494 protein-coding genes, 35 tRNA genes and 2 other RNA genes (1 of these 531 cut by a window edge) are annotated in these 440,218 nt (G+C 55.1%); 324 read left to right on the top strand and 207 right to left on the bottom strand.

Going from position 1 to position 440,218, the window contains the following annotated elements; translation table 11 throughout:
* Both K8Q93_00735 and K8Q93_00740 read right to left on the bottom strand, forming a co-directional pair.
* Positions 1-1,851 (bottom strand): helix-turn-helix domain-containing protein (locus K8Q93_00735; protein ID MCE9643764.1); only part of this gene is annotated, 1,851 nt, incomplete at its 3' end.
* 253 nt (positions 1,852-2,104) lie between these two features.
* The gene (locus K8Q93_00740) at positions 2,105-2,713 is read right to left on the bottom strand and encodes a site-2 protease family protein (protein MCE9643765.1); all 609 of its coding nucleotides are present in this window, start codon (positions 2,711-2,713) and stop codon (positions 2,105-2,107) included.
* A gap of 31 nt (positions 2,714-2,744) precedes the next feature.
* On the opposite strand from K8Q93_00740, the gene rpmB reads away from it, so the two are divergent.
* Complete coding sequence (gene rpmB / locus K8Q93_00745; protein MCE9643766.1) at positions 2,745-2,990, top strand: 50S ribosomal protein L28; 246 nt, start codon at positions 2,745-2,747, stop codon at positions 2,988-2,990.
* Positions 2,991-3,109: 119 nt separating this feature from the next.
* Here the strand turns inward: rpmB and K8Q93_00750 are convergent, their stop codons facing one another.
* Together K8Q93_00750 and K8Q93_00755 are read right to left on the bottom strand one after the other, a co-directional pair.
* A complete protein-coding gene (locus K8Q93_00750) occupies positions 3,110-3,610 on the bottom strand; it encodes a hypothetical protein (protein MCE9643767.1) in 501 nt (166 codons plus the stop codon).
* A gap of 128 nt (positions 3,611-3,738) precedes the next feature.
* Entirely contained in the window at positions 3,739-4,602 is an 864-nt protein-coding gene (locus tag K8Q93_00755) for an MBL fold metallo-hydrolase (GenBank protein ID MCE9643768.1), read from the bottom strand.
* Between the two features lie 46 nt (positions 4,603-4,648).
* On the opposite strand from K8Q93_00755, the gene K8Q93_00760 reads away from it, so the two are divergent.
* The gene (locus K8Q93_00760; protein MCE9643769.1) at positions 4,649-5,233 is read left to right on the top strand and encodes a Fe-Mn family superoxide dismutase; all 585 of its coding nucleotides are present in this window, start codon (positions 4,649-4,651) and stop codon (positions 5,231-5,233) included.
* Here K8Q93_00760 and K8Q93_00765 read toward each other — a convergent pair.
* From K8Q93_00765 to recJ, 3 genes are all read right to left on the bottom strand, one after another.
* Positions 5,187-6,719, bottom strand: coding sequence for a ComEC family competence protein (locus K8Q93_00765; GenBank protein ID MCE9643770.1), 1,533 nt, complete (start codon positions 6,717-6,719; stop codon positions 5,187-5,189). The genes K8Q93_00760 and K8Q93_00765 overlap by 47 nt on opposite strands.
* Positions 6,720-6,737: 18 nt before the next feature.
* Positions 6,738-7,415, bottom strand: a complete 678-nt coding sequence (gene rnhA / locus K8Q93_00770; protein ID MCE9643771.1) for a ribonuclease HI — start codon at positions 7,413-7,415, stop codon at positions 6,738-6,740.
* A gap of 500 nt (positions 7,416-7,915) precedes the next feature.
* Complete coding sequence (gene recJ, locus K8Q93_00775; GenBank protein ID MCE9643772.1) at positions 7,916-9,628, bottom strand: single-stranded-DNA-specific exonuclease RecJ; 1,713 nt, start codon at positions 9,626-9,628, stop codon at positions 7,916-7,918.
* A 96-nt stretch (positions 9,629-9,724) separates the two neighbouring features.
* On the opposite strand from recJ, the gene K8Q93_00780 reads away from it, so the two are divergent.
* A complete protein-coding gene (locus K8Q93_00780; protein ID MCE9643773.1) occupies positions 9,725-10,153 on the top strand; it encodes an HIT family protein in 429 nt (142 codons plus the stop codon).
* Between the two features lie 69 nt (positions 10,154-10,222).
* On the top strand, positions 10,223-10,426 hold the full coding sequence (locus K8Q93_00785; protein MCE9643774.1) for a DUF378 domain-containing protein: 204 nt from the start codon (positions 10,223-10,225) through the stop codon (positions 10,424-10,426).
* A 55-nt stretch (positions 10,427-10,481) separates the two neighbouring features.
* Here K8Q93_00785 and pgk read toward each other — a convergent pair whose 3' ends face one another.
* From pgk to K8Q93_00830, 9 genes are all read right to left on the bottom strand, one after another.
* Positions 10,482-11,585 (bottom strand): phosphoglycerate kinase, encoded by a 1,104-nt coding sequence (pgk, locus tag K8Q93_00790; GenBank protein MCE9643775.1) that lies wholly within the window; start codon positions 11,583-11,585, stop codon positions 10,482-10,484.
* On the bottom strand, positions 11,578-12,327 hold the full coding sequence (gene tpiA, locus K8Q93_00795) for a triose-phosphate isomerase (GenBank protein MCE9643776.1): 750 nt from the start codon (positions 12,325-12,327) through the stop codon (positions 11,578-11,580). The genes pgk and tpiA overlap by 8 nt, the downstream gene beginning before the upstream one ends.
* Positions 12,328-12,355: 28 nt before the next feature.
* Positions 12,356-13,057 (bottom strand): ZIP family metal transporter, encoded by a 702-nt coding sequence (locus K8Q93_00800; GenBank protein MCE9643777.1) that lies wholly within the window; start codon positions 13,055-13,057, stop codon positions 12,356-12,358.
* Positions 13,058-13,105: 48 nt separating this feature from the next.
* The gene (locus K8Q93_00805; GenBank protein ID MCE9643778.1) at positions 13,106-14,521 is read right to left on the bottom strand and encodes a hypothetical protein; all 1,416 of its coding nucleotides are present in this window, start codon (positions 14,519-14,521) and stop codon (positions 13,106-13,108) included.
* Complete coding sequence (locus K8Q93_00810) at positions 14,518-15,120, bottom strand: prepilin-type N-terminal cleavage/methylation domain-containing protein (GenBank protein ID MCE9643779.1); 603 nt, start codon at positions 15,118-15,120, stop codon at positions 14,518-14,520. Before K8Q93_00810 ends, K8Q93_00805 begins: the two co-directional genes overlap by 4 nt.
* 4 nt (positions 15,121-15,124) lie before the next feature.
* Positions 15,125-16,915: a prepilin-type N-terminal cleavage/methylation domain-containing protein gene (locus K8Q93_00815; protein MCE9643780.1), complete on the bottom strand. Its 1,791-nt coding sequence runs from the start codon at positions 16,913-16,915 to the stop codon at positions 15,125-15,127.
* Positions 16,915-18,117 carry a type II secretion system F family protein gene (locus K8Q93_00820; GenBank protein MCE9643781.1) on the bottom strand — a complete coding sequence of 401 codons (1,203 nt, stop codon included), beginning with the start codon at positions 18,115-18,117 and terminating at the stop codon, positions 16,915-16,917. Before K8Q93_00820 ends, K8Q93_00815 begins: the two co-directional genes overlap by 1 nt.
* A gap of 3 nt (positions 18,118-18,120) precedes the next feature.
* On the bottom strand, positions 18,121-19,890 hold the full coding sequence (locus K8Q93_00825; protein ID MCE9643782.1) for a GspE/PulE family protein: 1,770 nt from the start codon (positions 19,888-19,890) through the stop codon (positions 18,121-18,123).
* A gap of 180 nt (positions 19,891-20,070) precedes the next feature.
* The gene (locus K8Q93_00830; protein ID MCE9643783.1) at positions 20,071-21,513 is read right to left on the bottom strand and encodes a hypothetical protein; all 1,443 of its coding nucleotides are present in this window, start codon (positions 21,511-21,513) and stop codon (positions 20,071-20,073) included.
* 181 nt (positions 21,514-21,694) lie between these two features.
* Between K8Q93_00830 and nusA the strand changes: the two genes are divergently transcribed.
* From nusA to K8Q93_00865, 7 genes are all read left to right on the top strand, one after another.
* Positions 21,695-22,897 (top strand): transcription termination factor NusA, encoded by a 1,203-nt coding sequence (nusA, locus tag K8Q93_00835; GenBank protein ID MCE9643784.1) that lies wholly within the window; start codon positions 21,695-21,697, stop codon positions 22,895-22,897.
* 32 nt (positions 22,898-22,929) lie between these two features.
* On the top strand, positions 22,930-23,454 hold the full coding sequence (locus K8Q93_00840; protein ID MCE9643785.1) for an inorganic diphosphatase: 525 nt from the start codon (positions 22,930-22,932) through the stop codon (positions 23,452-23,454).
* Between the two features lie 50 nt (positions 23,455-23,504).
* A complete protein-coding gene (locus K8Q93_00845; protein MCE9643786.1) occupies positions 23,505-23,720 on the top strand; it encodes a hypothetical protein in 216 nt (71 codons plus the stop codon).
* A gap of 41 nt (positions 23,721-23,761) precedes the next feature.
* Positions 23,762-24,811 carry a hypothetical protein gene (locus K8Q93_00850; GenBank protein MCE9643787.1) on the top strand — a complete coding sequence of 350 codons (1,050 nt, stop codon included), beginning with the start codon at positions 23,762-23,764 and terminating at the stop codon, positions 24,809-24,811.
* Positions 24,812-24,864: 53 nt separating this feature from the next.
* Positions 24,865-25,449, top strand: coding sequence for an ATP-dependent Clp endopeptidase proteolytic subunit ClpP (gene clpP, locus K8Q93_00855; GenBank protein ID MCE9643788.1), 585 nt, complete (start codon positions 24,865-24,867; stop codon positions 25,447-25,449).
* Positions 25,450-25,672: 223 nt separating this feature from the next.
* On the top strand, positions 25,673-27,190 hold the full coding sequence (gene rny, locus K8Q93_00860) for a ribonuclease Y (GenBank protein MCE9643789.1): 1,518 nt from the start codon (positions 25,673-25,675) through the stop codon (positions 27,188-27,190).
* A 115-nt stretch (positions 27,191-27,305) separates the two neighbouring features.
* The gene (locus tag K8Q93_00865; GenBank protein MCE9643790.1) at positions 27,306-27,578 is read left to right on the top strand and encodes an HU family DNA-binding protein; all 273 of its coding nucleotides are present in this window, start codon (positions 27,306-27,308) and stop codon (positions 27,576-27,578) included.
* Between the two features lie 435 nt (positions 27,579-28,013).
* Here the strand turns inward: K8Q93_00865 and K8Q93_00870 are convergent.
* Both K8Q93_00870 and K8Q93_00875 read right to left on the bottom strand, forming a co-directional pair.
* Positions 28,014-28,084, bottom strand: a tRNA-Gly gene (locus tag K8Q93_00870).
* A gap of 65 nt (positions 28,085-28,149) precedes the next feature.
* Positions 28,150-28,533: a hypothetical protein gene (locus K8Q93_00875; protein ID MCE9643791.1), complete on the bottom strand. Its 384-nt coding sequence runs from the start codon at positions 28,531-28,533 to the stop codon at positions 28,150-28,152.
* Here K8Q93_00875 and K8Q93_00880 point away from each other — a divergent pair.
* On the top strand, positions 28,526-29,284 hold the full coding sequence (locus K8Q93_00880) for a serine protease (GenBank protein MCE9643792.1): 759 nt from the start codon (positions 28,526-28,528) through the stop codon (positions 29,282-29,284). The two genes, K8Q93_00875 and K8Q93_00880, sit on opposite strands and share 8 nt — an antisense overlap.
* On the opposite strand, the gene K8Q93_00885 is transcribed toward K8Q93_00880, so the two are convergent.
* The 5 genes from K8Q93_00885 to K8Q93_00905 all read right to left on the bottom strand — a co-directional run bounded on the left by K8Q93_00885 (position 29,285) and on the right by K8Q93_00905 (position 32,392).
* The gene (locus K8Q93_00885) at positions 29,285-29,908 is read right to left on the bottom strand and encodes a VTT domain-containing protein (protein ID MCE9643793.1); all 624 of its coding nucleotides are present in this window, start codon (positions 29,906-29,908) and stop codon (positions 29,285-29,287) included.
* Positions 29,892-30,422 (bottom strand): GNAT family N-acetyltransferase, encoded by a 531-nt coding sequence (locus tag K8Q93_00890; GenBank protein MCE9643794.1) that lies wholly within the window; start codon positions 30,420-30,422, stop codon positions 29,892-29,894. The genes K8Q93_00885 and K8Q93_00890 overlap by 17 nt, the downstream gene beginning before the upstream one ends.
* Before the next feature lies 1 nt (position 30,423).
* A tRNA-Pro gene (locus K8Q93_00895) sits at positions 30,424-30,499 on the bottom strand.
* Positions 30,500-31,439: 940 nt separating this feature from the next.
* Positions 31,440-31,694 carry a hypothetical protein gene (locus K8Q93_00900; protein MCE9643795.1) on the bottom strand — a complete coding sequence of 85 codons (255 nt, stop codon included), beginning with the start codon at positions 31,692-31,694 and terminating at the stop codon, positions 31,440-31,442.
* A gap of 625 nt (positions 31,695-32,319) precedes the next feature.
* Positions 32,320-32,392, bottom strand: a tRNA-Arg gene (locus K8Q93_00905).
* 64 nt (positions 32,393-32,456) lie between these two features.
* Here K8Q93_00905 and K8Q93_00910 point away from each other — a divergent pair.
* Together K8Q93_00910 and K8Q93_00915 are read left to right on the top strand one after the other, a co-directional pair.
* Positions 32,457-32,527, top strand: a tRNA-Gly gene (locus K8Q93_00910).
* Between the two features lie 75 nt (positions 32,528-32,602).
* Complete coding sequence (locus tag K8Q93_00915) at positions 32,603-34,087, top strand: HD domain-containing protein (GenBank protein MCE9643796.1); 1,485 nt, start codon at positions 32,603-32,605, stop codon at positions 34,085-34,087.
* A 369-nt stretch (positions 34,088-34,456) separates the two neighbouring features.
* Here the strand turns inward: K8Q93_00915 and xth are convergent, their stop codons facing one another.
* The 3 genes from xth to K8Q93_00930 form a co-directional block, all read right to left on the bottom strand.
* Positions 34,457-35,257, bottom strand: a complete 801-nt coding sequence (gene xth / locus K8Q93_00920; protein ID MCE9643797.1) for an exodeoxyribonuclease III — start codon at positions 35,255-35,257, stop codon at positions 34,457-34,459.
* A 312-nt stretch (positions 35,258-35,569) separates the two neighbouring features.
* Positions 35,570-35,830 carry an usg protein gene (locus K8Q93_00925; GenBank protein ID MCE9643798.1) on the bottom strand — a complete coding sequence of 87 codons (261 nt, stop codon included), beginning with the start codon at positions 35,828-35,830 and terminating at the stop codon, positions 35,570-35,572.
* Between the two features lie 62 nt (positions 35,831-35,892).
* Complete coding sequence (locus K8Q93_00930) at positions 35,893-36,816, bottom strand: tyrosine-type recombinase/integrase (GenBank protein ID MCE9643799.1); 924 nt, start codon at positions 36,814-36,816, stop codon at positions 35,893-35,895.
* 356 nt (positions 36,817-37,172) lie between these two features.
* Between K8Q93_00930 and rpsO the strand changes: the two genes are divergently transcribed.
* From rpsO to K8Q93_00950, 4 genes are all read left to right on the top strand, one after another.
* Positions 37,173-37,436: a 30S ribosomal protein S15 gene (gene rpsO, locus K8Q93_00935; GenBank protein MCE9643800.1), complete on the top strand. Its 264-nt coding sequence runs from the start codon at positions 37,173-37,175 to the stop codon at positions 37,434-37,436.
* Between the two features lie 110 nt (positions 37,437-37,546).
* On the top strand, positions 37,547-38,143 hold the full coding sequence (locus K8Q93_00940; protein ID MCE9643801.1) for an NYN domain-containing protein: 597 nt from the start codon (positions 37,547-37,549) through the stop codon (positions 38,141-38,143).
* 248 nt (positions 38,144-38,391) lie between these two features.
* On the top strand, positions 38,392-39,312 hold the full coding sequence (locus K8Q93_00945; protein ID MCE9643802.1) for a hypothetical protein: 921 nt from the start codon (positions 38,392-38,394) through the stop codon (positions 39,310-39,312).
* Positions 39,313-39,354: 42 nt separating this feature from the next.
* Positions 39,355-39,720, top strand: a complete 366-nt coding sequence (locus K8Q93_00950; protein ID MCE9643803.1) for a TraR/DksA family transcriptional regulator — start codon at positions 39,355-39,357, stop codon at positions 39,718-39,720.
* 131 nt (positions 39,721-39,851) lie between these two features.
* Here K8Q93_00950 and K8Q93_00955 read toward each other — a convergent pair whose 3' ends face one another.
* On the bottom strand, positions 39,852-40,853 hold the full coding sequence (locus K8Q93_00955; GenBank protein ID MCE9643804.1) for a peptidoglycan DD-metalloendopeptidase family protein: 1,002 nt from the start codon (positions 40,851-40,853) through the stop codon (positions 39,852-39,854).
* Positions 40,854-41,123: 270 nt separating this feature from the next.
* Between K8Q93_00955 and K8Q93_00960 the strand changes: the two genes are divergently transcribed.
* The 14 genes from K8Q93_00960 (at position 41,124) to K8Q93_01025 (ending at position 58,327) form a co-directional block, all read left to right on the top strand.
* Entirely contained in the window at positions 41,124-44,279 is a 3,156-nt protein-coding gene (locus K8Q93_00960) for a hypothetical protein (protein ID MCE9643805.1), read from the top strand.
* Positions 44,276-44,590: a hypothetical protein gene (locus K8Q93_00965; protein ID MCE9643806.1), complete on the top strand. Its 315-nt coding sequence runs from the start codon at positions 44,276-44,278 to the stop codon at positions 44,588-44,590. Before K8Q93_00960 ends, K8Q93_00965 begins: the two co-directional genes overlap by 4 nt.
* Before the next feature lie 39 nt (positions 44,591-44,629).
* On the top strand, positions 44,630-46,564 hold the full coding sequence (locus K8Q93_00970) for a UvrD-helicase domain-containing protein (GenBank protein MCE9643807.1): 1,935 nt from the start codon (positions 44,630-44,632) through the stop codon (positions 46,562-46,564).
* 10 nt (positions 46,565-46,574) lie between these two features.
* Positions 46,575-47,369 (top strand): 16S rRNA (adenine(1518)-N(6)/adenine(1519)-N(6))-dimethyltransferase RsmA, encoded by a 795-nt coding sequence (rsmA, locus tag K8Q93_00975; protein ID MCE9643808.1) that lies wholly within the window; start codon positions 46,575-46,577, stop codon positions 47,367-47,369.
* Between the two features lie 75 nt (positions 47,370-47,444).
* The gene (locus K8Q93_00980) at positions 47,445-48,299 is read left to right on the top strand and encodes a hypothetical protein (protein ID MCE9643809.1); all 855 of its coding nucleotides are present in this window, start codon (positions 47,445-47,447) and stop codon (positions 48,297-48,299) included.
* 1 nt (position 48,300) lies between these two features.
* A complete protein-coding gene (locus K8Q93_00985) occupies positions 48,301-49,866 on the top strand; it encodes a hypothetical protein (protein ID MCE9643810.1) in 1,566 nt (521 codons plus the stop codon).
* A gap of 2 nt (positions 49,867-49,868) precedes the next feature.
* Positions 49,869-51,983 carry a hypothetical protein gene (locus tag K8Q93_00990; GenBank protein ID MCE9643811.1) on the top strand — a complete coding sequence of 705 codons (2,115 nt, stop codon included), beginning with the start codon at positions 49,869-49,871 and terminating at the stop codon, positions 51,981-51,983.
* A 3-nt stretch (positions 51,984-51,986) separates the two neighbouring features.
* A complete protein-coding gene (locus tag K8Q93_00995; protein ID MCE9643812.1) occupies positions 51,987-52,712 on the top strand; it encodes a hypothetical protein in 726 nt (241 codons plus the stop codon).
* An 11-nt stretch (positions 52,713-52,723) separates the two neighbouring features.
* On the top strand, positions 52,724-53,149 hold the full coding sequence (locus K8Q93_01000; GenBank protein ID MCE9643813.1) for a PrgI family protein: 426 nt from the start codon (positions 52,724-52,726) through the stop codon (positions 53,147-53,149).
* Positions 53,150-53,206: 57 nt separating this feature from the next.
* A complete protein-coding gene (locus K8Q93_01005) occupies positions 53,207-53,836 on the top strand; it encodes a hypothetical protein (protein MCE9643814.1) in 630 nt (209 codons plus the stop codon).
* Between the two features lies 1 nt (position 53,837).
* On the top strand, positions 53,838-55,652 hold the full coding sequence (locus K8Q93_01010) for a conjugal transfer protein TraC (protein MCE9643815.1): 1,815 nt from the start codon (positions 53,838-53,840) through the stop codon (positions 55,650-55,652).
* Positions 55,649-56,383, top strand: a complete 735-nt coding sequence (locus K8Q93_01015) for a hypothetical protein (protein ID MCE9643816.1) — start codon at positions 55,649-55,651, stop codon at positions 56,381-56,383. Before K8Q93_01010 ends, K8Q93_01015 begins: the two co-directional genes overlap by 4 nt.
* On the top strand, positions 56,367-57,104 hold the full coding sequence (locus K8Q93_01020) for a pilin (GenBank protein ID MCE9643817.1): 738 nt from the start codon (positions 56,367-56,369) through the stop codon (positions 57,102-57,104). The genes K8Q93_01015 and K8Q93_01020 overlap by 17 nt, the downstream gene beginning before the upstream one ends.
* Positions 57,101-58,327: a hypothetical protein gene (locus K8Q93_01025; protein ID MCE9643818.1), complete on the top strand. Its 1,227-nt coding sequence runs from the start codon at positions 57,101-57,103 to the stop codon at positions 58,325-58,327. The genes K8Q93_01020 and K8Q93_01025 overlap by 4 nt, the downstream gene beginning before the upstream one ends.
* A 3-nt stretch (positions 58,328-58,330) precedes the next feature.
* Here the strand turns inward: K8Q93_01025 and K8Q93_01030 are convergent, their stop codons facing one another.
* Genes K8Q93_01030 through rpmH form a run of 3 tightly spaced genes read right to left on the bottom strand, consistent with a single transcriptional unit; the run spans position 58,331 to position 59,541 of the window.
* Positions 58,331-59,065, bottom strand: coding sequence for a YidC/Oxa1 family membrane protein insertase (locus K8Q93_01030; GenBank protein MCE9643819.1), 735 nt, complete (start codon positions 59,063-59,065; stop codon positions 58,331-58,333).
* 12 nt (positions 59,066-59,077) lie between these two features.
* Positions 59,078-59,407, bottom strand: coding sequence for a ribonuclease P protein component (locus tag K8Q93_01035; GenBank protein ID MCE9643820.1), 330 nt, complete (start codon positions 59,405-59,407; stop codon positions 59,078-59,080).
* On the bottom strand, positions 59,407-59,541 hold the full coding sequence (gene rpmH / locus K8Q93_01040; protein MCE9643821.1) for a 50S ribosomal protein L34: 135 nt from the start codon (positions 59,539-59,541) through the stop codon (positions 59,407-59,409). Before rpmH ends, K8Q93_01035 begins: the two co-directional genes overlap by 1 nt.
* 149 nt (positions 59,542-59,690) lie before the next feature.
* Here rpmH and dnaA point away from each other — a divergent pair, with 149 nt between their 5' ends.
* The 3 genes from dnaA (at position 59,691) to K8Q93_01055 (ending at position 62,601) form a co-directional block, all read left to right on the top strand.
* Positions 59,691-61,031: a chromosomal replication initiator protein DnaA gene (gene dnaA, locus K8Q93_01045; protein ID MCE9643822.1), complete on the top strand. Its 1,341-nt coding sequence runs from the start codon at positions 59,691-59,693 to the stop codon at positions 61,029-61,031.
* Between the two features lie 209 nt (positions 61,032-61,240).
* The gene (gene dnaN / locus K8Q93_01050) at positions 61,241-62,341 is read left to right on the top strand and encodes a DNA polymerase III subunit beta (protein ID MCE9643823.1); all 1,101 of its coding nucleotides are present in this window, start codon (positions 61,241-61,243) and stop codon (positions 62,339-62,341) included.
* Between the two features lie 5 nt (positions 62,342-62,346).
* On the top strand, positions 62,347-62,601 hold the full coding sequence (locus tag K8Q93_01055; GenBank protein ID MCE9643824.1) for a hypothetical protein: 255 nt from the start codon (positions 62,347-62,349) through the stop codon (positions 62,599-62,601).
* Here K8Q93_01055 and K8Q93_01060 read toward each other — a convergent pair.
* The 6 genes from K8Q93_01060 to K8Q93_01085 form a co-directional block, all read right to left on the bottom strand.
* Positions 62,598-64,790 (bottom strand): PBP1A family penicillin-binding protein, encoded by a 2,193-nt coding sequence (locus K8Q93_01060; protein ID MCE9643825.1) that lies wholly within the window; start codon positions 64,788-64,790, stop codon positions 62,598-62,600. The genes K8Q93_01055 and K8Q93_01060 overlap by 4 nt on opposite strands.
* A gap of 120 nt (positions 64,791-64,910) precedes the next feature.
* Positions 64,911-65,102, bottom strand: coding sequence for a hypothetical protein (locus K8Q93_01065; protein MCE9643826.1), 192 nt, complete (start codon positions 65,100-65,102; stop codon positions 64,911-64,913).
* A 104-nt stretch (positions 65,103-65,206) separates the two neighbouring features.
* Complete coding sequence (gene ruvC, locus K8Q93_01070; GenBank protein ID MCE9643827.1) at positions 65,207-65,695, bottom strand: crossover junction endodeoxyribonuclease RuvC; 489 nt, start codon at positions 65,693-65,695, stop codon at positions 65,207-65,209.
* Entirely contained in the window at positions 65,685-66,230 is a 546-nt protein-coding gene (locus K8Q93_01075) for a YebC/PmpR family DNA-binding transcriptional regulator (protein ID MCE9643828.1), read from the bottom strand. The genes ruvC and K8Q93_01075 overlap by 11 nt, the downstream gene beginning before the upstream one ends.
* Before the next feature lie 5 nt (positions 66,231-66,235).
* Complete coding sequence (gene ruvB, locus K8Q93_01080; protein ID MCE9643829.1) at positions 66,236-67,267, bottom strand: Holliday junction branch migration DNA helicase RuvB; 1,032 nt, start codon at positions 67,265-67,267, stop codon at positions 66,236-66,238.
* A 351-nt stretch (positions 67,268-67,618) separates the two neighbouring features.
* Complete coding sequence (locus tag K8Q93_01085; protein MCE9643830.1) at positions 67,619-69,283, bottom strand: GspE/PulE family protein; 1,665 nt, start codon at positions 69,281-69,283, stop codon at positions 67,619-67,621.
* 122 nt (positions 69,284-69,405) lie between these two features.
* Between K8Q93_01085 and K8Q93_01090 the strand changes: the two genes are divergently transcribed.
* The 5 genes from K8Q93_01090 (at position 69,406) to K8Q93_01110 (ending at position 73,611) form a co-directional block, all read left to right on the top strand.
* Positions 69,406-69,870, top strand: a complete 465-nt coding sequence (locus K8Q93_01090) for a hypothetical protein (GenBank protein ID MCE9643831.1) — start codon at positions 69,406-69,408, stop codon at positions 69,868-69,870.
* A gap of 87 nt (positions 69,871-69,957) precedes the next feature.
* Positions 69,958-70,416, top strand: coding sequence for a tRNA (adenosine(37)-N6)-threonylcarbamoyltransferase complex ATPase subunit type 1 TsaE (gene tsaE, locus K8Q93_01095; GenBank protein MCE9643832.1), 459 nt, complete (start codon positions 69,958-69,960; stop codon positions 70,414-70,416).
* Positions 70,394-72,793 carry a hypothetical protein gene (locus tag K8Q93_01100; protein ID MCE9643833.1) on the top strand — a complete coding sequence of 800 codons (2,400 nt, stop codon included), beginning with the start codon at positions 70,394-70,396 and terminating at the stop codon, positions 72,791-72,793. The genes tsaE and K8Q93_01100 overlap by 23 nt, the downstream gene beginning before the upstream one ends.
* Before the next feature lies 1 nt (position 72,794).
* The gene (locus tag K8Q93_01105) at positions 72,795-73,487 is read left to right on the top strand and encodes a hypothetical protein (GenBank protein MCE9643834.1); all 693 of its coding nucleotides are present in this window, start codon (positions 72,795-72,797) and stop codon (positions 73,485-73,487) included.
* A gap of 51 nt (positions 73,488-73,538) precedes the next feature.
* A tRNA-Lys gene (locus tag K8Q93_01110) sits at positions 73,539-73,611 on the top strand.
* 4 nt (positions 73,612-73,615) lie between these two features.
* On the opposite strand, the gene K8Q93_01115 is transcribed toward K8Q93_01110, so the two are convergent.
* From K8Q93_01115 to K8Q93_01125, 3 genes are all read right to left on the bottom strand, one after another.
* Positions 73,616-74,179, bottom strand: a complete 564-nt coding sequence (locus K8Q93_01115) for a hypothetical protein (protein ID MCE9643835.1) — start codon at positions 74,177-74,179, stop codon at positions 73,616-73,618.
* The gene (locus tag K8Q93_01120; protein ID MCE9643836.1) at positions 74,180-74,365 is read right to left on the bottom strand and encodes a hypothetical protein; all 186 of its coding nucleotides are present in this window, start codon (positions 74,363-74,365) and stop codon (positions 74,180-74,182) included.
* 93 nt (positions 74,366-74,458) lie between these two features.
* Positions 74,459-74,857, bottom strand: a complete 399-nt coding sequence (locus K8Q93_01125) for a DoxX family membrane protein (GenBank protein ID MCE9643837.1) — start codon at positions 74,855-74,857, stop codon at positions 74,459-74,461.
* A gap of 16 nt (positions 74,858-74,873) precedes the next feature.
* On the opposite strand from K8Q93_01125, the gene K8Q93_01130 reads away from it, so the two are divergent.
* Positions 74,874-75,353, top strand: a complete 480-nt coding sequence (locus K8Q93_01130) for a TrmH family RNA methyltransferase (GenBank protein MCE9643838.1) — start codon at positions 74,874-74,876, stop codon at positions 75,351-75,353.
* Here K8Q93_01130 and K8Q93_01135 read toward each other — a convergent pair.
* From K8Q93_01135 to ruvA, 3 genes are read right to left on the bottom strand one after another with little or no spacing between them, the layout of a single operon-like run.
* On the bottom strand, positions 75,350-76,231 hold the full coding sequence (locus K8Q93_01135; protein MCE9643839.1) for a hypothetical protein: 882 nt from the start codon (positions 76,229-76,231) through the stop codon (positions 75,350-75,352). The two genes, K8Q93_01130 and K8Q93_01135, sit on opposite strands and share 4 nt — an antisense overlap.
* Positions 76,232-76,272: 41 nt before the next feature.
* Positions 76,273-77,556 (bottom strand): UDP-N-acetylmuramyl-tripeptide synthetase, encoded by a 1,284-nt coding sequence (gene murE, locus K8Q93_01140; GenBank protein ID MCE9643840.1) that lies wholly within the window; start codon positions 77,554-77,556, stop codon positions 76,273-76,275.
* A 4-nt stretch (positions 77,557-77,560) separates the two neighbouring features.
* Positions 77,561-78,127 (bottom strand): Holliday junction branch migration protein RuvA, encoded by a 567-nt coding sequence (gene ruvA / locus K8Q93_01145; GenBank protein ID MCE9643841.1) that lies wholly within the window; start codon positions 78,125-78,127, stop codon positions 77,561-77,563.
* A gap of 82 nt (positions 78,128-78,209) precedes the next feature.
* On the opposite strand from ruvA, the gene rpsT reads away from it, so the two are divergent.
* Positions 78,210-78,473 carry a 30S ribosomal protein S20 gene (gene rpsT / locus K8Q93_01150; protein MCE9643842.1) on the top strand — a complete coding sequence of 88 codons (264 nt, stop codon included), beginning with the start codon at positions 78,210-78,212 and terminating at the stop codon, positions 78,471-78,473.
* Positions 78,474-78,628: 155 nt separating this feature from the next.
* Positions 78,629-79,576: a hypothetical protein gene (locus tag K8Q93_01155; protein ID MCE9643843.1), complete on the top strand. Its 948-nt coding sequence runs from the start codon at positions 78,629-78,631 to the stop codon at positions 79,574-79,576.
* Between the two features lie 41 nt (positions 79,577-79,617).
* Here K8Q93_01155 and K8Q93_01160 read toward each other — a convergent pair.
* The 3 genes from K8Q93_01160 to K8Q93_01170 form a co-directional block, all read right to left on the bottom strand.
* Positions 79,618-79,692: transfer RNA gene (locus K8Q93_01160), tRNA-Arg, on the bottom strand.
* Between the two features lie 34 nt (positions 79,693-79,726).
* A tRNA-Arg gene (locus tag K8Q93_01165) sits at positions 79,727-79,798 on the bottom strand.
* 51 nt (positions 79,799-79,849) lie between these two features.
* Positions 79,850-80,311, bottom strand: coding sequence for a hypothetical protein (locus tag K8Q93_01170; protein ID MCE9643844.1), 462 nt, complete (start codon positions 80,309-80,311; stop codon positions 79,850-79,852).
* A 78-nt stretch (positions 80,312-80,389) separates the two neighbouring features.
* On the opposite strand from K8Q93_01170, the gene K8Q93_01175 reads away from it, so the two are divergent.
* The 19 genes from K8Q93_01175 (at position 80,390) to K8Q93_01265 (ending at position 88,916) form a co-directional block, all read left to right on the top strand.
* Complete coding sequence (locus tag K8Q93_01175; protein MCE9643845.1) at positions 80,390-80,668, top strand: DUF5652 family protein; 279 nt, start codon at positions 80,390-80,392, stop codon at positions 80,666-80,668.
* 57 nt (positions 80,669-80,725) lie between these two features.
* Positions 80,726-80,810 (top strand) — tRNA-Ser (locus tag K8Q93_01180).
* Between the two features lie 41 nt (positions 80,811-80,851).
* The gene (locus K8Q93_01185) at positions 80,852-81,418 is read left to right on the top strand and encodes a hypothetical protein (GenBank protein ID MCE9643846.1); all 567 of its coding nucleotides are present in this window, start codon (positions 80,852-80,854) and stop codon (positions 81,416-81,418) included.
* A 4-nt stretch (positions 81,419-81,422) separates the two neighbouring features.
* Positions 81,423-81,809: a RuvX/YqgF family protein gene (locus K8Q93_01190; protein MCE9643847.1), complete on the top strand. Its 387-nt coding sequence runs from the start codon at positions 81,423-81,425 to the stop codon at positions 81,807-81,809.
* Between the two features lie 9 nt (positions 81,810-81,818).
* Positions 81,819-82,187, top strand: coding sequence for a hypothetical protein (locus K8Q93_01195; protein MCE9643848.1), 369 nt, complete (start codon positions 81,819-81,821; stop codon positions 82,185-82,187).
* A gap of 59 nt (positions 82,188-82,246) precedes the next feature.
* The gene (gene pilM / locus K8Q93_01200; GenBank protein MCE9643849.1) at positions 82,247-83,374 is read left to right on the top strand and encodes a pilus assembly protein PilM; all 1,128 of its coding nucleotides are present in this window, start codon (positions 82,247-82,249) and stop codon (positions 83,372-83,374) included.
* Positions 83,367-83,888: a hypothetical protein gene (locus K8Q93_01205; GenBank protein MCE9643850.1), complete on the top strand. Its 522-nt coding sequence runs from the start codon at positions 83,367-83,369 to the stop codon at positions 83,886-83,888. The genes pilM (K8Q93_01200) and K8Q93_01205 overlap by 8 nt, the downstream gene beginning before the upstream one ends.
* A gap of 1 nt (position 83,889) precedes the next feature.
* The gene (locus K8Q93_01210; protein ID MCE9643851.1) at positions 83,890-84,432 is read left to right on the top strand and encodes a hypothetical protein; all 543 of its coding nucleotides are present in this window, start codon (positions 83,890-83,892) and stop codon (positions 84,430-84,432) included.
* A gap of 2 nt (positions 84,433-84,434) precedes the next feature.
* Complete coding sequence (locus tag K8Q93_01215) at positions 84,435-84,686, top strand: hypothetical protein (GenBank protein MCE9643852.1); 252 nt, start codon at positions 84,435-84,437, stop codon at positions 84,684-84,686.
* 72 nt (positions 84,687-84,758) lie between these two features.
* Positions 84,759-84,830: transfer RNA gene (locus K8Q93_01220), tRNA-Arg, on the top strand.
* A 47-nt stretch (positions 84,831-84,877) separates the two neighbouring features.
* Positions 84,878-84,950: transfer RNA gene (locus K8Q93_01225), tRNA-Val, on the top strand.
* A 58-nt stretch (positions 84,951-85,008) separates the two neighbouring features.
* Entirely contained in the window at positions 85,009-85,551 is a 543-nt protein-coding gene (locus K8Q93_01230; protein ID MCE9643853.1) for a hypothetical protein, read from the top strand.
* 72 nt (positions 85,552-85,623) lie between these two features.
* A complete protein-coding gene (gene uppS, locus K8Q93_01235) occupies positions 85,624-86,316 on the top strand; it encodes a di-trans,poly-cis-decaprenylcistransferase (GenBank protein ID MCE9643854.1) in 693 nt (230 codons plus the stop codon).
* Positions 86,285-87,022, top strand: coding sequence for an RNA pseudouridine synthase (locus tag K8Q93_01240; protein ID MCE9643855.1), 738 nt, complete (start codon positions 86,285-86,287; stop codon positions 87,020-87,022). Before uppS ends, K8Q93_01240 begins: the two co-directional genes overlap by 32 nt.
* A gap of 42 nt (positions 87,023-87,064) precedes the next feature.
* Entirely contained in the window at positions 87,065-87,472 is a 408-nt protein-coding gene (gene rplS, locus K8Q93_01245; protein MCE9643856.1) for a 50S ribosomal protein L19, read from the top strand.
* A gap of 71 nt (positions 87,473-87,543) precedes the next feature.
* Positions 87,544-87,628, top strand: a tRNA-Leu gene (locus K8Q93_01250).
* 81 nt (positions 87,629-87,709) lie between these two features.
* Entirely contained in the window at positions 87,710-88,267 is a 558-nt protein-coding gene (locus tag K8Q93_01255) for an AAA family ATPase (GenBank protein MCE9643857.1), read from the top strand.
* Positions 88,268-88,278: 11 nt separating this feature from the next.
* Entirely contained in the window at positions 88,279-88,830 is a 552-nt protein-coding gene (locus K8Q93_01260; GenBank protein ID MCE9643858.1) for a cob(I)yrinic acid a,c-diamide adenosyltransferase, read from the top strand.
* 14 nt (positions 88,831-88,844) lie between these two features.
* Positions 88,845-88,916, top strand: a tRNA-His gene (locus K8Q93_01265).
* 69 nt (positions 88,917-88,985) lie between these two features.
* Here the strand turns inward: K8Q93_01265 and K8Q93_01270 are convergent.
* Positions 88,986-89,936, bottom strand: a complete 951-nt coding sequence (locus tag K8Q93_01270) for a pilin (protein MCE9643859.1) — start codon at positions 89,934-89,936, stop codon at positions 88,986-88,988.
* 140 nt (positions 89,937-90,076) lie between these two features.
* On the opposite strand from K8Q93_01270, the gene K8Q93_01275 reads away from it, so the two are divergent.
* The 8 genes from K8Q93_01275 to K8Q93_01310 all read left to right on the top strand — a co-directional run bounded on the left by K8Q93_01275 (position 90,077) and on the right by K8Q93_01310 (position 97,399).
* Positions 90,077-90,742 (top strand): hypothetical protein, encoded by a 666-nt coding sequence (locus tag K8Q93_01275; GenBank protein MCE9643860.1) that lies wholly within the window; start codon positions 90,077-90,079, stop codon positions 90,740-90,742.
* A gap of 42 nt (positions 90,743-90,784) precedes the next feature.
* Complete coding sequence (locus tag K8Q93_01280; GenBank protein MCE9643861.1) at positions 90,785-91,015, top strand: DUF5654 family protein; 231 nt, start codon at positions 90,785-90,787, stop codon at positions 91,013-91,015.
* 1 nt (position 91,016) lies between these two features.
* Positions 91,017-92,000: a DUF475 domain-containing protein gene (locus K8Q93_01285; GenBank protein ID MCE9643862.1), complete on the top strand. Its 984-nt coding sequence runs from the start codon at positions 91,017-91,019 to the stop codon at positions 91,998-92,000.
* A 55-nt stretch (positions 92,001-92,055) separates the two neighbouring features.
* The gene (locus tag K8Q93_01290) at positions 92,056-92,517 is read left to right on the top strand and encodes a hypothetical protein (protein ID MCE9643863.1); all 462 of its coding nucleotides are present in this window, start codon (positions 92,056-92,058) and stop codon (positions 92,515-92,517) included.
* A gap of 87 nt (positions 92,518-92,604) precedes the next feature.
* Positions 92,605-93,267: a 1-acyl-sn-glycerol-3-phosphate acyltransferase gene (locus tag K8Q93_01295; GenBank protein ID MCE9643864.1), complete on the top strand. Its 663-nt coding sequence runs from the start codon at positions 92,605-92,607 to the stop codon at positions 93,265-93,267.
* Positions 93,268-93,315: 48 nt separating this feature from the next.
* A complete protein-coding gene (gene tyrS / locus K8Q93_01300; protein MCE9643865.1) occupies positions 93,316-94,563 on the top strand; it encodes a tyrosine--tRNA ligase in 1,248 nt (415 codons plus the stop codon).
* A 38-nt stretch (positions 94,564-94,601) separates the two neighbouring features.
* A complete protein-coding gene (locus K8Q93_01305) occupies positions 94,602-95,780 on the top strand; it encodes a hypothetical protein (GenBank protein ID MCE9643866.1) in 1,179 nt (392 codons plus the stop codon).
* Positions 95,777-97,399, top strand: coding sequence for a hypothetical protein (locus K8Q93_01310; GenBank protein ID MCE9643867.1), 1,623 nt, complete (start codon positions 95,777-95,779; stop codon positions 97,397-97,399). The genes K8Q93_01305 and K8Q93_01310 overlap by 4 nt, the downstream gene beginning before the upstream one ends.
* Before the next feature lies 1 nt (position 97,400).
* On the opposite strand, the gene K8Q93_01315 is transcribed toward K8Q93_01310, so the two are convergent.
* Positions 97,401-98,546, bottom strand: a complete 1,146-nt coding sequence (locus tag K8Q93_01315) for an NADP-dependent malic enzyme (protein ID MCE9643868.1) — start codon at positions 98,544-98,546, stop codon at positions 97,401-97,403.
* Positions 98,547-98,614: 68 nt separating this feature from the next.
* On the opposite strand from K8Q93_01315, the gene K8Q93_01320 reads away from it, so the two are divergent.
* From K8Q93_01320 to rplK, 6 genes are all read left to right on the top strand, one after another.
* Positions 98,615-99,952 carry a hypothetical protein gene (locus tag K8Q93_01320; GenBank protein MCE9643869.1) on the top strand — a complete coding sequence of 446 codons (1,338 nt, stop codon included), beginning with the start codon at positions 98,615-98,617 and terminating at the stop codon, positions 99,950-99,952.
* A gap of 63 nt (positions 99,953-100,015) precedes the next feature.
* The gene (locus tag K8Q93_01325; protein MCE9643870.1) at positions 100,016-100,816 is read left to right on the top strand and encodes an SIMPL domain-containing protein; all 801 of its coding nucleotides are present in this window, start codon (positions 100,016-100,018) and stop codon (positions 100,814-100,816) included.
* Positions 100,817-100,926: 110 nt separating this feature from the next.
* On the top strand, positions 100,927-101,160 hold the full coding sequence (locus K8Q93_01330; GenBank protein ID MCE9643871.1) for a hypothetical protein: 234 nt from the start codon (positions 100,927-100,929) through the stop codon (positions 101,158-101,160).
* Positions 101,161-101,266: 106 nt separating this feature from the next.
* On the top strand, positions 101,267-101,449 hold the full coding sequence (gene secE, locus K8Q93_01335; GenBank protein ID MCE9643872.1) for a preprotein translocase subunit SecE: 183 nt from the start codon (positions 101,267-101,269) through the stop codon (positions 101,447-101,449).
* A 1-nt stretch (position 101,450) separates the two neighbouring features.
* Entirely contained in the window at positions 101,451-101,996 is a 546-nt protein-coding gene (nusG, locus tag K8Q93_01340; GenBank protein MCE9643873.1) for a transcription termination/antitermination protein NusG, read from the top strand.
* Between the two features lie 17 nt (positions 101,997-102,013).
* Complete coding sequence (rplK, locus tag K8Q93_01345) at positions 102,014-102,436, top strand: 50S ribosomal protein L11 (protein ID MCE9643874.1); 423 nt, start codon at positions 102,014-102,016, stop codon at positions 102,434-102,436.
* Positions 102,437-102,482: 46 nt separating this feature from the next.
* Here rplK and K8Q93_01350 read toward each other — a convergent pair whose 3' ends face one another.
* A complete protein-coding gene (locus K8Q93_01350) occupies positions 102,483-103,001 on the bottom strand; it encodes a dihydrofolate reductase (protein ID MCE9643875.1) in 519 nt (172 codons plus the stop codon).
* Between the two features lie 50 nt (positions 103,002-103,051).
* On the opposite strand from K8Q93_01350, the gene K8Q93_01355 reads away from it, so the two are divergent.
* Positions 103,052-103,720 carry an adenylyltransferase/cytidyltransferase family protein gene (locus K8Q93_01355; GenBank protein MCE9643876.1) on the top strand — a complete coding sequence of 223 codons (669 nt, stop codon included), beginning with the start codon at positions 103,052-103,054 and terminating at the stop codon, positions 103,718-103,720.
* On the top strand, positions 103,707-104,552 hold the full coding sequence (locus K8Q93_01360; GenBank protein MCE9643877.1) for a deoxycytidylate deaminase: 846 nt from the start codon (positions 103,707-103,709) through the stop codon (positions 104,550-104,552). The genes K8Q93_01355 and K8Q93_01360 overlap by 14 nt, the downstream gene beginning before the upstream one ends.
* A gap of 64 nt (positions 104,553-104,616) precedes the next feature.
* Here K8Q93_01360 and K8Q93_01365 read toward each other — a convergent pair whose 3' ends face one another.
* Positions 104,617-105,081, bottom strand: a complete 465-nt coding sequence (locus K8Q93_01365) for an HIT domain-containing protein (protein MCE9643878.1) — start codon at positions 105,079-105,081, stop codon at positions 104,617-104,619.
* Positions 105,082-105,131: 50 nt separating this feature from the next.
* Positions 105,132-106,019, bottom strand: a complete 888-nt coding sequence (gene thyA / locus K8Q93_01370; GenBank protein MCE9643879.1) for a thymidylate synthase — start codon at positions 106,017-106,019, stop codon at positions 105,132-105,134.
* 180 nt (positions 106,020-106,199) lie between these two features.
* Between thyA and K8Q93_01375 the strand changes: the two genes are divergently transcribed.
* From K8Q93_01375 to rpsR, 13 genes are read left to right on the top strand one after another with little or no spacing between them, the layout of a single operon-like run.
* Complete coding sequence (locus tag K8Q93_01375; protein MCE9643880.1) at positions 106,200-107,471, top strand: serine hydroxymethyltransferase; 1,272 nt, start codon at positions 106,200-106,202, stop codon at positions 107,469-107,471.
* A 20-nt stretch (positions 107,472-107,491) separates the two neighbouring features.
* Positions 107,492-107,920 carry a dUTP diphosphatase gene (gene dut, locus K8Q93_01380; protein ID MCE9643881.1) on the top strand — a complete coding sequence of 143 codons (429 nt, stop codon included), beginning with the start codon at positions 107,492-107,494 and terminating at the stop codon, positions 107,918-107,920.
* A 2-nt stretch (positions 107,921-107,922) separates the two neighbouring features.
* The gene (gene argS, locus K8Q93_01385; GenBank protein MCE9643882.1) at positions 107,923-109,599 is read left to right on the top strand and encodes an arginine--tRNA ligase; all 1,677 of its coding nucleotides are present in this window, start codon (positions 107,923-107,925) and stop codon (positions 109,597-109,599) included.
* Between the two features lie 52 nt (positions 109,600-109,651).
* Positions 109,652-113,119, top strand: a complete 3,468-nt coding sequence (locus tag K8Q93_01390; GenBank protein ID MCE9643883.1) for a class I tRNA ligase family protein — start codon at positions 109,652-109,654, stop codon at positions 113,117-113,119.
* Entirely contained in the window at positions 113,119-113,709 is a 591-nt protein-coding gene (locus K8Q93_01395; protein ID MCE9643884.1) for a recombination protein O N-terminal domain-containing protein, read from the top strand. Before K8Q93_01390 ends, K8Q93_01395 begins: the two co-directional genes overlap by 1 nt.
* 29 nt (positions 113,710-113,738) lie before the next feature.
* Positions 113,739-115,613, top strand: coding sequence for a DUF11 domain-containing protein (locus K8Q93_01400; GenBank protein ID MCE9643885.1), 1,875 nt, complete (start codon positions 113,739-113,741; stop codon positions 115,611-115,613).
* 21 nt (positions 115,614-115,634) lie between these two features.
* The gene (locus K8Q93_01405; GenBank protein ID MCE9643886.1) at positions 115,635-116,942 is read left to right on the top strand and encodes a glycine--tRNA ligase; all 1,308 of its coding nucleotides are present in this window, start codon (positions 115,635-115,637) and stop codon (positions 116,940-116,942) included.
* A 7-nt stretch (positions 116,943-116,949) separates the two neighbouring features.
* Entirely contained in the window at positions 116,950-118,023 is a 1,074-nt protein-coding gene (locus K8Q93_01410; protein ID MCE9643887.1) for an AI-2E family transporter, read from the top strand.
* 10 nt (positions 118,024-118,033) lie between these two features.
* Complete coding sequence (metG, locus tag K8Q93_01415) at positions 118,034-119,479, top strand: methionine--tRNA ligase (protein MCE9643888.1); 1,446 nt, start codon at positions 118,034-118,036, stop codon at positions 119,477-119,479.
* Between the two features lie 2 nt (positions 119,480-119,481).
* On the top strand, positions 119,482-120,273 hold the full coding sequence (locus tag K8Q93_01420) for a TatD family hydrolase (GenBank protein ID MCE9643889.1): 792 nt from the start codon (positions 119,482-119,484) through the stop codon (positions 120,271-120,273).
* A 45-nt stretch (positions 120,274-120,318) separates the two neighbouring features.
* Positions 120,319-120,801, top strand: coding sequence for a 30S ribosomal protein S6 (locus K8Q93_01425; GenBank protein ID MCE9643890.1), 483 nt, complete (start codon positions 120,319-120,321; stop codon positions 120,799-120,801).
* 3 nt (positions 120,802-120,804) lie between these two features.
* Positions 120,805-121,260, top strand: a complete 456-nt coding sequence (locus K8Q93_01430) for a single-stranded DNA-binding protein (protein ID MCE9643891.1) — start codon at positions 120,805-120,807, stop codon at positions 121,258-121,260.
* 3 nt (positions 121,261-121,263) lie between these two features.
* Positions 121,264-121,464 (top strand): 30S ribosomal protein S18, encoded by a 201-nt coding sequence (gene rpsR, locus K8Q93_01435; GenBank protein ID MCE9643892.1) that lies wholly within the window; start codon positions 121,264-121,266, stop codon positions 121,462-121,464.
* 51 nt (positions 121,465-121,515) lie between these two features.
* Here the strand turns inward: rpsR and K8Q93_01440 are convergent, their stop codons facing one another.
* Positions 121,516-122,082 (bottom strand): elongation factor P, encoded by a 567-nt coding sequence (locus K8Q93_01440; protein ID MCE9643893.1) that lies wholly within the window; start codon positions 122,080-122,082, stop codon positions 121,516-121,518.
* 122 nt (positions 122,083-122,204) lie between these two features.
* On the opposite strand from K8Q93_01440, the gene K8Q93_01445 reads away from it, so the two are divergent.
* The 32 genes from K8Q93_01445 (at position 122,205) to K8Q93_01600 (ending at position 146,019) form a co-directional block, all read left to right on the top strand.
* The gene (locus K8Q93_01445) at positions 122,205-123,383 is read left to right on the top strand and encodes a DUF5011 domain-containing protein (protein MCE9643894.1); all 1,179 of its coding nucleotides are present in this window, start codon (positions 122,205-122,207) and stop codon (positions 123,381-123,383) included.
* An 89-nt stretch (positions 123,384-123,472) separates the two neighbouring features.
* Positions 123,473-123,892, top strand: coding sequence for a 30S ribosomal protein S12 (rpsL, locus tag K8Q93_01450; protein ID MCE9643895.1), 420 nt, complete (start codon positions 123,473-123,475; stop codon positions 123,890-123,892).
* 2 nt (positions 123,893-123,894) lie between these two features.
* Complete coding sequence (rpsG, locus tag K8Q93_01455) at positions 123,895-124,365, top strand: 30S ribosomal protein S7 (protein MCE9643896.1); 471 nt, start codon at positions 123,895-123,897, stop codon at positions 124,363-124,365.
* 81 nt (positions 124,366-124,446) lie between these two features.
* The gene (gene fusA, locus K8Q93_01460) at positions 124,447-126,585 is read left to right on the top strand and encodes an elongation factor G (protein ID MCE9643897.1); all 2,139 of its coding nucleotides are present in this window, start codon (positions 124,447-124,449) and stop codon (positions 126,583-126,585) included.
* Between the two features lie 496 nt (positions 126,586-127,081).
* Positions 127,082-128,281, top strand: a complete 1,200-nt coding sequence (gene tuf / locus K8Q93_01465; protein MCE9643898.1) for an elongation factor Tu — start codon at positions 127,082-127,084, stop codon at positions 128,279-128,281.
* Positions 128,282-128,321: 40 nt separating this feature from the next.
* Entirely contained in the window at positions 128,322-128,696 is a 375-nt protein-coding gene (rpsJ, locus tag K8Q93_01470) for a 30S ribosomal protein S10 (protein ID MCE9643899.1), read from the top strand.
* 152 nt (positions 128,697-128,848) lie between these two features.
* Positions 128,849-129,460: a 50S ribosomal protein L3 gene (gene rplC, locus K8Q93_01475; GenBank protein ID MCE9643900.1), complete on the top strand. Its 612-nt coding sequence runs from the start codon at positions 128,849-128,851 to the stop codon at positions 129,458-129,460.
* A gap of 8 nt (positions 129,461-129,468) precedes the next feature.
* Positions 129,469-130,134, top strand: coding sequence for a 50S ribosomal protein L4 (gene rplD / locus K8Q93_01480; protein ID MCE9643901.1), 666 nt, complete (start codon positions 129,469-129,471; stop codon positions 130,132-130,134).
* 5 nt (positions 130,135-130,139) lie between these two features.
* The gene (locus K8Q93_01485) at positions 130,140-130,496 is read left to right on the top strand and encodes a 50S ribosomal protein L23 (GenBank protein ID MCE9643902.1); all 357 of its coding nucleotides are present in this window, start codon (positions 130,140-130,142) and stop codon (positions 130,494-130,496) included.
* 5 nt (positions 130,497-130,501) lie between these two features.
* On the top strand, positions 130,502-131,350 hold the full coding sequence (rplB, locus tag K8Q93_01490; protein ID MCE9643903.1) for a 50S ribosomal protein L2: 849 nt from the start codon (positions 130,502-130,504) through the stop codon (positions 131,348-131,350).
* 94 nt (positions 131,351-131,444) lie between these two features.
* A complete protein-coding gene (rpsS, locus tag K8Q93_01495; GenBank protein MCE9643904.1) occupies positions 131,445-131,795 on the top strand; it encodes a 30S ribosomal protein S19 in 351 nt (116 codons plus the stop codon).
* A gap of 2 nt (positions 131,796-131,797) precedes the next feature.
* Positions 131,798-132,121, top strand: a complete 324-nt coding sequence (gene rplV / locus K8Q93_01500; GenBank protein ID MCE9643905.1) for a 50S ribosomal protein L22 — start codon at positions 131,798-131,800, stop codon at positions 132,119-132,121.
* Positions 132,122-132,128: 7 nt separating this feature from the next.
* Positions 132,129-132,800: a 30S ribosomal protein S3 gene (rpsC, locus tag K8Q93_01505; protein MCE9643906.1), complete on the top strand. Its 672-nt coding sequence runs from the start codon at positions 132,129-132,131 to the stop codon at positions 132,798-132,800.
* A gap of 9 nt (positions 132,801-132,809) precedes the next feature.
* Positions 132,810-133,229: a 50S ribosomal protein L16 gene (gene rplP, locus K8Q93_01510; protein MCE9643907.1), complete on the top strand. Its 420-nt coding sequence runs from the start codon at positions 132,810-132,812 to the stop codon at positions 133,227-133,229.
* A 43-nt stretch (positions 133,230-133,272) separates the two neighbouring features.
* Positions 133,273-133,449 carry a 50S ribosomal protein L29 gene (gene rpmC, locus K8Q93_01515; protein ID MCE9643908.1) on the top strand — a complete coding sequence of 59 codons (177 nt, stop codon included), beginning with the start codon at positions 133,273-133,275 and terminating at the stop codon, positions 133,447-133,449.
* Positions 133,450-133,455: 6 nt separating this feature from the next.
* Complete coding sequence (rpsQ, locus tag K8Q93_01520) at positions 133,456-133,710, top strand: 30S ribosomal protein S17 (protein MCE9643909.1); 255 nt, start codon at positions 133,456-133,458, stop codon at positions 133,708-133,710.
* 5 nt (positions 133,711-133,715) lie between these two features.
* Positions 133,716-134,087 carry a 50S ribosomal protein L14 gene (gene rplN, locus K8Q93_01525; protein MCE9643910.1) on the top strand — a complete coding sequence of 124 codons (372 nt, stop codon included), beginning with the start codon at positions 133,716-133,718 and terminating at the stop codon, positions 134,085-134,087.
* 4 nt (positions 134,088-134,091) lie between these two features.
* A complete protein-coding gene (rplX, locus tag K8Q93_01530; GenBank protein ID MCE9643911.1) occupies positions 134,092-134,400 on the top strand; it encodes a 50S ribosomal protein L24 in 309 nt (102 codons plus the stop codon).
* Positions 134,401-134,406: 6 nt separating this feature from the next.
* Positions 134,407-134,952 (top strand): 50S ribosomal protein L5, encoded by a 546-nt coding sequence (gene rplE / locus K8Q93_01535; GenBank protein MCE9643912.1) that lies wholly within the window; start codon positions 134,407-134,409, stop codon positions 134,950-134,952.
* An 80-nt stretch (positions 134,953-135,032) separates the two neighbouring features.
* A complete protein-coding gene (locus tag K8Q93_01540) occupies positions 135,033-135,218 on the top strand; it encodes a type Z 30S ribosomal protein S14 (protein ID MCE9643913.1) in 186 nt (61 codons plus the stop codon).
* Positions 135,212-135,604, top strand: coding sequence for a 30S ribosomal protein S8 (rpsH, locus tag K8Q93_01545; GenBank protein ID MCE9643914.1), 393 nt, complete (start codon positions 135,212-135,214; stop codon positions 135,602-135,604). The genes K8Q93_01540 and rpsH overlap by 7 nt, the downstream gene beginning before the upstream one ends.
* Positions 135,605-135,614: 10 nt before the next feature.
* Positions 135,615-136,151, top strand: coding sequence for a 50S ribosomal protein L6 (rplF, locus tag K8Q93_01550; protein MCE9643915.1), 537 nt, complete (start codon positions 135,615-135,617; stop codon positions 136,149-136,151).
* 3 nt (positions 136,152-136,154) lie between these two features.
* Positions 136,155-136,517 carry a 50S ribosomal protein L18 gene (rplR, locus tag K8Q93_01555; protein MCE9643916.1) on the top strand — a complete coding sequence of 121 codons (363 nt, stop codon included), beginning with the start codon at positions 136,155-136,157 and terminating at the stop codon, positions 136,515-136,517.
* Positions 136,518-136,600: 83 nt separating this feature from the next.
* Positions 136,601-137,098: a 30S ribosomal protein S5 gene (locus tag K8Q93_01560; GenBank protein MCE9643917.1), complete on the top strand. Its 498-nt coding sequence runs from the start codon at positions 136,601-136,603 to the stop codon at positions 137,096-137,098.
* A 5-nt stretch (positions 137,099-137,103) separates the two neighbouring features.
* On the top strand, positions 137,104-137,544 hold the full coding sequence (locus tag K8Q93_01565) for an uL15 family ribosomal protein (GenBank protein ID MCE9643918.1): 441 nt from the start codon (positions 137,104-137,106) through the stop codon (positions 137,542-137,544).
* 4 nt (positions 137,545-137,548) lie between these two features.
* Positions 137,549-138,820: a preprotein translocase subunit SecY gene (gene secY / locus K8Q93_01570; GenBank protein ID MCE9643919.1), complete on the top strand. Its 1,272-nt coding sequence runs from the start codon at positions 137,549-137,551 to the stop codon at positions 138,818-138,820.
* A 4-nt stretch (positions 138,821-138,824) separates the two neighbouring features.
* Complete coding sequence (locus tag K8Q93_01575; protein MCE9643920.1) at positions 138,825-139,433, top strand: nucleoside monophosphate kinase; 609 nt, start codon at positions 138,825-138,827, stop codon at positions 139,431-139,433.
* The gene (gene map / locus K8Q93_01580) at positions 139,420-140,190 is read left to right on the top strand and encodes a type I methionyl aminopeptidase (GenBank protein ID MCE9643921.1); all 771 of its coding nucleotides are present in this window, start codon (positions 139,420-139,422) and stop codon (positions 140,188-140,190) included. The genes K8Q93_01575 and map overlap by 14 nt, the downstream gene beginning before the upstream one ends.
* 58 nt (positions 140,191-140,248) lie before the next feature.
* Positions 140,249-142,984 carry a type IV secretory system conjugative DNA transfer family protein gene (locus tag K8Q93_01585; GenBank protein MCE9643922.1) on the top strand — a complete coding sequence of 912 codons (2,736 nt, stop codon included), beginning with the start codon at positions 140,249-140,251 and terminating at the stop codon, positions 142,982-142,984.
* A gap of 59 nt (positions 142,985-143,043) precedes the next feature.
* Positions 143,044-143,646, top strand: coding sequence for a nucleoside-diphosphate kinase (locus K8Q93_01590; GenBank protein MCE9643923.1), 603 nt, complete (start codon positions 143,044-143,046; stop codon positions 143,644-143,646).
* Between the two features lie 359 nt (positions 143,647-144,005).
* Positions 144,006-145,364: an MBL fold metallo-hydrolase gene (locus K8Q93_01595; protein ID MCE9643924.1), complete on the top strand. Its 1,359-nt coding sequence runs from the start codon at positions 144,006-144,008 to the stop codon at positions 145,362-145,364.
* 19 nt (positions 145,365-145,383) lie between these two features.
* Complete coding sequence (locus tag K8Q93_01600; protein ID MCE9643925.1) at positions 145,384-146,019, top strand: hypothetical protein; 636 nt, start codon at positions 145,384-145,386, stop codon at positions 146,017-146,019.
* 55 nt (positions 146,020-146,074) lie between these two features.
* Here K8Q93_01600 and rplT read toward each other — a convergent pair whose 3' ends face one another.
* The 8 genes from rplT to smpB all read right to left on the bottom strand — a co-directional run bounded on the left by rplT (position 146,075) and on the right by smpB (position 149,034).
* On the bottom strand, positions 146,075-146,422 hold the full coding sequence (rplT, locus tag K8Q93_01605) for a 50S ribosomal protein L20 (protein MCE9643926.1): 348 nt from the start codon (positions 146,420-146,422) through the stop codon (positions 146,075-146,077).
* A gap of 20 nt (positions 146,423-146,442) precedes the next feature.
* The gene (locus K8Q93_01610; GenBank protein MCE9643927.1) at positions 146,443-146,631 is read right to left on the bottom strand and encodes a 50S ribosomal protein L35; all 189 of its coding nucleotides are present in this window, start codon (positions 146,629-146,631) and stop codon (positions 146,443-146,445) included.
* A gap of 1 nt (position 146,632) precedes the next feature.
* Positions 146,633-147,145, bottom strand: coding sequence for a translation initiation factor IF-3 (gene infC, locus K8Q93_01615; GenBank protein MCE9643928.1), 513 nt, complete (start codon positions 147,143-147,145; stop codon positions 146,633-146,635).
* Between the two features lie 110 nt (positions 147,146-147,255).
* A tRNA-Ala gene (locus K8Q93_01620) sits at positions 147,256-147,326 on the bottom strand.
* A 47-nt stretch (positions 147,327-147,373) separates the two neighbouring features.
* A tRNA-Val gene (locus tag K8Q93_01625) sits at positions 147,374-147,447 on the bottom strand.
* A gap of 99 nt (positions 147,448-147,546) precedes the next feature.
* Positions 147,547-147,954, bottom strand: coding sequence for an adenosylmethionine decarboxylase (gene speD / locus K8Q93_01630; GenBank protein MCE9643929.1), 408 nt, complete (start codon positions 147,952-147,954; stop codon positions 147,547-147,549).
* 141 nt (positions 147,955-148,095) lie between these two features.
* Positions 148,096-148,502: a transfer-messenger RNA gene (gene ssrA / locus K8Q93_01635) on the bottom strand.
* A 13-nt stretch (positions 148,503-148,515) separates the two neighbouring features.
* Positions 148,516-149,034, bottom strand: coding sequence for an SsrA-binding protein SmpB (smpB, locus tag K8Q93_01640; protein ID MCE9643930.1), 519 nt, complete (start codon positions 149,032-149,034; stop codon positions 148,516-148,518).
* Between the two features lie 127 nt (positions 149,035-149,161).
* Here smpB and ftsH point away from each other — a divergent pair, with 127 nt between their 5' ends.
* The gene (ftsH, locus tag K8Q93_01645; GenBank protein ID MCE9643931.1) at positions 149,162-150,991 is read left to right on the top strand and encodes an ATP-dependent zinc metalloprotease FtsH; all 1,830 of its coding nucleotides are present in this window, start codon (positions 149,162-149,164) and stop codon (positions 150,989-150,991) included.
* Between the two features lie 61 nt (positions 150,992-151,052).
* Here ftsH and K8Q93_01650 read toward each other — a convergent pair.
* From K8Q93_01650 to K8Q93_01680, 7 genes are all read right to left on the bottom strand, one after another.
* Positions 151,053-151,126, bottom strand: a tRNA-Ile gene (locus K8Q93_01650).
* Positions 151,127-151,147: 21 nt separating this feature from the next.
* Positions 151,148-153,304 (bottom strand): ATP-dependent DNA helicase RecG, encoded by a 2,157-nt coding sequence (gene recG / locus K8Q93_01655; protein ID MCE9643932.1) that lies wholly within the window; start codon positions 153,302-153,304, stop codon positions 151,148-151,150.
* 29 nt (positions 153,305-153,333) lie between these two features.
* The gene (locus K8Q93_01660) at positions 153,334-153,888 is read right to left on the bottom strand and encodes a hypothetical protein (GenBank protein MCE9643933.1); all 555 of its coding nucleotides are present in this window, start codon (positions 153,886-153,888) and stop codon (positions 153,334-153,336) included.
* Between the two features lie 4 nt (positions 153,889-153,892).
* Positions 153,893-154,243, bottom strand: coding sequence for a hypothetical protein (locus K8Q93_01665; protein MCE9643934.1), 351 nt, complete (start codon positions 154,241-154,243; stop codon positions 153,893-153,895).
* A 29-nt stretch (positions 154,244-154,272) separates the two neighbouring features.
* Positions 154,273-155,016, bottom strand: a complete 744-nt coding sequence (locus tag K8Q93_01670; GenBank protein ID MCE9643935.1) for a hypothetical protein — start codon at positions 155,014-155,016, stop codon at positions 154,273-154,275.
* Positions 155,013-155,567: an RNA polymerase sigma factor gene (locus tag K8Q93_01675; protein MCE9643936.1), complete on the bottom strand. Its 555-nt coding sequence runs from the start codon at positions 155,565-155,567 to the stop codon at positions 155,013-155,015. Before K8Q93_01675 ends, K8Q93_01670 begins: the two co-directional genes overlap by 4 nt.
* 65 nt (positions 155,568-155,632) lie before the next feature.
* Entirely contained in the window at positions 155,633-156,295 is a 663-nt protein-coding gene (locus K8Q93_01680) for a DUF5666 domain-containing protein (protein ID MCE9643937.1), read from the bottom strand.
* Between the two features lie 156 nt (positions 156,296-156,451).
* Between K8Q93_01680 and K8Q93_01685 the strand changes: the two genes are divergently transcribed.
* Both K8Q93_01685 and K8Q93_01690 read left to right on the top strand, forming a co-directional pair.
* Positions 156,452-156,538, top strand: a tRNA-Ser gene (locus K8Q93_01685).
* Between the two features lie 15 nt (positions 156,539-156,553).
* Positions 156,554-157,357 (top strand): bifunctional 5,10-methylenetetrahydrofolate dehydrogenase/5,10-methenyltetrahydrofolate cyclohydrolase, encoded by an 804-nt coding sequence (locus K8Q93_01690; GenBank protein ID MCE9643938.1) that lies wholly within the window; start codon positions 156,554-156,556, stop codon positions 157,355-157,357.
* A 26-nt stretch (positions 157,358-157,383) separates the two neighbouring features.
* On the opposite strand, the gene K8Q93_01695 is transcribed toward K8Q93_01690, so the two are convergent.
* Positions 157,384-158,022: a hypothetical protein gene (locus K8Q93_01695; GenBank protein MCE9643939.1), complete on the bottom strand. Its 639-nt coding sequence runs from the start codon at positions 158,020-158,022 to the stop codon at positions 157,384-157,386.
* A 57-nt stretch (positions 158,023-158,079) separates the two neighbouring features.
* Between K8Q93_01695 and pilM (K8Q93_01700) the strand changes: the two genes are divergently transcribed.
* The 21 genes from pilM (K8Q93_01700) (at position 158,080) to K8Q93_01800 (ending at position 176,416) form a co-directional block, all read left to right on the top strand.
* Entirely contained in the window at positions 158,080-159,207 is a 1,128-nt protein-coding gene (pilM, locus tag K8Q93_01700) for a type IV pilus assembly protein PilM (protein ID MCE9643940.1), read from the top strand.
* 44 nt (positions 159,208-159,251) lie between these two features.
* Entirely contained in the window at positions 159,252-159,896 is a 645-nt protein-coding gene (locus tag K8Q93_01705; protein MCE9643941.1) for a hypothetical protein, read from the top strand.
* Positions 159,893-160,429: a type 4a pilus biogenesis protein PilO gene (gene pilO / locus K8Q93_01710; protein MCE9643942.1), complete on the top strand. Its 537-nt coding sequence runs from the start codon at positions 159,893-159,895 to the stop codon at positions 160,427-160,429. The genes K8Q93_01705 and pilO overlap by 4 nt, the downstream gene beginning before the upstream one ends.
* Position 160,430: 1 nt before the next feature.
* The gene (locus K8Q93_01715) at positions 160,431-160,772 is read left to right on the top strand and encodes a hypothetical protein (GenBank protein ID MCE9643943.1); all 342 of its coding nucleotides are present in this window, start codon (positions 160,431-160,433) and stop codon (positions 160,770-160,772) included.
* Positions 160,773-160,790: 18 nt separating this feature from the next.
* Positions 160,791-162,533 (top strand): Flp pilus assembly complex ATPase component TadA, encoded by a 1,743-nt coding sequence (tadA, locus tag K8Q93_01720; GenBank protein MCE9643944.1) that lies wholly within the window; start codon positions 160,791-160,793, stop codon positions 162,531-162,533.
* Between the two features lie 68 nt (positions 162,534-162,601).
* On the top strand, positions 162,602-162,988 hold the full coding sequence (locus tag K8Q93_01725) for a response regulator (GenBank protein ID MCE9643945.1): 387 nt from the start codon (positions 162,602-162,604) through the stop codon (positions 162,986-162,988).
* Positions 162,985-164,046: a PilT/PilU family type 4a pilus ATPase gene (locus K8Q93_01730; protein ID MCE9643946.1), complete on the top strand. Its 1,062-nt coding sequence runs from the start codon at positions 162,985-162,987 to the stop codon at positions 164,044-164,046. The genes K8Q93_01725 and K8Q93_01730 overlap by 4 nt, the downstream gene beginning before the upstream one ends.
* A 9-nt stretch (positions 164,047-164,055) precedes the next feature.
* A complete protein-coding gene (locus K8Q93_01735) occupies positions 164,056-165,261 on the top strand; it encodes a type II secretion system F family protein (protein ID MCE9643947.1) in 1,206 nt (401 codons plus the stop codon).
* A 78-nt stretch (positions 165,262-165,339) separates the two neighbouring features.
* Entirely contained in the window at positions 165,340-165,759 is a 420-nt protein-coding gene (locus tag K8Q93_01740) for a prepilin-type N-terminal cleavage/methylation domain-containing protein (protein ID MCE9643948.1), read from the top strand.
* Positions 165,760-165,830: 71 nt separating this feature from the next.
* The gene (locus tag K8Q93_01745; protein MCE9643949.1) at positions 165,831-166,652 is read left to right on the top strand and encodes a prepilin peptidase; all 822 of its coding nucleotides are present in this window, start codon (positions 165,831-165,833) and stop codon (positions 166,650-166,652) included.
* A 2-nt stretch (positions 166,653-166,654) separates the two neighbouring features.
* Complete coding sequence (locus tag K8Q93_01750) at positions 166,655-167,323, top strand: prepilin-type N-terminal cleavage/methylation domain-containing protein (GenBank protein ID MCE9643950.1); 669 nt, start codon at positions 166,655-166,657, stop codon at positions 167,321-167,323.
* Positions 167,320-167,928 (top strand): type II secretion system GspH family protein, encoded by a 609-nt coding sequence (locus tag K8Q93_01755; GenBank protein MCE9643951.1) that lies wholly within the window; start codon positions 167,320-167,322, stop codon positions 167,926-167,928. Before K8Q93_01750 ends, K8Q93_01755 begins: the two co-directional genes overlap by 4 nt.
* A 1-nt stretch (position 167,929) precedes the next feature.
* Positions 167,930-168,478 (top strand): type II secretion system GspH family protein, encoded by a 549-nt coding sequence (locus K8Q93_01760; GenBank protein MCE9643952.1) that lies wholly within the window; start codon positions 167,930-167,932, stop codon positions 168,476-168,478.
* 2 nt (positions 168,479-168,480) lie between these two features.
* On the top strand, positions 168,481-168,993 hold the full coding sequence (locus K8Q93_01765) for a hypothetical protein (GenBank protein ID MCE9643953.1): 513 nt from the start codon (positions 168,481-168,483) through the stop codon (positions 168,991-168,993).
* A 57-nt stretch (positions 168,994-169,050) separates the two neighbouring features.
* On the top strand, positions 169,051-171,063 hold the full coding sequence (gene ligA / locus K8Q93_01770; protein MCE9643954.1) for an NAD-dependent DNA ligase LigA: 2,013 nt from the start codon (positions 169,051-169,053) through the stop codon (positions 171,061-171,063).
* Positions 171,064-171,072: 9 nt separating this feature from the next.
* Complete coding sequence (locus tag K8Q93_01775; GenBank protein ID MCE9643955.1) at positions 171,073-171,360, top strand: aspartyl/glutamyl-tRNA amidotransferase subunit C; 288 nt, start codon at positions 171,073-171,075, stop codon at positions 171,358-171,360.
* Between the two features lie 5 nt (positions 171,361-171,365).
* Positions 171,366-172,799, top strand: a complete 1,434-nt coding sequence (gatA, locus tag K8Q93_01780; protein MCE9643956.1) for an Asp-tRNA(Asn)/Glu-tRNA(Gln) amidotransferase subunit GatA — start codon at positions 171,366-171,368, stop codon at positions 172,797-172,799.
* A gap of 5 nt (positions 172,800-172,804) precedes the next feature.
* Positions 172,805-173,437, top strand: coding sequence for a hypothetical protein (locus K8Q93_01785; protein ID MCE9643957.1), 633 nt, complete (start codon positions 172,805-172,807; stop codon positions 173,435-173,437).
* A gap of 461 nt (positions 173,438-173,898) precedes the next feature.
* On the top strand, positions 173,899-174,528 hold the full coding sequence (locus tag K8Q93_01790; protein ID MCE9643958.1) for a hypothetical protein: 630 nt from the start codon (positions 173,899-173,901) through the stop codon (positions 174,526-174,528).
* A 157-nt stretch (positions 174,529-174,685) separates the two neighbouring features.
* On the top strand, positions 174,686-176,284 hold the full coding sequence (locus K8Q93_01795; GenBank protein MCE9643959.1) for an ATP-binding cassette domain-containing protein: 1,599 nt from the start codon (positions 174,686-174,688) through the stop codon (positions 176,282-176,284).
* Between the two features lie 60 nt (positions 176,285-176,344).
* Positions 176,345-176,416 (top strand) — tRNA-Met (locus tag K8Q93_01800).
* Between the two features lie 411 nt (positions 176,417-176,827).
* Here the strand turns inward: K8Q93_01800 and K8Q93_01805 are convergent.
* Entirely contained in the window at positions 176,828-177,526 is a 699-nt protein-coding gene (locus K8Q93_01805; GenBank protein ID MCE9643960.1) for a hypothetical protein, read from the bottom strand.
* 142 nt (positions 177,527-177,668) lie between these two features.
* On the opposite strand from K8Q93_01805, the gene K8Q93_01810 reads away from it, so the two are divergent.
* From K8Q93_01810 to K8Q93_01865, 12 genes are all read left to right on the top strand, one after another.
* Positions 177,669-177,741, top strand: a tRNA-Thr gene (locus K8Q93_01810).
* A gap of 142 nt (positions 177,742-177,883) precedes the next feature.
* Positions 177,884-178,222: a hypothetical protein gene (locus tag K8Q93_01815; GenBank protein ID MCE9643961.1), complete on the top strand. Its 339-nt coding sequence runs from the start codon at positions 177,884-177,886 to the stop codon at positions 178,220-178,222.
* A 177-nt stretch (positions 178,223-178,399) separates the two neighbouring features.
* Positions 178,400-178,612, top strand: coding sequence for a hypothetical protein (locus K8Q93_01820; protein ID MCE9643962.1), 213 nt, complete (start codon positions 178,400-178,402; stop codon positions 178,610-178,612).
* Positions 178,613-178,704: 92 nt separating this feature from the next.
* Positions 178,705-178,780: transfer RNA gene (locus tag K8Q93_01825), tRNA-Thr, on the top strand.
* Positions 178,781-178,814: 34 nt separating this feature from the next.
* Positions 178,815-179,690, top strand: a complete 876-nt coding sequence (locus K8Q93_01830) for a PCRF domain-containing protein (protein MCE9643963.1) — start codon at positions 178,815-178,817, stop codon at positions 179,688-179,690.
* 5 nt (positions 179,691-179,695) lie between these two features.
* Positions 179,696-180,376, top strand: coding sequence for a cell division ATP-binding protein FtsE (ftsE, locus tag K8Q93_01835; protein MCE9643964.1), 681 nt, complete (start codon positions 179,696-179,698; stop codon positions 180,374-180,376).
* Between the two features lie 20 nt (positions 180,377-180,396).
* Positions 180,397-181,323, top strand: coding sequence for an ABC transporter permease (locus K8Q93_01840; GenBank protein MCE9643965.1), 927 nt, complete (start codon positions 180,397-180,399; stop codon positions 181,321-181,323).
* Between the two features lie 6 nt (positions 181,324-181,329).
* Positions 181,330-183,051: a CTP synthase gene (locus tag K8Q93_01845; GenBank protein MCE9643966.1), complete on the top strand. Its 1,722-nt coding sequence runs from the start codon at positions 181,330-181,332 to the stop codon at positions 183,049-183,051.
* 4 nt (positions 183,052-183,055) lie between these two features.
* Positions 183,056-183,129 (top strand) — tRNA-Gln (locus tag K8Q93_01850).
* A gap of 17 nt (positions 183,130-183,146) precedes the next feature.
* Positions 183,147-183,881 (top strand): endonuclease/exonuclease/phosphatase family protein, encoded by a 735-nt coding sequence (locus tag K8Q93_01855; protein ID MCE9643967.1) that lies wholly within the window; start codon positions 183,147-183,149, stop codon positions 183,879-183,881.
* Positions 183,882-183,907: 26 nt separating this feature from the next.
* Positions 183,908-184,513 (top strand): ATP-binding protein, encoded by a 606-nt coding sequence (locus K8Q93_01860; protein MCE9643968.1) that lies wholly within the window; start codon positions 183,908-183,910, stop codon positions 184,511-184,513.
* A gap of 64 nt (positions 184,514-184,577) precedes the next feature.
* Positions 184,578-185,333, top strand: coding sequence for a hypothetical protein (locus K8Q93_01865; protein MCE9643969.1), 756 nt, complete (start codon positions 184,578-184,580; stop codon positions 185,331-185,333).
* Here the strand turns inward: K8Q93_01865 and K8Q93_01870 are convergent.
* Complete coding sequence (locus K8Q93_01870; GenBank protein ID MCE9643970.1) at positions 185,330-185,869, bottom strand: ATP-binding protein; 540 nt, start codon at positions 185,867-185,869, stop codon at positions 185,330-185,332. The genes K8Q93_01865 and K8Q93_01870 overlap by 4 nt on opposite strands.
* 130 nt (positions 185,870-185,999) lie before the next feature.
* Between K8Q93_01870 and K8Q93_01875 the strand changes: the two genes are divergently transcribed.
* The 14 genes from K8Q93_01875 (at position 186,000) to K8Q93_01940 (ending at position 196,879) form a co-directional block, all read left to right on the top strand.
* The gene (locus tag K8Q93_01875) at positions 186,000-186,485 is read left to right on the top strand and encodes a DUF2975 domain-containing protein (GenBank protein ID MCE9643971.1); all 486 of its coding nucleotides are present in this window, start codon (positions 186,000-186,002) and stop codon (positions 186,483-186,485) included.
* Position 186,486: 1 nt separating this feature from the next.
* A complete protein-coding gene (locus K8Q93_01880) occupies positions 186,487-186,690 on the top strand; it encodes a helix-turn-helix transcriptional regulator (GenBank protein MCE9643972.1) in 204 nt (67 codons plus the stop codon).
* Positions 186,691-186,861: 171 nt separating this feature from the next.
* Entirely contained in the window at positions 186,862-187,335 is a 474-nt protein-coding gene (locus tag K8Q93_01885) for a DUF305 domain-containing protein (protein ID MCE9643973.1), read from the top strand.
* Between the two features lie 121 nt (positions 187,336-187,456).
* On the top strand, positions 187,457-189,253 hold the full coding sequence (locus K8Q93_01890; protein MCE9643974.1) for a hypothetical protein: 1,797 nt from the start codon (positions 187,457-187,459) through the stop codon (positions 189,251-189,253).
* A gap of 107 nt (positions 189,254-189,360) precedes the next feature.
* On the top strand, positions 189,361-190,446 hold the full coding sequence (locus K8Q93_01895; protein ID MCE9643975.1) for a hypothetical protein: 1,086 nt from the start codon (positions 189,361-189,363) through the stop codon (positions 190,444-190,446).
* An 86-nt stretch (positions 190,447-190,532) separates the two neighbouring features.
* Complete coding sequence (locus tag K8Q93_01900; GenBank protein MCE9643976.1) at positions 190,533-192,689, top strand: peptidoglycan-binding protein; 2,157 nt, start codon at positions 190,533-190,535, stop codon at positions 192,687-192,689.
* An 80-nt stretch (positions 192,690-192,769) separates the two neighbouring features.
* Positions 192,770-193,165, top strand: a complete 396-nt coding sequence (locus K8Q93_01905) for a hypothetical protein (protein ID MCE9643977.1) — start codon at positions 192,770-192,772, stop codon at positions 193,163-193,165.
* A 39-nt stretch (positions 193,166-193,204) separates the two neighbouring features.
* Positions 193,205-193,948 (top strand): SIMPL domain-containing protein, encoded by a 744-nt coding sequence (locus tag K8Q93_01910; protein ID MCE9643978.1) that lies wholly within the window; start codon positions 193,205-193,207, stop codon positions 193,946-193,948.
* A 5-nt stretch (positions 193,949-193,953) separates the two neighbouring features.
* On the top strand, positions 193,954-194,877 hold the full coding sequence (locus K8Q93_01915; GenBank protein MCE9643979.1) for a CapA family protein: 924 nt from the start codon (positions 193,954-193,956) through the stop codon (positions 194,875-194,877).
* 46 nt (positions 194,878-194,923) lie between these two features.
* Positions 194,924-195,316, top strand: coding sequence for an MliC family protein (locus K8Q93_01920; GenBank protein MCE9643980.1), 393 nt, complete (start codon positions 194,924-194,926; stop codon positions 195,314-195,316).
* A 78-nt stretch (positions 195,317-195,394) separates the two neighbouring features.
* Entirely contained in the window at positions 195,395-195,562 is a 168-nt protein-coding gene (locus tag K8Q93_01925) for a hypothetical protein (GenBank protein ID MCE9643981.1), read from the top strand.
* Positions 195,563-195,579: 17 nt separating this feature from the next.
* A complete protein-coding gene (locus K8Q93_01930) occupies positions 195,580-195,894 on the top strand; it encodes a YbjQ family protein (protein MCE9643982.1) in 315 nt (104 codons plus the stop codon).
* A gap of 220 nt (positions 195,895-196,114) precedes the next feature.
* A complete protein-coding gene (locus K8Q93_01935; GenBank protein MCE9643983.1) occupies positions 196,115-196,420 on the top strand; it encodes a hypothetical protein in 306 nt (101 codons plus the stop codon).
* 27 nt (positions 196,421-196,447) lie between these two features.
* Positions 196,448-196,879 carry a hypothetical protein gene (locus tag K8Q93_01940; protein MCE9643984.1) on the top strand — a complete coding sequence of 144 codons (432 nt, stop codon included), beginning with the start codon at positions 196,448-196,450 and terminating at the stop codon, positions 196,877-196,879.
* Between the two features lie 39 nt (positions 196,880-196,918).
* On the opposite strand, the gene K8Q93_01945 is transcribed toward K8Q93_01940, so the two are convergent.
* Positions 196,919-198,082, bottom strand: coding sequence for a hypothetical protein (locus tag K8Q93_01945; protein MCE9643985.1), 1,164 nt, complete (start codon positions 198,080-198,082; stop codon positions 196,919-196,921).
* Positions 198,083-198,156: 74 nt separating this feature from the next.
* On the opposite strand from K8Q93_01945, the gene K8Q93_01950 reads away from it, so the two are divergent.
* From K8Q93_01950 to K8Q93_01975, 6 genes are all read left to right on the top strand, one after another.
* Positions 198,157-198,633, top strand: coding sequence for a hypothetical protein (locus tag K8Q93_01950; protein MCE9643986.1), 477 nt, complete (start codon positions 198,157-198,159; stop codon positions 198,631-198,633).
* A 56-nt stretch (positions 198,634-198,689) separates the two neighbouring features.
* Positions 198,690-199,064, top strand: coding sequence for a nuclear transport factor 2 family protein (locus tag K8Q93_01955; protein MCE9643987.1), 375 nt, complete (start codon positions 198,690-198,692; stop codon positions 199,062-199,064).
* 3 nt (positions 199,065-199,067) lie between these two features.
* Complete coding sequence (locus K8Q93_01960) at positions 199,068-199,316, top strand: GIY-YIG nuclease family protein (protein ID MCE9643988.1); 249 nt, start codon at positions 199,068-199,070, stop codon at positions 199,314-199,316.
* Between the two features lie 28 nt (positions 199,317-199,344).
* Positions 199,345-200,820, top strand: coding sequence for an ATP-binding cassette domain-containing protein (locus K8Q93_01965; protein MCE9643989.1), 1,476 nt, complete (start codon positions 199,345-199,347; stop codon positions 200,818-200,820).
* A gap of 14 nt (positions 200,821-200,834) precedes the next feature.
* Complete coding sequence (locus tag K8Q93_01970; GenBank protein MCE9643990.1) at positions 200,835-201,371, top strand: M48 family metallopeptidase; 537 nt, start codon at positions 200,835-200,837, stop codon at positions 201,369-201,371.
* A 99-nt stretch (positions 201,372-201,470) separates the two neighbouring features.
* Complete coding sequence (locus K8Q93_01975) at positions 201,471-201,668, top strand: cold shock domain-containing protein (protein ID MCE9643991.1); 198 nt, start codon at positions 201,471-201,473, stop codon at positions 201,666-201,668.
* Positions 201,669-201,863: 195 nt separating this feature from the next.
* Here the strand turns inward: K8Q93_01975 and K8Q93_01980 are convergent, their stop codons facing one another.
* A complete protein-coding gene (locus K8Q93_01980) occupies positions 201,864-202,355 on the bottom strand; it encodes a hypothetical protein (protein ID MCE9643992.1) in 492 nt (163 codons plus the stop codon).
* Positions 202,356-202,490: 135 nt separating this feature from the next.
* Here K8Q93_01980 and K8Q93_01985 point away from each other — a divergent pair, with 135 nt between their 5' ends.
* From K8Q93_01985 to K8Q93_02040, 12 genes are all read left to right on the top strand, one after another.
* Positions 202,491-202,907 carry a DUF1761 domain-containing protein gene (locus K8Q93_01985; GenBank protein MCE9643993.1) on the top strand — a complete coding sequence of 139 codons (417 nt, stop codon included), beginning with the start codon at positions 202,491-202,493 and terminating at the stop codon, positions 202,905-202,907.
* Entirely contained in the window at positions 202,898-203,530 is a 633-nt protein-coding gene (locus K8Q93_01990) for a hypothetical protein (GenBank protein MCE9643994.1), read from the top strand. Before K8Q93_01985 ends, K8Q93_01990 begins: the two co-directional genes overlap by 10 nt.
* A gap of 216 nt (positions 203,531-203,746) precedes the next feature.
* Entirely contained in the window at positions 203,747-204,886 is a 1,140-nt protein-coding gene (locus tag K8Q93_01995) for a polymer-forming cytoskeletal protein (protein ID MCE9643995.1), read from the top strand.
* Positions 204,887-204,899: 13 nt separating this feature from the next.
* Positions 204,900-205,451, top strand: coding sequence for a Gmad2 immunoglobulin-like domain-containing protein (locus K8Q93_02000; protein MCE9643996.1), 552 nt, complete (start codon positions 204,900-204,902; stop codon positions 205,449-205,451).
* A gap of 1 nt (position 205,452) precedes the next feature.
* Complete coding sequence (locus K8Q93_02005; protein ID MCE9643997.1) at positions 205,453-206,148, top strand: pirin family protein; 696 nt, start codon at positions 205,453-205,455, stop codon at positions 206,146-206,148.
* A gap of 17 nt (positions 206,149-206,165) precedes the next feature.
* Positions 206,166-206,561, top strand: coding sequence for a cupin domain-containing protein (locus tag K8Q93_02010; GenBank protein MCE9643998.1), 396 nt, complete (start codon positions 206,166-206,168; stop codon positions 206,559-206,561).
* A gap of 46 nt (positions 206,562-206,607) precedes the next feature.
* The gene (locus K8Q93_02015; protein MCE9643999.1) at positions 206,608-207,774 is read left to right on the top strand and encodes a replication-associated recombination protein A; all 1,167 of its coding nucleotides are present in this window, start codon (positions 206,608-206,610) and stop codon (positions 207,772-207,774) included.
* Between the two features lie 100 nt (positions 207,775-207,874).
* Positions 207,875-209,770 carry an HYR domain-containing protein gene (locus K8Q93_02020; protein MCE9644000.1) on the top strand — a complete coding sequence of 632 codons (1,896 nt, stop codon included), beginning with the start codon at positions 207,875-207,877 and terminating at the stop codon, positions 209,768-209,770.
* Positions 209,771-209,772: 2 nt separating this feature from the next.
* Positions 209,773-211,029, top strand: coding sequence for a cohesin domain-containing protein (locus K8Q93_02025; GenBank protein ID MCE9644001.1), 1,257 nt, complete (start codon positions 209,773-209,775; stop codon positions 211,027-211,029).
* An 11-nt stretch (positions 211,030-211,040) separates the two neighbouring features.
* The gene (locus K8Q93_02030; protein MCE9644002.1) at positions 211,041-211,424 is read left to right on the top strand and encodes a response regulator; all 384 of its coding nucleotides are present in this window, start codon (positions 211,041-211,043) and stop codon (positions 211,422-211,424) included.
* An 83-nt stretch (positions 211,425-211,507) separates the two neighbouring features.
* Complete coding sequence (locus K8Q93_02035) at positions 211,508-213,565, top strand: peptidoglycan-binding protein (protein ID MCE9644003.1); 2,058 nt, start codon at positions 211,508-211,510, stop codon at positions 213,563-213,565.
* A 6-nt stretch (positions 213,566-213,571) separates the two neighbouring features.
* Positions 213,572-214,504, top strand: a complete 933-nt coding sequence (locus K8Q93_02040) for a CAP domain-containing protein (GenBank protein ID MCE9644004.1) — start codon at positions 213,572-213,574, stop codon at positions 214,502-214,504.
* Between the two features lie 44 nt (positions 214,505-214,548).
* On the opposite strand, the gene K8Q93_02045 is transcribed toward K8Q93_02040, so the two are convergent.
* Positions 214,549-214,899, bottom strand: coding sequence for a hypothetical protein (locus K8Q93_02045; protein ID MCE9644005.1), 351 nt, complete (start codon positions 214,897-214,899; stop codon positions 214,549-214,551).
* 68 nt (positions 214,900-214,967) lie between these two features.
* Positions 214,968-215,828 (bottom strand): DUF2090 domain-containing protein, encoded by an 861-nt coding sequence (locus tag K8Q93_02050; protein MCE9644006.1) that lies wholly within the window; start codon positions 215,826-215,828, stop codon positions 214,968-214,970.
* A gap of 87 nt (positions 215,829-215,915) precedes the next feature.
* On the opposite strand from K8Q93_02050, the gene K8Q93_02055 reads away from it, so the two are divergent.
* The 8 genes from K8Q93_02055 to K8Q93_02090 all read left to right on the top strand — a co-directional run bounded on the left by K8Q93_02055 (position 215,916) and on the right by K8Q93_02090 (position 224,451).
* A complete protein-coding gene (locus K8Q93_02055) occupies positions 215,916-216,710 on the top strand; it encodes a methyltransferase domain-containing protein (GenBank protein MCE9644007.1) in 795 nt (264 codons plus the stop codon).
* Positions 216,711-216,753: 43 nt separating this feature from the next.
* Positions 216,754-217,455 carry an HAD-IB family hydrolase gene (locus K8Q93_02060; GenBank protein MCE9644008.1) on the top strand — a complete coding sequence of 234 codons (702 nt, stop codon included), beginning with the start codon at positions 216,754-216,756 and terminating at the stop codon, positions 217,453-217,455.
* A gap of 44 nt (positions 217,456-217,499) precedes the next feature.
* Positions 217,500-217,864, top strand: an RNA gene (rnpB, locus tag K8Q93_02065) — RNase P RNA component class A.
* Positions 217,865-217,972: 108 nt separating this feature from the next.
* The gene (locus K8Q93_02070; GenBank protein MCE9644009.1) at positions 217,973-220,351 is read left to right on the top strand and encodes a tetratricopeptide repeat protein; all 2,379 of its coding nucleotides are present in this window, start codon (positions 217,973-217,975) and stop codon (positions 220,349-220,351) included.
* Positions 220,352-220,357: 6 nt separating this feature from the next.
* Positions 220,358-222,037, top strand: a complete 1,680-nt coding sequence (locus tag K8Q93_02075) for a hypothetical protein (GenBank protein ID MCE9644010.1) — start codon at positions 220,358-220,360, stop codon at positions 222,035-222,037.
* Positions 222,038-222,047: 10 nt separating this feature from the next.
* Positions 222,048-223,841, top strand: a complete 1,794-nt coding sequence (gene lepA / locus K8Q93_02080) for a translation elongation factor 4 (GenBank protein ID MCE9644011.1) — start codon at positions 222,048-222,050, stop codon at positions 223,839-223,841.
* Between the two features lie 145 nt (positions 223,842-223,986).
* Complete coding sequence (locus tag K8Q93_02085) at positions 223,987-224,379, top strand: septum formation initiator family protein (protein MCE9644012.1); 393 nt, start codon at positions 223,987-223,989, stop codon at positions 224,377-224,379.
* 1 nt (position 224,380) lies between these two features.
* A tRNA-Gly gene (locus K8Q93_02090) sits at positions 224,381-224,451 on the top strand.
* Positions 224,452-224,462: 11 nt separating this feature from the next.
* Here K8Q93_02090 and K8Q93_02095 read toward each other — a convergent pair.
* Positions 224,463-225,254: an SDR family oxidoreductase gene (locus tag K8Q93_02095; GenBank protein MCE9644013.1), complete on the bottom strand. Its 792-nt coding sequence runs from the start codon at positions 225,252-225,254 to the stop codon at positions 224,463-224,465.
* Positions 225,255-225,321: 67 nt separating this feature from the next.
* Between K8Q93_02095 and K8Q93_02100 the strand changes: the two genes are divergently transcribed.
* The 6 genes from K8Q93_02100 to K8Q93_02125 all read left to right on the top strand — a co-directional run bounded on the left by K8Q93_02100 (position 225,322) and on the right by K8Q93_02125 (position 227,344).
* The gene (locus tag K8Q93_02100; protein MCE9644014.1) at positions 225,322-225,555 is read left to right on the top strand and encodes an NrdH-redoxin; all 234 of its coding nucleotides are present in this window, start codon (positions 225,322-225,324) and stop codon (positions 225,553-225,555) included.
* 63 nt (positions 225,556-225,618) lie between these two features.
* Positions 225,619-225,693, top strand: a tRNA-Arg gene (locus tag K8Q93_02105).
* Positions 225,694-225,874: 181 nt separating this feature from the next.
* Positions 225,875-226,291 carry a hypothetical protein gene (locus tag K8Q93_02110; protein MCE9644015.1) on the top strand — a complete coding sequence of 139 codons (417 nt, stop codon included), beginning with the start codon at positions 225,875-225,877 and terminating at the stop codon, positions 226,289-226,291.
* Positions 226,292-226,328: 37 nt separating this feature from the next.
* Entirely contained in the window at positions 226,329-226,631 is a 303-nt protein-coding gene (locus K8Q93_02115; GenBank protein ID MCE9644016.1) for a hypothetical protein, read from the top strand.
* A gap of 31 nt (positions 226,632-226,662) precedes the next feature.
* Positions 226,663-226,736, top strand: a tRNA-Phe gene (locus K8Q93_02120).
* Positions 226,737-226,744: 8 nt separating this feature from the next.
* Positions 226,745-227,344 carry an alpha/beta hydrolase gene (locus tag K8Q93_02125; GenBank protein MCE9644017.1) on the top strand — a complete coding sequence of 200 codons (600 nt, stop codon included), beginning with the start codon at positions 226,745-226,747 and terminating at the stop codon, positions 227,342-227,344.
* Between the two features lie 52 nt (positions 227,345-227,396).
* On the opposite strand, the gene K8Q93_02130 is transcribed toward K8Q93_02125, so the two are convergent.
* The 4 genes from K8Q93_02130 to K8Q93_02145 form a co-directional block, all read right to left on the bottom strand.
* The gene (locus K8Q93_02130) at positions 227,397-227,762 is read right to left on the bottom strand and encodes a hypothetical protein (GenBank protein MCE9644018.1); all 366 of its coding nucleotides are present in this window, start codon (positions 227,760-227,762) and stop codon (positions 227,397-227,399) included.
* 101 nt (positions 227,763-227,863) lie between these two features.
* The gene (locus K8Q93_02135) at positions 227,864-228,340 is read right to left on the bottom strand and encodes an Hsp20/alpha crystallin family protein (GenBank protein MCE9644019.1); all 477 of its coding nucleotides are present in this window, start codon (positions 228,338-228,340) and stop codon (positions 227,864-227,866) included.
* Positions 228,341-228,349: 9 nt separating this feature from the next.
* The gene (locus K8Q93_02140; GenBank protein MCE9644020.1) at positions 228,350-229,051 is read right to left on the bottom strand and encodes a PrsW family intramembrane metalloprotease; all 702 of its coding nucleotides are present in this window, start codon (positions 229,049-229,051) and stop codon (positions 228,350-228,352) included.
* Positions 229,039-231,207: a valine--tRNA ligase gene (locus tag K8Q93_02145; protein MCE9644021.1), complete on the bottom strand. Its 2,169-nt coding sequence runs from the start codon at positions 231,205-231,207 to the stop codon at positions 229,039-229,041. Before K8Q93_02145 ends, K8Q93_02140 begins: the two co-directional genes overlap by 13 nt.
* A 252-nt stretch (positions 231,208-231,459) precedes the next feature.
* Here K8Q93_02145 and K8Q93_02150 point away from each other — a divergent pair, with 252 nt between their 5' ends.
* Positions 231,460-231,900 (top strand): hypothetical protein, encoded by a 441-nt coding sequence (locus K8Q93_02150; protein ID MCE9644022.1) that lies wholly within the window; start codon positions 231,460-231,462, stop codon positions 231,898-231,900.
* Positions 231,901-231,992: 92 nt separating this feature from the next.
* On the opposite strand, the gene K8Q93_02155 is transcribed toward K8Q93_02150, so the two are convergent.
* From K8Q93_02155 to K8Q93_02170, 4 genes are all read right to left on the bottom strand, one after another.
* On the bottom strand, positions 231,993-233,186 hold the full coding sequence (locus tag K8Q93_02155; protein ID MCE9644023.1) for a tRNA (adenosine(37)-N6)-threonylcarbamoyltransferase complex transferase subunit TsaD: 1,194 nt from the start codon (positions 233,184-233,186) through the stop codon (positions 231,993-231,995).
* Positions 233,187-233,512: 326 nt separating this feature from the next.
* The gene (locus K8Q93_02160; GenBank protein MCE9644024.1) at positions 233,513-234,064 is read right to left on the bottom strand and encodes a hypothetical protein; all 552 of its coding nucleotides are present in this window, start codon (positions 234,062-234,064) and stop codon (positions 233,513-233,515) included.
* 8 nt (positions 234,065-234,072) lie between these two features.
* Positions 234,073-234,714: a DUF2238 domain-containing protein gene (locus tag K8Q93_02165; protein MCE9644025.1), complete on the bottom strand. Its 642-nt coding sequence runs from the start codon at positions 234,712-234,714 to the stop codon at positions 234,073-234,075.
* Positions 234,715-234,726: 12 nt separating this feature from the next.
* Positions 234,727-234,811 (bottom strand) — tRNA-Ser (locus K8Q93_02170).
* An 88-nt stretch (positions 234,812-234,899) separates the two neighbouring features.
* On the opposite strand from K8Q93_02170, the gene K8Q93_02175 reads away from it, so the two are divergent.
* The 5 genes from K8Q93_02175 (at position 234,900) to K8Q93_02195 (ending at position 237,187) form a co-directional block, all read left to right on the top strand.
* Positions 234,900-234,974, top strand: a tRNA-Glu gene (locus K8Q93_02175).
* A 25-nt stretch (positions 234,975-234,999) separates the two neighbouring features.
* Complete coding sequence (locus K8Q93_02180; GenBank protein MCE9644026.1) at positions 235,000-235,455, top strand: NUDIX domain-containing protein; 456 nt, start codon at positions 235,000-235,002, stop codon at positions 235,453-235,455.
* A gap of 43 nt (positions 235,456-235,498) precedes the next feature.
* Positions 235,499-235,571, top strand: a tRNA-Val gene (locus tag K8Q93_02185).
* Positions 235,572-235,663: 92 nt separating this feature from the next.
* Positions 235,664-236,554: a hypothetical protein gene (locus tag K8Q93_02190; protein ID MCE9644027.1), complete on the top strand. Its 891-nt coding sequence runs from the start codon at positions 235,664-235,666 to the stop codon at positions 236,552-236,554.
* A gap of 18 nt (positions 236,555-236,572) precedes the next feature.
* Positions 236,573-237,187: a DNA-3-methyladenine glycosylase gene (locus tag K8Q93_02195; protein ID MCE9644028.1), complete on the top strand. Its 615-nt coding sequence runs from the start codon at positions 236,573-236,575 to the stop codon at positions 237,185-237,187.
* 3 nt (positions 237,188-237,190) lie between these two features.
* Here the strand turns inward: K8Q93_02195 and K8Q93_02200 are convergent, their stop codons facing one another.
* The 7 genes from K8Q93_02200 to lepB form a co-directional block, all read right to left on the bottom strand.
* On the bottom strand, positions 237,191-238,114 hold the full coding sequence (locus tag K8Q93_02200) for an FAD-dependent oxidoreductase (protein ID MCE9644029.1): 924 nt from the start codon (positions 238,112-238,114) through the stop codon (positions 237,191-237,193).
* Between the two features lie 69 nt (positions 238,115-238,183).
* Positions 238,184-239,359: a cell division protein FtsZ gene (ftsZ, locus tag K8Q93_02205; protein ID MCE9644030.1), complete on the bottom strand. Its 1,176-nt coding sequence runs from the start codon at positions 239,357-239,359 to the stop codon at positions 238,184-238,186.
* Between the two features lie 163 nt (positions 239,360-239,522).
* A complete protein-coding gene (locus K8Q93_02210; GenBank protein ID MCE9644031.1) occupies positions 239,523-240,710 on the bottom strand; it encodes a hypothetical protein in 1,188 nt (395 codons plus the stop codon).
* Positions 240,711-240,746: 36 nt separating this feature from the next.
* A complete protein-coding gene (ybeY, locus tag K8Q93_02215) occupies positions 240,747-241,130 on the bottom strand; it encodes an rRNA maturation RNase YbeY (protein ID MCE9644032.1) in 384 nt (127 codons plus the stop codon).
* Between the two features lie 8 nt (positions 241,131-241,138).
* The gene (locus K8Q93_02220) at positions 241,139-241,387 is read right to left on the bottom strand and encodes a hypothetical protein (protein ID MCE9644033.1); all 249 of its coding nucleotides are present in this window, start codon (positions 241,385-241,387) and stop codon (positions 241,139-241,141) included.
* A 47-nt stretch (positions 241,388-241,434) separates the two neighbouring features.
* Entirely contained in the window at positions 241,435-242,637 is a 1,203-nt protein-coding gene (locus K8Q93_02225) for an ATP phosphoribosyltransferase regulatory subunit (GenBank protein MCE9644034.1), read from the bottom strand.
* A gap of 2 nt (positions 242,638-242,639) precedes the next feature.
* Positions 242,640-243,191, bottom strand: a complete 552-nt coding sequence (gene lepB / locus K8Q93_02230; protein ID MCE9644035.1) for a signal peptidase I — start codon at positions 243,189-243,191, stop codon at positions 242,640-242,642.
* A 79-nt stretch (positions 243,192-243,270) separates the two neighbouring features.
* Here lepB and pth point away from each other — a divergent pair, with 79 nt between their 5' ends.
* Positions 243,271-243,864 carry an aminoacyl-tRNA hydrolase gene (gene pth, locus K8Q93_02235; protein MCE9644036.1) on the top strand — a complete coding sequence of 198 codons (594 nt, stop codon included), beginning with the start codon at positions 243,271-243,273 and terminating at the stop codon, positions 243,862-243,864.
* Positions 243,865-243,916: 52 nt separating this feature from the next.
* On the opposite strand, the gene K8Q93_02240 is transcribed toward pth, so the two are convergent.
* Positions 243,917-245,044, bottom strand: a complete 1,128-nt coding sequence (locus K8Q93_02240; GenBank protein MCE9644037.1) for a S1 RNA-binding domain-containing protein — start codon at positions 245,042-245,044, stop codon at positions 243,917-243,919.
* A gap of 1,354 nt (positions 245,045-246,398) precedes the next feature.
* On the bottom strand, positions 246,399-246,872 hold the full coding sequence (locus K8Q93_02245) for a hypothetical protein (protein MCE9644038.1): 474 nt from the start codon (positions 246,870-246,872) through the stop codon (positions 246,399-246,401).
* A 163-nt stretch (positions 246,873-247,035) separates the two neighbouring features.
* Between K8Q93_02245 and K8Q93_02250 the strand changes: the two genes are divergently transcribed.
* The 9 genes from K8Q93_02250 (at position 247,036) to K8Q93_02290 (ending at position 254,001) form a co-directional block, all read left to right on the top strand.
* Complete coding sequence (locus K8Q93_02250; protein MCE9644039.1) at positions 247,036-247,677, top strand: MBL fold metallo-hydrolase; 642 nt, start codon at positions 247,036-247,038, stop codon at positions 247,675-247,677.
* A gap of 16 nt (positions 247,678-247,693) precedes the next feature.
* Positions 247,694-248,008 carry a hypothetical protein gene (locus tag K8Q93_02255; protein ID MCE9644040.1) on the top strand — a complete coding sequence of 105 codons (315 nt, stop codon included), beginning with the start codon at positions 247,694-247,696 and terminating at the stop codon, positions 248,006-248,008.
* Positions 248,009-248,071: 63 nt separating this feature from the next.
* Complete coding sequence (gene gyrA / locus K8Q93_02260) at positions 248,072-250,531, top strand: DNA gyrase subunit A (protein MCE9644041.1); 2,460 nt, start codon at positions 248,072-248,074, stop codon at positions 250,529-250,531.
* A 54-nt stretch (positions 250,532-250,585) separates the two neighbouring features.
* Complete coding sequence (locus K8Q93_02265) at positions 250,586-251,113, top strand: class I SAM-dependent methyltransferase (GenBank protein MCE9644042.1); 528 nt, start codon at positions 250,586-250,588, stop codon at positions 251,111-251,113.
* Positions 251,110-252,423, top strand: a complete 1,314-nt coding sequence (locus K8Q93_02270) for an extracellular solute-binding protein (GenBank protein ID MCE9644043.1) — start codon at positions 251,110-251,112, stop codon at positions 252,421-252,423. Before K8Q93_02265 ends, K8Q93_02270 begins: the two co-directional genes overlap by 4 nt.
* Positions 252,424-252,455: 32 nt before the next feature.
* Positions 252,456-252,851 (top strand): hypothetical protein, encoded by a 396-nt coding sequence (locus K8Q93_02275; GenBank protein MCE9644044.1) that lies wholly within the window; start codon positions 252,456-252,458, stop codon positions 252,849-252,851.
* Complete coding sequence (locus tag K8Q93_02280) at positions 252,851-253,237, top strand: hypothetical protein (GenBank protein MCE9644045.1); 387 nt, start codon at positions 252,851-252,853, stop codon at positions 253,235-253,237. The genes K8Q93_02275 and K8Q93_02280 overlap by 1 nt, the downstream gene beginning before the upstream one ends.
* An 89-nt stretch (positions 253,238-253,326) precedes the next feature.
* Positions 253,327-253,716 (top strand): hypothetical protein, encoded by a 390-nt coding sequence (locus K8Q93_02285; GenBank protein ID MCE9644046.1) that lies wholly within the window; start codon positions 253,327-253,329, stop codon positions 253,714-253,716.
* An 18-nt stretch (positions 253,717-253,734) separates the two neighbouring features.
* On the top strand, positions 253,735-254,001 hold the full coding sequence (locus K8Q93_02290) for a hypothetical protein (GenBank protein ID MCE9644047.1): 267 nt from the start codon (positions 253,735-253,737) through the stop codon (positions 253,999-254,001).
* Positions 254,002-254,095: 94 nt separating this feature from the next.
* On the opposite strand, the gene K8Q93_02295 is transcribed toward K8Q93_02290, so the two are convergent.
* From K8Q93_02295 to infB, 5 genes are all read right to left on the bottom strand, one after another.
* Positions 254,096-254,168: transfer RNA gene (locus tag K8Q93_02295), tRNA-Lys, on the bottom strand.
* A 55-nt stretch (positions 254,169-254,223) separates the two neighbouring features.
* Positions 254,224-254,306 (bottom strand) — tRNA-Leu (locus K8Q93_02300).
* A gap of 61 nt (positions 254,307-254,367) precedes the next feature.
* Positions 254,368-254,439 (bottom strand) — tRNA-Cys (locus K8Q93_02305).
* A gap of 18 nt (positions 254,440-254,457) precedes the next feature.
* Positions 254,458-254,781: a ribosome-binding factor A gene (locus K8Q93_02310; GenBank protein MCE9644048.1), complete on the bottom strand. Its 324-nt coding sequence runs from the start codon at positions 254,779-254,781 to the stop codon at positions 254,458-254,460.
* Between the two features lies 1 nt (position 254,782).
* Entirely contained in the window at positions 254,783-256,285 is a 1,503-nt protein-coding gene (gene infB, locus K8Q93_02315) for a translation initiation factor IF-2 (GenBank protein ID MCE9644049.1), read from the bottom strand.
* Between the two features lie 101 nt (positions 256,286-256,386).
* Between infB and K8Q93_02320 the strand changes: the two genes are divergently transcribed.
* From K8Q93_02320 to K8Q93_02375, 12 genes are all read left to right on the top strand, one after another.
* The gene (locus K8Q93_02320) at positions 256,387-257,586 is read left to right on the top strand and encodes a cysteine desulfurase (GenBank protein MCE9644050.1); all 1,200 of its coding nucleotides are present in this window, start codon (positions 256,387-256,389) and stop codon (positions 257,584-257,586) included.
* 48 nt (positions 257,587-257,634) lie between these two features.
* Positions 257,635-258,462 (top strand): serine protease, encoded by an 828-nt coding sequence (locus K8Q93_02325; GenBank protein MCE9644051.1) that lies wholly within the window; start codon positions 257,635-257,637, stop codon positions 258,460-258,462.
* Positions 258,463-258,478: 16 nt separating this feature from the next.
* Entirely contained in the window at positions 258,479-259,249 is a 771-nt protein-coding gene (locus K8Q93_02330) for a hypothetical protein (GenBank protein ID MCE9644052.1), read from the top strand.
* A 20-nt stretch (positions 259,250-259,269) separates the two neighbouring features.
* Positions 259,270-260,052, top strand: coding sequence for a glycosyltransferase family 2 protein (locus K8Q93_02335; protein MCE9644053.1), 783 nt, complete (start codon positions 259,270-259,272; stop codon positions 260,050-260,052).
* The gene (locus K8Q93_02340) at positions 260,045-260,593 is read left to right on the top strand and encodes a hypothetical protein (protein ID MCE9644054.1); all 549 of its coding nucleotides are present in this window, start codon (positions 260,045-260,047) and stop codon (positions 260,591-260,593) included. Before K8Q93_02335 ends, K8Q93_02340 begins: the two co-directional genes overlap by 8 nt.
* Positions 260,590-261,972: a tetratricopeptide repeat protein gene (locus tag K8Q93_02345; GenBank protein MCE9644055.1), complete on the top strand. Its 1,383-nt coding sequence runs from the start codon at positions 260,590-260,592 to the stop codon at positions 261,970-261,972. Before K8Q93_02340 ends, K8Q93_02345 begins: the two co-directional genes overlap by 4 nt.
* 16 nt (positions 261,973-261,988) lie before the next feature.
* Complete coding sequence (locus K8Q93_02350; GenBank protein MCE9644056.1) at positions 261,989-264,673, top strand: AAA family ATPase; 2,685 nt, start codon at positions 261,989-261,991, stop codon at positions 264,671-264,673.
* Between the two features lie 53 nt (positions 264,674-264,726).
* Positions 264,727-264,809, top strand: a tRNA-Tyr gene (locus tag K8Q93_02355).
* Positions 264,810-264,864: 55 nt separating this feature from the next.
* Positions 264,865-265,707, top strand: coding sequence for a hypothetical protein (locus tag K8Q93_02360; GenBank protein ID MCE9644057.1), 843 nt, complete (start codon positions 264,865-264,867; stop codon positions 265,705-265,707).
* Between the two features lie 49 nt (positions 265,708-265,756).
* Complete coding sequence (gene rpmG, locus K8Q93_02365; GenBank protein ID MCE9644058.1) at positions 265,757-265,915, top strand: 50S ribosomal protein L33; 159 nt, start codon at positions 265,757-265,759, stop codon at positions 265,913-265,915.
* A gap of 62 nt (positions 265,916-265,977) precedes the next feature.
* Positions 265,978-266,052 (top strand) — tRNA-Trp (locus tag K8Q93_02370).
* Positions 266,052-266,453 carry a DUF2177 family protein gene (locus K8Q93_02375; GenBank protein ID MCE9644059.1) on the top strand — a complete coding sequence of 134 codons (402 nt, stop codon included), beginning with the start codon at positions 266,052-266,054 and terminating at the stop codon, positions 266,451-266,453. Before K8Q93_02370 ends, K8Q93_02375 begins: the two co-directional genes overlap by 1 nt.
* On the opposite strand, the gene miaA is transcribed toward K8Q93_02375, so the two are convergent.
* Positions 266,438-267,343: a tRNA (adenosine(37)-N6)-dimethylallyltransferase MiaA gene (gene miaA, locus K8Q93_02380; protein MCE9644060.1), complete on the bottom strand. Its 906-nt coding sequence runs from the start codon at positions 267,341-267,343 to the stop codon at positions 266,438-266,440. The two genes, K8Q93_02375 and miaA, sit on opposite strands and share 16 nt — an antisense overlap.
* 106 nt (positions 267,344-267,449) lie before the next feature.
* Between miaA and K8Q93_02385 the strand changes: the two genes are divergently transcribed.
* A complete protein-coding gene (locus K8Q93_02385) occupies positions 267,450-268,037 on the top strand; it encodes a redoxin domain-containing protein (GenBank protein ID MCE9644061.1) in 588 nt (195 codons plus the stop codon).
* A 45-nt stretch (positions 268,038-268,082) separates the two neighbouring features.
* Here K8Q93_02385 and K8Q93_02390 read toward each other — a convergent pair.
* Positions 268,083-268,165, bottom strand: a tRNA-Leu gene (locus tag K8Q93_02390).
* 66 nt (positions 268,166-268,231) lie between these two features.
* Between K8Q93_02390 and K8Q93_02395 the strand changes: the two genes are divergently transcribed.
* Entirely contained in the window at positions 268,232-269,230 is a 999-nt protein-coding gene (locus tag K8Q93_02395; GenBank protein ID MCE9644062.1) for a ParB/RepB/Spo0J family partition protein, read from the top strand.
* Between the two features lie 4 nt (positions 269,231-269,234).
* Here the strand turns inward: K8Q93_02395 and K8Q93_02400 are convergent, their stop codons facing one another.
* From K8Q93_02400 to dprA, 3 genes are all read right to left on the bottom strand, one after another.
* Positions 269,235-270,740, bottom strand: coding sequence for a RelA/SpoT family protein (locus K8Q93_02400; protein MCE9644063.1), 1,506 nt, complete (start codon positions 270,738-270,740; stop codon positions 269,235-269,237).
* 394 nt (positions 270,741-271,134) lie between these two features.
* Positions 271,135-273,309, bottom strand: a complete 2,175-nt coding sequence (topA, locus tag K8Q93_02405) for a type I DNA topoisomerase (GenBank protein MCE9644064.1) — start codon at positions 273,307-273,309, stop codon at positions 271,135-271,137.
* Positions 273,310-273,360: 51 nt separating this feature from the next.
* Positions 273,361-274,224: a DNA-processing protein DprA gene (dprA, locus tag K8Q93_02410; GenBank protein ID MCE9644065.1), complete on the bottom strand. Its 864-nt coding sequence runs from the start codon at positions 274,222-274,224 to the stop codon at positions 273,361-273,363.
* 102 nt (positions 274,225-274,326) lie between these two features.
* On the opposite strand from dprA, the gene serS reads away from it, so the two are divergent.
* Together serS and K8Q93_02420 are read left to right on the top strand one after the other, a co-directional pair.
* Positions 274,327-275,586, top strand: coding sequence for a serine--tRNA ligase (gene serS / locus K8Q93_02415; protein ID MCE9644066.1), 1,260 nt, complete (start codon positions 274,327-274,329; stop codon positions 275,584-275,586).
* Positions 275,587-275,590: 4 nt separating this feature from the next.
* Positions 275,591-276,490: a hypothetical protein gene (locus K8Q93_02420; GenBank protein ID MCE9644067.1), complete on the top strand. Its 900-nt coding sequence runs from the start codon at positions 275,591-275,593 to the stop codon at positions 276,488-276,490.
* Between the two features lie 46 nt (positions 276,491-276,536).
* On the opposite strand, the gene K8Q93_02425 is transcribed toward K8Q93_02420, so the two are convergent.
* Entirely contained in the window at positions 276,537-276,782 is a 246-nt protein-coding gene (locus K8Q93_02425) for a hypothetical protein (protein MCE9644068.1), read from the bottom strand.
* A gap of 51 nt (positions 276,783-276,833) precedes the next feature.
* Between K8Q93_02425 and K8Q93_02430 the strand changes: the two genes are divergently transcribed.
* The 8 genes from K8Q93_02430 (at position 276,834) to K8Q93_02465 (ending at position 282,274) form a co-directional block, all read left to right on the top strand.
* Positions 276,834-277,781 carry a tRNA-dihydrouridine synthase gene (locus tag K8Q93_02430; GenBank protein ID MCE9644069.1) on the top strand — a complete coding sequence of 316 codons (948 nt, stop codon included), beginning with the start codon at positions 276,834-276,836 and terminating at the stop codon, positions 277,779-277,781.
* Between the two features lie 58 nt (positions 277,782-277,839).
* Entirely contained in the window at positions 277,840-278,499 is a 660-nt protein-coding gene (locus tag K8Q93_02435) for a hypothetical protein (GenBank protein ID MCE9644070.1), read from the top strand.
* A 63-nt stretch (positions 278,500-278,562) separates the two neighbouring features.
* Entirely contained in the window at positions 278,563-279,606 is a 1,044-nt protein-coding gene (dnaX, locus tag K8Q93_02440) for a DNA polymerase III subunit gamma/tau (GenBank protein ID MCE9644071.1), read from the top strand.
* Between the two features lie 30 nt (positions 279,607-279,636).
* Positions 279,637-279,707: transfer RNA gene (locus K8Q93_02445), tRNA-Gln, on the top strand.
* A 79-nt stretch (positions 279,708-279,786) separates the two neighbouring features.
* On the top strand, positions 279,787-280,281 hold the full coding sequence (locus tag K8Q93_02450; protein ID MCE9644072.1) for a hypothetical protein: 495 nt from the start codon (positions 279,787-279,789) through the stop codon (positions 280,279-280,281).
* Positions 280,282-280,350: 69 nt separating this feature from the next.
* The gene (locus K8Q93_02455) at positions 280,351-281,208 is read left to right on the top strand and encodes a hypothetical protein (GenBank protein MCE9644073.1); all 858 of its coding nucleotides are present in this window, start codon (positions 280,351-280,353) and stop codon (positions 281,206-281,208) included.
* Between the two features lie 81 nt (positions 281,209-281,289).
* On the top strand, positions 281,290-281,757 hold the full coding sequence (locus K8Q93_02460; protein MCE9644074.1) for a tryptophan-rich sensory protein: 468 nt from the start codon (positions 281,290-281,292) through the stop codon (positions 281,755-281,757).
* 46 nt (positions 281,758-281,803) lie between these two features.
* Positions 281,804-282,274, top strand: a complete 471-nt coding sequence (locus K8Q93_02465; GenBank protein ID MCE9644075.1) for a DoxX family protein — start codon at positions 281,804-281,806, stop codon at positions 282,272-282,274.
* A gap of 3 nt (positions 282,275-282,277) precedes the next feature.
* On the opposite strand, the gene K8Q93_02470 is transcribed toward K8Q93_02465, so the two are convergent.
* Positions 282,278-283,807 carry a peptidoglycan-binding protein gene (locus K8Q93_02470; GenBank protein MCE9644076.1) on the bottom strand — a complete coding sequence of 510 codons (1,530 nt, stop codon included), beginning with the start codon at positions 283,805-283,807 and terminating at the stop codon, positions 282,278-282,280.
* Positions 283,808-283,887: 80 nt separating this feature from the next.
* Here K8Q93_02470 and K8Q93_02475 point away from each other — a divergent pair, with 80 nt between their 5' ends.
* Genes K8Q93_02475 through K8Q93_02485 form a run of 3 tightly spaced genes read left to right on the top strand, consistent with a single transcriptional unit; the run spans position 283,888 to position 286,454 of the window.
* Positions 283,888-284,775, top strand: coding sequence for a VOC family protein (locus tag K8Q93_02475; GenBank protein ID MCE9644077.1), 888 nt, complete (start codon positions 283,888-283,890; stop codon positions 284,773-284,775).
* 20 nt (positions 284,776-284,795) lie between these two features.
* Complete coding sequence (locus K8Q93_02480; GenBank protein ID MCE9644078.1) at positions 284,796-285,164, top strand: DUF1428 domain-containing protein; 369 nt, start codon at positions 284,796-284,798, stop codon at positions 285,162-285,164.
* Between the two features lie 33 nt (positions 285,165-285,197).
* Positions 285,198-286,454: an NAD(P)/FAD-dependent oxidoreductase gene (locus tag K8Q93_02485; protein MCE9644079.1), complete on the top strand. Its 1,257-nt coding sequence runs from the start codon at positions 285,198-285,200 to the stop codon at positions 286,452-286,454.
* A 4-nt stretch (positions 286,455-286,458) separates the two neighbouring features.
* Here K8Q93_02485 and K8Q93_02490 read toward each other — a convergent pair whose 3' ends face one another.
* Positions 286,459-286,968, bottom strand: coding sequence for a GNAT family N-acetyltransferase (locus tag K8Q93_02490; GenBank protein MCE9644080.1), 510 nt, complete (start codon positions 286,966-286,968; stop codon positions 286,459-286,461).
* A 4-nt stretch (positions 286,969-286,972) separates the two neighbouring features.
* Entirely contained in the window at positions 286,973-288,100 is a 1,128-nt protein-coding gene (locus tag K8Q93_02495) for a C39 family peptidase (GenBank protein MCE9644081.1), read from the bottom strand.
* A gap of 84 nt (positions 288,101-288,184) precedes the next feature.
* Between K8Q93_02495 and K8Q93_02500 the strand changes: the two genes are divergently transcribed.
* Genes K8Q93_02500 through K8Q93_02520 form a run of 5 tightly spaced genes read left to right on the top strand, consistent with a single transcriptional unit; the run spans position 288,185 to position 291,112 of the window.
* Positions 288,185-288,403 carry a hypothetical protein gene (locus K8Q93_02500; GenBank protein MCE9644082.1) on the top strand — a complete coding sequence of 73 codons (219 nt, stop codon included), beginning with the start codon at positions 288,185-288,187 and terminating at the stop codon, positions 288,401-288,403.
* 15 nt (positions 288,404-288,418) lie between these two features.
* Positions 288,419-288,805, top strand: coding sequence for a metallopeptidase family protein (locus K8Q93_02505; protein MCE9644083.1), 387 nt, complete (start codon positions 288,419-288,421; stop codon positions 288,803-288,805).
* A gap of 23 nt (positions 288,806-288,828) precedes the next feature.
* Positions 288,829-289,920: a DUF2914 domain-containing protein gene (locus K8Q93_02510; protein ID MCE9644084.1), complete on the top strand. Its 1,092-nt coding sequence runs from the start codon at positions 288,829-288,831 to the stop codon at positions 289,918-289,920.
* 2 nt (positions 289,921-289,922) lie between these two features.
* A complete protein-coding gene (locus K8Q93_02515) occupies positions 289,923-290,501 on the top strand; it encodes a DUF2585 domain-containing protein (GenBank protein MCE9644085.1) in 579 nt (192 codons plus the stop codon).
* 26 nt (positions 290,502-290,527) lie between these two features.
* Positions 290,528-291,112: a VTT domain-containing protein gene (locus K8Q93_02520; GenBank protein MCE9644086.1), complete on the top strand. Its 585-nt coding sequence runs from the start codon at positions 290,528-290,530 to the stop codon at positions 291,110-291,112.
* Positions 291,113-291,115: 3 nt separating this feature from the next.
* Here K8Q93_02520 and K8Q93_02525 read toward each other — a convergent pair whose 3' ends face one another.
* Positions 291,116-291,868 carry an rRNA pseudouridine synthase gene (locus K8Q93_02525; GenBank protein ID MCE9644087.1) on the bottom strand — a complete coding sequence of 251 codons (753 nt, stop codon included), beginning with the start codon at positions 291,866-291,868 and terminating at the stop codon, positions 291,116-291,118.
* Between the two features lie 216 nt (positions 291,869-292,084).
* Here K8Q93_02525 and K8Q93_02530 point away from each other — a divergent pair, with 216 nt between their 5' ends.
* Both K8Q93_02530 and K8Q93_02535 read left to right on the top strand, forming a co-directional pair.
* Positions 292,085-293,287 (top strand): DEAD/DEAH box helicase, encoded by a 1,203-nt coding sequence (locus K8Q93_02530; protein MCE9644088.1) that lies wholly within the window; start codon positions 292,085-292,087, stop codon positions 293,285-293,287.
* Positions 293,288-293,311: 24 nt separating this feature from the next.
* The gene (locus tag K8Q93_02535) at positions 293,312-293,491 is read left to right on the top strand and encodes a hypothetical protein (protein MCE9644089.1); all 180 of its coding nucleotides are present in this window, start codon (positions 293,312-293,314) and stop codon (positions 293,489-293,491) included.
* Between the two features lie 61 nt (positions 293,492-293,552).
* On the opposite strand, the gene K8Q93_02540 is transcribed toward K8Q93_02535, so the two are convergent.
* Positions 293,553-294,152 carry a transglycosylase SLT domain-containing protein gene (locus tag K8Q93_02540; GenBank protein MCE9644090.1) on the bottom strand — a complete coding sequence of 200 codons (600 nt, stop codon included), beginning with the start codon at positions 294,150-294,152 and terminating at the stop codon, positions 293,553-293,555.
* A 100-nt stretch (positions 294,153-294,252) separates the two neighbouring features.
* Between K8Q93_02540 and K8Q93_02545 the strand changes: the two genes are divergently transcribed.
* The gene (locus tag K8Q93_02545) at positions 294,253-294,816 is read left to right on the top strand and encodes a hypothetical protein (GenBank protein ID MCE9644091.1); all 564 of its coding nucleotides are present in this window, start codon (positions 294,253-294,255) and stop codon (positions 294,814-294,816) included.
* A gap of 53 nt (positions 294,817-294,869) precedes the next feature.
* Entirely contained in the window at positions 294,870-295,952 is a 1,083-nt protein-coding gene (ddlA, locus tag K8Q93_02550) for a D-alanine--D-alanine ligase (GenBank protein MCE9644092.1), read from the top strand.
* A gap of 73 nt (positions 295,953-296,025) precedes the next feature.
* Here the strand turns inward: ddlA and K8Q93_02555 are convergent, their stop codons facing one another.
* The gene (locus tag K8Q93_02555) at positions 296,026-297,087 is read right to left on the bottom strand and encodes a hypothetical protein (GenBank protein ID MCE9644093.1); all 1,062 of its coding nucleotides are present in this window, start codon (positions 297,085-297,087) and stop codon (positions 296,026-296,028) included.
* Positions 297,088-297,487: 400 nt separating this feature from the next.
* On the opposite strand from K8Q93_02555, the gene K8Q93_02560 reads away from it, so the two are divergent.
* On the top strand, positions 297,488-308,740 hold the full coding sequence (locus K8Q93_02560) for a peptidoglycan-binding protein (protein MCE9644094.1): 11,253 nt from the start codon (positions 297,488-297,490) through the stop codon (positions 308,738-308,740).
* Positions 308,741-308,787: 47 nt separating this feature from the next.
* Here the strand turns inward: K8Q93_02560 and K8Q93_02565 are convergent, their stop codons facing one another.
* Complete coding sequence (locus K8Q93_02565) at positions 308,788-309,474, bottom strand: DsbA family protein (protein MCE9644095.1); 687 nt, start codon at positions 309,472-309,474, stop codon at positions 308,788-308,790.
* A 58-nt stretch (positions 309,475-309,532) separates the two neighbouring features.
* Here K8Q93_02565 and bcp point away from each other — a divergent pair, with 58 nt between their 5' ends.
* Both bcp and uppP read left to right on the top strand, forming a co-directional pair.
* Positions 309,533-310,009 (top strand): thioredoxin-dependent thiol peroxidase, encoded by a 477-nt coding sequence (gene bcp / locus K8Q93_02570; GenBank protein ID MCE9644096.1) that lies wholly within the window; start codon positions 309,533-309,535, stop codon positions 310,007-310,009.
* A 3-nt stretch (positions 310,010-310,012) separates the two neighbouring features.
* The gene (gene uppP / locus K8Q93_02575; GenBank protein MCE9644097.1) at positions 310,013-310,816 is read left to right on the top strand and encodes an undecaprenyl-diphosphatase UppP; all 804 of its coding nucleotides are present in this window, start codon (positions 310,013-310,015) and stop codon (positions 310,814-310,816) included.
* Here uppP and K8Q93_02580 read toward each other — a convergent pair.
* Positions 310,813-311,388 (bottom strand): ribonuclease H-like domain-containing protein, encoded by a 576-nt coding sequence (locus K8Q93_02580; protein ID MCE9644098.1) that lies wholly within the window; start codon positions 311,386-311,388, stop codon positions 310,813-310,815. The two genes, uppP and K8Q93_02580, sit on opposite strands and share 4 nt — an antisense overlap.
* A gap of 48 nt (positions 311,389-311,436) precedes the next feature.
* Positions 311,437-312,735, bottom strand: a complete 1,299-nt coding sequence (gene hisS / locus K8Q93_02585) for a histidine--tRNA ligase (GenBank protein MCE9644099.1) — start codon at positions 312,733-312,735, stop codon at positions 311,437-311,439.
* Between the two features lie 220 nt (positions 312,736-312,955).
* Here hisS and K8Q93_02590 point away from each other — a divergent pair, with 220 nt between their 5' ends.
* On the top strand, positions 312,956-313,285 hold the full coding sequence (locus tag K8Q93_02590; GenBank protein ID MCE9644100.1) for an RNA-binding protein: 330 nt from the start codon (positions 312,956-312,958) through the stop codon (positions 313,283-313,285).
* A 52-nt stretch (positions 313,286-313,337) separates the two neighbouring features.
* Here the strand turns inward: K8Q93_02590 and K8Q93_02595 are convergent, their stop codons facing one another.
* On the bottom strand, positions 313,338-313,685 hold the full coding sequence (locus K8Q93_02595; GenBank protein MCE9644101.1) for a hypothetical protein: 348 nt from the start codon (positions 313,683-313,685) through the stop codon (positions 313,338-313,340).
* A 91-nt stretch (positions 313,686-313,776) separates the two neighbouring features.
* Here K8Q93_02595 and K8Q93_02600 point away from each other — a divergent pair, with 91 nt between their 5' ends.
* Positions 313,777-313,959, top strand: coding sequence for a hypothetical protein (locus K8Q93_02600; protein MCE9644102.1), 183 nt, complete (start codon positions 313,777-313,779; stop codon positions 313,957-313,959).
* 45 nt (positions 313,960-314,004) lie between these two features.
* On the top strand, positions 314,005-314,619 hold the full coding sequence (locus tag K8Q93_02605) for a hypothetical protein (GenBank protein MCE9644103.1): 615 nt from the start codon (positions 314,005-314,007) through the stop codon (positions 314,617-314,619).
* Between the two features lie 33 nt (positions 314,620-314,652).
* On the opposite strand, the gene K8Q93_02610 is transcribed toward K8Q93_02605, so the two are convergent.
* The 3 genes from K8Q93_02610 to K8Q93_02620 form a co-directional block, all read right to left on the bottom strand.
* On the bottom strand, positions 314,653-315,135 hold the full coding sequence (locus tag K8Q93_02610; protein MCE9644104.1) for a hypothetical protein: 483 nt from the start codon (positions 315,133-315,135) through the stop codon (positions 314,653-314,655).
* A 1-nt stretch (position 315,136) separates the two neighbouring features.
* Complete coding sequence (locus K8Q93_02615; protein MCE9644105.1) at positions 315,137-315,643, bottom strand: DUF1360 domain-containing protein; 507 nt, start codon at positions 315,641-315,643, stop codon at positions 315,137-315,139.
* Positions 315,644-315,730: 87 nt separating this feature from the next.
* Entirely contained in the window at positions 315,731-316,252 is a 522-nt protein-coding gene (locus K8Q93_02620; protein ID MCE9644106.1) for a hypothetical protein, read from the bottom strand.
* A gap of 149 nt (positions 316,253-316,401) precedes the next feature.
* On the opposite strand from K8Q93_02620, the gene K8Q93_02625 reads away from it, so the two are divergent.
* The 10 genes from K8Q93_02625 to K8Q93_02670 all read left to right on the top strand — a co-directional run bounded on the left by K8Q93_02625 (position 316,402) and on the right by K8Q93_02670 (position 322,876).
* Entirely contained in the window at positions 316,402-317,163 is a 762-nt protein-coding gene (locus K8Q93_02625; protein ID MCE9644107.1) for a hypothetical protein, read from the top strand.
* Positions 317,160-317,408: a hypothetical protein gene (locus tag K8Q93_02630; GenBank protein ID MCE9644108.1), complete on the top strand. Its 249-nt coding sequence runs from the start codon at positions 317,160-317,162 to the stop codon at positions 317,406-317,408. The genes K8Q93_02625 and K8Q93_02630 overlap by 4 nt, the downstream gene beginning before the upstream one ends.
* A gap of 119 nt (positions 317,409-317,527) precedes the next feature.
* Positions 317,528-318,727, top strand: a complete 1,200-nt coding sequence (locus K8Q93_02635; protein MCE9644109.1) for a hypothetical protein — start codon at positions 317,528-317,530, stop codon at positions 318,725-318,727.
* A 151-nt stretch (positions 318,728-318,878) separates the two neighbouring features.
* Positions 318,879-319,031 carry a DUF5679 domain-containing protein gene (locus K8Q93_02640; GenBank protein ID MCE9644110.1) on the top strand — a complete coding sequence of 51 codons (153 nt, stop codon included), beginning with the start codon at positions 318,879-318,881 and terminating at the stop codon, positions 319,029-319,031.
* A gap of 80 nt (positions 319,032-319,111) precedes the next feature.
* Positions 319,112-320,110, top strand: a complete 999-nt coding sequence (locus K8Q93_02645) for a class A beta-lactamase-related serine hydrolase (GenBank protein ID MCE9644111.1) — start codon at positions 319,112-319,114, stop codon at positions 320,108-320,110.
* A gap of 6 nt (positions 320,111-320,116) precedes the next feature.
* On the top strand, positions 320,117-320,542 hold the full coding sequence (locus K8Q93_02650; GenBank protein ID MCE9644112.1) for an SET domain-containing protein: 426 nt from the start codon (positions 320,117-320,119) through the stop codon (positions 320,540-320,542).
* Between the two features lie 42 nt (positions 320,543-320,584).
* Complete coding sequence (locus K8Q93_02655; protein MCE9644113.1) at positions 320,585-321,007, top strand: SET domain-containing protein; 423 nt, start codon at positions 320,585-320,587, stop codon at positions 321,005-321,007.
* A 72-nt stretch (positions 321,008-321,079) separates the two neighbouring features.
* The gene (locus K8Q93_02660; protein MCE9644114.1) at positions 321,080-321,439 is read left to right on the top strand and encodes a YggT family protein; all 360 of its coding nucleotides are present in this window, start codon (positions 321,080-321,082) and stop codon (positions 321,437-321,439) included.
* 38 nt (positions 321,440-321,477) lie between these two features.
* On the top strand, positions 321,478-322,590 hold the full coding sequence (locus tag K8Q93_02665) for a fibronectin type III domain-containing protein (protein ID MCE9644115.1): 1,113 nt from the start codon (positions 321,478-321,480) through the stop codon (positions 322,588-322,590).
* A gap of 37 nt (positions 322,591-322,627) precedes the next feature.
* Positions 322,628-322,876 carry a GlsB/YeaQ/YmgE family stress response membrane protein gene (locus K8Q93_02670; protein MCE9644116.1) on the top strand — a complete coding sequence of 83 codons (249 nt, stop codon included), beginning with the start codon at positions 322,628-322,630 and terminating at the stop codon, positions 322,874-322,876.
* A gap of 120 nt (positions 322,877-322,996) precedes the next feature.
* Here K8Q93_02670 and K8Q93_02675 read toward each other — a convergent pair whose 3' ends face one another.
* Positions 322,997-323,362, bottom strand: a complete 366-nt coding sequence (locus K8Q93_02675) for a hypothetical protein (protein ID MCE9644117.1) — start codon at positions 323,360-323,362, stop codon at positions 322,997-322,999.
* Here K8Q93_02675 and K8Q93_02680 point away from each other — a divergent pair.
* Complete coding sequence (locus tag K8Q93_02680; protein MCE9644118.1) at positions 323,361-323,570, top strand: hypothetical protein; 210 nt, start codon at positions 323,361-323,363, stop codon at positions 323,568-323,570. The genes K8Q93_02675 and K8Q93_02680 overlap by 2 nt on opposite strands.
* 198 nt (positions 323,571-323,768) lie before the next feature.
* Here K8Q93_02680 and K8Q93_02685 read toward each other — a convergent pair whose 3' ends face one another.
* Positions 323,769-324,158 (bottom strand): DoxX family protein, encoded by a 390-nt coding sequence (locus K8Q93_02685; GenBank protein ID MCE9644119.1) that lies wholly within the window; start codon positions 324,156-324,158, stop codon positions 323,769-323,771.
* Between the two features lie 309 nt (positions 324,159-324,467).
* Between K8Q93_02685 and K8Q93_02690 the strand changes: the two genes are divergently transcribed.
* Complete coding sequence (locus K8Q93_02690) at positions 324,468-325,091, top strand: peptidoglycan-binding protein (protein MCE9644120.1); 624 nt, start codon at positions 324,468-324,470, stop codon at positions 325,089-325,091.
* A 70-nt stretch (positions 325,092-325,161) separates the two neighbouring features.
* On the opposite strand, the gene K8Q93_02695 is transcribed toward K8Q93_02690, so the two are convergent.
* The 3 genes from K8Q93_02695 to K8Q93_02705 form a co-directional block, all read right to left on the bottom strand.
* On the bottom strand, positions 325,162-325,842 hold the full coding sequence (locus tag K8Q93_02695; protein MCE9644121.1) for a C39 family peptidase: 681 nt from the start codon (positions 325,840-325,842) through the stop codon (positions 325,162-325,164).
* Between the two features lie 113 nt (positions 325,843-325,955).
* Positions 325,956-326,801 carry a L,D-transpeptidase family protein gene (locus tag K8Q93_02700; GenBank protein MCE9644122.1) on the bottom strand — a complete coding sequence of 282 codons (846 nt, stop codon included), beginning with the start codon at positions 326,799-326,801 and terminating at the stop codon, positions 325,956-325,958.
* A 139-nt stretch (positions 326,802-326,940) separates the two neighbouring features.
* Complete coding sequence (locus K8Q93_02705) at positions 326,941-327,687, bottom strand: hypothetical protein (protein MCE9644123.1); 747 nt, start codon at positions 327,685-327,687, stop codon at positions 326,941-326,943.
* Between the two features lie 307 nt (positions 327,688-327,994).
* On the opposite strand from K8Q93_02705, the gene K8Q93_02710 reads away from it, so the two are divergent.
* Both K8Q93_02710 and K8Q93_02715 read left to right on the top strand, forming a co-directional pair.
* Positions 327,995-328,228 (top strand): hypothetical protein, encoded by a 234-nt coding sequence (locus tag K8Q93_02710; GenBank protein MCE9644124.1) that lies wholly within the window; start codon positions 327,995-327,997, stop codon positions 328,226-328,228.
* Between the two features lie 60 nt (positions 328,229-328,288).
* Complete coding sequence (locus K8Q93_02715; GenBank protein MCE9644125.1) at positions 328,289-328,762, top strand: pyridoxamine 5'-phosphate oxidase family protein; 474 nt, start codon at positions 328,289-328,291, stop codon at positions 328,760-328,762.
* 12 nt (positions 328,763-328,774) lie between these two features.
* Here the strand turns inward: K8Q93_02715 and K8Q93_02720 are convergent, their stop codons facing one another.
* The 3 genes from K8Q93_02720 to K8Q93_02730 all read right to left on the bottom strand — a co-directional run bounded on the left by K8Q93_02720 (position 328,775) and on the right by K8Q93_02730 (position 330,450).
* Positions 328,775-329,347, bottom strand: a complete 573-nt coding sequence (locus K8Q93_02720) for a hypothetical protein (GenBank protein ID MCE9644126.1) — start codon at positions 329,345-329,347, stop codon at positions 328,775-328,777.
* 95 nt (positions 329,348-329,442) lie between these two features.
* On the bottom strand, positions 329,443-329,805 hold the full coding sequence (locus tag K8Q93_02725; GenBank protein MCE9644127.1) for a DUF305 domain-containing protein: 363 nt from the start codon (positions 329,803-329,805) through the stop codon (positions 329,443-329,445).
* Positions 329,806-330,135: 330 nt separating this feature from the next.
* The gene (locus K8Q93_02730; GenBank protein MCE9644128.1) at positions 330,136-330,450 is read right to left on the bottom strand and encodes an HNH endonuclease; all 315 of its coding nucleotides are present in this window, start codon (positions 330,448-330,450) and stop codon (positions 330,136-330,138) included.
* Positions 330,451-330,637: 187 nt separating this feature from the next.
* Here K8Q93_02730 and K8Q93_02735 point away from each other — a divergent pair, with 187 nt between their 5' ends.
* From K8Q93_02735 to K8Q93_02750, 4 genes are all read left to right on the top strand, one after another.
* A complete protein-coding gene (locus K8Q93_02735; GenBank protein MCE9644129.1) occupies positions 330,638-330,880 on the top strand; it encodes a glutathione S-transferase N-terminal domain-containing protein in 243 nt (80 codons plus the stop codon).
* A gap of 1 nt (position 330,881) precedes the next feature.
* On the top strand, positions 330,882-331,109 hold the full coding sequence (locus K8Q93_02740; protein MCE9644130.1) for a DUF167 domain-containing protein: 228 nt from the start codon (positions 330,882-330,884) through the stop codon (positions 331,107-331,109).
* 20 nt (positions 331,110-331,129) lie between these two features.
* On the top strand, positions 331,130-331,498 hold the full coding sequence (raiA, locus tag K8Q93_02745; GenBank protein MCE9644131.1) for a ribosome-associated translation inhibitor RaiA: 369 nt from the start codon (positions 331,130-331,132) through the stop codon (positions 331,496-331,498).
* A 122-nt stretch (positions 331,499-331,620) separates the two neighbouring features.
* Positions 331,621-332,202 (top strand): peptidylprolyl isomerase, encoded by a 582-nt coding sequence (locus K8Q93_02750; protein ID MCE9644132.1) that lies wholly within the window; start codon positions 331,621-331,623, stop codon positions 332,200-332,202.
* Positions 332,203-332,243: 41 nt separating this feature from the next.
* Here K8Q93_02750 and fmt read toward each other — a convergent pair whose 3' ends face one another.
* The 4 genes from fmt to K8Q93_02770 all read right to left on the bottom strand — a co-directional run bounded on the left by fmt (position 332,244) and on the right by K8Q93_02770 (position 336,693).
* Positions 332,244-333,098 carry a methionyl-tRNA formyltransferase gene (fmt, locus tag K8Q93_02755; protein MCE9644133.1) on the bottom strand — a complete coding sequence of 285 codons (855 nt, stop codon included), beginning with the start codon at positions 333,096-333,098 and terminating at the stop codon, positions 332,244-332,246.
* A complete protein-coding gene (def, locus tag K8Q93_02760) occupies positions 333,085-333,645 on the bottom strand; it encodes a peptide deformylase (GenBank protein MCE9644134.1) in 561 nt (186 codons plus the stop codon). The genes fmt and def overlap by 14 nt, the downstream gene beginning before the upstream one ends.
* 333 nt (positions 333,646-333,978) lie before the next feature.
* Positions 333,979-335,883: a hypothetical protein gene (locus K8Q93_02765; protein MCE9644135.1), complete on the bottom strand. Its 1,905-nt coding sequence runs from the start codon at positions 335,881-335,883 to the stop codon at positions 333,979-333,981.
* A gap of 18 nt (positions 335,884-335,901) precedes the next feature.
* Positions 335,902-336,693, bottom strand: a complete 792-nt coding sequence (locus tag K8Q93_02770) for a hypothetical protein (GenBank protein MCE9644136.1) — start codon at positions 336,691-336,693, stop codon at positions 335,902-335,904.
* A 68-nt stretch (positions 336,694-336,761) separates the two neighbouring features.
* Here K8Q93_02770 and murA point away from each other — a divergent pair, with 68 nt between their 5' ends.
* The 19 genes from murA (at position 336,762) to K8Q93_02865 (ending at position 355,173) form a co-directional block, all read left to right on the top strand.
* Positions 336,762-338,060, top strand: coding sequence for a UDP-N-acetylglucosamine 1-carboxyvinyltransferase (gene murA, locus K8Q93_02775; GenBank protein ID MCE9644137.1), 1,299 nt, complete (start codon positions 336,762-336,764; stop codon positions 338,058-338,060).
* Between the two features lie 2 nt (positions 338,061-338,062).
* Positions 338,063-339,073 (top strand): rod shape-determining protein, encoded by a 1,011-nt coding sequence (locus K8Q93_02780; protein ID MCE9644138.1) that lies wholly within the window; start codon positions 338,063-338,065, stop codon positions 339,071-339,073.
* Positions 339,074-339,081: 8 nt separating this feature from the next.
* A complete protein-coding gene (locus tag K8Q93_02785) occupies positions 339,082-339,756 on the top strand; it encodes a hypothetical protein (GenBank protein MCE9644139.1) in 675 nt (224 codons plus the stop codon).
* Positions 339,757-339,787: 31 nt separating this feature from the next.
* Complete coding sequence (gene frr, locus K8Q93_02790) at positions 339,788-340,339, top strand: ribosome recycling factor (GenBank protein MCE9644140.1); 552 nt, start codon at positions 339,788-339,790, stop codon at positions 340,337-340,339.
* Between the two features lie 9 nt (positions 340,340-340,348).
* A complete protein-coding gene (locus K8Q93_02795; GenBank protein ID MCE9644141.1) occupies positions 340,349-341,464 on the top strand; it encodes a site-2 protease family protein in 1,116 nt (371 codons plus the stop codon).
* 441 nt (positions 341,465-341,905) lie between these two features.
* Positions 341,906-343,153 (top strand): prolyl-tRNA synthetase, encoded by a 1,248-nt coding sequence (locus K8Q93_02800; GenBank protein MCE9644142.1) that lies wholly within the window; start codon positions 341,906-341,908, stop codon positions 343,151-343,153.
* A 1-nt stretch (position 343,154) separates the two neighbouring features.
* The gene (locus K8Q93_02805) at positions 343,155-344,231 is read left to right on the top strand and encodes a rod shape-determining protein (GenBank protein MCE9644143.1); all 1,077 of its coding nucleotides are present in this window, start codon (positions 343,155-343,157) and stop codon (positions 344,229-344,231) included.
* Positions 344,194-344,997: a rod shape-determining protein MreC gene (locus tag K8Q93_02810; GenBank protein MCE9644144.1), complete on the top strand. Its 804-nt coding sequence runs from the start codon at positions 344,194-344,196 to the stop codon at positions 344,995-344,997. Before K8Q93_02805 ends, K8Q93_02810 begins: the two co-directional genes overlap by 38 nt.
* Complete coding sequence (locus K8Q93_02815) at positions 344,994-345,281, top strand: hypothetical protein (GenBank protein MCE9644145.1); 288 nt, start codon at positions 344,994-344,996, stop codon at positions 345,279-345,281. Before K8Q93_02810 ends, K8Q93_02815 begins: the two co-directional genes overlap by 4 nt.
* On the top strand, positions 345,262-346,971 hold the full coding sequence (locus K8Q93_02820) for a hypothetical protein (protein ID MCE9644146.1): 1,710 nt from the start codon (positions 345,262-345,264) through the stop codon (positions 346,969-346,971). The genes K8Q93_02815 and K8Q93_02820 overlap by 20 nt, the downstream gene beginning before the upstream one ends.
* Positions 346,972-347,276: 305 nt before the next feature.
* Positions 347,277-347,747 carry a transcription elongation factor GreA gene (gene greA / locus K8Q93_02825; GenBank protein MCE9644147.1) on the top strand — a complete coding sequence of 157 codons (471 nt, stop codon included), beginning with the start codon at positions 347,277-347,279 and terminating at the stop codon, positions 347,745-347,747.
* A gap of 75 nt (positions 347,748-347,822) precedes the next feature.
* A complete protein-coding gene (lysS, locus tag K8Q93_02830) occupies positions 347,823-349,406 on the top strand; it encodes a lysine--tRNA ligase (GenBank protein MCE9644148.1) in 1,584 nt (527 codons plus the stop codon).
* A 160-nt stretch (positions 349,407-349,566) separates the two neighbouring features.
* A complete protein-coding gene (gene mraZ / locus K8Q93_02835; GenBank protein ID MCE9644149.1) occupies positions 349,567-350,004 on the top strand; it encodes a division/cell wall cluster transcriptional repressor MraZ in 438 nt (145 codons plus the stop codon).
* Between the two features lie 6 nt (positions 350,005-350,010).
* Positions 350,011-350,889, top strand: coding sequence for a 16S rRNA (cytosine(1402)-N(4))-methyltransferase RsmH (gene rsmH / locus K8Q93_02840; protein MCE9644150.1), 879 nt, complete (start codon positions 350,011-350,013; stop codon positions 350,887-350,889).
* A 14-nt stretch (positions 350,890-350,903) separates the two neighbouring features.
* Positions 350,904-351,233: a hypothetical protein gene (locus K8Q93_02845; protein ID MCE9644151.1), complete on the top strand. Its 330-nt coding sequence runs from the start codon at positions 350,904-350,906 to the stop codon at positions 351,231-351,233.
* 69 nt (positions 351,234-351,302) lie between these two features.
* Complete coding sequence (locus tag K8Q93_02850; GenBank protein MCE9644152.1) at positions 351,303-353,015, top strand: penicillin-binding protein 2; 1,713 nt, start codon at positions 351,303-351,305, stop codon at positions 353,013-353,015.
* 7 nt (positions 353,016-353,022) lie between these two features.
* Complete coding sequence (locus K8Q93_02855) at positions 353,023-354,336, top strand: UDP-N-acetylmuramoyl-tripeptide--D-alanyl-D-alanine ligase (protein MCE9644153.1); 1,314 nt, start codon at positions 353,023-353,025, stop codon at positions 354,334-354,336.
* Positions 354,337-354,596: 260 nt separating this feature from the next.
* Complete coding sequence (locus K8Q93_02860; protein MCE9644154.1) at positions 354,597-354,989, top strand: hypothetical protein; 393 nt, start codon at positions 354,597-354,599, stop codon at positions 354,987-354,989.
* Positions 354,990-355,098: 109 nt separating this feature from the next.
* Positions 355,099-355,173, top strand: a tRNA-Glu gene (locus K8Q93_02865).
* 135 nt (positions 355,174-355,308) lie between these two features.
* On the opposite strand, the gene K8Q93_02870 is transcribed toward K8Q93_02865, so the two are convergent.
* Complete coding sequence (locus K8Q93_02870; protein ID MCE9644155.1) at positions 355,309-355,611, bottom strand: hypothetical protein; 303 nt, start codon at positions 355,609-355,611, stop codon at positions 355,309-355,311.
* A 201-nt stretch (positions 355,612-355,812) separates the two neighbouring features.
* Positions 355,813-356,496 (bottom strand): AAA family ATPase, encoded by a 684-nt coding sequence (locus K8Q93_02875; protein MCE9644156.1) that lies wholly within the window; start codon positions 356,494-356,496, stop codon positions 355,813-355,815.
* 82 nt (positions 356,497-356,578) lie between these two features.
* Here K8Q93_02875 and K8Q93_02880 point away from each other — a divergent pair, with 82 nt between their 5' ends.
* Positions 356,579-356,875 (top strand): transcriptional repressor, encoded by a 297-nt coding sequence (locus tag K8Q93_02880; GenBank protein MCE9644157.1) that lies wholly within the window; start codon positions 356,579-356,581, stop codon positions 356,873-356,875.
* Here K8Q93_02880 and K8Q93_02885 read toward each other — a convergent pair.
* Positions 356,872-357,996: a YibE/F family protein gene (locus tag K8Q93_02885; protein MCE9644158.1), complete on the bottom strand. Its 1,125-nt coding sequence runs from the start codon at positions 357,994-357,996 to the stop codon at positions 356,872-356,874. The two genes, K8Q93_02880 and K8Q93_02885, sit on opposite strands and share 4 nt — an antisense overlap.
* A gap of 118 nt (positions 357,997-358,114) precedes the next feature.
* Here K8Q93_02885 and K8Q93_02890 point away from each other — a divergent pair, with 118 nt between their 5' ends.
* From K8Q93_02890 to K8Q93_02910, 5 genes are all read left to right on the top strand, one after another.
* A complete protein-coding gene (locus K8Q93_02890; GenBank protein ID MCE9644159.1) occupies positions 358,115-358,363 on the top strand; it encodes a DUF3761 domain-containing protein in 249 nt (82 codons plus the stop codon).
* A 51-nt stretch (positions 358,364-358,414) separates the two neighbouring features.
* Complete coding sequence (locus K8Q93_02895; GenBank protein MCE9644160.1) at positions 358,415-358,570, top strand: DUF817 family protein; 156 nt, start codon at positions 358,415-358,417, stop codon at positions 358,568-358,570.
* Positions 358,571-358,765: 195 nt separating this feature from the next.
* Positions 358,766-359,050 carry a hypothetical protein gene (locus K8Q93_02900; GenBank protein ID MCE9644161.1) on the top strand — a complete coding sequence of 95 codons (285 nt, stop codon included), beginning with the start codon at positions 358,766-358,768 and terminating at the stop codon, positions 359,048-359,050.
* Complete coding sequence (locus tag K8Q93_02905) at positions 359,050-359,622, top strand: exonuclease domain-containing protein (protein ID MCE9644162.1); 573 nt, start codon at positions 359,050-359,052, stop codon at positions 359,620-359,622. The genes K8Q93_02900 and K8Q93_02905 overlap by 1 nt, the downstream gene beginning before the upstream one ends.
* Positions 359,623-359,700: 78 nt before the next feature.
* On the top strand, positions 359,701-361,530 hold the full coding sequence (locus tag K8Q93_02910) for an ABC transporter ATP-binding protein/permease (GenBank protein MCE9644163.1): 1,830 nt from the start codon (positions 359,701-359,703) through the stop codon (positions 361,528-361,530).
* A 99-nt stretch (positions 361,531-361,629) separates the two neighbouring features.
* Here K8Q93_02910 and K8Q93_02915 read toward each other — a convergent pair whose 3' ends face one another.
* The 3 genes from K8Q93_02915 to K8Q93_02925 all read right to left on the bottom strand — a co-directional run bounded on the left by K8Q93_02915 (position 361,630) and on the right by K8Q93_02925 (position 363,237).
* Positions 361,630-362,112 (bottom strand): hypothetical protein, encoded by a 483-nt coding sequence (locus K8Q93_02915; protein MCE9644164.1) that lies wholly within the window; start codon positions 362,110-362,112, stop codon positions 361,630-361,632.
* 145 nt (positions 362,113-362,257) lie between these two features.
* Positions 362,258-362,725, bottom strand: coding sequence for a hypothetical protein (locus K8Q93_02920; protein ID MCE9644165.1), 468 nt, complete (start codon positions 362,723-362,725; stop codon positions 362,258-362,260).
* Positions 362,726-362,787: 62 nt separating this feature from the next.
* Positions 362,788-363,237, bottom strand: coding sequence for a GatB/YqeY domain-containing protein (locus K8Q93_02925; GenBank protein ID MCE9644166.1), 450 nt, complete (start codon positions 363,235-363,237; stop codon positions 362,788-362,790).
* A 46-nt stretch (positions 363,238-363,283) separates the two neighbouring features.
* On the opposite strand from K8Q93_02925, the gene K8Q93_02930 reads away from it, so the two are divergent.
* The 4 genes from K8Q93_02930 (at position 363,284) to rplU (ending at position 365,396) form a co-directional block, all read left to right on the top strand.
* Complete coding sequence (locus K8Q93_02930) at positions 363,284-363,568, top strand: hypothetical protein (GenBank protein MCE9644167.1); 285 nt, start codon at positions 363,284-363,286, stop codon at positions 363,566-363,568.
* A 63-nt stretch (positions 363,569-363,631) separates the two neighbouring features.
* Positions 363,632-364,714 (top strand): DNA recombination protein RmuC, encoded by a 1,083-nt coding sequence (locus K8Q93_02935; protein MCE9644168.1) that lies wholly within the window; start codon positions 363,632-363,634, stop codon positions 364,712-364,714.
* A gap of 65 nt (positions 364,715-364,779) precedes the next feature.
* Entirely contained in the window at positions 364,780-364,977 is a 198-nt protein-coding gene (locus K8Q93_02940; protein ID MCE9644169.1) for a hypothetical protein, read from the top strand.
* A gap of 98 nt (positions 364,978-365,075) precedes the next feature.
* The gene (rplU, locus tag K8Q93_02945; protein MCE9644170.1) at positions 365,076-365,396 is read left to right on the top strand and encodes a 50S ribosomal protein L21; all 321 of its coding nucleotides are present in this window, start codon (positions 365,076-365,078) and stop codon (positions 365,394-365,396) included.
* A gap of 55 nt (positions 365,397-365,451) precedes the next feature.
* Here rplU and K8Q93_02950 read toward each other — a convergent pair whose 3' ends face one another.
* The 3 genes from K8Q93_02950 to dnaB all read right to left on the bottom strand — a co-directional run bounded on the left by K8Q93_02950 (position 365,452) and on the right by dnaB (position 367,906).
* On the bottom strand, positions 365,452-365,823 hold the full coding sequence (locus K8Q93_02950) for a hypothetical protein (GenBank protein ID MCE9644171.1): 372 nt from the start codon (positions 365,821-365,823) through the stop codon (positions 365,452-365,454).
* A gap of 90 nt (positions 365,824-365,913) precedes the next feature.
* Entirely contained in the window at positions 365,914-366,528 is a 615-nt protein-coding gene (locus K8Q93_02955) for a toprim domain-containing protein (GenBank protein MCE9644172.1), read from the bottom strand.
* 1 nt (position 366,529) lies between these two features.
* A complete protein-coding gene (dnaB, locus tag K8Q93_02960; protein MCE9644173.1) occupies positions 366,530-367,906 on the bottom strand; it encodes a replicative DNA helicase in 1,377 nt (458 codons plus the stop codon).
* Positions 367,907-368,031: 125 nt separating this feature from the next.
* On the opposite strand from dnaB, the gene K8Q93_02965 reads away from it, so the two are divergent.
* Positions 368,032-369,606, top strand: a complete 1,575-nt coding sequence (locus K8Q93_02965) for a glycosyltransferase (protein MCE9644174.1) — start codon at positions 368,032-368,034, stop codon at positions 369,604-369,606.
* A 49-nt stretch (positions 369,607-369,655) separates the two neighbouring features.
* Here K8Q93_02965 and K8Q93_02970 read toward each other — a convergent pair whose 3' ends face one another.
* From K8Q93_02970 to K8Q93_02980, 3 genes are all read right to left on the bottom strand, one after another.
* The gene (locus K8Q93_02970; GenBank protein MCE9644175.1) at positions 369,656-369,973 is read right to left on the bottom strand and encodes a hypothetical protein; all 318 of its coding nucleotides are present in this window, start codon (positions 369,971-369,973) and stop codon (positions 369,656-369,658) included.
* A 106-nt stretch (positions 369,974-370,079) separates the two neighbouring features.
* Positions 370,080-371,459, bottom strand: a complete 1,380-nt coding sequence (cysS, locus tag K8Q93_02975) for a cysteine--tRNA ligase (GenBank protein ID MCE9644176.1) — start codon at positions 371,457-371,459, stop codon at positions 370,080-370,082.
* Positions 371,460-371,464: 5 nt separating this feature from the next.
* Entirely contained in the window at positions 371,465-372,382 is a 918-nt protein-coding gene (locus K8Q93_02980) for a hypothetical protein (protein ID MCE9644177.1), read from the bottom strand.
* A gap of 81 nt (positions 372,383-372,463) precedes the next feature.
* On the opposite strand from K8Q93_02980, the gene K8Q93_02985 reads away from it, so the two are divergent.
* Together K8Q93_02985 and rplI are read left to right on the top strand one after the other, a co-directional pair.
* Positions 372,464-373,672, top strand: a complete 1,209-nt coding sequence (locus K8Q93_02985; protein MCE9644178.1) for a S41 family peptidase — start codon at positions 372,464-372,466, stop codon at positions 373,670-373,672.
* A 35-nt stretch (positions 373,673-373,707) separates the two neighbouring features.
* The gene (gene rplI, locus K8Q93_02990; protein ID MCE9644179.1) at positions 373,708-374,151 is read left to right on the top strand and encodes a 50S ribosomal protein L9; all 444 of its coding nucleotides are present in this window, start codon (positions 373,708-373,710) and stop codon (positions 374,149-374,151) included.
* Positions 374,152-374,523: 372 nt separating this feature from the next.
* Here rplI and K8Q93_02995 read toward each other — a convergent pair whose 3' ends face one another.
* Positions 374,524-375,024, bottom strand: a complete 501-nt coding sequence (locus K8Q93_02995; protein MCE9644180.1) for a hypothetical protein — start codon at positions 375,022-375,024, stop codon at positions 374,524-374,526.
* 86 nt (positions 375,025-375,110) lie between these two features.
* On the bottom strand, positions 375,111-375,383 hold the full coding sequence (gene rpmA, locus K8Q93_03000) for a 50S ribosomal protein L27 (protein ID MCE9644181.1): 273 nt from the start codon (positions 375,381-375,383) through the stop codon (positions 375,111-375,113).
* A 48-nt stretch (positions 375,384-375,431) separates the two neighbouring features.
* Here rpmA and K8Q93_03005 point away from each other — a divergent pair, with 48 nt between their 5' ends.
* The 6 genes from K8Q93_03005 to K8Q93_03030 all read left to right on the top strand — a co-directional run bounded on the left by K8Q93_03005 (position 375,432) and on the right by K8Q93_03030 (position 377,416).
* Complete coding sequence (locus K8Q93_03005; GenBank protein ID MCE9644182.1) at positions 375,432-375,806, top strand: hypothetical protein; 375 nt, start codon at positions 375,432-375,434, stop codon at positions 375,804-375,806.
* Position 375,807: 1 nt separating this feature from the next.
* Complete coding sequence (locus K8Q93_03010) at positions 375,808-376,086, top strand: hypothetical protein (GenBank protein ID MCE9644183.1); 279 nt, start codon at positions 375,808-375,810, stop codon at positions 376,084-376,086.
* Positions 376,083-376,676 carry a 3'-5' exonuclease gene (locus K8Q93_03015; GenBank protein MCE9644184.1) on the top strand — a complete coding sequence of 198 codons (594 nt, stop codon included), beginning with the start codon at positions 376,083-376,085 and terminating at the stop codon, positions 376,674-376,676. The genes K8Q93_03010 and K8Q93_03015 overlap by 4 nt, the downstream gene beginning before the upstream one ends.
* Positions 376,677-376,707: 31 nt before the next feature.
* Complete coding sequence (locus K8Q93_03020) at positions 376,708-376,980, top strand: PspC domain-containing protein (GenBank protein ID MCE9644185.1); 273 nt, start codon at positions 376,708-376,710, stop codon at positions 376,978-376,980.
* A 4-nt stretch (positions 376,981-376,984) separates the two neighbouring features.
* Positions 376,985-377,058, top strand: a tRNA-Pro gene (locus K8Q93_03025).
* 10 nt (positions 377,059-377,068) lie between these two features.
* The gene (locus K8Q93_03030) at positions 377,069-377,416 is read left to right on the top strand and encodes a hypothetical protein (GenBank protein ID MCE9644186.1); all 348 of its coding nucleotides are present in this window, start codon (positions 377,069-377,071) and stop codon (positions 377,414-377,416) included.
* A 63-nt stretch (positions 377,417-377,479) separates the two neighbouring features.
* On the opposite strand, the gene K8Q93_03035 is transcribed toward K8Q93_03030, so the two are convergent.
* Complete coding sequence (locus tag K8Q93_03035; GenBank protein ID MCE9644187.1) at positions 377,480-377,878, bottom strand: hypothetical protein; 399 nt, start codon at positions 377,876-377,878, stop codon at positions 377,480-377,482.
* A gap of 514 nt (positions 377,879-378,392) precedes the next feature.
* The gene (locus K8Q93_03040) at positions 378,393-378,782 is read right to left on the bottom strand and encodes a DoxX family protein (protein ID MCE9644188.1); all 390 of its coding nucleotides are present in this window, start codon (positions 378,780-378,782) and stop codon (positions 378,393-378,395) included.
* Positions 378,783-378,841: 59 nt separating this feature from the next.
* Here K8Q93_03040 and K8Q93_03045 point away from each other — a divergent pair, with 59 nt between their 5' ends.
* Together K8Q93_03045 and K8Q93_03050 are read left to right on the top strand one after the other, a co-directional pair.
* Positions 378,842-379,297 carry an EVE domain-containing protein gene (locus tag K8Q93_03045; protein MCE9644189.1) on the top strand — a complete coding sequence of 152 codons (456 nt, stop codon included), beginning with the start codon at positions 378,842-378,844 and terminating at the stop codon, positions 379,295-379,297.
* A 183-nt stretch (positions 379,298-379,480) separates the two neighbouring features.
* Positions 379,481-379,978, top strand: coding sequence for a hypothetical protein (locus tag K8Q93_03050; protein MCE9644190.1), 498 nt, complete (start codon positions 379,481-379,483; stop codon positions 379,976-379,978).
* A gap of 445 nt (positions 379,979-380,423) precedes the next feature.
* Here the strand turns inward: K8Q93_03050 and K8Q93_03055 are convergent, their stop codons facing one another.
* The 36 genes from K8Q93_03055 to K8Q93_03230 form a co-directional block, all read right to left on the bottom strand.
* Positions 380,424-380,846, bottom strand: a complete 423-nt coding sequence (locus K8Q93_03055; protein MCE9644191.1) for a hypothetical protein — start codon at positions 380,844-380,846, stop codon at positions 380,424-380,426.
* Between the two features lie 145 nt (positions 380,847-380,991).
* Positions 380,992-381,306, bottom strand: a complete 315-nt coding sequence (locus K8Q93_03060) for a hypothetical protein (GenBank protein ID MCE9644192.1) — start codon at positions 381,304-381,306, stop codon at positions 380,992-380,994.
* Between the two features lie 610 nt (positions 381,307-381,916).
* Entirely contained in the window at positions 381,917-382,450 is a 534-nt protein-coding gene (locus tag K8Q93_03065) for a cytidylate kinase family protein (protein MCE9644193.1), read from the bottom strand.
* Positions 382,437-383,051 (bottom strand): HD domain-containing protein, encoded by a 615-nt coding sequence (locus K8Q93_03070; protein ID MCE9644194.1) that lies wholly within the window; start codon positions 383,049-383,051, stop codon positions 382,437-382,439. The genes K8Q93_03065 and K8Q93_03070 overlap by 14 nt, the downstream gene beginning before the upstream one ends.
* A gap of 12 nt (positions 383,052-383,063) precedes the next feature.
* Positions 383,064-384,344, bottom strand: coding sequence for a peptidoglycan DD-metalloendopeptidase family protein (locus tag K8Q93_03075; GenBank protein MCE9644195.1), 1,281 nt, complete (start codon positions 384,342-384,344; stop codon positions 383,064-383,066).
* 19 nt (positions 384,345-384,363) lie between these two features.
* Positions 384,364-385,770, bottom strand: coding sequence for a glutamate--tRNA ligase (gene gltX, locus K8Q93_03080; protein ID MCE9644196.1), 1,407 nt, complete (start codon positions 385,768-385,770; stop codon positions 384,364-384,366).
* A 9-nt stretch (positions 385,771-385,779) separates the two neighbouring features.
* Positions 385,780-386,907 (bottom strand): UDP-N-acetylglucosamine--N-acetylmuramyl-(pentapeptide) pyrophosphoryl-undecaprenol N-acetylglucosamine transferase, encoded by a 1,128-nt coding sequence (locus K8Q93_03085; GenBank protein ID MCE9644197.1) that lies wholly within the window; start codon positions 386,905-386,907, stop codon positions 385,780-385,782.
* Positions 386,904-388,010 (bottom strand): putative lipid II flippase FtsW, encoded by a 1,107-nt coding sequence (locus K8Q93_03090; protein MCE9644198.1) that lies wholly within the window; start codon positions 388,008-388,010, stop codon positions 386,904-386,906. The genes K8Q93_03085 and K8Q93_03090 overlap by 4 nt, the downstream gene beginning before the upstream one ends.
* An 85-nt stretch (positions 388,011-388,095) precedes the next feature.
* Positions 388,096-389,172, bottom strand: a complete 1,077-nt coding sequence (locus tag K8Q93_03095) for a hypothetical protein (protein MCE9644199.1) — start codon at positions 389,170-389,172, stop codon at positions 388,096-388,098.
* 25 nt (positions 389,173-389,197) lie between these two features.
* The gene (locus tag K8Q93_03100) at positions 389,198-390,181 is read right to left on the bottom strand and encodes a hypothetical protein (GenBank protein MCE9644200.1); all 984 of its coding nucleotides are present in this window, start codon (positions 390,179-390,181) and stop codon (positions 389,198-389,200) included.
* Positions 390,165-390,728, bottom strand: a complete 564-nt coding sequence (locus tag K8Q93_03105; protein MCE9644201.1) for an SMC-Scp complex subunit ScpB — start codon at positions 390,726-390,728, stop codon at positions 390,165-390,167. Before K8Q93_03105 ends, K8Q93_03100 begins: the two co-directional genes overlap by 17 nt.
* 2 nt (positions 390,729-390,730) lie before the next feature.
* Complete coding sequence (locus K8Q93_03110) at positions 390,731-391,456, bottom strand: segregation/condensation protein A (GenBank protein ID MCE9644202.1); 726 nt, start codon at positions 391,454-391,456, stop codon at positions 390,731-390,733.
* A gap of 102 nt (positions 391,457-391,558) precedes the next feature.
* Positions 391,559-392,944: an aspartate--tRNA ligase gene (aspS, locus tag K8Q93_03115; protein MCE9644203.1), complete on the bottom strand. Its 1,386-nt coding sequence runs from the start codon at positions 392,942-392,944 to the stop codon at positions 391,559-391,561.
* A gap of 1 nt (position 392,945) precedes the next feature.
* The gene (trpS, locus tag K8Q93_03120; GenBank protein MCE9644204.1) at positions 392,946-393,887 is read right to left on the bottom strand and encodes a tryptophan--tRNA ligase; all 942 of its coding nucleotides are present in this window, start codon (positions 393,885-393,887) and stop codon (positions 392,946-392,948) included.
* Between the two features lie 40 nt (positions 393,888-393,927).
* The gene (locus tag K8Q93_03125) at positions 393,928-394,425 is read right to left on the bottom strand and encodes a hypothetical protein (GenBank protein ID MCE9644205.1); all 498 of its coding nucleotides are present in this window, start codon (positions 394,423-394,425) and stop codon (positions 393,928-393,930) included.
* A 92-nt stretch (positions 394,426-394,517) separates the two neighbouring features.
* A complete protein-coding gene (gene dnaJ, locus K8Q93_03130) occupies positions 394,518-395,594 on the bottom strand; it encodes a molecular chaperone DnaJ (protein MCE9644206.1) in 1,077 nt (358 codons plus the stop codon).
* A gap of 57 nt (positions 395,595-395,651) precedes the next feature.
* Positions 395,652-397,556: a molecular chaperone DnaK gene (dnaK, locus tag K8Q93_03135; protein MCE9644207.1), complete on the bottom strand. Its 1,905-nt coding sequence runs from the start codon at positions 397,554-397,556 to the stop codon at positions 395,652-395,654.
* A 26-nt stretch (positions 397,557-397,582) separates the two neighbouring features.
* Positions 397,583-398,143 (bottom strand): nucleotide exchange factor GrpE, encoded by a 561-nt coding sequence (locus K8Q93_03140; protein MCE9644208.1) that lies wholly within the window; start codon positions 398,141-398,143, stop codon positions 397,583-397,585.
* A 71-nt stretch (positions 398,144-398,214) separates the two neighbouring features.
* Positions 398,215-398,619, bottom strand: a complete 405-nt coding sequence (gene rpsI / locus K8Q93_03145) for a 30S ribosomal protein S9 (GenBank protein ID MCE9644209.1) — start codon at positions 398,617-398,619, stop codon at positions 398,215-398,217.
* A gap of 5 nt (positions 398,620-398,624) precedes the next feature.
* Positions 398,625-398,978, bottom strand: a complete 354-nt coding sequence (locus K8Q93_03150) for an uL13 family ribosomal protein (protein ID MCE9644210.1) — start codon at positions 398,976-398,978, stop codon at positions 398,625-398,627.
* Positions 398,979-398,987: 9 nt separating this feature from the next.
* Complete coding sequence (rplQ, locus tag K8Q93_03155; protein ID MCE9644211.1) at positions 398,988-399,341, bottom strand: 50S ribosomal protein L17; 354 nt, start codon at positions 399,339-399,341, stop codon at positions 398,988-398,990.
* An 18-nt stretch (positions 399,342-399,359) separates the two neighbouring features.
* Positions 399,360-400,322, bottom strand: coding sequence for a DNA-directed RNA polymerase subunit alpha (locus K8Q93_03160; protein ID MCE9644212.1), 963 nt, complete (start codon positions 400,320-400,322; stop codon positions 399,360-399,362).
* A gap of 65 nt (positions 400,323-400,387) precedes the next feature.
* A complete protein-coding gene (rpsD, locus tag K8Q93_03165) occupies positions 400,388-401,002 on the bottom strand; it encodes a 30S ribosomal protein S4 (GenBank protein ID MCE9644213.1) in 615 nt (204 codons plus the stop codon).
* A gap of 9 nt (positions 401,003-401,011) precedes the next feature.
* On the bottom strand, positions 401,012-401,395 hold the full coding sequence (gene rpsK, locus K8Q93_03170) for a 30S ribosomal protein S11 (GenBank protein MCE9644214.1): 384 nt from the start codon (positions 401,393-401,395) through the stop codon (positions 401,012-401,014).
* A 68-nt stretch (positions 401,396-401,463) separates the two neighbouring features.
* Complete coding sequence (gene rpsM / locus K8Q93_03175) at positions 401,464-401,847, bottom strand: 30S ribosomal protein S13 (protein MCE9644215.1); 384 nt, start codon at positions 401,845-401,847, stop codon at positions 401,464-401,466.
* Positions 401,847-401,960, bottom strand: a complete 114-nt coding sequence (gene rpmJ / locus K8Q93_03180; protein ID MCE9644216.1) for a 50S ribosomal protein L36 — start codon at positions 401,958-401,960, stop codon at positions 401,847-401,849. Before rpmJ ends, rpsM begins: the two co-directional genes overlap by 1 nt.
* Before the next feature lie 3 nt (positions 401,961-401,963).
* Positions 401,964-402,176, bottom strand: a complete 213-nt coding sequence (gene infA / locus K8Q93_03185) for a translation initiation factor IF-1 (protein MCE9644217.1) — start codon at positions 402,174-402,176, stop codon at positions 401,964-401,966.
* A gap of 85 nt (positions 402,177-402,261) precedes the next feature.
* Entirely contained in the window at positions 402,262-403,401 is a 1,140-nt protein-coding gene (locus tag K8Q93_03190) for a hypothetical protein (GenBank protein ID MCE9644218.1), read from the bottom strand.
* 285 nt (positions 403,402-403,686) lie between these two features.
* Complete coding sequence (locus K8Q93_03195) at positions 403,687-404,850, bottom strand: hypothetical protein (GenBank protein ID MCE9644219.1); 1,164 nt, start codon at positions 404,848-404,850, stop codon at positions 403,687-403,689.
* Positions 404,851-404,892: 42 nt separating this feature from the next.
* Positions 404,893-405,936 carry an AI-2E family transporter gene (locus K8Q93_03200; protein MCE9644220.1) on the bottom strand — a complete coding sequence of 348 codons (1,044 nt, stop codon included), beginning with the start codon at positions 405,934-405,936 and terminating at the stop codon, positions 404,893-404,895.
* A gap of 75 nt (positions 405,937-406,011) precedes the next feature.
* Positions 406,012-406,152, bottom strand: coding sequence for a hypothetical protein (locus tag K8Q93_03205; GenBank protein ID MCE9644221.1), 141 nt, complete (start codon positions 406,150-406,152; stop codon positions 406,012-406,014).
* A gap of 167 nt (positions 406,153-406,319) precedes the next feature.
* Positions 406,320-407,999 carry an AAA family ATPase gene (locus K8Q93_03210; GenBank protein ID MCE9644222.1) on the bottom strand — a complete coding sequence of 560 codons (1,680 nt, stop codon included), beginning with the start codon at positions 407,997-407,999 and terminating at the stop codon, positions 406,320-406,322.
* A 61-nt stretch (positions 408,000-408,060) separates the two neighbouring features.
* Positions 408,061-408,675, bottom strand: a complete 615-nt coding sequence (locus tag K8Q93_03215) for a hypothetical protein (protein ID MCE9644223.1) — start codon at positions 408,673-408,675, stop codon at positions 408,061-408,063.
* Between the two features lie 17 nt (positions 408,676-408,692).
* Positions 408,693-409,358: a transcriptional repressor LexA gene (gene lexA, locus K8Q93_03220; protein ID MCE9644224.1), complete on the bottom strand. Its 666-nt coding sequence runs from the start codon at positions 409,356-409,358 to the stop codon at positions 408,693-408,695.
* 8 nt (positions 409,359-409,366) lie between these two features.
* On the bottom strand, positions 409,367-409,567 hold the full coding sequence (locus K8Q93_03225) for a hypothetical protein (GenBank protein ID MCE9644225.1): 201 nt from the start codon (positions 409,565-409,567) through the stop codon (positions 409,367-409,369).
* A 31-nt stretch (positions 409,568-409,598) separates the two neighbouring features.
* Entirely contained in the window at positions 409,599-409,742 is a 144-nt protein-coding gene (locus tag K8Q93_03230; protein MCE9644226.1) for a hypothetical protein, read from the bottom strand.
* 112 nt (positions 409,743-409,854) lie between these two features.
* Between K8Q93_03230 and K8Q93_03235 the strand changes: the two genes are divergently transcribed.
* The gene (locus K8Q93_03235) at positions 409,855-410,445 is read left to right on the top strand and encodes an alpha-ketoglutarate-dependent dioxygenase AlkB (GenBank protein ID MCE9644227.1); all 591 of its coding nucleotides are present in this window, start codon (positions 409,855-409,857) and stop codon (positions 410,443-410,445) included.
* Between the two features lie 2 nt (positions 410,446-410,447).
* On the opposite strand, the gene K8Q93_03240 is transcribed toward K8Q93_03235, so the two are convergent.
* The 22 genes from K8Q93_03240 to K8Q93_03345 all read right to left on the bottom strand — a co-directional run bounded on the left by K8Q93_03240 (position 410,448) and on the right by K8Q93_03345 (position 431,185).
* The gene (locus K8Q93_03240; protein MCE9644228.1) at positions 410,448-410,966 is read right to left on the bottom strand and encodes a DUF4145 domain-containing protein; all 519 of its coding nucleotides are present in this window, start codon (positions 410,964-410,966) and stop codon (positions 410,448-410,450) included.
* On the bottom strand, positions 410,963-412,915 hold the full coding sequence (locus K8Q93_03245; GenBank protein ID MCE9644229.1) for an alanine--tRNA ligase: 1,953 nt from the start codon (positions 412,913-412,915) through the stop codon (positions 410,963-410,965). The genes K8Q93_03240 and K8Q93_03245 overlap by 4 nt, the downstream gene beginning before the upstream one ends.
* A gap of 4 nt (positions 412,916-412,919) precedes the next feature.
* Positions 412,920-413,282: a hypothetical protein gene (locus tag K8Q93_03250; protein ID MCE9644230.1), complete on the bottom strand. Its 363-nt coding sequence runs from the start codon at positions 413,280-413,282 to the stop codon at positions 412,920-412,922.
* 78 nt (positions 413,283-413,360) lie between these two features.
* The gene (locus K8Q93_03255) at positions 413,361-413,960 is read right to left on the bottom strand and encodes a prephenate dehydratase (GenBank protein ID MCE9644231.1); all 600 of its coding nucleotides are present in this window, start codon (positions 413,958-413,960) and stop codon (positions 413,361-413,363) included.
* On the bottom strand, positions 413,961-415,745 hold the full coding sequence (locus tag K8Q93_03260; GenBank protein ID MCE9644232.1) for a M3 family oligoendopeptidase: 1,785 nt from the start codon (positions 415,743-415,745) through the stop codon (positions 413,961-413,963).
* Between the two features lie 16 nt (positions 415,746-415,761).
* Entirely contained in the window at positions 415,762-416,184 is a 423-nt protein-coding gene (locus tag K8Q93_03265) for an EamA family transporter (protein MCE9644233.1), read from the bottom strand.
* A 10-nt stretch (positions 416,185-416,194) separates the two neighbouring features.
* Positions 416,195-416,767 (bottom strand): HD domain-containing protein, encoded by a 573-nt coding sequence (locus tag K8Q93_03270; protein ID MCE9644234.1) that lies wholly within the window; start codon positions 416,765-416,767, stop codon positions 416,195-416,197.
* A 2-nt stretch (positions 416,768-416,769) separates the two neighbouring features.
* Positions 416,770-417,372, bottom strand: a complete 603-nt coding sequence (locus tag K8Q93_03275; protein MCE9644235.1) for a uracil-DNA glycosylase — start codon at positions 417,370-417,372, stop codon at positions 416,770-416,772.
* Positions 417,369-417,650, bottom strand: coding sequence for an MGMT family protein (locus K8Q93_03280; protein MCE9644236.1), 282 nt, complete (start codon positions 417,648-417,650; stop codon positions 417,369-417,371). The genes K8Q93_03275 and K8Q93_03280 overlap by 4 nt, the downstream gene beginning before the upstream one ends.
* Position 417,651: 1 nt before the next feature.
* Positions 417,652-418,410: a PD-(D/E)XK nuclease family protein gene (locus K8Q93_03285; GenBank protein MCE9644237.1), complete on the bottom strand. Its 759-nt coding sequence runs from the start codon at positions 418,408-418,410 to the stop codon at positions 417,652-417,654.
* Between the two features lie 194 nt (positions 418,411-418,604).
* Positions 418,605-419,054, bottom strand: coding sequence for an MgtC/SapB family protein (locus tag K8Q93_03290; protein ID MCE9644238.1), 450 nt, complete (start codon positions 419,052-419,054; stop codon positions 418,605-418,607).
* Positions 419,055-419,084: 30 nt separating this feature from the next.
* Entirely contained in the window at positions 419,085-419,924 is an 840-nt protein-coding gene (locus K8Q93_03295; protein MCE9644239.1) for a restriction endonuclease, read from the bottom strand.
* A 2-nt stretch (positions 419,925-419,926) separates the two neighbouring features.
* On the bottom strand, positions 419,927-420,379 hold the full coding sequence (locus tag K8Q93_03300; protein MCE9644240.1) for a hypothetical protein: 453 nt from the start codon (positions 420,377-420,379) through the stop codon (positions 419,927-419,929).
* 32 nt (positions 420,380-420,411) lie between these two features.
* Positions 420,412-421,494: a tRNA 2-thiouridine(34) synthase MnmA gene (gene mnmA / locus K8Q93_03305; GenBank protein MCE9644241.1), complete on the bottom strand. Its 1,083-nt coding sequence runs from the start codon at positions 421,492-421,494 to the stop codon at positions 420,412-420,414.
* Positions 421,495-421,526: 32 nt separating this feature from the next.
* A complete protein-coding gene (mltG, locus tag K8Q93_03310) occupies positions 421,527-422,498 on the bottom strand; it encodes an endolytic transglycosylase MltG (GenBank protein ID MCE9644242.1) in 972 nt (323 codons plus the stop codon).
* Between the two features lie 9 nt (positions 422,499-422,507).
* Complete coding sequence (locus tag K8Q93_03315; protein ID MCE9644243.1) at positions 422,508-423,785, bottom strand: hypothetical protein; 1,278 nt, start codon at positions 423,783-423,785, stop codon at positions 422,508-422,510.
* Positions 423,786-423,879: 94 nt separating this feature from the next.
* A complete protein-coding gene (locus K8Q93_03320; protein MCE9644244.1) occupies positions 423,880-424,911 on the bottom strand; it encodes a hypothetical protein in 1,032 nt (343 codons plus the stop codon).
* A gap of 61 nt (positions 424,912-424,972) precedes the next feature.
* Positions 424,973-427,816 (bottom strand): class I tRNA ligase family protein, encoded by a 2,844-nt coding sequence (locus K8Q93_03325; GenBank protein ID MCE9644245.1) that lies wholly within the window; start codon positions 427,814-427,816, stop codon positions 424,973-424,975.
* 72 nt (positions 427,817-427,888) lie between these two features.
* Entirely contained in the window at positions 427,889-428,812 is a 924-nt protein-coding gene (locus tag K8Q93_03330) for a DUF5671 domain-containing protein (protein ID MCE9644246.1), read from the bottom strand.
* A 65-nt stretch (positions 428,813-428,877) separates the two neighbouring features.
* On the bottom strand, positions 428,878-429,972 hold the full coding sequence (ychF, locus tag K8Q93_03335; GenBank protein MCE9644247.1) for a redox-regulated ATPase YchF: 1,095 nt from the start codon (positions 429,970-429,972) through the stop codon (positions 428,878-428,880).
* Between the two features lie 400 nt (positions 429,973-430,372).
* Positions 430,373-430,954, bottom strand: coding sequence for an NAD(P)H-dependent oxidoreductase (locus tag K8Q93_03340; protein MCE9644248.1), 582 nt, complete (start codon positions 430,952-430,954; stop codon positions 430,373-430,375).
* Positions 430,955-430,960: 6 nt separating this feature from the next.
* A complete protein-coding gene (locus K8Q93_03345; GenBank protein MCE9644249.1) occupies positions 430,961-431,185 on the bottom strand; it encodes a hypothetical protein in 225 nt (74 codons plus the stop codon).
* Positions 431,186-431,288: 103 nt separating this feature from the next.
* On the opposite strand from K8Q93_03345, the gene K8Q93_03350 reads away from it, so the two are divergent.
* Entirely contained in the window at positions 431,289-432,908 is a 1,620-nt protein-coding gene (locus K8Q93_03350) for an efflux RND transporter periplasmic adaptor subunit (GenBank protein ID MCE9644250.1), read from the top strand.
* Positions 432,909-432,911: 3 nt separating this feature from the next.
* Positions 432,912-435,995, top strand: a complete 3,084-nt coding sequence (locus K8Q93_03355; GenBank protein ID MCE9644251.1) for an efflux RND transporter permease subunit — start codon at positions 432,912-432,914, stop codon at positions 435,993-435,995.
* Positions 435,996-436,029: 34 nt separating this feature from the next.
* Here the strand turns inward: K8Q93_03355 and K8Q93_03360 are convergent, their stop codons facing one another.
* The 6 genes from K8Q93_03360 to atpG form a co-directional block, all read right to left on the bottom strand.
* Positions 436,030-437,103: a hypothetical protein gene (locus K8Q93_03360; GenBank protein MCE9644252.1), complete on the bottom strand. Its 1,074-nt coding sequence runs from the start codon at positions 437,101-437,103 to the stop codon at positions 436,030-436,032.
* 75 nt (positions 437,104-437,178) lie between these two features.
* The gene (locus K8Q93_03365) at positions 437,179-437,619 is read right to left on the bottom strand and encodes a hypothetical protein (protein ID MCE9644253.1); all 441 of its coding nucleotides are present in this window, start codon (positions 437,617-437,619) and stop codon (positions 437,179-437,181) included.
* Positions 437,620-437,727: 108 nt separating this feature from the next.
* Complete coding sequence (locus K8Q93_03370; protein ID MCE9644254.1) at positions 437,728-438,213, bottom strand: hypothetical protein; 486 nt, start codon at positions 438,211-438,213, stop codon at positions 437,728-437,730.
* An 88-nt stretch (positions 438,214-438,301) separates the two neighbouring features.
* Positions 438,302-438,544, bottom strand: a complete 243-nt coding sequence (locus tag K8Q93_03375) for a hypothetical protein (protein MCE9644255.1) — start codon at positions 438,542-438,544, stop codon at positions 438,302-438,304.
* A gap of 5 nt (positions 438,545-438,549) precedes the next feature.
* Entirely contained in the window at positions 438,550-439,941 is a 1,392-nt protein-coding gene (gene atpD, locus K8Q93_03380) for a F0F1 ATP synthase subunit beta (protein MCE9644256.1), read from the bottom strand.
* A gap of 10 nt (positions 439,942-439,951) precedes the next feature.
* On the bottom strand, positions 439,952-440,218 hold the end of the coding sequence (gene atpG, locus K8Q93_03385; protein MCE9644257.1) for an ATP synthase F1 subunit gamma. Its footprint extends 657 nt past the window's final position; the window shows 267 of its 924 coding nt (coding positions 658-924); its start codon lies off the right edge, out of view — the gene reads right to left on this strand; it ends in the stop codon at positions 439,952-439,954.

Raw genomic sequence — 440,218 nt, forward strand, 5'->3', positions numbered from 1 at the left:
ATTCTGGAGAGAAGAAGCACCTGCGACACTGAGTGTGCCGGTAGCCGTGATGTCGGATCCGGTGATGCTGCCGTTTGCAAAGATTGCGCCGGCGACGGAGAGCTTGGCGAAGGGAGAGGTGGTGCCGATGCCGACGTTGCCTCCTTCCGTGAGGAAGATAGATGACGTCGCCGTAAGCGTCGTACCCGTACCGTTATAAAACGGAAACTGTCCAGCCGTACCAGAACCCACATCCCCCGATCCTCCTCCACCACCACTTGAACCAACACAGACCCCGTTCACTGCAAAACATCCCGCGGAGATATTGAACCCGTTACTTGCAGTAGTAGTACCAGTACCGAGAGTAAGCGCCGAGATGGAAGCGCTCGAGATATTAGTAGTCCCCGTAAGATTAGCGCCGCTCCAGGTGCCTCCGCTTACGGAAGGAGAAGTGATGACCGTGCCCGAGAGTTGATCGATCCTGGTGGCCTGCCCCATCACATGGAAGACATTCGAGACCTGCGCCGAACTCGCTCCTGAGACGCGACTAATTTCCGCGCGGAGCTCGTTACTCACCTGCTGAAGGCGCAGATCGAGCGCCGCAGAAGAGACGCCGCCAGTGACCACTGTCCCAGGAGTGGTTTGAGTGATGTTCTGAATGACCGGCGTCTCCACACGAACGATACGTTCGATGATGCGCTCGGTGACAGTCTTCCCCGTGCCGGAGGAGGTCGTCGCAGGAACTGGGGGAACGCTAGGGACAGGCGGGGTCACGCTCATGGCACCACCGCCGGAAGCTGATTCCGAACCGTTCGGCGAAGTGCCCAGGGTACTACTCGACGAGCGGTTCAAGGTATCCGTCACCTTGTCGATGACAGCATCGAATCCGTCTTTGACGCCCTCCTTGATGAGGTTAAACGTGTCTTCGTACTGGATGGCGGCAAGCAGGTTCCTCCTCAGCACCTCACGGGTACTGGTGACAGCTGCGGCAGCCGAACGCGAAATTCCTCCGAGAGACTCCCGGGTATCAGCGACGGAAGCAGACATAGCCCCAGAGAGGGTTTCCACCGACTCTCCCAGACGGGAAATAGTCCCTTCAAATCCACCGATGACCCCCTCAGAAACCTTACCCAAAGCCTCTCCCACACTCGTTCCAGCACGCCCCAGGGAGAGAGCGAGATCCCGGGGAAAAGAAGCCAGATCATGAGCCATAGCAACCGCGGAAGCAGAAGTTTCTCCGAGAGAAGCGGAGACAGCAGCCGTTACGCTCTCCGCGCTCGAGGAAATCGCCTCCGAGGCGGATCGCGTTAAAGCAGAGGCGTCCCCAAGGAGGACTGCCGGCCCATCAGCGAGAGTGGCGAGCGCGTCCCCGGTCTTTACAGCGGTCGCCCTGAAAGAGGCAGCGAGCTCGTCGGTCACCGAACGGGTGATTCGCAAGATGGAAGCAAGGGAGAATTCCTCAAGCCCCGCCCGCGCCACCGGCGTCTGCGCAAAGAAGAGAGCGAACACGAGGAGAGAGCCTGCGCTCGCCCGCACTAGGCGGCGAGAGACAAAGAAAGCGCCGATGCGGCTGACCAGAGTGCGAGACACGTCCAGGCTGCTCCAGAAACCAGGGGAAGGCTTCTTGTTCAGCTGCCGGGAGAGGTGGCGGGAGAGTTCGTGCTTACGCTCAACAGTCTTCTCGCGGGCGGTTTCTAGATAAGCAAAAAGGGACTTTTCTTCCACATACCACTGGCGCCCCTTACGGAAACAAGCCACTTTACCCTGACGACAGAGCTCGCCGACGTAATCGGTAGAATAGCCAAAGAGTTCGGCAGAGCGCTTGGAAGAAAGGTACCTTCTTCCGTCAACCATCAAAGAGTCGTCGCTCATAGAGAAGTTCTCCGTATTTTATCCGAGTTATCGGTTCATTGACAGCTTTTTTGGCGAAAAGCTGGGGATAAAGTACGCAAGCGTCCGCTTTTAAAACACACGTAAAATTTTCTACCGAAAACCGCCCTGTCCAAGCTATCGCCTCCCTCGGTGTGGCATCTAAAAAGCTCCCTCGCTTACGTCGGCAGGGAGCGGTACAAGACTAGATAGTAAAAACTACAAACTATGAACTAAACGCTGGGTATTTAAGGAGTTATGCGCCGATGATCAGCCTGGAAAGCGACGTTACCAAGGGAGAAAGGAACGGCCAGAGGAAGAAAACAACAAAAAGAAGGGCAGGGAGTCCCCACGCTTCAAGGGCACGGGTCTTTTCGAGGAGATGAAAAGGCAAAAAAGAGAACAATACCTTTGAACCGTCGAGCGGCGGCAGCGGAATACTGTTGAATATAGCCAAGATGCAGTTAATAAAGACCACCGAGGTGGCAAGGGCAACGGTTGGAGCCGAAAGAGCGTCCCCGAAGAAACGCAGCAGGAGCCCGAAGAACAAAGCCAGGGCCAGATTGGTGAGGATACCCGCAGAAGCTACAAAAGCCTCCCCCGCCCTACTTTTCAGGTTATACGGATTGTACGGTACAGGCTTGGCCCAGCCAAAGATGACTCCGCCAAGGAGAAAGGAGGCTGTCGGCAGAAGGATGGATCCGAAGAGGTCGATATGGACCAAGGGGTTAATAGACAGGCGGCCAGCGAGCCGCGGGGTCGGGTCCCCCAGGGAATCAGCCGCATAACCATGGGCTAATTCATGAGCAATTACCGAAAATATGAGGATGGCGATGGAAAAAGCGAAGAAGAGCGGGTCTTGCATATAGGTGCTTCTATGGTAACATGCGAGCCTAATGGCAAAAATCTGCATCATCACTGGAAAAGGACCTCTCAACGGCGGCGGCTACTCCAACCGCACGCGTGCTACTCAGTTCAACCCTACCGGGAAGCGCATGCGCCAGGTGAACCTCCAGAAGAAGCGCATTTTCATCCCTGAGCTCGACAAGACCATGGTCCTCGTCGTCTCTACCCAGGGTCTCAAGACCATCGCTAAGAAAGGCGCTTACAAGGCCCTCAAGGACGCAGGGGTGATTAAGTAGGAACCGCCAAGAAAAACCCCCGAACCTAAGGTTCGGGGGTTTTTCTTTTGCGGGAAATAGCAATCCCCACCGCGCAGCGCGCGATGGGGATTCACATCCGACCCGTCCGACAACTCGACCTAGTGCTTAATGCCGGTACGGCAATAGGCCCATTCCTTCAAGAAATCGAGAGTTAGGACAAATATTCCCACCAGGACCAGAGCCAGAGGAAAGAGGCTGGTGGAGAAACTTAACTCCACCGCCGCCCAGAAATAATAGAGACTGAGTCCGAGCGCCGCAAAGCACGAGGCTATTTCTCGGAACGGGGCTCCCTCGAGAGCGGCGCGGGCTTTAAACGCCGATAGAAAGCGTAGCCTTGATATGACCCAGGCCAGACAGTAACTCGTTCCCAGGATCAAGCTTACCAAAGCTAGCCACGAGAAGAACACCACCTCGGGCTCACAGGCTCCCGAATGCGGAGCGAGCAGACGACACGACGTCAGGCTATCAATCTGAGCCCTCAGCAAAGGAGCGGACATCAGACCGAAAAGCAACGATAGCAAAGCCAGCGGTAGACGGGCAAGAATGACGGAGAAAACTGACGCCGCAGGCACATCAGCGCTCGGATCAGTGTGATTCATGGCCGTAGGACCTCATTCTGGACGACTCAGAAGTCGTGGTTTCGGAAACAGCTACTTCTGTTCGTCAGACTATTACCCCCACAAAGGAAACGCAACGCCAGCAAGACAGATTGACGTGCATATTCTTGCTATTCGCGCACGAAGGAAAAACCATCAGACAAGAAGACGATCGTCCCCTCTTCATCCGTACGCAGCGTTTCAATGCCAAAAGTCTGTAGCAGAGCCATCACTTCCTGATGCGGATGGCCATACCTATTGTTCTTACCGCTCGAGATGATCGCATACCGAGGAGCGACCGCTGCCAGGAATTCCGCGCTCGTCGAGGTACGCGAGCCGTGGTGCCCTGCTTTCAAGATATCGCTCGGGAGTTCCGCTCCGTCGAGCGAGACGAGGTAACGCTCCGTCTTGATCGGCGCATCCCCCGTAAGCATCACTGAGGTGCTGGCATAGGAGAGACGCGCGACGATAGAAGCATCGTTCGCCTCAAAATCAGAAACATCCCTGTCAGGGAAAAGAATATCCAGCCGTACGCCGTATGCTTCATCAAGCAGGAGCGTCATGCCCCGCCGAGCCAGTGTCACCGGAATACCCTTCTCTTGTATCGCCTTCTTCAGCTCCCTGTAGATGAGCGTATCCGCAGAAACTCCTGGCTCAAGGAACTCTCCGACGTCGTAGGAGCGGACCACATCCAAGAGCCCTCCGATATGATCCTTGTCCGGATGGGTGCCGATGACGATATCGAGAGAGCGATCCCCGAGCGGCATCACCTCCGCCAATTCAGAAAGCACAGCACCTCCCTCTCCCCCATCTATCAAAAGCTGATTCCCATTCGGCGCTTCTATGTAAACGGAGTCTCCCTGGCCTATGTCGAGGAAAGCCACCGTAACAAGCGGGGCTTCGGCAGAAGTGGATACCCCTCGCCAAATGAGAGCATTGGCGGCGATCAGTATCGCGACTATGAAAAAATGTCCGTAACGCCTGATGGAATGCATGAACCCTTTTGTTATACTGACCCCACTTTACCCGTAATCATACGTTATGTACCAAGCCAAAACCTTCAATCTCCCTGCGCTCGATGGCATCTCCCCTAAGCAGATAGAAGTGCACCTCAAGCTCTACGCAGGCTACGTGACCTTCCTCAACAAGCTCGAGGAGACGCTCGCCGAGCTCATGAAAGACTCCGAGAAGAACGCCTACGCTCTCGGCGAAGTACAGCGCCGCCGCGGCTTCGAGTTCGATGGGATGCGCATGCACGAATACTACTTCTCACAGCTCGAGGGAGGAGCTTCCCCTCTAGAGGGCTCGCTCGCGGACGCGCTCGCGGCACAATACGGAAGCCTAGATACCTTCCTCGCTACTTTCAAAGCGACCGCGCTCATGCGCGGCATCGGCTGGAGCATCCTGTATTACGACACTGATGCTTCCCGCTTCCACATCGCTTGGGTATCAGACCATGAGCTAGGCCAGCTCGCAGGGCTCCCCATCCTGCTCGCGCTCGACATGTGGGAGCACGCCTTCATGGTGGACTATGTCCCCGCGGAGAAGAAGAATTACGTGGAAGCCTTCTTCAAGAATCTCAACTGGAACGCAGTGCAAGCTCGCTACGCGTCTCTTCAGGCATAGCCCTTTGGGAGTGCCAGTAGAGAAGCCCTGCAGTGCCGAGTGCATAGACAGCTACAAGAAGAATCGAGGAGAACTCCGGAACAAGGAGATACGATCCGGGCAGCGCCGCGAACAGCATCGCGGCGCTGATTTCGTATTTGAGCACGAGGCCCGCAACAAGAGCGAACGGCAGCGCGAGCGCCGTAGAGAGGAGTGCTATGCCGCCCAAGAGAGCACCGAGAAGCATGGCGATGGGTACGCTCGGAAGCACCAGAAGGTTTGCGGGAAGAGCGACGATGGAGAGAATGCCGGAGTGGTAGAGGATGAGCGGAAGCACGAATATCTGAGCAGAGAGCGTAGAGGTGGCAAGCGCCTTGATGCCGTACGCTTCAGGAAACCGTCGGAGCATTTGTTCGAATATGGGACTCCCGTAGATGAGGCCTGCCGTCGCAAGAAAGGAGAGCTGGAAGGATACGTTGCCGAGAAGAATGCCCGGATCAAGTATGACCATCATCGTACCTGCAAAAAGAAGCGCCCGGCCAGCCGCATAGGTTCGCCCGGTGGCGCGCGCCAAGAGCACCAGGATAGCCATGATGGCTGCGCGCACCGCGGCCGTGCCGCCGCCGACCATAAGCACAAAGAGGATGATTGCTACCGATCCTGCGCCAAGGCGAGCAAGGAGCGGCAAGAAAGAAAGTGCTTTCATGGAAGCATCTGCCACCAGAGTAATGTTGTAACCCGAGAGCACTACGATATGACTGAGGCCAGCGATACGGAAGGAATCCTGCACTTCCTGAGGAAGGGCGCCCTGAGAACCTAGAAGCAATCCCGCAAGGAGCGTAGATTCAGGCTCCGGCAGTACGCGAGCGAGCGCTTCTAGGAACGCATTCTTGATGGCATAGAGCTTCTGCCTCAGAAAGCTTCCCTCTCCTGAGCCGACTACTTCCAGATGCGGACGCTCGACCAGCGCGTAGATACCTCTCGCCGAGAGGTATGCGGGATAATCAAAAGTCCTACCGCTCTCGGTCTCGAAGGTGCGCGGGAGGACGAGCGACCCTTCCACGCGCAGACGATCTCCATAGCGGAGCGAGTAGATGCGCTCCGAAGAGACGAGTACCTTTTCCTCCACGGGATAGGTCACGCCTCCCTGCGAGAGCGAATCAACTTCCAGAGTGATTGCAGTGCTATTGAGGCGCTGCACTGGCTCCTCCAGCATCACGCCTTCGATGCGCACGGAGTGCCCAATCGCATCCATAAGCGCCGCAGACGGAGACTCGCGGGTATCGAGGTAGCGCACGGCGCCGAGCGCAGAAGAGAGGATGAAACAAGCAATCAAGAGATACGTCCGCCAGATCGTTCGATCTTTTACAAACAGCGAGAGAAGGATGAGCGCCGCACCAAGCAGGAAGAGGAAATATATTTCAGAAGAGACGAGGGGCAGGAGTGTGGCAATGACAACACCGGCGAGGAATCCGAGACAGGAGAATGTTAGAGCATTTCCCTGCATAGGAGGAGGTTGATCCTCTTAACGCTTCCACTCTTTGATCACACTTGCTTCGTCCTCCGGAGAATGAGCTTTGCGGAAACGAGCGCCAGGGACACCGCGTACGCGCGCTTCGCATTCAGCCCAGGTGCGATGCTTCTCGATGACTCCTTTCACCATACTAAGGTAGGAATATGCCGGGCCGCTTTTTTTCTTCACCAAAGGCCCCATCGGCTTAGCTAGATCCACGGAGTAGATGGATAGCGGCCCTTGGTAGAGATGTATGGTTTCCTTACCTGCAAAACCACGTGCAATGGCGTCCGCTCGCTCATTACCTTCGACGCCTTGGTGCCCCGGTACATATTTAAAAGTCACTTCACCTTCCTTCAAGAGCGCGGAGAGTGCCTCCCAGAATTCGCGATTCTCCACCGGCTTCTTGGCAGAGGTGATCCAGCCGTTCCGCTCCCATCCCTTGAGCCATTTAGTAGCCCCGTTTATGACATAACTTGAATCCGTGCGTACCTCTACAGGACCTTCTTTAAGAAAGGCATTAAGACCTTCGATGGCCGCGGTGAGCTCCATGCGGTTGTTGGTGGTATGAGGCACTCCCCCGCCAAGTTCGCGCACGGTTCCCCCCGGCAGAAGCGCGACCACTCCCCAGCCGCCCGGCCCAGGATTCCCGAGCGAGCTGCCGTCGGCGTAGAGGATTATCTTTGGCATGGGAAATAGTATAACCGAGAAAAAGAAAAGCAGCCGTCCTTACGGACGGCTGCTCAGCGCTCTCCTACGCGTTGATTCTTACTTCTGCCCTAAGCTCGTCACCATTACCGAGGCGGCAGTACCAGGCTGCTCCTCGAAGAGGGTCATGCTTAGGCGCTGAAGTATCGCGACTCAGCACCAATGCCACCACACCATGAGGGTGATCAGGGATTTCCGCGCAGTAGACACGCGCACGCAAGTTCCTCTCTTTCTCCTTCAGGGTTTTGGGTGGCAAACAAACTTCAAAAGACCTTGCGACTCCGTCTTGGGGACAGCTGAAGCTCACACGGAGCATACAGCCATTCTTTTTCTCGGAGGACTTTCGTCTGGGAGCAAAGACTTTTGAAATTAACTTACCAGCATCTCGAAGAACATTTAGCGTTTTTTCTTCCAAACTTCCTAACATCGGTACCCCCTATTACGCTACCTAGGAGCCAAGATAGTCCTCTCAATAAGATGTGTCAAGCCGCACGCACGTCCACCAGGCGCATGCGCACCCCCTTCTTGCCGAAGCTCTCCGCCTCGAGATGCCCGAGCACGCTCACCTGCCGCTTCAATTCGAAAAGCGGAGAGTTCCAATACGGGTCCTCCCCGGTGAAGAAACGGATCGCGCGGAGCTCCGCGCCGAAGCCATCCGTAAGCGCCAGTTCCAAATGATTCTTCTCCTTGCCGAAACGCTTCACGCCTGAGATCTCCACCCTCTCCAGCATGAAAAGCGGCTTGGGATTTCCGATACCAAAAGGGGCGAGCTTTAATAATTCCCGCCAGAAACCTGGAGTGATCTCTTTAATGGAAATGAGCGCGTCCACCTCAGCCTCTTTGGTGGTCACCTCCTCCTTAACCCCTCCGTAGGCTTCCGAGAGCTTCGCTTCAAGATGATGCACCGCCTCAGGCAAGAGAGAGAAGCCTCCAGAGAGCGCGTGCCCGCCGAACTCCCGGAAGGTGCCGAGAGGCACCGCCTGCATCAGCGAGACGAGATTGACCGTGCCATCCGAACGACAGGAGCCCTTGATCGTCTCGCCTCCTTCCCTGCCCCAGAGAAACACCGGCTTGCGGTACGCTTCCATGAGATTGTTGGCCGCGAGTCCCAAAAGCCCCGGACGCCACTCAGGGTTCCCCATGACGATGACTGGGGACTCCGCACGGAGAGCGAAGGTGCGCTTCATTTCTTTGACCATCGCCCCGACCATTCCCTTACGCGCATCGTTCAGCCGATTCAATTCACGCGCAAGCGTCTCCCCTGCACCCCCTTCGCTTGCGGAGAGCAGGTCGAAGGCGAGCCGGGGATCACCCATACGTGAGGCCGCATTGATGCGCGGTGCGATGGTGAAGCCCACATCGTCCTCGGTGATATCCTGCGGCTTCACCCCTGCGATACGCAGTAGCTTGAGGAGTCCCGGTCGCGGCGTCTTACGCAGCACCCGCAGTCCGTAATGCGCCAAGACCCGGTTCTCTCCGGTGAGCGGCACCATGTCTGCGACCGTAGAGAGCCCTACCAGATCAAGCAGCCACTTCTCCCAACCCTCTGTCAGGCCGAAGTCGCCTTTGGCGATGAGCGCCTGCACCAGCTTCCAGGCGACCGCCGCGCCGCAGAGCATGTCGTAGGGATAGTCGCAGTGCTCCTGCTTGGAATTGAGGATGACATAGGCGGGCGGCAATTCGCCAAAAGAGAGATGGTGATCGGTGATGATCACGTCGAGTCCAAGCTCATTCGCACGCACCACGGGTTCTACATCGGTAATGCCGCAGTCCACGGTGATGAGAAGCTTAGCTCCGCTCTCTGCGAGCTTCTCTACCGCGCCAGAATTCAGCCCATATCCTTCGATGTAACGATGCGGGATGTAGTTCTCGAAGTGCGGGTAGGCGATCTTCTTGAAGAAGTCATGGAGGATTACTCCGCCCGGGATGCCGTCATGGTCATAGTCGCTATACACCACGATCCGCTCTTCATCTTTTATCGCACGCAAGATGCGCTCGACCGCCTTCTCCATGCCGGCGATACGGAGAGGGTCATGCGTATGGAGATCATAGGAAGGAGTGAGAAAGGCTTCCGCTTCCGCGCGGGTCCGCAGGCCGCGGTGATATAGGAGGTTCCGGATCAATTCCGGATACGCAGCGAATTCCGCATGCGCGAGAGGAGGAGCGGGTTCACGCACGCGATAAGCGATTTCCATTCCGAAAATCGTACCACCTGTGCTCCGAGATACTAAGCTCAACCTGTGTCCTGGTATCTCTGGCTCGCGCATATCTCAGAATGTATACTCTTTTACATGGACACTGACTGCATCTTCTGCAAGATACTCACGGGCGACATACCCTCCCTCAAGGTCTACGAGGACGAATCCACCTATGCCTTCCTCGACATCCACCCGGTGAATACGGGACACATACTGGTCATCCCTAAGCGCCACAGCCGCAATATCCTGGATATCTCCGATGAGGATCTCGCCTCCCTCACGGCTACCGCCAAAAAAGCAGCCCAAGCGCTCATCAGCACCGGCGCAGAAGGGGTGAATATCATCACGAACAACGAGAAGCCCGCAGGGCAGGTCGTCTTCCACACACATTGGCACATCGTCCCCCGCTACGAAGGAGACGGCTTCACTCACTGGCGCGGTACTGCCCGAAGCGAGGAAGAGATGGAAGCGAAACGCCAGGAACTCGAGAAAAAGCTTCAGGATATGCACAGGGCCGCCTAGCGGCGAACAAAACGAGGTATACAATGATGCGAGGCATGGTCGAGCCAGGTAACGCTTCTCCTTTTCTCTATGAAAGCAGCACACATGATTGCTCTTCTGCTCCTCGTCGTAGGAGGCCTTAATTGGCTTCTGGTGGCGTTGGCTCCGGAATGGCAGCTCGGGATGTGGATCCCCGCAAGCGTCGCGAACGTGGTCTACATCCTCGTAGGCCTCTCCGCACTCTTCGAGATCTTCACCCACAAAGGCCGCTGTCGCGACTGCGCAGCGATGTAGCCTTAGCGAAAAATCCCCGCCATATGGCGGGGATTTTTCGTTTTGCCTATGTAAATTATTTCTCTAAAAGCGCCTCGATCCCTGGCAGCGTCCCCTCCGCGAGGAAGTGAAGCATGGCGCCGCCGCCGGTGGAAACAAAAGAGATCTTCTCTTTCACCGCGCTCGGCAGAGCCGAGAGCGTATCCCCGCCCCCGAGGATGGTGTGCGCAGAGGAGGAAGCCAATGCTTCTCCGAGACTCAAAGAGCCTTCGATATAGCCCTCTTCGTACAATCCCAGAGGGCCATTCCACAGGATGAGGCGCGCCTCCCGGATCTTCTCTTTGAGTAGAGAGAGCGTCTCCGGCCCCACATCCACGATGCGCTCCTCCTGGCCCACGTCCGCAAGCGTAGCCACCCGCTTCCCCGCTTCACCCCCGGTGACCACCAGATCCTCCGGAAGGAATACGCGAGGATGCTGCACGAGTTCAGCATCCGCAGGCACGTCAGAGAGCACGGAGCGCCCGACGGGGTAACCCTTGGCGGTAAGGAAATCATTGGCGAGCACGCCGCCCACGAAGAGAGTGTCCGCGCTCTTAAGGAATTTCTTGATGAGGGGCTCCTTGGTCTCCACCTTGGCGCCGCCGAGAATGAAAAGGAAGGGATGCTCTGGAGAGAACGCCGCGCTGAGCTCTTTCACTTCCCGGAGGAAGCGTAGCCCGGCAAACCCAGGGATATGCCGCGGCACGCCGACGATGGAAGTATGAGCTCGATGCGAAACAGCGAACGCTTCATTCACATAGTAGTCCGCAAGCGAAGCAAGCTCTCTGGCAAAACCCTCATCATTCGCTTCTTCAAGCGGAGAGAAACGCAGGTTTTCCAAGAGAACCACCGGGACCGAAGGGATGTTCTCCTTGTCCTTCGCAAACACCACCGGAAGGTGCGTATTGAGATATTCCCCAATCGGAGCAAGGCTCCCGCCATCGTCCCGATGACTTGCGAGGATGACGCGAGCGCCGCGGGAAAGCAGGAGCCTGAGTGTAGGAAGCACGGTATCGATACGGAGGGTGTCACGCACACTGCCGCCTACGAGCGGAACATTGAAATCAGTACGGAGGAGCACTCTCTTTCCCTCTAGATCCGCGAGGGTTTCGACCGACGGAAGAGAAAGGAGGTCAGGCATGCGTGAGGATATCAAGAAGCGCGTTGAAGCTCTTCCCTTTCAGGCTCTCGCGTCCGACGAGGAGCCCGTTCACTTCCCCGGTGCCCACGAAAGAGGAGGCATTCTCGGAAGTCACCGAGCCGCCATAGAGCACCGGCACCAGGAGCCCCTTGTCTTTATACATAGAATGGAGGATCTTGCGGAGATACAAAGTGGTCTCCTGGAGATCACGCGGAGTGATGGCGACGGCGGAAGGCGCGCCGATCGCCCAGATCGGCTCATAGGCGATGACGATATTTTTGAGAAGCAGAGGAGTGATCTCCGCAAGCCCCTTCTCGAGCTGTCCCTTGAGGTGATTGAGGTAGAAACCATGTTCGTCGCGCTCGCGCTCCCCTACGCAGAGGATCGCAGTGAGCCCGGCGCGTGCCGCAGCGCCGACTTTCCGCGCGATAACATCATCACCCTCCCCGAGAGCGCGGCGCTCGGCATGACCCACCAGCACATAGGAAGCTCCAGCATCCTTCAGCATGCCTGCGGAAAGCTCTCCAGTATACGGACCCTCCTTCTCAAAAAATACATTCTGCCCGCCGAAAACGATGCGTCCCTTGTGCGCTTTGCGGAGTGGCTGGAGAAAGAGTGCAGGAGGACAGACGGCCACACTCATCCCCCGAGGAAGCTCATACGAGGAGAGAAGGGTCTGTGCTTCCTTAAGGGTCTGAGGGTGGAGCTTCCAATTTGCGACAACCAGTAGGGATTTCTTCATCGAACCATTGTAACAGAGGCTCTCTAGGCTACGGAAGAAGGAGGCTTACCAAGAAAAGCACGAAAGCACCCAAGAGGGTCATAGCCGTCGTCCAGAAGCCCGGATGAGCATGATGACTCTCATGAAGAAGATCCGCGATACCTATATAGAGGAAGAAGCCACAGAAGATTGAGAGTGCCACCCCAAGCACCCTCTCCGGTAGCGACAAGAACGTACCTACAGCAACACCAGCGAGGGGCGCCAAGGAAACAACCAGAAGCCATACACGCGCAGCGGCATCGGAGCCTCCGTGGCGAGACACAATGCCCACGGCATTCACCCCATCGGAGAACTTATGGATGAGCACGGCGAGAGCGACTATCAAGCCCATTAGCGTAGATATCTGGAAACCAAAGCCGATCGCCAGACCATCAAAGAAGCTGTGGAGAGCTATGCTGCCTGCTCCGAGAGAGGCACGATGAGTTTGACGCTCCTCTTCCTCGTGCGAGTGAAAATCGAACATACGGTCGGCGAGGAGGTAGGCGAAGAACCCAAGAGCTATCAGAGATGCCGCCAGATGAAGATCACCAAGGACTTCGAATGACTCAGGGAGTAGATGGAAGAAGCCGAGGCCGATGATTGCCCCAGCGCTGAAACCCACCACCAGATGAAGCCTATCTTTGAAACGAAGCGCGAACTGCCCCCCGAGATAGGTGAAGAGGACGGTCGCGAGAGCGATGATATATACCATATACAGAGAGCCTAGCGGAATATTGAGTAAATGGGAACTGGGTTCCTGCTACTTCACCTCCCTCCAAGAGATGACCGAGTATTGGTCGGAAGAGAGGGGGAAGAAGGGCGGCGGCGCATAGATGAAGCTCGCATCGAAATTGAGCGTACGGGTCTGATACCCGGTAGCGTCCGTATACGCGAAGCCATAGCGGTTGGCGGTCATCATGGAGCCGAACAGCGTTATGGACCCCCGCGCAGAATACGGCGCACAAGAGGAACTGTAATAGTACCGCCCTACCCTGCCGTTCTGCGCGATGAGCGCCGCATCAATCCGCAGATCGGTATCGCTCACCAAGCCCACGTTGATATCCCGCTGCGCGACGAGCGCGAGAGCGCTACTGCCGTCATATGCAGCGTACGTGATATCTTGGTTCACCGTGATAGAGGGGCGGTTCGTCGCGTCGTCCGGAAAACGCCCTGCAGCGATAGTGAGGCGGCCATTCAACACCCCGTCCACCCACACGTTGTCCTCCAAAAACAAGACACCATTCTCAGGGATAGCATAGGAGCCGATGAGCGTTTGCGTATTGATGCTCCACGTCCCCCAGCCCGCTTGCCCAGTAGGAGCAGTGCATCCGGAGGGAGCCGCCGTCAGACCGTTCACTCTATATATATCCATCATGCCGGTAGCCTGGAGCACCACGTGATACCCCAAGCCGCCGGAAGCCGGGAGATAGCGGCCGCCGGATTGTGCTTCCGCTTTCATCACCGCCATGTCAGCAGTGATGCCAGTAAAATCGACGGTCGGTACAGAGACGCTCCTCCCTGCCGCGAATACATCCGGACGGCTAGGAAGAGCCGTCGGAGGAGCGGGATCCGCGAGAGAGAGATACGTCTGCACCGCATGCCTCGTGCCATAAGGTGAGTCCGGGTCCGTATAGGTGGAACGTGCGCTTGAGACGATGTTGTGCGCAAGGCCGTCAAAGCGTATGCCACCGTTCGAATGCACGGCCCCGAAGACTTCCGTGCCTGCACCGAATCGTAAATCCGCATTCCCGATGATGGCGTAGGAGGCGAGCGAGGGAATGGCGAGCACCGCTTCCACAGTGCGCGAGATGTCGGGATATTCGGTAACCGTTCCTGTGGAGCGCACCACCACTAGAGAAGAACCCCCGGAAGGAGCAGTGATGTCGAGAGAGAACTCCCCCACCTCTACTCCGTTCTTGTCCGTATAGGTATGGAGGTAGGGGCCAGATTGCCCGGTGCCATCCTGGAAATCAGAGGGCGCATGCGCAAGGTGCCAGCGATAGTATTCGAGTCCCGCTTCCGCGATATGAAAAGCCTGTTCGCGATAGGTGGATTCGCGAGCGAAGCGCGTGCTCGATACCGCCCAACCTACGAGCGAAGCGATGACCAGTGCAGCCACGCTCGAGAAGACGATCGTCTGCACCAAGATGCTGCCACGAGAGGAGTTCCTGATCATAGATTATCTTTCAAGCTGCGGAGCATCACCTGTGTCGTCACGAAGACGGGCGGCTGGCCGTCGCGTGAGAGCGAAAGCGACATCTTGATGAGGCGCACCGCCTGAGGATCGACCGGGAAAGAGAGCGCCGAGGTGGTACCAGTATACGCGCCGTTGTAGTAAGCAAAGATTGCCGTAGAGGTAGCCGTGATCCCCCGCACCAGAGTGCTAGTAATTGGAGTCCCGGTATACACCGGCGGATTGCCAGAGGGATGGATGACCTCCTTCTCCAGATTAGCTCCGTTTACGTAATAGCGGATCTGCTCGCGTACACCATCACCATCGCTATCCGAGAAGAAAGTGAGATCGCTCGCTCCGAGAGAAGCCAAGGGATACGCACCTGCGGCCGATGGACCCGCAGAGCGGATCTCCCCCACCATGACCCGCAGCACCTTGAGCCCTTCCTGGTTCGCGAAGAGCGAACTACCGATGGTGCGATTATTCTTGAGCGTATCCTGAGCAAAGCCGATGACCGCGATACCGACGAGCGCGGTGATGCCGATGACCACGGTAAGCTCGATGAGCGAGAACCCTCTCCTGTTTTCATAAAAAGATCGCATAGCCTTATGGAGAGAGCGTCACTGTAGAATACTGCGCTCCGCCACTTATGGTGAGCGGGATGTCCACGCTCTGGTAGCCAGCGCGCGTCACCGTGAGAGTGTAGTCCCCCGTAGAGAGACCGTCGAAGAATACCTGCCCCGGAGGAAGACAGGAGGAGGTGAAGGAGAGCGACACGTCCGCCACCGTAGGTGTCGCCGTAGCCACAGCCGTAGAGAGGAACATCTTGTAACGGAGGTAACGCTGCCCGTTATGCACAGAGTTCAGGCTCGCGCCGGAAGACGTGTAATACGTAGCGCTCGTGCCGTCCGGTCCGCGAAACACCCAGGCTCCCCCGTCGTTATTCGTCGCCACCTGAAACCTCACGCTATTAGCTCCTACCACCGGCGACTGCGTCGCAGGATTCCACTGTATCTCCGTGAAATTGCTGGCCGCACCCGTGTCGAACACAGAAGAAGTGAGCTCTCCGCTTGCTTGATAGGTTCCCAACACTTGAGCGAGCGTGACCTGTCCAGCGACGGAAGTATTGATATTGCCATTCGTAGAGGAGAAGCGAGTGCTCGAAAGTCCGCTTGAAGTCGCCTGGCCGCCGCCCTGCACCCAGTCACTCTGGAGCACCGCGCCAAGATCGGTGGTGAGTGTCCGCGTGTAACCGACGCGTGAAAGGGTCACCTCCGCATCCGAAAGCGAGAGGCCTGAAGACTGATCGAGCACCGTCACCAGGAGCTTGTTGGCACTCGAAGGTGCCAACACCAGGCTGAAGTTCTGATTGCCGCCAGGCACGACGGAGAGCGGCAACGGCGGAATAGTGCCCGCGATATCATTGTCCTCATCCGTCTCCGTGAGCGTATAAGTATCCCACTCCAGGAAATCAGTGTACGTACCCGAGCTCCCCGTATTCCTGTTCGCTTGGTACTTCGGCACGTTTGGATTAGTGCCGATGAGCTTGGTCCCCGTGAGTGTGTAAGCGATGTTAGGAACAGGAGCACAGGTATTAGTACGACTCGAGAGCGCCAAGGTCCCGAGCCGATCAATTGAAAAACTCTTGGAGGTGAGGCTGCCGAGTACGATGGTTGCGTTCAGATTAGTCGGGTTCGCAGGACTACCTCCTGGCGCATACGTCTGCTCTTGTGAATAGCCGTTCTTAGAGACGATGATGCGATACTCCGTCGTGCCTGGCGGGAGATCGTATACCGTAAGCTTGCCCTGGTTATTGGTCACGTCGTCGATACTGATCGGCTTGGTGGTGGAAGCATTCAGGATCTGCACACGTGCGCCCGGCACGGCGATGCCACTCGCATTGAACACAGTGACCGTAAGCGCGCCGCCCGCACTCGCACTCTCCAGGTTCTTCGGCGCGACGTAGGTGGAATAGGTCACCGGCGTAGTATTCCGACAGGCTACGCAGGCGATCTCTACCTCCACCTGTTTGTAGTCCGAAGGAGAAGAGTCAGACGGCGTCTCTCCCACCGCTCCATCAAAAGGATTGTCGATGGCACGCACCGTAGTCACCACACTGAAGGTGAAACCATCACGTACGAGAGATTGCGATTGAGTAAGCACGCCTTCCGGTACGCCGCCGATAATTCCCACATCCTCATACGGAAGATTGCGCGCGATCTCAAACTGCTCGGTAGCAAGATCTGCTGCCGCAATGCGATAGCGCGAGAGCGACACCAGAGAAAGAAGGCCGAGGTAGCTCTGATAGAGAGCTGCGACCACCATCATGAAGACCGCCACGCCGACGACGCTTTCTACCAGAGTGAACCCGCGGTTTTTTTTAAAAGAAAAAGGCATCAGACTGCGTTCACCAGAGAGTAGGTAGGCGCGAGCACAGAGAGCGCAAAGAAAGCTACCGCAGCACCCACCAAGAGCATGAGCGCCGGCTCGATGACTACACTCAGATTCTTGGTCTTGTGATCGATATCGTTCTCATAGAACTGCGCCAAGCGAGAAAGAGATTGCGGTAGGCTCCCGGTCTCCTCTCCCACCGAAGCCATCTCGCCCACGAGCGAAGGAAAAAGTTTCGGATAGGTATTCAATACGCCAGAGAGCGCTTCGCCCCTCTCTACTCTCTCGCGGGCGACGGAGAGAGCGTCTTTGTAATACGCATTCCCTACCGTATCCCGCACGATGGTGAGTCCTTGGGAGAGGGAGACTCCTGCCGTGAGAAGCGTTGAAAGCGTACGAGAGACACGAGCCGCGTTAGTCTCTACTACCAACGCACCGACGAGAGGGATGCGAAGCACTACAGCATCCAGGAAACGGGAACCGAACGGAGACCGTGCGAAAAATATGAACCCCGCGGCAAAGGTCACGAGCCCAAGGAGAAGCAGTATCGCATTCTCGGTAAGGAAAGCACTTGCTCCGATGAGGAGCTTGGTGCTCCAAGGTAGTTCGATCTTGAGTTCAGAAAAAGTAGAAGTGAGCGAGGGCACCACGTAGACCAGCATGAGGATACCGACGCCGATCATCACCGAGACGATGATGGCCGGATAGATCATGGCGCCGCGCACCTTGCGCACAAGCTCATGCCCCTTCTCGAGTTCGTCCGCTACCAGAAGGAGCACCTGGGAGAGGTTGCCGCCCTCCTCCCCCGCCCGCACCATGGCGACGGAGGTCGCCGGGAATATCGCGCTCCGAGTGAGCGCCTCCGCAAACGAGCTGCCTTTGCTGATATCCGCTTCCGCCCTCTCCACCGCTCTCCGCAGCGGCACAGTGCGCGCTTCCCGCCCCATCACCGCAAGCGCGCGAGCGAGTGGCAGTCCCGCTTGGAGCATGCCGCCTACGCTACGGAAGAAGAGAATGAGCTCTTCTTCCGAGACCCGATCGAAAAGCCGGCGCGCGAACATCATGCGCGGAGTAACCTCGGAAAGAGAGACCAGTTGCTCCCCTAGTGCGCGCAGGTCCTTGAAGAGCGCTGCTCTGTCGGCAGCCTCCATAGTACGCTCCGTTCTCTTTCCCGAAACGTCCGTAGTGATAACGAGGAAGGTACGCATAGACTACTCAGTGGTTACCGCACGGAGGACCTCTTCGATGGAAGTGACGCCGCGCGCCGCCTTCACTATCCCCTCCTCGAGCATGGTGAGCATGCCAGCAGCCCGTGCTTCTTTCTCGATGATGTCGCCCGAGGCTCCTCCCGCGATTTTCTCACGCAGAGACGGCGTGACTGGAAGCACTTCATGGATGCCGATGCGGCCCTTGTAGCCATCTTCGCACTCGGCGGACATCTTAGGGCGATAGAATGGGATTTTCTCCCAGGTAGCCTCCGGCGGAACAATCTTCTCTTCCTTGAGGTGTGCGAGCACTGCCTTGAGGTCTGCCTTCTCTCCAAGCTCCGCGAGTTCCTCCTTACTCAAGATATGACTCTCCTTATCAGAGCAGAGCGTGCGCACCAGGCGCTGTGCGATGATCACCGAGAGAGTCGAGGAGAGTAGGAAGGGCTCGATCTTGAGATCGACGAGACGAGGAACAGCACCGGAAGCGGAATTGGTGTGCAACGTAGAGAGGACCAAGTGTCCGGTGAGCGCTGCATTCACCGAGAGCGCCGCCGTCTCCTCGTCACGGATCTCTCCTACCATGAGGATGTCCGGGTCTTGACGCACTAGAGAGCGGAGCCCGTTCCCGAAGGTAAGTCCAATATCCGGACGCACCTGCGTCTGGTTGATGCGCGGCATCTGGTATTCGATGGGGTCCTCGATGGTGGAGATGTTCACGTCCGGCGTATTCAGCATGTCGAGGAGCGTATAGAGAGTAGTGGTCTTGCCGCTTCCTGTAGGCCCGGTCGCTAATATCATCCCAGAGGAGAGCTTGAGCGCCTTATGTATCTGCTCAAGCGCACGACCCTCGAAGCCCAGAGCGTCCAGCGTGAAGCCATGATGGCCCTCGCGTAGAAGGCGCATGACAATCTTTTCGCCGAAATATGTGGGAAGAATGGAAACACGCACGGAGACCTTGTCCCCCTCGAGTTCTAGCTTGAAGCGCCCGTCCTGCGGCAGACGCTTCTCATCTATCTTGAGAGAAGCGAGCACCTTAATGCGCGCCGCGATGCTCGCAGCAGCATCGCGCGGGAGCGACATGGCGTCCCGCAGCAGACCGTCGATGCGGTAGCGCACCAGCACCTCCTTCTCCAGAGGCTCTATATGTATATCCGAGGCGCTCTGCACGATGGCATGCTTGAGGAGCGAATCCACGATGCGCACCACGGGCAAGTCTTCCGCAAGCTTCTTTAGGTCACTTGGAATACCTCTACCATCGCTCTCTTCTCCAGTGAAGCCATCCTGATACGTCTTGAGCGCGGCTGCTTCCTTGCCGATGAGGTCGCCGAACTCCGCTTTGAGGCTCTTCTGGTACTGGAGGAGTGCTACCTTGATGGACTCTGCGTCGGTGAGGCGCGGCAGAATCTTTAGATCAAGCTTCTTCTTGAGAAAATCGATCGCAGAGAGATCCTGCACATCGAGCATGGCTACCTCTAACCCCCTCTCGGTACGGCTGTAAGCGGCGATATTGTGGGTGCGAGCGATCGGCTCGGGGATGAGCGCGAGCGTATCCGCAGGAATCTTCGTCCCCTTCAGGTTCACAAAGGGTACGCCTAGGATGTACGCGTTCACCCGACGGAGGTCGTCTTCGGAGATCTTGCCGCTACTGACCAAGATATCGGCGGTCTGCCGACCTTTCTCCTTCCCCTCTTTTTCTGCTGCATCAAACTCCGCACGCGTGACCAGATCAGAGTCGAGCAAGAACTGCCGCAGTTGTGAATCCTCAACGTGCATACGTTGAGGCAATTATATCAAAATATTCCTATCTTTCGCCGTTAGTTATACAGTCTGAGAAGAAGATTCGAGCCGATATCTTGGCCGACTGCTTTGGAATTGAATGTGAGACGATTAGATAGCATTTTTTACATTATATCCCGAGGTCGAGGCGGTTAGAGGAGGGGCAGATGGGCACAATCAAAATTTGAAAGCCCCTGAATGGAAACCTCCACTATTGAGTCCTGACCAAGTGCCGGGTATCTGTGTTGGAGAAGAGCGCTTAATGGTACTACCAAGACCAAGATATCCTGCTATGGTCCTATCGTACCCCCAAGCGAAGAGGGATCCGTCCGGCCTTAGACCAAAATGTGAGTTGTAGCCCGCAGTAACCACGCTCCATAAGTCAGCTCCTACCTGTATAGGGGATGATCGAGAGATGCTATCCCCCGCCCCAATAAACCCCTGGACCGCGCTGGCTCCCCACCCCCAAAGAGTGCCGTCAGGACGGATGGTCATGCTGGTCTGACCAGACTTCGTCACCTCTTTCCATAGCCCAGTACCCACCTGCACCGGAGAAGAGCGGAGCTCAACGTCACTCTTGCCAAGTTGGCCATTCCCATTATCCCCCCAAGACCAGAGCGTGCCGTCCGTGCGGATACCTAGCATGTGGAATCCTCCGCCTGATGGGGCATTGCACATGATTCTTCTCCAGTTACCCACAAGTTGGGTCGGAGACGAGCGCTTTACAACATCGCCAAGTCCAAGCTGGCCATCATATCCTGCTCCCCACACCCACATCGTCCCGTCTGCTTTTTGAGCTACTGCCGCCACATCAAAGGCCTGAATAGACCTCCATGTCCCAGCTATTTGTACAGGTGAAGAGCGATTGATCGTATCGCCAAGCCCAAGTAGGCCGTGGGAGTTAGAGCCCCAAGAAAAGAGCGACCCGTCTGCCTTAAGCCCCAGAACATTAGAGTAGCCGGCCTCGACCATAAGCCAGGTACCAGAGGCTATCTGTATAGGAGAGGAACGACTACCACTTGTAAGCCCAATTCCAAACTGCCCAGAGCTGTCTGCCCCCCACCCCCACAGAGAGCCACCACTCTTTATGGCAAGACTGAAATTGTCTCCGAACGATAGTGATGACCACTGCCCTACGAGCTGCACCGGAGAGGAGCGATTTACTGACGTTCCAAGACCGAGTTGACCTGAGCCATTGTGTCCCCACACAAACAGCTTCTGTCCGCTTTGTTCCACAGGCGTCGGCCCTCCTTTAGAAGCCAACCATGTCGTACCCGCATCTGTAGTGAAGAAAGTAAGAACGTCAGTACCAGAGGAGTTGAGCGTAGGAGCAGTACCATTGGCCCATCGCGTACCGGAAGGCCACGTCTGCGTCTGGGAACCGCCATTGGAGAGAACGAGAGTAAAAGAAGAAGCGCCAGTTGAGGACGGATTCGCCACTGTCCAGACAGTAGCTCCTGTAGTAGTGGCGGTGACTACGTTACCCAGAGAGAGATCCACAGTAGTAGCTCCCGTCACGTTCCCCAAGGCATTCACCGTCTCACTCCACCCGCGCATCTCTGCGTTGGTGAGGTTGGCTGAGCCAAGGTCTAATCTGCTTGCAGAGAGTCTAATGGCCATGTGTAAAAAGAGGGTCCCCAGCTCAAAGAGCGGGCAGACCCATACATTATATAGGAGTCTGACCCCCTAGCCTTCCCCAACCGGCCCAAATATTGACAATTTGGTGAGAATTGCATAATATATATCCACTACCGTCCGATTCCTCGGGCGATTTTTGTTACCAATTTCAGAAAAACCCCATATGTTCGACCTTAAAGTCATCAATTCCGTCCTTACCGAGCTTGAAGAGGAGCGCGGTATTCCTCGCGCCAAGGTAATCGAGGCCATCGAGTCCGCTCTCGCCACCGCCTATAAGAAGGAGTACGGCAAGAAGGGCCAGATCGTACGCGCCGTCTTCGACCTCCAGACCGGCGGCGTCAATTTCAATCAGGTGAAGGTGGTGGTGGACGACACCCGCGTAAAGATGGAGAGCGCCGAGGAGGAAGAGGAGGCTGAGATCATCCCGGGAGCCCCCATCGACGACCGCGTACGCTACAACCCCGAGCACCACATCCTCATCGAAGACGCCAAGCGCATAAAGAAGGATGTGGAGCTTGATGAGGAGATCGTCTTTCCGCTCGAAACCAAGGCTGACTTCGGCCGCATCTCTGCTCAGACTGCCAAACAGGTCATCATCCAGAAGATCCGCGAGGCTGAGAAGGTCTCCGTGGTATCCGAGTACGGCAAGCGCGAAGGCGAGATCGTCACGGGTTCCGTGCAGCGTATGGAGCGCGGCGCCATCTACGTGGATCTCGGCCGCACCCAGGGCATCCTCTCCTATGAGGAGCAGATCCCCGGTGAGCACTACCGCCAAGGCGAGCGCATTCGTGCCTACCTCTACTCCGTAGAAGAGAGCCCGCGCGGCGTCTTCCTCAAGCTCTCCCGCTCGCACCCGCGCTTCCTCGCCAAGCTCTTCGAGCAGGAGGCACCGGAGGTTGCCAATGGCACCGTGGAAGTGAAGGGTATCGCTCGCGAAGCAGGCTCCCGCTCCAAGATCGCAGTGGCTTCTAACAACTCTCACGTGGACCCAGTGGGTTCCCTCGTCGGTCAGCGCGGTGTACGTGTCTCTACCGTCATGAGCGAGCTCGGAGGTGAAAAGATCGACGTGATAGACTGGTCCGAGGATCCGAAGAAATTCATAGAAGAGGCGCTCTCTCCGGCGAAGATCCTCTCCATCGACATCGATGCCGAGAATCACAGCGCCAAAGTGACCGTGACCGAGGACCAGCAGTCGCTCGCCATCGGTAAGGGCGGACAGAATGCCCGCCTCGCTGCCAAGCTCACTGGCTGGCGCATCGATATAGCCTCTGCTCGCCCAGAAGTATCTGCAGCAGAAGCAGTAGCTGAAAAAACAGAGCCTGTAGCAGAAGAAAAAGCTGCGGAATCTACCGAATCTTCCTCTTAATTTAAATTATCAGTTAATCCACTCCTGAAACCATGAATCTCTGGCACGATATCGCCCCAGGTACCAAGGACGAGATGAATGTCATCATCGAAATACCTCGCGGCTCCAAGAACAAGTACGAGATCGACAAGGAGACGGGCATGATTGCACTTGATCGCGTGATGCATACGGCGCAAGACTATCCCGTCGACTACGGTTTCGTCCCCCAGACCCTCTGGGATGACGGCGACGCTCTCGACGTCATGGTACTCACCACCTACCCCCTCCAATCCGGTATCCTGGTGCGCGTCCGCCCAGTAGCAATCATGGGTATGGTCGACGGTGGCGAAGCAGATGACAAAGTCATCGCTGTGCCTGTCGACGATCCACGCTGGAAAGAAGTAGGAGATCTTGCCGATATCAACAAGCACACCCTCAAGGAGATCGAGCACTTCTTCTCTACCTACAAGAAGATACAGAACAAAGTGGTGGAAATAACTGGCTTCAAGGGCAAGCAGGAAGCCGAAGCTGCTTTCATCCGCTCTCAAGAGCTCTACAAAGAGAAGTTCAATAAGTAAGAAGCAGACCGCCGCGCTCCACGCGGCGGTTTTGCTATAATCCCCTCTACATGGATCATCGTCCTGACAAAGACAACAGCGTAGGCCCCCTCGTCGGCATCATCATCATCGTGCTCATCTTAGTACTCGGCGGTCTCTACTTCTGGGGCGAGCGCCTCAACAGGCAGCGCGAAGCGCTCCGCGCCGCCACCCCTGCGACCCGCACGACGAATGCGGCGCTCCTCAAAGCAGACACCTCCGCCTCCACTACCCCAGAGTATCGCTAATCAGGTTGCACCCGCTATAAATAAAGGCTAAACTCTCCCGCATGCCCGCAAAACACTCTCATTCGCACACCGTGCGTTACCAGAACGTCTCCAAGAAGGAACTCCCCGACTCAGAAGTCGAGGTTTCTCTCGAGATCTCCGCTGCCGACCTCGAACCTCTCTATAAAGAGGCGCTCGCAGATGTCTCTCAGCACGCCGAGATCCCTGGCTTCCGCAAAGGACACGTCCCCGAGAAAATGATCCGGGAGCGCTTCGGCGACCTCTATATATTGGAAGAAGCGGTGGAGCACGCCATGGGCCATTTCTATCCCGAGCTCATCGCGGAACTCAAACTCGAGCCCATCAGCGCCCCGAAGGTGACCATCACCAAGCTCGCGCTCGGTAATCCTGCCGCACTCACCCTCACCATCCCTGTGTTCCCGAAATTTGAGCTCCCTGAATACAAAAAGATTGCCAAGGGCATCCCTGCAGAGAAAGCTGACGGAGCAACAGAGAAAGAGATCGCAGAGGTAGTAAAGGAGATCCGCAAGATCCGCGGCGGCAAGGAAGCGGAGAGCCAGGACAACGTGGAACTCCCAGCACTTACCGACGAAGAGGCCTCTACCCTCGGTAATTTCAACACAGTCGTCGAGCTCGAGACGGCTATCAAAGAAAATCTCGGCAAGGAGAAGATCGAGCGCACCAAAGAGAAGCGCCGCCTCAAGCTCATCGAAGAGCTGACCTCTGCTACGGAGATAGCGCTCCCTTCTGTACTCGTAGAGAGCGAGATGGAGCGCATGTTTGCGCGCCTCGAAGGCGACCTCACTCGCATGCGCCTCACTCTCCCCGACTACCTGAAGCATGTAAAAAAGACCGAGGAAGACCTCCGCAAGGAATGGCTCTCGGAAGCCAAGAAGCGTGTGAAGCTCGAACTCATCCTCGGGAAGATTGCCGCAGCTGAGCACCTCGCAGCAGATGTGGAGGCCGTAGAGAAAGAGACCGAGGCCCTGCTCGCCCATCACAAAGATGCGGATAGGGATCGCGCCCGCGCATACGTAGAGAATCTCCTTACGAACGACAAGGTGTTCGAATTCCTCGAGAACGTCGCCTAACGTAGACAAGCAGGGGGTTTTTGCTAGGATGTCCCTACTAACATCCCTTATATATGTACCTAGTCCCTACAGTCTTGGAGAAATCGCAGTTCGGCGAACGCGCGTACGACATCTACTCGCGCCTCCTCAAGGATCGCATCATCTTCCTCGGCGGTCCCATCGATGACGACACTGCCAACCTGGTCATCGCCCAGCTCCTCTTCCTCGAATCCGAGGACGCTAAGAAGGACATCTATATCTACGTGAACTCCCCTGGCGGACAGGTCACTTCCGGCCTCGCCATTCTCGACACCATGAATTACATCAAGCCGGATGTATCTACCGTCTGCGTGGGTATCGCGGCTTCCGCCGCCGCCGTCATCCTCTCCGCTGGTGCCAAAGGCAAGCGCTTTGCTCTCCCCAACTCCGAAGTCATGATCCACCAGCCATGGGGCGGCGTGCAGGGTCAGGCTACTGATATAGAAATCACCGCCAAGCACATCCTCAAGACCCGCGAGAAGCTCAACAAGATCCTCGCCAAGAACACCGGAAAGCCCGTTGCCCAGATCGAGAAGGATGTAGAGCGCGATTACTACATGTCTGCGGATGAAGCCAAGAAATACGGCATCATCGACGAGATACACAAGGTGAGCAACTAAGGAGACTGACGACTTCTTTAAAGAAAAGGGTCACGACAAGCAATGTCGTGACCCTTTTCCGTACTCGACACTCTTTTCTATATGTTGTACAATGAAGTCCTTACTCACTTTAGATTTTTTTCCCTTTTTTCTTAGAAACTAACCGGCAGATATGTCCCATCTCCTCCACAGCACCACCTAGTTTCGAGAAACGAGCGAATTCCCTTCGCATATGGACTTAGAAATAGCATTTGTACTCCTCGCCGTCGCGGGAGTCTTGGGCATAGGCATCGGATACCTCCTGCGCTACCTCATCACCCTCTCAAAGCGCGGCTCGATCGAGCTCGAATTGAAACAGATGATGCTCGAGAGCAAGGAGCAGGCAGAGAAGATCATCTTCGAAGCAAAAGAGCGCGCGCTCCTCACCGAGGACCAGTCGCGCGCGGAGGCCAAAGAAAGAGAGGACAAGCTCCAGAAGACCGAGGAGCGCTTAGTGAAGAAAGAGGAGCTCCTGGACAACCGCCAGCTCGACATCGACAAGGAGGTGGAGCATATCAAGGGCAAGATTGCGGAGATAAAGGAGATCAAAGACCGCGCCGATGCGCTTGAGGCAGGCAAACTCACCGAGCTCTCCAAGATAAGCAACCTCTCCCCTGAAGAGGCCAGAGCGGCGCTCTTCGAGAAACTTGAGAAGGAATACGAGGAGGACCTCCAGGTACGCTCGCAGAAACTCGAGCTCTTTAGCGCTGAAAAGCTCGACCGTAGAGCCAAGGAGATCCTCATCGCCTCCATCCATCGCTTGGGTAATTCCGTAGCGACGGACACCATGGCCACCTCCGTGCCCATCCCCTCGGACGACCTCAAAGGCAAGATCATCGGCAAGGAAGGGCGGAATATAAAAGCGTTTGAGCGCGCTACCGGCGTAGAAGTCCTCATCGACGATACACCGGGGATGATTACCCTCTCCTCCTTTGACCCGGTACGCCGCCAGATCGCGCGAGTCGCGCTCGAAGCCCTGGTCGCCGACGGCCGGATACAACCAGCCAAGATAGAAGAAGTGGTGGAAAAGGCAAAAGCGGACGCCAACCAGACAATAAAGGAGAAGGGTGAGCAGGCTGCGTACGAATGCGGCGTATTCAACCTCGACCCCCGACTCGTCTCCATCCTCGGACGCCTCCACTACCGCACGAGCTATGGCCAGAACGTGCTGCAGCACTCTATAGAGATGGCCCACATCGCGGGCGTGATGGCAGCAGAACTCGGCGCAAATGTCGCCGTCGCCAAAGCCGGTTCCCTCCTCCACGACATCGGTAAGGCCGTGGATCACGAGGTACAGGGCACGCACGTAGAGATCGGCCGCCGCATACTTGAGAAATTCGGCGTATCCAAGGAGATCATCCAAGCCATGCAGGCCCATCACGAGGAGTATCCTTACGAAACAGTGGAATCCATCATCGTACAGGTAGCGGATGCCATCTCCGGCGGTCGTCCCGGCGCTCGCCGCGATTCCGTGGAGAACTACCTCAAGCGCCTAGGCGACCTGGAAAGCATCGCCAACAGCTTCCCTGGGGTGGAGAAGACCTACGCCATCCAGGCGGGACGCGAAGTGCGCGTATTCGTCTACCCAGACCAGGTTTCCGACCTGGAAGCTCGTACTTTGGCCAGAAATATCGCTCTACGCATAGAGAATGAGCTCAAATACCCAGGAGAGATCAAGGTCAACGTAATCCGCGAGGCTCGCAGCATCGAGTTCGCGCGTTAAGGACGCCAGAGACCCTTCCCGGGGCACGGATTTCATGACCAGGGAAGGACTATTGCGTGAAAAATGGCTTAGGATATACTAGTTTTAAAGGTCGAACATAATTCATCTTCTATCTATGAACAAACAATCTATTGTTGAAGCAGTTCACGAGAAGCTCGGCGGCACCAAGGTGCAGGCAGAGATGGCAGTCGATACTATCCTCGATTGTGTCACCAGCACTCTCAAGAAGGGCGACGAAGTTTCGATCGCCGGTCTCGGCATCTTCTCGGTGAAGACTCGCGCAGCGCGCCAGGCTCGTAACCCGCGCACCGGCGAGACGCTTCAGGTGAAAGCTATGCGCGTTCCGAAGTTCCGCCCCGCAAAGGCGCTCAAGGACGCGGTTAAGTAATCTCCTATTTTTCTCCGGAGAACGCAAAAGGCTCGTCACTCGACGAGCCTTTTGCGTTCTCCGCGTTCACTCCTCTCCCCCTTTCCAGAACGACAGGAATTAAGGTTGCCATAATCTATGCATTGCGTTAAACATACTCGAGAGAAAGGAGGGTCTGATGCCCCAAGAGACGACGTTTGGCAAACTGGGCCAGTTGGACGTTTTCGCAGCCCAGTCAGGTACGGTTCTGTATTGCAAAACCTCAGTGAATTCCGCGCACGAGATAGTGAGGATGCCCGGAACGAATGAGCACCACGCTCCTCCCCACACGAAAATTTTGCCTCACGAGGACGCAGTGGTACTGAGGCTCACCCCAGAAGAAGCCCAGGAGCGTCTCGCGCTCCGTGATCCCGAGCCACCCTAACGGCTCGGGATCTTATATTTACACACCCTTAGTGCGGGATAGCGGAATCGAACCGCTGCTAGCAGTTTGGAAAACTGCAGTTCTACCATTAAACTAATCCCGCTTTTGGAACCCCCGCACTATACCAGCGCCTCTCCGCTCTCGCAATTCTCCATGAGTCCGATAATGCTATGATGGCTCTATGACTATCGGTGCGATCTTCTCCTTCCTCGCGAGCCTCATTTTCTCCTTCCTCGGGGGCCTGATCCCCTTCCCTGCAATAGAAAGCGGCACTCGTGCCGTCGCTACTACAAGCTCACAGATAGTAGCCGCTGCCACAAGCACGCCTCCGAAGGTGGCCCCCAATAAATCCCTCCCGGTCGCCGCAGGCACAGGCAAGCCTCTTACCCCCTCTACCCCCGCCCCCTCGACTCCGACCCCTTCGGTACCCGTCGTTGCCAAGATTTCCATAAACGAGCTCCATGCAAAAGCCGCTCCAGCACTAGTGAACATCTTCTGTACCACCAAACGCGACGGATCATTGAAGCCCATCACCGCAAGCGGGATGATCATAAGCCCGAAAGGAGTCATCCTCACTAATGCGCACGCCGCGCAGTATTACCTCCTCAAGGATTATCGGGAACCCGGCTTCATCGATTGCATCGTGCGCACCGGGAGCCCCGCCACAGCCACCTACCGTGCTTCCCTCCTCTACCTCTCCCCTCCCTGGATCTCCGAGAACAAGAGCATGATCACTGCGGAGAAACAGCTCGGCACCGGCGAGAACGACTTCGCCCTCCTCCTCATCACCGATACCACCAATGGCTCCCCGCTTCCCTCTTCCTTCCCCTTTGTACCGCTCGCCTCAGACGACGCAGACATAATGGATCATCCTACGGCCAACTACCTCCTCGCAGGCTACCCTGCAGGCTTCCTCGGCGGCAGCGCCATCGTGAACGATCTCTACCAGATCAGCACTACCGGACAGGTAAAGCAGGTGTACACTTTCCACGACGACACCTCCGACCTTCTCTCCTTCGGAGGTTCTCTCCTCGCCCAGCGTGGCGCCTCGGGAGGCGCGGCTATAAGCGAAATAGGCGGCAAGATAGCGGGTATCATCGTAACCACGAGCGAAGCCAAGGAAACTCAAGATCGCGACCTCCACATCGTCACCGGCAGCCATATCCATCGCAGCTTCCGCGCGAATATGGGCATGACGCTCGGTAATTTCCTCAACGGAGATCTCTCTGCTCAGCTCCGTGACTTCACCTCATACGTAGCTCCTGGTCTCACTGCACAGCTAGTAGAAGTACTGCAGAAATAGTTATTTGCTCTTCCCTAACCTCTTTACGCGTCGATACCCTGTATACAGAGCCCCCGCAGCAAGAACCATCGCTCCTATCTGGAGAGGCAGCGGCGCTTGCGCCGCATAGGCAAAAACAAAAGCAAAAGGAATGACACCGATAAGAGTGGCCAATGCGTAGGTGGTAAATCCGACCGAAGTAAAGAGACCTATCGCGTAACTCAAGATGTCTACGGGCACGGCCATACGCAGAAAAGCAATATTCCAGAAGACATAACGTTCGGGCAAGATTTTTTCATACTCCCCCACCCTTTCCATATTCACAAACCGCGCCGCAAGCGGACGGCCGTAACGTCGTGCAATAAAGAAGGCAATTAGCGAGCCTAGCCACCACGCCAAGATACTGAGGAGCGCCGTCGCAAACGGTCCCCACAATGCTGCGGCTATCGGAATAAGTGGAACTGTGTTTACCGGAGCGATTACGGTCGACAGGGTCCCGGCAGCGACGTACACCGCCATCCCCCATATTCCGAAATCGAGATAGCGCGATATCTCTCCGGAAAATCTCTGCGAGAGAATAGCTCCAACAATGAAGAATACTGCGAGTATGACTATACCGATGATTTCTTTATACTGCGCTCGCATTAGGAGGATACTTTACCCAATCGAGTACAAGTCTCACTCGAGGCTCTCCATCGCCAAAATAATTAGGCATTATTTCTCCCTCCTGTTTAAAACCAAAGGAGGTATAGAGTTTTAGAGAACGTTCGTTGTTCGGGTGAGTAACAAGATCGACCTTTTTTATATTTTTCAACTTTTCAAGAACAAGACCAAGCGCTTCCCTACCTATTCCCTGTCCTTGAAAATCAGGGTGAGTCACCAACCCTGATATATAAGCATGGTCAGTAGTTTTCATTTGAAAGGCCACACTGCCGACGAGCCTTCCTTCTTTATAAACAAGATAAATTTCGTTTTCTGCAATCTCTTTCCGCGCTTCTTCGAGATTCTCTATCCCCGAGTACGTCTTAACCCTCGAGCCCTCGTTGGGTGTCACAGCCTTTTCCAAGGCCATGAAGTCTTCCATATCAGCCTCGGTGGCTCTCCGTAGTAAAAGAGCTGGCTTTCCTTTGCGCTCAGGAGACGACTGAGATTCTTCCATATGGTCGGGGCGCCGGGATTCGAACCCGGAGTCATCTGTACCCAAAACAGACATGTTAGCCGTTACACCACGCCCCGTTAACGAACACAGGCATACTAGCACGTTCTCTTCCCTATTCCCTACCCCGCCCCGAGCTTAAAGGACAGCATTCCCAGTAGGTCGCGCTTTGGCTTTCTTGGAAATCAAGTCAAGATAGGCTCTATCCCTTGCAAGTAGTTGATAAGCTGGTTATAAGCTATAATAACTAAGCGCTTAGATAGAGACTCTTTTTAGTACGAAAACGCAAAGTGCCCCGTCACCCAGCGAAGGTTTAACGGGACACAATGCCAGTTTACTTACTCACTCACTATGGAGGCTCGACCTCCACAATAAGCGTAATCGTTATGATTACAGCCATATTTGGTGTTTTTTTAATACACACAGTTACGACTATCTGTGCCGACGGGTTAGTCCCGCCGTGCTGGTTACAGCAGTGTTCGCCGCCACACAGATTTCAGTAAGTACTGAAGCTATACTGCTCGTCCTTGACGTTTAAAGCAATAGTTAGTGCTGTATATATCATGGGGATAGCTACTTGCAAGGGATAGTCCCTGTCAAGATCCACCGTCACCACATCTACCTGCCCCAATATCCAGCATATTCTCAGAGGCAGAGTCGTAAATAGCCCCAAGTAAGCTTCTTTGTCTTCCGCGAACGCCCATTACCCTCCCCTGTTCCACATGTAACCCTTTCACAGGAAACACTCGCCGAAGCACAGGAAACCATCTTACCCCCGCAAAACACAGGATTCTCCCCTTCTTGGCTACGCCATCTATCAATCCTTACCTCTTAAGGTGGTTCCTGAAGAATGTACCAGGCCCCTCTTCTTTAGGAATTAAGCTTCCGCCCATCTTTTTCTACTTAATTTCCCACGGAATGGGTTGTCCCACCCTCTTAACCTACAGTCATAATTCAGGGACTATCCCCTCATAGGGAGTAAAACCCTCTAAAACCACACCCTGTAACCACTAAAAATGGCTACACAACAGGCCCTTTCGGGCGGTTTTCCTTCAGTACGCGTAATTCTGCCAGAAGGTTATCGGTTACTACGGTCAGAATACGATACAGATTTCCGAGACTTTCAGAATCAGCTACTCTCGCGATGGCTTCTAAAGCGCGGGCTCTCGTTTCAAGAATATAGGGATCTTGAAGCGCAAAAGTCTTCTTACCCTCCGACTCCAGAAACTCCTCTAAAGCGGCTCTAGAACGAATATACTCATCAAAGGGGGTCATAAAATGGCTCTATTACTAGATAAATTGACTGCTACAGGGGTGTTTTAAGGTTCACACAAAGCCTCCTTTCGGAGGCTAGGTATCTTATCTTCTGTTTGATTCTCTCAAGATAAGGAGGATGAGAAGTAGGGTTATATAGTCCACTTTAGGGCTATATGGCAACCCAAAACACAACGACTGGTAGCCCGCCCGCGACAGGAAGACTACCTCTAAAACTGTAACACATATACCCCCTTGCAAGGGATAGTCCCTCATAATTCATATCAGAAGTTACATGTGAAATGGTTTATACCTCGTTTCACGTGAAACTTATTATTCACAAGAACCGGAAGCAGAAAGGACACAATAACCTGGCCTGTAGCCATATTTATCTATAATTTAGGCCAAATTATCAAAGACAAAAGGACAGTCTTATACCCACCATCCACAGGTTTATCCACAGTTTTGAAATTAATCCAAGATTAGAGCCGTATTCTTTAAAAACCGTTTGACAGTCCTTGTGTGTCTTTGGAGTGTAAGATTCGTGAAAGTCGTTCGTCTTAAGGCCATAAACCGCAAAAATCTCCTTAATTTAAGGAGATTTTTGCTTTCTGACCGATAGAAGTAGGGGAAAGGGGATCCTGGGTGCGCCCGGTAGGAATCGAACCCACAACCACCTGGTTCGAAGCCAGGTACTCTATCCATTGAGCTACGGGCGCAGCTACGTAGGTATGATACCGCAGGTTTTGAAAAATAACCCTTACCTGCTAGGATATTCCTCAGGCGGGTATAGTTTAGTGGTATGATGCGTCCTTGCCAAGGACGAGACGCGAGTTCGATTCTCGCTACCCGCACTAAACGAGTTTAGAGAGGGGATAGTACCTCTGTACTACCTAGGAGAGGGCAGGGAAACACGGTAAAATATGCATATGAAAAGTCTCCCCGAGGCGATTGCTTCGATCCCGACAGTCGTTCTCAAAGCGGCTCAAACCCTCAATACCGCAGGTTTTGAGGCATATTTGGTAGGCGGTTGCGTGCGGGATGTTTTACGTGAAACCAAGCCCAAGGACTGGGACCTGACCACCAATGCCACCCCGGAACAGATTCAGGGACTCTTTCCCCATACTTTCTACGAGAACAAGTTCGGCACCGTGGGCGTAGTGAACGACGAGGAGTCTGACGAAACCCTCAAAACCATCGAAATCACTACCTACCGTACGGAATCCGCCTACTCGGACAGCCGCCGCCCAGACGAGGTGACTTTTAGCCAGAATATCGAGGAAGATTTAAAGAGACGCGATTTCACCATAAACGCCATCGCCCTTGATCCGATTAAGGGACATGCGGTAGATCCTCATAAAGGACAAATAGATCTCGTGGCGGGCCTTGTACGCGCTGTGGGAGAGGGTAGTGAGCGCTTCCAGGAAGATGCTTTGCGTATGTTGCGCGCGGTACGCATCGCCACCCAGCTCGGTTTCGTCATCGAAGAGGGGACTCTTCAGGCAATTACTGAGAATAAAGAGCTCCTTGGCAAGATTTCCAAGGAGCGTATCCGAGACGAGTTCGTAAAGATCCTCATGACCGAACATCCAAGAGCAGGCTTCGAACTCTGCCTCAAGAGCGGAATATTGCCCTACGTAGGCCCAGATCTGGAGCGGGGGATAGGGGTGGACCAGAATCAGGCCCATAGCTTCGATGTCTTCCAGCACAATCTGCGCACCCTACAGCACGCCGCAGACAAGAACTGGAGCATGGAGGTGCGCCTAGCTTCGCTCATGCACGACATCTCTAAGCCCGAGACCCGCCGATGGTCAGCTGAGAAGAAAGACTGGACCTTCCATGGACACGAAGTAGTAGGGGCCCGCGTTACCAAGAAATTCCTGGAATTCCTCCATTTCCCCAACAAGACTATAGATAAAGTGACCTCTCTGGTGCGCTGGCATATGTTCTTCTCGGATCCGGAGAAGATCACGCTCTCCGCCATCCGCCGCATCGTACGGAACATTGGAGAAGACAATATATGGGACCTCATGAACCTGCGCGTTTGCGATCGCATTGGCACGGGCAGACCCAAAGAAAACCCTTATAGATTCAGGAAATATAAGTCCATGGTGGAAGAAGTGCTGCGTGACCCCATAAGCGTCGGGATGCTCGCGATAGACGGCAGCGATCTTATGAAAGAACTCGCCATAGCTCCGGGACCACGCATCGGCCACATGCTTCATGCGCTTCTTGAGGAAGTTTTGAACGACCCCGCTCTCAATACCAAGGAGAATCTCTTGGAAACGGCTAAGAATTTGAATAATTTGACGGATGAGGAGCTTAAAAAGAGGGGGGAGAGCGGCAAGGATAAGAAAGAGGAGCTGGAGAGCGAGAATATCGAGGAGATACGTAAGAAATACGGCGTAAGTTAAGCCTAGAATGACAAAAGCCGCCGAGTGAGAGAGAACCGGACGCTTGAAAGAACAAAAGATTCAGCGTGTTGGGTTCCGTCCTACAATGGGCGGCTTGTTTGTGCAGAAGGTTTCTTCGCAGATGGCTTCTGTTGGCGCTTCATTCGAACCACTCTATGTACAAGATTGTAACGTGTGGGGGACGATGATAGGCGCGGCAACAGGGATCCACTAATGATCTCCTGCTAGATGGTGTAGCTTTGGCCAAAGCTACCGATGAGAAAGAACTAATGACGAATCAAATATGGCCTAATGGATATTGTACGCAGACTAAAAGACAAGTAAAGGACAATAGTGTGGATAACTATGAGACAAGAAATATTTCCTTATTTACAAAGACATTTCCAATAGGACAGGGCAGTGGTCGGATCCAAATACGTACGGAAGTGTTTCCGCTTTTTTCACTTTTGAAACTAATTTCTTACTTACGAAAAAATAATCTATGCGCCAACCCACGTTCCGCTCGCGCGCATCTCCCCAGGGGCTCCACCAAGTGTAGTGACCGGGACCTTTAGTGAAAAGACGGAAGGTATCCGCAAAGCCCGCCTTCATCATATTGTCGACACCCTCCCGCTCTTCTAGGGTAAAGCCCTTCTTACCCTCGTTCGCCTTGGCGTTGGTAAGGTCGTCCGGGGTATGGGCTACATTGAGGTCCCCGCAGAAGATAACCGGCTTCTCCTTTTCTAGCCGTTTCATGTAGGACAAGAAGGCTGGGTCCCAGCCCTTATGCCGCAAGGGGATACGAGAGAGGTCATCCTTAGAATTAGGGGTATAGACCGTCACTACATATATAGGACCGAAATCCGCAGCAACAACCCGCCCCTCCTTATTAGGATCCCCGTAGCCATCCGTCGCCAAGCCATATTTCTCACAGAGATCGTCCGGCAGGCCGAAAATGATCTTTTCCGGCTGTATCTTGCTGAAGATGGCCGTGCCGCTATACCCCTTGCGGGCGCTAGAGGAGTTCCAGTATTCCTCATAGTCCGGAAGATCTATCTCCACTTGGTGCTGCTCAGATTTGGTTTCCTGAAGACAGATGATATCCGGCTTATATTTCTCCACGAAGGGGAGGAATAGACCTTTCTTGTGCACCGCCCGTATACCGTTCACGTTCCAGGAGATGAGTTTCATACAGGGATGATATCAAACCTTCGACACAGAGGCTTCTTTGTGGCTATATTCCGCTAGGAGGTGCCTCATGAGCAACCTTAAGATACTCCTGATTGGTGCCTTGGCGGTGCTTTTCTTGAGAACAGCCTTTATTGGGCTGACTTACGGCACTTACCAAGGGCTACTTGAGCTTTTTCCTCTCTGACCACCGGGGCGCTTCACCGATGATTGCGGCCCCTGAACCAATACGCCGCGAGGGCGTATTTTGTTTTTGTACCCAAACATCGAAGGCCCCGACGAAGTCGGGGCCTGGAAAGCGAAGGGGAACAAAAGTCAGTGTAGGCGGAGTTGCGCTGTAAAACGGATCTCCGATAGCGTAACGACGGGAGCACTCACCCTTCTCACTGAGTGGAGCTTGCCGTCGAGATTCTGCTCCCAGTAATCCAGGAACCTCTGGAGAACAGGGAAGCGTGGTGCGATATCGAGGTCCTGCCAGATGTAAGCCTGCAGAATCTTGGGGTGATCGGGCAGACGATAGATGATTTCTGCCGTCGTCAGCCTGTAACCTTGAAGTTGTAAGGCAAGATCAGACAAGAGAGCCTCCCTCTGCGATTCTATTTAAATGATAGCAGGGGAGGGTAACAAAAGGAAAAGCTCTATTTCCTACTATGGAATTTCTTATGAATCTCCTTCAAATGCGAGTCGGTGACGTGAGTATAGATCTGGGTTGTACCGATGTTGGCATGGCCGAGGAGCGCCTGTACAGAACGGAGGTCCGCGCCATTACTAAGTAGATCCGTGGCGAAAGAGTGGCGCATCACGTGGGGAGTGACCTTTTTAGAAATACCTGCCTTGATGGCATAGCGCTTAATCATGCGCTCCACCGAGCGGGGAGTGAGGCGGCGAGCCTCGCTCTTGTTTATCTTGCTGTTGTTCGTAAAGAGCGCTTCATCCACGTCATCAGCGCGCTTCTTGAGATATGCGCGTACGGCATCCTTGGCGGTATCGGAGAGGAAGACCACGCGCACCTTGTCACCCTTACCACGGATAGCCATTTCATCCTTAGAGAGATCGATATCTGCATGAAGGGAACAGAGCTCGGAGACACGGAGACCCGTAGAGAAGAAGAGCTCTAAGATGGCGCGGTCGCGGAGTGCCTTCACGCTGTCGCCCGAAGGCGCCTTCATCAGACGATTCAGCTCTTCTACGGAGATGAGGTCAAGGGAGCGCTCGGGAACCTTGGCGAGCTCGATGCGCTCGGGGGCCAGGGAAGTGACCCCGCGTCGCATCAGATACTTAAGGAAGGAACGGAGGGCGATGAGGTAATAGTTCTGTGTCTTCTTCTTGAGCGTATCGCGAGATGAGCGCCCCGCCTTGGCGTGCGGCTCAGCAGGGAGCCGGTTGAGCCAGAGGCGATACTCGCGAAGAGTCTCATCAGTGATCTTCTTGGGATCATCTATCTTGGCGAAACCAAGGAACCGAGTGAGGTAGCGGTCGTAGTTTTCGACCGTCTTGAGGCTCCGACCCTTCTCTATCTCTATATATTCTAGATATTGGCGCTTTAACTCAGAGAGCTTCATATGTCGCACAATTCTATCATCTATATAGACAAGCAGGTGGGGGATTGTTACGGTTCTAAGAGGTGAGTACGCGGCACCTCATGCCAACCCAAGTGTTGGCCACGCGAGCGCGAGCTTGCAACCCGCTGCGTAAGAAGGAAGGTGACGCTATCCGGATTGACCTTCCCGAAGCGGGGCGGCCGCAACCAGGCCACAGAGCCGTTCCTGCTTGGCACCAAGGGGCCGAGAGTTAGCATCGACGCCCTGCCAGCTGGATTTAGGAAGCTATCCGCCCCGCCCCACCCCCAATCTTCGGAGAAGGGGTGTTTTATATACCGGGATTGCCAAAATAGGCCTTTTCTGCTACTATTCCGTCAATGCTTTCGAAGAAGAAAAAGGCAACTGTCATCGGGGAAAGCCGCATCCACCCTACGGATACGGGCTCTCCTGAGGTCCAGGTCTCCGTGCTCTCGAAGAAAATCGACGAGCTCGCCCTCCATCTCAAGAAGCACCCCAAGGACAAGCACTCCCGCCGCGGGCTCCTCGCCATGGTGGCAGACCGCCGCACCCACATGGGCTACCTCAAGAAGAAGAGCGAGAAGCGCTACAACGCCCTCGCCAAGAAACTCGAGCTCAAGTAAGTCCGTCGACGCGGGAAGTCGTTTCTTTGATACAATACCCGTAACAGGGGAGTTTCCTCCGTTACAGCAGAGAGCATTTAATAATAGTTAGTACAGCAGTAATTCTTTTTATGACCGTCATAAAACACAGCAAGCAGCGCGTCGGTATGTTCATCGACACGCAAAACCTCTATCACAGCGCCAAGAACCTCTATCAGTCCAAAGTTAATTTCGGCCAAGTCGTGAAGGATGCGGTAGGGGATCGCGCCATCATCCGCGTGGTTGCCTACGTCATCACCACAGAATCAGGTGACGAGCGTAGCTTCTTTGAAGCCCTCAGCAAACTCGGCATCGAGACCAAGACTAAGGATCTCCAGATATTCTTCGGCGGCGCCAAGAAAGCCGACTGGGACGTAGGCCTCGCGGTCGACGCCATCCGCCTCGCCTCCAAACTCGACACTGTTATCCTCGCCTCCGGCGACGGAGACTTTGTACCGCTCGTCGAATACCTTCAGCATATGGGCTGCCAGGTAGAAGTCGTTGCCTTCGGAAAATCCACTTCCTCCATGTTGAAGGAAGCCACCGATGACTTCCTCGATCTCTGCGACGATCCGCAGCGCTACCTCCTCTCGCCAGCACTCCGCCGCCGCGCGCCGGCAGCAGGACCCGCGACAACCGATCGTCGAGTGCGCAATGCTCCGGCACCTGCACCGCTCGAGAGGGAATAGGACGAGATTCCAATCCAATAAAAATACGCGCGGCTCACGCCGCGCGTATTTTTATATCTTCTGCATCATCTCTCACGACGCCATGGGTGACTGGGCGAATCCGTTACACAAGAGAGAAACGGCTATGCATAAGGAGGACATCGGCGCGTTACCACAGTAAGACCGACCCGCGCCGCCACAGTGAAAGAGATGGTTCGCGAGCTTTCCTCTCACTTAAAGAGCGGAGCGCGAGTGATATAATGTGCGCAATGGATCCTGAGACTCCCGACAACAACCAAGTTCCTTCCACTCCACCCATCACCAATTCACTCCGCACCATCCGTACACTAAAAGGGGACGTGGAGGCTGGCATGGCCCAAGGCAAGACGACCGTGGTCTCTATGGCCGCAGCGGAAACAGAACGACGCGCACGAGAAGCCACGTTCTTCGAGAATAAAGCGACGGAGCCCATGCGCAAGGCGAAGATTGTCGGCTTCTTTCTTCTCGCTCTCGGCACGATCGTCATCGCAGGTGGCCTCTTCTACTATTTTGTAAACAACCAAGCATCGGAAGATCCGCAGGCGCGCATCCTTCCGCCGGACTACATCTACAGCGAGCAGTTTCGTCTTCTCAACCTAAACAACGCTTCGGGCGATCAGGTGGTAACGGAACTCGGACGCGCACGACAAGAAACGACGGGACAGCTCGGCTCAATTGCAGCAATCATTCCCATCGAAACAGGAAGCGGAGTATCGCGCGCGCTCACGGGCGACGAACTCCTGACACGACTCGACCCGCAGGCGCCGCAAGAAGTCACCCGCACCCTCCAAGGACCCTTCCTCTTCGGCGTGCATGTCTTCGACGGCAACCAGCCTTTCCTCATCTTGAAACCCGACGCGTACGAGACGTCATTCGCCGGGATGCTCGCGTGGGAGAGTTCTCTTCCGTTCCGTCTCGGACGCGCTCTCCGTCCCGCTGCAGATTGGACCAACGCTTCTTCCTCTCTCACTTCGGTCACCTGGAACGATATGGTGATCAGCAACAAGGACGCACGAGTACTCCGCTCCAAAGAAGGGAAGACGCTGCTTCTCTACAGTTTCATCGATCGTTCCACCCTAGTGATCACTACCAACGAACAGACCTTCGGTGAGATCGTCCGCCGCATCAGCCTGGTACGCGCGACGCAATAGGGAATGGATTGCAGGAGCAAGATCGTTTGTTATCATTACCCCATGTCTATAGATACCGCACACTTCAAATCCGCACTCGAGAAAGAACTTGCCCTCGTCGAAGGAGAACTTCAGAGCGTCGGTCGTAAGAACCCGGACAACGAGAAAGACTGGGAAGCCAAGCCTGCCGACTTTGAATCTCCTGCCGGAGATGACACCGTGGACCAGGCTGACGTCATCGAGGAGTTCGGTACTAATGCTGGCATCGTGAAGCAGCTCGAGATCCGCTACAACGAAATTAAGGAAGCACTCAAGCGTATCGAGGAGGGAACCTACGGCGTCTGCCGCGTCAGCGGGGAACCTATAGAAGAGGCGAGGCTCGAAGCGAACCCTGCCGCAACCACGTGCATGGCTCACGTAGAGGAATAGGGGAAGTTATACGAAACTTCTGAAGAGGCGCCCCGAGAGGGGCGTTTTTGGTATGACCGATGGATCTCTCGATAGCTCGTACGAAAAAACCGCGCCTTCGCGCGGCTCTTTCTTCCTTACATAAAAAATCTCTAGAACGGATTCGCCGCGCCGCGAACCTCGAAGTGGAGGTGGGGACCGGTAGACTTGCCCGAGTTACCGACAGCGCCGATGACCTGACCCTTCTCCACATACGCACCCTGGAAGACAAGGTTTGCGCTGAGGTGGGCGTAGAGGGTCTGCGTATTATTCGGATGCTTGATAACGACATAGCTGCCATAGCCGCCGTTGTAACCGTAGTTGCGGCTCACGATGACCTGACCACCGGCAGCAGCGTAGACAGAGGAACCGTAGGTAGCAGCGAGGTCCACTCCGTTGTAGCCATGGAGCCCCTGGCTGCGAACACCACTCTTGACCGGACGGGTGTAGTAGCCGGCAAGCGCGGGGCCGCTGCCTTTGATCTTCGGCTTCACGCCACTCGAAGCAGGCTTAGGAGCGGACACTTCGCCATCCGGGATCATGATGGTCTCGCCCACGACGAGCTTGGCGTCCTCGGAAAGCTCGTTGAACTGAGCTATTTCAGATATATCCCCCTTGTACTTCTTAGCGACGCTCTCCAAGGTGTCGCCCTTCACTATGGTGTGCTGCACGCCAGAAACGGGGAGAATGATGAGCTGGTCGCCTGCCTTCACTGTGCGACTCTTAAGATCATTGGCCCACGTGATGGTGTTCACGGAGACTCCGAAAAGCTTGGCGATATCGGCTAAAGTGTCGCCTTCACGGACTACATAGACGCTGATGTGGTCGGGGTTCACTTCGCGCTCCTCCACGTCGCGGATGGTGCCGGAAGGACCGTTCTCCGCAAGGAGGGCGCTGCCCACAATAGTGATGTCGCCGCCGCCCTTGGCCGGATTCGGGTCCACATTCACCGCCGCCTGGAGAAGAGGCATGGTCTGGACGTTCATGGGCTTCTCCGGGACCACTACCACCTTGGGTTTATCAAAAAGAAGGGGAATGAGCGGGAAAAAGGCCGCCTCTGCCGGGAGAGGGAGGCCGGAAATGAAAAGGGCGGCGGCCAGGAAGGCGGTCGTCACTGTTCTATATGTCGTCCCGTAGGCCGCAAGGGAGGAAGTCGGGTGCGGACGGGAGTCCTGGGAGAGGGTCGAAATAGGTCTATTCTTAGGGGAATGCGCGGTCGTGCAATCGGTTTATATGGCTTAATAGAGCCATATAATAGGAATATCGTTCGTTCGGACCTATCCACTATACCCTCCCCCCAGGGTTAGTCAATCGACAAAAAGACCCCCTGTGGATAAGCCCGAGATGAAGGTTTTTACCCTTTCAAAGGTACAATGGAGTCACTTATGAAGCCTAAAGAGGTCTCGCCTCAGCCTGCTCCTCTCGAACTCATTCCGCATGGCGCCATCGCCAAGGGAAAGTACGAGGAAATGTTCCAGAGATTGAATAGGATAGAGGCAGAAACCGGCATCCACCCCGGAAACGAGGTCGTCGAGCTATGGAAGAAGGTTGATGAGAACAACGACAAGATCGAGGAACTCGACAAACAAGCACAAGAGAGCGAAGGTCAGCACGAAATCAGCCAGGCTCTCCTGGAGATAGAGAGGTTGGGCAAGGAGAACGACACCTTGTTCCCTGAAGTACTACGAAGATACAAAACCCTCCTTGTCTCCAAAGGTATCGACACTGACGCAGTGTTCGAGCCGTATGAAAAAGGCCTGCTCACCCCCGGGGAGACGGGTGTGGCCCTAAAAAAGGAAAGGAAGGGGAGAGAGGAAGCAGCGACATCTCCAGAGGCGGCTATCGCTCAAGGGAGATTTCAAGAGATGCTCCAGCGAATAGATAATCTGGTCAAAGAAACCGAAGTACCAACAGAAAGAGAAGCACTTCGTTTGTGGCTCGTCATCAATAAGAACAATGAAAAGATCAAGAGGTTATTCAGAGAAGCTGAAACCGACGGACCTTCACCTGAAACCGAAAGGAAGATCCTAGAGACAAGGAAGCTCGGGGAAGAGAATGATCTGCTTTTTGCTGATTTCCTAAAGGCATACGCAAACAGCCTTACGTCTGCGGGTATCGACCCTGAGACAGCATTCGGCCCTCGGGAGAAGGGAATCCTCGCCAGAGCCAACCAGGCTGAAGGGCAGGCTGTAGATGGACAGCCGGAGACCGGTATCCCGGCTCAAGCAGACCCCCAAGCTACAGCTGCGGTTGAAACCAAGCTTACCAGGCTCGAAACGACAAAAAGAAGCCTAGAAAAAGAAGAGGAGGCCGCTCCGGCTACCCGCGAAGAGATATATGCTCGTTACAAAGCGACCCTCAAGAAGCGCATGCGGGAGGAATCCGATGCGCGCGCAAAGAAGGGTTTCCTTAAGCAGCTAGGCGCAAGCGATAAAAAAATCTCTCAGAACGCAGAGGATACGAATGGCGTATCGGATCTCAAGAGGCAATATCTTGAGCAGACGGAAGAATATATACAAGAAGAGCGTCGTCGGATAAGGACAGAGGCGGAGGCGGCTGCAGGAGAGAACGATACGCTGTATTTTGAAAAGATTGCTCAAGAACAGGATAGGAGGGAGCAGAGCATCAGGGCCGCAGCCGCAGAAGATATGTATCGTGCGCGCATAGAAGCTCGGACCGAGATCCTTCCAACGAAAGCGCGGGAGACAGTTAGGAAGGGAGCTGAATCCTTCGCTCGCTTCAATAAGAAGCACCCGTCAGTCAAATATGTCGTGGGTGGAACTGCGATTTTTGCCGGAGCGGGAATAGCGAGCACTGTCGGCATCGCTCCTGCCCTGACTGCAGGCGTCTTCGCGACCCGGTGGGCTGGAGCCTCTCTGGCTATCTATCTCGGATTAGCTCCCAAGATGATGGCACGGAGGGATAAGAAACGCGAAGCGGGGAAACAAACAGCGATAGAGGAGTACCGCCAAAAATTCCAAGAGAAGCTAGCCCTCCTGAAGACCCAAGAGGAAGTGGATGAAGCCTGGGAAGATCTCCAGAAGAAAGAGAAGTGGTACGACACCAAGACCAGGCTCCTCGGCATGAGAGACACCGCTCTTGCAAGCGCAGCTATCGGAGGCGGACTAACCGGCGGATTCAGCTGGTGGTTCTTCGGAGGAAACGGGGGAGTCGCAACAGAGGCAATCACAAGCACTGTTAACAACGTCCCGTCGACACCTGGTATTTCCCGTATTTCACACGAAGGGATGTTGGGAGGTGAGCCCACAGAGGCGCCGCCGCGTGCGACAGCAAATATCCCCGAGTCGCCACGAAGAGCTCCGATCACCCGGGGGGTCGCTCCGACTATCACCGCTGATACTCCTAACCTGACCGCCGCATGGCAGGGGATTAATCCAGAGGGAATACTAGAGGAGCCGCGAGAAACCCCTGCTCCGTCGATACCGCCCTCACCAGACTCGGTCATCCGTAGTCCACGGCCAGAAAACATCGACGCTAACCCAGGAGAACCCCGTCCGAATGAGCCGCAATTCCCGGCACGTACGACAAGAGGAGTGGCTGGAGAATCCCCCGAACCCGGAATGGTGCCTCCGATCGTCCCGGAGAAGTCTGGCCCCATCATCCACAAGCTCGGCAAAGGGGAAGGAGTCATCAAGAGCCTCGAGCTCGAGGCCAAGAAGCTCGGCCTCTTCAAGAATCTGCCAGGCAAGGAAGCTCAGACTAATTTCATACAGAATCGCTACGCGATGATGAAGGGCTTCACTCCGGAGCAGCTGAAAGAAATTGCTACCCAGCCGAACGGAAGAGTAGCCGACCTCAATAACCTCAAAGCAGGGGAGCAGCTTAACCTTACGCGCTTCTTCGAGGACCAGACTTCCGTGGATAAAGGTTTGGCTAGAAGCGCCAGCCTCAGCCCAGAAGAGATCCGACAGATCGGGGAGAACAACAAAATTATTGCGGAAAGGGTCGCAGAGTGGAAAGAGATGAATCCTGGAAAGAGGATTGGGGACGCGAATATAGAGAACATGCTCAAACCGAAGGCTTCTCTGCCAGGCCTGGAGACCGGAGAAGTCCCGGGGGACACCGATCTCTTACCAGGCGTCGAAACAGAGCCGTCTTCTGCCTCCCTTGATAAGGAACCTGTCATCCTGGGGTCAGAAGTCCAAGCCGCCTACGCCAGCTATCTGGATCAGAAATTCCCCTCAAGATCATTCTGGTCGTTCTTACCCTGGGATAAGAAAGGAGTTGATTCACTAGAATGGTCGCAGGCTCGCAACTTTAGCGCCCTAGAGGTCGACAAATTCAAAGGAGTGTACGGAGGCTCAGGAGGCAAGGACGGGGGCGCCTATTACGGGAAAGTCGGTCCAAGCATTCTCCGATCCCAAGATTTCTCTAAGATCCAAGAGGTCGTCGCGGAGCTCAAAGAACGCTCTGGTCTTGTTCCTGACAAGACAGAAACCGTCGAGGAGTTCGCGAAGCGAGCGGTCGAAGAGACCTTCCTTAACGCGCTGCCGGGCAAACCTACTTATTACACATCATGATCGCTGCTATTAAAAAAGACCTCCTGAAGAGCCTCGGCATCGACAAGCTCACCTCGGCGGAACAAGAGAACATCCTTGAGCGCATCAGCAATCTCATATTCCAAGGAGTGCTCACTCGCGCCATGCAGGAGCTTTCCATCGAAGAACGCGCGACGCTCGATAAGGTGCTGAAAGCACAAGAGAAAGACCCTGACTCAGACACCCTCTACCTCTACCTCAAAGAAAAAATCCCGCATCTCGACGAAGTAGTGGAGGAAGAGATAGAGGAATTCAAAGAAGAATTCATCGGCACCATGAAAGCCCTCTCCTGAGCAAAACATCGTAAAGGGGCACTGTGATAGACTCTGCAAATGCAGAGTCTATCTTCGTTAAACGAAAGACAGAAAGAAGCCGTCCTCCACACGCAGGGACCCCTCCTCATCCTCGCAGGCGCAGGTGCCGGCAAGACCAAGACAATCACTCATCGGATACTGCGCCTCATCGAAGAAGGAGTGAACCCTTCAAGCATCTTGGCAATCACCTTCACCAACAAAGCAGCTAAAGAGATGCGCGAAAGGGTAGACAAGCTCCTCTCAGAGAGTCGCGATATCAATCTGCCGGTCAGCATCTATGAGCGCCCTTTCGTGAGCACCTTCCATGCGCTCGGCGTGCACATCATCCGCGAGAACAGCCGCCTCCTCGGGCTCCCGCGACACTTCTCCATATTCGACCGTAGCGATTCGCTCTCTGCAGTGAAGAGCGCGCTGGTTTCCGCAGGTCTCGACCCAAAACAGTTCGAGCCAGGCAAGATCCTCTCTGGCATCTCCCGCCTCAAGGGGCAGGGGAAGAGTCTTGCTGACTTCCAGGAGCGCGAAGCTCGAGACGCACGTAGCGACATCCTTTCTGCCGCTTGGGCGGGATACGAGAAGACCCTCCAGGAAGAGAAGGCACTCGACTTCGACGATCTCTTGCTCAAGACCTTCAACCTCTTACGCTCGCACCCTGAGGTGCTCGCGCACTACCGCAAGACCTGGACGCATGTGCACATCGATGAGTACCAGGATACCAATCGCGTGCAGTACGATACCGCCAAGCTCCTCGCAGGGGAGAGTCACAATATCTGCGCGGTGGGGGATATAGACCAGAGCATCTACAGCTGGAGAGGGGCGGATTTCAAGAACATCATGCGCTTCGAGGACGATTACCCGGAGACCAAGGTGGTGCTCCTCGAAGAGAACTACCGCTCCACCAAGACCATATTGAAAGCCGCGAATGCGGTCATCGCCAAGAACACCCTGCGCAAGGACAAGAACCTCTTCACCTCGAACGGAGAAGGGGAGAAGATCGCCGTCTACGGCGCCTACGACGAGAACCGCGAAGCGCATTTCGTAGCTACCGCCGCAGCCAAACTAATAGCAGCGGGCAGCACCCCTGAAGAAATCGCGGTGTTGTACCGCGCCAACTTCCAATCCCGCGCACTAGAAGAAGCCTTCTTGCGAGAGAGCGTGCCATACCAAGTGCTCGGTGTGCGCTTCTTCGAACGCAAAGAAGTGAAGGACGTCCTCTCATATCTGCGCGCAGCCATGAACCCAGACGGACTAGGGGACCTCAAGCGCATCCTCAACACGCCAACGCGCGGCATCGGCAAGACTACCGCACTCAAGATATTTGAAGGAAAGGAGGAAGAGCTTCCTCCGGCGATGCGACTGAAGGTGGCTAACTTCCGCGTAGCGCTGAAGGAGATAGGGGAGAAGATACGCACCGCGACCGCTTCAGAGACCGTAGGCTTCGTTATTACACGAAGCGGACTTAAAGAATCGCTCGAAACAAAAAGCAGCGAAGACGAGGAGCGGCTCGAGAACATGTACGAATTGGTAGCGCTCGCGCAGAAGTACGATGACATGCCTGCACCCGAGGGTATAGAGAAGCTCCTCACGGAAGCCGCGCTCGCGAGCGACCAGGACGATCTCGAGAAGAAGCAGGCGGGAGTGAAGCTCATGACCGTGCATGCTTCCAAGGGACTGGAATTTGATTACGTGTTCGTGACCGGACTCGAAGAGGATCTCTTCCCGCACAAGCGAGGCTTTGATCAGAAACTTGAGGACCAGGAAGAGGAGCGGCGTCTCTTCTATGTAGCGCTCACCCGCGCTCGCAAGAAGCTCTTCCTCACCTACGCTTCCGTCCGCACAGTATTCGGCTCCCGCGGGATCAACATGCCATCCAACTTCCTAGAAGACATAGGGGAAGAGCTCGTTGAAGCAGAGGAGGACGAGCGACCACACGGGAAAGTCATATATCTAGAGTAATATGGAGAAAATGCGCGCAAAAAAGGAGCTAGGTCAGCATTTTCTCGTCGCACGGAGCGCGACAGAGGCTCTCTGTAAGGCCGCGGAACTCAAAGAAGGTGATGTGGCGCTGGAGATCGGGCCAGGTACCGGCATACTCACTGCCGAGCTCCTCAACCACGGAGCCCAGGTAGTAGCTGTAGAGAAGGATAAGGATCTCCTCCCAGGCCTCGAAGAACGCTTCAAAGAAGCTATCACCAGGAAGCAGCTCCTCCTCATTGAAGGCGATATTTCCTCTTTCGACCCTGAAACATTGGGTATTTATAAGGTTGCCGCCAATATTCCTTACTATCTCACCGGCGATATCCTGCGCCGCTTCCTCTCCGGGGAGCATCAGCCCCGCTCCATGACCCTCATGGTGCAGAAAGAGGTAGCCGATCGAATCGTGGCAAAAGACAAGAAGGAAAGCCTCCTCTCGCTCTCGGTAAAAGCCTACGGGAACCCCTCCATCATCAAGAAAGTGCCCGCAGGGAGCTTCTCTCCACCGCCCAAAGTGGACTCCGCCATCATCCATATCGAAGAAATATCTCGGAAATCCTTCACGTCTGTCGACGAAAACTACTTTTTCAAGGTACTAAAGGCTGGTTTTGCACATAAGCGCAAGCAGCTCGGCGGGAACCTTGCAGGAATCTGCGCTCCAAAGCTAGTAGAAGAGGCCTTAGGCGCTATCGGTAAGCAAAAAACCGTGCGCGCGGAAGACCTCGCTCTCTCAGAGTGGCTCGAACTAGCAAAAAATCTTGAAGCGGTGTGTAAAACGAAGCAGTAGAGAGAGATAATCTGCTATACTGTGAGGGCTATGGAGCCCTACGCTCGCTATCTTCCGAGTAGAACTTTTACGTATATGGCAGGGTCCGTAGGACTCGCGCTGCTGCTCGTTCTCGGTGCAAGTTTCCTCTCCAAGGAACCGAGGAAGGGGAGCCTCATCGGCACTTCCGGAAACAACAGCGAAACCTCCGTCAACCTCACCGCCCTCATCAAAGAACGTATCGCCGCCCAAAAGGCGGAAGCCCCTTCGGAAGATTGGCAGAAGGAATTCAACTCCATCACCTCCAAGCCCCTCAATCCGGCAACCGATCTGGCCTCAAGCACCCTCACTGATCTTCTCGCCAGGAGCCTCTTCACCCAATTTACCGCAGCCCAGAACGGAGGAGGGCTCGACGCAGCTGCTCAGCAGAGAGTCATCGACGAGACCCTCGGCAAGATAAACCTCCGATTTACTATCTACACGGAAAAAGATATCCGCATAGGCTCTGAGAATACCGCAGCACTCAGAGGGTACGGCAACGCACTGGGTCAGCTTATCCGCGACAACTCGAGCACAGACACGAACGAAGCAGTGGTGCTCTCCCAGGCGCTAGCTCAGAATAATCCCCGGGGACTCCAGGGAATCTCGCCTATAGCAACCTCTTATCACAATCTCCTTTCTGCGGCCCTGCGCCTCTCAGTACCGCCTTCGGCGGTGAAGGCACACCTCTCTCTCGTCAACAGCTTGAGCGCGATAGGGGACAGCGTGGACGCGATGATGGTGGCCTTTCAGGATCCGGTTCGTACAGTCCTGTACATAAACAAATATGAAGAGAACGTACAGGCTCTCTCCAACTCCTTCGTACAGATCGCGTCCCTCCTTAAGAGTTCCGGCGTCGTCTTCTCAAGTAACGAATCCGGCTCGATCGTGATGTCTATGGGAAGCAAGTAATATGTTCTGGAATACCCTTAAGAAAAGCCTCCTCTCCACGCTCATCATCCTTACTTTCTTCATGGGAGGCTTTGCCGCGATGCCTCAGAAAGCTGAAGCAGCCCTCGGATTCGGCGACATCGTCTTCGACCCTACGAACTTCGTTGAGAACACGATAACAGCAGTAAAAACCGCATACCTTGCCTTCAAGGAAGCAGTGTTGGATCCGATCGGCTGGCATCTCTCCACCATGATCATCCAGGCGATCACCGCCGCTATCGTGGATTGGATAAACAGCGGTTTCCAAGGAAGCCCTGCCTTCGTGCAGAATCTGCAGGAGGAATTCACGCGAGTAGCTAACCTTGAATTCGAGAAGTTCTTGCGAAGCAACGATCTCGAGTTCATGTGTTACCCGCAGAGCATCCGTCTCTCTCTTCTGCTCGGCTATCGCGGCAACCAATTCCGTAAGCAGGCGCAATGTACCATCACCGGAGTCGTCTCGAACCTCCAGGGCTTCATGAGCGGGAATTGGTCCCAGGGAGGCCTCGCAGGATTCCTCTCCCTCTCGAGAGCGGAGAATAATCCCTACACCGCGACAGTCATGGCGGAAACGGAGCTTGCCCGACGCATAGCAGCTAAGGTAGGCATAGAAGACAAGAAGCTCCAGGCAGGCAGGCTCTTCAAGAGCTTCGAGGTGTGCGAAACTCTGGATGTTAGGGATGATTGTCCCGACGGAGGAGAAGCCTGCCCTGCACGGCAAGAGAATGTCTGCCGCATAGGCACCCCGGGAGACGTGATCGCTACTCAGCTCAACAAAGCGCTCGCGCTCGGAGAAGACAAGCTAGTCATCGCCCAGTCCTTCGATCAAATCGTTTCCGCACTCCTCGCTCAACTTGCGCGCATGGCACTCACTGGCTCCGGCGGTCTCTACGGGCTCTCGAATGGCTCTTACAACGGCGGTACTCCCTACACCAACCAGCTCGCTACCGGCAGCTCCTCCTCTGGGGGTGCCCAAGGCAACCTTCTTGGCGCGATAGAGACGAGCATCCGAGACGAAGGGGAATACCGCGACCAGAAAGCGGCAACCCTAAACCTCTACGGAGCTCCTATGGGTATGGAGGGGAAGGCCCTGGATATCATCGCCTGCTACAACGGAAAGATAAATTCACGGACAGCTTCGCTTAGCAGCAACGACATCCAAACAGCGCGCACTCGCATCACGGCCGCCTCCTCCACACTTACCAATATCATTCTCCCTAAAAAGGTCCCGTTTGCGACAAGGGTAGCGAGCAGCACCGAGATCATCTCGGCCTTCTCCGTACTGAAGAATAAAATTACGTCCACGACCTCGGTACAGGCCTACTCAGGTTACGCGAGTGAGTATTCCTCACTCGTTTCCTCGGCCCACACCCGAAGCGACCTTGTCGAAGCAGAACGAGAGTTCACTACCGAGTCTGAAAACCTCTACGACGCGACCAATAGCCGCCCCGGAGACCCTCTCAACGGCCTCAGTATCAAACTTGAAGATCAGCTGGCCCAGTGCCGCGCCTTCCCTCAGGGCGAAAGCGGAGGAGGCGGACCAAACTAAGAATGTCTTTCCTTAAGTACATAGAAAACTTGGTGAGAAGAAGAGGTTTCCTCCTCGGAGCCTGCCTCGTCGCGGTCCTTTTACTCGTTCCTACCAAAATGGCGCATGCCGGTCTCTTAACGTGGATAGGGGACAAGACAGCAGGAGCGATCATTTACGGCGTCACCTGGTTGTTTATGCAGCTCGGAATCGTGCTGATGAGCGCGAGCGCTTACCTTCTAGACCTCTCCATCCGAGTCAGCCTGGGGATAGGAGACATCTCCTTCATCACCAGAGGATCCCTCTTTACCAACGAAGGAGTGATCGCCGGCTGGACCGTACTTCGAGACATCTCCAACATAGGCTTCATCTTCGCCCTGGTGTACATAGCCGTACGAACCATCTTAGGCATCGCCGATTCCGGAGCGCTCCAGAAACAAGTGGTGGCAGTGATCATAGGAGCGATGCTCATCAACTTCAGCGCATTCATCACCCTCGTGGTCATCGACGCAGGAAACGGCCTTGCCACCGTTGCCTACAATCAGATCACCCGGACAGGCTCTTCGGCTGCCGGACCCTCGCCCCAGGACTCTGGCCTTATTTCCGATGCCTTTTTGCAATACCTAAGACCTCAGACCCTTATCGCGAGCAACGTCACCTCCGCCACAAGCAATATCGACGACGGGATCGTATTCTTGCTCACCGGCACGCTTTTCCTTTTTGCCGCTTACGTACTTCTGGAAGCTTCCTTCATCTTCATCGTCCGCACCGTGCGCTTGATGTTCTCCATCGTCGTCGCCCCCCTCATGTTCGTCGCATACGCCATACCAGGGCTTCAGGGGAACCTTAAAAAGTGGTTCGAGGAGCTGCTCGGCTACTCCATGGTGGCACCTGCGTATATGTTCGCTATCCTCTTCATCCTCCTCCTCATTAAAAACCTGACAGGCAATGCCACTATCGCAAGCGGAGTGAACGGCCTCGGATCGATAGGGAACGGGGGAGATTTCTCTGTTATCAAAACAGTCTTCCTCTACATACTGATATTGATCCTGATGAATCGCTGCTTGGCATTCGCCCGTAGCGCCTCCAAAGAGATATCCGAAGTAGCCACCTCATGGGCCGGTACGACGCTCGGCCTCGCCGTCGGCGGCGTTGCGGGACTTGGACGCATGACGGTCGGCCGAGCCGCGAGCAAGCTGGCGACAAGCGAAGGTCTGAAGAACTACGCCGCGAGAAGCGTGATAGGGTCGGGAGCGCTTCGAGCCACTAAATATACTGCGGGAAGCAGTTTTGATGTGAGAAAGACGGCGACCCTGCAGAAGGGAGCCAAGGCGATCGGGGCCGACCTCGGCAAGGCCGGGGGAGAAGGGGGGTACGACAAGATACTCAAGACTCAAGTTGAGGCTCGCGAGAAATTTGCCAAGGACTATCTTGGAACAAATAAGAAAGCGATTGTAGACAAAGAAAAGGAAATTAAGGACAAGATCTCCGATACAGGCGCGGATATTACTTCGAAGCAAGGAGAGATCGACATTCAGGTCACAAAAACCACAGAGGCAGCCGAGAAGAAGAGGCGGGCTGAGGGAGCTCTCCTCGCAGTTTCGCTAGAGAGAGACGGAATGGTTGAAGGGGGAGCGACAGTTACCCCAGAAAAAGAGGCTGAGTTCAAGGCAAGAGAAGCAGCAGCGAAACAAGAAGTTGAAAGATACACCCAAGAGAGCCAGGAAGCCGAGGCCGCCGAGAAAGTCCTTAGAGACCAGCTTGCCGCGCTCGAGGCAACCAAGACCAACCTCGAGGAGAATATAGAGCAGGAGAAGAAAAAAGCTGGTAACTCACGTCAGGAAGCTTACGCAAAACGGATCAGTTCTACCGATGAAAAGGGGAACAGGGTCGTCACGGCTAACCCTCTCACATGGATTGCCGGTCGCAAGAACAAGGAGGCAGCCGAGAAGATACGTAAGAGCTTCAAGGAAGACAAGCAAAAGAGGCTTAAAGATGCTCTGAAAGAAGCCTTCCCCGACGAGACAGGGAAGGATAAAGGCAAGGAAGAAAAGAAGGCAGAAGAAAAGAAAGGAGGAGAGAAAAAAGCTGCAAATGACGACCATAAGGAAGAGCCGCACGCAGAGGCCGCCCATTAAGCCATGGATCAGGAAACCATAAACATCCTAAAAGAGAATTTCGACAAGCTTCCGAAGCTGGTCCAAGACGCTATCCTCGGAGCGGATGTCTCGGAAGCGGTGCAAGCGATAGGGAAAAAGCGAGCTCTCCTGCTCGACCAGGTAGGGAACCTGGAAACAGAGGTCATGCTTCTGCTCGTTGGGCTCGCCGACTCCGAAGAGTTCCCGGATAACTTGGAAAAGAACTTGGGCGTGGATTCTTTCGTAGCGCAAGACATAGTGACAGACGTCAACGAGCTGATCCTTGAACCGATCAAGGCGCGGATGATCGAGGATACAACTGAGGCAGAAGACGAGGGAATCATCACCCGCGATAGTCTCTTACGAGAAATCGAGAACCCCTCACCCTCTCGTTTCAGACTGGAACCTTCACAAAATTTTTCTCTTGCGGAAACCCACAACTCCAAAGTATTGGGTCGTTCCGAAGAGAACGTGAAGCCCGCAGAACCAAGAGTGGGGGAGATAGCGGCTCTTCCACTCACTATCGACCCCTCACACGAGCTAGCCGCTCCCGCCGCTGCGCCCGTCGTAACAGAGCCCCCGGTAATTCCGGTCATCGCGCCTGTCCCGCCGATTACCCCGCCGGCATCACCCATCACCCAAGCACCAAGAACGATTACCGAGATACGGCCGGAACCCAAGCCCGAGACCCGACGCTCTGTGGATCCATACAGAGAACCTATAGAATAGGAGGATAGACTATGCAATTCCAAGTACCCCAATTCATCGAAGTAGAAGATAAGATCATCGGACCTTTCACTTTCCGGCAGTTCCTCTACCTCGCCGGTGGAATAGGCCTCTCTGTAGTGGCCTACCGGCTCCTGCCTGTCTATATCGCAGCCCTTATAATCCTGCCCATCGTAGCCCTCGCCCTCGCTCTCGCTTTCTATAAGGTAAACGAAAAGCCCTTCATCGAGATAATGGAGGCGGCTTTCGGGTACGCCACTAAAGGGAAGCTCTATCTTTGGAAAAAGCAGCTGCCCAAACCAGCAGAGGTCGCTGCAAAAATCACGAGCGAGCCTGTGATGGGACCTAAGCTCTCCGAAAGCAAGCTGAAGGAGCTCGCCTGGAGCCTAGATGTGAATGAGAAGCTCTCCCGTCAATCAAACACACCTCAAGAACGCTAGTTTCGGGGGAAAACACGAAGAAAGAGAGGGGAGGGAGTGCTACAATAGTACTAATGTATGCCTAGCTCTCAAGCTACTCAGGATTTCGTACCGATAAGAGAGGTGAGGGACGGCATCGTCGTCCTCAAAGACGGATCTCTGCGCGCCGTCCTGCTCACCTCCTCCCTCAACTTCTCGCTCAAATCCGAAGACGAGCAGAAGGCTCTCATCCTGCAGTTCCAGAATTTCCTCAATTCCCTGGAGTTCAGCGTCCAGATATTCATCCAGTCCCGCAAGCTCGATATCCGTCCCTACATAGCCCTTCTCGAAGAGCGCTACGCGGCACAAACAGGAGAGCTCCTTAAGATACAGACCCGGGAATACATAGAATTCATCAAGAATTTCACGGAATCGAGTAACATCATGACCAAGAACTTCTTCGTGGTGGTACCTTATAACCCAGCGATCATAAGTTCTCCAGGTGGAATCGGCGGCTTCTTTAAGAAGAGCGGGACGAACGCGAAGAGCGACGCAGTGGCTCAATTTGAAGAGAACCGCTCTCAGCTTGAGCAACGTATTGGCGTCGTCGTCCAAGGACTCTCTCGTATCGGCGTGCGGGTGGCCCAGCTCGGCACGGAAGAGGCCATAGAACTCCTCTATAAGATGTTTAACCCAGGGGAGTTGGAGAAGCCGATAAAGATATCCTGATATGGCACTTTTTGATTTTTTAAGCTCTAAAAAGAAGGAGGAGGATGCACTCACCGCCATCCTTCCTAAGGAGATATACCAATCCGGCGTCCTGGAACTGAAAGACGTCATCGCCCCCTCCGCGCTCAAAGTGAGCCCTCGCAGTCTCAATCTGGGGGACAAAATCGTGCGAAGCTTCTTCGTCATCTCCTACCCCCGCTTCCTTTCAGAAAGCTGGTTCGCCCCGGTCATCAACTTGGACAAGGTCTTTGACGTCTCTATCTTCGTCCACCCCATCGATACCGCCAAGGTGCTCCGCCAGTTCCAGAAGAAGGTGGCTGAAGTAGAGAGCCAGATCAATACGCGCCAAGAGAGGGGACTCGTACGCGACCCCGTCCTCGATACCGCCTACCAAGACCTGGAGAACCTGCGTGACTCCCTCCAGCAGGCGCAGGAGAAGCTCTTCGACGTCGGCCTCTACATCTCTGTCTACGGAGATTCGGAGACTGAGCTCGACAAGGCGGAGAACGAGATAAAATCCATCCTCGAATCCAAGCTCGTTTATGTGAAGCCGGCGCTCTTCCAGCAGGAACAGGGCTTCAAGAGTATCCTGCCGATCGGCACGGACGAGCTTAATGTGCACAGCAAGCTCAATTCTTCGCCGCTCTCAAGCCTTTTCCCATTCATCTCTTTCGACCTCACCTCCGACAAGGGCATTCTCTACGGCGTGAACCGCCAAAACTCGAGCCTGGTGCTCTTCGACCGCTTCTCACTCGAGAACTACAATTCCATCACCTTCGCAAAGTCCGGAAGCGGCAAATCCTACGCTACCAAGCTCGAAATCCTGCGCAGCCTCATGTTCGACACAGAGGTCATCGTCATCGACCCGGAGAAGGAGTACGAATATCTCGCAGACGCCGTCGGCGGTCGCTACTTCAATATCTCACTCACCTCCGACCACCACATAAACCCCTTCGACCTGCCGATGCCGGGGGAAGACGAATCGCCCTCGGACGTGCTTCGCTCCAACACCGTGAACCTCGTCGGACTCTTCCGCATCATGCTCGGAGGACTCACCCCGGAGGAGGACGCCATCATCGATCGCGCCATCACCGAGACCTATGCGCTCAAGGATATAAGCCCGGATTCAAATTTCGCCAATATCGAGCCGCCCCTCATGTCCGACTTCGAGATGGTGCTCTCCGGCATGGAAGGAGGGGACTCGCTCGCACAGCGTCTCTCCAAATACACTCGTGGCACCTGGGCGGGGTTCATCAACAGTCCTACCAACGTTGATATCAACAAGAAATTCGTAGTCTTCTCCGTGCGCGACATGGAAGATGAGCTCAAGCCGGTGGCCATGTATCTCATCACGCACTATATCTGGAACGCGGTGCGCAAGAACATCAAGAAGCGCCTCTTGGTGATGGATGAGGCGTGGTGGATGATGAAATCGGAAGATACGGCTTCCTTCCTCTATAGCCTGGCGAAGCGTGGGCGCAAATACTACCTAGGGCTTGCCACCATCACCCAGGACGTAAGCGATTTCTTGAAATCGCCGTACGGGCTCCCCATCATCACCAACTCCTCCATTCAGCTTCTGCTCAAGCAGTCGCCCTCTTCGATCGACGAGGTACAGAGGACCTTCAACCTCACCGATGAGGAGAAGTATCTTCTTCTCGAGTCCGACGTGGGGGAGGGGATATTCTTCGCGGGGTTGAAACACGTAGCCATCAAAGTGATCGCCTCTTATACCGAGGACCAGATCATCACCTCCGACCCTTCTCAACTCCTCGCCATCAAGAAAGCCAAGACGGAGCTCTCCTTAAAGCAATGAAGAACCTCTTCCTCAACGCACTGCTCCTGACAAGCCTCTTCCTGTGGGGAAGTGGAAATGTAGCAGAAGCGCAGACAGCTGCATCCGTAAGGAATGCAGAGATCCTCTTCCAAGGAGATACCTATGCGCCGCCCTTCTACCGCGGGAAAGCGCTTCTCTCGGGAGAGAACGCAGTGACTGTCGTGGCCTACCCCGATCTCTCGGGCACCTCGCTCGATCCAGCGCGGCTTCACTACAAATGGATGCGGGACGGGGAGGTCATCCCTGGGTATACCGGAACAGGGAAGCGGCTCGCCACCTTCGCAACATCCATCGCAAGCGACGAGACCCTCCTCGAGGTGGAGATAGCCGACCCTAACGGAAGCTACCGGGCCAAAAAATCCATGTACCTGAAGGATCGGAAGCCTAAGGTCGTGATTTATGAGGACAACGCGATCCTAGGCGTGCTTTATAATCGAGCGGTAGCCAAAGAATTCACTCTCTCTGGCTCTGAAACTGCGTTCCTGGGCATCCCGTTCTTCTTCTCTGCAGACACCTCGCGGGACCCTCAGCTCAAATACGAATGGAGCGTGGGCGGGCAAAGCGACGCAGGAGACGACCGTCTCGTCGTGCGGAGCGAAGGAGAACGTGGAGTTTCCACCATCGCGCTCCAGGTCGGACATAGGAATAAATTCACTCAGCTAGCCTCATATGGATTCACTATCCTCTTCGGCAATGAACCTACTCGCTAACACACTACGAATCGGCGCGGCGGCGGCAATGTTCCTCGCCGGGGCAGGGGAGGTGTTCGCGCAAGTTGAGTACCGGCTCCTCCGCCCTCTGCCTAATTTCCCCGCGGTCATAGGCACAGAACTCACGCTGACCTCTTATCTCCAGAGCGCTTTCTATCTTGTCCTCGGGCTCAGTGCGACTGCCGCCGTTATCCTGGGGATAGTCTACGGCTTCGCCTACATGACTTCAGACGTAGTCGTGAGCAAGGAGAACGCCAAGAAGCATCTCACCCAGATCGTTTGGGGAATAGGCCTCCTGCTTGCCTCCTATCTCATCCTCTACACTATCAACCCCCGCCTGGTGAACCTCGATGCGGGGCTGAGCAAACTTAGGGTCACCGTCCCCTCGACGGAATTCTCGAGGCCGCAAGTGCCCCGGGAAGTTTCTCAGAATTACAATATAGGGGCGAGACCGCCGACCACAGAAGAACAGGCCGCAGCAGCAAGCAATGGTGGGAAACAGATAGTCGGTCTTTTCGATTACGATAGCTACATAACTCAGTGCATGTCCATGGAAGCCACCTTCACCCGAGACCAGTGTGAGGAGGCCGCCACGAGAGCGCACGAGCAGTTTAGCCTCACTTGCGGTTCGTACTTATACACACCCTCTGTTTCCGGGCGGAGAGTCTCTTGCTCTTGTACGCCAAACCCTCCCCGCGAAACCTGTAATCGATCGATATGAGCAGCGATTCTAAAAAACAACTTTTTCTTTTCCTAGCCTATTTTGTAGGTACCGTAATACTAATTGTCGTCGCGTTCTTCGGTTGGAGATACATCACGAACACCGACACCTCTGTACTAACCGGCGGCCCTAACGGTAATAGCAATCTCCCCATCTTTCCTTCTGTCGGCGGGGGAGCATCACTTCCAAGCGGAAGTACGAATGGGAACGGAGAGAAGAAGGAGGAAGTCCCAGAGACCCCTAAGGTGTACCAGGTTTCCGCCAAGCCGGTGGCAGGCTACACCATCGCCAAGAATAACGGGGAGTGGGTGACCCGCTATGTAGACCGGGGTACCGGGAATATCTACGAGAGCTCGCTAGAGAAAGTCTCCCACAAGCGCATTACCAACACCACCCTGCCGCAGACAGTCGAAGCGACCTTCACCTCGAGCAGCACCGTATTACTCCGCTCCACTCTTCCTTCAGGTGCGATCCGTACCCAGTACGGGAGAGTATTAGCGACCTCCTCCGGAGAATTCCGTCCACTTCTCACCTCCGAGCTCCCCGAAGACATCACCTGGCTCTCCGCGCGCTCGAACGACATTTTCTACCTGCAAAAAGACGACGCTAACGGGACCGCAGGCTTCCTCATGAATCTCGACCGCAAAGTCCCGAGCAGAATATTCTCCTATCCGCTTTCTGAGTGGATTCCTCGGCTCCTCGAAGGGAACAGGGTGTTCCTGCAGAGCAAGGCTTCCGCGTACGCTCCTGGAGGGCTCTTCCTCCTCTCTGGAAATGCTACCAACCCAGCACCCCTCCTCCTCGGAGGCTACGGCCTCGCCGCGCTTCCCAACGACAAAGGCACCAAAGCCCTCGTCTCTCAAACAGTCACCAACTTCCCCCAGCTCTCGCTTCTCGACATAGCTACGAAACGCACCTCTTCTCTGCCCCTCAGCACCTTTGCGGAAAAATGCACCTGGAGCACGGCATCCTCGAGTATCGCATACTGCTTCATGCCAAAGACCGCGGAGCCCGGCGTTTACCCGGACGAGTGGTATTCGGGAGAAAAGAGCTTCACTGACACGCTCTGGGAGGTGAATACAGCTACTGGAGACCTCGTCATCCTGGAGAAGTTTACTGAAGAGGAGATGGACAGCATCGAGGTGTCAGTCTCTGGCGACAACCGCTTCCTTCTTTTTATAAACAAAAAGGACCTCTCCCTCTGGAGCGTCCGTTTGAGATAGGCCCTAGGCCTTCTTGGCGGCGATAGAACGCCTGAACCACCAATCCTGGATGACCGTGAAGGTGTTGCTCGCTACCCAATAGAGCGCTACCGCAGCAGTCAGGCTGTGGGCGATGAATATGATGATGATCGGGAGCACGTAGCGCACCTGGATGCTCATGCTGCGAGCGAAATCTTCTTTAAAAGAGGGCTCTGCGCCGGCCACGCGCGGAGGAACCGCAGGGGTTGCGAAATACGCCTGGACGAACTGGGTCCCTCCCGCAAGGAGCGCTAAGGGCCAGCTTTTACCTGCCATATCGAGGAATCCGAAGAAGAGCATGTCCACGGAAGGAGGAGCTGAGACAAAGGAGTAGAGGGCGGTCGTGTCGATCGCCGGCAGTCCTCCTTTATAGAAAATGAGGTAGAGCGCGATGACGATGGGGATCTGCACCAGAAGGGCCCAGAACATGGTAAAAGGACTCACATTTCGGCTGCGGTAGAGATTCATGAGCGCCTGGGCCTGCTGCGCCTTGTCATCCTTATGCTTCTGCTTCAGAGCCTCTACTTCTCCCTCGAGCTCCTTGAGGACTGCCTGGGTATGCGCCGCCTTCTTGGAGAGAGGGAGGAGGACGAACTTCACGATGACAGTGGAGATGACCACCGCGATGCCGACATCATGCGTCGGGATGACGTCGATGAGGAACACTAAGAGGTTATATATCGGATCGTGGATCAGCGTATTGAAAATTCCTGAGATCATAGCTGGTTAAGATTATCGAGAGAGGGCCTGGAACGCCTCGGTAATGGCTTCTCTCAGCGCTCCCGGCGTCGCCTTAAGGCTCTCTCTGCGAAGAAAGAAGGCGACGCCGGTATGGAGAGGGAGGAGGGCAACAGAGGGACGGATTGCCGCGTAGACCCTACGGCGGGCATTGTTACGCGAAGAGGCGAGAGGCGCTTCCTTCTTTGATACTACCACCGCGACCTTCCTCCCCACAAAGCCCGTAGCGGAACGCATGGAAAAGAGGGGGTAATTACGCGAACGACCTCCTTTTAGGAGGAGGTCGAATTCCTCTCGAGTGAATCGGGAGGCCTTGGGAAGCATTAGAGGGCGATGCGGGCGCGCCCTCTCTGGCGTCGGCGGGCGATGACTTTGCTTCCGTTCTTGGTGCGGGAACGGACCAGGAAGCCGTGGGCACTGGCGCGCTTCTTCTTTTTGGGTTGGTATGTGAACGACATGATGGGGAGAGTCTAGCAGAAATACTCTTTGTTTAAAAGGGGTATTGGAAAACAGCTAAAAGTTTTCCCCCTATGCACAGCTTATCACCACACAAACCTATCTGCGGTAAGTGCCCCTGAGATAGCCCGAGGATATAATTAACGAGCCTATGGATAATAAGCAGCTCTGGGATAGTGTACTCGCGGAGATTGAACTCTCCACTTCCCGGGCTAATTTCGCTACCTGGTTCAAGAACACAGCCATCGTGCGGCAGGAAGAGGGGGTCATCTTCCTCGGTGTTCCCAATCAATTCGTCAAAGAGTGGCTTTTCAATAAGTACCACAAGGCGATCCTCAAGAGCCTGCGCGGCCTCTCCGAGCATATCCGCTCCATCGAGTACACCATCAGCAAGGAACCGCCGAAGCAGGAACAGCCTAAGAAGGTCATGGATCATGGGAGCCAAGAACTTCCGCTCTCGGATTACTACATCAACAAGGAGGATAACCTCAATCCTCGTTACACCTTCGACAGCTTCATCGTAGGCCCCTTCAACGAGCTCGCGCACGCAGCCGCCCAGGCGGTCATCAAGAAGCCGGGCATCGTCTACAACCCGCTTTTCATCTACGGGAGCACCGGGCACGGCAAGACCCACCTCATCCAGGCGATAGGGAACCACTTCAAGAACACGGACAGCTCCAAGAAGGTCTACTACATCACCTCCGAGAAGTTCACCATGGACTGCCTCAGCTCCATCGAATCCGGCAAAATGAGCCTCTTTAAGGAGAAATACCGTAAGTACGATGTCCTCATCATGGACGACATTCAGTTCCTCTCCCAGAAGGCGCGCATGCAGGAAGAGCTCTTCCACCTCTTCAACACGCTCTACGACAACAATAAGCAGCTCATCTTCTCTTCCGACAAGGACCCTAACTACATTCCGCACCTCGAAGAGCGCCTTCAGTCCCGCTTCATCGCGGGCATGAAGGTCGATATCCCGCCGCCGGATCATGAATCGAGGATGGCTATCCTTAAAGCCAAGAGCCAGAAGATGGACGTGATGCTCTCCTACGAGGTGCTCGACTACCTGGCCGGCTCCACCGGGAGCAACATCCGTGAGCTCGAAGGCGCGCTCAATACAGTGATCTGCCAGGCGCAGCTCAAGAACAAGGATCTCTCTGTAAACGAGATCCGGCAGCTCATCAAAGAGAGCGCCAAGCCCAAGAAGGCGGTCTCTATAAAGGACGTGATCAAAGTGATCGCGGATTTCTACAATATCGAGGAGGCGAGCATCTACGAGAAGACCCGCCGGCAGGAGGTGGTGAAGCCCCGCCAGGTGATCATGTACATCCTGCGCGAGGATTTCAAGATCTCTTATCCTACGATAGGGGAGAAACTCGGAGGAAGGGACCACACGACCGTCATCCACTCCTGCGAGAAGATCAAGAACGACCTCAAGGAGGACGTCGGGCTCCTTCAGGACATCCAGCAGGTGCGTGTCCTGTTGAAATAGGTGTGGATAGTAAGTGGACTCGAATCGGAAAGAGTGAGGAGAACGCGAGTATAGAAATCAGATAAAGGGTACACTATCCACGAGCGTCCCCGAGATTCCCCAGAATACTAATTACGATTTCCTGAACTACCGCCAGTAATAAGCCTCCAGGGACTTTTCCCCATATCCACACCCCTCATCATCATCATCTTTTAAATAAACAAATACTTATGAAGATAGAGTGTATAAAAGAAAAGTTATCGAAGGCTGTGGGTAAAGCCGAAAAGATCACTGGGAAGAACCTAACTCTACCGATATTAAGCTGCCTTCTTCTTAAGACAGAAGGTCAGAATATTGTTCTGCGTTCTACTAATCTTGATCTCGGAGTGGAGCTCTCTTTCGGAGCGAAGGTAGAAGGAGAGGGGGAAGTAGCTATTCCTGCTTCTATCCTCAATAACTACCTCTCCTCCTCTCCTAATACACAGACGATCACCTTAGAGACCAAAGAAGGAGGTCTCGCCCTTTCTTCAAAGGAAGGTTCTACGTTCATAAAATCACATGCTCCGGAGGAGTTTCCTCTCATTCCTGTGGTACCCAAGGATTCTACGTTCATCATTAAGGCATCTGATCTGGTTCAGGGGCTGCGCGCGGTATGGTATAGCTCCTCGGTCTCGAGTATCAAGCCGGAGCTCGCGAGTGTGTATATCTACCAGAGCAATGGCGCGGTCTTCTTCGTAGCTACCGACTCTTTCCGTCTCGCGGAGAAGCAGATCATCAACAAGGGCAAGGCTGATTTCACTCCGATCCTCATCCCGTACAAGAATATCACTGAGATCATCCGGGTACTCGAAGATGCAGAAGGGGATGTGGAAGTAGCCGTAACTAAGAATCAGATTTCTTTCTCCTTCCCGGGGACGTACCTCACCTCACGAGTGATCGAGGGGGTGTTCCCAGACTATCGCCAGATCATCCCTAAGGAGTTCACTACGGAGGCGACGCTCCTCAAGCAGGATCTCCTTAATACTCTGCGTTTAGTGAACATCTTCGCGGATAAGTTCAATCAGGTGAGCTTCAAGGTCTCGCCGAGCAAGAAAGAGCTTGAGCTCTCAAGCCGTAACAGCGAGGTGGGAGAGAGCGTAGAGAAGCTCGGTGGCTCTTTCACTGGGGAAGACCTGGAGATACATTTCAATTACAAATACGTGATCGATTGCTTCCAGTCCATCACGAGCGATAGTGTGACGCTCCGCTTCACTGGGGCGCACAAGCCGCTTCTCATCGGAGGGGCGGGGGACAATTCCTTTACTTATCTGGTGATGCCGATGAATCGCTAGAACCAATGGAATTCTCCCTCGCCGATCTCTTAAAGAGGATCAAGCTTCCGACGCCGAAGCGAGAGCTCGGCGGCATTCTGGAGTCGTACCTCTCCTCTAAAGGGATTACCAGTTCCTGTGTCGCTTCTTCGGTAAGCGACCAAGTGCTTTATATAAAAACTGACGGAGCGACGAGACAGTATCTGCATCAGCATAAAGAAGAAGCCCTCTCCTTCCTCAAAGAGAGAGCTCCTCAGCATCACATTTTAGATATCGCCTAGATTACCGGGACGACAGAGGGGACAGGGAAGATGGCGGGTTCGGTGCTCTGTCCGCTTATCTCTCCGCTCCCAGGAGTAGTGGGGGTGCCTCCGTGCTCTGCAACCCATCGCTCTACTGGGTAATCCCAGAGTCTGAGCTGTGCCTCTTGGGCACGCTCCTCGTCGGTAGGATAAGGGCCGGTCGGGTCGCTTTTCTTCACATAGTAAAGGATCTCGTGGGGGCCTTCCGCTACTCCTCTCAGTGCTGGTTTGAGATCCTCGGATATCGGCGGCGGGGGAGGAAACTTCTCTTCAGGCACACCCTTCAAGGCCTCTGCCATGAATTGATGCCAGAGAGGGGCGATGATGAAGCCTGCGACCTTCTTCTGCATGGCAGAGTTGTCATTGTTTCCAGCCCAAGCACCGACGGCGATCCTCGGTGTGTAGCCTACGATCCAGGCATCACGGTAATCGTTGGTCGTACCAGTCTTTGCTGCCACGCTGCGACCGGGGAAGTTGAGAGCAGAGTCTTCGCCGAAGGCGGGACTGCGCGCATCATTGTCCGAGAGCACGTCGGTGACCTGGCGGGCAATCTCGGGGGAGAGAGCTTCGGTGATGGAGGGCTCGTAATTCTCTAGCACGTTGCCTTGATTGTCTTCGACACGCAGTACCGCGTGCGGCTCGAAGCGGACGCCGTCGTTAGCGAATACGCCGTAGGCGCTGGTGAGATCAAGCAGGGTCACTTCGCCGCCGCCGAGCACCAAGGTGAGGCCGTAGCGCTCTGGACCCTTGAGCGTAGAGATACCCATATCACGGGCGGTCTTGAGGGATTCCTTGAGGCCGGCGAGGTAGAGAACCTTCACTGAAGGGACGTTGAGGGATTGCGCGAGCGCATTCCGGAGGGAGATGGGGCCGCGGAAGACACCGTCGTAGTTGTCTGGCGAGAAACAAGGATCTGCCTTGGAGAAATTATCCGGCGCACAGGCGGTAGAGAACTGCGTTTTGAGGTCGTAGACCACAGTATCTGGAGTGTAGCCTTTCTTAAAGGCGGTGGCGTAGACGAATGGTTTGAAGGCAGAGCCTGGTTGGCGGAGGGCGAGCGCGATGTTGTAGTTGCCGTCGATGGCTTTGTCGAAATAGTTACGAGAGCCCACCATGGTGAGAATCTCACCGCTCCGGGGATCTACGGCCACCATACCCACGTTCTCTGCGTTGAACTTTTTCTCGTTCTCGAGGGCTCCTTTGGCGGCGATGTCCTCGGCGACGCCCTGGAGGTGGTAGTCGAGTGAGGTGATGACCTTGAGGCCTCCTTCGGTGAGGGCTCTTTCCCCGTACTTATTAGCCAAGTACTCGCGCACGTAGAAGACGAAGTGTGGAGCCTTGATGCTCGTGTCCTTCTGGGCCATGAAGGCGACTTTCTCCGAGAGGGCTGTGTCGTACTCCTCCTTAGTTATGTAATTGAACTCGAGCATCTTGCGAAGCACCAGGTTCTTGCGACCCTCGAGCGCGTCTTTGTGGTTGCCGTAAGGGGAGTAGTAGGTAGGAGCCTGAGGGAGGGCGGCGATATAGGCGGACTCGGCGATAGAGAGATCCTTGGCATGCTTGCCGAAGAAAGACATGGAAGCTTCCTCTACACCGTAGATGTTGCCACCATACGGGGATTCGTTGAGGTAGATCTCGAGTATCCGGTCTTTGCTAATGATCCGCTCTAGGCGTACGGCGAGCACCCACTCCTTTATCTTGCGAGAGATTCGCTTGTCTTGGGTAAGGAGGGCGTTCTTCACTACCTGCTGGGTGATGGTGGAGCCTCCCTGGGTGTAGCCATCTGAGAGGTGGAGGATCACCAGGATATTGGAGAGCACGGCGCGCACGATGGCGGTCGGCTTTATGCCGAGGTGAGTATAGAATTCATTGTCCTCGATCGCGATCGAAGCGTTTTTGATGGCAGGAGCGATGTCGGCGAGCGGTACCACGGTGCGGTTGGCCTGGCCATGGAGCGCGAAGAGGAGGATGGTGCCGGTACGGTCGTAGATCTTGGTGGACTGGCTTACCTGGCGGTTCTCGATGGAGCTTAAGTCGGGGATCCGCAGGCTTGAGGCCCACAGGAGGAATCCGCCGATGAAAAGGAGTGAAGTAGCGGCGAGGAAGAGGAGGGTGCGCTTGGGGTCCTGAAGAAGCAGCCGCTTCAGGCGAGAATAGAGTTTTTTCATGTTGTTAAGCTCTCATTAAGGCCGAGAGTCTGGTTGAATCTTCATCCTAGCAGAGAAGAGCCTTTTTTCCACGGGAGGTAAAACACAAAAGCTCCGCGATCGCGGAGCTTTTGTGTTTTACTATTCTTCTGCTGCCGGCCCGAAACCGAAAGGAGTGTCCTCCTCCTCTTCGTCGACATCCTCTCCGAGAGAGAAGGGGTCCTCTTCTACTACTCCTGCTACACCGTCCGCATCGTCATCTCCGAGGTTTATGAGGTCCTTTCCGAACTCTCCTTCCTCTCTGTCTTTTTCTTCCTCAAAGCCTTTCTTCATACGGGATTCCGAGTGAAAATTACGGGTTCGCTTTTAAAGATTTCATAGTTGTATCACGGTCCTTTCTTTTTGCAACTTTACCCGCTTTTACGTGTGGAAAACCTCTATCTGCGGACCGAGGCGCTCGCAGTGAGCGCGAGCGCGATGGCGTCGTACTCATCGTCGAAGCGGAGCGGAGAGGTGAGCGCGAGGAGCTTTGCTACCATGCTGGCGACCTGCTTCTTGTCGCTTCTGCCGTAGCCGGTGACCGCCACCTTCACCTGGAGCGGGGTGTATTCGTAGAGGGGGAGCTTGTTTACTGAGGCAAGGTAGAGGAGGGCGCCGCGCACCTCAGAGACTGCCATAGCAGTCTTTTGATTATTCTCGAAATAGAGCTTTTCTATGCCTGCGAACGCAGGTCCGTACTCCTTAATAAGGGAATCAAAGCGCTCGCCCACAAGACGTAGGCGCTCCAAGAAGGGGAGGGTTTTCGAAGTTACGAAACATTCTGAGAAGAGAAGCTTCTCATGGCCTCCAGCGTTCTTCTCGAGAATGGCGAAGCCGCAGCGATCGTATCCCGGATCTATTCCGATGATACGGACACTATTCGCCATCGGTTTTAGCTGCGTTCGTGTAAACGTCCTGGACCTCCTCGTTCTCCTCTAGGGCGCTAATGAGGGCGCCGAGCTTCTCTTCGTCCTCTGGAGAGACGGGGACCTCTGTCTTTGGCTGCCATTCGCCCTCGATCTTCTCGAATGCCCAGAGCGCGGAGCCGATGCCGCCGAGCGTCGTTCCGTGCTCAGAGAGGATATGCTTTATCTCGCTCGCCGCCTTATTGCGGTTTCCGGTCAGGGCTTCGATGAGGAGAGCGGCGCCTCCTGGGCCGTAGGCTTCGTAGATTATTACCTCGAGTTCGCCTGCTTCTCCGCCCACGCCTTTCTTGATCGCCCGTTCGATATTGTCGCTCGGCATATTGAAAGATTTCGCCTTATCGATGGCTGCGCGCAGGGAGGGGGAGCTTACGTTACCCGCAGCTTTCTTAGACTCGAGTACGATGAAGCGCGCGAGCTTGCCGAAAAGCTTGCTCCTCTGTGCATCGGAGACTCCTTTCTTTCGCTTAATCTGTGACCATTTATTGTGTCCTGCCATGGTGATTACAAAAGACTTTGCTGCTCCGCGGTCTTCGGAGGGTAGCCTAAGTGTTCGTAGCCGCGGGCGGTGACGATGCGTCCTCGCGGGGTACGTTCGATGAGGCCGAGCTGGAGGAGGTAGGGTTCATGCACCTCCTCTACTGTGGCCTGGTCCTCGGAGAGGGCGGCGCCGATGGTGTTGAGGCCGACGGGGCCACCGTTGAATTTGGTGATGATCACCTCAAGGAGCCTGCGGTCGGATTCGGAGAGGCCGATGTTGTCCACCCCGAGGAGCTCGAGCGCTCCTTTGACCATCTCCTCGGTAATGCTGTTCTTGTTCACTTGCGCGAAATCCCTGCAGCGCTTGAGGAGATAATTGGCCGTGCGCGGCGTGAAGCGGCTGCGACGGGCGATCTCTTCGATGGCTTTGTCCTCGATGGGAATATTAAGGAGGGAAGCGGAGCGTTCCACGATCTTGGCGATTTCTGCTTCTGAATAGAATTCTAGGCGGAAGACGCCGCCGGAGAAGCGGGAGCGCAGCGGCGCTGAGAGCATGGCGATGCGCGTGGTAGCAGCGACCAGGGTGAACGGCGGGAGCTCGAGCTGGATGGTGCGCGCGGACGGACCTTTGCCGATGATGATATTGAGCGCGCCGCTCTCCATTGCTGGATACAGCACCTCTTCGATGGTCTTGTTGAGGCGATGGATCTCGTCGATGAAGAGGATGTCGCGAGGGGAGAGGTTGGTGAGGATGGAGGCAATATCTCCCACTTTTTCGATGGCCGGTCCCGAGGTCACTTTCATCTGTGAGCCAAGCTCCTTGCTTATGAGGTGGGCGAGAGTGGTCTTACCGAGGCCTGGAGGGCCATAAAAGAGGAGATGCTCGGGCGTATGCTCGCGTTCCTTGGCCGCTGCAAGCAGGATTTTCAGGTTATCCTTGGTCTTTTCTTGCCCGATATACTCTGCCCAGGTCTGTGGGCGCAGCGCCTGGTCAAGGAAAAGCTCGTCGCGCTTGATTTCCACTCCTTCTGCCCCCAGAGCGCCGTTACTTGACATAAATTTTATTATATGCTAGCATATAGATACCCTCTTTGTGGGGCTTTGTTTTTTGAGAGCTTCCCGCATTGTATCTCACATTCGTCTCCTCCAGCGTATTACTCTCTAAGGAATTGGGTCCTCCCGGACTTACTGGTAGTTTTACGAGGACGCCCTGGTTCTCTCCCTCGCGGAGAGGTGACTGGCGCTATCCTTTGAAGACTACTTAGCTTTTAATACCCGTTATTGAAAGTATTCCTTAGAGAGTAATGTTCTGGAAGAACCTCTCTACCTACTAAAAAGCGTACTCCTCTCGGAAGCCCCTGCCCACTAGGCGAGGGGCTTTTTCCGTGTCCCCAGGATTAGCGCTCTCTATTGTAATTCAACGACGCGTTCGAGCTCTGCGAGAGAGGTCACTCCGCGCAGCGCCTTCAGCACTCCGTCCTGCGGCATGGTGAGGATGTCCTGGTCTTCGCTGGCTTTAGCGATTTCGCGCTCGCTTGGGCTGGAATTCAATACTTCTTCCACTTTCTCCGTCATGAGCACTGCTTCGAAGATGCCGATGCGTCCGCGGTAGCCGGTGCCATTACATGCGGGGCACCCGACCGGATCTTTTAGTTTGAGTTCTGTGGGAATGAGTTCGCGGCGCTTCACAGAAGTGAGGACGGCGTTCATGCGTGCCGCTTCCTCTGGTGTTGCCGCTCTTTCTTTGGCGCAGGTACCGCAGAGCTTGCGTACGAGGCGCTGTGCAAGCACGACGTTGATCGCCGAGCTTATGACTCTAGAATTCACTCCGAGGTCGATGAGGCGGGGGATGGCTCCAGCTGCGTTGTTGGTATGGAGCGTTGAGAGCACTAGGTGTCCGGTGAGGCCGGCGTTGATGGCGATGTCCGCCGTCTCGCCATCGCGGATCTCGCCGACCATGATCACGTCCGGATCCTGACGGAGCGCAGCGCGCAGCCCGGCAGCGAAAGTGTAGTTCTTGTGGTCCGCTTGGGTCTGTACGATGCCTGGCAGGTGGTACTCGATCGGGTCCTCGATGGTGATGATCTTCACTTCGGATGTGTGGATCTTTCGGAGAAAAGAGTAGAGGGTGGTCGTCTTGCCGCTGCCAGTGGGGCCGGTGGTAAGGAGCATGCCGTTCGGCTTCATGATTTCTCGCTCGATTACGGCGTAGAGCGCGGGCTCGATGCCGAGCTGATCCATGGGCACGTTGATGGTCTGCGGGTTCAATATGCGCAGGACGAGCGATTCGCCGTAGGCGCCGGGGAGTATGGAGGTACGGATCTCGATATCGCTGCCCGCCTTGATGCTGAAGCGGCCGTCTTGGGAAGTATCCTTGAGGTTGAGCTTAAGGCCGGAGATGAGTTTGAGACGGGAGAGCAGCAGAAGGAAGGTCTTGAGATCGAATGTGCTGATGTCCATGAGCACGCCGTCGAGACGATAGCGCAGGCGCACGTATGCCTCTTCCGGCTCGAGGTGAAGGTCGGAAGCTCCCACGGCGAGTGCGCCTGCGAGCATGATCTCGAGTAGGCGAGAGATGTGATAGGTTTTCTTCTCTGCGAGGACGGTCTCGACGCGGGCCCTGATGTCTTCAACCGTCTTCACTTCGTGCAGGGTCTTTTCGATGGCTTCGTTTGATATATCCACTACGCCTGCGGCGGATTCCTTAGCGAAGGAGAAATCCTTGTAGCGAGCCCAGACGTGGGCGAGGCTCGCCTTAGACACCATGAAGGAGCTTACGAGGTAGCCTTTGTCGGTGAATTCCTGGAGTATCTCCGCAGTGCGCGGGTTCTTGGGGGAGAGGACGGCGGCTTTTAGTTTCTTGCCGACAACGTCAAAGAGAGCGAGGTTGCCCTCTTCTGCAGTCGCTTCTGGGAGCAAGCGAACAGCATCGCTATTTATGGGGAGGCGGGTGAGATCGAGATAGGGGAGACCGTAGCGTTCGGAGAGGAGCTTGGCCAGCTCCTCTTCTTCGCGGCTGCGGAGGTCCGCTATCTTCTTGTCTTGCTTGTCCTCATCAAAATGAACCGCCATATATGAGCTAAGTATAGCCCGAAACAAGGCCATTTTATGCAGGTAGAGACTCTTGACAAATAAGCCATTCGTGGTATATAATTAAAGGCAGGAAAACAACCTGCTCAAGGAGGGCCTACAAAATGCGCTACCTGATTCTTGCTCTGGCGCTGCTCGTCTCTGGCTGTATCGGTCGTGACGGGCAGGGTCGTGTCGTGGCGAGCTCCACGACTTGCGGCCCCATGGGTCCCATCACAGGGTGCCCTGGCTACAAGAGCGACCCGCCGATGGGCGGCGAGGTGAGGGTGAGAACCCGCTATCCGAACTATCAGTGCTCGATCACCAGCGATCGTCTGGGGGTCGACAAGAAAGGCAGGCCGCTGGTCCTCACGACCAAGCCGATGACGTTGCCTCATGGTCCCTTCGGAGCCAGCCGCCCCGTTCGTCTGGAGGTCGACTGCTGCGACATGGAAGGGAAATATCGAGGCTTCTACCTCGATGTGGTGCCTCGTGATCAGCGGGACCTCGTGGTTCCGGACAGCTTCCAGTCGCGCAGCGCATGGGCTCCCAATCTTCGGTTTTGTCGGGAGCTCGGGCTCCTGCCCTAACCAGTTCTTCTCGCAGCCAACGACCACTATCTGTAAACAGATAGTGGTCGGCTTCGTTTTCTACTCTACGGTGCTACAATCAGCGACATGAAGGAGATCACCTCCCGCTCTCTCGCGGACACAAAAGCCTTTGCTGAGAGCCTCCTCAAGAGGCTGGTAGAGATTCCTCGTAAGAGCGCGGCGGTACTCGCCCTCTATGGAAACCTGGGGGCAGGGAAGACCGCGCTCACCAAGGAGCTGGCGCTCCTCCTTGGGGTCAAGGATACGGTTAATAGCCCCACTTTCATCCTAGAGAAGATATACAAGGTGAAGCATCCGGTCTTCGAGCGGCTCATTCATATAGATGCCTACCGCCTGGAGGAGCCGCAGGAGCTTGCTCACTTGGGCTTCACCGAACTTGCCGCAGATGGAGGGAACCTCATCGTGGTCGAATGGGCGGAGCAGGTAGAAGGACTTATTCCCGAGAGCGCGCTACGGGTGCATGCAGAGTTTGTCGACGAGACTACGCGGCGTTTTTATATTCATGACAAAGAAAGTAAAAGTTAAGAAATCTGATAAGGAGAGCCAGCCTTCGAAACGCCTCGTGCTTCTTGATGTGCACGCGATACTTCATCGCGCCTATCACGCGCTTCCTGATTTCTCTTCTGCCAAGGGGGAGCCGACCGGCGGCCTCTACGGGCTCTCCTCGATGCTCATCCGTATCATCGGCGACCTCAAGCCTGACTACCTTGCCGCCTGCTACGACCTTCCGGGACCTACGTATCGTCACGAAGCGTATGAGGGCTACAAGGCGCAGCGTAAGAAGACGGACGACGCGCTTGTGGCACAGATCATCCGTTCACGCGATGTCTTCATCGCCTTCGGCATACCTATCTACGAAGCCCCAGGGTTTGAGGCGGACGACCTCCTCGGCACCATCGCGGAGCGTATGCGCGGGGAGAATGTAGAAGTCATCGTGGCTTCCGGCGACATGGATACGCTACAGCTCGCGGAGGAAGGTCGGGTGAAGATCTATACGCTCAAGAAGGGAATCAACGACACCATCCTCTATGACGAGGAGGCGGTGCGCACCCGCTTCGGCTTCTCCCCGGAACAGTTACCTGACTACAAGGGTCTGCGTGGGGATCCCTCGGACAACATCGTGGGCGTACGCGGCATCGGAGAGAAGACGGGGAGCATGCTCATTCAGGCCTTCGGTACGATTGAGAATCTCTATAAGGCGCTCAAGAAGGACGATGCGAAACTGAAAGAGCTCAAGCTCACTCCGCGTATCCTGGAGATATTGAAGGCAGCAGAAGAAGAAGCACTCTTCTCCAAGATGCTTGCGACGATTCATAGGGACGCGCCGATTACGTTCGCTCTTCCAGAGAAGCCATGGGCGGAAGGAGTGGATATGAAGAAGATAGAGGAACTCTTCGCGGAGCTTGAGTTCCGCACGCTGCTTGCTCGTGCCAAGGCGGCGGTGAAGGGTGAGGCAGTAGAGGTTGCGCCAAAGCAGGCTTCTCTGGGGGAGGCTTTGGAGAGCGTACCGGCACTCGAGGTGCGGGAAGCGGGCGTGATGCTCTCTCTTCTTGATTCCTCGCTCCCGGAGCCGACGCTCCAAGAGATCTTACAGCACACGCGTACTAATTTTTTTGAAAAAGCCAAAGAGGTGCTTCTTGCGGATCTTAAGAAGAAGGATCTGCTCAAGGTCTTTGAAGATATCGAGAAGCCGCTTTTGCCCGTGATCATCAAGATGGAGGAGCGAGGCATCGCTGTCGACACCGACTATCTGAAGGACCTTTCCCTCGAATATCACACAGAACTCTCTAAGCTCGAGAAAGAAGTGACGGCGCTCGCAGGGGAATCCTTCAACCTCAATTCTCCTGCGCAGCTCTCCACCATCCTCTTCGACAAACTGGGGCTTTCCATTAAGAACCACAAGAAGACGGAGGGTGGCGCCAAATCCACCCGTGAGTCCGAGCTCGAGAAGCTGCGCGAGGCGCATCCCATCGTTGGCTCCCTCCTCTCATATCGCGAGCTCCAGAAGCTCCTCTCTACGTATATAGACACCATTCCCACCTTGATCGCGGGGGATGGCAGGCTGCATGCTCACTTCCTGCAGATCGGAGCTTCTACTGGACGCATGTCCTCTCAGGGTCCCAACCTTCAGAACATCCCCATCAAAACCGAACTCGGCCGCCGTATCCGTAATGCGTTCGTGGCAGCCAAGGGCTTCGCCCTCGTCTCCTTCGACTACTCTCAGATCGAACTGCGCGTAGCCGCCTTCCTCTCGGGGGATGAGAAGCTGCTTCAGATTTTTCGCGACGGACGGGACATCCATACGGAAGTGGCTGCGCAGGTATTCAAGGTGCCGCGCGAGAAGGTGGATAAGGAGATGCGCCGTAAAGCTAAGGTCATCAATTTCGGCATACTCTATGGTATGGGCGTGAACGCGCTGCGGCAGAACCTAGGCGGCTCCGCAGAAGAAGCCCGGAATTTTTATAAAGAATACTTCGAGACCTTCACTGGGCTCGCGGACTATCTGGAGAAGGTGAAAGCTGCTGCTGCACGCAAGGGATATACGGAAACCTATTTCGGACGGAAGCGCTACTTCGAAGGGCTCTCTTCCTCCATTCCATACATCAAGGCAGCCGCAGAGCGCATGGCTATCAACGCGCCGATCCAGGGTACCCAGGCGGATATCATCAAGATCGCCATGGCGCGTATCGACAATCTCATCAAGGAGAAGTACGAGGGCAAAGCATATCTTCTTCTCCAGGTGCACGACGAGCTCCTGTATGAGATAGCGGAGAAGGATTCAGGAAAGATAATCGAGGAGATCAAAGCCATCATGGAGGAAGTGCTCACTCCGGAGAAGATCGGCGGCATCACTCTAGTTGCGAACGCAGAGAAGGGTAAGAACTGGGGCGAACTTCACTAGTATGCTGATCGTACTCACCGGAGAGAATCGTCTTGGGCTCCTCACTGAGCTCGAGCGCGACATGAAGCAGCGCTCCCTTACGGAAGCAGATCGCTTCTCGGAAGATACGTTCTCGTCGGAGGTGGTGCTTGCCACTTTGGAGCAGCAAGATCTCTTCGGAGGAGGGGAGAAGGCTATCGTACTCGATCAACTCGGGAGCTTTGCAGAAGGAAAGCGGTTCCTGGAAGAAGAGGCGGAGCGCCTCTCGAGTTCTGCGAAGGCGGTCTACGCGCTCGAGTCTTCTGTGCCTGCAGCGCTCGGGAAGGTGCTTACTAAAGCAGGCGGAGAAGTCCGAACGGTGGGTATTGCCACGAAGGGGAGGAATTCTCCGCCGATCTTTGCGCTCTCTGATGCTTTGGCAGCCCGGGACAAGAAGGCTTTGTGGATCCTGTATCAGGATCTCTCTAAGTCTGCAGAGCCAGAAGAGATCGCTGGCATCTTCGTCTGGCAGCTCAAAACCATGTGGCTCGTCGCTCTCGGAGAGACGGCGGGACTTAATCCGTATGTGGTCACTAAGGCGCGCACGGCCCTCCGAAATTTCAAGAACGAGGAGATACCCAAGCTTCTTTTCAAGATGATCGGAGATTACCATCGCGGACACCGTGGGGAGGGGAGTCTCTCGCTCTCTCTAGAGCAGACGATTCTTGCTCTCTGACCAGCAGAGCTTTCCAGAAAGCCGTTTTTGTCGTAGCTTTAAGCGTGTTTCCCGCCCATAGCTCAGTCGGTAGAGCAGCTGCCTTTTAAGCAGTTGGTCGTTGGTTCGAATCCAACTGGGCGGACAGATTATCTTGCGCTTAGCGGCACTTTCCTCCAGTCGTCCTCTACTGCTTTATATTTCTCCTTACTAAAGGAAAGAATAGGGTAAGCACGTACTTGAATGTCAGTTTCTGACTCGTGGATTAGAGCGCCTAATGTGTCAAAAACCAGAGGAAAGTCCTTCTTGTTCCCTGTGATTAATAAGGAGTTAGAGTGCTGTATCACCCTTCCTGCTAAATGGAGGTCTACCGTGCTAGCTCCCTTGAAACCTTTGTGCGCGTATAGGTAAGAAAGGGTAAGTGCGTTTTCTCGAATCTTTTTGAAAATATCAGGGTGTTCAAGTGCGGGTATGAGAACTGGATAGCTCAAAAACTCCTCCAGTATTCTTCGTCGCTCAGGAAGTTGGGCGTCTCTTAAAAGTTCAAATCTGACAAGAGGATCTATTAGTAGAAATCCATTCTGGGAAATTTCAAGAAAATCTTGCAGAGCCTCATCGTCGTTGATAAGCGTGGATAGGAAATCCGTATCTAAGAATATGTTTTTCCCCGAAAGGGCTTCTCGTAGTCCTTCTGATACGTAGAAACCCTTCATTTACTTTTTCTCCTCAGTTTCCTTTTTTAATTCACGATACTTCCTCACCAGCTCGCGAATTTTTTCTAAATCCTTCTTACTCAGCGTTGTTGGTTTTTCGGGAATAGGGGCAGAGGGTTCAGGTGTATTCCCAATAAAAATAGGTAAGGCTTCTCGATGAAAGCGCTTAGTAGAGGCTGTTTTCATGTTTACAATTCTATCATTCTTGTTCTTACACATCATCCTCTTAGACGAAGAGGGAGCTATTTTCTGATATTGCCAAAAGCCTGTGGCTAGGTTTTAGAGCGGCAGATCGAAAGCAAAGAACCCAGGGCCGGTGAGAGCAAGCGAGAGGGAGATGAGAGCGACTAAGATGTACACAGTCATGCTTGCGGAACCAAAAGGTTCTTTACGGGAGAGGAAGGCGGATTTTGCAGCAAGCGCTGCGCCGATAAGCGCTACCACCTGAGTGTAGAGGCCGGCGATGAGGAGGGAACCCACGATTATTTCCATGATGCCGAGGACAGCCACAGTTTCTTTTCCAGGGAGGTTCCATTCCTCAAGACGAGCGCGGAGAGCGTGACGGCTTGAGTTAAAACAGCCTGCACCCCATAGGAGGAAGAGTGTGCCCGCAGCAAGACGGAGGAGGAGCGGAGCGGCGAGCGTATATACCAAAAGCTCAGGAAATATGCTTAACATGGGGTTATCCTAGCATATGAAGAAGTCTCCGATAACAGAAGCGGTAGTGGTACTCGAGGATATCCGGAGTGCGGAGAATGTCGGCTCTATCTTCCGTACGGCGGATGCCTGCGGCGTCTCCCGCATCTATCTCACCGGCTACACTCCACTGCCCGTAGACCGTTTCGGCCGTGCTTCCAGGGTGGGGAAGAGCGCTTTAGGGGCAGAGCACTCCGTCTCTTGGGAGAAGGCAGATATCCTGCCGCTCTTAAAGAAGCTGAAGAAGGGAGGATTTTCTATCATTGCCGTGGAGCAGTCTCCTGACTCGGTCGACTACAAGAAAATCCCCAAGAAAGAGAAACTCGCTTTCGTCTTTGGTAACGAGGTGTCGGGTGTTTCTCCTGCAACGCTGAAAAAAGCAGACGTAATCGCGGAGATCGCCATGCTCGGAGAGAAAGAATCTCTCAATGTGTCAGTGGCGGCGGGGATGGTGCTCTCGCGTACGCTCGATATCTAGTAGGTGACACTCGTCACGAGCCTGCCTTCTGCGTCCAGGATACGGATAGTCTCGCGGCGGCTCTTCCAGAGACTCTCGCCTGAGTTGAGATAGATTCTCCACTCGTTTTTGTAGAACCCTGATTTGTCCTTGCTCCCGAGGAGACAGGAGTTGTAGTTGTAGTTATTCGCAACAAAGGACTGACACTCCTGGCTGAGATTCTGGGGTATGGTCGCGGTGGGGAGGAAGCAGGAGGGGAGAGATTCTAGATAATCGAGACAACGGTCTTCGAGTTGGTTCGGCCGTTGGGGAAGCTTGTAAGTTTCCGGACGGATGCATTGCGTATCAAGAGAGGGGGTGAAGGCTTGAAGGCGGGTGAAGTAACCCATGCAGGAATTTACTCGGAAGGAATAGCCGGTGGGGGAGCGTCCGGAGACGAGGTAGAGGCGGTCGCCTCCGCGTGCGTAGATGGTCTGCTCTACATTGATGCTGCCTGCCGCGGGAAGAATTACTCCGTTAGGAATGGGGCGTCCTTTGCCAGTGCTGTCGCTCTCTATCTTCCAGCCGCTCACTGGAACAAGATCCGAGGAGGAGCCGCCGATGGATACCACTAAGTATTCGGCGTTGGGATTTGAATTGGGGTAGTAGGAATCTATTGTGACGCGGCTTCGATATGGGGAGAGGATTTCTCCTGGTCTCAGAAGTTTCTTGACCTTCTCTGTTTCTGTTCCGGAACCACTGGAGCTGCTAGAGGAAGAGCCATTGGAAGAAATGGCGTTCCACTGCATACCGATACTTCCTGTCTGTGCGTAGTTGATTGCCGCCATCAGGAAAATCACCACGAAGAATATGGTGAAGCCTCCAATACCTCCGCCGTCGCCCTCTTCTTTGTCAGCCATTGTGATTTAAGTATACCGCGACCTTCTCTTCCAAAACGTGCTTATTGTGTGAATCCGAGTTTCTCGAGCTCTTCGCGAGCGACACGCGCATCGCTCCAGGGAATCTTTGAGCCTCGTGGTCCCATGATGTAGGGATCGGTACCCTTACCGGTGATAAGTACTGCGCTCGGTCGCCCTGACTCCACGGCGCGCGAGAGGGCTCGGCGAATCGCTTCGCGGCGATCCATTACTGTCTCTACCTTGTCTGCGGGGAGGGTAATACCTCCTCGTACCTCGGTGATTATCTGCTCTGGATCTTCGTCGTAAGGATCTTCGTCGGTGAGGACGATGTGTGCACAGTGTTCACTTGCGATACCTCCCATGAGCGGGCGTTTCCATTTGTCGCGGCCACCGCCGGTGCCGGAGAGGACACAAATACGTTCCTTACCCTCGTAGGCTTTATAGATACTTTCGAGAGAGCGAGGGGTGTGAGCGTAGTCCACAATGACGTCGAATGGCTGCCCGGCGTCCACTCGCTCGGCGCGACCAGGGATACGCTCGATTGATTCCAGCCCTTCTTTTATCTGCGCTACTGGGATACCGAGTGCGTGACCTAGGGTGGCTGCGGCAAGCGCGTTATATATATTGAATACGCCTGGTAGCTTTAAATTGATTTCGGCGCCCTGGAAGGTGAAAGCGACTCCTTTGCCTTCGGCACGATGCGGTTCCGCATCCTTGATTCCATAGAGAAACTCTTCACGGATGCCGAGCTTTCGGAATCCTTCGGCTTCCTTGTCGTCTGAGTTGGCAATGAGGATGCCGCGCTTTTTACCGTTTCGTGCTACTCGCCTGCCTATCTCGTGTTTGGCGGCAACATACTTTTCGTAGGAGCCGTGGGATTCAATATGCTCCGGCTCGATATTGGTGAATACCAGAATGTCCGGATAAATGAAGCGATGGCGATATTGCACCACTCCCTCTGAGCTCATCTCCAGTACCACATGAGTAGCGCCCGCGTTCAGGGCATCGCGCAGGAAGCGCTGCAGGAAGAAGCGTCCCGGCATGGTCATCTTGTATGTGTTCTCCTTGGAGTCCGCACCTATCTTGAAGCGGAGTGTTCCTGCAAGTGCGGTGACGAATCCAGCTTTTTCCAAAACTGCATTTACCATCTCTGCGGTCGTGGTTTTTCCTTTGGAGCCGGTGACGCCGATGACGATGGGCTTCCGGGAAGGGAAGCCGTAGCGGAGAGCGCCGAGGAGTGCGAGGGAATAGTGGTAGGCGGGTCGGAGCCCTTTGAAGAGTGGGGCGGGGATAATGCGTTTGATGGTTCGAAGGAGCGATTCCATATATTTATGAGCTGAGAGCTTTGAGCGCTTCGCGGATACGCTCTTTGGTGGTGGCACCAGGTGCGCTCTTCTTGAGCGCGTCACGAATCTCACGCTCGCCGTAGCCGAGAGAGCGTAGGGCATCAAGCGCATCTGTTTCCTCGCGGAGACCGGTGCTCTCTTCAATCACTCCCATCTTCTCGCGGAGCTCGAGGACTATCTTCTCAGCAGTCTTTCTTCCGATGCCGGAGATCTTGGTGAGGTAGCCCGTGTCCCCGGAGGCTATTGCCGAGGAGAGTCGTTCGACTGAAGTAGAGGAGAGAATGCCGAGAGCTGATTTTGGACCAATGCCTGAGACACTGATGAGCTGCTCGAAGAAGCGTAGTTCCTCCTTGGAGAAGAAGCCGAAGAGATCGAGTGCGTCCTCACGTACGGCCAAGTAGGTGAAGAGGGCTACTTCCTCAGCCCCCTCCTTCTTGATCTTGGAAAGCGTGTCCTGTGCAGCAAATATGCGGTAGCCCACGCCGCCCACCTCAAGCAGGAGGCTCTTTTCTTCGAGAGAGAGGACTGAGCCTCTGAGGTAGCCGATCATGGGGCTATCATAGCGCTATTTCCGGTCTCCCACCACGAAAGACTTGCCTTTTATGGGTTTTCTCTGTACAGTGCCGCTACCTATGCCGATCACATCATCTGCCAAGAAAGCCCTCCGCGCCTCTAAGCGTAAGCGTGTGTACAACACCTTCCGCAAGGACGCCATGAAGGATGGTCTTAAGGAAATAAAGAAGCTCGTTGTTTCTGGGAAGAAAGCCGATGTTGAGAAGATGCTTGCAAACGTCGCTCAGGCCATCGACAAGGCAGCCAAGAACGGAGTCATCAAGAAGAATACGGCGAGTCGTAAGAAGTCCAGGCTTGCGAAGATGATTAAGAAGATCAAGTAACAAAAGAAAAACTCCGCTCAGGCGGAGTTTTTCTTTTGTGCCCCTGTTCGGTCTCGAACGGCGTGTGACAAGACCCCGCAAGACTTCTTTAGGGAATTTCCCTATAACAGAGCAAGGCCGCTCGGTCGGGGCTCAAATTCTGTATAATGAAAGGTATGCGTGAAGGACCTCCAAAATTTATACCGAAGGTTGAACAACAAGAAACTATTGATTCTCCAGAAAAACAGCTTGAATCAGCGCGAGTTTTTGGAGAACACTACTCGGAGGTTATTGATGCAGCATTGGGCAAAAGGGATATGAAATCATTCGAGCAGGAAAAACTTGACCCTCAATTACAACTGCTCGTGCAGCACGCTCAGATTTTTAAAGCCGAGCAGCAACAGCGTCAAACAGAGGCGCAACTGGATGCACAAGGTATGCTTTCCCAAGTATTTAAAACAGAAGAGCAACAGAAATTACTCCAGGACACAAGCAAGTATCGAATGGAGGAGTTGTCACCAGGTGTCTATGGTATTTTTGTCAATCCACAACTCGCTTCTAAACTCCGTCCTGGAGCAGCAGCAATGGCGGTGAGCCTTAAAAATGGAATCTCTTTTTTGTTTATTCAAGATCACACTGAGACTGAATTCCGCCAACAATACTTAGAGGAGAACTTGCCCCACGAAACTCACCACCTGGTGTGGGGAGCGGCGCAGAGATTAGATGCATTCCCAAACAAAGAAACCGACCCTGATTATAAGCAAAGCTTCACTCTGTTCCAAGATGAACTTCTTGCTCGCGCCAGTACAAGTGGAGCATTAGGGGGCTATACGCATATCAATAGTTTGAGTCCCGATGCTCGCGCAGAATTAGAGAGCCGAAGTCCAGGTAAGGCGCAGGCGATTATAGAACGAGTATCCTCATTGAATGAGTTTCTTATGGAATTGAACGGCTTACTAGCAAGAAGTGAAAAAGTTTCCAAAAAGGACCTTGTTCAAACAATCATGAAAGCAAAAACCTTCGACGAACTAGAGCGCGGACTACATGAGATGAAGGCGCTTGTTGAAAAATTTCCTCTTAAGGAATTGGAGCAAAACGATGGTTGGGGCTCTTTTACTACGTAGCTAATAAGCAGACCCGCTCGGTCACTCGACTTAGCACTAGCTGGTGCCCTCGGCAGGAATCGAACCTGCATCACCTCCTTCGGAGGGAGATATCCTATCCATTGAACGACGGGGGCAGGTCTCGAGAGTATATTTCGAGGCTCCTCAATGTGCTCTCGGCAGGAATCGAACCTACATTATCAGCTCCGCAAGCTGATGTCCTATCCATTGAACGACGAGAGCTTCATACGCCTTACTACAAAGCGTTGTGGAGCCTACGCTACCACAGCTCTCCTAGAATCCCAAACGCTCGGCGAGGAGATATATCCAAGGTTCCTCGTGCTCTACTGCGGGGAGGTATTCCTCCAGGTATTCACGTACCACTTCGGTGGGGTAGCCGACTACGGGTATTACGATGTATGGCATGAAGCGGCGCTTAGAGACGAGAATGATCTTCTCTTGACGCACACCGTCGGTGACCCAATAGGAGCGGAGAGAGGGAAAGGGATAGAGGGTGTCTCCCGCAACGATTCCTTCGGGGCTGATTGAGTATTCGATCTCGTGAGGAGGACGAAGTGCGAAGAGGGCCAGGATGCCGCCAGAGAGGATGAGGATGATCGCAAAGAGTGCGTCATCGAGATAGATGGCTACTGCGGATCCTGCGATGACGAGGAGTCCTAAGCCCCAGAACCAATCCACGCTCCTCGGGTGGTGAGTGTATTCCGGAGCTGACCAGACCAAGCGATCTTCTTCCATGTTCGCTTAATCTTATCATCCTTCCGCTGTGGAAGAGAGCGTTGTGGGCTGTAACGGTCGAGCGTATGATGAGCGCATATGAATACAATAGATACGTGGCCGGTATTGATGAAAACTCTGCCCACTATGCCTCCGTGGGTGATCGCTTTAGGAACGGTGGTCGTCGTGTGGTTCGTTGTAGCGATGGTGCTCAAGGTGTATGTACTGTGGCATTCGGCGCGTAGGGGGGAGAGGTGGTGGTTCATCGGACTTTTCTTCATCAACACTCTTGGAATTCTTGAACTTATCTACTTGGCGCGCCACCGCATGAGCTCAACCTCACCAGTAATTCCTCCTGCGTCCAAAACCTGGCAATAAGGGTTTCGCCGCGTATACTATCGTCGTCTTATCCGCCCGCAGGGGCGGATTGACCTAGGAGGGGTCGGATAGTGGTTCATTCCAGCGCACTTGAAATGCGCCAAACCGCAAGGTTTCGTGAGTTCGAATCTCACCCCCTCCGCAACGTAATGTCACTGGCCTGTACGAAGATATACTCAAATCATGAATACCTTATATTTAATTGGGGGCTCTCCTAGATGCGGGAAGACAACCATTTTTAATTCGTTCATTAGTAAAAAACCGATGATTGCAATTCCAACCGATGCAATCAGAGCGGGAGTACGATACCTAAATAAACACAATCGTATCAATTTTTCTGAAGATGAGATTGAGAACAATCTACCTTGGGAAATGATAGTTGGATTAATCCATCGGTATGACCATAAAAACATACCCCTCATTATTGAAGGGGTCGTGATTACTCCAGAGCGAGTCAAAAACTTAAAGTTGGAAAATTTGAAATTGCAGGCGGTATTTGTTGGTTTCACCGAAGAAGCTCATATAGAAAAAATAATACAGTATGGACAAGCTGAAAAAGACTGGGTTTATGGCCATATAAAAAATAATAATGGCGATGATACGGAAATCAGAAAAATGTTCAAAAGTTTACAAGAGAAAAATAAGCTAACCAAAGAAAAAGCTGAAGAGTATGGATTTGGTTTCTTCTCTCCTGAGAATTTACCTTTCGATGAATACTGCAATAAGGTTGTACAAAACCTGTTAAGCTAAGGAGATGAAAATCCTCGGTGTCGATTACGGCAGCAGGCGTGTGGGTATAGCAATCTCGGATGAGGGTGCGCAGTTTGCGTTCCCAAAGAAAGTGATTCTCGCGACAGGTGATCTCTCGGAGAATATCGCTATGCTGGCCTCTGCCGAGGGGGCGAGTGTGGTGGTGATAGGGGAGTCGATCAACTTCGGTGGGGAGGATAATTCTGTGATGGGTGCGATACGCTCTCTTTCTGCCGATCTCATGGAGCGAGGATTGGAAGTGGTACTTGAGCCGGAATACTTTTCTTCGGCGGAGGCTTCTCGCTTCCAGGGAGAAAGGGATGATATCGACGCCTCCGCTGCGGCCATCATCCTTCAGCGATATTTAGACAAACATCAGGATTCCCGCTAATCTGCGCATATGATTTCCATAGACGATTTTAAAAAGGTAGAGATTCGAGTAGGGAAGATTCTTTCTGCCGAGAAAGTGACTGACGCAGACAAGCTCTTGCGTCTCTCTGTGGATTTTGGGCTGAAGCTGTCAGTTAACGAAGACGGTTCGCCTAAGACAGAAGCGGATATTCGGCAGATAGTCTCCGGTATTTCGGCGTATTTTCCCGACCCCTCTACTCTAGTGGGGAAGAACTGTCCGTTTGCGGTCAACCTGGAGCCACGCATGATCCGCGGACTCGAAAGCAACGGCATGATACTTGCAGTGGGGAACGCAGACGGCTTTTTCTCTCTTCTTGAGTCCTCCTCAGACACTCCTCCTGGCAGTACTGTGAAGTGAAGTCTCTCTCTGAGTATTTACGTGCGGTATACTATTAAGAACGCGCCACAGCGTTCCTTATGGATACTGCGTTCTTTTCTCCGCACAATCGCTTTTTTGCACTTTTTCCGCCACCCTCTCTCCTCGCGGCTCCCTTTGCTGCTGTCTGGTTCTCTTCCGACTCCCTCGTTCTCATAGAATTCGCTGTAGGTTCCCAGGGACCATATTTTTCGCGCCTCATAAAGAAGGATCTTGCTCCTGGGGTGCTAGAGGGTGGCACTGTCGTGGATGAAGCTGGACTCGCCCTCGCTCTGCGTGAACTTCAGAGAGAGAGCGGTTTTCGCCGCATACGCCTGGTTCTTCCAGACGAGAAGATCTATCTCTTTACTGTTGGCGTGCCGATGCTCTCGCCCAAGGAGACGAGGGACAACATCTCTTTCCAGATAGAGGAGAATGTTCCACTGACGCTTGAAGAGTGTGTGTTTGATTACAGCGTGATTCCTGAGGGATCCATTCATGGTATCCGTGTGCCGCGCCGCGCTGCGGTCGTCGTTCTGGAGAAAGCTATTCTTGACCCATACCTCCGGGCTGCTACTGCCGCTTCGTTCCAAGTTCTTTCCGTGGAAGCAGAGAGTCAGGCGCTCGCGCGAGCAGTGATACCTTTTGATACTGAGGAGAGTCGGCTCTTGGTGCATATCGGGAAAAATGGCGCAGGCATCCATATCGTCGCCCGCGGGGTGGTGCAGTACGCGTCCTCTGTTGATATCGGAGAGACGTCCTTTGATGCGGCGCTCAAGAAATCTTTCCCTGAGGCGACCCCGCAAGCCATTACCGAGATGAAGCGAGCGCATTCCTTCACTGGAGCACCCAAGGAAAAGGAATTCGTTTCGGCTCTCGTGGGCAGCGTCTCTGCGCTCCAGGATGAAGTCAGCCGCCGCTATCTCTACTGGCACTCCCGTGAGGAGGTGGAGGCGGCGGCACATCCTCCCATCGCCTCGGTGACTCTCTCGGGTGCTCCTGCTGTACTGAAGGGACTCGCCGAGCACCTCTCTGAAGGCTTACGAATTCCGGTAACGATAGCTGATCCGTGGATCAATGCGCCACTGCGAAAAAAGGGAGTACCTCCTATCCCTCTGCCAGAAGCTCTGGGGAGAGCCGCGGCCATCGGAGGCGCGCTTCGTGGACTCACTCATTCTTTGTATGCATAATCTTCTTCCTGAAAAAGAAAAGAGCGCAGTGTCCACTGATTATATCCTCCGTCTCGCGACGGCCGGTTTCCTTGGATTAGGTGCCGTAGCTTTTGCGGGCATACTCCTCCTTCTTCCTGCATACGGATACCTCTCTGCTCGCGCAGAGATCGCTGCGACCACTTCTCCTTCCTTACTTGTTGAGAAGATCCTCGGCGAGGAGGCGGCACTCCGTCTCACTAAGGAGATGCTCTCGCTCGTTCCGCCAGAGGGTGGAAACCTCTCTCCGAGTAATGTGCTCTTACGCTTGCGTGCGTCGGTAGCTTCTACTCAGGGTATCAATCTGACCTTCATTGGCTATCAGGCTGCTGGAGGTGTTTCTGTTCGGGGAGTCGCGCAGACACGGGATGCTCTCATTGCCTTCGGCAAAGTGCTCAAGGCTGATCCCGTGCTTTCCGACATCTCCATACCTGTCGAACTTCTGGCTAAGAGTCGGGATATTACTTTCGAGCTCCGTGGCACGATAAAATACTGATATGAAGCGAACCTCATTCATATGCATCGGGGCCCTGCTCTTCGCTCTCGCGACTTCCTTTGGGTATCTGTGGACCTATCAACGCCTCGATCTAATGCGCTCCGGGGTCTTTCTTCGTGAGAGTGCGGCGAGTGAACAGAAGCTTCAAGAATCTCGAGGTGGTGGTGTGCGTCAGCTCTTTGCCTCTACGATGCTCGAACGCGCCACTCTTGAGCAGTATTTTGTGCACCAAGATGAAGTCGCGGGGATCGTAAGTCGTCTGGAGAAGCTCGGTGCCGAGAGCGGAGTAGTAGCTGAAGTGAGTGGTATCGGAATCGAAGGGGGAAGCTCTTCTAAGCTCGAGGGCGGCGTGCGTTCTGTAGATATTACCCTTCAAGGTGTCGGCACACGTGCTGCTGCTGAGGATTTCCTGAGACGTCTTGAACTCTTCCCGCAGGTACTCTCTGTAAAGGAGGTGAGTCTGGAGAAATTGGTGAACCTCGAAACCAGGGGAGAGAAGTGGAGGCTTGCGGCAAGCCTCCGTATTGGAGTCATTCATCAATGAATATGAGATTCTCATCAACAGAACTCTTTGCTTCCATCAATCCGTACCGTGATTGGTTTCTGGTTCTTATGTTTCTAATCCTCGCCGCTGTCGGCGTTGCGGTCTTGGATGCTCGGTTCTTCTTGAGTGCCACCAGAGACGGAGGTGGTGACAGCAAGCAGTTCTCAAGTGTTGAGTTCGATAAGAAGGAGCTCGTTCGTGCCACCACTATGCTTCAAGAGAAAGAGCAGCGGTTCAACGCGTTGAGGAGGTAGGCTTGGTGAGGTAAGATGCGCTAACTGCCATAGGAAGAAACCCTATGTTCAGTTGAAAGGAGGAAGGTAAGACTCCCCGTAGTTCAATGGATAGAACAGGAGACTTCTAAGCTCTTAATGGGGGTTCGATTCCCTCCGGGGGGAGAGACGAGTATTTACATGGGTGTGCGGGTATGCGAATGTGGTGTGACGGGCGGTTAGCTCAGTTGGTAGAGCAACTCATTTACACTGAGAAGGTCGGGGGTTCAAGTCCCTCACCGCCCACATTTCCGATTCCTTCAGGTTCTGGTACCCTCTATAGTGGGTTATAGGGGAGGTTGTGATGACGAGACTCCACGCTGCACCGATGTCCGATGGTCCGCAGTCAGACCCTATCGGAGCTTTGGAAGATATGGCGAACAGGGAGAATTGGAGTTATTACTTCTCTCCCTCTTTGTTCGCTTCGGATGGAAGAAGTATAACCATCGCTCTTCTGGGTCGTTACGGCGATCTGGAGTTTTCCTACGAATGGAACGAGGAAGCGCGCCTGCTCGGTGTCTCCTGCTGTATCGACCCTCGAATTCCTTGGGAAAGGAGAAAGCAAGTAAGGTCGTTTCTAGATCGTGTCGAGAAAGTTCGTACGTCCATGAAGCGCTCAGGGTCGTTCGATATGAGGGACGACTTCCTTTGGTTCTGGGAACATCTTTCGCGGGACGAGTCTCCTAAGTCCCCGACTTGGGAGATCCTGATCGCGGAGTCCTTGGCCGACGCTCTCGAGCACTGCAACGCCTTGATGCCTCTCTTCCTTAAGACGGCTTGGGGGAGCGGCGACTTCAACCAAAAGATCATTCGCTTAGTTCTTGAGGAGGTGAAGGGAACAGCTTAATTCACACGGCGGGCCATCTTCTGGGGCCCGCCGTCATTGCTTTTAAACCCTTCTTCTCGCATCATATCCGCTATGTCTCAAGAAGAAGCTGTAATCCCGAAGTGTGTAGGTATCATCATGGATGGCAATCGTCGTTGGGCCAAGGAGCAGGGGCTACCGACTCTCGAAGGTCATCGTGCTGGCTACCAGAAGCTCAAGGATTTCTTGAAATGGAATGACGAGCTCGGGGTGAAGTGCGTGATGGTCTATGCCTTCTCTTCGGAGAACTGGAAGCGCGATCCTAGTGAGGTTTCCTACCTCATGGATCTCTTCCGGGAAGCACTGCGCAGTGTGGAGGAACTTAATGAGAGGGGTTCATTTCGAATTCTTGGCGACACCTCTCGCTTACCGGAGGATATCCAGGACATGGTCAAAGAGGTAGAAGCGCGTACGGCCGGGAAAGAAGGTCTCACGCTCGCTCTCGCCATCTCCTATGGCGGTCGCGATGAAATACTTCGTGCAGTGAAGAGTATGGTCGAAGAAAAAATCTCAGAAGAGGGGGTGACCGAAGAATCCTTTGCTGCGCATCTCTCCACTCACGGCTTGCCGGATCCGGACATGATCATCCGTACGAGCGGGGAACAGCGTCTCTCCGGCTTCCTCCCATGGCAGTCTGTGTATAGCGAATTCTTCTTCCCAAAAACACATTGGCCCGCGCTTACTAAAGAGGAATTTCTTGAAATGATAGAAACATATGGCAAAAGACATCGCCGCTTCGGCGCCTGATATACCGGTAGTCTATGAAGACGAAGATGTGGTGGTGATAAATAAGCCGGCAGGGCTTCTGGTGCATCCTGATGGTAAATCCACAGAGCCTACAGTGTGCGACTGGGTGCTTGCTCACTATCCTCAGATGGCAGGCGTTGGGGAGCCGCTCGTGCTTTCTTCGGGTGTCGTGATCGATCGTCCGGGCATCGTGCATCGCATCGATCGGGAGACGTCTGGAGCTCTCGTCATTGCCAAGAATGAGAAGACTTTTAATTCGCTCAAGCAGCAGTTCAAGGACCACGTGGTGGAGAAGCGCTACCGCGCCTTCGTCTATGGAAAGGTGATGCGCGCTTTTGGCACAATCGACCGGGCATTAGGGCGCAGCAAGAAGGATTTCCGACAGTATACTGATCCACTCCATGCTCGTGGCGAGATGCGCCCGGCGCTGACCCACTTCGCCCTCCTTAAGGCGGGGGAGAAGTTCTCATATCTCGAAGCCTCTCCTAAGACCGGGCGTACCCATCAGATCAGGGTCCACCTCAAGTCCATCCAGCACCCCATCGTCTGCGACCGAGTATACGCGGGGGATCGTCCTTGTGAGCTCGGCTTCGGCAGGCTAGCCCTCCATGCTCATACGGTCGCTTTTACCCTCCCGGGAGGTCGCAGGGTTTCTGCGGAGGCCCCTCTCCCTGAGGACTTCCTTAGGGCCGAGAAACTCATCTAGATCCTGTTGCAGGGCCGCTCCCTGTGTGTTAGAGTCTCCCGCATGACCAGACTCGGAGTCACTCCGGTAGCCATTGAAGAGCGCAAGAAGCTCGACCTTCGTTCGGGCGATACTGTGCGCGTGTGGCAGAAGATCGTGGAAGGCGGCAAGACCCGCCTCCAGGCCTTTGAAGGCCTCATCCTCGCCGTGAAGCATGGCGAGGAGATCGGCGGCACCTTCACTGTGCGCAAGGTAGCGAGCGGTGTTGGCGTGGAGAAGATCTTCCCGCTCTATTCTCCGCTCATCGATCGCGTGGAGGTGGTGCGCCGCGCTAAAGTGCGTAGGGCTAAGCTCTACTACATCCGCGACAAGGCTTCCCGCGAGATTCGCCGCCAGATGCGCAACGAGCGCACGGTGAAGGCCGTTCCGGTAGCTAAGGCGGAGAAGGAAGAAGCGTCTGAAGAGAAGTAGGAAAGAAAAGAGCCCTCGAGGGCTCTTTTAAAAATAGAGAACTGTATTATAGTAGGACGGTTCTCGCATCTGCCCAGGTGGTGTAATTGGTAAACACGTACGCTTGAGGTGCGTATGCCGAAAGGCGTGGAGGTTCAAGTCCTCTCCTGGGCACCAGTAAAGCCGGCGAAAGCCGGCTTTTGCGTGCCTGGGTTCTTTCCTCTTTACGTATTTTCATAACCCTGTAATCTCCTCTGTATGATCATCGGCATCACCGGCACTATCGGAGCAGGCAAGGGTACCGTTGTCGATTATCTGGTTAAGGAAAGGGGCTTCAAACATCATTCTGCTCGAGCCATGATTCTTCGGGAGATAGAGCGCCGCGGGCTCCCAAGGGACCGCGATAGCATGAGACTTGTTGCTAATGAACTGCGCCAGAGTGGCGGGCCTTCTGCCGTGGCCGAAGCCCTCTTGAAGGAGGCAGAAGAAGACGGAGGCGATGCCATCATTGAATCTTTACGAGCGATCGGTGAAGCGGAGTTCCTGAAGCCTCGAGGAGTGAAGATTCTGGCGGTGGACGCTGATCGTCCTGTTCGTTACGAACGAGTAGTGCTTCGGGGTTCCGAGACAGATCATATTTCTTTTGAAGAATTCTGCGTGCAAGAAGATCGGGAGATGGCTTCGACGGAGCCGTGGGACATGAATATCTTTGGAGTCATGGAGCGCTCTGACGTGACAATTCTCAATAATGGCACTCCGGAAGAACTTTTTATCCAAGTGGACAAGATGCTTGCTGAGCTCGGCTATTCTAAATAAAAATTTTTATCATGCTCTATACCGGGAAAGGGGATAAAGGGGATACGGGGTTTTTCGCCTCAAGTCAGCGGATCTCCAAGAGTTCGGCTATTGCGGAGTCCCTCGGCTCACTTGATGAAGTAAATTCCTTTTTGGGTTTCGCTAAGCTCAAGAGTAGGGAAGCAGGCTTCGCCCTCTCCTCCGGGACGCTCTTTGAGGACGTCGCTCACGATCTCCAGCAGAGCCTCTTCATCGTGCAGGCCGAGATCGCGGGTACTCCCATGTCGGTGCCGGAAGCCAAGGTGCGCCAGTTGGAAGCGTGGATCGGGGAGATTGAGAAAGAGCTGCCCCCTATCCGCACCTTCTTCATCTCTGGCGGAACGGAGCTCTCTTCTCTTTTCGACTTTGCGCGTACGCTTGCCCGTCGGGCCGAGCGTCGCGCGGTAGAGGTGAAGGAGTCCGGCAAGGAGCTCGGGGAATGGACGCTCGCCTTCCTCAATCGGCTTTCAAGCATGCTCTATGCGCTCGCTCGACTTTCGAATCATAAATCTGGTATAACGGAGCAGCCTCCGACGTACCGGTAGGCTTCGGCAACATGGTGCCTATGGTGTAACGGTTAACACTAGAGCTTGTGGAGCTCTCAATCAGGGTTCGATTCCCTGTAGGCACCCATAAATACAAAAAGACCCTTTCTGGGGGTCTTTTTGTATTTGAAACGACCCTCTCCTGAGAGCGTCCCTTACGAGGCACACTGATACGGAGTGTTTTCTGTTGTTCCGAAAATTATGTGCAAATGAGGTGGGTTGGTCTCTTGTACGAAGGTGTCGTTTCCGATACGGTAGGTCACTTCTCCATTAGAGGGGTTCCGAACAGGGTTTCGGTCTTGTGCACGGAGGTAAGAGGTGATGTCCGCATCGGTAGAGCTGATATCTATCATCGGGCGGCCTGCTCCGTGCGTGCGGTGACCATCTTCTGTTCCGCCAGTGACGGTGATGGTGCAGTTCAGACAGTTATCCTTGAACCGTATGAGTCCTTCCACTGCTTGCCGAGGTAGGCCAGCGACATCGGTGCAGCCTCCGGATACGCTTTGGAAGCTTCTGCCGCCGCAGGAACTTTTGTTGACGTTTATGCCTGCGTCAGAAAGCGCTTCTCTGGTGCAGCGTTCCTGTGCTGTACTTGTGGTGGGAGGAGGGGTTGTTCCTGGCGGGGTAGTAGAAGGGGGTAAAGTAATGCACTGCACTTCGTTCCATGGGCCATACTGCCGAGCCTCCGGACTGAGCACTGTCTTCAATACGGTATCGATGACAACATAGGCGCAGAGCATGATGGCCGCACCGATGATTACATTCCAGAGTATCTCCTTGGCTTTTGTCATTGCGCTTGGATCTCCTCCTGCCATCATCAGCTTGGCTCCTGCGTATACGAAGAGGAGCACGGCGACGACTGTCGCGAGATAGAACATGAAGGAGATCACGTTGTTCACGGCTTTGACCACGTGACAAAGCTGGCAAGAGAAACCGTCACAGCCGATATTTTCCTCACCCACCAGTCCTTTGGTGATATCGAAATTGTTGGTCCCCGTCTGCGCTGCTGCTTCCGGCAGAGGCACGAGGTAGGAGAGGGAGACGAGGGCAAAGAAGGCGAGTCCTGCGAGGAAGTGAGGGAGCTTGCCGGAGATGTTCTTGTTCATCCTCGTATTCTAAGGGTGAATGCCTGAAAACGAAACTCGTAGCCTGCTTCAGTAATGAAGGGTGGATGGTAAAGTATGTGAATTCTTGTGGAGAATAAGTAGGGTAAGCGAAGAAGGCTTTAATCGTCATTACCGTCATCATGAGTACGGGAAAAGCAGATTCAGGATCCCCGAACTGGGTATTTATAGGTATCGGCGCCCTCGCGCTCCTTACGGTACTTATAGGATTCACCCTCTGGCCGGCGGAGCGCGGAGGCCCAGGGCCGTTCGGCTCTGCACCCGTGGCCTGCACTATGGAGGCTAAGCTATGCCCCGACGGTTCTTCCGTAGGTAGGACAGGCCCGGACTGCGAATTCGCAGTGTGTCCGGGCACACAGACTCCTTCCGGGTGGAATACTTTTCGCGACGATTTTCGAGGTATCTCTTTCCGGTATCCGGCTCAGCTCGGCACGACCTATATATCGGCTACTGATTGGCCGCCGGCGGTTGCCATTACCAGCGCACCTTTCTCGTGTATCGAGGCGGGGAGCGAGGGAGCGCGTGCGGGTATCACCGAACGACGTTTCGTAGACTCCCGCGAATACTGTGTGACCCGGGTGACCGAGGGGGCTGCAGGTAGCATCTATACTCAATATACCTACGCATCTCCCAGAAGAGCCGGAGCGGCGACCTTCACCTTTACTACGCGAGCTACCCAGTGTGCCAACTATGACGAACCGCACAAGAGTGCGTGCACAGCCGAAAGGCAGTCTTTCGATATGGATGGGGTGGTGGATAGGATGGCGCAGAGCCTCTCCCTAGAATAGCTGCTCCTCATCGGATATGATGTGGTCCATAACCTATCCGGCATGACCAAACTCAAGGACGAACTGAGGGAAAAGACACTCGGCTACATCATCACTGCGCTCGGTCTCGTGGCGGGCCTGGCTTGGAACGAGGCTATCAAGAGCTTCATCGAGTACGTGTTTCCGCTAGGGAACAACACTCTGCTGCTTAAGTTTATCTATGCGATCGTTGTTACGGTAGCTATAGTCATCTTCGCTACGAACCTGAATCGTTTCTTTGGAAAGACTGAATAGTATGGATCGTATCTTCTTTTTTCCGATACTCATCGCGCTGGTTACTCTGGCCGCGGTCTATCTCTGGGGAGGGCTCCAGGCCCTCATCCTCGCGGCCATCCTCTCGGTGCTCGAGGTCACGCTCTCTTTTGATAACGCGGTGGTGAACGCTAAGGTGCTGAAGAAAATGGACGAGACCTGGCAGCGTCGCTTCCTCACCTGGGGCATCCTCATCGCCGTCTTTGGCACGCGCCTCGTCCTCCCCATACTCATCGTGAGCGCGGTGGTGTGGCTCTCTCCTTTGGCGGTGCTCGGGCTCGTGCTCTACGACTCCGCGCACTATGCAGAGCTCTTGGAGCAGGTGCATCCGGCGATCAGCTCCTTCGGCGGAGCTTTTCTCCTCATGGTGGCGCTCAAGTACTTCTTCGATGAGGCCAAGGAGATTCACTGGATCAGGATGATAGAGAAGCGTCTTGCGGGGTGGGGGAGGATTGAGGCTGTGGAGATAGCGCTTGCGCTCGTTATTCTGGTGACCCTTGCTTCTGTCTCTACTGTACCTGCGGTGATCCTCTCTGCGGGCATTATCGGTATCGTCCTCTTTATCTTAGTAGAGGGTCTCGCTAATTCCCTCGGCTCAGGTTCTTCCTTGGTCGCGGGGACAGGTCTCTCCCTTTTCCTTTACCTCAATGTTCTGGACTCTGCTTTCTCTCTCGACGGAGTCATCGGCGCTTTCGCGCTCACTGTGCAGCTTCCCATCATCGTAGCAGGCCTCGGTATCGGCGCTTATTTCGTGCGCAGCATGACGGTCTACTTAGTGCGCAACAAGACACTCGACAATCTGATCTATCTCGAGCACGGCGCACACTGGGCCATCCTCGGCCTTGCTCTCTCTATGTTTGCGGGGCTCCTTATTCATGTGCCGGAGATCATCATCGGATCCATCGGCCTCTTCTTCGTGCTTCTTGCGTACGTATCGTCTCGGAGAGAAAGGGCGCAGGCGTCTTGACAAAATACTACTTTTGATACATAATTCACATTGAATCCCTCACACAAGGTGCGGCATGTACAATAAAATCTCGGTTCCCCCGGGGTATCTCAGCCCCTTTCTCCAGGCGGTTCGGTCCCGTCTCTACCAGCTCTCTGAGAAGGACTTCGACCCGATCTGGCTTTCTATGGAGCTCAGTGCTCTGGGAATCTCGGAAAGCGTCGTGCTTCTGAGGCGCGACTCCTGGGGGCGGCTTGAATTTCGTTTCGCAGGACACTCTCTGGTTGATCGCTTCCCTGAGCTTTCTTGTCGGCATCTCCCTCTGATTGATCTCGACAGGACGGCTTTCGTCAAATGGGTTAGCGACTACGCTGCGGTCGCCGCCCTCGGCATGACGATCCATGGCGAAGGATGGTTCTCTCTTTACGGCAAGGACGCGCGCCTCCAAGGCTTCTTTCTACCGGCGGGGCTCGTTTCCGGAGGTGTTGCGGATAGGGTCCTTGGGGTCATCGATTACCCAGACGGCCCGCCTACCTGATGCGTTTTGTAGTACCTTTTCGACGGTCTCGGCTTTGCCGAGACCGTTTCTCATATTTATTCCTGCTATACTTTATTCACGCAACTCATGAAGCTCTACAGCCTCGTTCCGCGCGTCCTGCAGTTCATCGCTTGGTGGCCGACGTATTTCGGATTCAGGTTCTTCTATGGCTTCAAAGTCAAAGGAAGGAAGAATCTGAAAGGCCTCACGCAAGCGATCTTCGCTTGCAATCATTCGAGTGAGCTCGATCCGATAATGCTCACGGCAGCCGCGACGCCTTTTGGCAGCTTCGCTCCTATGTTCTACGTCTCACGGGGCAAGGACTTCTACCAGGATGATTACTTCGGCTGGAGGAAGCTCCTCTATGGTGGTTTCTTTTTCACCCTCTGGGGCGCCTTCAGGGCGTATTCGGGAATGAAGGATTATGAAAAGAGCCTCAGGAACCACATCGAAATCCTGGAAGACGGTCATAGTCTCTGTATCTTCCCGGAAGGACGCAAGACTAAGAACGGCAAGCTACAGGAAGGGCATGGGGGAGTTGCGTTTCTCTCGCATCGGACTGGGGTACCTATCGTGCCGGTGCGAATTCGTGGGACATACCGATTTTCCTTTACGCCGCTCTTCTCCAGGAGGCGGGGAGTGACGGTGACTTTTGGCGAGCCGATGGTCCCTGCTTTTGAACAGGATTTCTCCGTTGAAAAAGCCAAGCAAGAAGCGCAGGAGGTGATGTCTCGGATCGCCGCTTTATAAAGAGGGTAGTTCTTGTCACCGTAGCTCATATTTCCTATAGTGCAGTCTATGTCCATCACTAATATCGCCAAGGCCCTCAAGGACCGAGGTCTCGTAGAGCAGGAGGCTGGCGATATGAATACCTTTCTCGCTGAAAAGCGGAAGGTTTATCTTGGCATCGATCCGACAGCCGATTCCCTTCATGTCGGCAATCTGGTGCCTGTCTTTCTGATGAAGCACCTCGCGGACGCGGGGCATGAGGCGGTGTTCTTGGTCGGAGGCGGCACTGGAATGATCGGCGATCCGCGCGAGAGTGGCGAGCGCGTCATGCTTGATACGGAGATTGTGGATAGGAATACTGCCTCTATCCGCGCACAGCTCCTCAAGATTTTTGAAGGCAAGCAGTATCCTATTTTCAACAATGCGGAGTGGCTCACCAAGCTCGGAGCCATCGAATTCCTCCGCGATATCGGCAAGCACTTCACCGTCAATCAGCTGGTGAAGCGCGATACCATCAAGAATCGCCTGGACGCAGAAGACCCTCTTTCATTCACTGAGTTTTCCTACGCCCTTCTTCAGGGGTATGACTACCTTCATCTCTATAAAACGGAAGGGGTGGATCTTCAGGTGGGAGGATCTGATCAGTGGACTAACATCCTCTCTGGGGTGGATCTGATCCGCCGCAAGGAGGGGGCGGCCGTGTACGCTCTTACGGTACCAATCATTGTGGATAAGAAGAGCGGCAAGAAGTTTGGTAAATCGGAAGGGAATGCGGTCTGGCTTGATCCGGAGAAGACTTCTCCTTTTGAGTTCTATCAGTTCTGGGTCAATGCTTCAGACGAGGGTGTGGAGGACTATCTGAAGATCTTCACTTTCCTCCCGCTTGAGAAGATAGCCGAAGTTGTCGCAGAGCACGCTGCGGATCCTGCGAAGAGGGTAGCGCAGGAACTCCTTGCTTTGGAAGTCACTATGTTGGTACACGGTGGGGAGGCCGCACGCAACGCCGAACGAATTTCCAGTCTTATTTTTGGAGATAATTCCTCTCTTTTGTCTCTCTCTCAAGACGAGATTGATTCTTTGGTCCATAGCATGCCGAGCGCTACTGTCGAGAGCGGTGCTAGCGTCGTCGATGTTCTGGTCTCTGCCGGACTTGCACCTTCCAAATCAGAAGCGCGGCGCCTTATCGAGGGGAGAGGGGTGTATATGAATGATAAACTCGTCGAAGCTGCTGATTCCGTGTCAGCCCAAGATGGGGGGGCTAAGGGGGTCGGACTTCTTCGTGTCGGAAAGAAAGTTGCCCTTGTTTTAATGAAATAAGGTTTCTTTAGAATTGGCGTGATAAAATACGCTTCTTAATGAAGACCTTACGCCGTTCGCTTCGGGCGATCCTCCATAGTTTCCGCGATCTGGCAGTGCTTCTTCTGCCGGAGCGCCGGTTTTCGGAATACGCGTACGCTTTCATTGTTCACCCTCGCGATATTCGCGATGTTTATCGACAGTACCCCTTCTTGCGCGCGGTCCCGTCTGCTTTGGTCAAGTTGGTTCTCCGCTCTTACTGGCCGGTCATCATCTCTCGGGTTTCAGGTCTTAGCTCTGTCGAGAGCGGAAAGGAGGTGCGAGGGTTCGTACTCGCGGTCCCTCTTACTGCGGAGCAGATGCTTGCTGACAGGGAGCTGGCGCGGAGAAAGATCATTCAAGCGGCGAAGCTTGCCAAGAAGAGTGGCGCCAAGATCATCGGTCTCGGGGGGCTTACCGCCTCGATGTCTCGTGGAGGTTTGGATGTTGTCGAGAACGTGAAGATAAACGTCACCACCGGGCATGCGTATACGGCGCATAACGTCAGTCAGAACCTCTTTAATCTTATGGAGCGCTTTGGTTCGTCCAAGGACGAGGTGCTTGTCGCTATTGTGGGAGCTGCAGGGTCTATCGGTTCAAGCACGGCTCAGGTGGTGGCCAGGGAGGGGTTCATGCGAATTCTCCTTGTTGAGGTCGAGCGGAAGAAGGATGCTGTTCAAAAACTGATCCCTATCCTCGAGGCTCTGAATCCGGGTATCGATGTGCGGGTTTCTCATTCAATCGAAGATATTCGGGAGGCCGATTTTGTCGTCACCGCTACCAATACCCCGGAGGCTTTAGTGCGCTCGCATCATCTGAAGCCGGGAGCGGTTGTGATTGACGATGCACAGCCCTCTGATGTCGCCCCCGAGGTCCTTCTTCGCCCCGATGTTTTGGTCGTTGAGGCGGGCGTAGTGCACACTCCTGCTATAAGGACGCATTTCGATTTCAATCTGAAAGGAAAGAATGATACCTTTTGCTGTATGGCAGAGCTCCTCATACTTGCTGCTCACGGCTGGGACGATCACTATACGATTGCTCGCACGGACCTGAAGCAGGTCGATACCATCGCTTCTTGGGGAAGAACTCTCGATTTCAAGCCGGCCGCTCTCCAGAATTTCCTTGAGTCTATCTCTGACGAGAAGGTCGGGCATGTCAGGGACTCTGCTCGCGGCGTTCTCGTCGAAGTCTCACGATGATCTTTAATCTTGATGTAATCAACGCGCTTGTCGCCATTGCAGCCGTCGTTAATACTGGCTACGGTCTCATCATCTATTCCCGCCACCGCGAGAGTCGGACGAACCTGATGTTCTTCCTGCTCACTCTTGCCGTGAGCGCGTGGGGCGTCGGCATGTTCCTTTATCGCGGTCTTGCAGATAGGGAGCAGGCCGTACTTGCGGCGAGGTTCCTCTATATCGGTGCATCCCTCATTCCGCTTGCCTTCATTCATTTCGCATACGTCTTTCCGAGGGAGTCTGGAGGACTCCGGAGATCGCTCAGTCTCTGGCTCTTGGTTCCACTCGTTCCTCTGCTCGTCGCCATCGCTCTTCCTGGTGGTCTCATAAAAGACGTGCTGCCGGTCGTCTCTGACGAAAGGCACATAGTTTTCAATCAGCTCCTACACGCTCTTTATGGTCTCTATATCGTCACCTACTTCACCATCGGTTATATGGTGCTCATTCGCAAATATCTTCTCGCGGAGCGCTCTCTCCGTTTCCAGATAGGATACATCCTCGCGGGTACCTTTACCGCGACGTGCATCGGGGTGGTCACGAACCTGGTACTGCCATTCATTGGCGTCTTCTCATTGAACTGGGTGGGACAGGTAGGTATCGTGGCCATGATCATGGCTATCTCCTACGCCATCCTCAAGCATCACCTCTTCGACGTTAAGGTGATCGCCACTGAGCTCCTCCTCTTTTCTTTGTGGATGTTTATCCTGGTACGCGTTCTTATCGCGAGCAATCTTAAAGATCGGATTATCGACAGCGTGCTCTTTGCGGCGACAGTCGTCGTGGGCGTCTTCCTGATCCGCAGCGTGCTGAAGGAAGTCGAATCGAGAGAGCATATCGAGAAGCTGGCGCTCGATCTGGAACAGGCCAACGAGAAGCTCAAGGAAGTGGATCGCCTAAAGTCAGAATTTCTCTCCATGGGTACGCATCAGCTGAGGAGTCCTTTAACTGCTATCAAGGGCTACGCTTCACTCATTATCGAAGGCTCTTTCGGTAAGCCGCCTAAGGCCATCGAGGAGGCAGTAGAGCGCATCTATCAGTCGAGCCGCTCCATGGCCAACACCATTGAGGACTTCCTGACCATCTCTCGCATCGAGCAGAATCGTATGAAGTACGACTTCGCGGTGACCGACCTTGGCAAGGTCGTGAGAGACGTCATGGCCGAACTCCTGCCGAATGCGCTGAAGGCGGGCCTTCAGCTCACCTATGTGGACGACAAGAAGGGTCCGTATAGCGTGAATATTGATATCGGCAAGATTCGTCAGGTGATCATCAACTTCTTGGATAACGCGATGAAGTACACGCCCAAAGGCTCCATCACTCTGCGGATAGGGAAGAACGAGGCGACCAAGAAGATCCTGGTGTCTTTTGTAGATACCGGCGTGGGTATGAGCAAGGAGACTATCGATAAGCTCTTCCAGCGCTTCTCTCGTGCGGCGGATGCAAACAAGGTGAACGTGATGGGTACGGGCTTAGGTCTCTTCGTGGCTAAAGAAATGGTAACGGCGCACAAGGGCCGCGTGTGGGCGGAGTCGGAAGGCCCAGGTAAGGGCTCTCAGTTCTACTTGGAACTCGACGCAGCGTAGTTTATTTAGAAGCCTCCACAACGGCTTTCGCCACAAGGTCGGCGAGACCTTCCTGGAAAGGAGAGGGGATTATCATATCCTCGTTGGGATTCTCCACTGCCGCAGCCAGAGCATGGGCTGCGGCTAATTTCATATCGTCTGTAATCGCAGTAAGGCGGGCCCCCACGGCGCCTTTGAATATACCGGGATACGCGAGGACGTTGTTGATCTGATTGGGGAAGTCAGAGCGTCCGGTGGCTACGACGCGGGCTCCTCCGGCCTTGGCCTCTTCTGGCATGATCTCCGGGGTGGGGTTGGCCATGGCGAAGACAATCGCATCTTTATTCATGGTAGCGACAAGTTCGGAAGTAAGAACTTTCCCCTTAGAAACACCGAGGAAGATGTCAGCTCCTTTGAGTGCGTCTGCAAGTGTCCCAGAGATATCGCGAGGATTGGTGTAGGCGAGCGCTTCAGCCTTCATGCCACTGAGGTCGGAGCGGTTCTTGCTTACGATGCCGGTGCTGTCACAGAGGATGATGTCTTTGATTCCGTAGCGGTGAAGCAGTTTCGCAGAGGCGATGCCGGCAGCTCCCGCACCAGAGAGGACCAGGCGCACGTCTTCCGCCTTCTTCCCAACTATGGCGAGCGCGTTGATGAGTCCTGCAAGGATGACTACGGCGGTGCCGTGCTGGTCATCGTGCATCACTGGGATAGAGAGCTCTTTCTTGAGTCGCTCCTCTATCTCAAAGCAGCGCGGAGCGGAGATGTCTTCTAGGTTGATACCGCCGAAGGTGGGGGCGATGGCTTTGACCGCGGCGATGATCTCTTCAGTGTTCTTGGTACCAAGGACGATGGGGAAGCCGTCGAGCCCAGCGAAGCGCTTGAAGAGGACCGCTTTGCCTTCCATCACAGGGAGAGCCGCTTCGGGGCCGATGTCACCGAGTCCAAGCACTGCTGAGCCGTCGGAGACGATGGCTACGCCATTCTTGGTGGAGGTGAGGTCGTAGGCGAGGGACTTATCCCTAGCGATCTCAAGGCAGGGACCAGCGACGCCGGGAGTGTAGGCGAGAGAAAGCTCTTCGCGGTTGGTGACCGGGAGCTTGCTCTCGACGGAGAGCTTGCCTCGGTTCTCCTTGTGTACGCGGATACTCTCGGTTTGGTAGTCCATGATGGGTAATAGTAGCACTTAGGAGAGGGGTGCAATGCTATACTTAGCCGACAATACGTTTTGAAATCATGAGCACCTTCTCTCGACGCCTTTCCATAAAAATCCTCGCTGCTCTTCTCGTCTTCTCTCTCGCATATGCTCCTGTGGCGCTGCTTCCGCAACTGGGGATTCAGGATGCTCTTGCTCAGGGGGAGGGGGGTCAAAATAACGGTAACGCTGGAGGTGCCACTATTGATATCAGTAACGATATGGTCGGTATTGATAGCCAGGGGCAACTTGATGGCCCGGCAACAATCTCAGTTTCAGTCAATGGAGGAGGTTTTGGAAACTTTGCTTCGTTCGTGATTGACGCGCTCACTCCTACTGTAGTGCAGATAGCGGTTATTGCTGCTACAGGTCAAACTCTAGGAAGGGGAATTACAGGCTATGACAATCCTCTAAGTAACGCAGTCAGTTCTGCTGTCGGCAGTTTGGGCGGGAGCGGCGACAGGAGTTCCGGCACTGCGTCGGTCGGAACCTCTGCCGGGATTGTCGACCAGGCGGCAAATGATCTAGGGCTTTCGGCCTCAGGCAGCGATCGAACAGACTTTGGAAACGCGAGCCTAGGGGTCGGTACTAATCCGAGCGATGGCTCAGGTTCTCGGGGCCGAGAAGGCGATGCCCCCCTTTACTATGATTGGAACCAGAGGGCTGGTGATGCGCAGGATTTCTTAAGAAGTGTAAACAGATATTTCGACGTTTCATTCTCAGCCGACAAATCTAATGTTGTTCCCGGCGAGAGCCTCACCCTTTCTTGGAGATCAGAATCAGGCGGAGGCGCGCAATTCAGACCCGTTTGTTATGGAGCGGGACTTGATGGGGGATGGGCGGGACCAAAGGACCCGAACGGAACTTATGTCATCCCTTCCGTGCCTTCCGGTCAGCCTTACGTGTCTTTCCTGCTCACGTGTACGCGCCAAGTGATCATCTACCGCAGTGATACCGCAGGCGGCGATGATGTGTCTTACGAGCAAGGGGTGGCATCCGTGACTGTACCTGTAAGAAACTCCGCCCCCATCGCGTCTACTACTCCAGGCCGGCCACAGACGGTCCAGCCCCAACCTGTCCGCCCGCAGACCTCTGGAAGCTCGAGTGATTCTGCTCAAGGGCTCTCTATAAGCGCATCTCCGAGCTCAGTAGCTAGAGGAGGGCAAACGACCCTCTCCTGGTCCTCAGAAGGGAACAGCTCCTGCAGTCTCTCCGGCGGCTGGCCGGGGTCTATCACGGAAGGCGCAGCGCGCTCGGGCAGGGATGCTTCAGGTGTCTCCCGAATCTTCAATATTCTGGAAACCAGTACGTATAGGCTTTCCTGCGTGGGTGCAGACGGCGTAACCAGGGCAGTCTCGGCTACGGTGAACGTGCGGTAATTAGCTCTCCCAATCTGTTATAATCGACGTATCAGCGCTTATTAATCAGTAATCCTTAATTGAATGAATAGCATCTTCAGCGATATCGATCGCAATCGCGCAGCCAAGATCCTCCTGCTTATGGGTATCCTTGGTGCAATCTTCCTTGCTGGTCTCGCGTGGAATGAGTTCCGCGTAGCGGGCTTCGTAGGACATGACGGCATGGTGCAGAGCACCATCACCGTAGATGGAACGGGTGAGGTGGTCACTAAGCCAGACATCGCCACTATCACCTTCTCGGTTGTAGAAGACGGTACGACGGTGGCTGCTGCCCAGACCAAGTCTGCTGAGCGCATGAATAGAGCGCTCGCCTTGCTCAAAGAGAAGGGTGTAGAGGATAAGGATATAAAGACTGTCGGGTACAACATCAATCCTAAGTACGAATATCAGAATTGTCCTCCTTACACGGCCTGCCCTGTGCGTGACCCTCAGGTCATCGGATATCAGGTGAGCCAGAATGTAGAAGTGAAGGTTCGCGATATAGAGAAGGCAGGAGAGGTACTCTCTGCTGTCGGCTCCGTAGGGGTGCAGAATATCAGCGGCCTCTCTTTCTCCGTGGATGATGATGAGAAGTTCAAGGCAGAGGCGCGCGAGAAGGCTATCGACGACGCTCGTGCTAAAGCCAAGGTACTCGCTTCTGATCTCGGTGTGCGCCTCGTGCGCGTAGTGAGCTTCTCGGAGTCCGGCTACCCAATGCCGTACTATGCAGGCGGCATGTATGACAAGGCGGTGTCCGTAGCGGCTCCGCAGGCGGCTAACGTCCAGGTGCCCTCCGGCGAGAACAAGATCACATCCTCGGTGAACATCACCTACGAGATACGCTAGGCGCTATCCGCAGAAATCCCTCGTAGGGTCTTTTGGCCCTACGAGGGATTTTGGTTTAGAATGTCTCTGCTTCTGTGTAGAGGCTTGTACAAATTTCTGGGGGATTCCTGATGCGCCGATCAGTGAGTCGTGCGGTGAACGCTTCGCGTCGCCGTGTCGCGGCTATGCCCGCAAACGTGCGTTTGAAGATGTCGGTGGGGGTTCCTGTGGTGGTCCCCACAAAGAAGGCTGGTTGTGCGGGGCAGAAGATGCTCGCCCTGAGGCTGGCCTGCCTCCTCATCGTTGTCGTCTGCCTAGGGAAGCTTCGGTCAACTGGTTTCCAGCCCGAACAGCTCACCACCTGACAGCTCCACGCCGCTGGCCTCACAAGGGGCTGGCGGCGATTGACTTTTCTGCTCTCTGTGATACTCTCCAGATACGCCCCCGGGGCGGTTTTTAGTAACAAAACCCATGAGCCTCGCTTCATATCTCAAAGAAACCAAGGGAGAACTCAAGCACATGAGCTGGCCTACTACGAGCCAGATCATTGCTTACACCATCGCGGTCATCATCATCTCCGTCTTCACTGCACTCTATCTCGGCTTCTTCGACTACCTTTTCTCTCTCGCGCTCGATAAATTCATACTTCGTTAATATGTCTAAGCAAGTCCAAGACGGCGAACGCCACTGGTACGTCATCCACACCTACGCAGGCTACGAGAATGCGGTCGCCCGCAACCTCAAGCAGCGCGTGGAGTCTTTGGGTATGGAGGACAAGATCTTCAACGTGGTCGTGCCGACCGAGAAGAAGATTAAGGTGAAGGGCGGCAAGCGCGTGGAGGAAGAGGAGAAGATCTACCCGGGTTACGTGCTCGTGGACATGGTGGTCACCGACGATTCCTGGTACGTGGTGCGTAACACTCCTCGCGTCACCGGCTTCGTGGGCTCTGGCGTGAACCCGGTCCCGCTCGAAGGCAAGGAGATGGAAGAGCTCTTCAAGCGCATGAACGCGGATACTGTGAAGCACACCATCAACCTCGAGCCGAATGATGCCATCATCATCTCCGATGGTCCCTTCAAGGATCTCGAAGGCAAGGTGGCGGAAGTGGACGAGGAGCGCGGTAAGGTCAAGGTGCTCGTCTCCATGTTCGGCCGCGAGACCCCGGTGGAACTCGACTTTTTGCAGGTTCGTAAGATTTAATGTAAGGTACTACCGCTATGGCTAAGAAAGTCACCAAGAAGCTCAAACTCCAGATTCCGGCAGGTAAAGCCAACCCGGCTCCTCCGGTCGGCCCTGCGCTCGGTCAGGCAGGCATCAACATTGGTGAATTCGTCACCAAGTTCAACGAGGCCACCAAGGGCATGATGGGGGACATCATCCCGGTAGAGATCTCCGTCTACGAGGATCGCTCCTACTCCTTCGTCCTCAAGACTCCTCCGGCTTCGAACCTCCTCCTCAAGGCGCTCGGCAAGGAATCCGGTTCCGGCAAGCCCAACACCAGCAAGATCGGCTCTGTCACCAAGGCACAGCTCAAGGAGATCGCTGAGAAGAAGATGCCGGATCTCAACGCTACCGACATCGAGGCCGCGATGAAGATCATCGCCGGCACTGCTCGATCGATGGGTATTGATGTGAAGTAGTTTCAATCCTGAAGAAAAAGACCCCGATCTTGTCGGGGTCTTTTTCTTATCTCTCAAGATTTATCCAGCGGTAATGAAGGCCTGATGGCGGATCAACGCGCTCCTCTTCGAAAGTCTTTTTAGTAAAGAGGTGTTCAAAAGGAGGGAAGAGAGCGTCCCCCTCTTTTTCATCATCTATCTCCGTGAGATACAGCTTATCCACGAAGGGAAGTGCCTGCTGGTATATCTGGGTCCCGCCGCCGATGAAGATCTCTTCCTGGTCGTACGCTCGGGCTTTCTCAATCGCTTCCTCCAGCGAGTGGGCGACCACGACTCCTTCCTGCGAATAGTCTTTGTCCCTGGTTACCACGATATTCGTCCTTCCGGGGAGAGGTTTCCCGAGGGTGCCCAGGATCGATTCAAAGGTTTTCCTGCCCATGATCACGGGGTGCCCGAGGGTGAGCTCCTTAAAGCGTTTTAAATCGTCTTTGAGCCGCCAAAGCAGCTGGTTCTCTGTACCAATGACGTGGCTACCTGCCTTATTCCTCCCTATAGCCACCACGATACTTATTTGAGGTTTTGTCATGTTGCTCGGCTCTTGTGGGGGCATATACTGTGACCAATAGCATACAGTATATGGCAATCAATGCAGGCATCTTCGGGGACGGGACCAATTTGGCGGATCGTTATATTCCTGATCAGAAGAAGCTCAAGGAACTCGCCAAGCATTGGAAGAAACTCGGTTTAAAGATCGTGCTCACGTCTGGCACCTACGATCTCTTCCACGTGGGGCATGCGGAGTATCTGGGTAAGGCGAAGCAGTACGGAGATCTCCTCATCGTCGGCGTGGATAGCGACCTTAAGGTGAAGAAGCGGAAGGGGCCGCATCGTCCTGTGGTGCCGGAAGAAGAACGGATTCGCATCTTATCTCACGTACGTCACGTCGACGTGATCACTCTGAAGCGTCACGATGACGATCCGAATTCTCTGATCAAGGCAATATCTCCGGACGTGCTCGTGGTTTCGAAAAGCACCCAGCATGACAAGAAGGACATGCTTGAGAAAGCGAAGTACTGCAAAAAGGTAGTCTTGCTCCAGCCGCAGGCCTCTACCTCGACCAGCGCCAAAGTGAGGCTCCTCCATACGAGTGGTGCGGATCGCTTCGCTAAGGAGCTTATTCCCAAGCTCTCCTCTCGTGTCGAGCAGAAACTTATCAGTGGCACCAACGACCTATCCAAGCGCATCGCTTCCGATATCTCGCAGGTGATCGAGGAAGCCATGCGCTCACTTGATGGAAACAAATAGCTCTTTTGCGGTTGTTGCGTACGTACCGGTCCTTCATGAAGGGTATCGGGCTTTTTTCGAACGGCATAAGGACGCCGAGAGCCTTTTCCTTTTTGGTCCTGAAGTTATCGCCGATTTCCCGGTGCTCGCAAAAGAGATACGACAGCTTGATCCTACGCTCATGGCAGAAGCTATCCGCTCACTCCGTGTCTTTGAGAGAGTCGAGGTGCTCGACAAGGAGGGTATTGAGAGACTGGTTGCAGAGAAGACCTCGCTTGTGGTGCCCGATGAGGACGTGACCAGGACCCTGGTTGAAACTCATTTTAAAGGTAATCAGGTGACTTTCGATTCCGTGTTCCTGCGGTGGGATAAGCATAACTCTCTCAAGGAGAAGCCTGTTGTGCCGGAAGAAAGGATTTCCAGAGAGGAGTTCGATCGGCGCATCATGGAGATGCTAGGAAAGGAGGCGGCTAAGAGCTCTGACATCTGGCGACATGTGGGGGCAGCTATAACCAAAGACGGGAAACTGCTGATGCGGGGTCACAATCGCCATGTACCCTCGGAACACATGCCGTATGTGAACGGAGATCCGCGCAGTAATTTCTCTAAGGGTGATCACATCGAGATGTCGACTGCCCTTCATGCGGAAGCTGGCCTTATAGCCGAGGCCGCACGGCAGGGGGCAGCACTTGAGGGGGCGTCCATGTACCTTAGTGTTTTTCCTTGTCCGCCGTGTGCTAAGTTGGTGGCCTATTCCGGTATAAAAACTCTCTATTGTGCTGGGGGATACGGGGTACTCGATGGCGAGGATGTTTTGAAAAGCCAGGGGGTCAAGATTATTTTTGTGGAGTAAACAAGGCGGCACACCCTCCTTGGGTGCGCCGCCCTTATTCGAGAGGGTGAACCCTTTAATATAATTAGGCAGCTTCCGGAGATTTTTGGGATGGTTTACTTACTGCAAACTTAACCCCCTTGTGATCTGGCTTCGAAGAATCTGGCTCAATCAAGTGGGCGTGCAAATGCCTCACTGTACTAGCTGGCCTTGCTATGGTGCCGAAACGCATCGCTAAAGTGCCCCCGTCAATTGAAAATTCCTTCATAGCTTTTCTAAATAAATCGAAAAGCTCAGCTCCCGCTTGAGGATCTAAATCACTCAAAGACTCTACGTGCTCTTTAGTGATGGCAAGCAGGTGATTCTTCGTATCGTCGTAAGGCCACTGGTTCTCAGTAAGAATCCAATACTTTCCCTCCGCGTGTATGGGTTTCTTGTGGTAAGTTTCTAAATGATCAGCGCAAAAAGGACAAACACCATCTTTTAAAATCTGATGCATAACGCCCTTTTGCTCCTCAACCCGAGCGTTCTCCAAAAATAAGAAATTCATGACTTCATTGTATAGATTAACAATGAATTTCAGCCCTAGCAAGATAGTTACTACACGGCTACTGGGATATCTTTCATTCCTGGATGCGGGTCATAATCGGAAACTTCAAAATCCTCAGCGCGATACGCGAAGATGTCATCCTTCTTGTTAATCATGGTGACCGTCGGGAGCGCTTTGGGCTCTCTCTTCAAGAGTTCCTCCACGTTCGGAATCTGGTCTACATATATGTGCGCGTCTGAGAAGCTGTGTACGAACTCGTACGGTTCTGTCTTGGTCACATGAGCGAGCATCATGAGGAGCGCAGCATACTGCACCATGTTGGAGGGGACTCCTACGGGCACATCGGCAGAGCGCTGGATCATGTGGAGGGTTAGCTTGTTGTCGATGATGCGCAGGTGAATCCAGCCGTGGCAGGGGGCGACCACTACCTTCTGCTGCTTACCGGTGCCGCGGATGATGTGCTGAGGGATCCAGGGGGAGATGAAGTGGGTGCGCAGGTGGGGGAACTCAATCATCTGCTCCACTATATTTTTCACTTGGTTATAGGTGCCGCCGTCTTGCGTGGGGAAGTCATGGAAAGCTGCGCCGTAGGAACCAGGACCTAGGTCGCCGACCTCGAGTCCGCGCTTTGCGGTCTTTTCCGGCGTACCCCAGGGTGTCCAGAATTTGCAGCCAAAGGATTCGAGTGCTTCGAGGGTGTGTGCGCCGTTGATGAACGCACAAATCTCGCCGATGGAGCCTTTCCAGAACCCCTTGATGCTTCGCTCGGTGATCATGGGGAACCCGTTTTCAAGCTTGAAGTGGAGGGGCTTCGGTCCGATCACGGTGAGCGCGTCTACGCCTTGCTGACTCTTTACTCTCACGCCGTTGTCTAGGATGAATTTGAGGAGATCACGATATTGGGTATCCGGGGTGCGCTCGGTGTAGGGCTTTATCATGAGTTTATCGTACCGTGACAGAAGGGTGACTCCAATCAGGTGGCGCTATTCGGCAATGCTTTCCCACTTTTAGCAACGGTTGTACTAAAGCCGCTTTGCGGGATAATTGAGCTAACAACACCCCTCCTATGATCTGAGTTCCGCCACACTCCCTATAGCAGCTCAATAATTCATAAACTCATGAATAAGAAAGACTATTCCCACATTCAGAAACAGGACAAGGCGGTATTCAAAGCAATTCTAGGAGAAGAAGAAAGGGAGCGAGACGGCCTCGAACTCATCCCTTCGGAGAACTACGTCTCCAAAGCCGTGCAGGAGGCGAATGGTTCCGTCTTCACTAACAAATACTCAGAAGGGTATCCTGGTCGCCGCTACTACGGCGGACAGAAATATACCGATATCGTCGAGAAGATCGCCATCGAACGAGCCTGCAAATTGTTCGGCGCGAAATATGCGAACGTGCAGACGCATTCTGGTGCTCCTGCGAACGTGGCGGTCTACTTCGCCCTCCTCCAGCCGGGCGACACTGTTCTCGGCATGGACCTCTCTCATGGAGGACACCTCACGCACGGTCACCCGGTGACGGCGATGGCTAAGATATTCCGCTTCGTCCGCTACAAGATGAAGGATCCGGAAACGGGCGAGATCGACTACGAAGCGCTGCGCCAGACGGCACTCAAGGAGAAGCCGAAGATAATCCTCGCAGGGTTCTCAGCGTATTCGCGCGAACTCGACTATGCGAAATTCACCAAGATCGCCAAGGAAGTGGGTGCGATCAGCATGATGGACGCGGCGCATATCGCCGGTCTCATCGCCGGTAAGGCCGTGAAGAATCCCTTCGACTACGGCTTCGACATCATGACCACGACCACCCACAAGACTCTCCGTGGGCCTCGCGGAGGACTCATCCTCACTCGCGAGAACGAAGAGATTGCCAAGGCGATCGATAAGTCGGTCTTCCCGGGACTCCAGGGTGGTCCGCACATGCATATCGTGGCGGCTAAGGCGGTCTGCTTCGGAGAGGCGCTAAAACCGTCCTTCAAAAAGTACACCAAGCAGATCCTCAAGAATGCCAAAGCCATGGAAGCGGTCTTCCGGAAGCACAATGTCCGGATGCTCGGTGGCGGCACCTCGAACCACCTCCTCCTTGTCGATGTCTACGGCTCTCTCGGTGTATCTGGCAGGGAAGCGGAGGTGGTGCTCGACGAAGTCGGGCTCACCCTCAATATGAATTCGATCGCGGATGATACCCGCAAGCCCTTGGATCCCTCCGGCATCCGCTTCGGCACCCCGGCTATCACCACTCGCGGATTCAAGGAGAAAGAGTGCGCCGAGGTGGCCGAGATTATGATCGAGGCTCTCAAGAACAGGGGGAATGCCAAGAAGAAAAAGGAGCTTCGCGCCAAGGTGCTGAAGCTTTGCCGACGGTTCCCTATACCGGAGAGCTTCTAGGGCTCTGCTACAATAGGGAGATGACTGTGGTGCTGAAGATCCGTCGTCTCTCTGAGGAGGTTAAGATGCCGACCTACGCATATCCGGGCGACGCGGCGTTCGACCTCTGTGCGTCCGAAGATATCTCGCTTGCTCCTGGCGAGTACCGAGGCATACCGACCGGCCTTGCGATGGAAATCCCGGAAGGCTATGTTGGTTTGGTCTGGGATAAGAGCGGAGTCGCCATCAGGAACGGCCTCAAGACGCTCGGCGGGGTCGTGGACTGCGGCTACCGGGGAGAAGTGCTGGCAGGCATCGTCAATCTCTCTGGCGAAACGCGTGTTTTCAAGAAGGGTGAGAAGGTCGCGCAGATGATCATTCAGAAGAAGGAGACCGTCGTGCTTGAGGAGGCAGAGAGCCTCTCTGATTCTGTCCGTGCGGAGAGGGGTTTCGGAAGCTCGGGGAAATAATCATGCAAGAGATACTACGAAAGGCGATAGCAGAAGCTTCCGGCTCGCGGGGCGATTTCCTCGTGGCGCCGCTTGAAGACCTCTCTCGTGGAGACTACTACACGAATGCCGCTTTGGTGCTCGCCAAGGTGGAGGGTAAGGATCCGCGTGTGCTCGCGGAGGAACTCCGAACGAAACTCGAAGGTCTCGGTATCGAGGGTGTGGAGTCTATAGAAGCTGCGGGTCCTGGATTCCTTAATTTCAGGCTGAAGAGAAGTTTTTTTAGTGGAGAGATCAAAAAGATTGCCAAAGCAGGGAAGGAGTTCGGTAAGGGGGAGGCTTACACAGGGAAGAAGGTAATCGTCGAGTACACCGACCCGAATCCTTTCAAGGAAATTCATATCGGGCATCTCATGTCTAATACCATCGGCGAGTCAGTAGCCCGTCTTCATGAATGGAGCGGTGCGGATCTCAAGCGTGCCTGCTACCAAGGAGATGTGGGTCTCCAGATCGCCAAGGCAATCAAGGGCATGATGCTGCTTGAGCGTCCTGAGAATGCTTCTCTGCAAGAGCAGGTGGCGTATCTTGGGCGAGCATACGCGGCAGGCAGCGCTGCCTACGAGGAGGGTGCGGCAGAGGAGATCAAGGCGCTTAACAAGAAGATATATGAACGTTCCGACGAAGACGTAAACCAGCTCTATGACTGGGGCAGGAAGGCGAGCTTGGATCATTTTGAGACGATATACAAGAAGCTCGGGACGAAGTTCAACCTGTATTTCTTCGAGAGTGAGACGGGTGTCTTCGGCAGGGAGTTGGTGAGGGAATTTGTGGGACGAGGTGTATTCGAGGAGAGCGATGGCGCGGTGATTTATCGTGGAGAGAAGCACGGTCTCCATACGCGCGTATTCATCAATTCCGAAGGCTTGCCTACGTATGAAGCAAAAGAGCTTGGTCTCGCCAAGACCAAGCATGACAGATTCCCCTATGACCTCTCGGTTGTGCTGACGGGTAACGAGGTTAATGAGTATTTCAAGGTACTGCTTTCCGCGATGCGAGAGGTGTATCCGGAGCTCGCGGAGAAGACCAAACATATCGGCCACGGCATGCTGCGCCTCACTACGGGCAAGATGTCCTCTCGTACGGGAAATGTCATCTCCGCTGAATCTCTCATCGCAGAGGTCACGGAATCGGTGCTCGCGCGAATGACTGAATTCGACGGCTCGCCCGAAGAGAAGGAGAAGACTGCTGAGATGGTGGCGATAGCGGCCATCAAGCACACCATTCTGCGTCAGGCACCTGGAAAGGACATTATCTTCGATCCCGCGCAAGCGCTTTCTCTCGAAGGAGATTCTGGACCATATCTCCAATATGCGCTCGTGCGTACCAAGACGCTTCTTGCTAAGGCAGCTGAAGTGGGGGAGACACCGACTCTTGAAAATATTCCGTCGGAAGCTGCGGACGTCGAGCGCCTGCTCCATCGATTTCCTCAGATACTCGCGCGCTCTGCGGCCGACCTCGCACCGCAACATGTGGTGACCTATATCACCGAAGTTGCTTCGGCCTTTAATGCGTTCTACGCCGGTACACGCGTTATTGGAAACCCGCACGTAGGCTACTATCTGGCGCTCACCCAAGCTGTTGGAGTGGTGCTTGAGAACGGACTCTCTGTTCTCGGTATCCCGACCCCAGAGAGAATGTAGCTTCTTTTGCCGCTTTTTTGGTGTATAGTGGCTCTACAAAAGGCTTTTAAATATGGCTGAAGAGGATAAAAAGGAAGTAACGAAGAGCGAGATAGCGCTCAAGGAGGAGGCGACACAGCGCTTCTGGGAGGAGCGCGATATCTTCAAGAAGAGTGAGGGACGAGGAACGGAAGAATTCGTTTTCTATGACGGCCCGCCGTTTGCGACCGGACTCCCGCACTACGGGCACATCCTTGCGGGTACCATCAAGGACGCTATCCCGCGATATCAGGTGATGCAGGGCAAGCGCCTGCGCCGCCGCTGGGGCTGGGATTGTCATGGTCTGCCGCTCGAGAACCAGATCGAGGCGGAGCTTGGCATCAAGACCAAGAAAGATATCGAGGCGCTCGGTGTAGCTACCTTTGTAGAGAAAGCGCGCAGCGCAGTGCTGCGCTATGCGGAGGATTGGAAGCGCATCATCCCGCGCCTCGGCCGCTTCGTGGATATGGTGGATGACTATCGCACCATGGATTCGACCTACACCGAATCGGTATGGTGGTCTTTCAAGACACTCCACGACAAGGATCTCGTCTACAAGAATTTCAAATCGATGCACCTCTGCCCGCGTTGCGGGACGACGCTCTCGAACTTTGAGGTGAACCAAGGATACAAGGACATCACCGATCTTTCCGTTACGGTGAAGTTCGAGCTTGTCGAGGAACCAGGAACGTATCTTCTCGCGTGGACGACGACTCCCTGGACGCTTCCTGGGAACGTAGCGGCTGCGGTGAATCCAGAATTCATGTACGTGAAGGTTTCTAAAGAGGGAGCCAAATATATCCTTGCTAAAGAGCGACTCTCTGTCATCGAAGGGGAATACGCGGTGGAGGGGGAATTCTCTGGAGCGGATCTCGTGGGTAAATCGTATAAGCCGCTGTTTGATTACTACGTCAACGAGACGTTTGATAACAAGGAGAACGCTTGGAAGGTCTACGCCGCTCCGTACGTCACCCTCGAAGATGGTACGGGCATCGTCCACCTCGCTCCTGCGTTCGGTGCAGAAGACATGGCGCTCGCGCGTCAGCACAATATCCCGCTCATCCATCATGTTGGTATGGATGGAAAGTTTACGGATAAGGTCCGCGACTTCGTGGGGCTAGAAGTGAAGCCGAAAGGGGATCATCAGCGCACTGATATTGAGATCGTAAAGTATCTCGCGCACAACGGACTCCTCTTTTCGAAAGCCAAGGTGACCCACTCATATCCGCACTGCTGGCGCTGCGATACGCCGCTCCTTAACTACGCCGCTACCTCTTGGTTCGTGAAGGTGCCGGAGATAAAGAGTCAGATAGTGAAGGAGAACAAGGAAATCCACTGGGTGCCGCAATCGGTGGGAGAATACCGCTTCGGCAATTGGCTCGAAGGAGCCCCTGATTGGGCTATCTCCCGTTCGCGCTTCTGGGGAGCGCCGCTGCCTGTATGGGAACATGCGGAGAGCGGTAAGCGCCTGGTCATAGGTTCGCTTGAAGAGCTCAAGGCCTATATGCCGCGCTCGGGAAATCGCTATTTCGTCATGCGCCACGGGGAAGCGGAAAATAATACTTTGGATATAGTCAGCTCTCTCCCCGCAACTCCTCACCATCTCACCGAGAAGGGGAAGGAGCAGGTAGCGCAGGGAGCCGAAACCCTAAAAGAGAATAAGATCGAATTGATCGTCTCGTCTCCCTTTGTACGAGCTCAAGAGACTGCGCAGATAGCGGCGAAAATAATGGGTGCCTCTGTACAGACGGATGTACGCCTCTCCGAGGTGAATGTGGGAGCCTCGCTTGAGGGGAAGAAGATTCCTGAGTACTACGGATACTTCTCTACTATGGAAGAGCGCTTCACCAAGACTCCTCCTGGCGGAGAAAACCTCTCGGATGTGAAGCGTCGGGTGACTTCTCTCCTCTATGAATTGGATAAGACTCACGTTGGTAAGAACATACTCATTGTCACGCACGAGTCTGCGGCCAGCTCTCTTTTTGCCGGAGCCGCGGGAATGAATAAGAAGGAGTCTGCGGCGCTCAAGGCGAGCAGGGAGCAGTTCTTGCTCAACGGCGAGGTGCGCGAACTAATGTTTTCTCCTCTGCCTCATAACGATGATTATGAACTCGATTTTCATCGCCCATATATAGACGACGTGGTGTTGAAAGATGCCGAGGGTAGGGAATACCGTCGCGTACCGGAGGTTTTCGACTGCTGGTTCGAGTCCGGCTCCATGCCGTATGCCCAGGATCACTATCCCTTCAAGAAAGATCACTTTGATCCGGAGAGTGGCAAGGGCTACCCGGCGGACTTCATCGCGGAGGGGCTCGATCAGACGCGCGGCTGGTTCTACTCGCTGCTTGTCCTCGGTGTCGCGCTCTTCGGTCGCGCTCCGTACAAGCATGTCATCGTGAATGGTCTGGTGCTCGCGGAAGACGGGCAGAAGATGTCCAAGCGTCTCAAGAACTACCCCGACCCGATGGATGTGGCCAACAAGTATGGCGCGGACGCCATGCGCCTCTATCTCCTCTCTTCTCCCATCGTACAAGGGTCAGATCTCAACTTCTCCGAGCGTGGCGTGGATGAGATCCTCAAGAAGAACATCATGCGTTTCGAGAACGTGCTCGCTTTCTATGAGCTCTATGCCAAGGAAATGAACGCTGTCGCATCTGGACCTTCGGAGCATCTCCTTGACCGTTGGATCTTGGCGCGGCTCAATCACATCGTCATGGAGGTGACTCAGGGTATGGAAGCCTATGAGCTCGACAGCGCAGTGCGCCCTATTTTTGCTTTCATCGACGACCTCTCTGTCTGGTATCTCAGGCGTTCTCGCGAGCGCATCAAGGAAGGAGGGAGTGAAGGGGCTTCTGCTCTCGTTACTCTCCGTGAAGCGCTTCGTACGACTGCTCTCCTCCTCGCCCCCTTCGCTCCATTCGTGGCTGAGCGCGTGTATGAGAAAGTCCGCTTGGAGGGAGGGGAAGAGAGCGTGCACCTTGCTTCTTGGCCGAAGCCGGAGAGCGTGACTCGTAGCGAAGAATGTCTCTCGGTCATGGAGAGTGTGCGTGCGCTCGTCACTTTTGCTCTTGATGAGCGTACCAAGAAGGGTATGAAGGTGCGCCAGCCGCTGGCGCTTCTCCGTGTACCCGAACTTCCGTTTTCAAATGAGAAGGATCGCTCGTATGTCGAAGATATCCTCAAGGATGAGGTGAATGTAAAAAGGATTGAATTTTCAAAGGATTTGGAGAATCGTGTAGAACTTGATACCACGCTTACGCCGGAGCTTGAGGAAGAGGGCCGGGTGAGAGATTTCATGCGCGCTGTCCAGGATCTCCGTAAGAAATCAAAGCTCGAGCCGGGAGATCATATTGCACTTACTCTCTCCGAAGCACCTGCTTTCCTCGAGAAGTATCGTGCTGATATATCGAAGACAGTGAACGCAGAGAGCATTGAAATGGGGACAATCGGGGGTGAGTACGCGGAAGCCGACGGTATCAAGTTCTCCATTCTCAAGCGGTAATGTCATATCAGACGTATCAGACCGACGTAGTGGTGCTTCGGAGCGGGAATATGAAGGAGGCCAATCGCTATTACCACCTCCTCACTCGGGAGTTCGGAGTGATCCAGGCTACTGCGCAGGCGGTCCGCAAGGAGACTTCTAAGCTGCGTTACTCCCTGCAGGATCTTACGCGTGCGGAAGTCACTCTGGTGCGGGGGAAAGAGTGGCGCATCGTGGGCGCACGGGAGCCAGAACACTGGTGGCGGACATTCGCTGCGGAACCTCTCAAGCTCAAGCTCCTGGCCCGGCTCGCGGCGCTCGTGGTGCGTCTCTCGCCGGAGGCGGGAGGTAATGAGTATCTTTATGACACCCTCCTTTCGAGCGCCGAGAGCCTGAAGGCGGAAGTACGGAGCGAAGAGGAGATATTCCTCGCTGAAATACTTCTGGTGGCTCGTTTTCTCTATAGTCTTGGCTACTTACCGCTTCGTAGTGAGTACGCAGAGCTCTTTGGGAACACAGACCTTTCCATAGAGCGTCTCGTGGTGGCCGGGCTTCACAAGAAGATGCTCCTTCAGGATATAAATACGGCACTTAAGGCCAGTCAGCTCTAAGAGCGGGCGTGTTACAATGTGCGCATTCCATGTCGAACGGGGATCTCCATAAGATAGAAGACCTCAAGAGCAAGCTCTACTCGCGTAATGCGGAGACTTCTTCTCTACGCGAGCATACGCTTCCTCCTGAGCGCTCTTCGGTCCCGCCTGCCTGGCAGCCGCCGGAGACCCCACAGACCTTTTCGTTCTCTTCTATGAAGATATTCTTCACCATCTCCCTCATATTCTTCCTCGGTGCGCTCGCATATTCGGCTTTCCTCTTCCTTAATGGCTCCAACATCCTCTCTTCCGGCAATATTGCGGTAGAGATTCGTGGGCCGGTGTCTGCGGGGGGCGGGGAGCCTCTCTCCTTTGATGTAGCTATCCGCAACAACAACACCGTGCCGCTCGAGCTCGCAGACCTCATCGTGGAGTATCCGCAGGGTACGCGTAGCGCTTCCGATCTTGCCAAGGATCTCACTCGGTACCGTGAATCCCTGGGAAGCATCGCTCCGGGGGAGCAGGTGAATCGCCGTCTCTCCGCTGCTCTTTTTGGTGAAGAGAAGACCGCGAAAGATATCAAGGTGACGGTGGAATATCGTCTGCCGGGATCGAACGCTGTTTTCAGCAAAGACACTCTCTATACCGTAACCCTCTCTTCTTCACCGCTCTCTCTGGTGGTGAAGGGGCCGACCCAGTCTTCAAGCGGACAGAGTGTCACTTTCACCCTGACTGTCCAGTCTAATTCCAAGGAAGTTATCAAGGGGGTTGCGGTGAAGCCTACCTATCCTGCCGGCTTCATCCTCACTTCTGCCGAGCCCAAGCCGGACGAGAGTGGTCTCTGGCTCATCGGGGATCTGCCTTCTCAGAAGAAAAAGGAAATCGTGGTGAAGGGCGATATCTCTGGTGAGAATGATGATGCGCGCATCTTTCAGTTCGAGGCAGGACTCGTGGACAAGGACAACGAAGCGGTCTTGGTAACGCCGTTCTCAACAGTGCGCCAGGAGGTAGCCATCACCAAGGCATTCATCGGTCTCTCCATGCTGGTGGGTGGCAAGAGCGAGCAGGAGATCCCGGTGGAGAACGGCCGCCAGGTCCGCGTGGATATCGCCTACACCAACAATCTCTCTGTACCAGTGAAGAACGCGGTCATCAGTCTCGCGCTCGCCGGTGAGGCTCTCGAGCGCGCTTCGGTGCAGCCGGACCAGGGTTTCTATCAATCCGCTAACGACACAGTGGTCTGGGATCGCAGTACGGATCCGGAGCTCGCTCTGATCGCTCCGGGGGAGCGTGGCGTGGTGAGCCTGACGCTCTCTGCTCGCAGTCTCTCTTCTGTAGACGTGCTCTTCCTTAGAAATCCGGCAATAAAGCTTACAGCAAGCGTGCGCGGGGACCGGGATGACGAAGGCGCGGAAGAGAATGTGCGCTCTTCCATAACCCGCACGCTCAAGGTGCAGACGGTGCCGCGTATCGCTGGAAAACTCTCTCATGCTTCGGGAGCACTGCCTCCTAAGGTGGGACAGGAGAGCGTCTATGTCATTACTTGGACTGCGAGCAACACCTTCAATCAGATAGCCCAGGGAGAGGTGAGGGCGCAGCTCCCGCCGAACGTCCGTTTCGTCTCGGGTGGTACGGCGAGCGAGAAGCTGGTCTATGATCAATCTTCTCGCGAAGTCTTCTGGAACGTGGGGACTATAAAAGCGGGAGCGGGCTTCGGAGTCGGCGCTCGTGAAGTGTCTTTCCAAGTGGCCATCACCCCCTCGCTCTCGCAGGTGGGTTCTTCTCCGACCCTTATCGGAGAGACTTCGTTTGAAGGCGCGGATACCTTCACAGGTGTACGGGTAGACGCTTCCCGGAGCGCGATAACCACCAAAATCTCCGGCGAAGAGGGCGGATTCTCGCCGAATGACGTTGTGGTACAATAGCGCGCTATGGAAGGGAACCTCATGGAAAAGATAGTATCCTTGGCCAAACGCCGAGGCTTCGTTTACCCGGGCTCCGAGATATACGGAGGCCTTGCGGGGACCTGGGATTATGGGCCTTTGGGCGTGGCGCTCAAGAATAACCTGAAGAATCTCTGGTGGAAGATGTTCGTCTCCGACCGGGAGGATATGTACGGAGTGGATGCGGCGATTTTAATGAATCCCAAGGTCTGGCAGGCGAGCGGGCATACGGACACCTTCACTGACCCATTGGTGGAATGCGAGAAGTGCAAGCGCCGCTTTCGTGCGGACCATATCGAAGGGAAGACATGCCCGGAATGCAAAGGAGCCTTAGGAGAAGCTCGCCAGTTCAACATGATGTTCAAGACGCATGTCGGCGCCACCGAAGATGAGTCTTCGGTCTCCTATCTCCGTCCGGAGACTGCGGGAGGTATCTTTGTGAACTTCAAGAACGTAGTGGACTCTTTTCACCCTAAGCTTCCGTTTGGTATCGCTCAGATCGGCAAGGCATTTCGTAACGAGATATCGCCGCGTGATTTCATATTCCGCGTACGTGAGTTGGAACAGATGGAGATTGAGTATTTCGTTCGACCGGAAGCATGGGAAGAGCATTTCAATGCTTGGCATCGCTCCATGAAGAATTGGATGGAAGCTATCGGATTGCCCTCTGAAAGCGTGCACGAGCTTGAAGTGGCGGAAGGGGACCTTGCTCACTATTCCAAGCGTACGATTGATTTCGAATTCGATTTTCCGTTCGGCCGCAAGGAGCTCTATGGCTTGGCATACAGAACCGATTTCGATCTGAAGAGTCATACTGCTGGCTCCAGCGTTGACCTCTCTTACTTTGATGAAGAAACCAAAGAGAGGCTGACTCCTCATGTCATCGAGCCTTCTTTCGGGGTGGAGCGCACGATGCTCGCCGTGCTCGCGAGTGCCTACTCTGAAGACGAACTCGGGGGAGAGAAGCGTATATTTCTCCGCTTTGCTCCCCGCGTCGCGCCCATCACTGCCGCAGTGTTCCCGCTCCTTAAGAATAAGCCGGAGCTTGTGGCCAAGGCGCGCAGTGTCTATGCGGATCTCAAAGAAGTCCTCCCGTCGGTCATGTTTGATGACAATGGCAACATCGGCAAGCGCTATCGCCGCCAGGATGAGATCGGCACGCCGTTCTGCATCACTATTGATTTCGACACCCTGGGAGAGAGCGGGGGAGAGAAGAAGGATACCGTCACTGTGCGCCATCGTGACTCCGGCGAGCAGGAGCGCGTCGCCCTCTCTGAGCTTCCTTCCTACCTAAAATCGCGGGTGTTATAGTAGCGCCATGGAACGAGAGACGCTGGTCATAAGCTCGGGGAGCATCCTACGGGTCATCCTTTTTGTGCTTCTCTTCGCGGCGCTCTTCTATCTCCGGGACATCGCGCTCATTATCCTCACCTCGGTCGTGCTCGGCTCGGCCATCGAGCCGGGGGTCACTTGGTTCAAGCGTCATCGCATCGGACGCTTGCCTGCGGTCATCATCATCTACCTCCTTGTCGCGATCATCTTCGTCGGCCTCTTCTATTTCTTCCTCCCGCCGGTCCTCGACGATATCGTAGGCTTCCTCGGTACTCTTCCGCAGATTCTCCCGCAGGAACTCAGTACTTTGGGGTTCTCGACCGCGAACGCTCCGCTGCTTGCAGAACAGGGGGCAGGGGGGTTCATGGATGTGCTCTCTCTCCAACAGTTCTTCGATGAGTTCCGCTCGGTGGTCTCCGGCCTCTCAGGTGGCGTGGTGAGCGTGACCAGTCTCGTCTTCGGGGGACTTCTCTCCCTCATCCTCATCGCCGTGCTCTCCTTCTACTTTGCAGTGCAGGAGACGGGCGTGGACGACTTTCTTGAAGTAGTCACTCCGGCGCGCCATCAGGAATACATCCTCGGTCTCTGGAAGCGAGCGCAGGTAAAGATCGGGCTCTGGATGCAAGGACAGCTCCTTCTCGGACTCATCGTCGGCGTCTTAACCTACCTCGGTCTCACCATCCTTGGCGTCCCGTACGCACTTCTCTTCGCCATCCTCATCGTCTTCTTCGAGCTTATCCCGGTCTTCGGTCCCATCCTGGCGGCGACTCCTGCGGTCATTGTGGCCTTCTCTGCCGGCGGAGCGCAGCTCGGACTCATGACCGCTGCGCTCTATCTCATCATCCAGCAGTTCGAGAGCCACTTGATTTATCCGCTGGTGGTGCGCAAAGTGGTAGGAGTGCCGCCCATACTCGTGATCATCTCCCTCATCGTGGGGGCGAAGCTCGCGGGCTTCCTCGGTATTCTCATCTCCGTGCCGGTGGCTGCAGCCATGAAGGAGTATCTCGATGATCTCCAGAAGGCCAAAGCTGGTCGGCGCTCCATTCCTACTCCTCCGTAATCCTTACCCAATGTCCAAGCCGTTTTACCTCACCACCACGCTTCCGTACGTGAACGCGGAGCCGCACATCGGCTTCGCGCTTGAGATCGTGCAGGCGGATGCGATTGTTCGTTACCACGCACTCATGGGCGAGGAGGTCTTTTTCAATACAGGAACTGACGAGCATGGACTCAAGATATTCCGCAAGGCAGAGGAAGAAGGTAAGGATACTCAGGAGTACGTGGATTTCTTTGCAGCTAAGTTTCGTGACCTCAAGGAGAAGCTCAATCTCTATCCCGGCCTCACCTTCATCCGCACTACGGATGCGAAGCATAAAGCAGCGGCTCAGGAATTTTGGCGCCGCTGTCTTGCGAACGGGGATATCTATAAGAAGGACTATCAGGTGAAGTATTGTGTTGGCTGCGAGCTTGAGAAGACCGATTCAGAACTGGAGAATGGAAAATGTCCGATTCATCCCAATCTCGAGATTGAGACTATCAAGGAGGAGAACTATTTCTTCCGTTGGTCTAAATACCAGAAGCCTCTCGAAGAGTTCTATACAAAGAATCCTAATTTTGTCGTACCGGATTACCGCTTCAATGAGATAAAAGCTTTTGTCGCACGCGGTTTGGAAGACTTTAGTATTTCCCGACTTAAGGAGAAGATGCCGTGGGGGATTGCTGTGCCAGGCGATGATACACAGGTGATGTATGTGTGGTTCGATGCCTTGGTTAATTACATCTCCACTCTTAACTGGCCACAGGAGGAAGGGGTGTTCGCTAAGTTCTGGGGCACAAAGGAATTCCCTAATGCAGTTCAGGTTGCGGGCAAGGATAATCTTCGTCAGCAGTCCGCTATGTGGCAGGCGATGCTTCTCTCTGCCGGACTTCCCGCATCGAAGCAGATCGTGATTCATGGCTTCATCACAAGTGGCGGACAGAAGATGAGCAAGTCGCTCGGCAATGTGATCAACCCTATGTCTATCGTGGAGGAGTATGGTTCGGATGCCCTCCGTTACTTCCTTCTGCGCCACATCCACCCATTTGAAGACAGTGATTTCACCATGGAGCGCTTTAAGGAAATGTACAATGCAGGACTCGCAAACGGACTCGGCAATCTCTCTTCTAGAGTCATGATGCTCGCGGAGAAGCACCTGGTTTCCCCAATAGACACTTCTTTGTTTGCTGGGATGCCCGAAGAATATACTCGCGCGCTTGAAGGTTTTGAATATACCTTCGCGATGGACTATGTTTGGAAGAAAATCCAAGAACTCAATCAGCGTATTGAGAAGGAAGAGCCATTCAAACTCATAAAAACAGATGAAGAAGCTGGCAAGAAACTCATTGCTGAGATGACCTCTGAACTGTATCGGATTGCTGGGCTTCTTAGCCCCTTCCTCCCGCAGACGAGTATGAAGATAAAAGAAGCGGTGGAGACGAACAAGAAGCCGGAAAATCTTTTCCCGCGTAAGGATTAGCCATGTATAAGTATTTCGACACCCACTCCCATATCCACGGGAAGGAATTCGATGCGGATAGGGGAGAAGTGCTTACGCGCATGAGGGATCTTGGCGTTGGCACCGTCACCATCGGCACCGGCCTTAAGGAATCTGAAGCGGCAGTAGCACTTGCTGAGAAAGAAACGGATGTGTGGGCTACTGTCGGTCTTCACCCGGCAGATGATCCACAAGAGAGATTTGATATCGCTCCGTACCGCGCGCTCGCAGCGCGCGCCAAGGTAGTAGGTATCGGAGAATGCGGCTTGGATTATTTCCGACTTGGAGGGGAAGCAGGCGAAGAAAAGAAAAGACAGAAGGATCTCTTCAGAGAGCATCTCGCGCTCGCGCGCGAGGTGGGGAAGCCTTTGGTGATCCATTGCCGTCCGAGCCCGGGGACGACGGATGCGCACGAGGATCTGCTCGCTCTGCTTGAAGCAGAGAAAGATATCCCTACGGGAGCCATTCATTTTTTTACCGGCACCCTTGAGGTGGCCCTCCGCTACGTAGCCCTAGGTTTTTACATATCTTTTCCTGGCGTCATTACCTTCAAGGGGGAATACGATGAGGTGGTCCGCGGGCTTCCTCTGGAGAATCTCCTGGTGGAGACCGATTCTCCCTATGCCGCGCCGACGCCTTTCCGGGGGAAGCGCAACGAACCCTCTTTGGTCAAAGAGACGGCTGGTTACCTGGCTAACCTCCGGGAGGAGGGGAGGGAGAGGGTCCTTTTGGCCCTAGCGGAGAATGCCGAAAAGCTCTTCCGCCTTGCGGCATAAGGCGGCCGTTGCGCTAAGCAGGGTCTTGTAGTAGTGTGTGCGGACATGCAGAAAACCGACGCAGGACAGGTCTACAGCGGGGCGCCTCTCTACGAGGTGTCTTTCCTCATCTCCCCCAATCTCCCGGAGGAGAATGTTGCTGCGGAAGTAGCGGCTATCACCGGCTTCGTAGAGAAGGTGGGCGGCGAGATCCTCTTTTCGGAGGCCCCCAAGATGCGCCCCCTCGCGTATTCCATGATCAAGTCGCACGTGGGTAAGCGCGAAAAGTTCGACAGTGCCTACTTCGGCTCTTTCATCGCAGGGGTGGAGAAGGAGGGCGCAGCTACTCTCGTAAAGAGCATCGAGTCTCTCCCGGCCGTAGTGCGTGCACTCGTCGTCTCGGTACCGAAGGAGGCGCTCTTTTACGCGGAGAAGCGCATCGCCGCCAAGGCTGAGCGCGATGCTAAGCACGCCGCTCAGAAGGAAGAGGCTTCGGCTGCTTCCGCGGCGGAGCTCGACAAGACGATCGACCAGCTGGTCATTGAATAACCCATGTATCTCAACCGAGCTACCGTCATCGGCAATCTGACAAGGGATCCTGAGCTCAAAGCTCTTCCTTCGGGGATGCAGGTGGCTTCCTTCTCGGTAGCGACCAATCGCGTCTGGAAGGACAAGAATGGTGCGCGTCAGGAGAGCTCGGACTTCCACAACATTGTGGTCTTTGGCCGCCAGGCGGAGACCGCTGCTCAGTATCTCCACAAGGGGGACACTGTCTTGGTGGAAGGTCGTATGCAGACTCGCTCCTGGGATGGCCCGGATGGCGCTAAGCGCTACCGCACGGAGATCGTCGCTGATCGCGTGCAGTTCGGACCGAAAGGAGGACAGGGTGGCGGAAGCCGCGCTGCAGCGCCTGCTGGCGAGGCTCCTTCTGCAGGGAAGAGCCAGCCGAAGGAGGATGCGATCGAGTACCCCGAGGAAGAGATTAATCCGGAAGACATTCCATTCTAAAATATGAAGCAGTGCTACTTTTCTCAGAACAACATACGCTATATAGACTATAAGGATATGGAACTCCTCAAGAAGTTCCTTAATCCCCATGGCCGCCTCATGTCGGGCAAGCGCACGGGTGTTTCCGCCAAGAACCAGCGCCAGCTCTCAGTCGCGGTGAAGCGTGCTCGCTTCATGGGTCTCCTTCCGTATATCGCTCGGTAGATCACAAACAAAAAAGCCGCTCCCTCGGGAGCGGCTTTTTTGTTTGCAAACCTACGCCCGCTCCACGTACTCACCTGTCTCGGTATTCACCCGGATCATGTCGCCTTCATTCACGAAGAGGGGAGCGTTCACGGTAGCGCCGGTCTCGAGGACGACTACCTTGGTGCCGCCCTGGGCGGTGTTGCCGCGGATGCTCGGCGGAGCTTCCGTCACTTTGAGGTCCATCTTGATCGGCATCTTGAGGCCGACGATCTCGTCTTCGAAAGTCTGCAATTCCACGAGGAGGTTCGGCTTCATGAACTGCGCGCGGCTGCCAACGACAGCCATGTCCAGCTTGAAGCGCTGAGAGGGGTCCTTTTCTTCGCAGAACCAGAATTCACCCTTGGCGGTGTAGAGGTATTTGATGGTGCGGGTCTCGAGTTCTGCCTCTTCGGCTTTCTCGGCGGCATGGAAGGAGTGCTCCACGACGCGTCCGGAGATGAGGTGGCGGAGCTTGGTCTGGTTCACCGGCTTACGCATCTGCTTGCGGAAGACATGGGAGGAGAGGACTTCGTAGGGCTCGCCTTCGAAGACTATGAATTTCTTTCCAGTAATCTCGTTGTATTCAAGTATGGCCATATATTGAGTGTGATGTCGCAGGCTATCCTAGCGGAGAGAGCCCGCTTTGTCCACGCGGGGAGTGGTGTGGAGAAGCGGTAGTACGGCTCGTCGTCCTTTCCTATATACTGAACTCAATCTCTATGCTCAGGCGCTTTCTCAATTTCGTCCAGTACAATAACGCGCTTCCGATCGCCCTCATGGTGATCTTCCTCTCGGTGAGCGGGGCCATGGCTGCGAGCCCCGATGCACGGGACGCGCTCTACTCGGCCCAATCCGCCGTCCGCTCCGTGGACAACACCTATCTGGCAGCGCTCAATCCCGATACCCGCGATTTCAAGCTGCGCATCGCCGCTATTACCGACGATGCCGACAAGTACTACATCGAATACTCTTTCAATACGGTAGATGTGAAGGACTATGTCTGGCAGGAGATACCGGTGACCAAGACCATGACGGTATCCAAGAAGGAACTACTGGGCGGTGACCTCGGTATATTCGTAGCCAAGGAGCTCTCCCAGCTCCTTGATTCTCAGAGGTCGTATCTCGCAGGAGCCAAGAAGATCGCCCTCAAGGAAGGAGTGACCCAAAAGGTGGTGACCGTCGAGTATTCTGGCCTTGTCGGCAAGTTCCTCAATCCTACGGAGGAGACTTTCGCGGGCTACACGCCGACAAAGCCTGATACCGACGATCTGGCGGCGCCCGCAGCACCGACCACTATGCCGCCCTCTCTTCCGACCGAAGGTGGCTCGACCGTAGCTATCGCACCGAGCGTCTCCTTGCCCACGACTCCTCCGGCGCCGGATGCTGCTGCGGTCCGTGCCATGATCGAAGAGGCGGTTCGTGCCGCTTTGGCGCAGAACGCAGCTAGCGTTGCGGCCGCCGCTGGAAGCACGAGCTCTTCTGGTTCTTCGGGCGGAGGCGCGAGCAGCTCGTCTTCTGTGACCCCCGCGGAAACCCCGACCGAGACGTCTTCTGCTGCTCCTACAGAAACTCCGACTGAGACAGCTTCCACTACTCCTACGGAAACCCCGACCGAGACGGCGTCTTCTACACCTGCAGAAACAGAGCCTGCAGCTGCTCCGGACACCACACCGCCCACCATCACCCTTAGCGGTAATAACCCGGCTACGATACAGGTAGGCTCTTCGTATGTTGATTTGGGGGCCACGGTCACTGACAATGTGGATCAAGGCCTTGGCTTCACTATGACCCCGGATTCCGTGGATACTTCGACCACCAGCGTCCACACCCTCACCTTTACGGCCACGGACTCGGCAGGGAACACTACTTCGGTCACCCGGACGGTCAACGTGGAGTAGCCCTGGATTAGCCTCTTGCACGCTCCGGGCTTCCATAGTAGAGTATCCCCGATTCACGAGCGTAAGGCTCGCGTTTTCTTTTCCCTTAAATGTCCACCATAAATCAGCTCGTGCGCCGCTCCCGGAAGCACAAGATCCGCAAATCTAAGACGGTCGCTCTGACCCGCGGTTTTAACGTTTTGAAGAACCGTCCGACCTTCTACCCCTCTCCCTTCAAGCGCGGCGTGTGCACCAAGGTGACCACCAAGACGCCGAAGAAGCCGAACTCCGCTATCCGTAAGATCGCTCGTGTGCGCCTCACCAACGGCCTTGAAGTGACCGCTTACATCCCGGGCGAGGGACACAACCTTCAGGAGCACTCTGTGGTAGTACTCCGCGGCGGCCGCGTGAAGGACATCGGACTTCGCTACACCATCGTGCGCGGCGTGCTCGACACGCAGGGTATCGACAAGCGTCGCAAGGCTCGCAGCCGTTACGGTACCAAGCTTCCTAAGGCTGCTAAGAAATAATCATGCGTAGGAAAGTAAACAACAGGAATATCGCAGAAGCAGATCTCCGCTACCAGTCGGAGAAGCTCGGCAAATTCATAAACTACTGCATGCAGGCAGGTCGCAAGGACGCTGCTCGCAAGGTGGTCTATGGCGCGCTCGACATCATCAAGGAGAAGCTCAAGGTAGAGGCTCCGCTTGAGGTCTTCGAGAACGCGCTTCGCAATGCCGGTCCTACCATGGAGGTGCGCTCCCGCCGCGTCGGCGGCGCCAACTACCAGGTACCCCGCGAGGTGCGCCCAGAGCGCCGTCAGGCACTCGCGTTCCGCTGGATCATCGATGCTGCGGAAGCTAAGAAGGGAAAGCCCATGGCTGAGAAGCTCGCGGAGGAACTCATTGCTGCCAACAACAACGAGGGCGAGGCTATCAAGAAGAAGGACAACACCCACAAGATGGCAGAGGCCAACAAGGCCTTCGCTCACTTCGCCTGGTAGTTTCGCGTGCGAAACTGCAGAAGCCTATCCCCGCTGTTTCGACGCTAGTGTAGTAATACAGAATCAAATTTAAATATAACTATGGAACGAGACTATCCGCTGGAGAAAGTACGCAATTTCGGAATCATCGCCCACATCGACGCGGGTAAGACGACCACGTCCGAGCGCATCCTCTACTACACGGGTATGACGCATAAGATCGGTGAGGTGCACGACGGCGAGACCGTGACCGACTGGATGGAACAGGAGCGCGAGCGCGGCATCACCATCACCGCAGCTGCCATCACCTGTTTCTGGAAGCGTACTGACGAAGCCTCCGCGGACAAGGACAAGATGTTCCGCTTCAACATCATCGATACCCCGGGACACATCGACTTCACCGTGGAAGTGAAGCGCTCCCTCCGCGTGCTCGACGGCGCAGTGGTGGTCTTCGACGGCGTCGCCGGCGTTGAACCTCAGTCCGAGACCAACTGGCGCTATGCGGACGAAGCCAACGTGCCTCGTATCTGCTTCATCAACAAGCTCGACCGCACCGGTGCTTCTTTCGAGCGCTCCTACGCAAGTATCCTCGACCGTCTCTCCAAGAACGCCGTACGCGTGCAGATCCCGATAGGGGAGGAAGACGCTCATGAAGGCGTCATCGACCTTCTGCGCATGAAGGCCTTCTATTTCGAAGGCGAGATGGGCAATAAGATTATAGAGAAGGATATCCCTGAGAATCTCAAGGCGGATGCAGAGAAGTATCGCTTGGAGCTCGTGGAGCGCATCGCTGCAGAAGATGAGAAGCTCATGGGTGATTACCTCGAAGGCAAGGAGATCCCGCTTGCAGAACTTAAGCGCGTCCTCCGCGAGGCTACTCTCAAGGTGAAGCTCATCCCGGTCTACACCGGCTCCGCACTCAAGAACAAGGGTGTGCAGCTCGTGCTCGACGGCGTGGTGGATTACCTTCCGTCTCCTCTCGATATCCCGCCGATCGTCGGTACCGACCCAGTCACCGGAGCGGAAGTCATTCGCCATGCGGACGACAAAGAGCCGTTCTCCGCGCTCGCTTTCAAGCTCCAGGCAGACCCGTTCGTGGGTCAGCTCACCTTCTTCCGCGTCTACTCCGGCACCATTGAGGCGGGCACCTACATGTACAACTCCACCACTGGCGAGAAGGAGCGTCTCGGCCGCATCGTGCGTCTCCAGGCCAACGAGCGCGAAGAAGTGAAGAAGGTCTTCGCAGGCGAAATCGCTGCCGCGGTGGGCCTCAAGAACGCCAAGACCTCTCATACGCTCTGTGATGAGAATCAGCCGATCGTGCTCGAGCAGATCAAATTCCCTGAGCCGGTGGTCTCCCTCCGCATCGAGCCGAAGACTAAGGCTGACCAGGAGAAGATGGGTATGGCCCTCAAGCGCCTCTCGGACGAAGACCCGACGTTCCGTGTCTCAAGCGATCCTGAGACCATGGAGACGATCATCTCCGGCATGGGTGAGCTTCACCTCGAAATCTTGGTGGACCGCATGAAGCGCGAATTTAGCGTGGAAGCGAATGTCGGCAAGCCGCAGGTGGCCTACAAGGAGACCATCACCAAGGAGGCTGAGCAGGAAATTAAATACATCAAGCAGACCGGCGGCCGCGGTCAGTACGGTCACGTGAAGATCCGCATCCGTCCTCTCGGTCCTGAACCGGAAGAGCTTCCTAAGAACACCAAGCGTTCGGAAGGCTTCGAGTTCATCAACAACATCAAGGGCGGTGTTATTCCTCAGGAATACATCCCGGCGGTGGAAAAGGGTCTCAAGGAGGGAATGGAGCGCGGTATACTTGCTCACTTCAAGCTGGTCAACGTATCTGTGGAGCTCTACGACGGTTCCTACCACGATGTGGACTCCTCGGAAATCGCCTTCAAGATCGCCGCTTCCCAGGCGCTCCAGGAAGGAGCCCAGAAGGCCGGTCCGGTCATCCTCGAGCCGATCATGAAGGTGGAGATCGTCACCCCGGAGAAGTTCATGGGAGACGTCACCGGCAACCTCTCTTCCAAGCGCGCCCAGATCGAGGCTATGGAAGAGCGCGGCATGAATCGCGTGGTGCGTGCCAAGGTGCCGCTCTCTGAGATGTTTGGCTTCACTACCATCCTCCGCTCTCTCACCGAAGGTCGTGCGACTCCGTCCATGGAGTTCAGCCACTACGATGTTGTCCCTGGTAACGTAGCCAAGACGATCATCGAGTCTCGTCAGTAATTTCTTACTCGTAAATCCCCCGCCCGAAAGGGTGGGGGATTTACATTTTTGTAAGAACGTGTTAGATTGCAAGCATAGCAACGCCACGGGGCGCTGTTTTATTTTTGCTCTTTATGTGGGGGAATCAGGAATTGTTGTCTTCCAAAGAAATTCGACCCGTTCGAGCCCTGTGGGGCGACAAAAAACGGGAATGGCTCGGGGTGCCCGAGATCGCCCCGGAAGCTCCGGCTAGCGATGGTTCGGAATCAACCCAGGCCGGAGAGGATGATTAGAAACATCCACTCCGAAATAAGGACCCCGTCTGCGCTTGCGCATTCGGGGTCTCGTCATACCCGAAGGGAGAGGGGGTCTCAGGGTTGACCGCTCAGGGTGCTTTTGTTACACTCCACCTCACTGCACTTTCCGTGCTTTTTGCATTTAATTATCAGCTCGGGTCGTTCCTAGGTCTGGCATTTTCGCGAAGCTAGACGTAGGAATAACCTCAACCAAAAAATCTATGGCAGAAGCAGCCGCATTCGATCGCAGCAAGCCGCACGTAAACGTCGGCACCATCGGACACGTTGACCACGGCAAGACCACTCTTACCGCGGCCATCCTCCACGTCCTCAACCTCGCTGGTAAGCAGGTCAAGATCAAGTCTGTCGACCAGATCGACTCCGCTCCGGAAGAGAAGGCTCGCGGAATCACCATCTCCCTCTCGCACAACGAGTACGCTACCGACACCCGCCACTACGCCCACATCGACGCCCCGGGCCACGCCGACTACATCAAGAACATGATCACGGGTGCCGCCCAGATGGACGGCGCGATCCTCGTGGTTGCAGCGACTGACGGCGTGATGCCTCAGACCCGCGAGCACGTTCTCCTCGCTAAACAGGTCGGCGTTCCGAGGATCATTGTCTTCCTCAACAAGGTAGACATGGTGCCGGACAAGGATCTCATCGATCTCGTGGAGGAAGAGGTTCGCGAACTCCTCACCAAGCACGGCTTCGACGGCGCAGGCGCCCCGGTCATCCGCGGCTCCGGCCTCAAGGCTCTCGAGGCTAAGTCTGCAGACGAGGAATACGCTGCGAAGATCCTCGAGCTTGCTAACGCCCTCGACACCTACATCCCGGTTCCTGAGCGCGAACTCGACAAGCCGTTCCTCATGCCGGTGGAAGACATCTTCTCCATCGAAGGACGCGGTACGGTGGTCACTGGCCGTATCGAGCGCGGACGCATCAAGGTAGGCGAGGAAATCGCCGTCGTCGGTCTCAAGGATACCGTCAAGACTACGGTCACTGGTATCGAAATGTTCAACAAGTCTCTCTCTGAGGGTATGGCAGGCGACAACGCCGGTATCCTGGTGCGCGGCCTCAAGAAGGAGGAAATCCATCGCGGTCAGGTGCTTGCGAAGCCGGGTTCCGTCACTCCTCACACGGAGTTCGACGCAGAGGTGTACATCCTCACCAAGGATGAAGGAGGCCGTCACACGCCGTTCTTCACCGGCTACAAGCCTCAGTTCTACTTCCGCACCACTGACGTCACTGGTGAGGTTACCCTCGCAGCAGGCGTAGAGATGGTCATGCCGGGAGATACTGTCACCTTCAAGGTGAAGCTCGTCGCTCCGATCGCCCTCGAAGAGAAGCAGCGCTTCGCTATCCGCGAAGGAGGCAAGACCGTCGGTGCCGGTGTCGTCACCAAGGTTGTTGCCTAACTCGAATCTTTAATTCTGTACCTTTAAGAGCCTTCAACTCATGACTGCAAAGACTGCAACTGCTGCTCCTAAGAGAAAGGCTGCTCCTAAGGCTGCGGAGAAGAACGATTCTGCTAAGCTCCGTATCCGCGTACGCGCCTACGAGCACAAGATTCTGGACACTTCTGTGCGCCAGATTATGGACACCGCCCTCCGCTATGATGCGGAGGTAGTAGGCCCGGTACCGCTCCCGACTGAGATCAAGAAGTACACCGTGAACCGCTCCGCCTTCATCTTCAAGGATGCTCGTGAGCAGTTCGAGATGCGCGTCTACAAGCGCTTGGTGGACATCATCAACCCGAACGCCAAGGTCATCGAAGCTCTTACCAACATCTCTCTCCCGTCTGGCGTGTCCATCGACGTGAAGATGATGTAAGGCTGCGAGGCCTTGTGTTTCCAAGGGAGCCGTGTATACTGCCCCTCATTGCGCTACGTACCCCCTAAGGAGGGGAGACCAATGGCCGAGGCCCTCTTTTGACTAGAGAAAGGCCCCGTCCATTGGTGGACGGGGCCTTTCGTTTAACCCAAGTGAAATTCATCCTCGGCACAAAGGAATACATGACGCAGGTCTTCGATGAGAAGGGTCGTGTTCATGCTGGTACGGTCATCTCCGCCGGTCCTTTGACTGTTGTCCAGGTGAAGGGGAAGGACAACGAGGGTTACGAGAGTGTCCAGGTAGGCCTCGGCGTCCAGAAGGAAAGCCGTCTCTCTAAGGCGGAGGTGGGGCACTCCAAGGATGCCGGCCTCTTTAAGCACCTCCGCGAGTTCCGTCTCTCTGAGCCGGGTACGCTCGCTAAGGGCGACAAGATAGGTGTGGACACCTTCGCTCCCGGGGATGTGGTGGAGGTGCGCGGTACTTCCAAGGGTAAGGGCTTCCAGGGCGTGGTTAAGCGCCACGGTTTCTCCGGTGGCCCTCGTTCTCACGGCCAGTCGCACTCCGAGCGTGAGCCGGGTTCGATCGGTGGCGGTCTCCGCAGCCGCGTGCCGAAGGGGATGCGTATGGCAGGCCGCACGGGAAGCGACACGGTCTTTGTGAAGAATCTCAAGGTTCTCCACATCGATGCTGAGCAGAACCTCATCGTCATCTCCGGCGCCGTGCCGGGACGCCGCGGCTCGATCGTGGAGATCATCTCCCGATAAATTTCTATATGGAAGCTATTACATACAACAACAAAGGTAAGGAGGCTGGCTCCATCGAGCTCCCGGAGAAGATCTTCGGCGCTAAGTGGAATGCCGACCTCGTGCATCAGGTGGTGACCTCGATGCTCTCGAGCCGCCGTCAGGGTTCTGCGCACACCAAGGATCGCGGCGAAGTACGCGGTGGCGGTCGTAAGCCGTGGAAGCAGAAGGGTACTGGCCGAGCTCGTCATGGTTCCATCCGCTCTCCGTTGTGGCGTGGCGGCGGCACCACCTTCGGCCCTCGCGCGGACAAGAACTATGCCCGCAAGGTCAACCGCAAGATGAGTGCGGCGGCGCTTGCTTCCGTCCTCTCCCAGAAGCTCCGCGACGGCGAGATCCTCTTCGTCGAGAGCCTCTCTTTGACCACTCCTCGCACCAAGGAAGCTTCTTCCTTCCTCAAGACCTTTGCTTCCATCAAGGGCTTTGAGAAGATGGGCGCACGCCGGGGTATGAGCGTCGTCTTGGCTCTCCCGAAGCGTGAGGTCTCGCTTGATCGCGGCTTCCGCAACATCGGCACGGTCACTGTGGAGGAGGCGCGCAACCTGAACGCCGCTGACCTTCTCGCACACCGCTATCTCGCGGTCGTCGATCCGAAGGGCTTTGTGGAGGCCATCTCCGCCCGTTTCTCTAAATAATTACTATGGCTCTCTTCTCACGCACAAAGAAAAAGACTGCAGCTCCGGAGAAAAAGGCTCCTGTGCTTAAGGAAGCCGCCGTACTTTCTCCGCGCGCTTCCGCTATCGTCAATCTGCGCGTCACCGAGAAGGCCACCAAGGAGAGCGAGCAGAACACCTACACTTTCAATGTTCGTTCGAATGCCACCAAGACCGAGATCAAGGAAGCCGTGCGCGGCCTCTACAAGGTGGAGCCGGTCAAGGTGAGCGTTGTGACGGTGCGCGGCAAGGTGCTCTTCCAGAAAGGGAAGCGCGGTCACACCTCCGGAGGCAAGAAGGCCTACGTCACCCTGAAGAAGGGCGATCAGATCGAATTCATATAACTATTATGAAAAGCTATACCCCGCATACGCCGTCGCGCCGCAACATGACCACCGTCACTTACCGTGGCGTGCTCTCTAACGTGCGCCCGGAGAAGACGCTCCTCTCCGGAGGTAAGCGCCGCGCGGGCCGCAACCACGGCGGACGCATCAGCATGCGCCACCAGGGCGGCGGGCATAAGCGCCGCTTCCGCATGGTGGATTTCCACTTCGTCGACAAGATAGATGTGCCGGCAGTGGTGAAGACTCTTGAGTACGATCCGAGCCGCTCCGGCTTCATCGCCCTCCTGCAGTACAAGGACGGTGAGAAGCGTTACGCGCTCGCACCGAAGTCTGTCGCTATAGGCTCCACCATCATCACCGCGGAGAAGGCGCCGCTCACCCCAGGCAACCGCCTCCTCCTCAAGCACATCCCGGTAGGAACCTTCGTCTACAACATCGAAGTGAAGCCTCGCGGCGGCGCTAAGATGGTACGCAGCGCCGGCAACTACGCGGAGGTGGTGGCGCAGGATGCGGGCTACACCCACATCAAGCTTCCTTCCACCGAAGTGCGCCGTATCCAGGACAATGCCTGGGCGTCCGTGGGCGAGGTGTCCAATGACGAGCATCACCTCGAGCACATCGGCAAGGCGGGACGTGCTCGCTGGATGGGTATCCGCCCTACTGTTCGTGGTTCGGCCATGAACCCGGTGGATCACCCGTACGGCGGCGGCGAAGGCCGCCAGGGCAGGGGAACCCGCTACCCGAAGACTCTTTGGGGCAAGCACGTCGGCAAGGGCCAGCGTTCTCGCCGTCCCAAGAAGTACTCGAATCGCTTGGTGGTCAGCCGCCGCCGTGTGGGCAAGAAGCGCGACTAAATCGCACTTCTAGGGCCTCAGTTCTCGTTGACATTGACCCCCTCAGCAGGTACTATGCGCCCACCGGCTCGTTTCGAGCTTTTTGTTTTATCTCATGACCCGATCACTCTCTAAAGGACCCTATATCGACCCCAAGCTCTTGAAAAAGATCGTGGGTAAGCGCCCTGTCTCTACAGGCGTCATTAAGACGTGGTCTCGCCGCAGCCAGATCTCTCCGGAGATGGTCGGCTTCACCTTCGGCGTCTACAACGGCAAGATCCACATCGACGTGCTCGTCTCTGAGGATATGGTGGGACATCGCTTGGGCGAGTTCTCTCCGACCCGCAAGTTCGTGAAGCACGGCGGTAAGATGCAGAAGGAAATGGAGCAGAAGAAGAAGGAGGCCGAGATCGCGAGCGCCGCCGCTGCCAAGACCCCTGCCGCCGCAGCCCCCGCTAAGAAATAAGCATGAAAGCCTCTCTTCAGAACTATCGCCAGTCTCCGCGCAAAGTGCGCCTCGTGGCCTCTCTCCTCAAGGGGAAGGGTGTGGATGCTGCGGTAGTACACCTCAACTTCCTGATGAAGCGCGCTGCGCTCCCCATCAGGAAGCTCATCGAGTCCGCTGTCGCGAACGCAGTAGCGCAGGGGGCTTCCCGCGAGGCGCTCGTCATAAAGAAGCTCGTCGTCGACAAGGGTCTGGTGCTGCGCCGCTCCATGCCGCGTGCACGTGGATCCGCGAGCCCGATCAAGAAGCGCTCTTCGCACGTCGTCGTGGAGCTCGGCACCCGTTAAATTTTATATGTCACATACCGTACATCCTTACTCGCACCGCCTCGGCATCATCCGTGATTGGAAGAGCCGTTGGTTCGGCATGGGCGCCCAGTACCGCCGCTTCCTCAAGGCGGACGTCACTCTGCGCACCTACCTGGAGAAGCGTCTCAAGGGCATGTACGTGAGCGATATCGAGATCGAGCGCGGCGAGAAGACCATGCGCCTCATCATCAAGACCTCCCGCCCTGGTATGCTCATCGGCCGCAACGGCGAAGGTTCTGAGAAGCTCCGCAAGGACCTCATCGCTCTCATTGATAAGCAGAAGCTCGAGAAGCCTAAGGATTTCAAGATCGACATCGAAGAGATTCGCTCCCCGGAATCGAACGCCAAGATCGTGAGCTACATGATCATCGAGGGCCTGGTGAAGCGCATGCCGTACCGCCGTGTGCTCAAGCAGTCCGTGGAGAAGGTCATGGCCAACCGCGATGTGCTCGGTGTGCGTATGGTCGTCTCCGGCCGTCTCGGCGGCGCGGACATCGCGCGCACGGAGGAGCTCAAGAAGGGCCGCGTGCCGCTCCAGACCTTCCGCGCGGATATCGATTACGCAGAAGAGCGCGCCATCATGCCGTACGGCACCATCGGTATCAAGGTGTGGATCTACAAGGGCGACATCTTTGATAAGGATAAGAACGTCCGTTAAATATTCTTTATGTTGTTTCCTAAGAAAGTTAAGCATCGCAAGTGGCAGACCTCGCGTCGCAATGACAAGCGCGTCTGGACCGAGACGCGTGGCACCACCATGGCCTTCGGCTCCTACGGCCTCAAGGCTATCGCTTCTGCCCGCGTGCGTTCCAACCAGCTCGAGGCTTCCCGTAAGGTGATCGCCCGCGCCATCGGCAAGGTCGGCAAGATGTGGACCCGTGTGTTCCCGGATTTCCCGTACACCGGGAAGCCTGCGGAGGTGGGCATGGGTAAGGGCAAGGGAGATCTTCAGGGCTACCAGGTCGAGGTGAAGCCGGGCCGCATCCTCTTCGAGGTCGACGGTCTCACCCTGAAGGAGGCGCAGGAGGCGCTTCGTAAGGCCGGAGCCAAGCTCCCGGTAAAGACCAAGGTGGTCGCTCGCTCCTAGGCACAAGATTGACCCTGGGTCAAAAACAGGTAGTATGCTCGCTATGTCCGAATTCGCTAAGAAAACCAAAGAGGAGCTCGAGAAGGAACTCGTCAATAAGTACGAGGGCCTTCGCAAGTTCCGCTTCGGCGTCGCTGGGAGCTCCCAGCGCAACGTCCGCGAGGGTCGCGGACTCCGCAAGGACATCGCCCGCATCCACACCGCGCTGAAGGATAAATAAGCCTCTATGACACCTGATTCTACAACTAAGAAAGCCGCTAAGCGCCTCGAAGGCGTGGTGGTTTCGACCAAGATGAAGGACACCGTAGTGGTGGCGGTGGAGCGCTACGTGAAGCATCCGATGTATGGCAAGTACTTCACCAAGACCAAGCGCTACAAGGCGCATGACGCAGGTAATGTCTCTGTGATGGGGGAGAAGGTCACCATCGAGGAGTGCGCACCTATCTCTAAGGAGAAACATTTCCGCGTCGTACGCTCCTAGATTTTATGATACAAGATCGCTCTATAGTCGTAATAGCAGACAACAGCGGCGCCAAGATCGGCCGCATCTTCAAGATCCTCGGTGGATCAAAGAAGCGCTACGCCACCATCGGTGACGAGGTTATTCTCTCTGTGCAGGTTGCAGAGCCTCGCAAGATGGTTAAGAAGAAAGAAGTTCTTCAGGCAGTGGTGGTACGCCAGAAGGCGGCCTTCCGCCGTGCTGATGGTTCCTACATTCGCTTCGACGAGAACGCGGTGGTAATCCTGGAGAAGGGTAAGAAGGAGCCGCGTGCTGGACGTGTCTTCGGTCCTATCCCGCGCGAGATGGCGGAGATGGGCTATCAGAAGATCGCTTCGCTTGCCCCGGAAGTCGTATAAATATATGAATATCAAGAAAGGGGACAAGGTCATAGTGATTGCAGGAAAGGACAAAGGTAAGTCCGGCGAGGTGATTCGCGCCTTCCCTCGCGCAAGCAAGGTGGTGGTCGCTGGCGTCTCTGTCGCCAAGCGCCACGAGAAGAGCCGTAAGGGTAAGCAGAAGGGTCAGGTGGTAGAGATCCCCATGCCGATTCATGTTTCTAACGTGATGATCCTCGACCCTCAGAAGAACACCCGTACCCGTGTGTCTACCAAGCGTGAGAAGGGCACAGCCGTGCGTGTGACTAAGAAGAGCGGCGCAGAACTCAAATAAACCTGTATGAAAAAGACCTCCAACAAGCAGGAAGAGACCTACGCCGCCCTCAAGGAGAAGGCGGGCTATACCAACGTGATGCAGACTCCTCGCCTCGAGAAGATTGTGGTCTCGGTTGGCGTCGGTTCCTTGAAGGATAAGAAGAAGCTTGAGCTCATCGCTAACCGCCTCTCTACCATCACTGGCCAGAAGGTCGCTATTCGTGTCGCTAAGAAGTCCATCGCCTCCTTCAAGAGCCGCCAGGGTGAGACCGTGGGTTACCAGGTCACTCTCCGTGGTAAGCGCATGGAGGGCTTCCTCTCCAAGCTCCTCAATATCAGCCTTCCGCGCACTAAGGACTTCCGCGGAATCTCGGCCTCCATCGTGGATGACATGGGGAATGCGACCCTCGGGATCAAGGAGAATTCCATCTTCCCGGAGACCGCGGACGAGGACCTCAAGGATGTCTTCGGTATGTCCATCACGGTGGTCACGACCGCCAAGAACAGACAGGAGGCGACCGCGTACTTGGAGCACCTCGGATTCCCGTTCCGTAAGGAAACTACGGCTTAACTACGGCCCAGAGCGGTTTGACACCCCCTCTTCTGCCTGCTAGTATTCGCCGAAAGCTTCCAAGGGCTTTCGTTTTATTTATGGCCAAAACCTCAGTTACAGTAAGAGCGAGCAGGACGCCGAAGTTCGCTTCGAGGGTCGTTCGCCGTTGCTTCAAATGTTCTCGTAAGCGCGCCTTCATGCGTGACTTCAATCTCTGCCGTATCTGCTTCCGCGAGCTCGCCAATCAGGGCAAGCTTCCTGGCGTTAAGAAATCTTCATGGTAGCCGACCCTATCGCAGACCTCATCAACCGCCTCAAGAACGCCTCCGCTATAAAAAAGGAGTCGGTGTCGGTGCCGTTTTCCAATCTTAAGTTCGAGATCGCGAGCCTCCTCTCCCGCGAGGGCTTCGTATCCTCCGTCGAGCGCCGCGGCAAGAAGGTCAAGAAGTATATCGATGTCGCTTTGAAGTACACCAATGGTGAGCCGGGCCTCCATGGCGCAGAGCGCGTCTCCCGCCTCTCGAAGCGCGTCTACTTCAAGGTCTCCGACATCAAGCCGGTGAAGCATGGCCATGGCGCCTTGGTGCTCTCGACCCCGAAGGGTCTCATGACCGACAAGGAAGCCCGCAAGGAGAAGGTCGGCGGCGAAGCTCTCTTCAAAATCTGGTAATACTCACTATATGTCACGTGTTGGAAAACAACTGCTTGCGATCCCCAAAGAGACTACTGTGAACGTCTCCGGCTCTACTGTCACGGTCAAGGGTCCTCAGGGAGAGCTCTCTCGCGTATTCACCCCGGCGGTAAGCATCATCGTGGAGAACGAGCAGGTGCGCTTCCAGCCGAAGAAGGAGGGTGACCTTCAGAGCCGCGCGCTCTGGGGTACCTACGCGGCGCATGTTGCCAACATGATTAATGGCGTCAACAAGCCGTTTGAGAAGCAGCTCATTGTCGAGGGTGTGGGCTTCCGCGCAGAAGTCGCAGGAACCTCTCTCAACATGAGCCTCGGCTTCTCTCATCCGGTGAAGATCGAGATCCCCAAGGGTCTCAAGGTCACCGCCGAGAAGAACGTCGTCACTGTCTCCGGCATCGATCTCGAGGAGGTAGGGCGCTTCGCTGCCTACGTCCGTGATCAGAAGAAGCCGGAGCCGTACAAGGGCAAGGGCATCCGTTACAAGACCGAAGTGCTCCGCCGTAAGGAGGGCAAGAAGTCTGCATAATCTATGAAATCTGCACGTCACAATTCGAGCACCAGAGAGCGCCGCCGCGGTCGTATCCGCGCCAAGGTGGCAGGTACCCCGGAGCGTCCGCGCCTCGCCGTGTTCAAGTCGAACCGCTATCTCTACGCGCAGATCATCGATGACTCCAAGGGTGTCACCTTGGCTCATGTCACCTCCGTTCCTAAGAAGGGGGGCAAGAAGAGCGGCACTCCTACTGAAGCGGCGAGCCTCATCGGCACCACTATCGCCAAGCAGGCTCTCGAGAAGGGCGTGAAGCAGGTGGTCTTCGACCGCGGCGGCTTCCTCTATACGGGGAAGGTCAAGCTGCTCGCTGATGCCGCTCGCGCCGGGGGACTCACTTTCTAATATTTATGAACGATACTCCTACACCGACTAACATCCCTCCCGTATCGGAAGCTTCTGCTCCGAAGGAGGCTCCGCGCGGCGCTATGCGCGACCGCCGTGGTCCTCGCCGTGGTGGTCCTCGCCGCGAAGAGCGCGTGAAGCCGGAGTTCGACCAGAAGATACTCACCATGCGCCGCGTAACCCGCGTGGTCGCTGGCGGCCGCCGCTTCAGCTTCTCCGTAGCTCTCGTCGCGGGTAACCGCAAGGGCATGGTGGGCGTAGGTCTCGGCAAGGCAGGGGACACCGCCCTCGCCATCGAGAAGGCTTTCCGTGATGCTAAGAAGAACATGGTCACTCTTCCTTTGACCAAGACTCATTCCATCCCGCACGATGTGGAGATCAAGTACGCCTCCGCGCGCGTCCTCCTCATGCCCGCTCCGGGCCGCGGTCTCATCGCTGGCGGCGCAGTGCGCGCGGTGCTTGAGTTTGCTGGCGCCAAGGATGTCGCAGGCAAGATCCTCTCGCGCAGCAAGAACGACCTTAACAACGCACGTGCTGCGGTGTTGGCTCTTTCTTCGCTTCGCCTTCGCCGCGCTAAATAACTTTTATGCAACTTCACTCCCTCAAGCGGACTCATGAGAATAAGAAGAAGCGCTACGTCGGACGCGGCGGTAAGCGTGGTAAGACCTCTGGTCGTGGTACCAAGGGTCAGCTCGCTCGCTCTGGTCGCAAGCTTCGCCCGGAACTCCGCGACATCATCAAGAAGCTCCCGAAGCTCCGCGGACGCGGCAAGAACTCCTTCAAGTCGACCGTCGTGAAGCCGGTGACGGTCACTCTCTCTGCTATCGACAAGCGCTTTGCTGCAGGGGAGGCCGTATCTCCGAAGACTCTCTCCGAGAAGAAGCTCCTCCTCCGTCTCGGCGGGAAGAATGCCACTGTGAAGGTGGTGGGTGGCACCCTCTCCAAGGCTCTCTCCTTCTCTGGTCTCTCTCTTTCCGCTTCTGCGCGCAAAGAGGTAGAATCGAAGGGCGGCTCGGTGGCTGCTTAAGCCTATGGAAACTCTCACAACCAAGTTCCGTCTCTTCCTGAGCGACTCCACGCTTCGTGCGAGGGTCCTTTTCGTACTCGGTATCCTCATCGTCTTTCGCGCGCTTGCAGCCATTCCCGTACCGGGAGTGGACGCGCTGCGCCTCGAGCAGTTCTTCAGCTCAAATCAGATCTTGGGCTTCCTCGATATCTTCTCGGGTGGCGGCCTCTCCTCTCTCTCTATTGTGATGCTCGGTGTGGGCCCCTTCATCACCGCCTCCATCATCATGCAGCTTGCTACCATGCTCTCCCCGCGCCTCAAGGCGATGTATCAGGAGGATGGGGAAGCGGGCCGCAAGCGCTTCGCTCAGTACTCCCGTCTTCTCTCTGTGCCGCTCGCGGTCATCCAGGGACTGAGCTTCTTGGTGCTCCTCGAGCGTCAGCAGATTCTCGTTTCCCTTACTCCGTTTGATTTTGTACTCAACCTCATCATCATCACCGCGGGCTCCCTCCTCCTCATGTGGCTTGGCGAGCTCGTGAGCGAGTATGGCGTAGGTAACGGCGTCTCCCTCATTATCTTCGCGGGTATCGTCTCGCAGCTCCCGACGACGGCAAGCCAACTTGCCTTCGCCTTCGACCCTTCCCAGATTCCGGTGTATCTCGGCTTCGCTGCGGTCGCTCTCCTCACTATCGCCGCAGTGGTCTCCATCACCGAAGCAGAGCGTCCTATCCCGGTGACCTACGCTCGTCGCGTGCGCGGAGCCAAGGTTTACGGTGGCATCTCTACCTACCTCCCGCTCCGTGTGAACCAGGCAGGCGTCATCCCCATCATCTTCGCGCTCTCTATCCTGCTCTTCCCGCAGATGCTCTCGAACCTGCTCTCGTATGCGGGGAATGCTACGATTAATAAGATTGGTGCTGCGGTGAGCGGTTTCTTCGCCGACCAGTGGGTCTACGGCATCGGCTATTTCGTACTCGTCTTCCTCTTCACCTACTTCTACACGGCGGTGACCTTCGACCCTGACTCCATCTCCGGCAACCTCCAGAAGAGCGGCGCCTTCGTCCCCGGAGTCCGTCCTGGCACTCCTACTTCTGAGTATCTCTCCAAGATCCTCATCCGCATCACCTTCGTCGGTGCGCTCTTCCTCGGTGTGATTGCGGTGCTCCCGCTCATCATGCAGGGTCTTACCGGCATACAGGCACTCGCCATCGGCGGCACTGCGCTCCTCATCGTCGTCTCCGTGGTCCTCGACCTCATTCGCAAGATTGACGCTCAAGTATCGATGCGGGAGTATTAGGAGCATGACTCCTCAAACTTTCCTCTTCATGGGGCGCTCCGGCTGTGGCAAGGGCACCCAGTCTAAGCTGCTCTCCGGCTATCTCACCGCGCAAGATGGGCGTTCCGTCTATCATCTCGAAGCGGGTCCCGAGTTCCGCAAATTCTTTGCAGGGGAGGGTTACCCTCACGCACTCTCTCGAAAGCTCAATGACGTGGGTGAACTCCAGCCGGAATTCCTCTCTGTCTCTATCTGGTCGAAGCTCCTCTTAGAGAATCTCAAGGAGGATCAGCATCTTATCGTGGACGGCGCCGCGCGCCGCTATCACGAATGCGGCGTGCTCGATTCTGCTTTCGAGTTCTATGGCAGGGAGACGCCCTTCGTCGTGCATGTAGACGTATCTCGCGAGTGGTCCCGCGCCCGCATGCTCGGTCGCGCGCGTTCGGACGACACTATGCTTCCTATAGAGCGCAGGCTGGAATGGTTCGAGACCGAAGTCGTGCCTGCCATGGAATTCTTCCGTGAGAATCCTAAGTATCGCTTCATCACCGTAAACGGAGAGCAGTCTATCGAAGCCGTCCACGCCGAAATCGTCGCAGCGATTGCCCCCCATTTTACTCATGGCGCTCATTAAATCCCCGGAGGAGATAGAGATACTGCGCGAAGCGGGTAAGATCCTCGCCTCCGTGGTCGAGGAAGTGAAGGGCGCCTGCCGTCCCGGCGTCTCTACGCTCGAACTCGACGCACTCACCGCTCGTCTCATGCGGGAGAGAGGCGGAGAGCCCGCGCTTGTCGGTTATCAGCCGGAGGGTGCGGATCGTCCGTATCCTGCGACGCTCTGCGTATCTGTGAACAATGAGGTCGTCCACGGAATACCGACCGCACAGCAGATTTTGAAAGAAGGGGATATTGTCGGTCTGGATACCGTTCTCAAATACAAAGGGTTGTTTATAGACATGGCGATGACGGTGGGAGTGGGGGATATCTCAGAACAGGATCAGAAGCTCATGAGAGTAACGCAAAGCGCGCTCTCTGCTGCGATCGAGGTCTGTCGCGCGGGTAATACCGTGAACGACATCGGCTGCGCCATCGAGAAGGTGGTCAAGAAGAGCGGCTTCGGCCTGGTAGAAGACCTGGGGGGCCATGGGGTTGGCCACGCTGTGCATGAAGAGCCGTACATACAGAATTACTGCGTCAAAGGATCAGGGACGAAACTGCGTCCAGGTATGGTGCTCGCGCTCGAGCCGATTGTGAATGCGGGCTCCATGCAGGTGGTTCTTGATAAGAAGGATGGCTACACCTACCGCACACGGGACGGCAAGAGAAGCGCCCACTTCGAACACAGTGTTTTGGTAACGGATGGGGATCCGGAGATACTCACGCTAGTTTAAATTTCTCATGTGGGTAAACCGCGCCTCTTGGGTGCGGTTTACGCGTATAATAGGGCGAATGGAACAAGGTTCTCCGAAATTCTCTTCGCTCGAAGAAGAAGTGCGTTATCTCCGCGCGCAGGTGGCGGAGAAGGAACGTGTCTCTTCCGGTGAGAGCAAGCCTTCCCGCGAAACACTCATCAAGAACGAGCTCTCCCTCTATGGAAAGAGCGCTCCGGAGAGTATGCTCGCTCCCGAGCGCCACATGTCCTCTGGGGAAGCCGAGGCTATCGTGCTCGACCTTGCGCCTAAGGGTACGGATGCGCAGATAGAGGAGCTCATCGTCGTCCTTCAAGAGAAGGGTCTTTTGAATGCGCTGAAGATTGTAGAGAAAGCGGGGAATCCGCTCCTTGAAGACGACTTCCATCGCTTTCTGGTCCAGTATCTGAAGAAAGGACTGCCGCTCCCAAGCGCCCCTTCCGGGAGCACTCTCTTCCAGGCGCTCCAGATGGTGCTCTACGAAGTGTCTCTCCCAGAGACGCCGGAGGGTGGGGGGAAGGAGCGACCGCTCAAGGAGCTGCTCTCCTCCATGGAGCAGTTCTATGCGGGAATGTCTGCAGTGACGAACGGGAAGGACAATAACTGGTTCGCGCTCGAAGTGGCGGTCAGCAATGATTCGAGTGGCATTGTGGTGTATGCAGCGGTACCGAGCGCAAGCGCTTCTCTCTTCGAGAAGCAGTTCCTCTCCATCTTCCCAGGGGGCAAGCTTCTGGAGCAGCCGAATGATTACAATATCTTCAGCGAACCCTCCACCGTGTCTTTTGCGGAGGGTTCTTTCGCCAACCCCGGGATACTTCCGCTCAAGATGTACGATCAGTTCGATTATGATCCGCTGAACGTTCTCCTCAACTCCTTCTCCAAGATCGCTGCTCAAGGGGAGGGGGCGGCGGTGCAGTTCATCATCGGCTCTCCGAAAATCGATTATCTCAAGAAGTATCGGAATGCTCTTCAGGACCTCGGTAAGGGCAAACCCCTTAAGCAGACTCTTGATATCCGTGAGAGCTTCGCGGGCGAGATCGCCAAGGATGTAGGGCTCAGCTTCAAGGATCTTTTCTCGAGTGCTAAGAAGAAAGAGGATAAGCCGCTTGAGATAGGGGAAAAGGAGCGCGCGGCCATGGAGGGAATCAAGCGCAAGATGGCGAGCCCTATCGTCTCGGCGAATGTCCGCCTAGTGGTCTCTGCGGGCGAGAAGGAGCGCGCAGAGACACTTCTCACCGAGCTCGAGAGCTCCTTCCATCAGTTCGAGGATACTTCTGGCAACAAGCTGCGTTTTACGCGTCTCAAGGGAAGCGCGCTCGCGAGCGCGGTGAGGGATTTCTCTTTCCGTACTTTTAGCGACAAAGCAGCTCTGCCAGTCTCTCTCAAGGAACTCTCCACGCTCTTCCACTTCCCGCCGACGGGGATCAAATCTGCTCCCGACTTGAAGCAATCCCGCACGGCTACTGCTCCTGCTCCTTCTTCCTTTGCATCCTCTGGCATCCTTCTCGGTATGAATCGACACCGTGCTACTGACACTAAGGTGATACTTGGTAAAGAGGATCGCCTGCGTCATTTCTACGCGATAGGTCAGACCGGTACGGGCAAGTCGACCCTTCTCAAGAACATGATCATTCAGGACATCCAGAACGGGGATGGTGTCTGTATGATCGACCCGCACGGAAGCGACTTGGTGGATATTCTCGCTGCCATCCCTAAAGAGCGTTACGAGGATGTGATCTATTTCGACCCGTCGCATACTGCGCGCCCCATGAGTCTCAATATGTTGGAGTACGATGAGCGCTTCCCGGAGCAGAAGACGTTCGTGGTGAACGAGCTCCTGACCATCTTCAATAAGCTTTTTGATATGAAGGTGGCAGGCGGTCCTGCGTTCGAGCAGTATTTCCGTAACAGCGCCCTTCTCGTCATGGAGCATCCAGAGTCCGGTAGTACCTTGCTTGAGATTGGGCGGGTGCTGGCGGATGCAGATTTCCGTAAGCTGAAGATGTCGCACTGCCAGAATCCGATCATCAAGCAGTTCTGGGAGAATGCGGAGCGTACCACTGGCGAGCAGTCTCTTGCCAACTTCGTACCCTACGTCACCAACAAGTTCGACGTGTTCGTGACCAACGAGATTATGCGCCCGGTCATCGCCCAGCAGCACTCCTCATTCAATTTCCGGGAGATCATGGATACTAAGAAGATCTTCCTGGTTAACCTCTCCAAGGGACGCCTGGGCGACATCAACTCCCGCCTCATCGGGCTCATCCTGGTAGGGAAGATGCTCATGGCAGCGCTCTCGCGCGTGGACTCCTTCGGTCAGGATCTGCCGCCCTTCTATCTCTATATCGACGAGTTCCAGAACATCACTACCGACTCCATTTCCACCATCCTCAGTGAGGCGCGCAAGTACAAGCTCTCGCTCACCATCGCGCATCAGTATGTGCAGCAGCTCGAGGAGGGGATCAAGAATGCGGTCTTCGGTAACGTGGGTTCGATGGCGGCTTTCCGCGTGGGTGCGCCGGACGCAGAATTCCTCGAGAAGCAGTTTGCGCCTACATTCGCTGCGCACGATATCGCGAATATCGACAATTTTAACGCGTATATAAAGATGCTGGTGAACGGGAAGCCGGAGAAGCCTTTCAATATAGAGATGATGCCGCCGTTCGCGGGAGACAAGAGTATCGTGGAGCCGCTCCGCGAGCTCTCTTATCTCAAATACGGCCGTGACCGGGAAGAGGTGGAAGAAGAGATCTTGGCGCGCTATAAGGGGGTTTAAGGACCTAGATTTGGGCAGAGAAATGGTGTAGGGTAGAGGCCTTAAACTTCTATATTTATATGGCACATCCCAAGAAGGAGCGCAGTTTCGTGATCATTAAGCCCGACGGCGTGCAGCGCGGCTTGATCGGCGAGATTATCAGACGTTTCGAGCGTGCAGGCCTCAAGCTGGTCGGCCTCAAGCTCGCGGTCCCCGACAGCGCACGTATCTGGAAGCACTACGATAAGGATGACGCGTGGTTCATCAAGAAGGGGACGAACATCGCCAAGGAACGCGCGGCTGCGGGACTCTCCACGGACAAGGAGCCGATCGAATACGGTAAGGACATCATCCGCGCGCTCGATCGCTACATGACCTCTGGCCCTGTCATCATGATGGCGTGGGAGGGGAATCAGGCGGTCGCTGTGGTCACCAAACTTACCGGCGGAACGGAGCCTGCGACCTCTGACGTGGGTACCATTCGCGGCGATTTCACCATCGACTCGTATGCCATCTCGGCGGTGGACGACCGTGCTGTGCGCAATCTCATCCATTGTTCCGATACGCCGGAGAATGCTGAGAAAGAAATCGTGCTCTGGTTCTCTCCGCAGGAACTCGTCAGCTACCGCTTGGTGCAGGATGAGATCCTCTACGACGTGAACCTCGACGGAATCCTAGAGTAAAAGGTTGACGCATTCGCGCAATGCTGTCACACAAAGGCTCGTAGCTCTGCTACGAGCCTTTGTTATAGGGATATCCTAGAATTGTGGAAAAGTCAGGGTGACAACTTTGGTTGACACTCGAGAGGAGCATCTAGATAATCAGTACAGGGTCGTCGTTAGCATATTATCCCTTAACTATTTTTTAGGGAGCCTGACTTCTATTGTCTTTGCGCCTTGGCGCGAGGCTAGGGCACCCACCTGGTTTATCCAGGGTAATATGCCGCCGATCCTAATAATCCCGCTCTCATCGTGCGCTTCAGACCTCTGGAGCCCAGGATGAGGGCGGGGTTTTATTTTTACGTACGCTATACTGATTGCATATGTCATCCTCGGTAACCTGCTGGAGCGGTATCGGTGAAGTGACCGGCTCCAATTTCGAACTCTCTGGAGATTTCGGCCGCATCCTGGTGGACTGCGGACTCATCCAAGGCTCCCGCTTCTGCGAGAAAGAGAACCTAGAGCCTTTCGCCTATGACCCTAAGGATATTGATGTACTAGTGGTGACCCACGCCCATCTCGACCATATTGGGCGTATCCCTAAGCTGGTGCGGGACGGTTTCCGTGGCCCTATCTATTCCACTGTCGAAACGCACAAGCTTGTGGAAGTCATGTTCGAGGATGCTCTTCAGATACTGACTCAGGAGGCGCAACGAGATGGTCATGCACCGCCGTACGAGAGGAAAGACGTCGTCGAGGCGCTCTCTCTCTGGAGAGGTCTCTCGTATCACGAGAAGGTGGACCTCCCGAAAAGTCTGTCCTTTCAGCTTCTCGACGCCGGGCATATCCTGGGCTCGGCCATGGTGGAGTTCTCACGGAGCGGAGTAAAGATGGTCTTCACTGGAGACCTCGGTAATTCTCCGGCGCCACTCCTCCGTTCCACGGAAGAACTCTCGGGTGTGCAGTATCTCCTCATGGAGAGCGTCTATGGCGATCGTAATCATGAGCCGCAAGAAGAGCGGGACAGGCGATTCGCGGACGCAGTCCTCTCTACGGTAAAGCGCGGTGGCACGGTGGTCATCCCGGCGTTCTCCCTGGAGCGTACGCAGAACATCCTCTTTACGCTCCACAACCTCTCTAAAGAAGGCTTGCTTCCAGAAGTGCCGGTATTCGTGGATTCCCCTCTGGCGATCAAGGTTACCGAGATATATCGGGAAGGAGGGCAGGGTTTCAGCCCTGAGACGATGCGCCAGATGCAAGAGGGCGATATCTTCTCACTTCCACGCCTCACTCTTGCGCGTACCCAGCAGGATTCCCAGGCGATTGCACGGGTGCATGGGCCGAAGATAATACTCGCGGGTTCCGGCATGTCGGCGGGCGGGCGAGTGACCCGTCACGAGAAGGAGTATCTGCCGGACCCCAAGAGCACCATCCTCCTCGTGGGGTATCAGTCGCTCGGCACTCTGGGCAGGAGCTTGGATTCCGGGGCAAGGGAGGTGGTCATCGGTGGCGAGCGCGTGCCAGTGCGCGCGACACTTCTCAATATCCGCGGATTCTCCTCGCATAAGGATTCCGAAGGCTTGGTCAGCTTCGTGGGGAAGACCGCTCCCTCACTCAAGCAAGTGTTTGTGGCGATGGGGGAGCCCAAGGCTTCGCTTTTCCTAGTACAGCGCCTCCGAGACTACCTCGACGTTCCTGCCATCTACCCCGAGCGTGGAAAAAGCTACGTAGTGGAAATTTAAATGTTACAATAGTTTTCAAATGGACCCTGCTCGTCTCGGACTTTCTCAAACTCGCTACAAGATGTGCGTCTCCGGCGCTGCGGAGACGGGGCATTGCGGACTCGACGCTTTTGATAAGGCTAAGGAGCTTGGTCGGGAGATCGCCCTTCATGGCGGCATTACCGTAACCGGCGCTACTACCGGCTTTCCGACCTGGGCCGCCATGGGTGCCAAGGAAGTCGGCGGTATATCCATAGGCTTCTCTCCTGCTTCTACTGAGAAAGAGCACGTGGACGCATATCGCTTGCCGCTTGAATACCTCGACCTCGTTGTCTACACCGGCTTCGGCTTCTCCGGTCGCAATCTCATTCTCACTCGCTCCACGGATGCGGTCTTCATCGGCTGCGGCCGTATCGGCACCATCAACGAGTTCACCATTGCCTACGAAGATCAGAAGCCTATTGGTATTCTCCGTGGCAGCTGGGAGACGGACGAGGTTATCGACGAGATCATGTCCAAGGGGTACCGCCCTAACGAGCGAGTAATCTTTGATGACGATCCGAAGCGCCTGGTGCAGAAGGTCATTGCCCTTGTGGACAAGGACAGGGGAGTGGCGGATCGTGTCTACCGGAATACGGATGTGGCAGGGGGAGCTCACGGCAATCTCATTTTGTAGCCTTGAATACAAAAACACTCCCGGCTTTTAGCCGGGAGTGTTTTTGGTTCCCCGCTTACGCGGATACCTTGTTGATGAGACGGGAGAAGCTCTCCGGGTTCTCGAGGGCGAGGGTGGCGAGGATCTTGCGGTCTACCTCGAAGCCCTTCTTCTTCATCGCGCCGATGAACTTGCTGTAAGAAATGTTGTGCGGGCGGAGAGCGGAGTTGATGCGTACCGTCCAGAGGCGGCGGAAGTCGTTCTTCTTGTCGCGGCGGTGAGCGAAGGCGTAGGCGCCGGCGTGCACGAGGGCGTCATAGGCTGCGCGCTCCTTAGTAGAGCGTCCGAAACGGAAGCCCTTCACCTTGCGGAGGACGTTCTTGCGGCCCTTGAGGGCATTTACTCCTTTTTTGACTCGAGACATAAAAGTTTAGTGAGGTGCTCTTAAAGGGAGCCGTTAAGGAAGCGGCTCTGGGACTTCGCCGTCATGACGAAGGTAGAGGAGCGCTTCTTGTTGAGCTGCGAGGAGCGGCCCTCCTTGGCGTTGAAGTGGTTCTGGCCAGCCTTCCTGACCACCAACTTGCCGTTCTTGGTGACCTTGATTCTCTTGAGATATGACTTATTGCTCTTCATATTATTTGGATCGTTCGATGACCATGGTCATCCCTTTAGGGCTCTTCTTGGCTTCTTCCGCGACCTTGTGCGCGGTGCTGATGAGACGGAGGACCCGGTCGATGCGTTCCCTGAGGAACTTAGGGTCGAGATACTTGGAGCGGCCGGGGAGGAAGAGGTCTACTTTGACCCGGTGGCCTTCGGCAAGCCATTCGGAGGCTTTCTTGGCCTTGAGCTCTAGATCGTGCTCTCCGGTGCCGATTTTAATCTGAATCTGCTTCACTTCTACCTCGTGCGCCTTGGCCTTTCCGGTACGCTCCTTCTTGTTCTGTTCGTACTGGAACTTACCATAATCGGCTATTTTTGCAACGGGCGGGACCGCCATGGGGGAGATCTCGATGAGGTCCAATCCGGAGGCTTCCGCCTCCTTGAGGGCCTGGGAGAGGGAGACTACTCCGCGGTTCTCTCCCTCCGCCCCGATGAGGCGCACTTCCGCTGAGCGGATCTGGTGGTTTATACGTGTTCTATCTTTCAAAAGGGGTCGTGTGGGTTACGCGTCTAAACGGCGAAACGTTGCGTGAGAATAGCACTAAAACAGGGGTCGGTCAACGCTTGTGCTCGCACTGCGCAGCCTTAGCGAAGCGGTGGACTTATCGGGAATCGGACCCGAGACTCGGCAATGCGAATGCCGCGTAATGCCACTTTACTATAAGCCCTTTTATTACTTCGTGGTCACGAATTTTACTGCATTCTTCGCGACGTGTGCACTCTACAAGATTCGAACTTGTGGCCTCTCCCGTGTGAAGGGAACGCTCTAACCAACTGAGCTAAGAGTGCTGATTTCGGTAGTATAAAGAAAAGGGGGGATTAGTAAAACGAAGAGGCTCTACCAGAAGGAAGCGGAGAGCCTCTCGTTCTAGTAGAGCCTTGTGCGGGTTAGATCATTCCGCGCTTTTGGTCACCGAGGGTGACGTGGGTCGGCTTGAAGGCGTCCCGGAAGATTTGGATCGCCTTGTGCGGCTTGGCGTCGCCGCACATGAACAGGTCGAGAGCGGCATAGCCCCGCTCGGGCCAGGTATGGATCGAGATGTGGGACTCCGCCAGCACAGCCACCCCGGAGATCCCGCCTGAGGGCAGGAACCGATGGAGATGGATGTGAAGCAGTGTCGCCCCCGAGACCTCGATGGCCTTGCGAAAGGCCTGGTCGATCAGCGGCTCGTCGTCGAGGCCAGTGCAGCCCCACAGGTCAAGGATGAGATGGGTGCCCGCGAAGGTCAGCCCATCCTTTGTCACGAAGTGGTCGGGTTGATCTTCGACCTTAGCCAAGGCAAGCGGTTTACCCATCTCATCTTTCCCCCTTGTTGTGCGCAGAGTGCGCGGAACTTGCTGAAAGGCAGTATATGTGTTCTGGAGAGGAATGCAAGTTTTTAGCTAGTGGGGATAACACAAAACCGCCATTAAGGGCGGTTTTGTGAGGGAACTTTTTGGTGGAGATGGGCGGAATTGAACCGCCGTGCAGATGGACCGGTAGCCTGACTCTACAACGCATAGCATCCTTTCTACGGCCGGAGCCGATTTAAGTGAATGCCTTGAAAGGGGCAAAATAACATTCACCGAGCTTCTTTATGTCGAGAGGGGCTGAAGCTTCTCCTCTCCGAGACTCACGTTATAACACCCTGACTCTAGCACAGAGACCTCGCTAGAGAGGACGTCGCTTAGGCTTTCGCGTAAGCGAACGCAAAGTTGTCAGCCGTGAAGTACGGCGAAACGACAGCATTTGCGCGCGCAACTATTGAGTTTGCACGTATTGGTTTCCAGACAATCAGGAGCGTTCCTGGAATTCTCCGCGTTGCACAGGGGAGCGGCGACACCTGTCGATGCCTAGCATCCCCGTACGAAAATAATCTATTCTCCTTTCAACGTTCTCTGCATCTCGCGATCCGTATCGCGTTTCTTGAGATCCTCGCGCTTGTCGAATTTCTTCTTGCCGCGCGCGATGGCGATCGCCATCTTGATCTTCCTCCCTTTATTATACATCGAAATTGGCACAATTGTCAATCCTTTACGGGATTCTGCGCCGAGGAGCTCTGCCAGCTCCTTCTTGTGGAGGAGGAGTCTACGCGGATGCTCTGGATCGTACTCTTTGGCGGTGTTCGCCGGTTGATATGGAGGGATGGTGGCACCCACGAGATATGCTTCGCCGCCGCGCACCACTACGTGTGCGCCTTCAAGCGAGCCCTGTTGTGCGCGTACCGACTTCACTTCAGTGCCGGAGAGCTCGATACCAGCCTCGAATTGTTCGAGGATCTCGTAATTGAGATGCGCTTTTTTGTGACGGAGGAGATCCATTTTCTTTCGTGGTTTTCTGGCTTTTTGGGGACGCGTAGATATAATGGCCTTACAGCAGCATACTAGTACACTCATGCCTCTTTTTAAAGGAAATCAGGATCAAAACGACAAGAAAGAGGGGGGACCCAAGATTCCTTCCGTGCTTCCTCCTCGCGGCGGCTTCTGGGGCAGCTTCGTCACTACTGTCCTCATCTTCTTGGCGATGCTCACCGCCTACTCCTACTTCAGTGAAAATCGCACGGCCAAGGTAGAGATTCCGCTCTCGGAAGTGGCGCGCGATATCCGGGATGGCAAGATCACCGGTATCGTGGTGCGTGGAGACACCCTCACCGCTACCTATACCGACAAGACTGAGAAGACTTCCAAGAAAGAGGCGGAGTCCGGGCTCACCGATACTCTCAAGAACTATGGCGTGCCCCAGGAGCGCCTCGACACGATCTCCATCGACGTGAAGAACCAGAGCGGCTTCAGCTTCTGGTTCCTGACTCTCACGCCCTTCCTCCTCCCGATTATCTTCATACTCTTCTTCGTCTGGTTCCTCTCGCGTCAGGTGAAGGGTGCAGGCATGCAGGCGTTCACTTTTGGCCAGTCCAAGGCGCGCATCATCGATCCTAATGACAAGAGCCAGAAGATCACCTTTAAGGATGTCGCCGGTGTGAAGGAGGCCAAGGAGGAGCTCGCAGAGATCGTGGATTTCCTGCGCAATCCTAAGAAGTTCTTGGATATCGGCGCGCGTATTCCGAAAGGAATACTTCTCATGGGTGCTCCGGGCACAGGCAAGACGCTTCTCGCGCGTGCGGTCGCGGGTGAGGCGGGCGTACCCTTCTTCTCCATCTCCGGTTCCGAGTTCGTAGAGATGTTCGTAGGTGTGGGTGCGTCTCGTGTACGCGACCTCTTCACCATGGCTAAGCGCGCAGCACCCGCTATCATCTTCGTGGATGAGATCGACGCCGTGGGCCGCGTGCGCGGCACGGGAGTGGGTGGCGGCAACGATGAGCGCGAACAGACTCTCAATCAGATCCTGGTGGAGATGGACGGCTTCGAGCCGACCGAGAAGGTTATCGTCATGGCGGCCACCAATCGTCCCGATGTGCTCGATCCGGCGCTCCTTCGTCCGGGCCGCTTCGACCGCCGGGTGATGCTTGATCTGCCGGATAGGGAAGGACGTTTAGAAATACTCAAGATTCATTCCAAGACCAAGCCATTTGCAGAAGATGTGAACCTTACCGTCATTGCAGAGCGTACGCCTGGTTTCTCTGGTGCCGATCTCTATTCCTTGATGAACGAAGGCGCTATTCTTGCTGCTCGCGAGAATCGCAAGAAGGTTTCTCAATACGACCTCATCCGCTCCATCGAGAAGGTCATGCTTGGTCCGGAACGCAAGAGCCATCTGCTCTCAATAAAGGAGAAAGAGATTACCGCCTACCACGAAGCAGGTCACGCACTCATCGCCTCGGTGCTCGCATACTCTGATCCGGTGCACAAGATTTCCATCATCTCCCGTGGTAGGGCAGCGGGCTACACGCTCAAGCTCCCGCTCGAGGATCGTAAGATGCAGTCCAAAAAAGAATTCCTCGATGACATCGCCGTCTCTCTCGGCGGGTATCTCGCGGAGCGCATGGTCTTTGGTGATCTCACCACTGGCCCCAGCAACGATCTCCAGGTACTCACTGCGCTCGCACGTGACATGGTCACTAAGTACGGCATGTCCGACAAGCTAGGGCCGGTAGCGCTCGAAGGTGAAGGCGGTCGCGTACTCTTCGGACGCGGAGTAGGGGAGAAAGATTACTCTGAGAAAGTAGCATCTGAAGTGGACGCGGAAGTTTCCAAGATAATCGACGAGGCGTATCGTCGCGGTGAAGAGATATTGAAGAAGCACAAGGGTGCGCTCGATGCGATCGCTAAGAGGCTGGTGGAAGTAGAAACCATCGAACGCGAGGACTTCGAGGATCTCCTCATTGCAAACGGCATCATGCCCAAGAAGAAGGATCCGAGGATAGATATAACGGAGGAACTTGTGGTTAGAGACTAAAGCCGGGGATTTTAAAAAGAACAACGCCCCGCCGGGTTTCTCCGGCGGGGCGTTGTGTTTGTGCGCGTGCTTGGACTCGAACCAAGGACCGGTCGTGTATAAGACGACTGCTCTAACCAACTGAGCTACACGCGCGTGACCAAATACTACTTTTTCCTATTCGAAGTGCAATATCTCCCGATACGCTTTCGCTCGCTCCCTTAGGAGGGGATAGCGGCTAAGCTCCGGATCCTTAGCCACGAGAGCTGCGGCTTCCGTGCGTGCCGCCTCCACCATCTTCAGGTTTTTGATCGCTTCCATCCCGATATCGGAAACACCCCACTGCTTGCGGCCATAGAGTTCGCCCGCGCCTCGAAGCTTCAAGTCGAGCTCTGCGAGCTCGAACCCGCTTGAAGCCGTAGCGAGCGCTTTCAGTCTCTCTTTGGTTTTCTCACTGTTGCCCTCTGCGAAGAGATAACAGTAGGCCTGATGGCTGCTGCGCATCACTCGACCTCTTAACTGGTGGAGCTGGGCGAGTCCGAAGCGCTCAGACCCTTCGATGATGATGACCGTAGCATTCGGCACGTTCACACCAACTTCCACCACCGAGGTAGCTACTAGGATATCAATCTCTTTATCCTTCAGCGCCTGCATGACCTCGTCTTTTTCCTCCGGTTTCGACTTTCCAGTAAGCGTGCCGATGTTCCATTCGGGGAAGACGTCGCGTTTCAGGCGGGCGGCTTCTGCTTTCACTGACTTGGCTTCGACCGCAGTCTCTTTCTCCGGATCAGGCTCATCTATGCGCGGGCAGATGACGTAGGCTTGCCTCCCAGCCTTTAGTTCCGCGCGCACTTTCTCATAGATCCCTTCCCGCTTATTCGGCGGCACAATCTCCGTAACGATAGGCTTCCTACCTTTGGGCAATTCATCGAGAAGAGAGAGATCCAGGTCGCCGTAGATGGTGAGAGCAAGTGTGCGCGGAATCGGAGTGGCGGTCATGGAGAGGAGGTGAGGTAGCACATCTTCTTTGCGAGCGAGCTTCTGTCTTTGTGCTGTGCCGAAGCGATGCTGCTCGTCGATGATGATGTAGGCGAGGTTCTTGAAACGCACCGTCTTCTGGATGAGTGCGTGCGTGCCTACGAGGACGGCGATCTCGCCATTCGCTACCCATTTCAACAACTGAGTGCGGGAGATATCAGTCCACGATCCAGGTTTTGATTTGGAAGGGAACTTACGACAACCGCTACCGGTGATGAGGGCGATGGAGACCGGCATGTGCCGGAAGAACTCGATGAAGGATTCGAAGAGCTGTGTGGCCAGGATTTCGGTGGGTGCCATGTAGGCCACCTGGAGTGTGCCGAAGTCTTGCCCTTGGGGACGCGTGGTCACTGCGGCATAGGCGGTGGTCGCGGCGACGGCGGTCTTTCCAGAGCCCACATCGCCCTCGAGAAGTCGCGACATAGGGCGACCGCTTTTGAAGTCAGCAAGGACGGTGGCTACGGCACGCTCCTGTGCGCCAGTTGCCTTGAAAGGGAAGCGTGCGAGGAAGGCTTCGATGTCTTTTTTCGAGGGGGCGATGGGGAAGCCGCGTTTCGAAGCATACGTATGCCGTTCCTGCTGCTTGAGCAATTGGATGCAGAAGACTTCTTCAAAGGCGAAGCGTTTACGTGCTACCAGGCTGTGGCTCTCTTCCTGTGGAGAGTGTATCCAGATGAGCGCGGTCGAGAGTGTGGGGAGGTGATATCGTGCAAGTATGTCCTGCGGTATTGGATCGCTCATGGTCTCGAGCACACCGCTCTTCAGTGCTTTCTCTACTGCGTGGAAGAACCAGTTTGAAGTGATACCTCTGCTCTCGGGGTAGGTGGGGTAGGCGAAGATGTCATCCGTCTTCTCCCCGAAGAGGGAGTCCTTGGCTTTGAGTGGAAGCTCGGGGATGCGTTCGATCTCCGGATTGAGAAGTGCGGGTGTGCCGTTCTTGGCAGACACTTTGCCACTGACGCGTACCAGCGTTCCTTCTGGGAACATCTTGGCGAGGTAGGGCTGATGGAACCAGATAGCCTTCACTACTGCGGTGCCGTCATCTATCTGCGCTTCTGCAAGTGCTACCTTGGAGCGGAAGGATTTACGTAGCTCGATGGAGCGGATGCTGCCATAGACGGTAGCCTCCTCTCCTTCAGTGAGTCCGCGCACGGAAGTAGCTTCTGCGAGGCGGTTGTATTTGGCGGGGAAGTGATAGAGGAGATCGCGTACGGTCGCGAGGCGAAGAGTGCGAAGCGCGCGCTTCTGTTCCGCGGTCAGTCGGAAGGCTGATTCGAGCGGAGTACTGCTATGCATCTCTTAAGTGTACTCGAAGAGAGAACCACTTACTGTATGACGGTGACGATACCGAAGTGCTGAGGGGCGCTCTGGTTGGTGAAGCTCCAAGAACCTGCTTTGGAGAAGTTGAAGTCATAGTAGCCACCCTGACCTACGGAGCGGACCTGGTCGAACTCAGGATATATGGGGGCGCCGTTCTGGACGACGGAGGAGACGCGTAGGCTGAGACCGCTCCTATTAATGAAGCGTACCGAGGTGCCCGCCTTTACGAAGAATTCAGCAGGACGGAAGCCGGTGCTGTCGTAGTAGACGATCATGCTTGCGGTCTGCTCTGCTTTCTTGATGAGGTCGCTCGTGAGGGTGACTGAAGAGGAACGAGGTATGGATCTCTTTACGGAGTTGCCGGAAGCGCTGGTGCCACCAGAGGCTGCTTTGTCGATGTCTTCCTGGTAGATGCCCTGCTGGCTGCTGTCCTGAGTATCAGAGGCTACTTCGGTATCCGCGTCGGGGCGGGAGAAGTAGAGGATGCCTGCCAGGATAAGGGCTAGGACCAAGGTTATGGTAACGATGCGCTTGAGGAATACGGTTGGGTCGTCTTGCATATGGCTATACCCTATTCTTTTCCCTGAAACTTTCAAGTGCTAGGGCTAGGGCGATACCAAGAATGGAGATATCCCTAAAGAGGACATCCATCTGGCCTGTGTTGAATATGACGATGCCCGCGAGGAGAACTGACGCGGCTACGCTCGGATAAAAGAGGTTCTTGCCCCACAAGAGCCAACCACCGATGACAATCTCTACGACACCGAAGAGGTGGAGGAGCAGGAGATCGGAGACGATGCCGCGAGTGAAGTCGGGGAAGTAGCCGATCCAGCTGTAGGGATCAAAGAAGGCGGCAATCGGCGGATAAAGGAATGCGAAGGCGAGTGAGAGACGGAGGATGAGGGAGGTAGTCATGCTACCTATGGTAGCAAATACAGAAATATCTATCTCTCGATTCTCATCCGTAACCACTCGTTTTCCTCCGAGATCTTGCGGACGCCAAAGGCGCGGATGACACCGTTCTCTTCTGTCCCGGCGATCAAGACGGTATCACCGACCTTGAGAGCGGTAGTGGTAGCGCGCGGGTTATTGCTCGGGAGAAGCACGACGAGGGTGGTAGTGCCGCTACGGGTGTCTTCCACGGTGAGTTGACTTCCGTCGATGGCGAGGATGGTACAGCGGCAGAGTCCTCCGCCAGGCGGTGGCGGACGTCGAGCTCCTTCATAAAAGTGCCCGAGGCCGGGAGGCAGATGGCGGGAGCCTTCGAGCATACGGTCGTTGAAGTAGGTGCCGCGATCCACTGCAAATCCTGCGAGGAGCGTGCCCACGAAGAGGCCAGCGAGCAGATAGAGTACGGGGACCTTGTAGCCGAACTTGAAACGGCGGAGGAGGTATTCGAGGAGTACCACCAGAGCTACATCGAGGAGTAGGAGGAACCAGGGGAATACGCGAAGGAAGGTGAAAAGGCCTCTTGAGCCGAACCCGAGGAGTTCCTGGTGATGGTTGATGCGGAGACCGAAGAGGATGAAGTTGAATATGAATACAGAGAGGATGAGTACGGCCGTGGCTACTGAGGCAAGAGCTACGATCTTTAGTAGAAAGAAATACCGCGGGCGCATGGCTACCTCACCGGAGCGGATATCCTTGAGCAGTTGGTCTTTTAGATTGGAGGGGTGATGTTCGTTCATGTCTTTTTGGCGATTTCCTTCTTAAGCATCTCCTTGGCGCGTTTCAATCTGATGCCTACGGTGCCCGTCGGCACCTCTAGGATTTCAGCGATGTCCTTGTAGGCCATATCTTCGAAATAGTGGAGCACGAGGACTTCGCGGTATTTGGGGGAGAGCTTCTCTAATCCGCGATCTATCAGTCCTCTCATCTCTTCCTGCTCACGCTCCGACTCTGTAGGGTCTTCATAGGCAGGATGCGGTATGAAGGTATCGAAATCTACTAAGAGAGGAGAGCGTTCGTTCTTGCGAAGCGCGTTCACGAAGGCGTTGTGGGCTACTCGGTAGATCCAAGGGTTGAAGCGCTGCGTGCTGTCATAGCTCTGGATGTTCTGATACACACTCACGAAGACGTCCTGCACGATATCCTGGATATCTTCTTTGCGGGAGAGGAACCTCCTCCCGTAGCGGGTGAGCTTCTGCTCGAAGCGATCCACCAGGATACCGAACGCTTCCCGGTCTCCTTGTTGGACCATTTCGGCGATTTTCTCATCAGTGAAAGCTTCCACCTTCATATAGTACAGGTTCGGTAGCACAAAACCCCTCAAGGGGGCTTGTGTGCATACAGATGTTGTATTGCTTACTGTCTGGCGGGAGGAAGAGGGAGATCGTCCATGATCTCTTTAGCGGTAACAGTGTTGCCGGAAACAGTACCCTGAACTCCGATCGTATCTCCCACGACTACGTCGGAGAGGGAACCAGTGACCATGCGGTGGATGGTGGCGCTACCGGCATTCACCGTGTAGCTCTTTCCATCTGGGCCTGCGACCGTGATGGTCGAGCCGTTCACTGCGGTCACTTTGCCCATGACGCCGTGGCCCATGCCGGGTCCGCCGCGCATCCCAGGCTTTCCAGGACCGAAGCCTTTGCCGCTCATGATCGAGGTGGCAGCGACAGAGCTGCCGTTTACTGTGCCGAGCGCCATCACCTTATCCCCGACAGCGAGTCCGGCGAGCGTGGAGGCTGCGCCATCTTTAGTGACCGTCGCGTTCGCGGCATTGATGGTGTATGTGGTGTCACCGGTCTTTGTCTTTGCAGTGACCGTGAGGGTCGAGCCACTGATCGCGGTGATGGTGCCGCCGACGTGCGGCGCGCGTCCGAGCATGGCTGCTTTCGAATCGACGACTGCCGTAGGGGTCGCCGTCTGTGCTCCCGCGAGACTGGTATATCCTGCGATCGCTCCGCCGCCTAAGAAGAGGAGAGCGGCGAGAGGTATCGCGGTTGCTTTTGATATTGTGGGCATTAGATAAATTGGTTGGCTGGTAAAGCTTCTCTATTGCTGAAGCGAAGGCTTAAAACCCGCGCTCTAATGGTTACTACACGGAGGAGGGAAGATTATTTCATTCTGTCTATAACTTTGGAAAAACACGCTTTCTATTGTAAGTTAGTGGCACACCACGGAGGGGTGGCTGAGTGGTCGAAAGCGCCTCACTGCTAACGAGGTAGGGTCTTAAAGCCCTCGCGGGTTCGAATCCCGCCCCTTCCGCATTTGAAAATCCGCATGATCGCTGACGGAAAAGCTGTAGCTAAAATCCTAGAGCAAGAGCTCCAGGCTAAGTTGGCGGATCTTCCCCAGAGGAAGGTGTGTTTCATCCTATTTGGTAACGACGCGGAGAGCCGTCAGTTCATCACTATGAAATCGAACGTGGCAGAGCGTCTCGGTATAACCGTCGATGTCCTCCATTATTCGGAAAGTGTCTCCATGGACGAGGCGGTAGAGATAGTGCAGAAGGCGGCAGAGAAGGATTATTCCGGAATCGTAGTACAGCTGCCGCTGCCTGCGGGGCTTGATAGGGAGAGGATCTTAAACAGCGTTCCTCCAAGGCTTGATATCGATGTGCTGAGCGAGGAGGGTAAACGTGACTACGCAGCAGGGAATTCTTCCAAGGTTCCTCCAGTAGCGCGGGCGGTCCACGAGATTTTGAATTTTTATCATGTCGAACTAGCTGGGAAAGAGATCCTCATCCTAGGGAAAGGAAAACTGGTCGGCGAGCCAGTCTCGGCGATGCTCTCTCTCAAGAATATTCCTTTCAAGATGGCTGATGGGAACACTCCCGAAGAAGAGAAGGCTGCTTTGATAAAATCGGCAGACATCATCATCTCTGGCGTGGGCTCTCCGCATTTTCTAAAGCCCGATATGATCAAGGAGGGAGTTGTCCTCATTGATGCTGGTACGAGCGAACAGGCAGGCAAGCTGGTCGGGGATATCGATCCTGCCTGTAGCGAGAGGGCTGCCCTTATAACTCCTGTGCCTGGTGGGGTAGGTCCTGTGACGGTAGTCAGCTTGTTTCTCAATATCCGATAGAATCGAATTCGGACCTTCCTCGTTTCCTAATGCGCCACCGCGAGCGCCAGTACCTCTCTTGCTCCCGCTTTCTCTAGAACCTTCCTCGCCTCTTCCAGCGTCGCTCCTGTGGTGGTGACGTCGTCGATAAGGATGATTCGTGCTCCTTTTATCTTCACGCCTTCCTTTACTGCAAAACTGTTCCTCAAATTCGCCAGACGCTCACTCCTACTTTTTGTTCCGCTCTGGGGAGAGGTCTCTCGGCTTTTCGTGAGGAGGGCTGAGAGGGCGAATGGACCATCTGCTCCCTGGAGCTTGATGAGTTGCTCCGCGATGCGCTCCGTCTGACTGTAGCCGCGCTCCCTTAGGCGGGTGCGGCTCGTCGGTATCGGTACTAGGAGATAGCGCTCGCCCGGGAGTCTCTCTCCAAGAAGAGAGGGGAGCTCGTGCCAGAGGATCTCCGCACAGAGACCTGCGGCTCTCTGGCTGTTTTTGTATTTCAAAAGATTGATCAGCGTATGTACGAGCGGATGGCGGTAGGCGAGTGCGGCGTGCTGCCACGGAGGTAGTTGTTCGATGAGTTGTGCTCGACGGATTATCTCCGGAGCAGAGAGGGAGAGAGTGAGACGCTCCTCGGGCGAATGGGGGAAGATGGTGTCCAAGAGGTTCTCCCAGAGATTTGACATAAACGGAGCTAAATCAAGGTATGTTACAATTGTAGCCTACAACCCCTCTCTTTATTTATGGCCGGTATCCTTCAAAAGCTAGAGAAGTTCTTCCCCGCTGGGGTTTTTTCTAGTGCCACGGGCAGCGTCATCGGCATCGATATCGGCTCTTCCGCTATCAAAGTAGTGCAGCTCAAGAAGAAGGGCGGCAAGGTGGTGCTCGAGACCTACGGCTCCCTCTCCCTCGGTCCGTATGCCGGTACGGAAGCCGGTCGCGGTACTAATCTCCCAGCAGACAAGCTCGCTGTAGCCGTGGAAGATCTCCTGCGCGAAGCTAACGTGACTACGCGGGATGGCGCTATCGCTATGCCGCTCTCCTCGAGCCTCATCTCTCTCGTCTCCATGCCTGCGCTCGATGAGAGCAAGATGGCGGAGATGGTCCCGCTTGAGGCGCGCCGTTACATTCCGGTACCGATGACCGAAGTGACGCTCGACTGGTGGGTCATCCCTCAGGAAGAGTCCGTGCTTTTGAATACCTCGGAAGACAAGGGTGGGCACGTGGATGTGCTCCTTGTGGCCATCCTCAACGAAGCGCTACAGAAATATCAGAATGTCACCCATGCGCTGAAGCTGGAGAAAGCCTTCCTAGAAATCGAGCTTTTCAGCTCCGTGCGCGCTGCGCTCGACCAGGGGATACAGCCGGTTATGTTGATCGACTTTGGTGCTTCGAGCGCCAAGATCTATCTGGTAGAGCACGGCATCGTGCGTGATTCTCATAGCATCAACAAGGGCTCTCAGGACATCACCCTCTCCATCTCTCGGGGTATGAACGTTACTCCGGTGCGCGCAGAAGAGCTCAAGCGGGGAAGCGGCATCCCGGCGACTCCCGAAGAAGTCCTGCGAGTGAAGGAGGCTTCGGCGCTCGTGCTCGATGCAATATTCGCGGAGGCCCGCCGCATCATGCTCCTCTTCGAGAAGCGCTCTAATAAGACGGTAAGTAAGATCGTGGTTTCTGGCGGCGGCTCCGCACTTACGGGCTTCGGGGACATGCTCAAGGTGCGTTTTCCAGATACGGAAATTCTTTGGGCCGATCCTTTTGCAAAGACTGTGGCGCCAGCATTCCTCGAGAAGACTCTGAAGGAACTCGGTCCTGAATTTACGGTTGCGGTGGGTCTTGCACTCCGAAAACTCAATCAATTCGCATAACTGTGCATATCGGATGACGTGCGCTGTTGTATACTTACTACCAAATGGATGTAGTTTCTCAGACGTCGTTCATCCCCAAGAAGCCGATCATGCAAGCGCCGCAGGCGCAGGCTTCTCGCGGGACGAGTCTATTCCTTCTTGTTTCCGTATTCCTCTTTGTGGGTTCTTTGCTTTTGGCCGCCGGCGTCTATGTATGGAAAGGAACGCTTCAGCGCGGGATCGAGAGCCAGAAGGAGAGCCTCGCACGCAACCGCGACGCTTTCGAACCGGCTTCCATCATCAAGCTCCAGCGCCTCTCCCGCCGCTTGGAGATCTCTAAGACTATCCTCGCTAACCACCTGGCGCCCTCCCAGCTTTTTGCGGTACTAGAAGAGTCTACTCTCCAGAACGTGCGCTTCTCCTCTATGGATTTCGCGCTTGATCAGACCAAGGGAACCGCGGCCCTTACCATGAAGGGTCAGGCTCGGAGCTATGGAGCGGTCGCGCGGCAATCTGACGTCTTCGCCAAGGCGTCTGGTATAAAGAATCCGGTCTTCTCGGAGCTGAATCTGGATCAGAGAGGGAACGTGGTCTTCTCTTTCACCGCCGCGGTGGACCCTTCTTCTCTCCGCTACTCTTCGCTTCTTAATTCTCGGGTGACGGCGCCCGCGCAAACCGAAGTCTCCCCGACTTCTGAGAATAATTTATGACCCGCTTCTTATTCCCCAGCATCTTGCTCGCCATCACCGCCCTTCTCTTCTGGGCGTATATCGATCCACAGTACCAGATCGTGAAGGGGCTTCGTGCGGAATCCCAGAGCTATGAAGAGGCGCTCGCGAGCTTCCGGGAAATACAGAGCGTGCGCGATGAGCTCACCAGCCGCTACAACACCTTTAGTACCGATGACGTGACGCGTCTCGAGCGCCTCCTCCCGGATACGGTGGATAACGTACGCCTGGTGCTCGATATCAATAACATCGCCGGTCGTTACGGCTTGGTCATCAAGGACGTGCGTCTCTCAAGTCTCGCTAAGGATCCCAACAAGCTTGGTCCCGAGAATCAGGAATACGGCACGCTGGTGCTGCAGTTCTCGGTGACTGCGGGCTACTCCAATTTTGTCGCCTTCATGAAGGACCTGGAGGATAGTCTGCGGGTGGTGGATGTCTCAGGTATCTCCTTTAAGACTGCGGAGAGCCAGCTTGCGGACTATGACGTAGCTGTCCAGACCTATTGGCTCAAATAATATGGATTTTCTTAAACAATACGGCGGGTACATGGCGATAGGGCTCCTGGTAGCGTCCATAGTTTATGGCGGCTACTCCTATCTCGGGGGAGGATCCGAGCCTGCTGCGCCGCTTGTCTCGCGTACGGGAGGTACGGTAGCGCCGGCGGTGGGTGGTGACCTCCTCACTACGCTTCTTAGTCTGCACTCGCTCTCGCTTGATCCGACGGTCTTCGGTGATCCAGTGTTCCGCAATCTCAAGGACTTCGGCATCCCCATACCGGCAGAGGCCGTAGGCCGCAGTAATCCGTTCGCACCGCTCGGCGAGAACGCCCGCGCCGCCTCTACTCCCTCCACTCCGTAATTTCGGATAGTTCAAAAAATGAATCCCCTCAACTTTCTCGTAGAAAAAAAACTGGTGAGAGAGGAAGACCTCCCGTCCATCGAAGCCGAGATCAAGGCCTCCGGTGGTAATGTAGAGAAGGTTCTCCTTGCTCGCGGTGTCGATCGTGCGGATATCCTCGCGGCGCGCGGTGCCTACCTGAACATCCCTTCTCGAACAGTGGATGTGAACGCGGTGCCCTACGAGATACTCAAGTACATCCCGGAGGAATCCGCGGCTCACTACCGCTTCGTGCCTATCGGGCTTGAGGAGGGCGTACTTGAGGTGGGTATCGTGGACCCGGATAACATAGAAGCTCGTGATGCGCTCAATTTCATATCTTCCAAGATAAACCTGCCATTCAAGCTCTTCCTCATCTCGGAAGAGGATTACGACAAGGTCATCGGCTCTTATAAGGGACTCTCCGGTGAGGTGGGGCAGGCGCTCTCCGAGCTCGATACGGAGCTTGCCAAGAAGAAGGGAGACGACGACAGCGACAGCGACTTCGGCAAAGCCGAAGAACTCACTCCTACCAAGAAGGACGCGACAGGAGCCAAGATTATCGAAGATGCCCCGGTCACCAAGATCGTGGCGACCACGCTCCGCTATGCCATCGAGGGCAATGCCTCCGATATCCACATCGAGCCGACCGCTGACAAGCTGCGGGTGCGCTTCCGCGTGGATGGCGACCTTAATACCAGCCTGGTACTGCCGATCTCCGTGCATCGCTCGGTGATCGCGCGTATCAAGATTCTCTCCAACATGAAGCTCGACGAGAAGCGTAAGCCCCAGGATGGCCGCTTCTCCGCGCGTATCGAGGGCCGTGAAGTGGACTTCCGTGTCTCCACCTTCCCGACCTATTACGGAGAGAAGCTGGTGATGCGTATCTTGGACAAGGACAAGGGTATCCATGCGCTCGACCAGCTCGGCTTGCGTGAGCCTGATCTCGCCATGATCCGCAAGGCCATCAAGAAGCCTTACGGCATGATCCTCATCTCTGGTCCCACCGGCAGCGGCAAATCCACCACTCTCTACTCCATGCTCTCGGAGGTGGATCGCGCGCAGAAGAACGTGCTCTCGCTCGAGGACCCGGTGGAGTTCAACATCGAGGGTGTGAGCCAGTCGCAGATACGCCCGGAGATCGATTACACCTTTGCCACCGGATTGCGCACTACGCTCCGCCAGGACCCGGACATCATCATGGTAGGTGAGATCCGCGACAAGGAGACCGCGCAGCTCGCGGTGCAGGCGGCGCTCACCGGTCACTTGGTGCTCTCTACCATACATACCAACAACGCCATTGGCGTCATCCCGCGCCTCATCGACATGGGCGTCGATCCTTTCCTTATCGCGCCGACCCTCGTGCTCACCATCGCACAGCGCCTGGTCCGTACGCTCTGTCCTAATGGCGGCAAGGAGATGCCCATTGAGGGTTCCATCAAGGCGTTTATCGACGAGACGTTCGATGACCTCCCGGCAGAGGCTAAGAAACTGAAGCCTACGGGTAATCTCTATGGGGCAGCGCAGACGCCGGACTGTCCCAATGGTACCCGCGGGCGCATGGCGGTGTTCGAGATGTTCGAGATGGACAAGGAGCTCGAGGGGGTGATCCTCAAGGATCCGACAGATGTCTCCGTAGAGAAGGCAGTGCGCTCCAAAGGCATGCTCACTCTTCAGGAGGACGCCCTCATCAAGTGTGCGCAGCGCCTAGTACCTTTCGAAGAAGTGAACACCCTGGTCTGACGTACGCACCCGCCTTTGCTATACTTAGATATATATCGCGTTCTCGCTAATCTTTTTAAAATAAATTTATGAGCAAGAAAAAAATCCTCCTCATCGACGACGATAAGTTCCTCATCGACATGTATTCGCTGAAGTTCTCCCAGGCAGACTTCGAGGTGAGTGCCGCGCTCGGCGCGGAAGATGCGTTAAAGAAGCTCCGCGAAGGTTTTCAGCCTGATGCCATCCTCCTCGACGTGGTCATGCCGGGCATGAGTGGAATCGAGCTGCTGCGTACGATCCGCGAAGAGAAGCTCGATCGTGGAGCTACCGTGGTGGTCCTTTCGAATCAGGGCCAGCAGAATGATATAGACGAGGCTAAGGCGGTGGGTATCGACGGCTACATCGTGAAGGCGAGCACTATTCCCTCGGAAGTGCTCGAGCAGGTGCGGGAGATCATGGAGCATAAGAACCGATGAATTACGAACAGTCCCTCTTTGCGCTCATAGATACGGTCATCGGAGAAGGAGGTTCCGACCTCCATCTCTCTGAGGGCAGGCGTCCTACTATCCGTGTCGCGGGGGCGCTCACGCCGCTTCTTACCAAAGAGCCGCTTACCAAGGAGGATACTAGGGGATTTGTAGAAGTGCTGCTTGGCGCGGAAGCTGCCAAACGCTTCTTCGAGACCAAAGAGGTGGATTTCTCTTATTCATACAAGGACAAGGCGCGTTTCCGCGGCAACGCCTATTTCCAGCAGGGGGCAGTCGGCATCGCTCTCCGTCTCATCCCTCGTTCTGTCCGCACGCTCGCAGAACTCTCGCTTCCGCCCATCCTCGAGACCTTCGCCCGTCGTCCCCAAGGCTTCTTCCTGGTGGTGGGCCCGGTAGGGCAGGGCAAGACCACTACGCTCGCCGCACTCATCGACCTCATCAACACGGAGCGTGCGGAACACATCATCACCATCGAGGATCCGATCGAATACCTCTTCGAGCAGAAGAAATCCATCATTGATCAGCGAGAGGTGCGCATCGATACTGCAGATTTCCCCACGGCGCTCCGAGCAATGTTTCGCGAGGATGTGAATGTGGCCATGATCGGAGAGATGCGCGGGCAGGATACTATCGCTACGGCGGTCACTGCTGCGGAGACCGGCCACCTCATCTTCTCTACTCTTCATACCAACAATGCGGCACAGACCATCGACCGCATCATTGATACCTTCCCCGGGAATCAGCAGGATCAGATCCGGGTGCAGCTTGCGGCATCCCTCTCCGGCATCTTCTCCCAGCGTCTCATCCCGAGGGTCTCTGGAGGCCTCATCCCGGCTTACGAGCTTTTGGTGAATAATGCGGCGGTCGGGAACCTTATCCGCGAGCGCCGCACACATGAGATCAACACCGTCATCGAGACAGGGAGCGACCAGGGGATGATCGATCTCAATCGCTCCTTGGCCGACTTGGTGCGTCGGGGCGAGATCACTCAGGAGAGCGCCTACCGCTACTCGCTCAATCCTAAGAGCTTGGAGCGTCTCATTTAATTTCTTACTATGCTGTTTCTCTACAAAGCCATCGAGCAGAGCGGAGCCGCGACCGAGGGTTCCATCGACGCCCTCAATCAGGAGGTGGCGGTGGCTTCGCTCCAACGTCGCGGACTCGTGGTGACCTCGGTGGAGCCTGCGGACAAGCCTTCTTTCTTCGGGAAGGATATCTTCCTGTTCAATCCGATTTCGAATAAAGACATCGTGGTGCTCTCCCGTCAGGTGGCCACGCTCTTTACGGCGCAGGTTTCCGCGCTCCGCATCTTCCAGCTCCTCTCCGCAGAGACCCCCAACAAGGTCCTCGGTACGCACCTCATCGAAGTAGCCAACGACATCCAGGGAGGAAGTTCCATCTCCAAGGCGATGGACAAGCACCCAGGAGTCTTCTCCTCCTTCTATGTGAACATGGTGCGCGCGGGAGAGGAGAGCGGTAAGCTGGACGAGACTTTCCTCTATCTCGCCGATTATCTCGATCGCAACTACGAGATCACCGCCAAGGCTAAGAACGCGCTCATCTACCCGGCGTTCGTCATCTTCACGTTCGTGGTGGTGATGGCGCTCATGCTGACCTTCGTCATCCCGAAGATTAGCTCCATCCTCACCGATTCCGGACAGGACATCCCGCTCTATACAAGGCTCGTTATCGGTATGAGTAATGCGCTCACCGACTATGGCGTGTTCTTCCTGATCGCGCTCGTGGTCGCAGGGTTCTTCGCCTTTCGCTTCGGCAAGACCGAGAAGGGGATGCTCTCGATCGCGCGCATCAAGATATCTACGCCCTATGTCGGCGAGCTTTATCGCAAGCTCTACCTCTCGCGCATCTCGGACAACCTCTCGACTATGATCCAGAGCGGCATCCCTATCGTGCGCGCCATGGAGATCACTGCTTCCGTGGTGGACAATGCGGTTTATGAGAATATTTTGCTCTCGGCCGCAGAGAAGGTTCGCGGCGGCGCTCCTCTGTCTGAAGCCATCAACGGGAACCCGGAGATGCCGAACATCCTCATTCAGATGGTGCGGGTGGGAGAGGAGAGCGGCGAGATGTCGGAGATATTGAAGACGCTCGCCAAGTTCTACAATCGCGAGGTATCTACGGCGGTGGATACGCTCGTCGATCTCATCGAGCCGGCCATGATCGTACTTCTTGCTACCGGCGTCGGCTTTCTCTTGGCCTCCGTTCTCGTGCCAATCTACAATCTTACTCAGGCGTTTTAGCCTCGGCACTATCCACAGAGGAGCTTCCAAAGGGGAGGGGAGAGTATATAATTACCATCACGGCAGTTAATCAATCATATGTTCAAAACGAATAAAGGTTTTACGCTCATCGAATTACTGGTGGTCATTGCCATCATCGGCCTCCTCTCGTCGGTGGTCCTGGCGTCTCTTAATAGCGCGCGAAGCAAGGCGCGCGATGCTCGCCGCGTCGCTGATATTCAGCAGCTCCGGACCGCCTTGGAGTTGTACTATGACTCCAATCGAACCTATCCGGTCGTCTCTGCGGCAGCTGTAGGCAGCAACCTGGATGCGCTTAAGACGGGCGCCTTTATCCCTGCAATCCCCACTGATCCTACCGGTACCGTTTCTTATTGGTATGCAGGCAGCGCTACCACCTACTGTCTAGGAGTGACCCTTGAAAATACCGGTAATCTTCCGGCTTCCGGCAACGGCTCGCTTTGTACCGGCGTGACGGGTAATTACAAGGTTTCTCCGTAATCTGGTTTCTCAAGACAAAACCCCGGACTTTGCGTCCGGGGTTTTGTCTTTTCGCGGTATAATCATCGTTAATGGATCAGAGCTTCCTTGTCCTTCTTTCCGTCGGTCTCTTCTCCTTCGGCCTGATCATCGGGAGCTTTCTTAATGTACTCGTTCTCCGTTACCGTACGGGGCGAACGCTCGGAGGCCGCTCTGGCTGCTTCTCCTGTAATGCCTCTCTCTCTGCTCTAGAGCTCGTGCCGGTATTGAGCTGGCTCTTTCTCCGTGGTCGCTGCCGCAGCTGCCGCAGCGCTATCTCCGTGCAGTATCCGCTAGTAGAGTTCGCTACCGGACTTCTCTTCCTCGCAAGCCTGCTCATCTTTGATTTCTCCTCCCTGTCCTGGTTTCTCCTTGGCGGGCTATTTTCATACTTCGTCGCGGTCTCCTCCCTTGTCACACTTGTCACTTACGATGTCCGTCATCAGATCATCCCGGACTCGTTCGTGCTGACCTTTGTCCTTGCCGCGCTCTTCTTCAATCTCTTCCGTGGAGAGGCGGCGACTCCGCATCTTCTCGCGGGCGTACTACTCAGTGTCCCGTTCGCAGCTATCTGGTATTTCTCCGAAGGGAGATATATGGGGCTAGGGGACGGGAAGCTCGCCTTCGGCATCGGAGTGCTCCTCGGCTCCTTGGGAGGCCTTACTGCAATTATCTTAGGATTCTGGTCGGGTGCGCTCTTCGGGCTCCTGCTCCTTTTCCTGCAGAGAGTCGGAATGCGTTTGAGTTTGGGTCGGGTTCCTCTTACAATGAAGAGCGAAGTTCCGTTCGCGCCCTTCCTTGTCGCGGGGACCCTCTATGTTCTCTTCACTCACTTCTCGCTTTTCGACCAGAACCTCGTCGCTTCGCTTTTCTAAACATGCGTTCCTTTTTTAAACACAGCGAGAAGAACCTGTCTGCGCAAGCAGGGTTCACTCTCATTGAACTCCTGGTGGTCATTGCTATCTTCGGCTTGCTCACCACGGTAATCTTCGCTCGTCAGAGCCAGTTTAGTGGCTCCACTCTCCTCACTAATGTGGCATATCAGATTGCGCTCACGCTCCGCCAAGCCCAGGTATACGGGCTTTCCGTCCGTGAGTTCTCTTCTGATAAGTTTAACTACCCGTACGGGGTACATTTTGACAAGGCTTCTGGCTCGAATACTTCCATAGTGTTCTTCGTGGATTCCGAGGCGGAGTTCCCCGTCTCTTCTGACTATGATCCTCAGATGCCTGATGCGGCTATCTCGGGGACGTGCGGAGCGAGCGGAAATCCTTGTCTCGACTTGCTCACCATCACTCGGGGGAACTACGTGTATGACGTCTGTGCGGTATCCACAGGCGGTTCCACCTGCGAGTCTGCGGACAAGCTCGATATCTCTTTCGTGCGCCCGGATCCTGAAGCGCGCATCGTGAGTGTCCGTGGCGGTGCTCCGACAGGGGACAACATCCGCGGGTGCGTGACACTCGGTTCCATCCAGGGCGCCTTCCGCTACGTCATTGTGACTAATACGGGACAGATATCCGTCTCCGCTTCTTCTTGCATATGAACCCTCGCTTTAAAAAGGAAGCTGGCTTCACGCTCATCGAGATTATTGTAGCGACGGGCCTCTTTGCAGCGGTGATGCTCATTGCCGTGGGTTCGCTGATGTCCATTATCGATGCCAACCGCAAAGCGCAGTCGCAGCAGATAGTGATGAATAACCTGAGCGCTGCCGTGGAGAGTATTTCGCGCACCATCCGTGTCGGCGCGCTCTACCATTGCGGCTCGAGCGGCTCTCTCACTAATCCCCAGGATTGCACATCTGGCGGGAGCTATCTTGCCTTTAAGCCGCGGGAAGCCATCGCTGACACCGGTCAATCTACGCTTCGGTATGTCTACAGACGCAACAGCGATAGCTCTGGAGGATTCATCGAGATGTCGCGTGACGGTGGCAGCACGTTCTCTCGGCTCACTGCGCCGGAGATCAACGTGGAAGGGTTCACCTTCTACGTGACTGGTTCGTGTCCTAAGAACGGGAGCTTCGGGTGCACGGCGGACAATCTCCAGCCTCGTGCTCTCATCACTGTGTACGGCTCCGCGCAGATCTCCGAGAAGACGCGTACGACCTTCAATGTGCAGACGTCCGTGACTCAGCGTCTCTTCGATATCTAATATGAAAAACATTCCTTCACGGCGCGGCTTCACTCTTGTCGAGACCTTGGTCGCAATCAGCGTCCTACTCACCGCTCTGGTGGGTCCTATGACCATCGCCGCGCGCGGCGTTTTCACCGCAGGTGTGGCGCGTGACCAGGTTACTGCGTACTTCCTAGCGCAGGAAGCTATGGAATATGTGCGTGCGGTGCGCGACGGCAACGGCTTGGCGTCTCTCAATACGGACCCGCAGAGCCCGTCTTGGCTCACCGGTCTCGCGACGTACTGCGAGAGTACCTATTGCTATGTGGATGCCAAGAATAACTCGGTGGCTTCCTGTAGCTCGACTCACGCGAGCTGTCCTGCTCTCAAGCTCGACACCTCGGTCGCGGCTAATCCTTTCTATGTGCACGGTGGCTCATATTCCGACTCTCCCTTCAAGCGTTCTGTCCGCCTGGAGCAGGTCTCTGCGGACGAAGAGAAGGTGACGGTCACGGTCACGTGGATGACAGGAGGCCTTTCTAAGACGGTGACCCTGGTCGATCAGCTTAATAACTGGCAGACGTTCTGAGTATGAAAACCTACTCTCTATCCTTCAAGAAAAGCGCACAGGCAGGCTTCGCCCTGCTCATGGCCTCCCTCGTGGCGAGCGTGGTGCTCGCCATCGGCACGGTGATCGCGGATCTCGCCATCAAGCAGATCGTGCTCTCCGGTACGGCGCGAGAATCACTGAACGCGCTCTACGCTGCAGACACCGGCACGGAGTGCGCCCTGTTCCTTGATTTTAGGTATAACGATTCTACGGAGCCCTCTTTCAATCCGACTTCGCAGGTTTGCAATGGCCAGACGCTCGTGTTCACTACTCCGGATGAGCCCGGGACGCTCTCTGGAGAAGTCTGGCAGCAATTCAAGCTCAATCTTGTCACGGGCGATGACACGGGTGCCTGCGCCTACGTGTCGGTAGGGAAGAGCCAGCCGGCAGAGGGACAGATTAAGACGCGCATCCGCTCCCGCGGGTACAACGTCTGTCCTGAGGGTCCGAGCAGTGCCCGTCGCGTGGAACGCGCGCTCCAGGTGGAATATTAATCTTCGGAAGAACGTAAAAAGCTAGCCTTAAAGCGCTCTTTTTTATAAGATAGCTGAATGGCTAAGGCTCCTAAGGAGGCTCTCCTGCGGGCGGAGAAGCTTCGCGAAACCATCAATAGGCACCGATATCTCTACCATGTCGAAGATCGGCAGGAGATCTCGGATGCCGCCCTCGATTCTCTCAAGGACGAACTCAAGAAGCTCGAAGAGGAGTATCCGGAGCTCGTGACCCCCGACTCTCCTACGCAGAGAGTAGCTGGCGAGCCACGCAAGGATCTGCCAAAGGTACGGCATCGCGTCGCCCAGTGGTCTTTCAATGATTGCTTCTCCCCGGAGGAGCTCCGCGAATTCGATGCGCGGGTGAAGCGCTTCGCGGGGCTTCCTCCTCTGTCCGACGTCGCTTACGCTTGCGAACTCAAGATCGACGGGCTCAAGATTATCCTCGAATACACGAATGGCGCCCTTTCCTGTGCGGCAACCCGTGGCAACGGCGTGGTAGGAGAGGATGTGACTCATAATGTGCGCACCATGGAATCGGTACCGCTCGTTCTCACAGAGAAGAAGGATGCGATCGTGGAAGGTGAAGTGTGGATGGGCAAGCGTACCCTCGCCGCCCTTAACAAGGAGCGCGTGAAAGAAGGCGAAGAGCCGTTTGCTAATCCGCGGAACGTGGCGGCAGGTTCTGTCCGTCAGCTCGATCCTAAGATAGCCGCAAGTCGTAAGCTGGAAACATTTATTTATGACATCTCGCTCTTTGCCGGCGAGATTCCCGAGACGCAGACGGAAGAGCTCGGGCTCCTCCGAAGCTTAGGGTTTAAGGTGAATCCGCATGCGGAACGCGTTTCTAATATAGAAGGTGCAATAAAGTTCTGGGAGAAGTGGCAGAAGAAGGGACCCAAGGAGGACTATCAGATCGACGGCGTCGTGGTGAAGGTGGATGAACGTGCGCTCCAGGAGAAGCTCGGGTTCACCGGCAAGGCGCCGCGGTTCGCCATTGCCTTCAAGTTCCCGGCAGAGCAGGTCACTACGGTAGTAGAAGACATCGTGCTCCAGGTCGGACGCACTGGGGTGCTTACGCCGGTAGCGCAGCTGCGGCCGGTCTTGGTGTACGGTTCGGTGGTTTCGCGGGCGACGCTTCATAACGAAGACGAGATTAAGCGGCTCGATGTGCGCATTGGGGATACGGTGATTCTCCAGAAGGCGGGCGATGTGATCCCGGATATTGTCTCGGTGATGACGGAGATGCGTACTGGCAAGGAGAAGCCGTACAAGTTTCCGGCCAGGGTGGAAGCCTGTGGAGGAGACGGACGTATCGAGCGCGTGCCAGGGCAAGCTGCTTGGCGTTGCGTCGATCGGAAGTCCTTTGCTCAGCTGAAGCGTCAGCTCTACCACTTCGCGGGGAAGCATGCGTTCGATATTGATGGCCTCGGTCCCAAGCAGATCGATCTCCTTCTGGAGCAACAGCTCATTTCCTCTGGCGCCGACATCTTCACGCTCGCCAAGGGAGATTTGCTAGCGTTGCCCCGCTTCGCGGAGAAGTCTGCTGATAATCTGATCGCAGCGATCGAGAAGGCTCGTAACGTAGAGCTGCCTCGACTCATCATCGCGCTCTCCATCCCTCAGGTCGGCGAGGAGACTGCCTACGATCTAGCCAAGCATTTTGGATCCATGGAGAAAATACGCACGGCGACCAAGGAAGAATATCTGGCTATTTCCGGCATAGGTGAAGTAGTGGCGGAATCCCTTCTCTCTTGGTTCGCGGATTCGGAGCACGTGCATGGGCTCGATACGCTGCTCTCCCGCGTGACCGTGGTTCGTGGAGCGGAGGCGCGCCGCGGGGACCAGCGCCTCGCAGGGAAGACCGTCGTGCTTACCGGTACTCTTCCGACGCTCACGCGGGATGAGGCCAAGGAGCGCGTACGCCTGGCTGGAGGAGAGCTTTCCTCTAGTGTCTCTTCGAAGACGAGCTATGTGGTGGCGGGGGAGGAGCCGGGGTCGAAGTTTGATAAAGCGGTGGAACTCGGCGTGCCCATTCTCTCCGAGAGTGATTTTCTCAAGCTCCTAGGTTAGGATAGCCCTATGTCAGCCCTCCAAGAGTCCGATATTGATAAGCTTGCTGCACTCGCCCGCCTCAGCGTTGCGCCTTCGGAGCGTGCAGGGCTTGCCAAGGATATCGACGCTATCCTCGGCTATGTCTCTGAGCTCGAGTCCGTAAAGCTCGAGGGAGACGCCCGTGGGAAGGAGGATCTGCGTAATATCACCCGTCCGGATGCGGTTGCCCACGAGAGCGGAGCGCATACGGCGGCCCTCTTGGCCTCCGCACCTCGCGCGGAGGGGGAGTATTTCGTAGTAAAGAAGGTTCTCTAATTTTTATGCTCGATCGCTCGTACCTCACTACTCTCAGTATCTCGCAGGCTTCCCGTGATTTGGCTTCTGGGAAGTATTCGGCGGTGGATCTCGCAGAAGCGTATCTTGCCGTCATCAAGGAGCGGGACGGAGAGGTGCATGCCTATCTCGAAGTATTCGCTGATGTGCTGGAGCAGGCGCGGGTTGCGGATGAGCGACTCTCGAGCGGGAAGGGTACGCCGCTTACTGGCATTCCTTTTGCGGTGAAGGACAACATCCTTATCGAGGGTCGTAGAGCTCAGGGTGCTTCCAAAGTGCTCGAGGGGCATCGCGCGACGTATGACGCGACCGTCATCCGCAAGTTGAAGGAGGCGGGGGCGGTCTTTCTCGGACGCGCCAATATGGATGAATTCGCTATGGGCGGTTCGACCGAGAACTCAGCCTATGGCGTCACTCGCAACCCGCACGATGCTGCTCGCGTACCAGGTGGCTCTTCTGGTGGATCTGCGGCAGCGGTCGCTATGCATGGCGCACTCGCCGCGCTTGGTTCCGATACTGGTGGCTCCATCCGTCAGCCGGCGAGCTTCTGCGGCGTGGTGGGATTGAAGCCTACCTATGGCGCAGTCTCTCGCTCGGGTCTCATGGCTATGGGCTCTTCGCTCGATCAGATCGGCCCGCTCACGCGTACGGTGGCGGATGCCGAACTCATTTTTAATACCATTGCCGGGAATGATCCGCTGGATAGCACTACTCGGCCGCCCCCGGAATTTGAAAAGAAAGAGATACCTGCGAAGCTTCGCATTGGCGTACCGCGCCACTTCCTGGAGAAAGGAGTGGACGCTGCGGTGCTCGCGAATTTCGAAGAATCTCTCGAGAAGCTCCGTGCCGTGGGATATGAGGTGAAGGATATCGAGCTTCCGAACATCGCCCACTCGCTCGCGGTCTACTACGTGCTCATGCCGGCGGAAGTCTCAGCCAACCTTGCTCGCTACGACGGCGTGCGCTATGGAGCGCGCCACGAAGGGGAGACGCTGCTTGAGGACTATGCGAAAAGCCGGGGAGAAGGCTTTGGTCCCGAAGTGCGCCGCCGCATCCTGCTCGGCACCTACATACTCTCCGCTGGCTACTATGACGCGTACTACGCAAAGGCTCTCCGCGTACGCGACTATATCAAGGAGGATTTCCACAAAGCATTCGCCTCTGTCGATCTCATTGCACTTCCCACGGCTCCGACGCCGGCGTTTAGGATAGGTGAGAAGAAGGATCCTTTGTCCATGTATCTTGAAGATATCTTCACTACCCCCGCGAACATCGCCGGTCTTCCGGGTATCTCGCTTCCTTCCGGCTTCACGAATGTCGAAGGTAAGGATCTTCCGCTCGGGCTCGAGCTCATGGCGGCACCTATGCGTGAGGATATCCTCTTCCGCGCTGGCAAAGAGTTCCTCGGTGAGGGAGAATAGGGGACATGCAGACTGTTCCCCCGATCGACCCGACCTCGGGACTCGAATTTATCTTCTGGGTTCTGATAGATATCCCTCGCCTCATCTATCTCGAGTGGAGGGCCGGGACGCTATTCTCTCCGGAGAGCCCGGCGGTCTTCTTTGTTGATTTCTATCGCTCTCTCGTTTTCTTCTCCACCATCATTACGCTCCTGTTTCTGTATGGCTGTATCTACTGTTACGTAAAGCTCTGGAAGTTGGAGGCGGAGAAGGTTTATAAGCTCAAGCATCCAGAGAGCCATGCTGCGCTTGAAGTGGCTACTCCTCATGAGGAGATCAAAGTGGGTGGTCTTAAGTGGCAGGTGGTAGAGAAGCATATCAACTCCGCTAACCCTGGAGACTGGCGGCTCGCGGTGCTTGAGGCGGATATACTGCTCGACGACATGGTGCGCGGCTTCGGCTATCCGGGGATAAACCTAGGTGAGAGATTGAAGTCGGCGAGCAAGGCATCCTTCGCGACGCTCGATCAGGCCTGGGAGGCGCACAAGATCAGAAATGCGATTGCGCATGAGGGCGCAGGCTTTGAGCTCGGGGAGAGGGAAGCGCGTCGTGTTATCAATCTCTACCGCGCCGTCTTCGAGGAGTTTAATTACATTTAAATTAACTAAAAGAAAAAGCCCCCAAACGGGGGCTTTTTCTTTACTTGTTGCGGGGGTCGGATTTGAACCGACGACCTCAAGGTTATGCATACCACTACAGTTTTCACTGCGACCCTCGTCTTTGTGGTCTGGACTATACCTTCTTCTCCGGATGAGAAGCTTGTCATCTAGTCTCTACACCTTCCTAAGGCTTTTAAGGGCGTTAGGCTTGGCTCGGTATTACCATGTTGCAACGCAACGAAGGCTTCACCGAATTTGGCAAGTTTCCACATACCATCGCTGATATGCGAGCCCATACTTGAGCCTTGCGAGCTACCGGGCTGCTCCACCCCGCTGAGGCAGAATAGCATATGTTATTTCGTTCGCAACCTGTGCACTATTGAATGGTCGATATGTGTTAATATACCTATATAGCTAAACCGCAAGAAAAATCAAAAGCTCTGGATTTGCGCCGTAAGGGTGTGAGCATAAAGTCGATTGCCAAGTCTCTCAATGTTTCGGTGGGGTCTGTAAGTCTATGGTGCCAGTCCATAAAACTTACGGGCATCCAGAGAGAAAAATTATACAAATCTCAGGTTGCGGCCGGGCATAGGGGGAGAATGTTGGGTGCAGAGGTAAACCGCCAGAAAAGACTTAAGGCTATCAGTGAGTCTGATGTGCGGGGAAAGGAAGAAATCGGTAGACTCTCGAAGAGAGATAAGCATTTGCTCGGTATCGGTCTTTATTGGGGCGAAGGAGCTAAATCACGAACTGATCCAGCTACCATCAGTAATTCCGATCCAACCCTTGTGCTTTTTGCCATGCGCTGGATGCGTGAGTGTCTCGACGTCGGTATAGAAGAATTCAGACCCTACATATACATCTCGCATATCCATAGACATAGAGAGAAAAGAATCCTAAGTTTTTGGTCTGAACTCCTGGGGATTGATATAGAAGTGTTCCATGCAGTATTTCTCAAGGGGAGGCCTAAGAGGTTTTATGAAAACCACGATTCATATTATGGCGTATGTGCTCTGCGCGTTAGAAGGGGGACAAGGCTTAAGTATCGGATTCTAGGTCTTATTGGAGCATGTAAAGACGCGATGGAGTAACTCGCTCTTAAGGTAGTGGACCTGCAACTGAAATCATTATGGGCTCAAGAACACTAGCTTTCCGGGAGTTGTATGGTTAAATGTGTTTACTCTCATGAAGCACTGCGCATAAGCCCTTATCAGCTTAACTCGAGGCGGAATACGCCTCGCTACGTGCATGCCCATACTCCTCGCCGCCAAAGAATTAGTAGTAGAACTGCAGCATAAGACCCTGTTTAAAGAGCTGTCGGTTTCGATCGCTCGTGGGGATCGCATTGGTCTCGTGGGTAAGAATGGAGAAGGTAAATCGACACTCCTCAAGATACTCGCCGGAGAACTAGAGCCGACTTCTGGTCGCGTTGTCTCTTCGGCTCGCGTTCATTATCTTCCTCAGCTCGATCTCACTCTCTTTGAGCGCGCTGATACTGTGGCGGATCTTGTTGCAAGTCGGAACGCCGAATTATCTTTAGTGCAAGCGGCGCTCCGCAGGCTCTTCTATCTGAGCATATCTCCGGAAAGGGAAGTAAGAACTCTCTCTGGCGGTGAGCTCGCCAAGCTTCTCATCGCAATAGGCGATGCTGATAATCCGGACTTGCTGCTTCTGGATGAGCCGACTAATCACCTCGATGTGGAGGGTCTTGAAGTGCTTAAGCGGTACCTCCTCAAGTTCCAAGGAGCGTTTGTTGTGGTTTCGCATGATCCGTTTTTCCTCGACCACGCCATCGCCTCTCTCTGGGAGATTGAAGATGGATGCTTGACCCGCTATGGAGGGAACTACTCCTACTATCAGGAGCAGAGGCGGCTTGCAGATGAAGCTCGTGGGCGTGACCTTGAGGCTGCGACTAAAAGCTTGAATAAGGCGCGCCGCGCTATCGAGGTGCGGGAGACTCGCGTCGCTCGAGCAACACGCGCAAGTAGAAGAGCGAAAAGCGAGCCGAGTCGGGATAAATTCGCTGAAGGGTTTTTCCAAGGAAAAGCGGAAGAGGGTGCGGGTCGACTGAAAAAGCGTCAGGAAAAAGCACTTGCAGAGAAGCAGGAGAAAATCTCCAATCTCACAAAAAAGAAGGTTAGGAAGGTGCACCTCGATCTTGAGACGGAATCTGACCTGTCAAAACGCATGCTGGTGAACGTTTCCGGTGGGGTATTGAGCGTTGCTGATACACCACTCCTTCAGGACATATCTCTGCGTATTGAGTTCGGCGATCGCGTCGTGTTCACGGGGGGAAACGGGGTGGGTAAAAGCTCTCTGGCGAAGACGCTCGCTCTTATTCCAGGCCCCGCTTCTTTATTGGGGACTCTTCGGAGAGGGGAGCGCTTCCAAGCTGTCTACATGGATCAGAAGTATCAATCTGTGAGACCGAAGCTATCGGTCCTCCAGAACATCCTGGAAGAGAATTCAGCCTGGACGGAAGAGGACGCTCGTAATCATCTCGGCAGGTTTCTCTTCCGAGAAGAAGCAGTGATGAAGAAGGCAGAGGTTTTGAGCGGGGGCGAGACGGCTCGCCTTGCGCTCGCGCTTGTTACCTCCCGCCCCCTTGATCTCCTGGTGCTTGATGAGCCGACTAATAATCTCGATATCGAAACGCTTGAGATCATTGCCGCGGCTCTCCAGGATTTTCGAGGGGCTCTGATCGTGATTTCGCACAACGTACGCTTCCTGGCGCAGCTTGGCATTGGTCGTGCTTATAAGCTCGCGGATGGACGGCTAAGACTCATGAAGCACCTGCCGCAAGAGGAGGAGGAGTTTTACGCCGAATTGGCGGGGGAGGTGCGGTAAGAGAGAATTTGTAGCTCTGGGCTTTTGTTTTCAGCTTCTTTTTGCTAGTTTAAGGACGCCGCCGGTGTAGTTCAACGGTTAGAACGAGGGACTCATAAGCCCTAAACAGTGGTTCGACTCCACTCTCCGGCACTCGTTGAAAAAAAGACCTGTTTAGGGTAAGTTAATTGGCGTTGCGGTCGTAGCTCAACTGGTTAGAGCACTCGCCTGTAGACGTGCAGCTTTCTGTCGAAATGGCAGATTGAAACTCTCTGGGATAACGGTGAAGGCTAAGTCTTGGTTAGCAAGATATGCGAATACCGTGGGAACCCCACACTGGGTGGGGGCGCCGTAGAGACTAGATACCGGAGCACCTAAACGTGAAAACGCACGGTGAAGATATAGTCCATGCCATTATGAAAATAGTGGGTTAGTGCACGCGAGAGGTTGCCGGTTCAAGTCCGGTCGACCGCGCATCAAGAAAAAAGAGTCTGGGCATTCCAGACTCTTTTTTCTGTAAAAGAAAAGCCGACCGCGGGATGCGCGGTCGGCAGCTGAGCTCGGCTATCGAATAGAGTTCTTGATCTCGTCTGCGATCTTCTGGAGTGCGGCGAGATTGAGGTCCTTGACCTTCTCGTGAGCATAGAACCGCTTGAGGCGGCTCGTTTCTGAGAGGGGGATGGTGACCCCCTTCTCGGTTACGTGTGCCTCGAGCTTAAAGTTCTTCTCGGAAGATTCCAGCGTGAAGGTCACGCCGTTTTCACCCTCAAGTTTGCACTTGCCCTCGGTGGGGTCTAGAAGCTTTCCTGTGAGGAGGGTTGAAATTCCGTCAGAATTGTATTTCCTTTGGAATTCCTTGAGGGAATTTCCAACACTCGCAGCTGAGCCGTCCCACGAATAGCCGCGCTTCGGAGAACCTGAGTCCTCTTTCGGCGCGAGATCCTCTGGCCTGGCTATCGTGGTTGTTGCCGGTGATTCGGCGATCTTGTCCGCCACGTTCTTCACTGGCTTTTTCTGAGCCGGAGGAGTGGGAGGAAGCGATGCCGCTGGAAGGTCGCGCGTCGAAGGCGAGGTTTCAAGTTCCAGCTCTTCATCGTCGTTCTCACCGAAGGCGAGAGATAGTACGAGGAAGGTCAGGATAGCGACGATGACGGCGATGCACATCCATATCGCAGCATGTGCCGAACCCCCAGGCCAGGGACTTAGAAAGTACCCCACGGCTCCGATCAGGAATCCGAAGAGTAGAAAGAGCACATAGATCATTACGTTGTCCTTGGGGACGTTGTTGAACCTGCTATAATTATATCACTTTTATACATAAAGTCAAATATTGGATACTACGAAAAAGACCCTTCTCTAGCCATTACAGGCATATTTTGCTATTCTCACGACGTTCAGAAGCAGTGCCGAGATAGCTCAGTCGGTAGAGCACATCCATGGTAAGGATGAGGTCCCCGGTTCGATCCCGGGTCTCGGCTCAGAAAGTTAAGCACTGGTGTTTGGTTGACGAACGGCTGGGGAGAGGAATAGGATAAAAAAGGAGAGAAGTCCGGTCTGAATAATCAGCCTGATGCTCTTTACTATCGTACTCCGCACTATGCACCTCAAAGGGGGCTCGTTATGGGAGACTTGTTAGAAGGTAGGATTCCTGAAGTCGGCACAGGTGGTCTGGTCAAGGTGCCGAATCTCAAGGGTCTCGTCGACGTGAGGCGTCCAGCGGCCAGGCCGCCCAAGCCCGCCAATGAGGAGCAAGCCCGTCTTGCTCATCGCTGGTGGAAGAATCAAGAAGCTCTGCCTGAAGAAAAAAGGGCCAAGGGCGTGACCAAGGTCGAGATCGATGACGCCATCGATCTGCTTGAGTCGGACTACCCGAAACTTGCTCCGCCGCAAGTGCTTCCGGTGGCTACGTCGCCGCGTCTCCCTGAGAAGAGGCGGCCTCGCTCGAAACGAAAGAAGTAAGCCTTCTTCCGCTTCGTGTTGAAAGAGCAATAATAATTTGTATCCTTACGACCCCTGCGTACTCTAACGCGGGGGCCGTCTCATTTTTCATTTGACTCTTGGGTGGGGCTTGCTAGCCTTATAGACAGAGGGTTCCAGGGTGCCGTTCTGGTATCCGCTCTTCCTTGGGAGAAGGCTATGGACGCTATCAGCGCTGCCTCCCGATGGGGGCAAAAAGCATTTCCTGGGGTTGTCCTAGGAGTGGAGTTCCCGCGCAAACTGACTCAGCAAGTCGCGCAGTCTCACGAGGTGATCGTGACTGCAGCTGAGACGTTGAGGCGGCTCGATCGAGGGTTCCTCGTTGGTTCGATGGAGATCCGACGGGGATTCCATCTCGATACGAAGGTATGAGGGGCGCCGCGGACTGGATTCCGCGGCGCCATTATGATTCTCGGTGGCAAGAAAGATCTTTTTGTAATATCATCCGCACGTAAGTTTAGTAAGCCGAGGTAGCTCAGTTGGTAGAGCGGCGGTATCGTAAACCGCAGGTCGCCGGTTCAATCCCGGCCCTCGGCTCCAATATAAGGATTTTCCGGTTTGGTATACTGACCGAATGTCAGTCGAAGAGAAGAAGGCCCGCATAGAAGAACTCGAAGCCGCCATGCAGGGGGCGGATTTCTGGGCGGACAAGAATAAGGCGCAGGCTGCCATCAAGGAGCTGCAGACCCTCAAGGCGGAGGCTGAAGGCGGCAGTGCATATGATAAAGGCGGAGCAGTGATGACTATATTTGCGGGTGCAGGCGGGGATGATGCGGAGGACTTCGCCCGCATGCTTCTTGCCATGTATCAGGCCTACATTGAGAAGCGTGGCTGGGGCGTGCGCACGCTCTCCTCGAGCGAGAACGATCACGGCGGCTACCGCAGTATCACCATCGAGATCGACGGCAAGAATATCTACGGCACGCTCAAGAACGAATCCGGTGTGCATCGCTTAGTGCGCCTTTCTCCGTTCGGCGCTAAAGCTCTCCGCCAGACTTCTTTCGCTATGGTTGAGGTGATCCCGCAGTTTGATAAGGCGGATAAGGAAGCGCTCAAGGAGGATGAGATCACCATCGACTTCACCCGCTCGGGTGGCCCTGGGGGACAGAACGTGAACAAGAGGGAAACGGCGGTGCGTATCGTGCATCTCCCTACTAAACTAGCGGTGCACGTGGATTCGGAGCGCTCTCAGGCGCAGAACAAGGAGAAGGGCTTGGTACTTCTCTCCGCCAAGCTCTACAAACTACGTGAGGAAGAACGCAAGAGCGCGGAATCCGGCCTCTACGTGAGCAAGACCACGCAGGCGGAGTGGGGGAATCAGATCCGCTCCTACGTTCTCCACCCCTACAAACTGGTAAAAGACCATCGTACAGGCGTAGAAGCGCATGACGCGGAGAAAATTCTCGATGGAGACCTTGACGCATTCCTCGATGCAGAACACAATCTATAGATTGCATGATTTACTTTGAAGGAGTCTCAAAGGAATATCCGACGAGCGGCCGGGTGGTCGACAACGTCACGCTCTCCATCGAGCCTAAAGAGTTCGTTTCTATAGTCGGGCAGTCGGGCGCGGGTAAGACTACGCTCCTCAAGATGCTCCTTGCGGAGGTGAAGCCTTCCGAAGGATCCGTCTTCTTTGAGTCCACCGACATCCATACGCTCCGAAGGAGCGAGATCAACAATCTCCGCCGCCGCATCGGCACGGTCTTCCAGGATTTTAGGCTTCTGCCGAACCTGACTGCTTACGAGAACATCGCTTTCGCCATGGAGGCAGCGGGCCGCACGGACGAGGAGATCGCTACCGACGTCCCGCACGTGCTCGACCTGGTGGACCTCGGCAACAAGATGTGGAATTTCCCGCATGAGCTCTCTGGCGGGGAGAAGCAGAGGGTGGCGATCGCGCGTGCTATCATCAATCAGCCGGATGTCATCATCGCGGATGAGCCCACGGGGAACCTCGACCCGGTGAACACGCACGACGTAGTGCAGATCCTCAAGAAGATTAATGACCTTGGTACCACTGTCATTCTGACCACCCACAACAAGGGGGTGATCGATTCGCTAGGGAAGCGAGTCATCGTCCTTGATAACGGTAAGCTGGTGCGGGACGACAAGCACGGCAAGTACACGATGTAGCTTTTTGAACTGATTCCGCTATGTTTTTCACCAAACTAAAACGCGTTTCTCGGGCAGGTTTCGTCAATTTCTGGCGCAATAGCTATGTCTCCGTAGCTTCGGTCCTGGTGATGACCATCACTCTTTTTGTCATCGGCCTCTTACTCTTCGTCGGCGTGGTCCTGAATGCGTCCTTGGCTGAGCTCAAGGACAAGGTGGATATCAACGTCTACTTCCTGCGTTCTGCCGCAGAGACGGACATCCTGGCGGTGAAGAGCGGGGTAGAGGCCTTGCCTGAGGTGGAGAAGACCGAATACATCTCCCGCGAGCAGGCATTGGCAGAATTCCGTGAGCGCCACAAGGATGACCAGCTGACCATTCAGGCACTTGATGAATTGGGCGAGAACCCTCTTGGGGCAGTGATCAACATCAAGGCGAGGGAGGTTTCCCAGTACGAGGGTATCGCCAAGTTCCTGGAGAGCAAGAATGCACTCTCTCCTGGAGGAACCCAGATAGTAGATAGGATCAACTACGCTCAGAACAAGCTGGCCATCGAGCGCCTGACTCGTATCATCGATGCTGCTCGTACCCTCGGGCTCACAGTGATCATCATCTTCGGCCTCATTTCCATACTCATCACCTTCAATACCATTAGGCTCATCGTGTTCATGTCCCGGGAAGAGATCTCGGTCATGCGCCTGGTGGGAGCCTCCTCCATGTATATCCGCGGTCCTTTCGTGGTGGAGGGCTTCATGTACGGCGTCATCTCCGGTATCGTCACTCTGCTCATCTTCTGGCCGCTCACGAGCTGGTTGGGGCCCGTCACTGAGAACTTCTTCAGTGGAGTGAATGTGGCTTCCTACTACTGGCACAACTTCTTCCAGATCCTGCTCATAATCATGGGTTCGGGCATCGGCTTAGGGGTGGTGTCAAGCTATCTCGCGGTCCGTCGGTACCTTAAAATATAGGTACGCATGCGGAAGAAGCATCATAAGTATATTTTCGTAATCGGTGGCGTCATGTCCGGAGTGGGCAAGGGTATCGCCACCTCTTCCATCGGCAAGATTCTCCAGGCAAAGGGCTTCAATGTGAATCCCATCAAAGTCGACCCGTATTTAAACGTCGACGCAGGCACCATGAACCCCACCGAGCACGGTGAGGTTTTTGTTTTGAAGAGCGGGCTTGAGACCGACCAGGACATGGGTAACTACGAGCGCTTCATGGGTCTCTCGCTTCGCGAGGAGGACTACATCACGAGCGGTATGGTCTATCGCGCAGTGATTGAGCGGGAGCGGAACTTAGGCTATCGCGGCAAGTGCGTGGAGGCGATACCCCACATCACCGACGAGATCACTCGTCGTATCGAGAAGGCTGCGGACATGAATGGCTCTAACGTGTCCCTCATCGAAGTGGGTGGTACGGTGGGTGACTATCAGAACGCGCTCTTCATGGAAGCGGCGCGTGTCTTAAAGGTACGCAATCCCGACGATGTGCTCTTTGTCCTGGTGAGCTATCTCCCTATCCCCAACAAGGTGGGGGAGATGAAAACCAAGCCCACCCAGAACGCGGTGCGCATGCTCAACTCCTACGGCATCCAGCCGGACTTCATCGTCGCGCGTAGCGAAGTGGCGCTCGACAAGAAGCGAAAGGAGAAGATCGCCATCTGGTGCAACGTGCCGGTAGACCGCATCGTCTCGGCTCCCGATGTCGAGAGTATCTATGATGTCCCGCTCAACTTTGAGCGCGACAATCTGGGCGATACCATCCTCAAGGCGCTCAAGATCAAGAAATCCGGTCGTAAGCAGAGCGACCTCGTAGAGTGGCAGAAGTTTGTTACCAAGATCAAGACGGTGGAGAGCGAGGTGAAGATAGCTATTGTGGGCAAATACTTCGACACGGGTGATTTCGTTCTCTCGGATGCCTATCTCTCGGTGATCGAGGCCATCAAATTCTCTGCTTGGCACTTGGGCAAGAAGCCTGTTATTACCTGGCTCAATGCCAAGGATTTTGAGAAAGGGAAGGATCTCTCTGTGCTCAAGGAGTATGACGGTGTCATCGTGCCGGGCGGTTTCGGCGAAACGGGCATTGAAGGGAAGCTAAACGCCATCCGCTACGTGCGTGAGAACAAGATTCCGTTCTTTGGGCTCTGCTACGGCATGCAGCTCGCGGTGGTAGAGACTGCCCGCAATATCCTCGGCCTCAAGGATGCGCACACGGTGGAGATAAATCCCAAGACCAAGCATCCGGTCATCGACGTGATGCCGGATCAGAAGCAGAAGATTGCGGACAAGAACTATGGCGGCACCATGCGCCTCGGCTCATATCTCGCGGTTCTCAAGAAGGGCACCATCGCGCACGAAGCCTATGGCAAGGAATTGGTGGAGGAGCGGCATCGCCATCGCTATGAAGTGAACCCTGCCTACGTTGAAAAAATCGCTTCTTCTGGTATGGTGTTCTCCGGTGTCTCGCCCGACGGAAGACTGATGGAAATCGCGGAATTGCCGCGCGAGATCCACCCCTTCTTCCTTGGTACGCAGGCGCATCCCGAGCTCCAGGCGCAGCCCTTGAATCCTCACCCACTCTTCACTGAGTTCATCAAGGCATCGATTGCGCACGGGAAGGGGAAAACTGGGAGCAAGACAGCCAAGGAGAGTGTTAAGGTGGACGTAGTGCAGAAAGAGAAGGTCTACATCTAAATATTGGGAGATCGTCTAATGGTAGGACAACGGACTCTGAATCCGTTAATCTTGGTTCGAGTCCAAGTCTCCCAGCCAAGGCAGAAGAAGGGAACATGAAGATAGTTTCTCTAAATACATGGGCAGGAGTGGTAATCGATCCTCTCTTGGATTTCTTTCAGAAATACAGAGAGATAGATATCTTCTGTTTACAGGAAATATATAGCAAGGCAGAAGGCAAAGCTGAGCCTCATCCAGAGCTCGACATGAAGTTGGATTTATTCGAGCGTATTGAGGAACTCTTGAGGGACACCCATTTCGGCTATTTTCGCCCTGCGCACAGGGATTACTATGGTCAGGCTATTTTCATAAGGAAAAATCTTCTGGTTGAGGAAGAGGGCGATATATTCATTTATGAAAATAAGGACCCAGAGAAACGTGGTGGGCATAGCAGGAATCTGCAATACATACGTATCGTGCGGGATGACGTACCTGTCGTTGTTGCAAATTTACACGGTCTTTGGAATGGTATGGGCAAGTCTGATACCGAAGATCGGTTAGAACAGGGTAGGCGTATACGTGATTTTATCGGTCGTTGTTCGGACCAGGTTATCGTTGTGGGCGACTTTAATCTAAATCCCGATACTCAGAGTCTGGCCATTGCAGAAGAAGGTATGCGAAACCTTGTTAAGGAGTATGGTATCAGCTCTACTCGCACGAGTTTCTACAAGAAGGAAGGAAAATTCGCAGACTACGCCTTAGTGTCTCCCAATATTAAGGTCACTGATTTTAGGGTGCTCCCAGAAGAAGTCTCGGATCATGCGGCGCTATATCTAGAGATAGAAGGATAGTTAAGAAAGAAAAAGATTAGATTTTTATGAATGCGCCTCAAGAGATACTGGAAGAGGTAGAAAGGGAATATGAGGAGACTCTAGTGATTCCTGCTGCTAAGCCGTCTCCTCAGTGGATGCTTATGCCGGTCGGAGTGATAGGGGTCGGGAAGACGACGGTGGTGAAGCCTATCGCGGAGCGTATGGGGTTGGTGCGGGTATCGACGGACGATATACGCGAAAGACTTAAGGCCCATGGCTATAGCTACGAAGGAGCTCGGGATATCGCACACAGGATCACTAAGAAGTACCTGAGCCTGGGGTATAGCGTTGCTATCGATGGCAATACAGGAAGTACCAACGGACTCGAATACAACAAGAAGACCCTGGAAGCGTTTCCGCAGGTGCGGCAGCTATTCATTCATATCAATCCTCCTGATGAGTTTGTGGTTAAAAAGCTTAAGAACTATAACCACACGTGGCTTTTTAGAGACGGGGATCATGCAGTCGAGGCTTTTCTCACCAATAAGAAGAATTTCGTCCTTCCGGATCTTCCTTTCGTCTATACCTTTGATACTTCAAAAGATCTATCTGGTCAGCTTGATGCTGGCATCGAAGTTATCAATACGGCTCTCAAGTCTCCGGCCATCTGATGCGGGGTTGTCCTCATCTGAGCGTTTGCTACGGGCAACTCTCCGATATAATTAGGGCAAAGCTATGAACAAGCATATTGCTGCAGTACTCTGCTGTGCGATCATCTTTTCCATCATTCCGGGTGTCGTAGGCGCTCAGGCTACAGAGAAGACTCCTAGGAAATACGACAAGCTCCTTACTGCGGTAGAGAGCTTTGCCAGACTCAACGCGCAGATTGAAATCCGTGAGCGTGAGTTCAAGATACTGGCCCCTTTCGTGAACGAGGTCATCATCTATGCGGATCAGCTGAAAGGAGTGTGCGATCCTAAATGCCTCAAGTCCGTCAATAACTATCGTCCCAAGCTCTACAAATCCCTGGAAGCCCTCTCGGAGTCGAATCGCCGGTATCGGGCGCTCGTGCCGAACATCACCGAGCGGAACGCATTTCTTATGGCCGAGATAAAAGGGGTTGGGTACCGCTCGACGGAGCAAGAGAAAGAGAAGGCGATAATCTCCCTCAACCGACTGGATCTCGAAAGCCTGTATCACTACCGGGCCTACGCGAGTACGTACAAAAGCGCGGATAAGGCGATGCTTAGTCTCGCGACGACGTCTGACTTCGTGATGATCGTAACCTCTCTCGCTTCGACCACCGACCGGCTAGTTAAAGAGGGGAAGGTAGAAGCCTCTATGAGCACCAAGATAGGAGATATCAAGAATAGGATTCCTGGTATCCGTGCGCGTATCAAAGCCTTGGAAGATAGACGGCAATCTCTGGTGTGTACGGCGACCCTGGCAAAGGACTATTCTGTGGGTGTGAAGTGTGTGCCTAGTTTCTAGTCGGCGCGGAGCTTACTGATAATAGTTTCTGTAACCTGTTCCGCGGTTAATTCCTGTGTATCGATGGACTCGGCTGTATCTACGGGATTGTCCAAATAGAATTGATCGTTGGGTTCGAAATAGCCTGCCAGCTCCTCGATCTTTGATTGGGGTAATTCCGTAACTCCCATCATTTCTTTGGTTCTCTCGTGAATCCGCTTTAAACGAGTGTCCTTGGGCGCGCCTAATCTGTACGCGTAAAACCTCGCACCATGCTTCTCGGCAATGCCTCTCAGAGCTTCGATACCCTCAGCCTTGGTTATCTGTTCGACAATAACGCTTACTCCGTGCTCAAGGTATTTATCTACCATCGCCCTCATTACCTCCTTGATCACTGAGAGAGTTTCCTTATTTTCCCTGAAGTTCGGAACAAGGCGCTTTATATCCGGCAACGCGACTCGTGCAGCATCAGGAAACTTCTGATTTAACAGCTTAGTTACTGTTGTTTTCCCAGACCCCATGGGTCCGTCGACAAGCACGAGGAAGGAGGTGGTCACGATGTGAGGAGTATAGCAGAAGGTCTTGCTCGTCTGGTCATGAGGGCGCACTCATGGGTCCTAATCTAACTACCCAGGCTAACGATAAATACATATTGACAAACGATAAGCGCTAAATTAAGCTGGAAACATGAAAAAAGGCTCAACTTTGTTTCTGCAGTTTGTGCTGGTGCTTATCGGGGTAGGTATCCTCGTGTGGCTACTGTGGTTCCCTCAGATTGAAGGCAGAAACGTGAACTCCACGTTCTTCGAGATTTATTTCAAAGATCCCTTTCTAGCCTATATCTACGCAGTCTCGGTTCTCTTCTTCGTGGGGCTCTACCAGGGGATCAAGATATTGGGATATGCCGGGGATAATAAGGTGATCTCGCAGGATGCGGTGAATGCACTACGGAAGATAAAGTACTGCGCGCTCCTCTTTGCTGGCGCCATTGTGGCGGCGGATGCTTTCCTCATGATAGCTGCCCGTACCAACGGCGAGGATGCCGCAGGCGCCGTCATGCTCGGTCTCATCATCACCTTTCTCTCTATCATCATTGCTGCTACTGCAGGAGTGTTTGAGCGGATACTTCAGAATGCCGTGGATATCAAATCTGAGAACGATTTAACTGTCTAAAATGGCAATCATTATCAACATCGACGTGATGCTGGCTAAGCGCAAGATGAGCGTCACCGAGCTTGCTGAGAAAGTGGGCATCACCCTGGCCAACATCTCCGTGCTGAAGAATGGCAGGGCAAGGGCTGTGCGGTTTGAGACCCTGGAGGCCATCTGCAAAGCGCTCCAATGCCAGCCGGGAGATATTTTGGAGTATAGGAAGTAGTACGGTCGGGGGAGAAGAGCCGCGCTCCTGCGGCGTGCGGTCACCTAGGGACAGCGCTATACTGACAGTATGCAAAGAAATACCTCTATAGTCGGAGTAGCGCTTCTCGTCGTGGGTCTTGGCCTAGGGTACATGCTCTGGGGATACGACTCCTCATCTAGAGGTAGCCACATGATGCCGTCAGGGGAGATGATGAGTCAGAATATCGATCAGCATTTCATCACGCAGATGATTCCGCATCATGAGGGAGCGATAGAGATGGCCAAGGTAGCACTCGAGCGCTCCAAGCGTCCTGAAATGCTCTCGCTAGCCAAAGGCATTATCGAAGCCCAAGAGAAAGAAATCGTGGATATGAGCACCTGGCACCAGGCGTGGTTTGGCTCGGCGCCCTCAGATGGCGGGATGGGAGGAATGCATATGGATGGTATGACGGGGGACTTGGACAAGCTCAAAGCACTATCGGGGACGGATTTTGACAAAGAGTTCATTCGGCAAATGATCCCGCACCACGAGATGGCGGTGATGATGGCACAGATGCTCCAGGCTTCGACCGAGCGGGCTGAAATGAAGCAGCTGGCGGATAACATCATCACTTCCCAGACCAGGGAGATAGAAATGATGAGGAGCTGGGCCAAGGTTTGGTAAAACTGGCCTTGGGGTGGGGTCTACATGAAAAGCCTGGCTTTCCGCCAGGCTTTTGCCATACTATGGGCCAAACTTGGGCTTGGGCAGAGGATCAGATTAGGTTGTTGCAGGGGGGACTTTTATGAATGATAGTAAACCAACATTAAATTATTTTTACGGAATTGTTCTATGTGAATTAATTCTGCTTTTTGGTTTTGGATTCTGGGCAGATTTGATTTTTGTAGGCAACACCCTTTTACATTATCTGACGCCCGATTTGAGAGATTATCCATATCAAAATCCACCAGTATTTTTTTCGATTGGTGAAGCCCTTGCCTCTATCGCAATTTTGCTTGCGGTGTATCAATTTAGAAAAGAGAAATGGTCGATAGCGTTAAGGGTGAGGAGTTATATTGTACCGACTGTCTTCTCGACTGTTTTGCTTGGTGTGATTTTGACCACTGCTTCTTCTTTTGTTTTGGTTCAAAATCCTACAAATATGCTCCAGCTGTCAATTTTTTGGCAAGTTGTTGCGAGTGTTTTTATCGCGACCTCTGTCGCACTCCTTCTGTTAAAGGCGTCTAACAAGAGGCTCTTTAACGAGAGAAGTGCAAGAAAGTTCTATGAAGTAATGACTTGGGAATTATCCAGGCCAAGCCCTGAACGCTTGGAAATTATATTAAATGCTCTCTTGGATAACTTGGATGCTATCTGCAAGGCAGCCTCCCAGAACACCAAGAGCGAGTTGTCTCAATCAGCCGTCGCGATACTCGATGTTGTGCTTGGCGAAAGCTCTTTGGTGGATGTGATAACTACTAAAAGATTTGACGCCCTACACTATCTTCTGGTGATGGTGGAAAAATATGCTCTAAATCATAGGAAAGCAGAAGGGGTTTCTAGAATTATAAAGAATCTCTTTATTGATCAAAACTCGTTTCTTTACAAGCACCTTGAAATGAGTGGCTTGGCTCTCTCCTCTAATTTGTACGAATTGTTATTTGGATCTCCTGTAATACTTGCTAACTTTAATTTATTTGGATGGCCGACTCTGGATTACAAAATGCAGAAAAATCTGAATAGTCTTCAGCTCTCTGTATTCATTAAGTCTCTATCAAAGTCCATAGAAACGTATTTAAAAACAGACGCAGTGCCTCCGCGTTACATTAATGATGGCCTCTCTCATTTGAGTGAGATCTTTCAAGATATATGTTTCAAGATTAATACCGAGGAAGAGAGAGGGGTCGATACAAATTATGCTCTCAAAGATGAGTGGTGGTCACTACACATGATTGCGCGATTTATCGGACACGAATATGTTTTTTTGGCGTATCAAGATGATTTAAATCAAGATGTGGTTGATCGAGAGAAAACCGCGACAGAAGCGAGTTTTTACTCGAATTCAACAATAAACGAAGGTGTTGCTGCAATACTATATAAATCCTTCGAGCACCTGACTTATATAAAAGATAGTAACGATATTTATCACCTTGTTCATCAGCTGCTCTATGGGCTGACATATGAGCGACAGTATAAAGAGGGGTATTGCGTTCCTTTTGAGAAAAGAATGTGGGAGCAAATTGGAAACAATGTCATAAATAGACACTATCCGGCCGCGCTCAGAACGTACCTTACGTCCATTGGATTTAGTGTTGCTTCAAAAGCGGTAGGCGAAAGAGGGGGATGGATTGGGGAACAAACTGAGCGAATTAGGGCGCTGCTCTATGTTGATCTTAAACCTCTATTTGATCGTGGGGAAAAGATGGTTAATGATAAAAAGATGGAAGATGTTTTGTTGCCTGATGGGATGAAATACAAAGATGGTAAATTTATCTACACCATGGGTTTTGGTAGAGGTCCAACTGTCGAAATACAGGAGCCACCTTCTGGATCAGTGTCAGCTTTAGAGGGCGTAAACTTAGAGACTACATCACTTTTGTAAAAAGATTTGGATTAGTAAGTTGCTATTTCATCTTTGGGCGGGAGTCTAATGATTGTTAAGGTTACAAATGTTGCCATGCTACACTTAAAGCCTCTAGTAAGGCTTTAATGCACATTAGGATTACCAAAAAGAAGCTTCGATTGGTCTATATTGGAGGCATTGCTAGCCTTTGCGCCCTCTTTTTTGCGCTATTCTCTTTCGTCTACGCCAATTTCGTTGCTATTGAGTACAACCCGGCTGGTGCTGTGGCCTCCTCCACTGAGGTGAAAGGGGAGACGCCTGTACCCGTGCCGACGCTCGATACCGTCCTCTACGACAAGCTCTACGCTGGGCTTGCCAACTATCCTTCCACCACCCCTTCGACCACTGTGCGCATCTGGCCGGTGAAGGGGCCATATCCCAAGGCGGGAGCCATACTGCCGTTCCGGCGTATCGTGGCCTATTACGGCAATTTCTATTCCAAGCAGATGGGAGCGCTCGGCAAATATCCTACGGAAGAGATGATCACGCGGCTCAACGCGGAGGTGGCAAAATGGACGGCGGCCGACCCTACGACGCCCGCCATACCCGCCATCAACTACATAGCCATCACCGCGCAGGAGTCTGCAGGCAAAGACGGCAAGTACCGCCTGCGCATGCCTCACGCGCAGATTGATCACGCGGTGGCACTCGCTAAGAGGGTGAACGGCATCGTCATCCTCGATGTGCAGGTGGGACTGAGCACTTTGCAGATAGAGCTGCCGCTTCTTGAGAAATATCTCAAGATGCCGGAGGTGCATCTCGGCATCGACCCGGAGTTCTCCATGAAGAATAAGGAGAGGCCGGGCACGGTCATTGGAAGATTTACTGCGGCAGATATCAACTACACCTCTAATTACCTGGCCAAGCTGGTGAAGGATAACGATCTGCCTCCCAAGGTGCTGGTACTACATCGCTTCACTAAAGGGATGATTACCGGCTACAAGCAGATAGTGCTTCTTCCAGAAGTGCAGATTGTCATGGACATGGACGGCTGGGGCTCGCCCGCCAAAAAGAAGGGAACATATCAGCAGATTATCTTCCCTGAACCCGTGCAGTTCACCGGCTTCAAGCTCTTCTATATCAATGACCTGAAGGCTCCTAGCCCGCGCCTCCTTACTCCTAAGGAGATTCTCGATCTCAACCCCAAGCCAGTTTTCATTCAGTATCAGTAGTTTCCACTGCGGGGAGGAGGCCGGGCCTGTAGTATAATTTTTTAATGCGTGCGCGCTTTTTCGTAAGGGTATTACTTTGCGCCTTTTTGTTGGCAATCTCCGTGGGTCCGGGACGCGCGATTGCGGCGGCAGATCCCATCATGTGGCTCAAGTTCGATGATGGATCCGGTACTACGCCTCAGGATAGCGGAGCTAACAATATCGACGGCTCTTTTACGGCGACCGAGCCTACTTGGACGAACAACGTGCCCAGCGTGTCTTTTGACAATCCTTACGCGCTCTCTTTTACGGGCTCGGGCGATGCCGTGAACGTGTCCTGGCCCGTGGGACGGAACTTCGCGGCGACAGATCCGAGAAGCTTCTCTTTTTGGTACAAGCCGACAGCTAATGGCGAAGGGTCTTATTCACGCATCATCAGCTGGAGCAGCGATAAGCTGGAGATCGCCGGTACGGAGGCGGGACCCACCACCCACAAGATCACTTATTTCGATGGTAACTGGCACGCCACCGATATCACGCTCAGCCTTGGTACTTGGTATCACGTTACCTTCACCTACGATGGCACCACTGCGAAGTTCTATATCGGGAATGAGTTGCAGGATGAGCACTCTCTCGCGGGCCGTGACCTCAGCGGCACACTGCGTATCGGCAACCGCGTGCAGCAGCTTGATGAGGGTATCAATGGATATATAGATGATGTGCGCGTCTACGATTACGCGCTGAATTCTACGCAGGTCGGCAACCTCTCCTCCGGCTCGAGCAACCCCGATGCCGCTCCGGATGCCACGAGCCCCAGTGTGGAGATAACCGTGCCCGCGAGCGCGGCCACCATCGGGGGGAGCGCGGTGACTCTCACTGCTAGCTCCTCGGACAATGTCCTGGTATCTGGCGTGAAGTTCTACTATGACAGCACGAATCAGATAGGGAGCGAGATCACTGCCACCACCTCGGTGAATATCTATAATTCTACGTTCAATACCACTGCTCTCTCTGACGGCTCGCATACTCTCATCGCCGTGGCGCGGGACGCGGCTGGAAATCGCGCCACCTCCACCGCAGTGACGGTGACCGTGGATAATACGGGTCCCACCATTTCCGCGGTGGCAAGTTCCAGCATTACCAGCTCGGGAGGCACGCTGACCTGGACCACCAGTGAGGCGGCTTCCACAAAAGCGGTCTATTCCGCCGACTCGCTCTACGCCTCCTCCACGACGGAGACGGATACCAGTACGCGGGTGACGAGCCATAGCAAGGCGATAAGTAGTCTGCTCTCCTGTACCCTCTACAACTACAAAGTCATCTCTGCTGATACGGCGGGAAATTATGCCACCTCCACCGCGGGCACCTTTACTACGACAGGCTGTACGGGCGGCAGCGCGCCCTCTTCCTCCACTTCGACGGTGGTTACGGTAAGTTCGGCGGCCACCTCCACGGTCACGGATACCGGACGTACCATCACCGTCTCGACACCCGCCAACTTTACCTCCACCTCTTCTTCCGTGGTGATACAGATAAAGGGTCTCTCTTCAAGCGCGGTACTCGATACCACCGGCAAGCCTTCTTCCAGCCTAAGCAGCGCGGCGAGCCTGGTGTTCAATGTGACCGCCCTCATCAACAACACCACGGAATTGGACTCCTTTGATACGGCAGTGACTGTCTCCTATACGTACACCGACGGTGACGTGAGCAGTCTCGATGAGAGCACGCTCAAGATGTACCACTACAAGAACAGCACGTGGTCGGAGCTTGATTCCTGCTCCGTAAATACCGGCACGAACACCATCACCTGTACCGCGCCGCACTTTTCCATCTTCGCCATATTCGGAACATCACAATCCTCTTCGAGTAGTAGCTCCACCACGCATACTGGTGTTGTTATCGGCTGTACGGATCGTGCAGCTCTCAATTTTTCCCCTTACGCTTTCGGAGTGAATACCGCGCTTTGCCAGTACGCGCGCCAGGCGGCGGCTGTTTCCACGGCTGCTCCTCTTCCGCCAGCATTCACGCGCGACCTGCGGAGGGGGATGTCAGGAGAAGACGTAAAACGCTTGCAGCAGTGGCTCAACGCGAGGGGGCATGTCGTATCGAAGAGCGGCCCTGGAAGTAGGGGGAAGGAGACTGCGTATTTTGGATCCGCTACGGCAAAAGCCCTCGCGGCTTTCCAGAAGAAGAGTAAGATCAAACCGTCCTCTGGCTACTTCGGCCCAGTAACTCGCGGTATTGTGGCTGGTTCGATGCGATGAGCTTTGCCCCTCAATCCCACGCTTTAGTATCAATAGCCTGGTTGCTTGTGACTAATAATAGTAGGTAGTACCATTCAGGTATGAAAAAACTCCTTGTCTCCGGTGTCCTAGTAATAGGTCTTTTGTTTTTGAATATCCCCGTGTCGGCCGAGGCCGCCGTGTGGGTGGATGGCTACTACAAGAGCAATGGAACGTATGTCAGCGGCTATTACCGAAGCGAGCCGAATGGCTTGAAGTATGACAACTATAGCTGGACGGAGGGGGACGATTTGTACAACGATAGCTATTACGATACGAGCTACGATTCCTACTGGTATACACCGAGCTATACCTGGGATTCCGATTATTACACTGGCTATAATTACAACAATTATTATCTGGATTCTGATTTCAGTAATCCTTACGCCGATAGCTGGTATTCTGACTCCTACTCGGATTCATATGACTGGTACGATTCTTCATACGATTGGTATTAAGCCGCCTTACCAGCACCATCGTTCGCTAATCCTCTTTTCATGAATTTCAAAGGCCTCATCGATTACGCGCAGCCCATCGTCGCCGCAGCGACCCTCTTTGCTCTCGCGCTCATGATCTCGGCGGGCTTCGGTGCATATACGGCGTATAAGATAAAAGTGGCAGGGAATACCATTGAGGTCACTGGCTCTGCACGCGAATCAGTGGTGGCTGATTTCGGACGCTGGAATATAAACCTGGATACCAAGACAGCTATAAACGATCAGCAGGCAGGCTTCGACCGCTTGGAGAGAGCGACCGCCACTATCCTGGCGTACCTCAAAGAGCAGGGCTTCACCGAGGTGGAGACGCCTGCGCCGAACGCCTCTCCCGACTACTACTATCAGCAGAACTCTCCGCCAGTGCTCACTGGACATGTCGTCTCGCGCCAGATCATGGTGCGTAGCGCGGAGATAGATAAGATCGCGGCGCTCGCAGGAAACATCACGCCCCTCTCGGGCTCCGGATACAACGTATCTACCGGCGGCATCGAGCTTACCTATCAGAAACTTCCGGAGAAGCGCGTCTCATTGCTCGCAGGTGCCATCAAGGATGCTAAGGCACGCGCAGAGGCTATCGCTAAGGAGAGCGGGATGTCTGTGGGTGCGCTGCGCTCGGCTACTGGCGGCGTGGTACAGGTTCTGCCGCAGGGTGGGGTAGAGATCAGCGACTACGGCTCATATGACACGCAGAGCAAGAACAAGGATGTCATGGTGACGGTGCGCGCGAGCTTCCTGATCGAATAAGCGGCATGCGCCAGGCCGTCCTCTGGATCGTCGGCGCCAGCATCCTCCTTGGCGGCTATGCCTATTGGGGTAATCGTGGAGGAGAGACGCTCTTCCCTCAAGGTGTCTCGACATCGGGTGGTGCTACCGACATCCTGTTTGTCGGCGACATGAACTTTGACCGCTATATCCGGCAGGTGGCTAGGGTACGCGGCTTTGAATATCTGTTTTCCTGTATCGATCCGCTATTGAAAGAAGCCGATCTTGTCGTGGGGAACCTGGAGGGTCCGATCACGGACCATCCGTCCGTAAGCGAGGGGACTGAGGCGGGGACTCCGGATAACTATCGATTCACCTTTCCTGCTTCGACGGCCCGCCTCTTGGCGGAGCATAACGTCGGGCTGGTCAATATAGGGAACAATCATATCGGCGATTTCGGACAGAGCGGCATAGCTTCTACTAAAAAATATTTGACCGAAGCCGGGGTCTCTTACTTTGGTGGTCGCTCTGGTGATACGCATGTATATCGCACGGCGATCAACGGAATTCAGCTGTCTTTCGTAAGCTACAATCAGTTCGGGGGAGACTCGGCGGGAAAAGTAGCCAAGCTCATCTCAGGCGAGCGCGCCGAGGAGAGGGTGGTGATCGTCTACACCCATTGGGGAGAAGAGTACGTCGAGCCCACGGATCGGATGCGGAACACCGCCAAGCTCTTCGCGGAGAGCGGAGCGGATCTCATCATCGGCTCGCACCCTCACATCGTTCAATCACAGGAGGTGATAGGAGACACTCGCGTCTACTATTCTCTGGGAAATTTCATATTCGATCAGTATTGGAACGAATCGGTCAGGAGGGGTCTCGCCGTCCTAGCGCATATCTCCGAGGATGGGATCAGCTTTGAGGAGAAGCCTGTTATTTTGAAACCTGATGGTAGGACGTGTCCGTTGTAAGGGTTCGGGGTACCAGAGACATTCCTTGCTCTGCTACAGTATCCGTATGATCAAAGTAATCTCAATAATCATCGCAGTCCTCATTATCCTTGTCGGTGGTTTCTATTACCTCAACAACTACATCTACCAAGAGAAGCAGGCGGACGAATCGTTCTTCAATCTCGGCGTCTACGGCTATCGCTGCGGGGACGGCACGGAGTTCACTATGTCGCCGGCCTCCGATATGGGGCAGATACTCCTCACTCCGGCAACGAGCGTGGAGCGCATCCCCAAGGTCATCCTTACAAAAGCTGCGAGTGCAACCGGCGCTCGCTACGAGGGGGACGGTCTCGTCTTTTATGCTCATGGAGAAAGAGTGGAACTGAGCTCGAGTGAATTCACCACTACCTGCATCCCTATGCAGGTTCCGGCGGAAGCACCGTTCAATTTCGGAGACTAATCGCTTGCGCGATTTAAGGGGCGTCTGCTAGCGATAAAGATATCGTACCTAAAAACCTTTCGGTTATACTCTTCCTATATGCAAAAGATAAAAGTAGAAAATCACGCGTTCTCGGGAGGCCTCTGGGCTATCGGCTGGCTCTTCACCATCGGCTACCTCAAGCTGGCGTTCTTCTGGCAGGGCGTGCTCGCTCTGGTGCTCTGGCCCTACTACCTCGGTGTCTTCTTCAGCACCATCGTGCGCTAACCCATATGAATACTTCCATACTCATCACCACTACTGAATCCGTAGCTGGGAGAGAGGTGTCCCAGGTCCTCGGTCTGGTGAAGGGGAATACTATCCAGACTCGCCATATCGGCAGCGATATCGTCTCGGGCCTCAAGTCCATCGTGGGAGGCGAGATCAAAGGCTACGTGAAAGCGATGAATATCGCACGCGAAGAGGCTACTACCCGTATGCTGGAAGAGGCTCGCGCACTCGGGGCGGATGCGATTATCTGCACCCGCTACTCCACTTCTCAGGTGATGACTGGTGGCGCTGAGATCCTGGCATATGGGACGGCCGTGAAGCTGCGCTAAGCAGAGGCGTGTGTGAAGAGCCTGGCATTGTCGCCAGGCTCTTCTTGTTTCCGGTCATAAAAAGATGCTTCAGGCGTCATTGCGACTGTGGCTGCTTCCTCCCATCTCTTCAAGATGCGCGTTTCCAGGTAGAATAGGGAATGAATGGTTCGGGAGTCTGCTTGTTGCTAAGAGAAGCTTGTAAACAAACATCCGTTTTTCCGTCCTAACCTAAGAGACAATGAATGAAATCCTGCACGCGAATATCTTCTTCCTGATCACGTCCATCGCGGTGATCGTCGTCGGTATCGGCCTCTCCATCGCTCTCTACTACGTGATCCTTATTCTGCGGGAATTCCGCGAGGTGGCCGAGAAGGTGCGCAAGGCGAGTGATGGATTGGAAGAGGATTTTCAAGACCTGAGGGCTGGCGTAAAGAGCGAGGGTAGGAAGGTTAAGAGCGCTTTTGACTTAGCTCTTGGATTCATCCTGCAGCGCTTCGCTCGAGGGAAGCCCAAGAAGAAAGTAAAAGCTCCTAAGGAGGAGTGAGCAGAAATAGCTAACTATCCTAATCTCATGGCAAAATCAAAAACAGGAATCTCCGCAGGGGCTCTCGCGGGTGCAGGTACGGCAGCCGCCGCTGCTGTCGCGGGCGCTGCGGCATACTGGTTCTACGGAGCGAAGGGCGCCGCCACTCATCGCAAGAGCGCCGCGAGCTGGATGCAGAAAGCGCGCAAGGAAGCGCTCTCTGCGATCGAAGCTGCGGTCAAGAAGGCTGGTGACATCGACAAGGATACCTACACCACTATCGCGCAGGGCATACTGAAGCGCTACTCCAGCGTGTCCGGGGCTACGGCTGCGGAAGTGAAAGAGCTTACTCGGGAGATGAAGGAGGTCTGGAATCATATGCAGAAGGCGCGCAAGAGCCGTGTAGTAAAGGTGGTCAAGAAAGTCGTGAAGAAGGTAGTGAAAAAAGCAAAGAAGGCCGCCAAGAAGTCTCGCTCCTAAATCACTTTGAAGAAATAACCCTCTCGCCAAGCGAGAGGGTTATTTCAACGTCAGGAACATATTTATGTAATGCGTCGCGAGTCCGCCGTAGCTTTTCTCCTTTTCGAAGGCTTTCTCGATGAGTCCTGTCTGCTCGTCGTAGTATTCACGGGAAGTGCCATGGAAGGTGACGTGGGGGGCGAGGTCGTCTCCGGTCTCCTGAGCGATGACCACTTTGGTCTGAAAGGGGGCGGCTGCGCTCACTTCGTCCTTGGAGATATCTACGGAACCGTTCTCGCCGAGCGCGACTCTGCGATACGCCATGATGATGATCGTGCTCCCTGGTCTCTGTTCCAGAGCGTTCAATAGATGGTCGTATGTGTAGCCGTAGCGCAGCCCGTGGAGGAACTTCGGGGTCAGCTCTCCTCCGCCGTCATAAAATTCCGGGATGACCACGGAGAGCTCCAGATCGCTCTCCTCCATCTCTCTCACGACTTTGTTCATCAAGCTGACAAAGTTGCGCAAGACGCTCTTCTTGTCCGCTTCGTAGGAAGGGAGCATGTACGGCTCGATGTCGTACTGGAAGCCACGCAGCTTATCCTCATGGGTCCGATTGTATTCCATCGCATAGCGGAGTACGGCGAAGGCTTTGTACTCATGTCCTCTCTCTGCCCAGTTGCGCCAGCCTGCTTCGGCGTCCACGCTGAGCCCTGCCTTGTGTGCGTCTCTGATGAAGGCCTGTAAGGCATCGTCGTAGGCTTGTTCTTTGATTTCCTTCTCAGCGCCTTCTTCCATAGCGAAGATATCCAAGTAGGAATCAATGGAGAGGTAGATGGTGCGGATACCGTTCTCCTTTGCACCTTTGATGATAGATTCCCGATACTCCGGAGTGATATCGAGGAGGGGAGTCCACAGCCAGGTGCCGCGCTCTACCGGCTTAGCCCCTATCTCCGATCTCTGTCTCTGTAATGAACTGAGGACGCTGGTGAGGAGGTTTTCCCGGGGGAGCGCGATGCTGTTTCGGAAACGCGGGTCGGAGATGACTGCGTTCGCAGTGATGTTCCGGTCGGAGTATTGGCTTGGATAGTGATCAGGACCCGCTGCTGCGCGGGCGCTGAGCGCTTCGTGCGCCGGTGGGTTCAGGAAATATATACCCGCGAGCATCCCTAAGAGCAGGAGAGAGAGGAGTGCGGCATTCCTGGCCGCAGTGTGCCGCTTTTTCATTGGCTTAATTGTAGCCTGTTTTGAGTTGTTTTGTTACAGAGGTGTTGCCACCCAAACGTTGATATAATCGGTATATGAGTGAAAAATTTGGAGGTGGAGGACCGGAAAAGTCCAGGTCTCCAGAAGGGGAAGAATTGGGTACCTTGATGGAAATCTACTCTGAGGATATTAAAACGTTCAGAGTGGCGGCGATTGAATTCAAAAAACTACATGATCTGGAGAGACTTCGTTCTATCACAGAAATTTCACCGGAACTGTATGCTCTCTTTACGGATTACCCTTTAATAACATTTATAAGACTTGGGGGAATATCCCAGGAAGCGATGGGAAGGGCCGAGAAGGAACTTACTCAAGACGAGTGTGAAAACTACAAGTTAAGGGTGGCTGCCATGATAGATATTGTTAAGGTTACCTCTGTGTTGCAGGCGATCGAGCATAGTCTTCCGAGAGAGCGGTGGTTGATATTATGGAATGGTCTCTTGAAAAATGAATATCTACCTATTTCCATGGCGATAGGCTTAATAAACGGCGGTAAGATTCGACACGAGTAATTAAAAATCATAAGGCACATGTTCTTTTAATGAACGAGGTGCTAGGGTTTTAGGATATGACCAGGGAAAGAGCTATTGAATTGCTGAACACCTACGGTAAGGCTTGGGAAGAGCAGGATGATGACCTTATCCTGACCGTCTTTACCGAGGATGCGACCTACGACGATCCTAAGGAGCCGAAGAATTTCGGACATGAAGAAATCCGGAACTATTGGATCACTAAGGTTCAGGGCGAGCAGAAGGATATACACTTTACGCTTCTAAATACGTGGGTTGATGGAGATACTGTCCTTGCCGAATGGAAAGCTAACTTCACGGACGTCCCTCGGAGTCTGCAAATAGAGATGCACGAGGTGGCCATCTTCTCTGTGCGCGATGACAAGTTTGCTTCGCTCCGCGAATACTACAAATCAGTAAAGACTCCGCTCTAGGAGATGTATTACGTATATATCCTCGAGTGTGCCGACGGCAGCCTCTACACGGGCATCACCACTGACGTGGAGCGGAGATTCGAGGAGCATAAAGCTGGAACCGGCGGACATTACACCCGTTCAAGATCGGTGACTGAGATTGTCTACACAGAGAAGCAGCCCGATCGCAGCTCTGCTTCCAAGCGCGAAGCCGAGATCAAGCGGCTGCCGAAAGCCAAGAAGCTCCTGCTCATCAAACAAAGAGCCAAATGAGGCCATTTTGTGCTAGTATGCGGATTCCATGTCCCGCGAAGAAGCTGTCATCAGGTTTGAAGAGGTGTCCTTCGAGTTCGGACACAATAAGCCTATCCTGCACGAGGCTTCTTTCTCCGTGCGCCGGGGAACCAAGATCGCCCTCATGGGTCAGAACGGGGCAGGTAAGAGCACCCTCTTTGGCCTCATCACCGGGGCCCACAGGCCGGAGTCGGGGAAGATCAATATTCCCAAGGGACTTACTGTCGCTACTGCTAAGCAGGCGATACAACCTTCGGAGCGCTCGCTTACCGTACGTGAGTTCTTCGAGCGCTGCTTTACGAAGAAAATCTACGACATTGATCCTCGCATCGACAAGATATTGGAGGTAGTACACCTGGTGGCACCTCACGATCGCACCGTAGGTTCTTTCTCCGGCGGTCAGCAGGCGCGTCTCTTGCTCGCTTCTGCCCTCATTCAGGATCCTGACCTCCTGCTTCTCGACGAGCCTACCAACAATCTGGATAAGGCGGGTATCGAACACCTCACTCAGTTCCTCATCGACTACAAGAAGACCTGTATCGTGATCTCCCATGATGCGGAGTTCCTCAATGCCTTTACCCAAGGCGTCCTCTATCTCGATGTGCACACGCACATCATGGAGCAGTACTCCGGCAACTATCACGATGTGGTGGCGGAGATCAGCGCCCGTATCGAGAAGGAGAATCGCAAGAACGCGCAGCTCGCCAAGGAGATCCAGGAGAAGAAGGATCAGTCCAACATGTTTGCGCATAAGGGTGGCCAGATGCGCCTCGTAGCGAAGCGCATGCGCGAGAAGGCGGAAGAGCTCGAAGAAGAGATGGTGGATGTGCGTAAGGAGGACCGCACTATCCGTTCCTTCACTATTCCCTCGCAGCCGGACCTCATCGGAGACATCCTCTCCCTCACTTCCTTCTCCGTGATGAAGCACGGCAAGGGAGCGACCAAGCCAGTGGTACGCAAGACGGACATACACTTGAAGCGCAACAACCATCTCCTGCTCAAGGGTCCGAATGGTATCGGCAAGTCCACGCTCCTCGAGGCGCTTGCCTCAGGCAAGGCTTCCGGGTCCGTGATCGCCCCTGGTGTACGCGTGGGCTATTACCGCCAGGATTTCTCCACTCTTAATTTCGAAGACACGGTGTATCAGTCCCTCCTCGAGGCGCTCGAATCAGCCGGAGGTAAGGTGCTGGAAGAGCATCTCCGCTCCACTGCTGCCGGTTTTCTCATTAGCTCTGAATTGATGAAGGTGAAAGTGGGACACCTCTCTGAGGGACAGAAAGGACTGGTAGCATTTGCACGCCTGGTGCTGCAGAAGCCGGGACTCCTCATACTCGACGAGCCCACCAACCACATCAACTTCCGTCATCTGCCAGTGATTGCGGCCGCGCTCGATCGCTATGATGGCGCTATGATCCTGGTCTCTCACGTGCCTGACTTCGTGGAGAAGGTTCGTATTGATGAAGTGCTCGATTTGGAGAAGTAGTCTATTCTGACGGAATGGAATACACGCTGAAGCGCAGCAAACGTGCGCGAGCCATCCGCCTCTCCGTATATCCTGATGGACGGGTAGCAGTATCTGCGCCGCCCTTTGCTGCTCTGCGAACGATTGAGAGATTTCTGGAAGAGAAATCCGCTTGGATTGCGCGTACTCTTCAGTATTTAAAATCTATTCCTGCGGGGCTCGTGATCCCGACCAAGAGAGGCGACTATGCGCGCCACAAAGAAACGGCGCACACTCTCGCAGCAGAGCGTCTCGCACATTTCAATACGCTCTACGGCTTCTCCTACGGAACCATCTCCATCCGTAACCAGAAGACCCGTTGGGGCAGCTGCTCCAAGCGGGGAAGCCTCAGCTTCAACTACAAGATCGCCCTCCTGCCTACGGAACTCGCTGACTATGTCGTTCTCCATGAACTCTGCCATAGGGGGGAATTCAACCATTCACGCCGATTCTGGGCCCTTATGGCCCGAGCCATGCCGGAATATGAGAAGAGGAGAGGGGAACTGAAGCGTATCCGCTTCGGGCGAGGCTGAAAGAGAGGCTGTTGACAGAAATAACCCCATATGCTACTATTGCGGGGTCATATAGACTAAGGAACGCAGTCGGGTTTCCGAGCAGCATAACAACACACCATGAAAGGAACCATCAAGACCATCACGGACCGTGGATTCGGATTCATCTCTCGCGAAGGCGAGACGAAGGATCTCTTCTTCCACTCCAAGGATCTCGTAGGCGTCATGTTTGACGAACTCAAGGTTGGCGACGTCGTCACCTTTGAAGTTGCAGAGGGACCGAAGGGCCTCAATGCAGTCAACGTAGCCCGCGCATAATACGCGAGCGATCTGGCAAAAAGCCGCTGCCGCAAGGCAGCGGCTTTTTGCGTATTTATCGGAACTATTCTAGGTATGATCTGTTAATATTTTTTTGACTCGCGGCCCCTCAGTTTCCCCGCTGTGCTTTGGGGAGCGTGAATTGAAAAACGAGCGGGTCTCGCTCGTTTTTCGCTGCAACAGTTGTGTAGTTTCCTACTTTACGTAGACGATGCCTATGTCGGTCTCCGTACCGAGGTTGTGGTATCCCCATACGCCTGCTTCGCTGAAGGAGAGGGAGTAGGTTCCATTCATGCCCACGCTCTTCACTTGGTTGAAGCCTGCGTAGATGGGTGCGCCTTCGAAGGTGTCGGAGGTGACGCGCATGCTCTTCCCGCTCTTGTTAATGAAGCGAACGCTGTCTCCGCGTTCTATCTCCACGATGCGGGGACTAAAGCCTGTGGCGGTGAGGGTGACGGTCGCCACGTAGGCGGTCCCTTCCTTGGCGCGGGTCACGGTGTACGCGGCTGCGGCGCGCTTTGCCGGAGTGTCGGCCGTTTTGACGTCGGTGTTGTCCGTGCTCTCTCCTGTAGGGGTCTCGGTAGAAGCGGGAGATGCGGTGTCATCGCTATACGTCCACCAGGCGAAGCCTCCGATGAGGAGAAGTGCTACGATGCCTCCTGCGATATATGTTTCCTTGCGTTCCATAGGCGTTATGAAGATTATTTACCTCTAGTTAGTCTACACTGGTTTAGACGACTGTGCGTTGCTCTCCTTACTTCCTTTTCTTGCGATAGCGGTACAATTAAGGCTCAGGCATATAAGCTTATTCGTTTCTAATATATGGAGATCAATTACCTCTCGGTGCTCGCGTGCGGAGTGTTCGCAATGGTGGCGGGGTTTCTCTGGTATGGTCCTCTCTTCGGGAAGGTGTGGCTTGGGGTGATCGGCGCTTCCGCGGATGATCTCGCCCGCCGCGCAGAGATGCAGAAGAGGGCGATGCCACTCTACCTCGTGCAATTCCTCCTGGTGCTCTTCCAGGCATACGTACTCGCACATTTCGTGAAGGGCTGGACGGAGGCTACTGGCGTCGAGACTGCGCTGTGGATCTGGGTTGGCTTCATCATGCCGACGGTTGCCGCCGGATCGATGTGGAACAATGATTCCGCGCGCATCTCCTGGACGCGCTTCGCTCTCCAGGCTGGCTACCAGCTCATCTGTCTCGTTGCCTTCGGCTTCATCCTAGGCTATTGGCAGTAGTCGTATCCTCTGAGACGGCAGGGGGTTACAATGAGAACATGCTCCTCTCTGTCTTTCGGCATTGGCTTCCTTTCGCTCTCCTCATAGCTTTTGTAGCTTACTTTTCGTATGTGACGATGCAGCAGGCGTACCGGGATGCGGCGGATGACCCGCAGATACAGATGACGATTGACGCCGTGCGTGCACTCGAGGCTGGCCGTACACCCGCCATGGTAGCTTCTCCTGAGGAGCCGATTGATATCTCACTCTCGCTTGCTCCCTTTCTTGCAGTGTTTGATGAGCGAGGAAGATTGCTCTCTTCCACCGGAGATCTCCATCGTGAAGACATTCGGTTGCCCGCAGGAACCTTTGATTACGCACGAGAGCACGGAGAGCATCGCTTCACCTGGCAGCCGGAGCCTGGTGTGCGCCAGGCGGTAGTGCTCGCGCGTTATGAGAGAGGGGGAGTGAAGGGCTTCGTGCTTGCAGGCCGTTCGCTGCGCGAGACAGAGAAACGCATAGAGGGACTTACCAGGAATATCACTCTCGCTTCTTCTGCTGCTCTGCTCGCAAGTCTCATTCTGAGCTTCTTAGTCGTCTGGTCGCGCCGTTATTTTCCCGAGAAGTCTGGGATAAGAGGGTGACTTGCAGAAACCGATAGGAGCGGTACCCTTAAGGGGCATCTAAGGACAGGGCTTGATTCTCGAGCCCTTTCCTTACGGTGTTCCTCCTAAACTCGCCCCGGCGCGCGGCAGTTTCTCCTCTTCCCAGGGGAGAGCCACGCGCCGGGTTTTTCTTTCCTATTTGCCCATAAGGTCTATAATCAGTTATCGGGCAGCCAATCATTTCTTAATTTCTCTATGAAAAAGATATTTGCGTCCTTCGCAGCTCTGTCTCTCATTTTTTTGCCGCTCGCAGTGGAAGCCGCGAGCTTCCACTCGGGTGATAGCTACATCCTCGGGAAAGAGGAGGGTATCGGCGGCGATCTCTATGTCGCCGGGAACTCCATCTCCATCGAGGGCGCGGTAACAGGTGATGTCACCGGGGCGGGGAATGACATCTACTTCACCGGCAGCGCTTCGCAGGATCTCCAGGCTGCGGGAGATGCGCTCACCCTTGTCGGAAACGTGGGGGATGATGTGCGGGCCGCGGGCCGCGCCATCACCGTGGGAGGCTCGGTGAAGGGGGACGTGCTCCTGGCAGGAGCTAAGGTAACTATGCTCCCGAGCGTGCTCGTAGGAGGGGATGCCGCGATTGCTGCCAGTCAGGTGCTCCTCAGTGGCACCATACAGGGAGGGTTACGCGTACATGCGCAAGAGGTGACTATCGACGGTACGGTGAACGGCCCGGTATACATTTCTGCGGAGAAGGTGACGTTCGGTCCGCACGCCGTGCTCTCCGGAGCGGTGACCTATCGATCCTCCAAGGCAGCCACTATCGTCACTGGGGCTACGCTCTCCGGAGCGGTGACACACGATTCCATCGCTCCGCGTGAGAGCGTGTCCTCTCCTCTCTACTGGGCCAAGACAGTTGGCCTGTGGTTCGTGTTGAAGCTTCTCATGATTTTCCTCGGTTGTTTGCTCATGAGTTTCTACTACCAGCGCGCGGTGAAGGGGTTGGGCGAGCGCTTCTTCGATGGCTTCATCATGAATGTGATGCTCGGGTTCGCCTTCCTGGTAGCGACTCCATTCGCGGCTGTCTTCCTCATGACGACCGTCGTCGGTCTTCTCGTCGGCATACTGGTGATGCTGGTGTACGGCGCCATGCTCATCATCAATACTCTCTACCTGCCGGCACTCGTAGGTGGGGAGATATACCGTTATTTCAAGAGGGAAACAGAGATGAAAGTATCCGTGTGGACCATCGTCATAGGTACTATCGCTCTTGTGATACTCGCGCTTATCCCGGTCGTCGGCTGGATAGCGGCGTTCGTTCTCATGCTCGGTACGCTCGGAGCGGGTGTCCGCTTCAAGTGGAGCGAGCTCAAGAGTTATCGCTAGTCATTCTTACCACATGAATTCTCGAGCACTTACCCTCATCGCCATCCTTCTCTTGATCGCGGGCGGCCTCTATTACTTCGTCATGCGTACGCCGGAGGGCGCAGCCACTCCGGTAGCTACGTCGACTCCCTCCGGTACCTCTTCTGGCGGCAGCTCTACCTCTACCCCTTCGAATGATCCGGTGACGCTCTGCGTGGCGGGCGGCGGCACCTGGAACGCGGAGGTGAACGAGTGTGTCCTTCCGCTCATCATGGTGGCTTCGCCTTCGGCGGGGGATCTGGTCACTTCTCCACTTACTGTCACCGGCACAGCGCGTGGCTACTGGTACTTCGAAGCGTCCTTTCCCATCAAGGTCACCGACTCTTCTGGCAAGGTCCTCTCGGAGCACTACGCTGAAGCGCAGAGCGACTGGATGACTGAGGAATACGTCCCTTTCAAAGGTACGATCTCCTTCAAGGCTCCTGTCGGAGGCGATGGTAAGGGATTCATCGTCTTTGAGAAAGACAATCCGTCTGGTCTCCCGGAGAACGATGCGTCGGTGAAGGTTCCTGTCCGCTTTAGGTAATATGATAGAGGTCATCCCAGCAAAGCGGAGATTCTCGGAGGATCTCGGCTGGCTTAAGACAGCGTGGCTCTTCTCCTTCAGCCACTATTACGATCCGAAGAATCTAGAATTCGGTGCGCTCCGCGTGTTCAACGATGATGTGGTGATGCCGGGTGGCGGTTTCCCGGATCATGGGCATGCGAACTTCGAGATTGTGACCATAGTCCTCGAAGGAGAGATCGCGCATAAGGACAGCATGGGGAACGAGACGGTGGTGAAGGCGGGAGAGATACAGCGCATGTCCGCGGGCCGCGGCGTAGTGCACTCGGAATTCAATAGGAGTACCGCACCAGTCCATCTGTATCAGCTGTGGTTTCATCCGAGAACGCAGAATCTCACGCCGAGCTACGCACAGGCAGAAGTGCTTCCGCAGGAAGCGGGAGCCGCCCTCTCTCCGCTCGTCTCGGGTCTTGAAGCGGCTCCGCTCTCTCTGTCTGCGGACGCTTCCATCTCTATGGGTTACCTCAAGAAGAGAACGAAGATGGCGCTGTCGCTCGAGTCTGTCGAAGGAATATTCTGTTACCTTGAGAAGGGGAGGCTTCGTGTCGGAAATGAGCTCCTCTTGCCGGGAGATCAGGCTCGCGTACGCGAAGAGAAAGAGATCCAGCTTGAGGCGGTGGAAGAAGTTAGATTCCTCCTCATCCGCACGAATTTATAAAAGTAATTTATTTTTCTATGTCATATCACGCGAATGCCATCAAGATCGCCGAAGAGAATGAGAATTTTCGAAGAGTGATTTCGACCGGGGAGAAGAGCCAGTTGGTGGTGATGAGTGTTCCTCCGGGTGGGGATGTCGGTGAGGAGACCCATGAGCATGTGGAACAGACGCTGCTTTTTGTCTCAGGTAGCGGCAAGGCAAAGCTCAATGATGACTCTTATGAAGTGAGTGCTGGAGATGTGGTGAGGGTCACTCCTGGTGTGCGGCATAATTTCATAAACACGGGAACGGAACCCCTCAAGATCTTCACGGTCTATGCTCCGCCGAATCATATCGATGGAAGAGTGCATGCGACCAAGGAGGATGCAGAGAAGGATGTGGAAGATGAGGAGTTCGGGCATCAAGTAGCCTAGATTTTGCCTGCATTTCTCTAAGACAGGGCTCTGGTATCATGGGTCCATGGAACCCCTGGCTTCGAGGATAAGACCTAAGAATCTGGACGAATTCGTAGGCCAGCAGCATCTCGTGGGCCCAGGGAAACCGCTGCGGAAAGCTATCGAGGAGAAGCATCTCTTCTCTTTCATCCTGTGGGGGCCGCCGGGTGTCGGTAAGACTACGCTCGCGCGCATCTATGCACAGGCGCATGGTCTCCCATTCCACGAACTCTCCGCAGTCTCTGCGGGGAAGGACGATCTGCGCAAGGTGCTCTCAGGAAGAGCTCCAGGCCAGACGGCTGTCGTCTTCCTTGATGAGATACACCGTTTCAATAAAGCGCAGCAGGATTTCCTGCTGCCGTACGTAGAGAGCGGTGCCATTGTGCTCATCGGCTCTACTACGGAGAATCCGAGCTTCGAGGTGATCGGAGCACTCCTCTCTAGAAGTCGTGTGTTTGTATTGAAAGAGCTCACCGAAGAAGAACTCGGAGAGATCGTCAGCCGCTCGGGCATCAAGCTCGACAAGAAAGCCAAAGAGCTTCTTGTCGCACTCGCGAACGGCGATGCACGCCAAGCGCTCACGCTCCTCGAGAACACCAAGAATATTTATGGAAAAGTAACGGCAGAGACCCTTAAGGAAGCGGCCCAAGCCAAGGTGCTCCGCTACGACAAGGGAGCAGAAGAGCACTACAACACCATCAGTGCGTATATAAAGAGCATGCGCGCTTCGCAGCCGGACGCAGCGCTCTACTATCTCGCACGTATGATCGATGCAGGGGAAGATCCCAAGTTCATCGCACGCAGAATGGTCATCTTCGCTTCCGAAGATATCGGGCAGGCCTTGCCGACCGCGCTCGTGGTGGCTAACGAAGTCTTTCGCGCGGTAGAGACGATCGGGCTTCCGGAGGCCGCCATCAATCTGGCGCATGGCACGGTCTACCTCTCTGTGGCTCCCAAGGATAAGTCGGCGTACGAAGCCTACTTCCGGGCGCTCGCGGATGTGCAGAAGCTCGGGAACTTGCCAATACCGCTCGTGGTGCGGAATGCGTCGACCAATCTCATGAAGGAACTCGAGTACGGCAAAGGCTACGAGCGGTATAGCAAAGAAGACTATCTACCGGAGAAGCTCAAGGGGACTAAGTACTACCGGCCTAAAGGGGAGGCTGCCAAGAAGCCTAAGAAGAAACCCTAACCGATACGGTGGGGATAAGTAGGCGTTATTTCCAGACGGATGAGTGTCGAGGCTGTATAATGGTTGGAACGTAGCGTAAGTACGCGCTGCTGCCTCATACGTGAATCACATTGTCCGAGACATCCTCGCCTCCGCAATCGTCCTCTCTTTTTTGGCACTCTCGATATCCGCGGAAGCCCTGACGCTCTCCGCGGCGCCTGGTACACCCACTTCTACGCTCACCACCTACATCAATGGCGCGGATCGTGCCAATTTTCCTATTACCGTCCCGCTTGAGACTGCTACCACCGGAGCGGTCGAAGGGGATACGCTGGAGCTTTTCGTAAATGGCGCCCGCTTTCCGATTCCGGTCACGGGGGTGCTCTCTGCAAGCGATATCTCTGCTGATCAGCGCACCTTCACTTTGTCGCTCACGTTCGCCAATAACCTGAGCAACGGCGTTAAGAATTTCACTGCAGCCCTCTCCTCGAACGGTATTACCTACAGTTCTTCGAGCCCCGCGCTCACGCTTACGCTCGACACGAGCGCCCCCACGCTCTCGCCGGTATCCGTGGTGTCGAATAATACGGTCACTACGAAAGCCACCACGGGAAATGTAGTAACGCTCTCCTTTACGGCGAGCGAGGGTCTACGTACCCCCACGGTAACACTCGCTGGGCGTTCAGTGACTCCTGCGGGAGGTCCTCTTTCTTGGACGGCTTCCACCACCATGCTCTCGACAGACGGGGATGGGATCATTCCCTTTAGCATCTCCTATGCCGACCTCGCTGGTAACGTGGGTACCACCATCTCTTCGGTACGTGGCGGGGGACAGAATGTGGTGTTTGATCGTACTGCGCCGGTCATCTCCTCGGCGACGAATATTGTGACGTCTGCTACGACGGTGGATGGGACTAGTGTGAGCTTCGCTCCGACGGCGGTCGACGGTATCGAAGGCAGCCGTCCGGTCTCGTGCAACTTCGCTTCCGGGTATCTCTTCGCGATCGGCACGACCACAGTCTCTTGTACCTCAGCCGACTCTCTCGGTAACTCTGCTTCCGCCTCTTTCACGGTGGCGGTGCGTACGTTCATGCCGCTCTCTGCAAGCACAGCTCTGACTTCCGGAGCGCAGCAGGCAGTGACCGACGAGCATACTCTCTCTGCTTCCACCATCTCGGTGCCGAGCGATGCAGATACGCCCACGCTTAATTTCAGTCCGATCCTTACTAGGAACTCCGGTGTCCCGAGCGTCTCTCTGGGCGGCGCGATTACTGTCTCTGCGCAGAGAGGTTCGGACGTGTTCTCCCTCCTTTTTCCTTCGAACCTCACCATCACCGGGCCCTCCTCCTGGAACGGGGTGTTCAAGCTACCGACTCTTAAGGCGAGCAATAGCGTGACCGTCACGCCGTCTTCCGGCAATACGGCAAATAATGGATCGGTCATCGAAGTGGGTTCGGAGAGCACTCCTCTCACGCTCGATCGCGCGATCCGGCTGCTCATCCCACGCGCATGGAGCGAGTTCCTGGGGAAGAGTAGTGGCGGCGTCTTCGGGAAGATCAGTGCTATCTGTAACGCGGATGATCAGGACTCCGCGGATGCCCAGCTGTCTGCGGACGGCGACTGTCGTACCTCCGTCGGGATGGATATCGTGCTCTGGACCAAGCGCCCCGGCTCCTACGTGGTGTACAGCGAGACGCCCATCGCCTCCTCTCAGAGCCCCGCTGGAGGTGGTGGTGGAGGGGGAGGTGGCGGGGGAACCCTGATCGCACAGGTCACTGAAACTGGCTCTGTGAATCGCAATGTCTCACCCCAGACTGTTTCGGATCCTGCGCTGGTGCGTCCTGCGGATATCCAGAGGGACGGCGCTATCGACATCCTGGACTTCAATTCCTTGATGGTCGGCTGGGGCACTACCTCTCCTTCCGATCCCGCGGATACCAACGGAGATGGACAGGTAGATATTCTAGATTTCAATACCCTCATGGTATATTGGGGCAGCACGTATCAACTATTATGAGCATGTATAAAGCGCTTTCGACTCTCGCGATCCTGCTCGGTATAGTTCTCCTTCCTTCCACTACGGAAGCAAGTTCCTTTGTTCTCGAGAACAAGACGATAACGGTGGAGGCTGGTAAGACATTCACTCTACCGGTCACGGTGGCACCAGGGGCGGGTGAGAAGCTCTACACCGCCAAGCTCGCACTCGACTTTTCGCCAGAGATGCTCGAAGTCGTCTCCTTCACTTTTAAGCCATCTTGGCTCTCCGTCTCCCAGCCTGGCTATGACTCTGTCGACAATCCGAGAGGTGAGATGATAAAGACTGCAGGATTCCCCAAGGGGTTCTCTTCTTCTGTTTCCTTCGGCACAGTGACCTTCCGCGCCAAGAGCGTCGGGGAGGACGTCATCAGCGTTGGCCCTCGTTCTCTCATCCTCGATGCTACTAATAAGGATACGTTGACTTCCCGAGAGCAGGCGCGAGTCACTGTCAGGGCAGCATCCTCTCTCCCGCAGTCTGCTCCTGCGAAGCCTGCGGAAGACCCGAACCTCTTCGATATAAGTCATTCTCCTGAGATACAGACGGCAGGCGTGGGGCTCGTGTCCCGGGTCGCTCCAGGTGAGTTCCTCACGTTTTCAGTAAAGCTGCTCAATTTTGGTAACAAGAACAAGGTCGATGTGGGGCTCTCTTACAACGTCACAGACTCAGAAGGGAAGGTAATCTACCACGCGGAAGAGACGGTGGCGGTCGAGACTACCGCGAGCTTCGTGAAGACCATCCAGATCCCGTATGAGACGAAGCCTGGTCGCTACGTGGTGAGGAGCTTCATCACCTACAAGGATCAAGTCGCTCCTGCGCAGACCGAATTTCCCTTCACTGTGGAGGACAAGGTCCTCGGTCTCTTCCTGAGCGACTTCACTCTCTATGGAGGCACTACGGTTACTCTCAGTATTCTCTCGGTCCTGGGCTACACCCTGTTCCGCCGGTATAAGAAGGAGACTCGGTTCGCGCCGTTCGCATACGCCAATGTCCCTAGCGATGTTCGCATCTTCTATGAGATCCTCAGCGACACCATCATGGGCATGCGTCAGAGAGTAGGGGATGATGCGCTCTTCGTCGCCTCTCAGATCGAAGGATTGAAGATAGATATCTCTACTGGCAGGGTGCTCTCCGTAGGGGAGAATCCTTCCAAAATCATCGCCTCTCTCGTATACGAATACGAGAAGCTTCTCGGCAAGAAGGTGTCCTTCTCGCTCCGTCCGGAGTCGATAGCTGCATAAAGCGGAATTTTATGAAAAAGAAAAAGACCATCCTCATAGTGGAAGACGATGACAACATACGCGATCTGGTGGTAATCGCCCTTACGCCCAAAGGGCACACCTTGCTCCAGGCGAAGAACGGTGCGGAAGGAGTGGAGCTCGCCCTTGCGAATCATCCTGATCTCATCCTGCTTGATCTCATGATGCCGGTGATGGATGGTATGACAGCTTTCAAGAAGATCCGCGAAGACGCTTGGGGCAAGAACGTACCGGTCATCATCATGACCAACCTCAGCGCCACGGAAGACAAGCTGGTAGCGGACATGGTGGCCAACAAGCCCCTCCATTACCTCATTAAGTCTGACTGGGAGATTCCGGACGTGATCAAGAAGATCGAAGCCGCCCTAGGTCTCTGATACCTGGTTACCCACAGGAAGTTCTCTTTCGGAAGGGTATACTGGAGCCATGGCGGTGCGCTTACGTGCCCGCACCCTTTTTCGTGAAAAGATTCATTTTCCGCAGTCTAACCACTTCTCTACTCGCTGCCTCTTTCGTACTCGCTTCGCTCCCTGCAGAGGCCCTGACGCTCTCCGAAGCTCCTGGTACGCCGACCTCTCCGCTCACGACGTATATCAACGGGGCAGACCGGGCAAGTTTCTCTGTCACCGTTCCTCTCTCTACCAGTACGACCGGCGCTGTGGCGGGAGACACGCTCGAACTCTACGTGAACGGAGTTTCCTTTCCTTCTCCTGTGACCGCGGTGCTCTCGAGTAATGATGTGGATGTCACAGGTTCTCATACCTTCACTCTTGCTCTGACTTTCGCCAACAACCTGAGTAACGGGGTGAAGAATTTCACCGCAGCTCTCTCTTCTGATGGGGTGAGTACGAGTACGGCGAGTCTCGTCCCCCTTACACTTACTCTAGATACGGCGGCGCCGACGCTCTCGCCAGTGTCTCTCTCTTCAGACGATGCGACCACCACCGTCGCGAATGTTGGAAATGTGGTCACGCTTTCCTTTACTTCGAACGAAAGTATCGCTGCACCCACCGTGACGCTTGCGGGGCGTTCGGCGACCGCTATCGGAGGACCTACCTCCTGGTCCGCTTCGACCACGATGATTTCTGCGGATACCGACGGAAGCATTCCGTTCAGTATCGCTTTTGCCGACCTCGCGGGTAACGTGGGTACCACCGTCTCTACTGTCCGTGGTGGGGGACAGAACGTTACCTTTGACCATACGCCGCCGGTGCTGGTGATGTCTGACATAGTCACTGCTGCCTCCTCTTCCGCTGGAACTATCGTTCAGTTCCCAGCGCTTGCGGCCGATGCAATCGGGGGGAATAAGGCGATCGTGTGCGACCGTCTCTCGGGTTCCGTCTTTGCGATCGGTACGACGACGGTGAGCTGTACGGCGAGCGATGCTCTCAATAACTCGACGTCCACCTCCTTTACTGTTTTGGTCCGTAGCTTCACCTCTCTTTCTACTAATACCTCTCTGTATGCGGGAGCGCAGCAGGTGGTAGTGAACGCCACGACCTCGGCTACCTCTACTGTCTCTATACCTGTTGATGCAACGAGCCCTACGTTGAATCTTGCAGCGCTGCTCTCTACTACGAGTGATAGCGCGAGCGTGAGCCTAGGTGGCGCGCTTGCTGTGGAGGCGGTGAGGGGCGGCAATACGATCGCGGTCGCATTTCCTGCGGGGCTCACGGTCACCGGCCCTTCTTCCTGGAACGGTGTGCTCAATCTGCCCACGGTGAAGGCGAGCGATAGTGTCACGGTTACACCTACCGCTAATTACCGGGCGAGCGTGGGGCAGGTCATAGAGATAGGCGCTGGTGACGTTGCGCTGACGCTCGATCGTGCCGTACGCATCCTCATTCCTGGTGCTTGGCAGGCGTTCCTTGGCTGGAGCCGTAACGGAACCTTCGGCGCGATCACTACGGTCTGTAACGCTGACAATCAAGGTGTTGTAGATGCACAACTTTCTGCCGGAGCAGATTGTCGCGTCAACATCGGCCAGGATACGGCTATATGGACTAAGCACTTCAGTTCCTTCTTCCCTTATGGAGAGACGCCCATCTCCTCTGTGTCTTCCGGAGGAAATGGCGGTGGAGGAGGGGGAGGTGGCGGTGGCTTCATATCCGCCCAGACATCAGTGTCTGTTCAAACCGCACCTGCAACCCCTTCTCTTTCTGTAGAGCCTGTGGGTGCTGTTCTCGGTGCCTCGACCTATCGCTTCTCTACGACGCTCAAGAAAGGTTCGCGCGGTACGGCAGTGAAGGAGCTGCAGAAGATCCTCAAGGAAGAAGGCCTTTTCGATGAAGAGATCACTGGTCTCTTTGGAAACGTGACTCTACAGGCGGTTAAAGCGTATCAGAAGAAGAACAAGCTTGAGGCGGTAGGCGAAGTGGGGCCGGCTACGCGCAAGCTTCTCAATGCGCGCGCCACTTCCTCCCCAGCGCAATCGACAGATGCCCTTCGTGCGCAGATAGATCAGCTTCTCCTTTTGGTAAAGGCGCTCCAGGCGCAGATGAAGACGGCGGGTAATTAATCTCTCATGCACCGAACCCTCAGGACCTTGGCACGTTTCTTTATTCCTTCGAAAGGGAATCGCTATAAGCCGAGGTTCTTTACTGCGCGCCCGGTGGGTCTGATACTCGCCGTCCTGGTGCTCCTGGAGCTCGGAGTGCTCGCACAAGGAATGCTCCTTACGAGGAGCGATCGATATCTCACCAGCGTGCTCCCGGGGGCGCTCGCTGCTTTCTCGAATGAGGCCCGCAGCGAAGCCGCGCTTCCTGCGCTGCGCCCTGACGCACATCTTGCGAAGGCCGCCTTGCTCAAGGCGGAGGACATGGCCTCTCGCGGGTATTTCTCCCACCAGACCCCAGAGGGGCAGGAGCCCTGGATATTCTTGGAGAAAGCTGGGTATGACTATTCCTACGCTGGTGAGAACTTAGCGGTGAACTTTTCTGATTCCCAGGACGTCACTGATGCGTGGCTCCTCTCTCCGACGCATCGCGCCAATCTTTTGAACGCGGATTTCTCCGAAGTCGGCTTCGGCGTCGCCACCGGCACCTACCAGGGCAGGGAAGCAGTCTTTGTGGTGCAGTTCCTCGCGGCTCCTGCTGGCGCTGATGTTCCTGTGCAGCCGGCGATGGAAGTGCTTCCTGCGGAGGTCTCCGTAGGAGAGAGCGGAGTGTCGGAGGTGAAGGCCTACGTCACCAGCCAGTCTTCTCTCTCGGGTCGCATCCTTTCTTCTCCTCGATCCCTTGCAAGTACGGTGAACCTCATCTTGCTCGCGTTCATCGCCTGTCTCTTTGCTCTCGCTATGGTACTCAAGCTCCGTGCACAGCAGAGGGAGGCCTGGAGCAACGGCCTTCTAGCCATAAGCGCTCTCGCTGGTCTCATCCTCCTCCAGGGAGGCCTCTTCCCTGGAGAGGTATTCCTGCCGGAGAGTGCAGCGAGCGTTTCGCTCAGCGTCCCTCGGTAAACGAAAACTCCCTCGCCTAGGCGAGGGAGTTTTCGTTGCGAGAGTTAACGGATTTTCTTGGTGCTCGTGGCGATGCGGGTCTCTTTGATTTTCTGCTGCACTGCTTTACGTTCGGTCTGGAGCTTGTCGATGGCTGCTTTTTTGGCGACACGCTCCGCGGCGATGTCTTTCTTGATGGCGTCGGTTTTTGCTTTGGCCTCCTTGCGGATAGCTGTGATTTTTGCAGCGTACTCCTCGCGTAAGATCTTGATCTTGTCCTGAAGCTCTTTCTGGAGGACTTGGATCTGCCGTTCTGCGGCGACGGTTGGGCTTGAAGAAGCGGTCTCTGTCTGGGCATGAGCAACACCAGCGATCATGAAGGTGACAAAGAGGACTCCTGCTAAGTATTTAGTCATAGATTGAAATAACAACTTAATCTCATCTTCTGCAAAAAAAGTATATCACGCGGTCGAATCCCTGCACCTTAAGAAATCCCAGTAAATACGTGATAGCAATCCAGGAATTTCCCTGCGATCTGCTTCGAAGCCTCGGTCTCGGAAATCTCTTTCTTGTGGAGTGAGAGGATGGTATCCCAGAAGATGCTGCGTCCTACGGCGAATCCGATCATGCCGGGGATAGAGCGCGCCGCAGCGAGCCACTCCTTGGCGATGGGGAGATCCTCGCCGCGACCGAGGACGATGACTCCCACCTCGGAGCGCCCATCCGCGCGCGCCGCAGCCACGATGCGTTCATAGCCGGAACGATCTGGCATACCCTCCACCTTCCAGATGTCCGGCTCGACGCCGTGCCGATAGAAATCCGCAATGAGCTGCTCCAAGGCGTTTGCGCGCTCCCTAGGTTCGACGGGGGTCAGAGGCTCGAGGAGGAATCCTATGCCTTCGTTACGGCAGAATACGGAGAGTTCGCGGAGCTTGAGGATGTCCTCGAGGAGATGGTCGCTGCCGGCGGGATTCCAGCGCACCAGCGCCTTGGCAAAGGTGGGACGTACGCGCTTGAGGTGCTCGCGGAATTCTTCGCCGTAGGCGAATTCGAATTCATCTCCTTTTCCGCCGCTCTTCTCCGCGCTCGCTGCGGTGATGATGCCGCGCGACTTGGCATCCTTCAATATGGAGAGACCATACTCCTCATCCACGAGGATGGCGCCTTCTCCAGAGGGAATGCCGCGCTCAAGCGCTATGAGGAACCCTTTGTAGATGATTTCCTTGTAATGGCTGATGGTCTGACGTTCTTCGGGAGAGAGGTCGGTAGAGCCGAAGAGGTTTTTTGCCAGGAACGTCCGATGATCGAACGGGAGCATGTAAAGGGGCTTCTGATATCCAAGCATAGGGAGGAAGATTATACCCTTAGTATAGTATCTTTGACGATTCCGCTCTAGGAGTCTGTCGGAAGCCTTCCTGCTATAATTCCTCGCATGAATCCCTCCAGACGACCTTCGCCTCCATCGAAAGCATCTGTTACTTCCTGGGGCAGCGTGGCGGAGTGGTATGACGAACTCCTCGAAGGGGACAAGGACAGCTATCAGCAGCAGGTCATACTGCCGAACCTCTTACGGCTCTTGGCCCCGAAAGCAGGAGAGAAGGTGCTCGACGTCGCTTGCGGCTCAGGTTTCTTCGCGCGTGCTGCAGCCTCTCTCGGCGCCCAAGTGATCGCTTCCGACGTGAGCGCGGAGCTCATTAAGATTGCCAAGGAGAAACCTACGACCAACATCCGCTACTATGCGTCTCCCGCGCATAAGCAGCCCTTCCTTGAAGCAGGGAGTACCGATAAGGCGATGATCGTGCTCGCACTCCAGAATATCAAGGAGATTCGTGAGACCCTGAAGGAGGTTGCTCGCGTGCTGAAGCCGTTCGGTTCGCTCCTCATTGTTCTCAATCACCCGTCTTTCCGCATACCCAAGGAGAGTGCCTGGGGGTACGATGAAGAGAAGAAGACGCAGTACCGACGTATCGACCGCTACCTCTCCGAGATCTCTTCAGAGATAGAGATGCATCCAGGGAAGCCGGGTAGTGCGCGGACGCTCTCGTTCCATCGTCCGCTCCAGCTCTATTTCAAGGAACTGCGTGCCGCAGGGTTCTCGGTGACGCACCTCGAAGAGTGGATCTCGCATAAGAAGAGCCAGAAAGGCCCGCGACAGAAAGCTGAGGACCAGGCGCGCAAGGAGATACCTCTTTTCATGTGCCTCGCTGCGCAAAAGACCCTCTCGTAGGGCTTTCCTATCTGCCCTCGGGGGCAAGTGCTAGACTTTGCCCATGAAGAAGGTGGCAATATTCGATATCGACGGGACCCTCTTTCGCTCCAGTCTCCTCATTGAGCTCGTGGACATATTGGTAGAGCGCGGCGCTTTCCCGCAGGATGCGCCGAAGGCGTACGCCAAGGACAAGGAGCGCTGGCAGAACCGCCAGGGCTCGTATGAGAATTACATAAACAAGACGGTGAAGGTGTTCATGGAGAATATCAAAGGCGTCTCCTACGAAGATTTCAGCTCTGCTACGGAGATCGTCTCGAAGCGATACAAGCATCGCTTGTATCGCTACACCCGTGCCCTCTTGAAGCGCCTCAAGAAGCAGGGGTACTTCCTCCTCGCTATCTCTCAGTCCCCTAAGGGCGTACTCGATCCGTTCGGGAAGGCCTTAGGCTTCGACAAGATCTACGGACGTCTCTACGAGCTCGGGCCATCAGAGCGCTTCACTGGCGTGATCACTGATCTGCATCTCATCAGTAACAAGGCCAATATCGTGAAGCGTGCGATACAGAAGGAAGGACTTACCCTCGAGGGTTCCATAGGAGTAGGGGACACGGACGGCGACATCTCTTTCTTGGAGATGGTGGAAACACCTATTTGTTTCAATCCGAACAAGGGGTTGTATAAGCACGCGAGGCGGAATGGCTGGAAGGTGGTAGTGGAGCGGAAGGATGTCATCTATGAGATTCCTACAGGGAAGAAGGGATAAGAAGGTTTTGCTCTCTACTTAAATAAGTGGTATAATAGTGGGTAGCTCTTTGCTGAATGATCGCTCCGTCGCGCAAGCGTCGGGGAGGAAAGTCCGAACACGGGCCTGCGCGCAAGCGCGGGCAGAAGGGTAGCAGGTAACGCCTGTCTGCTGCGAGGCACGAGATGCGAACAGTGACGCTCCTACCGAAAGGGAAGAGCATCCTCTATCAGTAATGATTAGGGATGAACCTTTGTGGCAACACAGAGGGTGCAACGGCTAAATTCTTACTTCCGTGCAAGGCCGTGCCGCGCGCAAGCGCGGAGTGCCGCTTGAGCTTAAGGGTGACCTTAGGCCCAGATAAATGATCGTTCAATCCTTGTCGCAAGACAGGGAGGGACAGAACTCGGCTTATAGGCAAAGAGCGCCAAATATGAAAACGCCCCGCTTTACTGCGGGGCGTTTTCTGTGTGGCTATAGGGTTGGGGGATAGGAGGCGGTTCTGTATAATGAAAGCCATATCAGTAACGTTCAATCCATGACTACCCGCGTATCCGTAAACAGCGGCTCCCTCCTCCAGAACCTCGAGGCGACCGGTATCCTGGCTCTCATCGGCTTGGTCTTCCTCCTCCCTCTCTGGTTCCTGCCGACCTCCTTCTTCCCAGTTCTCTTCAGTAAGACCTTGCTTGCGGGGCTAGTGGCCTTCCTTCTTGCTGGGATCTTCGTCCTCGGGAGGCTCAAGGCGGGTTCGGTCCTCTTGCCGCGTTCAGTCATGGTGATCGCGGCCCTTCTTTTACCGGCTGCCTACGCCCTCTCTGCACTTTTTTCGGACTCTCCGGCCGCTTCTTTTCTCGGGCAGATGATTGAGATTGATACGGTATTCTTCGTGGTCATCGCTTCACTCCTCCTCCTCTTAACCGGCTTCTTGGTGCGTACACAGCAGGCGGTCTTCAATATGGCGGCCGCGCTCCTCGGCGCCTTCCTTCTCCTGAGCGTGTATCAGCTCTTTCATCTTTTGATAAGTCCTTCCGTGCTCTCCTTCGGTATTTTCACTGGGATAAGCGCGACGCCGCTCGGTTCCTGGGTGGATATCGGCGCCTTTGCGGGCCTAGCTGCGCTTCTCGTGCTCATCACGCTCGAGCTTTTGCCGGTAGAGAAGACCACTCGCGTCATCCTCTATGTGGCCCTGGCGCTCGCCACAATATTTCTTGTCGTCGTTAACACGGTCGCCGTCTGGTATGTGCTTGCTTCTTCCGCTACCCTGCTCGCACTCTACCGCCTCTCTCAGGCTCCCAAGGGCGTGGCCTATCATCCTCGCCATATTCCGTTCCGTCTTGCTGCAGCGGTGGTCATCTCGATATTCTTCATCTTCTTCGGTCCGGCGGTGAATGCTCGCATCTCCCAAACGCTCGGAGTCAGTGAGATTGAAGCTCGTCCTTCTTGGCAGGGAACCTATGCGATTGGCAAGGAGACCGTATCGAGCCAGACGCTCTTTGGTATTGGCCCGAACCAGTTTGACCGTGCGTGGAATCTTTATCGTCCGCAGGCGGTGAACGTCACTCCTTTCTGGGGTGTGGATTTTGCCATGGGCATCGGCGTGGTGCCGACGGCGCTCGTGACTACGGGCCTCGTGGGTTTCCTCGCGTGGCTCTTCCTGCTCGGCTCCATCGTCTGGGAGGGGTATCGGGTGATGCGCGCACCGAGAGCTGACGCCTTCGTTCACTACCTCACGGTCCTTACCTTGGGAGCGGCGCTCTACTTCGTTCAGCTCTTCGTCATGCACGTGCCGACACCAGGCATGTATCTCCTTGGCTTCATCTTCTTCGGGCTCTTCTTAGCGCATCTCCGCAACCGCGAAGCGATTACGGAGAAAGAGGTCCTCTTCAGCGGAAACCCAATACTCAGTTTCGGATTCATCTCCCTCTTCATTGTCCTCCTTGTCGGTTCCGTCGCGGGGCTCTACTTCCTCGCAGGGAAAGGCGCAGGCGTTGCTTTCTTCAATCGCGGGGCGACCGTGTACGCAGAGACGCAGGATATAGATAAGGCTGAAGCCTTGGTTGCCCGCGCGAATCGCGTGGACGAGAATGACTCTTATTATCGAGCTCTCTCGCAGCTCCGCCTCGTCCGCCTGGGGAACCTGCTGAACCAGTCTTCGACGCTTCCGCAGGAGCAGGTGCGCGCAGAGTTCCAGACGCTTCTCCGGGATGCGATCGCCTATGCTCAAGCTGCTGTAGCCTATGATCAGTATGAGTATCTTAATCACATCGCGCTCGCGCAGGCCTATGAGTCGGTGGTTCCGCTCAAGATCTCGAATGCGTATGAGAACGCTCTCTCGACCTACATCACCGCGCAGTCCTTTGCTCCCAAGAGTCCGGCTCTTCCGCTCGCTCTCGCTCGTTTGGAACTTCTAAATGACAAGCCTGAGCTCGCGGGTAAATACATCGAGGCTGCCTTCGCCTTGAAGCCCGATTACACTGAGGCCGCTTTCCTCAGCTCCCAGATCGCCGTAGCCCTGGGTGACGTGAAGGGTGCTATCGCTTCTGCTGAGAAGACCGTGACGCTTGCTCCGAATGAGCCAGTGGCTTATTTCCAGCTTGGTCTCCTCTACTACAACGAGCGCCGCTATGCGGACGCCATCGCTGCCTTCGAACGCGCGGTGGGGCTCCAGGGAGCCTATGCGAACGCGCGCTACTTCCTCGGCCTCTCCTACGCTTCAGTGGGGAAGAGCCCGGACGCTATCCAGCAGTTCGAAGCCATCCAGGTGACCAATCCGGATAACAAGGAGGTGAAGGCGATCCTTGAGAACCTGCGTGCAGGACGTCCGCCTCTCGCTGGCGCCGCTACGGAAGAGAAGAATGTGCCCGAGAAGCGTCCGCAGCTTCCGGTCTCGGACAAGAAACAGGAACCGTCTTTCTAAGGGGCTATGGTGCGCCAACTCTTTTCTTGGCTCGAACGCGATGTCATCGGCGTTCATGCAGCGGCGTACCTCCTCGGCTTCTCCGCGCTCCTCTCCCAGATCCTAGGGCTCTTGAGGGATAGGCTGCTTGCTGCGAGTTTCGGAGCTTCCGCTCCGCTCGATATCTATTACGCGGCGTTCCGCGTGCAAGACTTCGTCTTTCTCTCCATTGCCTCGCTCGTCTCCCTCTCGGTGCTCATCCCATTCCTCTCGGAGAGGGAAGCGAAGGGGAAGGAGGAGATGAAGAGCTTCCTCGATTCCATCTTCACCGTCTTCTTCGCGGCGATCAGCATCGCGAGCGCGGCTGCATATCTCGCGATGCCTGCTCTCGTACCAATCCTCTTTCCGGGATTTGCAGGCGGAGAGTATGGGCAGGCGATTGTGGAGCTCTCTCGTATACTCCTCCTCTCGCCGGTATTCCTCGGTGTCTCCAACTTGCTTGCGAGCGTGCTCCAGCTCCGGAGGAAATACTTCATCTACGCTCTCTCTCCTCTCCTCTACAACGCAGGAATCATCGCGGGCATCCTAGCCTTCTATCCGCGCTGGGGCTTAAACGGCTTGGGGTATGGCGTGCTTCTCGGTGCCTCTCTCCATCTTGCGATACAGCTCCCGGCAATCATCCGTCTCGGCTTCCTGCCGCGGCCGCGGATTCCAGAGAGCATGGCACTGATTGGGAAGGTGGTGACGCTCTCTCTGCCGCGCACGCTCGCTCTCTCTGCCAATCATCTGGCTTTGGTTGCGCTCACCGCGATTGCCACCCTGATGCATGCGGGCTCCATTGCCATCCTCGCGTTCTCTCTCAATCTGCAGTCAGTCGCTGTCTCTATCATCGGGGCGAGCTACTCCATGGCTGCTTTTCCAGTACTCGCGGCTTCCATAAGCCAAGGGGACCGGGCGGAGTTCCTGAAGCATCTCTATGCGGCAGCGCGACACATCATCTTCTGGTCCTTCCCGGCGGCCATCCTTTTCATCGTGCTGCGGGCGCATGTGGTGCGCGTAGTGCTCGGCGCAGGTTCCTTCGACTGGAATGACACTCGCCTCACTGCCGCCTGTCTCGCTATCCTTGCGTTTGCCATCGTGCCGCAGAACCTCACTCTCCTTTTTATGCGTGCGTACTATGCGCTCGGTAATACGCGCATCCCGCTTCTTGCGGGGTTACTCTCGGCAGCGACGACGATTGCTGCCTCCTTCAGCCTCGTGCCGCTCTTTGAGAGCGCACCCGAGCTGCGCTTCTTCTTCGAATCGCTGCTGCGCGTGGAGGATCTCTCTGGTACGGTGGTGCTCGCGCTTCCTCTCGCGCTCCTCATCGGCTCCCTGGTGGGCTTCATCACCCTCATCCTCTCGGCGCCTCGGCATTTCCCGGGGCTCTCCCGCGCTCTTGGAGCGACCGCGCTCCATAGCTTCTCCGCGGCGGTGGTCATGGGCTTTGTGACCTACAATCTCCTGGGCGAGCTCGGCGCGTTCTTCGGCCTTGAGACGGTCCTAGCACTCTTCCTCCAGGCTGCTGCTGCAGGCATCGTGGGTATCGCAGCAGGAGCGCTCCTGCTTCTCTTGTTCCGGAACGAGGAAGCGGAGGAGATACGGAAGTCCATACGCCGCAGGTTCTGGAAGGACGGGGTCGTGGCTTCTCCAGAGCAATTGTATTAATATCCTTCGAATGCAGAAGAACGTACGAAATTTCTCCATAATCGCGCATATCGACCACGGCAAGTCCACGCTTGCGGATAGGATGCTGGAGTTCACCGGCACCATTGAGAAGCGCAAGATGCGCGAGCAGGTGCTCGACTCCATGGAGCTGGAGCGCGAGCGCGGCATCACCATTAAGATGCAGCCGGTGCGCATGGCGTATTCGCTCGAAGGCGTGCCCTATGAGCTGAACCTCATCGACACTCCGGGGCACATCGATTTCTCCTACGAAGTATCTCGTGCGCTCACTGCGGTGGAAGGCTCGCTCCTCCTAGTGGACGCCACTCAGGGCGTGCAGGCGCAGACTCTGACCACCCTTGGCATGGCCCGGGAGCAGGGCCTCGTTCTCATTCCGGTCTTGAGCAAGATCGATTCGCCGCTTGCGCGTATCACTGAAGTGAAGGAAGAGATCGTACAGCTTCTCGGTTGTGCCATAGAAGACATCGTAGAGACTTCCGGCAAGACAGGTGAGGGGATAGAGAAGCTCCTCTCTGAGATCATCCGTCGCGTGCCGCCGCCTACGGTCGTGGAGAGCAAGGAGCAGAAAGCGCTTGTCTTCGACTTTCAATATTCAAATCATCAGGGCATCATCCTCTATACGCGCGTGTACGAGGGTTCCATCAAGAAAGGGGATGCTCTCGAGCTCAAGGTGGCCAAAGAGCGCTTCTTGGCGCTCGAGGTGGGTACGTTCATGCCTGAGCCGAAAGCCTTGGCTTCGCTGAACGCCGGAGAGATCGGCTATATCGTGACCGGTATCAAGCGCCCGGGCATCGCCTCTGTGGGAGACACGGTGGTACGCGAACGTAGCGCTGTTCCGGCGCTCGAAGGGTACATGAATCCTCGTCCGGTCGTCTGGGCTTCAGTGTACCCGGAAGGACAGGATGACTTCACTGCGCTCCGCCAGGCGCTCGACCGCTTGCGTCTCTCGGACGCCTCGCTTTCTTTTGAAGAAGAACATTCCGGCTCCCTCGGTCGCGGTTTTCGCTGCGGCTTCCTTGGCATGCTCCACTTGGAGATAATCACGGAGCGCCTGCGCCGCGAGTTCGATCTCGATCTCATCATCACCACTCCGAGCATCACCTACGAAGTGGAGGTGAAGAACGGCAAGCGCGAGAAGGTCTACACTCCCTCGCTTTTCCCGGACCACGGCAATCTGAACGCGGTCTTCGAGCCGTGGATCGTGGCGCACCTCATCACTCCTACCGAATACCTCGGCAACATCATGCAGCTGCTCTTCCCGCATGAAGCCATCGTCCAGGAGACCATCACCTTCGGCGACAACCGCACGGAGCTCATCGTGGAGATGCCGCTCCGCGAGCTCATGCGCAACTTCTTTGATGAGCTGAAGAGTGCTTCCTCGGGCTTTGCTTCGCTTTCGTATGAGATAGGGGAGCTGCGGCCGGCGAGCGTGACTCGCCTCGATATCCTGGTGGCGGAGGAGATAGTGCCGGCGTTCTCGCGCGTGGTGGCCACCTCGCGAGCTCAGGAAGAGGCGGAAGCAGCGGTGGAGAAGCTTCACAAGATCTTGCCGCGTCAGATGTTCGTGACCAAGATCCAGGGGCAGGCTCTGGGACGCATCATGTCCTCCCGTACGCTCTCGGCCATGCAGAAGGATGTGACTCAGCACATGTACGGCGGCGATATCACCCGTAAGATGAAGCTCCGCGAGAAGCAGAAGAAGGGTAAGAAGAAGATGCGCGCGTTAGGCTCCGTGAACATCCCGCAGGAGGTGTTCTTGAAGATGCTCCGTTCGGAGGATAAATAAACTTCTAGCCCAGGATCATCGGGAGATAGGCGAGGAGGAGGCCCAGGATGACCAGGATGGAGATGATAGCCCAGATTAACTCGATGCGGCGCTTGTGCTTGGGGTTGAAAAGCATGGGTTTTTGAGGAGAGTGTATAATAGCACGGTGCAGAACCGTCGAGAACAGCAGCTCCCGAAAGCGTGGCGAGTACTCGCCTCCCCGTTCTTCCTGCTGTTTTTGATAGTGTTCGTAGGGCTCGCAGGGAAAGGTTCTTGGAACATGTATCTCAAGAGCCAAGAGGCCCAGGCTGGGAGGGTGGATGTGGAACATCGGCTCGGGAGACTCGAGTCTCGGGCAGCCTTCCTTGAAGGAGAGGTGAACCGGCTTCATACGGAAGCCGGGCTCGAGCTTGCTATCCGGGAGGCTTTTAATGTAAGCAAGGAAGGGGAGAAGGTATACGTAATCGTGGATCATTTCTCCACCACCTCGCTTCCCGACGAGACGGTCACTGAGTCGGTCCTCCGCTGGTTTCGAGATCTTTTTAAGAAAGGAGAATAACGCGGATATAGTTTAGTGGCAGAACTGGTGCTTCCCAAGCATCGGGCGGGGGTTCGATTCCCCCTATCCGCACCGATAGTTTCTCAGTGCTCCGACGGAGTAACCTGTCCTCGGGCTCCGTCTATGGGAATACTTACTCCATTCACGCCCGGACTCATCTTGAGTAAAAGACTTACCGCCTTTGCCACTTCGCTTCCTCCGAGCCACGGACGCAGGGCGCCCTGAGGTACGTTTAGATCCCGAGCTACCCCTTCCACTGTAGTGAGTGGTGCGCTTGGCGGGGGTTCTATGGGCCCATTGAGCAGGCTGTAGAAGAAGAAACCTTCCTTACCGAATTCTTGGGCACGGTGCTTGCTTAGGAAGGGGACGAACGCTTTGGACATGAGGTAGGCGTCTTTGTCGCTCGTATACGCGTCGCCGCTCCCGTGGATACAGGCATCACCGATGAAGACGAAGGTTCCGCCCTTCTTCTCTTGTCGCATGCGGTACAGGGCAGCTTTCGTGACAAGGAGGGGAGCCAGTGCGTTAGCGCCCATGTTCTCATTGAAAGCGACTTCTTCGGCTTTCAGGATCCCTGAAAGAGAATCTTTTTGCGGCTTTGAGACCCTAAACGTAGCCGCGTTATGCACCACTACGTCAGGCGAGATATTTTTAAATATCTTCTCGACGATCTTTTTGTCGGAGAGGTTGCCGCTCACGAGTATCACTTCCGCTCCCTTGCTTTCCGCTTTCTTCTTCGTCTCCTCGGCCTCTTTCTTGCTTGAGTTAAAATGAAGGTAGATATTGTATCCCTCCCGGGCAAGAGAGAGGACGATCTCGGCGCCTATGCGCTTGGCTCCGCCGGTGACGAGGGCCCATTTTCGGTCTTTTGCCATTGTTCCCAGAGGATACCACCCGTCCAGCGAGCGTGCTACAATATCCTTCCTTAACGAACCGAACTATATGAAAAAAGTGACCATATATAGCACGCCTACCTGCACCTACTGCAGCATGGCCAAGGAATTCTTCAAGAATCACAACATTCCGTATACGGAATATAACGTGAAGGATGACCTGGTGAAGCGCAAAGAGATGATCGACCGGAGTCAGCAGATGGGGGTCCCGGTCATCGATATCGATGGCAAGATTACGGTAGGTTTTGATGAAGCGGAGCTCTCGGCAGCCTTGGGACTCTAATCAAAAAGCCGCCCCCAAGGGGGCGGCTTTTTGATTTATTCCGCTGTGGTATAGTCCTCACACGCCCTCGTAGTTCAACGGATAGAACGTCTCCGTCCTAAGGAGTAGATGTAGGTTCAATTCCTGCCGAGGGCACCAGTAACCTCCTCGCTGTTAGGTAAGTTAAGATGCTAAGAGCCTAACCTTTTTCACTATGCCTCTGTCAAAAGTAGTTCGCGCACTACTCATATCCACTGCTCTATTGATCGTACCTTACGTTGCTTCCTTGTTCGTCGACGGGTGGCTATGGACTGGCTTTGATTACGTCTTTGCCTGGGTGATGTTCTCGTTTCTCAGCCTCGGGCTTACTTCCGTCGCAAATAGCACTAAGGATGTCTCGTATAAGGTTGCGACCGGTCTTTCGGTGATAGGGTTGTTTCTGCTCGTCTGGATAAACGGCGCGGTCCAGATCATCGGAGATGTGGGTGACTTCGACAGCCCTAACGGGTTGTACCTCGGGGTACTTGCGGTATGGTTCATCGGCGCCCTCCTATCTCGCTTTAAGTCGCTTGGAATGTCCTACACCCTCTTTGCGATGGCGCTCGTTCAATTCTGTGTACCCCTGATCGCATATCTCTTCTGGCCTCCTTCAGTGTATGCATGGATGCCGAGCGTACTCGGGATCTTCATCCTGAATTCAATATGGGTGATGCTGTTCACGGTATCGGGTTTCTTGTTTCGACAGAGCGCGGAATAGTTTGCGTCGGGTACAGAGAGAGGGGATAATAGCGGAAATGGATAATACGCCTGACCGGGAGATACTCGAGAGATTGTTAAAGCTTGAGCAGGAGAACTATCGGATACTGAAAGCGCTTCGTAGCAGCCAGCGCTGGGGCGTGTTCTGGGGGTTCATTAAATTCTTGCTCCTCATCATTCCGCTCATTATCGCCTACTTCTATCTCCAGCCGTATCTGCAGATGATCTGGGCCACCTACGAGCAAGCTCAGGGCCAACTGACCAATCTGCAGCAGTTGGGGGCCAAAATACCGGACATGGGGGAGCTCTTAAAGCAGTTCCAGCAGGCTCGCCCACAGTAGTCGGATATGTTATAAATCGGGGGTCTCGAATGCCGAGGTAGCTCAGTTGGTTAGAGCATTTGTCTGAAGAACAAAGGGTCGGCGGTTCGAATCCGCCCCTCGGCACATAGTGTATGACACAGCAGGTGTTTGTTATCCATGGGGGAGATACCTTCGATTCATACGAGGAATATCTGGCGTTTCTGCGGGTAAAGAAGGTTGATCTGGAGGGTACGAAGAGGAGGGATTGGAAGAGCTCTCTTTCGGAGCGTCTTGGCGAGGGGTATGAGGTTATCGCTCCGCGGATGCCCAGCAAAGAGAATGCTAAGTATGCGGAATGGAAGATTTGGTTTGAGAAGTTCATTCCACTTCTCGGTGATCAGCCTGTGCTCATAGGCCATTCTTTGGGAGGCATATTCCTTGCGAAGTATTTATCTGAGGAAATCTATCCGCAGAGAATAAGGGCTACTCTACTTGTGGCTGCACCCTATAGCGCAGCGGTTGGCGAGACTCTCGGAGATTTCGTTTTGAAGCCCGATCTCGAAGGCCTCGCTCGTCAGGGAGGCGACCTCTTCCTCTATCACAGTAAGGATGATCCGGTGGTGCCGTTTGTGGATATGGAGGCGTACCGTAAGGCTTTACCGACGACCCAGATACGCGTCTTGGAGAATAGGGGGCACATTAATCAGGAGGAATTTCCAGAATTGATCGAAGATATCAAGAGCCTGCGTTAGCGAAAATAGGAAGCCGCCTTCTGGAAAGGGCTTCCAGAAGGCGGTCAGGAGGTTATCCTCTCGGGAGGAATTTCTTGATAGTCGCGCGCACCCCTTTAGGGAGAGGTATGGCGCGCCGTTTGCCGCGCGAAAGATTGGGACTAGGGAAGAGGATGCGAGTTTCTTGGAACAGGCTACGCACCTTGTCTGTGGTCATGACGGCTGTTCCCGCGATACTGGTCGAGCCGTCGGGCGTACCGCATCGCCAGCTGACCGTCCACCTGAGGCCGTTACGTTGGATACTGATCCATACGGACAGCCTGTAGCTAAGGGTCAGGGTGTCATTTTCTCTCGCTCCGACGAACCAGCCGCTGTTCACGACTCTCTTCTCGACGAGTGTGTGCTTTTCTGCGAGGAGTGCCAAGCTTTTTGCTGCCAACTCATCCCCCTATGTGCTAAGTTCGGAAGAATGCTACCTTCTTCCTGTGGCATGAGTCAACCCTCCTAATCAAAAACCCCGCCTCAAGGCGGGGTTTTTGATTAGGAGGTCTTGATCTTGAGCTTGGTGGACTTTCCCTTGTCGATCTTGGGGAGGCGGATGATGAGGAGTCCGTTCTTCTCGATAGCCTCGGCTTCCTCGGACTCGATCTCGGCGGGGAGAAGGATGGTGCGGGAGAATTCACCCCAGTAGAGCTCCTTGAGGAAGTAGTCCTCGTCGGAGACGGTGCGGCCTTCCTCGCGGCGACCGGTGAGGGTGACCATATCCCGGGTGATGGAGACATCGATGTCCTCAGGGCGAACACCGGCGACCATCGCTTTGATGAAAATATTCTCGGCCGTCTGGTAGACGTCTACGGCGAGTTGGCCCACGCCGCTCTCCTCCTCGATCCACTGGGAAGAAGGGCGAGATTCGCGAGAGACGCTCGTCGTCACGATCTCTTCCTCAACACCCTCGTCTGCATCGACGCTGATGGTGCCAGTGAGCCGCTCAAAGAAGGATTTTTTATCTCGTGCCATAGATGATGATTAATATACGCAAGTTCGGTTGAGGCGCTTCACTTTCTCGAAAAAGAGGAAAAGTATGATGGAGAGCACCCAGACCACGCCGAAAGTCATAAACAGGTTGTTACCGGTGTTCAGTATAAAGAAGTTGAACAGCGTGTGCAACAGACCTGCGAGGATAACTCCAAAAAAGGCGTAGAGAACCTTCTTTCCTCGTGTGGCGCAGAAGGAATAGGCCATAGCGATACCAATGATACTCGAGGAGATTACGTGGAGGAGGGTAGAGCCGATGAAGCGCAGGTTTCCGGTGGCGAGGGTGTCAGCAATGCCTCCTTGGGCAAGCGGAGCGAGCAGGAAGAGTGCATTCTCGATCGCCGCGAAGCCGAGGGCTGCTGTGATCAGGTAGATCATGTTATCCACCGGCTCATCATTCTCTTTCCTGCGTAATGCTCCGATATAGGCTCCGGCGAATTTGAGGATCTCCTCGATGAAGGCCCACAGCAGGATGGTGATGAGAGTGCCGATGGCGAAGTACTGCGTGACAATGTTCTCAAAGAAGAAGGCGGCGGGCACAGCCACAGCGCCTCCCAGGAAGGCCATGGCGATAATCCCTTTGGGTTCGGGATGTCTCTTGTCTTCTTGGAGCCAGAACCAGAGCCAGAGAAAGGCTGGCAGCATGCCGCCGAGGAGGGCGAAGAAGATAGTGGTGATGTCTAACGGGGCCATGATTCTACGATGAGGAGGGATTTAGTGTTAGGAATAGATTTCCAAATCTCTTCGGTGACGAACGGCATGAAGGGGTGGAGGAGCTTGAGGGAATCTCGAAGTATTTTCCTCAGTGCTGTAGCGCGAGAGTTCTTTGCGGTATCGTTGCCTTCTTTGAAGATCAGTTTGCTCTCTTCGAGGATGACACTCGCAAAAGTATCCCAGAGATAATGATATATCTTTTCTGCGGCTAAGTGGATACGGAAGTTCTCTAAGTCTTTGGTGATATCTTCCGCGACCGCAGTGAATTCTTCGAGAAGCTTGGTGTCTGCCGGAACAAGAGGGCCGTCGCTCACTCCTTCGGTCGATTCAAGGACGAAGCGAGTGATGTTCCAGATCTTGTTGGCAAATAATTTATAGCCTCTTACTTTCTGTTCATCGAATTTAACATCGCTGCCGATAGCGCTGCCCACAATAAGTCCCATCCGGAGGGCGTCTGCCCCGTACCTTTCGATCATCTCTAAAGGATCGATGCCATTATTGAGTGATTTGCTGAATTTGCGCCCGTCTTTAGCACGAACCAATCCATGAATGAGGACTTTCTTGAAGGGCGGCTGGCCGAGATGAAAACCGCTCATGAGTATCATGCGCGATACCCATAGCTGGAGTATCTCGTAAGCAGGGGACATGAATGCGGTCGGGTGGTAGGTTTCCAGATCGGGCGTGCGCTCTGGCCAGCCGAGCGTAGAGAATGTCCACAATGCGGAGGAGAACCAAGTGTCAAGCACATCCTCATCTTGCTGCCATCCTTCGCCTTCTGGCGGGGTTACGTCGCAGTACACTTCGCCTTCTCGATACCATACGGGTATGCGGTGACCGAACCATATCTGTCGGGAGATACACCAGTCGTGCAGATTGTCTATCCAGTGGAAGTATGTGTTGCGGAACCCGTCCTGGGGCATCTCTACTGCGCCACTCTCCACCATCTCGCGCATCATCTTCTTGAGCGTGGTGCGGACTCCGTCCTTTTCATACTCCTTGTCGACGGCGATGAACCACTGCTCCATAATCTGCGGTTCGATAACCGCTCCTGTCCGCTCGGAAAGAGCGACGTTATGAACGTAATCTTCGTCTATCCTTTCCACTAAACCCTTTGCTTGGAGCTTCTCGACTATCTTTTCGCGTGCTTCTGTTATCTTCATACCGGCGAATTCGCCAGCAATAGGGAGGAGCTTACCGTACCGGTCGATTATCTGTTCTTTATCCAGATCATGCCGCTCAGCTATCTCAAAATCGACCATGGAATGCCATGGAGTTATGGTCATTACGCCAGTACCTATTTCTGGATCGCTCGCCGTGTCTTTGATGACTGTGGCGGTGGTGGGGCCATTTATCCATTCAAGCTCAATCTTTTGTCCGTGCGTAAACTCAGCATAGCGAGCGTCATCGGGATGTATAACGACATACTTGTCGCCAAATTTGGTTTCTGGTCGGGCTGTAGCGATGATGAACGGGCCGTATTTGAGGTAATAGAACTTGGCTTTTTCTTCCTGATAAATAATTTCATCATCGGAGATAGTAGTCTGTCCCTTGGGGTCCCAATTGACGGCACGGTACCCACGATAAATAAGCCCGGCATCGTGCATTCGCTTAAATGCAGTGAACACGGCGCGATTACGTATCTCATCGAGCGTATACGCATAGCGCGACCAGTCGAGCGAAGCGCCCATGCGCCGTATTTGGCCTAAAATAGTATTCTCGCTATTCTTTGCGAATTCATATACGCGCTTTACCAGTTCTTCGCGACCAAGATCGTGACGGGTCTTACCTTCGTCCTTCTGTAAATTCTTTTCAACGCGGGCTTGTGTGGCAATAGCTGCGGAATCGGTCCCTGGTATCCAAAGAGCTTTTTTACCGCGCATGCGGGCAAAACGCGTCACGATATCTTGCAGCGTATCTTCGTAGGCGTGACCGACGTGCAGCGTTCCAGTGACGTTCGGGGGAGGGAGGACGATGGAAAAAGCTTCTGTGCGTTCGCCAGGAAGATTATCTGGGTTGAAAAAACCGCTCTCCTCCCATTCCTGGTAGATACGTTTCTCGGTTGCTACGGGGTCGTAGGGCTTGAGGAATTTCTCGTCTACGGAGCTTGGTATTTTCTCGCGTTCCTCGGGATTCATAAGGGTGACTATAACAAGAATAAACTTGCAGTTCTAGGTGTCCTTCGCTCTTCTTGGCCAGCTTCTTCTTCGTGAGAATGATGGCGGATTGATGGTGTTGTGTTTGACTAACCAATAAATCCAATGCATCATTGGATTGCTAGCAGAGCCCGCTAGCTTAGAGGAAGGAGATCTTTGATGAGGACGAATCCGGGCCCTGAGTTGGCCCACGTAATGCGGCGGGGTACCGATTTCGGCCCCGTCGTTGCCAGCATGCTCAGCGCTGGCACGGCCAAGAGCCGTGAGGAGGCTGAGAACCTGGTCGATGCCTTCCTGCAGTGGATGTCGCTGGTACCGGCCGTACGGCCTCCCAAGGTCTACGTGATGCTGAAGACGCCGGTCGACGATGTCTTCCATGCGTTTCTCGAGCACGAAGGTCCGTATCGCGACTTCTGCAGCCGCTATCTCGGCTTCGAGGTCAAGCACCACCCGATCAAGGACCCCGGCGGTATCGACCTGCCCCAGAGTGCACGGTTTTCCGTAGGTCTGCTCGAGCGCCACTTCGGCGCCGAGCTCCACCCCATCCTGAAGGACTGGAGGAACCAGCTCGACGGCGAATGCTACGCCGTCAGCTGTATCGTCTGTCCCGAAACCTCGGAAATGGGCCAGACCGTGCAGGCCACCCTTCCCAATGGTGCGACTATCATGCACTAGCCGTAGTATCGGCTGAACGTACAAGCCCGCGAGAGTAACTGCCATAACAAGCAGGACAATCTCGCGGGTTCTTTTTGTGGTAATTTAAGCTTTTATTTTTTTGAACTGTTCGATGATAGTCGCAGGTTACCATCGGCCTTGAAGGAGACGTTCTTTTTCTTGGTCCCACGCTGCTTGAGGAAGCCTGCTACGGCGATCATGACGGCGTTGTCAGTAGTAAGAGAGGGCGCAGGAAGGAAGCAGGAGATATTTCCAAGGCTTTCGGTCATGCTCTTAAGTCCTGCACGGATGTGGCGGTTTGCAGCTACGCCGCCTCCGGCGATGAGCGTCTTGCTCTTGGTCTTAAGGAGCGCCGCTTTCGTCTTTGTGACCAATACTTCGGTCACCGCATCTTCAAACTCTCGGGCGACGCCGCGCTTGGTAGCGTCATCGAGCTTCATATCCTTCAATTTGTACAAGACTGCAGTCTTGAGCCCAGCAAAAGAGAATTCCAGATCCTTGGAGGTAAGCATAGGACGCGGCAGTTCGAGCGCACGAGGGAGTTTCTTGGTGCGGGCTTCTTCTGCGAGCTTGGATATCTCGGGTCCGCCGGGATACGGGAGGCCGAGCATGCGTGCCACTTTGTCGAAGGCTTCTCCAGCGGCATCGTCGCGCGTTGCACCGAGCAGAGAATATTTTCCTGGCTTCTTGATATGGATGAGTTCGGTGTGGCCTCCGGAAATGAGGAGGGCAACTGCCGGGTAACTCACTTTGGAAAGGAGATATTGTTTCGGCTTCTGTTCTACGAGAAGGGAGGAGAAGACATGCCCCTCCATGTGATTGACCGGGATGATGGGCTTGTTCCAGATGAGGGCGAGCGCCTTGGCGATGTTCACGCCGACCCAGAGGGCGGGCTCTAGGCCCGGGCCATGAGTGACAGCAATCGCATCTATGGTCGGGCGGGAGAGGCGCGGGACGAGCGCCATGAAGGCCTCGCGCAGTTCTGGTTCGCGCTCTAGGATCGCCCTCACTTTCTTATCCGTCTTGGCATCAAGCGGCTTCTCCTTAGCGTGGAGTTTCCAGAGCTTGGCTTGGCGGAGTGCTGATTCGAGGAGGGGGATGAGGTTCTTGCCGTGTTCGCGCTTGGCGAGCATGGGTACGACGCCGCCTAAGTGCGCGTGGAGAGAGGCCTGGGAATACAGGGCGTTTCCGAGGATGGAGATACCGGGACTCTTGCTGCCGCCTTTGAAACCGACGATGGCGATGGCGGTCTCGTCGCAGGAGGTCTCAATAGCTAGCACCTTCATATATTCGAGGTATACCTTTCTAAAAGGGAGTTGTCAAAAAGAAAGCGCTCTGCTTGGGGCAGAGCGGGTTGCGAGTAGCGGAAGAGGAAAAGAATTGGCCAGAGCAGGCCTCGATCCTATCAGGTGGGATTCCGAGAGTTACTCCGTATCGACCCTAACATCGATGCACCCGGGATGGGATGATCTAAGCCGTCAGGGTAGCGTAGGCATGCCACGGGACGTTTCCCTTTGTGTTCGGATGGCCCGGCCCTTTTCAGAATCCTCCCCTCAACCGCCACTCGCGAAAACGAGTTTACTCCTCCCTTTTGTGTCTTGTCAAAGTCTACCTAAACCCGCATCCAGGAGAGGACATGTATCCAGAAACGCTTGATGAAGCTGAAGGGTTTGAAGTCCTCCTGGTCTTCTATAGGAGTGGTGGAAGAAGTAGTGGAGGGAACGTCTTGGGTGGAACTCCCGGGTTTGCCCTTGTCGAAAGTGGTGCAGTAACCTTGCTGAGGCTTCTCACAGTAGCGCTTGGTGCAGGCGGCCGCTCCGTTGCTCATACGCGCACAGCTATTGCAACCGTCGTACCAGGTGCGGCAGCTCTCCGGGGGAGTGAAGGTGGCTGGAGCAGGAGGAGTCTTTACTGGACCGCTCTCCTCCGGAGTGCACTCGCCGCGATGGATGAGGGTTGCGCCGTCGCTCCCCATCATGCAGGAGTTGCCGTAGGTCTGGTACTGCGGATAGCAGGGGGTGGTGATGCATTGCACCTGCTTAGCGCCGCATACTGGGTCGTACTGCATGGTGCAGGCTCGCTCGCCTTGCGCAGAAGCGCTTCCAGGCAGGAGCACGGCAGCTGCGAATAATATGGCGAGGCTTATAGCGCGGGTAGAATTCATAACATTATTTAAGACGTAAAAATTCCCTGTATCTTACTTTGGAGCTCTGCTCTACGTGCTGGACTCAAGAAGATGTTCCAGGCGAGGACTACGGTAAGCGTGATGAAGGCGCCTATGCCCGCGAGGAACATGTCTTTCTGCGGGTCCCAGACATCGCCTTGGGCTCCGACGAAATCCACGCTCACCTCTGGATTGACCGTGAGTACGGCGAGCCACTCCAGTACTTCGTAAATAGCCGAGAAGGAGAATACCAAACAGAGGGGGAGCCAATAGTTCCAGAACAGGCCCTTGGCTTGGAGACGATGGAGCGCTTCACGGAGAGGGAAGACGAGGAGAAGTCCGAAGCTGAAGTGGACTAGTCGGTCGAAGGTGTTACGCTCTGTCCCGAACCATTTTCCGATGGTTTCGCCGAAGGGCACTTCTGAGTAGGTATAGTGAGAGCCAAGAACGTGGAGAATGAGGAAGAGGGTGATGAGGGTGTAGGAAGCGCTGGAGAGCCTGAAGTGACGTCCGAAGAGGAGAACGAGGGGGATGGCAAGGAGCACTAGTACATTCTCTAGAAGCCAGCCGTAGCGGGAGAGAGGCTCGATGGCTGCCCAGATCCAGGCGGCGGTGAACAGAAGTGCGAGCAGTTTCTGGTAAGGGGTCATGCGGAAAATTTGCGGAGGAGGTGAGATTCGAACTCACGATACCTTGCGGTATGCCGGTTTTCGAAACCGGTGCATTCGGCCACTCTGCCACTCCTCCTGGTACCGTCGCACCCTACCACTTTTTTGCCGTTTTTTCAAAAAATGGTATAGTGCGGGCGCCTGCCTCTGCAGGCAGGTTTTTTATCGGCCTTATCGTCTAGCCTGGTCTAGGACGCATCCCTTTCACGGATGAAACCCGGGTTCAAATCCCGGTAAGGTCACATTAAGATGTGCTAGGCTGAAGTCATGGAAAAGCCTAACCTCTACGAAGTGGCGGTGACCGCCATCATCCGTAAGGATGGGAAATACCTCATCACCAAGCGTTGTTTGACCAAGAAGCGCTTTCCGGGCGTCTGGACGGTCCCCGGAGGGAAGCTGGAGATGAGCGATTACGCGGATCTTCCCAAGGATACGAAGAATGCCTGGTACGCCGTTCTCGAAAAGACAGTGCGCAGAGAGGTGAGGGAAGAGGTGGGGCTTGAGATAGCGAATGTTCGCTATGTCACCGATCTCATTACACTCGACTTCGAGAACCCGCTCCTCGTCCTCTCTATGATGGCAGACTATGCCTCTGGAGAAGTGGTCCTCCAGAGAGATGAGGCGGATGAATATGCTTGGGTCACTCTGGAAGAGGCCAGAGGGTATGACTTTATCGATGGGATATATGAGGAGATAGAGGCGGCGGAGAAGGCCGTACGCTAGCTTGTATTCAGCTCGGATTCTTGTTAGTTTTTGGAAGTTCGAAGGGCGGTTAGCTCAGTTGGTAGAGCACAATCTTGACGTGATTGGGGTCAGAGGTTCGAATCCTCTACCGCCCACAATAAAAGCATTCTAGTTTTCCTGGGGGCGAAAATATAGCGTACAGGACGCGGTCCTTGTGCTTTATCCTTGTACGAGCCAGAATTGACTCATGTCGATGGAGGATAATTTCATACGGAGGATAGACAGTAATAGGAGGGGGCAAAATCAAGAAAAGAGGCTCTCTTTGGGCTCCGCCATCGCCCGAGAAGCTGTTTTGTCCAAAAAGGCTGCGATTGATCCTGAGGGCTTCCGGGATCTCTATGGTTCTGGGGTAGATGTCGATCAAAAACACGTTGGGGACGTAAAAAGGCAGATAGAGGCGCAGCAAGCGCAAGAGTTAGACGAACAGGCCCTCCATGAATACCGTAAAACCTTGGAACTCGCTTCCGCTCTCGAGTTCCTTGTGTGTGAAGGCATTCGCTCTCATGGATGGCTTGGCACAGAAGCGACCGCGGTCAAGACGGCAGAATACGACGATCTCTTTAATGGTGTTGATCTCGTGGCTGAGTTCAAGCAAAAGACAGGATGGAGGTCCCATCTTGGCCTCGCCATCGATGTGGCTTTCGGAGGGGGTCTTGAGAAGAAGATTATGCGCGTGAAATCGGAGATAGATAAAGGTGTCCTCCCGAAAATAAAATATTTTGCGCTCGGTGATTTTCGTGGCGAACTCAAAGGGGTGCCGCGTGTAGTCGCTGGCCTTGATGGCAAGGCCACTCTCGGGCTTGCCCAGCTTTGGGAAGAACAAAGGGTACGTTTTGCTTCTCACCCCGTCCAATACACTCTGCTGTATGAGATGAGGCTTCAGCTCAAGGTTTTTGGCGAATATGCCGCCAAGACTAATAAGCCGGAGATAGCGGAAGCGTATGGGCGCGCACTTGCGTTGCTCGAAGAAGTCATGCGTCAGAAAGAGCGTGAGCAGGGCCGACCTCAGGAGCTTACTTCGTCGATCGACACCGTCCGTCATCTTGAAGGCGCCTTGCACCAAGTATTCAATTACTAGTTGTAAGTCGCGGTTTTTATGAAAAAAGATCCCATCTCCGCCTCCGTTGAGGTTCTCAAAAAAGATAAATATTTCGGCCCGCTCATCAAGAAGCATGGGCCGCCAGAATTGAAGCGCGGTACGAACGTATTCGAGGCTCTGGTACGCTCCATCGTCTATCAGCAGCTCTCAGGGAAGGCTGCAGCTACCATCTATGGTCGCTTCCGGACGCTTTTCACAAGTAAGAAATTTCCGACTCCAGAAGAGGTGAGTAAGGTGCCTTTTGAGAAACTGCGCTCTGTAGGGCTCTCCAATCAGAAAGCCTCATACATCCTCGACCTCGCTGCAAAATTCGCAGATGGAACCATAGAGCATAAGAAACTCTCACGTATGACCAATGAAGAGATTGTGGCGCATCTTGTCCAGGTGAAGGGTGTCGGCGTATGGACCGTGCATATGTTCCTCATGTTCACGCTGAACCGCCCTGACGTGCTTCCGGTAGGAGACCTTGGGATAAAGAAGGGTTTCCAGATCGTCTACAAGCTGCGCACAATGCCGGAAGCTAAGAAGATGGAGAAGCTTGCTTCTGCATGGCGGCCGCATGCGACTACGGCCTGCTGGTATCTCTGGAGGGCTGCGGACGAGAAGAAATAGGAGCTACGCGTGAAGGTAGAGGTAGATGTCCTCAAGCGCCTTCACTGCGTCACCCGCGGCGATGTTGTTCTGGTGGTAGAGGCCATCGGTGCAATCGCCTGCTGCCCATATGCCGGGGACTGAGGCGCGCTGCGTGCGCGGGTCCACTATGATCTGCCCGATCGGGTTCTTGGCCACTACGTCTTTCATAAAATCAGTGGAGGGGAGGAGGCCGATCTCTACGAATACGCCTTGCACCGCGAGTTCCTTGTTCTCGCCGCTCTCTCTGTCTTTGTACGTAAGACCGCTGATGAAATTTTCTCCCTGGATGGAGAGAGGCTCGGCGTTCAGGACTGCGTGCATCTTGGGATTCTCCAACACCTTCTTTACGGTGACCGGGTCTGCCCGGAACTCGGCGCTCCTGTTGAGGAGGGTGACGCTTTTGGTATAGGCGAGAAGTTGCGCTGCGGTCTCGAAAGCGGCATTACCTCCGCCAATGACAACGGTGTCCATATCGGCGAAGAGTGGGCCATCGCAGGAGGCACAGTAGGTCACTCCCTTATGCTCGAACTGATCCGCTCCTGGGATCTCTAGTCTCCTTCGGGTGCTCCCTGTGGTCACTAGGACGGCCTTGGCTTCATAGGATCCGCCCTTGCTGTCGGTAATGAGGAAAGTCTCACCCTTCTTCTCTACAGAGGCCACACGGAGCCCTGTCTTTATGTCCACCATGTCTCCCGCATAGGCGCGCAGGTGCGCCTCTAGGCTCTTGGCGAGATCCTCTCCGGAGATATTTACCGTACCGATCCAGTTCTCGATGCCCGCAGACACGATGCTCTGTCCGCCGAAGCTCTCGGTGATGAAGAGGGTCTTGAGGCGCTTGCGGGAAGCGTACACGCCTGCAGCGACGCCGCCTGGTCCTCCGCCGATTATCGCCAAGTCATACATCATATAAGGTAGGGAATAGTATAGCAGAGAGGAGTAACGAAGAAACCCGGGTGGACCCCCGGGTTTCGTCTGCTACTTGATCTTACTTCTTCGAAGGAAAGCCGGGACCGCATTCCAGTCATCGTCGTCCTCGGGAGAGACTGGCTTGGTGTCCTTGTTCTCCGGCTGCATGGGCTTCTCAGGGAGGGAGTTGAAGATGCTTGGCTTCTTCGGCTCAGGAGCGTTCTGGGCCTCCATGACCGCCGGATTAGGGCGCTTCAGATTGAACATGGAATCGCTGGCGCGGGGAGAAGCTTCGGGGAAGCCTGAGGCGATGACCGTGACCTTGATTTGGTTCTTCTTGAGCTGCTTGTCCAAAATGGTACCGAACTTGATCTTGGCATTGGGGTCCACGGATTCGGTGACGATCTTGACGATCTCGTTGATCTCCAAGATGCCGAGGTCGTCGCCAGAGGCGATGGCGATGAGGATGCCGCGTGCGCCGTTGACGGAGATGTCGAGGAGAGGGGAGTTGATGGCTGCCTTGGCAGCGTCTTCTGCGCGCTTGTCGCCGTCAGCCACGCCGATGCCGATGAGGGCGGAGCCGCCGTTCTCCATGACGGTGCGGATGTCGGCGAAGTCGGCGTTGATTTCGCCTGGGGTGACGATGAGGTCGGCGATACCCTCCACTGCCTGCCGCAGCACTTCGTTGCACATGGCGAAGGCTGCCTTAGTGGTGGTGCCTTTGTTGGCCACAGTGAGGAGGCGGTCGTTCGGGATCACGATGATGGCATCCACTTCCTTGCGGAGCTCTTCGAGTCCCTGCTCGGCGAGACGTGCGCGCTGGGCGCCTTCGAAACCGAAAGGCTTGGTGACGACCGCGATGGTGAGTGCACCTAATTCCTTTGCGGTACGCGCGACGACAGGAGAAGCACCAGTGCCGGTACCGCCACCCATACCACCAGTGATGAAGACCATGTCAGCACCTTTGAGGGCTTCCTGGATCTCTTCCTTGGTCTCTTCCGCAGAGCGCTTGCCGAGTTCCGGGTTCATGCCGGTGCCGAGGCCGCGGGTGAGATTCTTGCCGATGTGGATCTTCCTCTTGGCGAGAGAGTTGTGAAGGTCCTGCGCGTCGGTGTTCACTACGATGAAATCGACTCCCTTCACGTTGGAGCTGATCATGTGATTGACCGTGTTCTTGCCGGAGCCGCCGCAGCCGACGACCTTGATGCGCGCTGACGTTTCGATTTCCGGAGTGATTTTGGGCATAAGAATATTAAATGTGTAGGGAGGCCTGTATACGAAGAATGATACCAAAGGGGTCTTAAAGCGCTACTTTGAAAAAAGGTCCTTGTGTGTCGTAACGGGCGCAAAACTCCCCGCGACCTGTGGTTGCGGGGAGTTTGCAAGGAAATACGTAAATTACGGGCTTCTAGGGGAGGAACGGCTTGAGGCCTTCGCCGAGGGACTTCCAGAAGCGCTTGCCCATGGAGCCGAAGTTCACATTCTCGCGCGGGCGGGAGGAATCGCCGCTGAAGCCCCAGATGCAGAGTCCGTAGGCCACCGACCAGGTAGCGTCCTTCACTTGCTGCTTGCCACCCTGGGGGACGGTGAGGAGGGCTACCTTGGAGGGGAGCTTGAGCGCAGCCTTGGCGAGGTCCTCGATGCTCGAGAGACCAGAGCCGCCGCCGGTGATGATGATGCCAGCAGGGAGGAGTCCGCTCCGGCCGAGTTTTTTCAAATGGGCTTCGATGAGGTCGAAAATATCGGAGAGACGCGCCACCACGATCTCGTCCAAACGTTTCTTGGAAAAATTAGTATTGGTGATGGCGCCGAGTTTGATGCGCTCGGCCTCTTCGAGGGAAACCTTGAGGCCCAGGGCGATGTCGTTGGTGATATCAGTAGAGCCGATGGGGAAGACCTCGAGGGAAACTGGTGCTCCGTTCTCGTAGACCACGATGGAGACGGTCTCGGCGCCGATGTTAGCAAGGACGCAGCCGGCCATCTTCTGAGTCTTGGTGAGTGAGACGAGGGAAGCAGCGATGGGTGCAGCCATCGCGTCCACTACTTCGACGCCCGCGTTCTCTACTGCCTGGATGAGGTCCTGGAGATGCTTGTCGAGATAGGTGACGAAGAGCATGCGCACTTCCACCTTCATGGCCTTGAGGCCTACTGGACGATTGCCGAGCACGTCGCGTCCATCCGTCTTGTAGTGGAGCGGGATGGGGTGGAGGATGCGGCGATTGATGATGGCATTCTGGGGGATGGCCAGGCGCGCGGCTTCGTGCGCCTTGTCCACGTCGAGGTCAGAGATCTCTGCATCCCCGCGGGAGACCACGGCGCTCCCCGAGCTTATAATCGATTCGAGGCCTACTCCGCCCACGGCGAGGAAGGCCTCTTTGATCTTAATCTGCGCCTGCTTCTCGGCTTCGGCTACTGCTAGTCGTACGCTCTCAGCCACTTCGGCGTCGCTTACGATGTAGCCGTGGCGGAGGCCTTTGGACTCGACACAGGCGGTGGCGAGGATCTTGGGCAGGTCTTTGTCGTTCGTGCGCTCACACACCACCACTTTTATGTTGTGTGAGCCAATGTCGATGCCGGTTCGGATATCGCGTGCCATTGTGCTGAAGCAACGCGCGGGTATCGGATCCGGTCTTTAGATCTTAAAGCGTGTACGCACCCGCTGCTCGTTGCGCTCCATTGTACTACCGTGGTCGTGTCCTTTCAAATGAAAAAGTCCGTGGATAAGAAGAAAGGCGAGAAGATTCGGAAAGGTGCGTGAGAAAAGCTTCGTTTCCTTTTTGATTTTCGCGAGGCAGATGATCAGTTCTCCTTCGTTCTTCGAAAGAGAGAAGGAGAGGATGTTGGTCGGCTTGTCTTTGCTGCGGTAGATGCGGTTGAGCGCGCGCGATCGAGCTGGGCTTACGAAAGCGATGGAGAGGCGATAGCTCTTTCCGAGCACTGCCTCTTTGAGAGACGCAAAAGGAAGCCGGGGTACGGCTTCCTTAGTGCTGCGAGCGAGAGTGACGTTGTCGCGCATCAGGCGGTTTAGCGCTTGCGACCGCGTACCGGCTCAGGAGGGAGCTTGCCGAGCTTGGCGAGCTTCTCGTACTTAGCCTTGCGGGTGAGAGACTTGAGTGTGCGCTTCTTGCGGATGAACTTGGTGAGCGGACGCGCGCTGTAGCGGATGCTACGGACACGAGGGAGGATGCCAGCACCCTGCACGCGCTTGGTGAAGCGGCGGATGATGCTCTGGCTGTTCTCGTTGCTATTGCGCACTACTTCGACGTTTATCATAGCGAGGAGCCTACCATATTCCACCCCTTCTCTGCAACGCGGGGGCTCTAGCGGCGACCCTGACGGAGATAGGCGGGGAGCTGTAAAAGGGGGATGGTTTCCTGGGAGCGGGTCTTCATATGGCGCACGATGGCGCTGCCTTCCAGGGCTTCTTTCTGACCGATGATGATGGTATAGGGGATAGCCATCTTCTCAGCCACCATGATCTGCGCGGACATGCGGTCCTTGGGGAGCGCCTGGAGGACCGGAATCTTTGCTTGGCGGAGCACCTCGATTGCGGCGAGGCTCTGGAGCTTGGCGTCGAAGCCGAGCTGGATGAGATAGGCGGCAGGAGGCTTTAGCTGCTGCGTGTCCTTCTTCGGCTCCGCAAGTCCGAGGCCTCCCAAGGAGAGCGAGATGCCCACTGCATAGATATCCTTCTTGGAGCCGAATTTCTTGCCGAGGTCGTCATAGCGGCCGCCCTTGGCGAGGAGCGCGGAGTGGAGCTTGCCCTTCATCTTGCGGCTATTCGGCTCTTCTGTGTGTATCTCGAAGATGGTCTTGGTATAGAAATCCTTGCCGCCTACCAGGCAGTGGTTGATGCCGTAGGGCATGCGCATGCTCTCGAGGAACTCGAGCACTTCGCTGAAGTGCGTGCGGCTGGTCTCGGAGAGGGAGCCCATGGGCTTCGGCGCTGCTTCCGTGAGGATATTGCACTTCTCGTGCGCATTCACGCACTCAAGCGTGCGGAAGATATCCTTCTTCTTGAGATGCGCTTTGCAGGCTGCGGGGATGTCGGCGAGGTGCTTGTTGCAGTAGTTGCCGAATTCGCGGGAGAAGCGGGCGATGGATTCGCGATCCCCGAGGCTGTTCAATTCCACGTAGAGCTTCTCGAAGCCGAGTTCTTCCAGGATGATGCTGGTGGTCTTGAAGAGGATAGCTTCGGCGATACTCTTGCTTGATCCGATGATCTCAAGAGAGAAGAAGACGCCCTCCTTGCCCCCGTAATTCTCCCGAGGGAGCTGCTTGGGGAGCGGTTCGCTGTGATACAGGAGAAGGGGCTGGGGAAGGGTGCCGAGGTTGTGCTTCACGTAGGCTTCCAGGATGTTCTGTCGCTTGGCTTCTCCAGGGACGCCATCTTTGCCGAGATGAAGCTTCTTACCCTTAAGCTCTCCTTCAAGAAGAGAGGAGAGCGGAGAGAAACCGTAGTAACGGGCGATTTCGCGGGCTTTTTCGTAACGACGGAGATTCTCTGGAGAGGCTTTGGGCATGGTCACTTGGTCTCGATCACTCCTGGGAAGAGATCAGCCTTGGGAAGCGGGAAGAGGCGTATGAAAGCGCGTCCGATGATGTTGTCGCGCGGAAGCGCTCCCCAGGCACGTGAGTCGGAGCTCGCGGCGCGATTGTCACCCATGACGAAGTATTCCTCTGCTCCCAAAGTCATCTCCCCATCATCCTCGCGGGGGAAGCGGATGTAGGACTGGTCGAGGGCGAAGCCTTTGGGATACACGCTGTTCTTTATGGTCACTTCGCCTTGGCTGATCTCTACGGTCTCTCCAGGGAGTCCCACGATGCGCTTGATGAAATACTTAGAAGGGTCCTTGGGGTAGCGGAAGATGATCACGTCGCCGCGCTCAGGCTCGGAGAAATGATAGCTGAGGCGGTCTACCACCAGATATTCGCCGGTATCGAAGGTTGGCTCCATGGATGCACCCGAGACGATGAAGGGTTCAGCGACGAAGAGACGGATGGGGACGATGATCGCGAGAGTCAGGAAAGCGAAACGAGCCATTTCTTGAAGGAGCGAAGGCTGTTTCGTTTCCATACGTGGGAGAATTGTAATACGCCGGTGTATGGTCTACAAGGCGCGAGAGCTTTTCTTTGTGTTCTGCTACACTATCCCCATGTCGTATCTGATAGTCGGTCTCGGGAATCCTGGAAGAGAATATGAAAACACGCGGCACAACGCGGGACAGATGATGTGTGCGGCGATTGCGGAACGTTTCAAATTCAAAGAAGGGAAAGAGAGTACTAAAGCGAAAGGAATGGAGCGCTCTGGCGAGATTGCGGAGAAGAAAGTGACACTACTCACGCCAGGAGAGTTCATGAACAACTCTGGCCGCTCCGTGAAGCCCTACATAAAGACTCCAAAGGATCTGGAGCGTCTCGTGGTCATCTACGACGAACTCGATCTACCCTTCGGCCGTATCAAACTCTCCTATGGCCGCAGCGCAGGCGGGCACAATGGGCTAGATTCCGTCATTAAAGCTCTGAAGAGCAAAGATTTTCTGCGCATTCGCATCGGAGTTTCTCCTGCGACTGCAGGCGGCAAGCTCAAGAAACCTCATGGTGAGCAGGAGGTAGTCGATTTCATACTGGGAAAGTTCTCCAAGAAGGAGAACGATGAGCTTACGAAAGTCGCAAAGACCGTAGGGGACGCGGTGGAGACTTTTATATCTGAAGGAAGGGAGCTGGCGACGGGGAAGTTTAATCAGTAAACAAAAAGCCCCGCCGGTAGGCGGGGCTTTTTGTTTGTTACATTAGGAATCTTTATTTCTTCGCCACGAACGACAGCGTCATCTTCTGTTCCTTGGGTTCGAAGAAGGTGATCTTGAAGGAGTAGTTCTTGCCGAGTTCGAGAGAGCTCTTGAGTTTCTCATCACTTCCAAACTCCGAGACATGCACGAGACCTGCAACACCTTCCTCAATCGAGGCGAGTGCACCGTGCTTGTTGTACTTAATGATGACGCCTTCTACGGTGTCATCCTTCTTGTACTTCTCGCCGGCTTCCTTCCACGGGTTGGCTTTGAGCGCCTTCACCGAGAGGGAGATCTTGCTGTCCTTAACGTCGATGACCTTCACTTTGACCTTGTCGCCCACCTTGAAGTGCGCGCGAGGGTCTTCTACGAGGCCCCAGTCGATCTCAGAGATGTGCACGAGTCCCTCGAGGCCTTCCTCGAGCTTCACGAACACGCCGAAGTCTACGGTGCCAGTGACGGTACCCTCTACGGTGTCGCCGACTTCATACTTACTGATGATCTCCTGCTTCTCCTTTTGAGACGGGCTCTTCTCGGAGAAGATGAGCTTACCTTCCTTAGGAGTGGAGCCGATGATGGTGACAGAGAGGGAAGTACCGACAAGTTTCTTCAACTCATCATAGATCTTGTCCTTGTCGCCGTCCTCAACACGGGGATAGTGCTCGCTCTTGAGCTGGGAAGCAGGGAGGAAGCCCTGGATGCCCTGCCACTCGAGGATGAGTCCGCCCTTGTTGGCGTCTACCACCTTGAGTTCAAGGAGACGCTTTTCCTTGATGATGTCTTCCGCTTCGCTCCAGATGAGGGCCTGACGGGCTTCCTTGAGGGAGAGCTCGATGTAGCCGTCTTCGTTGCCAGCATCCACCACCTTGGCGGCGATGTTGTCACCGATGTTCACGCGGCGGAGGATGTCACGTGCGTTCAAATATTCGCGGCCGTAGATGATACCGGTGCCGAAGGGGGGCAAGTCGATATACACCGCAGACTTTTCAATCGCGATGACGGGACCCTCTACGATGTCGCCGACGGAAGGGGGAGTAGCAGTCTCCTCCAAGATCTTGTCCATCGGACCTGCTTTCCTGACCTTCACCCCGCTCTCCTCTGCTTCGAGTTCGGCATTCTTGCCGTTCATTTCATTATCCATATAGGTTTTCCTGAAGTGGAGGCCGAGGGCGTCGGTCGTGTCGGGAGCCCTCAGGTTTACTTCCACAGCGGCTAGTAATGGAATACGGGGAGTATACGTATTTTGGGGGTTTTGTGAAGGGCGACAAAAAAGATCAGTCCCGACGCGCTCCACCCTTGGAATATTCCAAAAGGTTTTGCGCGTCGGGACGGATGGGGCTGATTGCCATCTGCTGATGCTCAGCCTCCAAGGCTAGTTCATCTTCTTGAGAGCGTGCATCGAACCTCCCTAAAAGTTACCTCCTTTGTAATCTCACTATTTGTAAAAATCAATGTCAAGTTAATTCTCTGGAATTAAAAATACCCTTTCGGACTCGTGAAGGTGAGTCTGAAAGAGTAGGGAGATCCCCGCCGCCCTCGCGGCGGGGATCCAGCTTGGTCGTTGCGCTTAGCGCGCGGCGCCGGTCGCCAGATGGTTCAGGGTGATGCCCTGACTGGCACGGGTGGCGCCGACGCTGATCGGATGACGGGAGCGGGCGCGCCGATCGTTCTTGGCGCCGGTGGTGGTCGACATGTCCGAGGCCTGAAGCACGAGGCCGGGCATCTGGTTGTGCGACGACGGCGGCCCGGTGTGGGCCGAGTGGAGACGGGGCATGAGACACTCCCTTGGTTTCTGGGTGACCAGCACGTCCTTTCGACGGAGTCTGTTGCGCAGGGTCTCCGTGGCGTCCCGAAGGACAAAGAACGTGGATCGTCTATAAGCCTAGCACCAGTGTAAAACTCTGCAAGTATGGAAGTATTTTCTATCCACACTAAAAAAAGTGAAAGACCCCGGTGCACTACGGCATCGCGGGGTCCCTTGGGGTCGCTGAAACTCGGCTACAGTATCTTTTTAGAAAGAGCGGGTCCGCTCTCTGCGTGCCTGCCATTACCGTCATCCGCTCGACCGGCATGATCGAGGGGAGGGATAGCCTTGTGCACCCGTGGCGGCGGGGCAAGACCTGACGATGGAAAGCGGGATGGCAGAGAACGGACCCTGCCAGGATTCTGTGGTTAAAGGGGAAATAATGCAAATACCATTTCTCCTCCAGGCTTTAAAAACAAAAACCCCGGCCAAAATGGTCGGAGCGGGCAAACAGAATGAACGAAGAACAAAGAGGGCCAAGAGGTGGCCGCAGCAGCCTGAGGACCCGAAGGCCTATCCGACTGCCGCGAGCCACGTCCTGGCGGACTCAGGATGGAGACATGGGGTCCCCTCCTTCGTCCACAAGCTATAGCAGCACAAGTTCCCCTGCGGGGCATGGACTGCTAGGAATCGCCGGGCGGCGGAAGTTTTGAAGGTCTCCCTTAAGGAGTTCTTCCGCCGCCCACGCCGATCAGGCCGCCATCGGCATCGCGGCGGTGCCGACCGAGGGGGCGCGGATGGTGCCGCGCTCCTTGATCATGGTCGACGTGGGCTCGGCGAAGGTGTAGTGGTCGACGGCCGGCGCACGGGTGGTGCCCGTCGTGCCGACGCCGTGGTTGATCGAGGTCATGAGCGCCTGGTCGGTCGCGGTCGTCAGCCGCTTGAGGCTGATGATGGCGCCGATGTCGAGCGACGAGAAGGGGGAGTTCAGCTCGACGAAGGTCACCTCCGCGGTCGGATGGACGGACCCCCGCCCGTCGCCGGTGAGGCCGGTCATGCTGTCGATCTTGGTGTGCAGGCCGATCTGGCCGCCGTCTTTGGGATCCACCCCGGAAGCCAAGCTGGGCTTGGTCGCTGGGTTGTCCGGGAAAGGTGCGGCGACGCTCGGAGCACTCGCGGCCAGCAGCAGGCCGGCCGCGAAGAGCGAGAGAAACTTGGTACCCATGTTACCTCTCTGTCGATGTGCATCCCATCCTCGTCCTAGAAATCTCCAGGTGGATGGTTATCGGAGAGCGTACCATTCTTTTAAAAAAAGTAAATACCGTCCAATGATATATAGATGTAGTCAAGTTTTTCCTTCGTTTCGGGCATTCTGCTATACTCCTCGCATGGTCATCACCTACTTCGGACACGAATTTTTCAAGATCCAGTTCGGCAATCTCACCCTTGCCACTAATCCTATCTCCAAGGACTCCAAGCTGAAGGCTTCGCGCTTTGGTGCGGATATCGCCCTCATCACCTGTGCGAACGATGAGGACATGAATGGTGTGGAGCAGGTCTCCTTTGGTGAGCGCGAGCCGTTTGCTATCACGGGTCCTGGCGAATATGAGGTGAAGGATGTCTTTATAAAAGGCTTCCTCTCTCAGGCGGGTGGTAGCAAGAAGTACAACACTATATATACAGTCTCTCTCGAGGGTATGAACCTCTGCTTTTTGGGTGCGCTCGGTAGCAAAGATGTAGCGGCCGAGACCAAAAGCGCACTTGGGGATATCGACATTCTCTTCGTGCCCATTGGCGGAGATGACGTACTTACCTCGGTGGAGGCAGCCAAATTCGCAGTCTCTCTTGAGCCGCGCCTCATCATTCCGATGCACTACGGCAAAGGAGCTTCCGCAGAGGCATCGCTTAAGACCTTCCTCAAGGAGATCGGCGCGGAGAAGACAGAGCCTGCGGACAAGCTCACGCTGAAGAAGAAAGACTTGGAAGGGAAAGAAGGGGATGTGGTGGTGCTCGCCAGTGTCTCGGAATAGTTTTAATCATTGAATTGTGAGCGTACTCGATTTTATAGAGCGCTTGAGAGAGAAGTCGGTGAGAGAGCGTAAGCAATGGGCGCTCGGCATCGCTTTCGGTGTCACTCTCTTCATCGGCCTCATCTGGGCGACGTTCCTCGCTGCAAGGCTCGCGGGAACTACGGTATCGCCGGTAACTGAGAACCAGACGAGTGTCGAGACTGACACCCCTTTTGGTACTCTCTTCGGTGGGTTACGTGAAGCCTGGAGTAGCTTCAAAGAGTCGGTGGGTTCAGTCGGCTCAATCGATTACGCTCCGTCCTCCAGTAGTGCTGAAAACGGCCTGCGCTAAGGGGTTTTTAGGGCATTTTGTACTGTCTTTCCAAAGACTTTCATGCTAGAATACTAACTAATTATGGCGGAAAAGAAGGAGGAACAGCTTGAGGAGCGCGGCATTCTGCCTCGCAACATCACTACCGAGATGCGGGAGTCGTACCTCGATTACGCCATGTCGGTCATCACTCAGCGCGCCCTCCCGGATGCGCGCGATGGACTGAAGCCGGTGCATCGCCGCATCCTCTTCACTATGCATGAGATGGGACTCACCACCTCTGCCAAGTTCCGTAAATCCGCAGCGGTTGTGGGTGACGTGATGGGAAAATTCCATCCGCATGGCGACGCCTCCATCTATGACGCTATGGCCAAGATGGCGCAGGATTTCAGCTATCGCTACCCGCTCGTCTTCGGCCAGGGTAACTTCGGTTCGGTAGACGGCGACGCTCCGGCCGCCATGCGTTATACCGAGGCCAAGATGGCCAAGCTCTCGGCAGAGCTCATCCGCGATCTTGAGAAAGAGACAGTGGAATTCCGCCTCAACTACGACAGTACTCGTAAGGAGCCGGTAGTCTTCCCGGCAGCCGTACCGAATCTGCTTCTCAATGGAACCCTCGGCATCGCCGTGGGTATGGCCTCCAACATCCCGCCGCACAATCTGCGCGAAGTAGTGGATGCCACCGTCTATCTCATTGAGAATCCGGAGGCTACTACTGAAGACCTCCTTCAGTTCGTGAAGGGGCCGGATTTTCCGACGGCAGGCATCGCCTACAACAAGGATGACATCCGTCACGCCTATGCGAACGGCAAGGGAGGAGTGGTGGTGCGCGGCGAGGCCGAGATTACTGAGAACAAGGGTGGGCAGTTCCAGATAATCATCACCTCGATCCCGTTCCGCGTGAACAAGTCCGAGCTTATCATCTCCATTGCCGACCTGGTGCGTGAGAAGAAGCTCGAGGGTATCCGCGCCATCAACGATCTCTCTACGCGCGATACGCGCATCGTCATCGACTTAAAGACGGGCGTTGAGCCGCAGCGCGTCCTCAATTTCCTCTACAAGCACACTCAGCTCGAAGAGACTTTTCATTACAACATGGTGGCGCTGGTCGGCGGCGTCCCTCAGACGCTCTCGCTCAAGGCAGTCCTCGACGAATTCATCGTCCATCGCGGTGAGGTGGTACGCCGACGCTCCGCATTCGACCTTAAGCAGGCTGAAGCGCGTGAGCACATCCTCCTCGGACTCAAGAAGGCGCTCGACCATATCGACGCGGTCATCAAGCTCATCCGTGCTTCCAAGGACACCCCGACCGCGCATGCGAACCTGATGAAGGAGTTTAAGTTCTCTACACTCCAGGCCACGGCCATCTTGGAAATGCGCTTGCAGAAGCTCGCTGGCCTCGAGCGCAAGAAGATCGAGGATGAGCTCAAAGAGGTACAGGCACTCATCGCATATCTTGAGGATCTCTTAGCACACCCCAAGAAGATCCTGGCCCTCATCAAGAAAGAGCTCGCTGAGATCGCAGAGAAATATGGGGACGAGCGCCGTACTCGCATCGTGGCAGGCGGAGCCAAGGCGTTCTCTGCAGAAGACCTTGTCGCGGACGAGGACAGCGTGCTGGTGTATACCGCAGGCGGCTACGTGAAGCGTACTAATCCGGAGGAGTACAAGAAGCAGCGCCGCGGCGGCGTGGGCGTGGTGGATCTCGATACCAAGGAAGAGGATTTCATCACTCAGTTCATTACCACCAATACCCACAGCGATCTCCTGTTCTTCTCGGACAAGGGCAAGGCGTATCAGATCAAGATGTACGAGATACCGGAAGGACGCAGGGCTACCCGCGGCAAATCCATCATGAACTTCCTGCCGCTCTCGGCAGATGAGAAGATCACCTCGGTGCTTCCGATGACTAAGGAGGTCAAGAAAGCTGCAGGGGACGATCTCTCGCTCATGATGGTCACGCGTGATGGCACTGGCAAGAAGACGGCGGTCAAGGGCTTCTTCGATGTCCGCCGTAGCGGCATCATCGCCATTAAGCTCGAGCCGGGCGATGTGCTCGTCTCTGCATTCCTCGTGGGGAAGGGCGACTCGGTGATCCTGGGCACGCGTAAGGGCCAATCCATCCGCTTCAAGGAGGCGGACATCCGCGAGATGGGCAGGAATGCGCAGGGCGTGCGCGCTATCAAGCTTGGTAAGGGCGATGCACTCGTCGCCGCGGATGTGGTCAAGAAGGAATACAAGGAACCTTCGCTCCTCGTCATGTCCGCCAATGGCTACGGCAAGCGCACGCCGCTCTCCGAGTACAAGATCCAGGGTCGTGGCGGCTCTGGTATCAAGACGGCCAACGTCACTGCAAAGACAGGGGATATCATGACGGGCGCAGTCATTTTCGATGAAGAATCAGAGCTCATCTCCATTTCCAAACAGAGCCAGGTGATCAGGGTGGATATAAAAGAGATTCCGCGTCTCGGCCGCTCCACTCAGGGTGTGCGGGTGATGAAGCTCCGCGAGGGGGATAGTCTCGCTTCGTTGGTCTGCTTGTAGGCCTTTGTTGAAAACTTTTCCCAGCGCGTCTTCGGTACACGGTATACTTACCTCATGGCGTTTCTTGATCCGCGGATGACGCTCTCTCCGCTCGGACTCTCCTCGGGAATGAAGGTGGCGGACGTGGGCGCCGGCTCCGGTGCCTACGCTCTCGCCGCTGCGGAGGCGGTGGGGGATTCCGGAGTCATTTACGCAATCGACGTTCAGAAGGAGCTCTTGGGCAAGCTTAAGCGCGAAGCGGAGCGCCGCGGGAAGCACTCCATTCATATCGTCTGGGCGAACGCAGAGGTGCTGGGCGGGAGCGGTCTCAATGACCAGAGTGTGGATGCGGCTATCTTCTCAAACGTGCTCTTCCAGATGGAAGACAAGGAGGAGGCGCTTAGAGAGGTCCGTCGCATCTTGGTCCCTAAGGGCCGAGTACTCGTCATCGATTGGTCTGAGAGCGGGGGCTTGGGCCCCCAGAAAGGACATCTCTTTGGTAAAGCTGCCGCCCGCGCGCTCTTTGAGGGGAACGGCTTCACCTTCCGCACAGAGTCTCGCGCCGGGGATCATCATTACGCGCTCGTATTTCAAAAATCATGAAATCTCTTACCTCTTTCCAGATCGTAGTTCTCATCCTCTGTCTCCTCGGTATCGTTGGTGGCGTAGCCGCCTTCGCTACTTATCGAGGCGGGAATTCTGCTCAAAATCTTCCTCCTATGACGCTCTGGGGTACTGTGCCGCAGGAGAAGATGGAATCCTTGCTCATGAATTCCGCAGGGCTCCAGGGGTCTGGGCTCAAGCTCTCATATGTGGAGAAGCGTTCTGAGTCCATAGAGTCTGATCTGGTGGATGCTCTCGCGAGCGGCAGGGGGCCTGATCTCATCCTTGCTTCACAGGATCTGATATTGAGACAGCAGGGTAAACTGGCAGTACTTCCGTACGAAAATCTCTCCGAGCGCGATTTCAAGGATACCTTTGTCGGAGGGGCGGAGATCTTCCTTTCACCTGCGGGCACTATAGCTCAGCCGATGCTGGTAGATCCTCTGGTCCTCTACTGGAACCGGACTCTCCTCACGAATGCTGGAGTCGCCAATCCTCCCCGCTACTGGGATGAGCTCTTCACCTTGGCTCCTCTGGTGAGCCAGAAGGATAAGCAGGGGAATATCATCCGAAGTCTGGTCGCCTTCGGTGAGTATGGCAACGTGACGGACGCCAAAAGCATCCTCTCCGCACTCATCCTCCAGGGAGGGAATGCGATAGTCGGGAAGGATAGCAGCGGACGCTACACTTCTCTCTTGCGGCTCCAGACCGCGGAAGAGCTTTCTCCAGTCGAATCCGCCGTGCGCTTCTATACTGATTTCTCCAATCCCTCCAAGACTATCTATTCCTGGAATCGCGGGCTGCAGGCTTCTCAGGATATGTTTGCGGCGGGGAAGCTGGGGCTTTATATAGGTTTTGCGAGTGAACTCTCCGCTATCCGCGCCAAGAATCCTAACCTTGATTTCGATGTGACTTCTTTGCCTCAGGTGCGTGATGGCGCACGGGTCGCTACCTACGGACGCTTCTATTCTTTAGCCGTTCCTCGCGCAAGTATGAACCAGGCGTATGCGCTCTTGGCGGCGCAAAGGCTTGCTGAGCCTGCTTTGGCGCAGGAATTCGCCAATCTGATCGGTTTCTCCCCGGTACGTCGCGATCTCTTGGGGGCTACTCCTTCTGATTCGTATCTCTTCGTCTTCTATCGAGCGGCGCTCCAGTCCTACTCTTGGCTTGATCTGGATGCTGAGGGTTCCGATGATGTCTTCCGTCGGATGATCGAATCCGTCACTTCTGGCCGTGCCCGCATCGGGGAGGCGGTAGGGAGGGCTCATGAGGAGCTGCAGGAGCTTTTGAATCGCTTTAATCCGCGTTAACAGCTGGTGTATACTGATACCCAAGCACTACGATGAATCTCTCCTCGATTAAGCACGCGGCTTCCTGCTCTTACGCCTACACCCTCCTCGCCTTGCTTTCGGCTCCGTATCTTCTCAGGGCGGAGGGCGCCGTAGACAACCCCAGTCCTGTCACCGGCGGAAGCGGTATCCTGAGGAATCCGATCAATGCCAACAACATCCAGGATCTTTTAGGGCTCATCATGAATGTCATCACTATTTTGGTGCTGCCGTTCGCTATCTTCTTCTTGGTGCGCACCGGCTTCTTCTTCGCGACGGCGGGTGGCAATGAAGACAAGATCAGTCGGGCCAAGACTGACTTCCTCTACGTGGTCATAGGCCTTGCTATCATCCTCGGCGCTCAGCTTATCGGAGCCATCCTTCAGAACACTTTAAATTCGCTTAGATAATGAAGAAATTTTCAATTATCGCGCTTACGCTATCGTCCTTTCCTCTCTTGGCGTTTGCTCAGCAGCGGAGCGGCTATTCTGGCCAAACCTTCGCTGGCCTGGTAAGGGTGATTGTGGGCTATATCAATCCCATCGCTTCTATCCTCATCAGCCTGACCATGCTCGTCTTCCTCTATAACCTGATGCGCTACGTGTGGACGGCAGGGGATAGTAAGGAGCATGGAGAGGCTATACGCAGTATCGGCTGGAGCCTCCTCGGTCTTCTCGTCCTCTTTGGCATGTGGGGCATCTTGAGCATTGCTTCGGCAACGCTCTTCGGGACGTCTCTTTTGGGAGGTGGGGACCCTTGTCACGTGGATCCTGGTTCGTCCTCTGTGACCTGCTAAATCACTCACTTATCCACAGGGAAGTTGTTAAATAGGCCTTATCTCCTATAATAGTGGGGTAACAGATACATTACCTATACTTTTAGTTTATGAAGAAAATTCTCATGCGAGCAGGGGCGATCAGCGTAGCGGTGCTTCCGTTCGTAGCGTCCGCTCAGCAGGTCAGTGACACCTATTTCCGGAGCATAATTACTGCAGTCAACGGTCTTATCACTGCGCTCTTCCCGCTCGTCTTCGCAGGTGCGGTCCTCGGGTTCATGATCGGTATCGGCATGTATCTCTTCTCCGGCGGCGATGAGGGTAAGAAAGAGAAGGCTCAGGATGTGATGAAGTACGGCCTCATCGTGCTCTTCGTTATGTTCGCAGTCTACGGAATCATCAGGCTTGCCGCTAACGTTCTCGGTATCGGTCTTGGCGGCAGTATCCCTACTCCTACTCTTCCTACCACCGGTGGCGGTTGTGCAGGCGGTAACTGTTAGTTTCTCCTGGTCTATTCTGTGTCAGGCTCTCAAACTACAGCGATCAATAGCTTAATAGGGAAGTTCGCTACGGCGATCATTAACCCGCTTCTCCTATTGATGTTCGCCGCGGCCTTCTTGTACTTCGTTTACGGCATCTTCCAGTTCGTGCGGAATCCTGAGGATAGCGGCGCGCGTTCGAAAGGGCTTCAGCATATGTTCTATGGGCTCATCGGCTTGCTTCTGATGGTCTCTGCTGGGGCGATCTTCAACATCGTAAAATCGACGGTGAATTCGCTGAGGTAAGGGTCGAGAAGCGAATAGAAGCAAAAAGCGCCCGCTTGCTGCGGGCGCTTTTTGCTAAACTCTCCTTCGGCGTATTTACTAGCACCTTCTCGTGTCCGCCCAGAAGGACTCGAACCTTCGACCAATTGCTTAAGAGGCAACTGCTCTACCAACTGAGCTATGGGCGGATGAACTCCGTTAAATTACCAGATTATTCGCTTTCAGGGAATACCTTCTGACTAGTAGGCCGGGTGGGGGTCGAACCCACATCCGCTAATGCGGACAACATTTTAAGTGTTGCGCGTATACCATTCCGCCACCGGCCCGCAAACTGCTCTATCTAACCCGCTCTTTTGAGCGAGCAAAAATCCGGGCGATTTTTGCTAGAGGCGTAGGGCGGAATCGAACCGCCGTATAAGAGTTTTGCAGACTCTCGCCTTACCACTTGGCTACTACGCCTTACCTTTCTCCTGAATCCTATATCCCTCCGGATATTTCGTCGATACGTTGGCGGTTCTTCTCACCGCGATCCACCTCCACATCCACGAAGGGGATGGGGTAGACGCGTAAGTTTTTACCGAGGAATTCGCGCAGCTCTGCGCGCTGGCGCTTGAAGAAATTAAGCGCCTCTTCCTCCTTGTCTTCTGGAAGCACGGTAAAGAGTACGGTCACGCGCTTCTTGTCTTGGCTTGCGGTGACACGGGTCACTGTGATGAGTGACGTGCGGTTCGAATTGAGGGAGACGAACTCTGCCGCCCTCTGGCGGATCATCTCGAGCATTCTCTCAGTGCGGTCTTCCATATTACTTGGTGACGAAGCGGAAACACTCGAGCTTGTCTCCGGCGGCGATAGAGATCTTGGCTTCTACCAGGAGGCCGCACTCTCCCTCCGTCACCTCGGCGACTTTGGCCTTCAACTGCTGGAGTTCTTCGATCGTGCCACTTCCTACAAGCGCGTCACGGCGGATAATGCGGAATTCCTCGCGATTGTGGAGCGTGCCTGATTCGATGCGGCCGCCCACCACCTGACGGTCTCTGTTCTGGCTGAAGACCTTGAGGATGCGCAGGGTGCCGGTGATTTCTTCGGAGGTCACCTTGGGGGTGCGTTCGATCACGATGGTGGCGAACCACTCTGCGAGCGCGTAGATGATGTCGTAGGAGACGATGGTGATGTTGAGGCGCTCTGCTATCTCTCTTGCTCTCGCATCAGCGTCCACGTTGAAGCCAATGACAATAGCGCCTGGGGTGCCGCTTCCGAGCTTTACGTCGTTCTCGGTGATGGTGCCTACGGACTGCTGGAGTATCTTCACCTTTACGAATTCCGTCTCGAGCTTCTTGAGCTCATGAGCTACTGCCTCGGCGCTTCCGAGTACGTCAGTCTTAATGACCACAGGAATCACTGCGGTCTCGGGAGTGTAGCTCTCGGAGGGTGCGCGTCCGCGGGTGGTCTTGGCGCGCTCATCTTCCGCAAAGGCTTCCGCTTCCTTCTTGCTTCCGAAAGAGCCGAAACGAAGGCCTACTGCAGGCACGCTGCTCCAGCCGGTGATGACTACGGGAAGTGAAGGGGTAGCGCTCTCGATCGCGCTCCCTTTGAAGTCTTCTATGTTGCGCACCGGGGTGATGCTCTCGCCTGCGGCGAGGAAGGTACCTTTCTTCAAGGTGCCATTAGTAAGTATGAGGGTGGCGGTGATGCCGCGGCGCTTGTCCATGTGGGCTTCCGCCACGATGCCCTCTGCAGGGAGCGAGAGGTCAGAGGTGAGGCCTGCGAGGTCGGCAGTGAGGAGGATGAGGTCGAGCAGGTTCGGTACGCCCTCTCCGGTCTTGGCCGAGATTGCTGCCCAGGGGATATCGCCGCCGTAGCCTTCGATGTAGATCTCCTGCTCAGCCAGGTTCTGCTTGGTCTTCTCCACGTTCGCTCCAGGTTTGTCGATCTTGTTGATCGCTACGACGTAGGGGATACCGGCTTCCTTGATGGCGCGGAGCGCTTCAAGCGTCTGCGGCTTTACGCCGTCTTCTGCAGAGACTACCAGGATGGCTACGTCGGCGACGCGTGCGCCGCGGATGCGCATAGCTTGGAAGGCTGCGTGCCCTGGGGTGTCGAGGAAGGTGATGCGGCGGTCAGCGCCGTTCTCGCCTTTGTGGAGCACTTCGTAGGCAGAGAGGTGCTGGGTGATGCCGCCGGCCTCTCCTGCGACCACGTTTGATTTTCGGATGTAGTCGAGCAGTGTTGACTTGCCATGGTCGATATGGCCCATCACCACGACGATGGGGGGACGCGCGGTAGGCTGGGCTGGGAGGGTAGACATGATAAGTGGGAGGTGCCGGGGAGGGGTTCCGGCGTTATAGGCGCAAATTATACTTAAAATCAGCCATTTTGCAAAAAGGCGGAAGCGAGTAGAATCGGATGATGAGTCTTCTCAGTACCCTCCGTGCACGCTTTTTTGGCTCCTCTCGGATCTATGCGGATTATGCTGCCGCGACGCCTGTCTCTCCGGAGGTTGTAGAAGAGGTGTCGCGTGCCCTCCGTGATCTCCGCGGTAACCCCGCTTCGGTGCATAGCGGGGGAAGAGCCGCGCGTACGCTTCTTGAGGCGGCACGCACGCGCGTGGCGCGCGTGCTCTCGGCGCATGCAGACGAGATCGTCTTCACGAGCGGAGGTACTGAGAGCAACAATCTGGCTCTCCTAGGGGTGGTACACGTTTCGGATACCCCGCGGCCGCATCTCATTAGCTCTGCAATCGAGCATGGGAGCGTGCTCGAACCCCTTCGTCATTTGGAGAAGGGTGGAGCAGCTCTCACTCTGCTTAGGGTGGATGCGAGCGGCAGGATCTCACTCGAGGATCTCTCTGAGGCGCTTCGTCCTGAGACGCTTCTCGTCTCTGTCGCCTTCGCGAATGGAGAGATCGGCTCCGTAGAGCGTCTCCGCGATATTTCTCGCGTCCTCAAGGCCTACCGCGAGAAACTCGGGCGAGGGAAACATGGCGCTCCGTATCTCCATACGGATGCGAGCCAGGCAGGGCTCTATCTCTCTGTCCACCCTGGGGATTTGGGCGTTGACCTCCTTACGCTCGATGCTGGTAAGCTCTACGGACCTACGGGAGCAGGACTTCTCTATGTGCGGCGCGGCCTCTCCTTAGAGCCTCTCTTTTATGGCGGAGGACAGGAGAGAGGACTCCGCTCCGGTACGGAGAATATCCCCGGAGCTGTGGGACTCGCGGCCGCGCTCGAGCGCGCCGCGCTTTCTCGGAAGAATGAGAGCGCACGTCTGCGCAAGCTCTCGCTTCATTTCAAGAAGCGTCTTAAGGAGCTTCTGCTGGAGGTCGAGTTCAATGGTTCTCCCGAGGAAGGCCTGCCGCATATCGTGAATGTTACGGTGCCAGGGATCGACGCGGAGTTCGCTCTGGTGAAGCTCGATACTCTGGGCGTGAGTGCGTCGTCTGCAAGCGCCTGCCGCAGCATCGCCGCAGAGGGCGCCTCTTATGTGATTGAGGCGCTTCCGGGAAGGAAGGGAGCCGGAGTCTCTTCTTTGCGCTTCAGTTTCGGAGGAAGCACCACGCAGGCTGAGGTAGAGAGGATTGCCCTCATTCTCAAGGGTATCGTGGGATAGGCTGTTCCATTCTTTCATTCCTCTTCTGTTCTGCTACTATTCACGCATATGGATATAGACGATCTTAATAAGACGCAGATCATCCTCCTCACTCTCCTCGTGAGCTTCGTCACCTCTATCGCTACCGGCATCGTGACGGTCTCTCTCGTCGAACAGGCGCCCCCGTCCTTCACCCAGACGGTGAATCGCGTAGTGGAGCGTACTGTGGAGAAAGTGGTGCCCACCGCTACCCCGAAGCCTGGCACGACAGTGAAAGAGACTACGGTGGTGGTGAAGGAAGAGGATTTGCTCATCAAATCTATCGAGAAGAATCAGCAAGCATTGCACACACTGCGGATGAAAGCAGAGAATGCGGATGGTACCCCTGGAGAGATATTCCTCGGCTGGGCTACACTGCTCTCTGCAGAGGGGGTAGCCGCTACTGACCTCGCGCTTATCGGAGAGGGCAACAGCTATATCCTCGAGGATGCAGCGGGGAAGCGGCGTGACGGCACGGTGCTCCTTCGTGACCGCGCTTCGGGCATAGCGCTCCTGAAGATCGCTAAGGCTGAAGGGGACAAGGTGGTGTTCGCGCCGGTACCCTTCGCGGATGCTTCTTCTGTTCGTCTCGGTCAGAGCGTCATAGCCTTCGGCGGCCGCCTCAAGCCTTCTGTCTCCGTAGGTATCGTCTCCTCTTCCTCGAAAGGGGAGGAGAATGCGAGCTCCACTGCAATGGTTCTCAAGAGCGTAGACGCGAGCATCAATCCGCCAGGCGGGATCACTGGTGGTCCGCTCACCAATATCTTTGGCGAACTGGTGGCCCTCTCCGTCTCCGAAGGAGCGGGCACTTCCTACGCTCCGGTGTCCGCTCTCGCAGCGCTCCTGAGAAAGCTCTAAGTTTTAAATAATCTTTATGCGCATCGGCGTCCTCGGTTGTTTCTATGGATGCGCCGAAGCGCTTCCTAAGGTGCTCGCGCCGTGGCTTTCCGTTAAAGAAAAAGGGAAGGCAGGGGGGCATGAATTCGTCATCTCCGCAGTGCACGCGCAGTTTAAGGAGTACGCGGATATGGGCATCCCGAATACTGACGAAGCTACGAGGGCTCTGCTTGAGCAGTACGCGAGGGTGCCTGAGTCTGGCCTCGACTTCTTTCATCACTCCGCTGTCCCGCTCCCTGAGCACGAAGCGCGTACTATCCCGCTCAACTATCTTCTCTCAAAAGACGTCGATCTCGTCTGGCTTCTTGATGGCGATGAGTTCTATACGGAAGAGGAGATCGAACGCATCCTCTCGCATGTCTCCTTCTTCGGGATGTTCGACTACTACCGCCTCTTCCTCAAGACCTATATCTTCGACGGTACTGTGTGGATGGATGACTTCGCGCCTCCTCGGATATTCTCAGTAAAGAAGCATGGCGGAGCGCTGGAGTTCTATTGGGACAACAATCTGCGTTTCAAAGATGGTACGGATCACTCTTCCGCGAGCGAGCACCTCATCCCTAAGGAAGTGGCCTTCGTGCGCCATCTCACTTGGCTCCATGGGGGCGGGGAGAAGAAGGTGGCCTATCAGAAAAAGCGCTTCGGGGATTGCTCTTTTCGGTTCAATACAGAGAAGGGAGAGCTTGAGTTTGATCCGGAGTATTTTGCCAAATACAAGGAGCCCATTCCGCAACTATTCAAGGATTAGGGCTGTGGTAGTGTGTCCGTATGAAGCCGTCTCTCGAGGTTATCCTGCGCACTCATTCGACGAGCGACGTGCATCCTGGGGTGCGGGTAGTGGGCCCGGAAGTATCAAAACTTGAGGTCATTAGGCGCTCTCTGCGCTCGCTTGCGTTCTCCCTCTCGGAGGCGCACCGCGCGGGACTCGCGGACATAAAGCTCTCGATCCTGGACGATCATTCTTCTCCTGAGACGGTTTCCTTCCTCGAGCATTTCGCGGCCGCGCTCCCGTTCTCAGCAGAGGTGTATCCGCTTGAGGGAGAGGGGAATGCGGTTTCGCTCGCGGCCTGCTTCGTGCGTGGTCGCGCCTCGAATGCAGACCTCCTCTATTTCGTAGAGGATGACTACCTGCATGTTCCTGAGGCCTTGAGCGAGATGCTGGAGAGCTATGCGCTCTTCTCCAAGAATCTGGGAGGACGCCCCGTCGCGCTTTTCCCGGCGGACGATCCTTCTTTCTACCGGCCCAACACTTTCGTACCCTCGCGGGTGGTCACGGGCTCCCATCGTCACTGGCGCACCAACGTGCAGACCACGTGTACGTTCTTCCTTCCTCGTTCTGTACTCGAGATGCACTACCCAGTATTCGAAGAGCTCACCAGGAACGGTGTGGATGAGGGGAGCTCCATCAATCGCCTCTGGCAGGGTCCTGTTACGCTCTTCACCCCGCTGCCGAGCCTCGCGGCGCATCTCCAGTTCTCTGATTGCATCCCGCCGCTCTTCGATTGGAAGAGCCTCTGGGAGCGGTACGCTATCGAACCTCGTTATGTATAAGCTCAACCTTGGCTGCGGCTACGACAAGATTCCTGGGTATGAGAACGTGGACTCTGCTCCGGAGTGCGCGCCTGACCGCGTAGTAGATCTTGAGAAGTTTCCTTGGCCGTGGAAGGACGTGAGCGTAGAGGAAGTGCTTCTCACTCATACGCTCGAGCATCTCGGACGCGAGCCAGAGGTATATATGAAAATCTGGCAGGAGCTGTGGCGCATTTGTATCCCTGGTGCGCGTATCCATATCGCAGTGCCTCACCCGCGGCACGACAATTTCGCGCATGATCCGACCCATGTGCGCGCGGTGACTCCGGAGAGTCTTGTGCTCCTTGATCAGGCCCTGCACCCGCAGGGCTTAGGCGCACGGTATGGCATAGATTTCCGTCTCATACCCGAGAGCGTGGAATTCTTCTATGTATCTGAAGCGGCGGAAGCAGTTAAGCAGGGGAGGCTCTCGCTCCCGGCGCTCGAGCACCTGCGCGCGCGGCAATATAATGTGTCGAATGAGATTCGTATGACCTTGGAAGTGAGGAAGCCTACTCTATGAACGACATCCTTTCCATAATCAATTCCCTCAAGGAGGCAGGAGAGTACACGGCTGCGCGTGAAGTGGCCTTGGCTGCGCTCAGGCGCTCTCCCAGCTATCCTCCGCTTCTCCAGGCACTCGCGGAGATCACCTTCACTATGAATCGCTACGAAGAAGCGCTCGAGTGCCTGGAGGCGCTCCGGGCGCAGGGGATAGATAACGCCAATCTCTCTTTTAATCGCGCGCAGTGCCTCTATTTCACTTTCCGCGCGCCGGAGGCGATCCCATTGCTTCGCTCTGTCATTGCCGCTCATCCAGGGGAGGCCTCGCTTCTTGCGACGCTCGCTCTCTATCTCGCTTCCGTAGGCGAGAACGAGGAGAGCTACGCCCTCCTCAAGAGTATCCCTGCTGAGACTCCCGGGGTACGCGCACAGCTCGGCTGGCATATGCTGCGCGAAGGTCATTTCCAGGAAGCCTTCAAGAATCTGCAGTTCGAGAAGGGTGTCTGGCACGCGGAGAAGATCTATGACCTGCCTCAAGAGAAGCTCTATGCAGCCGGACTCCCGCTCCAAGGGAAGCGTATCTTCGTGGTGAGCGAGGGAGGCCTTGGGGATGAGATCCTCTTCACTCGGTTTATCCAGATTCTTAAAAGCCGCGGCGCGTACGTCATCTTCGGCTGTTCTCCAGAACTCTGGAGCATCCTCAGAGACTCGCCGTCTGCCCCGCATGAGTTCCGGAAGATAACGGAGGTGAAGGGGCAGGAGTACGATTACTATGCTCCCCTGATGAGTCTGCCCATCCTCCTTGAATGCACCAACCCATATTCTGGTATCAGTATCCCGTATCTCTCTGCAGATCCGGCATACGTAGAGAAATGGAAGCCGAAGGTCGCCAAGGTAGCAAACGGCAAACCCGCGATAGCTATTAGGTGGCAGGGCAAGATGGAGCTGGAGTATCGGCAGGCACGTGCGGTTTCTGTACAGGAGATGCTGCCGCTTGCGGAGCTCGGAGCGCTCTTCTCCATCCAGCGAGACAATGGATTGGAGGAGCTCCGTAAGAATGACCCGGTGTATGATCTCGGCCCCGATCTCGTCTCCTGGGATGAGACGCTCGGTGTCCTCGCGAATATGGATTACGTGGTGACCTCTTGCACCTCGACCGTGCATATCGCGGGTGCCATGGGGAAGAAGACCGCGCTCATCGCCGCCTTCTCATACCCGCTCTACTTCCCCTGGGCAGTGCCTGGAGAGAAAACCGATTGGTATCCTTCAGTAAAAGTCTTCCGACAGACGCGGTATAATGATTGGAAAGGGGCCATACAAGCAGCGTACGAATGGATTAAGAAAGATATAGAAGAAACTCGCAAGGAAAAATTGACAGCAACAAAAAACGGGGTATAATATAGCTAAATACGCCATGCCCCCCTTCCAACACTTTACAACTAAAGCTCGGGATGCCATCCGCAAGGCCCATGAACTGGCCATCGAGCGGGGGCAGAACCAGGTAAACCCGCTTCATCTTGCGGCTGCGCTCCTCCTTCAAGAAGAGAGCATGGTGTTTTCCGTACTCGAAGTGCTCGAGGTAGACGTCGCACATCTCACTGACACCATCCTTGAGACCATGGAGACGCCGGAGACCTCCTCCACGCTCTCTCCTTCATATCAAATCTACCTCACCTCGGATCTCGCCCAGGTACTCGAATATTCTTCCAAGGTCGCTTCCGGCATGCGCGATGAGTTCGTCTCCGTGGAGCATCTCTTCGTGGCGCTTCTCGAAGTGCCCTCTGGCGCGCGCGACGTCTTCTCCCGCTACCGCCTTACTAAAGAAGTCGTTCTTAAAACGCTCCAAGAGTTTCGTAAAGGAAAGGTGGCGGAGACCAAGGAGCCGAAGAAGGCTCGTGCGCTAGCCAAGTACACCCGCAATCTCACCGAGCTCGCTCAGAAGAACAAGCTTGATCCGGTGATCGGCCGCGACGCAGAGATCTCTCGCATCATCCAGGTGCTCTCCCGCCGCACTAAGAACAACCCTCTCCTCATCGGTGAAGCGGGCGTCGGTAAGACCGCTATCGCGGAAGGTCTCGCCATCCGCATCGCAAACGGCGACGTGCCGGAGTCCCTCAAGGGCAAAGAACTCGTCTCGCTCGACCTCGGTCTCCTCATCGCAGGTACTAAGTATCGTGGAGAGTTCGAAGAGCGCCTCAAGGGCATCATGAAGGAGATCGAGCGCGCGGAAGGGAAGATCATTGTCTTCATCGACGAGATCCACACCATTGTGGGGGCAGGTGCTGCCGAGGGTGCTATGGATGCGTCCAACATGCTGAAGCCGGCGCTCGCACGCGGTGAGCTTCGCGCTATTGGCGCCACCACACTCAAGGAGTTCCAGCGCCACATCGAGAAGGACCCGGCGCTCACCCGCCGCTTCCAGCCGGTCTATGTGCTTGAACCGTCTGTAGAAGACGCCGTCGCCATTCTTCGTGGTCTCAAGGAGAAGTATGAGCTCTACCACGGCGTGCGTATCACGGATGACGCCATCCTTGCTGCAGTGAACCTCTCCAGCCGCTACATCACCGATCGCTTCCTCCCCGACAAGGCGGTAGACCTCATCGACGAAGCTGCTTCTGCGCTCCGCATCTCTCTCGAGAACAAGCCGCCCGCGCTCGAAGAGGCGCATCGCAAGATCCTTCGCCTCGAGATCGAGAAGGAGGCACTCAAGAAGGAGGCTGACAGCTCCGAGGGTAAGAACGCCAAGAGCCGTACCAAGACCATTGACCGCGAGATCGCTGAGCTCCGCGAGAAGACACATGATCTTGAACTCCGTTGGAACAACGAGAAGGATATCCTCGGTAGTATCCGCTCCATCAAGAAAGAGCTCGAAGAGCTCCGCATGGAGGCGGAGCGCACGGAAGCGCGTGCTGATCTCGCGCGTTCTGCCGAGATCCGCTACGGCAAGATCCCGCAGCTTGAGAAGGAGCTCGAAGGGAAGAACAAGCGCTTGGAGAAGCTGCAGCGCTCCCGCCGTATCCTCAAAGAAGAGGTCGCAGAGAGCGATATCGCCGACGTGGTGGCACGTTGGACCGGCATCCCTGTATTCCGCATGCTCGAAGCGGAGGCTTCCAAGCTCTCCCGCATGGAGGATGAGCTTAGGAAGCGCGTGGTGGGCCAGGAGGAGGCCATCCGCAAGGTCTCCGAGGCCGTACGCCGCTCGCGTGCAGGTATCAGCGATCCGGATCGCCCAATCGGCTCTTTCATCTTCCTCGGCCCTACCGGCGTCGGTAAGACCGAGCTCACCCGCGCGCTCGCGGAATTCATGTTTGATACCGACAAGGCGCTTATCCGTATCGACATGTCCGAGTACATGGAGAAGCACTCCGTCTCCCGCCTCATCGGAGCGCCCCCGGGCTACGTGGGCCATGAGGAGGGCGGCACGCTCACTGAAGTTGTGCGCCACCGTCCTTACTCCGTCCTGCTTTTTGACGAGATAGAGAAGGCTCATCCGGAAGTCTTCAATATCCTCCTCCAGGTGCTCGACAACGGCCGCCTGACCGATTCCAAGGGCCGCACCGTCAATTTCAAGAACACCATCATCATCATGACCTCGAACATCGGGGCGCAATACATCGATAAGATGGAGCAGATCGGCTTCAACACGAGCCGGGGGAGCGCGGACAAGCAGTACAACCTCACCAAGGAGAAGGTGCAGGCTGCACTCAAGGACTTCTTCCGTCCTGAGTTCCTCAACCGTCTCGATGACGTCATCATTTTCGACATCTTGAAGCCGGAGATCGTGCATCAGATCGTCTCCATCCAGGTAGACATCGTACAGAAGCGCCTCGCGGAGAAGGAGATTAATCTGGAGTTCCAGGACGGCGTCATCGACCTCCTCGCCAAGGAGGGTTACGATCCGCATTACGGCGCACGACCGCTGAAGCGTCTCATCCAGACCAGGATCCTCAATCCGGTGGCCACTCTCATGATCAACAAGGGCGTCGCCCAAGGTGGCACCATCATCGTCGGCCTCAAGGACAAGGAATTCACTTTCGAGGTGAAGAAAGGGAAGCGCACTGCTGCTACTTTTGTAGATGCAGACAAGGTGCTCGCATAGGCAGGGACTCTAGCTTCCATTTTGCGCCGCTCTGGTGTAATTTAGAGGCCATTGCGCAGGTGGTAGAGCGGTCAATTACAAGAGACTGTAAATCTCTCGCCTTCGGGCTACGGGGGTTCGAATCCCTCCCTGCGCACACGTAAACAAAGAGCGCCTCCGGGCGCTTTTTGTTGTGGTATCATGAGCAGACTATGCCACCAGACGGAGGTAGTGGAGAGAAAAAAGTCGTCAATTACGCCGATACTCTGGCGCGGGTTACTTTTGGAGGCGGACGTTTTTCAACACAGCCTCCTCCTCTGGATAAACCCCGTATTCGTCCCGAAGTGGTTGATGCTCGAATTAACGAAGGTAAAAAAGAAAAGAGCGAATTGCTTAAACTTGAAATGCGCAAGTTGTACAATCGCGCGAAAGCCGTACTCACTGAACCGGTACTTAAGAGCAAGATCAAGGGTCAGCTTGAGATGCTTGAGACTGCCCATAAGAGGGGGACTCTGGAGGAAGATGAGAAGGTGAAGAATCTAGTGCCCCTCGCTGACGGGTATAAGGACTTCGTGCTTTATCGTCTTTTGGAAGAGCTGGTCGCAGATAAACCAGCGTCTGCTGAAGGATCGACGACTGCACAGGAATATGGAGATAAGTTTGATCTCCCAAGACCGTACTCAATTTACGACTTTCTAAGTAAGTTAGCTTTAGAGACGGAGAAGGTTTCCACTGAAAAAAAGGCCCAGGAATCATTCTATCAGGGTCGTTCTCAGGAGATGAAGAGAGTTTCTAAAAGAGCAGAAGAAATCTACGTGTGCCCAAATAACCATGCATTTACTGAAGCAGCGGTGATGGACGGCGGAAAATGTCCCGAATGTAAAACTCAGCTTGGCGTAGATTCAACAATCAAGTCTAGGCAGCAAAAAGGTCTTTTTCTGGGCACTACTCCTGACGGAGGAGCGGCTCTGGTCACTGTGCGTTCTCCAAAAAGCTTTGAGATACGAGCTTGGACGAGCAAGACAGAGAAGAGCCTGGTAACCGTAATCCCTTAAGAGGCCCGAATTGACCTTTTCCCCGTATTCCGCTATAGTCCTGGTCACCATGTCGCAAGATAGACTCATCAAGCTCGCCTGCAGCAAGTGCAAGCGCGTCAACTATTGGAGCCGCAAGAATAAGAAGAAGGTCGAGCGCAAGATCGAGCTCGCCAAGTGGTGTAAGTGGTGCAAGAAGAAGACTGCTCACAAGGAGGCCAAGAAATAAGCAAAAAGGCGCCCTAGGGCGCCTTTTGCATTGGGGCGGGGGATGCTAGACTCGGTGGCGTAGGGCCTATAGTTTCAATGGTAAAACTCCTCTCTCCAAAAGAGGCGTTCCAGGTTCGAGTCCTGGTGGGCCCGCCATGCTAAAAATCCTTTACACCTACCTCCTCTCGCTTCCTGTCCTAGTTGGACTCGACCTTGTTTGGCTCGGAGTCCTGATGACGAATTTCTATAAATCCCGCCTGGGAGAGATTCTGGCGCCGACGTTCCGTCTCTGGCCTTCCGTCGGCTTTTATCTCATCTACGCGGCAGGGTTACTCTACTTCGTAGCTCTCCCGGCTTTCGAGAAAGGCTCGCTAAGCATAGCGATACTGAATGGCGCGCTCTACGGTTTCGTGGTCTACAGCCTCTACAATCTCATCAATCAGGCTACGCTCGTGAAGTGGTCGTATACCGTCCTTCTTGTGGATACCGCCTGGGGAGTATTTCTTGGAGGGATTATGGGTTTCGTCGCTTACAAACTACTTCAGTTTTTCACTTGATCCGTTAGGAAGCCTTCTGCTACAGCTGCTATTCTCGTATCCTTTCCGTCCTCAAACCACCGTATCTCCTTATTCCTCTTGAACCACGTCTTCTGGCGCTTAGTGTACTGCCAGATTTCATTTAGAAGCTCTTTCTCAAATTCTTCGCGCGTAATCTTTCCCTGGAGCAGGCGGGCCATGTAGCGATATTCAAGTCCAAGTTCCTCCATGCGCTCGTAGGAAAGCCCTTCGGCGTGGAGCTTCTCGGCTTCTACAAGCATGCCTTGTTCCAGGCGTTCTTTGATACGTCTAGAAATCTTTTCCTTCAACACCTCATCTGGAGGCAGGAGGCCGATCTTGAGCACGTCGTATTCTTCTGATGTTTCTACCTTGGGTACTTTCCCGAGGGCTTCCGCGATCTCTACGGCACGTATTAGGCGCATGGGGTTGTGTCGATCTATGTCCGCTGCCCGCTTAGGATCGAGCGCTTCCAGTCTCTGGAAAAGTTCCTCCACTGGAAGTTTTTCCAGTTCCTCTCGTAGTTCTTTGTTCGGCGGAACTTCGGGAAGCACGGTGTTGTTGAGGAGGGTATCCACGTAGAGCCCGGTGCCTCCGCAGATGATAGGGAGTTTGCCGCGGGAGAGGATGTCTTCAATCGCTTTCTTTCCGAGCTTTTGGAAGTCCGAAACAGAGAAGCGCTCCTTCGGGTCGGCGACGTCGAGGAGATGATGGGGAACGCTATTCATCTCCTCTCTGGTTACCTTGCCGGTGCCCAAATCGAGCCCTCGATAGACCTGGCGGGAGTCGGCGGAGATGATCTCGCCGTTAAGGGCGTGGGCGAGGGCTATGGAGAGGGCCGTCTTTCCGGAGGCGGTGGGACCTATGATGGCTATGAGCTGGGGTTTAGACATACTGAGCGGGGAAATGCTAGCATGAGGATATCTTACCCGCTAATACTGAAATACCATGAAGCATGAACACGACGAGGAGATGATGTTTGATGATTGCGATATGGGAATGGTGAGCATCGGCCAGGAAGTACCCAACCTCGAATTTGAGATCTTCCAGAACGACAAGAATAAAACGGTAAAACTTCACGACTACAAAGGGAAGTGGCTTGTCCTCTTCTTCTATCCCGCCGACTTCACCTTCGTCTGTCCGACCGAGCTCGAAGAGCTCGCCGACCAGTACGATGCCTTTAAGAAAGAGGGTGCAGAAATCGTCTCTGTGAGCACGGACACGGTCTTCGTGCACAAGGCCTGGCACGATACCTCGGAAGCAATCAAGAAGATCAAGTTCCCGATGGCGGCCGACCCTTCCGGCAAGATCTCCCGCACTTTCGGCACCTATGTCGAGAACAACGGAGCTGCGTTCACGGACGACGAGGGCCTTTCGCTCCGCGGCACCTTCATCATCAATCCTGAAGGAGTGCTCAAGTCGATGGAGATCAACGACAACAGCATCGGACGCTCTGCGCGCGAGCTCTTCCGCAAGCTCCAGGCGGCTAAGTACGTCTCTACGCATAAGGGCCAGGTATGCCCCGCAAGCTGGGAGCCGGGCAAGGATACACTGAAGCCGGGGATGGATTTGGTGGGGAAGATCTAGATGAATCAAAACAGCCGCTCCTTAAGGAGCGGCTGTTTTGCATTGTGGGCGAGGTGGGACTTGAACCCACACTCCTTTAACAGAACACGATTTTGAGTCGTGCGCGTCTACCATTCCGCCACTCGCCCGTACGCATAGGAGTCTATCCAATAAGCTTCTACCGGGCAAACGGAGAGCTGTGCTAAAATGCCCCCATGTCGCAGTATTACGGAGACGCAATTTTCTGGATTGAGGTCGAACGGATTAAGCCCAATCCCTACCAGCCGCGGCGTGATTTCGATCAAGCCCGTCTCAAGGACCTGGCCGATTCCATCCGCCAATACGGCATCCTTCAGCCGCTTGTGGTGACCCGCCATGAGATTGAGACGCCGGAAGGGGGACTTACCACCGAGTATGAGCTCATCGCCGGAGAGCGCCGCTTGCGCGCTTCTAAGCTCGCTGGTCTCTCTCAGGTACCTGCCATCATCCGCACGAGCAGCACCGCCACGGAGGATCCGCGTCTCAAGCTCGAGCTGGCCATCATTGAGAACCTCCAGCGTGAGGATCTCAATCCAGTGGATCGCGCGCGCGCTTTTGAGCGGCTCACTAAGGAGTTCGGCTTCAAGCATGGCCAGATCGGGGAGAAGATGGGCAAGAGCCGTGAGTATGTGGCCAACACCCTGCGCATCCTCGCTCTGCCCGATTACCTCCTCATGGCCCTCGGGGAAGGGAAGATAAGCGAGGGACACACCCGCCCGCTCCTCATGCTCTCGGATAGGCCGGAAGAGCAAATGACTCTTTTCAAAGAGATCCTCTACAAGCGCCTTACGGTCCGCGAGACGGAGGCTATCGCCCGTCGCATAGCGAACGACAAGGTGCGCAAGAAGGAGTACATCGTCGATCCGGCCCAGCTCGAGCTCGAGCGTAAGCTCACCGAGTCTCTCGGCACCCGCGTGCAGATCGAGCGCAAGGAGAAGGGCGGCAAGATCCTCATCGACTTCTTCTCTTCCGACGACTTGCAGACTATCCTTGCTGGTCTCCATCTTGAGGATGGTTCAGTAAAAAAAGCAATTCCCGACAATCCTTCTCTTTCTGCTTCCGAAGTGCCTACCTCAGAACCTGAAGCTGCTCCAGAACTCATGGACGACCGCTCCAAGGAAGAAAAAGAAGACGAGGACCCTGACCTCTACTCGGTGAAGAATTTCTCTATTTAAAAACCTAGATCTTCCGCCCCCTGCTCTCGAGCATGCTGCGGATGTGTCGCTTGGCGAGTGCGGTCTTGCAGTATCCTACCCATTTCTCTGTGGGGTGGCTTGAAGCCTTGGTCATGATCTCTACGGTGTTGCCGTTGTGGAGCGGGGTATCGATGGAAACCATCTTGCCGTTCACCTTGGCGGCAGAGATGTGGTTGCCGATATCGGAGTGGATCGCGTAGGCGAAGTCGACAGGCGTGGAGTCGACTGGTAGGTCGACCACGTCGCCCTTCGGGGTGAAGACGAACATGCGATGTCCGAAGAAATCCTCACGCAGGTCTTCCATAAAGGCGTCAGGTTGGCTCTCTGCGACATCTTCTGCGAGGTGAGTGATCCACTCCGGTACGTTGCGGAATTCCGCCTTGGTATCCGCAGCGGTCACTTTGCGCGGGGTGAGGGGAATGAGCTTCCTGATCCAGCTGAGGCCCACGGCGGCCATGCCCCTGCCTTCCTTGTAGCTTAGGTGCGAGGCGATGCCGTACTCAGCCTCACGGTGCATCTCTTCGGTGCGGATCTGTACTTCGATGATGCTGCCGTCTCCGGTGAACACAGTGGTGTGTATGCCTTGATAGCCGTTCGGCTTCGGTACGGCGATGTAGTCCTTGATGCGGCCGATGAGGGGGCGCCACAGGTTGTGCACGATGCCGAGCACGCGGTAGCAGTCGGCTACGTTCGTCACGATGATGCGGATGGCAGAGATGTCGTAGACCTTCTCGATATCCATATCCTTGCGCACCAGCTTACGGTAGAGGCTGTAGAGGCCTTTGATGCGGTAATCGCTGCGGAATGCCAGTATGCCTTCCTTGGCGAAGGCTTTCTTGAGCTGGTTCAAGAGCTTGGCGAGGTGCTCTGTCGTATCCTCGCTCTTCTCCCGGAGGAGCTGGTCGGTCTTCTTGTATTCGTTAGGACGGATGTAGGGAAAGGCGAGGTCTTCGAGCTCACGATTCAGCTTGCGCATGCCGAGGCGGTAGGCGAGGGGAGCGTAGACTTCGAGCGTCTCCATGGCGATGCGCTTCTGCTTGGCCTGAGGGACATGCTGGAGCGTCTGCATGTTATGCAGGCGGTCGGTGAGCTTGATGATGAGGACGCGGATGTCCTGGGCCATGGCCACGAAGAGCTTGCGGAGACTCTCGGTGTGGCGTTGGGCTCCGCGGTACTTGAGCTTGCCGAGCTTAGTGACGCCTTCGATGAGGAAAAGAATCTCGGGGCCGAACTCCTGCTCGATGGTCTCGGGAGTGACCCCGGTGTCCTCGATGGTGTCGTGGAGGAGGCCTGCGGCGATGGTGGTGGCGTCCATCTGGAGTTCCGCCAGGTTCTTAGCGGTCGCCACGAGGTGGACGAAGTACGGCTCTCCGGAGTAGCGCTTCTGGGTGCTGTGGGCTTTCTCAGCGAAATGATACGCCTTAGTGACAAGGGCTATATCTTCCTTGCTCGGTCTATCCATCAGGCTGATGATATCCTTGACATCCATGTTATTTAATAGGATACTACGAAGCAGTTAAAATGCAACTTACGAGGGGGTAACTATGGGCGAAGCGCTCGGTAGTGATCAAGGGGACCTTCGTGTTCTGTTACCGGTTCCTACGGCCGAACGGCGTCGCGAGCTAATTCTTCGCAAGCTCATCCCGGCTTGGAAGGAGGGGCTGGTTAGCGACGACGAGCTCGACTGGTTCTTGCTCACTGGTACGGCCTCCTGGGTCGGCCGCTGATGTTCCGCTGCACCAATTGCACCCGGCAACTTCATCGGGTGCCCGCCATATGTCCCTACTGCAGGACGTGGCAGGGAGGAGTTCCTATCCACATGTTCCTCCGCTCGGTACGCCGAGCGAAACGGCCGCCTTCTCGTGAAGGCGGCCGATCTGTTTTTATACCTTCTTCTTCTCTATCTTATGCGGATTGTGGTTCGGGCACGCTTTGTTCGAACATCTCTCAGGGATTGTCTTGGTTCCCTCCATCATGAGTGAGCCGCAGAGTTCGCAGATCTTGCCGGTGGGCTTAGCTTTAATCGCGTTCTTACAGGTAGGGTAGTTAGAGCAGCTGTAGAAGATGCCGAAGCGGCCGCGACGCTCCACCATCTCGCCTTTGCCGCAGGTGGGGCAGGTGACGCCAGTTTTCTTACGTGCCTCCTCTTCCGGACTCTCCTTTATATATTTGCACTTCGGGTAGTTGCTGCAGGCGATGAAGCGGCCGTAGCGGCCATCGCGCTCCATGAGCTTGCCGTCAGCACAGTCCGGGCACTTCTCTCCGGTGAACTTGGGTCCTTCCATCTCCTTGCCGTCGATGGCGCGGGCGCCATCACAGTCGGGATAGGTGGAGCAGGAGAGGAACTTACCGTTCTTTCCGAGCTTGATGATCATTTCGCTCCCACACTTAGGGCAGGGGAACTCCTTGGGGCCGGGACCTAAGTCGGTGAGCTTGTCGATCTTGTCCTTGCTCTTCACGTCCTTGAGGAAGGGGCCGTAGAAATCCTTGAGTGTTTTTAGATATGCGGCGTCGCCATTTGCGATGTCGTCGAGCTTGTTCTCCATCTCCGCAGTGAAATCATCCCCGATGTATTGTTCAAAGTTCTTCTCCAGGAAGGAGCTGACCACGTCACCGGTGTCGGTGGGGAGGAGCGTCTTGCCGTTCTTCTCCACGTAGCCGCGGTCTTGGATGGTCTTGATGATAGAGGCGTAGGTAGACGGGCGTCCGATACCGCGCTTCTCCATCTCCTTTACGAGTCCTGCTTCCGTATAGCGGGAAGGCGGCTCTGTGCTCTTCTCCTCTGTAAAGAGGTTGAGGAGATCGAGTGATTCACCAGCTACCACCTTGGGCAGCTCTACGTCTTCTCCGCGCGCTTCCGGATCTGCCTTGAGCCAGCCATCGAAGAGTACGCGAGAGCCGTTCGCATGGAAGGCGGGGAAATCTTTCGCTTCCACGCCCGCGGCGATGCGCGTGCGCAGAGTGTTGGCATCCGCCATCTGGGACGAGACGACACGCTCCCAGATGAGGTGGTAGAGCTTCTTGGCATCGTCCGTAGCCCCGGCAGATTCCCGCAGTACGTCGGTCACGCGCACGGCTTCGTGGGCTTCCTGCGCGTTCTTGCTCTTGGTCTTGTACTGGCGGGCTTCTGCATACTTGGCGCCGTACTTCTTGGTGACGAGAGCTATGATGGCAGCCTGGGCGTCTGCACCGATCGTCGTACTATCAGTACGCATGTAGGTGATGAGTCCGGCTTCGTAGAGCTTCTGAGCTACGGACATGGTGCGGGAAGGGGAGAAGCCGAGACGAGAGCTCGCCGTCTGCTGGAGAGTAGAAGTAGTGAAAGGAGCACGAGGAGAGCGCTTGGCTTCGGTCTCGTCCACGGAGAGCACTTTCCAAGGTTTTCCTTTTGCCGTCTCTACTATTTTCGCGGTCACCTTCTGATCGCGCGGCTCTTCTTCGCACACCACAGTAAAGGCTGCAGTGCTCTTACCTTTCACCTCTGCGGAGATGACGGAATACGCTTCCGGTACGAAAGCTCTGATCTCACGCTCGCGCTCCATCAGGATGCGCAGCGCCGGAGATTGCACGCGGCCGGCAGAGAGGCCGTAGCGTACCTTCTTCCAGATGAGGCCAGAGAGATCGTAGCCTACGAGACGATCCAGGACGCGGCGGGCTTCCTGAGCCTGCTTGAGCTTGTCATCTATATCGCGGGGATGCTTGAGGGCTTCCCTGATGGCTTTCTCGGTAATCTCGTGGAAAACGACGCGCTTAGGCTTCTTGAGCTTCACCGCCTCTGCGATGTGCCAGGCGATGGCTTCTCCTTCGCGGTCGGGGTCGGTCGCAAGGAGCACTTCGTCGGCTTTCTCCGCGAGTTCCTTGAGTTCCGCGATGACTCCTTCCTTGCCTTTGCTGATCTCGTAGTGGGGGATGAAGCCGCCTTCGATGTCGATGGCTTTCTTGTTGCTCTTCGGGAGATCGCGCACGTGTCCTACGCTCGCGCGCACGACATATTCGCTGCCGAGATATTTCCCGATTGTCTTTGCTTTTGCTGGAGACTCGACAACAAGTAATTTCATGGCGTTATGCGCAGTTATAGTATGGATATTCTCTTATGGCAAACTTCGATATCAGACACGATGAATTTTTCCCAGACGTTCTGTGACTAAACCTTTGATCTCCAAGAGGGACAAAAGCATGTTCACTTCCATAGTGGATCGTCCTAGTTCTTCTGCTAGCACATCGCGGGGCAGTGGCTCGGTCAGAATCTCTAAAACAGCGAGTTCCTCCGGTGCACAGTCGCTCAGCAGCGTCCTTTCAGACACCTCCATATCTGCATCTATATGTAATGCCTCCAGTACATCCCGCCCGCTCTCTACCGGAGTAGCGCCGAGCCGGATGAGCATATGCGGGCCTTCTGAAGTTTTGGAGAAGATGGAGCCAGGGATGGTGAGCACGTCGCGGTTGTAATCCGTGGCGAGACGGGAGGTGATGAGGGTACCGGACCGTTTCTCTGCTTCTACCACTAACACTGCATGTGACATGCCCGCCATGATGCGATTCCTTCTCGGGAAGCTCCAGAGCGTTGCGCGGAAGTCGGGTGCGTACTCGGAGAGGAGCGCGCCGCCACTCTCCAGTATCCGCTTGGCGAGTCCTAGGTGCCGCGCAGGGTAGATCACCTCATCACTGATACCTGAGCCAGGCACGGCAACAGTGAGGAGTCCTGCGTCGAGTGCAGCTACGTGCGCGATGGAGTCGATGCCGAGTGCAAGGCCTGAGACGATGACTACGGGGTAGCCCGCGAGTTCGCGGATTATCTTCTCAACTGCCTCCTTGCCGTAGTCTGTATATTTTCGCGTACCTACGACCGAGAGGAATTTGTATTCCTTCTCGTCGGGGAAGGGGCCGCGCAGATACAGCGTCTTCGGCGGGTTAGGGATCTCGGAAAGGAGCTGCGGGAACTCGATAGGAACGAGCGTGCGTATGCCCTCCATATATATAGGTATATATGGTAGCACCCACTGGCTCTCGGCGGATAATCCTTTTTGCCCTTGTGCACGCCTGTCTGCTACACTAGTACCCACCGAGAAACCCATATGTTAGACATCAAATTCATCCTGGAAACTAAAGACCTCATTGCGGATGCTGCCCGCCGCAAGCACCTCGATTTCGATGTGGAAGCCCTCATCGCCGTAGACGACCGTCGCAAGGCAGCCCTCCTCTCCATCGAGGCGAAGCGAGCTGAGCAGAATGCGGCGTCCCTTAAGATAAGCACTGCTGCGCCTGAGGAGCGCGCTACGCTCATCGCCGAGATGACTACCCTCAAGGAGGCGCTCGGCAAAGAAGAGGAGGATCTCAAGGAGATCATGAAGGAATGGCAGGGGCTCATGGTGCGCGTACCGAATATCCCGGATATGTCCGTGCCGGAAGGGGATAGTGATGCGGACAACCAGGAGGTGAAGGTCTGGGGAGAGAAGCCGCAGTTCTCCTTTGCTCCCAAGAGCCATGTGGAACTCATGGAGAAGCATAAAATGGTGGATCTTGAGCGCGGCTCCAAGGTGGCGGGCTTCCGCGGTTACTTCCTCACGGGTGCAGGAGCGGAACTCAACTTCGCCCTCTGGAAGTTCATCATCGATTTCTGGAGCAAGAAGGGCTTCACCTTCATGATCGCGCCGTCTCTCGTTAAGCGTGAGTCCTTCATGGGTACCGGGTATCTCCCGCAGAGCGAGGAGGATTTGTATAAGACGCAGGACGGGGACTATCTCGCGGGTACCGCGGAGGTGGCCACCATGGGCTACTACATGGACGAAGTGGTGGATAAGGCAGAACTTCCGACCAAGTTCTTCGCCTTCTCTCCCTGCTTCCGCAGGGAAGCAGGGAGCCACGGCAAGGACACCAAGGGCATCATGCGCGTGCATGAGTTCTTCAAGTTCGAGCAGGTGGTGCTCTGCGAAGCGTCTCACGAGGAGTCTGTGCGTTGGCACGAAGAGCTCACCAAGAATTCCGAGGACTTCATCCAGGCGCTTGGTCTCCCGTACCATGTGGTGGTGAACTGTGGAGGAGACCTCGGCCTAGGTCAGGTGAAGAAGTATGACATCGAATGTTGGGTCCCCTCGGAAGGTAAATACCGCGAGACGCACTCTTCTTCCTATTTCCATGATTTCCAGACGCGCCGTCTCAATATCCGCTACAAGGATGCAGAAGGTAAGACTCGTTTTCCGCACTCGCTCAACAACACTGCTGCCGCTACTCCGCGCCTCCTCATCTCTCTCATTGAAAACAATCAGCAGGAAGACGGTTCCATCAAGATACCGGAAGCCCTGCGCCCTTATTTTGGCCGTGACGTAATCTCCTAGGGATATGATTCCTTCCCGGGGCAACGTACAGTCCTCCCGGCTGGCTCAGCGCCGCCGGAAGGTTTTTTTCGTAAAGATCGGGTTCTTCGGCATCCTTTCACTCTTGGTGCTTCTCGGCGCATTCTTCCTCCTGCGTAATGAACGGATCACCATTGTACGCGCCTATACCGAAGGTAACTCTGCTATCAGCACCGAGGATCTGCAGAGAGTGGTGCGCGAGAAGATCAGTGGTTCTTATTTCTATCTGATCCCGAAGAGCAACATCCTTTTCTATCCCCGCGCCGAGGTGGAAGCGGCGATCGCGGCGGCTTTCCCACGGGTTGAGAAAGTAGAGGTAGGGAAGCGCGATCTCACCGCGATCACTGTTTCCGTCGCAGAGAAGCGTCCATACGCACTCTGGTGCGGAGAAGCCTACTCCTCGGCGGATGGCGGCCGCTGCTTCTTCCTCGACAAGAACGGCCAGGTATTCGCCAAGGCGCCGGATTTCTCCGGTGTCGTATTCATGCGCTACTACGGCGGCGGCCTTGGTGGAGATCCGGTAGGGAAGGGAGTGCTGCCCACGGAGGAGTTCAAGACGTTTCAATTCTTCTTAGAGACCTTGAAGAGGGAGGGCTTCGCGGTATCTTCCGTAGCGTTCCTCGGGGGCGGAGTCACCGAGGGGTATTTTGATAATGGAGGGAAGATACTGTTCAACCGCTCGCAGGATCTGGCGCAGGTGATACAGAACCTCAAGCTCCTCATTGAGAGCAGTAATTTCGCAGGTAAGGACTCCTCGGGCAAGTTCCTGGTGGACTATATAGATCTCCAATCCCCCAACAAGATTTTTTATAAGCCGAGGAGCAAAGCGAAGCCGGTAGTGACTACTACGACTTCGACGAGTACGGCGACGACGACGCGTCAGTAAAAAAAAAGAATGGCGGACCTTGCGGGTCCGCCGAGTGCCGGGGGGCTTATTTCTTCTTGTGGGTGGACGCTTCTTCGCTGAGGGATTGAACGATGAGTTTCAGCCGTTCGCGGAAGCTCATCTTCGTGCGGTTTCGCCATCGCTTCATGGCCCGCTGCAAAGGATCCTTGATCCAGTAGTCCCAGATTGGGACGATCGGACCAGCATCCATATTCGCAAGGTCCCGAGCGATGTGGCGCCTGCGAGGACTCTCCTCTGTTTTAAGGAGAATTTGTCCGAATGCCTTCATCATGAGGCACCTCCCTTTCTGGACGGATTATGGCATACGTGTTTTAACTAGCAAATGTCTTTCTGGCGACAACTTAAGAAGCCCGTCATGGTGCTCGCGCCTATGGCTGATGTCACGGATACGGCCTTTCGCCGTATCATCGCCAAGTACGGCAAGCCCGACGTCACCTGGACGGAGTTCGTCTCTGCGGATGGGCTCTGTTCGCCTGGCCGCGAGATCCTTTTGCATGATCTGAAATATACGGAAGCTGAGCGTCCTATTGTCGCTCAGCTCTTCACCTCGCATCCCGAGAAGATGGAACAGGCTGCGGCCCTCGCGGAGAAGCTTGGCTTTGATGGTATCGATATCAACATGGGCTGTCCGGATAGGAGTATAGAGAAGCAGGGTGCAGGTGCGGCCATGATCAAGAATCCTGCCCAGGCCAAGGAAGTCATTCGCGCAGCTAAGCGCGGCACGAAACTGCCCATCTCTGTGAAGACCCGCGTCGGCTACAACAAGGTAGAGCTCGAAGAGTGGCTGCCCGCGCTTCTTGAAGAGGATATCGCCGTGCTCACGGTACACGCGCGTACTAGGAAGGAGATGTCGGCGGTGCCTGCTCGTTGGGAGCATGTGAAGCGAGCGGTAGAGATCAGGGATGCGATGGGCAAGGAGACCCTTATATTCGGTAACGGAGACGTTACTGATCTTGCTGATGCCAGGAAGAAGATATCGGAGACGGGGGCGGATGGAGTAATGCTCGGTCGTGCCATCTTCGGCAATCCGTGGCTCTTCGCTGAGAAGATCCCTTCGCTCGAAGAGAAGCTGCGGGTGATGGTGGAGCACACCAAGGCCTTTGAAGATCTGCTCGGGGGAGTGAAGAGCTTTTCCATAATGAAGAAGCACTACAAGGCGTATGTGAACGGCTTCGACGGGGCCAAGGAGCTGCGGGTGGAGCTTATGGAAGCCAAGGACGCGGCGGAGGTGGCGGCGATCACGGAGAGGTTCTTGAAGAGCGACGCTTGATTGCCTCCGCTCGGCGGGTGTGGTTAACTTTTCCCGAACTGAACATTGGGAGGCGTAGATGGATGACGGTTCATGCGTAGGCCTGTCGGGCGCCGATAAGGCGGCGGTCTTCAAAGCCATGTTCGATGCGGAGGGGTGCATCAGTTTTCCTGCTGAACCCCTGGTCCTCAGTTCAGGGATCCTCTCTCCGGTCTTCTTCGATATGCAGCGGCTTCCGAGCGTGGCTGCCTGGCGGGGGATCATCGCTCTCTTCGGCCGGGTCATCGATCCCAGCATACGCAGGATCGCTGGCGTGTATTCCGGCGGGGTCTTCCATGCCCCGACCATCGGCTACACCCTCGGCAAGGAGCATATCTGCGTGCGTCCCGCGCATGACGAGTCGGGGAAGGGGCGTCCTCATGTCTTGTACTCTGGCAACCTCAGCGGTTCCAGCATCATCCTCGTCGAGGACGCGGTGACGACGGCAGGAAGCCTGACCAGGGCAGCTACCCACTTGCGCAGCCCCGATGTCGGCGCGGTGGTCAAGGAGGCCGTCTCTATCCTGAGCTATGACTTTGCCGAGACGAGGGAGAACCTGGTGAAAGCTGGGATCGTCCTGTACTCCCTCGTCACTCTGGCCGAACTCATCAGCGAGATGCTTCGGAGGGAGTTCATCCCCGAGAAGAAGGCGGCACTCGTCCGGGAGTGGCACAAGGATCCCCGGGCTTTCCGCTTCTGACCCCCTATTTCTGGCCCAGCCGCTTCGCGCGGCTGGGCCCTTCTTTTTTGGTATACTCTCTCCATGTCCGACGAAGTCCTCTATCGCAAATACCGCCCCAAGGACTTCTCCGAAGTCCGCGGTCAGGATCATGTAGTGAAGCCGCTCCAAGCTGCCTCCGAGAACAATAAGGTAGCCCATGCCTATCTCTTCTCCGGCTCCCGCGGCACGGGTAAGACCAGCATCGCTCGTATATTTGCCCGCTCTCTCGGGGTTTCCCCTGAGGATTTCTATGAAATAGACGGTGCGTCGAACCGCGGTATCGATGAAGTGCGCGAGCTCCGCGAGGCCGTGCACACGCTGCCGTTCCGCTCTCCCTACAAGGTGTACCTCATCGACGAGGCGCACATGCTCACGCCGCAGGCCTGGAATGCGCTCCTTAAGACCCTGGAAGAACCGCCTGCGCATGTGATCTTCATGTTCGCCACCACCGAGCTCGACAAGGTGCTAGAGACAGTCATCTCCCGTTGTCAGGTATTTACGCTGAAGAAGCCGCCCCTCTCTGTGCTCAAGGATACGGTGCTTCATGTAGCCAAGGCGGAAGGCTTTACGCTCGAAGCTGCTTCTGCGGAACTGGTGGCGCTCATGGGTGATGGTTCTTTCCGCGATACGCTCGGGATATTGCAGAAGGTGATCGGGGCTTCGGGGGACAAGAGGATAAGCAAGGAGGAGGTGGAGATGGTTACAGGTGCTCCGCGTGGGAGCCTCTTAAACGATGTGCTTCTTGGTATCGAGGAGGCGGATCTCGGCCGTGCGCTTGGAGCTATCCGTACTGCCGCGAGCCAGAACATTGATTTCTCCGTATTTACGAGGCTTCTCTTGGAGCGTATGCGTGCGCTCCTCTTCCTCCGCTTCGTGAAGTCTTCTGAAGAAGAGTTGCGCCAGACCTTCGGGGAAGAGGATTTTAAGGTGCTCTCGGAGCTAGCAGGGAAGAAGGGTTCTCGTATTACTTCGGCGACACTCTCTGAGTTCCTCTCCGCGAGTGCTCAAGTGGGCTATGTGGCCGTGCCTGAGCTACCCTTACAGCTCGCGCTGATGAGGGTCATAGGGGAGGGGAAACAGGCGTAAGCCTGTGCTAGGCTAGCAGAGTCAGGATATTGGGGGATCGTCTAACGGCAGGACCGTGGCCTTTGAAGCCATGAATTTTGGTTCGAATCCAAATCCCCCAGCAAAGTTGAGATAGGTTCGGAGTCGTTTCTCAAATATTGATCCTTCGGTAAGGGTTGTATTTTGTATGGATAACCCGGTATGGATTTCGTATCTCAGATGCTACTGTTTATTCAGGCTCATCGAGCCGGAAGTCTAGTCATTCAAACTGATTACGGAGGTTTCGTCATGAAGAGACTCGGCATTCTCATGCTCCTCGTGGGCGTGATGTTCCTTTCGAGCGTTGGCGTCGCCAGCGCAACGAGCCACGGCGGCGCTCCTGCGAGCATGAGCCTCGTGGCGATGCTGATGTTCGAGATCGAACACTTCATCATCCACATGGGGCTGACCATGCAGGCGCTCCTGCTGTGCATCCTCTCGCCGTCATATGGCTGGACGATGCTCGGCGACCAGACGCTCTGCGCGTCCGTCACGCCGCTCGTCGGCCTGCTGTTCGGCTCGGCCGCGGGCGCTCTCGCGACCTTCGTGCTCACGATCGTCGCTGCTGCGCTGCTTTTCGTCTGGCTCGTGGAGAAGGCGTGGTTCGCCCTTCTGCGCGTGTCATCCAGGCAGCGGATCATTTCGACCGCCGCCTGAGCATCTGTGGCGGCGTCGGTATGGAGGCCGGGATTCGTCCCGGCCTCTTTCCTTTTGTATACTTCGTGCATGTCGATCGACAGTCTCTTTAAAGGCAAACTCGATCTTACGGGGTGGGAGCGTTACCGCGTCACTGAAGATTTTTCGTACGAAGGGGTTCCTATTCCTGGACTCCGTCAGGAAGCCTACCAGCGCCTGATTGACGGCGTGCTAGTGTCGATCGGTGTTTTCCATTACCGCGGCGTCCCTGCGTATATCGCATGGGGAGAGAAGGCCGCCTATCACTGCGGTTTCCACGCGCCTCTCTCGCCGGAGGCGATCGTGTTCGATACGCGCATCAGCTGCCCCGAAGTGAAGCCGATGAAGGATTTCCAGGGTCAGGTGACGGGGTTTGTACTCGATGGAAAAGAGACGTTTGGAAGCGGGTCGCTCGTTCCAGAGATCGTGAGTATGAAGGATATAAAGAGATTCCTTCCTCTTGTTCTCGCGCTCGCCCTTGTCACCGGATGGGCGACGGTCAGGAACTTCCCGCTCGGCGATTCCCATGCGTGGCACGGATGGATGATCGACTTTATGGCGGGCTTCTTCCTCCTGTTCGGCGGGTTGAAGGTCGCGGATATCCGCGGCTTCGCCAGGGCGTACGGTAAGTACGATCTTATCGCCATGCGGTTCCCCGCATGGGGTTACCTCTATGCGCTGCTCGAGGTGGGGCTCGGGGTGCTTTACCTCACCAGGTCTTTCCTGGTCGCTGCGAACGTGGGGACCATCTTCCTTCTTGGTATCGCTTCTATCGGGGTGTATCGGAAATTACGTAAAAAGGACGATACGGCGTGCGCGTGCCTCGGCGCTTTCTTCTCTGTCCCTATTACCTGGCTCACTCTCGCTGAGAATATCCTGATGATCGGGATGGCGGTCGCGATGCTCTAGCGTCCATGACTCCCTCCGAGCCAGAGGAGCCTCATTGAATTAACCACAGGGGCATATCGATGCAGGCGGTATACTTGTTGTATGAATAAAAAAGACTGGCTCGCGCTTGCGGGATTCGTGGCCCTCGCGCAGGGTGCGGGCATCCTCGGATCACTATTCACTGCGCCCTCAATCGGCACATGGTACGCCACTCTCGTGCGTCCGGAGCTCTCTCCACCCAACTGGGTATTCGCCCCGGTGTGGACGACGCTCTTCCTCCTCATGGGTATCGCCGCGTTCCTGGTGTGGCGGCAGGGAAGGAAGGGGAGAGTGGCGCTCGGCATCTTCCTCCTCCAGCTCGTGCTCAATACGCTCTGGTCCATACTCTTCTTCGGTCTACAGAGCCCGGGTGCTGCTCTCGTCGATATCGTCTTCCTCTGGTTGGCTATAGTGGCGACGATCATCGCTTTTGCGCGGGTCTCCACTCCTGCCGCCTGGCTCCTTGCACCCTACATCGCCTGGGTCTCCTTCGCTGCCTACCTCAACTACGCGATCTGGACGCTGAATTAGACTCTGGGCGTTCCTGCGGGGTTCCTCCTTGCGCTATACTACCGGCATGAATACATCATCGCTTCTCGCTACGCTCCGTATCGCGATAGGGTGCTTCTTTTTCTATGCCGGTATCGTAAAAGTGATGAATCCCGCCTGGTCTGCCGCGGGGTTCTTGAATAACGCGAAGACATTTCCGGAATTCTATGCCTGGTTTGCACAGCCCGGCATCCTCCCGTGGACGAACCTGCTGAACGAATGGAGTCTGACCCTGGTCGGGGTAGCGCTCATCCTTGGCATCGGCGTCCGCTTGGCCTCCTTCGGCGGCATCCTCCTTATGGCTCTCTACTACTTCCCGTCGCTCTCATTCCCGTACGCAGGGGATCACGCCTACATCGTAGACGAGCACGTCATCTATGCTCTGCTTCTCGCATATCTCGCGGCAATGAAGGCTGGACGAGTATGGGGACTCGAACGCTGGTGCGCGAACCTGTCGCTGTGCACCCGTTTCCCGAAACTGCGCGCATTGCTCGGATAATTTTTAGCGGAAAGAAGCCAGATCCTTGGGATCCTGGAGGGCTGTCCACATACCTATATCCTGCGCTCCGCCGAGGCTGAAGACGGCGATACCTCGTACGCCGAGTTCGCGGGCGAGCGCTACCTTGTCGGCGATAGCTGTCGCATCACTCCAGGTGAGGTAGTTGAATGGCTTGGTGGTGTCTACTTGGGAGCCGAGGTTCTGGGCAACTGAAGTCGAGGGCGTGGTTTGTGCCTGCTGGAGCTCTGTAGAGTTGTCTCCGCTCGGAGCGATCGCGGCGAGCTTGGCCGGATCGTAAGTGAAGCCCATCTCGTTGGCGCTCGTTCTCATCGGAGTGATGCCGAGCTGAGCCGCTATCTGCTTCCCATAGTTGGGATTGAAGGCCCAGAGCCTCTTGTAGCTGAAGCCGCCGCTGAGGAGGGGAGTGACCTCGTATTCATAGCCATAGGTGGGCACGCCGATGATGATCTTGTCCTTGGCAATACTTTGCGCGGCGAGCTGGACGAGCACGCCTACCCAGCCTGGATCGGCGACAGGAGCATAGGGAGCGGAGCGGGCGGCATTCAGGCGCTTGTCGATTGTGCCCTGATCGTAGGCCATGATCTCTACGCGGTCACAGTAGCGATTGAGCGCATTGTAGTCATTGGCATAGTCCATGGCATCCGGGGGAATGGTCTGCCCAGGGAGATAGCGGCTCTCAAGCGGCATGCGCGCCTCGATGGTGCAGTAGATGAGTTTCTCTCCCATGCGCATGTCGAGTCCTTTGAGGAAGGTGGAGAAATAGTCGATGGTCTCGTGTTTCTTGGCCTCGAAATCGATGTCGATACCATCGAAGTTGTTGTCTTTCACTAGCGCAGCGATCTCGTCTTCGAGTGCGATGCGGGCTCTCTGGTTGCTCAGTACGTTGTGGATAGGTCCACCTTCGAGCCAGACGACGGTGGGTACTACTTTGACGCCCCGGGCCTTGGCGGCAGCGATGAGTCCGGTCCAGGGATCCTGTGAGAACTTGTCCTTGCCGAGGAGCTTGCCCGTATCGGACACCTTGTAGCCGAAGGGCATGATGGAAGAGAGCTTGCTGAGGTTAGGGATGACATCCTTGGTGCCGGAGGCAGCGCGCCAATCAGGAACCCAACCGGAGAACTCCAGAGGGCCAGTGTAGGGGCCAGTGAGAGATTTGCCAGTGAGGTTTCCAGGATTCTGGGTGCCATCCGCAGGTCCTTCTGCTACGCCGCCGAGTACTGCGCGGGTCTTGGGTCCGTAGACGCCATAGCCTGCTGTGCGTGAGCCTGCGCAGACTATTTTCTTTTCGCACTGGAACTTCTTGAGGGCGGCTTCCGTGAGGGCTCCGAAGTAGCTGGTGGCCTTACCTTGAGCCAGATATCCTCCAGCGATGAGCTTATTCTGCATCGCGGTAACGTCGGCTCCGGAGTGGCCGAGCCAGAGGGAGCGTACGGCTGCTTCTGCGCTTATGGGCGCAAAAGCGAAGCTGGCGAGGATAAATAAAGAAACAGAGAATATGAATGAGCGTGTCATGTTCATATAATATCAGACGCATCGGGAGCCGCCTTCTGTCAGCTTCTTCTTTTGTTGGTGTGCGCGGGTATAATTAACCCATGAGTACTCAAAAAATAACCCCGCATCTCTGGTTCGACAAAGAAGCCAAGGAGGCCACCGCCTTCTACGCTACTCTCTTTCCGGATTCCAAGGTGAATAGCGTGAATACTATTACCGGTACTCCTTCGGGAGACTGTGACATCGTCTCCTTCACGCTCGCGGGAGAGGATTTCATGGCAATCAGTGCGGGTCCCTACTTCAAGCTCAATCCCTCCATCTCGCTCTTTGTCGTCTTCGACAACGAAGCAGATATCAAGGCAACCTGGGACAAACTCATCGAAGGAGGCAAGGCACTCATGGCCTACGACACGTATCCGTGGGCCAAGAAGTACGGCTGGCTGCAGGATAAGTATGGACTCACCTGGCAGCTCTCCTGGAGCGAGAATCACCAGCTCTCCCAGAAGATCACGCCTCTCCTCATGTTCACCAAAGAGTTCGCCGGCAAGGCAGAGCAGGCGATTAAGACCTACACGGAACTCTTCCCGGATTCTAAGATAGAGATGTCTGTGCCCTACGCAGCGGGCGAAGGCGACAAGGAAGGCTACATCAAGCATGCCCGCTTCACGCTCTGTGGGCAGGGCTTCATGGCGATGGACAGCTCAGGTCCTCACGAGTTCGTCTTTAATGAAGCTTTCTCACTCATCGTGCACTGCGATACCCAGGAGGAGATCGATCGCTACTGGGTGGCGCTCTCCGCAGTGCCTGAGTCGGAGCAGTGTGGCTGGCTCAAGGATAAGTTCGGAGTGTCTTGGCAGATCGTCCCCACGGTCATGAACGAGATGCTCGCGAGCGGGGACACAGAGAAGGTGAAGCGGGTTACAGAGGCTTTCCTCAAGATGAAGAAGTTCGACATCGCGGAGCTTGAGCGTGCTGCGAAAGGAGAATAGTTAAATATATAAAATTAAATATGACCAAAGGAAAATACGTAGACGGATTCGTACTGGTGGTGCCGAAGAAGAACGTGGAGGCCTACAAGAAGATGGCCAAGGAAGGAGCGAGGGCGTGGATGAAGCACGGAGCGCTTGATTATAAAGAGTGCATGATGGACGACGCCACTCCTCCGAATGTCAGCCTCACGTTCCCTAAGATGACCAAGGCAAAAGAAGATGAGACCGTCTTCTTCTCCTATATCGTCTTCAATTCGAGGAAGCATCGCGACCAGGTGAATGCCAAGGTGATGAAGGAAATGGAGACTAAATACGACAAAGACTTCAAGATGCCGTTCGATATGAAGCGTATGGCGTACGGTGGCTTTACGGTGGAAGTGAGCGCTTAGCGTTACGGAGCGGGCGGTGTAGAGTACTGCAACATGCCTTCCGTTGAAACCAAATACGACCTGATTGTAGTGGGTGGCGGCGCCTCTGGCCTCATGGCTGCGGGGCGGGCGGCTGAGCGCGGCCTACGTGTTCTTCTGTTGGAGAAGAATCGCAAGGTAGGGGAGAAGCTGCGTATCTCCGGCGGCGGCCGTTGCAATATCACTAACGCGGAGCTTGATGAGCGTGTGCTTCTCAAGGCCTACGGCAAAGCCGAGCAATTTCTCTACTCGCTCTTCTCACAGTTCGGTGTACAGGACACTTTTAATTTCTTCGAGTCCCGCGGGCTTCCGCTCGTAGTACAGGCGCGTAAGCGTGCGTTCCCTGCGACCGAGAAAGCAGAGGATGTGGTGCGACTGCTTCAGAAGTATGCGGGTGATGGGGGAGTCAGGGTTATGACAGCCTCACCTGTTACTCAGGTCTTGGGGGACAAGAAAGGTATCACCGGTATCGTCTGCGGTACGAATACCTATCAGGCGGACAACTATCTCTTCTCCACTGGCAGTGTCTCGCATCCGGAGACTGGCTCAACGGGAGATGGACTCTCCTGGCTCAAGGGACTCGGGCATACCGTGCTTCAACCGACGCCTACCATCGTGCCGCTTGCGGTGAAGGAGGCGTGGAGTAAGACGCTCGCGGGTGTCTCTCTTTCCTTCATGAAGATCACCTTTTTCGTGGAGGGTAAGAAAGCATTTTCTGAGACAGGTAAGATCCTGTTCACTCATTTCGGTCTCTCGGGTCCTTTGATATTGAATAGCGCGAACAAGGTCGCCGATCTGATCCACGATGGACTAGTGACTGCGACCATTGACGCATATCCGCATACCGACCTGGGAGCGCTCGAGAAGAGCATCATTTCGGTCTTTGATGCCAACAAGAACAAGACGTTCAAGAACATCATCTCTGAATTCGTGCCCAAGGGAACAGCAAAGGGGATACTGCTTCTCCTTGCGGAGCATATGGATATCACTACCAAGGTTCACTCGGTGAGCAAGGAGGATCGTAAGAAAGTCGTACGGCTACTCAAAGCTCTCCCGCTCACTATCGAAGGACTCATGGGATTCGATAGGGCGGTGATCGCGGATGGCGGTGTAGCGCTCGAGGAGATAGACATGCGCACTATGCGATCGAAGATTGTACCCAATCTTTTTGTGACCGGTGACCTGCTTCACATCACCCGGCCTTCTGGTGGCTTCTCTCTCCAGCTCTGCTGGTCTACTGGTTATGTGGCAGGAAGTAGTGTCGGAATGTAGACGCTTACTCTTTTGTATTCAAATTAGCTTCGAAGTAGACACTATCCACCCACTCGTCTCCGACCTGCATAGTGCGCTCCTTCCTACCAGTTTCTACAAAGCCATTCTTGGTGAGTAGACGGATGCTACGTTCATTGCGAGGATCTACGTCTGCCAAGACCTTGGGGATACCTCTCTCTGCTGCACGCTTCAGAATCGCTTGTACCGCTTCGCTCGCTATGCCCATGCCCCAGACGCTGGGGGAGAAGATGAACCCAATCTCCTGATTGTCCCAGAGGCCAGCTTTACCCACGACTCTGTTCTGGTAGAGGACGACGAAGTCGTCTCCACGTCCTTCTTCTGTGGTCTTGATCGTATTTCGTACGAATTTTTCTGTTTCCGCAATGCTCTGGTGGGGAGGGGTGGACCAGAAACGCATCGCTTCTTTGTCCGCGAAGATGGGATGGAGAAAGGCAGCGCCCTCTTCTTTGAAGTGACGTAGCGTCAGGCGAGCTGTGGTAAGAGTGTCTTCCAAGATCTTATTCTAGCGAAGCGAGAGCTTCTTTGGCTGCAGGCAGGTTCTTGTGATACAGAAGAGCCTTCTCGAACTCCGCGCGGGCTAGGTCAGACTTACCTTGCTTTTGGTAGCTTTTGCCTTTGAAGAGGTAGAGCTCGCTGTAGGCCCGGTTGCCGTCGTTCAATATATTGTCCGAGAGGGAGAAGACGCGAGCGTAGTTGCCGACATGATAGTAGGCCTCGATCGGTTCCATCTGGTACCACATGGTGCGGCGGGCGAGTTTGCTCTCGACTTTCTCATACTCCGCTACTGAGCGGGCGTAGTCGCCGAGGTAGTAGTAAGCGGTGGCGAGATTGAAGCGGGCCTTGGTGTCATTGGCATTCGTAGCGAGTTGGCTCTCGGCAATCTTGATCGCCTTCTGCCAGGATGCTTTTGCATCTTTGCTCTCGCCGAGCGCGGCGTCTAAGCTCGCCTTATCCTTGGGATCAGCCATGACCACATACGCGTAGTTGAACGGTTTCCAAATCGCATTGAATTCGGCGTAGGTGTACGCCTTGTCCTTGCCTTGATATGAATCGTCCTGGATGATCACGCCACGTGCATCATCGTAGCCGCGGATGACGCGATAGTGTGCGAAATCTTCGGTGGAATTGAGGAGGGTGCGGATGAGGACGGGATGGCCAGCAGCTAAGATTCTTTTGAGAGTATCGATATCGCCGCCGCCACGGTAATAGGCGACTAGGCCACGACGCTCTGCTTCCGCTGCGAGTTCGGGAGGAGGTGTGGACTTGTCGTCGTCGATACCCTGGAGATTGTTGTTGGGGCGGAGTACTGCTGCGAGCTTCTCCTGGCTGACATTTATATCGTAATAGGAGAGGGCGATGGAGAGACCTGCTGCGGCGCAGTTATTAAACGTCTGGAAGACATGGTAGCCGCTCGTAAGGAGTTTCTGCTTGGGAAGCGGGCCGCCAGAGGTTGCAGGCTTGCCGGATCCTGGCATCTCTGCGGCAGGAGTACCTCCGATGGTGAAGGTAGGCTCGGACCGGGCTCGCTCCTTGCCCTGGGCGAGGAAATAGAAAGCGCCACCGAAGCATAAGCTCAGGAATACGCTGAGAGTGATAGCTATCTGTTTGAAGCTCATATCCTGCATGCGCCTATACTACCTTTACCTAAGCGGGGACGTAAGTGGGTCAGATTTCTTTCCCTGGAGCGTCAAAATGCTAGACTAAATACTATGAATACACAGACCATCTCTCTTGGGGTAATAGTGCTACTTGCTCTCGGTATCGTAGGCTACTTTGTCTACAAGGATGGTGCTACCAAGGAGATCACTACGTTCGAGGAATGTGCGGCGGCGGGCTACCCCATTATGGAGTCATATCCAGAACAGTGTCGCACACCGGATGGTAAGACCTTCGCGCGCTTCACGCAGCAGGTCATCCCGAGCCTATGAGCGGGAAGGAACGTCATGACCCTAGAGCGATTCGAAGAAGCTGCTGCCGAAGCCTTTGAGAAGATCCCGGAGAAGTTCCGGAAACAAATGAAGAACGTGGCGCTCCTCGTAGAGAGTGAGCCGGACGAAGAGACTCTGCGCGAAGAGGGATTGGAAGAGGGAGGTACGCTCCTCGGACTCTATCGCGGCATTCCCAATACGGAGCGCGGCGCCTACTACGGGGTAGGGCCGACGTTGCCGGATACCATCACGCTCTATCAGCTACCTATCGAGGAAGAGGCGGAGTTCTCTCAAAAATCAATCGAGCAAGTGCTCTATGAGACGCTCTGGCACGAGATCGCACATTACTTCGGCTTTGACGAGGGGTCCGTGAGAGAAGAAGAGGGGAAGCGATTCAACTGATTTCCTTTTGCTACAATTACGCCATGATCGAATATCTCAAATCCCATCCACGTGTGAGAGAGTGGCTCGCTCTCGCGGAGCGTTATGAGCGGCACATCGGCGTGGGGGCGCTCCTCTTCGGCTTTGTCTTCGACACGCTCACCCTGGGACGCCCCGACCAGCTTTTTGGGAACGTTACCCTCACTGCATACTTGCTCATCTCCGCAGGCTGCATCCTTTATCTCACTCTGGCAGCTAGGCGGGGAGTAGAAGTGCCGCCTGTTCTGGCGCTTATCCTGCTCCAGTTCTGTTTCGGTAACCTGGCTGGCGGACTCCTGGTGCTTTACGGACAGAGCGGCACGTTCGAGGGAAGCCTGCTCTTCTTCATCGTCCTTGGCGCCTTCATCCTGGGGAATGAGATGTTGCGCCAGCGCTACGCGCGTCTCAATTTCAATATCTCTGCCTGGTTCTTCCTCTTGCTCGCGTACCTTGCTTTGGTGGTTCCCATTCTTGTTGGACGTCTCGGGACGCTGGTCTTCCTCCTCTCGGGTTTCTTGTCGGTAGCCCTTCTTGCGGGCCTTCTCTTCTTGCTCTACAAGCTCTCGCCCATGAGTTTTGAAGGCATGAAGCGCAAGCTAGCTGTTTACCTCGGTAGCGTCTTCGTGGCGTACAACGCATTGTATTTCCTCAACATCATCCCGCCGGTCCCGCTCTCGCTCCAGGCGATCGGTATCTATCACTCGGTCACGCATACGGGAGGGGAGTACGTAGTCGAATATGAGAAGCCGCGCTGGTATGAATTCTTCCGCAGCACGCACCGCACCTATGGCTACGTTCCGGGGAAGCCGGCGTATTGCTTTAGCTCCGTGTTCGCGCCCTCCGGCCTCTCTACTCCTATCAGCCATCGCTGGGAGCGCTACGATGAAGTAGTCGGGAAATGGCAGACTGCGACCCTACTCTCCTTCTCCATCAGTGGCGGACGGAATAACGGGTATCGCGGCTACAGTCAGAAATATGGCTTAAGCCCTGGTAAGTGGCGCTGCTCCGTGGAGACGGCGCGCGGTGCGCTCATCGGGCGTACGACCTTCACGGTGACGGAAGCGCCGCCTGAGAGGCTAACTACTGAGAGCATCTGATTATGTCTGATTTCTTCAATCGCTTGACCCTGTGGCACTACGCAGCTCTCGCACTCGGGCTTTTTGTGCTGCAGGCTCTGGTGCTTCATTTCATGGGGCAGCCGGCCATCTGTACTTGTGGCTACGTGAAGCTCTGGGAGAATGTGGTGCTCTCCCCGGGCAATTCTCAGCACCTGAGTGACTGGTATACCTTCTCGCATCTGGCGCACGGGGTCATCTTCTACTACCTCCTCTCCCGCTTCGCTCCGCGGGTTCCACTCGGTGCACGTCTCTTGCTCGCTTTCGGTATAGAACTCTCTTGGGAGATCTTTGAGAATACGGATATGATCATTAACCGCTATCGCGAGAGCGCGCTCGCTCAGGGGTACATAGGGGACAGCATCCTCAATTCGCTCATGGATTCTATTGCCATGGTCTTAGGCTTCTTCGCCGCCTGGCGCTTCCCGGTATGGGTCACGGTGGCGCTCCTTATCGGCGTAGAGCTTTTTGTGGGCTACATGATCCGCGACAATCTCCTTCTTAACGTCATCCAGCTCCTCCATCCGTTCGATTTCATAAACGAGTGGCAGACTGCTGGTTGATCTTCCGGACGTAGCTCCGCATCGTCATGTCCATCCATACTATCCGTATAGCGGCGATGATCATTTGGGGGAGCCTCTTGTCCGTCACTCTCTACGCCTACTTCTTCCATACGGAGGCATTCCACGTGCTGATTGAGAGTGCGGTGGGCGTGCATCTGTGGTGGGCGTATCTGGTTTTCTTCCTGCTCGGTTCTCTGCGGGGCTTCACCTTCATACCCTCTACCTACCTCATCGTATTAGGCTTCTTCTTTTTCGATCCGCTGCCGCTCTACCTCTTCCTCATCGCGGGCATCATGGTCTCCTCCGCCTCGATATATCACTTTTCGCACCTCTTAGGGCTCGATGACTTCTTCGAGAAGAAGCACTTTGCTCAGATCACCTGGATCAAGAAGAAGCTTACGGAATATGAGCTGCCCATCATCATCGGATGGAGTTTTATGCTTTTTCTGCCTACGGATCTCCTCTCGTATGTATGCGGTAGCCTCCGGATCAATTTCCACAAATTCCTCCTCGGCGTGTTTATAGGGGAATCGCTCGTGTGTGCCGTCTACATATTTGGCGCACAGTACTTCCTAGATATCTGCGGGGGATATTCCTGGTGCTTCCTCTAATTGTTAAAGTCCGAGGCTCGCGAGAAAGGTCTTGAGCTCTTCGCCCTCAAGACGGCGGTAGCTTCCGGCGGGGGTGTTGCCGAGTTCCACGTTCATGATGCGGATGCGGGTGAGCGTCTCCACGTCGTTGCCGAGTGCCGCGCACATGCGTCTGATCTGGTGCTTCTTGCCTTCGGTGAGGATGATTTTGAAAGTGCGTTCGTCTACGATTTCTACTTTGCACTCTTTGGTCGTGTAGTCTTCGATAAATACGCCGCGTTCCATGCGGGTCTTCCAGTTGTTGGCCAAGGTCTTGCGCACGGTGACTACGTACTCCTTGTCGTGCTCGTATTCTGGATTGAGCAGGCGGTCGGTGATGCGACCGTCGTTGGTGAGGATGAGGAGGCCACTCGAATCCTTGTCGAGGCGTCCTACAGGGAAGACGGAAGAGAGGGGGATGGAGCTCCTAATGTCCTTCTCGCCCTTCTGCGGGGAGTGGGTGATGATGCCGACCGGCTTGTGGTAGGCGAGGTAGATGTGCTCTTTGGGCTTCTTGTTATCCCTCACTTCCACAAGGTCGTCCTCTTCTACCTTGGCGCCGAGCACGGCGAGCTCGCCGTTTAAGTACACTTTCTTAGCTTCGATGAGGGCGTCCGCACCCGTGCGGGTGGCGTACCCCTTGTGGGCCAAGTATTTGTTGATGCGCATGGGGAAGAGGGGCTTCTCCAGAGCCTTGGGTGCCTCTCTGCGGGGGAATCGGGGGGCGCTTCCTTTCATGCGGGGGAGTATAGCATAACGTTGACATTTAAGGCGATTTTTGGTACTATACGGGAGTAAGCATATCTCATTTTTCGGCCTAGTTAAGGGACGGAAGGGCGCTCGCCCTCCAAGCGAAATGGTGAGATTCTCGTCACCTTACGTTTATTACAGACAGACGAGCTTCTCTCGAAGGGAAGGAAGAGCGGACATAACGGTCCGCTTGCAGCAGAGTTTATGTACCAACAGCGACACACAGGTTTCCGCGGAGGTTCCCGCCCTACACACAATCGTGGCTACGCACCGCGTGGCGGCGCTCGCCGTGGTGCGCCGAAAGGCGACCGCATCGACGTCTCCAAGTTCATCAATAAGGCGGTCATCACCGAGGAGATTGAGCATTTCGTACCTGAGCACCAGATCAGTGATTTCGTCATTGATGAGCGTCTCAAGGCGAACATCATGGCCAAGGGCTACAAGCAGCCGACCCCTATCCAGGACCGCGCCATCCCGCATGCGCTCCGTGGCTCTGACATCGTGGGTATCGCTAACACCGGCACCGGCAAGACCGCAGCCTTCCTCATTCCGCTCATCGACAAGGTTCTGAAGGACCCCAAGCAGAACATACTCGTGGTGGCTCCTACCCGCGAACTCGCGGTTCAGATCCAGTCCGAGCTCCGCGGCTTCACCACCAAGCTCAACATCTTCTCCGTTTGTTGCGTGGGAGGGGCGCCCATCGGCCGCCAGCTCTCCGAGCTCCGCTACAAGAATAACTTCATTATCGGTACCCCAGGACGCCTCAAGGACCTCATCGAGCGCGGCGCCATCAACCTGGGCACCTTTAGCACCATCGTGCTCGACGAAGCGGACCGCATGCTCGATATGGGCTTCATCAACGACATGAAGTACCTCATGGAGAAGATGCCTAAGCCTCGCCACACGCTCTTCTTCTCCGCGACTCTATCGCGCGAGATCGAAGCGCTCATCGGTGCGTTCCTCTTTGAACCGGTACGTATCTCCGTGAAGACCCGCGATACCTCCAAGAACATCGACCAGGACATCGTGCGCGTGAAGGGTACGGAGAAGATGGACGTGCTCCACGATCTCCTCTCTCAGGAGGGCTTCCACAAGGTGCTCGTCTTCGGACGTACCAAGCATGGCGTGGAGAAGCTCGCCATGGAACTCAACAAGCGCGGCTTCAAGGCTGATTCCATCCATGGCAACAAGAGCTTCTCTCAGCGCGTGCGCGCCCTCACCGCGTTCAAGACGCACAAGGTGCAGGTGCTCGTGGCGACCGACGTGGCTGCTCGTGGCCTCGACATCGCGGACGTGAGCCATGTGATCAACTACGACCTTCCGACCACCTACGACGATTACGTGCACCGCATCGGCCGTACTGGCCGCGGCGACAAGACCGGCAAAGCCCTCACCTTCGTCGACTAAACGGCAGTAATTAACCCTTGCTTTATGAACAACGCACCTAAGATCTCGAAGACCTTCCAGAAGGACGGCCACTGGATCGAAAAGCCCTCCCGCACGGAGATCCTGGTGTGCACCTGCGGAAGCAAGTACATCAAGACTCGTCCGGAACAGAACCTCTGCCTCCGTTGCTTCGGCGGCAAGGTGCCCCCGCAGAAAGTGAAGTAACTCCTGGTAATTTAAAAGAAAGGAAGCCCCGGCGCGCATCGCGTGCCGGGGCTTCTTCGTCTCAGCTTCCGTAAGATTCAGCTATCCGGATGACTCCGCGAGGATACCAATGGGTGTAGGGAGCCCAGGGGTTTCCTTCGACGATCTTGCGCATCCGTGCCGGGCCGACGAGGTACGCGAGAAGCATCTGGTGCGGATCGCAGATCTCCAGCTCTTCGCAGAGATAGGAGAGGTACGTGGTTCCGCAGAGAAGGTTTTTCTCGGGGGTGTTGATCGGGCCGCAGCCGACTTGCTCCTGGGCGATGGGAGTCACTCCCATGAGTCCAGAGGCGCGGCTTTCCTCGTTCATCGCCTTAGGGTCGCACCGCGATTCCTTATAGACGATGCCCTGTATCAAGCCCTTGTCTACGCCGACCCTCGCTGCAACCTTGTTGATCAGGGCTTCGAGCTTGACGCACTTCTTCAGCCGCGCGACCGGCTTGGGAGCGGACGCGTCTGGTTTCTGCGGGATAGCGGTGATAGGGAAGGCTTCTTCCGTCGGAAGAAGCTGGTCGCTCGTTGTTGTCTGCACCGGGTTTCCCCAGGCAGCGGCCAGGGGATTCAGGATCAGTAGGGCTACGAACACAAACGGTACGGGTGTAGGCAACAGTGAACGAAACATCACTTAAGCTCCTCAAAGGACTACGCTATCTTTAAAAAACATTTTCCACAGGCTTTGTCAAGCATTGGTGCTATACTTCCTTCATCTCACAGTTTCCTTGATGGCAAAAATCCCCCGAAAGCTCAAACGGAATCTCCTGGTCGACCTACTCCTGGTCGCAGGGAGCGGTGTCGCTGCGGTCCTCATCGTCGAGTCCGGCGTGCTCGAGACGTTCTTCGCTTCTACCGCGGGCTCCGGTCTCATCGGGAGCTTCATAGCGGGTTTCTTCTTCACCTCCGTCTTCACGGTGGCTCCGGCGACGGCTGTCTTTGCGGAGATACTCCATACGAGCCCGCTCCTGCCTACGATGCTCATTGGCGCCCTTGGTGCGCTCCTCGGGGACTTCATCTTGTTCCGCTTCGTGCGTGATCGCCTGGCCGAGGATATTCTGGCGCTTTTCAAGCATAGGAAGCCGGGGCGCGCCAAGGCTTTCTATCGCTCCCCGATCTTCCATTGGGTCATGCCGGCGCTCGGCGCCCTCATCATCGCTTCTCCGCTTCCGGATGAGCTGGGGCTGGCCCTCCTCGGGACCGCGCGGGTAGGCACTCTGGCTTTCATTCCTATCTCCTACGTCTTCAATGCTTTAGGTATCGTCCTTGTGGCGCTTGTGGTAGGGGTTGTCTAGCTCCTGGGTTTCAAGAAGGTATACTGGAATCATTACTATTCTGATTTTTCTGCATGGCCAAGAAGATACGCGTTGCTGTTGTTTTCGGAGGTAAATCTGCTGAACACGAAGTCTCTCTCCGTTCTGCGGCGAATGTCGCGGAGGCGATCGACAAGAGCAAGTACGAGGTGGTGCCGATTGCTATCGATAAGTATGGGAAGTGGCTTCTTCCAGATTCTGCCAAGGCGCTCCTCGGTGGCACTGGGCAGAGCCTCTCTATTTCCGGTCGGGAGGTTATGCTGCGGCCCCAGAGCGGGGGAGCCGTGTCTCTTCTCTCCGGCGGCACCCCGGGCGGGGTAGACGTAGTTTTTCCCATTCTTCATGGTCCTCTCGGGGAAGATGGTACGGTGCAAGGGCTCCTCACCCTCGCGGATGTGCCGTTTGTAGGCTCAGGGGTACTTGGCTCTGCGGTGGGTATGGATAAGGAAATAATGAAGCGGCTCCTGCGGGATGCAGGGCTCCCTATCGCGCGGTTCATCACTGTGCGTGCGAGTGAGAAGCGGCCCGCCTACGCGGCGGTTACTAAGAAGCTCGGGAAGGTCCTTTTCGTGAAGCCTGCCAATATGGGCTCCTCCGTAGGGGTGAGTAAAGTAAAGAGTGCGAAAGACTATACGACCGCGCTGGACAAGGCGTTTGAATACGACGACAAGATATTGATAGAGGAATTCATTCCGGCGCGGGAGGTGGAGTGTGCGGTATTGGGGAACGAGAATCCTATAGCTTCCGTGGTGGGGGAGATCATCCCGTCCCATGAGTTCTATTCCTACGAAGCCAAGTATCTGGATGAGAAGGGGGCTGCGCTTGAGGTGCCGGCAAAGATCCCTAAAGCGCTCTCAGACAAGATCAGAAAGATGGCGATAGAGGTATTTAAAGCCCTCTCCTGTGAGGGGCTCGGACGGGTGGATTTCTTCCTTACGAAGAGGGGAAAGATATATGTGAATGAGATCAATACCATTCCTGGCTTCACCTCGGTGAGCATGTATCCGCGGCTTTTTGGGGCGAGCGGCATCTCATACCCAGAGCTCATAGATAGGCTCATCCAACTAGCGCTCGATAGGCATTTAAAGAAAGCAAAATTGAAGACGACGCGGGTATAAAAAGAAGAAGGCCCACTCAGTCCCGATGGTTTGGGATTGAGTGGGCCTTGTGAGGTTGCTGCGAAGAACTAGATCAGTTGGCCTTGTTCTCCTCCGGCGGGAAGTCCTCCGCTTTCGGGGCGCGCGGCTCGGGGATGACTCCCGGATTCATGACCCCCATCTTCATGAGATCGGAGGTCGTTTTCCGTTCGTCGGTCCTGTAGAAAGCCATGGCGACGTCGGCGCTCGACGAAGCGATGGTGGTCGCCGGCCCCTGGTAGGTGACGCTCTTGCCCGACGCCTGGTCGAGGTACTGGACGATGACTGCGCAGCTGCCGATGCCGGTCGAAACCGTCCCGGAGCAGTTGAGCCAGCCGATCGTCTTGTCGCCCAGGGTGACTCGGGCATTCGCGAAGTTCGTGAAGCCGGAGGTTGCCCTCAGCTTCACGGCCAGATTGTTCGCCATCTCCGAGTAGGAGCTGACGTCGGTGTCGCTGTTGTTCGCGAAGTTCGTCTTGAAGCCGGCGTAGAGATCGGGAGCAGCGAAGCCGAGCTTTTCGATGGCGTCGAGGGCGTGCGCGCCGATCGACGAGATGGGGTTCGCGATGATGTTCGCCGACTGCCAGAAGTGGTCGAGCAGGTTCGGCGTCGTCGTCGTGTTCGTCCTGACGGTACGGTACGCTCGTCCGTCCGGCGACCAGATCGTCGGGGTCGTCACGCGCGGATTGAACCACTCCCTCCCGGTGGGGAGGATGCGGAGCGACCGCGCGGTCGCCACGACCTTGTTGCTGACGGAGGTGTTGCCGCGCGCCATGAAGTGGAGCCGGTAGGCGACGTTCGCCTGGTTGGAGCCGGTGTCGTGGGTGACCGAGCCGTTGGGTTCGGTCACCGAGGTCCAGCTATTGATCGAGCCGGCGCCGAGGCCGAACTGATCGATCTCCGCCGACCAGAAGTTGGTCAGCGTTCCGGTGGTGTTTTCGCCGACGCAGGTGTAGTTGGTGCTGCTCTGCTTGGCGGCCGGGACGACGGTCATGGGGAGGCCGTTGATGCCGCAGTCGAACGTCGCAGTCTGTGCCTTGGCCGGCACCGTGAGGAGGGTGAGGGGCAGAGCGACGATCAGGGCAGCAAGCGGAACGCGCTGACTTCTCGGAATCATGGTGAGCTCCTTGCTCAGGTGATGCCCGCCACGCGGGCGGGGTTGTTTACGACAAAGGCCAAACTGGCTGCTTATATATGTATCATATTATTTGCCTCTTGTCAAATAGGTATCGGACAGGTTTAGGGAAGGGGAGTTGACAGAGAGGGGTGTAGCGTGTTAGACTCAATTAACTGCTCAAAAGCGAGCGTATAAATATGGCCTAACAAGGCCATTTATCTTGTCCCTTAAAAATATGTCCTAAACGATTTTTCGAAGCTTCTCTTCCGTTTACGCAAGTATCTGGAAGGGAAACTAGAATGTCCTTTAGGTGTCCTTTAAGCCGAAAAATCGCGATGTCGCGTCTCGGCTCTGGTTGTTTCCGTATCTCTTTACCCAATTTTATTTCGTGGAAAAGAGTATGGAACACCCACTCTTCAAGGGGTCTTTCGGGACTTCCTACAACCACATAGCTTCCGCTAAGAACTTTTTCAAAGGGTTTGTTTTTGCTGTTTTTGTACTCACCGCTTTTTCCCCTTTCTCTACGCTTGCAGAAGCTTCGGTTGTCTTGGAGAAGTCGGAGATTGTCGCTTCCCAGAGCACCTCTGTGGGAGCGCAGATCAGCCATGTTTTTGAGACGATTTACGCTGGTATTTCTACCGTCGGAAGCGATCTCCTGGACGTGCTTGAGGTTCCCGCTGCAGCCGCTGGCGTGAAGCTTATTCTCATCGTCGCCATGCTCCTCTCGGCGCTCGCCGGATTTGAGAAAATGCTGGCTCTGCTCAAGGGTTTTGGTCAGGCGGTGCGGGGCCGTAACCGCTCTCTCCTCGTGCCGGTTTTGAAGGTCGCTTTGATCATGATCGTAGTCTTTGCAAACGTCGGTGTGGTGCCGGCACTTTTCCCGGCAGTGGCGGTTCAGGTGGCACACGCAGACGATGATTTTGCTCCTCCTCCGCCGCCACCTCCTCCGCCACCCCCACCACCGCCGGTGGAGGTGTGTACGGATCCTACCGCTACGAACTACAACGGTTCTCTTCCGTGTACGTATCCGCCGACGACCTGTACAGACTCTGCTGCCAATAACTTTGGTGGGGCCTTGCCGTGTACGTACAACCCGCCTCCGGCGACCTCTTTCACCATCAGCGCTTCTGCTTCTGGTCTCGGTTCCATCTCTCCGTCTGGCTCTGTGTCCGTGACGCAGGGTAGCGCACAAACCTTCACCTTCACCCCGAACGCAGGGCATGAGGTGAGCTCTGTCATGGTGAATGGCGCGGCAGTGGCTACTTCTACGAGCTACACGTTCTCGAACGTGCAGGCGAATGGCACCATCGCGGTGACTTTTGCAGCGACTCCGGGAGCGCCTACCTTCCCGGTAGTCGCGAGCGTCTCCGGCTTCGGTACCATCACACCTTCCGGTACTACGAGCGTAGCTTTGGGTACTTCACAGAGCTATACCTTCGCTGCGTCTGCTTCGAGCACGCTCACGGACGTGCTGGTGGATGGAGTCTCTGTGGGTGCAGTCTCGACCTATTCCTTCTCTGACGTAGCCGCTACTCACACTATTTCTGCGATCTTCTCTTCGTACGTCATCACCGTTTCTTCGAGCGGCAACGGCTCGGCAAATCCGACTGGTTCCGTGTATGTCGCAAATGGTGCCAGCGAGACCATCAATTTCCTCCCGAATGCAGGTAACACTGTTTCCTCCCTCATCGTGGATGGTCTTGCGACTGCCACCTCGACTTCCTACACTTTCAGCAACGTCACCCAGGATCACACCCTCGCAGTGACCTTCGCTCCGGGTTCGAGCGCAGCCAGCTTCCAGGTGGTAGCTACTTCTACCGGAAATGGCTCGATCAGCCCTTCGGCCACCACTTCTGTGACTCAGGGGGCAACGCAGTCCGTCACTATCACTGCTAACAGCGGCAACGAGATCGCTTCCATTCTCGTGGATGGGGCAGCCTTCGCGACCACTTCTGCCACCACCACGACCGTCACTTTCTCTAACATCCAGGCTAACCACAGCGTGGGTGCGACTTTCCAGGTCATTCCGGGTGCAGCCACTTTCCCGATCACAGTCACTTCCTCTGGAAACGGTACGACTACTCCGAGCGGAATCACGACGGTAAGCCAGGGTGCAACTGCTTCCTTCGCCCTCACCCCGAACGCGGGGAATACCCTGAGCCAGCTTCTCGTGGATGGTGTCTCTGTCGCTACTACCTCGGTTTATACGTTTAATAATGTAACTGCTTCTCATACTCTCGCGGCCATTTATTCCTCGACTGGTGCCGCAACTTTCTCTATAGTCGCTACTTCTACCGGCAACGGCTCCGTCACGCCTGCTGCAACGACTACCGTCTCGCAGGGCGGTAGCCAGTCTGTAGTGATCACCGCTAACTCCGGCAATGAAATCGCATCTATTCTTGTCGATGGGGCAGTGGTAGCAACGACTTCTGCAACTACCACTACGATTTCCTTCAGCAACGTGCAGGCTGATCACACAGTCGGTGTCACTTTCGCACCTATTGCTGGAGTCGCTACTTTCCCGATCATCGTTACCTCGACAGGGAATGGCACCACGACTCCTTCTGGCACTACTACGGTCGCCCAGGGGTCTTCTGCATCTTTCACTCTGACTCCGAACGCAGGCAACACCCTTAACTTCCTTCTTATAGACGGGGCTGCGGTCGCGACTACTTCTCTCTATACGTTTAATAACGTTCAGGCGACGCACACCCTCGAAGCTGTCTACTCTACGAGCGGTGCGGCTTCATATCAGATAGTGGCGACGTCCACTGGCAACGGCTCGGTGAATCCTTCTGCAACGACTACTGTTTCGCAGGGAGCGACGCAGTCTGTCGTCATTACCGCTAATAGCGGCAACGAGATCTCTTCGATTCTCGTAGATGGTGCGATGTATGCGACTACTTCCGCTACCACCACTACGGTGACTTTCTCTGATGTGCAGGCGAACCACACCGTGGGTGCGACCTTCGCTCCTATAGTCGGAGCCCCGACCTACTCTATATATGTATCCTCCACAGGGAACGGAACTACCACTCCCTCTGGAACCTCGACGATCTCTCAGGGCTCTTCGGCTTCCTTCACTCTCACTCCGAACGCAGGCAATACCCTTACTCAGCTCCTCATCGACGGAGCTTCTGTCGCCACGACCTCTGTCTATACCTTTAGTAATGTCACAGCCTCTCATACTCTTGAAGCAATCTACTCTTCTACTGGCGCTACCTCCTTCCAGGTCGTAGCAACCTCGACTGGTAACGGTTCGGTGAGTCCTTCTGCTACCTCGACGGTTGCCCAGGGAGCTTCGATCTCTGTCACCGTGACAGCGAATGCGGGCAACGAGATCGCATCCATCCTTGTAGACGGAGCGACTGTCGCTACGACTTCGGCTACTTCCACCACGATTACGTTTGCTGACGTGCAGGCGAATCACACGGTAGGTGCGACCTTCCAGCTTGCTGCAGGTGCACCGGTGTTCCCGATCACGGTTACTTCTTCTGGCAACGGCACGACGACCCCGTCTGGCACCTCGACTATTAGTCAGGGTTCTTCTGCGAGCTTCACGCTCACCCCGAACGCAGGTAACGTCTTGAACCAGCTTCTCGTAGATGGAGTTTCCGTCGCGACGACTTCTGTCTATGCGTTTAATAATGTAAATGCGACGCACACGCTCCACGCGATCTACTCTTCGACTGGTGCTTCTACTTTCTCTATCATTGCTACCTCTACCGGGAATGGGGGAGTGAGCCCGGCAGCCACCTCGACTGTCTCTCAGGGTTCTGCCTTCTCGGTAACCGTCACCGCAAATGTGGGAAATGAAATCGCTTCTCTCCTCGTGGATGGAGTTTCCTACGCCACTACCTCTCCGACTTCCACGGTGGTGACCTTCTCTGATATCCAGGCTGATCACACCGTTGGTGTCACTTTTCAGACTGCGGTCGGCGCACCGACGTTCCTGATCGTCGTAACTTCGACGGGTAATGGCACCACCACTCCGAGCGGTACTACTACCGTGACTCAAGGTGCTTCCTCCTCCTTTACTCTTACCCCGAATGCAGGCAACACTCTCACTCAGCTCCTCATTGATGGCGCCTCTGTAGCGACGACGAGCGTCTACACTTTCTCTAATGTCACCGCGAGCCATACTCTCGAGGCTATCTATTCCACTGGCGGCGGCACCACCTTCCAGGTAGTCGCTACTTCTACTGGTAATGGCTCCGTCACGCCTGCTGCAACGACTACTGTCTCGCAGGGCTCTAGCCAGTCGATTGTCATCACTGCCAACTCTGGCAATGAAATAGCCTCTATCCTCGTCGATGGAGTCTCTGTAGCGACGACTTCGGCAACGACTACCACGATCATGTTTGCTGATATCCAGGCAAATCACACGGTCGGCGTGACTTTTGCCGCTATCGCAGGCGCACCTACATACGCCATCAGCGTGACCTCTGCGGGTAATGGCACCACCACTCTGAGCGGCACCTCGACCGTCAGCCAGGGAAGTTCTGCTTCCTTCACTCTCACGCCGAACGCCGGTAACACCCTGTCGCAGCTTCTCGTAGACGGAGTCTCTGTTGCGACCACCTCTATATATACGTTCTCGAACGTGACGGCCTCGCACACCCTCCATGCGGTTTACTCTTCGACCGGTCTCGCTACCTTTAGCGTAATCGCCACTTCTACGGCGGGCGGTTCCGTGACGCCTTCTGCAACGAGTACGGTCTCCCAGGGTTCTAACTTCTCGGTGACGGTGACTGCAAACAACGGCAACGAGATCGCTTCTCTCCTCGTGGACGGAGCCGTTGTCGCCACTACTTCCGCCACCACCACGACGGTAACCTTCTCGAACGTGCAGGCAAATCACACGGTCGGCGTGGTCTTCCAGCCTCTCGTCGGTGCACCTACCTATCCGATTACGGTGACCTCGGCAGGGAACGGTACCACCACGCCGTCTGGTACGACTATCGTCACTCAGGGCGGATCGGCTACCTTTACTCTCACCCCGAATGCGGGCAATGTCTTGAGCCAGCTTCTCGTAGACGGATCTTCCGTCGCGACCACCTCTGCCTACACTTTCTCTGACGTGACGGCGACGCACACGCTCCACGCAATCTACTCTTCGACGGGTGCCGCGAACTTCCAGATAGTTGCTACCTCTACCGGCAACGGTTCCGTAACGCCTTCCGCCACTTCCGCTGTCTCCCAGGGCTCTGCCTTCTCTGTGACAGTGACTGCAAACGCGGGAAATGAGATCGCGTCCATCCTCGTCGATGGCGCACTCGTTGCGACGACGTCGGCTACGACGACCACTATAAATTTCACTAACGTCCAGGCTAATCACACTGTAGGTGCCACTTTCCAGGTAATCACTGGAGCTTCGACTTATCCCATCACCGTGACCTCGGCAGGGAACGGTACTACTACGCCTTCAGGCACCAGCACAATCGCACAGGGCTCTTCTGCCTCCTTCATCCTGACTCCGAATGCAGGTAATACTCTCGACCAGCTCCTCATCGATGGTGTTGCGGTTGCGACCACTACTCTCTATACGTTCAATAATGTAAATGCGACGCACACCCTCCATGCGATCTATTCCTCGACTGGTCTCACGAGCTTCCAGATAGTCGCCACTTCGACCGGCAACGGCTCGGTGACTCCGGCTGCCACTACTACCGTATCGCAGGGCTCTAGCCAGTCTGTCGTCATTACGGCGAACGCGGGTAATGAGATCACCTCCATTCTCGTGGATGGGGCAGCCTTCGCGACCACTTCTGCCACCACCACGACCGTAACGTTCGCTGATGTTCAGGCGAATCACACGTTGGGTGTGGTGTTTGCGGCTGCGCCTTCCGCAGTTACTTTCCCGATCACTGTCACTTCTACCGGTAACGGAGCTGCTACTCCCTCTGGCACGACCGCTGTGCTCCAGGGCAATTCTTTCTCTGTGACGCTTATGCCGAATGCCGGCAATACCCTTGATTCTCTCCTTGTAGATGGAGTATCTGTGGCTACCACTTCCGTCTATACCTTCACGAACGTTCAGGCGACGCATACCCTCCAGGCTATCTACTCCGCTACGGGCGCAACTTCCTTCCAGGTGGTGGCCACCTCGACGGGGAACGGATCTGTTTCTCCTTCTGCCACCACCACGGTCTCTCAGGGGGCATCGCAGTCTGTGATCATCACTGCGAACGCGGGTAATGAGATCACCTCCATTCTCGTGGATGGCGCTTCCTACGCTACGACCTCGGCCACTACCACGACGGTGACTTTTGCGAACATGCAGGCCAATCACACGGTCGGCGTAGTCTTCGCTCCTGCGGTACCTGTGGTTTCGTTCCCGATTACCATAACTTCGACCGGTAATGGCACGACGACTCCGAGCGGTACCACTACTGTCACCCAGGGTGCTTCTGTCTCTTTCGCTCTGACTCCGAATGCAGGAAATACTCTCAATCAGATTCTCATCGATGGTGTAGCGGTTGCAACCTCGAGTGTCTACACATTCACGAACGTACAGGCGACGCACACCCTCGAAGCGATTTACTCCACGAGCGGCGTTGCCTCATACCAGATCGTCGCCACTTCTACTGGTAACGGGGGAGTGAGCCCGGCTGCCACTTCCACTGTCTCTCAGGGATCTAACTTCTCTGTGACGGTGACTGCAAACTCTGGTAACGAGATTTCTTCCATCCTTGTTGATGGCGTTTCCTATGCAACGACCTCGCCGACTTCGACGGTGGTTTCCTTCTCTGACGTTCAGGCGAACCACACTGTAGGTGTGACCTTCGCAGCCATCACTGGCGCTCCGACTTTCCCGATCGTAGTCACCTCGACTGGTAATGGTACGGCGACTCCATCTGGCACCTCTACTATCAGCCAGGGTGCTTCTGCTTCTTTTAATCTCACCCCGAACGCAGGCAACACCCTCACCCAGCTCCTCATTGATGGTGCCTCTGTCGCTACGACTTCGGTATATACGTTCAGCAACGTAACTGCTTCCCATACCCTTGAGGCCATCTACTCCACGACGGGTGCAGTGAGCTTCCAGATAGTGGCAACTTCGACTGGTTATGGCACGACTACACCTGCGGCGACTTCTACTGTCTCTCAGGGTTCTAGCTTCTCCGTCACGGTGACGGCGAACGCTGGTCAGGAAATCGCTTCTCTTCTTGTGGATGGAGCTGCATACGCCACCACCTCTCCGACTTCCACTATTGTGACCTTCACTAATGTGCAGGCTGACCACACGGTAGGTGCTACGTTCCAGACTGCCGCTGATGCACTCTCGTTCCCGATCATCATCACTTCGACCGGTAACGGCACAACGACTCCCTCGGGCACCTCTACGGTTGCTCAGGGTACTTCGGCTTCCTTTGCTCTCACTCCGAACGCAGGTAACACGCTGACTCAGCTTGTCGTTGATAATGTGTCTGTACCGACGACTTCTCTCTATACGTTCACCAACGTCCAGGCAACGCATACTCTCCACGCGATCTACTCTTCGACGGGAGCCGCGAACTTCCAGGTCGTAGCCATCTCGACTGGCAATGGTTCTGTATCACCGGCCGCGACTTCTACAGTGAGCCAGGGTTCCAGCTTCTCCGTCACTGTGACCGCTAACAGCGGCAACGAGATCGCCTCGATTCTCGTTGATGGTGCCCTCGTTGCGACGACCTCGGCTACCACTACGACCATCACCTTCACTAATGTGCAGGCTGACCACACGGTTGGTGCTACGTTCCAGGGTGTCGTCGGAGCGCCGACGTATCCCATCACGGTAACCTCGGCAGGGAACGGCACCACTACTCCGTCTGGCACGACGACTGTGGCAGAGGGGAGTGCGGCCTCTTTCACTCTGACTCCGAACGCGGGTAATACCATTGATCAGCTCTTGATCGACGGTGTTTCCGTGGCGACCACCACTCTCTATACCTTCTCTAATGTCACCGCCTCCCATACTGTTCATGCGATCTACTCTTCGACCGGCGCCTCTTCCTTCCAGGTTGTGGCCACTTCGACTGGAAGCGGCAGCGTAAGTCCGTCTGCCACCAGCACGGTTTCGCAGGGTGCATCCCAGTCTGTGGTCATCACCGCCAATGTGGGCAACGAAATCGCCTCCATCCTCGTGGATGGTGCAGCAGTTGCTACCACTTCTGCTACCACCACTACGGTGACCTTCACGAACGTACAGGCTGACCATACGGTGGGCGTGACCTTCGCACCCATCTCCGGGGCTCCTACCTACGCTATTCTTGTGACTTCTACCGGCAACGGAACCTCGACTCCGTCTGGTACCACTACCGTGACTCAGGGTGCGTCCGCCTCTTTCAATCTCACCCCGAACGCTGGTAACACCCTCACCCAGCTCCTCATTGATGGAGCGGCGGTTGCCACCACCTCTCTCTATACCTTCTCCAGCGTAACGGCCTCTCATACCCTCGAAGCGATTTACTCTTCGACGGGCGTTGCGAACTTCCAGCTTGTCGCTACCTCCACGGGTAATGGCTCGGTGACTCCGTCTGCTACCACCACGGTTTCGCAGGGTACGACTCAGACCGTTACAATTACTGCGAATAGCGGTAATGAGATCGCTTCCATCCTTGTGGATGGCGTGACCTACGCCACCACGTCTCCGACTTCTACGGTCGTGGCCTTTGCTGATGTCCAGGCGAATCACACGGTGGGTGTGGTGTTTGCTCCGGCTGCGAGTGCGCTCGCGTTTCCGATCACTGTCACCTCGACGGGGAACGGCACCACTACACCTTCTGGTACGACGACCGTAACCCAGGGTGGATCCGCAACCTTCACCATCTCTCCTAACGTCGGAAATACCATCCAGTCTGTCACGGTGAACGGCTCGGTCATCGCCACGACCACTTCCTATACCTTCTCTAATGTCCAGGCGACGGGTACACTCGCGGTCGTCTTTGCGACGATCAGTGGCGCGCCTTCCTTCGATATCGTAGCGACTTCCTCTGTAAACGGTTCCGTAAGTCCTACCGGCACGACTACGCTCGCACAGGGCGGCAGCCAGACCTATGTCTTCACTCCGGATTCCGGATATATGGTGACGGGTCTCATGGTGGATGGGGGAGCGGTCTCCACTTCGACTTCGTATACCTTCTCTGATGTGCAGGCAGGTCACACCCTCTCCGTGACCTTCGGTCTTGCCCCTGATTTCAGTCTTCCTTCCACGCCGAACATCGTCTCTTCTTCGCATGCGACCGCCACTCTCTCGAATGTCGCGTCCATCTCCGTGACCTGGTCTGATGCGACGGATGTAGGCTCCGGTATCGCCGGCTATTCCTATATCTTCGACACCGCGAGCACGACAGTACCAGATGACATCGTGGATATTGCTGCGACCACCACTTCTACTTCCACTCTTGCGTACGGCACCTACTACTTCCACGTGAAGGCGATCGATGCTTCTGGAAATGTCTCTACGACGACCCACTACGGACCGATCGTGACCTCGAATGCGGATGTCTTCATCGTGAATTCGACTCTTGGCGGCATCTACTACGATTTCTATGCGCCGACTCTCGCAAGTTCGACTGCAGCGTCCACTACCGGCAGCACCCGCATCACGGATTCCACTCTCACCACCTGGTGGCAGATTGCGAGCTCCTCGCTCTATGGCGTGACGCTCGACAATGCTGAGCTGACCCTTACGAACGCGACCAGCTCGTCCATCACCAATTCCATACTCACGAGCTGTTCCGTGATCAATTCCACGGTCAAGAACTACATGGGCTCGAACTGCACCATCAGCAATTCCATCGTCGACCCTCCGTCAGGCTTCAACAATCTCACTGGCTCCACGGTGACCAATTCGCCGGTGTATGCCTCGGACGTCCTCTACTCGAACGTGACCGATTCCTCGGTCTCTACTTCGACGGTGACTAACTCGACCCTTACGAACGCCACGACTACGTTCTCGAGCATCGCTACTTCCACGGTGACGAACAGCACTTTCGCGACAGCGACTTCGACCAACAGCACGATCACCGGCGCAACTCTCGCTGATGCGAATGTGGCTACCTCGACCGTCTCTAACGCGAACGTAGCTACGAGCACCATTGCTCTCTCCACTATTTCCGGAGGCTCCGTCTCGAGCTCTACGGTTTCCTCTGTCTCTGCGACTAACAGCACTATCGCAAGCTCCACGCTCTCGAATGCGACGACGACCTCTTCGACTCTCACGAACGTCGAAGTGACGAACGGCACGACTACGGGCAGCACCATTACTGGCGGCACTCTCTCCAATGCATCCGTCTCTTCTTCTACTCTGACTGATGCGGTTATCAACAACGGAAGTACGACCAACAGCACGATCACTGGTGGCTCAGTAACGAACGCATCCGTCTCTTCTTCGACCATCTCGAATACCACGGTTGCTACCTCCACTCTGACTAACGTGACTCTGGCTTCCACCACAGTGACCAATTCGACCATGTCGAGTTCCACGCTCTCGGATGCGACCGTTACAGACTCGACTCTCTCGAACGTGACCATCATCGGCACGGGCTCCGTGATCACCAACTCCAACCTGGCCTCGACCACGGTCTCTAACGCGGTCATCATCGATGGCGTCATGAGTTCTGGTACCATCACGCTTCCGTCGGGAGCTACGACTACCATCACGAGCTCTACCTCGCTTACGAACCTGGTCAACTACGCTCCGGCCGCAGGCTTCACTGCTTCCGCAAGTGACCTCACGGGCACGTTTACGGATACGAGCACTGACTCGAACTCTGGCACTTCTCTCGGGGATAGCTGGACGTATGTCTGGAGCTTCGGCGACGGCTCCTACGCGACTACCTCAAACTCTGCCTCTCTCGGTCAGAACAAGAGTCATGCGTACGCTTCTGCAGGAACTTACACTGTCCTCCTCACGCTCACTGATGCATACGGCGGCGTGTCTACTTCCTCGGCTTCCGTCACGGTCACTGCTCCAGTGGTGGTCACGCCCGCTCCTTCAGGCGGTGGTGGCGGCGGGGGCAATCCTTCCGGCAACCTCGGGGCATACTTCAATCCGAACTTCGTAAATCCGAACGCTCCGGTAGTCCCTGTTGTGCCACCGGTGACCCCTGTGACTCCGTCTGTTCCCGCTGTTCCTCCCATCATTGTCACTCCCGGACTCACTCCTGATGTCTTCACTCGCACTCTCAAGGTCGGCACCCGCGGCGAGGATGTCACCATCCTCCAGAGGCAGCTGATCCGTGAGGGCGTGTATGCAGGCCCGGTGACCGGCTACTTCGGAGCCCTCACGCAGGCGGCTGTGCGCCGCTACCAGCTGAAGCAGGCTATCCCTGTCATCGGCATCGTGGACTTCCTCACCCGCAGCATTCTCAACGAAGCCATTGCTCTTGAGGGCCTTCCGACCGGGAATCCCGTCATTGTCACTCCAGTTGCTCCGACGCCTGTAGAACCCAAGCCGGCAGCACCGGTCACTCCTAAGGCTCCGACGATACCTTCGAAGCCGCTTGCTCCTGCCGCACCGGTCACTCCTCCTGTGGTAGCGAAGCCTTCCGTTCCGCCTACCTCTGCTTCCATCTTTGAGGGAGTGAAGAGCGGCGCTTCGTCTCTCTTCAAGAAGGTGAAGGATGCCAAGACTCGCTTCGACAATCTCTTCATCATCGAACCGTAATCAAAAAGAAAAAGCCCCGCGCACTGCGCGGGGCTTTTTCTTTTCAGTTACTTTATCAACGTCTCCACGACCTCCTTCATGTCTGCGTAGGGAAGCGCTCCTTCAAGCGGGATCTTGTCACCGTTCTTGGTGAGGATCACACTGTAGGGCGTACCACGGGTTCCTGCGGAGATTCCATCCGCATGGTCAGCGTCCACCTTGGCTTTGGTGCGGCGCTCGCTAGTGCACTTGGCGAAGGCGGCTGCGTCGAGGCCAGCATATGCGGCGATCTTGGGGAGTTCCGCGGCGTCCAAGCCGTCATTTGAGGGGGTGATTTCGTAGAGGCGATCAGCGTACTTCCAGAAGGCAGTATTGCCTCCGAGCTCGGCGGCGCATTCGATGGCTTCGGCTTCCGCCTGGGCTTTAGTGTGAAGTTCTGGGATGGGGAAGTGGCGATACACCCAAGCGACGGATCCGTTCGCTCCGTACTCGCTCATGATGCGCTTCATGGTGGCATGGAAGCTCTTACAGAACGGACACTCGGGGTCGGAATATTCTACGATCACTACCTTGGCATCCGGGTTTCCGAGGATGTGCTCATTCGCGCTGACTGCGCGAAGAGATATCTCCTGAGGAGTGCCCGGGGTCACTCCGGTAGAAGGAGTGCTGCGGGTGTAGAGGACAGAACCGGCGATGAGGACGCCGGCAAGCACGATGGCGATGGGGATTCCGAGCGAACTTTTAGTCTCTGGCATAGGGGTCGAAAAGCGATTAATGGACTGCATTATATCATGCGCTATACTGAGCCTAATTATGAAGGATTTACTCAATAAGAAGGCCCCGGATTTCAATCTGCTTGATCAGGATGGGAAGAAACACAAGCTCTCGGGGTACCGTGGGCAGCCAGTCCTCCTCTATTTCTACCCCAAGGACATGACGCCGGGATGTACCATAGAGGCTGAGACATTTCAGGATCGCTCTAAGGAATATGCCAAAGCGGGTATCGTCATCCTCGGGATGAGTCCGGATACGCCGGAATCTCACAAGAAATTCTGTGATAAGCACAAGCTCTCTTTCACTCTCCTTGCGGACAAGGATCATCTGGTCGCGGAGAAGTATGGCGTTTGGGTAGAGAAGAGCATGTACGGTAAGAAATACTGGGGTGTGGAGCGTGATTCCTACCTCATCGACAAAGAAGGTAAGGTAGTCGCTCAGTATCAGAAAGTGAAGCCAGAAGAGCATCCGGAAGAGGTGCTCGCTGATGCCAAGCGTCTCGGGCTTACGAAATAATCCATGGATCTCTTTCAAGCGCTGATACTCGGCGTCGTCCAAGGGCTCACTGAGTTCCTGCCGGTCTCTTCTACGGGCCATCTTATTCTTGCTCGGGATATCCTCGGCATCAATGTGCCCTCAGGCCTTGCGGTGGACGCGGTGCTGCAGCTTGCCACTATCCTTGCGGTGGGAGTGTATTTTGCGCGCGATCTCTGGCGTCTCTTCCTTACTGGAGCGAAGTGGATCATGCGCCGAGCAGTATCGGATGAAGATCGTACGCTCCTCCTTGCTGTCATCTACGGCACCATCCCAGCCATCATTATCGGGTTGCTCCTCGAGAGCTATATGGAAACTGTCTTCCGGAGTGCGGGGCTGGTGGCGCTCATGCTTGTTGTAGGAAGTTTTCTGTTCCTCTTTGCTGAAAGGATCGCTACGCAGGCAGGCGCACTTACGCCCGGGAAGGGCTTCCTCATCGGTTTGTTTCAATGTCTCGCCCTCATCCCTGGTATGTCGCGCTCCGGCTCCACTATCGCCGGAGGCCTTATCCTCGGGCTTACTCGGGAGGCGGCCGCTCGCTTCTCCTTCATCCTCTCTTTTCCCATCATCGTAGGCTCTGGAGCCAAGAAATTCCTGGAGCTCTCTAACGAACACCTACTCGGTGCCATGGGAGTGCCTCTCCTCATGGGCTCATTCGTTGCCTTCCTCGTGGGGCTCGCGGCGATTCATTTCCTCATCCGCTACCTGCGCACGCACAGCTTGGCCGTATTTACGTACTATCGTTTCGCGCTCGCAGCTGCGGTCATCGCGTTTCTCTTTTTCCGCTAAAAGGGGAGGGTATAGGTGAGAGCGTTCTTCTCCTGGTTCTCCCATTTTGATGCATCGAGCTTTATCTCATTATTCACGCCTCCTTCCCTGAAGAAGAGCTTGTTGTTGGTGCGGGCGTACTCATACACCTCTTTGGTGATCTTCACGTCTTCCAGGCAGTATTTGCGGAGGCTGTCCATGTCGCCCTGTTTCCACCAGGTGATGGCTTGGAGTCCGTGTCCGATCTTCTTCTTGCCGAGGGTGCCTTCGGCGACCTGGTCCAGGCTCATGCGACGACCGTAGTTATTCTTTATCTCCTTGAGGATATCGAGGCTCTTGATGGCAGTGAGGTCGCCGGGATAGTATTTGTTAAGCAGTGGAACATCGAAGTGGTCGGAGTTGTAGCCAATGAGCATGTCTGCTTTCTCCAATATCTTCCAGAGCTTAGGAAAATCCGCTTCAAAGAAGCTCTCGTAGGAGTCGGTCTCTGAATCGTGGATGCAGACGATGGAGATATCAAGGAGAGCAGGGTCGTTGCGGCCGACGTCCTGGAAGAGATTCTTGGTTTCGATATCGAATACGATCTTGCGCATGGAATATTAAAAGAAACACCAGTGTAGCATGAGCTACATTCGTTTGGGCTAGGACTTGAAGAAGGAGGCTAGTTCGGTGCGGGAGAGCTTGGTTTCGGTGCCGGAAGCGAGCTCTTTGACGGCGAAGATGCCGCTCGTTAGCTCGCGTTCACCGACCACGAGTACATAGGGGATGCGCTGCTTGTCGGCAGCACCAATCTGGTCACCGATCTTGCGAGAGGTGAAGTCGACGGCGACATTCACTCCCTGCGCCCGTAGTTCGGAGGCGAGAGCCGCGAGTGCAGCAGATTCTGCGCCGTCTGCGCGGCAGATATAGAGGGTGGTCGCTGGTTTGTATTCTGGGATAAGGCCGTGCACGTCGAGGAAGTCACGTAGGGTCACGTCACCCATGCCGAAGCCTACGGCAGGCATCTTTTCTGCGCCGAAGATGGAGAGGAGGTCGTCATAGCGGCCGCCGCCGAAGAGTGACCGGCGATTCTCCGGAGAGGTATCGAAGAGTTCGAAGACGATCCCTGTGTAGTAATCAAAGCCGCGCATGAGGGAGGGGCTGAAACGCGCATTCCTTATTCCTGAGGCAGAGAGTCCGCGAAGGACTTCCTCGAGTTCTGTCACCGCTTTGTGTGCACTTAGGGCAGGCACCTCTCTGAGGAAGCTCTCGAGGTCTTCGCTCGCCAGTACTTTCTCTATTGTTTCGCTAGCCTCTCCCGCTATCTCCCTCGCTGCAGCGCTCCAAGCAGCCGCTTCCATCTTGTTCTTGCGATCGATGAGCTTGAAGAGCTTGTGAGACTGCTCTTCAGAGAGGCCGAGCTCAAGGGTGAGTGCATTCATGAGGGCGCGATGGTTCACCAGGATGTTGAAATCTGCGTCCGTTGCGCCAAGGTGCTTCATGATGCCCGAGGCTACCGAGATGACCTCGATCTCTGCTTCGGTACCTTCTACTCCGAATATGTCCACGTTCAATTGATAGTGCTCGCGCAGGCGGCCGCGCTGCGGCTGCTCATATCTGAAAAGATTGGGGATGGAATACCAACGTAGGGGGAGGGCCAGTTCGCGGCGCTTGCCGGCGACCATGCGGGCTACGGTCGGAGTCATCTCCGGGCGGAGGGTCACTTCGCGGCCGCCGCGGTCGGTGAAGGTGTAGGTCTGCTCGTTTACGATCTCTTCGCCGCTCTTGGCTTTGTAGAGCTCGGTGGATTCGAGGGGGGAGGCGGTATATTCGAGATAGCCGAAGCGCTCCGAGACGGTGCGCATGCCTCCCAGGATGTGGTTGAGGACGGACATGTCCTCGGGATAGAAGTCACGGGTGCCCTTGTAGGGGTCAGTAGAGAGGGAGGTGGGATCGGCCATGGATAGGCCAGATAGTAGCAAATATCCCTCCTCCTACCAAGCTGGAATGGCGGGGGAAGCTGTGTAGAGGCTCGCTTGTCGGGAGAGTTAAAGAGTGCTATAAAACGGGCAAGTAGTTGATTCTTGTAGGGTCCGCGATTGGAAAGGAGAAGTTTCTTCCAGAGCCATCGTTCGGGTTTGAAGAGAGGGTCGCGCTACTTTAGAAATCAATTCGATTACGATGGCAAAGAAACTCTATGTCGGTGGTCTGCCGTACTCTACGACGGACTCCGAGCTTCGCGATGCGTTCGCTACGGTTGGCGTAGTGGAAGCTGCTTCGATCGTTATGGACAAGATGACGGGCCGCTCTCGCGGTTTCGGATTCGTGACCATGCCGAACGACGCTGAAGCAGACAAGGCAATCGAGACGATGAATGGTGCAGACCTCGGTGGTCGCGCTATCACCGTCAACGAGGCACGTCCTCTCACTGATCGTCCTCCCCGACGCGACGCAGGTCGTGGCGGATATGGCGGCAACGGTGGTGGTATGGGCGGTCGCGGCGGCTACTAAGTCGACGCAAAACAAAAGACCCTGTCCGAAAGGACAGGGTCTTTTGTTTTCATTACTTGGTCCTATCCTGCCGGAAGAGCGTCATGAAGAATTCGAAGAGGTGTCCCTTGCGTTTGAAATGCTTGCCTTTCACTACTGCATACGTGCCGACGCCGTTGCCAAGCGCGTAGGCGAGGATGATGCCGAGCTGCTGGCCTTCCAGATCGCCGAGGATCTCGTAGAGCACCAGGATACCGACTACGGTGACTACGAAAGAGAGGAAACCGGAGCGGAGGGGGTAGTCCTTGGAGATCGCTTGGTAATAGAGGGTGATGAGGAGGTCCTGGAAGAAGCCGACACTGAAGAAGAGCAGATACTGGCTCCAGGCTGCGCCTTGAAAGATCGACAGGAGAGAATCCATGAAATCAGTATACTACGCGTCTCTTTTGGGGGATGTGGATGAAGGGGATAAGAGCATTCATTGTAGTCCTCTGCTCCTGTAAGATAGAGGCATGAGAGGATACTCCAGAGGGTTCGCAGCGCCGGGCGCCGTAATTTTTCTGGCGGTCATCGGCATCGTCGTGTGGTATCGCAATCACAACGACCCCCAGGCTACTTCTTCCGCTACTACGACCGTCTCTGTTCGGGCTGAAGCCAAGCTTTCAGGCGAAGGCAAGACTTCTTCAATTCGCTAGTCGCTATCAACAACCAAGAGTATCTTCCTGAGGTATACTTTTTGTATGAAAAAACACATCGCTCTGGGTGTCGCGGTGGTAGCGGCTCTCTCCGTAGTCATCCTCATGTTCACCTCGCTTCTGCCGCTTCCTGGGACAGAGCGTCCTGTGGTGCCGTCTCCGACAGTTACCCCCTCCGGCACCCCGGTAGGCATAGAGACCTATGACGCGCCAGAGTTCGGCTTGAGTTTTGATTACCCATCTCACTACATGGTCTGGGAAGAAGAGGTGGGTACGGCACAGCGCGGCCACTATCATATCCAGCTGGTTGAGGATACGCAGGAGAATCGCAATCTGAAACTAGGGCTCTCGCCGGGCCGCGAAGGGCCGACAGCCATTTCCTTCGAAGTATTTCAGAATAATCGGGATAAGACGGGTCTTCTTGATTGGGTGAAGGGGAATGCTAATTCCAATTTCAAGCTAGGGGACGGCACTTACGAGGAGGCGGAGATCGGTGGAACATCTGCCATCTTCTATCGCCATAGCGGGCTCTACGAAGCCAATGCCTTCGTCTTTGCGCACGGGGGAAACATCATCAAAGCGACGGTTACATACCTCACGCCGGAAGATCCCATCATCGACGATTTCTCCACGGTGCTCTCTTCTGTCGATCTCTACTAAGAAAAAGCCCCGCGCAGTGCGCGGGGCTTTTTCTTAGACCTCGAAGCGAAGTTCCAAGGTCTCGCCATATGGCGTGCTCTTCCATTGGCCCCAGAGGTTCTGGAAGCGGTTCTTTATTTTCGTAACCGCTTCTTTGGTGAGCCACTCCGGCATCGGCTCATGGTAGGCATCAAAGGCATTCTGCATCGCGGCGAGGAAATCTTCCGGAGTGAGCGCGTCGCGGATTACTCCGGTGAGGCCGCCGACAAGCCTCTCCGTGACACCTCGCTCTCCGGTCATAAGTTCCTCTCCCATAGCTTCCGGTGTCATGGTGTCGTAAGAGTTCCCTGCGGCGAGCATCCCATAGAAAGAATGGGCTAGCTTGGCCTCGCTCTCGAGAGCGAGATGGATGAAATCGTGGAGAAGGAACGCTTTGCTCTCAAGCTCAAGGCTCTCTCCGGAGCCATCCTCGCGGCGATATTCGAAGCGGTGATGAATCGCAGAGATTTTGGTGAAGCGGAGGGTGAGCGAGGTCATGTCAGATCATGCGCTCCTTTTCTCCGACTTTAAGCTTTTGCAGTTCTGCGCTCCAGCCGAGGAGGTTCGCTCCGAGCTGAAGCAGGGTGGCGACTCCAGAGAGCGCGAGCACTAGGATGAGGTACCAGCTCCAGGAGGCAAGGAAATACAGAGTAGTCGTAAACAGTGCGAACCAGACACCGAGGCACCAGGGGCAGGAGAGGAGATCAGAGATAGTGCGTCGCGGGCCGTCTTGCGGTACTGAACGCTCTACGTACGTGATGCCGTCGAGGGTGGTCTCACGGCTCTCCTTGAAGAGGTCTCGGAACCAAGCAGTGATCTTGTCGTAGACGAAGAGGCGGGTGAGGCGGAAAGTGGCGAGCGCGATGAGGCTGAAGTCAGCCAGGGGAATTGATTGGGGGAGGGAGCCCACATTCCGGTAAAGGATATACATCGCTCCTCCAAGGAGGGCGAGAAAGAGAAGGCTGAAGAGGAAGTTCCAGGAGTGCTGGTTATTTTTAGGTTCCATAGTCCCATTATCCTACTCTTCGTGTATCTCGCAAGAAAAGGAAACGCCGCCCACGCATGATGCGTGGGCGGCTGGCTCCGAAGAGCTTTAGGGTTGGGAGTCCGAAGTTGCTCCAGCCGCGACGAACGTGCGGCGGTTGACCAGGAAGCGTACCCAGGCCGTGGCGGCGAGTTCCAGGGCGGTTGCGAAGACGAACGCGGTGAGACAGGTGCCGGTGAAGGCCCCCATCCGATACGCGCCCTGCTGCCAGAGCACGAGCAGGATCAGGGTCATGCCGAACGCGGTGACGAAGGTGATCAGAGACCAGAGCATGTCCTTCATGCCGATCTGCTCCGAGCGCTCCGCCGACTTGAGGAGGAGCATGACCTGGCCTGCGAAATAGCAGAAGGCCATCGCCCATGGGACCGACCAGACCCAGGGCCGGATGGGTTCGTAGGCGGGGTTCCACAGGTAAGCCCCGATCAGCCAGAGGGGCACGAGCCAGGCGCAGTGGCCAGCCAGGAAACAGCTCCAGTCGTCGGCCGTGCGCGGGAGGAAGCGGAAGGGGCGGCGGTGGGTAGCGGCGATGACTCCCACTTCGTTGAGGGTACGCGCGGGTTGCGTCGTCATTGCGGGGACTTTCTTGGTTGTGGAAGGGCTAGGCGTACTGAGGAAAGCATACTTCATTTGTAGTATATTGTCAACTGATGTATTTGACAATACATATTTATACTGCTATAATTAAGACCGCAAATTAACCCTGATCCTGGGAGGAAAAAGTGAAAAGAATCTCGACTCGTACCAAGCTTGTGGGCTTGGTTGCGGCGGGGTTCCTTCTCCTGGGGCTCGCTGCGTACTTTTACAATCCAGAAGAATGGAGTCCCGAATGGGCGCTGCTCAGCGTCGCCGGCCTCCTCTTCGCGGAAGGTGCCGCTGTGGCTACTGTCACGAGTTTCTTACGAGGCTTTGTGGTCCGCTACGGAGTCATGAAGCTCCTGCCCTTCATCCTGGTTATCGCCGTACCTATCCTGTGGCGCAGGGCAGCGCGGACACGCTTCCTCCGGTCTTCTCAGAAGGCGAAGGAACTCCACGCAATCGCGTGGGAATATTGGCAAAGCTTGCCTTGGCTCTTGCGCTTGTTGTTGGTGGGCGGGTCTTGCGTCTTCATGGTCATCGTCGCGCTCGTGGCAGGATCCATCCTCGGTATCGTCACCATCTTCGGAGTCCGTATCGCGGTGTCTAGTTCGGTGATGTCCTGGCTTTGGTACAAGACCATCGCTTTCCTCGCGCGACTCGCGCTCGGGAAGTGGGTGGAGCGTAACTGCTCCATGGTCTGGAACTATCTGCCGGAAGACAAGCGGGCTCGGATCCGCAAGAGGTACCGGGAGCTCTGGTGGCTCACGCTCCGCCGTACCGTGCGTAGGAAGCTTGTCTATGGGAGGCGAGCTCGCGTGGTTCTTGAGCAGCATATGCGCGAGGCAGCTCGCCAGCGCATTCTTGGAAACCGCCTGCCGCACCCTCGCGAGCACGGCATTCAATGAAGGAGGAAATCGTGAACAACCCCGGACTTTGGTTCCTCGGAATCTCGGTCATCGCAAACCTCTTCCTGCTTCCCTGGTCTTTCAAGAAGATGCGTTTGGCATCGTCGACGAAGTACGCGAATGGGGAATATCGTCGCGGGTTCAGGAGTGATCGAAATCGCGAGACGTACCTTTTCGCTCTCTCAGTCATGATGCTCGTGCTTCTCGTCAGCCTCTTCGTCAACGAGCTGATCGGAGGGCGCTAAGCGTAGTATAAGCACTTCAAAACCTTCGGCCGCTGCGTCCTCGACGCGGCGGCCGATTTCTTTTGCTCATAAAACCAACTTAGATCACCCTCTTGACAGATTTAATTAATTAGGTTAATATGTTCAACGGACTGCTTTTTGGCAGACCTTCTTCCAACCACTGGATAAGAGGACTACAGATGCTTATTCGCTCCCTCCGCGGGCTCGTGGCGGCCGCCCTCCTGGCGCTCGCCCTGCCTGTCTCGGCCTTCGCACAGGCTGTCCCGGCCTCCTACACGGAGCCCTTCAGCCTCGAGAAAGCCATCTCCGGGACGATGTCGGCGACCTTCAACACCCGGACCAACAAGGACCGTACCGGCAAGCTGCCGGCGGGTAGCCCGGCCATCGGCCAGCAGGACATCTACCAGGTGAACCTGCAGGTCGCCAAGTCCACCTTCTTCGACGGTACCATCAAGCGCCAGCCCTGGATTCCCACGGCGACGCTCGGCACCACCGCCCAGGTCGGCTTCCTCGAATACACTCTGCGCACCGGCGTCATCAACCCGGCGAATCCGACCCAGACGCGCGTTCTCGGCTCCTTGATCGGTGGCCTTTCCCTCGACAACGAGGGCAAGTACCACCTCACCAAGCCGCCCGCGGGCATGGGCGAGTTGCGTATGGCCATCGAGTCGGCTGGCCCCGTCCCCGGCTTCGTCTCGAAGTTCGGTGGCGAGATCGAAGGGCGCGTGCCCGAGAGCGCAGGGGCGCTCGGCTTCCTCGCCAAGGCCAAGGCCAAGGGCGAGAAGCACTTCGCCCTCTACGTCGAAGGTCGTCCGGTGAAGGCCACGATCAAGAACTCCGATCCGGTCGGGTTCCAGAACGTGAAGCTCGCCTCCGGGCCGGTCGCCGGTTATCCGGAGGTCATCCTGAACGGGTCCATGGACTTCGATCCGGAGAACAGCGTCTGGTATCTCGACCTCCAGGCGAACTACGGCCAGAAGCCGGATCGCTTCAGCGGCACCATCCGCTGGATCGACGACCCGAAGCGGGCCCAGAACGGGCTCGGCTACTACGACCTCAACGTGCGGGTCAATGAGCAGGCGATCTCCGAGGCGGAGATCCTCAAGGCCACCGCGGCCTCCGAGGACGACTTCTTCAAGGCCGACAGCAAGGTGCCGGGCTTCTCCGGGAAGATCCTCTACAAGGACACCTTCCAGGGGAAGACGGTCACGGGCTCGGCCATGACCTACGAGGTCGACGCCCACAAGGTCTCGAAGATCCAGATGATGACCTTGGCCAAGCTCCTGTTCCTGGCCGTCGGGCCGTTCAACGACGAGTAGCCAGTCGGCTGCTCGCACAGCATATCCGGCGGGGACGTAAGTCCCCGCCGGTTTTTCCTTTTCATAATGAAGCGCTGGGTTATCCCCGCGCTCGCCTTGCCGGGGAGCGATTCCAAGCTACACTTAGGCGGTATTCCTTAAACATATAGAAATGGCAGACACAGCGTATTGCGTGAAGTGCAAGGCGAAGCGCAGCATGAAGGGGGCGAGCAAGATCACCATGAAGAACGGCCGCAATGCTATGAAGGGCACTTGCGAGAAGTGCGGCACCGGCATGTTCAGTATCTTGGGCAAGGCGAAGTAATCATCATTCGAGATTTTCGAAAGCACCCGCAAGGGTGTTTTTGATTTTATGCCCTGTCGGGGGTGTGCTACTCTCTGGGCATGTATATGTCGCGGAGGGTTCTCTTTCTGGTGGCTTTCGGCATCTTCCTCGCGGGAGCGCTTGCGGGGTGGGTAGGGGGAGTGCGTTTCTTTGATAAGTATTTCCTGCTTGAGCCTGCGATCCGGGAGAACGCAGAGCGCTACGACTTCATCCATCCGCTCCTCAGCACCGGGGATCTCTCTCAGGCGCGCTCTTTCAGCGATCTTGTGCAGAATGTCCACGCCGATATCGAACGATTCAAGGCGGAGGGTAAGCTCATCTCCGCCTCGGTATATTTCCGCGACCTGGAAGTGGGGCGCTGGATGGGCGTGGATGAAGAGGTGGAGTACGCCCCCGCAAGCCTCTACAAGGTGGCTTTGATGATGACCTATCTCAAGGGCGCGGATCTGGATCCTAGCCTGCTTGAGCGCGAGACCCTCTTCAAAGAGGAATACCGCAGCGCTGCGCAGGATTCAGACAGCTTTCCGCGGCTCGAAGCAGGGAAATCCTACAGCATCGCAGAGCTCCTCCGCCGAATGATCGTCTATTCGGATAATGATTCTAAGAATACTCTCCAAGCCATCCTCGACACTGAAAGCCGCCAGCGCATCTTCGCTGATTTCGGTGTGACTATCCCAGAGCTAGCCAACACGGGGGATAGTCTCTCACCTAAGGAATACTCCCTCTTCTTCCGCGTGCTCTATAACGCATCGTATCTCTCTCGCTCGCTCTCCGAAGCTGCTCTCAAGGTCTTAAGCGAAGCGGAATTCAAGGAGGGGCTGGTGGCTGGCGTGCCGGAAGGAGTGAGGGTGGCGCATAAGTTCGGGAGCCGCGTATTTCCGGCAGAAGGCAACACCAAGGAAATCCGCGAGCTTCACGACTGCGGCATCATTTATTACCCGGATCATCCGTACTTCCTCTGCGTCATGACTAAAGGAGTGTCGGCGCCGGATCTCGCCGCTGTTATCCGCTCCATCTCGACGAGGGTTTATAACTATGTGAGCAGAGGCTCTGAGTAAAATGGAATGAACAAGAAAGATTTTCTCGCTTCTCTCAAAGAGGTCTATTGCCGGCTTGCGCCTACGGAACACGGCGTCGGCGTGGTCGCTATACGCACAATCCCCAAAGGGATTGATCCTTTCAAGAACTGCGATCCATATGCGGATGTGCTAAAGATCCCTGAAGCAGAGCTCGAAGCATACGATGCGCCGGAAGAAGCCAAGAAGCTGGTGCGCGATTTCTGCGCTCTCCAGGATGGTGTCTATTTCGTGCCGAGCTATGGGATGGATGCTATTGATAAGTCTTACTTTTTAAATCACTCCGATACTCCCAATATGGTGACTCCTGATAAGGGAGAGACGTTCCTCGCAGCGCGGGATATCGTGGAAGGGGAGGAGCTCACGGCTGATTACGGACAGTACCACGAGGCTAAGCATTTCGAGCGCGGGTAGGCTTGGAAGCCCGCGGATTTTTTGTTAGGATGGCGCCCTGCCATGCCTCGCAAACTTAAATTTCAACCAGGAGATTTCATACTTAAGCCGAAGCGCTCAAGCGCTGGCATCGGTCTCTTCACCTACTCTCCCATCAAGAAAGGGGAGTGCGTCATCGAATATACGGGGCGGGTCATCTCCAAGGAAGAGGAATTTACCAACAACAGCCTCTATCTCTTCGAGGTGCACAAATATAAGACCATCGACGGCCGCGCGCGCTCCAACCTCGCTCGCTATATCAATCACTCCTGCCGTCCTAACTGCGAGCCGGAGATCCGCAAGGGTCGCGTATTCATCATGGCGAGGAAAGCTATCAAGGCGGGGGAGGAGCTTACCTACGATTACGAAAAGGAATATTTTGATGAGCACATAAAGCCCAAAGGCTGCCGTTGTCCTAAGTGTCAGGAAGGAAAACGAGGTCAGTAAGAGCCCTCATAGCTAAACGTCACCTCAGGTATCTATCGGCATGAGTAGGCCGCTAGTTAACCTTAACGTGCTATGGAATCATCCTACACCTCTCCCCGCACGCGCCCTCTGTATCGGGGCACCCAAGTCGTATGGTATCTGCTCGGTTTGCTCGAGGCTCTGCTAGCCTTTCGCTTCATTCTCAAGCTCCTCGGAGCGAATGCTGACGCCGGCTTCACCAGCTTCATATACGGCGTGAGTCATCCGTTTGTAGCACCTTTTCTCAACGTATTCCGCGTCAGTAGCGTCCAGGGATCCGTCTTCGAATGGACGACCCTCCTCGCGATGCTCGTTTACTGGTTCGTAGCCATCGGCCTCATCAAGCTCTTCCTCATGGGCAAGCCGGTCTCAACTCCGGAAGCCGCGAGTAAGCTCAATCAGCAGGAGCAATAAAAAACACGTAGCGCATTAGAAGATAATTCTGACATCGCATGAACAACACCACAGCTATAGTCGGAGGAATAGTCGCTCTCGCCCTCATCGGCGGAGGCGTGTATTACGTGACACGGGATGATGGGACGCTTTCTCCGACCGCCACTTCGACGCCGTCGACCTCAAGCAGCGGAAGCTCTGGAGGCGGACAACCGGTCACTCCGACTCCTACGCCTCAGGCAAGCGCACCTTCTGCTATCACTAACTCAAATGCCACTGAGACAGACACTACCGCGGTGGTCTCTGGCAGCGTGACTCCGAATGGTGCTGCGACCGCATATTGGTATGAATACGGTACCACTCAGAACCTTGGGACTAAGACTTCTAACCAGACGATCGGCTCAGGCTTCCGTGCTACTCCGGCCCCTGGCTTCATCACCGGGCTTACTAAAGACACTACGTATTTCTTCCGCCTCGTTGCTGAGAACACCTACGGCAAGACGGTAGGCGGTATACAGACGTTAAAGACTACTACGGTCGGCACTCCTGCTCCGGTAGGAGGAGCACCGACGGTTAAGACGACTGTGGGAAGCGGTGTTGATAGGACAGCTGCGATGCTTAATGGCGAAGTCACGCCGAACAGGGCAGCAACCAGCTACTGGTTCGAGTACGGCAAGACCACGAGCCTGGGCAACAGCTCCGCTCTTACTGCAGTGGGGGATGGTAATGCCAAGATGAATGTCTCACTCGCGCTCTCTGACCTGGAGCCTGCCACCACGTACTACTTCCGTCTCAATGCACAGAATCAGTTCGGTACGGTGAACAGCACCATCCTTAGCTTCAAGACCTTGAATCCGGTTTCGGGCACAGCGCCCACGGCAAATACCTTGAGTGCGACACATGTGGCTACCTCTACGGTAACCCTCCGCGCTACGGTGGATGCGAATGGTCTTGAGACTATGTACTGGTTCGAGTACAGCACCGACTCTCTCTTGGGTTCTGTGCTCCTCAGTAGCACTCCGCAGAAATCGGCGGGTGCAGGATCCAACCCGACTCAGGTTGAGACCAGTGTCACCGGCCTCAATCCTGATACGAACTATTATTTCCGCGCAGTAGCGCAGAACAGCCTTGGCATAGTCCGGGGGGATAAGTTGACGTTCAAGACGAACTAGGAGATCGTAGCGATTAATCACTTAAGCATCACACTATATGGCCATACTTCTTTGGATCATCTTCGGCGGCTTGGTAGGTTGGGTGGCTTCTCTCATCATGAACACGGATCCGCAGCAGGGCATCGCCCTCAACGTGATCGTGGGTATTGTGGGTGCGGTCCTCGGCGGCTGGCTCATGAGCTTCTTCGGGGAAGGAGACATCACCGGCTTCAATCTCTATAGCTTCTTGGTAGCGCTTCTCGGAGCCTGCGTGCTCATCGGCATCGTGAAGGCGGTGCGAGGGTAGAGCGATCAATATTTCTCACTTAAACAAAATCCCCGCCTTAAGGCGGGGATTTTGTTTACAGTTATCTTTAAAATGCGAAACCGTCCTCCCGGGCAGTTCGCGGTTGGACGGTTGAAGTTCTCATTGGCTCGGGTCTGGCGTGAACTTGCAGGCCATGAGGAAGATGATGATGAGAGCAGGCAGGAGGCCGGTGCACCAGAGGAAGAGCTTGAAGAGAGCAACCACGAGATTAAACGCGGTTGCCACCATAAGTAGTATGGCGACGACAGCCTTCAGGAGTAGGGCACCGAAAGATTCTGGCTCCCAGTGCCACCACTGCACGATCCAATTTGGGAGCTCGATGTCGGTGCTGCAGGTTCTCCCTCCGTTGGCGAGCAGGTTAAGTCCTTCGTCAAAGGCGCGCGCCCAGCTCGTCGTGAGCATGGTCCAAAGTAGAGTTGCGTAGCCGTAGAGGTGTGCGACGAAGGTGTGCCCATCAAAGTACATGACACACTCCTTACGAGCTGTTGGGGGTCTGTACGACTATCGCCGCTTCTCCTTGGCGGCTGCAGGAGCGGCAGTCGGAGAGGAGTTTGGCTCTGAAGCCGGTCTTGGATTCTGGATCGGCCACCATGGCCATCTCCACCAGGCATTGCCCCTTATCCGCGGCTTCTTCGCCGCAGAAGGGGCAGGCAAGGGTGATTTCGGTGGGTAAGCTGACTGACCCTGCTCTTGCAGATACCAGGGGCCCAATTCCCAGCTTTGTCGTTTGGCTCATTTCAGATTTCCTTCCAAAAGCTGCCTATGGCAGCGGAACCTCTGCGGCAAGCCTACTTTTAGGCTCTGAAAAGTCAAATAGAAGAAAGAGCGCGGATACTCCGTGCCCTTTCTTCTTGCCCACTATTTTTACGAGCTACGCGTCTTTCGAAACAGCCGCATGGCGTGCCCCGTAGACGGAGACGTAGAGGAGGCCAGCAATGAGGCCCATACAGCTCATGAACATGCCGAACTGCGCCTGGTCTGCGAGGTTGCGGAAAAAGAACAGAGCGATGAGGAGCACAAAGGGGGCGAGTAGGAAGGCCGCTACCCGAGTCCAGACGCCGAAGACGAGGGCAAGACCTCCGAAGAGCTCAAGCAGGAAAGCTAGGAAGACGGCGACGAGTGGGAAGGGGATGCCTGCTGCGGCGGACATATTCACCTCCATGGTGAAGCTCTCGGTTCCCGGGATTTTATAGTACGCAGCCATGAGGAAGGTCGCGCCGAATATCAGACGCGCGAGCACTGGAGCCCAGTTCCTATACATCGAAGAATCATACAAATTCATCTTGCGATTTCGTTAGTGAGTATGACCAAAGTATATACTTTTCCCTCTATTTCTTCAGATTAGGGCTAACTGGATAAGTGTGTCATAACGCAATTAAACTTGCTTTTTGTCAAGATAAGAACATACTAGGGGAGTCGCAAGAGTATCTCATCAAAGCGTGCATTTAGACTCATCCCTCTCAAGAGTCGACTGCGGTTGCGCTTCGGAAAAAGAGTTTGCTTCAAGAAAGGGTCGTATGACCCAGACAATGTAGCAACTAATGTGCCCGTAATAAGGCCCTAAAACAGTATGGTTAAACAGATCACCTCTATCGCGCTCGCCGCGATGTTCGTCGCAGCACCTCTCCTCGCACAGGCAGATACGCTCACTCGCCAGCTCGAAGTCGGGATGTCCGGCTCCGACGTCTCTTCTCTCCAGAGCTTCCTCGCTCTCGATGCTACTCTCTACCCGCAGGGTGTGGTGAGCGGCTACTTCGGTTTCCTCACCAAGGCTGCTGTCTCTAACTTCCAGAGCCGCAACGGTCTCCCGGCAGTCGGCCGCGTAGGACCGGCAACGCTCCCCGTGCTCAATCTCCAGATGGTCGGTGGCATGAGCAACAATGGTGTTGCCGCTACGATCCTTAGTGTCGGGATGAGTCCGAGCAGGAACAGTGCTTCGGTCACCTGGAACACTAATGAGCTTGCCAAGGGCCACCTCTACTACAGCACCAGTCCGCTCATGACCGTCGAGCATCTCAACTCTGTCGAGGTCAGCGGCACTGTCGCTGCGACCGATGGCAACCTCCGCACCTCTCAGGCAGTTACTTTGCAGAATCTCCAGGCCAACACCACGTACTACTACATGGTCTACACCACGGATGCTTCTGGTAATGTGAGTGTCACCTGGCCGACCTCCTTCTCGACTACGAATTAGTCTAGAGAGAACTTGATAGCAAAAAGCCGCCGATCATATCGGCGGCTTTTTGCTATCGTATAGAGCTGGTCTAGAGCTTCGCCATCGCAGTAGCGAATTCTTTGTCACCAGCTTTCTTGACGATCTTGCTGGGTTCTTGCGCTGGTCTGATGACTATGAATTTCTTCTTCCAGGCTTTGAGGAAGTCAGTAGTGGAAATCTGTTTCTGTCCGGTCTTGGCAGCCGGATCGTTGTAGTAGATGGTGTCTCCCACAATTCCATCTATCACCACTAGGTGGGGGATGGTGCTCTTGGGATCGAATTTGTAATGCACCGAGGCGATCACCGGGCCGCTCTTAAGCTGATTCTTGAACTCGGCAAAAGAAGCTTTGGTGCTCAGCTTGGAGAGGTCGTAGCTCTTACCTCCGAGACCGTATTTATTGGATAACTGGATCAGTCCTTTGTGCGACCAGCCCGCATTCTTCAGATATGCATTCTCTGCGATTCCTTGTGTGAGTAGGGTATTCACCGATACAGTATCGTCTTTATAAAAATCAATGATCATCGCGAGGCTCGCTACGCCGCAGCCGACTTTCTGCCAGGCTGCAGAGGTGATGTCCTTGAATTGCGAATAAAACGGCACTATGGGAACAGTGCTGGTAGCGATTTCTTTTTTCAGCGTCTCTGCCTGGAGTATCTGTGGCGGAGCAGATAGGGCTGTCTGTGGCAGGCTCACTGCCGTAAAGGCAAGAGCGAGGATGAGGGGGAGCACCTGACCATCATTCCAGAGAGGTCGTGCGTAAACAAGACGTTTTAGGCGATTAGTGTGGCCTGATTAATCCGATGCTCGCAAATGGCGCTCCTCAGGGTTATTTGAAAGGCACGTTATCTCCTCACTGTCACGCTGGTCCCGAGGTCCGCCCATAAGTAGAGCTTCTTGGCTTGTGCGGGCGGTAGATTGACGCAGCCATGAGACCACTCTTCTCCGAAATGATCGTGCCAGTACGCGCCGTGGATGACTGCGCCTCCTGCGGTGAAGTAGAGATTCCACGGAACGCCAGGAAGATCGTAGTACTGATCGCTCACTTCAGGTATCGGTCCTTGCATGTAGCGGCTGGGAGTCTTCCTGAACACGGTGAAGGTACCTGCCGGTGTCGGTGTGGCATCGTGTCCGGTAGAGATGGATTCTTCCATGAAGAGGACATCGCCATCGTAGGCGTAGAGCTTCTCTTCAGACATATCTACCACTATACGTTTGGTGGTCGAAGCGGTCTCTTTAGTCAGATCCTCGTCCCCGACGTTCTCGAGTGGTTGTACGGAGGTCGGGTCTACGGCGACGTACCAGTTTCCCTTTACGCGCTCAGGATAGCGGATCTCTCCATCGAATATAATCTTGTACCAGGCGCGGTCTTTCTGGATCGTCGTATCCTCTACCTTCAGCACCACTCCGGTGCGCAAGCGTCCTATCACGGGATAGTTGGTTCCAGGGCCAGAGCGCATGTTGACGCAGGTTCCCGTATCGTAATACGGACCGCAGCCGTTGGTGACTTCTATATAGTGATAGTGAACTGCTTCTGAGGTAGTGGAGGCTTGCTTTCCACCCGAGATGAGGGCGACTGCGGATATAAGATCCTCCTTCGGGCTGCCTTTTATCGCCCAGGCACCAACAACAATGAGTGCCAGCAAGGCACTACCGAGGACGACCCATCTGGTTGTAGGCGTAAGATTCATATCGGATATTTCTCTCGGTATCTGGGATCCTCCCGGTCTTATCTATGCAGACGGACAGCTAGAGGTTTGCTTACTTGATGGTTTGTGAAAAATAGAGAAACCTCGGCCGGAGCGCGAGGCTCCTCCGAGGCTTAATCCCTCACTCTTCTATGAGGTGATATTTAAGACTATGGAATTCACGTGTCTCGCCGAGCTTGAAGCGTCCCGTCCTGCGGTATAATTCTTCAATTCGAGCCCGGTTATTGGCCATCTGTGCGATGCACTTTTCGAACTCGTCGCACCATCGCCGCGCGGTCTCTTTCTCCTCTGGCGATCCTGCTTGTTCAAGGTCGGCCCTTGCTTGCAGTAGCTCGCGCTCGTAATCCTGGATAAGCCGCTTCACAAGGTCTTCGCCGTTCGCGAGGTATACCTCGTAACCATCGAAGGTCTTCTGGAACAGAGTGATGACGTACTCGAGGCGTTCGCGAGGTAGGAACTGCAAGCCCCACCCCTTGGTCTCTTTCGGCGCCTGTACGTTGCCGATCATCACCTTTTTGCCAGGAGCGATGGAGTAGCCGATAGTCAGGACGTGCCTTTCCCCGTAATAGAGGTAGAAGGCGAGCACTCCATCGACACAGATCTTCGCATGCTTCGTTTGCCCCCATCTGTCTTGGTGGGTGGTGTAATCGAGCCGGAGCTCGAATTTTGGATCAGCGTCGATAGTGAAAGTCCTCATCCTCCGGCAGGCCTCGATCACCTCGTGCCATAAGCTTTGTCGTAGTTCGACCTCCTCCATCGAGGCCTGGATCGTCCTTACGAGTTCGTGCCGAGGATCGTCTCCTAGTGCTGGGCTCTGTAATCCCGGTACCAAAAGATGCTCAAGCGAATCTAAGGTAAGCCCGTACATAGTACCCCCTAATTGCGTACAGTCAGAACAAAAGCAAACTTTTTTATACTCAATAGTGCCGCCTCAAGTCAAGTCTTACCCTGTCTGTGGTGGATACCTTCCGTAGGGTCGTCAGGCCCATTTCATGAAGGAAAACTGACCGCCCTCCCAAGGGCGGTCAGTGTAGGGGAGGGCACTTCAGGTGGTTGCGCGTGTCAGTCGTATGCTTTTGATTTTCTTTTGTGTGCGCCGGGAATCCGTGCCGTGGATCACGCCGAGGATGTATCATATTGAGTGGCGGTTAGTTACCGAATGATATAATTACACTATGAACGAAGGCACTGAATTGCAGCGTGATCACATCATCCATAATTTGGAGAAGCTCAATGAACAGGTAGAGAGTCAGGCTTCAGTATGGCGCGTGTTGCGCAACGGGATGATTTACGGGGTAGGCTTCGTGGTCGGCTCGACGATACTCACTGCCGTCATTGCAAGTATCGTCCTGCGTTTCTTTGAAAATACCCTCCTGGGGGATGTGATCACCTGGATTGCGGCGCGATAGGAAGGCTTCTATGTGGCGCAGGCAACTTTTGCTTGCTGGCAGTTCTGCTATCATGGAGTCATGTCTATTTCTGATCCTGTAGAGAAAGGGAAGAGAGAGGAAGCGCTGCTATTCCTCAAGAATCACATGGCAGGTGTCCTGGCCACGGTCTCTCCCGAGGGTGATCCTCATGCCAGCCTGGTTTTTTATGCAGCAGACGATGATTTCTCCGTATGCTTCCTTACTCTGACTGAAAGCAGGAAATACGCTGCTCTCATGACCAATCCGCGCGTCGCCTTCACGGTTGCGGAGCAAGACAGGCCGCAGACGCTTCAGATAGAGGGTGTGGCGGAGAAGCTCAGCGCTCTTGATATGGATAAGGTCGCTGATCTCATCGCGGTGCTGACCGCAGGGAAGGATTTCTATCCGCCGGTGACGAAGATTGGAAAGCCGGGAGCAGATATCGTACGTATACGGCCTACCTGGATCCGCTGGGGCGATTTCACTATAAGCGGAGAGGTCTTCAGCGAGATACAGCCTTCGCTCCTGCGCTGAATCGTAGCGCCGTCATCGTATCTTCTCGTCTCTCTGTCCGAGCATGATCCCCACCATCGCGGAGTTGGCGAGTATCATTGCGATGGAATGCAGGGTGGTCGCTATGTTGTAGGCCTGGAGAGAGAAGAGGGCGAGAGTGTGGCGCAGCACGTTCGAGCCGTACAGGAGAGGGGTTTCCGTGGAGGGGTGAACCCAGGCTTTCCGCAGCGTCGGCATGAACGCAACTAGGTCTATGGCGACGGCGATGACCACAGAGAGTGTCGGGTCGCTGGTCAGCGCCCAGGGGATGAGTCCGGCGAGCGCCACTATGAGGAAGAGCGTGTCTGCTCTTGTGATCCCCTTGAATCCGAACCTGAGGGAGAGGCCGAAGATGAGTATCGTAAATATTTCCGATACGGCTGCGGGGAGGGCCCCTATGCCCGCGCCCTTTGCGAGCATGCCGAAGAAGACGGTGCCGGAGACGATGCTCCATATGAGCCAGGTATAGGGATGTGGCTTTACGCGCCCCTTCAAGATATCCAGGAGATAGGGGAGATTGCCCGCTATGGCGATCAAGGCGGCAATCACTGCGAGCGTTTCTTTCATCCGATAACACTACCACGCAAGCAAAATTATTTGCGCTCGCGGAGATCGTTAGGTCCTTCTTGTGGCTGACAGCACCTGTGTCTACATTCCTGGCCTTATTGCTGGATGCTATACCACGACCATAACCATTCACGCATAGTGGTAATCTCTCGCGTCTGTGCATCAATTATGTCTTGTGCCATCGCTTTGATTTCAGAGTGCTTTGCCTGCTGGAGTGCCTGTAGTGCCATTGCAACGGCACCTTCGTGGTGGACAATCATTTCTTGAATAAACGCCTTGTCAAAGTCATCACCTGTTTTGCCTTCAAGTTCAGAAGTCATGCCAGCCATCGCATCGGCCATCGAGGATCCATCTGGCATTACGTGAGATGTCGCCGGTGCCGTATTGTCAGCTACCAAGTACCCGCCTCCGAAGCCGATGATAAGAGCAATAATTCCAGTGATGAGTGTTGAGTTCATATCTGACGATTATAGCAAAAGGGCGTGAATTGGATCTAGCACCTTGTTGTTTCCAAAAAGGAAAAGAGGCCGTTTTAGTGGCCTCTTTTCCAGACTTGCTCCCCGGGTAGGATTCGAACCTACGACCAACTCGTTACATTTATCCTCATGTTTCCAAAAGGGATGGACTATATCATCATCCAAACTGGATGCGAGGGGCTTCGACCCTGACTAGCAGGGGCTACTTCCACTAGGGAATAGTCTCTGAACCTTTCTTGTTGTAACAAGACTCGGCTGCTGATTGCCTCTCCTTTCGGAGTAAGGGTTCCAGCAATTCTCCTCGTTTTCGACCTAGATCGCTCTAGGAAGCTGCGTAATGCCTGCATGCACTTCTCTGTGACAATTGGCGCAAATCAAAGCGCATTTTTCGATCTCCTTCTTTGTCTTCTCCCAAGAGCGGGTAATACCTCCCTCAGAAAGTCCAAAGTCCTTTTTCTTAGGATCTCTGTGATGAAAATCGAGCGCTTCTAAACAGCGACTATAGCCGCAGAGCATGCATTTGCCGCCCAAATGTTCGCGAGCCATGAGTCGGAGACGTTTTCGTCTCTTCTTAACGGCTTCACGAAGGTATTCAGCACGGTCGGCATAGGTTCTCTTTTCTGGCATACACACTTGAGTATACCAAGAAAAGAATGTCCCACAGCGAGCTGCTCTACCACTGAGCTACCGAGGAACGTTCCTTCCCCCCGCATAAGACAGGGAGAATGCGGCCATTTTACTCAAATTAGCCTTAATTGCAAAGTTACTATACTCCTGGGATGCGGGCTAATATCCCACAGGGTATACTTTTCCCATGCTAATCCTCTACACCCTGACCGGATGCCAGTACTGCAGAGTCGTGCTTGATAAGCTTGAAGAGCTGGAGCTTGAATTTGAGGAGCGGAATGTATCAGACCCCGCTTTCTCAGCAGAACTCATCGCTCGCGGCGGCAAGCGCCAGATGCCATACCTCGTAGATACTGGTACGGGCATAGAGATGTACGAATCCGAGGATATCGCGGATTACCTAGAGAAGACCTACGGGGAGGGCGAATAATATGTACGTCAAAGTTAAGGTGATTCCTGGAGCGAAGAAGGAGTCCTTTGAAGCCAAGAGTAAGGACACCTTTGCCGCTTCTGTGCGGGAGCCTGCTCTGCAGAACTTGGCTAACAGGGCAGTCCTGCTCCTTGTGGCGAGGTATTTCAAGGTGACTTCCGGCAAGGTGCGTCTCATAAGCGGGCACCGCTCACGAAGTAAGGTTTTCTCTGTAGAGGCGTCAGAATAGGAGCGTGCTATCATGAAAATATGAACCTCCATATCAAAGCGACGAACCTGGAGCTTATCCCTCGGCTCGAAGACTATATCGGCAAACGGGCTCAGAGCCTGGAGAAGCTGATACCTGCGGAAGACACCAGCGCAGATCTGTATGTGGAGGTAGCTAGGACCACGGAGCACCACAAGTCGGGAGACGTCTTCCGTGCCGAATTCAACCTCCACATCGCTGGCAAGAACGTTTTCGCAGCTTCCGAAGGCGCGGATATCTATACAGCGATTGACGTTGCTAAGGACGAAGCGCTCCATATGCTCCGCTCCCATCGCGGCAAGCAGGAATCCCGTTTCCGCCGCACCGCCCGCCGCTTCAAGGACTTCATGCGCAACCCCTTCTCTCGCTAGGAGGCTTCGGCTATAATCCCAGCGTACTCGTTACTGATTCGAACCCTATGCAACGCGGAAACATCGTCTGGATACCCCTTCTTATCATCGCAGCGCTCGCGCTGGTGGGCACCTTCGTCTACATGAAATCCACCACCGAGAAGCCGCTCACTAACAACCCCATTGTGACTACCTCTGAAGAAAACACTCCTGTAGCTACCTCGACGCCAGATACTTATGCCACCGGCTCTACGGCCGTCTTAAAGACCTCCGCAGGCGAGATCGAGGTAGAGCTTCTTACGAGCAAGGCCCCTCAGACCGTGCAGAATTTCGTGAAGCTCGCTACGAGCGGCTTCTACAGTGGCACGCGTTTCCATCGTGTCATTAAGGATTTCATGATCCAGGGCGGCGATCCGCTTTCTAAGGATACGGCGAATCGTGGCGGCTGGGGCACTGGTGGCCCGGGCTACACTTTCCCCGACGAGATTAACGACGTGAAGCTCGTCAAAGGGATACTCGCCATGGCGAACGCCGGTCCTAATACCAACGGCAGCCAGTTCTTCCTCATCACTGCTGAGGCGACTCCGTGGCTCGACGGCAAGCACACGGCCTTCGGTAAGGTGGTGAAAGGGCAGGACATCGTCGATCGAATCGCGGTGACTCCTACCAACCAGCTCGATCAGCCGCTCCAGGACATCATCGTTGAGAGCGTGACGATTAAGTAGTCAGTAAACAAAAACCCCGCGCCATAGGCGCGGGGTTTTTGTTATTTCCCTGTACCTCGCAGGAAGTCTTCGTACGCCATCTCCTTGCCTCCTTCTGGTACGACACGGGTGAGGCGGAGAGCGCCATTCTCATAGACCGCATCTTTAATGACAATCCGCTTCCCATCGAGGAAAAAATACGTTCCCGGCCAGCCACGGTAGGCCTGGATCTTCAAAAAGTTCTGGTAGCCATCCGCAGAGAGATCGAGTAGTCCCTGCTCCTTCTCGATCTTCTCGGTGAAGGTCGCCTTATCATGCTCCTGTTCCTTGGGTGATATTTCCTCATTCATCCAAAGAGGGATGACCCGGGCGAGCTCCGCGCCACCTGCCCTGGCGAGTGTTTCTTCAAGCTCGAGTGCGGAGGGCGGCCAGGAGGGAGAGGGTACGCGTATCTGGCTCACGATTGGTCCGTGATCCATGACTGCGTCGATGAGCATGATGGAGACACCGGTATCGCGATCGTCCGCAAGTATCTGACTCCTAATGGGGGAGGCGCCTCTGAATTTGGGAAGGAGAGAGGGGTGCACGTTGAGGACACCTTTCTTCGGGAGGTCGATTAGCCGCTCGGGGATGATCTTGCCGTACGCGGCGACTACAAAGAAATCGTACTGTTTCTTTAAAAGCTCCCCGATGTCCTCATCAGTCTTAAGCGACTTCGGCTGGATCACAGGGATACTGTGTGCCTCAGCCCAACGTTTGGCGGGGGGTGGGGTGAGTACCAGCTTTCTTCCTTGCGGCTTATCCGGAGAAGTCACGATGAGCTCAGGTACGAGTCCGACACGGGCAAGCTCCTCGAGCACCCGTACAGAGAGCTCGGGCGTGCCGAAGAAGACGAATGAATAGTTACTCCTGCTCATCGGGGAGGGTATCGATATCGTGGAGGTCCTTGGCATGATCGGAGAAGAGGATGCCGTTTAGGTGATCGATCTCGTGCTGGAAGATCTGGGAGAGGAGGGTGTTGCCGGTCATGGTGAACGCCTTGCCGTGCTCGTCGAGAGCGCGGACGCTCACTTTCTTGGAGCGGTGTGCTTTGCCATAGATATGGTGCACGGAAAGGCAGCCTTCCTCCAGCCACTGCTTATCCTTCGAAGCCTTGAGTATCTCTGGATTGATGAAGACTTTGGGGAGAAGGGCGGCGGTTTCCGCTTCCGGATCTTCTGTCGTCTTAGTCTTGGTGCGACGACGATGCTCCTCAATCTCAAAGGCACGAGGGGACACCAGGAAGATGCGGAGCGGTACGCCGATCTGGGGAGCAGCGATGGCAATACCATCGTCACGGCTCTCGAGCGCTGTGCGCATATCGCGAAGCGTTTTCTTGATTGTCGCGCTTCCGATATGGGAGAGCGGGATCTCTTCGGATTTCTTGCGGAGTACGGGGTCCTCTTTCTGGACGATCTTTATCATGTGAGGCTTAGGCTAGCAGAAAAAACGAGAAATCAGAAGGTATGAAAAAGAAGAACCCCGTCAGTCGTGACGGGGCAAAGGGAGCAAGAATGTAGTTACGAGCGCGAGGGATCCATGCCTCGGTCGGTCGGCCTCGGGCCGGATCCCTCGCGCTGCCGCGCCCCTCCCTGCGCTTCCTGCAAGGGGGTCGCGGATCTAAATTCTTAAGGAAAGGAACAAGTCGGCTGGCGGGGAGGCTGTCACACATCCTAGCGGAGGGGGGGTTCCGCCAAGAGGAGCACGCTCTCCCCACCAGCCGAAGTGCACGATAGTACACCTCTATTTCCTTGTCAACTACAACGAATTCTCTGGTTCCACATTCACTTTGAAGCTCGGAGGGAGGGCGCGGAGGCGCTCTAGAACCTCTCTGTTCGGCCAGGTTTCTCGCGGGAGCGTCAGGAGCGCGTGGAGGAGGTAATTGCCAGTAGGTGTGCGTACAAGGGCAGGGAAGACCAGAGGATCGAGATCTTTCAGATTCTCCTTGAGCCAATCCATCTGCTTGTTCACGTTCTCTTTCTTTCCCTCGACAGAGATCTTTACCAAGAGACTGAAGGGCGGGTAGTGGAACATCTTACGGCGGGAGAGCTCTTCTTTGTAGAAATCGGCGATGTTGCCGGAGGCAGCGTGATTCACCACGCTCGTCTCCATATTGCGCGTCTGCACCAGGAAGCGTTTCTCTGCGAGTCCGCGCAGCGTAAGGAGAAGCCCGAAGATACGCTCGCTCATACGGAAGTCGGGGATGGCGAAGAGGCTGTCGATCGCCGCTGCGGCGGTATTCTCGATCTTCTCGTGAAGGTAGTAGAGGGCCATCTCCGTACCGAGGAGGACGGAGCCAGGGGTAGCGTAAAATTTCTCTGCAGTAGCTTTGCCCTGCTTGTGACTCAGGGTGCTGTCCCGGTCGATGCGGAAAAGAGGAATCTTGGGGTCAGTTGCGCGGATGGCGTCTTCTACCAGGTCTAATCCGATGCCGAGCGTCTTCAGGTTCCAGCTGGTGCAGCGCTTACAGCGCTCCTCCGCAGAGCGCTTTTCGCCGCAACGATGGCAGAAGAACACGTTGCCACTCTTGGTGCGATGGAGCGTGATGGGTGCGCTACAGGTATTACAGGTGACCACCGCGCTGCAGTCCTGGCAGAGTGTGAGGGGAGAGAGTCCGCGGCGATTGGCAAAAATGAAGGTGCGCTCCTCGCGCTCGCGACCGACACGGATGAGTGTCTCGAGTTCAGGGGAGAGCACGCTGAAGACTCGGCGCTCTTCTCCTTTGCCCTGGAGATCCACGATCATGCTCTCTGCTCCAGAGAGCTGGCGCCACTGGGCGGTGGAAGCATCTAAGAGTTCCCCTTGTTCTAGTCGGTAGAGCGTCTCCGTGCGCAGTACGGTGTCACCGAAGATGAGGGTGGCTCGGCTTTCTTCTGCCAGTTTCTCTGCGAGGATGCGCACGTCCGCATATGGGCGGGAATTGGATTTGTAGAAACGGGAACTCTCTTGCTCCACGATGTAGAGGCCGATGTCGCGCCGAGGGATGGAGAGGAACGTACCTGTGCCCATGATGAGGATGGGATGCTTTTCAGAGAGTGCTTTCTTCCAGAGCTCCACCAACTTTTTCTTGGGGAGCATGCTGTGGAAGACGAAGGCATACTCCTGAATGCCTTTTTCTAGGAGTTCGAGCGCGTACTCCGCTTCTCCTACGGTAGGGAAGGCGAGATATACGGATTCTCCTTTGGCGAAGCGCTCCCGGATGAGCCCGCGGTACTCCGCGATACGATCTTCCGTCTCCGCTTGGAAGGCGAAGCGCTCTCCAGGGAGATTGCTCTGGCGTGCGCGGGAATCGCGTGCGCTTGCGGCACCTGCAGCGAGCGCTTCTTTGGAGGCGAGGATGGCCCCTGGCACGAAGGAGGCAAGTGTTCCTCCCGGGGTGCCCGCAGAATATTCTGCGGTGCTTTGAATGGCCTTCATGAACTCCGGCAGGAAGAGCGGCTCGCCCTTGATCTCTTCAAGCTTGCGCAGGGAGAAATCCGCCTGCTTGAGGGAGGCTTTGAGCCGAGCGGCTTCCTCTACGGCGACCACGATGGCGTTCTCCAGGCGATTCCGTACCGGTACGGATACGAGGGAGCCTACGGTGATATCGCCGTTAAGAGAGAAATACGAAAGAGTGTCCTTGAATACGCCCCTCGCGATGATGCATACGGAGATAACGTACATCTAAGGTTTTTAAACTTCCTAGAGACTGACTTCGAAGAGGTGCCCGCCGTCCTCGATGAGGAGCGTGCCGTATTCGGAAAGGATGAAGGAAGGCAGAGAGCCTTTGTAGATGGGCTGGAAGTTCTGAGTGCCGGTGCGGTCGATCTCGAGCGCGTAGACCCCGTTGCTTGCGGCGAGTATGACTACATCAGAGCGTCCGGGATAGAAATCAAGAGAGCGTACCTCGTCTTTGGGGCGATACACGGTGAGGAGGTCGGTGCACTCTCCCTCGGGGCAGAAGAAGTACGGCGTGCGGTTCTCTCCGAGAAGCCAGGCAGCGTGGATTCCTTCCTCGTCGACCCAGATGGCCACCGACTTGTCCTCCGAGACGCGGCGGGTCTCCGGAGAGGGCAGTATCTCGCTTTTAATAGAATTCACCGTCGTCCAATATTCCGGGTCTTTGTCGGTGATGATGAGGCCGCTCGCGTTCTGCGGGACGTTGAAGGAGCGAGCAACAGCTTCTCCTTTGCTCGGGACGCGGACGGTCTTCTGCCAGGGCCAGTATCCGTCGCGGCCGACAACGACTGTGTGCGATCCCGCAGAAAGGTCCTGGAGAAGCACCTTCTCGCTCGAGGTGGCGGTAGTCAGGAGCTCCTTCTGGTCGAGGAAGACCTGGGAACCTGCGCGGGGCACCTCTAGCGTGATGCTTCCAGGGTAGGCGATACCTGAGCGGGTGAGGCGGAAGCCTTGGAAATACGCCAGGGTGAGGCCTAGAACGACGAGGAGGATGAGGGCGTGCGGGATATAGCGAATCAGTCTTTTATAGTTCATACGGGTAGTTAAGTAGACCCATCCTCGCAGAAAAAGAGCACTCTGTAAATGTGCTATCATGCCTTCGTATGAAGGAGAAATTCCTCATTAGAGGGCTCAACGGCAAGAAAAAATTGGAAGGCAGCATCTCCGTAGGCGGAGCTAAGAACGCTGCTATCAAGCTCTTCGCCGCAACCCTCCTCTTTAAAGGTCCCGTCACTCTCGGGAACGTCCCTGATATCGAGGACACGCGCCGCATCACCGACATTCTGGATGATTTAGGCGCGATTACTGAGCGGCTCGATCGTCGCGTGTATCGCGTAGATACCTCTAATGTCGCGGGCGGCACGGTGAATCCGGAGATGGCTTCGCGCATCCGTGCGTCCATCGTGCTCACCGGGCCGCTCCTTGCACGCTTTGGCGAAGTAGTGCTGCCGCATCCAGGAGGTGACGTGATCGGCGCACGCCCCATCGATTTTTTCCTCGCAGGTTTCGAAAGAATGGGCGCTACGGTTGAGTGGAAGAACGATCGCTACCGCATCAGCACCAAGGGCAAGAAGAAATTGCGCGGCACGGACATCTTCTTCCCGATGCCGAGCGTCACCGGCACAGAGACCTTCATGATGGCGGGCGTGCTCGCCCAGGGTAAGACGGTGATCAAGAACGCGGCCATGGAGCCGGAGATCGCCGAGCTTGCGGATTTTCTCATACAAGGAGGAGCGCATATCACTGGCGCGGGTACGCCGGTCATTACTGTCGAAGGTGGCGAACTTTTGAAGAGTAAGAAGGAGTGGCAGGTCATGCCGGATAGGATCGAGGCGGGCAGCTTCCTCTTCTTAGGAGCGCTCACCGCCAAGAACATGGAAATCACGGATTGTATCCCGGAGCATCTGGAGAGCGTCATTCATCTTCTCCGCCAATCTGGTGTTCCCATAGAAACCACCAAGAATTCCATCCGTATCAAGGATAACGTCGGCAAATCAAGTCTCTGGAAGGGCGTGAATATAAAGACGCATGAGTATCCGGGATTCCCCACGGACCTGCAGGCCCCAGCAGTGGTATATCTCACCCAGGTGAAAGGGGAGAGTCTGGTGTTTGAGACTATCTGGGACGGGCGTCTCAACTTCACTTCCGACCTTGTTGCTATGGGAGCGGATATCAAGATCTGGGATGCGCATCGCGCGCTCATCAAGGGTCCCACACCGCTCCGCGGACGCGAGCTTGAAGGACCTGATATCCGTGCGGGTCTCGCCTTCCTCATCGCCGGCCTCATCGCGAGCGGCGAGAGCCTGGTCAACAACGTGTATCACATCGATCGCGGCTATGAAGCCATAGAGAAGCGTCTCGCATTACTCGGTGCAAATATTTTACGCGTCCGCGCAGACTAGTCATGCGCATCTTTACTCAGAAGCTCGGCATAGACTTGGGCACCGCTAACACGCTCGTGTTCATGCCGGGAGAAGGTGTCGTTTTGAATGAGCCCTCCGTGGTGGCAGTAGGGGAAGATGGCAAGGTGCTCGCGGTAGGTATCGAAGCTAAGGAGATGGTGGGACGCACGCCTGACAACATCACTGCATATCGCCCCATGAAGGATGGCGTCATCGCCAACTACAAGGTGACCGAGATCATGCTGCGCTACTACATGGGCAAAGCGCTCGGCAAGTGGAATGTGTGGAAGCCGGAGGTGATGATCTCGGTGCCTGCCGGTGTGACCTCGACCGAGCGCCGCGCGGTGGTGGAAGCGGCGCTCAAGGCGGGCGCCAAGAGCGCCTATGTGGTCAAGGAGCCTATCTTGGCAGCGCTCGGCGCAGGTATCCCTATCCAAGAAGCGCGCGGGCACATGATCGTGGATATTGGCGGTGGCACCACCGACGTAGCGGTCATCTCGCTTGGCGGCATCGTGGCTTCCACCTCGGTGAAGTGCGCGGGGAACCGCATGGACGCGGCTATCGCAGATTACATCAAGAAGACTTTTAATCTTGGCATCGGGGAGAAGACCGCGGAGGATATTAAGATAAACATAGGCTCGGCAGTGGCGCTTGAAGAAGAACTTTCCATGACCATCAAGGGACGGGATTTCGTTACTGGGTTGCCGCGTTCCGCAGAGGTGCGCACCAATGAGATCGTGAAGGCTATCAACAAAGAGCTGAAGGAAATCGTGAAGGCTATCAAGGATGTGCTCCAGGAGACGCCGCCGGAGCTCGCTTCCGATATCATCGATCACGGCATTACCATGACCGGTGGCACTTCTATGCTGCGTAATCTGCCCGAACTCGTCTTTAGGCGTACTGGAGTCAAAGCCAAGCTTGCGGAAGAGGCCTATTACTGTGTGGCCAAGGGTACTGGTGTAGCGCTTGATCACCTCAATCTCTACAAGCGTTCTGCCTCCGTTAAGCGTTAATCATTAAAATGGCGTATCTCTCAGAGCCGCTCCATCATGCATATCTCCTGGCGGGGAAGCGCGAGGTCCTGCATGCGAAATTGATTGAAGTCCTCAAGGACGAACTCGGGATCTCTGCTCAAGGTAATCCCGATTTTTCTGATCAATCCTTTGAAACATTCTCCATCGAAGACGCGCGTACCCTGATGCTCTCCCAGGGCCGCCGTGCGGTGACCGGTCGCCGCGTATATATCCTCTCTTTCTTCTTCGCGACACTAGAGGCGCAGAATGCGCTCCTTAAGACCCTGGAAGAGCCGACGCCCGATACTTCTTTTTTCATCATCGTACCCGCAGCTTCCGTGCTATTACCCACGGTACGCTCGCGTCTCGCTCGGTTCGATCTTGGAGTGGAGGCTTCCATACAGAAAGAAGCTGAAGCCTTTCTCGCAGCTTCTGTGGCTGTGCGCCTCAAGGTCATTGAGAAGATCGGGAAGAGCGACAATGAGAGCAAGAAGAGCGATCTCCTCTCGCTTCTCATCGGTATAGAGGAGGTCTGTGCAGCGCGCTTTGATGGGCAAATACCTGTTGAGTGGGCAGAGCCCCTCAGGGAGCTTCTCGAACTCAAGAAGTATGCGTTCGATCGAGCTCCTTCTGTGAAGATGCTGGGTGAGTATCTGTCTTTGCGGCTGCCGAAACTGGAGTAGCTAGAGAGAGAGTGCTACACTCAATCCATATATGGCATACAATTTCGCGCCTCTGAAGGCGAAGGCGAAGGAGATAGAGGAATGGCTCAAGCGCGAGCTTGGCGGCGTGCGTACGGGCAGAGCTACACCGGTTCTCCTCGATACCGTGCAGGTGGAAGCGTATGACTCCCGTATGCCTATAAGCCAGGTGGCGGCGGTCTCCGTGGAGGACGCTCGTACTCTGCGCATCTCTCCCTGGGATAGTTCTCTTACCAAGGCGATAGAGAAGGCTATTGTACAGGCCAACCTGGGTGTCTCCGCTGCGGTGGACGACACTGGTCTGCGGGTTGCTTTTCCGGAGCTCACTAGCGAACGCCGGGTGCAGCTCACTAAGGTAGCCAAGACCAAGTTCGAAGAAGCGCGCATCTCGCTTCGCGGCGAGCGCGACAAGGTGTCGAATGATCTGGAGAGCCAGAAGAAAGAAGGGGAGATCTCGGAGGACGAGAAGTTCCGTTTCAAGAACGATATGCAGAAGATTATTGATGAGACCAACCAGGCACTAGAAGCCCTCTATGAGAAGAAAGAGCAGGAGATTGCTCAATAACCATATTTAATGTTCACCGCTATCCTCTTCTTGGTCGTCCTCACCATTCTCGTGTTTGTGCACGAGTTGGGGCATTTTCTCATCGCTAAGTGGGCCAAGGTGCGGGTGGATGAATTCGCTATTGGTTTTCCTCCAAGGATATTCTCCTGGACTCGAGGAGAGACCACCTATGCGCTCAACCTCTTGCCGTTCGGCGGCTATGTGAAGATTTTCGGGGAGAATCCGGACGAAGCTGTCGAGGGAGACAAGCGTAATTTTGCAGCACAGCACCGCCTGGTGCAGGCCGCGATACTCCTTGGCGGCGTCCTTTTCAATTTTCTCTTTGCCTGGATTCTTTTTGCTTCTGCGCTCACTCTTGGTCTTACCGTACCTGTCGATTACAGCGGTTCGCTTCCTCTTAAGGATGTCTCTGTGCAGGTGGTTAGCACGTTACCGGGCTCTCCGGCGGAGCAGGCGGGACTTCGCACGGGAGACGAGATCATCGGTATGGACACCGCGGGAGCGAAGCTTGATGATCTCAGTGTGGAAGGCGTACAGGCCTTCATTGCCACTCATCCTGGAGAACCAGTTTCCTTTCACCTTAAGCGGGGAAGCAATGTAGGGGGCAGCATCATCATCGAGGGAGGGGAGACTATCTCCGTTACTCCGGTGGAGGGTGTTGTCTCTGGTAAAGCCGCAATCGGCGTTTCTTTGGCCGAACTCGGTACTTTGGAGCTCGGAGTCGGAGCCGCGATCGTGGAGGGTGCCAAGATGACTGGACGTACCACCTATGGCGTGGCCACTGGCCTCTGGGGCTTCCTCAGCAAAGCTTTTGCAGGGAATGCCAGCGTCTCCGAAGTGACGGGACCGGTAGGCATCGCTACTCTCGTCGGTCACGCTTCTGAGTTCGGCTTCGCGTATCTCTTAGGCTTCGCAGCCTTCATCTCGGTGAACCTCGGAGTCATCAACCTCATCCCGTTCCCAGCGCTTGATGGCGGACGCCTTCTCTTTGTGGGTATCGAAGGACTCCTCCGTCGTTCGCTTAATCCGCGTATCCTCACGGTCACGAACGCGATTGGCTTCGTGCTCCTCATCCTCCTCATGTTGGTAGTCACCTTCAAGGATGTCTCAGGGCTTTTGAGATAGATTTGCTAAACATGCTTTGTTGTGGTTTAGTGGGATAAACAGCAACTGTTCTATCGGGGGAAAAATGTTCGATCTCGGCAGAGACTCGTCGGTCGTGGTGGGTTACAGCCCGAGGAATGAGGAGCGTATGCGCATGTACGCTGCTCCCATTGCTTGGGGAGACCTACGCCAGCCGTCACGCGAAAGCATCCTCAGGGGTCTTAAGGGTCTGAGGGGCGGAGACCTGCTCGCGAATCTCCTGGATACGACCGCAAAGATCCAGAATTATGCAGGTATGAACTTCGATCGTCTGCCTGCGTCGATACAGCGCGGGCTGGCCCAACGGATCGGATCTGATGGTCGGTTCACCACGCAATCCTATTTGGTCGTTCAGACGCCTAGCCCCAGCTAGGCGTCGTCTTTTTTTGACCCCCTATCCATTTCTGATACTATGAACCGACTATGAAGCAATCTCATCTCTTCACCCGCACCAGGAAGGAGGCTCCCAAGGATGAGGTGGCTAAGAATGCACAGCTCCTCATACGCGCCGGATTCATAAATAAGGAGATGGCAGGTGTGTATTCCTATCTCCCCTTGGGCCTTCGTGTCTTCAAGAAGATCGAGAACATCATCCGTGAGGAGATGAATGCCCTCGGAGGCCAGGAGGTGGTCCTCTCTTCCTTCCATCCCAAGGAGAACTGGGTGGCTACTGGCCGTTGGACCAGTATGGACGATCTCTACAAGGTGGCGGATAGCTCGGGCAGGGAAGTGGCGCTCGGTCCTACGCACGAGGAGATTATCGTGCCCATCCTCAAGCAGTTTGTTTCTTCCTACAAGGATCTGCCGCAGGCGGCCTATCAATTCCAGAACAAGTTCCGCATGGAGCTGCGCGCTAAGAGCGGCATCCTTCGTGGACGTGAGTTCGTGATGAAGGACCTCTATTCCTTCCATGCGGACGAAGCCGATTTCGAGAAATTCTATGAGGCAGCCAAGGAATCCTATGTGCGCATTTTTGAGAAGGTCGGCATCGGGCATCTTACCTATGTGACCTTCGCTTCCGGCGGCACCTTTGCCAAATACTCCCATGAATTCCAGGCTATTACGGATGCAGGAGAGGACATCATCTATTACGACAAGGACAAAAGGATTGCAGTAAACAAAGAAGTCTACGAAGACGAGATATTAAAGAACCTCGGGCTCGATAAGGGATCTCTCGTCGAAGCAAAATCTATCGAGGTGGGCAATATCTTCAGCCTCAAGACCAAGTATTCCGATCCCTTCTCTCTCGCTTACACGGACGCGACGGGCACTGTGCATCCGGTCCTCATGGGTTGCTACGGTATTGGGCTCGGACGCCTCATGGGCACAGTCGTAGAGATTCTCGCGGACGAGAAGGGACTGGTCTGGCCTAAGAGCATCGCTCCCTTCGACCTTCACCTCCTGCCTCTCGGCGAGCCTGGTTCGGCGGCCTACAAGGAAGCTGAGAGCCTCAAGGCAGAACTCGAGAAAGAAGGTTTTGAAGTCCTCATGGACGACCGCGACGCGCGTCCTGGAGAGAAATTCGCGGACGCTGACCTCATCGGCATCCCGCTCCGCGCTGTCATCAGCGCACAGTCTCTGGAGAAGGGCGGTATCGAACTCAAGGGTCGTACTGACAAAGACGCCCGTATCGTTTCCAAAGAAGAATTACTGACACAGCTCCGCTCCTAACATGTTTCAGGATGCACGAGCGAAATTTTACTCTCTTGTCTCGAACGACTTAGGGATAGACCTGGGCACGGCAAATACCCTGGTGTATCTCCGTGGGCAGGGGATCGTGGTGAATGAACCCTCCGTAGTAGCGATCAATCAGAAGACGGGGCGCGTGGTGGCGGTGGGCGCGGAGGCCAAGAGTATGCTCGGCCGCACGCCTGCGCACATCACCGCGGTGCGTCCTTTGGTGGACGGCGTCATTTCGGATTACGAAGTAGCAGAAGAGATGCTCTCGTATCTCATTGGGCGCGCGGAAGCGCCGTTCAAGAAGCTTTTAGGTCCCCGGGTGGTCATCGGCGTACCCTCCGGCATCACCAATGTGGAGACTCGCGCAGTGCGTGATGCTGCCCGCACCGCAGGAGCGAGGGAAGTGCACATCATTGAAGAACCCATGGCTGCAGCTATTGGCATCAGGCTTCCCATACAGAACCCGATCGGCAGCATGATCATCGATATCGGCGGCGGCACTACCGATATTGCAGTCATCTCGCTTGAGGGCATCGTGCGCTCCAAGAACCTGCGCGTGGCCGGAGACAAGCTCAACAACGACATCATTTCCTACATACGCAGCGAGTTCAAGATATTGATTGGCGAGAAGACCGCGGAAGACCTCAAGATGCGCATCGGCGCGGTCATTCCTTCAGAACCCCTGGAGATGGCGGTACGCGGGCGTGACCTGGTCACCGGGCTTCCGCGGGAAGTCATCATCACCGACACTGATGTGCGCGAAGCCATTGCGCAGTCCATTGATAGCATCATGGAGGCAGCCCGCGAGGTGCTGGAGCAGGCGCCTCCCGAGATCCTCGGCGATATCATGCGCCATGGGGTATATCTCGTAGGCGGAGGCGCGCTCATCAAGGAGCTTCCGGAACTGCTCTCGGACGTGCTCAAGATTCCCGTGCGGGTGGCGGATGATCCGCTCACTGCGGTCGCGCGCGGGACCGGCGTGGTACTCGAGAATATCGACGAGTACCGCGACCTTCTTGTAAAAGACGAAGATGCTGCGACCATTACCAACGCTCGGGAACAGCAATAAGAGGCGTAATCGCTATGTTGTGCTGGCGCTCCTGGCGGCGCTCGTCTTAGCACTTGTCTTCGGCGGCTCTCTCATTCTTTCTGTTTTTTCTTCTTCAGCGAACGCACTTGCGTTCCCGCTTACGAGTGCAGCGAGCGTCTTCCGGGAGAAGGTGTCCTTCGGAGCAAGTACTTTTTTCTCTTCCAAGGCGGCGCTTGTCTCGGAGAATACTGATCTCAAGAGTCGCCTCGAGACCATGCGGGCGGAGATGCTTGATAGGGATATGCTCCTCCTTGAGAATCGTTCCCTGAAAGAAGCCCTGGGGAGGAGGGAAGAGGAGGAGACGGTCCTCGCGAGCGTGCTCTCGCGTCCGAACCGCTCTCCCTACGACACCCTGCTCATCGATGTCGGCACAGATCGCGGCCTCCGCGCCGGAGACTATGCCCTAGGCTTAGGTTCCGTGGTCATCGGACGCGTAGCGGCCGTGTATGAGCGGAGCGCCTTAGTGAAGCTCCTCTCTGCTCCTGGGGAAGAGCAGGAGGTCATGATCGGGTCGAGTACCCCGGGGAAGGCGATTGGGGTGGGCGGTGGAAATTTCCGAGTCGTTTTGCCCAAGGGATCGCCGGTTGCCATAGGGGATTCAATCGTCTTCCCGGCGATCAACTCGCGTATCTTCGGGAAGGTGGAGGAGATCGCCACGGATGACTCGGATACGTTCGTGCGGGTCTTCTTCCAGAGCCCGGTGAATATCTTCGAGCTTCGGTGGATAGAGATATTGCAGCAATGATGACTACGAATCGTCTCCGTATCTTCCTCGACATACTGCTCCTTATTGCCTTCTTCTTCCTGCCGTGGTGGGCGCTCTTCCTTCTCGCCCTTCCGGGACTCTCCCTCTATCCATGGTTCGGGGAAGTGCTTGTTCTCGGCTTTGCTCTCGATGTGCTCTTCCATGAGCCTTCGACGGGCGTTACGCCGCTCTGGATGACTCTTCTTGCTCTGGCACTCCTGTTCCTTTCTCTCCTCGCTAAGCGAGGCCTCCGTCTCACCTCATATGTTTCAAGCTCTCACTAATCTTTTTAAAAGACTCTTCTCTCGCCCTAGGGGGAGCTCCCTTGTCGATCCGGATGAGATGTTTTTCGATGCGTACAACCTCTCTTCCTTTCGCGCAGAGCAGTTTGAGGGCCGCCTGGAGAAGCCTATCGGCAAGCGTTCCCTCTACGGGCTCCTTGGTTTTTTTGTACTCATCATCTCCGCCTTCGGCTACCAGATCTGGGATCTCCAGATCGCGGAGGGCGCTGCCTACCGCTTGAAGAGCGAACAGAACCGCCTCAAGCACACCCTCATCTTCGCGGAGCGCGGGCGGATACTGGATAGGAATGGGGTGGAGCTCGCCTGGAACGAGCCTGTCTCCGGGGACGAGGTCTCTAAGCGCGTATATACGGACCTTCCCGGCTTCGGACACCTCCTGGGCTACGTGAGCTATCCGCAGAAGGACAAAGCCGGTAATTACTTCTCCTATGAATTCGAAGGAAAGGACGGGGTGGAGAAGCAGTATGCCGCGCGTCTCGGGGGAGTGAACGGCATCAAGATCACTGAGACTGATGTGCACGGGGAGGTGGAGTCCGAGAGCGTGCTTGAGCCGCCTGCGCACGGAGAAGATCTGACTCTCTCCGTGGATGCAGAGATCCAGTCGGTGCTCTACAAGGGCATGCAGGATCTGGCGGGCAAAGTAGGTTTTGAAGGAGGAGCCGCCGTCATCATGGACATACGCACCGGAGAGCTTCTCGCCATGACCAGCTTCCCTGAGTACAAGAGCCAGGTGCTCTCTGATGGCGAGGATCGTGCAGAGATCGCCCGCTACAATTCCTCCAAGCAATCCGTCTTCCTCAACCGCGTCGCCGCTGGCGTATATACGCCGGGCTCCATCGTAAAGCCCTTCGTGGCTACGGCCGCGCTTACTGAGAAGATCATCGATCCCGCAAAGCAGATCCTCTCTACCGGCTCCATCTCCATACCTAATCCATATGTGAAGGGGAAAGACACGGTCTTCTCCGACTGGAAGGCGCATGGGTGGGTGGATATGCGGCATGCCATCGCGGTCTCTTCGAACGTGTATTTCTATGTAGTAGGCGGTGGTTACAAGGATCAGGCGGGCTTAGGCATCACGCGTCTCGAGAAATATTTCCGTATGTTCGGCTTCGGCTCCTCTACCGGTATCGATCTCCCGAGCGAGAATATCGGCACCATACCTAATCCAGAGTGGAAGGCGCGGAACTTCGATGGGGAAGCGTGGCGTCTCGGGGACACCTACTTCACATCCATCGGCCAGTACGGCATGCAGGTTACTCCGCTCCAGGCGGTGCGCGCCATCTCCGCGGTAGCGAACGGCGGTTCTCTACGCACGCCTTCCCTGGTAGCAGGGAATCATCTCGAATCCGTACGGCTCGCGGTCGCAGCCTCCGATCTCAGGGTCGTACGGGAAGGCATGCGCATCGGAGCGCTCGAAGGAACTGCCAGGGCGCTCAATGTGCCCTATGTCCAGGTGGCAGGTAAGACGGGTACAGCGGAGCTCGGTGTCTCCAAGGAGAAGGTCAATTCCTGGGTGATGGGCTTTTTCCCGTATCAGGAGCCGCGCTACGCTTTTATCGTGATGATGGAGAAGGGGCCGCGTCAGAATCTCACTGGGGCCGCTTTTGTGATGCGGGGACTCCTCGATTGGATGGCGGTGCATAGGAAGGAATATTTGGATGGTTCACAATGAGAATTGAGGGGGCTTGGTTCAAAAGTTAACAGGCAACCTTTCGGTCGCCTGTAGAGGTGGATGTGGCCCTCGGGATGGGTGTACGCTTGGGCCTACATTTTTTATAGAGGTGTGCGGCTTAACTCGCGTTTGAGCTGCAAGGGTCACCTGTGATTGGCGATGCTGAGACTGCGAGAAGGTCTCAGTGAGGAAGAGCGTACAGTTATAGTAAAATATAAAAAGGTAGGTTGGTCAAACTAAAGCTCTCCAGATTACGTTGACTTTTAACGTTTTCGCGGGTAAGATGTGCCCCTAATAACGCCCATATGCCAGAAGAAAAAGAGTATCTGACGCAGGAGAAATTCAACGAGCTTTCGACCGAGCTCCAGCGCCTCAAGACCACCCGCCGCAAGGAAATCGCGGATAGCCTTGAGTACGCCAAGTCTCTTGGAGACCTCTCCGAGAACGCAGAGTACCAGGAGGCTCGCGAGCTCCAGACGACCCTCGAAGAGCGCATCACCAAACTTGAGAGTGTGCTCAAGTCTGCTGCGATCGTCTCCGAGCGTCACAGCGACACCGTAGGCGTCGGCTCCTTCGTGGTGGTGAAGAAGGAAGGTGCCAAGGATACCCAGCGCTACGGCATCGTCGGCTCTGAAGAAGCCAACAGCGCTGAGGGCCGCATCTCTAATCGCTCGCCTTTGGGCGAGGCGCTCATGGGCCGCAAGCGCGGTGAGATGGTCACGGTGACGACTCCTAAGGGTCCGAGCAAGTACGAGGTGGTGGAGATTGAGAAGTAACTCATGCTTAAAAGGACGCTTGGCTTAGAGCCAGGCGTCCTTTTAATTATTCTCAGAAGAAGGTAGTCTATCTTTATGTTTTGGGCTGATCGCATTGCGGAATCCATAGAGAAAGACAGAGCCAAGGATATTGCAGCCGGGCCTCTAGTCATTCGCGACGAGAAGACGGCTTCTGGCCGCGTGCATGTGGGCTCGATGCGCGGGGCGGCTATCCACGGACTCGTCTCCCAGGTGCTTGCGGATAAAGGGGTTGCTAATACTTTCTATTGGGAGATCAACGATTTCGATCCGATGGATGGTATGCCCGTGTATCTTGATGAAGCAGTGTATCGGCAATACATGGGTAAACCCCTTTACACTATTCCCTCGCCGGACGGTAAGGCCAAGAATTTTGCAGAATATTATGGCGAGGAGTTTGCGGGCGTGCTTAAGGATAGCGGCTTTTATCCTACCTACTATCGCGCGAGCGAGCTCTATCTCTCTGGTCGCATGAACGAGGCTATTAGGATAGCCCTTGAGAAAGCGGAAGACATACGTCGTATCTATAAAGAGGTCTCGGGTTCAGAACGCGCCGATACTTGGCTTCCGCTCTCGGTTGTTTGTGAGAAGTGCGGCAAGATAGGCACTACGACTGCTGTTTCTTTTGACGGCGAGAAAGTGACCTATCGCTGTGAGGCGAAGAAGGTAGAGTGGGCGGAGGGCTGTAGTCATGAGGGCAGCGTCTCGCCGTTTGATGGGCGTGCCAAGCTCCCGTGGAAAGTGGAGTGGGCTGCGAAGTTCAAGGTAATGAACGTCATGGTAGAGGGTGGAGGTAAAGACCACTCTACTAAGGGCGGAGCGCGCGATGTGGCCAATCGTATCTCCCGTGAAGTCTTTGGTTATGAGCCGCCCTTCGATATACCTTATGAATTCTTCCTCATTGGCGGTAAGAAGATGTCTTCTTCCAAAGGAAGAGGCTCTTCTGCTCGTGAAGTAGCCGACCTTCTGCCACCGCACATCTTCCGTCTCGGGCTTTTGTCCAAGGATATCAATCAGGCAATCAATTTCGACCCAGAAGGGGATACTATTCCCGTACTCTTCGATCTCTATGACCGTTTGGCGGAGAAATATTTTGTTGGCGAGACCGATGATCACGTGCGGATGCTCGTCCTTTCTCATAAGCCGGAGGATCAGAAAAGCATTCCTCGTCGCTTCTTGCCGCGCTTCTCGCTGATAGCTTTCCTCGTACAGATGCCTCACCTCGATCTCTTTGTCGAGGTGGAGAAGATGAAGGGAAGCCCTCTGACTCAAGAAGACAAGGAAGAAACTGAACTTCGGGCACTGTACGCCAAGAAGTGGCTCGAAGAGTGCGCTCCGGAAGATTTCAAGTATGAACTGGCCAAGGAGCTTCCCGAAGCAGCCAAGAGCCTCTCTCCCGAGCAGAAGAAAGCCGTTAAGGCCATCCTGGAGTATGTGGAAGCGAATCCGATCTTGGACGGCCAGCTGCTTCATACTGCCCTCCATGAGATGCGGAAGGCCCTCGGTATCGAGGCTGCGGACTTCTTCAGTGCCGTATATCTCTCTTTCCTAGGGAAGCCGAGCGGCCCTAAGGCGGGCTGGTTCCTCTCTGTATTGGAGAGGGAACTCCTCCTTTCCCGCCTCCGGGAAGCCTCCTCCTAGGCTCTCTTTAAAGTCGGTTATCCCCTCCGGGCAGCAAGACAGCTTGCTGCTTTTTCGTTTGCGTGGCCTGTTGTGGAAAAAGGTGGATAACCAGTTTCAGAGTGGGAAGGAGTGGGATAGAATGGTATGGAAGTGGGAAATTGTGGGATGAAGAATTTATATGCTGATCGGCGAATACACGCACACATTAGACGCAAAGAACCGCGTGTCACTCCCCGCCAAGTTCCGCAAGGTGCTCGGCAATAAGGTGATAGTGACCAAAGGACTCGACGCCTGTCTGTTCATGTTCTCGCTCAAGGCATGGGAAAAGTTTTCGGATGATGTAGGCAGGCTCCCGCTGGTACAGGCAGACAAGCGTAAGTACAGCCGCTTCATGCTAGGAGGAGCAGTTGAGGTAGATGTAGATTCCATCGGGCGCATCCTGATCCCGGACTTCCTTAAGGAGTTCGCCTGTATCAAGGGCAAGGTGGTCTTCGCCGGCATCCATGAGCGCGCGGAGATCTGGAACGAGAAGACCTGGATGGACTACAAGAAGAATGTGGAGAAGGACATCGATATCCTCGCCGAGAAGCTCGGCGAAGCAGGAGCCCTCGTCTAAAGAGGTATGGCTCACGTAAGCGTTCTTTTACAAGAAGTAGTAGAGGGCCTCAACCTTCATGGCGGCGTCGTTCTCGATGCCACGGTGAATGGGGGAGGCATGAGCGAGGCGATACTCGCGGCTGACAAGAACGTAGAGGTCGTTGCTACGGACGCTGACGAGGGTGCGCTCGTACGCGCTTCTGAGCGCCTCAAGGAGTACGAAGGTCGCATAACGTTCCATCACGTAAATTTCCGTGAGCTCGATCGGGTGCTTGCGGAAAGGGATGTGCAGGGAATAGACGGAGCGATCTTTGACCTCGGCCTCAGTTCCAATCAATTGGAAGAGTCCGGACGCGGCTTCAGCTTCCAGAGAGACGAACCTCTCCTCATGACCTTCGGTGCTTCTCCTAAGGAGGGGGAGGTAACGGCGAAGGAAGCGGTCAACGAATGGTCTGAGGAGACCTTGGTCACGGTGATCAAGGCTTACGGAGAAGAGCCTCGCGCGCGGCACATCGCACGAGCCATCATCGCAGCGCGCGCCAAGCGCCGGATCGAGACGTCTGCGGAACTCGCTGAAGTCATCGCTTCAGCCATCCCGCGTAGAGGCAAGACGCATCCTGCCACTAAGACGTTCCAGGCTCTCCGTATCGCGGTGAACGACGAGCTGAGAGCCTTGGATGAAGCCCTCGAGAAGGCCTGGGCGGCGCTCAAGCCCAAAGGGCGACTCCTGGTGATCTCCTTCCATAGTTTGGAGGACCGTCCGGTGAAGCACTTCTTCCGGAAGCTTTCAGATGAAGGCCAGGGAACGCTCCTCACCAAGAAGCCTATCGTACCGAGCGAGCAAGAGTTGAAAGAGAACCCCCGATCCCGCAGTGCCAAGCTGCGGATTATAGAAAAGAACTAAATTATTAAAATCATATGAATTCCGTAGCCATCCTCCGTTTCGAATACCGCCAGCGAGCCTTCTTCGTCCTTGCTGTCCTTGCCGGCATGCTCGTCGCCACCTATCTCTTCCTGCTCAATCAGACTATCCGCGACGTGGTAGCAGTAGAGGACACCCAGCGCGCCATCGCCACTCTCCACTCCGAGGTGAGCGACCTTGAGAGTAAGTATCTTGTAGCACGCAGCAAGGTGAATCTGGAAACAGCTCTCGCCCTTGGCTTCCACGATGCCTCTTCGGTAGATTTCTTGGCCCGCTCCTCTGAGCACACCCGTCTTTCCTTGGTTAATCAAGGCTCTGCTGAGTAGGGTTTGAGGTAGTATTGGTGTGCGAGGCATACGTCTCTTCTTGGGGCAGATGCGTGACGCTTTTTATAAATGAAACCTAGCCACGTCTTCCGCATACGCCTCTTCTCGGGACTCATGTTCCTGGTGGGGCTTGTGCTCATCGGCAAGCTCTATGCCATCCAGATCGTCTACGGCGATATTTTCCGCGAGCGCGGGGAGGCGCAGTACACGGGGACTGCCGGCGCCACGTTCAATCGTGGTTCGATCTACTTCTCCGACAAGGGTGGCAACCTGGTGGGCGCCGCCACGCTCAAGAGCGGCTATATCATAAGCATCAATCCGAAGCTTCTCACGGAAGAAGAGAAGGTCTACGAGATGCTCTCCGCTATTACGCCCATAGACCGCGCTAATTTCTTCGTGCGGGCCGCGCAGAAGACCGGCTCCTACCGGGAGATCGCCAAGCATGTACCGCTTGAGAAAGGCGCTCCGCTCGCGGAGCTCGATATCCCCGGCGTAGGCCTCCGTAAGGAGCGCTGGCGCTTCTATCCCGGCAACGACCTAGCTTCTCAGGTGCTTGGCTTCGTAGGCTTCAAGGGTGACGTGCTCACCGGCCGCTATGGCCTAGAGCGCTACTATGACAACGTACTCTCTCGTGACGAGAAGGGTGCGTATGCCAATTTCTTCGTACAGATCTTTTCTAATATCAAGGACTCTCTCGTCGAGCAGAAGCTCGACGCGGAAGGGGACATCGTGCTGACCATCGAGCCCTCTGTGCAGTCATTCCTCGAGGAGCGTCTCAAGGAAGTGGCACAGGCGCGTAATACCGATCTGGTGGGTGGCATCATCATCAATCCGGAGACAGGTGAGATCTATGCCATGGCAGGGTATCCCGATTTCGACCCCAATGCCTACCAGGAGGTCAAGAATCCGCAGGTGTATGTAAATCCGATGGTGGAGGGCGTGTATGAGATGGGCTCGATTATAAAGCCTCTAACCGTGGCTGCGGGGCTGGACGCCGGCGTCATCAATCGCAACACTACCTACAACGATACTGGTACCATCACCTTGAATGGTTCAAAGATCAGCAACTACGATGGCAAGGCGCGCGGCGTCGTACCGGTACAGGAGATTCTCAGTCAGTCACTGAACGTAGGCGTCTCCTATATCGTCGGGCGTCTCGGCAACAAGCGCTTTGCGGACTATATGCGGGACTTCGGCATAGGGGAGAAGACGGGGATCGATCTGCCGAACGAAGTAAACGGCATCATCACGAACCTCAACAGTCCGCGCGACCTGGAATACGCGAACGCCTCCTTCGGCCAGGGCATCGCTATGACGCCGATCGAGACGGTACGCGCGCTTTCCGTGCTCGGGAACGGCGGACATCTCATCACGCCGCATGTGGTCAAGCGCATCGACTACCGCTTGGGCGTAAGCAAGGAGAAGGCTTACCCGCCTGGCAAACAAGTGCTCAAGGAAGAGACCTCTACCGAGATTAGCCGCATGCTCGTCACTGTGGTGGACGAAGCGCTCCTCGGCGGCAAGGCTAAGCTCCCACATTATTCCGTAGGCGCCAAGACCGGTACGGCTCAAATTGCGAAGGAGAACGGTCGCGGGTACTATGAAGACAGGTATCTCCACTCGTTCTTCGCTTACTTCCCGGCCTATCAGCCTAAATTCCTCATCTTCTACTACGCAGTGAATCCCCATGGCGTGAAGTACGCCTCCGAGACCTGGACGGAATCCTTCCAGAAGACCACTAAGTTTCTCATAAGCTATTACGAAGTCCCTCCTGATCGCTAGAATCACGATGTTCAAAAGCCTCTTTAAATGGGTTGTCCTCTCCATCATCACCGCAGAGTCTAAGGCGGTGCTTAAGAAATTCCATCCGCGCATCATCGCGGTCACCGGGAGCGTCGGCAAGACCTCCACCAAGGACGCCATCTACACCGCGCTCAAAGGCACGCTCTCGGTGCGCAAGAGTGCCAAGAGCTACAATAGCGATTTTGGCGTACCCCTCACGATCCTCGGGCGTGAAGGGGCCTGGAATAATCCTGTCGGGTGGATGCTGACCATGTTCCAGGGGATCAAGCTCCTCCTCTTAAACTACCCGTATCCGGAGTGGCTCATCCTCGAAGTGGGTGCGGACAAGCCGGGAGACCTGCGGGAACTCATGTCCTGGGTGAAGCCCGATATCACCGTGGTGACGCGCTTCCCGGATGTGCCGGTGCATGTGGAATTCTACGAATCCATCGAGGCACTTTTCGCGGAGGAAGCTATCCCCGTGTTCTCGCTCAAGACGCCGGGGGTACTGGTTTTGAACAATGATGATGAGCGCGTGCGTTCTTTTGCGGATGATTCCCCGCATGCGGTCTATACCTATGGTTCCACGCCTTCCGCTACTGTGCGTAGTTTTGATGAGGCAGTGGAGTATGTTCCGGATGCCGAAGGTAAGCTCATGCCGATCGGCATGAAGTTCGATGTCATTTCGGGGGATCGTCAGGCAACACTCCGTGTGCGTGACGCTCTGGGCATGCAGCATGTCTATCCGCTCCTTGCGGCGGTCGCCGTAGGGCTCTCTCAGAACGTACCTCTCCTTGCTATGGCAGAGGCGCTCAACAAGGAGCATATGACTCCGCCCGGGCGCATGCGCCTTATTCAAGGGGAGAAAGAGACGTACCTCATCGACGACACCTACAACTCCTCTCCGGTGGCAGCCCGCGAAGCGCTCCTTGCCCTGGGATCGCTCAAGGCGTATGGACGCAAGATCGCAGTGCTGGGGGGTATGCGTGAACTCGGTCAGTATACGGAGGAAGAGCACAAGAAGATCGGCGCTTTGGCGGCCGAACAAGTGGACATCCTCATCGGAGTAGGGGAGGAAGCTCGATATCTGGCGGAAGGAGCGCTTGATGCCGGCATGTCGGACGAGAATATCTTTCAATACGACAATTCTCGGGAAGCGGGTAAATTCCTGGAGAGTATCTTGGTGAAGGGGGACATCGCGCTCATCAAGGGCTCCCAGTCGGTGCGCATGGAGCGCATCGTGGAGGAAGTCATGGAGCATCCAGAAGATCGTGCCAAGTTACTGGTACGCCAGGAACGTCAGTGGATCGTGAGGCCATAAATATATTAGTGAGAGATTTTATATTGAAGGTATCTCTTGCGAGAGTGTAATACTTACAGTATGGTGCTTGAAAATTCACTCGAACCAAGGAGGTTTTCGTGACCACGTTCTTTCGAAGAGATAAGAAGAAGGGTTTTAAAGCTCCACCTTCCGCGCGTAGCAAGGGGCCGACCTGGTCGCCCCCTTGGGTGAATCTGGTCTCCGGACAGGATCCCTTTGCGGCGGCAGAGGGTTCAAGGAAAACTTATCATCCCGACGGAATGCCTCGTATTCCGTTCGAGATGCTGCCGGAGCAGATCGCGCAACGAAAGAGTGAGCTCCAGCGCATGGCACTCGTACCGGGGAGGAAGATTCGCGCTGTCAGTACCCAGGGCAAAAAGTATCTTGGCCTGTTCTCCCGGGAGGACCCCAAGACCGGCTACTTCTACATGAAGGGTTCGAAGGATCGGTTCGATCCCCGTGGCTCGGAAGTGGAGATTCGGCTGAATGACCTGGTCACTTTTAAGGGCGAGAAACCCATCTATCTCGTTCTTGATTTGGACCAGGACAGAGCCAAACTGAATCAGCGTGAAGGGTGGGTGTTGGTCAGTGACCTTCGCTACTTCAGATCCATGATCCCTTCCCGTCAGGCGGAACGGTCGACGAGGAGATGAGAGCAGGATCTCCGGTCCTGTTCCTTGAAGGGCCCGTAAGGGCCCTTCTTTTTTTGTAAAAATCGGGGTATAGTGTTGAACGCCTGCTCTGCAGGCACGTTTTAGATTCGGCCTTATCGTCTAGCCCGGTCCAGGACACGTCCCTCTCACGGATGAAACGGGGGTTCAAATCCCCCTAAGGTCACATTGGCAGCAGATACAAAACAACCGCCTCGAAGGCGGTTGTTTTGTTACCGAAGTAAGGTCTGAGTATACGACTCAGAAAGAAAAACCGCCGCGTCTTGCGACGCGGCGGGCCGTATGGGAGTTGGCTGAGCTCTCAGCAGTCCGGGTAGGCGATGGGGCCGGCCTGGCACTCGATCTGGAACTGCAGCAGCTCCTCGACGTTCTTTTTCTTGCCGCCGACGACGCCGCTGCAGCAGTTCACGAAGGCGAGCTCCTGGCCGTGGCAGACCTTCTCTTGTACCAGCGGCCGCACGGCGTCGCTCGCATGGATGCGGATGAGCTGCTTGCCGAGGATGGAGCTGGGATCGACGCTCCAGGTCACGGCTTTGCCACCGTCCTGGGCTTCGTGCGCCTTCTTGTGGAGGAAGGCGACTCCTTCAGGGCAATCTTCCCTCACTGCGGCGAGCAGGGCTTCGGCACCGGCGAGACCCTGCGCGATGTGTCGCGTGATCGAAGGGAACGACATAGGCTTCTCCTCGAAAGAACGCTGGCGATGTTACCAGCATGCCCTCCGCCATATATTACGGAGGGCATGCTGTCAGCATCTCCTTGTATGTCCAGCATTTAGCCCGCGTGAACGCAGCACGCAAAGCGCGGGCTAAGTGCTGGACACAAAGAACGAATCTATTTTTTCAATAGCTGCCTTCGTGTCCGCGACAAGATCAGTGACCTTGTTGTCGATGATCAGGCAGGGGATATCGGCTATCTCTAATTCTTGCTTGATCTGCTCAGCTACTCGACGGCTATTCACTGTGTCCTCTCGGACAATCACCCCCAGATCAACACCTTTAAGTATTCCCGTAGCTACCGGATCGGTACCCGCCCGTTCGTCTATGACCACAGCCTCTTTGGGGTTAAGCCGGAGGAGGGGGAGATACGTCTTTAGAGGAGCAGCAAGCGAATGGCTACAGGCTTCTAGGGAACGTACACGATCCGTGTGGGGACCGGCGGTCATGAGGTGAAGCAGGGGCTCTATCTCTACAGAGACGCTTTGAGTGAACGGGTCGAGAGGGGAGAGGGAGAAACAGATGCCTCTTTCCTCAGCAATCTTTACTGCCGCAAAGAATCCTCCGGAGCGTTCAGCTCCTACATACTCCTTTATCCGATCCGGATCGGTTCCTAGAAACACCTTTGGATCAGCTCCTAGGTTATATGAGAGGTCCATATTGTGGTCGGCATCAATAGCCAGAACCCGCATACCGCGGGAGTGCAGATGGCGCACCAGGGCGGTTGCCATGGTTGATTTGCCGGAGCCTCCTTTGCCGAGGAATGCTATTTTCATAAACGCAACTTAGTTGCATTTAGGACTATACCTCAGATGGGTATCTAATTGCAAATCTATTGCGTTTAGGTACTATGAAGACATGGAAGATTTCAAAAAGCTCCTGCATGAACGCGGCTTCAGGGCGACACCTGGTCGTCTAGAACTATTGCGCACTCTTTTTATTGCAAAGCACCCGTTGAACGTCGATGAGATAGGGAAGAGGCTGGATCTCAATGTGGTTACGCTCTACCGTGCCCTCAATGATCTGGCCGATGCTGGTATTCTTCTGCGAGGGAGCGGGGAAGGAGATGCAATTCACTTCTCATACCCCAAGAACCACCATCATCACATGATCTGCACGGATTGCGGATTTAAGACTGGCTGCGTCACTTGTTAAGCGTGACTGTGTCCGTGGTGTTCTCCTGATTTTCCGCGCTGCTTTTCAAGCATGTAGGAGGCGATGAGGGTGGTGATCGGTACTCCGAGGATGAGGCCGATGCTGCCGATGATGATGCGCACTATCTCCGTAGCGAACATCTCGCTGTTGATGATGGAGGCCAGGCTCATGGTCGAGGAATGCTGAATGAGGAGGAGCAGGGGCAAGGAGACGCCGACATAGGCGATGGCAAGGGTATTCACCAGGGCTCCGATGTGCTCGCGACCCACGCGAATCGCTCGCTTGTAGATCTCTAGCTTGGTCATATGCTTACCCGCTCTGAAGAGCTCTTCCACGGTAATGGCTTGGCCGATGGCGATATCGTAGAGCACGCCGAGGAGACCTATCATGATCCCGCCAAAGAGGAGTCCGACCATATCGATGCCCCCGCGAGTATCAAAGTTGAGGTAGATGTTCTCTTCGGCCGTATAGCCGCTGAGGTGTCCTGCGTGGACGGCCCAGTATGCGGTTAAGCCGGTGACAGCCACTGTGCCGATCATGCCGAGCACGGCAGCCGAAGTGGTCCTGTTGAACCCATGAGTGATGTAGGACCCGATGATGATGATGAGTGAGGCGACGCCGACGCTCACGAGGACCGGGGAGTAGCCACCGAGGATCCCAGGAAGAAGGACATAGAGGATGAGCACGAGGCTTCCGAGCAGGCTTGCGAGCCCTCGGAGTCCCTGGATGCCGCCGAAGACGAAAAGGAGCGCCAGGAAGGCGACTGCGAGAATCAGCAGGATATCTAGCCGATACGGATCCGAGACGACCCAGTAATCGCTCCCGCTTATGGAATTGCTTTGGTGGCGGATGAAGAAAACATCATCCTGGCTTAATTGGATGTAGTCGTTCTGAAAGGTCACTACCTGGCCTTTGTCGGGACCATCAAGCACCTCTGCGGTAAGGGTCTGCGTCTTTGAGGGAGTATCGGTGCCGGGGATGATGGTTTCGCGCTGATCTCTCGCTTCAAGTACCCGAGCGCGTTCGATGCTGATCGTGTCCGGTACCAGCTCGGATTGAGCGTGGGAAGGGGTGGGTAAAAGGGTAAAAGCAAGCGTCAGTAGGATGGCTTTGAAAATCATAATTAGAGTATACGCCCAAGAGCAGAAGCCGGCAGCCCCCGGCTTCTAATGGTTGTTAAGTATATAAGTCCCACCCGCCTCGATTTGCCTTTTCCTCCTATAGGCGTAGGCTCAGTCAATGAACCCTAGATTTCTCATCTCAATCCTGGCTGCAGCTGTATTCCTCGCCTCTTCTTTTTCTCCTGTTTTTGCCATCGCCGCGAGCTCCTATTACACCAATGTTTCTGGAGTCCAGGTTCATGTCCCTGTCCAAGCTGTTAAGGCACCCAAGGGGGCGTCAGCTCGATGCAAAGATGGAAGCTATAGCTTCAGTAAACACCGGAGCGGTACGTGCTCGGGACACAGAGGAGTGGCCAAGTGGCTCTGATTCGCTGCGCGGGTCACTGACACGCGTCCGCTAGGGTTATAAGATTGACCTATGCGGGGATTCCTATTCTTTGGTTTGAAAGAAGCCCAGGCTTGCGTATTTGCGGGTTCCTTCTTCGTCCTCCTTTTCTTATCCAATCACATCCCGCTATTCGGCCTTCCTCGTTATGATTTCCTTTTCCTGGCAGCGCTTCTCCTCTACTCATAAGGTGGGTGGTTTCTCTTTGATATATTCGTAGCCGTAATAGCCGCCGATGCCGAGTAGGGCGAGGAGTATAAGCAGGATGGAGAGAGAGCGGGTGTTCATGCTGTGATGACGGCTATAGCCTTAGGTACTTTCATGCTCCTAGTATATAGCGGAGAGAAGCAGGGCATAGTACCATTCAGGGCATAATTAAACGATATGGATACTATAGATATTCTTGAGCGAGAGGAAAAGCAAGATAAAGATAAGCTGTCGGAATTAGAGCGCGAGCTCGGCCGTCGCCAAGGGTATCTGAAACGGGAACAGGATAAGATCGAGGATAAGGAAAGGGAGATGAAAAACCAGATCGACGTACTCAAGCGAGGTTTATCCAGACTAGAAGAGGATGTAAAAAAGACGGAACAAGATATCACCGTCGTAAAGAGTAGAATCAGTAATAGGGATGAAAAAATAAAGCAGATGGCCAGTCAGAAGAGGAAATAATGCTCCTGCTTCCGGATTCTTTCGTCATCTTTGATACCGAGTACACGGCCTGGGAAGGGTCGTGGCTGCGCGGCTGGGATAGGCCAGGAGAATATAAGGAGATCGTGCAGATCGGCGCACTCATCGCGGACGGCCGGACCCTCGAAGAGAGGGAATCTTTTCTCGTCCTGGTGAAGCCGGTCAAGAATCCTGTTTTGTCTGAATATCTCTCTCTGCTTACCGGCATCACTCAGAAGGCAGTAGACGAGGAGGGGTTGGATCTCCAGGATGCGCTCAGCCGCTTCCGTGCTTGGGCGGGGGAGAGGGAGATGTACGCTTTTGGTCATGACGGGGATGTCATAGAAAAGAACTGTCAGCTGGTGGGTATCGATTCTCCGTTTGTGACGGAGCGATTCCATGATGTGCGCGAGGTATTTAAAAATGCAGGTACCGATGTCGATAGTCTCTCAAGTGGAACGGTGACGCGTGCATTCGGCAAAGAGCCAGAGCGTCGGGCACATAACGCACTCTCGGATGCGCAGACCATTCTGGATGGACTGAGAGAACTCAAGAAGACCCTTCGCTTCAGCTAGCACGAGATCTGTACGCTTTGGAAAAAGATCAAGCGCTTTCTATGCATAAAGGGTATTTCGTGGTAAAATATTTTTTCAATGGACTCATCTATCGATCCAAAAGAAAATAAAGTCTCTCTTTCCGCTCTGCCGGAGCTCTGGCGCAACAGTTTGCGTCTGACCCGTATCGTGTGGACGGACCGCCCTGGCATGGTGCTCACCATGCTCGGAGTCTTGGCATTGGCATCGCTCACGCCGTTCCTTCAGAACGGCGTCTTCGCCCTGCTTCTCAATGTGCTGACCGCCGAGGCGCATGAGCATCTCTTCTCTTACCAGATCACGCTCTATACGCTCCTCTTCCTGTTCATCGCGCTCCTCACCCCGCTCCTCTATAAGCTCCAGGGGTATATCTCCAAGCTTTTCTATTTCTACCTCGGCCAGAAGTTCGAGCTTCTTGTGCTCTCTCGCCGCGCGGAACTCGATGTAGCAATCCAGGAGGATCCTAAGAAGAACGACCTCTTCATGAAGATCGAAGAGGGTAGTACGCACCGTGCGCAGAACTTCGTGGATCGGCAGTTCTACATCTACCAGAACCTGGTGGAGATCGTCTTCGCCTCTGCCATCATTCTCTATGCTGATTGGTGGGTCCTGCTCGTACTTCTCGCTGGCACCCTCCCGGAGCTCCTCATCGAAGGACGCTACGGCACGGAGATCTGGGGCATCTACAGCACTAAGGCCGAGTTCCGCCGCCAGTTCTGGAATCTGCGCAGTCACTTTACCAATATCCCGAATCTGGTAGAGCTCCGCCTCTTCCAGAACGTAAAGCATTTCTATGACCGCATTGCGGCGCTCTTTGAGATCTTCCAGAGCGACCAGCGCACTGCGGAGAAGCGTAAGATCAAGCACACCATGAGCGGCGCGCTCATCTCCCAGCTCGCCATAGGCTTTACTCTCTTCTGGTTCATCTACCAGGTGGTGCAGGGGGAGATAGAGATCGGTACGCTCACTTTCCTGCTTACTTCCGTGACCGCACTCCGTGGCGCGCTCTCTGGTCTCTTTGCCAACATCGGTCGCCAGTACAGCGACAGTCTCTTCGTTAGTGACTATTTCAAATTCCTTAATCTGCCGGATGTGGTGGTAAAGCCGGTCGCGGGCATCGTCCTCCCCAAGGATCTCACTCCAGAGATTGTCTTTGAGAAGGTCAGCTTCCGCTATGAAGGCGCGGAGCAGTGGGCTCTCAAAGATCTCTCGCTTACCATAAAGCCGGGAGCCAAGCTCGCTGTAGTGGGTGTGAACGGAGCAGGCAAGACCACCTTTGTGAAGCTGCTCTGCCGTTTCTATGACCCCACGGAGGGGCGCATCCTCATCGGCGGTCACGATCTGCGCACGCTCGATATCGAGAGCTGGTATCACCACCTCGGCATCCTCTTCCAGGATTACGCCTCGTATCACTTCCCGGTGAAGGAGGCTATCGCCATAGGGCGCACTGACATCCCGCTTGATATGGAGCGGGTCAAGGATGCTGCTGAGTCAGGCGAAGCACAGATCTTCATCGAGCATTGGGGTAATGCTTACGAGCAGATGCTCGGCAAGAAGTTCACCGGTGGCGTGGAGCCTTCTATCGGCCAGTGGCAGAAGCTCGCTATCGCGCGTACCTTCTACCGCGACGCGCAGGTGCTCATCTTGGACGAGCCGACTTCCTCCATCGACGCGGAGGCGGAAGCCAAGATCTTTGAGAAGATGGAGCATCTCTCGCGCGACAAAACGGTGATCCTCATTTCGCACCGCTTCTCTACTGTGCGCCAGGCGGATCAGATCTGTATTTTGGAGGGAGGCACCATCAGCGAGCTGGGGACGCACAAGGAGCTTCTGGAAAAGAATGGTACCTATGCACGCCTATTCAAACTACAAGCGAAGGGGTATGAGTAATCTAGGCGTTTAAGGAAATAGCTGGTGAGAGAGGATTTATATAAAAAGTTTGGCGACGCTCGGATTGCTCCGTGCGTCGCCGTGTTCGTTTCTCCCAGACTAAAAGAACGCTAGTTGCTGGGAATTGTCCTTCCTCTGTTGAGGTTTCCTGCGTGGCGCGTTACGCCGTGGTTCAAGATGTCGTCTCGGGAGGGAAGCGGGTTCTTCCTCACTCTGGAGGGGTGGAAGCTCGCAGAGGAGATTGCCGTCGTCGTCCGTCAGCATAGGAACTTCGCCGCGGGAGGCCTGGAAGAGGAACTTCTTCCACTTGTCCTCTTCTTTTCGCTCCGCAGCGATCTGTACCTGGATCTTTTCCTTTTCTTTCCAGGTTTCAGTCTTGGGCTTAGATTTCTTTTTGATCGTTCGCCTCTTCTGCTGCTCGGCTCGCCGTCGAGCCCCTTCCTTGCAGATCTCGGAAACGTAGTAATCGAGATCCCAGTAAGGGCAACCGAATTCCTTGGCGACCCTGAGCGCAATTCGCTTGAACTCTTTCCTTTCGGGACTTGTCACCGCGCGCCAGCGGCGAGCGGTGACGGTAGTCATCTCACCAATGCTGGGGAGCATGGTTCGCCTCCTTTCTGGCGTAGAGCGGGGAACCGATTTAACCTGTCTTTATTATACCACCTATTATATAAAAAGCAAGGGCGCGCCGGATTGGGTACCGGCTGCGCCCTGGAGAGCTTTTCTCTCACGTGAGTGAACGTAGTGAAGGCGGAAGGATGAAAGCCTGCATGTGCTCGACAAGGGGAATGGGGATCTTTTCGACCTCAAAACCATGTTCCTCAAGAACGTCTTGGGTCTGAAGAGCTGCTACTTGGATATCCTCCTTGATGTCCAAGCTTATTCCGATTGTGAGCCAACGCTCCTCCGCTTTGAATCTGGTACCGGCTTGCTGGTGGAACCTGCGAATCGTCTCGGCGTCAAAGACGAGAGCGGTAATGCCAAATTCCTCCTTGAGATGCCGGACGATCTTTTCCTTGCTAGCGAAGAAGAACAGTGTGCCGACGGGATTGAACATCACCCCTATGCCACTTGTCCGATTTGGTTGCCGTTCCGGATAAAGGATGAAGGCTGCTGGGATGTGGCCTGGAGCTCTTGCTTTCAAGAGGCAGACATTGGATTCAGTAGGTACGTCGACCCCTTCAGTTCCAAGCATGGTTACCCCCTGCGATAGAGAAAGGACGTCTCCAACTTGTTACCATATTTTTTATACTTTGTCTACGATAGTATTTCCTCTACCACTACCTTCACATCACTACCGTCAGCTGCTCCTTTGAGTTCCTTCATGAGTGCGCCCATGAACACGCCCATCTTGGCTTTATCGGTGACACCGAGCTTCTCTTTGAGAGCGAGAGCTACTTTGCGGATCTCTTCGTGGGTCATGGAAGCGGGGAGATAGGTGTCGAGGATGGCTAGTTCAGCTTTCTCAGTATCGGCTAGATCCTGGCGGCCACCTTTCTCGAATTGCTCGATAGAGTCCTTGCGCTGCTTGACCAGGCGCTTCACCACGGCGATCTGCTCATCCTCGGTAAGGGTGTCCTGGGGCTTCTTACCCTTAGCCACGAGTTCGTTGGTGAAGGCGGCGAGGACGCCGCGGAGCACAGTGACCTTCCCGGAATCCTTGGCTTTCATTGCTGTCACTAGTTCGGTACGGATGTTTTCTTGCATTGTTAAAGTATAAGGATATATTGCGGGGAGTCCAACGGAGGCGCGCATGCAACACGCTACTCGTTCCCCGATCAGGGCGTTTGCTCTGATACTGTTCTGCTTTGTCTGGTTCGCTGAGATGATCATGGGGTGGTTTGGCAGAAATCCACTCCCTGGATCTTTCGAGGATTGGGCATGGCTTTTCGGCGGCCTCTTCTTCCTGGCTTTGGTCGCCGCGGCAGCCTGGTACTTCTGGGACTTCTCGGTCTGGAATGTTCTGGTATGGGACCTCGCCCTCGGCACGATTTATTACGTCCTATTTTGGAAGGGTCCCCAACCCATCAAGACCTGACGCAGGAACCCCGCGGCGCATGCGTCGCGGGGTCGTCTTTTTATAAAATGCTAGAATAGCCGTATGTCTACCACCACCATCATTCTGCTCTTCCTCGGGCTCCTTCTCCTGCTCTCCCAGGGCTTTTTCTTCTGGTGGCTCTCTCGCCGTCAGGGCGGGGGAGAGGAGAGGGGCGATACGGGCTTCAAGCTCCTCTTGGAGCAGATGAACGAGCTCACCCGTACGGTGGATCAGAAATTAGGTGAGAACTCCCGCCAGATGAACGACTCACTCCATAAGACGAGCGAGTCCTCCCAGCGCATCGTGCGGGACGTGACTGAGCGCCTCACTCGTTTGGACGAGACCAATAAGCAGGTGGTCTCTTTTGCTGATCAGTTGAAAAGTCTGCAGGACATTCTCAAGAACCCCAAGCAGCGGGGCATTCTTGGTGAGTACTACTTGGAGACCCTCCTCAAGAACGTACTGCCACCCGGGAGCTACCAGATGCAGTACGGCCTCGGCAAAGATGACGATGGGTCAGACCTCATCGTGGACGCCATCGTGCGGGTGAAGGACAAGATCATCCCCATCGACTCTAAATTTTCCCTAGAGAACTATAATCGTCTCGCAGAAGAACAGAATGAAGGGGAGAGGGTCAGGTTAGAGAAGCTTTTCGTGAGCGACCTCAAGAATCGCATCACCGAGACGGCCAAGTATATCCGTCCGAGCCAGGGCACCATGGACTTCGCCTTCATGTTCATCCCGCATGAGGCCATCTATTACGAACTCCTGGTGAACAAGATCGGCGCTATGGCAGAGGAGACGGACAACCTCATTCAGCGGGCGGCCAACAAGTACAAAGTCATCATCGTTTCGCCGACCTCCTTCCTGGCATATCTCCAGACGGTGCTCCAGGGGCTTAAGGCGATGCAGATAGAGGAGACGGCCAAGGACATCATCCTCCGGGTGGGGGAGCTCGGTAAGCACCTCAAGGCCTACGAGGAGTACCACGGGAAGCTGGGGAACACGCTCGGTACCGTGGTGAATCACTACAATGCCTCTGGCAAGGAATTCAAGAAGATCGACAAGGATGTCATGCGCATCACCGGAGCGGGGCTCGCGATGGAGAATACTCTGATAGAGGGGCCGGAGAAGGACGCGGAGTAATTTTGGTCATCCGGGCGATACGTGCTAAAAAGTATTAAGCATGTACAAAGCAGAGGAGCGTCACGATGCCTCAGGATACCGAATCAGAGCCTGGCGGGATCATCCAGGATCTCTTCGAAGAAGGGCGCTTAAGACGACTGGTACACCCGATCGCGCGGATGCCTTCCATCGATCCCCCACAACCTACGGTCGCGGAGTCCGTTAGGATTTCAGCGACCGGGCTTTCCGCAAAGGAGCGGGAAGGCTCAATGTTCGATCAGTGAGGCCGGGCTAGTCTTGGCCCCGCCCTTATCCAGCTTAGGCTGGATAAGGGCGGGGCGGGACTTGCCTTTTTTCGTTTTACAGGCTAAGGTTAGCCCCTATGAAGGAATTCGCGGTCATATTCACAGGGGGCAAGCAGTACAAGGTCTCTGAGGGCGACGAAATCGCCATCGAGAAATTGTCTGACGAAGCCAAGGCCGGAGACGCTATCGTCTTCGACAAAGTGCTCGTGGTGGACAACGGCCAGGACACTACCCTGGGCACTCCGTACATCTCTGGAGCCAAAGTGACCGCCACCGTACTCCAGGCAGGCCGGGCCAAGAAGGTAGAGGTGGTTAAGTACAAGGCCAAGAGCCGTTACTATAAGAACCGCGGTCATCGCCAGCCTTTCACTAAGGTGAAGATCGAGAAGCTCTCCTAAAGAATCAAAAACCCCTGCCGGGGTTGCCGGCAGGCCTTTGGGTTCCCGATGTGTCTTACGCCCGAAAGCGCACTGGCTTAGGAGACATCGCGAATATCGTACGACCGGCAGAGTCCCGCATCTCGAGGAGATAGCGAGTGGTCTGGCCTCCGTTCGTTCTGATGCCGTTCACGTGGTCGTGTTCGGCGACGACGGTGACTTCGAGGCGACCCTCAAAGCACGGTTTGTCTCCGGCTCGCGCACCTACGAGGGAGGCTCGTACCTCGGCTTTCTCTCGATCCGAAGTGGACGTCAGCGACGTGACGACGGCCTTCAGGTGGTCGAGATTGGAGCAGAAGAGCCCTCTTACTAAAAGCTTCTCTCCTGGTTGGAGAAAGGAGTTGTCCGTGTTCTGGGCGGTAGAGGGCGCGGAGAACAGCAAGAGCATTGTTACGAGGGTCGATATCGTACGCGTCATAGCGCGACTCCTGAGTGAGGGGGACGTCTGTTCTCACTATACAACGTATTTATAATCAGTCTAGGTGCGGTGCGTCAGTGCGCTCTTGATAGTGTCGCTGTCCACGTATTCAAGTTCAGAGCCGGTGGAGAGGCCTCTGCCCAGCATGGAGATACGCAGGCCCTTCTCACGGAGGGGTGCGAGGAGTCCTGAGAGATATTCGGCAGTGTTCTCGCCTTCGGCGTTCACCGACATAGCCAGGATGACTTCCTTGAGGTGACCCGCTTCCATCTCTTTTGTTGCGGTAGCGAGGAACTCGCGGGAACGTACCCGATGAGTGGGCTCTTTCTCGAGTATTGGCACAGTGCCACCGAGGACGAAGTAGCGGCCCTCGTAGGCATCGCTCTTCTCAATGTTCTCCAGGTCGATGTCTTTCTCTACTGCCATGAGGAGGCTCTTGTCGCGGCTTGGGTCGGCGCAGATAGGGCAGAGGGGGGCCTGGGTACGTCCGTTAAAGAAGCGCTGGCAGAAGGTACAGACGTGGATCTCGCGGCGGATCTCTAATATCAGATTGGAAAGCTCCTCCAGGTGCTCACGGTTCTTGGTGAGGAGGTAGTAGACGAAGCGGCGGGCCTGGCGGGGGCCTATGCCCGGAAAGTGGCGGAAAGACTCCGTGAGCTTGTCGATGCTCGACATACTAGAAGGTGGCTACATCCGCGAAGTCACCGAAGCTCGACTTGTCGATGGACTGGTAGGAAGAGCGGTCGGCGTTGAAGTAGAGCTGCACTACGCCGGTGGGGCCGTTACGGTGCTTCTCGATGAGGATCTCGGCGATGTTGGTGCGCTCAGAAGCATCTTTGTTCTTGTCTTCGCGGTGGATGAACATGACCACGTCCGCGTCCTGCTCGATGGAACCGGAATCGCGGAGGTCGGAGAGCCGGGGCTTGCCGCCACGCTGCTCCACCGCACGGGAGAGCTGGGAGAGGGCGATGACCGGGACGTCGAGCTCGCGGGCGAGATGCTTGAGGGAGCGGGAGAGCTCCGTGACCTGCTGCACGGCAGAATCGGAGTTCTTGGTGTTGACGGGGGTCATGAGCTGGAGGTAATCCACGATGATGAGGCCGAGGTTTTTCTCGCGCTTGAGACGACGGGCCACCGAGCGCATCTTGAGGATGTTGTTGCCTGGTTGGTCGTCGATGAAGATGGGTGCCTTGGAGAGACGGTCGAGGGAGTTGCGGATACGGTCGAATTCCTCGTCACGCGAGAGATGTCCTGTACGCATGTGCCAGGCGTTCACATTGGATTCCGCGGCGAGCATGCGGTCCACCAGCTGCTGGCTGGACATTTCCAGGGAGAATACGGCCACGGTGGTGTTGTGCTCGGTAGCAGAGCGGCGGGCGATGTCGAGGGCGAGCGCTGTCTTACCGACGGAAGGGCGGGCGGCCAGGATGATGAGGTCGGACTTCTGGAAGCCGGAGAGCATGCTGTCGATCTCCTTGAAGCCGGAAGAGACGCCGCGCAGGCCGTCTTTCTTCTCGTGGATGCGCTCAAGGCGCTCCCAGGCCTCCGCGAGCATGTCTTTCATGGCGTAGAACTTGCGGGAGCCGCCGGAGTTGCTGATGGTGTAGAGGCGCTGCTCGGCTTGATCGACGAGGGTCTCGATCTCTTCGTGCTCGCTGTAGCCGAGCTCATTGATCTCCTCGGAGGCACGGATGAGGGAGCGCAGCACGAATTTCTTGTAGACGGTATCGCCGTAGTACTTGATGTTGGCAGCAGAGGGCACGATGGAGACGATCTCTGCGAGGTAGCCTGCGCCACCCACCTGCTCCAAGAGACCTCGCTCCTTGAGACGTGAGGAGAGAGACACGATGTCGATGGGTTCGTTCTTGCTGAGGAGCTCGAGCATCACTTCCCAGATGATGCGATGCTTCTCTGCGTAGAAGCTCTCCGGAGAGACGCTATCCAATATCTCGTGGATGGCTTCCGGACGCAGCATCACCGAGCCGAGCACGGCTTTCTCGGACTCGATGTTCTGCGGTGGGACGCGGGCGAAGGAAGGGGAGGGGCGGGCCATGGGTAGAAGTTTAGCATGTAGGATTTTTCCCACTCCCTTACGGAAAGGGGGTAAGCTGTGTCCAAGTTGGGGACAGGAAATGCCCTTGTTTGACAGAGGGGTTTCCTTGGCTAGCATTAAGCCCTATGCGTCTGAATCTCGGCTGCGGATACAATAAATTGCCGGGTTACGTCAATGTGGATCGGGAAGAGGCCTGCACTCCCGATATCATCTGGAATCTCGAGAAGTATCCCTGGCCGTGGCAGGAGAATAGTGTGGAGGAGATCGTCTTCGACCACTCGCTCCAGCAGCTTGCTCAGGACCCGCGGGCATATATCCGCCTTTGGCAGGAGGTATACCGGGTCGCGAAGGATGGTTGTTCTGTGAAGGTGTCTGCGCCGCACTGGCGGAGTGATGCTTTCCTGAACGATCCGCTCAATGTACGCACGGTAACCCCGGAAGGGCTCGCCATGTTCGACAACGTGCGCAACCTGCGGGATGAGGCGAGCGGAGGAAGGGAGACCAAGCTCGGCATCTTCGCGGGTATCGACTTGGATTGCGAGCCTGCTTCTGCGCAGTACCGTTTCGTGCCGGAAGTAGCAGAGGCCCTACGGAACGGACATATCCCATATGAGAGGGTACGTGCGCTCCTGGAGCATGAGGGGAATGTGGCGCAGTCCTTTGCGCTTGAAATGAAGATCGTGAAGCCAGCGCGTGCTACGCTCTTTGCGAATGGAAAAGGATTAGAAAAACCGAAGCGCGCTCACCCCCATGTGCTCTTCGTCACCGAGGAGCCGGTAGGCTTCATATTTGATTACAATTTCTGGGGGTCCCTGGAAGCAGCAGGAGTGGCTACGTACAGTCGCTTCCACTTGGATACTTTTCGCACTCGTCACGGTTACTCCGGGGATCTGGAGCTCATCAAGCATTGTCTCCGGGAGAAGCCTGACCTCATTATCCTGCAGTGCCATTCTCTTGATGGAGTGAGCGGACCTACCAAGGAAACTCTGCAGACGATAAAGAAGCATCTCAAGATCCCCATAGTCTCCGTCTGGTCTGACTCGGAAACGCACTATTTCGGCATTAGTGATGAGATCGCAGAGTTCGCGGCGCTCGCGGTGGTCTGGGATTCTGCCGAGGCATATCGCAAGGACAGCAAGCTGACCGAACGCTACGCCGCTCTCTGGACGCCATATGACACACGCGTGTTTGGCGACATGGGGCTGCCGCGGGATATAGACGTCTGTTTCGCTGGCACCATAGAGGGGGCGCATCCGGAGAGGGAAGAGATGATTAAGGCTCTACGGGATGCGGGAATAAACGTGGTGACGCTAGGTAGCAACAAGGATGTGCTGAAGAAGGTGAGCATCCAGGAATATGCCAGCGTGCTGCAGCGCTCCAAGATTTCCCTCAATTTCTCAAAGACCACTACGGGTCTGGTGCAGCTCAAGGGTCGTGTATTTGAGACGATGTTTTGCGGTGCGCTCCTCATGGAGCAGGAGGGGAGCGAGACCCCGCGTTTCTTCAAAGAAGGAGAGGAGTATGTGCAGTTTAGAGATATAGAGGATTTGATTGCAAAGGTTAAGAAGTATCTGGCGGATGATACAGGGCGGGAGCGCATTGCTAAGAATGGTCAGCGTATGGCGCTTGAGAAGTACTCACCTAAGAAATATTGGATGGAGATATTCCGCCGGGTGTTGGAGAAGAATCACGGGTTTTAAAACCAAAGGCCTCTCCCGACGAGTGTCGGGAGAGGCGGTGCAGTAGATGCTATTGCAGGATGATGATGGTCGGGTTGCCGACATCCCAGCCCACGAACTCGTCGCCGAAGCGCCGTCTGAGCTGATCACGGTGGGCGTGAAAGAACTTGTCGTAAGCCTTCTTGCCGGGACGCGGAAGCGTGTACTGAAATCCGATAGCCCGCTGGTCTTTTGCGCTTTCGCGCACGTGGAGTTGCGTGTATCCGGGCTGCGCTGCTCTCCATTCCATGGCAAGCGCTACTAGAACTTCCGGAGGCACGCTTTTGTGGAATTTCCACACACCTGTAACGACCTGCGGATTTTCGACAACCTGTGTCATCTGAGCCATCGACGCTCTCCTGAGAGGTACGCACGACTGCGCACCTATTCAGCATGCTATGAAAGTGTATATATGTCAATAGTTATGTTGTACCATTCAAAATTAAAGCGGCGAATTAGAAAGGATAGATTCGCACGCCCTTGCTGGTATCTTCGAGTCCAAATCCTCTTTCTTTAAGTTCATCACGTAGTCGGTCGGAGGTGGGGAAGTCTTTGCTGGTGCGAGCGGACTCGCGTTCCCTGGCGAGCGCGAGGATGTCGTCGGGGATGACCTGATTGAGACCGAGAGCCAGTACCGTATCCATGCGAGCGAGAGCATCTTGCTTGGCTTCTTCATCCACATTCTCGTCCTTGGCGAGCTCAAAGGCGGCGGCGAGAGCTTGGGGAGTATTCAAGTCGTCTTCGAGGGCTTCTAGGAATTTCTGTTCGTAGGCTTGAGTGTCATCGGAGCCTGAAGGCTTTTCGCCTAGGGTGATTTGAGAAGCGGATTTGACCAGCTGGGCGCGGGCAGAGCGAGCGCCCTCTAATGCTTCCCAGGAGAAGTTCATAGGGGAGCGGTAGTGGCCAGAGAGGAGCCAGAAGCGGTAGTCGAGAGGGCTGAAACCTTTTTCTTCTATATCTCGTAGCGAGAAGGTGTTACCGAGAGACTTGGAGATCTTCTGATCTTCAATGTTTATGAAAGCATTGTGCATCCAGAAGCGAGAGAGGGGTTTCCCCGTAGCGCTCTCAGACTGAGCGATCTCGTTGGTGTGATGCACTGGGATGTGGTCGATGCCGCCGGTGTGGATGTCGAAGGTCTCACCGAGGTAGCGCATGCTCATGGCAGAGCACTCGATGTGCCAGCCAGGGAAGCCTTTGCCCCAAGGGCTTTGCCAACCGAGTGCTTCATCAAATTTCCAAAGAGCGAAGTCGCGAGGGTTCTTCTTTTCTGCATTTGCGCCGATGCGGGAGCGACTCTCGTCTACTGGAGGAAGTTCCTTACCGGCCAGCTTTCCATAATGAGGGTCTTTGGAGGTGTCGAAATATAAGCCGTCGGAGGTTTTGTAGAGGAAACCCTTGTTCTCGAGTCGTTCCAGGAGGGCGATATCCTCAGTAATGTGCTCGCTCGCGCGGGGCAGTTCGTGCGGAGCGAGGATGTTCATGGCTTCCAAGTCCTTCTTGAAGGCTTCCATATAGAAGGTGCCGAGCTCGAGCATGGCCTCCCGAGTGAGGGGTTTGCCTTCACGTTTGAGGGCCACGGTCATCTTGTCTTCGGTATCATCCGCATCTCCCACCAGATGTCCTATGTCGGTGATATTGATGACCTGTTTGGTGGAGTAACCGAGCTTCTCCAGAGTACGGCGCAGTATATCTGCAAAGGTAAAAGAGCGGAGATTGCCGATATGGGCGTAGTCGTAGACGGTAGGGCCGCAATGGTACATCCGCACTTCATACGGAGGTGTGGGAGTGAAGTCTTCTTTTTGTCTGGAGACGGTGTTGTAGAGGCGGAGAGGCATGTGAGTTATAGCCACTTCTTGTATCTAAAGTACACCACGATACTTGCGAGAGCGAGGAGCATGAGGATGATCACTCCGTAGAAGCCGTTCGCTACGTCGGTGAAGGGCTTGCCCTGTACTTCCATGGCAAAGAGTTCGGCGATGAGGGAGAGCGGCAGGATAGCGAAGGAGATGACGGTGAGCGTGCGGATGACCTCATTCTGCTTGGCAGAGACGAGCGCGTCGTGGGTGAGGCGTAGTTCGTGGAGGAGTTCCTTGTTGCTCTCGAGCGCCTCGCGTACGCGGTAGTAGGCGCCCATGGCCCCAGAGAGGCTGTCTTTGAAGTCTTCTCCGAAGAGCTGGGCACCTGAGCTCTCCAGTGAGGTCAGCACTTCGTGGTGAAGGCGGGTAGCCTGCTTTGACGCGAGGAGTTCACGGCCAGCAAAGGAGAGCTTGCCTACTAGGTCGCGGGCATTCTCGTCGAAGACGCTTTTCTCTATGGCGATGAGCGTACTCTCTAGGTGCTCCAGGTCGTGGAGGAGGGAACCGTAGAGGCTTTTGAGGAGGTGGGAAAAGAGGTGTCCGGCATGGGCTCCATTCTTTTCTCCACGATCTCTGAGTGCTCCCACCTCAAAGGCTTTGGCGAAGACGCGCAGCGGCTCGATACTCTCGTAGCGTACGGTGAGGAGGAAATTCTTGCCGATGACGAAATCTATTTCATGGCTGCCTCCGGTGCGTACATTGGGACCCGCAGCAGGGAAGTGGAGGATGAGATACAGGTGGTCGGCATAGAGATCGACTCTCGGTTTGGCGGTAGGGGTGAAGAGCTCTTCGCCCGCGGAAGGCGCGATGTGATATTCCGCGACCAGCGCGCGGACTTCTTCAGGGGTAGGGCAGGAGGCGTCTATCCAGGTGAGGCCGTTGTATTGTCGCTTCTCCACCATATGCGTATGTCGATAAGTATACCCGATGCAGCGCATTTACTTATACCAAACGCTTTGAGATAATCCTCAGATATATTTCGTATGCCTTCCTCCAGCTATTCTCGCTACATCGTCAAAGGTCTCCTCGCGCTCGCCATCTTTGCAGGCGGCGTATATAGCGCACCTCTCTTCCGGTCTTCTGTTGCTTCTGTAGGTGCGGTCAATACTCAGTCGGATGTAAAAGCCGACTTCGGTCCCTTCTGGGATGCGTGGGCGCTCCTCAATGAGAAGTATGGCGGCGACACGGTCCCTACCGATCAGGAAAAGGTCTGGGGAGCCATCTCTGGGCTTGCCTCCTCCTACGGCGATCCGTACACGGTCTTCTTCCCGCCGGTAGAATCCAAGAACTTTGAGAGCGATATCGCAGGTAACTTCGAGGGCGTGGGTATGGAGATCGGTATCCGGGATGATGCGCTGGTAGTCATTGCGCCTCTCAAAGACACCCCGGCAGCCCGTGCAGGCATCCTCGCGGGAGACAAGATACTCCGTATCGGCACCACTACGACCGCAGGTCTTGGCGTGGACAAGGCGGTCAAGCTCATCAGGGGACCGCGTGCGACTCAGGTGACGCTCCTTCTCTCTCGCGAGGGTATCGGGCAGCCTTTTGAAAAGACGCTCACCCGCGCGCAGATCGATATCCCCACGGTGCGTACGGAGATGCGCAAGGACGGCGTTTTCGTCATTAGTCTCTATAACTTCTCGGCTCCCTCCATGGGACTCTTCCGGAACGCGCTCCGTGAGTTCGTAAGCTCAGGTACCGACAAGCTCATCCTCGACCTCCGTAACAACCCTGGCGGTTACCTGGAAGCCTCTGTGGATATGGCCAGCTGGTTCCTGCCTGCGGGCAAGACGGTGGTGAGGGAGGATTTCGGCAAGGAAGAGAGCGAACAGATCTATCGCAGTAAAGGCTATGACATTTTCACTGATCAGCTCAAATTCGCCATCCTGGTGAACGGTGGCTCCGCTTCCGCTTCCGAGATTTTAGCAGGTGCGCTCCAGGATCATAAGAAAGCGATTCTCGTAGGAGAGAAGACCTTCGGAAAGGGCTCTGTGCAGGAATTGGTTAAGATCACTCCGGAGACTTCGCTCAAGGTGACCATCGCACGTTGGCTTACTCCGAACGGTCTTTCCATCTCGCACAACGGACTCACTCCGGACGTAGTGGTGTCTCTCTCTACGACCACTCCTAAAGGCGAAGTGCCGGTAGATACGCAGATGGAGAAGGCAGCGGCGCTCCTTAAGGCACGCTAGGGGACAGACAGGCTTTTTCTTGATAGGTTAGGGGTATGAAAGTAGTGCTATTGAAGGATGTCCCAAAGTTCGGGCGGAAGAACGAGGTCAAAGATGTCTCCGACGGCTACGCGGCTAATTTCCTCTTTCCGCGTAAGCTGGCCCAGCCCGCTACGGCAGCACTCCTCGCCAAGGTGGGGGAGATGAGCCTAAAGAGTGCCGCCCAAGAGAAAGTGCATAGCGCCTTCTTCGCTAAGCACCTGCGGACGCTTGAGGAGACGCCGGTGGTCCTCTACGGCAAGGCCAACGAACAGGGGCATCTCTTCGCAGGTATTCATAAGGAAGCCGTACTCAGTGCGATCTGGGAGAAAGTGGGTGCGGAGTTCCCCAAAGAAGCGCTGTTACTTGATAAGGCGATCCGTACGACGGGGGTCACGCGGATTCCGGTGGAAGCCCATGGTCAGAAGGGCTTCGTGACGGTGGAGGTGAAGGGGAAGTAGTTTATAAAAAAGTGAATCCCGCGCCAGATTGGCGCGGGATTGTGCCGAGAGGGTGAACTCAGGCGGCGGCGAACCTGCCCTGTGCTCCTTCCGGATTAATATTCCCGGGCAGAGAAGAGGGAGTGATTGTGGAGATCTCCCAGAGACCGAGAGCTGGCCTGATGGGGACTGGCAAGCACTGTTGCTGTGCAGCAACTGCCAGGTGGTAGGTGGACGGCATGATGGGTTCCGACGACACGATAACTTCTCCAGTCTTTTTGCAATTAAAGAACAGTGTGCCCTTTTGTTATCGGCGAAATGAGAAGCGATGTCAAATTGTGGATTAGGGAAACCGCCCGCACCAAGGTGCGAGCGGCGTAGTTGCGGGGGTGTTTATGAAGCCTTCAGGAAGATGACCTCCTGGTTGAATCTCTTCCTCACGAAGTCCCTTACTTCTCTGTGGAAGAACTTCGGGGTGACGCGGGGCATATACTCTCGGCACTCCGAGCGTGGTTGTCCGGGCCTCGGCAGGTCAAAGGCAAAGCAGGCAAAGAGTTGGGGGAGAAGAGTTGTGCCCCGGCCCATGCCTGCTTTTTCCGGTTCGACGCCTTCGACGTAGATGGCGAAGGCGCTACTAGAGATGGTGAAGGGGACCGTGTCCCGACGGACAAGTCCACCTTCTCCGGGGGTGAGGTACTCCTGTCGGAGAAATTGTCCTTCGCACCAGTCGATCACTCGCAGGTAACCGATAGAGAAGTCGTACGGGTTCTTACGTTGGCCGAGGAATGGCAGGTAGGGGTATTGCGCCGAGAAATGGTTCTGCAGCTTCTCCACGAGCTTTTTTGTGAAGGCCTGGCAGTCGGTCACTTCGGCATAGGGCCCGATTGTGTCCACGATGGGTCCTCCTGTTCAGTTCTGGCTGCAGGATAGCGCTTTGGCGTTAAAAAGCAAAAACCCCGCCTTTTGAGCGGGGTTTTTGTTTACTTTACGTTGACTACTTTCTTGATGAGAGTTTTCCCGTCAAAGTGCTTCTTGCGGGTAGAGGAGAAGGAGACGATGCCAGGCTTGAGAGCGAAGAGAGTGTGGTCTTTGCCCATGCCGACGTTTACTCCCGGGAGGATGCGGGTGCCGCGCTGGCGTATGATGACAGAGCCCTCTTTGGCAGTCTCGCCTTCATAGAGCTTAGTACCCAGGTATTTGGGCTGTGAGTCGCGTAGGTTTTTGGCTGAACCGCCAGCTTTTTTCGTTGCCATAGCTTGCTTTTACCGTATAATTAAGTGCGTGTGATTATACGAGATGCCTTGGATAAAATCAAGGGCGCTCTGCTCTCTGTGCCACGGGAGCTCTTTGTGGGGGTAATCGTGGTCCTGGTGGGTACCGCCTCCTTCGGCCTCGGGAGGCTTTCAAGTCAGGAGATAGCTAGGACCCCGGTCAGGATCTTGTATCCAGAAGGGGAGGGCACAGAAGTGGCTTCAGGGGGGAGAGGAGTGGCTACCGCGGCGGCTGCGGCCGCCCTGAAGCCTTCAGGAGCCGTAGTAGCCTCCTCCAAGGGAACCAAATATCACTTCTCCTGGTGCCCAGGGGCCAAGAGCATCAGCGAGAAGAACAAGATTTCCTTTGAATCAGCGGCTCTAGCCGAGAGCGCGGGCTACACGCTGGCAGCCAATTGCAAGTAGTATGTTCAAGAAATTCAAGCCTACCCACAAGCGGATACTCTTAAACTTCTCCGGCTGGGCGTTGATAGTATTTGGCGGGGTAGGGATTTTCCTGCCAGTCCTCCAGGGCCTCCTCTTCCTTGCCATAGGATTCTATCTCCTCTCGCTCCATTCCCCGTGGTTCCATGCAAAGCTGCTGAGCCTCCGGCGTAGGTACCCGCGTTTCGCCGGACCGCTTAAGAGAGTGGACACTTGGGTGCGCAAGCAGTTCGGGCTGGAGATAGAAACACAATCCGTATGATCGTCCTTGATGTAGAAGCGAGCGGTACCGACCCGTACAAGCACTCCTTAGTGAGTATCGGGGCGCTTGATTTTAATAATCCCAAGAATCAATTCTATGCAGAGTGCCGCATTTGGGAGGGTGCGCATGTGATGGAGGAAGCGCTCGCGGTCTGCGGCTTCTCAGAAGCGGAGATCCGCGATCCCAAGAAGAAGAGCGATAAAGAGATCGTGCAGGAATTCCTGGCATGGATGAGCAAAGCGGAGGACCATACCACGGCGGGTCAGAATCCCTCTTTCGACCGCGACTTCATCAAGGCGACTTGCGAGCGCTATCATCTGGACTATCCGCTGGCGCATCGCACCATCGACACGCACACGGCTGCGTATGTGCATATGGTGAAGTGGGGAATAGAGCCGCCGGTGGAGCATAAGCGCTCTGCGCTCAATTCCTCCGCCATCCAGCGCTATGTGGGGATACCCGAGGAACCCAAGCCCCACAATGCGCTGAATGGCGCCAAAGTGGCCGCAGAAGAGCTCTCCCGCCTTCTCTACGACAAGAAGCTCCTGCCGGAATTCAAGGAGTTTGATATTCCCTGGCTCGCACGTTAGGATGCCTTCAAGGCGTTACCGCCTATATTCCATGCCGCGAACTCAGAAGATATATCTCTCGGATACGGACAAGAAGATCGCCGGTGTCTGCGGGGGACTCGCGGAGCGCTTCGCTCTCGACTCGACACTCGTCCGCTTGGCTTTCGTATTCACAGCGCTGGTGACGGCCATCTTCCCGGTAGTCTTCACCTATATCGTGGCGATGCTCATCATCCCGCATAAGCCGAAGATGGCGGCTCCTGCCAAGGATCCCTGGAGGGAGTTTGTGGAAACAGAAGAAGCCAAGGATTTGGATCAGCAGTAAATATCGGGCCGTAGTATACCGGTAGTACGCGTCCATGGGGTGGATGTAGACCGGGTTCGATTCCCGGCGGCCCGACCAAAATTTATACATGGTCTCACTTCGAACAGAGGAGGCGAAAAATAAATACAACGAACATCGACGGGTCAGCACCTCGGAACCTTGTCCCTTATGCGGGAGGGAGGCGATAAAAGCTTTCAAATACTGGAAGATCATACTCAACCATTTCCCTTACGATAGGATCGCGGAAGTGCATCATATGCTCGTGCCTATGCGTCACGTGGCTGAGGACGCCCTAGACGAAGAAGAGTTAGAAGAATTGAAAGCCATCAAGACAACCTCCGCACATATGGACTACGACTGGATCATCGAAGCGACCCACAAGAATAAATCTATTCCTGAACATTTTCATCTACATCTGATAGTTGGGAAGGCGTAAAAACGAAACCAGCGCCTGCCCGGGAGGAGGCAGAGCGCTGGGATAGGTATGAGGATTTCCTCTTCATACCCGTGGGCGAGGTTGGAAGCAGAGCAGACGTTGGCAAGGATCTAAATATGCCGGGCTGGTCGTTCCAGGATCGGCATTGTAGAGCTTCCGGACACAGATGTGATTCCGTGACCAATCCGGAGCGTTGCCTTGCTTGAGGTAGTGGTGGTTGAGGACGGGGCACCACTTGTTCTCTATGAAGACCTTGGTGACAGGGGATTCCTGGACATCTTCGTCGGCGATCGGCCGACAGTCCTGGTTATTGCAGCAGCCGTCGCCCTTGAGGTTCTTCCAATCCGAGTAATTGACGGACGGCTCATCGGCCTTGGTCGGATGGTGTTCCTCGTGTGCGGCTGCGGGGCTGCTCAAGAACCCCATGAAAAGAATCAAGGCGAGCAATGCTAAGCGTGCCATTGTTGCCCTCCATCTCGTTTGGTTTGTCTGATGAACTCTGACGAGCTTTATATGCCGAAGTGCGACTAAGGAAGGTACAAAGATAGCTCGTCCCCTTAAGCCTACATCCAGGGGAGGGGAGGGCAACTGGACGGTTTGTTTGCGGGATGTCGTAAAAAAGAGCCGGGCCTGCCTTGCGGCGAACCCAGCTCAGTTGATTGCTCGGGGCGGGTTCTAAACCCACCAATTGATTCCTCCGAGCCGCTGTGACTTCGGAGGGTCAACCGCCGCAGGCGGCGCAGCCGACTGATCCTTCCGGTCCTCCTTAGGGGTTTCGGTCGGCTTCCTTACCCCCGTATCCTCGCGTTTCTGGTCGTCCATGAACCCCTCCATCCGGGTGATGACTTCTCAAAACGTATTTGTACTTCTTTCTCATAAAGGTAGACCTTGTCGTTAGAGGGCGCAATGTGTGGATACTGTCATAACACAAAACCCGCCTCGTGGCGGGTTTTTGCAGTTCCTCAGAAGAGGAGACTTATGCAGACTTGCGGTTGTCTATGCTGAGGGTGCCTGCGCCATAGGTGGCGACGTAGAGGAGACCGCCGATGATGGAGAGGTTCTTGAGGAACATGACGATCTGCGTCTCGTCCTGCAGGAAGTTATGGAAGAGAGCAGAGGCGACGAGGGTGAAGAGGATAAGCGCCCAAGCTCCCCAACGGGTCTTCCAGCCGAGCAGGAGGGAGAGGCCGCCGATGAGCTCGAAGGCGATACCGAGGCCGAGCATGAAGGAAGGCCACATGACTACGTCTTGCATGTAGGCCGCCGTGCCGGCAAAGCCGGTGATCTTGCCGTACGCTGCGTAGAGGAATAAGGAAGCGATGAAGACGCGGCCTACGAGCGCGGCGTACTTCTCGGTAAATGCCATCAACATGAAGTATTGCTAACTATTATGGGTAATGAGACTATTCTAACACCCTCATTTTTATGCGCTATTGGCTGCTCAAGACCGAACCTGACGCCTTCTCCATAGACGATCTCAAGCGAGATGGCTTCACTTCCTGGGAGGGGGTGCGCAATTACCAGGCGCGTAATTTCCTAAGGGCAATGAAGAGCGGGGATAGGGTCCTCATCCACCACTCCAGCATCGCGGAGCCTGCGGTAGTGGGGGTAGGGGAGATACAGGGGGAAGCTACGCCTGACCCCACCCAGTTTGATAAGAAAAGTCAGTATTTTGACGCAGCCTCTAAGAAGGATACCCCTCGCTGGACGACCCGGAAGGTGGTCTATAAAGGGATTTTCAAGGTCCCCGTGAAGCTTTCCTTCATAAAGCTCCATCCAGAGCTCAAAGGGATGCTCCTGGCCCAGCAGGGCAGCCGTTTATCGGTCCAACCAGTAGAAAAGAGCCATTTTGACCTCATTGTGAAGCTCGGGAAGGGGTAGGTTTAGGGCTCATTGTAGGCCTTGACAAGTAACTCCAGAAGTTATATAATAGACAGTATCAGGGCCTAACCGGGCCTTGGTTTTAGTTTCAGCCATACCCCTTTTGGCGGCAGTCGCCATGGAGGGCACCGGTTACTAGCTAAACTTAGGCTTATACTTCCACTCATTATCGGACTCGCGCTCATGTCCTCTGGGACCTCCACGCCGATTACCGTTCAGGGCAGCACCCAGGCCGTCTCTAATAAGACCCAGGTTGCGGCCGTTGCCACGGTACTCGAGACCAAGAAGGAAAATGCTCAGCGTTCTCTTGAAGCAGTCGTTCGCGAATACTTCAGCGACACGCCGATGCTAGCTGAGGTCGCACGTTGCGAAACTCGCTTCCGTCACTATGACCGCAAGGGCGAAGTCCTGCGCGGAGAGATCGACAACAACGACGTCGGCATCATGCAGGTCAACGAACGCTACCATTTGAAGCGCGCAGAAAAGCACGGCTTCGATATCTACTCCTTGGAAGGGAACTTGGCCTACGCCAAATACCTCTACCTGGAGGAAGGTAGCGATCCTTGGGCAAGTTCATCGCGTTGCTGGGGAGGTTATCGCGAGAATGCGACTAAGAGCGTCGCGATCAAGTCTTCGGCTTTCGCCAAGATCTCAGTCCCCCTCGTGGATCAAAATAATTAAGTCTCAGTTGAGTTTGGTAGAAAGAAATTAAAACCATCTCGACAGGGAAGAGAAAGATCTTCCAAAACAGACCCGGACGAAAGTCCGGGTCTGGTTGTTTACTGGTTCCCAGGCTCGGGGAAGAGATTAGGGATACGTCGCACAATATATCTTTTGCGACGTATCCCTATACAAACCTGGGTTTGGTTCCCGCTAAGCTCTGTAAGACTTCTTTCCTTGAATCGACTTTCGAGCAGATCTTTTGCTGTACCTTCTCCCTTAGTGATGATGACAAAAAATTCCTCAGGTCTTCCCTCGACTCATGACATTAAAATTCTTCTTTCAACCAGTTTTAAAAATTCGACTTTCGATAGGGGACTCTCTCCCCTCTTTTTCTTTAATGAAGAATGGCCGACACTGCATCGTCCCCTGTGGGTGCAGTGTCGGCCGGTTAGATAGCGACGCGTTAATCGCCAAGAGTCCAGAGAATGTGTACGACGTTGCAGGAGGGCGTTGAGCACCGGAAAGCGATCAGGGGGTTGCTGAGAAGGCTCCGATTCTTGTACTCGTCCTTCGCCTTCTCAGCTTCGGCTTCCTGATCATTCGCTGCGGCGCGCTGAAGCGGACTGTCGCAGACCCGGCAAACCGGGATCTTATCCCTGTCTACCCGCTCCAGCTGGCAATCGGCGCAATGATAGGTCACGTTCCAGCGCTCTTCGTGGTAGTTGTTGACCTGGTACGTGAAGGTCCATCGATGCGCGCACTCCTCTCGTACTTTTGCGAGTTTCTTCTGCGCGGCTACGATCTGGGTAGAAGCGTTGGTGATGATGGTGGTAGCCCGGTCGATCTCGTTGAGATAGCGCCTGGCCAGGGCTCGCGTGGTCGGCATTCCAACTCTCCCTTAAGTAGTTCCGAGGAGATATTCCTGTATTTGGAGGTTTTTGTCTAGGGATTCCTAGGGTCTATCAAAAATTGGTTTTCAGTAGGGGACTCTCTCCCCTTTTTTTGTATGAAAAGAAAAAGACCGCCGTCGGTTAGACATTGGTCTTAGTTTCTTGCCGACGAGCGATGACAGATTCTATCTTCTTAAGAAGCTCGGGTGTGCATTCGTCTCGACGGAAAAGAAGTCGCGGCTTGGGATTTTTTTCTGTGGCAAGCGGATTCCTGAACTGGCAGATTTCGATCCATTCAGTTTGGCTGAAAGCGATTCCGAAGTATCGGTTCCAGCCGCAATCTGGATAGAGACTGAAGTCGACCGCGTCTCGGTCGTGGTCTTGATAGGCGTTCCAGGCATGAAGCATCGGCGCATTTAAGCTTGGACCAAAGACGAGGCCTTCAACATAGGTCATTGGCGGCCAGTGCTCGTTGACTGGCTCCTGACGTCTTTGATTATGAGCGTACATCAAGATCGTCGCGTTGAAGAAACAGCATCGGGGCTTAGGCTCAATATGCGGGCGCCTCTTCCAGCGCAAGGGTGTATAGTCGGTCCCGTAACGCTGCAAGAAGTTGAGAGCCTCTGAATGCATGAAGTCCAGGTAGTTCATGTACCACTTAAGCCGCCAGGATGGAAGCATGTTTCGAGTAGCCGGATCGCCTCGCTGGAGATTCTGAAGAAATGGAACTATCTGATGCAGGCTCTCGTCGTGTCCATTCGGGAAGTACCTCGTGAACATGCTGTCGAGGTTTTTACGCCTTTCAGTGGCCTCTGGGGTGTTGCCATGAATTTCGTCCCAATAGGTTTTTGGGGGCGGGAGACAGAACTGAGTCTGTGTCCCAGTTGGCTGATTAGCCATGAGACTCTCCCTTCGGTTTAGTCAAATAACGCTTCAAGTGGGATATTCTCTAAAATTCTTCTTTTTGTCTAGAGACTCAAGATTTGTCCCAAAAATTTTGGCCCTCAATAGGGGACTCTCTCCCCTATTTTGTTTTGACTACTTAATACTCTTAAACTCTTTTAATTTATTTTTGAATTTTTTCTAAAACAAGCCGCAATTCCTCCTCAATCGTCATCGAAGTTGTATCCAGCACCAGATCAAAGTTCTTAGGATCAAGGAAGTTATCGATGTCGTAGTATTTTTTATAGCGGTCAGTGATAGTCTCTTCGCGGTGTCTGGTGCGCTCACGAGCTGTTTCTATGGAAATGCCTTCACGATGCGCCACGCGGGTCAGACGAACCTCTTCGTCACAGGTCATATTGACCTTGAGTGAGTGCGGGATAAATTTCCAAGCCAAGCGGCCATCAATCACGAAGTCTTGTTCGGTCTGACCTAGCTTCTCAGTACGTTCGTCGAGTGCCCGGTCGAATTGAGGGTCATGTCTGGCAGCCTCATCGATCTCATTTATAGTCATACCACGTTCTTCGGCCATCTGACGGAGCAAGTCCCCTGCAGAATATTTCTTCCAGCCGAGCTCGTTCTGGATCGCTTTACAGAGGGCGCTTTTGCCGACGCCCGCGAGCCCGGCGATGGTGATGATTCGCTTATTCGGGTTCATAAAACAGATGCTTATCCTTAGTCAGACGCTCAGCTAGTTCCTCGAAGAAATCAGCCGCTACGGCGTGCCCTTTGACCTTGGGACGCTTGTTCTCGAGGGTCATATCGAGAGTGACCTCGAGGCGTTTCCAGTTGCGCCCGCCGTCGAGGTAGACGTTCATGGGAGCGATGATCTTGTCGAGGGCGTAGATGAACTTAGCTTCCTCGCTTTCCTTACTCTCGTACTCCTTGATTGCAGAGATGAATTCCGGGAAGCGGCTCCCCCATTCCTTTTCCAATCTCTCCAGTGCTTCGGATTCCCGCACATGCTTGGTCGCTACCGTACCTGCGTTCGGACCGAAGACGGGAGTGTCTCCGGCATACACTTCAGGGAAATCGTGTACTAGAGCGAAGCGTATGGTCTTGCCTATATCGAGATCGAGCTTGGCCTTGCCGATAAGGTACCAGGCCAGCATGGCGAGCTGGTAGGAATGCTCTACATCATTCTCTTCTATATCAGACCCGCGGCAGAGGAGTGTACGCTGGACTAAGCGGAAGTCGCTGAGGAGCGCGAGGAAGTCCAGGGCATCGGGGAGAAGGTTCTTGGTGCCTGGGGGGTTCATGGCGGTATCCTACTACAAATATGACATCGGATTCATATAGGCCTTGAGGTCGGCCACCGGCATCTGCACGCCGCGGCAATTGGAGGCCCCTGAGGGGTTGTAAGTGACCACACGCACGCCCTGGCTTGCGAGGACCGAGAAGTGGAGGTGGGGACCAGTAGCGTAGCCGGTAGCGCCCGTATAGCCGATGAGGGAGCCACGGGCTGCTGTCTGCCCTGCCGAGACGTTCACGAGAGAAAGATGAGCATAAAGCGTGGAGAGGCCGTTGGTATGCTCGATGAGGACCCACTTGCCGTAGGAGTAGCAACCCGGCTTGCTGTCCGTGTTCCCTGTCGCCTTCACGATGCCCGCTCCTGCGGAGAAGAGCTTGGTGCCGACGGATGCGCCCAAGTCGATGCCATTGTGACCTTTGCCGCTGTAGGCGCCAGACATGGCGAATTCAGTATTGCCGAAGTATTGAGTGATGACCACCTTCGAGAGCGGCCAGCCGAGGATGCCCTTGCCTGCCTTAGGAACGCTCGCCGGATCGATGACGAATTTAAGCTGGGCTTCGTAGCTTGCGATTTCCTGCAAGAAAGCGTCGCGACGAGCAGTTTTCTCCGCGAGAAGCTTCTTGTACGCAGCCTCGCTGTTCTTGGTCTCTGCAAGAAGCTTGTCCTTCTCGCGTTTGTTGGCTTCCGCGAGCGCTTTCTGATCCTGGAGCTGGCGCTGGTAATCGGTGAGTTTCTTCTTCTCAGCTTCGGTGGAGCGCTTGCTCTCGGCCAGGGTATCACGCAGCTCGGTGAGGTCGTTTACGTGCCGCTTCATCTCCTCATTCACCGTCAGGATGTTCTCCTGGTCATTCCAGAAATCTCCGAGGCTCTCATACGAGAGGAGGGCGGCTGCGGTAGAGACCTGGTCGTGCTCGTAGAGGTTGCGCAGGGCTTCCCCGAGGCCGGAGCGCTGTGTCCCGATACTCGTCTCCTTGTCTACGATCTGATCGCCGAGCGAGAGGATGGTAAGAGTGGTCGCATTGATTTTCTTCTGAGTCACGGAGATATCCGCCGCGAGCTTCTGGCGGGTGAGGTCGAGTGACTTGATGGCGTTCTGGAGAGTCTTGGCGTTCTTCTGGGTAGCGTCTATCTGCGTCTGGAACGCGGCAATCTCTTTTTCAAGATCGGCGATTTCACGATTCCTCGCTTCTATCTGTGCTCTGAGTGTCGCCGCGTCCTGGGCCTGCGCGTAAAACGGCGCCAATACGAAAAGGGCAATTAACGCTGCATATGCGAAAAAATTGGGATAGGAACGGAGCATCGGTTTTTCATACTCGAACTTATGCGCTCTTTAAGAGCGCTACGGCTTCCTGGAGACGACGAAGCACCTCCGTCTTTCCCAGGATATCACAGAGGGTCATGGGGTCGGGGGAGCGCTCGCGGCCGGAGAGGGCGGTGCGGAGGGGCCAGAGCACGTTCCCTCTCCCCTCTTTCTCCGCATAGGCCCAGATGGCCTCTTTGACGCCTTCCTTGGTGAATGAGCCTTCCTCGAGCTTCTCCAGGGCTCCTAGGACCCATTCCAGGTGTTTGGCGACCTTCTTGGGGGTCAGGGACTTCCCTTCCTTGGGGGTGGGGATAAGGAGCTTGGGTTCGTAGCTGGGGAGGGCAAAGAGGTAGTCGAATTCGCCTCCCTCCCACATGGCATCCAAATCCTTGAAGAGCGCGATACGATTTCTGAGTTCAGGAACCAGTTTATCGAAGCGCGCCTCATTCCAATGAGGGTTTGCGGCGATGCGGGAAGCGAGGACGGCATAGGCGTGCTTCTTGAAGGTGGTATCATCCATCCGCTTGATGTGCTCCTGGTTGATCCAGCGGAGCTTCTCCGGATCGAAGACTGCCCCTGCTTTCTGAACCTTCTCTAGGTCGAACTGCTCGATCAATTCCTGCGGAGTGAAGATCTCCTGGGTCGTGCCTGGATTCCAGCCGAGGAGAGCTAGGTAGTTGAGGAGCGCTTCCGGAAGGATACCTTCGTCGCGATAGTCGAGCGCGCTGATGGCGCCATGGCGCTTGGAGAACTTCTTCTTGTCTGGACCGAACACGAACGGGATGTGGCAGTAGATGGGGCGCTCTGCACCAATAGCTTCCTGGATGAGGATCTGACGCGGCGTATTGTAGATACCGTCTTCACCACGGATGACGTGGGTGATGCCCATCACGGAATCATCGATGACCACGGCGAAGTGGTAGAGCGGCTCTTCCAGAGATTTGGCGATCACGAAATCGCCGAGCTCGGTGGTGTCCACCTCAATCTCTCCGCGGACTAAATCATTGAAGACAACCTTCTTGTTCGGATTCTTGAGGCGGATGACCTCGTCGCGATGCTCGCGTTCCGAACTTTCTTCATCCTGGTCTTCCCCGCCGCCGGTCTCATATTCTAGGTCCGCTTCTTTGGAGACGTATGCACTCCCCTCTTCTATCATCTTCTCCAGATATTTACGGTAAATGAGCGTGCGCTCCGACTGTCGGTAGATATGGTCGAACTTGAGGCCGAGCCACTCCAGCGATTCATATGCATGATCCTCGTACTCGGGCTTGGAGCGCTTGCGATCGGTATCCTCGAAGCGGAGGATGATCTCGCCGCCATGCTTGCGGGCGAAGAGGTAGTTGAAAAGCGCCGTACGCACGTTCCCAATATGCAAAGGTCCCGTGGGAGAAGGCGGAAAGCGAGTAATGATTGAAGAAGCCATATATATTTTTTAGCGCTCGTGCGCGAGGGCGATGTTCAGGATCTCGCGGGCGATGGTTTCGGCAGCGTCTTTCTTGGCGAATTTCGATGCGGCTGCGCTCATGGCCGCAGCCTTCGGCGCATCCCCCAGGATGCGCTCGATCTCGGACTCGAGTATCACCGGAGTGAGGTTGCGCTGTTCGATGATGGTAGCCGCTCCCGAGCGTCCGTAGGAGAAGGCGTTCTTGGTCTGATCGTGGCTGATGGATTCAGGTATGGGGATCACTATGGACGGCTTGCCCCAGGCGGCGATCTCAAAGAGCGTGGAGCCAGCCCTGGAGATCACCAGAGAGCAGACTCCTGCGGCCATGCGGAGCGCTAACACGTTGAGGAAGGCGTAGGGACGATAACGATCCTTGTGAGGATGATCGTGGAGCGATCCTGCAGCGATCTGGCCGACCTCTTCGAAATTCTTCTCTCCTACTTGGTGGATGACCTGGTATTTGTTGAGGAGCCTCGGGAGCGCGTCGAGGACTGCTTCGTTGATGGCTTGAGAACCTGAAGAGCCGCCGAGGATGAGGAGGACCGGCGTGCCCTCTTCGAGCTTGAGGAATTCCCGGCCTCCCTCGTATGCAGGGGTAGCGATATCTTTGCGGATGGGGTTCCCGGTGAGCGCTACTTTTTCTTTGTCGAAGAATCGTGCGGCATCTGGATATGAGATGGCTACGCGCTTGGCGAACTTCCCCGCCCAACGGTTCACCCTGCCTGGCTCGGAATCGGATTCGTGGATGACCACGGGGATGCCGAGGATCCTTGCTGCAAAGAGCGCCGGGAAACTTCCGTAGGCCCCTTTGCCGAAGACAACGTCGGGATAGAGCGAGAAGAGCCTCAGGACAGCCTTGAGGACGCCGAGAGAGGTCTTTACCAAGTCGAAGGCGTTCATCACTGAGAAGTAACGGCGTACGCGTCCGGCGCTTGCGGGGAGATACGTGATGCCCTGCTCAAAGAGGACCCGTTGGTCTCCCGGTTCGGGAGCCATGTAGTAGAGCTTGGGCGGCAGGAGCTTCTCCGCAGCCACGATGCGGTTAAGCGCCTCCGCGATGGCGATTATGGGGTAGAAATGGCCGCCGGCGCCACTACCCGTGAATAGTATCTTCATACGCGCTGATACTTGGAGATGTTAAACAGGATACCTGCTTGGAAGAGGGCTAGGAGAAGGGCTGTTCCACCCTGGCTTACGAAGACAAGGGGGGTGCCAGAGAGCGGTACAAGGGCCAACATGGAGCCTATATTCAGGAAGGACTGGCAGGTGATAAGTATAACAATTCCGACGGCTACCAGTCCACCGAAGGAGTCAGGGGCCCGGGCGGCGATCCGGAAGCCCCGGAGAGCGAAGAATATGAACAAAAAGATGAGCAGGGAGGCTCCTACGAAGCCGAATTCCTCCCCGGCCACCGCAAAGATCGAGTCTCCTATGGGCTCCGGTAGGAATTCAAATTTCTGGAGGCTCTGACCGAAGCCTCGGCCGAAGATTCCTCCTGAACCTATGGCGATGAGCGACTGGGTGATCTGGTATCCCGCTCCCAATGGATCAGTCTCCCCTGGCGAGAGGAAGGTCATGATGCGGGACATGAGGTAGGGCCGCATGAATACGAGTCCGGTGAGGCCTACCAGACCTACGCCTCCCAGGATGGCCAGGTCCCTGATCTTTGCTCCCGCCACGACGAACATGGCGAGCCCTGCGGCGACCGCGATGAGGAAGGTGTCGGTATCCGGCTGCGCCAAGAGAATCATGCCCACGATACCGGTAAGCAAAGAGAATGGGATGAGACCGTACTTCCATTCACTCACCCGGTCCTTGGCCACGGTAAGCCAAGTAGCCAGGTAGAAGACATACGCAATCTTAAGAAGCTCGGATGGCTGGAAGGAAAACCCTGCAAGCGCTATCCAGCGCCGCGCTCCTCCGTGGGCGAAGCCTACTCCGGGTATGAATACGAGGAGCGTGAGGAGGATGGCGAAGACGAAGATATAGAAAGAATATTTGCGCCAGATCTGATAGCTCACTGTGCTCGCGGCGATGAGGGCTACTCCCCCGAGGCAGAGCCCGAAGACGAACTGCTTCAGCGCTACTGCTCCGAAATGCGCGCCTTCGCGCGCCAAGAGGCCGAGCGAGGCGGAGGTGAAAATGAAAAAGCCCACCGCGATCAGCAGGAACACGGTGATCATGAAGAGCTTGTCTATGGAGTGAGGGCGCGTACTCATTTTTTCGAAGGCCACTACGTATAGCTTTTAGACATCACACATCATAAGACGAGAATCGCATCTCTCCTATTCCCCACTCAAATATTTACTTGCCTACGAGTGCGATGATCATGCCGAAGAGTGCACAGACCACGCTCACAATCCAGAAACGCATGGTCACCTTGTAGCCTGGCCAGCCGAGAGCTTCGAAGTGGTGGTGGAGCGGCGCTACCAGAAAGAGCTTCTTGCCGCGGAACCGCTTGGAAATTATCTGCAGCACATTGGAGAAGGAGGTGGCGATGAGCGGAAGCGCGATGATGGGGAGCGCGGAGAGGCCGTGGCCGGCCCCCAGCGTGTCGGTGGTGAAGGCTACTACCGCGAGGGTCAGCGTGAGCGCCATCGAGCCCGTCTCCGACATATAGAAGCGCGCAGGCGGGATATTGAACCAGAGGAAGGCCAGGAGTCCACCCACGATCACTGCGCAGAAGGCGGCGAGGTTAATCTGGTTCTGATAGAAAGCGATGCCCGCGTAGGCGCTGAACATGGTGGCAAAGACTCCGCCCGCGAGCCCATCGATGCCGTCGATCACGCCGCCGGAATAGAGGCCGATGGTCACCAGTACGAAGAGCGGGATGAACAGCCAGCCGATGTAGAGGTCGCCGAGGAACGGAAGCCCGATGCTCGTCACTCCCAGCTTGTAGTAGAACCAGAGAGCACAGCCGAGCCCAATCACTGCGACCACGCCGAGTCGCTTCTTGAGAGAGAGTCCTCCGGCGATATAGTCCCTGCTCCCCTTCACCTCAAGCCAGTCATCGAGGAGCCCTACGAGCGCGCCGAGCATGAGGGTGGCGAACGGGATCCAGGTCTGGTTGCGGGAGAGGTAGGAGAGCTTCTCGAGGAGCGTGCCCGGGAAGAGCTGGCTTAAGAGAAGGAGGCCGAGGGTGGTGATAGCGGTCGAGGCCCAGACGACGATGCCGCCCATGCGCGGAGTGCCTACTTCCTTGGTCTTATGGAGCTCGTTAAATACTTCAGCGTTAGAGCCGTCCATGCTTATCTTCCCGCTCTTCTTCTTCCACATCTCCTGCTTATAGAGGAAGTGTGTAAGAAAGGGGGTGAGCGCGATGCCGGCGATGAAGGCAAAGGTCGCGGGAAGGAAGACTTTGACGATATCCTCGATGACCATAGGTGGTGGCAGTATACAGGAAGCCCTACTCTTCTTCTCCCTTGGCTTCGAGATAGCGAAGGGTGGCATCTACCAGCTTGGCGACGTCCTCGAAGCGGCCCTCCTGAGTGGAGCCGAGGACGCTTATAGCAACAGGGTGATTAGGACCGGCATCAAAGAGGATGACTAGGTTTCCTCCGGCGAGATCGGTGAAGCCGGTTTTGGAAGCGATGAGGCCGGGCAAGGTCTCTACCGCACTATTGGTATTCTTCGTCTTATACGTCCCGCGAGCTGAGTCGACGATGAGTTCTTTGTAGCGCGTAGCTTCGAAACTCTCCGGGAATTCGCGTACGGCAGTGAGGAAGAGCTTGTTCACGTCGCGCGCAGAGCCATAGGCGCCAGAGAGTTCTTCGTTGAGATCGAGCCCGGTTTCGTTCAGGAAGTATGTTTGGGTCAGACCGAGCTCCTTGGCACGAGCGTTCATGCTGGCGAGGAAATCAGTAGAGGAGGCAGTGGCTTCGGGCTTGGCGCGAGCGACTGCTTCCCAGGCGCTCGCGATGGCTACGGCGCCGTCATTAGAAGAGCGCACCAGGGTCCAATCGAGGAGTGAGCGGAGTGACCACTTATCACCGGTTTTAAGTAATCCGTCGCCATCTGCTCTTAAGGTCTTCTCCCCTATCACCACCGTCTCATCTTCTCCCAGAGTCTCGCGCGCGGTGAGCGCGGTCATGATCTTGGTGAGAGATGCGAGCGGAAGCTGGGCTTCTCCATTTGCAGCAAAAAGTTCTACGCCTTTGGCAACGTCGTAGACGACGGCCGCGCGGGCGATGAGCTCCGGCGCTTCAAAGACTGCGGGGACCGGGGCCTTCGCCGGTACTTCCGTAGCTGCTGCTGCGCTCGCCATTTCCGTCGCTTTATCCGCAGGACGATAACTACGTAGTGCTACCGGCAGGAGGAGCAGGGTGCATATAAAAAAGGCCAAGCTTATGCCGAGCCACGATATGGAGATATTTTTATTCTCGTTCGGCATTATTCTCAGTCGGTGTCGTTTTGAGCGCTTCCATCTTGGCGGCGATTTCGGCGCGGACCTCCGCGTACTCAGGGAGCTCTTCGACTGAGCTGACGCCTAAGTGTCCAAGAAGGTCGAAGGTCGGACGGTAGAGGAAGCTGCGCTTGTCCTCGGGGTTCTCTATCTTCTCCACTAATCCGCGAAGCAGGAGATTGCGCAGGATGAAATGGGAGCTTACGCCGCGGACGTAATCGATATCCGCGCGGCTGATTGGTCCGTAGTAGATGACAAGCGAGAGCGCTTCGAGTCCTGCCTTGCCGATGTCGCGGTGGAATTCCTCTTTGACGAGCTTCTCGATGACGCTCGACGCTTCCGGCACAGTGCCGAGAGCTATCTCCTCGTCCTTCTCAAGTAGGGTCAATCCCCTTCCTTGAAGCGAAGCTTTCAGTCCGCCTAGAGCTTCTTTGATCTCCTCCTCGCTCTTATCAAGCAAAGACGCGAGTTTCTTTACGGAAAGAGGCTCGCCGTAGAAGAATAGCACGGCTTCTATTGTGTTCGCAGTGTTCATAGTTAGTAGGAAGGAGTGCCGAGCGCGCGGGATTCCATAGTGATGTCTTCGAAGGGATTGTGCTGTTCTGCTTGGATGATGCCTTGTTTGACGAGTTCCAGCATAGCAAGAAAACTCACGATGACCATCTTCTTCTCCTCCTTTCCGTGGCCGGAGAATTCCTTGAAGCTCATGGAGATGCTCTTCTGTACGCGGCCGACGAGCTGCTCGATCATCTCCTCGAGGCTAATGATCTTCTGGACCACCGTTTTAGTGATGTGTTCCTTAACCGGGATGGAGGCCAGCGTGCGACGGAGAGCTTCGAGGAGCGATGGCTTGGTGACGGAGGGTTCTACCGAGAAGACCGGTTGCGCCAGGGTCCGCTCGGAAGCTTGGAAGACGAACTGTTTACCGAAGCGTTCGCGTAGGTGAAGCGAGAGTTCTCGGACCCTCTGGTAGCGCGCCAGACGGTCTTCCAAGTCTTTGATGTCAGCTTCTTCTTCGGTGGTGAGCGAGAGGGATGGCAAGAGGGCCTTCGATTTGATGAGGAGAAGCGTTGCGGCAGTCAGGATGAAATGCGCAGTGTGTTCTATGGGAAAGTGCTCGAGCTTACGCACATAGGCTACGTAGTCGTCTGCTACCTGAGCGAGGGAGACATCACTCACGTGGAGCTTCCGCTTCTCGATGAGGTCGAGGAGCATTTCAAGCGGTCCCTCAAAGGAATCCTGCTTCACCAGAAAGGCGTTCATTGTCTTAGTATTATAACATTTTTCTGCTATTTATCCAAACTTTAAAATACCTCAGCCCCGCTAAGTGCGGGGCTGAGGTATCTGAATGCCTCTGAACGGAAATTACTTCTTGAGAGAAATACCGAGTTCGGCGAGGTTCTTTGGATCGATTTCTGCTGGTGCGCCCATCATGAGGTCCTTCCCTTCTCCGGTCTTGGGGAACGCGATGACTTCGCGGATGTTGGGTTCGTTCTGAAGGAGCATAACGATGCGGTCTATGCCGGGAGCGATGCCACCGTGCGGCGGAGCACCGTATCCGAAGGCATCGAGCATGTGGCCGAAACGGTTCAGGATGGTTTCTTGTGAGAGGCCGAGGATTTCGAATATCTTGTTTTGCAGGTCACGCTTATGGATACGGATTGAACCACCACCGACTTCGTAACCGTTCAAGACGATATCGTATGCATTTGCTCGGGCTTTGAGAGGATCGGAATCGAGAAGATGCTCGTCTCCGGGTTTTGGCGCAGTGAAGGGGTGATGAACCGCACCGACGCTCCCGTCCTCACCCTTCTCAAACATGGGGAAATCGATAACCCAGCAGAATGCCAGCTCGTCGGGGTCGTCCTTGTTCACGCGCATGTCCGGCTTATCGTTCCCATATTTTGCCATTGATTCTGCGTATGAGATTCGCGGGAAGGGTTTCTGGGCGATCTTTTTGTTCGGGTAGAGTTTCTCAACGAGCTCGACGAACATGGGCTCTATCAGAGAAAGCATATCTTCTTGAGTGACGAAGGACATCTCCAAGTCCAATTGGGTGAATTCAGGCTGACGGTCGCCGCGAGTGTCTTCATCACGGAAGCAGCGGGCGATCTGGAAATACCGCTCGAAGCCAGCCACCATGGCGAGCTGTTTGAACTGCTGCGGAGACTGAGGAAGAACGTAGAATTTCCCGTTTTCAAGCCGACTCGGAACCACATATTCCCGAGAGCCTTCCGGAGTGCCCTTCATAAGGATCGGCGTCTCTATCTCCACGAAGTCGTTTTTATGCAGATAGTCGCGGAAGAAGGAGACGATCTTGTCCCGCATACGCACATTGTTTTGTAAGCGAGAAGAACGGAGATCGAGGTAGCGGTACTTGAGGCGTACTTCCTCGCTCACTTCGCGCGTGTCTCCAGAGAGCTCGAAAGGAGGTGTAGCAGATTCGTTCAAAACAACGATGGAGGTGATCTCGAGTTCAATATCGCCATTCACCACTTCCGTATTCACCATCTTGGCAGGACGCTTGTTCACGATACCCTCAGCGGTGATGACCCATTCAGAACGGAGCGTACTAGCGAGCGCATGCGCCTCTTCGTGGTTAGGTAATGCGACTGACTGTATCTTGCCGGAGGCGTCACGGATGTCTAAGAAAATGAGCTTGCCATGGTCGCGGCGGGCATCTACCCAGCCGGAGATGGATACGCTCTCCCCCACTTTCTGCCCGAGGTCTTTTATATGAGTTCTCTGCATATTATATTTTTACGCCGATCCTCTCCTTAACTTCCGCCATTTTCGCCTGGGCCATCCTTCTTGCTTTCTCTGCTCCTTCTGCGAGTACTCTTTTCACTTCTTCGTCAGTGATGCTATCGCGACGTGCTCGCATCGGAGCGATGAAGGCATCGATATCTTCGATGAGGGCTTCCTTGAGTACCTTGTAGCTACCTTTGTTGGCTTCGTAGAGAGATTCAAGTTCGCTCTCTGGGCGGAAGAGCTTGTGCATGAGGTACACATTCTCGGGACGCTCACCCGAAGAATCGGTCACTATACTCATCACTGCCTTAGTGATCTCTTCTTTTGAGCCGAAGAGCGGAATGGTATTGCCATAGCTCTTGCTCATCTTCTTGCCATCTGTGCCAGGAACAGTACCCACCTCTTCTTTAATCATCTCCTGCGGCTCTTTGAATGTCTGTCCGTACGCGGTATTGAATTTCGCTGCCGCTTCGCGCGCATACTCCACGTGTTGACGCTGATCAGCGCCTACCGGCACCACGTCGGTGTCGTAGAGGAGAATGTCTGCCGCCATGAGCATGGGGTAGTTGAAGAGTCCGGCGTTCGCCTCGAGTCCCTTGGCTACTTTGTCTTTGTAAGAGTGCGCTTGCATGAGGAAGGGCACGGTGACGAGACACTCGAACGTCCAGGCGAGTTCGGTATGCTCCGGCACGTCTGATTGGCGGAAGATGACGGCCTTCTCGGGGTCTACGCCCACGGCGAGATAGTCGCGGGTGACGTTAAGGATATTCTGTCGGAGTTCTTGAGGGTTCCGAGCGGTAGTGAGGGCGTGATAGTCCACCACACAGAGCATGCTGTCATACTCCTCGTACATGTCCTTGAAGGGCTTCAAGGCGCCAAAGTAGTTGCCGATATGGAGGTTGCCGGAAGGCTGGAGGCCGGTAAAAAGACGCTTTTTGTTCATAGCGGATGTAGCTGCACTTTAACAGAAATCTGGCTTTTTTCTAGCGTCGCAGGAGTACGAAAAGCACAGCCAAGCCGCCAAGGAGCCACCAGAAGAAGGCGTGTTCGAAGGTAAAGAAGGCGCTGATGCTCTGCGGGAACTTATGTATCGCGCCGAAAGGCACTGAATTATGAAGCACCGCCAAGGTGACGCCAGTGCCGAGGGCTGCGAGGGCGAAGGGCGCTGCTCCCCCGCTCTCCCCCATGTCGAAGCTATCCACGCTATGCTTCACCGCCATGTACGCCAGTCCCGAGAGCGCGAGGAGTACTCCGATGAGCACGAAGCTTTTTTGCGCAGCGGTAGATCCGTAGCTGGCGATCTGATTCGTATACGGGAAATATGCGAAGAGCAGAAGACCTATGTAGAGCGAGAGATACATCGCGACCGTCTTGGCGCGTCCGAGAGCAAATGCAACTGCGACGAGTGCACCAAAGATCCCGAGGATGATAAGAATATCGACTGAGACTAAGTTCGCAGAGAAAGAAGAGAGTGATGGCATGAGGAATAGTATAGCACTGTAGATTCACGACATGATGTGCACAAATCACCCACAACTAATGTTGTGGGTGATTTGTCTGCTTGATTTAAAAACTAGATTCCCTCTTTGCGGAGCTCATTGAGAAGCTCTCGTGCTTTCTTCCCGAGCTTCCCAGGGAACGTGATGTTGATACGCACCAGGAGATCGCCACGGCGATTCTTCTCTACAGGTACTCCTTTGCCGCGTACGCGCAGAATCTCGCCGAAGGCTACGTTCTCGGGAATCTTGAGGGTAATGTCGCCGTCGAGAGTATGCACGGTGTAATCCGCACCAAGAAGTGCATCAGAGAGCTTCACGTTGAGGTCGGTAGTGAGGTTAGCTCCCTCCTTGCGCAGGAACGGATGGCGCTTCACATGTACTTTTACGTAGAGGTCGCCCGCAACTCCACCTGCGACTGCTTCACCCATGCCAGAGAGGCGGATCATTTCGCCATCATCAATGCCAGGAGGGACGCTGATGGTGATCTCTTCCTGGCGACGGACTACGCCTGCGCCATGACAGGAGGCGCACTTCTCTTTCGGTATCTTTCCAGAACCGCGGCAGGAATCGCAGGTGCGAGTGGTGCTAATGGAGCCGAAGAAGGAGCGACGTGTCTCGTGCACGCGTCCCTTGCCGTTACAAGAATCACACGTCTTCATCTCCGTGCCCGGCTTGCCGCCAGAGCCAGTACAGGTCTCACAGCGAGAAGTCTTGGTGATGAGCACCTTGCGCTCTGCACCGAAGACGGACTCCGCAAAGGTCAGCTCAATGTCTATGGAGATGTCGCGGCCGCGGGCTACGCGTCCTGCTCCTCCTCCGCCGAAGATGTCTCCGAAGATGTCTCCGATGTTGAAGTCCTCAAATCCTGCCTGTCCTCCGGTGAAGCCGGAGAAGTCGAAACCGCCCATATCTGGGCCCGCTCCCCCTCCACCATTCGCGCCACTAAAGACGCGGCCATAGGAATCGTATTCCGCACGCTTCTTGTCGTCCGAGAGCACGCTATACGCCTCGTTCACTTCCTTGAACTTGTTCGCATCCCCTCCCTTCTTGTCGGGATGGTACTTATGCGCCAACTTGCGGAAAGCCTTTTTGATGTCTTCTTTCGAAGCTCCTTTGGCGATTCCTAGTATGTCGTAGTAGTTCTTGGGCATGAGAGGTGTCGTTTCTCCATACTAGCAGGGTCGCTGCTAGGGTTCAATCTTTTTGATTTACGCCTTCGGCTCTTCTCCTCCTTCCTTGAAATCAGCGTCGCGTGGAGTGGGACCAGCTTCTCCTTCGGGAGCAGCTTCGCCACCCGCACTCTGTCCTCCGGGAGCTTTGCTCATAGCTTCACCCATCTTCTGAAGCTCCTGCGAGAGCGCCTCAGTGTCGCGCTTGATGGCGTCGGGATCAGTACCTTCTTTGGTTTTCTTGAGTTCTGTGATCTTACCCTCGATGGCGCTCTTCAGTTCTGCCGGAACCTTATCACCATTGTCGCGTAGTGACTTTTCTGCGGTGTAGATGAGCTGGTCAGCGAGGTTGCGGGCTTCTACGGACTGCTTCTTCTTCTCATCTTCTGATCCGTGTGCTTCCGCGTCCTTCTTCATGCGCTCAATTTCTTCGCTAGAGAGACCGGAGGAAGCTTCAATACGGATGGTCTGTTCCTTGCCGCTGGTCTTGTCCTTGGCCTTCACAGAGAGAATGCCGTTCGCATCTACGTCGAAGGTGACTTCCACCTGAGGGAGTCCGCGCGGAGCGGGAGGGATGCCGTCGAGGATGAAGCGACCGAGGCTCTTGTTGTCCGCCGCCATGGCGCGCTCGCCCTGGACGATGTGGATCTCAACAGAGGTCTGGTTGTCCGCAGCAGTGGAGAAAGTCTGAGAGCGGGAGGTAGGCACGGTAGAGTTCTTCTCGATGAGCTTGGTGCCGACGCCGCCGAGGGTCTCGATACCGAGAGAGAGCGGGATGACGTCGAGGAGGAGCACGTCCTTCACGTCACCAGCGAGGATGCCGCCCTGGATGGCAGCGCCGAGCGCCACTACCTCATCCGGGTTCACGCCCATATGCGGCTTCTTGCCGAAGAATTCTTCCACCGCCTTTTGTATTGCGGGCATGCGAGTCTGGCCGCCCACGAGGATGACCTCGCTGATATCAGCGAGCTTGAAGGGAGAAGCATCCATGGCGCGCTTGGTGATGGCCATGGCGCGATCGATGAATTCCTTGGAGAGCTCTTCGAGCTTGGCGCGGGTCAGCTTCTTCACGAAGTGCTGAGGGCCGGCCTCCGTAGAGGTGATGAACGGGATGTTGATCTCCGACTCAAGTGCAGCAGAGAGTTCGATCTTGGCCTTCTCTGCGGCTTCGTCGAGACGCTGGCGTGCAAGAGGGTCGTTCCTCACGTCGATGCCGCTCTCTTTCTTAAACTCTTCTGCAAGCCAATTGATGACTACCTGGTCGATGTCCTTGCCGCCGAGGTGCGCATCGCCGTCGGTGCTCTTCACCTCCACCACGTCATCTCCCACTTCGAGCACGGATACGTCGAAAGTACCACCACCGAAGTCGAAGACCGCGATTTTCTCTTCTTTCTTTTTGTTGAAGCCGTAGGCGAGCGCGGCCGCGGTCGGCTCGTTGATGATGCGGAGCACCTCAAGTCCTGCGATCTTGCCGGCGTCCTTAGTAGCCTGGCGCTGAGAGTCGTTGAAATATGCAGGAACGGTGATGATGGCCTGAGTGATGGTCTCCCCGAGGCGTGCCTCTGCATCCGTCTTCAGTTTCTGCAGGATCATGGCAGAGATCTCTTCCGGACGATTCCAGTTCTCTCCCATCTTCACTTCGATGCCGCCGTTTGTGGACTTACGCATCTCGAAAGGCACAGCTTCTCTGTCCTTGCCGACTGCTGGTTCGTCAAAATTGTGTCCGATGAAGCGCTTGATCTGGTAGATCGTGTTCTTGGGATTGGTCACTCCCTGGCGCTTGGCGAGGAGGCCGACGAGGCGCTCTCCGGTCTTTGATACCGCGACGACGGAGGGCGTGGTACGTGCGCCTTCCGCATTCTCGATGATCTTGGGTGCGCCCACTTCGATGACTGCCATCGCGGAGTTGGTGGTGCCGAGGTCGATGCCGAGTATTTTTGCCATATGGACGAGTGATTAATTGTTAAAAGCTATTTTGTTTCCGTAATATATACCTTCACCTGTGCCGGCCTCAAGACCTTGCCGTTAAGCGTGTAGCCTCGCTGCAGGACTTGGGCGACGGTGTGATCCCCTTCTCCGTTCTCTGCAGGAACTTCAGCTACCGCTGCATGCTCTCGAGGGTCGAAAGGCTTGCCTTTAGGATCAAGCGCCTTGAGGCCGTGTGACTCGAGGATCCCAAGGAGCTGGGAGCGCACGTACTCCATGCCCTTGCGCCACTCCGGAGGAAGCGCTTCCCAGGAGGCGGAGTTCGCCGTCGCCATATCGAAGCTATCAAGCACCGGGATCAGTTCCTCGAGGAGATTCTCCTCGGCGAACTTGATGAAGCGCTCCTTCTCTTCCTTCTCGAGCTTCTTGCTGTTGGCGAATTCCGCCTTGATGCGCTGCCAGCCGTCGAGATATTCCTGCTTCTCAGCAACGCAGGTGGCGAGCTTCTCGCGAAGCTTCTTCATCTGCTCAGCTGGGGAGGTAAGCTCCGAGTCTTCCTCGAAGGTCACATCGTCTTTCTCTTTTTCAAATTCTGTGTCTGCCATAGGGGATAAGCTCACTATACATCAGATAGCGCGGAGCGGAAGAAAATCGGAGAGACAGAGGAGAGGAGAAACTAGCGCTTCGCCCACTGAGCGGCTTTACGAGCCTTCTTGAGACCGAACTTGCGGCGCTCCTTCATGCGCGGATCACGCTTGAGATAACCCTGCTTCTTGAGCGGGCTGCGGAGATCACGATCCCCTTCTACGAGTGCGCGGCTGATGGCGTGGCGGACTGCCACTGCCTGGGAGGAGACACCACCACCCATGACGCGAACGGTCACCTTGAACTTGGAGGTCGTTTCGGTGAGGTTAAGCGCAGAGAGTACGGTAGCTCTGAGGTCTTCGGTCTTGAAATATTCCTCGAGCGGCTGGTCGTTCACAGTGAAGGACTGCTTGCCGGATTCTTCGAGGCGCGCGCGAGCGACAGACGTCTTACGGCGTCCGACAGTCTCGATATATGCCTGTTTGGTCTTATCCATAAATATTATTCAGTGACGATGAGATTCTTGAACATGCGGGAGCGGAGCTTGTTCTTGGGAAGCATGCCCCAGACTGCGTGGCGGATGAGCTCGCCGTAGCCCTTCTTCTCCATGACGGCTTTGCCGGTCTGCACGGTGCGGCCTCCTGGGTAACCAGAGTAGCGCTGGTGGCTGACCTCCATGAGGCGGCGCTCGTCGATAGAGAGCTTAGCAGCATTCTCCACCTTCACCTTCACGAGCGCGGTCGCGTTCCTGACGAAATCAGGGGTGCCCTTGCCGATGAGGAGCTTAGCCGCCTCGCTTGCGAGTCGTCCGAGCTTCTTCCCTTCCGCATTAAGTGTGTATTCCTTGGAGGTCATATAGGTATCTTAGACGAAGGATATCTGGGCCATCTTGCTCGAGTCCGAGAGGCGGCGCGGGAGCTTGGTGATGCGGGTGTAGCCGCCCTGGCGATCCATGTAGCGAGGCGCGATCTCCTTGAGGAGCATCTTAGCCTCGGCCTCGCCGCCGATGCGGGAGATGAGGAGGCGCTCCACGGCGAGTCCGCCCTTCTTGCTGTGAGTCACCATCCGCTCGATGAACGGGCGGAGTTCCTTGGCCTTGGCCTCGGTCGTCTTGATCTTGCCATGAAGCACGAGAGAACGCGAAAGGCTCTTCAAGAGGGCCTGCCTCTCAGAGCTGCTCTTCCGTCCTAGCCCGCGTCCTTTCTTGTGGTGCTTCATAAAGGATTACTTACAGGATTATTTGAGGGTGATGCCGTAGTTAGAGAGCATGCGCTTGATCTCCTGGATGCCCTTGGAGCCCAATCCATCGATATCGAGGATGTCCTCTTCCTTCTTGCGGACGAGGCCACCCACGGTGCGGATGTTGGCTTCGGTGAGGGCATTCACGGTGCGCTGGGAGAGGTCGAGAGTGTCGATGCGGGTCTTGAGGATCTCTGCGTCGATCTCCGGGCGTACGCGCTCCTCCTTGGAAGACTCGGTCTCAGTCTCTGGGCGGAGCTCCTCTTCCTCTTTGAAGCCGACGATGGCACGGAGCTGGTTGATCATGATCTCGATGGACTGCTCGAGGGCCTGGTGCGGAGTGACGGTGCCGTCGGTCTCGATGAAGACCTTGAGGCGGTTGAAGTCAGTACGATCACCGACGCGCATGTTCTCCACCTCGTAGTTCACGCGGCGGATAGGAGTGAAGATCGCGTCGAGAGTGATGGTGCCGATGTCCACCTTCTCCTTCTGGAGGACTTCCTTAGCGACGAAGCCCAAGCCGCGCTCGACTTTGAGTTCCATGTTGAGTTCGGTGCCCTTCTCGGTGGTGTGCGCGATGACGAGCTCAGGATTGAGCACTTCTACCTGACCAGGGACAGTGAGATCGCCTGCAGTGACTTCCTTAGCACCCTTGATGGAGAGAGAAAGCGTCTGGGGCTCATCCGTGAGCATCTTGATGCGGATGCGCTTGAGGTTGATGAGGAGAGTGACCACGTCCTCCTTTACGCCAGGGATGGTGGAGAACTCGTGGCTGACGCCTTCGATCTTGACCTCTGTGATGGCAGCACCCGGGAGGGAGGAAAGGATGATGCGGCGGAGGGAGTTACCCAAAGTGTGGCCGTAGCCAGGGTAAAGGCCGTCGATCTCGTACGAGCCGCTCCACTCTTGTTCCGAAACGATCCTGGGCTTCGACGGAAGCACGATGTTGTGGGCTGTCATGATGAGTTTCTTAAAAATGAGTAATCTTTATACGATAAAAATATACTTTTCGCAATATCCCACGTTTAGCGGGTGTAGAACTCAAGCACCTGCGGCAGGTCGAACGGCTGCACCGCTGCGTCCATGCGCGGGGCTCCGGCCACCTTACCCTCGCCCTTCTCCGGGTCGAAGGAGAGCCAGGAAGGATTCTTCATGTCCTTGAGGCGTCCGACGAGGTCGGTGAAGAGGGCGCTGTTCTTGCTGCCCTCGCGAATAGCGAAGACGTCGCCCTGAGACATCTGATAGGAAGGAATGGTTACCTTGCGGCCGCCGATGACGATGTGGCCATGAGAGACCATCTGGCGGGCGCTACGGCGGCTCGAGGTGAGGCCGAGGCGGTAGACCACGTTGTCGAGGCGACGCTCGAGGAGCGCGAAGAGGGCAGCAGCCTGGTTCTCTCCCCCATGGCTCACTGCTGCGCGGATGTAATTGCGGAACTGGCGCTCAGTGATGCCGTAGGTCATGCGCACCTTCTGCTTCTCCAAGAACTGCTTGGCGTAGTCGGACTTGGCTCCGCCACGGCGCTTGCCGCGCTTCATCTCCGTACGTGCGAGCGAGAGCTGGAACTTCTGCGTCTGGGTCTTATCGAAGACCTGTGCGCCGAGGCGTTTCGCTATTTTGTATCTAGGGCCGATTTTCATATGGAATATTTAGACGCGACGAGGCTTAGGAGGCTTGGGACCATTGTGCGGCACCGGGGTCGCATCCCTGATGGAGGCGACAGCGACTCCTTTAGAGGAAAAGCCGCGGATGGCAGACTCGCGGCCTGCGCCGACGCCCTTCACGACTACATCTACTTCGCGCACGCCCATGGCGTTAGCTTTCTCCCCGAGAAGCTCGCCTACCTTAGCGGCTGCGAACGGTGTGCCCTTCTTGGCGCCAGCAAAGCCGAGTGCGCCAGAAGAGGAAGCCATGAGGGCGTTGCCTTCGCGGTCGGTGAGGAGCACCTGCGTGTTGTTGTACGTGGCCTGGACGAAGAGGATGCCAGCATCCACCTTCTTGCGGGCGGCTTTCTGGAGAGACTTGCTGCGCAAGCCCTGATCCACTTCCCCGCCGCTCTTTTTAACTACTCGTTTCTTACCCATATAAATATTGAATCGGTTTAGGTCTTCTCTACCTTACGGCGACCCGAGCCCATGGTCTTGCGGACGTTGCCACGGAGCGTGCGGGAGTTGGTCTTGGTGCGCTGTCCGCGGGCCGGGAGCCTGCGAGCGTGGCGGTTGCCGCGGTAGGACTTGATATCTTTGAGGCGCTTGATGTTGGCGCCGACGATGCGCTTGAGGTCTCCTTCGATCTTGAAGCCTTCGACGATGGCGCGGATGCGGTTCTCCTGCTCCGGAGTGAGCTCCTTACCCTTCACGCTCGGCTCCACCTTGGCCTCCTTGAGGATGGTGAGGGCGCGCGGGCGTCCGATGCCGAAGAGGACCGTGAGGCCGATCTCGATACGCTTCTCTTCAGGAATATTGATACCGCTGATACGCATGATTATTTCTGGCGCTGTTTATGCTTAGGGTTGCTGCAGATAACATGCATGCGCCCCTTACGACGGAGCGCTTTGCAGTTGGCACAGATTGTCTTGATGGATGCGCGGACTTTCATGGTTTACATTCTGCGGACGATTCTTCCTTTCCCGCCGTACGGCTCGAGTTCTACCTCGACCGTGTCTCCGACGAGCACTCGGATGCGGTGGAACCGCATCTTCCCGGCAAGGTACGTCAAGAGCTCCTTGTCAGTCTCTTTGAGAACGACCCGGAAAAGGGTGTTCGGCAGAGCCTCAACCACGGTGCCTAAATGACGTATATTTGAAGTTTCCATCAGCGGACAGAATGAAGAGTAGCCTATCAGATAGGGCTACAAGCGTCAACGGGAGCCCTGGGGACTCCTGTTGACCTTGGGGCTGTTATTTCTCCTTAAGGACTATCTGGATCTGAGAAGCCTTCTCCGGGAGGGCACTCTTCCAGAATGGCTGTACTACCACCGAGCTCCTATCCATTGGGTAGGCCTGGAGTACAGAGGTTACCTCTTTCTTAGGTACTCCGGCAAGGGATTCCTTGAGCTTTTCCGTATCTATGGCCCAGGTAAGGGTCGTTTCGCCCTTCAGGCTGAAGGTGATGCTGTCCGATTCCCACGGCTTACCCCCACTCTGAGGCTTGAAAGCCAGGGCCCGAAGGCTCTCTCCGCCGGTCAGTTCTTCTCCGTGGTAGTCGCCGGAAGCTAACTTGCGGTAGGCCAGGAACTGGGAGAGCTTGCCTTCCGCAAAGATGATGCCGTAGAGGGTGACACGCTGCTTGACCTCGCTTGCCTCTGGATTGGAGAGTGTCTCGGTCTCGGTGTAGATCGCATCCTTGTAGAGCACGTAGCCCTCAGGCTTCTGCTCATTGGCCTGCCGCATGAGGCTTTCGGTGAGTTCCGTGGTCAGGGCAGCCTTAGCCTGCTCGATATCGGAGGCGGAAGCGGTCTTTACGGTGCCGCTGAATCCGCCGGTCATGGCCGTCTTGCCACGGGCATAGAATTTGCTGTAGCGCGGATCTCCCTTGAAGCCAGGTATGGTGAAATCAGTAAGCCCGATGTTGTAGCTCTCCCCTGCCTGGTCGGCGATGACCTCTGCTTCTATGGTGCCCGGTGTGGTTCCCTTCTTGCCGGGGATGGTGATGGGAGAGGCGATGCGGTAGACCTTGCCGTCTGCGGTTTCAAAACGGGTGGTGGCAACCAGGCGCTGTGTCGCCGAGCTGTAGTCGTTGTAGATGATGATGGTGCCGCGTGCCTTCTCGCTTATGGTCTTAGTGCCTGTCTCAGGGACGGTCTTCGAAGACTCCTCGGAGAGCTTCATTAGTTCGAACTGGAGCCCTTCAGGACCTGCTTCCTTCTCCGCCGTAATCATCTCATCTACAGAGACGATGGAGACCTTGGGCACGATGCTGACGGTAGCTTTCGGCAGGAAGAACTTACCCGCGAAAAGAAGAACGCCTGCGAGCGCCAATCCGCCTATTACCAATGCGATCTTCCCGAAATGAACGTGGGGTGGCCAGAATCTTCCCATAAATGAATCGTTAAGAGGTTGTCCCTTGCTACCGTACGCAAACACCTTCGGCCGGGGCGGAGGTGGGGGCGGAGGAGTTTCCCTTCTCGAGGGTGGAGCAACATCGCTACGCATCTCCCGAGTCTCTTTCGGCGCAGCGTGGTGATGAGTTTCAGGACGCACACTCTCGGATTTGGGGTGACGATGGTCGGGTATTGGAATATCGCGGATCGTCTTCTTGGGGGGTACTACGTCCTGAAAAGAATCCTTGGGCATATCAAATAATATGGGCGAAATTAGATGAGCTCATGATACCACGGAGGCTTCTCGCAGAGTCTCCGAGCTTGTGGATAGGAGGAAGGGAGAACGCTGCGTGTGCGCGAAGAGTGCGGCGATAGCGAGCGTGGCGCTACCAAGATCCCCTGGGAGTGCGACACTGCGCGAGAGAGTGACTCCGGTAAGAGGGATCACCGGAAGCCCCCGACGGCCTCCCCGGTGATATGTGAAGCTCCCCCGGATGAGCGCTTCGAGCGGATGCAATATCTCGGGGGGAGCAAGGAGCACCACACTCTCCGGCCGCGGAGAGCGCTCTGTGATCATCTCGGAGGCCTTCTCGAAGAGTGAGACCCACTCCTTACCAGCGAGGCGAAGCAGATCCACAGAGAGCGCGGCGTGCCCTTTATGGGAGAGGCGGATCTTGTCGCGCATCACCTCTACGGTCGTATGCAAGCTGCGGCTGATCGCCGTGAAGAGATCCTGCGCCCCTATGGGAAAAGATGCCGATTCGAGGAGCATCCCTTCTTCGAAATGAAGGAGCTCAGTGGCACGCCCGCTCATATGCACCGAGAGATGCGTCCCTTTGTCGAGTGCGGGCATGGCGGTACGCAGACTCACCGAGAGCGCGAGGGAAAGCGGCTCTACGAGCACCGGCAGATGGAAAAAGCGCAGGATCTCGCTCTCGATGAGTCGGGCGGTTTCCCGCTCCAGAGCACTTTTCAATACAAAAAGCTCCAACGTACGTCCGAACAGTCCGTAGGGCTCCAGGGTGCGGTAGCCATTCACTACGGTGCCGATGAGATGCGAACCCTCGCTCTCCCCTCCTCCGCGCTTGAAATGCGCTTCGAGGAGCTTTTGCACGAGGGCAGGCGTCACTTTGAAATCTGAGGTCTCCTCGTAGCGGATGATCTCGGTGGATGCGCGATATGAAGGGGAACTGACCAGTACCACCGCCTCTTTGGGGAGCGGCAGGCCATGAGCATGGATGTCACGGGAGAGTGCTTCAAGCGCGGAACGCAGGCCCATGCGGAGCGGGCGTCTCTCTGTAGAGAGCGTACTCGCAGCCATAGCCGGGATGTGCACCTTGTCGCCGTGCGCGAGCGCAAGCGCTGCCTCCACGCTGCCTGAAGGAGCGTCTACGGTGAGGACGAGCTTAGGATGCGAATGAAAAGTTGAACGAGAGAACAGTCCCATCGCTAAAAGTATACCGCAGGCACCCTCTTCTCTAAAGGGAGATTATCCAATACGCGAAGATTCGGAGTAGATAGAGAGGAGTGCGAAGAGGAAACTCACCGAGAGCGGGCCCAAGAAGATACCGATGGGGCCGAAGAGCGCGAGTGCGCCGAGCACAGAAAGAAGGACGAGAAGCGGATGGAGGCTCATTCCTCTACCTACGAGCTTGGGACCAAGGAGGTTGTCGATGAGACCGACAGCAAGAGAACCCCATAACAGAAGTCCGAGGGCTGGGAGGCTGCCCACCGCGAAGAAAAGATAGATGATCGCGGGTATGAATATGAGCGCGGTGCCGATGCTCGGTACGAGTGCCGCAAGAGCGGTGAGCGCTCCCCAGAGGATGGCGCTGGGGACACCGAAGAGGGTGAAGCCAATAGCAGCAAGGGTTCCTTGAATGAGCGCTATGAGCAGATTCCCCCTCACCACCGAGTTCACTGCCAGTCCGAGGCGATTAAAGACCTCCTCGTCGTCCTTGTCGTTAAGCGGGGAGAGATCCACCAAGACACGCTTCAGCTTACGGCCGTCACGCAGGAAGTAATACAGAGAGAGCAGGAAGAGGAAGGTTGCGAGGAGAAGAGAGGCTACGCTAGAGAAAGCACTGCCCGCATGGCTGATGATCCAGGTAAGGCTCGTGCGCACGTAAGTGTCGATGTTGGCGGCAAGCTTTGCTGCGAGCCCCTCTGTGCCGGGAATGAAATTACCAACCGCGCTTTCAATGTGCGTCAGGATCTCCATGAGGTGAGTCTCCCCTGCGCCATACTCTATAGAGAGATACAGGTCGCGAGCCTCGTTCCCTACCAGAGTCACCAGGAGCGAGAGTGGGATGAGCACTACCACTAAGCTGAGAAGGACGGTAAGTACAGCAGCCAAGCTGGGCCAGTCCCCCAGGCGCACGCGGATCCGGCCATAGAGCGGGTAGAGCACTACGGAGAAGACTGCTGCCAGGATGAGCGGAGGAAGGAACGGCAGGAAGATGAGACCTACCAAGAAAAAGACTCCTAAAAGGAGGAGTATCAGGAAGTATGGACGTAGTTGTTCACGGTTCATGCTGGATAGTATAGCGCTATTCTCCCGCTTCGCCCAAAACAGAAACGCTCCCCTTGGGGAGCGTTTCTGTTTGAGTTAGGCGTCTTTCTCGGTCGTGGTCTCAGGTTCCTGTACAGGAGCCATGGTCTCAGGAGAAGCGTCGCCCTCGGTTCCGTCAGTCTTCGGCTCTTCAGGAGTCTCGGTTTCGTCCAGTTTCTTCTTGTTATCGTCGTCCATGATGGTGAATAGTTAAACTGGTTGCTAACAGAACCTGCTGACCTTGCAGGATACCCGACCTTAACAGACTTCTCGGATATACGTAAGGGCAAAGAGCGTCTCCTTGCATCCGAGGTCTATTCTTGTGACGACGATTTCCGAGATATCTTACCTGGCCAGGACAAAGATCAGTCTAGCTTCGCAAAAAGACGATACAGGCGGAGCTCATCGTAGGAATACTCCTCACCTTCCCTCTCTAGGGCGAACTTCACCGGTGCTAGGCGTAAGTCACCATTCTTTTCCTTTGATTCGAGGAATGCTTTGCGAATGATCTTCAGCTTCTTAGGAGTCAGCTCATTCGGTTTGAGGTAGTCGATATCCACCTTCTCCCCTTCCTCCTGTAGCTTTTCGATATGAGAGAGCACGGTCCCCTGAGTGAGGCCTCTAATCTGAGCTATCTCCTCCAGATTCAATTTCTGACTGATGAGCTCTCGGGTCTTGTGGTGGGTCGGGATATCTTCTCCTTCTTCGCTCTCATCCCGCTTCCCTTTGCTGAAGCGCGCGACATAGCCGTCTTGAGCCGCACGTATCTCATCCGGCCCCATATCGTCCAGCATATTCACTGCACGCTTGGAGACGCGTTTGAAATCCGCGTCTTTCTCGATCACTTCCGGATGGATCTGGAGCGCGCGATGGTTGAAGCCCAAAAGCTTGAGCCCAGCGAGAGAGCGCACGCGAGAGAGCGCTACATAGCCCATGCCCGGTGCAAAGGAGCGGGAGAGATCTATCTCAGCAGCGTCCAAGCTCATGCCCTGGCTCTTGTGGATGGTGATGGCCCAGGCGAGGCGCAGAGGGAGTTGCGATATCTCAGCTTTTACCTTGCCATCCTCTTCAATTTTCCAACTCTCTACGCCCCCTTCGATCACTTTCCCCTGAGCGGTCTTTATCCGCGGCATGCCAAAATCATCAAAGCTCTCTACGATACCGAGCGTTCCATTCACGTAGCCCTTCTCGTAGTTATTCTTTACGAACATCACTCGTGCGCCCTCCTTCAGCACCAGCACATCGGGTGCAAGGCAGCTCTTCTTGAGGGAATCCACTAGGCCCTGCTTGCCGCGGGAGTTCATCACGTATCTACGCTCGCTTCCCTTTATCTTCTTCAGTTCCGTCTCATTGATGGTGTCTACGTTCTCGTTATGCGTCGAAAGCCTCGTCGGCTCCACTTCAAGCGTGATCTCCCGCTGATAGCAGTCCTGGAGAGCCGAGAGTGTATCTTCTTCTATCTCCCCGCTTCTTATCGCATTCAGAATGGAGAGGAGCACATCATCGCTCTGACGGTGCTGCTCTTCGAGATAGCAAACTTTAGGCTCGAGTTCTTTCCACGCCCTGGAGGAGTAGGCAAAGAGTGCCTCTGGCTCTCCGGGGCGTGTGATGGGAGGAAGCTGGAAGAAGTCTCCGCAGACCACTATCTGCATCCCGCCGAAGGGCTCATTGCCGTTCCTCTTGAACGCTCTGGCGAGCCGATCCAGAAGATCGAGGCGGAAATGATGCAGCATCGAGATCTCATCAATGATGAGCACCTGGGTGCCTTCATAGCGCTTCCAGAGGTATTGAAATGCTTCTAGGTCGTCTATGTCCTGCTCGGAGAGCTTGTCCCGGATGCCGAGCCCGCTCCAGGCGTGAATAGTAGTGCCCCCTAGGTGGGTGCCGGCGATTCCCGTAGAGGCGGTGATGGCGGTACCGATATTGTTCTCCTTCAACCACTGTATGAACTCCCGCAGGACATGTGTCTTGCCGCTCCCGGCTGCGCCGGTGAGGAACACGTTCTTACCCATCTTCAGGATGTCGAGAGCTTCCGCTTGGGTCATGGAATTGAATAGTACAGCAGTCTTCCCAGACTTACGAAAAAGAAGAGGATTTTAGACTATATTATTTTGTAATTGAACGTTCAGGTATTACCCAAGTACCGAAAATTCCTGCATCGTACCACGTAGTGCACCTGATATTTCCACCACCGAAGTCGGCGCAGCTATCTTTGCGCTCAATATCTAGAGCAACCTGCGCTAGAATCCCTAGTACTGAAATTATTATCGCTAACGAAGCTAGTATATTCGCTCTCTTTGTATCTTTTGTCGATGTCTCAGCGTTAACTTTCGTTACCTCTTTCAATTCCCTGATTTCAGCAATTAAAGAAGCTGTTTGCTCAAGGTTCTTATTTTGCTGCCTCTGCTCCCACTCATATCTCGCCTTCTGATAGAGACTACCCGGTACATTAGTATTTTCAGCTCTCCGTAGTACCTCAATAATTTCAGGATCAGAATATTCCTCAATTACCCTGTTCTTTTCAAGATTCCATAAACTCTGCGGCGGAAGTACGCTTTCTTCTTTGATTACGCGTCCGCCAATCCGATCGTATTCAATTAAAATTCTCCGGTCGCCACGAGGAAAAGGTATATTGCCTTTGGCGTTCTCGAGCTTACTTGGATCAGTGAGCTGATATTCACCTATTGGTAAAATATCATTTTTACCGATTATTACTTTCATATCATTAGTATCCGGCACTAGCTCCATTCAGCAACAGGAACCACATCGGTCACCTCAGCCATCGGATCAGAGATTATGCAAAGCACCTTGCCGATTATCTTGAAATTACCCGAGAGCACCATAGGCTTGTACTTGGGATTTTTGGACTCCGGCCAGAGAATGGTCATGCCGTCTTTACGCTCCAGGCGCTTCACCGTGATCATGTCGTCCACTATGGCAGCCACTCGGTCCCCATTCTCCACGTGATCGCTGAAGCGGATGAGGAGGTAGTCACCAGGATGAATACCCGCTTCTTCCATGGAGTCACCTACCACGCGCACGCCCACGATGTTGCCGTCCTCCTTGTCTACGATCTCCTTATCCACCTCCAGGTATTCGTCATAGCTCTCTTGGGCAAAGACTGAGAGATCGTCACAACCTACGGAGGCGATGACTGGGATACTCACGGTAAGGACACGTCTTTCATTTTCCTGTCGGATCTCGATATTCCTATGAGCGTTCTTACGGCGGAGGATATAGCCTTTTCGCTCCAGAGATTCCAGATATTGAGAGACGGTACGCTGGGAGCGGAATGCGAGGGCTGCACAGAGCTCGCCCACCGTAGGAGACTCTTTGTGCATGGCGAGATGCACTTTGATGAGCTCTAGGACTCGGTTCTGCTTAGGAGTAAGAGGTAATTTCATACTTATATTTATATCACCTTAGCGGCTTTGCGGCCGAAATGACGAAGACTCTCTATCTGCGCCTCCTGCCAGGTCTTGAATCGTCCGACTGCCTGGATGCCGCTTACTTCTACCAGCTTTTTCTTGCCTTTGGGGAGCGGTGCGGGCTTGTAGAGAACGAAATGATCAGTCTCTTTGCGGAAGAACGGGGTTTCTTTGATGGTATTCATGGTTGTTTGAAGATAGAACTCCGCGGAAGCACTAAAAGATATCCTGCACCTTGAATCCTCCAGCAAAGAGACCGATAGCGAGGCCTCCAACCAGGGGTATGACGATCGTTTTGGGGAAATACAACAGGAGGATACTGATCGCGGCGAAGACAAAAGCCCAAGTAATGAGGTTCATATCGGGTTGTTCTAAGGTTCCAGATGCTTGCGACCTATCCATGTGTATATCATAGCATGTATTCCACTATGCAATACACGTAATACACATATACACTGTGGATATCTCCGCCATGACACGACCTGGAAACCAGAACAAGCTCTTTGATACGGGACTCCAGCTCCCTACGGGCCTGGTGTATAGGCCTGATTTCATTACCCCAGAAGAAGAACTGGAAATCCTCTCTTACATTGAAGACCTGCCGCTCGAAGAGGCGCAATACAAGGAATACACCGCCAAGCGACGACACTTCTCCCTCGGCTGGGGCTATGATTTCGATAATAAGAAATTCATTCCCGGCCCTCCCCTTCCGCCCTTTCTCCGTCCTGTGCAGATTCGTATCGGCAAATGGCTCGATATAGATCCAAAGAGGATCGTAGAAGCCCTCATTAACGAATACTCTCCTGGCTCTGCCCTCGGCTGGCATCGAGACAACGAAGGCTTTGAGCATGTCATCGGTCTCTCGCTTTCAGGCTGGGCACGCATGCGCTTCCGTCCCATCAAACGCCGTGAGGAAAAGAAAGATCTGAAGGATGTGGTAGCTCTGGAGCTAGAGCCACGCTCCGTCTACGTGATGCAAAAAGATATCCGCTGGAACTGGCAGCATTCTGTGGCCAAGACTAAAACGATGCGGTATTCGATTACTTTTCGGACGCTACCCTAAATTTATTCGTGTTTTTCACCTTCATTAACTGGAGTTTCTTTCGAAGCCAAGTCGATTTTTTGTAAAGATCTTTTTAGAATGCCTTCTTCGATAGTATCAATTGCTTCAATCATTTCGGTAAAACGCGTATCAGATAAAATCTTATTACCTAATTTACAAGCTTCTTCGATTTCTAACTCAAATTTTTGAGAAAAAATCTGAGTTACCAAATCGTGCAGTATTTTATTTCTAATTACGCGATATGCGTGTAAATTTTTCTTTAAATCCTCATTCAAAACACCACTCTCAAAGAGAAAATCAATCAGACTGTATAAACTTTTTTGAGTGAAAGTGTCACGTATTTCTTGAGCAATCTTATCAAGCTCAGAGTTGGTATTTTGTTTGGTGATTCTAAAAACCTGAAAATCAACAATCATTTTAACTACTGCCTCCAGGTACGCACTTTGCAATAAAAAAGCTTCAAGAAATTGTTTTTTCAAAACAGAACCTTGGATATGATTCCTTAATTCTTGATTTTTCATCGAGATTCGAGAACAGCCTTTATCCTCCTCACCCCAGCGCTCACCGCTTCTTCCTTAGAAATCTTAAACACACCCATCTCGCCAGTGCGCGTAACATGCGGCCCACCGCAGAACTCAAGGCTGAAAGGCTTACCATCCTTCCCCATCACGGTATATATAGAAACCGTATCGCCATACTTCTCGCCGAAGAGTCCGATAGCTCCACGATTACGTGCCTCTTCAAGCGACACTTCCTCACGAACAACTTCCAGATCCTCCTGGATCTTCTCATTCACCAAGGCTTCAACCTTAGCGATCTCCTCGGGAGTCATCTTCTGCGGATGCGCAAAGTCGAAGCGCAGGCGCTCAGGAGTGATGTTGCTGCCTTTCTGCTGGACGTTCTCACCCAAGACAGTGCGAAGTGCCTTGTGGAGGAGGTGCGTGGCAGTGTGGTACTTCACCTCGATATCGGAGTGCCCCGCAAGGCCCCCTTTAAACTTCTTCTCCGAGCCAGCACGCGAGAGATCTTGATGCTTCTTCATCTCCTCATTAAATCCAGCACGATCCACCTCTAGCCCCCTCTCCGCTGCGAGCTCCTCAGTCACTTCAATAGGAAAACCATAGCTCTGGTAGAGATTGAAAGCTTCCAGGCCTGAGACATGATCGCCCGTACGGCGAGAGAACTCCTTGAGCCCCTTCTGGAGGGTCTCACGGAACTTCTCCTCCTCTTTGCGAATCTCCTCTACGATCGCAGCCCTGCGCTCGCCCAGCTCTTTGTAGTCAGCCGCATAGGTATCAATCACCCCTTCCGCAAACATATGAAAATTACCCTCTTGGACGCCAAGGATATCGGAGAAGCGGATAGCGCGGCGAAGGAGACGGCGGAGAACATACCCCTGGTCAGTGTTAGACGGGATCACCCCATCGCCGATGAGGAATACGGAGGCACGGAGGTGATCCATGACCACACGAAAGGCGCGAGTCATCTTCTCGTCCTTGCCATACTCTCTACCAGATACCCGCTCTATGGCCTCCCGAAGATTCTGGAAGAGATCCGTCTTGAATACATCCGGATCATCATTCAGCGCCGCAGCGATACGCTCCAAGCCTCCGCCGAAGTCCACATTGGGAGCAGGCAGCTTCTCGAAAGCACCATTCTTCTTCACATACTGCATGAACACGTTGTTACCGATCTCTAAGAAACGGCCGCAATCGCAGTTCACATGGCACGGCTCATCCTTCCAGATGGATTCCTCGTGCAGCCCACGCTCAATGCCAAAGTCCCAGAACATCTCCGTGTCAGGTCCCCCTGGTTCCCCTTCCGGCATGTTCTCTGGTACACCTGCACGACTCCACCAGTTCTTCTTGTCGCCATAATAAAAGATGCGCGCTCCCTGCGTACCCTTAGTCTCGGCATCTTCTGCTATTTGTGCATCTACGCCCTTCTCAGAGAGAAGCTTGACCCACAGCCCGGCAGCTTCAGTATCACGAGGTATTCCAAGCGCTTCGTTCCCCGCGTGGCAGGTGAAGTAGAGACGCTTAGGATCAAGACCAATCTCGGTCGTCAAAAACTCAAACATCCAAGGGATCTGTTCTTGTTTGAAATAGTCACCAAAGGACCAGTTACCGAGCATCTCGAAGAAAGTAGTATGGCGATTGTCCCCCACCTCCTCGATATCTTGCGCACGAAAAGACTTCTGGCTGTCGGCCACGCGCTTGCCCAGAGGGTGCGGCTGGCCCAGGAAGTACGGAAGCATCGGCTGCATGCCAGAACCCGTAAAGAGAGTCGTCGGGTCGTTCTCAGGAACGAGTGGGGCCGAAGGCACGATGGCGTGGCCCTTTGATTTGAAAAACTCCAGGTATTTGCTCCGTATTTCGCTAGTGTTCACGCCCGTTATGCTAGCAGAATAAAGGCTTTTTGAGTAGTAAAAAGAAAAGCCTACGGCCCCGGAGGGCTTTCGGCTTCTCATTCGGTTATTGCGGAATCGGTTCGCCTCGCCGGCGTCCGCGCTTGAGAAGTGCAGCATCAAGGTCACCCATGACCTTCTTTCCGAAATTGGGCACCCTGAGCAGCTCTTGCTCGGTCTTCGCCAGAACATCTCGAATGGTCCTGATCTCGCTGTTCAGGAGAGGATTTAGCACCCTCGCCGGCAAATGAAGCGCATCAAGAGACTCATCGAGGCCGATAGTGGCCTCAGCAGTACCCTTCATCAGGGCAAGAAACGCGGCGAGTTCCTCAGGGGTCAGCTTTTCCCGGAGAAACGAAGCCGCGACACACGAACGACACGGCGCGAGAGGAACACACCTCTCTTCGTGGTCTATCAAGAACATCTTCATCTTCAGCACCTTCCCGTTCGGAACTAGATACCCGTACTTTTTGCCATTACCTAGACACAAAGTCAATAGGTATGAATATTATCTATCCTTGTTAAAACGACTCACGAACAAGAAAGTAGTCAGATTCTTTTTCTTATCCTGCAGGTTCTCCCGGAGGATATCGAGTCCATAGATCTCCCCTGCAGTGCGCGAAGCGATGACTGCAGTACCTAGGGGTAGCTTGCCCTTGGCGAGCGCGCTTGCGGCGGTAGCCTGATCTACCAGGATACCGTCGCCAGAGACAGTCTTCGCCTTTGGATAGAGCTTGGTGACAGTCTTCTTGGTCTGCGCGAGCGCCTGAGGGTGGGACATGATGATCTTTATATCCTTCTCCTTCGTCCCCGGCTTCGCCAAGAGACAATGCCGCACCGGCAGCTTATAGCTATCCAAAATCTTGCAGTTGAACTCAGAGAGCGCATTGACCGTCTCCCAGACCGTGCCGCCGATGGAGTTCTCGATAGCAAAGATCCCGCGATCAATCTTCTTCTCATGGAGTGCCTCGAGTACTCTCCTCGTTGTATAGAGATATTTTATGCGGAACTTAGTAATCCCCTTCTCTTTCGTATAGAGACGGATGGCTTCCTCATTGAAGCTCCCCTCTCCTCCTTGGATACCGATGACGAGCGTGTCAGATGCCATTTATTTCTCCCCCGTAATCTCCGGTAAGAGTTTCTCGAACTCATCGATATCCGCCTTAATACTCTTCAGTCCCTCCTCGAAGACTCCAATATCGAGGGTATTGAGGCCAATATCCTTGAAGATCTGCTCCGGCTTCTTGCTTCCTCCTGCCGTGAGGAACTGATCAATCTTCTTGATGTAGGCAGGATCTTTCTTGTAGCGGCTGACGAGCGCCTTGCTGATGAGCTGGCCATAGGCGTAGGAGTAGACGTAGAAGGGTCTGCGGAAATGCATCACCGCTACGAAGAAGTAGCCGTCGCTCTCGGAGAGCTTGAAGCCCTTACCCAAGTACGACTGCATATGCTTGTTGAGGAGCGCGGCGATGCTGTCCTTGTCCAAGAAGCCTTCTTTGCGCACTCTCTGGTGGAACTCGAGCTCGAAGTTGAAGAAGGCGATCTGGCGGAAGATGGTCTGGATGTCGTCCTGAATCTTGTCATGGAGCGCGATGGCGCGATCCCGCCCAGAGAGCTTCTTGAAGATGGAGTCGAACACCAACGCTTCAAAGAGCGTGCTGGCGGTCTCGGCTACAGAAGTGGAATAGTCCTGATACAGCACAGGCTGCGCTTTGCTCTTCTCCGTATGTATTGCATGCCCCATCTCATGCGCCAGGGTCATGGTGGAGTTGAGATTGTCCACGTGGTTGAGCAGCACCATGGTAGGCATATTGGTATTACCGGAGCAGTAAGCTCCGCCTGCCTTGCCCTTCTTGGGAAAGACATCAATCTGCCCGCTCTTTAGGAAGCGATCGAGAATAGAACCGTAGGATTCATCCAATCCGTAGAAAACATCACGCACGGTTGTGAGGCCCTCTTCAAACGGAATCTTTTCATCAGTTTTTCCTATGGAAACGGCCCTATCCGCATATTCCATATGCGGAAGTCCGAGTGCCTTCTGCTTAAGTGCGTGGAAGCGCTGGCTGAGCGGGAAGCCCTTGCTCACCGCCTTCACTAGATTAAGGATGGCGCGCTCATCATTCTCATAGCCGATGATGGTAGCTGAGTACGGTTCCTTGTATCCCCGCAGCTCATCACTCACCTTCTTGTTTTCCGCGACCGCGTTCATCTCCCCCTCTGCAAAATCTCCCACCCCGCGGAGCGCCTCTGTGACCATGCGTCCGAGCGCGCGACGGTCTTCCGTAGGCAGCATGGAAATCTTGTTCATGGCTCCCGCAAGAGGCATCTCCTCGCCCTTGAAATTGATGGTGAGCTTGCGCTGCGCCTTCTCCACGCCATCCACCCAGAGTTCGGAAGAAGCTTTGCGCTTGAGGCTGAGGATCTTCTCCTCCGGTTCAGAGAGATTGTACTTGGCCGTCTCAAAGGTACTTTCGAGGAAATAGCGGTAGGGAGCGAAGCGAGGACTCTTCAAAAGTTTCTTCTGGAAGGCTTTATCAATCTTCCCCAAAGAGAGTCCGAAGAAGATGACTTCGTTCCCTGCCTTGGTGAAGCGGTCAGAGAGACGGTTAATGAGGGCTTCGGCTTCACGATTCTCGGAATCAAGTTCCCTTACAAAATTGACGTACATGAGGGCCTTTGCGGGAATAGCCTCGAGCGTCTCCAGGTCCTTAAGTGCAGAAAGTAGCTTGCCTTCATTCTTGAGATAATCCGACTTTCCTTTATATTTCTTAGCGAAAGCAAGTATTGCCTTCTCAAGCGCCCGCGTATCCTTCTCTATTTTCGGATCCTTGAGCGAGGAGTAGTCGTAGGTCTTGAGATCCCAGCCGGTTTGATAGTTCTTGAGAGGAGGCATGTGAGTACAGGATTAATTACTTGAAAGCGATGAGGACAGCTCCAGCGGTAATGAGGAGGGCTCCGAGGGCTGTTTTTACCGTGAGCGCCTCCCCCAGGAAGAGCGCTGCGAAGATTATCACCAATACGATGCTGAGGCGATCGATGGCGGAGACGCCGCTTGCCGTACCGCTCTGAAGCGCCAGGAAATAAAATATCCAGGAGAGCGCGCCCGCAATAGCTGAGAGCACGATGAAGCCAAACACCTTGGAGCCGAGGAATTCTCCCGTGAGCTTAGAGAACGATCCTGCGAAGAAGGCTACTGGAAGCAAAAAGAGCGTCATCACCACCGCCCGCAATGTAGTAGCGAGGGTTGAATCCACCCCCTTCACCCCGATCTTGCCGAAGATGGCGGTAGCCGCCGCGAGGACTGCCGAGAGAAACGCATAAAGCATCCACATAGGTTTGTTGTTAGCAATTAAACACCTCCTTGCCGCGCTTTACCATTTCCTGGTATTCCGCGACGATCGGGCTCTCCAGACGACGCTCCAGCACCCCGAGAACTTCCCGATAGAACCACATCTGCTCCTCGATAGGTACGCGGAAGTTCTGCCAGATGGCCTCGCCATGGATATCGAAATCACTGATGGTGGTAGAGAGGTTGTGGATCTTGTCCGCCGCAGCGATCATGAGCCCCTCCGCACTCGCCTGCTCCAGGCCCTCCACATACGCACGCTTCCTGTCCTTCCAAGAGATCGGGGAACCATCCCTCTCCTTCTCTTCGGTGACCTCAACCACCATCATCGCCACCCGTGAACCGAAATCGGCCTCAAGCGCCTCACGAGTATAGCCGGTGTCCTCGAGCGAATCATGCAGGAGTCCGCCGATGACCACATCCTCGTCCTTGGCATGATTAGAGAGAAGCGCCGCCACCGAGAAGAGATGGCTCACATAGGGAATATCCCGCTTCGCCCGGCGCTTCTGTCCGTCATGGAGAAGGCAGGCGGCCCTGATGGCTTGTTCGATGCGCGGAGTAAGGTACATGGTTAATTTACGTGAAAAGGGATATGAGCGAAATCTTTAAGAAGGGTTTCTTTCAAGGCAGGATTATAAATGGCGGAAGCCGGATGGTACAGTGGAAAGATAGTAATCTCTCCGTACGAAGTCCTTGCAGGAAGAGCCTGCCCATGGAGCGCGCCGATAGTGTCGAGGCGATCCTCAAGCCCCAGCTTCTGCATGACGTAGACCATCGAGTAGCGCCCGAGAGTGGCGATCACCTTCGGCTGTATGATCTCGATCTGCCGATCAAGGAACGGTCCGTAGCTCGCGATCTCTTCCGGCAGCGGATCGCGGTTCTGAGGCGGGCGATCCTTCACGATATTGGTGATATAGATGTCCTCGCGCGGGATATGCACGGAAGCTAAGAGCTCGTCGAGGATCTTGCCCGCGGCCCCGCAGAAGGGGCGGCCGGTCTTAGCTTCATTCCTCCCTGGAGCCTCCCCTACAAACATGATCTCTGCATCACAGCTTCCCTCACCGATCACCGGCAGATACTTGTTCTCCGTGCGATATGCGTAAAGCGGAGAGGAAGTAAGCGCCAGCACCTCTCCCTCTATCTGCCGCATCTTCTCTTTCTTCCCCTCGTTCATATCTTGACCCCTTCCGCCCGAAGCTTCGCTACCTTGCGTTCAATACCTCCATTGTAGCCGCCCAGCTTGCCATCTGAACGGAGTACCCGATGGCATGGCACCTTAGGATCCTGATTGCGACTCATGACGGTACCCACCGCACGCGAGGCCCCCGGATTCCCCGCCTTCGCCGCTACCTCCTTGTAGGTCATGGTCTTTCCTTTGGGGATATCTTTGACCACCGCGCGCACACGCTCAGCAAAGGATTTTATCTTAAACTCCGTGAGTCTTGATTTCATATTATTTCCTTACGAGAGCCTGCAGCTTCTTCCCCGCCGCTTCTCGATATGGACAATACTCGCAGGCATTACCCACCTTGGGTAATTTATCGCTCTCAAGGCAGGCCTTGATCTCGGGCAGGACCTTGTCGATCCACTCCGTCTCTCCTTCACACGGAATCACCGTTATCTCAAACTCAAGCTGCGCATCGAAAGCCGCCTTGTCCTTGCTCGCATTCGCGTACACGAAATACCCCGTCTTGGAGACTGGATATCCATTCTTACTCAAAAGCCACTGATATACGCCCATCTGCCGCTGGTACTGGGCTTCCCAGGCGGAATCAGCCAGCGTCTCGATCTTGCCGTCCTTGGACGTAGCCTTGTAATCGACAACAATGAGTTCACCCTCTGGGTTCTGCCAGACATCGTCCACTGCTCCGGAAATGACGAAACCGGTCTCCTTGTCGCGATATTCCACTCCCTTGAAATTCTCCCTCCAGACATCCATCTTCGGATCTGCAAAGGGTATGGCATCCACCCCATACGCCTTCATGAGCGGGTGCGTAGAGCCATTCGCTCGATGTACGTCGAATTCCTTCTTGAGGAGCGCGTCGACGGCAATGTTTAGAGTAAAAGACGGTCCGCGGGGACGCCCGGTGCCGAGCTTGTTATCTAAATAGAAACAACGCGGGCATTCTATGAAAAGGTCGATCTTGGAGCGGGACAGGCGCCACTTGGGACCACCGTAATTCCAATCCGGACTTCGGTTGGGATTGTACATCTTTCGCTCATCGCTCATCTGCTCACTATATCACTTTGCTTCGAGACAAAGAAAAAACCCGAGCGCGGTTGGCGCTCGGGAGGAATAAGTCTGCGTGCAGGACGTGGCCCATGGCGTAACCACATCAAACGCAGGTACAGACGTTCCTAAGTTCTTCTACTATAACCCGTATTTATAAACTTGTCTACTGCGTCTTACTGCGAAGACCTCTTGACCATCTGCTCCACGTACCAGAGAGCCGTGAACACGAAGAGCGTGAGCGCGGTCGCCATAACGGCGATGACATAGAGGCGGAAGCCCACCGCGATACCGATGGCGGTAGCAACCCAGATACCAGTCGCTGTGGTTAGCCCCGAGAGCTGCTCATCTTTCATAAAGATGACGCCGCCACAGAGGAAACCGATACCCATGACCACGGAAGCCATTACGCGCAGAGGATCTATGCCCGCAGAAGCCGAGAAGGTTTCAAGGACGATGTTGGCGATGATGATAAGGAGCGCGGAGCCCATAGAGACGAGCGCATAGGTGCGGAGTCCTGCTGCCTTGTGCGCAAGGGTGCGCTCCAGGCCGAGCGACATACCGAGAAGCATAGCGAGGGCAAGCTGGAAGAAGATGATGGCATCCACCGGAGTAAGTATGGGCATGGATATTATGTTAGACCTATATTGTAGCGTTTAAAAATGACTCTCGCACACCGAGCGAGCCTCGGTGAGAACCCGCTTGAGCTTCTCCCCGGTTATGCCGAAGCCAGGCATCTCTCCCTCCCTCTCCCCCAGAGTCTTACAGAGCACAATCCCCGCCTGCATGAGCCGCGTCTTGTCTGCCCCCGTAAGCGAAGTAAGGCAGGTCAGCGGGTGAGCTTGGGCCTCCTCGATGAGATCCTGCAGGTTGCCGTAGCGGGGATAGGTCCAGCTCACGAGCTTCAATCCCGAGCAGTTGGCATAGGTCACCGCCGCCTTGGTGAATTTGGTATTGGTGATGAGCCAACCCTCGTCGATGAGCCGCTCGCCCCGCTTAACGCGGAACTTGCGGATGTCTTCCACCCGCGCGTTCACATAAAGGGCTACCTTGAGGTCGCTCTTGAGGCCGAGCTGGTTATGGAACTTGATCTCCCCGATGATGTATTTGTTCGGCGTATGCGCGACAAGATCCACTTCATGCTCGACGCAGGAGCCGGAGAGCATCTGGCCCGTAGCTACAGTAAAACCACGAGAGCGGAAGATCTCCCCGATGTAATCCTCAAACGGGAACCCAGAGGGGCCGAGGGCGAGTACTGCGCGCTTAAGAGAGTATCGTGCGGCTACCGGCTTCTCGATAGTGCGCAAGAGCTCGAACGCCCGCTTATATATCTCATGCGTGCCAATACCCGAAGTGAGAGAGGTGCGCACTCCCTTCAGCACCTCGTTCACTACCTTTGGCTTGGCACCCGCGCGCTCCAGCGACTGGATGAGCTTGGAAGGATCGAAGGGCTCCTGATCCCCATTAGCCTTAGTGACAAGTATGGTTTTGGGCATATTCAGTCTATAGGAAGCGCTTCGAGGCTCGAGGTAGAAGCCGCCTCGGTGATGACAAGGGTGGATCGCTTGCCATCGAGAAACACTGAGACGCGGGCCTCAGGGCTCGCTTGGAAGGCCACCTTGAAGCGCTTGAGCGTCTGCCTCTGTTCACAGGAATCCCCGTCGGTAAGAACGGAGAGATTTATGGAAACCTGCTCGGGATATGATTCGCGGACGATCGACTCCGCATCTATGCGGTGACAGGTAGAGGGAACGTCGAGCTCTCCCACATAGATATGCGCGCCATGACGATACTGATGAAGTACGGGAATCTCGAAAAGCGGTTCGACCGCCTGGCGCGCTGCAGCCGGGAAGAGGAGACGGAGATCCTTGAAAGGGCCGCGCTCATACCCGAGCCATACGGAGCCGATGAGCATCGCAAGGAGTGAGAGGAGGAGTATCCGAATGATCATTAGCTTCCAGTATACCAGGAGGAAGCTAGAAACTAAGGAGTGGCGACTACTCCGCCTCCCAGACACTCAGAACCAGCGTAAAAGACCACCGACTGCCCGGGAGAGACGAGGAGAGGTGTGGAAAAGACGGCTTGCACCTTGCCCTTCTTAACTTCTATGCGGCACGGATGCCGCTCCCCATGGTAGCGGATCTCGGCTTCCACTACTGCGCCTGGTAACCCCTTGGGATTAACGCTCTGAACCCCTTCGAGAGGAATCCGTACACTACCCTTCATTGCTCCAGGCGTCGTAGAGACAGTGAGCGTATTCGCCTGAATATCCTTGCCGACCACGTAAAGCGGCTTCTGACCGGTCCCGGAGGCTTCCACGGAGAAACCGTGCCTCTCGCCCAGGGTATAGAGCGCTGCCCCATCGTGAGAGCCGATTGTCTTCCCCTTGGTATCGAGCACGGCTCCTCGCTCGGTCTTTAAATGACGTGCAAGGAAGTCTTTCATATCTACCATCCCGAGGAAGCAGATACCCTGGCTATCCTTCTTTTCTGCTGTGGGCAGCTTGAAGCTCTTGGCCTCGGCGCGTACGGCGCTCTTCTCCATGTACCCTATCGGAAAAAGGATCTGCGCGAGCTCCGCCTGTCCGAGCGCATAAAGGAAATAGGACTGATCCTTCTTCGGATCTGCCCCGCGATGGAGCTCATATACATTAGTCCGCTGGTTATATATCCGCTGTGCGTAGTGACCCGTCGCCACCAGATCCGCACCCTGCTCGCGCGCAAAGCGCAGGAACGCGCCGAACTTTATCTTCCGATTACACATCACATCGGGATTCGGCGTACGCCCCTTCGCGTATTCCGCGATCATATAATCGGCCACTTCACGCTTGTACTCCTCTTCCAGATCGAGCGTACGGAACGGGACATTGAGGAGAGCGCAGACTCGCATAGCATCCAATCGATCCTCCTTAGCCGTGCAGTACACGTAAGAAGGCTGCCAAGTCTTGATGAAGACGCCGGTGACGTCGTAGCCCTGCTCCTTGAGGAGCGCGAGTGCCACCGAGCTATCCACTCCGCCAGAGAGGCCGACGAATACCTTCTCCTTCCCGTTCTTTTCCTGCTGCATGCTTCCGACTTTACGTGCGCTATGCTGAATGGTCAATTTGTCTTGAGATACCGAGCTTTATTCTTGAGATGCTCCGCGTAGGTGCGGGCGTAGTAAAAGACGCCGTTTGTACCAGTCAGATAGTAGAGATACGGACTCGTGGTGGGCGTGAGCGCCGCTTGGAGCGCATCTATCCCCGGATTATTAATAGCCGTAGGCGGCAGCCCTTTGTTGATATACGTATTGTAAGGAGAATCCACAGCGAGATCCTCTCGCGTGAGATCGAAGCTCGTCTTGCCGATGATGTACGCGAACGCCGCATCCACCTGGAGCGGCATATCGATAGAGAGCCTCTTCCAGAGAACCCCGGCTACTTCCTGCCGATGACGCGTAGTACTGGCCTCCCCTTCAAGGAGCGAAGCCATGACCACAATCTGTTCGAACGGCTTCCCAAGAGCCGCAGCCTGAGTGCGCAGAGCGGCTGTGCGCTTGTCGAATTCAGCCCGCATCGCTTCCACTACGCGTGCCGCAGAAGTACCCGGGAGGAAGAAATACGTCTCAGGAAAAAGATACCCTTCTTGGCCTTTGGCCGCCTCTAGGAAACTCTCCGCGGAGCAGCCAATGAGGTTACGCTCACAGATCTGAGCCATCTCTTTGAGAGTGATCCCTTCAGGAAAAGTCAGCTTCACGGGAGCAAGACCGAAATCCCCGCGGACAAGACGGAGTGCGAGTGCATACGATCCCTGGGGCTGATCCAGAAGGTATGCCCCTGCACGGATGCCATCTCCTGCCGCACGCACCAAGAGAGTGAGGAGGCTTGAAGAGTAGACCGCATGCTGTTGTTCAAAAAGAAGCGCTGCGCCGCGCACGCTGGTGCCCTCAGGCACAGTGACGATGGCGCCCTTCGGGAATTCCTCTGGCGCCAAAGAGAGGAGGGCAAAAGAAGCATAGGCGGCTAGAGCGATAAGCGCTGCCGAAAGAGTCACCAGCACGAGGGGACGGTGAAAGAATGGAAGAAGCGGCATATGAAAAGACTAGCGAGGCAGGTTATCCGGCGCTTCCATCTTCTTGGCCATGGTGCGGGTGATGCCTGGGGTCGCAGCAACGGATCCTGGGAAGTGCCAGATGGTCGCAAGTTCCTCGGTAGAGAGCACATACGCTTTCTTTTTATAGGGAGGGTGGAACCAGGAACGCGTACGATACGCAGCGAGCTTCTTCTTACGCAGCTTATTAGCCCTAATCTGCTGGAAATCCTGCCAAGGGAAGTCGTTGAGGTTACTGTCCTCCTTGAAGGCGAAGGAATTCATATTACGGGTATAGAACGGCTTCATGATCTGCACGTAGCCGGAGATACGCCCGCCGTTGAAATTCTCCGGCTTGGCCATATATGCCATGCGCATGCCGAAGTCGAAGAGCGGCTTGGAGAGCTTGCGCTCGATAGCTGCAATGATCTCGCCCTCACCCTTCGTGGGAATACGAGGGAAGGTCGCGCCCTCCGGCTTGAAGGAATCGAGGAGCTTCTTGATGGTCTCTTTCCCTTCTGTGCCCATATCCGCATCAGACTGGCCGCCCATGTCTCCGAAGGGGAATTTGTCTTTGACGTGACCTTCCGCATGCACCTGGATGAGGAATTGCATCCAGACCTGCTCGCCCTTCCCGATCATGGAGATATATTCAAGCACTGTCGTGAGCGGATCTATCTTGAACTCCTCCTTGGGGTCCTTGTCGAGCTCGTAATCGACGTATGTCTTGATGGGATATGAATTCAACGGGTGCTTATGCTCGTCTTCCTTCTTCATCTTGAAATCACAGATCCACACGCTCATCTGGGTAGGGTCGAAGTACGGGAAAGCTTCGGTATAATCCGGCACCTCGGTTATCTCAATACCAGGATACTGGCTGTAAAGGGATGCTTCTACGACGTTTTTAAACTGAGCGCGTGTCCAGACATAGAAATGGATGTTGCCTTCGATCGAAGCGATTTCGAGTGAGAACCAAGGACGCACCTTGCCGTTCACGTAGCGATCCCACCAAGTGCTCTCTCCGCTGCCGTTATGGAAATGCGTAAGAGCGAGCTCCATGGCTCTCGGCGAACGCAGCACCTCCCTCGGTAGCTTGATCTCCAACAAAATGTATTTCTGGCTCTGGATGAAATCCCTACGCTTATAGGCGATCCACATACGCCAGAAGAAGAGTCCGAAGACCGGAGGTCCCCAGAACGGAATGAAGCGCACCACGTAACCGAGACCCTGGACAAAGGTCCCGTCGGAGAACGGCTGAAAGAAGAGGTCGTAAAAAAAATCGAGACCCATTATGGGCCGAATTATAACATGAGGGTAGAAAGCAGCGAATGCTGCTATACGAAAAAAGACGGGTTTCCCCGTCCTCAGCTATCTCCCCTCTGGCTTACGCAGAGAGCGCGTATTTCCCATCCTTCCCCTTCTTGAAGATGTTGGAGTTCTGGAGATTCACCAAGACGGTGTTCGGCTTCACATAGCGCTCCTTGAGGACCTTCTCGATGATCTGGTCCTTGGTCATCGGGCCGTATTTCTTGAGCACGTCACGGATGACATCCTTAACCACGCCGCTCGAATATCCCCACTCGGAGAGCGCGTAGAGACCGCGACCGACGAGTACGAAGCGGGGATCCTTGATGAGCTCATTGTGGCAGGTAGCCACATGCGCCTTGCGATCGAAGAGCTTCTGGATGGCCTTGGCGACCTCGGAGAAGTGCATCGGAGAGCCGTGGCGACGGATGGCGAGATACGCGAAATCACGCATACCCTTGGCACGGACATTGGAGGAAGCGGCTACGCCCCACTCGCCCAGAGGATTCTTGGCGATCTTCTTGGAAAGGGAGAGCCAGCGGCGTACGATCTCCTCGTCCTTGTAGTGTTCGGAAATATCTTTGACCGTATCGAGGAAGCTCGAAATCATCTCGGATTCCGGGATGAGAGAGTCATCCGGCATGTTCTGATAGAGCTTGCGGAGAGAGCCTTCCACCTGCTCAGCGATATCCGGGCTCACGTACCAGCGATGATGGAAATCAAGGTCTTCTTTCTTCTTCTTGAAAGAGTCGCCGAGCACGAGGAGGAAATGGAAATGATTCTGGGTGCTCTCGTCCTTAGAGAGGTGCTCGAGGAATTCAGCCTCCGGTACCACGCCGCCAAGGACGGTGATGGCCTTCTCGAGCTCCTCGAAGGCGGCCTTCTCCTTCTTGTAGTGCTCGGACTTGCGGATGGTGGTGAAGGCGTAGTTCTCGATCTGGCGCACGCGTTCCCGAGTGATCTTGTAGGTGCTGCCGATGGACTCCAAGGTCATGCGCTCGGGAGAGGTGCCGAGGCCGTAGCGGCTCACAATCACGTTGCGGGCACGCTCCGGAAGCGCCATGAGGAGGCGCTTGACGACTGCTTTGGGTTTGAAGGTGATAGTAGCCATATCAGGGGGTGGTGTGGTCTAATTTTTAGCATTTACTACAACACACGTCAAGTCCTGCGCATCAAATCACGAAATTGATGATCTTCCCGGGAACAAAGATGCGCTTTTTGATCACTACCCCCTTAAGCCACTTCTCCATCTCCGGCAGCTGCTCGGCCTCTCTGAGCGCTTCGGCCTCCTCTACCCCCATAGAAAGGAGGAGCGTCGCCCTCACTTTGCCGTTCACCTGCACAGCGATAGTAGATTCCGTCTGCACCAGCTTCTTCGGATCAGCTACCGGCCAGATTTCCTTGTGGATGGACTTCTTGCCTCCCATCTCCTGCCAGAGCTCCTCGGTGATATGCGGCGCAAAGGGCGCTAAGAGCTGCAAGAGGGTCTTGTATGCAGAGAGCGGTACGGCAGCTTCCTTCTCCAGAGCGTTCTGCAGCACCATCATCTGAGAGACCGCGGTATTGAAACGCATCGCCTCGATGTCTTTTCCTACCTTCTCGATACTCTGGTGGAGAAGTGTCTCCGTAGCGGAAGAGAGGGTTCCCTTCTTGGCGACCTTCTCCTTGAGGCGCCAGATGCGCTCCAGGAAGCGGTACATGCCCACCAGGCCGTCGTCATTCCAGGCGATCGCCTGATCGAAAGGTCCCATGAACATCTCATAGAGGCGCAGGCTGTCCGCGCCGAAACGCTCCACCACATCATCCGGGCTTATACCGTTCCCCTTGGACTTGGAGATCTTCTCGCCGTCCGCCGCCAAGATGAGGCCGTGCGAGGTACGCTTCATATATGGCTCTGCGGTCGGTACGAGCCCCTGATCAAAGAGGAATTTGTGCCAGAAGCGGGAGTACAGGAGATGGAGAGTGGTGTGCTCCATGCCGCCGTTGTACCAATCCACCGGCGTCCAGTGCTTGAGCATCTTCTCGCTCGCGAACGCCTTGCTGTTCTTAGGATCAGCATAGCGAAGGAAGTACCAGGAGGAACCGGCCCAGTTCGGCATCACGTCCGTCTCGCGGCGTGCCGGACCCTTACAGGTCGGGCACTTCACTTTGACCCACTTCTCAATGGTCGCAAGCGGCGACTCTCCGTTATCAGTAGGCTGGTAGTTCTTCACCTTGGGAAGCTCCACCGGAAGGTCCTTCTCAGGCACTCTCACCCAGCCGCACTTCTCACAGTTGATCATGGGGATAGGCTCGCCCCAGTAGCGCTGGCGGGAGAACACCCAATCACGGAGCTTGAAGGTGGTTTTCTTTCTTCCACCTACCTTCTTTACGATCTTGTCCTTGGCTTCCTCGCTCTCCATGCCGGAGAATTCTCCGGAATTCCCGAGGATGCCCGGGCCCGTATGAACGAAACCCCTATCACTCACCACAGAAGAGATGAATTCACCTTCGAACACCGTAAAGAAGCTCTTGAGTTCTTCTTCCTTCTTCCACACGACTTCATGTAGTGCCGCCTCGTTTTCTTCCACCGAAGCCCGTGCCTCATCCTTCAGTTCAAAAAATACGTAATGGAACCGTGCCCAACGATTCTGCTTCTTGATGCGGTGGTAGAACTGCGTCTGAACGACCCAGGAAGGCTCCTCCACAAGACGTAGGTTCATATACCCCGTCTCCTCAAGAACTTCGCGACGGGCAGCCTCTACCACGTCTTCTCCCTCTTCTAAGCCGCCAGTCACTAAGCCGTTCATAGCCACACCCTTCCAGCTGACACAGAGGTACGTATCGTTTTTGGGGTTACGCACCACTGCACAGATCGCCTCGCGTTTTACGAGAGGCAACTCAGGATGAATCTTGTCTTCTCCCTTACTACTAATGAAAAGTGGCTCGACGACACGCTTCACCGGCAGTTCAAACTTCTTAGCAAAAGCGAAGTCGCGCTCATCATGCGCAGGCACTGCCATGAGCGCACCTGAGCCGTACTGTGCGAGGACGAAATCAGCCACGAAAACCGGCAGCTCTTCCTGATTCGCCGGATTTATCGCTTTTACACCCACGAGCTCTACCCCGGTCTTCTCCTTGCCTTCCGCAGTACGCTCCATCTCACTCGCCTTCTTGGCTTTGACCACGTATTCCAGGACCTCCTTCTTGTTTGAGGCCTTCTCTGCGAATTGAGCGACAAGCGGATGCTCCGGCGCGAGCACTACAAAGGTAGCGCCGAAGAGCGTATCCGGACGGGTGGTGAAGACGGTCAGCTTCTCAGCGCTTCCCTTGATGCCGAAATCAATCTCCGCGCCCTCGCTCCTGCCGATCCAGTTCCTTTGCTGCAGCTTAATCTTCTCGAGGAAATCCACGGTATCGAGGTCCCTGTCGAGACGCTCCGCATACTTGGTGATGGCGAGCATCCACTGCTCCTTCTCGCGCTTCTCCGTCTCCGTGCCGCAACGCTCGCACTTGCCGTCGATGACTTCTTCGTTAGCAAGGCCAATCTTGCACTTCGGACACCAGTTGATGGATGCTTTGTTCTTGTACGCCAATCCCTTCTCGTGGAGCTTGAGGAAGATCCACTGGGTCCAGCGATAGTAGGCGGGATCGGTGGTGTTCACCTCGCGGGACCAGTCGAAGGAGAAGCCGATGGACTTCAGCTGACGCCGGAAGTTATTAATCGCCTTCTTGGTGATGATTGCCGGATGGATGCCGGTCTTGAGAGCATAGTTCTCTGCAGGAAGCCCAAAGGCGTCCCAGCCCATGGGATAGAGCACCTCGTAGCCTTCTGCGCGGCGCTTGCGAGCCACCACGTCCATGGCGGTGTTACTCCTGATATGGCCCACATGCATGCCCTCGCCGGAGGGGTACGGGAACTCGATGAGGAGATATGACTTCTTTGTACCCTTCTTCTCGGTAGCCTTGTTAGCCCCAGACTTCTCCCACACGGCCTGCCACTTCTTCTCGAGCTTCCGGTGGTCGTAGGCCTTCATAGTCCCTGGATAATACAAGAAAAAAGCAGCCTCGCAAAAGGCTGCTTTTTTCGTTCTCTAAAACAGAGAGGTCTAGTTACGCTTCATCGGAGGATAGAGCTGGGGATCGATGGTGCGGACGAAGCAGTAGCGTCCCTGCGTATACTCCCAATTATCATTCGCTCCCGACATGATCGGCTTCGCGTACGAAGGATTCACACCGCGGGGAGCGAGCTCAAAGTTCGCGCAGAGCTCGAACGCACGGGTGCCAGTGACTTTGTACTCGTAAGGAGTGCCGGTCTTGGGATCGTTCGGGATGTTGTAGTACGCGAGCGGATCATTCATCTGCGCCAGATCGAGCGGCAAGGCTTCTTTGGCCTGCCAGTAGGAGACGATCTGTCCCTGGATCTGCTGGAGATCGCTCAGGCGCTGCTCGTCATAGCGATACGAGCGCTGAGTCGCCGGAGTACCGATGACCATGAAGCCGGCGAGCACAGAGCCGAGGATGAAGAGCGCCACCAGAACGCGCCAGACATTTCGCTCCGTGGAACCGATCTTGTCGTGAAGCTCACGGTAGTAGTAGCCAAAGACGGTGCCCGCGACGACGAATACGGAGAGCGCCTTGAGGAGGAAGGCAGTAGTCAGGTCACGCCCGTCGAGGAAGTAGTAGATGATGGTGATGAGGTCACCTGCGGCGATGGCTCCCGCGAGGAAGAGCGTGAGGTAGACGAGCCATCGGCGCACATCAAGCTGCTTCTTAGCGGAATCCGCGGTATAGGTACGCTGGATCAGGACGGAGAGCAGTACGAACAGCGGGAAGAGCACGATGACAGAAGCCACCGGGAAGCTGATCGAAGGGTAGGTGTAGTACTGGTAGGCCACGAGGATGGGCGGATACGCCGCATCAATCACCCGGAAGAGGAGAGTGAGGAGCGCCCCGATCATCCCGTAGAGCACGACGATGCTCCCCAGGTGCAAGAAGAAGTCCGAGGCGGTTACTTTAGGTTTGGAGTCCATGAATAAAGGCTTATTGGGTAATAGCCTTAGTATATTCCTGCTTCACCCAAAGAGCTACGTAGGGATTAAATCTTAAACTCCACCACATCCCCATCCTTCACAATGTAATCCTTCCCCTCCGTACGCACCGCACCCTTCTCACGAGCTGCCGCATATGAACCCGCATCGAGCAACGTATCCCAGTGGATGATCTCCGCGCGGATGAACTTGTCTATAAAATCGGTATGAATGGCTCCACCCGCGTGTTTGGCATCTGTGCCGCGAAGCACTGTCCACGCACGCGTCTCCTCCTCCCCTGTGGTGAAGTAGGTAATAAGGTTGAGAATCTGATAGCTCTTGCGGATCAACTTGTCGATACCGTCCTCGTGTCCGAGTTCAGAGGCAAACTGCGCCTTCTCTTCGTCTGAGAAATCCTTAAGGTCTTCCTGTACCTTGGCGTCCATCAGCACATAGTCCGCTCCCAGGCTCTCTATATATTTCAAAAGCTCCGCATAGCGCTCATCCCCCATCTCATCCAGATTCTTCCCTCCCGCCTTCTTGTTGAGCGCATAGAGGATAGGCTTCACCGTGAGGAGGTTGAACGTCTTAGCGAGCGGCTTCTCTGCATCCGTAAGGCTAACGGTATTAGCGAGCTTCTCGGCTTCCAGCGCTTCCTGGAAGCGAGCAAGGAGCGCTTCTTTGATGACCGCTTCTTTGTCTCCCCGCTTGGCATCACGTGCCACAGAGTCCCGCTGCTTCCGCACGCTCTCGAGGTCGGCCAGGATGAGCTCGAGGTTAATCACCTCGATATCGTTCTTGGGGTGTATTTTCCCATCCACATGGATGATGTTGTCGTCCTCGAAGATGCGCACCACTTCGAGAATGGCATCTGTCTCCCTAATATTAGAGAGGAACTTGTTGCCGAGGCCCTCGCCCTCGGAAGCACCCTTCACGAGACCCGCGATATCTACGAACTCTACTGCTGCGGGGATGGTCTTCTTAGTTTTGGAAAAATCAGCGAGTTTATACAAACGATCGTCCGGCACAGCGACAACACCCACCGAAGGATCGATGGTACAGAAGGGGTAGTTGGCGGCCTCCACTGATTTCTTAGTGAGGCCGTTGAAAAGTGTGGACTTCCCCACGTTCGGGAGTCCGACGATGCCGATGGATAAGGCCATGAGAGCTACAAACTAGCACGAAGACCGTGAACACGCACACCCTGCACGTTCACGGTCTTGTTTCTGAGTCGGTCCAGAGGGTCAAAGAGAAATAAGACGCACCTCCTCATACGTAGAATGTGCGATTCCCTTGGCTTCCTCAACCTCATGCGGCGACATCTCCGAACTCGTCACCCACCTGTCGAGCGCTGTCTGGTTGTAGGCCCGACACCGCAGATCGCCCGAATCCTTACAGATCAGGACGGCCCGATAGAATTCTATGAAGATGGCTCTGCGCCTTTCCCAGCCTTCCCGGAAATTGTCGTTGCTCGACTTCATTCAGACCTCCCGCGGAAAGAATCCTGTCAGGAGAATCTCGAAAAACGAGACGGAAGTCAATAAAGTGCCAAGGCCCCTCTATTTATTTCGCCTTCGCCCCCAACTTATATATCCTCGCCCCCCACTTACCTACCTGTGAAGCCTTCATGTGCTCGATGCGGCCAATGGAGAGGACGCGTACAGGCCAGATACCGGCGAACCAGAGGATGCCGCGGCGGATTTCGTTTGAATAATCCCCGATCATGAGCCAGGTGAGGAGCGGCCAATTATTCATAGTGATGACCACGCGCGCAGTGCGCCCCGAGAGGAGCCTCTTCCACATCATCTTCTTGGGCAGGAACTTGAACGCAAATCCGGGGAGGAACATGCGATCAAAGAGCCCCTTGAGGAGCGCAGGCATCGTGCTCCACCAGTTGGGATAGAAGATGGCGATATGCTCGGCCCAACGGAAGTCCTCTTGAAGCTTCACGAGATCCGGCTCTAGCGCTTGGATGACCTTGTAGCCCTTGTGGAGGATGGGATCGAACTGGAGATCTCCGATATTCACGCGGCGAACCTCATGACCCGCGTCCCGCGCACCCGCCTCATACCTATCTGCGAAATACCCATTGACCGTCTCATTGTCCGGATGCCCGAGGAAAACAAGGATTTTCTTTGATTTCATGTGTTTCTACTTGAGCGCTTCAGCGAGTTCCTTCTGGAATTCCTGAGCTACCTCCATAGCAGCCGCCATCTGGTCCTTGCCACCTTTCACCTTCTCTTGGATCTTCTCGCCCATCTTTGCAAAAAGCTCCGGATTCTTCTCTATGGCAGCAAACATTTTCTCCTGCTGCTCTTCCGGCACATCCTTCATCTTGGACTTCAGGAGCTGCTTCATGAGGAAATTCTTGAACATACCATTCAGTCTACCACCTCCCGCAAAAGCTATGAATAGTCTGCGATAGGGCCGTATCTTAAACTTGACGGAGATCGTTTTTCCTGTTACCCTTCTTCCACTTATGTGGAACTTCATCAACATGCTGATACGGGAGGAGATCTGGTTTGAGCGTTTCGCACGCAAGCACGTCCTCGGAGCCCTCGCAGGAGCCATCCTGCTCGGTCTCGGCGCAGGGTATTTCCTCCGCGGAGGCCCAGAAGCAGAGGAAGTGGTAGCAGAGAGTCGCATACGCGAGGTTAAAGTCGCCTCTGTCGCGGAACTCTCCGGCACCGCTACCACCCTCCCCCTCGTAGGCACCGTCACTTCCGAGAGTGAAGCCTCTATCAGCGCACAGTCTTCCGGCGAAGTCCGCGCCATATACAAGAAGCTCGGTGATTTCGTGGCAGCAGGCAGCATCATCGCGGAGATCGAGAACAGCAGGGAGCGCGCCACCGTGCTCCAGGCCCAGGCAGGAGTCGAGAGTGCCAAGGCGGGTAAAGCCATCTCTGAGAGCGGCGCCTCCATCTCTGAAACGAGCAGCGAGAGCGCCAAACGCGCTCTCGAGGAAGCCCGTGTCGCTGCAGTGAACTCCCTTCGTAGCGCCTACGATGCTGCAGATGACTCCGTGCGCTCCAAGCTCGACCTCATGTTCAGCAACGCCCGCACCCAGAATCCCCAGTTCAATATCACCGTGAGCGACAGCCAGCTCCCCATCGACATCAACTTCAAGCGCCTCAATATCACCGATATTCTGGCGCGCGAAACCGCCCGCAAGGCTTCTCTCTCCGTTACCAGCGATCTTGCTAAAGAGATCAGCCTCGCAGAAGCGGACCTCCGCTATATCAAAGATTTCAATGACGATGTCATCCTGGCCCTCAACCAAGGCATCGCTTCCCAGTCCGTAAGTCAGGCTACGATAGATAGCTTCAGGACTTCCGCCGCAGCTACGCGTTCTACTCTGAACGCCGCTATCTCTTCCCTCTCCTCTGTGCGCGACAATCTCAGCATCAAGGCCTCCCAGCTCGAAGTATCCTCCCAGCAGACCGGCTCCTCAGGCTCTTCCGTCTCGAGCTCAGAGGCAGTCATCAAGCAGGCCGAGGCCACGCTTCGTCTCGCACAGGTCTCCCTTGAGAAATCCTTCATCCGCGCGCCGATCAGCGGCACCCTGAACAGCTTCTCGCTGAAGCGCGGTGATTTCGTCTCGCTCTCCCAGCCGGTGGCAGTCATCTCCAACAACAACGCACTCGAGGTGGTGAGCTATATCACTGAAGAGGATGCCGCCTACGTAGCCGTCGGAAGCAAGGCGACCATAGGGGAATCAGTCGCGGGCGTGGTCACCCGCATCGCTCCCGCTCTTGATCCCAAGACCCGCAAGATCGAGGTGCGCATCGGCATCACCGGCTCTTCGAGCCTCATCAACGGCCAGACCGTGAGCCTCTCCCTCATCCGCGCGCCTAAGACAAGAAATGTCTCCCAGAACGCCCCTCTCACCGTACCTATCTCCGCCCTCAAGATAACCCCAGCGGGTTCCTTCGTGTTCACTATAGGCGCGGAAGGAAAGCTCGTCGCGCACCAGGTCAAAGAAGGACTCCTCCTCGGCGACCGCGTAGCCATCTCGGAAGGACTCACCTCCGACATGCATATCGTGACCGACGCCCGCGGCCTCAAGGAAGGGATGAGCGTGACCGTTAAAGCTGAATAATCCATGCTATCCCTCTGGAAATTCTTCCTGGAGAAGCGCCAGTTCAGCATCCTCCTCATCGGAGCGCTGATCATCGCCGGCACTTTCTCACTCTTCGCCATCCCTAAGGAGTCCTCTCCTGAGGTGGAGATTCCCATTGGTATTGTGACCACCGTGCTCCCGGGGGCTTCGAGCTCAGATGTGGAGAAGCTCATCACCGACAAGATGGAAGAGGAACTCGCGAACCTCGAGAACATCGATACGCTCACCTCTACCTCCCGCGAAGGGCTCTCCGTCGTCTCGGTGCAGTTCCTGGCAAGCGCCAACCTTGATAAGTCCATCCAGGACCTCAAGGATGCGGTAGACAAGGTAAAGAACGAACTCCCCAGCGAAGCTACCGATCCGCAGGTGCTACGCATCAACTTCGCAGATGAGCCGGTACTCATCATCTCAGTCTCAAGCGACGTCCCACCCGCCGCCTTCACTGCGCTCTCCGAGGATCTCAAGGCGGAACTCCGCGCAGTGAAGGGCGTCTCTAAGGTAGAGATCTCGGGCGTGCAGGCACGCGAAGTGCAGGTCATAGTACGGAGCGAAGCACTCTCCCGTTACGGATTGCGCCTCACCGACGTAATCGGAGCCCTCCAGGCCAGCAATAGCTCTCTCCCCATCGGCTCCATCACTCAGGACGGTATCGAGTACGCCATCAAGTTCCGCGGGGAGATCGAAGCACCTTCTGAGATCGGCAACATCGCTGTCCCGACACAGAACGGCATCGTGTATATCCGCGACATCGCCGCGGTATCGGATGGCTTGAAGCGGGCCACTTCCCTCTCTCGCACCTCCGTCGAGGGCGCCCCCTCCGAACAGGCTCTCTCTCTTTACGTATTCAAAAAGTCTGGCGACAACGTCACTGAAGTAGCCCAGTCCGTCAAAGACAGGCTCGAGGCTCTCAAGAGCGGTCTTCTGCTCGGCTCAAACGTAGTCATCTCCTTCGACCGCGGAGAGTTGGTGATGAAGGACCTTTTGGAACTCACCCAGGTGGGCTTCGAGACCGTGGCCCTCGTGATGATCCTCCTCTTCCTGACCATCGGCTGGCGCGAAGCACTCGTTGCCGGCCTCTCCATCCCCCTCTCCCTCCTCATCGCCTTCATCGGCCTCCACACTTCCGGCAACACCATTAACTTCGTCAGCCTCTTCTCTCTCATCCTCGCCGTGGGCATCCTGGTGGACTCCGGCATCGTGGTCACCGAAGCCATCCAGGCGCGCATCGCACGCTTCGGCACGCCCATGGCTGCAGCTCATGCCGCAATCGAGGAATATGCCTGGCCGCTCATTGCCGGCACCATGACTACGGTAGCCGTATTCGCGCCCCTCTTCTTCATCTCCGGCATCACCGGCAAGTTCATCGCCAGCATCCCCTTCACCATCATCTTCGTACTCATTGCCTCGATCATCGTAGCGCTCGGCATGGTGCCACTCATCGCCGTCCTCTTCACCAAGCAGAGTAAGAATAGTTTCGAGATGAAGCAGGAGATATATACGGAGCACGCCAAAGAATGGTACCGTCGCAAGCTCCGCGCTTTCCTAGAGAACCGCCGTCAGCAGAAGATCTTCCTCTGGACCCTCATGGGTAGCTTTGTCATCGCCCTCCTCCTCCCGGTAAGCGGGCTTCTCAAGGTGACCTTCTTCCCCGGAGGCGATTCCGATTTCATATATATCGACCTGGAAAAGCCACAGGGCACGACACTGCGCGAGACTGATCTTGCCGTACGTGCCGTGGAGGAATACCTCTACGAGGATCCGCGCATCGAGAGCTTCGTTACTACCATCGGCGAGAGCTCCCGCTTCAGCGAATCTTCAAGCCAGAACCCTAAGCTCGCCAACATCACCGTCAATCTCCACAAGGAGCGCGATTACACCAGCACCGAGCTCCTCAGCGACCTTAAGAAGGAACTCTCTGCGGTACAGTCACTCGACATCCGTATCGTAGAGCCTTCTAACGGCCCGCCCACCGGCGCACCTATTCTCATAAAATTCACGGGAGACGATTTGGGCGAACTCGAATCCGTCGTGGATCGTGCAGAGCGCCTCCTCACGGAAGTCCCTGGCACGAGCGACATTCAGACCAGCATGAAGGATGACGGCACGCAGTTCACCCTGACCATAGACAAGGCCAAGGCGGCGCAGGTAGGCCTCACCCCGGCTGCAGTCGGGAGCACGCTCCGCGCAGCCATCAACGGCACCACCGCGACCGTGCTCAAGCGCCAGGACAAGGACATCGACGTAGTCGTGAAGCTCGACCTCAATCCCCGCTACCGCACCGCAGAAGAGACTACGGAGACGACAGTGGACAGCATCCGGCAGATTCCCATCGCTACCCCCTCCGGCACCGTTCTCCTCGGCTCCGTGCTCACCATCACCCCGGAGCGTGCGAATGCTGTGATCCAGCACGAAGATCGCAAGCGTATCGGCTCAGTCTCCGCCTTCCTCGCGCCGGGCGGCAACGCCCGTGACGTAAAGGCAGCCTTCGAAGCCCGCCTCAGCGAGCTCGAGCTTCCCACGAGCGTCACCTACTCCTTCGGCGGCGAGAACGAAGAGGTGGACAATTCCTTCCGCGACATGTTCCTCGCCCTCATCGCAGGTCTCGTGCTCATGCTCTCCATCCTGGTGCTCGAATTCAATTCCTTCCGCTACACCCTCTACCTCCTCTCCATCGTGCCGCTCTCACTCGTAGGCGTGCTCGGAGGACTCGCCCTCACCGGCCAGACCCTCTCCTTCCCCTCCATGCTCGGAGTGATCGCACTTGCCGGCGTCATCATCAACCACGGCATCATCCTGCTCGACTCCATGATTCACCTCTTGAAGCGCGATGCGAATGCAAATCCCATGGACGTAGTCGTGGAATCCGCCTCCGTGCGCCTCCGCCCTATATTCCTCACCACCATCACCACAGTCATCGGCATGGTGCCGCTCACTTTCGCCTCTTCTCTCTGGGGCCCGCTGGCGTTTGCCATTATGTTCGGTCTGACCTTCGCTACCATCCTCACCCTCATCTTCATTCCGTTGATGTTCTATCGCCACCTCAGCAAAACACAAAAAACTATTTAAAAGGTAGAGCGTGTGCCCCGCTTAGAAAACTGCATCACATTTTAAACCCGCTCATTGAACCTATACCAGTAGAAACAAGAGACCATGTACCCACGAGTTGAACGGGGGAGGAGCGGTTTACGCCGGAGTCCCCCAATCCAAGCTGGCCGTAGTTATTCAGCCCCCACACAAAAAGCTCGCTCGCGGCTGTGCGTGCGGCTCCGAAATAATTACCCGCAAAAGTCCGCGCCCAAACACCAGCACCCAATTGTACCGGAGAAGAGCGAAGGGTTGTATCGCCAAGTCCGAGGCCTCCTGAAGCTCCCGACCCCCAACCCCATAAAGTGCCGTCGTGTCGAAGAGCTGTGGTAATAAAATTTTTTCTCGAGAAACTGTTCCAGGTGCCTGCAACCTGCGCAGGAGAGGAGCGCCAGACCGTATTACCGAGACCAAGATTACCCTGCCCGTTATACCCAGATGTCCACAAAGTGCCGTCAGGCCTTAACAGAGTAATGTTCTCTCTTCCAGAACTTGCAAAAGACCATGTACCGACAACCTGCACAGGGGAACTATGAGAGTCTGTGGTTGCTATTCCATTCTGCCCGTGGCTTCCCAATCCACAAGTCCAAAGAGAACCATTAGATTTAATACCCATAAATGTGCTATCCCCAGTGGCAGCCTGTAGCCAGGTACCGGGAACTTGGGTTGGTGAGGAGCGTCTAAGGGTATCACCAAGACCAAGCTTTCCACTTGTATTGTAACCCCAAGTCCAGAGAGAGCCATCCGCCCTTATAGCGGCCATACTAGCCGTTGCAGTCCCGTGTACAAGATCCACCCAAGTCCCGGCAATCTGCGTGGGAGAGGATCGACTTATTGTATCGCTTAAACCAAGCTGGCCAGCATTATTATTGCCACAAGCCCATAGCGAGCCCCCCGGCTTCAAAAAGAAGGAATATTGAGAAGCGTGCACTGCCTGAAGCCAAGTGCCCGCAAGTTGCACAGGAGATGATCGACTTATGGTATCCCCGAGGCCCAATCGCCCACCTCCATTAGCTCCCCACACAAACAAATTCGGCCCGAGGTTTTGGCCAGCGGCTTGGGAATTGAATGTAAGTCGATCAAACAGCATAAAATCGCCAGATTATTATAACAGAGAAATCTCGCTCAAACGCTTTCGCCCACCAAGCGTCTTTGCTACAAAGAATCAGATAAGAGAACCAGCCGCCAAAGCTTTGACTCCGCGTAAACTCTTTCCCGAATAGTACAGTGAGGAAGCAAAGATAATTGCCATGATCTGTCGGAATACGGAAAGGATGAGGGGGTCCCCTGCGTACATCGTCACAGCAGCATATTCAAAAACGAGCATCCCGAAAAAAGACAAAGCGAGATTAAAATAGATGACTAGGCGACGCATGGGAGAAGTAAGTCCCGCACAAAGCACAAGAGAAGCCGCGAGCACGAGTGACCCGAGGACTCCGCCCCACGGAAGCATTCCCGGAAAGAACGGCAGAGCGAGGAGAGTGATGACGGCTGCCACCATGAAGAAACGGCGGACATAATCCCCGTAATAGTGAGGGATGTCAGAGTGAGAACTGAGGATCTCTCCGATATCCCTCTTGCCATCCTGATTCCGCTGGAATGCCATACGCACGCATTCTCTCATGCGAGAGGGTCAGGGGCAACGAGCTAACAACTCAAAAGAGAAATCCCCGCCAGCGCATGTCCGCGCTGACGGGGTGATCTGCATAGATTCCTAACTCCTTCTGTTCATCTCGATATAGGCCAACACCGTCTCCTTCCCCTCCAGATCACCTGGATGGACCGGATAGAGCCCGAGCCATTTCCTGCTCTCGAGGTCGAGGAAATCGAGTTCCCATCCTTGCGGACGCTGCCGCAAGGCGAGATAAGCGTAATCGTCGTATTCCCGCCCCGGCAGACGATAGTAGAAGGTGCTCCCGCAGAAGACGATCCGATAGTAAGCCTTCCATTCTTCAGGAAGACAAACTCGTTTCTTTCCTTCTTGCGACTGCAGGATACCTCTTAGGGCAGGAAAGCCCAGATAGCACCGGGACGAGTGAGTCGAGTGTACTAGCTGAGGTACCTCGTTTCCTTGGACGCCCCTGAGGAACTCCACATTCTTCGTATCGAACCGACTCTTATCGCGCCGGTCATCATAGTTCTGAAACAGAGTGAAGGAATGTTCCAATCCCGGGACAGAAATGATGGTTCCAAACTTCACACGAGAAGTCCGTATATAGGGCACGTCTACCTCCGAAGTTCAATTCCTTTTTATTACACCACCAAATACTATAAAAAGCAAGTACCGGCTATCTCACCAAAACAGTCGTCTCTTTCGTATTGATCTCCACCGTACCTCCTTTGATAGAGAAACTCTCTTCCCTACCCTGATGCTTCACGCGTACGACTCCTTCTTTGAGAAGGGCTACGAGCGGCATGTGATGTGCGAGTACGGCCATCTCCCCTGCTTCGCTCGGCAAAATGACCTCCTCCGCTTCTCCGCGGAAGAGCACTTCGTCGAGCTTGGCCACAGTAAGCGAGAATGCGATCATCGGGATTACTTGAGAGAGCTCGCGCCACCCTTCATGTAGAAGTCCTGCTCGTTCTTGTCATCATGCTTACCCGAGAGGATCTCATCGAAGCCCTGGATGGTCTCAGCGAGCGAGACGTACTGACCAGGAATACCGGTGAAGACTTCACCCACGAAGAAGGGCTGAGAGAGGAAGCGCTGGAGCTTACGAGCGCGGTTGACCGTAGTCTTGTCCTCCTCGGAGAGTTCTTCGATACCGAGAATGGCAATGATGTCCTGCAGATCCTTGTAGCGCTGCAGCACTCTCTTAGTCTCGAGCGCTACACGATAGTGATCGGCACCCACGATAGCAGGATCGAGCGCAGTCGAAGATGATTCGAGCGGGTCGATAGCCGGATAGATACCGAGAGAAGCGAGCTGGCGAGAGAGCACCACCGTGGAGTCGAGGTGGGCAAAAGTATTAGCAGGAGCCGGGTCGGTGAGGTCGTCCGCCGGCACGTACACCGCCTGCACGGAGGTGATGGAGCCCTTGTTGGTGGAGGCGATGCGCTCCTGGAGAGAACCCATCTCTTCTGCGAGCGTCGGCTGGTAGCCCACCGCAGAAGGCACGCGGCCAAGGAGTGTGGATACCTCAGAACCTGCCTGGATGAAGCGGAAGACGTTGTCCATGAAGAAGAGCACGTCCTTGCCCATCTCGTCGCGGAAGTATTCCGCCATAGTAAGTCCGGTGAGGCCGACGCGCGCACGGGCGCCCGGCACTTCGTTCATCTGGCCAAACACGAGCGCGGTCTTGTCCAAGACGCCAGAATCCTTCATTTCATGATACAGATCGTTACCCTCACGCACGCGCTCACCAACGCCTGCGAACACAGAGTAGCCGCCGTGATTGCTCGCCACATTGTGGATGAGCTCCTGGATGATGACGGTCTTGCCCACACCTGCGCCGCCGAAGAGTCCCACCTTGCCGCCCTTGATGAAGGGAGTAATGAGGTCGATGGCCTTGATACCCGTTTCAAAAATCTCTACCTTGGTCTTCTGCTCAGTGAAGGCGGGAGCCTGACGATGGATGGGAGAGACTTCACCCTTCTCCATAGGAGCGACACCGTCTACTGTTTCGCCGAGTACATTGAAAAGGCGGCCGAGAACTCTCTCGCCTACCGGCACTGAGATAGGCGCTCCGGTGTCCGTGACAGCCACACCGCGAGCAAGACCTGCAGTGTCGGCAAGAGAGATGGTACGCACGCGGTTGAGGCCGAGCTGCTGAGCCACTTCGAGCACGAGCTTCTTTCCATCCGGCATGTCGAGCGTGAGCGCGGTGCGGATGGCCGGGAGATCATTCGGGAAATACACGTCCACCACCGGGCCGATGACCTGCTCCACGATGCCGCCAGAAGTCTTTTCAGTATGTGCGTTTTTCATATAAGTAAAGTTATGCCGCCAAGGTCTCCATGCCGCCGATAATCTCCGAAACCTCCCTAGTGATACCCGACTGGCGCGCCTGGTTATAGTGGAGGTTCAAGGCCCGCGAGACCTCCCGCGCCTTATCCTGTGCGTTCCTCATAGCTACCATGCGCGCAGAGAATTCGGAAGCGCGGGCCTCGAGGAGCGCGTGATAGAGGAAGAGCGCGATGAGGGAAGGGAGCAGTTCTGCCAAGACCTTCTCAGGAGATGGCTCAAAATTATACTCTTCCCCTGC

The organism is Candidatus Parcubacteria bacterium (assembly GCA_021414235.1).
GTDB lineage: Bacteria > Patescibacteriota > Minisyncoccia > Phycocordibacterales > JAKFXT01 > JAIOOV01.

Coding starts and splice junctions, on each gene's coding strand:
- K8Q93_02855 (MCE9644153.1), top strand. CDS start 353,023: ATGTTCAAAAGCCTCTTTAAATGGGTTGTCCTCTCCATCATCACCGCA.
- K8Q93_02100 (MCE9644014.1), top strand. CDS start 225,322: ATGAAAAAAGTGACCATATATAGCACGCCTACCTGCACCTACTGCAGC.
- K8Q93_01740 (MCE9643948.1), top strand. CDS start 165,340: ATGTTCAAAACGAATAAAGGTTTTACGCTCATCGAATTACTGGTGGTC.
- K8Q93_01560 (MCE9643917.1), top strand. CDS start 136,601: ATGCGCGACCGCCGTGGTCCTCGCCGTGGTGGTCCTCGCCGCGAAGAG.
- cysS (MCE9644176.1), bottom strand. CDS start 371,459: ATGCCTCTCCGCCTCTACAACACCGTCTCCAGACAAAAAGAAGACTTC.
- K8Q93_02180 (MCE9644026.1), top strand. CDS start 235,000: ATGGAAAAGCCTAACCTCTACGAAGTGGCGGTGACCGCCATCATCCGT.
- K8Q93_02015 (MCE9643999.1), top strand. CDS start 206,608: ATGGAACCCCTGGCTTCGAGGATAAGACCTAAGAATCTGGACGAATTC.
- rplT (MCE9643926.1), bottom strand. CDS start 146,422: ATGTCTCGAGTCAAAAAAGGAGTAAATGCCCTCAAGGGCCGCAAGAAC.
- K8Q93_01750 (MCE9643950.1), top strand. CDS start 166,655: ATGCGTTCCTTTTTTAAACACAGCGAGAAGAACCTGTCTGCGCAAGCA.
- K8Q93_00950 (MCE9643803.1), top strand. CDS start 39,355: ATGTCTATAGATACCGCACACTTCAAATCCGCACTCGAGAAAGAACTT.
- K8Q93_02545 (MCE9644091.1), top strand. CDS start 294,253: ATGGCAAAAATCCCCCGAAAGCTCAAACGGAATCTCCTGGTCGACCTA.
- K8Q93_01170 (MCE9643844.1), bottom strand. CDS start 80,311: ATGGAAGAAGATCGCTTGGTCTGGTCAGCTCCGGAATACACTCACCAC.
- K8Q93_03160 (MCE9644212.1), bottom strand. CDS start 400,322: ATGACAGCCCACAACATCGTGCTTCCGTCGAAGCCCAGGATCGTTTCG.
- K8Q93_01135 (MCE9643839.1), bottom strand. CDS start 76,231: ATGGCTGACAAAGAAGAGGGCGACGGCGGAGGTATTGGAGGCTTCACC.
- rpsC (MCE9643906.1), top strand. CDS start 132,129: ATGTCACATACCGTACATCCTTACTCGCACCGCCTCGGCATCATCCGT.
- K8Q93_03150 (MCE9644210.1), bottom strand. CDS start 398,978: ATGACCTCCAAGGAATACACACTTAATGCGGAAGGGAAGAAGCTCGGA.
- K8Q93_01010 (MCE9643815.1), top strand. CDS start 53,838: ATGGCACTTTTTGATTTTTTAAGCTCTAAAAAGAAGGAGGAGGATGCA.
- K8Q93_01960 (MCE9643988.1), top strand. CDS start 199,068: ATGTATTACGTATATATCCTCGAGTGTGCCGACGGCAGCCTCTACACG.
- K8Q93_01830 (MCE9643963.1), top strand. CDS start 178,815: ATGTCAGTCGAAGAGAAGAAGGCCCGCATAGAAGAACTCGAAGCCGCC.
- K8Q93_03065 (MCE9644193.1), bottom strand. CDS start 382,450: ATGAACCCGAATAAGCGAATCATCACCATCGCCGGGCTCGCGGGCGTC.
- K8Q93_01910 (MCE9643978.1), top strand. CDS start 193,205: ATGAATTTCAAAGGCCTCATCGATTACGCGCAGCCCATCGTCGCCGCA.
- K8Q93_01675 (MCE9643936.1), bottom strand. CDS start 155,567: ATGAAGGTGGAAGCTTTCACTGATGAGAAAATCGCCGAAATGGTCCAA.
- K8Q93_01230 (MCE9643853.1), top strand. CDS start 85,009: ATGACGAGACTCCACGCTGCACCGATGTCCGATGGTCCGCAGTCAGAC.
- K8Q93_01680 (MCE9643937.1), bottom strand. CDS start 156,295: ATGCCCACAATATCAAAAGCAACCGCGATACCTCTCGCCGCTCTCCTC.
- K8Q93_01795 (MCE9643959.1), top strand. CDS start 174,686: ATGCCCATACTCCTCGCCGCCAAAGAATTAGTAGTAGAACTGCAGCAT.
- K8Q93_01090 (MCE9643831.1), top strand. CDS start 69,406: ATGCGCTACCTGATTCTTGCTCTGGCGCTGCTCGTCTCTGGCTGTATC.
- K8Q93_01875 (MCE9643971.1), top strand. CDS start 186,000: ATGAAAAAAGGCTCAACTTTGTTTCTGCAGTTTGTGCTGGTGCTTATC.
- dnaJ (MCE9644206.1), bottom strand. CDS start 395,594: ATGCCCAAGAACTACTACGACATACTAGGAATCGCCAAAGGAGCTTCG.
- K8Q93_03315 (MCE9644243.1), bottom strand. CDS start 423,785: ATGGGTCTCGATTTTTTTTACGACCTCTTCTTTCAGCCGTTCTCCGAC.
- K8Q93_02540 (MCE9644090.1), bottom strand. CDS start 294,152: ATGTTTCGTTCACTGTTGCCTACACCCGTACCGTTTGTGTTCGTAGCC.
- K8Q93_01410 (MCE9643887.1), top strand. CDS start 116,950: ATGGAACGAGAGACGCTGGTCATAAGCTCGGGGAGCATCCTACGGGTC.
- secE (MCE9643872.1), top strand. CDS start 101,267: ATGAGCCTCGCTTCATATCTCAAAGAAACCAAGGGAGAACTCAAGCAC.
- K8Q93_02705 (MCE9644123.1), bottom strand. CDS start 327,687: ATGTACGGGCTTACCTTAGATTCGCTTGAGCATCTTTTGGTACCGGGA.
- K8Q93_03070 (MCE9644194.1), bottom strand. CDS start 383,051: ATGAACCCCCCAGGCACCAAGAACCTTCTCCCCGATGCCCTGGACTTC.
- thyA (MCE9643879.1), bottom strand. CDS start 106,019: ATGATAAAGCCCTACACCGAGCGCACCCCGGATACCCAATATCGTGAT.
- K8Q93_03280 (MCE9644236.1), bottom strand. CDS start 417,650: ATGAAATCAAGACTCACGGAGTTTAAGATAAAATCCTTTGCTGAGCGT.
- pgk (MCE9643775.1), bottom strand. CDS start 11,585: ATGCCTGACCTCCTTTCTCTTCCGTCGGTCGAAACCCTCGCGGATCTA.
- K8Q93_01130 (MCE9643838.1), top strand. CDS start 74,874: ATGAAGAAGTCTCCGATAACAGAAGCGGTAGTGGTACTCGAGGATATC.
- K8Q93_01400 (MCE9643885.1), top strand. CDS start 113,739: ATGTCGAACGGGGATCTCCATAAGATAGAAGACCTCAAGAGCAAGCTC.
- K8Q93_00800 (MCE9643777.1), bottom strand. CDS start 13,057: ATGGTATATATCATCGCTCTCGCGACCGTCCTCTTCACCTATCTCGGG.
- K8Q93_01395 (MCE9643884.1), top strand. CDS start 113,119: ATGTCATATCAGACGTATCAGACCGACGTAGTGGTGCTTCGGAGCGGG.
- K8Q93_01610 (MCE9643927.1), bottom strand. CDS start 146,631: ATGAAGAGCAATAAGTCATATCTCAAGAGAATCAAGGTCACCAAGAAC.
- K8Q93_01690 (MCE9643938.1), top strand. CDS start 156,554: ATGATCGCTGACGGAAAAGCTGTAGCTAAAATCCTAGAGCAAGAGCTC.
- K8Q93_00820 (MCE9643781.1), bottom strand. CDS start 18,117: ATGCGTACCTTCCTCGTTATCACTACGGACGTTTCGGGAAAGAGAACG.
- K8Q93_00750 (MCE9643767.1), bottom strand. CDS start 3,610: ATGAATCACACTGATCCGAGCGCTGATGTGCCTGCGGCGTCAGTTTTC.
- K8Q93_02610 (MCE9644104.1), bottom strand. CDS start 315,135: ATGACCTCGCTCACCCTCCGCTTCACCAAAATCTCTGCGATTCATCAC.
- K8Q93_02050 (MCE9644006.1), bottom strand. CDS start 215,828: ATGCTTGGATATCAGAAGCCCCTTTACATGCTCCCGTTCGATCATCGG.
- mltG (MCE9644242.1), bottom strand. CDS start 422,498: ATGCCGCTTCTTCCATTCTTTCACCGTCCCCTCGTGCTGGTGACTCTT.
- K8Q93_01840 (MCE9643965.1), top strand. CDS start 180,397: ATGTTTTTCACCAAACTAAAACGCGTTTCTCGGGCAGGTTTCGTCAAT.
- K8Q93_01895 (MCE9643975.1), top strand. CDS start 189,361: ATGCACATTAGGATTACCAAAAAGAAGCTTCGATTGGTCTATATTGGA.
- raiA (MCE9644131.1), top strand. CDS start 331,130: ATGAACCTCCATATCAAAGCGACGAACCTGGAGCTTATCCCTCGGCTC.
- K8Q93_02605 (MCE9644103.1), top strand. CDS start 314,005: ATGAAAAAACACATCGCTCTGGGTGTCGCGGTGGTAGCGGCTCTCTCC.
- lepA (MCE9644011.1), top strand. CDS start 222,048: ATGCAGAAGAACGTACGAAATTTCTCCATAATCGCGCATATCGACCAC.
- xth (MCE9643797.1), bottom strand. CDS start 35,257: ATGAAACTCATCTCCTGGAACGTGAACGGTATACGGGCGGTGCACAAG.
- rplK (MCE9643874.1), top strand. CDS start 102,014: ATGGCTAAGAAAGTCACCAAGAAGCTCAAACTCCAGATTCCGGCAGGT.
- K8Q93_01765 (MCE9643953.1), top strand. CDS start 168,481: ATGAAAACCTACTCTCTATCCTTCAAGAAAAGCGCACAGGCAGGCTTC.
- murA (MCE9644137.1), top strand. CDS start 336,762: ATGAAGGAGAAATTCCTCATTAGAGGGCTCAACGGCAAGAAAAAATTG.
- lexA (MCE9644224.1), bottom strand. CDS start 409,358: ATGAAATTACCTCTTACTCCTAAGCAGAACCGAGTCCTAGAGCTCATC.
- K8Q93_02770 (MCE9644136.1), bottom strand. CDS start 336,693: ATGAACTATAAAAGACTGATTCGCTATATCCCGCACGCCCTCATCCTC.
- ftsE (MCE9643964.1), top strand. CDS start 179,696: ATGATTTACTTTGAAGGAGTCTCAAAGGAATATCCGACGAGCGGCCGG.
- K8Q93_01760 (MCE9643952.1), top strand. CDS start 167,930: ATGAAAAACATTCCTTCACGGCGCGGCTTCACTCTTGTCGAGACCTTG.
- clpP (MCE9643788.1), top strand. CDS start 24,865: ATGTACCTAGTCCCTACAGTCTTGGAGAAATCGCAGTTCGGCGAACGC.
- ruvB (MCE9643829.1), bottom strand. CDS start 67,267: ATGTCAAGTAACGGCGCTCTGGGGGCAGAAGGAGTGGAAATCAAGCGC.
- K8Q93_01665 (MCE9643934.1), bottom strand. CDS start 154,243: ATGACTACCTCCCTCATCCTCCGTCTCTCACTCGCCTTCGCATTCCTT.
- K8Q93_01695 (MCE9643939.1), bottom strand. CDS start 158,022: ATGTCAAATCTCTGGGAGAACCTCTTGGACACCATCTTCCCCCATTCG.
- K8Q93_02785 (MCE9644139.1), top strand. CDS start 339,082: ATGGCGTATCTCTCAGAGCCGCTCCATCATGCATATCTCCTGGCGGGG.
- K8Q93_01075 (MCE9643828.1), bottom strand. CDS start 66,230: ATGGCAGGACACAATAAATGGTCACAGATTAAGCGAAAGAAAGGAGTC.
- K8Q93_02980 (MCE9644177.1), bottom strand. CDS start 372,382: ATGGTGGAGAAGCGACAATACAACGGCCTCACCTGGATAGACGCCTCC.
- fmt (MCE9644133.1), bottom strand. CDS start 333,098: ATGAGCAGGAGTAACTATTCATTCGTCTTCTTCGGCACGCCCGAGCTC.
- K8Q93_02385 (MCE9644061.1), top strand. CDS start 267,450: ATGGTGAGCATCGGCCAGGAAGTACCCAACCTCGAATTTGAGATCTTC.
- tpiA (MCE9643776.1), bottom strand. CDS start 12,327: ATGAAGAAATCCCTACTGGTTGTCGCAAATTGGAAGCTCCACCCTCAG.
- K8Q93_02495 (MCE9644081.1), bottom strand. CDS start 288,100: ATGCAGGATATGAGCTTCAAACAGATAGCTATCACTCTCAGCGTATTC.
- K8Q93_02630 (MCE9644108.1), top strand. CDS start 317,160: ATGAAGGAGGAAATCGTGAACAACCCCGGACTTTGGTTCCTCGGAATC.
- K8Q93_01860 (MCE9643968.1), top strand. CDS start 183,908: ATGAATGCGCCTCAAGAGATACTGGAAGAGGTAGAAAGGGAATATGAG.
- K8Q93_00830 (MCE9643783.1), bottom strand. CDS start 21,513: ATGGCCATTAGACTCTCTGCAAGCAGATTAGACCTTGGCTCAGCCAAC.
- K8Q93_01425 (MCE9643890.1), top strand. CDS start 120,319: ATGCAGAAAACCGACGCAGGACAGGTCTACAGCGGGGCGCCTCTCTAC.
- K8Q93_02715 (MCE9644125.1), top strand. CDS start 328,289: ATGTCTATTTCTGATCCTGTAGAGAAAGGGAAGAGAGAGGAAGCGCTG.
- K8Q93_02280 (MCE9644045.1), top strand. CDS start 252,851: ATGAAGAAATTTTCAATTATCGCGCTTACGCTATCGTCCTTTCCTCTC.
- K8Q93_03365 (MCE9644253.1), bottom strand. CDS start 437,619: ATGGCATTCCAGCGGAATCAGGATGGCAAGAGGGATATCGGAGAGATC.
- K8Q93_01015 (MCE9643816.1), top strand. CDS start 55,649: ATGAAGAACCTCTTCCTCAACGCACTGCTCCTGACAAGCCTCTTCCTG.
- K8Q93_00960 (MCE9643805.1), top strand. CDS start 41,124: ATGAAGCCTAAAGAGGTCTCGCCTCAGCCTGCTCCTCTCGAACTCATT.
- K8Q93_02010 (MCE9643998.1), top strand. CDS start 206,166: ATGTCATATCACGCGAATGCCATCAAGATCGCCGAAGAGAATGAGAAT.
- K8Q93_02515 (MCE9644085.1), top strand. CDS start 289,923: ATGTCTGATTTCTTCAATCGCTTGACCCTGTGGCACTACGCAGCTCTC.
- K8Q93_01085 (MCE9643830.1), bottom strand. CDS start 69,283: ATGGCGGTTCATTTTGATGAGGACAAGCAAGACAAGAAGATAGCGGAC.
- K8Q93_00890 (MCE9643794.1), bottom strand. CDS start 30,422: ATGGAAGAATCTCAGTCGTCTCCTGAGCGCAAAGGAAAGCCAGCTCTT.
- K8Q93_01575 (MCE9643920.1), top strand. CDS start 138,825: ATGACTCCTCAAACTTTCCTCTTCATGGGGCGCTCCGGCTGTGGCAAG.
- K8Q93_02125 (MCE9644017.1), top strand. CDS start 226,745: ATGACACAGCAGGTGTTTGTTATCCATGGGGGAGATACCTTCGATTCA.
- K8Q93_01325 (MCE9643870.1), top strand. CDS start 100,016: ATGAATAGCATCTTCAGCGATATCGATCGCAATCGCGCAGCCAAGATC.
- pilO (MCE9643942.1), top strand. CDS start 159,893: ATGACCCGCTTCTTATTCCCCAGCATCTTGCTCGCCATCACCGCCCTT.
- rpsJ (MCE9643899.1), top strand. CDS start 128,322: ATGACTGCAAAGACTGCAACTGCTGCTCCTAAGAGAAAGGCTGCTCCT.
- dnaN (MCE9643823.1), top strand. CDS start 61,241: ATGAAGATAGAGTGTATAAAAGAAAAGTTATCGAAGGCTGTGGGTAAA.
- uppS (MCE9643854.1), top strand. CDS start 85,624: ATGTCTCAAGAAGAAGCTGTAATCCCGAAGTGTGTAGGTATCATCATG.
- K8Q93_03265 (MCE9644233.1), bottom strand. CDS start 416,184: ATGTGGATGCTTTATGCGTTTCTCTCGGCAGTCCTCGCGGCGGCTACC.
- K8Q93_01940 (MCE9643984.1), top strand. CDS start 196,448: ATGGCAAAATCAAAAACAGGAATCTCCGCAGGGGCTCTCGCGGGTGCA.
- K8Q93_02040 (MCE9644004.1), top strand. CDS start 213,572: ATGCACCGAACCCTCAGGACCTTGGCACGTTTCTTTATTCCTTCGAAA.
- K8Q93_02925 (MCE9644166.1), bottom strand. CDS start 363,237: ATGCAAGAAAACATCCGTACCGAACTAGTGACAGCAATGAAAGCCAAG.
- pth (MCE9644036.1), top strand. CDS start 243,271: ATGTCGTATCTGATAGTCGGTCTCGGGAATCCTGGAAGAGAATATGAA.
- K8Q93_02480 (MCE9644078.1), top strand. CDS start 284,796: ATGACCAAAGGAAAATACGTAGACGGATTCGTACTGGTGGTGCCGAAG.
- smpB (MCE9643930.1), bottom strand. CDS start 149,034: ATGAGTGTACTAGTATGCTGCTGTAAGGCCATTATATCTACGCGTCCC.
- tsaE (MCE9643832.1), top strand. CDS start 69,958: ATGAAGGAGATCACCTCCCGCTCTCTCGCGGACACAAAAGCCTTTGCT.
- K8Q93_02615 (MCE9644105.1), bottom strand. CDS start 315,643: ATGGAACCTAAAAATAACCAGCACTCCTGGAACTTCCTCTTCAGCCTT.
- K8Q93_01020 (MCE9643817.1), top strand. CDS start 56,367: ATGAACCTACTCGCTAACACACTACGAATCGGCGCGGCGGCGGCAATG.
- K8Q93_01240 (MCE9643855.1), top strand. CDS start 86,285: ATGGCAAAAGACATCGCCGCTTCGGCGCCTGATATACCGGTAGTCTAT.
- K8Q93_02025 (MCE9644001.1), top strand. CDS start 209,773: ATGTATAAAGCGCTTTCGACTCTCGCGATCCTGCTCGGTATAGTTCTC.
- K8Q93_01745 (MCE9643949.1), top strand. CDS start 165,831: ATGGATCAGAGCTTCCTTGTCCTTCTTTCCGTCGGTCTCTTCTCCTTC.
- rsmH (MCE9644150.1), top strand. CDS start 350,011: ATGGCTCACGTAAGCGTTCTTTTACAAGAAGTAGTAGAGGGCCTCAAC.
- K8Q93_03075 (MCE9644195.1), bottom strand. CDS start 384,344: ATGCTCCGTTCCTATCCCAATTTTTTCGCATATGCAGCGTTAATTGCC.
- K8Q93_01215 (MCE9643852.1), top strand. CDS start 84,435: ATGAGATTCTCATCAACAGAACTCTTTGCTTCCATCAATCCGTACCGT.
- K8Q93_02465 (MCE9644075.1), top strand. CDS start 281,804: ATGAATACATCATCGCTTCTCGCTACGCTCCGTATCGCGATAGGGTGC.
- K8Q93_02475 (MCE9644077.1), top strand. CDS start 283,888: ATGAGTACTCAAAAAATAACCCCGCATCTCTGGTTCGACAAAGAAGCC.
- K8Q93_02500 (MCE9644082.1), top strand. CDS start 288,185: ATGAATACACAGACCATCTCTCTTGGGGTAATAGTGCTACTTGCTCTC.
- ftsH (MCE9643931.1), top strand. CDS start 149,162: ATGCTCACCGCCTACTCCTACTTCAGTGAAAATCGCACGGCCAAGGTA.
- K8Q93_03110 (MCE9644202.1), bottom strand. CDS start 391,456: ATGAACGCCTTTCTGGTGAAGCAGGATTCCTTTGAGGGACCGCTTGAA.
- K8Q93_02635 (MCE9644109.1), top strand. CDS start 317,528: ATGTTCAACGGACTGCTTTTTGGCAGACCTTCTTCCAACCACTGGATA.
- aspS (MCE9644203.1), bottom strand. CDS start 392,944: ATGCAGAGAACTCATATAAAAGACCTCGGGCAGAAAGTGGGGGAGAGC.
- pilM (MCE9643849.1), top strand. CDS start 82,247: ATGGATACTGCGTTCTTTTCTCCGCACAATCGCTTTTTTGCACTTTTT.
- speD (MCE9643929.1), bottom strand. CDS start 147,954: ATGGGTAAACCGCTTGCCTTGGCTAAGGTCGAAGATCAACCCGACCAC.
- K8Q93_01755 (MCE9643951.1), top strand. CDS start 167,320: ATGAACCCTCGCTTTAAAAAGGAAGCTGGCTTCACGCTCATCGAGATT.
- K8Q93_00755 (MCE9643768.1), bottom strand. CDS start 4,602: ATGCATTCCATCAGGCGTTACGGACATTTTTTCATAGTCGCGATACTG.
- K8Q93_03045 (MCE9644189.1), top strand. CDS start 378,842: ATGCGCTATTGGCTGCTCAAGACCGAACCTGACGCCTTCTCCATAGAC.
- K8Q93_02190 (MCE9644027.1), top strand. CDS start 235,664: ATGTCGATGGAGGATAATTTCATACGGAGGATAGACAGTAATAGGAGG.
- K8Q93_00865 (MCE9643790.1), top strand. CDS start 27,306: ATGAACAAACAATCTATTGTTGAAGCAGTTCACGAGAAGCTCGGCGGC.
- K8Q93_03095 (MCE9644199.1), bottom strand. CDS start 389,172: ATGGTCATCGAGGATATCGTCAAAGTCTTCCTTCCCGCGACCTTTGCC.
- K8Q93_01005 (MCE9643814.1), top strand. CDS start 53,207: ATGCCTAGCTCTCAAGCTACTCAGGATTTCGTACCGATAAGAGAGGTG.
- rpmA (MCE9644181.1), bottom strand. CDS start 375,383: ATGGCAACGAAAAAAGCTGGCGGTTCAGCCAAAAACCTACGCGACTCA.
- K8Q93_01115 (MCE9643835.1), bottom strand. CDS start 74,179: ATGAAGGGTTTCTACGTATCAGAAGGACTACGAGAAGCCCTTTCGGGG.
- dnaX (MCE9644071.1), top strand. CDS start 278,563: ATGTCCGACGAAGTCCTCTATCGCAAATACCGCCCCAAGGACTTCTCC.
- ruvC (MCE9643827.1), bottom strand. CDS start 65,695: ATGGCGAATAGTGTCCGTATCATCGGAATAGATCCGGGATACGATCGC.
- K8Q93_02985 (MCE9644178.1), top strand. CDS start 372,464: ATGCCTTCCTCCAGCTATTCTCGCTACATCGTCAAAGGTCTCCTCGCG.
- K8Q93_01060 (MCE9643825.1), bottom strand. CDS start 64,790: ATGAAAAAACTCTATTCTCGCCTGAAGCGGCTGCTTCTTCAGGACCCC.
- rpmG (MCE9644058.1), top strand. CDS start 265,757: ATGTCGCAAGATAGACTCATCAAGCTCGCCTGCAGCAAGTGCAAGCGC.
- K8Q93_01485 (MCE9643902.1), top strand. CDS start 130,140: ATGGCTCTCTTCTCACGCACAAAGAAAAAGACTGCAGCTCCGGAGAAA.
- K8Q93_02875 (MCE9644156.1), bottom strand. CDS start 356,496: ATGAAAATAGCATTCCTCGGCAAAGGAGGCTCCGGCAAATCAACCATG.
- K8Q93_01890 (MCE9643974.1), top strand. CDS start 187,457: ATGAATGATAGTAAACCAACATTAAATTATTTTTACGGAATTGTTCTA.
- K8Q93_02950 (MCE9644171.1), bottom strand. CDS start 365,823: ATGCTCTTGCTGTTCTCCGCGCCCTCTACCGCCCAGAACACGGACAAC.
- rsmA (MCE9643808.1), top strand. CDS start 46,575: ATGCGCGCAAAAAAGGAGCTAGGTCAGCATTTTCTCGTCGCACGGAGC.
- K8Q93_01785 (MCE9643957.1), top strand. CDS start 172,805: ATGCAGACTGTTCCCCCGATCGACCCGACCTCGGGACTCGAATTTATC.
- K8Q93_03360 (MCE9644252.1), bottom strand. CDS start 437,103: ATGCTGTTTGATCGACTTACATTCAATTCCCAAGCCGCTGGCCAAAAC.
- K8Q93_02735 (MCE9644129.1), top strand. CDS start 330,638: ATGCTAATCCTCTACACCCTGACCGGATGCCAGTACTGCAGAGTCGTG.
- rplD (MCE9643901.1), top strand. CDS start 129,469: ATGGAAGCTATTACATACAACAACAAAGGTAAGGAGGCTGGCTCCATC.
- K8Q93_02150 (MCE9644022.1), top strand. CDS start 231,460: ATGCTCAGCGCTGGCACGGCCAAGAGCCGTGAGGAGGCTGAGAACCTG.
- K8Q93_01815 (MCE9643961.1), top strand. CDS start 177,884: ATGGGAGACTTGTTAGAAGGTAGGATTCCTGAAGTCGGCACAGGTGGT.
- K8Q93_02320 (MCE9644050.1), top strand. CDS start 256,387: ATGAGTCTTCTCAGTACCCTCCGTGCACGCTTTTTTGGCTCCTCTCGG.
- K8Q93_03195 (MCE9644219.1), bottom strand. CDS start 404,850: ATGGGACTGTTCTCTCGTTCAACTTTTCATTCGCATCCTAAGCTCGTC.
- rplI (MCE9644179.1), top strand. CDS start 373,708: ATGAAAGTAGTGCTATTGAAGGATGTCCCAAAGTTCGGGCGGAAGAAC.
- K8Q93_02270 (MCE9644043.1), top strand. CDS start 251,110: ATGAAATCTCTTACCTCTTTCCAGATCGTAGTTCTCATCCTCTGTCTC.
- K8Q93_03230 (MCE9644226.1), bottom strand. CDS start 409,742: ATGAACCTCATTACTTGGGCTTTTGTCTTCGCCGCGATCAGTATCCTC.
- K8Q93_02895 (MCE9644160.1), top strand. CDS start 358,415: ATGCGGGGATTCCTATTCTTTGGTTTGAAAGAAGCCCAGGCTTGCGTA.
- K8Q93_02520 (MCE9644086.1), top strand. CDS start 290,528: ATGTCCATCCATACTATCCGTATAGCGGCGATGATCATTTGGGGGAGC.
- K8Q93_02900 (MCE9644161.1), top strand. CDS start 358,766: ATGGATACTATAGATATTCTTGAGCGAGAGGAAAAGCAAGATAAAGAT.
- K8Q93_01845 (MCE9643966.1), top strand. CDS start 181,330: ATGCGGAAGAAGCATCATAAGTATATTTTCGTAATCGGTGGCGTCATG.
- ligA (MCE9643954.1), top strand. CDS start 169,051: ATGGCTAAGGCTCCTAAGGAGGCTCTCCTGCGGGCGGAGAAGCTTCGC.
- K8Q93_01865 (MCE9643969.1), top strand. CDS start 184,578: ATGAACAAGCATATTGCTGCAGTACTCTGCTGTGCGATCATCTTTTCC.
- K8Q93_01430 (MCE9643891.1), top strand. CDS start 120,805: ATGTATCTCAACCGAGCTACCGTCATCGGCAATCTGACAAGGGATCCT.
- K8Q93_01585 (MCE9643922.1), top strand. CDS start 140,249: ATGGAACAAGGTTCTCCGAAATTCTCTTCGCTCGAAGAAGAAGTGCGT.
- K8Q93_02165 (MCE9644025.1), bottom strand. CDS start 234,714: ATGACCCCTTACCAGAAACTGCTCGCACTTCTGTTCACCGCCGCCTGG.
- K8Q93_03060 (MCE9644192.1), bottom strand. CDS start 381,306: ATGACCTATGTTGAAGGCCTCGTCTTTGGTCCAAGCTTAAATGCGCCG.
- K8Q93_02275 (MCE9644044.1), top strand. CDS start 252,456: ATGAATCTCTCCTCGATTAAGCACGCGGCTTCCTGCTCTTACGCCTAC.
- K8Q93_01595 (MCE9643924.1), top strand. CDS start 144,006: ATGTCATCCTCGGTAACCTGCTGGAGCGGTATCGGTGAAGTGACCGGC.
- rpmH (MCE9643821.1), bottom strand. CDS start 59,541: ATGTCGTTCACATACCAACCCAAAAAGAAGAAGCGCGCCAGTGCCCAC.
- K8Q93_03255 (MCE9644231.1), bottom strand. CDS start 413,960: ATGGCATCTGACACGCTCGTCATCGGTATCCAAGGAGGAGAGGGGAGC.
- K8Q93_02965 (MCE9644174.1), top strand. CDS start 368,032: ATGCGTCTGAATCTCGGCTGCGGATACAATAAATTGCCGGGTTACGTC.
- K8Q93_01705 (MCE9643941.1), top strand. CDS start 159,252: ATGGATGTAGTTTCTCAGACGTCGTTCATCCCCAAGAAGCCGATCATG.
- K8Q93_02505 (MCE9644083.1), top strand. CDS start 288,419: ATGACCCTAGAGCGATTCGAAGAAGCTGCTGCCGAAGCCTTTGAGAAG.
- K8Q93_02030 (MCE9644002.1), top strand. CDS start 211,041: ATGAAAAAGAAAAAGACCATCCTCATAGTGGAAGACGATGACAACATA.
- K8Q93_02620 (MCE9644106.1), bottom strand. CDS start 316,252: ATGACGACGCAACCCGCGCGTACCCTCAACGAAGTGGGAGTCATCGCC.
- rpmB (MCE9643766.1), top strand. CDS start 2,745: ATGGCAAAAATCTGCATCATCACTGGAAAAGGACCTCTCAACGGCGGC.
- K8Q93_02310 (MCE9644048.1), bottom strand. CDS start 254,781: ATGGAAGACCGCACTGAGAGAATGCTCGAGATGATCCGCCAGAGGGCG.
- rpsD (MCE9644213.1), bottom strand. CDS start 401,002: ATGAAAATCGGCCCTAGATACAAAATAGCGAAACGCCTCGGCGCACAG.
- K8Q93_02155 (MCE9644023.1), bottom strand. CDS start 233,186: ATGAAGGTGCTAGCTATTGAGACCTCCTGCGACGAGACCGCCATCGCC.
- K8Q93_02160 (MCE9644024.1), bottom strand. CDS start 234,064: ATGAATTCTACCCGCGCTATAAGCCTCGCCATATTATTCGCAGCTGCC.
- rpsT (MCE9643842.1), top strand. CDS start 78,210: ATGCCGATCACATCATCTGCCAAGAAAGCCCTCCGCGCCTCTAAGCGT.
- K8Q93_01320 (MCE9643869.1), top strand. CDS start 98,615: ATGAGCACCTTCTCTCGACGCCTTTCCATAAAAATCCTCGCTGCTCTT.
- greA (MCE9644147.1), top strand. CDS start 347,277: ATGCCAGAAGAAAAAGAGTATCTGACGCAGGAGAAATTCAACGAGCTT.
- K8Q93_02560 (MCE9644094.1), top strand. CDS start 297,488: ATGGAACACCCACTCTTCAAGGGGTCTTTCGGGACTTCCTACAACCAC.
- K8Q93_01735 (MCE9643947.1), top strand. CDS start 164,056: ATGCTGTTTCTCTACAAAGCCATCGAGCAGAGCGGAGCCGCGACCGAG.
- K8Q93_00740 (MCE9643765.1), bottom strand. CDS start 2,713: ATGCAAGACCCGCTCTTCTTCGCTTTTTCCATCGCCATCCTCATATTT.
- secY (MCE9643919.1), top strand. CDS start 137,549: ATGGAAACTCTCACAACCAAGTTCCGTCTCTTCCTGAGCGACTCCACG.
- K8Q93_01025 (MCE9643818.1), top strand. CDS start 57,101: ATGAGCAGCGATTCTAAAAAACAACTTTTTCTTTTCCTAGCCTATTTT.
- K8Q93_01855 (MCE9643967.1), top strand. CDS start 183,147: ATGAAGATAGTTTCTCTAAATACATGGGCAGGAGTGGTAATCGATCCT.
- frr (MCE9644140.1), top strand. CDS start 339,788: ATGGCATACAATTTCGCGCCTCTGAAGGCGAAGGCGAAGGAGATAGAG.
- rpsG (MCE9643896.1), top strand. CDS start 123,895: ATGCGTAGGAAAGTAAACAACAGGAATATCGCAGAAGCAGATCTCCGC.
- K8Q93_01255 (MCE9643857.1), top strand. CDS start 87,710: ATGATCATCGGCATCACCGGCACTATCGGAGCAGGCAAGGGTACCGTT.
- K8Q93_03330 (MCE9644246.1), bottom strand. CDS start 428,812: ATGGACTCCAAACCTAAAGTAACCGCCTCGGACTTCTTCTTGCACCTG.
- K8Q93_03300 (MCE9644240.1), bottom strand. CDS start 420,379: ATGATCATTCGGATACTCCTCCTCTCACTCCTTGCGATGCTCATCGGC.
- K8Q93_01305 (MCE9643866.1), top strand. CDS start 94,602: ATGAAGACCTTACGCCGTTCGCTTCGGGCGATCCTCCATAGTTTCCGC.
- K8Q93_01970 (MCE9643990.1), top strand. CDS start 200,835: ATGGAATACACGCTGAAGCGCAGCAAACGTGCGCGAGCCATCCGCCTC.
- K8Q93_01540 (MCE9643913.1), top strand. CDS start 135,033: ATGGCCAAAACCTCAGTTACAGTAAGAGCGAGCAGGACGCCGAAGTTC.
- K8Q93_02890 (MCE9644159.1), top strand. CDS start 358,115: ATGAACCCTAGATTTCTCATCTCAATCCTGGCTGCAGCTGTATTCCTC.
- K8Q93_02420 (MCE9644067.1), top strand. CDS start 275,591: ATGATTCCTTCCCGGGGCAACGTACAGTCCTCCCGGCTGGCTCAGCGC.
- K8Q93_00985 (MCE9643810.1), top strand. CDS start 48,301: ATGTTCTGGAATACCCTTAAGAAAAGCCTCCTCTCCACGCTCATCATC.
- rpsR (MCE9643892.1), top strand. CDS start 121,264: ATGAAGCAGTGCTACTTTTCTCAGAACAACATACGCTATATAGACTAT.
- K8Q93_01805 (MCE9643960.1), bottom strand. CDS start 177,526: ATGATCTATGTGCTCTTTCTACTCTTCGGATTCCTGATCGGAGCCGTG.
- K8Q93_02430 (MCE9644069.1), top strand. CDS start 276,834: ATGTCTTTCTGGCGACAACTTAAGAAGCCCGTCATGGTGCTCGCGCCT.
- K8Q93_01125 (MCE9643837.1), bottom strand. CDS start 74,857: ATGTTAAGCATATTTCCTGAGCTTTTGGTATATACGCTCGCCGCTCCG.
- K8Q93_00900 (MCE9643795.1), bottom strand. CDS start 31,694: ATGACCCCCTTTGATGAGTATATTCGTTCTAGAGCCGCTTTAGAGGAG.
- K8Q93_03035 (MCE9644187.1), bottom strand. CDS start 377,878: ATGGCACGCTTAGCATTGCTCGCCTTGATTCTTTTCATGGGGTTCTTG.
- K8Q93_00780 (MCE9643773.1), top strand. CDS start 9,725: ATGGACACTGACTGCATCTTCTGCAAGATACTCACGGGCGACATACCC.
- rplU (MCE9644170.1), top strand. CDS start 365,076: ATGAAGGAATTCGCGGTCATATTCACAGGGGGCAAGCAGTACAAGGTC.
- K8Q93_01185 (MCE9643846.1), top strand. CDS start 80,852: ATGAATACCTTATATTTAATTGGGGGCTCTCCTAGATGCGGGAAGACA.
- K8Q93_02285 (MCE9644046.1), top strand. CDS start 253,327: ATGAAGAAAATTCTCATGCGAGCAGGGGCGATCAGCGTAGCGGTGCTT.
- K8Q93_01445 (MCE9643894.1), top strand. CDS start 122,205: ATGCTCAGGCGCTTTCTCAATTTCGTCCAGTACAATAACGCGCTTCCG.
- K8Q93_02640 (MCE9644110.1), top strand. CDS start 318,879: ATGGCAGACACAGCGTATTGCGTGAAGTGCAAGGCGAAGCGCAGCATG.
- K8Q93_02250 (MCE9644039.1), top strand. CDS start 247,036: ATGGTCATCACCTACTTCGGACACGAATTTTTCAAGATCCAGTTCGGC.
- K8Q93_00990 (MCE9643811.1), top strand. CDS start 49,869: ATGTCTTTCCTTAAGTACATAGAAAACTTGGTGAGAAGAAGAGGTTTC.
- K8Q93_01390 (MCE9643883.1), top strand. CDS start 109,652: ATGGCTGAAGAGGATAAAAAGGAAGTAACGAAGAGCGAGATAGCGCTC.
- K8Q93_01670 (MCE9643935.1), bottom strand. CDS start 155,016: ATGAACGAACATCACCCCTCCAATCTAAAAGACCAACTGCTCAAGGAT.
- K8Q93_01190 (MCE9643847.1), top strand. CDS start 81,423: ATGAAAATCCTCGGTGTCGATTACGGCAGCAGGCGTGTGGGTATAGCA.
- K8Q93_02580 (MCE9644098.1), bottom strand. CDS start 311,388: ATGCGCAAGATCGTATTCGATATCGAAACCAAGAATCTCTTCCAGGAC.
- topA (MCE9644064.1), bottom strand. CDS start 273,309: ATGAAATTACTTGTTGTCGAGTCTCCAGCAAAAGCAAAGACAATCGGG.
- infA (MCE9644217.1), bottom strand. CDS start 402,176: ATGGAAACTTCAAATATACGTCATTTAGGCACCGTGGTTGAGGCTCTG.
- K8Q93_01330 (MCE9643871.1), top strand. CDS start 100,927: ATGCGCCGATCAGTGAGTCGTGCGGTGAACGCTTCGCGTCGCCGTGTC.
- K8Q93_00965 (MCE9643806.1), top strand. CDS start 44,276: ATGATCGCTGCTATTAAAAAAGACCTCCTGAAGAGCCTCGGCATCGAC.
- K8Q93_02470 (MCE9644076.1), bottom strand. CDS start 283,807: ATGACACGCTCATTCATATTCTCTGTTTCTTTATTTATCCTCGCCAGC.
- K8Q93_01310 (MCE9643867.1), top strand. CDS start 95,777: ATGATCTTTAATCTTGATGTAATCAACGCGCTTGTCGCCATTGCAGCC.
- K8Q93_02055 (MCE9644007.1), top strand. CDS start 215,916: ATGAATCCCTCCAGACGACCTTCGCCTCCATCGAAAGCATCTGTTACT.
- K8Q93_02655 (MCE9644113.1), top strand. CDS start 320,585: ATGCCTCGCAAACTTAAATTTCAACCAGGAGATTTCATACTTAAGCCG.
- K8Q93_01030 (MCE9643819.1), bottom strand. CDS start 59,065: ATGATCTCAGGAATTTTCAATACGCTGATCCACGATCCGATATATAAC.
- K8Q93_01955 (MCE9643987.1), top strand. CDS start 198,690: ATGACCAGGGAAAGAGCTATTGAATTGCTGAACACCTACGGTAAGGCT.
- K8Q93_02450 (MCE9644072.1), top strand. CDS start 279,787: ATGGATTTCGTATCTCAGATGCTACTGTTTATTCAGGCTCATCGAGCC.
- K8Q93_02845 (MCE9644151.1), top strand. CDS start 350,904: ATGAATTCCGTAGCCATCCTCCGTTTCGAATACCGCCAGCGAGCCTTC.
- rplE (MCE9643912.1), top strand. CDS start 134,407: ATGAAAAAGACCTCCAACAAGCAGGAAGAGACCTACGCCGCCCTCAAG.
- K8Q93_02970 (MCE9644175.1), bottom strand. CDS start 369,973: ATGGCTCAGATGACACAGGTTGTCGAAAATCCGCAGGTCGTTACAGGT.
- K8Q93_01315 (MCE9643868.1), bottom strand. CDS start 98,546: ATGGACTACCAAACCGAGAGTATCCGCGTACACAAGGAGAACCGAGGC.
- K8Q93_02240 (MCE9644037.1), bottom strand. CDS start 245,044: ATGGATAATGAAATGAACGGCAAGAATGCCGAACTCGAAGCAGAGGAG.
- K8Q93_02720 (MCE9644126.1), bottom strand. CDS start 329,347: ATGAAAGAAACGCTCGCAGTGATTGCCGCCTTGATCGCCATAGCGGGC.
- K8Q93_02675 (MCE9644117.1), bottom strand. CDS start 323,362: ATGTACTTTGATGGGCACACCTTCGTCGCACACCTCTACGGCTACGCA.
- nusG (MCE9643873.1), top strand. CDS start 101,451: ATGTCTAAGCAAGTCCAAGACGGCGAACGCCACTGGTACGTCATCCAC.
- K8Q93_01155 (MCE9643843.1), top strand. CDS start 78,629: ATGCGTGAAGGACCTCCAAAATTTATACCGAAGGTTGAACAACAAGAA.
- K8Q93_01925 (MCE9643981.1), top strand. CDS start 195,395: ATGCAAAAGATAAAAGTAGAAAATCACGCGTTCTCGGGAGGCCTCTGG.
- K8Q93_03205 (MCE9644221.1), bottom strand. CDS start 406,152: ATGGACGACGATAACAAGAAGAAACTGGACGAAACCGAGACTCCTGAA.
- K8Q93_03100 (MCE9644200.1), bottom strand. CDS start 390,181: ATGCCGAACGAGAATAAAAATATCTCCATATCGTGGCTCGGCATAAGC.
- K8Q93_02595 (MCE9644101.1), bottom strand. CDS start 313,685: ATGGATTCTCTCCTGTCGATCTTTCAAGGCGCAGCCTGGAGCCAGTAT.
- K8Q93_02915 (MCE9644164.1), bottom strand. CDS start 362,112: ATGACTACCGTCACCGCTCGCCGCTGGCGCGCGGTGACAAGTCCCGAA.
- K8Q93_03030 (MCE9644186.1), top strand. CDS start 377,069: ATGGTCTCACTTCGAACAGAGGAGGCGAAAAATAAATACAACGAACAT.
- K8Q93_03190 (MCE9644218.1), bottom strand. CDS start 403,401: ATGGGAAGATTCTGGCCACCCCACGTTCATTTCGGGAAGATCGCATTG.
- K8Q93_01065 (MCE9643826.1), bottom strand. CDS start 65,102: ATGAAGAAAGGCTTTGAGGAAGAAAAAGACAGAGAGGAAGGAGAGTTC.
- K8Q93_02955 (MCE9644172.1), bottom strand. CDS start 366,528: ATGTCGAGCATCGACAAGCTCACGGAGTCTTTCCGCCACTTTCCGGGC.
- K8Q93_02335 (MCE9644053.1), top strand. CDS start 259,270: ATGAAGCCGTCTCTCGAGGTTATCCTGCGCACTCATTCGACGAGCGAC.
- dnaK (MCE9644207.1), bottom strand. CDS start 397,556: ATGGCAAAAATACTCGGCATCGACCTCGGCACCACCAACTCCGCGATG.
- K8Q93_02910 (MCE9644163.1), top strand. CDS start 359,701: ATGGACTCATCTATCGATCCAAAAGAAAATAAAGTCTCTCTTTCCGCT.
- K8Q93_01660 (MCE9643933.1), bottom strand. CDS start 153,888: ATGCAAGACGACCCAACCGTATTCCTCAAGCGCATCGTTACCATAACC.
- K8Q93_02395 (MCE9644062.1), top strand. CDS start 268,232: ATGTCGCAGTATTACGGAGACGCAATTTTCTGGATTGAGGTCGAACGG.
- K8Q93_01920 (MCE9643980.1), top strand. CDS start 194,924: ATGATCAAAGTAATCTCAATAATCATCGCAGTCCTCATTATCCTTGTC.
- rplQ (MCE9644211.1), bottom strand. CDS start 399,341: ATGAAGCACCACAAGAAAGGACGCGGGCTAGGACGGAAGAGCAGCTCT.
- K8Q93_02815 (MCE9644145.1), top strand. CDS start 344,994: ATGATGACTACGAATCGTCTCCGTATCTTCCTCGACATACTGCTCCTT.
- K8Q93_01980 (MCE9643992.1), bottom strand. CDS start 202,355: ATGGAACGCAAGGAAACATATATCGCAGGAGGCATCGTAGCACTTCTC.
- K8Q93_02565 (MCE9644095.1), bottom strand. CDS start 309,474: ATGCCAGAGACTAAAAGTTCGCTCGGAATCCCCATCGCCATCGTGCTT.
- K8Q93_01360 (MCE9643877.1), top strand. CDS start 103,707: ATGGAAACAAATAGCTCTTTTGCGGTTGTTGCGTACGTACCGGTCCTT.
- nusA (MCE9643784.1), top strand. CDS start 21,695: ATGTTCGACCTTAAAGTCATCAATTCCGTCCTTACCGAGCTTGAAGAG.
- K8Q93_00785 (MCE9643774.1), top strand. CDS start 10,223: ATGAAAGCAGCACACATGATTGCTCTTCTGCTCCTCGTCGTAGGAGGC.
- K8Q93_01880 (MCE9643972.1), top strand. CDS start 186,487: ATGGCAATCATTATCAACATCGACGTGATGCTGGCTAAGCGCAAGATG.
- K8Q93_02600 (MCE9644102.1), top strand. CDS start 313,777: ATGAGAGGATACTCCAGAGGGTTCGCAGCGCCGGGCGCCGTAATTTTT.
- K8Q93_03290 (MCE9644238.1), bottom strand. CDS start 419,054: ATGCCCATACTTACTCCGGTGGATGCCATCATCTTCTTCCAGCTTGCC.
- K8Q93_01730 (MCE9643946.1), top strand. CDS start 162,985: ATGAATTACGAACAGTCCCTCTTTGCGCTCATAGATACGGTCATCGGA.
- lepB (MCE9644035.1), bottom strand. CDS start 243,191: ATGGAAACGAAACAGCCTTCGCTCCTTCAAGAAATGGCTCGTTTCGCT.
- K8Q93_01420 (MCE9643889.1), top strand. CDS start 119,482: ATGTATAAGTATTTCGACACCCACTCCCATATCCACGGGAAGGAATTC.
- K8Q93_00945 (MCE9643802.1), top strand. CDS start 38,392: ATGGATCCTGAGACTCCCGACAACAACCAAGTTCCTTCCACTCCACCC.
- gatA (MCE9643956.1), top strand. CDS start 171,366: ATGCTCGATCGCTCGTACCTCACTACTCTCAGTATCTCGCAGGCTTCC.
- infB (MCE9644049.1), bottom strand. CDS start 256,285: ATGTCTACCCTCCCAGCCCAGCCTACCGCGCGTCCCCCCATCGTCGTG.
- K8Q93_01270 (MCE9643859.1), bottom strand. CDS start 89,936: ATGAACAAGAACATCTCCGGCAAGCTCCCTCACTTCCTCGCAGGACTC.
- K8Q93_02700 (MCE9644122.1), bottom strand. CDS start 326,801: ATGAATCTTACGCCTACAACCAGATGGGTCGTCCTCGGTAGTGCCTTG.
- tyrS (MCE9643865.1), top strand. CDS start 93,316: ATGTCCATCACTAATATCGCCAAGGCCCTCAAGGACCGAGGTCTCGTA.
- K8Q93_03345 (MCE9644249.1), bottom strand. CDS start 431,185: ATGTTCAAGAATTTCCTCATGAAGCAGCTCCTGAAGTCCAAGATGAAG.
- K8Q93_02510 (MCE9644084.1), top strand. CDS start 288,829: ATGATCGAATATCTCAAATCCCATCCACGTGTGAGAGAGTGGCTCGCT.
- K8Q93_03325 (MCE9644245.1), bottom strand. CDS start 427,816: ATGAAGGCCTACGACCACCGGAAGCTCGAGAAGAAGTGGCAGGCCGTG.
- rpsQ (MCE9643909.1), top strand. CDS start 133,456: ATGACACCTGATTCTACAACTAAGAAAGCCGCTAAGCGCCTCGAAGGC.
- K8Q93_02650 (MCE9644112.1), top strand. CDS start 320,117: ATGAACAAGAAAGATTTTCTCGCTTCTCTCAAAGAGGTCTATTGCCGG.
- K8Q93_02265 (MCE9644042.1), top strand. CDS start 250,586: ATGGCGTTTCTTGATCCGCGGATGACGCTCTCTCCGCTCGGACTCTCC.
- K8Q93_01775 (MCE9643955.1), top strand. CDS start 171,073: ATGTCAGCCCTCCAAGAGTCCGATATTGATAAGCTTGCTGCACTCGCC.
- ftsZ (MCE9644030.1), bottom strand. CDS start 239,359: ATGCCCAAAATCACTCCGGAAATCGAAACGTCAGCGCGCATCAAGGTC.
- K8Q93_01000 (MCE9643813.1), top strand. CDS start 52,724: ATGCAATTCCAAGTACCCCAATTCATCGAAGTAGAAGATAAGATCATC.
- K8Q93_02145 (MCE9644021.1), bottom strand. CDS start 231,207: ATGAATCCCGAGGAACGCGAGAAAATACCAAGCTCCGTAGACGAGAAA.
- K8Q93_02000 (MCE9643996.1), top strand. CDS start 204,900: ATGAATTCTCGAGCACTTACCCTCATCGCCATCCTTCTCTTGATCGCG.
- K8Q93_01280 (MCE9643861.1), top strand. CDS start 90,785: ATGACCAAACTCAAGGACGAACTGAGGGAAAAGACACTCGGCTACATC.
- K8Q93_02750 (MCE9644132.1), top strand. CDS start 331,621: ATGAAATCCACCACCGAGAAGCCGCTCACTAACAACCCCATTGTGACT.
- rplX (MCE9643911.1), top strand. CDS start 134,092: ATGAATATCAAGAAAGGGGACAAGGTCATAGTGATTGCAGGAAAGGAC.
- K8Q93_02330 (MCE9644052.1), top strand. CDS start 258,479: ATGCGCATCGGCGTCCTCGGTTGTTTCTATGGATGCGCCGAAGCGCTT.
- K8Q93_02005 (MCE9643997.1), top strand. CDS start 205,453: ATGATAGAGGTCATCCCAGCAAAGCGGAGATTCTCGGAGGATCTCGGC.
- rplP (MCE9643907.1), top strand. CDS start 132,810: ATGTTGTTTCCTAAGAAAGTTAAGCATCGCAAGTGGCAGACCTCGCGT.
- K8Q93_02530 (MCE9644088.1), top strand. CDS start 292,085: ATGTACCAACAGCGACACACAGGTTTCCGCGGAGGTTCCCGCCCTACA.
- K8Q93_02685 (MCE9644119.1), bottom strand. CDS start 324,158: ATGTATAGGAACTGGGCTCCAGTGCTCGCGCGTCTGATATTCGGCGCG.
- K8Q93_02340 (MCE9644054.1), top strand. CDS start 260,045: ATGTATAAGCTCAACCTTGGCTGCGGCTACGACAAGATTCCTGGGTAT.
- K8Q93_02425 (MCE9644068.1), bottom strand. CDS start 276,782: ATGATGAAGGCATTCGGACAAATTCTCCTTAAAACAGAGGAGAGTCCT.
- K8Q93_02850 (MCE9644152.1), top strand. CDS start 351,303: ATGAAACCTAGCCACGTCTTCCGCATACGCCTCTTCTCGGGACTCATG.
- K8Q93_02140 (MCE9644020.1), bottom strand. CDS start 229,051: ATGGCCCCGTTAGACATCACCACTATCTTCTTCGCCCTCCTCGGCGGC.
- K8Q93_00885 (MCE9643793.1), bottom strand. CDS start 29,908: ATGCGAGCGCAGTATAAAGAAATCATCGGTATAGTCATACTCGCAGTA.
- K8Q93_02360 (MCE9644057.1), top strand. CDS start 264,865: ATGCCACCAGACGGAGGTAGTGGAGAGAAAAAAGTCGTCAATTACGCC.
- K8Q93_01715 (MCE9643943.1), top strand. CDS start 160,431: ATGGATTTTCTTAAACAATACGGCGGGTACATGGCGATAGGGCTCCTG.
- K8Q93_02455 (MCE9644073.1), top strand. CDS start 280,351: ATGTCGATCGACAGTCTCTTTAAAGGCAAACTCGATCTTACGGGGTGG.
- K8Q93_02800 (MCE9644142.1), top strand. CDS start 341,906: ATGAAGCAATCTCATCTCTTCACCCGCACCAGGAAGGAGGCTCCCAAG.
- dut (MCE9643881.1), top strand. CDS start 107,492: ATGACTGTGGTGCTGAAGATCCGTCGTCTCTCTGAGGAGGTTAAGATG.
- K8Q93_01950 (MCE9643986.1), top strand. CDS start 198,157: ATGAGTGAAAAATTTGGAGGTGGAGGACCGGAAAAGTCCAGGTCTCCA.
- mraZ (MCE9644149.1), top strand. CDS start 349,567: ATGCTGATCGGCGAATACACGCACACATTAGACGCAAAGAACCGCGTG.
- K8Q93_02460 (MCE9644074.1), top strand. CDS start 281,290: ATGAATAAAAAAGACTGGCTCGCGCTTGCGGGATTCGTGGCCCTCGCG.
- K8Q93_01590 (MCE9643923.1), top strand. CDS start 143,044: ATGGCACATCCCAAGAAGGAGCGCAGTTTCGTGATCATTAAGCCCGAC.
- K8Q93_02525 (MCE9644087.1), bottom strand. CDS start 291,868: ATGAAAGGAAGCGCCCCCCGATTCCCCCGCAGAGAGGCACCCAAGGCT.
- K8Q93_00845 (MCE9643786.1), top strand. CDS start 23,505: ATGGATCATCGTCCTGACAAAGACAACAGCGTAGGCCCCCTCGTCGGC.
- K8Q93_01035 (MCE9643820.1), bottom strand. CDS start 59,407: ATGCTTCCCAAGGCCTCCCGATTCACTCGAGAGGAATTCGACCTCCTC.
- K8Q93_02680 (MCE9644118.1), top strand. CDS start 323,361: ATGACACACTCCTTACGAGCTGTTGGGGGTCTGTACGACTATCGCCGC.
- K8Q93_01915 (MCE9643979.1), top strand. CDS start 193,954: ATGCGCCAGGCCGTCCTCTGGATCGTCGGCGCCAGCATCCTCCTTGGC.
- metG (MCE9643888.1), top strand. CDS start 118,034: ATGTCCAAGCCGTTTTACCTCACCACCACGCTTCCGTACGTGAACGCG.
- K8Q93_03010 (MCE9644183.1), top strand. CDS start 375,808: ATGTTCAAGAAATTCAAGCCTACCCACAAGCGGATACTCTTAAACTTC.
- dnaB (MCE9644173.1), bottom strand. CDS start 367,906: ATGGCCCGCCCCTCCCCTTCCTTCGCCCGCGTCCCACCGCAGAACATC.
- K8Q93_02110 (MCE9644015.1), top strand. CDS start 225,875: ATGTTCTCGTTTCTCAGCCTCGGGCTTACTTCCGTCGCAAATAGCACT.
- K8Q93_02940 (MCE9644169.1), top strand. CDS start 364,780: ATGCCTCAGGATACCGAATCAGAGCCTGGCGGGATCATCCAGGATCTC.
- K8Q93_00840 (MCE9643785.1), top strand. CDS start 22,930: ATGAATCTCTGGCACGATATCGCCCCAGGTACCAAGGACGAGATGAAT.
- ychF (MCE9644247.1), bottom strand. CDS start 429,972: ATGGCCTTATCCATCGGCATCGTCGGACTCCCGAACGTGGGGAAGTCC.
- K8Q93_03105 (MCE9644201.1), bottom strand. CDS start 390,728: ATGAACACTGCGAACACAATAGAAGCCGTGCTATTCTTCTACGGCGAG.
- K8Q93_02905 (MCE9644162.1), top strand. CDS start 359,050: ATGCTCCTGCTTCCGGATTCTTTCGTCATCTTTGATACCGAGTACACG.
- K8Q93_01975 (MCE9643991.1), top strand. CDS start 201,471: ATGAAAGGAACCATCAAGACCATCACGGACCGTGGATTCGGATTCATC.
- hisS (MCE9644099.1), bottom strand. CDS start 312,735: ATGGCCGATCCCACCTCCCTCTCTACTGACCCCTACAAGGGCACCCGT.
- K8Q93_03200 (MCE9644220.1), bottom strand. CDS start 405,936: ATGAACCGTGAACAACTACGTCCATACTTCCTGATACTCCTCCTTTTA.
- K8Q93_02435 (MCE9644070.1), top strand. CDS start 277,840: ATGGATGACGGTTCATGCGTAGGCCTGTCGGGCGCCGATAAGGCGGCG.
- K8Q93_01885 (MCE9643973.1), top strand. CDS start 186,862: ATGATGCCGTCAGGGGAGATGATGAGTCAGAATATCGATCAGCATTTC.
- K8Q93_02225 (MCE9644034.1), bottom strand. CDS start 242,637: ATGCCCAAAGCCTCTCCAGAGAATCTCCGTCGTTACGAAAAAGCCCGC.
- gltX (MCE9644196.1), bottom strand. CDS start 385,770: ATGGCTTCTTCAATCATTACTCGCTTTCCGCCTTCTCCCACGGGACCT.
- dprA (MCE9644065.1), bottom strand. CDS start 274,224: ATGGAGGGCATACGCACGCTCGTTCCTATCGAGTTCCCGCAGCTCCTT.
- K8Q93_02880 (MCE9644157.1), top strand. CDS start 356,579: ATGGAAGATTTCAAAAAGCTCCTGCATGAACGCGGCTTCAGGGCGACA.
- K8Q93_00875 (MCE9643791.1), bottom strand. CDS start 28,533: ATGATCATCCCGCTTGCGGTGATGGGCTTCAATGATCCGTCGCGTTTG.
- rnhA (MCE9643771.1), bottom strand. CDS start 7,415: ATGCCAAAGATAATCCTCTACGCCGACGGCAGCTCGCTCGGGAATCCT.
- K8Q93_02710 (MCE9644124.1), top strand. CDS start 327,995: ATGAACGAAGGCACTGAATTGCAGCGTGATCACATCATCCATAATTTG.
- K8Q93_02095 (MCE9644013.1), bottom strand. CDS start 225,254: ATGGCAAAAGACCGAAAATGGGCCCTCGTCACCGGCGGAGCCAAGCGC.
- K8Q93_02810 (MCE9644144.1), top strand. CDS start 344,194: ATGCTGCGACCATTACCAACGCTCGGGAACAGCAATAAGAGGCGTAAT.
- K8Q93_02920 (MCE9644165.1), bottom strand. CDS start 362,725: ATGCTTGGAACTGAAGGGGTCGACGTACCTACTGAATCCAATGTCTGC.
- K8Q93_00940 (MCE9643801.1), top strand. CDS start 37,547: ATGACCGTCATAAAACACAGCAAGCAGCGCGTCGGTATGTTCATCGAC.
- rplB (MCE9643903.1), top strand. CDS start 130,502: ATGAAAAGCTATACCCCGCATACGCCGTCGCGCCGCAACATGACCACC.
- tadA (MCE9643944.1), top strand. CDS start 160,791: ATGAATCCCCTCAACTTTCTCGTAGAAAAAAAACTGGTGAGAGAGGAA.
- K8Q93_01100 (MCE9643833.1), top strand. CDS start 70,394: ATGACAAAGAAAGTAAAAGTTAAGAAATCTGATAAGGAGAGCCAGCCT.
- K8Q93_03275 (MCE9644235.1), bottom strand. CDS start 417,372: ATGAACGAGGGGAAGAAAGAGAAGATGCGGCAGATAGAGGGAGAGGTG.
- K8Q93_02885 (MCE9644158.1), bottom strand. CDS start 357,996: ATGATTTTCAAAGCCATCCTACTGACGCTTGCTTTTACCCTTTTACCC.
- K8Q93_01275 (MCE9643860.1), top strand. CDS start 90,077: ATGAGTACGGGAAAAGCAGATTCAGGATCCCCGAACTGGGTATTTATA.
- K8Q93_00810 (MCE9643779.1), bottom strand. CDS start 15,120: ATGCGATCTTTTTATGAAAACAGGAGAGGGTTCTCGCTCATCGAGCTT.
- K8Q93_00765 (MCE9643770.1), bottom strand. CDS start 6,719: ATGCAGGGAAATGCTCTAACATTCTCCTGTCTCGGATTCCTCGCCGGT.
- K8Q93_02375 (MCE9644059.1), top strand. CDS start 266,052: ATGCTAAAAATCCTTTACACCTACCTCCTCTCGCTTCCTGTCCTAGTT.
- K8Q93_01355 (MCE9643876.1), top strand. CDS start 103,052: ATGGCAATCAATGCAGGCATCTTCGGGGACGGGACCAATTTGGCGGAT.
- def (MCE9644134.1), bottom strand. CDS start 333,645: ATGATAAAGATCGTCCAGAAAGAGGACCCCGTACTCCGCAAGAAATCC.
- ddlA (MCE9644092.1), top strand. CDS start 294,870: ATGGCCAAGAAGATACGCGTTGCTGTTGTTTTCGGAGGTAAATCTGCT.
- K8Q93_02115 (MCE9644016.1), top strand. CDS start 226,329: ATGGATAATACGCCTGACCGGGAGATACTCGAGAGATTGTTAAAGCTT.
- K8Q93_01260 (MCE9643858.1), top strand. CDS start 88,279: ATGCTCTATACCGGGAAAGGGGATAAAGGGGATACGGGGTTTTTCGCC.
- K8Q93_02860 (MCE9644154.1), top strand. CDS start 354,597: ATGCCTCGTATTCCGTTCGAGATGCTGCCGGAGCAGATCGCGCAACGA.
- K8Q93_03225 (MCE9644225.1), bottom strand. CDS start 409,567: ATGAATACCATCAAAGAAACCCCGTTCTTCCGCAAAGAGACTGATCAT.
- recJ (MCE9643772.1), bottom strand. CDS start 9,628: ATGGAAATCGCTTATCGCGTGCGTGAACCCGCTCCTCCTCTCGCGCAT.
- K8Q93_03140 (MCE9644208.1), bottom strand. CDS start 398,143: ATGGCAGACACAGAATTTGAAAAAGAGAAAGACGATGTGACCTTCGAG.
- K8Q93_00995 (MCE9643812.1), top strand. CDS start 51,987: ATGGATCAGGAAACCATAAACATCCTAAAAGAGAATTTCGACAAGCTT.
- K8Q93_00970 (MCE9643807.1), top strand. CDS start 44,630: ATGCAGAGTCTATCTTCGTTAAACGAAAGACAGAAAGAAGCCGTCCTC.
- K8Q93_00825 (MCE9643782.1), bottom strand. CDS start 19,890: ATGCACGTTGAGGATTCACAACTGCGGCAGTTCTTGCTCGACTCTGAT.
- K8Q93_03215 (MCE9644223.1), bottom strand. CDS start 408,675: ATGAAAGTAATAATCGGTAAAAATGATATTTTACCAATAGGTGAATAT.
- K8Q93_01055 (MCE9643824.1), top strand. CDS start 62,347: ATGGAATTCTCCCTCGCCGATCTCTTAAAGAGGATCAAGCTTCCGACG.
- recG (MCE9643932.1), bottom strand. CDS start 153,304: ATGCATAGCAGTACTCCGCTCGAATCAGCCTTCCGACTGACCGCGGAA.
- rpmC (MCE9643908.1), top strand. CDS start 133,273: ATGTCCGAATTCGCTAAGAAAACCAAAGAGGAGCTCGAGAAGGAACTC.
- K8Q93_03245 (MCE9644229.1), bottom strand. CDS start 412,915: ATGAGAAGCCGAAAGCCCTCCGGGGCCGTAGGCTTTTCTTTTTACTAC.
- K8Q93_03210 (MCE9644222.1), bottom strand. CDS start 407,999: ATGACCCAAGCGGAAGCTCTCGACATCCTGAAGATGGGTAAGAACGTG.
- uppP (MCE9644097.1), top strand. CDS start 310,013: ATGGATCTCTTTCAAGCGCTGATACTCGGCGTCGTCCAAGGGCTCACT.
- K8Q93_02555 (MCE9644093.1), bottom strand. CDS start 297,087: ATGATTCCGAGAAGTCAGCGCGTTCCGCTTGCTGCCCTGATCGTCGCT.
- K8Q93_03015 (MCE9644184.1), top strand. CDS start 376,083: ATGATCGTCCTTGATGTAGAAGCGAGCGGTACCGACCCGTACAAGCAC.
- K8Q93_01120 (MCE9643836.1), bottom strand. CDS start 74,365: ATGAAAACAGCCTCTACTAAGCGCTTTCATCGAGAAGCCTTACCTATT.
- rpsI (MCE9644209.1), bottom strand. CDS start 398,619: ATGGATAAGACCAAACAGGCATATATCGAGACTGTCGGACGCCGTAAG.
- K8Q93_03250 (MCE9644230.1), bottom strand. CDS start 413,282: ATGAAGATGTTCTTGATAGACCACGAAGAGAGGTGTGTTCCTCTCGCG.
- K8Q93_03295 (MCE9644239.1), bottom strand. CDS start 419,924: ATGCCCAAAACCATACTTGTCACTAAGGCTAATGGGGATCAGGAGCCC.
- fusA (MCE9643897.1), top strand. CDS start 124,447: ATGGAACGAGACTATCCGCTGGAGAAAGTACGCAATTTCGGAATCATC.
- rpmJ (MCE9644216.1), bottom strand. CDS start 401,960: ATGAAAGTCCGCGCATCCATCAAGACAATCTGTGCCAACTGCAAAGCG.
- K8Q93_03285 (MCE9644237.1), bottom strand. CDS start 418,410: ATGTACAATCCCAACCGAAGTCCGGATTGGAATTACGGTGGTCCCAAG.
- K8Q93_01440 (MCE9643893.1), bottom strand. CDS start 122,082: ATGGCCATACTTGAATACAACGAGATTACTGGAAAGAAATTCATAGTC.
- K8Q93_01375 (MCE9643880.1), top strand. CDS start 106,200: ATGAATAAGAAAGACTATTCCCACATTCAGAAACAGGACAAGGCGGTA.
- K8Q93_02590 (MCE9644100.1), top strand. CDS start 312,956: ATGGCAAAGAAACTCTATGTCGGTGGTCTGCCGTACTCTACGACGGAC.
- K8Q93_00850 (MCE9643787.1), top strand. CDS start 23,762: ATGCCCGCAAAACACTCTCATTCGCACACCGTGCGTTACCAGAACGTC.
- K8Q93_02930 (MCE9644167.1), top strand. CDS start 363,284: ATGCAACACGCTACTCGTTCCCCGATCAGGGCGTTTGCTCTGATACTG.
- K8Q93_03375 (MCE9644255.1), bottom strand. CDS start 438,544: ATGATCGCATTCTCGCTTACTGTGGCCAAGCTCGACGAAGTGCTCTTC.
- K8Q93_02690 (MCE9644120.1), top strand. CDS start 324,468: ATGGTTAAACAGATCACCTCTATCGCGCTCGCCGCGATGTTCGTCGCA.
- K8Q93_01565 (MCE9643918.1), top strand. CDS start 137,104: ATGCAACTTCACTCCCTCAAGCGGACTCATGAGAATAAGAAGAAGCGC.
- K8Q93_02795 (MCE9644141.1), top strand. CDS start 340,349: ATGTTCACCGCTATCCTCTTCTTGGTCGTCCTCACCATTCTCGTGTTT.
- K8Q93_02670 (MCE9644116.1), top strand. CDS start 322,628: ATGGCCATACTTCTTTGGATCATCTTCGGCGGCTTGGTAGGTTGGGTG.
- K8Q93_01290 (MCE9643863.1), top strand. CDS start 92,056: ATGTACAATAAAATCTCGGTTCCCCCGGGGTATCTCAGCCCCTTTCTC.
- K8Q93_03050 (MCE9644190.1), top strand. CDS start 379,481: ATGTCCTCTGGGACCTCCACGCCGATTACCGTTCAGGGCAGCACCCAG.
- K8Q93_03085 (MCE9644197.1), bottom strand. CDS start 386,907: ATGAAGATACTATTCACGGGTAGTGGCGCCGGCGGCCATTTCTACCCC.
- pilM (MCE9643940.1), top strand. CDS start 158,080: ATGGCCGGTATCCTTCAAAAGCTAGAGAAGTTCTTCCCCGCTGGGGTT.
- K8Q93_01905 (MCE9643977.1), top strand. CDS start 192,770: ATGAAAAAACTCCTTGTCTCCGGTGTCCTAGTAATAGGTCTTTTGTTT.
- K8Q93_03125 (MCE9644205.1), bottom strand. CDS start 394,425: ATGCCATCACTCTCTTCTTTCTCTGCGAACTTAGTCTCAGTCGATATT.
- K8Q93_02820 (MCE9644146.1), top strand. CDS start 345,262: ATGTTTCAAGCTCTCACTAATCTTTTTAAAAGACTCTTCTCTCGCCCT.
- bcp (MCE9644096.1), top strand. CDS start 309,533: ATGAAGGATTTACTCAATAAGAAGGCCCCGGATTTCAATCTGCTTGAT.
- K8Q93_02645 (MCE9644111.1), top strand. CDS start 319,112: ATGTATATGTCGCGGAGGGTTCTCTTTCTGGTGGCTTTCGGCATCTTC.
- serS (MCE9644066.1), top strand. CDS start 274,327: ATGTTAGACATCAAATTCATCCTGGAAACTAAAGACCTCATTGCGGAT.
- rplR (MCE9643916.1), top strand. CDS start 136,155: ATGAAATCTGCACGTCACAATTCGAGCACCAGAGAGCGCCGCCGCGGT.
- K8Q93_01985 (MCE9643993.1), top strand. CDS start 202,491: ATGGAGATCAATTACCTCTCGGTGCTCGCGTGCGGAGTGTTCGCAATG.
- rplS (MCE9643856.1), top strand. CDS start 87,065: ATGACCAGACTCGGAGTCACTCCGGTAGCCATTGAAGAGCGCAAGAAG.
- murE (MCE9643840.1), bottom strand. CDS start 77,556: ATGGAATCGCTCCTTCGAACCATCAAACGCATTATCCCCGCCCCACTC.
- trpS (MCE9644204.1), bottom strand. CDS start 393,887: ATGAACAAAAAGCGTCTTTTTACCGGCCTCCAGCCTTCCGGCAACCTC.
- K8Q93_01350 (MCE9643875.1), bottom strand. CDS start 103,001: ATGACAAAACCTCAAATAAGTATCGTGGTGGCTATAGGGAGGAATAAG.
- lysS (MCE9644148.1), top strand. CDS start 347,823: ATGTTTTGGGCTGATCGCATTGCGGAATCCATAGAGAAAGACAGAGCC.
- rpsL (MCE9643895.1), top strand. CDS start 123,473: ATGTCCACCATAAATCAGCTCGTGCGCCGCTCCCGGAAGCACAAGATC.
- K8Q93_01210 (MCE9643851.1), top strand. CDS start 83,890: ATGAAGCGAACCTCATTCATATGCATCGGGGCCCTGCTCTTCGCTCTC.
- rplF (MCE9643915.1), top strand. CDS start 135,615: ATGTCACGTGTTGGAAAACAACTGCTTGCGATCCCCAAAGAGACTACT.
- K8Q93_02070 (MCE9644009.1), top strand. CDS start 217,973: ATGACTACCCGCGTATCCGTAAACAGCGGCTCCCTCCTCCAGAACCTC.
- K8Q93_02045 (MCE9644005.1), bottom strand. CDS start 214,899: ATGACTAAATACTTAGCAGGAGTCCTCTTTGTCACCTTCATGATCGCT.
- K8Q93_02485 (MCE9644079.1), top strand. CDS start 285,198: ATGCCTTCCGTTGAAACCAAATACGACCTGATTGTAGTGGGTGGCGGC.
- atpD (MCE9644256.1), bottom strand. CDS start 439,941: ATGAAAAACGCACATACTGAAAAGACTTCTGGCGGCATCGTGGAGCAG.
- K8Q93_02350 (MCE9644056.1), top strand. CDS start 261,989: ATGCCCCCCTTCCAACACTTTACAACTAAAGCTCGGGATGCCATCCGC.
- K8Q93_02200 (MCE9644029.1), bottom strand. CDS start 238,114: ATGATGTATGACTTGGCGATAATCGGCGGAGGACCAGGCGGCGTCGCT.
- tuf (MCE9643898.1), top strand. CDS start 127,082: ATGGCAGAAGCAGCCGCATTCGATCGCAGCAAGCCGCACGTAAACGTC.
- K8Q93_00760 (MCE9643769.1), top strand. CDS start 4,649: ATGTACCAAGCCAAAACCTTCAATCTCCCTGCGCTCGATGGCATCTCC.
- K8Q93_01935 (MCE9643983.1), top strand. CDS start 196,115: ATGAATGAAATCCTGCACGCGAATATCTTCTTCCTGATCACGTCCATC.
- K8Q93_00880 (MCE9643792.1), top strand. CDS start 28,526: ATGATCATAAGCCCGAAAGGAGTCATCCTCACTAATGCGCACGCCGCG.
- K8Q93_02660 (MCE9644114.1), top strand. CDS start 321,080: ATGGAATCATCCTACACCTCTCCCCGCACGCGCCCTCTGTATCGGGGC.
- ruvA (MCE9643841.1), bottom strand. CDS start 78,127: ATGATCGGCTACCTCAGAGGCTCAGTCCTCTCTCTCGAAGAAAAGAGC.
- rpsH (MCE9643914.1), top strand. CDS start 135,212: ATGGTAGCCGACCCTATCGCAGACCTCATCAACCGCCTCAAGAACGCC.
- K8Q93_02210 (MCE9644031.1), bottom strand. CDS start 240,710: ATGGCACGCGATATCCGAACCGGCATCGACATTGGCTCACACAACATA.
- K8Q93_03020 (MCE9644185.1), top strand. CDS start 376,708: ATGCCGCGAACTCAGAAGATATATCTCTCGGATACGGACAAGAAGATC.
- rplN (MCE9643910.1), top strand. CDS start 133,716: ATGATACAAGATCGCTCTATAGTCGTAATAGCAGACAACAGCGGCGCC.
- K8Q93_01285 (MCE9643862.1), top strand. CDS start 91,017: ATGGATCGTATCTTCTTTTTTCCGATACTCATCGCGCTGGTTACTCTG.
- K8Q93_01205 (MCE9643850.1), top strand. CDS start 83,367: ATGCATAATCTTCTTCCTGAAAAAGAAAAGAGCGCAGTGTCCACTGAT.
- K8Q93_02060 (MCE9644008.1), top strand. CDS start 216,754: ATGAAGAAGGTGGCAATATTCGATATCGACGGGACCCTCTTTCGCTCC.
- map (MCE9643921.1), top strand. CDS start 139,420: ATGGCGCTCATTAAATCCCCGGAGGAGATAGAGATACTGCGCGAAGCG.
- gyrA (MCE9644041.1), top strand. CDS start 248,072: ATGGCGGAAAAGAAGGAGGAACAGCTTGAGGAGCGCGGCATTCTGCCT.
- K8Q93_03235 (MCE9644227.1), top strand. CDS start 409,855: ATGACACGACCTGGAAACCAGAACAAGCTCTTTGATACGGGACTCCAG.
- K8Q93_03320 (MCE9644244.1), bottom strand. CDS start 424,911: ATGGCTACTATCACCTTCAAACCCAAAGCAGTCGTCAAGCGCCTCCTC.
- rplV (MCE9643905.1), top strand. CDS start 131,798: ATGAAAGCCTCTCTTCAGAACTATCGCCAGTCTCCGCGCAAAGTGCGC.
- K8Q93_03040 (MCE9644188.1), bottom strand. CDS start 378,782: ATGGCATTTACCGAGAAGTACGCCGCGCTCGTAGGCCGCGTCTTCATC.
- K8Q93_03340 (MCE9644248.1), bottom strand. CDS start 430,954: ATGAAATCAAAGAAAATCCTTGTTTTCCTCGGGCATCCGGACAATGAG.
- K8Q93_00980 (MCE9643809.1), top strand. CDS start 47,445: ATGGCAGGGTCCGTAGGACTCGCGCTGCTGCTCGTTCTCGGTGCAAGT.
- K8Q93_01995 (MCE9643995.1), top strand. CDS start 203,747: ATGAAAAAGATATTTGCGTCCTTCGCAGCTCTGTCTCTCATTTTTTTG.
- K8Q93_02725 (MCE9644127.1), bottom strand. CDS start 329,805: ATGAACTCAACACTCATCACTGGAATTATTGCTCTTATCATCGGCTTC.
- K8Q93_01965 (MCE9643989.1), top strand. CDS start 199,345: ATGTCCCGCGAAGAAGCTGTCATCAGGTTTGAAGAGGTGTCCTTCGAG.
- K8Q93_03090 (MCE9644198.1), bottom strand. CDS start 388,010: ATGAGTACGCGCCCTCACTCCATAGACAAGCTCTTCATGATCACCGTG.
- K8Q93_01105 (MCE9643834.1), top strand. CDS start 72,795: ATGCTGATCGTACTCACCGGAGAGAATCGTCTTGGGCTCCTCACTGAG.
- K8Q93_01820 (MCE9643962.1), top strand. CDS start 178,400: ATGGACGCTATCAGCGCTGCCTCCCGATGGGGGCAAAAAGCATTTCCT.
- K8Q93_03055 (MCE9644191.1), bottom strand. CDS start 380,846: ATGCCGACCACGCGAGCCCTGGCCAGGCGCTATCTCAACGAGATCGAC.
- K8Q93_02765 (MCE9644135.1), bottom strand. CDS start 335,883: ATGTACGTTATCTCCGTATGCATCATCGCGAGGGGCGTATTCAAGGAC.
- K8Q93_02780 (MCE9644138.1), top strand. CDS start 338,063: ATGCGCATCTTTACTCAGAAGCTCGGCATAGACTTGGGCACCGCTAAC.
- K8Q93_02195 (MCE9644028.1), top strand. CDS start 236,573: ATGAAAAAAGATCCCATCTCCGCCTCCGTTGAGGTTCTCAAAAAAGAT.
- K8Q93_00815 (MCE9643780.1), bottom strand. CDS start 16,915: ATGCCTTTTTCTTTTAAAAAAAACCGCGGGTTCACTCTGGTAGAAAGC.
- K8Q93_02935 (MCE9644168.1), top strand. CDS start 363,632: ATGTCTACCACCACCATCATTCTGCTCTTCCTCGGGCTCCTTCTCCTG.
- K8Q93_01405 (MCE9643886.1), top strand. CDS start 115,635: ATGGAAAAGATAGTATCCTTGGCCAAACGCCGAGGCTTCGTTTACCCG.
- dnaA (MCE9643822.1), top strand. CDS start 59,691: ATGGATAATAAGCAGCTCTGGGATAGTGTACTCGCGGAGATTGAACTC.
- K8Q93_03355 (MCE9644251.1), top strand. CDS start 432,912: ATGCTATCCCTCTGGAAATTCTTCCTGGAGAAGCGCCAGTTCAGCATC.
- K8Q93_02220 (MCE9644033.1), bottom strand. CDS start 241,387: ATGATAAACGTCGAAGTAGTGCGCAATAGCAACGAGAACAGCCAGAGC.
- K8Q93_03350 (MCE9644250.1), top strand. CDS start 431,289: ATGTGGAACTTCATCAACATGCTGATACGGGAGGAGATCTGGTTTGAG.
- rpsS (MCE9643904.1), top strand. CDS start 131,445: ATGACCCGATCACTCTCTAAAGGACCCTATATCGACCCCAAGCTCTTG.
- K8Q93_02400 (MCE9644063.1), bottom strand. CDS start 270,740: ATGGATGTCAAGGATATCATCAGCCTGATGGATAGACCGAGCAAGGAA.
- K8Q93_01195 (MCE9643848.1), top strand. CDS start 81,819: ATGATTTCCATAGACGATTTTAAAAAGGTAGAGATTCGAGTAGGGAAG.
- argS (MCE9643882.1), top strand. CDS start 107,923: ATGCAAGAGATACTACGAAAGGCGATAGCAGAAGCTTCCGGCTCGCGG.
- K8Q93_00915 (MCE9643796.1), top strand. CDS start 32,603: ATGAAAAGTCTCCCCGAGGCGATTGCTTCGATCCCGACAGTCGTTCTC.
- K8Q93_03240 (MCE9644228.1), bottom strand. CDS start 410,966: ATGAAAAATCAAGAATTAAGGAATCATATCCAAGGTTCTGTTTTGAAA.
- rpsO (MCE9643800.1), top strand. CDS start 37,173: ATGCTTTCGAAGAAGAAAAAGGCAACTGTCATCGGGGAAAGCCGCATC.
- K8Q93_00930 (MCE9643799.1), bottom strand. CDS start 36,816: ATGAAGCTCTCTGAGTTAAAGCGCCAATATCTAGAATATATAGAGATA.
- K8Q93_00805 (MCE9643778.1), bottom strand. CDS start 14,521: ATGATCAGGAACTCCTCTCGTGGCAGCATCTTGGTGCAGACGATCGTC.
- K8Q93_02535 (MCE9644089.1), top strand. CDS start 293,312: ATGAACAACGCACCTAAGATCTCGAAGACCTTCCAGAAGGACGGCCAC.
- miaA (MCE9644060.1), bottom strand. CDS start 267,343: ATGTCTAAACCCCAGCTCATAGCCATCATAGGTCCCACCGCCTCCGGA.
- K8Q93_01295 (MCE9643864.1), top strand. CDS start 92,605: ATGAAGCTCTACAGCCTCGTTCCGCGCGTCCTGCAGTTCATCGCTTGG.
- K8Q93_01945 (MCE9643985.1), bottom strand. CDS start 198,082: ATGAAAAAGCGGCACACTGCGGCCAGGAATGCCGCACTCCTCTCTCTC.
- K8Q93_02075 (MCE9644010.1), top strand. CDS start 220,358: ATGGTGCGCCAACTCTTTTCTTGGCTCGAACGCGATGTCATCGGCGTT.
- K8Q93_02135 (MCE9644019.1), bottom strand. CDS start 228,340: ATGGCACGAGATAAAAAATCCTTCTTTGAGCGGCTCACTGGCACCATC.
- K8Q93_01365 (MCE9643878.1), bottom strand. CDS start 105,081: ATGAATTTCTTATTTTTGGAGAACGCTCGGGTTGAGGAGCAAAAGGGC.
- ybeY (MCE9644032.1), bottom strand. CDS start 241,130: ATGCGCGACAACGTCACTCTCGCTCGCAGCACTAAGGAAGCCGTACCC.
- K8Q93_02345 (MCE9644055.1), top strand. CDS start 260,590: ATGAACGACATCCTTTCCATAATCAATTCCCTCAAGGAGGCAGGAGAG.
- K8Q93_03260 (MCE9644232.1), bottom strand. CDS start 415,745: ATGCCTCCTCTCAAGAACTATCAAACCGGCTGGGATCTCAAGACCTAC.
- K8Q93_02245 (MCE9644038.1), bottom strand. CDS start 246,872: ATGGGTACCAAGTTTCTCTCGCTCTTCGCGGCCGGCCTGCTGCTGGCC.
- K8Q93_02805 (MCE9644143.1), top strand. CDS start 343,155: ATGTTTCAGGATGCACGAGCGAAATTTTACTCTCTTGTCTCGAACGAC.
- K8Q93_02740 (MCE9644130.1), top strand. CDS start 330,882: ATGTACGTCAAAGTTAAGGTGATTCCTGGAGCGAAGAAGGAGTCCTTT.
- K8Q93_02730 (MCE9644128.1), bottom strand. CDS start 330,450: ATGCCAGAAAAGAGAACCTATGCCGACCGTGCTGAATACCTTCGTGAA.
- K8Q93_01600 (MCE9643925.1), top strand. CDS start 145,384: ATGGACCCTGCTCGTCTCGGACTTTCTCAAACTCGCTACAAGATGTGC.
- K8Q93_03270 (MCE9644234.1), bottom strand. CDS start 416,767: ATGTACCTTACTCCGCGCATCGAACAAGCCATCAGGGCCGCCTGCCTT.
- mnmA (MCE9644241.1), bottom strand. CDS start 421,494: ATGCAGCAGGAAAAGAACGGGAAGGAGAAGGTATTCGTCGGCCTCTCT.
- K8Q93_01175 (MCE9643845.1), top strand. CDS start 80,390: ATGAATACAATAGATACGTGGCCGGTATTGATGAAAACTCTGCCCACT.
- K8Q93_02665 (MCE9644115.1), top strand. CDS start 321,478: ATGAACAACACCACAGCTATAGTCGGAGGAATAGTCGCTCTCGCCCTC.
- K8Q93_01725 (MCE9643945.1), top strand. CDS start 162,602: ATGAGCAAGAAAAAAATCCTCCTCATCGACGACGATAAGTTCCTCATC.
- K8Q93_02325 (MCE9644051.1), top strand. CDS start 257,635: ATGGATATAGACGATCTTAATAAGACGCAGATCATCCTCCTCACTCTC.